Below are 461373 nucleotides of genomic sequence, written 5' to 3'. Positions count from 1 at the left end.
CGCCGCATCAGCGAACTGGCCGGTTCCCCACGCGGAGAGCGCTCCGAATCCCACCATGACCACGGCGGTTGAGGCGAGCAGGATCAGGGTGGAGAGGAGGGTGCGGAATTTGATGAATTCAGAGTTCAGGACGCGGACGAAGCTGGGGCCGGGTCCGGGACGGGCGGCGTTGTTGACGGGGCCGGCACTGCCGGATCCGGGCTGGGCGAAGGTTGATGTGCTCATGGCTCTAGTTGCCTCCGGGCTGGGCGGGAACCGGGGTCCCCGTGGTGATCAGCGAGTGGTATTCGACCTCATCCTTGGTCAGTTCCATGTAGGCCTCCTCCAGGCTGGCCTGCAGGGGAGTGAGTTCGTAGATCATGACGCGATTGTCGAGCGCCGCGCGTGCGATCCTGCGGGGATCCAGGCCTTTGACCTCGAGGAGCTCGTGGTCCTGCACTTCAATGGAAACCCCATTTCCGGCGAGGACGTTCATGAGCTGCTCCGGCTGGTCCGTGCGGACGCGGGTCCTGCGCTGCCCGTTGCCGGTGATGATGTCCTTGATGGGTGCGTCGGCGATGATCTTGCCGCGTCCGATCACGATCAGGTGATCTGCCGTCAGGGCCATCTCGCTCATGAGGTGGCTGGACAGGAACACCGTGCGGCCCTCGGAGGCCAGGAACCTGACGAGGTTCCGGACCCACACGACGCCTTCGGGGTCGAGGCCGTTGACGGGTTCGTCCAGGATGATGGTCTGCGGGTCGCCCAGCAGCGCGGCGGCGATGCCGAGGCGCTGCCCCATGCCGAGGGAGAAACCCTTGACCTTCTTCTTGGCAACGTCGCCCAGGCCCGTCATCTCGATGACCTCGCGGACGCGTTTCTTGGGGATGCTGTGGGTGGCTGCCATCGCCAGCAGGTGGTTGTAGGCCGAGCGTCCCGTATGGACGGCCTTGGCGTCCAGCAGGGCGCCGATCTCACGCAGCGGAGCCGCGTGCCGGGCGAAGGGTTCACCGTTTACGGTGACCGTTCCCGCCGTCGGCCTGTCCAGCCCCATGATCATGCGCATGGTGGTCGATTTGCCGGCCCCGTTGGGGCCCAGGAATCCGGTGACCCGTCCGGCCTGGACGGTGAAGTTGACGCTGTCGACGGCGGTTTTGTTGCCGTAGACCTTTGTCAGGCCTTGTGCCTCAATCATGGAAGCGGTCCTTTGCGTGCTGCGGAGTGCCGGTTGGGTGTGCACGTTCCACGCTACCGACGCCCCCGGCCGATTTCGCCGGTCTCAGGGATGATTCAGGGTCGATTCAGGGTTCGGCAGTGTCATCCGGACGGATGAGCCTTAGCCCTCATCCAATGGTGAGTAGTACGTCAAAGCGCCCCGTTTGAGGGCGAAGTCGGCCACCCTGACGCCGGGCATCGTTTCACCGTCTACCGCGAGCACCATGGGTGCGGAGCCGGCCTCAATCCGCACGTGCGTGGCCTCCCTCAGATGCGTGATCCTGGACGTCGCCACGGTGCCTGTCAGCACGGACCACAGCATGCGGACGCGGGCGAAGGACTCATCCGCCGTGATCATCCTGACGTCCAGCACCCCGTCATCCAGCACCGGGCGGAGCAACGGGGCGTGGTCCCTGGGGTAATGGCGGCCCCGGCCGAGGTACATGATCCACACTTTGTGCCGCACGCCGTCCACCATGATCGTGATGGGCTTTTCGACGGCAAACGTCCGGAACATCGCCACCACCCCGGCCAGCGGCTTTCCCAGTGCCGGCTGGAGCTGTTCGCGCCGGCGGACCAGATTCGGGTAGAGGCCGATGCTCGCGGTGTTCAGCATGATGAGCTCGGTCTTTTCGGGGTCCTCCGCCAGCCCCCGTTCGACCGAGACGATGCCAACGTCCGCCCGCGCTGCCTGGCCTTCAGTGGCGGCTGCCACCGCTTCCCTGAGTGAAGGGGTGCCGGCGTCGCGGGCAAAGTGGTTCAGCGTTCCCCCGGCAAGTACCAGGAGGGGAAGATTGAGCTGGATGGCGGCGGCCGCAGCAGTGCCGACTGTTCCGTCCCCTCCCCAAACGCCGAGTGCTCGGATGCCGGGCCTGGCAGCGGCAACTCCCATCTGTTCTGCCACATCATGCTCAGGTTCGATGATCGTTATATGCGCCCGAGGGAATACTTCTTGGAGCGCAGCCGCGGTCTCCTCGGTGAACGAGCCGCCGAGTGTGTTGACGGCGATGCTCAGCCCTTCACCTTGGGGCAGCTTCGCCACTTCCACCCAGCTTCTGGTCGTGGGCGGAAAGGGTGGACGGACGGGCCACCATGTCCTGGTTACAAGGGCGGCACAGGCGCCGATGGCCGAGCCGAAGAGGACATCGGAAGGCCAGTGCGCTCCTGTATGCACCCGGGAGTATGCAACGCCTGCGGCGACGGGCGCCACCGCCGCTCCCAGTGCCGGCTGAACGAACCCTGTACCAAGCGCGAAGGCAACTGCCGATGCCGAATGCCCCGACGGCATCGAGGAACTCGTGGGCTGCGGATGCACGAAGCGGAACACCGGCAGGTGCTCCGGCAGGGGACGTGTGCGTGGCAGCAGTGTTTTGAAGCCCAGGTTGGTGATGGCGGATGCCACGCCCTGGGCAAGAAGACCGTGTACGGCAGCCCGGCGGGTGCGCCCGGGAACAAGGGCGGCCAGGGCGGCGACGCCGAACCATAACTTGCCCTTGTTGGCGGAAGCGGACAGCCTGCGGAAGAAAGTGTCATGGTGGCCTCCCGGGAATCCCGAGACCAACCGCAGCAGGGCGCGGTCCATGCCGGCCACCCAGCCCGGGCCCCTTCGCAGCATTCTTCGCATTTCCCCACCCTACCGCCGGCGCCCCTGGAGGGAACGATACCGCCCCGGCGGACTTACTTCCGGGAAGAAAGCGGCTTGGCGACGCCCGCAAGCAGCAGTGCCACCAGGATCGGGGCGCCGATTGCCAGGAGCGCGAGATGGATCCCGGTGAGGTCGCCCAGATAGCCGAGCAGCGGCGGGCCGGCGAGGAAGGCCACGTAACCGATGGTGGACACGACGGATACCCGTGCTGCCGCGTGGTTCGGGTCGTCCGCTGCGGCGGACATGCCCATGGGGAACGCCAGGGCGGCTCCAACTCCCCACAGTGCCGCCCCCACTGCGGCCAGCCAGACGTTGCCGGCGAAGACGAACAACCCAAGTCCGGCAGCAGCCGCTGCCATGCTGGACCGCAGAACTGCCACGCGTCCGTACCGGTCGATGACGCCGCCTCCGACGAACCGCATGCCCGTCATGGCCAGGACAAACAGGGCAAACAGCAGCGCACCGGTGGATTCCGATGTGCCAAGGCCGTCAACGGCGGCCTTCGCGATCCAGTCGTTGCCGGCACCCTCGGTCAGTGTGGCACCGAGCACCACCACACCGATCAGCAGGGTCCGTGAGTCACGCCAGGCGGAGGGACCGCGGTCCGGCTTGGCCTCCTCGGCGGGGGACTGCTGTGCCGCCGACTCATGCGGAATAAAAAAGCGAGGCGTAACGAACGTCAGGACGGCAACGACCGCGGCGATGACCAGCAGGTGCTGCGGCAGTCCGACTCCGAGCCCGGAGAGACCCGCACCGATGAGTGCCCCCACGAAGGCGCCGCCACTGAAGGCCGCATGAAATTTGGGCATGATCGTCCGCCTGAGGCGGTGCTCGACGTCGGCGCCTTCAACATTCTGCGAAACATCCCACAGCCCGATTCCGATGCCGAAGAAGAACAGCCCCACGGCAGTGCCCGGAACCGACTCCGCCAGCAGTGACACGGCGATTGCCACCCCGGCCAACGCGGCCAGAAAACCGCCTGCCCGCACACTGTTCGACGTGCCGATCCGCCCAATGACGTGCCCTGCGGTTGGCAGCGCAATCAGTGAGCCGACCGCCGTGCACAGCAGGAGCGTTCCCATCTGGCCGGACGAAATGTGGAGCATCTCCGTGACCGCCGGAATACGGGCCGCCCAGCTGGCGAAAATCAGGCCGTTCGCACCAAAAATGATGAACGTGGCTATGGCTGCGGCGGATACCTGGCGGTCGGCGATCTGCTGGGTGGTAGTCATTCGATAACTCTAGCGATGCCCGCCGCCCGGCAGGCGCACACCATGGCCTACCGGGCGCGCTCTACCCGCTTTTCGTCCCACACGGGCTCGGGGGATTCATAGACCCGGCCGTCGGAGCCGAACACCAGGAAGCGGTCGAAGGTCCTGGCGAACCAGCGGTCGTGCGTCACCGCCAGGACCGTGCCCTCGAAGTGGTCGATGGCCCGCTCGAGCGCTTCGGCAGAATGCAGGTCAAGGTTGTCCGTGGGCTCGTCGAGCAGGAGGAGCGTGGCGCCGGAGAGCTGCAGGAGCAGAATCTGGAACCTCGCCTGCTGACCACCGGAGAGCGACTCATATTTCTGCTCTGACTGGCCGGCCAGCCCATAACCGTCCAGGGCCCCGGCCGCGGCCTCACGGGCGAGCCCGGAGCGGTGTTCGTCGCCGCGGTGCAGGATTTCCAGCAGCGTCTTGCCCAGCAGATCGGGGCGGACATGGGTCTGCGCGAAGAATCCCGGACGGATGCGGGCGCCGAGTTTCACAGTCCCTTCGTGGGGCACTTCGGCGATCTCGACGTCGGACACCGGCAGGTGCTCCCGTTCCGGATCGGTGCCCCCGGTGGCGAGCAGGCGCAGGAAGTGGGACTTGCCGGAGCCGTTTGAGCCCAGCACGCCCACCCGGTCCCCGAACCAGATTTCGGTGGAGAACGGCTTCATGAGGCCGGTCAGCTCGAGCTTTTCCGCCACCACGGCGCGCTTGGCGGTGCGTCCGCCCTTGAGCCGCATCCGCACGTTCTGTTCGATGGGCAGCGCCTCGGGCGGCCCGACCTCCAGGAACTTCGCGAGGCGCGTCTGCGCCGCATGGTAGCGGTTGGCCATGTCCGATCGGAACGCCGCCTTGTTCTTGTACATGTTGACGAGTTCCTTGAGCTTCACGTGCTCCTCGTCCCAGCGTTTGCGCAGCTCCTCAAAGCGTGCGTTGCGGTCGGCCCGAGCCTCGACGTAAGAGCCGAAGCCGCCGCCGTGCACCCAGGCCCCGGCGCCGTTGATGCCCGGCTCGAGGGTAACGATGCGGCCCGCGGCGTTGTTCAGCAGCTCACGGTCGTGGCTGATGAAGAACACGGTCTTCTTGGATTCGTTGAGCTTGGCCTCCAGCCAGCGTTTGCCCGGAACGTCAAGGTAGTTGTCCGGTTCGTCGAGGAGCAGCAGCTCGTCGGGGCCGGCGAAGAGCGCCTCGAGCACCAGCCGTTTCTGCTCGCCGCCGGAAAGGCTCGACGCCGGGCGGTGCTGTGCCCGGTCGAACGGGAGGCCCAGCGCGGCCATGCAGACTTCGTCCCACACGGTCTCGACGTCATAGCCGCCGGCGTCTCCCCAGTCCACGATCGCTTGGGCATACTGCATCTGGGTGGGCTCGTCGTCGTGCTCCAGCATGGCGAGTTCGGCGTCGTCCACCGCACGGGCAGCGGCAGCCAGCGCTGCCGGGGCTGCCGAGACCAGGAGGTCCTTAACCGTGGAGTCGTCCCGGACCTGGCCGACGAACTGGCGCATGATGCCCATGTTCCCGGACCGTCCGATGACGCCTTCGTCGGGGGTGAGGTCGCCGGCGATGATGCGGAACAGGGTGGTCTTGCCGGTGCCGTTGGGTCCGATCAGCGCGGTCTTGGTGCCGTCAGGGACTTTGAAGGTCACCCCGTTCAGCAGCTGGGTGCCGTCGGAGAGGAAGTAGTCGATGCCGGAAACGTCAATATGGGCCACTGATCCATCTTCCCACGGCAGCATCCAACCCTCCCTCACGTACCGCCGCCGAACGCCGGTCCCTCCCGCGGGTGTGAGGAGTTCAGGGCGTGCGGGAGGGTCGGCTGGAAGGCTGCGGAAACAGCAGGAGGGCTCGGTCACCCCGCCGCGGTGAGGAACTTCTTCAGGAGCGGCCCGGACGTCGTGGCTCCGAGGCCGCCGTCCTCCACGAAAACGGCCACGGCCAAGTCGCCGTGCGTCGCGATGATCCACGCGTGGGTCTTCGGCGGGTTTTCGGTGCCGAATTCGGCCGTGCCGGTTTTCGCACCCACGGGCTCGCCGGGCACGTCAGCGAGGAAACCCGCGTGCCCTGACGTCACCACGGCACGCATCATGTCAGCCAACGACGCGGCTTCGGCCTTCGTCAGCGGTTTTTCCGCTGCCGGGGCGGGCGCCTCCGCCGTGACGGTCGAGGACGGCGCCGCCCCCTCTGCGGGCGGCGCACTGGCCGCCTCGGTTGCCGATGGGGACGCGCCCGGGGCCGCATCAGGGTTGAGGACCAGCACCGGCGAGACGGGCGCTCCCTTTGCCACCGATCCTGCCATGATTGCAGCCGCCAGCGGCGACATCAGCACCCTGCCCTGGCCGATCATGGCTGCGGCGTGCTCGGTTCCTTCTGCTTCGGCGGGAACGGATCCAAGGAACGCGTCGGCCCCCAGTTTGGGCGCTTCAACGGCCACGCCGAGGGATGTGGCCGCCGACTCCAGCTGGGCCTGGGTCACCTTGTCCCGTGCGGCAATGAACGCTGTGTTGCACGAGTGCGCAAAGGCGTCGCGCAGGGTCACCGATCCCAGCGATTCCTTGGGGTAGCCCTCGGCGTTCTTGAACGTGCGTCCGTCCACCGTGAGTGTGGGTGTGCATTCCACCTTCGAATCCGGGGTGCGCCCGTTGCGCAGCATGGCCAGCGAATCCACCACCTTGAAGGTGGAGCCTGGTGCGTATTGCCCCAGCATGGCGGTGTTATAGCCGTTGCTTCCCTCACCCGACGCCGCGGCCACAACGGCCCCCGTGGACGGACGGAGCGCCACGATGGCGGAGGCAGGCTTGACGTCGGCGAGGGTGTCCTCGGCAATCTGCTGCAGCTTGGGATCAAGGGTGGTCTTGAGCGGTGTTCCGGCCGTGGCCTGGATCTCGAAGACCGTCCGGCGCGGGTCGGTGGGGGCGTCCCGGATCTCCGCAGCGGTGAGGTCGGCGCGCTGGACCCGGATGACAATGCCGTCCGTGCCGCGGAGCTGGGCGTCGTATTGCTGCTGCAGGCCGCCGGTTCCGATGACGTCACCGGCGGTCAGGGCGCCGTCGGACTTTTCGATCTGTTCCGCACTGGCCTGGCCCACGGTCCCAAGAACGGCCCGTGCGAAGGTGCGCGTGGGGGCGAGGGGCAGTTTGTCGGCGATGGCCCGGCCGCCCGGAATGGCGGCGATCTCTGCGTCGGTCACTGCGCGACCGGCGGTGTCTCTTAGCGTGATGGCGGGAACGAAGGCCTCCGGCCCCGAAGCCTCGACCTGCTGGGCATAGGCGGCGGGGTCGACGCCCACGAGTTTGGCCAGCTTCGTGGCCGAATCTGCTGCGTCGGCGTTGCCAAGCTTCGGTTTGTCGATGCCGACGTTCACCACGGGCCGGTAGGTGACGAGCGGGACATCCTGGGCGCCCAGAATGTCTGCCCGCTGCGGGGACTGCGTGGCTTTGCTGAGGATCTCGCCTTCCGCGAGGTCCGGCACGAGCATCCCCGGGGACCAGACGGTCAGCCACTTATCGCCCGACTTCCGCAACTGGGCGTTGACCGTGTACTTCCACTCGCTGGTCTCAATTTTCCAGCTGTAGTTCAGCGGGACGCTGGCCGTGTCCCCGTCGAGCTGGAGCTCGCCCGTCTCGACGGCCGGCTTTACCGGTTGGAGCGCCTTGAAGACCTGGTTCAGCTGGTCGTTCGCGACGGCGGCGTCCCGGCCGTCGAACGCCACCGGACGCACATCCAGCCCTGCGACCGCGGATGCCAGCTGCTTCGCGGCAGCCTCGGCACCGCCGCGGCCGTCGTCGCAGGCGACCAAAACCGTGCCAAGTATCAGACCTATAAGAGCGAGCGAAAGATTTTTGTAGTTCCCCATCGCGCCATTATCCCCCGCCGGAAGACCACTTCCGGCCACGCAACTCCGGGCCAATCACCCTTGGCTCAGATACCGAGCGCCGGGACATCGAGGCCGAATATGTCTTTTAGAGCATATTTAGCCGCATGGAATCCGGACATGCCGGTGACGCCGGGGCCAGGCGGAGTCGACGAAGAACACAGGTACACGCCGCGGGCAGGCGTCCGCCACGGCACCGGGGATACGACGGGGCGCTGGAGCAGGCCGCGCACGTCCAGCAGGCCCGCGCTGAAGTCGCCGCCGATGTAGTTTTCGTTGTACTCCGCCAGCTGGGCGGCGGTGGTCACCTTGTATTTGAGCACCACGTCCCTGAAGCCCGGCGCGAAGCGTTCCAGCTGGTCAATGACGGACTCGCCCATATCCACTGTGGAACCCGGCGGAACGTGGCAATAGCTCCAGAGGATGTGCCTGCCACCGGGCGCCCTGCTGGAATCGACAGGGGAGGGCTGGGACACCAGCACATACGGGCGCTCGGGGTGCCGGCCTTCCGCAACCTCATGTTCGGCCTGCGCTATCTCGGCCCGCGTGCCTCCAACGTGGACCGTGCCGGCGTCGGCGAGTCCGGGGGCTGCCCAGGGCACCGGGCCGGACAGGATGAAATCCACCTTGCAGGCGGCACTTCCGAAACGGTAGGACTCCAGTGACCGGCGGTAGGACGTGGGCAGCCTGCTTCCTGCAATCCGGGAAAGCGCCGGCGGTGCCACATCCAGCAGGACAGCCTTGGCGGGCTCGAGGTCGGCCAGGGACGTCACCCTGATTCCGGCCTGGATTGTTCCCCCGTGTGCCTCAACATCCTGAACCATTGCCGCTGCAATCGATGACGATCCGCCCACAGGAATGGGCCAGCCGTCCCCGTGCGCGAGGGCATTCAGGAGGAGCCCTGCTCCTGCCGCCGCAAGGGAGGGAAGGCGCCCCACAGCGTGGGCGGCGACGCCGCTGATGAGCGCAGGGGCCCGGTCCCCCCGGAACCTGAGGTTCCAGAGCGGCGAGCCCTGTTCAAGGGTCCGGATGCCCAGGAGGGCAGCGGACAACGGGTCAGCCGGCATCCGCAGCAGTTGGTCCGATGAGGTCTCGACAATGCCGCCCAGGCGCCGGACCAGCGGTGCCATGAGCCTGCGGTAGGCGTGGCCGTCTCGGCCCAGTTCGTCCGCGGTACGGTCAAGGGAGCGGTAGGCAAGGGCCGACCGCGCACCATCCAGCGGTGACCCAAACTGGATCTTGGGCAGGGCAAGGCTGATGCGCCGGGGCAGTTCGAACGCCTTGAAGAACGGGGAGGCCAGCGCCATGGGGTGCACGGCGGAACACACGTCGTGCCAGTGGTTCTGCTCGATGAGCTGCAACGTCCGGGTGCCGCCGCCGATCTCTGCTGCCGCCTCATAAACATGCACTTTCAGTCCCGCGCGGGCCATGATCACGGCCGCGGCGAGGCCGTTGGGTCCGGATCCGACGACGGCGACGTCAGGCACGGCGGGCGGCCATCCATCTGGGGAGTACTGACGCCAACGGGCGCAGGGGATCCAGCCGGAGGCGGTCCGGCGCACCATCGAACGGTCCCCCATGGGGATCGTCGAGGAAGTGGCGGCGGATGGGGTCGTACGTCGGGTCCCAGATGTCAAGGGCCACGCGCAGCATGAGGTATGCCGTTACGAGCATATGTGCGCCCACAGCCAGAACGTAGTACGGCATGTCGATGTTGTGCTGTGGAACGCCACCGCTGGTCACTTGGCCAAGATACATCCAGATGGCGGCCCAGTGCAGCCCTTCAAGGCCTTGCCAGATCAGGAAGTCCCGCCAGCGCGGGCGTGCCAGGGCGAGCAGGGGGACCAGCCAGATGACGAACTGCGGGGAGTACACCTTGTTGGTCAGGATGAAGGCCGCCACGATGAGGAAGGTCAGTTGTGCGAGCCGCGGCCGCGTCGGTGCCGTCAGTGCCAGCACGGCGATGAGGACGCAGGCCAGCAGGAAGACATTGAGGGCCAGGGTGTTGATGGCTTCCGGTGTGAGGAGTGTCCACCGCACCCTCTCCGCCACGAGGTTGTAGGCGAACCACGGTGAGCTGAATCCTGCCGGGCGGTCCTGCGTGAACTCGAAAAAGTACTTCCAGCCAGTCAAGTCCCTCAACGCAAAGGGGAGGTTGACGGCCAGCCATGTACTGGCGGCCGCCACCACAGGGACGAGGAAAGCCCTGATTTTTCCGGTGCGCAGGGCCAGCAGGAAGATCGCCCCGAAAACCAGGACAGGGTAGAGCTTCGTGGCAGTTCCCAGCCCTATCAGGATGCCCGCCAGCACAAGCCGCTCCCGTGAGAAGAAGTACATGCCAAGGGCCAGCAGGGCCACTGCCCACATGTCCCAGTTGATCACTCCGGCCAGGATGATGCCCGGGGCCAGCGCCACCATCGCGGCGTCCCACGGGCGGCGCCGGGTCATCCGGGCAGTTGCCAGCACGGTGACGATCCAGACGGCGGTTATCAGCGTGGCATTGACGTCGAAGTAGCCCAGTACCCGAGCATCAGTGGCCCCTGTCCCCGGGACTAACCACGCCGTGGCGCCGGCAATGAGGCCCATCAGGACCGGATACTCGAAAAGGGTGCCCTCGGTAAAGAAGGGGAACGCTCCGTCGCCCAGGCCGCGGCTGCGGAAAAGCTCCGGAAAGTCGGAGTAGCAGGTGGAGTAGAACTGGGACGGCGTTGCCCAGCCATTGACTCGGCAGTAGCCCTTGATGGCGACCCCGGCCAGAGCTGCAAGCACGGTGAGGATGATCAGTACCCGTTCCACCGTGAAGAAACCCGGGGCAACGATCCCCGGCGCCGAGTGCCTTCCCAAGGGGCCGCCGACGAGCTCTGTGAAGTTCCTGAGCAGGCGGTCGCTCCGGCTTGGCACCACCAGGCGCGCACGCTGGCGAGGGGGCGGCGGCTGAGTCTCCTGCATGGCTCCGAGCTTACCGGGGCACTGCTCCGCGGCGGGAGCCCGCGCACAGCCGCGCGGGCTCCCTGGGCGATGCTGTGGCCGGTGCGGCGCATCAGGCCTCCTTGTAAACTGCAAACGCGTCAAAATGCAAGCGGGCTGATCGGGTTCAGCGCAGGCTGCTCATTTGCTGGTGCATCCGGGCATATACGTCTTCCCGGTTCTGGTCCAGCAGCTGGCTGTTGAACTGTTGCTGCCGGTCCCTCGCGGGAATTCGGCTCAGGAGAAGGGCTTGGAGTTTGCGAAGCATGGGGTTCACCTCCTTTCGGCTAGGTCGCAGCAGGACAAAGCGCAAGGAATTTGTGGCATGACAAATAAGGCCATTTGGTTCGCCGGAAATGGCACAAATGGACAAAGGAATGCCCGGCCGGAATAGGAAATACGGCAAAAGCCGAAATGGGTCCCGAAGACGGAAGCGCTGCGGAGCCCCAACAAGAAGCAGGTTCTGAATTATGGGGAGCTGCGAAACCGCCAGGACTCCGCCAGATCAGGCCGCTGGCTCAGGAATCCGCCAAGAAGGCAGGATTATCGTCCTGATAAACCCTGCGCCGCTTGGAACACGCGAGCAGCAGGGTCAGCCGGCGAGTCTGCGATAACGGCGCAGGCCAGCAACGGAGGCGGGAAACGCGGTGATGGTCATCTTCCATCCGCTAGTCAAAGTAATCATTTTCCCAACCTCCTTTTCTGCTCTGCCGTGTTCCGGCTGACTGGCCGGCCAACGTGCGCCGATGACCCCGGCAAGATCGCTCTGGGGTCAGAAACAAAAGTACACCAGGAATGCTGCGGTTGACTACCTAATTCTCAAACAATTTTCGGAATTAGCAAACAAAGTATTGTTAGAGGCCCCAGCGGACAATGGCCGGTGTCCTTTTATCCCAGCCCAGGGTGCAGACTTTGGCGGTTCCAAGAATGAAGTGCCGGCCCTCTTCCGGGGCGAGCTCCAGCCACCGGGCCGTGAGGATGCGCGAGAAGTGCCCGTGCGCCACGATCAATACGTTGTCAAGGCCCGATTCCAGAACCCGGGCCACGATCTTGTCCGCGCGGGCCGCCACATCCTGCAGTGTCTCGCCGTTCGGAACCCCGTGGGTCCAGATCAGGTAGTCCGGGTTGTCCTTGCGGATCAGGTCCGAGCTGATGCCCTCGTAGTCGCCGTAGTCCCATTCGACGGCCAGCGGTTCGTGAACGGCGTCGGGGAACCCGGCGAGTTCGGCCGTCCTGCGGGCGCGGCGCAGCGGTGAGGTCAGCACGAGGTCGAAATCCACACCGTCCAGCACTTTGCGGGCTTCCACCGCCTGCTGTTCGCCTTCCACCGTCAGCGGCAGGTCGGTCAACCCCGTGTACTGGCCGCTCTTGGACCACTCAGTTTCACCATGCCGCAGGATCCAAAGCTGGGGACGGGCGATGTAGGCGGAATTCACTTAAGACTCCTCAGTTGGGGAAGTTTCGACGGCGGCGGGAGGCGTTGCGGGACCGGACGCGGTGGGCTGCGGTGCTTCAGGCGCAGACTCGGGCTGCCGCGCCCACCACGCACGCAACGCCGACTCCGCGACTGACGGCTCCATGGGGCCGTTTTCCATCCGTTCCTCCAGCAGGAATTTGTAGGCCCTTCCCACGACGGGCCCCGGCTTCAGATCCAGGAGTGCCATGATCTGGGCACCGTTGAGGTCCGGCCGCACGGCATCCAGGGACTCCTGCTCACGCAGAGCCGCAATCCGGTCCTCGAGGTCGTCGTAGGCGAAGGCCAGCCGCTCGGCCTTGCGCTGGTTGCGCGTGGTGACGTCCGAGCGGGTCAGGCGGTGCAGGCGCTCCAGCAAGGGCCCGGCGTCGGTGATGTACCGGCGGACAGCGGAATCGGTCCACCCGGCGTCGCCATATCCGTAGAAGCGCATGTGCAGCTCCACGAGGCGCGCAACCGCCTTGATGGTGTCGTTGTCGAAACGGAGGGTCTTCATCCGCTTCGCGGTGAGTTTGGCGCCCACCATGTCATGGTGGCGGAAGCTGACCGCGCCGCCCGGTTCGAAACGGCGCGTAGCCGGCTTCCCGACGTCGTGCATCAGTGCTGCGAACCGCAGCACAAAGTCGGGGCCGGGCACGGGGCCGTCTTCGTCTGTCTCCAGGGTGGCCGCCTGCTCCAGCACCTGGAGCGAGTGCTGGTACACGTCCTTGTGGCGGTGGTGCTCGTCGGACTCGAGGCGCAGCGCGGACACCTCAGGCAACACGAACTCGGCCAGGCCGGTGTCCACCAGCAGATCCACGCCCGCCCGTGGGTGCCGGCCACAGATAAGTTTCACGAGTTCATCGCGGACGCGCTCGGAAGAAATGATGCCGATCCTGTCGGCCATCTGTGTCATGGCGAGCCGAACGTCATCGTGGACGGCCACGCCCAGCTGGGACGCGAAGCGGGCGGCGCGCATCATGCGCAGCGGATCGTCCGAAAAGGAGGCCTCGGGGGCGCCGGGAGTGGCCAGCACGGCGCCATGGAGGTCGCGGATTCCGCCGAAGGGATCCACGAGCTCCATGGATGGCAGGCGCAGCGCCATGGCGTTGATGGTGAAGTCGCGCCGCAGCAGGTCATCGGTCAGCGAGGTTCCGAAAGCCACCACGGGCTTGCGGGATTCCGGATCGTAGGCCTCGGCGCGGTACGTGGTGATTTCGATCTGGAATCCGGCCTTCCGCATACCGATCGTTCCGAAGGCGCGCCCGATCTCCCAGAAGTTGTCAGCCCACTTCTTAATCAGCGCCACGGTCTGGTCAGGCGTGGCGTCGGTGGTGAAATCGAGGTCGGGAGAGGTGCGGCCCAGGAAGAGGTCGCGGACAGGGCCGCCGACGAGCGAGAGCTCATGCCCCGCGTCCACGAAGCGCTGGCCGAGCTCCAGGACCACCGGGTCCACCTGGAAATCGACGGTGTGGAGATCAGTCTTTTGATGTGCGTGCGCCATAGTTACTTAAGCTTGTCAGAAAACCCTGCCCAACCACACCAATCACAGTGATAGCGGCCGCTTGGGGGCAAACCGCGTCATATGCAGGACACCTTGAAGCCATGTTCCAGTCATCATCACGGGACAAGAGTCGTTAGAGTGGACTCCATGGCCCATCCAGTACCGAGCGCCCCCGGCAGGAGGACAAACCCACCGTTGCCGTCGGCAATCGGTGCACACGTCGCGCCTGCGCCGCACTCGGCTCCGGCCTCCCTCCCGACCGTCGAGGAGATCTCCGCCGGCGGCGTCGTGGTGGACACGTCTGATGACGAATTGAGGGTTGCGATCATCGCCCGCCTTAATAGGGGCGGACGCCTGGAATGGTGCCTGCCGAAAGGCCATCCGGAGGGGCGGGAAAACAACGAGCAGGCCGCTGTGCGCGAGATCGCGGAAGAGACCGGCATTGACGGCAAAATCCTGGCTCCCCTGGGCAGCATCGATTACTGGTTCACCGTGAGTGGCCACCGGGTCCACAAGACCGTTCACCACTACCTGCTGCGCGCAACCGGCGGCGAGCTCACCATCGAAAACGATCCTGACAAGGAAGCGGTGGACGTTGCCTGGATCCCCATCCACGAACTCGCCCGCAAACTCTCCTTTCCCAACGAGCGCCGGATTGCGGATCTTGCCCGCGAAGTCCTGCCCGAACACCTCTAAGGTCCCAGCGGCCCGGACAGGGCCGCCGCGGGTTACGGCAACGTGGGTTACGGCAACGTGGTTACGGCAATATGTCCGCCCGGGTGAGACGATGAAGACGATGTCAGCAGCCAATCCACCATCCGAGCAGCCCGGCCAGCCCGGCGAACCGCCCTCCGGCGTCACGCCTGCCGGCGAGGCTGCCTCCAGCGCCGCCCAGCCCGGCGAAGCCCGGTCCAGCGCCATCATGGCGGCCGGGACCCTGGTCTCGCGCATCCTGGGCTTCGGCAAAACCTGGATGCTCGGCGCCGCCCTCGGACTGGGTTCCACGGTCAATGACACGTTCATCAACGCCAACAACCTGCCGAACCTGATCTTCCTGCTCGTGGCCGGCGGTGTCTTCAACGCCGTGCTCGTGCCGCAGATCATCAAGGCAAGCAAAGCGCCGGACAGGGGAGCGGACTACATCAGCCGGCTCCTGACGCTGGCGGTGCTCGTGCTGCTGTCCCTGACGCTGCTGGTGACGCTGCTGGCACCCTTCGTCATCGAACTGACCACACAGGGGTATTCGCCGCAGCAGCGGGCCTTGGCCGTTACCTTCGCCTTCTGGTGCCTGCCGCAGATCTTCTTCTACGGCCTTTATGCCCTCCTAACCCAGGTCCTCAACGCCAATGGAGCCTTCGGCCCGGCCATGTGGGCACCCATCCTGAACAATGTCGTGGCCATCGCCGGCCTGGGTATGTTCATCTGGATTTTCGGCGCCAACGTGGCCAATCCTCATACGCTGGACAACTGGGGCGACACCCAGACCTTCTTCGTGGCCGGTTTCTCCACAATCGGCGTCATCGCCCAGACTGCCATCCTGCTGATCCCCGTTTTCCGGCTGAAGCTGGGCCTGCGGCCGCGTTTTGGCTGGCGCGGGGTGGGGCTTGGCCACGCCGCGAAGCTGAGCGTCTGGACGCTTCTGACTGCCGCCGTCGGCCAACTAGCTTTCCTCTACGTGATGCGCATCGCCACCATTCCGGGTGCGGAGCGGCTCCGCCTCCAGAAAGCGGGCGACTTTGACTCCGCCGCGCTGCTTCCCGGCAACGCCGTGCTGGAGGTTGCCAGCCAGCTCTACCTGCTGCCGCACTCGATCATCGCGCTCTCTCTCGCCACCGTGCTGTTTAACCGCATGACACGAGCCTCACAGGAGGGAAACCGCGACGAACTCCGCAATGCCCTGTCGCAGGGGCTGCGCACGATGGCGGTCGCGACCGTGTTCGGTGCCCTCGCCCTCTTCGCTTTGGCCGGGCCACTGGGCATGTTCTTCTCCGGCGGGCTGCGGACTGACGGGATCATGCTGGCACAGACCCTCACCATCCTGGCGCTCAGCACGCCGTTCATGAGCGCGAACTTCATGATGTCCCGGGTCTTCTATGCCAATGAGGATGCCCGGACACCGTTCTACATTCAGTTGGTCCTGGCCCTGGTGAACGTCGTGGCGGCGTTCTTCATCCAGTTCCTCCCGTTCGACCAGATCATCTTCGCCATCGCCATTCTCTATACGGGCGGCAACATTCTCTCGGTGATCGTCAGCGCGTTCTTCCTGCGCCGGCTCCTGGGGCATTTGGACGGGCCGCGGATCGCCAACTCGTATATACGCATGGGTTACGCCGCGCTCGGGTCCGCCATTGCCGGCGTCGGCGCCCTCTGGCTGCTGGGCAACTACAGCCCGGTGGGCTTCGCCTGGACCAACCGACTGACCGCACTGGTGACCATCATCATCGTCGGGCCCGTCATGCTGGCCGCCTACCTGCTGCTCCTGAAGCTGTTCCGCGTCACCGAACTGCGCGACCTGCTCCGTCCGCTGCTCGGACGGCTCGGCCGCGGCGCCGGGCCTGCGGCACCGGCAGCCGGTGATTCTGCCGGCACCGTCACGGAGAGGGAGCGGAGAGCCGCCACCGCGCCCGGGTCGGGTTCCCATTCTGCGCAGCGGCCGACGGCGGAACGCGCCACGGTCTCGCCGGACACCGGATTGATTCCGCGGATCTCGGGCGAATTCGATGCCGCTTCCTTCCGTGCCGGACCGGCTCCCATGCCGGAACGAGAGGATGCCGGACGTTCCGGCAAGCCGGCATACCTGCCGGAGGAGGAGACGCCCAGCACCGCACGCGGCAGCGTACTGCGCGAGGAGATCCCGCTGCCGGGCCGGAGGACGTTCCAAGGCAAGCCCGGTCAGAACCCGTACTTCAGGACCAGGCGCAAGAAGAAAAAATAAGACACCGGGTCCGGCTTATCCAGCCCGTCTCACCCGGCCGTTGCACAGCATCGGCTAGGATCGAAAAAGAACAAGGGTAGTTGCGGGTCAGGTGTTAGCCGGCTTGCCGGAGGTCTTTCCGCGGTGACGGCACACCAGGCCCGCGCAATTCCCGGACAGCCTAGGAGGAACACGTGTCCCACCCGATCGATGTCGGATCAGTACTTGGCGGCCGCTACAAGGTCACGGCCACAGTACTGACCTCGCATGACCAGGATCTGGTGCTGGATGGTACGGACCAGGTGCTCAACAGGCCGGTCAGCATCCTGGTGGCCGGCCCCGACAACGCTGACCAAGTGGCCCAGAGCGCCCGTGAAGTGGCCACCGGGGAACGCCCCGGCAGCGTACAGATCCTTGATCTCGGCGTCAGCGATGCCACCACGTACCTCATCACCAACCACACGTCCGCGGCTGACCTGCTGGACCTCGTGGTCGCGTCCAACCCTCCGTACGTTGAACCGTTCTTCACTGACACGCTGGGCAGTGAGATTTTCGGGCAAGCCCGGTCCCTTGAACCGGAACTGTACGACGACGAGGAAGAGGTAGACGCCGGCTACATCGATTACGGCGCAGCCCACCAGGGTGACTCCTATCCGGCACACAGTGGCGGCCGCAGCTCCGGCCAGCAGTCGCCGGAGCAGCATGCCGGTGCCAGCGCACCGGCTGCTCCGGTCCGCAGGGCCCCCATCGTCCCTCCGCTTCCGCCGAGCCGCCCGGGCGTTCCTGCTGCAGGCGCCGCCGCAGGTCCAGGGGAGTCTTCAGGTGCCGGTGCGGCTGCGGGTGCGGCCGCCGCAGCAGCAGGAGCCGCTGCGGCTGCATCACAAGGCAGGCCGCGGACTGAGCTTCCGGAAAACACGGCACCCCAGCCCGTCCAGCGCGAGAACGTCGAGCAGGCCCTGCTCCAGCGTGAACGCAACAGCTCCGCTAACTCCACTGAAGGCTCGCACGACCGTGGCGCAGCGGGGGCCCATGGCGGGGATGATCACCCGAAGGTATCGCTGTGGTCGCAGAACGACTATGACTACGCACCGGATGACCGCTATGCCGACGACCAATACACCGACGACGAGGTGGACGGCCACCACTCGGACCGGCGGGCCAGCAGCTTCCCTGCGGCCGCCGGAACTGGCCTCGCATCGGCTGGCACCAGCTACGACGATGACGATGACGATGAAGCCCGGCAGGAGCCGCGCTCCATGCGGTGGCTGGTGGGCGGTTTGCTGGCCGCAGTGCTGGTTGTCGGACTGATCTTTGCCGTCACCAACCTTGGCAGCCTCATCAAGCCTGCGCCTCAGTCGCAGGAAACGCCGGGATCTGTGGCCACCGCGCCTGTGGAGACCGCCACCGGAAGCCCGTCGCCCAGCCCGAGCACTGCACCCGCGGCCGGACCGCCTTCAGTAGAGGGCATCACACGGTTGGGAGTCTTTGATTTTGCCTCCAACTACGACAACGACCTCGCCAAGACGTTCGACGGCAACGCCGCCAGTTACTGGTCAGACATGGAGTTTGCGACCGACAACTGGGGTGGTCTGGCTCCTGATGGCGTATCACTCGCGGTCAAGCTGAAGGACCCCTCCAAAATCTCCTCCATCACGTTGAACCAGCTGGGCGCCTCGGGCGGTAACATCAGCGTCTTCACGAATGACCGGCCGTCCCTGGATGGCGCCAAGCAGGTGGGCACCAACAGCTTCACCTCGCCTGACCTGACCATGCCGCTCGCTGAGCCGGTCACTGCGGAGTACGTCATCGTGTCCATCAAGAACCTGCCCCGTCTGGCGGCGCCGAAGACCCGCTACGGTTTCGGCCTCCGGCTGGCGGAAATCAGGGTCCAGTAGCGGAGCGCACCCTTTTCCGGTCACCTTGCCGCTGCACGTACTCGGCCTCGTGCCATGACATGTAACGGGCATGCTCTGATGGAGCCCGAAACGGTACCCTTGGGGAACGTCTTGTGATGGCGTGCGTGTGCAGGCTTCACGCGCCTCAGCGGGCCTCCACGACGTCTGGAATATTCGGCACCGCTAATCAGTTGTGCCATGTGGCCGGCCGAAAGCTGGCTCATCGATTAAGGAAGAGGTTCACCGTTCAGTGAGCAACGCAGAAAACAGCGCCTCAGAAGTACGTGATGTCATCATCGTCGGCTCCGGTCCGGCAGGGTACACGGCGGCTGTCTATACGGCACGTGCCAACCTTAAGCCGCTGCTTCTCGCCGGTTCCGTCACTGCCGGCGGCGAACTGATGAACACCACGGACGTCGAGAACTACCCAGGCTTTCCGGACGGCATCATGGGCCCGGACCTGATGGAAAACTTTGAAAAGCAGGCCGCCCGTTTCGGCACGGAAATCCAGTTTGAAGATGTCACGGCGTTGGACCTCGACGGCGATATAAAGACCGTCACCATCGCTACGGGGGAGACCTTCCGCGCGCGGGCCATCATTCTCTCCACCGGCTCCGCTTACCGTGAGCTTGGCCTTGCCAATGAAAAGCGTCTCTCCGGCCACGGAGTCAGCTGGTGTGCAACCTGCGATGGTTTCTTTTTCAAAGACCAGGACATCGCCGTCATTGGCGGTGGCGACTCCGCGATGGAAGAGGCACTGTTCCTCACCAAGTTCGCCAAGTCCGTAACCGTTGTCCACCGCCGCGACACACTGAAGGCTTCCAAAATCATGGGTGACCGCGCCCAGGCTCACGAGAAGATCAACTTCATCTGGAACACGGCCGTGGAGGACGTGCTCGGCGATGACAAGGTGACGGGCCTGAAGCTGAAAAACCTCCTGGACGGTACCGAGTCGGAACTGGCAGTCACGGGCGTCTTCGTGGCCATCGGAAACGATCCCCGCACGGAGCTGGTCAAGGACACCCTTGAGATGACGGACGCGGGAACTATCGCCGTGGAGGGCCGCAGCTCCCGGACGAGCATCCCGGGAGTCTTCGCCGCAGGCGATGTCGTCGATCCCACCTACCGCCAGGCCATCACGGCGTCGGGCTCCGGCTGTGTCGCCGCGATCGACGTCGAACACTACCTTGCAGACCTTCACGCCTGAACGGCGCTGAAAACACTTCGAAAGAGAGAGACAGGATTATGAGCAACGCAAAAGATGTGACCGACGCAAGCTTCAGCACGGACGTGCTGGCCGCCGACAAGCCGGTAATCGTGGACTTCTGGGCTGAATGGTGCGGTCCCTGCCGCAAGCTCGGCCCCATCCTGGACGAGATCTCTGTGGAGTACAGCGAAAAGGTCGAGGTCGTCAAGGTAAACGTGGACGACAACCCGTCCATCGCCGCCGAATACGGAATCACCTCGATTCCTGCCGTGTACCTGTTCCAGGGCGGCGAAGTGAAGAGCACAGTCATCGGTGCAAAGCCGAAGCAGTTCTTCGAGAAGGAATTTGCGGACGTCCTGTCTTAACCAAGAGGACAAGCCTGCCCCTACTAGGCGGCGGGACATGGCCACCACTCCGGGAGAGTGGTGGCCACTTTCTTATGGACACGGTCTTCTGGAACGGACGCATGGTGTGAACAGGTCAATGCCGGTTTGGTAAACCAAGGGGCTGGTCACAGCGCGATATTTCCCGTGGAGGACACCGGACGAGGCACAGCGAATCACTACATCACGCAAATGTCCGGCTAAATGAACCGTAAGTTGTTTCGAAATCCTGCTTTCTTCACTGAGATGGACTGAGACAGAACTCGACCCTGCATGACTTGCGGCTAGGGTATTTGTGCTGTGACGTAGTCGTGGAACGTCCCCACCGGCGGACCTAGCCGATGCCCCTCGGGCTGGTCGCTGCATATGTGCTCGGAGGAACACTATGCTCCGCCCGCCCCTGCGGCCTGCATGGGGCGTTTCACGTGAAACAGCGCCGGAAATTCACGGCCGGCATAACCGCGGCAAAGCATGCGGCACCGAAAATAGCCCTGATGGCATGGCATGGCACGGCGCCGTCGCAGCAAGCGGGACCGCAACCAACCCCACGGCCCGCTGACCGCACCGGTGAGCGCTTGGACGAATCCCGGAAGGTGCCTCCACTCTGGCTGCCGGCCACTTTGGTCGCCTCTCACGCTGTGGATCTGCACGGTGGATCTGCACGGTGCAGACGCTCACCTACGACCCCCCGGTGGCCAGGCAATCTGTCTTCCGGAATCTTGTGACGCTCAGTTGACCGATCTCGCGGCGCTTGGCCCTGTTCAGGAACACTTTTCGCTGGACAGATTCATGTCGGAACATCAACAACAACTTCAAGGCAGTTCCGCAGACCGATGTCGCGTTCCTAGGGCCCGACAACGAGGGGAGTAGCGATGGAACGCCATCTGACCCAGGGCCGCTCGTCGCGCATGTCCACTATTGCGCGAGGACTGGCATTCGTAGCGTGTATCCTCGCCTTTCATTCAAAGTTCCGAGTTGGAACTTCAACTGCGGAGCAGCTCCAACCACGGCAACCGAGCGGTGGGGTGCGCGGGCAGTTTCACGTGAAACGCTACCGGATGTGCAATCACTCAGAAAACCGCGACCAGAAGGCATAGTGCCGGGAGCGACCGACAGCACAAAGAGGGCGCGTGCACCTTAACGTCGGTGTGCTACATTCACTGCTAGCGACGTTTCACGTGAAACGAACGCTACGACCGCCCGTAAACATGACGCATAACGGGGGAGCACCATAAGCTGGAGCGTGCTTCGCCATTAGACAGCAATTTTCGGATGCAACATCAACACCACCACGCGAAGCAGTCCTAGCACTAGCATCGTCCTGAGAGCTCCGGCCGGGATGTGCGTTCCTGCACCGCAGTGAGGCCCCAACGGAGCCCGGCTACATGTACCGCAACCGCGTGTCTCCTCAAAGAAAATAGGTTGTAAAGTCCGCTGCATGAGTGAGTCTCAGTCCTCCATTCATACGCGCAGCTCAGCGGATCCGCCCCTCCTGGAACCGAAGCCATGAACTGGCCGAGATCGGATCGTCCAAAGACTCTCTGTATGATCACAGATTCGCAACCACAGCTTGCCTATTCCGCAGCTGCTTCCCGGCGCTTGGAGATGAGAGCTGGAGTATGGACAGGCGATACGCTGGGCAGCCGACCACGACCGACAGATATCAAAACGGGTCGCAGGGCAATCGGACGGGTTGCCAGGCAAGGCGAATCTCCGATCAAGGCGATCGCCCTGCCCGAACCGGACTGGTAATCGGTACGCGTAAGGGATCTGGTGTCCGTCGCCGGTACACAACTAACCTATCTGTGTCCGAACTACTTGCCCCTCACCGGCTGATGCTTCAGACGCTTCCTTGCCAAACTGCCAGATCTTTTCCAAGACGGTGCTGGCATGGTTTCACGTGAAACAGGCTGGCAATCGTTCCACCGAGAGTCATCACAGAGCAGGTACGATACCCGTTAGCGTTCCAAATCCTGTTCATCCATGACCATAGACAACGCGCCGATCCTGTACCACTCCGGCCTCTGAAGGGCATCAGCCCCACTTTGACACTGCGTTGGCCGGACTCCAGATCAAGCCAGGCAGATTCCCTGCGCACCGCCACTCGTCCGCAGACTCGGCTTGAATCGCCACTTGAACGAACACAGTAGGCGGCCCAGACGGCGCCCTTTCAATTCCGGAGGTGTCCCGCCCACCCGGATCGAACTTCCAAGGTAGTTGCGTGAGTCCCGCATGCCGCCAGTTTCCGTGGTTGCATCAGAAATATTCGCAGGTTCTGGTCAGGCACCTAAACCTAGGCCGCAGCTCTGCTCCCTAACCCACAGCCATTCGGCAGCGAAGCAGGTACTCAGCCGAAGCGACGTCTGCAGAGGCCAGCTACCAGCGGCGCCCTTCCGCGGCGTTCGCAGACGTCATCCCAGAACTCCTCGCGCGGTCGGCTACGAGCCCGGTCGGTTACAGGCAGGGCCTCGGGTGTTCATGTTTCACGTCAAACGCGTGAATCGTGTAATCAGAATTGCTTCGCACGACCGACCTGACCGGATCCAGTTACTGTTCGCTTTTCATCGGGTAGGTAGAGTCATTGATGTTCGGTGCTGAACCACTGGCGCTAGCAACGCCCTCCCCGCAAAGGTGTACGGTGAATTGGCCAAGGCCAGCTGGCATCGGACCACGCTCCGAAGAGATAGGCTGCCACGACGACCCTATGCTGGCTTTCCCTCGGGAGAAATGTCCAAGCCGTCGGTCGAATCAACACTCCCAGACCCACCCGAACCTCCGTCACAGGCCGCTGACGCCATGAGCGAGGACCCACTGCCCGGACCATTCCAGGCCTCGCCGACAGTACACCCCGACCACCGAGCTCTGCAATGACCTAAGTACCCGCCGGCACCGGGAGAGCCGGCGCCACGCCAGCTCACGGATCTGGCGACCCACTCCATAATCTCCTGACGCTCCAAGGTCCCGGAGGCACCTTAGGGTCGTTCTCAGATCAAGAGGCCCCACAGTCTCCAGGTTTCTCGGAGACGACCGAAATCCGGCCGTAGCCGTTCAGGCACCACCTACTAGCTGCCTAATGCATCGATGCCACACCAGGTGCCGCCGACAAGACGACTAGAGAACTGTCGGTTCATGCTGAAAGCCGGCAGTCAGCAAATGCGTGATTCTGCCCATCGGTGTAGCTGTATCAGCGCGTGCCAAGTCTGCCCGACTATGGACGCAGAAGACTTCCTCGTCCTAGTTGCACGCGAAAGACCAGTAGCCTCTGCGTCGGTTAATCAGGTACTGAAGTCGCGCGTGCCACACTCGGGTACGGGGTCGTCGGCAACGAAGCATCACCCTCCAGCGATCAGGCCGCCTCCTGTTCAGTGACATTATTCACACCGTTATCCACAGCTTATTCCACAGGCTTTTTCACAGTTGTCTCTGATGCCTCTCGGCACCACCCGCGTGAGGAGGTGCGCGTACACGGCAACTCCAGCCTGCGACCAGGCAGTGGCCGGTCCGTGCGGATGTCTGTTATGCCAGGAGAGCACACGCGCATTAGTGAGCGCGAGATCACTGCAAGAAACCGATTTTGCTCCAGTACTGGGCTTCAGCGCTGCCTTTCGAGAGCGCCAAAACGAGGTGCGCTTCCCGTGACGCGTTTCACGTGAAACATTGAGTGCCAGCTAAGGCGTGCCTGCCTGGCCCGCAACTGAGTCGCTCTGCCGAATGGCTCGGCCAAGACATCCGCTTCCCTCCGCAGGCCTCTCGTTATCCCCACAGTTATCCACAGGCGTTTCCACAGCGATATCCACACGTTTATCCACATCAAATCACCAGACCCGCGGAACAGTCGGTGGCTGACGATACCGACTATGACAAGGCACCGAGGCGCATCTAGGAATAGAAAAGTCGATACGACGCCCAACTACCAAGGAACCCTTGCCGCCGGGAACGGCCCCCAAGATGCCAACGGGTTCCGCATCCCGTCGCTTGCGGACTGTGCACCTCCCCAGAACGCGGTTCCATCAGTGTCCTTGGGGGCTATGCCCCAGCCTCCACATCACCGGTATGTACTGAGCCTGAAGGGCATGGAGGGCTGAGAAATACGAGGCTCCAGGAGACGACAGGTGCATGTGCGCTAGAGCTTTACTGGGGGAGCGCGGATGAATACCCATCTTGTGGGCATAGTCAGGATGCTGGTGGCCACTGCTCCTCATCGCTGCGATGCGGAATCCCTTGCTCTCTCGTGGAGAGGAAGAGGGGACGAAAGATGGTGCGAATTTTCCGCGTGCTGGCCGAGGCTGATTCCACAAAGCCACAGAAAGCTTCCGGCAAGCACTCCTCGCTATCGCACCCATTGCGTCATTTCGTCGCCTACGGTTCCTTTGGCAGGCTGTGCCGCTACAGTACGCTGTCCGGCCGACCTCGCCGCCTGTGGAAATTGTCCGCGCGGCTGGGGATCTCGCGGCTGGGGATGGCGCCGACTCGTCCGTACGATCGTTCCGGGCGATTGTTTCACGTGAAACGGCCGGTCCTTGTTTCACGTGAAACAGGGACCGGCCATCGTACGGTTCCAGTTCATATGCCTGCCATACGGGAACGGACTGGGCACGGGGGATAACAGCGACCGCTGCCCGCCACGCAGTTCCCTCCGTCCCCGCAGGGAGGACCAAGTCACCCATCATGCTCCAGAATCCAGCAAGGAGGAGGCACGTGCCCACCTATCTGTCTAGCCGTCCAGGCTCCGTCGTCCATAGGGATGATGTGCTCCCTAAGCAGGCAGGCGGTGGTCCTGCCCACGTTGGTCGCGGCCACCAAGTCCACCCTGGCCTCGAGTACGACAGGCGGGGAGTCTTCAGATGGCAAAAGGGATTTGAAGATGAATGGTTCTGTCTTCCATATTCGCTGCTAGGCCAATCGGCGCGCCTCCGAGCAACCAGGCGGATGATCCGCAGTTGTCCATCGAACTCGCGAGGTGGCTGGCGCGAAAAGATGGATAGCGAGTGGATGGCAGCAACGCAGGCGAAATACAGCAAGCAGTTCGAGGCATCGAGCTGGCTACACACGCCAGTAGTGGTGTGAACTCAGGCAAGGCCCGCGCAAGTTCGCAGGGCTAGCCCCGCCTGGGTGCGCTCAGCTTGTGCCGGAATAGTCGTCGCCGCATGCGTCTCAAGCATTCGATGTTCACACCAGTGATGGGACGGCCGCACCAGTGGCGGGAACGCGGATTCGGCTCCCAAAAGCGGCAGACTTCGATGAATACAGGCCGGAGCGGCTGGCACGTCCTTAAACCCGTTTCACGTGAAACGGCAACTGCACTGGTGGGGTGAAAGGGCTCCTTCGCTTGAGATGGCAGAGACAGCTGAAGCACCCCTCTCCCTCGATGGTTTCACGTGAAACGGCCACTGAACTGCGAGAGGGAGGGAAGAGAATCGGCCAAAACAGAGTCATATCCATGGGTAAGCCATGTCCATGAATAGGTCACATCCACGCGTTAGACCTAAGAGCGGTAGATTCCGCAGCCATGGGGAGGAAGGAGACGGAAGACGCGCTCCACTGAGACCCGGTCTTGCAGTGAGGGAGAATCCGCAGCTATGGCAGGCCCCGACTTCGAATGCAGCTACCGCATGGACTGGCCGCATTTTCGGTGGATGGGACTACGCCGGAATCCACATAGAACGAGCAAAAGGCCTTCGAGACAACTCCAAACTCCAATCCGCGCGGCAACAAATGCTCTGCTACAGAATGGGAGCGCCCTGGCAGCCTACAACGAGCCACGTAGGTAGCTTCCGAGGCAAGCTGACGCGCTGAACAACCGGTGTTCCCCACCGTGCGAGGGCAGCGCTGACCAGCCGACAGGGCACAGCTCGTGCCGCATTAGGGAGCAGCCAGAGATGTTTTGGCGGAGTGAGCGGAGCCAGAAATGTACCCTCCCGGCATTCAGCGCGAAGGACCCCATCAAACCTCGACGCAGGAACTAGGGATCGCCACCCTCACCAGTTGCAGTCCGATCAAGTTTCGTGAACCGGTCCCATGCCGAATGAGTAGCATGCGCCCATCGGCCACCGATTATGGCTGAGATATGAGAGCTGGACGAGTAGGTCCTCGCGGCAATGGCTGATTGGCGCGTTGTCCTTCAGAGGAGTACGGCCCGACCCTCGGGCTTGATCCCCGAACCAGCACTGCCAACCCTTCGTGCCGGCCCAAACAAGCACTGTTGGGCGCCCGTCCTAGCCCATACAAGCACTATTTGCCGCCCGTCCTAGCCCTTGAGCACCACAGCGCAGGCACGGCGCAGGCACGGCGTAGACCGAGGAAGCTCGTTAGGTGGCACCACGACAGCGGCCAATGGGCGCAAAACTGCAATTCTGTCAGAAAAAAGGGGCCCGTTTCACGTGAAACGGGCCCCTTGAGGTTAAAGCTTGGGGATCTAGCTCTCCGCCCCAGGTGCCAGGACGTCCATGATGCGATTAAGATCCTCAACGCTGGCGAATTCGATGCTGACGCGTCCCTTGCGTGCCCCAAGCGAGATCTTCACGTTAGTGTCCAGACGGTCCGACAATGAGGAGGCGAGATAGTCGAGACGCTCATGCCGGGCACCAGGACGCGGAATGTTGTTCTTTGGCTGGCTCGAGGGCTCGCGGTGCAGCGTGACTGCTTCCTCTGTGGCCCGCACAGACATACCCTCGGCGACAATGCGCTGGGCCAAGCGTTCCATCGCGGCGGCATCCGGCAGGGCCAGGAGTGCACGGGCGTGGCCGGCGGACAGCACGTTGGCAGCTACCCGCCGCTGCACCAGCGGCGGCAGCTTAAGAAGGCGGAGCGTATTGGACACCTGCGGACGGGAGCGGCCGATGCGGTCAGCCAGCTGCTCATGCGTGGTGCCAAAGTCTTCCAGCAGCTGCTGGTACGCCGCTGCCTCTTCCAGTGGATTCAGCTGGCTACGGTGAAGGTTCTCCAGCAACGCATCCCGGAGGAGGTCGTCATCCGTGGTGTCGCGCACAATCGCCGGGATGGTGGCAAGCCCAGCGGCCTGGACTGCCCGCCAGCGGCGTTCACCCATCACCAGCTCATACGGTTCTCCACCTTCTTCGGTTGAAGTACGTACAACAATTGGCTGGAGGACGCCTATTGTGCGAACAGAGTGCACGAGCTCGGCCATGTCGTCCTCATCGAAGACAGTGCGGGGCTGTTTTCGGTTTGGATGGATGTCACTCACCGGGATTTCGGCAAAGCGCACGCCAGGTACCTCGACGAGCTCAACGTTAGATGTCACTGTACTGCCGCCGTCGCGCGAGCCCGGCTCCTCCGGCACTCCGGAGTCCTCTTGGGCACCCGTCTTGGTAGACGCCCCTGGCTTGGCGCTGCCCGGTCGAGGACCGGCAGGCGTGGCAGACTTTTCAGCATCTACAGAAGCTGCTTTGCTCCGGGCGGCACGCTTGGCGGGTGCCGTTTCAGCATCCTCCGATTCAGGGGTACTTTCCTCTGCGCTCCCGCCCTTGGCTGCGGCAGCCTCAGCCGAAGCAACCTCAGACCCGGCAACGCCTGAATCACCAGCGTCAGAATCAGCAGCGTCGGGGCGTGTGGTTTTGCGGGCTTCAGGAAAGAACAGATCCACTGGGCGTGACGGCGCAGCCCCGTTGCCGGAAGCGCTTGCGGCGGCGGAACTTGGAATGAGTGCGCCAAGACCGCGACCGAGCCCGCGTCGCTTATCGCTCATGGATAAATCCCTCCATTGGAAGAGCCCGGCTGTGCCAGGCTCCGGCTGTTGCAGTGTTTGGAAAATTCTAACGCTCAGCGATTTCCGCTGCGGCTTCCAGATAGGAAAGTGCACCGCTGGAGGACGGATCGTACGTCATGACTGTTTGCTGGTAACTCGGTGCTTCGGAGATTCGTACGGAGCGGGGAACAACAGCTCCCAGCACCTGATTGGGGAAATGCTGACGCACCTCAGCTGCCACCTGTGCAGCGAGGTTGGTGCGGCCGTCGTACATTGTGAGCAAAATCGTCGAGACGACCAGATCTGCGTTCAGGTGCTTCTGGATCATCTCGATGTTCTTCAGAAGCTGGCTCAGCCCCTCAAGGGCGTAGTACTCGCACTGGATCGGGATCAGGACTTCACCGGCAGCGCAGAACGCGTTCACCGTCAGCAGGCCAAGACTCGGCGGGCAGTCGATGAAGATGTAGTCCAGCCGCGGTTCGCCCTTTTTCTCGCGCGCCTTGGCGTAGACGTCGATCGCGCGCCGAAGTCTCTGCTCCCTGGCCACCAGGGACACGAGCTCGATCTCAGCGCCGGCAAGGTGGATAGTTGCGGGTGCACAAATGAGATTGTCGATGTCGGGGCACGGGGCCACAACATCTTCCAGCGGAACATCGTTGATCAGGACGTCGTAGATGCTGTCCACGTCCGCGTGGTGTTCAATGCCCAGGGCCGTAGAGGCATTCCCCTGCGGGTCGATGTCTATGACCATGACGTTCAGTCCGGCCGCCGCCAGTGCGCCCGCAATGTTGACCGTGGTGGTGGTTTTGCCAACGCCGCCCTTTTGGTTTGAAACCGTGAAAATGCGGGTCTTCTCCGGCTTCGGGAGCTTGCGGCCCAATAGCCGCTCGCGGCGCCTGTTCTCGTGGGCAAGCTCCCGGGCTATGGGGCTCGAGTCATCCAGGGTGTCCAGCACGTTTGTCCGCCCCGGCGTTTCACGTGAAACCTTGGCCATATCTACCGTGCCTGCAACCGGATTCGGGTGACTGGAGGCTGCAGCAACGGAGGGCGCAGCAACGGCACGTGCCGACCCCAGAGTCACGAACGGGGGTATCCGCTGTGTGAAGGTTTCGCTACTGGTCACTGGGACACACTCACTCTCGTTCGGCCTTTTGCTGCCGCTCTCTAGCCTAACCGTTCCGCAGTCAAGACCTGCGGCACCGGGCCTGGGCTATGCGATCTTTTGGGACTTCTTCACGACGATGCGCACCACAGTGGTGGGTTCCTCCAACAGATCCTGCCCTACTGTTACGACCGAAGTCTGTACACCGCCAAGCTTACGGATCACCTTGGCGGCCTTCTCGATTTCCTCTGCGGCACTGCGTCCCTTGATGGCGACGACCTCACCCTCCCCGTCAAGGAGGGGGATGGTCAGCCCTGCCAGGTTGCTGAGTGCAGACACTGCCCGAGCCGTGACGACATCCGCGTTCACCATGCCCACGGCAAGCTCTGCGCGGGTGCGCATGATGGTGACATTGTCCAAGCCGAGGTCGTCAACAACCTCTTGGAGCCAGATCACCCGGCGTTCGAGCGGCTCAATGAGCGTGAGTTCCAGATCCGGACGGGCTATGGCCAGGCAGAGACCCGGCAGTCCGGCGCCGCTTCCGACGTCGGCAACATGGCTGCCCCGCGCAATCTCGCTCTCGATGACAGCGCAGTTCAGCACGTGCCGCCCCCACAGGCGCGGTATTTCCCGCGGACCAATAAGTCCGCGCTCGGTTCCCGAAGTTGCCAGGTGCTCGACGTAGCGTTCCGCCAGGCTCAAACGGTCGCCGAAGATTTTCTCCGCCGCCTGGCGCTCAGCGGCCGTAATTTCAACCATCAGTCAGTCAGTCCGCGCGTCAGTCGACGGAAACGACGATGTGGCGGCCGGCGCCTTCGCCCTCGGACTCACTCACGAACCCCAGATCGGCAACGGCGTCGTGAACAATCTTGCGCTCATAGGCACTCATCGGCTCAAGGGATACGGGCTCGCCGGTTTCCTTGGCGGTGGCGACAGCGTCCTCTGCGATCTTCTGCAGGTGGCCGGCACGTTCCTTGCGGTACCCGTTGATGTCCAGAACGAGCCGGGAACGGTTCTCGGTCGCGGACAGCACAGAGAGCCGGGTCAGTTCCTGCAGCGCCTCGAGGACTTCGCCGTCGCGGCCCACCAGGCTCTCCAGTCCAGCGGATTCTTCCTCGGTAACGATGGAGATGTAGGTGCGTCCGTTTCGGACCTCGATGTCGATATCGCCGTCGATATCGGCGATGTCGAGCAGTTCCTCCAGGTAGTCGGCTGCGACGTCGCCTTCTTCTTCCAGGCGGCTTACTGCAGTGCCTTTGTCCGTGGACACGGCCTCGGCGGTGTTGTCCTGGTCTTCGCTGTTTTCAGCGGCAAGTGCTTGTTCTGAGCTTTCAACAGACATTACTTCTTCTTCCTGTTCTTGCGTTGTGGCTGGATGCGCTGGCTCTTGGCTTGCGCTACCGCAGCGGCAGCGGCGGCCTCCGCCTCGACGTCGACCTTCTTGCCTCCCAGGATGGGGAGGGCCGGAAGGCCCTTGGCGGCCCGGCGCTCGGCGAGGGCCTTGGCTGCGGGGGAACCCGGCGTCGGCATCCGGCGGATGACGAAGAACTGCTGACCCATGGTCCACAGGTTGGTCGTCGTCCAGTAGATGAGGACACCGATCGGGAAGTTAATGCCGCCCACACCGAACACGATCGGCAGGATGTACAGCATCATTTTCTGCTGGCGCATGAACGGGGAGGCCATGGCCTCTTCAGACATGTTCTTGGCCATGATCTGCTTCTGCGTGATGAACTGCGAGGCCGTCATGGCAAGGATCATGATGATCGAGAGGATCCATACAGCCGTGAGGTTGCCTTCGCCGCCGTGCAGCAGGGATGCGGACAGCGTGGCACCGAAGATGGTGGACTCGTCGAACTGCACGACCTGGTCATGGCTCATCGCACCGATGCCGTTGCCCTGGTCACGCGCCGTGCTGATGCCCGACAGCACCGTGAACAGCGCGAAGAAGAACGGCATCTGGATGAGCATGGGCAGACAGGCGGAGAACGGGTTGGTGCCGTGCTTCTTGTACATGGCCATCTGTTCCTGCGCCATGGCCTGGCGGGACAGCTGGTCGGTCTTGCCCTTGTACTTGTCCTGCAGCTTCTTCAGGTCCGGCTGCAGCAGCTGCATTCCGCGCTGCGCCTTGATCTGCTTGACGAACACAGGAATCAGGGCGGCGCGGATCACCAGCACCAGCCCGATGATGGACAGCGTCCACGTCCAGCCGCTGGCCTCGGGGAGTCCAATGCTGCTCAGGCCCTCATGGAAGCCCACCATGATGATGGACACAAGCCATTTGAACGGAAACATGATTGTTTCAAAGAAGTCCATACGATATCCCTATTCGTTAGGCCGCAGCGCGGCCTTCTCCATCAGTCCGAGCAGCCAGGTACTTGTCCGGGTTGTTCATCACAACAATTGTGGGGGTCTGGTTTTCAGGCCATTCCCGGTGGCCAGCGGGGACGTGGTCCACACCGCCGGCATTCCAAGGATGGCAGCGCGCCAGTCGCTTCGCCGCGAGCCAGCTTCCTTTCACTGCACCGTGCACGGTGATCGCCTCAAGCGCATATGCCGAGCACGAAGGAAAGAAGCGGCAGACCTGTCCGTACAAGGGTGAAATCACCTTGCGGTAGGCCAAGAGCAGAATGATGAGGATATTGCGGGGCAGGTTCCAGACGAACCTGCCGGCAGCCGCTGCTGCGGGCTTTACGGAACGGACGACGGCGGCAGTCAGGTCAAGCACGCTGTGTCCCTTCCTGTGTTGTTCCGTTCGGACCGGTTCCGTTCGAACCTGGTCCAGCCAACCTTTGATCGCGGCCCTGCAGCCGCTTCATGGTGGCTTCCAAGGCAGCGTTGTAGTCCGCCAGCAGTTCATGCCAGCTGGCGGTCGCCGATGCCGGCAACGCACGCACCACAATAGCGAACCCGGTCCCGTACTCGCGCAGCGAGACAGCACCGGCTTCCCTAAGTCTCCTCTTAACGAGGTTCCTGGCAACAGCGTTCCCAACAGCTTTGGAAACGATGAACCCGATTCTGCTGGGTTCATCGGCCCCAATAGTTGCCGTATATAACACTACGTTCCGGCGTCCATTGCGGACGCCGGAACGTACAGTTTTTGAAAAATCGGTTGAAGTCCTCAGGCGGTTCCTGGCGGCAAGCACCGTTAAAGTCGCGAAGGGAAGTTTACCGACGAGTCAGTATTTAGGCCGACAGCTCGACGCGGCCCTTGCCGCGGCGTGCAGCCAGGATGGCGCGGCCGGCACGGGTGCGCATACGAAGGCGGAAGCCGTGCTTCTTGGCCCGACGGCGGTTATTCGGCTGAAAAGTCCGCTTGCTCACGTTAGTTACTCCAGTGGATCAAAGGTGCGCCCACCCGATCAAAGGGGAAGAACTGGCCGACGCTAAGTTTTGTATATGTCTGCTTCCCCCGGTTTCCGTAACGCTGGGCGTTCGAAGATCCAAAATGGGGTCAGAAAGCAGGCACAAAGGACTCCACAACGTTAGTTCAAACCGCGATGGTGAGTCAAACCAGCACCTATCCCCAGCTGTGGCTAAGTACTGTGTCCAGCCTGTGGATGAAGTGGCTCACAAGCGCTCTTTTCGAACCACAACCGTGTAATTATCCACAAGCTGCTTACCAGCTATCTTCTAGCCTTTTCATCCCCTAGAGTGTCCCAGTAGCCGATTATCCACGGACTGTGCATAACCCTGTGGATTAAGCCGGGCCAGCACCCTGGTTTCGGGCTTGCGGCTGCATGTAATGCAGGTCAGCAAGCTTTGAGGAACCCGATACATGACAGTAGACGAAGCCAACCACGCCAATACTGTCGGAAGTTCCTGGCGCCGCGTGGTGAACCTTCTCGAACAGGACGACCGGGTCTCCCCGCGGCAGCGCGGGTTCGTTATCCTCGCCCAGGCACAGGGCCTCATCGGATCGACGCTCCTGGTGGCCGTACCCAACGAACTCACCCGCGAAGTGCTCCAGACCCAGGTGAAGGATGCCCTCGACGACGCCCTGCACAACGTCTTCTCGGACGACATCCGGTGCGCGATCGACGTGGACACCGATCTGGTGCCCCTCTACGAAGAGCCCGAACCCGCCGTCGAACTTTCCCTCGCAACTGACCTGTCTGTTGAACTGAAGCCGCAGCCGATGCTGCCGAGCACTTCCCACGAGTTCGGCCGGCTGAACCCCAAGTACGTTTTTGACACGTTCGTCATCGGTTCCTCCAACCGCTTTGCCCATGCCGCCGCGGTGGCCGTGGCCGAAGCGCCGGCCAAGGCCTACAATCCGCTGTTCATCTACGGGGATTCCGGACTCGGCAAGACCCATCTGCTGCATGCGATCGGCCACTATGCCCGCCGGCTCTACAGCGGCATCCGGGTCCGCTACGTGAACTCCGAGGAATTCACGAACGACTTCATCAACTCGATCCGTGACGATGAGGGCGCCAGCTTCAAGACCACGTACCGGAATGTCGATGTTCTGCTGATCGACGACATCCAGTTCCTGGCCGGCAAGGACCGGACGCTCGAGGAGTTCTTCCACACCTTCAACTCCCTGCATAACAACAACAAGCAGGTGGTGATCACCTCCGACCAGCCGCCCAAGCTGCTGGCCGGCTTCGAAGACCGCATGAAGTCGCGCTTCGAATGGGGCCTGCTGACGGATATCCAGCCGCCAGAGCTCGAGACCCGCATCGCAATCCTCCGCAAGAAGGCACTCAGCGAAGGCCTTTCCGCTCCGGACGACGCCCTGGAGTACATCGCGTCCAAGATCGCCAGCAACATCCGTGAACTCGAGGGCGCCCTGATCCGGGTCACAGCGTTTGCCAGCCTGAACCGCCAACCCGTTGATGTGGCCCTGGCCGAAATGGTCCTCAAGGACCTCATCACCGATGACAACGCGCAGGAGATCACGTCCAGCCAGATCCTCACGCAGACCGCGGAGTATTTCAAGCTCAGCATGGAGGAGCTGTGCAGCAAGTCCCGCACCCGCACTCTGGTCACCGCGCGGCAGATCGCCATGTACCTCTGCCGGGAGCTGACGGACATGTCGCTGCCCAAGATCGGCCAGGAACTGGGTGGCCGCGACCACACCACGGTCATCCACGCGGACCGCAAGATCCGCGAGCTGATGGCCGAACGCCGTGTGATCTACAACCAGGTCACCGAGCTCACCAACCGGATCAAGCAGCAGCAGCGGGACTCCTGAGCCAAGGTTCTTAACCTTATTAACAGGGGCGTGTGGATAACCCTGTGGACAGTTAAGGGGACAACCGCGGTTCATGGGCTTAAAACCCTTAAGGCGTCTGTGGATTGCCGAAACGGCCGAAAAAGTTTTCCCCATCCACAGGCTGTTTAAAACCTGCTCCGCCCACAGCCCATGAACAGGGCTTAACCCCGGATTCCTGCCGCCAGCGGGAGTTATCCACAGTTTCCACAGCAGTTATTAACACTACTAATCCCAAAAAATCGAAATCCCTCAAACAACAATCTCGCTTCCCTGCCCACCCGGCACCCCTGGCCGGGGCCAGGAACGGAGCATCCCGCCGGCGGGGATGGGGAATTCCCCGATCTTCGGGCTAAGCTGTCAGCAGCGCTCCCATCCTTGGGTCTTCCTGTGATTCAGCAGGCGAGGACCATGCAGGTTCAGGGGTTTGGGGGCACAGGTTTGTGAACTCCCTGCGGGAGTTCCCGTTCAGCAACTGGCAGCAGCAATGAAAGGCGGCACCCTTCCGTGAAGTTTCGAGTCGAACGGGACGTCCTGGCAGAAGCCGTCACATGGACAGCCCGATCGTTGTCTCCGCGGCCGCCAGTACCCGTCCTCTCGGGCCTGCTGCTCAAAGCCGAAGCAGGAACGGTTAGCCTCTCCAGCTTCGACTACGAAACATCAGCCAGGCTTGAGATTCCGGCTGACATCACGGATGAAGGCACCATCCTTGTCTCCGGCCGGCTCCTCGCCGACATCTGCCGCAGCCTTCCGTCCGCCCCGGTGGATATCGAAACGGAAGGCAGCAAGGTGACACTCACCTGCCGCCGAAGCAGTTTCCACCTCGCCACCATGCCCGAGGCCGAATATCCGCCGCTGCCCGCACTGCCCACGATCAGTGGCACTGTGGCCGGGGACTCCTTCTCCCAAGCCGTGTCCCAGGTGATCATTGCTGCCAGCAAGGACGACACGCTCCCCATCCTCACAGGCGTCAGGATGGAAATCGAGGACGACCTCATCACGCTTCTGGCCACGGACCGTTACCGCCTCGCCATGCGTGAAGTGCCGTGGAAGCCTGTTAACCCGGGCATTTCCACCAGTGCGCTCGTCAAAGCGAAGACCCTTAACGAGGTGGCCAAGACCCTCGGCGGCAGCGGCGACATCAGTCTCGCCATCGCCGACGACGACTCCCGGCTCATCGGGTTTGAGAGCGGTGGACGCACCACAACGTCCCTTCTTGTCGACGGCGACTACCCCAAGATCCGCTCCCTGTTCCCGGACTCAACACCGATTCATGCCACCGTGCAGACCCAGGAGCTCGTCGAAGCGGTCCGCCGCGTGTCGCTCGTTGCCGAACGGAACACCCCTGTGCGCCTGGCCTTCACGCAGGGCCAGCTCCACCTCGACGCCGGCACCGGCGAAGACGCGCAGGCCTCCGAAGAGCTCGAAGCCCAGCTGTCCGGCGACGACATCACCGTGGCGTTCAATCCGCACTACCTCGTTGAAGGCCTAAGCGTCATCGAAACAAAGTTTGTCCGCTTTTCCTTCACCACCGCGCCGAAACCGGCCATGATCACGGCGCAGGCAGACGCGGACGGCGAAGACCAGGACGACTACCGCTACCTCGTGATGCCTGTCCGCCTCCCCAACTAGATCCGGCTCCCGGCCCGCCAACTCCCCAGCGCAGAAAAGAGTTCACCGTGCACATCGGACTGATCGGCCTTGGAAAAATGGGCTTCAACATGCGCGAACGGTTGCGCAAGGGAGGCATCGAAGTTACGGGTCTTGACCGGAATCCGGATGTGACGGATGTTTCCTCGGTAGATGAGCTCATTGCCACCATCCCGGCGCCCCGGCTGGTCTGGGTTATGGTCCCGGCCGGTGAAATCACTGACACGGTGATTACTGAACTTGGCAACAAGCTTCAGCCCGGTGACCTCGTTATCGATGGCGGCAACTCCCGCTTCACGGAGGACCAGAAGCACGGCGCTGCCCTGGCCGAGAAGGGAATCCGCTTCGTGGACTGCGGGGTATCCGGCGGCGTTTGGGGTCTTCAGAACGGCTATGGCCTCATGGCCGGCGGATCCGCCGAGGATATCGAGCGCGCCCTGCCCGTCTTTGATGCCCTCCGCCCCGCAGGTGACCGGGCGGACAGCTTCGTCCATGTGGGCGGCGTGGGCGCCGGCCACTACGCCAAAATGGTCCACAACGGCATCGAGTACGGTCTCATGCAGGCCTATGCGGAAGGCTATGAGCTGCTCGCCGCCAAGGAGATCGTCACCGATCTTCCCGGAACCTTCCGCGCGTGGCAGAAGGGAACGGTCGTCCGCTCCTGGTTGCTTGACCTGATGGTGAAGGCATTGGACGAGGATCCGGGACTGGCCTCAATCGATGACTACGTCGAGGACTCCGGTGAAGGACGGTGGACCGTGGAGGAAGCCATCGCCAACGCGGTTCCGGCGCCCGCCATTACGGCCGCGCTCTTCGCCCGTTTCTCCTCCCGCGAGGACAACTCGCCGGCCATGAAAATGGTGTCCGCGCTGCGCCACCAGTTCGGCGGGCACTCCACCCGTCCGGCCAAGTAGCATCCGCACCGGGCCTGCGGGTCCCGGACGAGAGTCCCGAGAATCCTGAAGAACGCGTGTACCTAGAACACTTGTCCCTGACCGACTTCCGCAGCTATGCCCAGGTGGACCTCCGCCTGAAACCCGGCGTCACAGTCCTGGTCGGCTCCAACGGGATCGGCAAGACCAACCTGATGGAAGCCGTCGGTTACCTTTCGACCCTGAGTTCGCACCGTGTCAGCGCCGACGGTCCGCTCCTTCGTTTCGGTGCGGACCGCGCCCTGATCCGGGCAAAACTGGTCCGCGGGGAACAGTCCACCGTGCTGGAACTGGAGATCAACAGCGGCCGGGCCAACCGCGGGCGCATAAATCGCAGCAACCCGGTCCGTGCACGGGATCTGCTGGGCATCTGCCACACAGTCCTGTTCGCGCCTGAAGACCTTGCCCTCGTCAAGGGAGATCCGTCGAACCGAAGGCGCTTCCTCGACGAGCTGCTCGTCAGCCTGATCCCGAGGCATGCCGCCACGAGAAGTGACTATGACCGCGTTCTGAAACAGCGCAATGCCCTTCTGAAATCCGCCCGGGCAGGTAAATTCACTGCAGGCCATGAAGCAACCCTGGATGTCTGGGACCAGCACATGGCCCGCGCCGGAGCGGAATTGCTGCACGCGCGCCTGGAGCTCGTGGACCGGCTGCGACCCCACCTCAGCAGTGCGTACGCGCAGCTGACGGATGGGTCCAAGGCGGCAGGCGCCGCGTACCGCTCAACGCTCCAGACGTTAATGGACGACGACGGCGCACCGGCCGGTGCGGGCGCGGAACTTTCCGGGGACGGAGACCAGGCGGAGGACCTTCGGCTGCTTTCCGTGGACGAGCTCACTGAACGCTATGTGCGGGCCTTCGCGGCGTCCCGCCGCAGGGAACTTGAACGCGGCATCTCGCTGGTCGGTCCCCATCGCGACGAACTGGAGCTTGTCCTCGGCCACGCACCGGCGAAGGGCTATGCCTCGCACGGCGAAACCTGGTCGATGTGCCTTTCCCTGCGCCTGGCCTCCTATTACGTCATGCTCGATGATGCGCGCACAGGCGGTTCGGCACCCATTCTGATCCTTGACGATGTTTTTGCCGAGCTTGATGTGCAGCGGCGGCGTAAACTGGCCGCAATAGTCTCCGGTGCCGAACAGGTCCTGGTGACGGCCGCCGTCGATGCTGATATTCCTGAGGAACTGGCTGGGCGGCGGGTGAAGGTCATCCCGGGAGGAATCGATGATGCGGAATCTCGATGAATAACACCGGCGGAGGCCTCCAGCCGGGCCGCGACCCTGACGAAATCGATGCCGCACAGGCTGCGCTGAACCGCATGCGCGAAGCCGCGGCCGCCCGCGGCGAAGTGCGGCGCGCGGCGCCCCGTACGGGCGGTACCCAAAAGCAGCGCACCTCTGGGCGGAGCACCCGCGGCTTCAGCCAGTTCCACGCCACCGGGCGTGATCCGCTCGGGCTGGGAAAAGTCGTGGGACGGCTTGTTGCCGAACGCGGTTGGACCTCACCCGTGGCCGTGGGATCCGTAATGGCAGAATGGTCCACCCTTGTCGGCCCCGAAATTGCGGCCCACTGCACTCCCGAGAGCTTCACTGACACCACGCTGCATGTGCGTTGCGATTCCACGGCCTGGGCCACCCAGCTTCGCCTGCTGAGCATCAGCCTGCTGGAAAAGTTCCGGGTCGAACTCGGCGACGGCGTGGTCACGAGCATCCAGGTGCTGGGGCCGGCAGCTCCCAGTTGGCGGAAGGGCGGCCGTGCCGTCAACGGCCGCGGGCCCCGCGATACCTACGGGTAGGCACCGGCCGGGGGGCCTTGGAGCATCAGCCTGCCGACGGATCTCTTGAACTATGCTCAAACGGCGTGTAGGCCGTTCAAACCGCCGAGACCCGTATAGGAACCTGAAGACGGTACCACTGGAGCCTTGCAGGCGGGGCCAATGGCCAGCGAGAGGCACATTGACCGCCGTTCGCGGCCCTGGAATGCGGGAATCAGCCCTGTTTCACGATAGAATCGCTGTAGATAACTGGGCGCCGGTGAAACGTTGACTGAGTCCGTTTTCCGACGCTTCCCCAGCGAGCGGAAGACGGTTCCGCGAGTCGACCGAGTAGCCGGCGCTATCAGTGACGTGCCTGTTGGCGGAAGCCTTTCCCTAGGGAGACGGCATCGGCCGGCCATTATCAAATACAGAGGAGTCGAGAGCGCCCGTGGCTAACGACAATGCAGAGGCAGTGGAAACCATCTTGGAGGATGCCCGAACGCCTGATACACCGGCGGACGCGGTGACCCCTGAAGCGGTGACTCCGCGGGAGTACGGTGCCAGCGACATCACGGTACTTGAGGGCCTTGAGGCCGTGCGGAAACGGCCCGGCATGTATATCGGTTCCACGGGCCTGCGCGGATTGCACCACCTCGTGTACGAGGTGGTGGACAACTCTGTGGATGAGGCTCTGGCCGGTTACTGCACCCACATTGAAATTGTTCTTCAGGCCGACGGCGGCGTAAAAGTTTCGGACGACGGCCGAGGCATTCCGGTGGACATCCATCCCACCGAGGGCAAGCCCACTGTTGAAGTGGTCATGACCATCCTGCACGCCGGCGGCAAGTTCGGCGGCGGCGGCTACGCCGTTTCCGGTGGCCTCCACGGCGTGGGTATCTCCGTTGTCAATGCGCTCTCCAGCAGGGTGGAAACCGAGGTGCGCCGGCAGGGCCACGTTTGGCGCATGTCGTTTGCCGATGGAGGCAAGCCCCAGGGCAGCCTGGTCAAGGGCGAGGAAACAGACACCACCGGCACCACCCAGACGTTCTACCCGGACGAGAGCATTTTCGAGTCGGTGGAATTCGATTTCGAGACTTTGCGCGCACGCTTCCAGCAGATGGCCTTCCTCAACAAGGGCCTGCGCATCACACTCACGGACGAGCGTGCCGCCGCTGTTGCCAGTGACGACGAGGACCTCGACCTCGACGCCGTGGCCACCGAGGGTGAAGTCAATGCGGACCACCGCACGGTGGTTTACCAGTACAACGACGGCCTGCTGGACTACGTCAAGCACCTGAACTCGGGCAAGAAAGTGGATGTGGTCCACGAGGACGTCATCGCCTTCGAGACCGAGGACACGGACCGTCGCATCGCGGTGGAGATGGCAATGCAATGGACCAGTGCGTACTCCGAGAGCGTCCACACCTATGCCAACACCATCAACACTCATGAGGGCGGTACCCACGAGGAGGGGTTCCGGGCTGCGATGACGTCTCTCATTAACCGCTACGCGCGGGAGAAGAGCATCATCAAGGAAAAGGAAGAGAACCTCACCGGTGATGACATCCGGGAGGGCCTCACCGCCGTCATTTCGGTGAAGCTCGCCGAGCCGCAGTTCGAGGGCCAGACCAAGACCAAGCTGGGAAACTCCGAGGTCAAGGGTTTCGTCCAGCGCGTGGTTACTGACCAGCTGGGAGACTGGCTGGAACGCAACCCCGGCCCTGCCCGGGACGTTATCCGGAAGGCTATTTCGGCCGCCCAGGCGCGCATGGCCGCACGCAAGGCACGGGATAATGCCCGCCGCAAGAGCCCGCTGGAGTCCTTCGGCATGCCCGGCAAGCTCTCGGACTGCTCCTCCAAGGACCCGTCAAAGTGCGAGGTCTACATCGTGGAGGGTGACTCCGCCGGCGGTTCAGCCAAGCGCGGGCGGAACCCGGAAACGCAGGCCATCCTGCCCCTGCGGGGCAAGATCCTGAACGTCGAACGGGCCAGGCTGGACAAGGCCCTTGGCAACAACGAGGTCCAGTCCATGATCACGGCCTTTGGCACGGGCATCGGGGAGGACTTCGACCTCGCCAAGCTGCGTTACCACAAGATCGTCCTGATGGCCGATGCCGACGTTGACGGCCAGCACATCACCACGCTCCTCATGACGCTGCTGTTCCGCTACATGCGCCCGTTGATCGAAAACGGCTATGTGTACCTGGCGCAGCCGCCCCTCTACCGGATCAAGTGGTCCAACGCGCCGCACGACTACGTCTACAGCGACCGTGAACGCGACGCCAGGCTGGTGGCCGGGCAGGCCGCGGGCCGCCGCATCCCCAAGGACAACGGCATCCAGCGTTACAAGGGTCTGGGCGAAATGGACTACACGGAGCTGTGGGACACCACCATGGACCCGGACAACCGGACACTGCTCCAGGTCACCATGGAGGACGCGGCCGCCGCAGACCAGATCTTCACGGTGCTGATGGGCGAGGATGTCGAGTCCCGCCGGAACTTCATCCAGCAGAACGCCAAGGACGTCCGGTTCCTTGATATCTAGCGCCAATTTGCGCTGATATTCCTGAACCGACATATACCTGAAACGGAAAACATAGACTATGAGTGACGAAACCCCTGAGGTTCCTTCGGACTCGGCGGAGACCCCCGAGGTAGTGCTGGAGGGGGACCTGCTGATCGACCGCGTGGAGCAGGTGGACCTCCAGACCGAGATGCAGCGGTCCTATCTCGACTACGCCATGGCCGTGATCGTGGGCCGTGCACTGCCGGATGTCCGGGACGGGCTCAAGCCAGTGCACCGCCGCGTGCTGTACGCCATGTTCGACGGCGGCTACCGCCCGGACCGCTCGTTCAACAAGTGCGCGCGCGTCGTGGGCGAAGTCATGGGCCAGTACCACCCGCACGGTGACACGGCCATTTACGATGCCCTGGTCCGCCTGATCCAGGACTGGACCATGCGCTACCCGCTGGCACTGGGACAAGGCAACTTCGGTTCTCCCGGCAACGACGGTGCGGCTGCACCGCGTTACACCGAAACCAAAATGGCGCCTCTCGCCATGGAAATGGTGCGGGACATCGACGAGGAAACCGTCGACTTCCAGGACAACTACGACGGCAAGAACCAGGAACCCACGATTCTCCCGGCACGGTTCCCGAACCTGCTGGTCAACGGCTCCTCAGGCATCGCCGTCGGCATGGCCACCAACATTCCGCCGCACAACCTCCGCGAGGTGGCCGACGGCGTGCAGTGGTACCTGGCCAACCCCACCGCCAGCCGGGAGCAGCTGCTGGAAGAGCTGCTGCTCCGCATCAAGGGACCCGATTTCCCCACTGGGGCGACGATCCTCGGACACAAGGGCATCGAAGATGCCTACCGCACGGGCCGCGGCTCCATCACCATGCGTGCCGTGGTCAACGTCGAGGAACTCCAGGGACGAACGTGCCTGGTGGTCACCGAACTGCCCTACCAGGCCAACCCGGACAACTTGGCCATCAAAATTGCCGAGTTGGTCAAGGACGGCAAGGTCCAGGGAATCGCCGACCTCCGCGACGAAACCTCCGGACGCACGGGCCAGCGCCTGGTTATCGTCCTGAAGCGTGACGCCGTGGCGAAGGTGGTGCTGAACAACCTTTACAAGCACACGCAGCTGCAGGAAAACTTTGGCGCCAACATGCTGGCCATCGTGGACGGCGTGCCGCGGACGCTAAGCCTTGACGCCTTCATCCGCCACTGGGTCACACACCAGTTGGATGTCATTGCACGCCGCACGCGCTACCGGCTGCGCAAGGCCGAAGAGGAAGCGCATATCCTGCGTGCCCTCTTGAAGGCCCTGGACATGCTGGACGAGGTCATTGCGCTGATCCGGGCCTCCAACACCACCGAGGCCGCACGTGACGGGCTGATGCAACTCCTGGACATCGACGAGCTTCAGGCCCGGGCCATCCTGGACATGCAGCTGCGCCGGCTGGCGGCACTGGAACGCCAGAAGATTCAGGACCGCCACGCTGAACTCGAAGCGCTGATCGCTGAGTACAACGCGATCCTTGCTTCGGAAGAGCGCCAGCGCGAAATCATCAGCAACGAGCTTGCCGAAATCGTGGCGAAGCACGGCGATGACCGCCGCACCAAGATCCTCATGGGATACGACACCGACATGTCCATGGAAGACCTCATTCCTGAAGAGGAAATGGTGGTCACCATTACCCGTGGCGGCTACGTCAAACGGACACGGAGCGACAACTACCGCTCCCAGCAGCGGGGCGGCAAAGGCATCAGGGGCGCCCAGCTGCGCGGCGATGATGTCGTGGAACACTTCTTCGTCACCACGACGCACCACTGGCTGCTCTTCTTCACCAACCTTGGCCGCGTCTACCGAGCCAAGGCGTATGAACTCGCAGAGGGCAGCCGTGATTCGAAGGGCCAGCACGTTGCCAACCTGCTGGCGTTCCAGCCTGACGAGCACATCGCCCAGGTCCTGGATCTGAAGGACTACCAGCACTCGCCGTACCTGGTGCTGGCCACCAAGCGCGGCCTCGTCAAGAAGACCCGGCTGGAAGACTACGACACCAACCGGTCCGCGGGCGTAATCGCGATCAACCTGCGTGACGGGGATGAACTGGTTTCCGCACAGCTCGTCTCCGAAACAGACGATCTCATGCTGGTCTCCCGCAAGGGCCAGTCCATCCGCTTCACCGCGACGGATGACGCGCTGCGTCCCATGGGCCGCGCCACCTCCGGCGTGACGGGTATGAAGTTCCGTGAGGACGACGAGCTTCTCGCCGCGAATGTGGTGACCGACGGTTCATACGTCTTCATCGTCACGGAGGGCGGTTACGCCAAGCGGACCGCAGTCGAGGAGTACCGATTGCAGGGACGCGGCGGGCTCGGCATCAAGGTCGCCAAGCTTGCCGAGGAACGCGGCGACCTGGTTGGCGCCCTCATTGTCCAGGAAGAGGACGAAGTCCTGGTGGTCATGGAGGGCGGCAAAGTGGTCCGTTCGGCCGTGGCGGGGGTTCCCGCCAAAGGCCGCGACACCATGGGCGTCATCTTCGCGAAACCTGACAAGAACGACCGCATCATTGAGGTGGCGCGGAACAGCGAACGCGGACTCGAGGGAGAGGAATCTCTGGAGGATGACGTAACGTTGGCTGAAGATACCGGATCAGCACACGGGTCCGCAGAAGCAGAAACAGCAGAGGCAGAGTCGGCAGTGCCCGCAGCATCCCTAGGTGCGGACAACGATGCCGAGCTGAACGAAGACAACACCGGAGGTAACGAGTGAGTAATTCCGACTCATTTCCCAAGCCGAGCAGTAGCGGTAGCGGCGGGATGCGGCAGCCGGCGGCCGCTCCACGAGTGAACGCCCCGGTGCGTCCCGCTCAGAGCCCGGGCTCGGCGTCGGGGCTTCCGGGACAGCCGCCCGCCGCTCCCGGCCAGGCAGCTCCCCGACAGGCACCGGCACAGCCCGGCCCGGGGCAGCGCCCAGCCGCTCCCGGCCAGCGTCCGGGCCAAGGGCCAGCCCAGGGGCAACGTCCCCAGATGCCTGGCCAGCGGCCCGCCGTTCCCGGCCAGCGTCCAGGCCAAGGTGCCCCCGGACTCGTCAAGCCGGCGCCGAAGGCCAAGGTCCGCCGTGCGCGCCTGCTGGTCAGCAAGGTGGACCCCTGGTCCGTCCTGAAGATGGCCTTCCTGCTCTCCGTGGCCCTCGGGATCGTCACCGTGGTGGCGGCCATCGTGCTCTGGACAGTGCTGGACCTGACCGGCATCTTCGACCAGGTGGACAGCCTGCTCGGCACGCTCGCAGGCTCCGAAGGCGGCGGATTCGAATTGAAGAAGGTTGCTTCCCTCGGTCAGGTGGCGTCCTTTGCCACCATCATTGCCGTGGTCAACGTGGTGCTGTTGACGGCCCTGTCCATGCTCTCAGCCGTCCTGTACGACATCTCCGCCACCCTCGTGGGCGGCATCGGCGTCACCCTGACGGACGACTAGAAATCCCCGTGATTCCGCGGATGTAGGACCACGGAATGCCTCGATTTGAGATCGGGCCGGGATGTGCTGTAGAGTCATGTCTCGGCCCGATGAGGCATCGGGGCGTATAGCTCAGGCGGTTAGAGCGCTTCGCTGATAACGAAGAGGTCCCAGGTTCAAGTCCTGGTACGCCCACGGAACCTGCACAGGTTCAAGTAAAGGATCAGGTAAAACTGACCGGAACGGGGTGCGTGTGAAGAAGTTGCTGGCAATTGCAGCTGCGATCGCAGGCGTCCTGCTCTACAGGAAAGTGCAGGAGTCCGAAGCCCGGAAAACAGTCTGGAGCGATTCAACGGACACGGTTGAATAGCCCGGACACCCGCAGGCAGGCTGGTCAGACAGCCTTCCGAACTAGGGTATGATTGACGGGTTGCTTCTTATGGGGGCATGGCGCAATTGGTAGCGCACCTGCTTTGCAAGCAGGGGGTTCGGGGTTCGAGTCCCCGTGCCTCCACCATAAGGAAAGTCCCGGCCAGAGATGGCCGGGACTTTTTGCTTTAAGTCCCTCCCAATCCGGGGCGTTAGGTGCTCCGGAGCAGCCGCAGCAGCACACTACGCTGTAACCGTGACCTTCTTCCTCGCCGCCCTGGGCGTCCTTGGCGTGGCTTCCTCCGGACCGCTCATCGCAGCGACCCTCGGTTCCACTACTGTGACTGCCCTGGCCATTGCCTTCTGGCGCAATGCGATGGGGGCCGCGGTCATGGCAGCTCCCACGCTGGTCAGGGAACCCGCGCAGTTCGGGCGCGTCACCGGACGGGAGTTCCGCTGGTCGCTCGTGGCGGCCTTCGCCCTGGCACTACATTTCGCCTGCTTCATCACCTCCCTCCAGCTGACCTCCGTCGCCGCCGCTACGGCCCTTGTCTGCCTGCAGTCCGCCTGGATCGCCGTCATACAGCTGTTCCGCGGCGTGAAGCACCGGTGGCAGGTCCTCGCCGGACTGGGCATCGCGTTCGGCGGCGTCGTAGCCATCACCGGCTTTGACATGGGAACATCGCCCGAAGCACTGCTGGGCGACCTGCTGGCCGTGGCTGGAGGCCTCCTGGCAGGCATTTACACGCTGGCAGGGGGCAGGGCCAGGCAGAGCATGACAACGGGAACCTACACAACGCTGTGCTACGGAATGTGCGCGGCATTCGTGGGGGTGATGGCACTCTTTGCCAACCAGCCACTCGTAGGGTTCGAGGCGGCCGGGTGGATGGGCATCATAGCCATCACCGTGTGCGCGCAGCTGATCGGGCACACCGCCTTCAACCACCTGCTGGCCACCATGAGTCCGCTGCTCGTCTCCATGATCATCCTGCTGGAGATTCCGGGAGCGGCGCTGCTCGCTGCCATCTTCCTGGAGGAAACGCTGCCAGCGGGGACGTACGGTGGCCTGGCACTGATCCTGGTGGGGCTCGCCGTCGTCGTGGCAGGGCAGCGAGGCGGCAAAGCCGGGCGCGGAAAACCGCCGGCAGAGCGGCCGCTGGCGGAGCTGGGGACAGACTGAGGACAGCCTCCCGCGCGGCCCGCCGGTCCGCAGCTACTGGCCGCCGCGGCGGACGGGCTGGCTGGTGTTGACGGTGTGGATGGCGCGCAGCAGCTTGGCGGGAAAGTAGACCGAGAAGAAGACCACCATGGGCGCTTTGAGGGCCATCTTCTTCACGTTGTGAGCCTTATACGTGCGGTCGAAGCGCGTGACATAGTAGCGGTAATCGCGGGGTGAGTCTTCGAGCCGCCGGGCGGACATGCCTGAAACCATTTGAGGCCAGTACTGGATCCTCAGATCATGCTCTGCGAGGTGCAGGGACAGGTCAATGTCCTCGTGCATCTCATCCTTTTCATCCCGGCAGGCTTCGTCCCGGATGATCTCCCATGCCCCGCGACGGAGTGCCATGTTGGATCCGAAAAGGAAGTGGTACTGGTGCTTGGCCAGTTTCAGCATCAGCTGGCGCATTTTGTCGTCGGCTTTGAGGCCAAATCGGCGCATGGGCATGTCGTAATAGACCACAGGCCCGGTGGCTGCCTGCGTGGACGGGTCCGCAAAGGCCTTCTGGACCTGTTCCACCCAGTCAGGTTCCACCACTGAATCGGCATCGATGCGGCCGAGGATATCCCCGGTTGCGTGGTCAAGACCGAAGTTGCGCGTGGGGATGAGGCCCTGTTCCATGTCCTGGCTCAGCAGGATGATGGGGCTCTCGGGATACTCCTGCTGCATTTGCCGGACGATGTCCGCCGTACGGTCCTTGGACATGTTGTCCACAACGATTATCTCGTGGGCCGGAACCGACTGATACACAGCGGCGATCAGGCATTGCCGGATGACGCTTTCCTCGTTGTACGCCGGTATGACGATGGATACGCCCGGCAGCTGCGGAGCGTCATGCGAGGCATCCTCAAAGGATCTATCGGCTGACATCACCTCAAATTTAGCACCGATCGATTTTCTTCCCCTTCCCTGTGACCGCGCCCCGCAAAGACGTGCCCGGAAAAGATGCGTGGCAGAAGAAAGGAGGGGCCCCGCCAGTCAGGCGGGACCCCTCCAGGTACACGCCCCTTGGGCGTGGACGTTGCTGTTTACCTGTCAGCCGGCTTGCTGGCACCGTTTTCGATGTTGGCGGCAATGTTCTTCACGGCGGTCTTTGCGTCCGCGGCCACCGTGCCGGCGTCGGTGTCAGTGCCGGAATCCCCGGCAACGTGCTTGGCCTTGTCCGCTGACCCTGCGTCGGTGTCGTCTGCGCCTGCGGCCGCCACTGGCGTGGCCTCTGCCGTGGTGGGCTCCTTAACCGCAGTGGCCGGCACGGGAGACGGAGTCTCAGCGGCAGGGGTGGACGGAGCCGGAGTAACGGGAGCCGGGGTCTTCCACGGATCCTCGACCGGTTTGGACGCCTTCCAGGCAGCAACCCCGGCAGCAACGGCAGCCGCGATCACTCCAACAATCAGCAGCCCGCGCTTCTTCGGCTTTTCCGGCTGGATCAGCTGCTTCCCTGTGACTGCACGGCCCGCCTCCGAGGCGGCTGACTTCAGCTGCGTGCCGGCAACCTGCGCTTGTTCCTGAAGGGAGTGGATGATGCCGACGTCGCCGAGCTTTTGTGCCACGGCGTCGACGCGGGCCGGAGCGTTTTCCAGCGTCCGGTGGACCACTTCCGATGCCGTGCCGATCTGGTCGGAGAGCCGGGGCAGGTATTCGACCACTACGCGGTCACGGGCCTGTGTGATGACGGGGGTGGCCTTGTCCAGGGCCTCGTGCAGCCGCGGTGTGGCACCCTCAACGGCGTCATGAATCTTCGGTGCCAAGTGCGCCAGTCCGTCCTGGATCCGCGGCGTCACGACGGCAACTCCGTCAGCCAGGTTGTAGGCGGCGGACTTGAGCCCTTCCTGGATTTTGGGGGAAGCGGTGTCGATGCCGTGCTGCAGCCGGGGAACAGCCCAGTCCACTGCGGCTTCCACCCGGTCTTTTGCGTTCTCTACTGCGGAACTGACTGACAACTCCAGTTCGTGGGCAATACGATCCGTTTTCTTCACAACTACCTCCCGATTAATGTGACGGTTCTGTCGCTAGCCTACGTGGAGGATGACCCGTGCTGCTATCGTTCCCGGGGATTGCGGGCGGATTTCACCCAACGCGGAACTGCGTTTGCTGCCCCGTGCGGCGTTGACCCTCCGTGAAAGAATGACCGTATGACTGCCACAGCAACTGCAAAAGCAACCATCCACACAAGCCTCGGCGACATCGTCGTGAACCTCTTCGGCAACCACGCGCCGAAGACTGTCAAGAACTTCATTGGATTGGCCACAGGCGAACAGACTTGGACGCACCCGGAGACCGGCGAGGAAAAGACCGGCACGCCGCTGTACAACGGCACCATTTTTCACCGCATCATCAAAGACTTCATGATCCAGGCCGGCGATCCCCTGGGCCGCGGCACCGGCGGACCGGGTTACCGCTTCGACGACGAGATCCACCCCGAATTGACCTTCAACGCCCCCTACAAGCTCGCCATGGCCAACGCCGGCATCCAGATGGGCAAGGGAACCAACGGCTCCCAGTTCTTCATCACCACCATCCCCACCGACTGGCTGCAGGGCAAGCACAGCATCTTCGGTGAAGTGGCTGACGAGGATTCCCGCAAGGTCGTCGACGCCATCGAAGGCGTCCGCACCGGCATGGGCGACCGGCCGGTCGAAGATGTAACGATCAACAGCATCGATATCGAGCAGCTCTAACCCACACCATGAGTTACGGAATTCCGTCGGTCGAGCCGTCCGCGCAGGTCCCCGTGTGCCCCCGGCACCCGGACAGGCCCTCCTACGTGAGGTGCCAGCGCTGCGGGCGTCCCGCATGCCCCGAATGCCAGCGGGCGGCCGCCGTCGGATTCCAATGCATTGACTGCGTCAATGAAACAAAACGTACGACGCCGGCAGTCCGGACGGTCTACGGCGGTGCCGTGGCGACGGGCAAGCCAATGGTGACGTTCGCGATCATCGCCCTGTGTGCGGTGCTGTACGTGCTGCAATGGCTGATCCCCGGTGACGAGGTCTATCAGAACCTGGCTTTCGCAACCGTCTATGCCACCCCGGAGTACGGGGTGTTCGAGCCATGGCGCATGCTGACGTCGGCGTTCCTGCACTCGCAGGGCTTCATCCTCCACATCGTGCTGAACATGTACATGCTGTGGATGTTTGGCCAGGCGCTGGAGCCGCTCCTCGGACGCGTCCGCTTCCTCGCCGTCTATATCCTGTCCGCGATCGGCGGCTCCGTCGGCTACCTCCTGCTGACCCCCGGCTACATCCCCGGCCAACCCCTCACGGGAGTGGTGGGCGCCTCGGGCGCAATTTTCGGGCTCTTCGGGGCCATGCTGGTGGTGCAGCGTCACAGAGGCGGTGAAACCAAACAGCTCTGGGTGCTCATTGCCATCAACGGCGTCATCGGATTCCTGGTGCCCCAGATCGCTTGGCAGGCCCATCTTGGCGGCCTCGTCACCGGTGCCCTGTGCGCCGCCGCCATCGCTTACGTCCCCCGCGGCCCGCGCCAACACCTTCTGCAGTTTGCCGGTCTGGCCGCTGTTTTGGCGCTGCTGGCCCTCGCTTCCTGGTCCCGCATCATCGCCGGCTGAGGGTTTCCTCACCGCTTCCCCTGCAGCTCCCCTGCCCGCCATCCACATGGCCGGCCGAAGCTCGTAGCCTGCTTCCCGTAACCTTCCAGCCCGGGACGCGCGCTGTACTGCACCCTGCGCCCTCGCTCCGGCTGGCTGGTGAGGATCGGCCCGGGTCCGGCTGTTCCTCCCGTAGCCGCAGACGCACGCCTCTGGAACGCTTTGGCCTCTGTAGTCCGTGGCATCAAGGACCGTAACCTCATGGACCGGTGGCCTCCTGAACCCATGGCCGGAATCCTGGAGTTCACGTTTTTCCACAGGAGTTATCCACACTGTGAGTAACTTACATTGCTGTAGTTCCCCAATTGGCGTCTTGAAATCCCCGTAGCAGGGCGCTTTTCCCCATTTTGTCGACAGTTGGGTCCACACCTGTGGATAACTCTGTGGGGGCCTCCTGTGGTTAAGTGGACAACTTTCCGGCTCCAGGAGGGGTTGGATCCTATATGTGCCGATCGTCTGGCAACAAACTCACGGAGTGCCGGATATCCCCGGAAAATCAGCGGAACCACTGGTCCGCTGACACGCGGCAGGCAGGCGCACGCTCCTATTCTCAACAGGGTTATGCACATTTGTTAATAACTTACAGCCGTGTAGTTCGACGACGGGAGACGGTCCTGAAGCCTACATGGCGGCGATTTCGGAGTTTCTTCCCCACAGGTTATCCCCACCTGTGGATAAGTTGTGGGTACTCGACTGTTGTTAAGTGGATAAGCCCCACAGGTTCACCTTGGATTTACCCTCGCCCCGCGCACCGTGGCTGTCGCGGCATGTGGGCCAACGTGCCGCCTGCCGGTCCGGGCCGCGTGTAGTCTCGGACTGACCGCCAGCCAGCGCTGAGGCCCGCCGGTGGCTTCCGGCGGGCCTATTCATCGAGGAGTACGCCGTGAGCACCACTGAACATATCTACCTGGACAAATACCATCCCGCATCATGGCGTGCCCTCAACGGCCTGGGACTCAAAGTGCGGGAAGCGGCTATTGAAGCTGGGCTGGATCCTAAGCTCATCGAACTGCTGTACGTCCGCACCTCCCAGCTCAACGGCTGCGCGTACTGTCTGGACATGCACGTGTCGGACGCCCTTAAGGGTGGCGAATCCAGCCAGCGGCTGGCTGTTCTCCCCGCATGGCGCGACACCGAGCTCTTTGACGGTACTGAGAGGGCGGCCCTGGCACTTGCCGAGAGCATCACAAACCTCCCTGACGCGCGAACCCGCGAAGCCGAGGAAGCCTATGCGCGCGATCACCTGACAGCTGAGCAGTATTCCGCGGTCAGCTGGCTGGCCATCACGATGAACGCGTTCAACCGGGTTTCGATCACGAGCCAGCACCCTGTCCGCCGGCAAAGAGACTAGGCTGCCGCATTATCCACAGACTTTCCACAGTTGTTAATAACTTGAGCAGCCCTTTTCGCGAAGGAAAGGGCGCGCTAGAGGCCTTGAGCCGCTCTTGAGCCCGGAACCGGCTCCGGCTTTATCAACACTGTGGATATCCTTACCAACATCTGTGGACAGGGAGTGGGACGCCGGAAGCGGGGCTGTCAGTGCCAGACGCCGGACGTTCCGCGTCGGTGGCTGTCGATGAGATGGGTGTCCACCATGCCGATGGCCTCCATGAGGGCAAACATCGTAGTGGGCCCGACGAAGGCGAACCCTTTTTTCCGGAGTGCTTTGGAGAGTGCAATGGACTCAGGCGACGTGGTGGGAACATCCGCGTAGGTCACAGGTGCAGGAGTGGATGCGGGCTGAAAGTTCCACACAAAATCCACGAGCCCGCCCTCGTCGCGGAGGGCAATCGTGGCCTTGGCATTGGTAATGGCGGCCCGGATCTTCAGCCGGTTCCGCACAATGCCGGGGTCCTGGAGCAGCCTCTCGACGTCGGCCTCGGTGAAAGCGGCCACAGTATCGGGATGGAAGTTGGCGAAGGCCGCACGGAAGGCCGGCCTCTTGCGGAGGATTGTGGCCCACGACAGCCCGGCCTGAAACGCCTCCAGGCTGATGCGCTCGTACAATCCCTGTTCGTCCCGGACAGGAAGTCCCCATTCGGTGTCGTAGTACTCCCGCATGAGGGGATCGGCGGAGGCCCACACCGGACGGGCGAGCCCGTCGTCGCCGATGATGATGCCGTCCGGGGTCATGGCAGCGGGACGGCCGTCAGGAACGCCAGCGCGTGGTCATGAGGAAGCCAGCGATCGCAATGCCGAACCCGGCCACGATGTTCCACGAGCCCCATGCACCCACGGGAAGTGTTCCCTCGCTGATGTAAAAGGTGATGATCCAGAGGAGACCGATGATCATGAGCCCGAACATAACAGGCTTGAACCACACGGGATTGGGCTTGTACGCCTGCGTCGCGGAGACGGACTCGGACGCGCGGGCAGTCTTCTTACGTGGCTTTGACTCGGGCACATGTCCTCCTTGGCGGGCTGAATCAAGAACGGCGTTCCCGGCTTGATATCCTGCTAGCAGGAATATTGCCGGCGGTCTGCGCGCTCCTGGTCAAGTCTGAAGTCTTACTAGCAGCCAATTCTAGCTGTACTTCAGGCCACACCATCGCCCACCGCACCCGCCTTGGAGGAGATCGCGTGGTACTGCAGGAGAAGGTCAGACCCCCTGCCGCGCCGGCATCCGGCGTCGTAATCCTGCGAAGGGCTGTCCAGGTCATGGGTGAGCTGCTGATAACGGCCGGCATTGTGCTCCTGCTCTTCGTCGCATGGCAGCTGTGGTGGACCAACGTCGCGTCCGATGCCAGGCAGGGCGAGGTAGTCAAGGACTTTGCCCGGGAACTGGGCGGACCGGTGGTTCCCGCGCCCGCCCCCAGCCCGGGAGCTTCGGCAGCAGCGTCGGGGACACGTGACTATGGAACTCCTCCGGTGGCCCAGGCACCTGGCCACGGCGGGACAATCGGCATCATGTACATCCCCAGGTTTGGCGAGAACTATACGCGCCCCATCGTTGAAGGAACCAGCCCCGATGTGCTGGACACCCTTGGCCTGGGCCATTACGGAAGCACCGCCATGCCGGGCGCGGTAGGGAACTTCGCGGTGGCCGGACACCGCCAGACGCACGGTGCCGTGCTGGACAATATCCACACCCTCGTTCCGGGAGACAAAATCTACGTCCAGACCAGGGACGGCTACTACGTGTACGTTTTCCGGAACAACCAGATCGTGATGCCCTCTAACGCTGACGTCCTGCTCCCGGTGCCCTCGCGGCCCGGTGTCAGGCCGACCGAAAGATTCCTGACCATGACCAGTTGCAACCCCCGCTTTGGTTCGCAGGAGCGGATCATTGCCTATTCAGTGCTGGACCACTGGCAACCGGTGTCCGCGGGGCCGCCGCCGGAAATCGCGGCCCAGGTGGCACGGGCCCGAGGGGAAGGCTGAGACTTGTACGGTTGGATATTCCGGCACCTCCCCGGCCCGCTCTGGCTTCGCATCCTCACCTCGGCGGCGCTGATTGCCGGGGCACTGTTCCTGATGGTCGAGTTCCTGTTCCCCTGGATGTCACAGTTCACACAATTCACCGACTCAACGATTGGTGCGGCAAGTAAACCATGAGCACAACCAAGATCCTCGTCGTGGATAATTACGACAGCTTCGTCTACACCCTGGTGGGCTATCTCCAGGAACTGGGCGCCGAGACCACAGTGGTCCGCAACGACGACGTCACGCTCGCCGAAGCGATCGAAATGGCTGAAACGCGCGACGGTGTACTCATCTCGCCCGGTCCGGGCTCGCCGTCCGAGGCCGGCGTCTGCATTGAGCTGATCAAGTGGTGCGGAGACAGCCCGAAGCCCATGTTTGGCGTCTGCCTGGGTCATCAGGCTCTCGCCGAGGCTTACGGCGGCATTGTGACGCATGCTCCTGAACTGATGCACGGCAAGACGTCGCTGGTCCGGCATGAGGGCGTCAGCGTGTTCGCCGGCCTGCCCTCCCCCGTTACCGCAACGCGCTATCACTCGCTGGCAGCTGTGCGGGAGTCCATTCCGGACGTTCTCGAGATCACGGCGGAAACAGCCAGCGGCGTGGTCATGGGCCTGCAGCACCGCACAGCGCCGCTGTGCGGAGTCCAGTTCCACCCGGAATCGGTCCTCACCGAGGGCGGCTACCAGATGCTGGGCAACTGGCTTGAGTCACTCGGCATGAAGGGCGCGGCCGAACGCGCGGCCAAGCTCAGCCCGCTCATCCAGCACTAGACGCCCATCCGGGACTAGCGTTTCGCGGAGGCGCTGGGCGAGGCAGTTGGCTTGGGAGTGGAAGTGGGGGTCGGAGTCGGCTTTGGCGCCGGCGCCTTGGCCACGGTGATGGTAATGGTTCTTCCCTGTTCCACGAGGGTGTTCAGGGGGTCGCTTTGGCCTGTCACCTTGCCCGGAGCCACCTGGGAATTCTCCACTTCGGTGACGAGAACCGGCAGATGCAGCCGCTTCAGGGCGGCCTCCGCTTCGGCGCGTGTCATGCCCCGCAGTTCGGGCACGGGCACCTTACCTGTGGAAATGATGATCTCCACGGTGCTTCCCACCGCAACCTGCTGGCCCGGAGCGGGCTTGGTGGTGATCACCAGGCCGCCCGGGACCGTTGGGCTGTTGGCCATGGTGGTGGAGGGCGCTCCCACCAGTCCGACCTGTCTCAGGATGTCACGGGCCGCCGCTTCCGTCCGGCCAGGCAACGCTTCGGGGATCTTGACGGCGCTTGGCCCGGCGGAAACGTTGAGCGTCACTTCCGAGTCCAGAGTGAGAAATGATCCGGCCGCGGGCACAGTTCCGATGGCTGTCCCCTTGGCGACGGTGTCGTGCTGGACGCGCTTGATTTGGGGCCGCAGCTTGGCGTCGTAGAGGACCTGCAGGGCTTCTGATTCTGTGCGGGCTTCCACCGAGGGCACGGCAACCTTCACTGGCTCCGCCGGCGGCTGGTTCATGGTGTTGTACAGCCAGAGCCCGCCGCCTGCGAGCACGAGCAGGGTAAAAATGACAAACGTGGCGATCCACGCCCGACGGCGGGACTTCTGTACGCGTGTGCGCTCCCTCTCCCGCGGGAGACCCAGGGGAAGGTCCTCCTGTTCGGCCGTCTCATACATTGCGGCGGCCTCCGCAGGCAGGACGGACTCGGTGCCGGGCGGCTCATGGGCAGGACGGAGCCTGCCGCCCGGGGCATCGTCCAGGAAGCTGGCGCCTGTCATGGAGAAGGCTTCCGTGGCAGGCGTGCGGTGGAGCTGCGGGACGTGGTCGTTCGGGTCTGTCGGCGCTTCGCTGGCGGACACGCCGGGGACGGGGACACCGTTTTGCGCCGCACGCAGGGCACGCCTGAATGCCGCGGCATCCTGGAACCGGTCCACCCGGTTTTTCTGGAGTGCCTTCGCCAGGACGCTGTCCAGGGCTGCGGAAACGTCCGGGTTGAGGCTGCTGGCGGGTTCAGGAATCTCGCGCACGTGCTGGTATGCCACGGAAACCGGGCTCTCACCGATGAACGGCGGGCGACCGGTCAGCATTTCGTACAGCAGGCACGCCGCGGAGTACAGGTCGCTGCGGGCATCCACGGTCTCGCCGCGGGCCTGCTCCGGCGACAGATACTGGGCAGTGCCCACGACCGCCTGCGTCTGCGTCATAGTGGCCGCGGAGTCCGCCATGGCACGGGCGATGCCGAAGTCCATGACCTTCACCATGCTTGAGTTCCTGCAGAACATCACGTTGGCCGGTTTGATGTCCCGGTGCACGATGCCGGCCTTGTGGCTGTACTCGAGCGCGGACAGGACCCCCAGTGTGTAGCTGATGGCCTGGCTGATGGTGATGCCCTTGGCCCGGATGAGATCCCGCAGGGTTTCCCCGTCCACGAATTCCATCACGATGTACGGCACTCGGATATGGTCGTGGGCGTCCTCCGGCAAAGCGTGGTCACCGGTGTCGTAGATCGCCACGATGGACGGGTGGTTCAGGGCGGCAACAGCCTGCGCCTCACGTTTGAACCGGGCCTGGAACTGCGGATCACGTGCCAGGTCCGGACGCAGCAGCTTGATGGCCACGGTGCGCCCCAGCCGGGTGTCGACGCCGCGGTGTACATCGGCCATGCCTCCCCGGCCTATGAGCTCACCGAGCTCATAGCGTCCGTTGAGGATGCGCTGGGCGGTCACCGGGATGCGGTCCTCCCGGTGCGACGGCGATCGTGGCGGCGTAGTCACAGCTTATCCCTGGCCCAGGGGAACGCTTGGAGTGACGCTGGGGCTGGTCGTGGGCGGGGTGGTGGTCGGGGCCTTGGCGAGATGGTAGGTCACCGTGGAACCGGCACTGACTTTGCTGCCGCTGCCCGGCTCGGAGCTGACGAACGTCCCGGGCTCCTGCCCGGGCTCACCATCCACATCGGGCCCCTTGACCCAGCGGAGGTTGGCGTTCTCGATTGCGGTCCGGACCTGGGCCTCGGTGCTGCCGGGAATGAGGTTGGGCACAGTGGACTGCTCCGGTCCCTTCGAGTACGTGACCTTGATGGTCTCCCCAGGCTGGACCGGGCCGGTCGGGTTGATTTCGGTGACCGTGCCGGGAGGCGCCGCATTGAAGACCGGTTCCCCGTCCACCTGGAGCCCGAGCGCGTTCAGTTCGTCGCGCACGTCGGTGAACTGCTTGCCCAGATAGGCAGCCGGAATGACATTGACCGTTTCCGGGGTGCTCTGTGTGGGGGTCTGCGTGGGCGTGGGGGTGGGCGACGTGGTGGTGGGCGTGGGGCTGGCACTCGTTGAGGTCGCGCTGCTAGCGGCACTTGACGTGGTACCGGCAGGTGACTGCGGCGGGAACAGGAGGCCCGCCTGGGTGAGGAGAATACCGATAAGGGCGAAGAGCACCAGCAGGATCAGGGCGATCAGCGGCCAGGTCCAGGGGCTGCGTCCGCGCCGCTCCGGCTCATCCGCCGGTTCGTCGTCGTACTGCTCCTCCTCCTGCACCCAGCTGCGCTCCGCAGCGAGGGCGTCGGCCCGCGACAGCGTACTGCCGGCACGCGTGGGAGCACCCTCTGTTCCGGCGCCGGCGGCGCCGGCCGCCGCAGCGCCTGCAGCCGCCGCACCGAGCACCGGCAGGGCGGAAGTCGCCGTCGAACTCTTCTCGGTGCCGATGACGCCGGTGGGGGCCGTGTGCATATTGACCGGCGCCGTGATGGGCCCGGTGGCACCCTCGTAGAGCAGCATGCCGGGGACGGCCGCGTGCGCCGCCTGGATGTCCCCGTTCCGGATGGCCTCGGCGGCTTCCGAAAGTTTGATGGCATTGGCGGGCCGGTTCTTCGGATCCTTGGCCAGCATGGACATCAGGAGCGCGCGGACCGGCTTCGGAAGGGTGTCCGGCAGGGGCGGCGGGGCGTCGTTCACCTGGGCAAGGGCAATGGCGATCTGGGATTCGCCCGAGAACGGCCGGTGGCCTGTTAGGCACTCGTAGCCGATGACGCCCAGCGAGTAGATGTCCGAAGCTCCGGTGGCTGTCTGCCCGGTGGCCTGTTCGGGGGCAAGGTACTGCGCGGTGCCCATGACCTGGCCGGTCTGCGTGAGCGGCACCTGATCGGCAAGGCGGGCGATGCCGAAGTCGGTCACCTTGACCCTGCCGTCGGGAGTGATGAGAAGATTGCCCGGCTTGATATCACGGTGCACCAGCCCCTGGGCGTGGGCAACGGACAGTGCGCGCGCGGTCTGGGCGATCATGGACAGCGTGCGGTCCGGGGAGAGGACCTGCTCGTGCTCGATGATGCTGCTCAGCGGCTGGCCGGGCACCAGTTCCATGACGAGGTAGGCGGAGCCCTCCTCCTCGCCGTAGTCGAAGACATTGGCGATGCCGACGTGGTTCAGGAGCGCGGTGTGGCGTGCCTCTGCGCGGAACCGCTGGAGGAAGCCGGGGTCGCCCGTGTACTCCTCTTTGAGCACCTTGATGGCCACGATCCGCCCGAGGATGAGGTCTTTGGCCTTCCAGACTTCGCCCATGCCGCCGATCGCAATACGCGTGGTCAACTGGAATCTGCCGCCGAGGGTGATTCCTGATGTAGGCCTCACTTATTCAACACCGCCTCAAAAATCTTCTTTGCGTTCGGACTGGTTAGCTGTGCGCCGGTGGTGATGTCCACGCCCTGCATGACGATCGTGACAGACACCTGCGGGTCATTCGCGGGGGCAAACCCGGTGAACCACGAGTTGTTAAGGCCATCGGTACCAAGTTCGGCGGTGCCGGTCTTGCCGGCCACCTCCACGCCGGGCACCGCAGCGCCGGCACCGATGCCTTGGCTGACCACGCTGGTCATCCATTCGGTGATCTGACCGGCAATTTCCGGGGTGGTGGAGGTCCGCAGCGGCACCGGCTGTGGTTCTTCGAGAACGCGCAGATCCGGCGACCGCACGGCCTTGATCAGGTTGGGGGTCATTTGCACTCCACCGTTGGCGATGGCCGAGGTCATCAGCGCGATCTGCAGCGGTGTGGCGCGGACGTCGCGCTGGCCAATGGCCGACTGGGCCAGCCCGGCGGCGTCCAGGTCCCGCGGGAAGATGCTTTCGGCGTAGTCGAGCTTGAGCTGGTCCCCCAGTTCCTGTCCCCAGCCGAATTTTGCTGCCTGCGCGGCGATAGCATCCTCACCGAGCTTTTCAGCAATGCTTGCAAACGGGGTGTTGCAGGACTGCTGGAGCGCGAACGCGAAGTCGGCGGTGTTGCGGGTGTAGCAGTTGCCACCGGCATAGTTCGGAAGCCGGTACTGGATGCCGGGGAAGGACATCTCCGCGGGATTCGGAAGCTGGCTGTCCGCGTTGTATTTTCCAGATCCCAGAGCAGCCGCAGTGTCCACGATCTTGAAGACCGAGCCCGGCGCCAAGAGCGCACCGGTAGGTCCGCTGACGGACGGGTTCAGGTTGATTCCGGGGACCTTGATGATGTCGTTGTAGCTCGCCTGTTCCTTGGCCGCGTCCTGGGTGGCAATGAGGTTGGGGTCATAGGACGGCTTGCTGACCATGGCGAGGATGTCGCCGGTCTTGGGATTGGTGACAACGATCGATCCCCGCTGCCCGTCCGGTATGAGGTCGTACGCGAGTTTCTGGATCTTGGGGTCGATGGTCAGCTCCACGGACGCACCCTTGGGCTGGTTGCCCAGGAAGAGCTGCCCTATGCGGTCGAGGAACAGCTGGTCCGAGCTTCCCGCCAGCTGGGCGTCCATGGCGCGCTCAAGACCGGTCACGCCATAGTTCTTCGAGAAGTAGCCCGTAATGCCGGCATAGAGCTCAGGCTGGGTGTAGGTCCGCTGGAACTTGCAGGTTTCGTTGCCCTCAACGGACTCCGCAATGGGGGTGCCGGCCACGAGGATGGCGCCGCGGTCATTGCAGTAGTTCTGGAGAATGGCACGCTTGTTCCACGCGTTGGCCTTGAGCTCGTCGGCCCCGACCACCTGGACGTAGCTGAGGGCACCGAAGATCAGGGCGAACATGGCGATCGCGGCAACCCACGAGTGTCGAATGGCCTGGTTCACAGTTGTTTCACCGCCTCGGTGGGAGCGTCCGGAAGGGTCTGGGTGGCGTTTTTGCCCGGCCTGCCCGTTGCCGCTGGCAGGCCAGGAGTCCGCTGGGACTCGGGCGTCCTGCCCGGCTGCATGGGTGTGGTGTCCACCGGTCCGCGGGCAGTGTGCGAAATCATCAGCAGGAGGCCCACGATGATCCAGTTGGCCAGGAGGGACGATCCTCCTGCTGCCAGGAAGGGGGTGGTGAGACCCGTCAGCGGAATGAGCCGCGTGACGCCGCCGATGACGACGAAGCACTGCAGCGCCACAGCGAAGGAAAGCCCGCATGCCAGCAGCTTGCCGAAGGCGTCCCTCGTGCCCAGTGCGGCGCGGAATCCGCGGGTGAACAGCAGCAGATACATCATGACGATGGCGAACAGCCCGATAAGGCCAAGTTCTTCACCGAATGAGGCGATGATCATGTCGCTGTTGGCAAACGGCACGAGGTTGGGGCGGCCCTGGCCAAGCCCGGTCCCCACGAGTCCGCCGCTGGCCATACCGAAGAGGCCCTCTACGATTTGGCCGCTGCCGCCGGGCGAGCGTCCGAAGACCTCTTCCGTGAACGCATTGAGCCAGGAGTCGATGCGGAGCGCGACGTGTGAGAAGACCTGCGACGCAATGAAACCTCCGCCCAGGATGAGCGAAACGCCGATGACCACCCAGCTGATGCGGCTGGTTGCCACGTAGATCATCACAATGAACAGGCCGAAGAACAGGACGGAGGAACCGAGGTCACGCTGGAAAATCAGCACGCCGATGCTGACGAGCCAGGCGGTGATCATGGGGCCCATGTCCTTGAAGCGCGGGAACTGCAGCGGCCCGATCTTCCGGCCGGCGAGCATGATCAGATCGCGGTTTGAGGACAAATAGCCTGCAAAGAATATAGCCAGCGTGATCTTGGCGACCTCACCGGGCTGGAAGGTCATGGGTCCCAGCCTGATCCAGACGCGGGCGCCGAGGATCTCGCCTGCGGAAATGCCGGGAATCAGCGGAAGGATGAGCAGCAGCGCACTGACGGCCAGCGAGATGTAGGTGAAGCGGCGAAGGATCCGATGGTCCTTGAGGAGCCAGATCACGGCGATGGCCACGGCCATCGCGATGAGTGTCCAGCGCATCTGGTTGTTGCCGGTGTCTTCGCCGGGAGCGTCGAGACGGTGGATCATTGCCAGGCCGAGCCCGTTGAGGGCGACGACCAGCGGAAGTATTACCGGATCTGCATACTTGGCCCGGATCCGAAGCACGACGTGGAAGGCGAGAGCGGCCACGGCCAGAAGGCTGGATTGGAACCAGAAGTCGGCGTCGAAGGCGTTCTGGTCATCGATGCTGATCAGAGCGTTGGCACCGATGCTGACAGCGAGGGCCAGCATGAGCAACAACAGCTCCACGTTTCGCCGGGGCTTGGGCATCGTGTCGGCGTGGCTCATTGGCCCCCCTCACAGGTTGCGGTTGGGGACGGCGCGGGGGACGCACCGGCGGCGGCGGTTTGCGACGCTGTGGGCTTGGGGCTGGCCGTGGCGGCAGGCGCTTTCGCGGCAGGAGCCTTGGCAGCCGGCACCTTTGCGGCCGCGGTTCCCGTGGGCGTGGGCTTGGCCGACGTAGCGCGAGGAGTCGGGGACGCCGTGGACGTGGGTGAAGCCGAAATGCATTCATCCGACGGGGCCGTCGTGCCGGTCCGCTCAAGGTTCTTCACGATGCGCTGGGCGTCGTAGAGGTCGCGTGCAGGCACCGTCTGGCGGACGCGCTGCTGCGAGAACTGCGGCAGGGACTCCATCCGAATTTCAGTGACGGCCTCAAGCGTCGAAAGCTGGATGGGGCCCAGGCGCTGCGAAACGCCATTGAAGATCGCCACCCGCTGGTCGAACTCGCCAATGTAGTACCGGGTCTGCGTCCAGGCGTAGCCCAGCCAGAGCCCCACGACGAGGACCATGAGGGCCGCAGCGGCGATGCCGATAGTGACCCAGCGGCGCGGCCGGCGTTCGGCTCCGAGATCCTCCGCCTCGTCCCGGGCCGGTTCGGCCTTGTGCGTCAGCACGGTGGCTGCCCGGCGGGCCACGGTGCGCCCGGCGATCGTGGGGATGGAGCCGGTCTCCGCCGCCGTGACGGCAGCACCGACGAGGAGGTGGGGGCGTGAGGACAGTTCCTCGCGCAGCACCTCTGCCGAGAGGTGCTCACCCAGGTGCGGGTCGGTACTTGTGGTGGGCTCCTTGGACTCAGGCTGCTCGGGGTCCGCGACTGCGGCTTTGCCTTCCTCGGAGGAAGGGACAGTATCTGAATCGTCGGCCTTCGGGCCGGGGGTGGCGGCTTCAGAGGCGGGTGCTACAGGGGTTGGTGCTTCAGTGGCGCGCGCGGCTGCCTGTTCCGATTCGGCCCCGGCACCCGATTCCGCAGCGGCGGAGGCTCCAGCCGCGGCGGCAGCGGGCTTGGCGGCGCCGTCCGGCGAGGCGAGTTCCGCAGAAGGCACGATGTCGACGGCGGCTGTTTTGACGTCGTCGAGCGTCTCCTCGACGATTTCCACCATCACGACGGTGACGTTGTCCGGGGCGCCTGCCTCCAGGGTGAGGTCGACCAGGGTTTCCACGCATTCGTGGATGTCCTTGGTTTCGCGGACTGTCCGCTCCACGACGTGCCCGGCCACATAATTGAGGCCATCGGAGCACAGCAGCCAGCGTTCGCCGGGCTGCACCTCCAAGGTGGCCAGGTCCAGTTCGGGGCTCGCATCGACGTCGCCGAGGACGCGCATGAGGACATTCTTGTGGGGATGGGTTTCGGCCTCTTCAGGGCGGAGCCGGCCTTCATCGATCAGGCGCTGGACGAACGTGTGGTCTACGCTGACCTGTTCGAACTCGCCGTTACGCAGCCGGTAAGCACGCGAATCGCCGATGTGTGCAAAGTGCAGCTTGCCCTCGGCGAGAAGCAGGGCCGTCACAGTGGTGCCCATGCCGGCAAGTTTGGGATTGATGTGGACGAGCTCCGACAGCAGGGAATTTGCCGTCTGGATTTCGTCGGCCAGAACGGTTTCGGCGTCGCCGTCGTAATCGTCAGTGTCCAGGTGGATCATGTCCAGGACGGTGGCCGCGGAGGCCACGTCCCCTCCGGCATGGCCGCCCATGCCGTCCGCCACGACCGCGAGGTGCCGGCCCACGTAAGCGGAGTCGTCATTCTTCGCCCGGACGCGGCCGACGTCGGACCGCGCGGCATAGCGCATGATCAGGGGACGCGGGGAGGCTGGCGCCTTCTCCACGGGGATGTCCGGAGCGGCCATGGCTATGGCCTCAATTCAATGACCGTCTTGCCGATTCTCACGGGTACACCGAGGTCCACGGGAAGGGCCCGGGTGAGCTGCTGGTCGGCCAGATACGTGCCGTTGGTGGAGCCGAGGTCCTCAATGAACCAGCGGCTTCCCTGCGGGAACAGGCGTGCGTGCCGGCCGGAGGCGTAGTCGTCCTCCAGCACGAGAGTGGCTTCCTGTGCCCGGCCCAGCAGGATGGGGCTGGCTGCGAGGGGAACCGTGCGCCCTTTGAGAGGGCCTTCGGTGACCACCAGTTGGCGGGCCTGCTGTTTGACCGGGGCAGGGGCGGGTTCGGCCAGTTCAGGGTTCTTGCGCACCTGCCGCGCCGTGGGGGCGCCCGTCGCGGCCTTTCGGCCGATCATGAGGTCGCGGCGCATGGCGGAGACGATGCTGAAGATCAGGACCCAGAGAAGCAGCAGGAAGCCGAAGCGGAGGGCGGTTATGGTCAGTTCGCTCATGGGCGGCCGCCAGTGTTGGCGGGCAGGAGGCGGAAGATGATTTTGGTCCGTCCCATCGTGATGGTGGAGCCGTCGGTGAGCTCCGTGCTGCCAGCCACTTTGTGTCCATTGACGTAGCTGCCGTTGGTGGAACCGAGGTCCACGGCAGTCGTAGTGCCGCCGGCCGTCTGGATTTCCAGATGTCGACGGGAAACTCCGGTGTCGTCGACCAGGATGTCAGCTTCTGATGAACGTCCCAGAACGATCGAAGGAGCATTGAGTGAATATCGCTGGCCGTCGATGTCCAGGACGGGCTGCAGGCGGACAGGCTGGCGGCTGGGCGCTGCAGGTACGTTGGCGCGCGGCGCTGCGGCTGGAGCAGCGCCCGACGCCTTCTCGGTCTTGGATGTGATCTCAAAGTCGCCGGGACGGTTGGCTTCATCGTTCCGGAACGAGATCCGGACCGGCCCCTGAAGGGTGTAGCCCTGGCTGCGGACGTGGTTAATCACCACATCGCACAATTCTTCGGCCAGCGGGGTTCCCCACTCCTGGGCGCGCTGGAAGTCATCGTCGCTGAGCAGTACGTCAAAGACATTGGGCGCCAGAGTCCGGCCGGCGGCGACGGTGATCGCCTTGTGGTCCACTTCCCGGCGGAGCCGGCTGGCGATTTCCACGGGCTCGACCTGTGCTTTGGAACCGGTGGAGAAGACGCCGCGGACGGCCTTTTCAATGCCGCGCTCGACTTTGTCCAGCAAACCCATGGTCCTTCTCCTTCCTTGCCACGGCGGGCAGTACGCCTCGTGAAGCTCCATCTGCTGTGCGCGTCACAACAGAACAGTGAGCCCGCCGAAAGCGGGCGCCTATACATCCGATACTACTTGCCACCCCTGCTAATGACCTTAATCCACAACGTGCCGGGGCTCAGATTCGTTCATGATGGACCCTCTTTTGTTGCCGCCATCACACGGATTGGCGTGCGGAGCGCTGGCGGGTTGCCTGGAGCCGATGGGGGCAACGCGGACCTCAGTCTGCCTGTCAACGGGCCCCAATCCGGCCGATTGGCGTTTTGCGGCAATTGTCCGTTATGCTTGATCTCGCTGCTTTTACGAGGTTGCAACTCCGGGGTCCGGGGTTGGAATTCAGTGGAAGAAGTTGCGCGCGAGTGGCGGAACGGCAGACGCGCTGGCTTCAGGTGCCAGTGTCCGAAAGGGCGTGGGGGTTCAAATCCCCCCTCGCGCACGCAAATGAAACACCCCGGTCTTTTAGACCGGGGTGTTTTCGTTTGTCCTGCGGCGGGGTTTTTGGGTTGTTGGAACGAGGGCCTAACGCGGGCGCGTCAGGATACCGGGGTAACCAGGGTTCCGTCAGCTGCGAACTGCGCCAGGTTCGCAAGCGTGAGTTCCGCCATCGCGGCGCGGGTCTCATGCGTCCCGCTGCCCAAGTGCGGCAAAAGAACCACGTTATCCATGGCCAGCAGGTCCTGCGGGACCTTCGGCTCATCGGCAAAGACATCAAGGCCTGCTCCGCCCAGCTCTCCGGCCAGCAGGGCCGCGACGAGAGCCTGCTCGTCCACTACTGAACCTCTGGCGATGTTGATGAGGTAACCGCCGGGTCCGAGTGCCTCCAGGACCTCACGGTCAACTACGTGCACAGATTCCGGCCCTCCGGCCGCTGCCACAATGAGTACGTCCGAATTACGTGCCAGCTCCACCGGTGAGGATGCGTAGTCGTACGTCACCCCCGGATCCCTTCTGCGGTTGTGGTAGCTGACGGTGCAATCGAAGCCCTCGAGCCTGCGCGCAATCACCTTTCCGATCCGGCCAAGGCCCAGTATCCCCACCCGCTTGCCGCTTGCCTTGGTGGCAAGCGGGAAATTGCCCTTTCGGACCCAGTCGCCCCGGCGAACGTAGCGGTCTGCGGCAGTGGTGCGGCGCAGCACGTCCACGTAAAGCGCGACGGCGGTGTCAGCCACGCAGTCATTCAGGACGTCCGGCGTATTGCTGACGGCGATCCCACGCTCTGCGGCCTGCTTGGTGTCCGTGGTGTCGTACCCAACGCCGAAGTTCACGACAGCCCGCAGATTAGGCAGGGCCCGCATCAGCTCGGTTCCCACACCGAAGCGCCCCGAGGTGACGGCGACCTCAAAAGTGTGGCCATGGCGTTCCAGGAACTCGGTTTGGTCTGCCACGGAATCGGGCAGCCGGACTGCGCCGTACACGTCGGCCACCGTGTCCTGGACAGTTTGCATGAGAGGTCCTACCTGCAGGACAGCGACGTTGTTGTTCATACCCTGCACAGTAGGTTCGGGCATCTATATGCGTCCAACATGCAAATAGCATTGATCGATGCCCGATGTGTATTGGTGTGCCGACTTTCGCGGAATACCGCGGCCGACGGGGCCACGTGGCGCCGGTCACACGCCTTGGCTCCGCCGTGAAGCGCACGACGCACGGCTCTGCGGCATGCCCCTCCTCTTGTGGTGCTTTTGGAGGCTCAACTAGCTTGAGTCCAGCGCGGCCCCCAGCTCCTTATCCACACCTCACACAAAGCTGCAGCCTGCCGCGCTCCACTAGTCCGGAGGATCCAATGATGTCTTCTTCAACACCCCAATTCCGCGCATCAGCGGCTAAATGGCCTGCCCTTGCGGCCGGAGCGCTGCTGGCGCTGAGCGGCTGCTCTGTCGCCAATTCCGACGCCGCGCCCGCATCCGGAAGCACGCTCCGCGTGGTCCTCGGCCAGGAGCCGCCCACCTTGGAGGCCTGCGAATCGAACCTCACGTCGACCGGTGTGGTGGTGCGCTCCAACGTGACTGAGCCGCTCGTCGAACGGAACCCCCAAACCGGCGAACTTGACCCGCTGCTGGCAACGGAATGGAAAGCCACATCGGACACCGAATGGACTTTCAAGCTGCGCGAAGGCGTGAAGTTCCAGGACGGCACCCCATTCAATGCGGAAGCCGCGGCCTTCACCATCAACAGAGCCGTCAACTCCAAGCTCGGCTGCAACGTGGAAGGCTACGTGTTCGGGGACGCCGACCTCAAAGTAAAGGCCGTGGACGACACAACCCTCACGGTCGCCACGGCGGAGCCGGACCCCATCCTCCCGCTGCGGCTCTCCTTCCTCGAGGTGGTGCCGACGTCGACGAGCACCACCGCGAAGGTTCGTGAACCCGTCGGCACCGGCCCCTACAAAATCGAGGCGTGGGACGCCGGCCAGAAAATTACGCTGAGCAGCTGGGATGGCTACTGGGGCGATAAGCCGGCCTACGCCAAGGCCGAGTACCAGTGGCGCTCCGAGAGCTCGGTGCGGGCGGCCATGATTACCAGCGGGGAGGCCGATGTGGCGATGGGTCTTAGCCCCGACGACAACATGGGCGAGCTTGGCATCGACTACCCGAACAATGAGACGGTTGCCCTTCGGCTTGAGGCTACGAAGGCGCCGCTGAACGACATCCGCATCCGCCAGGCGGTGAACTACGCCCTCGACAAGGAGGGAATCGTCAACTCCCTCTACCAAGGCAAGCACAAAGTGGCTGCCCAGCTGGTGCCTGAAGGCATCGTGGGCCATAACGCGGAGCTGAAGGGGTGGGCCTTCGACCTGGACAAGGCCAAGTCCCTCGTTGCCGAGGCCAAAGCCGACGGCGTGGACACCTCCGCCCAGATATCGCTCGTTGTCCGCAGCGCCCAATTCCCCAAGATCACCGAACTGGGGCAGGTACTCCAGGAGCAGCTGAGCCAGGCCGGACTGAACGTGAAGCTGAAGATGCTGGAAACCAGCCAGCACCTGACCTACCAGGTCCGCCCGTTCGCTGACGATGAAGGTGCAGTTGCCCTGATGACGCAGCACGGCAACCAGGCCGGTGATGCGGCCTTCACCGTAGACCAGTACATGCTGTCCACCGGCGCGCAGAGCTACTTCGGGACCCCGGAATTCGACGCCATGATCAAGAAGGCGGACGCGGCATCGGGTGAGGAGCGGAAGAAGGCCTTCGAGGACATCTTCGCCTACCAAAACGACAAGGTGGTCCAGTTTGCCCACATCTCCCACCAGACCGGCATCATCGGCAAGTCCAAGTCCGTGAACTACACGCCAAACTCCTCCAGCGGCGACGAGCTGCGTGTCTCGGAAATGACCCCGGCAAGCTAGCCCGGGGCTCCAGGAAAAAAGGACAGCCATGCTGATCTACTTGAGAAAGCGGATAGCCTCCAGTGCGCTGCCGCTGGTAGTGGTTATCGTCGGCGTTTTTGCGCTCGCCCGGATGACCGGAAACCCGGCCAGCCTGTATCTGCCCCTGAACGCCACACAGCAGATGCGTGATGACTTCACCGTACGCAACGGCCTGGACCAGCCCTTGCTGGTGCAGATGGCGGACTACTTCGGCGGGGTGCTCAAGCTCGACTTCGGCCAGTCTCTCCGCACCGGGCAGGATGCCGCCGCCATGGCGCTGCGTGCCTTCCCTGCAACCCTGCAGCTCGCGGCCACCACCATGGTGCTGGCCGTTCTGCTTGCACTGGTAGTCGGTTGCTGGGCCGCACTGAAGCCCAACGGCGTGGCCGACCGCATCTCAAGCTTCGTCTCCATGGCCGCCGCTTCGATTCCTGACTTCTGGCTCGCCATCGTGGGTATCTGGGTCTTCGCCATAACGCTGGGCTGGCTCCCGACATCCGGTGTGTCGGGGGCCGGCGCCTGGGTTCTGCCGATCGCAACCCTTCTGCTCCGGCCATTCGGCGTCCTGGTCCAGATCGTCCGGGGCTCCATGGTCTCGGCACTGTCGGAGCCGTACATCAAGCTGGCACGCAGCCGCGGTGCCGGCGAACTGCGGGTGGTCACCCATCACGCATTGCGCAACGCCGCGGCTCCGGCCCTGACTGTGGCCGGTGACCTGACTGTGGGTTTGGTGAACGGAGCAGTGGTGGTGGAAACCATCTTCGGCTGGCCCGGCATCGGAAAGCTCATGATCGATTCCATTCTGCAACGCGACTTCGCCGTGCTGCAGGCCGCGGTGCTTCTCACGGCAGTGGCGATCTTTGCATTGAACATCCTGATTGACATGGGCTATGCGCTGCTTGATGCACGTGTCCGCCCCGTCACGGCAAAGGCCTAGGAGTAGCCATGAAGACTTCGTTGACTGAGCCGACGGGGCAGGATCAGCTGCCGGCAGCCGAGCAACCGAAGCCCGTGAAGGAAAAGAGGGAGGCGAACCTCCACCTTTTCCGGCTTCTGCTGAAGGACCCCTTTGCCACAGCGTCCGCGCTGCTCCTGATCGCCATCGGGCTGACCGCCGTCGTCGGCCCTGCCCTCATGGGCGACCTCGCAACCAAACAGAACCTCCTCTTCGCCAATAAGGCACCCTTTACCCTCGCCAATGGCTGGGAGTACTTCCTGGGCAGTGATTCGCTGGGGCGGAGCATGCTCGCACGCCTCGTCGTGGCCAGCCGCACCACGTTCTCCGTGGCGCTGCCCGCCGTGGCAATTGCCCTCGTGATTGGTTCTCTCTGGGGAGTCTGGGCTGGCTACCACCGCGGCTGGCGTGAAAACGTGTCGATGCGGATCGCCGATGTCATCATGAGCTTCCCGTCCCTGCTGCTCGCCGTCGTCGTGCTGTATGTGTTCAGCCCGAGCGCAGGAAACATCGTGCTGATCCTCGCCCTCACCCGGATCCCCATCTATCTGCGAACGGCCCGGGCCGAATCGGCGGAGCTGCAAAGCAGGACATTCGTGGACGCTGCCCGGACCTTCGGCGCCAAGCCGAACGCCATCATCGGCCGCCACGTCATCCCCGTGGTCCTGCCGACGCTCCTCACACTTGCCACGCTCGAATTTTGCTACGTCATGCTGGCCGAGTCGTCGCTGAGCTTCCTCGGCATCGGAATCCAACCGCCGGACGTCAGCTGGGGACTAATGGTCTCGCAGGGCAGGCAGTACCTGCAGACGGCATGGTGGCTGTCCATCTTTCCCGGCGTAGCAATCGTGGTCACCACCATCGCCGCCAACGTCCTCGCGGCCTGGCTGCGCATCGCCACTGATCCGGCCCAGCGCTGGCGGCTCGCACTTCCCCGCAAGCGCCTGATTGCCCGTATTCCAGTAAAGGAGGCCAAGCCGTGAAAACTGCCGCCCAAACCGTGCTCACCGAGGAGTCCCCGGTGAAAGATGCCGTTCTCACTGTCCGGAACCTGGCTGTGGACATCCGCACCCACCGGGGAACGATCCGGGCCGTCAATGGTGTGGGCTTTGAGGCCCGCGCGGGGGAGACCCTCGCGCTGCTCGGAGAATCCGGCTGCGGAAAGTCCATGACGGCGAAGGCCCTCGCCGGGATCATGGACCCGGTCTGTGACCTCGCCGGCGGGGAAATTCTCCTCAACGGAACAGATCTGGCGGCCCTGACACCGAAGGAGCGGCTCAAGTTTGCGGGCCCGGGGCTGGGGATCGTCTTCCAGGACGCGCTGACAGCGCTCAACCCTGTTTATACGGTGGGAACACAACTCGGCGAAGCCTTCAGGATCCATCAGGGAATGAGCGCCAAGCAGGCCAAGATCCAGGCAGTTGAGTTGCTGAAGCGGGTGGGAATTCCCGAACCCGAGTCCCGCGTAAATTCGTATCCGCACCAGTTCTCCGGCGGTATGCGCCAGCGCATCCTGATCGCCATGGCCGTGGCACTGAACCCGCGCCTGCTGATAGCGGATGAACCCACCACAGCCCTGGACGTCACGGTCCAGGCACAGATCATGCAGCTCCTGCGGAAGCTCCGCGAGGAGGGACAGATGGCCGTCGTGCTGATCACCCACGACCTGGCGGTTGTTGCCGAGGAAGCGGACTCCGTGGCGGTGATGTATGCCGGGAACGTGGTGGAGAGCGGACCGGTCTCCGAGGTCTTCAGCGATCCACGGCATCCCTACACCAAGGGGCTGCTCGAGTCCGTGCCTGTTCACGTGGAGCGCGGCTCCCATCTGAAGTCCATTGCCGGGAGCCCCCCGGAACTCCACGACATTCCGGCCGGCTGCGTCTACCAGTCCCGATGCCCGCTCGTGCAGGACATCTGCAGGGCCGAGCGTCCCCGGCTGCTGCCTGTCATGGACAGTGGCCAGGACAAGCAGCACGCTGCCGACAATGGCCCCCGCACCGAGACCTACCCCGGGACCCAGCCGCCGCGGCCGGTCCGGTCCGCAGCCTGCCACTTCAGCAAGGAGTTAAACAATGTCTGAGCCGCTTCTGCAGATCGATGGTTTGTGCAAGACATTCCACGTCGCCAAGAGCGCCAGCGGCAACACCCGCCTCAAGGCCTTGGACGGCATCAGCCTGACGGTCGGACGCGGGGAGACCCTCGGTCTCGTGGGGGAATCGGGCTGCGGAAAATCCACCTTGGCCCGGACCCTCATGATGCTCGAGACGCCGGATGAGGGGACCGTGACGTTTGAGGGAACGAACCCGTTCGGCCTCCGCGGCAAGGAACTGCTCAGCTGGCGGCGCAGGGTCCAGATGGTGTTCCAGGACCCGTTCGCCTCCCTCAATGCGCGCATGAGTGCCGGCGACATCATTGCAGAGCCCTGGGCCACCCATCGGAGCCTCTACCCGACGCCGCGTGAGCGCGAAGCCCGGGTGCGCGAGCTTCTCAACATGGTTGGGTTGCGGCCATCGGATGCCCGTAAATCGCCGCAGGAGTTTTCCGGCGGCCAGCGGCAGCGCATTGGCATTGCCCGGGCGCTGGCCCTCAACCCGGACGTCATCATCCTGGATGAACCGGTCTCCGCCCTGGACCTTTCCGTCCAGGCGCAGGTCCTCAACCTGCTCAATGACATCCAGCAGGAACTCGGCGTTTCCTACATCTTCATCTCCCACGACCTGACCGTCGTGCGGCACGTGGCAGACCGCGTGGCCGTGATGTACCTGGGCAGAATCATCGAAACGGGAGACACCGAGGAAGTTTTCGACCATCCACGGCACCCCTACACAGCCGCGCTGATGTCCGCCTCACCGAGGCTGGACGTGATGGAATCCAAGCGGGAGCGCATCGTCCTCCAAGGCGAGTTGCCCTCCCCGTTGGATCCGCCGTCGGGCTGCCGTTTCCGTACCCGGTGCTGGAAAGCGCAGGACATCTGCGCCGAGGTGGCTCCCGAGCCGCGGGTGACAACAGCCGCCGCCGGCGCGCCACACGTGGCCGAATGCCACTTTCCACTCGAAACCATCAAGGGCCTTACCGCCGCCACAGCCGCTGCCGGGTGACAGGCACGGAGTATGCGGTCATTGCCGGCGTGATCTTCCTGGCCGCCTGTCTGCAGGCCTCGACGGGATTCGGCCTGGGAATGCTCGCCGCGCCGGTGGTGGCCATGGTGGATCCGATGCTGTTGCCGGCCACGCTCATTCTCCTGGCACTGCTCGTGACCATCCTCGTGACGGTCCGTGAGCGGCAGCACCTGGATCTCCGCGGCACCGGCTGGGCCCTCGTTGGCCGGATCCCCGGAAGCTTTCTGGGGGCGTGGCTTGTGGCCGTGATCTCCACGGAAGGACTTGCCTGGGCTGTGGTTGTGGTGGTGCTCACCGGCCTGGTGCTTGCCATCAGGGGGTGGGCGCCCCGGCCGGTCCGGGTCAACCTCATCGCGGCCGGTGCAGCTTCAGGCATCATGGGCACCGCAACATCCATTGGCGGACCTCCCATGGCCCTGGTGTGGCAAGGCCATCGGGGACCGCGGCTGCGGGGCACCATGAGCGCGTTCTTTATGGTCGGCTCCGCCATTTCCCTGGTCTCGCTGGGAGTAGCAGGCGCCGTGACAGCTGAAACCTTGACGCTCGCCCTCTGGATGGTGCCTGCGGTGCTCGGCGGCTATCTGGCCTCACGCTTCGTGAACCGCTTCCTGAACGCCGCACGCCTGAGGCTGCTGGCGATGGGGGCATCCGGGCTCGGAAGCCTGCTGTTGATGGGGCAACTGGTCCTGGCCGCCTTGCAGCCCTGAGCGGATGAGTTGGTCGGAACGACTCGCCGCAGATCGCTGCCCTAGGACCTGGGCACCAGGTTGAACAGCTCCCGGCCTTCCGCCAGCCTCCTGATGTTGGCCGCAATGTCCGCTGCCCGGCGCTCGAACGTGATCCTCGCATGTCCGGAGTGGTGCGGGGTGAGAACGGTATTAGGCAGGGACGCGAACGGCAGTTCCGCCGGAGGCACCACGCCATCGGCAGGCAAGCCCCACCAAACGTCGATGCCCGCCCCGGCGATGCGCTGAGACTCCAGGGCGTCGAACAACGCGTGCTGGTCCACCACCGGTCCCCGCGCAACGTTAATAAGGAACGCCGTGGGCTTCATGGCGGCGAACTCCGCGGCTCCGATCATCCCCTCCGTCGAAGCGTCCAAGGGCACGGTGACAACCACGACGTCGGACTCGGCCAGCAGCTCCCGCAGCTGGTGGTTGCCGCCCATCCAGCTCAGCGCGACACCGTCGGGGACGCCGGCGTCCGGGTTCCTGCGGACGGCGCGGACGTCCATGCCCAGTGCGCCGGCCATCCGCGCCACCTCGGCCCCTATCGAGCCCATGCCCACGAGTCCCAGGGTCATTCCGCCGAGGGTCGGGTGGAAAGGAACGTCCGGATCGGTGGCAATGGTTTTCCAGCTGCCGCCGCGCACAGCACGGTCGGCCGCCAGGACATTGCGGGACAGCATCAGAGTGAGCATCAGGACATGTTCGGCGATGGGCCGCGCGTGATGGAAGGTGTTGGCAACCACGGCGTCCGGGGGCAGCCCCGGAAAGGAGATCTTGTCGCAGCCGGCACCCGTGACGTGCACGAGCTGCAGCCTGACGGCGGCGGCCGCCTGCTGTGGACTCAGCGACGAACAAACGACGACGTCGGCACCCGCCAGCGCGTCCAGCTGGCGGTCGGGGGTCCAAGCCGCCGCCATGTCCCAGTGGTGTGCGCCGCCGTCGTGCTTTAACTCGTCCTCAAAACGGCTGATGATGGGGTCGGTGACCACGATCCTCAGGCTCTTCATTGAGCTCACCAACGGGGGCTCTGAAGCTCATAGGAAGGGTTCAGCTTTCTCATGTACCCGGTGTCGTCCCGGCTCCTGATGCCGCATTCCAGATACTGACGGTGGAGACGCTCCAAGGCGTCGCGGTCCAGTTCGATGCCCAACCCGGGCCCGGTGGGGACCTTGACGGCCCCGTTCTCGAAGGCGAACGTGCCGGCAGTGACGACATCCTCTTCCGGGTCTTTCCACGGCCAGTGTGTGTCGCACGCATAGTCGAGGTTCGGCGTCGCTGCTGCCAGATGAACCATGGCCGCGAGGCTGATGCCCAGATGGGAATTCGAGTGCATGGACAGACCCAGGCCGAACGTGTCGGCGATGCCGGCCAAGGACTGGGAGCGGCGCAGGCCTCCCCAGAAATGGTGGTCCGAGAGAATGACATCCACGGCACCTGCCGCAACGGCCGGGGCCACGTCAGAGAAACTGACCACGCACATGTTCGTGGCGAGCGGCATCCCTACCTCGCGCCGGACAGCAGCCATCCCCTCAATGCCAGGCGTGGGATCCTCGAGGTACTCCAGGATGCCGTCGAGCTCCTTGCCCACCCGGATGGATGTGTCCACGGTCCAGGCGCCGTTAGGATCAATCCGGAGCGGCATGGCCGGGAACTCGGCCCGCAGTGCCTTGACAGCGCCCACTTCCTCCTCGGGCGGAAAGACGCCCGCCTTGAGCTTGAGTGCAGGGAAACCGTACTCGTCCACCATCTTCCGGGCCTGCCGAACAATTCCGGCCGGATCCAGCGCCGCACCCCACGAATCGTCGTCCTGGCCGGGGTGTCCGGACCATTTGTAGAACAGGTACCCGCTGAACTGAACGGTGTCGCGGACAGCGCCGCCAAGAAGATCGCTGATGGGGCGGCCAAGGAGCTTTCCCTGAATGTCGAGGGCGGCCACGTCGAAGGCCGACAGGACCCGGTCCGTGGTGCTGGAACCGGTGACCATTCCGCTCATGCCGTGGCCCCCACGGACCGTGTCGTGTTGGAGTGCAGCTGCAATGCGGCTTCGGATTCCGTTGATGTTGAAGACATCAGTGCCGGTAAGGCCAGCGGCTGCGGCTTCCAGGCGTGCCAAATGGCCGGCGTCTCCATAGGTTTCGCCCACCCCGCTGATGCCGGAATCAGTGTGGACTTCCACAATGGCCCGGAGGGCATAGGGCTCGTGGACGCCAACAGTGTTCAAAAGCGGCGGATCCTTGAACGCCACCGGCGTGATGGTGACGTGCGTGATGACCACTTGCTTCAGGTGTTCTGCGTGCTCGTTCACGGGGTTCACTCCGGTGTGCTCCTAAGTGCGGCTCGGTCTGTGGGGGCTCGGTCAGTGGGCTTGCCCAGTAGGTTCGTTCGTTGGGGAAGTCGGGGTTTTCCCGTGCGGGATGGTTTCGCAACTGCCCTCCACATGAACATAATGGGACGAATCGATCCACGTCCAAGCCAATTTCTGCACCCGATCATCCATGAAAGGTATCGATGTTCACCTTGCCCCAGCTGGAGGCATTCGTTGCCGTCGCTGAAGAACTGCATTTCGGTGCCGCCGCGGAAAGGCTCAACATGACGCAGCCTCCCCTGAGCCGGCAGATCCAGATCCTGGAGAAGAAGCTGGGCACGCAACTCTTCGGCCGCACCAGCCGCAAGGTCGAGCTGACACCGGCTGGCGCCATGTTGTTGCCCCGGGCGAGGCAGATCTTGGACTTGTGCATCAAAACTGAGCTGGATGTGCGCAGGGTTTCCTCGGGGGAGGTTGGAGCCATCACCGTGGGCTACACGGCGATCGCCGGCCAAAGTGCGTTGCCGCTCATGCTGCGCCGCGCGGCCGACAGCATGCCCGGGGTCTCGTTCATGCTGAGGGAGCTCGTGTCCACGGACCAGATGGACGGACTGGTGAAGGGCAGCGTGGATCTTGGCCTCTTGAGGCCGATTGTGGCCCGCCCGGGCATAGTGTCACGGCCCCTCATGAAGGACCGTCTGGTCGTGGCGCTGCCCGTGGGGAGCTCATTGCTTGGAAGCATGCCCATGAAGGAGGGCGCCCCGCTGCCCCTGGGAAAACTGGACCGCCTTCCCCTGTTGATGTACTCCACGAAGGAAGCCAGGTACTTCCACGATCTCGTGCTCCGCCTGTTTGCCAGTGCCGGTGCCCACGCGAACATCACCCAATATGCCAGCCAGATCCCGGCACTCCTCGCCTTTGTCCAGGCGGGGCTGGGAGTCACGCTGGTGCCGGCGTCCGCCATGGCCTCGGCGCCGGCGGGGGTCGAATTCCACGAAATCGACGGGAGTCACGGCATTCAGGAGCTCAACCGGGTGGACCTGGAGATTGCGTGGAATGAAGAGACAGCCAACCCAGCGGTAAGGCGGCTCCTCGAGCTGATCGATTCCGCCGGGCTGGCCGGGCCTGACTCCGGCGGACTGGCTGTGTCCGACTCCGCAGAACTGGCCGGTCCCCGCGAGGACAGCTAGCCCTGAAGCTTTTCCATTCGCCAAAATAGGCCGCCTGCAGGCACGCTAGGCGGCCTTTATTGGCAAACGGCTTGTGCTGGGCCTGGCCCCACCGGCTTGGCCCAGACGTGGACAGCCAGCCGGGACGTGGACAGCCAGCCGGACGTTATTTCGTCCCGACGGCGGCGAGCTGGGATTGCGCTTCCGTAGCCGCTTCTTCGTCAGGACGCGGCTCCGCAGCAGCTACTGCCCCGGGGACCTTGCGCTCCTTTAAGAAGTACACGAGGCCGGCAGCGAGGGTGGATGCCGCGGCCAGCGCGAAGAGTCCCGGCACTACGCTTCCCGTCTGCTCCTTGATGATGCCAAAGCCGAACGGGGCCACAAAACCGCCCAGGTTCCCCAGCGAATTGATGATGGCGATGGCCGGGGCCAGGACCAGCGGATGCAGGCCGGACTGCGGAATGGTCCAGAACAGCGGAGAAGCACTCTTGAAGCCCATGGCGGCGACGGCGAGGAACACCAGGGCCAGGACCGGAGTGGCGATGGCGGCCGCGAACGTTCCCACGGCGGCCACCAGCAGGGCAACCACCAGCAGGGGACGCTTGGACTTTGCCTTGTCCTGCCATTTGGCTGCAAAGTACATGGCGAAGACGGCGCACACCCACGGAATGGCGGAGAGGAAGCCGACGCTCAGGTCGGTGGTGCCGGGGATCTGCCTGACGATGCTGGGCAGCCAGAAGGTGTTGGCATAGATGGAGAGCTGCACGGCGAAGTAGATGCCGCAAAGCAGGAGGATCTGGGGGTTCAGGAGCATCTTCCAACGGTTGATCTTCGCATTGCCTCCGGCATGTGACCCGGTACCGTTGCCGGCGGAGTGCTGGGCGTCCTCCTCCTCAATTGCACGGGAGAGGGCAGACTTTTCGCCGGGGCTAAGCCACCTTGCGTCGTGGATCTTGGCATCCAGAAGAAAGAACACCACGATGCCCACGACCACCGACAGCAGGCCTTCGAACCCAAACAGCCACTGCCAGCCCCGCAGACCCAAGACGTCGTGGAGGCTGAGCAGCATGCCGGCAATCGGCCCCGACAGGGCGGCGGCGACCGACGAACCGGCAATGAAAATGGCCGTGGCCTTGCCGCGCTGGCCTGCGGGTACCCAGCGGGCGAAGTAGAAGATGACGGCGGGGAAGAATCCTGCCTCAGCCGCACCGAGCAGGAAGCGCAGGACGTAGAACATCGTGTCGTTCTGGACAAAAGCCATCAGGAAGGACACTGTGCCCCAGCTGATCATGATCCGGGTCAGCCAGACCTTTGCGCCGTACTTTTCCATCATCACGTTGCTGGGAAGTTCAAAGATGGCGTAGGCAATGAAGAAGAGTCCCGCACCGAATCCGTAGGCGGCAGCGCCGATGCCGACATCCGCCTGCAGGTGGTCCTGGGCGTAGCCGATGTTGGACCGGTTCAGCTGGTTGCAGACCAGCATGACCAGCATGATGGGCAGCACCCGCCTGAAGAACTTCTTCGTGGCCGAAGCCAGATCCGAGACAGCGGTGTCTACAGACTGCATTGGGGGAATCCTCTTTGATAGATCAGCAAGCTCACGCTGCGGGGACGACGGTCACGCCGTGTGCTCCTCGCCACAGCACCCGTTAACTGTAAACAGCCGGATTCATGCACGTCCAACACGAATATTGCATTGCGTGATACCTGCGGAGACCGATTCCCCGCATGCCTCCTGCTTGAGGCCTTCACCGCCGTCCTTCGTCGCCGTCCTCTGTCACCGTCCTGCGCGAAGGCGGCGGCGGGAATTGGCGAGATGGCTGCGCATGGCCGCGGCAGCCGATGGCGCATCTCCTTCGGCAATGGCGGCATAAATCGAGCCATGCTCGTGGACGACCTGTTCGAAATGGTCCCGTGCGTAGTGTTCGACGCCGGTCATCAGCCGCGTCCGCGGCATGGCGATCATGGTCTGGCCCAGCGATGCGAGGCAATCCGAGTAGAAGGGGTTTCCCGAAGCTGCGGCGACCGCGCGGTGAAAGTCGTAGTCCGATTTCATGGCATGCGCAGGATGCTCCACGCTGGCCGTGAAGTCATCCAGCGCTTTCTGAAGGACCTTGAGCTGGCGGTCCGTGCGGTTGGTGGCAGCCAGGGTGGCGGCTTCGGCCTCCACGCCGATCCGGAACTCCAGCAGGTGGAGACGGTCTTCCATGGTGACAACAGGCCTGCTGGCCTGTCCCGCCGTCGGACCTTCCGGGGGCGGGGTCAGCGCAAAGCTGCCCCGCCCGCGTTCGGTTTCCACGAGTCCTTCGGCCTGGAGCCGCGTGAGCGCGGCGCGGACCACGGTGCGGCTCACACCAAACTCGTTGATCAGGGTGTTTTCGCTCGGAAGCTTGTCCCCGGGCTGGATGACGCCGTCAACGATGCGGTTGCGAAGGTCGGCGGCGAGGTCCGTGGTCAGGTTCCGGCTCATGGGTTCAAGATTACGCGCCGAATTCCACGGTCTCCGTGGTCCAGGCGCGTGCCTGGTCGCTGAGCGACACGCCAAGGCCGGGACGGTCCGGAACCATCATGCGGCCGTTCTTCGTTTCGAGGCGCTCGTTGAACAGCGGGTCCAGCCAGTCGAAGTGCTCCACCCAGGGCTCGCGGGGATAGGCAGCGGCGAGGTGGAGGTGGATTTCCATGGCGAAGTGCGGGGCCAGGCCAAGACCGCGTTCATCCGCCAAGGCCGCGAGACGCAGGAACTGCGTGATGCCGCCGACGCGCGGGGCATCAGGCTGGATGATGTCGCAGCCGTCGGCGGCGATCAGGCCCTTGTGCTCGGCTACGGAGGCGAGCATTTCGCCGGTGGCGATGGGGGTGTCCAGGACGTGGGCGAGATGGGCGTGTCCTTCGAAATCGTAGGCGTCCAGCGGCTCTTCAATCCACACGAGGTTGAACTTTTCCAGCTGGCGGCCCATGCGCAGGGCGGTGGCACGGTCCCACTGCTGGTTGGCGTCCACCATCAGCGGGACGTCCCAGCCGATGTGTTCACGGATGCCGGCTACGCGGCGCAGGTCCTCTTTGCTGTCCGGGAGGCCTACCTTGATCTTGATGCCGCCGATTCCCTCTTCGATCGACTGTGTGGCGCGGGCCTTGACCTCGTCCAGGGTGGCGTTGAGGAATCCGCCCGAGGTGTTGTAGGTCTGCACGGAGTCGCGGTAGGAGCCCAGCAGCTTGGCGAGCGGGAGGCCGGCGCGCTTGGCCTTGAGGTCGTAGAGCGCGATGTCGATGGCGGCGAGGGCCTGCGTGGCCACGCCCGAGCGGCCTACAGAGGCGCCAGCCCAGAGCAACTTGGTGTAGATCTTGCCGATGTCATTGGGATCTTCACCGATGATGCCTTCTGCGACTTCCTTGGCGTGGGCGTACTGGGCGGGGCCGCCTGCGCGCTTGGAGTAGCTGAAGCCGAGGCCCGTGTGACCCTGTTCGGTGGTGATTTCTGCGAAGAGGAAGACCACTTCGGTCATGGGCTTTTGGCGACCAGTGAAGACCTTGGCGTCGCTGATCGGAACGGCCAGCGGAAGCCGCGCGGTGGAAAGTTTGACGTGCCGGATCAGGTCAACGGTGCTCATAGGTTCTCCTCGGAAGCGGTACGGGGCGACGTCGCCCGCACTTCTTAGGATACAAGTAGCAAACTTGTATTACAAGTCCAAACGAAGGCTGCTGCTTTCGGGATGGGCCGAGCACCTTGCCTATGTTCGGTGGTGGTTGCGGCGGGGTTTTTGGTGGGGGTCGATGTGGGGTGGGGGGATGAACCAGGGGATGCCGGTGTTGACCTGGATCTGCCAGTGTTCTTTGTGGATGAGGTGGTGGTGATGGGTGCAGAGGAGGACGCCGTTGTCGGTGTTGGTGGGTCCGCCGTGTGACCAGTAGGTGGTGTGGTGGGCTTCGCACCAGGGGGCGGGGATGGTGCAGTTGGGGAAGGCGCAGCCTTGGTCGCGGGCGGTGAGGGCTTTGCGGATGTGGGGCGGGAAGCTGCGGGTGGTGCGGCCGACGTCGAGGATGCGGCCTTCGCTGCCGAGGAGGATGGGGATGACGTCCGCGTCGCAGGCGATTTTCCGGACGGTGGCGGCGTTGATGGGTCCAGTGAACGTGAACGACCCCGTGCCGCCCGGGGCGCCGTGCCCGCTGGCGGCTACGGCCGTGGGTCGGTTCGATGCGCTGCTGCGGTTGATGGTGCGGTAGCGGGGTCCTTGGCTGGTTTCGTGTTCGAGGCGGTCCAGGAGGTCGAGGTAGTCGATGGTGACCATGACCTGGGGTCGGAGCCCGCCGGTTGTGGGGAGTGCATCGGTGGTGAGGGCTGCTTTGCAGGCGCCGACGAGTCCGTCCAGGTGTCGTTGCGGGCGGGTCCGGCGGTCCAGCTCAACGTCCGGCGGCGAATCCCAGCCGGTGGTTGCGGTGTCCTGCCCGGCCCGGTCCCCGTCTGCGCTGTCGTTTGTGTAGACGGCAGTGCTGGCGTGGGTGGTGGTGCGGGGGTTGGTGGCGGTGTTCATGACGGTGAGGAGGTGTTCGTACTGGTCGGTGGTGGCGAAGATTTCGAGGTGGTGCAGGCCGCGGCGGGGACGGCGGAGGAAGGCGCCTTGGTTGTGGCGGAGTTCTTCTTCGGTGGGTTCGGTGCCGTCCTGGTCGATGGCGTCGGTCCAGCGGTGGGCGATGCGGGTCAGGAAGTCGTGGTCGTTCTCTACGGCGGTGCGGATCAGGATGGTTTCCATGTGCTCCAGGACGGCGGGCCCGGCGATGGGGCGGGCTTTGTCCAGGGCGGTGGTGATGATGGTCCCGGCGCGGGAGGCGATGGTTCCGGCGGCCAGGATGGTGGCGGTGCGTTCGCAGGCCGGGGGCAGGGGCGTTCCGCCGATGCCGGTACGGGGGAGAACGGAGCCGGCGAGGGCGAGGCGTCGGCGGGCCTCGCCGATGCTGATCCGGAGCCGGATCCGCAGGAACTCCGCGGCGTTCCGGCACCCGTCATCGGCCGGTCCACCGCCCCAAGCCCGGCCGCTGCGGTCGGGAGAGCGGAAACCGCGGGAGCGGGTTCGGGCCCTTGTTCGGTGCCCCAGCCAGTGGTCCAGCCCGTGGCTTTGCTGGCCGGGCCGGCGGTGTTGATCGCAGCAGTGTTGATCGCTGCGGTGCGTGTCCGCTCGACCGCGGCGGCGGCGAGCAGCTGGAGGTGCTCGACCCGGCGGGACAGCTCCTCCGCCAGGTCGGCGAAATCCGCAGCCTGCCCGAAACCGGCCAGGGCTAGGTCTCCCGGTGCGGACTCCACCGCCGCTTCCACGAGCGCGAGGCAGGCGTGCAGGTTAACCGAAGCGCCGCCGTCGGACGAAGAAGAGTCCCCAACGGCGCTAGCCGCGTCAGTCCCGCCCGAAGCACCGCCGTCGAACGCCAGGCGGTCCGCACGCCCGTCATGTGGCACGGAAACGGGAACGCTGCGGAGCCTGCGGCTCCGCAGCAGGGAAGCCGCGCTGCAGCCGGACGTTACCGACCGGCCTGCGGTGTGATCCGCTGCGTTGTCCCCCATGGCTTCCATAGGAAAACTTTGTCAGAGGGGTGTGACATTTTTGCGACGGGCCGCCATTGCTTGCGGCGGCCACTTTTGCGGAAGGCACGCCCGCTGCAGGAACTTATCCGACCGCCCAGGCGACCACCAGCAGCGCCCCGACGCTGAGCAGCGTGGTGCAGAGGATCACGTCCCTGGCCACGGACATGCCCCTGCCGTAGGGGGAGGCGAAGAGGAACACGTTCTGTGCGGTCGGGAGGGCTGCCATGATGACGCTCGCGAGGAGATGCTGGCCTTCCAGGCCGAAAACGAACCGGCCCAATACCCAAACAACCAGTGGCATGCCTGCAATCTTTAGGAAGGTCGCCACCAGGGTTTCCGTGCGCCCGTCCTCTGCTTGCAGGGGTGCCTTCCCGGCCAGGGAGAGGCCAAAGGCCAGCAGCACCATCGGAACCGCGCCGCCCGCGAGCATATCGATGGGTTTCTGTAACAAGTCCGGGGCGCTCCAGCTAGTAAGCGCTACAACGGCGCCGAGCGCGGAGGCGATGATCATCGGGTTGGCGAACGGCTGGACCAGCATCTTTTTCCACGAGATTCTGGCTCCGGAGGACAGCCCCAGAACGGTCAGGTAGAAGGGTGCCATGACCAGGATCTGCACCAGCAGCACCGGTGCCACGTGCTGGGCCGTTCCCACGGCGTAGAGCGAGACCGGGATCCCGATGTTGTTGGCATTGGCATAGCTGCTGGCCATTGCTCCGACAGCGGTCTCAGCAACGGGTCGGCGGAAAAACAGGAAGCTCAGCAGGCAATAGAGCAGCCCCACTATCGCTGCTGACAGCAGCGCCAGTGGGGCGTCCGTTCCGAGCGCCGCCCGGATGTCACTTCCGGCCACCACAGTAAAGAGGAGTGCCGGGTTGGTGATGTAGAAGGCTGTGCGGGTCAGCGCACCCTGGATCTCGGGACCGAGGATCCGCAGGCGGGCCGCGACATAGCCCACGGCTATGACGGCGGAAACTATGAGGATTCCGGAGACGACGCCGCCCAAGCTGAGCCCTTCTATGTATCTCTATTCAACATAATGAGTGGGTTCCGCACGGCCGGCTCCTCTTGCAGGGAGGCCCGGCCGTGTGGAAGATTTTGGTGCTTGTCTAGCGCACTTGCATTAGCGGACGAGGCAGGGGCGCTTCGGGTCGAAGGACCAGCCGTCGATGTAGTACTGCATGCCGATGCTGTCGTCGCGGGCGTCGAGGCCATGCTGCAGATACAGCTCATGCGCCTTGTCGAGGGCATCGCGGTTCAGTTCGATGCCGAGGCCGGGTGCATCCGGAACCTCGATGGCGCCGTTCCTGATCTGCAGCGGGTCCTTGGTGAGGCCCTGGCCGTCCTGCCAGATCCAGTGCGTGTCGAGCGCCGTGATCTCGCCCGGTGCGGCCGCGCCGGTGTGCGTGAACATGGCGAGCGAGATGTCGAAGTGGTTGTTCGAGTGCGAGCCCCACGTGAGGCCGAACTCGTTGCACAACTGCGCCACGCGTACTGAACCGTGCATGGTCCAGAAGTGCGGGTCGGCCAGTGGAATGTCGACGGCGTTGCTGCGGATCGCGTGCGACATTTCGCGCCAGTCGGTGGCTATCATGTTGGTGGCCGTCTTCAGGCCGGTGGCACGCCGGAATTCCGCCATGACTTCGCGCCCCGAGAAGCGGCCCTCCGCGCCGCAGGGATCCTCGGCGTAAGCCACCACGCCCTGCATCCGCTTGCCCAGCCGGATGGCCTCCTCAAGAAGCCACCCGCCGTTGGGGTCGAGCGTGACACGGGCTTCGGGGAAGCGCTTGGCGAGTGCCGTGACGACGTCCACTTCGGCGTCGCCGGACAGCACGCCGCCTTTGAGCTTGAAGTCGCTGAAGCCGTAGCGCTCCTGCGCGGCCTCGGCCAGGGCCACCACTGCTGCGGGTGTCATCGCTTCTTGCCGGCGCAGCCTCTCCCAGCGGTCCGCCGGCGCATCCTCCACGAGGTACGGCAGGTCGGTCCGTCGGCGGTCGCCGATGAAGAAGAGGTAACCGAGCATGGGAACAGAGGTGCGCTGCTGCCCGTCGCCCAGCAGTTCCGCGACGGGAACGCCCAGGAACTGGCCGTGAAGGTCCAGCAGGGCTGATTCGACGGCGGTGACTGCGTGGACGGTGGTGCGCAGGTCGAAGGTCTGCAGGCCACGGCCGCCGGCGTCGCGGTCGGCGAACTCGGCGGCGATCTCGCGCAACAGGGACCGGTAGCGGGCCACCGGCTTGCCGGTGATTAGGGTGCCTGCTTCCTCGATGGTGGTGCGGATCTTCTCCCCGCCGGGAACCTCACCGAGTCCCGTGCGGCCGTCGGAGTCGGTCACGATGACCACGTTCCGGGTGAAGAACGGCCCGTGGGCGCCGCTGAGGTTCATCAGCATGCTGTCGTGGCCCGCAACCGGGACCACTTCCACGCGGGCGACGGTTGGCTGGGCGCTCATGCGTTGACCTCTTCTTTCTCTGCCTGAGCGGCGTCCGTCTGGACAACCGTGCCGTCGACGCGGCGGCTGAGGTGCCAGGGGTTGGTGTCCTGGAGGGGTGCGGGGAGCAGTTCCTGGGGGAGGTTTTGGTAGGCGACGGGGCGGAGGAAGCGGTTGATGGCGAGGGTTCCGACGGACGTGGTGCGGCTGTCTGAGGTGGCGGGGAAGGGGCCGCCGTGGACCATGGCGTGGCCGACTTCGACGCCGGTGGGCCAGCCGTTGACGATGATGCGTCCGACTTTCTGCTCCAGCGCCGGGATCAGGGGTGCCGCCGTCGGGTAGTCCTCTTCGGTGAGCTGCAGCGTGGCGGTGAGCTGGCCCTCGAGCCGGCTGATGGCGGTGAGGAGTTCCTCGGTGGTGGAGTAGCGGATCACCAGGGACGCCGCGCCGAAGATCTCCTCGTGCAGCACGTGGTTGGACACGAAGGTGCTGATCTCGGTGCCGAAGATGGCCGGTGCGGGAGCGTTCTCGGTGCCACCTTGGGTGCCTTGGCCCACGAGATCGACGCCGGCTGCGGCGCCGAGCGCTTCGGCGCCGGCGTTCCGGGAGTCGGCGATGCCCTCTGTGAGCATGGTCTGCCCGGCACAGCCGGATACGGCGCGTCCGACGGCGGCAGCTAGTTTGTCTCCTGCCTCACCGGCCGGGGCAAACAGGAGGCCGGGGGAGGTGCAGAGCTGGCCTGAGCTGCCGGTGACGGCGGTGACGTACTGCTGGGCCAGCGCGTCGATGTGTTTGGTGGAGCCGTTGAGGGCGCCGGGGAAGACGAAGACCGGGTTCAGTGAGGACATCTCGGCGTAGACCGGGATCGGTTCGGGGCGGGCGGCGGCGGTTTGCATCAGGGAGACGCCGGCGGCCCGGGAGCCGGTGAAGCCGACGGCCTTGATGGCCGGGTCGGACACGAGGGCTTGGCCGATGCTGGCGCCGGGGCCGTAGACCAGGGAGAAGACGCCGGGGTGCAGCCCGGTGTCCTTGACGGCCTTGACGACGGCCTGGGCGACGAGTTCGCCGGTGCCGGGGTGGGCGTTGTGGGCTTTGAAGACGACGGGGCAGCCGGCGGCGAGGGCCGAGGCGGTGTCTCCTCCCGCCGTCGAGAAGGCCAGCGGGAAGTTGCTCGCGCCAAAGACCGCGACGGGGCCGAGCGGGATCTGGCGCTGGCGGATGTCCGCGCGGGGCAGCGGGGTGCGGTCGGGAATGGCGGGGTCGATGCGCACGCCGCGGAAGTCGCCCTGGCGGACGACGGTCGCGAAGAGGCGCAGCTGGCCGGTGGTGCGGGCGCGTTCGCCCTGCAGCCGGGCCGCGGGGAGGCCGGTTTCCTGGCCTGCGCGGATGATCAGTTCCTCGCCGATGGCATCGATGTTGTCCGCGATCGCGTCCAGGAACGCGGCGTGCGTCTCGGGATCCAGGGTACTGAAAGACGGGAAAGCCTCGGCCGCGGCGGAGGTTGCCTCCTTGAGCTGGTCTTCAGTGATCAGCGTGTAGGCGGGCTCGAGCCGCTCATTCGTGGCCGGGTTGAATCCAAAAGCGGTTTTGCCTGCGCCCGGGACGGGCTCTCCGGCGATCAGTGAGTGTCCGTTGAGTGTCATGGTTGCTCCTAGGAGACGGTGGCGATGAGGGCTTTGAGGTCGGCGAGGTCCTGCGCGGCGAGGTTTTGCAGCGGCGGGCGGACACCACCTGCGGAGCGGCCGATGACGTCGAGGCCGGCCTTGACGATCGAAACGGAGTATCCCTTGACCCGGTCGCGGATGTCCAGGTACGGGATAACGAACTCGTTGAGCTTCTTGTTGACGGCCACGCGGTCGTTGTTGCGGACGTCCTCGTAGAAGTCCAGGGCGAACTGCGGGACGAAGTTGTACATGGCGCTGGAGTACGTGCTCATGCCCAGCTGCAGCAGCGGAAGTGCGAAGGTTTCCGCGGTGGGGAGGCCCCCGAGGTAGAACAGGCGGTCGCCGAGCTTGGCATAGACGCGGGCATCGTGCTCAAGGTCGCCCACACCGTCCTTGAAGCCGATCAGGTTTTCGTGCCGGTCGGCCAGGGTGGCCACGGTGGTGTCCTTGTAGATGGCGTTGGCGCGGTTGTAGATGATCACGCCGAGCGACGTGGCACGGCAGACGGCGCTGACATGCTCAACCAGGCCGCCCTGGTCCGCCTCGGTGAGGTACGGCGGGAGGAGCAGGATGCCGTCGGCGCCCGCCGCTTCGGCCGCCTTTGCATTCTCGATGGCCTGGGCGGTGGACCCGCCGGCTGACGCCAGGACCGGAACCGTGTTGCCGACTTCCTCGACGGCGGCACGGACGACTCGTTCCGACTCGGCAGGCGTGAGGGAGAAGCCTTCGCCGGTCCCGCCGGCGGCGAAAAGCCCGGCCACCGGGTAGCTGGCCTGCCACGCGAGGTGCTTGCGGTAGTTTTCCTCGTCAAACTGCAGTTCTGCATCGAAGGAGGTCACGGGGAAGGAGAGCAGCCCGTTCTTGAGTGTGTCGGCAAGTTCCTGGGGTGAGTATTTGGCCACGGGGTGGTCCTCCATGTCGGCGCCGCTTCGGTGCGGCGAATGAGTTCGTTCCTTCCACACTAGGGAGGCATTTGATGCCTGTCTAAGTTCATTTTTGTATGCACTGATACCGTCCCTGCATCATTCAAACTACGGACTTCGGCGCTCAGTTACCGCGGAACTCCAGCCCATGCAGCAGGCGGGAGAGCGCGGGGTTTCGAATGTTGCGGTTCCAGATGGCATGGAGTTCCACGGGATCCTCCACGCTGCTCTTCAACGGAAGGAACTCGACTGCCTGGATGCCCAGCAGCGTGGCGGAGTGCGGAACGAAGGCCACACCCCGTTTTGCGGCGACGAGCGAGACCATGGTGAGGATCTGGCTGACCGTGTGGACCACATTCGCGTGCTGCACAGGAATCATGCGGACCACGAGGTCATAGAAGTACCGGGCCTGCGTTGGCGAGTGCATGATGAGAGGTTCGTTCTTGAGGTCCTCATGAGTGATGTCGCGACCCAGGTCAGCGAGCGGGTGGCCTGAGGGCACCGCCAGCACCATGGCTTCCCGGTACAGGAGGTGGGAATCGAAGATTTCGCTGTCGAAGGGCGGGCGGGCCAGGCCAAGATCCAGTTCGCCGGTCTGAAGTCCCATGATCTGCTCGCCGGTGACGAGCTCCTGCAGATCGAGGTCGACGTCCGGAAGGATTTCCGCGGCCTCCTCGAGCAAGGGTCCCAGGATGCTGAACCCGCTCGCGGCGGTAAAGCCGATACGCAGATGCCCTGACCGGCCGGACGCTATCCGGCGGGCCGTGACCGGTGCCCGTTCCGCCAGTGCGACCAGCCGGCGGGCCTCGTCCAGGAAGGCCCGGCCCGCCGGAGTCAACTCGACTTTCCGGTTGTCACGCTCAAGCAACTCGGCGCCCACTATTTTCTCAAGCTTCTGGATCTGGCGGCTGAGGGGCGGCTGCGTCATGTTGAGCCGCTCCGCTGCGCGGCCGAAGTGCAGCTCTTCGGCGACTGCGATGAATCCTGCAAGCTGGTCGAACGTAAACATGATGCCTTCCCGGTATTACCCGATGCATATTTGGGCTTAGACACGCATCATACCGGCTCCCTACACTCGAGAAAGCGAGCCGGCCGTGACCCGGTTCACACTACTTACCGGGCACCCCCCGCCCGCAGTGCAAACGAGGAGTTTCAATGACGCACTTCCCCTCCCGCCGTTCCATTCTCGGAGCAGCATCCGCCGTAGCGCTGATGGCCCTGACTGCCTGCGGCAATGTCGCCGGCGGCGGCGCCGATACATCGAAATACCCGAGCGGACCGGTTAACCTCACCGTTGGCCAGGCTCCCGGCGGCAGCACCGATCTTATTGCCCGCGCCATTTCAGAAGGCGCCTCAAAGACCCTGGGCGCCCCGATGCCCGTAGTCAACAAGCCCGGTGCCAACGGTGCCTTGGCCTCCAAGGAGGTGGCGGGCAAGCCGGCTGACGGCCAGAACCTGATCCTGCTCAACGCCTCCCTGATCACCATCACGCCGCTGGCCGTGACCGCGGACGAGGCTGTGAACATTGATGATTTCGATGTCATCGCCGGTTTATCCCAGGATGACTACGTGCTGGTGGCCAGCGAGAAATCCGGCTTCAAAACCATCAAGGACGTGACAGGGGCGGGCCGCAACATCACGTTCGGCACCACCGGCGTGGGGACCGGAAGCCAGCTGGCACAGACCGTGCTTTTCAAGCAGGCGAATGTCAAGGGCACCGACGTTCCCTTCGACAGCGGCAAGCCGGCATTGACTGCTGTCCTTGGCAACCAGGTGGAGCTGGCGACCATCCAGCTCGGCGAGGCAATGCCCCAGATCAAGGCCGGCAAGGTTGCTCCGCTGCTGGTCTTCTCGGAGGAGCGCAACACCTTCCTGCCGGATACGCCCACCGCCAAGGAATCGGGCTACGACGTTCCGGTAGCCCAGTACCGGGCAGTCGCCGCGCCCAAGGGCACGCCGCAGGAGGTCAAGGACAAGCTGGCGGCAGCGTTCCGGGAGACCTTCAAGTCGGACGCTTACAAGGCATTCAATGAGCAGAACCTGCTGACGCCGAAGGAAATCTCCGGTGAGGAAGTTGTCACGCAGTGGAAGGACTACGCCGCGAAGTACAAGGCACTGGTGGAGAAGTACAGCATCAGCCTGAGCGGAACGAAGTGATTTCTGTGAAGCCAACACCCCCAGTGCCCGACGGCGGAGCGCTCCCCGGGGTCGACCTGGACGATCTCACGCCGGAACAGCTGGCGGCCCAATGGGAAGAGGAAAAGCCGCCCGCCGCCGGGGCTCTGGCCAACGCGGCCTCCTCGCTGGTGGTTCTCGGCCTGGGCGCCGGTGCCATCATGCTGTCCCTGGCGATGGGACTGGGCACGCCGGCAGCCCCGCAACCCGGACTCTGGCCGTTCATCATCAGTTGCGTGATGGTGGCGCTGGGCCTCTTTCAGCTGGTTATCGGCCGGCGCAACCGGGACGCGGAGAAGTTCACCCGCATGTCCATGGCGCCCCTGACCGGCCTGGTGACACTGGCCCTCATGGTCGCGCTGATGCCGACAATCGGATTCGAACTGCCGGCGTTGGCGCTGTGCATCGTCTGGATGCGGTTCCTGGGCAGTGAAACCTGGCGCTCCACGCTCGTGGTGAGTGCCGTCGTCGTTGGCGCGTTTTACGGGCTCTTTGTCCTGGCGCTCAACACTTCCATCCCCCATCTCTTCTAGGAGACACCCGTGGATTTTCTGAATCCCGTGATCAACGGATTTGCGGTTGTCCTGGAGCCGACAAACCTCCTGTACTGCCTCATCGGCGTCGTGATCGGCATGCTGATCGGTGTGCTGCCGGGCCTCGGCCCGGCTGCCACGATCGCCATTCTGCTCCCGCTGACCTACAACGTGGAGCCGGTGACCGCCATCATCATGCTGGCGGGTATCTTCTACGGCGCGCAATACGGCGGAACGATCACTTCGGTGCTGCTCCGGCTTCCCGGCGAGGCCTCGTCGGTGGTGACGGTATTCGACGGCTATCAGATGGCCCGGCAGGGCAAGGCCGGCACCGCATTGGGACTGGCCTCCATCGGATCCTTCGTCGGCGGCACCGCCTCCATCATCGGTCTGACCTTCCTCGCCCCGATCGTGGCGAGCTTTGCCCTGGACTTCGGCGCGCCGGAGTACTCCGCCCTGGCCCTGCTGGGGATCCTGCTGGTGGCAACGATCAGCAGCGGCGCGAAAACCAAGGCGCTCATCGCCGCAGCACTCGGACTGCTGCTGGCCACCGTCGGCCGCGACGTCTTCACCGGCGAGAGCCGCTTCACGTTCGGCAGCCTGGAGCTGGCCGACGGGATCGACTTCGTGCCGATCGCCATGGGCATCTTCGGCCTTGGCGAGATTCTGTACAACCTGGAGGAACGCCACCGTGCCGCCAAAGCGCCGTCCAAGGTCGCCAATGTATGGCCGTCACGCAGCGACCTGAAACAGGCCTCCGGTTCGATAGGACGCGGCTCCATCCTGGGCTTCTTCCTTGGCATTCTGCCGGGCGGCGGCGCCACGATTTCGTCCATGGCCTCCTACGCCATGGAAAAGAAGCGGGCCAAGCAGCCGGAACGCTTCGGCAAGGGAGCACCCGAGGGCGTTGCCGGGCCCGAGACGGCGAACAATGCAGCTGCCACCTCCTCCTTCATCCCGCTGCTCACGCTCGGGATCCCGGCCAACGCCACCATGGCTTTGATGTTCGGAGCGCTGCTCATCCAGGGTGTGACCCCAGGCCCGCAGTTGGTGGAGGAGAACCCGGACCTCTTCTGGGGCGTCGTGAACTCGATGTATATCGGCAACATCCTGCTGCTCATCATGAGCCTGCCGCTCGTGGGCCTCTTCGTGAAGATCCTGCGCGTCCGCGCCGCGATCCTGGCCCCCGTCACGGCACTGATCACCCTGCTCGGCGCCTACACGATCAATAACAGCATGTTCGACGTAACGCTTGTGGTGGTGTTCGGCGTCATCGGCTACCTGATGAAGAAGTTCGGCTTCGAGCCCGGTCCGCTGGTCCTGGCGTTCGTGCTGGGTTCGCTGCTCGAAAGTTCGCTCCGCCGCTCGCTGCTGGTCTTCGGCGGCGATCCGCTCGGCTTCTTCGGCAGGCCGATCTCGGCAACGCTGCTCGCAGTGTTCGTCCTGGTGGCCGTGCTGCCGGGGATCCGGAGCATGCTGGTCAAGCGCAGGGCAGTTGCTTCCGGCGAGCCAGAGCCCGGTACCGTACAAATCAAGGAGAAGGTATGAGCATCATCGTCGGTTTCGTCCCCACGCCCGCCGGTGAGGCGGCCTTGAGTGCGGGCATTGCCGAGGCGCAGCTCCGGAAGCAGGACCTCGTGATCGTCAACTCAGCCCGCGAGGGCGCGCTGGTGGATAAGTCCGTGGCACCGGTGGACGTGCTTGCCCAGGCCTCCCGGCGGGCGGCGGAGGCGGGCGTGAAGGCCACTGTGATCCAGCCGCCCTACCAGCACGACCTGGCAGACGAGTTCCTTGAGGTCGCCCGTGAAGCCAACGCCTCGCTGATCGTCATTGGCCTGCGGCACCGGTCGCAGGTGGGCAAGTTCATCCTCGGCAGCCACGCGCAGCGGATCCTGATGCAGGCCGACCGCCCCGTGCTCGCGGTCAAGGCGGGCGACGGCCACTTTTAGTTTGTGGCCACCGCATGGAACGAGGCGGGCCGGCAATCCAACACGGTTGCCGGCCCGCCTCTGTTCTGTCCCCAGTTCTTGGCGGTTGACGTTCTTCCGCGAGACTTCGATCAGGTGCCGACGTAGGCCGCCAAGTGCTCTCCGGTCAGGGTGGACCGGGCGGACACGAGATCGGCGGGTGTGCCCTCGAAGACGATCCGGCCGCCGTCGTGCCCGGCACCGGGACCGAGGTCAATGATCCAGTCCGCGTGGGCCATCACCGCCTGGTGGTGCTCGATGACGATCACCGACTTGCCGGAGTCGACCAGGCGGTCGAGGAGGCCGAGCAGATTCTCGACATCGGCGAGGTGGAGCCCGGTGGTCGGTTCGTCGAGAATGTAGACATCGCCTTTTTCGGCCATCTGGGTGGCCAGCTTGAGCCGCTGCCGCTCACCGCCGGACAGTGTCGTGAGCGGCTGGCCGAGGGTGAGGTAGCCGAGGCCGACGTCGGCGAGCCGGTCCAGGACCTTGTGGGCAGCCGGTGTGCGTGCTTCGCCGTCGTTGAAGAACTCCTCGGCCTCGGCCACCGACATCGCGAGCACTTCCGCAATGTTGCGGCCGCCCAGTGTGTACTCCAGCACCGCCGCCTGGAACCGCTTCCCCTCGCACTCCTCGCAGGTAGATTCGACTGTGGCCATGACGCCCAGCTCCGTGTAGATGACGCCGGCGCCGTTGCAGGTGGGACAAGCACCTTCGGAGTTGGAACTGAAGAGCGCCGGCTTTACCCCGTTGGCTTTGGCGAATGCCTTGCGGATCGGTTCGAGCAGGCCAGTGTACGTCGCCGGGTTACTCCGTCGCGAACCGCGGATCGCACCCTGGTCGATCACCACCACGCCCTCGCGGCCGGCGACCGAACCGTTGATCAGCGAGCTCTTGCCGGAGCCGGCGACGCCCGTGAGCACGCAGAGCACCCCGAGGGGGATGTCGACGTCCACGTTCTGGAGGTTGTTCGTCGATGCGCCGCGGACCTCCAGCGCGCCGGAGGATGAACGCACCGAGTTCTTGAGCCGTGCCCGATCGTCGAGGTGGCGGCCGGTGATGGTGTCACTCTCCCGCAGCCCATCCAAGGTGCCCTCATAGCAGACGGTGCCGCCCCCGGTGCCGGCGCCGGGGCCGAGGTCGACGACGTGGTCAGCGATCGCGATGGTCTCCGGCTTGTGCTCCACGACGAGTACGGTGTTGCCCTTGTCACGCAGCTGCAGCAGCAGCCGGTTCATCCGCTCGATGTCGTGGGGGTGGAGGCCGATGGTCGGCTCGTCGAACACGTAGGTGACGTCAGTGAGGGAGGACCCGAGGTGGCGGATCATCTTGGTGCGCTGCGCCTCTCCACCGGACAGCGTGCCGGCCGGGCGGTCCAATGAGAGGTAGCCCAGCCCGATTTCGGCGAACGAGTCGAGCAGGTGCCGCAGTCCTTTGAGGAGGGGTGCGACCGACGGCTCCTTCAGCTCGCGGACCCAGCCAGCCAAGTCGCTGATCTGCATCTCGCACAGGTCGGCGATGTTCTTGCCCTGGATTTTCGAGGACCGCGCCTCCGGGCTGAGCCGCGTGCCATCGCATTCCGGGCAGGCCTGAAACGTGATGGCACGCTCCACGAAGGCCCGGATGTGAGGCTGCATCGCGTCGACATCCTTGGAAAGCATTGATTTCTGGATCTTCGGGATCAGGCCCTCATACGTCAGGTTGATGCCCTCGACCTTGATCTTGGTCGGCTCCTTGTAGAGGAGGTCGTGCATCTCCTTCTTGGTGAACTTCGCGATCGGCTTGTCCATGTTGAAGCCGGCGCCACTGAAGATGCGTCCGTACCAGCCGTCCATGCTGTAGCCGGGGACCGTCAGGGCACCCTCGCCGAGCGACTTGCTGTCGTCGTACAGCGCAGTGAGGTCGAAGTCGGAAACCGAGCCCATGCCCTCGCAGCGCGGACACATGCCGCCCAGGTACACAGCGCCCTGCACCACACTCTTCTCGACGCGGCCGCCTGCTTTCTCGGTGCTCATCACCCCGCTGGCCTTGCGTGTGGGGACGTTGAAGGAGAACGCCGTGGGTGGCCCGACGTGCGGCTGTCCCAGCCTGCTGAAGAGGATGCGCAGCATCGCATTGGCGTCGGTCGCCGTGCCGACGGTGGAGCGCGGGTTGGCCCCCATCCGCTCCTGGTCGACAATGATCGCCGTCGTCAGGCCTTCGAGGAGATCGACGTCCGGCCGCGACAGCGTTGGCATGAAGCCCTGGACAAAGGCGCTGTAGGTCTCGTTGATCATCCGCTGCGACTCCGCGGCGATCGTGCCGAACACCAGGGAGCTCTTGCCCGATCCGGAGACGCCGGTGAACACCGTCAGCCGGCGCTTCGGGATCTCGATGCTGACGTCCTTGAGGTTGTTCACCCGCGCGCCCTGGACGCGGATCAGATCATGGCCGTCGGCGACGTGCTGCGTGGGCTCCTGCGTGTCAATACTGGTGGCCATGCTCATCGTGTCTCCATCTGTTGATCGGGGCGGCAATCGTCGTAGCGGCTCGAGTGCCGAGGGGAGTACCAGGCTCAGCTGTCCTGAAGCAGCCCCAGGACGTTTCCATCGGGGTCGGTGACGGTGGCCACCAGGCGGCCGCCGCCGACGTCGTGCACGGGTTCCTTCACGGTGGCGCCGGCAGCGGTCACCTCGGCAAGCTTGGCTTCGATGTCCGGCACATGCCAGTAGGCCACGGGTGAGGTCATGCCCTGCGGTCCACCGCCCGGCACCAGCCCGATGTGCTGGCCCGCGGTGTCGAAGCCGACATAGTAGGGGCCGTCGGCCTGCGGCGGCACGCCGAGGAGGGCCGTGTACATGCTCTTGGCCGCAGCCAGGTCGGACACGGGATGCAGGACGGTCTTGATTCCTTGGGTGGAAGAGTCGGTCATGGTCACTCCTATGGTCCTGGGCCCCATTCGACCCGGTGCTTACGGTGTGATGTGGATGGGATTCATGCTAGCCGCAGCTCCTTGCGGACGCGTGCTGTCTGCCCCATTTTCTTGAGCCGATCTTGCGTTGACTCTGTCCGGGTCTTGAGGCTCCGGGGTGAGACTGTGATCGGCGGCCGTGCAGCAGCGTCGCGGCCGGCGTGTAGCACCGATGATTCTTGGGGAAGGATCTGTGATGGCCGGAAGCAATGTCGAGACGTTCTACGAAGACCTGTTGTGGAAAACCCGCCGTGAAGGGAGCGCTCAATCCCTCGTCGTGAGCACGAATCAGTCCGAGGCGCTGGATGCCGGAAGGCGAGCCGCTGTGCGCGACAGGGTCGACCACCTCATCCGCGACGTCGACGGCACACTCCTGTGTCAAAACAGCTACCGCGACCTTCCAAACCGCTACTAGCGCCGACCGGGGCCCGGCGTGGCCGGTGCGTCGGGACGCCCATGCGAACTGGGGTCCCGGCGCCCGGGTTCTTGGCAGATATGATTTCCCTCAATCACTTGCGTTTTCCAAGGGGGAGACATGGAAGGTACCGTGCGGCACGACCCCAGGACGCGTCGCGGCTGGATCTGGCCTATTGTCGCCGGATTCGCTGTCTCGGTCACCGGCATCATCGTCGGCCTGCAGAAGGTGGGCCCCCTTTGTGGCAGCCCGCTGATTCCGCCAAGCCGTCAGGCTGAAATTTTCGACGCGCTTCGAAGCGGCTCACGGGTGGCCAGTGAGTGCTACCGAAAAATCGATGAGGCTGCGGCTCCCGTCTGGATGCTGATCGCCGCGGGCATCGTTATGGTCCTGACCGCGGTGATCATCCGGGTTGTCGCGATCAACCGGTTCACGGCCGCCTCTGCCGTTCCGTCGGTGGCGTCACAGATCGAGGACCTGGAGCGTCGGTACCGTGATGGCCTGATCAGCACCGAGGAGTTCGACGCCAAGCGGGCCCGGCTGCTCAACCAGCTTTAACGAAGCAACGCCTAAGGAAGCCGCGTCGGCCGCAGCAGGGTGGGGGCGCTGGCGCTTTGGGGGTCGAGCGGCACAGGGCTGATGAGCACGGCCGGCCCGCGGTGCAGGTTGCCGTCCGAAAGGGGTTGACAGCGGATGCCTCCCCGCCCGCGCATGGCTTTGTGGGCGCCGGGAGCGAGCATCTGATCCATCCAGGCGCAGGGGTGGGCAGGACGCCCGGCCCTGAGCCGCAGCAGATCACCGCGCGATTCCAGCGCGAACTCCTTGCCAAGCAGCGGAGCCAGGTGGGCGCCCCTGAGGACTACGTTGCGTCGCGTCAGGAGCGGGTCGAATGGTGCGACTCCCAGTTCCACGGCCATGGCATCGAGGGCCTCGACCGCGATCAGGGTTACTGCTGCATCCATATGCGCGGCCTTGCCGAAGAACCGATCACCGACAATGCCTTTGCCGGCTACCAGCTCCACCCGGTCGGCGTCGGTCGTCGGGACGTCTGCGGCTCCCTCGCGTGCACGGCCAAAGTACGCGTGCGCCGGCGACACCAGCAGATGCAGGATCTCCACGTCGTAACTGTAGGTGACTGTCACACAACAATCTTCCCGGATGTGGGGGATTTGTGGGTGCCTGGGCATCGTCGGCTTAGAATCGACAGTAGTCAACCACTGAGGGAATCATGAAGAAACTCACCACCGCCCTGCTGGCCGCAGGGCTTCTCCTGTCCGCTTCCGCCTGCGGCTCACCGCAGCTTTCCACGGCGGAAACCTGCGACCGGGTCAGGACTGTAGTTTCCAGCCCCACGGGAAACATGGGCAAGACCGGCATGATCAAGCTTGCCAACCAGATCCGGCCGATCGAGGCCGTGTCCTCGAACGACCTGAAGCCGGCCCTGCAGGCAATCCTGGAGTACGCGGACGAGTCCGTGAAAGAGCACCCTGACAACGCAAAGCTCACCGAGCTTACTGCCGCGTACCAGGAAGCGGGCAGCACGTACAGCAGATTCTGCAGCTGATTTCTGCGGGCCGGTGCTGCTGGCGCCAAGAAAGCGGACTCAAGGCCTGAACCAGCAGGTCAGAGGTCGGCTGCCCTGGCCTCGAGGACGGCCCGGGTGCGGTCGTTCCTGGCTAAGGCGGCCGCCGTCGTAAATTCCGCGCGGGCTTCGTCGGTCCGTCCCAGCCGGACGAGCAGTTCGGCGCGGACGCTGGGCAGCAGATGCCCTCCGCGCAGGGCGCCGTCCGAGGCGAGCCTGTCCACAATAGATAAGGCGGCGGCGGGACCCGTCGCCATGGACACGGCCACGGCCCGATTGAGTTCCACAACGGGGCTCGGCGCCACACGGCCGAGCACCTCATAGAGCAAGACAATGCGCGCCCAGTCCGTCTCCTCAACGCTTGGCGCCACCGCATGGCATTCGGCGATGGCGGCCTGCAGGGCATAGCTGCGGCGGCCCCGCCCGAACCCGTCGGCCCGGGCAAGGGCTGCACGGCCCCGCCCGATCTGGCCACGGTCCCAGCGGGTGCGGTCCTGGTCCGCCAGCAGGATGGGCGTGCCGTCAGGACGGGTGCGGGCGGCGAAGCGTGAGGCTTGGAACTCCATGAGTGCCACGAGCGCATGGGCTTCGGGCTCGCGCGGAACCAGCCCGGCGAGAACGCGACCGATCCGCAAGGCCTCGTTCGCCAGATCGGGGCGGATCCACCGGTCTCCGGAGGTGGCCGAATAGCCCTCGGTGAACATGAGGTACACGACCCCCAGGACCGCGCCCAGCCTTCCGCCCCATTCGTGTGGTTCGGGGACCTCGAAGGGCACCTGTGCTGCCGCCAGGGTTTTCTTGGCCCGCACGATCCGCTGCTGCACGGTGGCCACCGGAACGAGGAACAAGCGGGCGATCTCGTCCGTGGTCAGGCCGCCCACCACCCGCAGCGTCAGCGACATCTGCGCCTCGCGGGAGAGGACGGGATGGCATGCCGTGAAGACGAGCCGCAGCGCGTCGTCGTCCACGGGCTCCCATGACAGGCCTTCAACGTCCGAGAGTCCGTGGGCGATGGTGCGGTAGCGCTCATCCAGCATCTCGGCCCGCCGCCAGGCGTCGACGGCCTTGCGTTTGGCGACGGCGGTGAGCCAGGCGGCGGGATTTCGCGGGACGCCCGTCCCGGGCCACTGGGCCAGGGCATCGGCCACGGCCTCCTGGGCCAGATCCTCGGCAAGACCGAAATCCCGGGTGGCCCTGGCGAGGGCCGCGATGATGCGGGGACCTTCGATGCGCCACAGCGCATCGATCCGGCGGCGGACTGCCGCGCCCGCCGCCTCGATCGCGGCTTCCTCATTCACCGGGGCCTCCTGGCTCACTGCCGCTTCGCCGGCCGGGGATCAGGCCTGGCCCAGCTCCTCGCGCCAGAGCGCCTCCTTCTGGATGTACTCGTTGTCCGCGAAGTCTGCGAAGTCATCAGCTTCTGCAACGCGGCGGACCTCCAGCTTCGAGCCCGGTCCGAGCGGGCAGCGGCTGGCCCATTCGGCAGCCTCCTCCTTGGAGGCGACCTGGACTATCCAGAACCCGTTGAACAGCTCGTGCGTTTCACCGTAGGGGCCGTCCGTGACCACGGGGGGCTCCTCGGAGAAGTCGACCACAAAGGCGGAGCCCTCTGAAAGGTCAGCGAGGCCCTCGCCGGCCAGCATGACACCGGCCTTGATGAGTGATTCGTTGTAGGCGCCCATCTTGTTGAGGATCTCCTCGAACGGGACCTTCTTCGATTCCTCAATTGCCTCGTCGGTGGCGCGCATGATGAACATGTACTTCATGGGATTTCTCCTTTGACTGGATGAGGACGCCGTGTGCGTCCTTCTACTATCCCGTCGAACGGGGCTGCCGGGAATCGACACAGGCACGAAAAGTTTTTGAAGTCTCAGCGGCAGGCGGTCCCGCTATTGGGTTGAACGCATTTCCAGCGGGCGGTGCCACTTCGTCACTACACGGCAGGCACGGCGGCAGAGTCCCCGGCTGCGGCCGGCACTATACCGACCGATCCCCGATGGATCAGCTTCGCATTGAACTCCGGGGCCGGGGCCACGGGCGGGCGGCCCTCGATCTGCCGGATCAGGGCGGTCGCCGCCGCGGCCCCCATCTCGTAAACGGGCTGCGCCACAACCGTCAGGGGCGGCGTGGTGAGGCGCGTCCACGCGAAATCGTCGTACATCATGAACGAGACATCGCCAGGGACAGCCAGCCCCAGTTCCTGGATGGCCTCCACGACGCTCAGTGCGATCAGTCCGTCCGAGGCGACGACGGCGGTGGCCGCGTCGTCGCCGAGGAGGACCTCGCGTGTGAGGTTCCGGATGGATTCGGCGGCGCCGGCGTTGAGCCGCACCAGGTCCTCCGGAAACGCACATCCGGCATCGGCAAAGGCCCGCCGCATCCCGTCCAGGCGATCCGCGATCTGGGAGGAGTCCAACCGCATGTCCACGCTGTAGGGGGCGTCGGTGCGCAGCGTTGAGATGAAGGCGATCCTCCTGTGCCCGGCATCAAGGAGGTGGCGGGTGGACTCGTACGCGATGGCTGCCATATCGACGGCGACCGTCTCCACATTGAGGCCCTCCGCGGCTCGGTCCAGCAGAACCAGCGGCCGCCCCGAATCGTGGACCCGCCGCAGATGTTGGGTTTCCACGGAGGACGCGGGGGCAACGATGAGGCCGTCGACCCGCTTGTCCAGGAGCACCCGCACGGCGTCCACTTCCGCCGCCGTGTTCTCGTCGGTGTTGATCAGGATGACGTTGAACCCGCTCTTCTTGGCAGTGTCCGTGATGCCCCTGGTGGCGAGTCCGAAATGGGGGTTTTCGATGTCGCCCACCACCACCCCGATGGTGTGGGATTTTCCCGTGTTCATGCTGCGGGCCAGTTCGTTCGGCCGGTACTCCAGCTCTTCCGCGGCCGCGAGAACCCGCTCACGCACGTCCTCGCTCACGGCCCCGTAGTTGCCCAGGGCGCGGGCGGCCTGGGCCTTGGATACCTGGGCAGCCTTTGCGACGTCGGCGACTGTTACGTCCCGCCGTCTGGCTCCGTCACTGCTCATGTTCACCTTTCCAAGGAGGGCTGTTGACGCGGCCTGTGAGTTCCGCTACATTTTCATTCAATCGATGTGAGTCCGGTCTCAATCGTAGGGACTGAGACCGGACTCAGCAAGAGCTTCATCGACCAAATCCTTTGGCGGCCCTGACAGCACCGCTTTCCCTCCCACGATTGGACAAACGCTGTGATCAAACTGAACTTCCGCCCGGCAGCCGTTGCTGCGGCAGCCCTGGCGGCGATCCTCGCCCTTTCAGGCTGCGGCGGATCGTCATCGGCCAATTCGACGCCTGCCGAGAACCCGTATGGCCTGATCGAACCGGGCACCATCCGGGTGGCAAGCCTGGGCGATTCGAAGCCGTATACCTTCACCGACGCGCAGGGTAACTTCACCGGTTTCGACGTCGAACTCTTCAAGGACGTGGCCCACCGTGCAGGCGTAGACAATGCGGTCTTCACCGGCCAGGACTTTTCCGGACTGCTTGCCGCGGTGGCCAACGGCCAGTTCGACGTCGGCGTGGCCGCGATCGGCATCACGGACAAGCGCAAGGAAACCGTTGACTTCTCCGAGGGCTACCTTGCCGGATACCTGACGGTCATCACCACCAAGACCTCGGGCATCAAGGACGTTGACGGTCTTTCCGGCAAGCGCCTGGGCGTGGTCCAGGGAACGCTGCAGGAAGCCTACGCGGTGAAGAACTTCACGTCGGCAAACCTGGTGCGCTTCCCTGACAACAACACCGCCATCTCCGCCGTGAACAGCGGCTCCGTGGACGCCCACTTCCTGGACTACGAGGCAGCCAAGGCGTACCAGGAGCAGTATGGCCTGGTCAGCGCCGCAGACATCCCGTCCTTCGACGCCCCTGCGGGTTTTGCCGTGGCCAAGGGCAAGACCGCCCTCAAGGAGGCGCTGAACAAGGGCCTCGCGGAAGCGATGGAGGACGGGACCTGGAAGAAGCTCTACCAGAAGTGGTTCCCCGGTTCGCCGATGCCTGAGCAGTACCTGCCGAAGGCCGAGCAGACCGCGTCCCCGGCCCCCAGCAAGTAAGCCCCCAAGGGCAACCAAGCCAACCGGCTTTCCGGGCGGGCCGCCCTGCGCGGCCCGCCCGGGACCCCTAAGCGAACTACGTCTGAGAGCAACCATGGACTGGCTCAACACCATCATCCGAACTTTCTTTGACTTCGGCGCAATGGCCGAAGTGCTGCCCCAGCTACTGGGCGTGGGCCTCCTCAATACCCTGATCATCTCCATCGCCGCCACCATTCTGGGTGTGGTGCTGGGCATGGTGATCGCCGTCATGGGCATCTCGCCGTCCAAGTGGCTGAGGGTTCCGGCCCGGATTTACACTGACCTCTTCCGGGGCCTTCCCGCAATCCTCACCATCCTGCTGATCGGACAAGGCTTCGCGAGGTTCAGCCAGTCCGTCTTCGGACCGTCGCCGTACCCCCTCGGCATCATCGCACTGAGCCTTATCGCCAGCGCCTACATCGGCGAGATCTTCCGCGCCGGCATCCTCAGCGTGGACAAGGGGCAGGGCGAGGCCTGCCGCGCACTGGGCATGAGCTACGCCAAATCCATGGCCCTGGTGGTGGTGCCGCAAGGCATCCGCCGCGTGCTCCCCGCCCTGGTGAACCAGTTCATCGCCATCGTCAAGGACTCTTCCCTGGTCTACTTCCTGGGCCTGCTGGTCAGCGAGCGTGAACTGTTCCGGGTTGGCCAGGACGCCGCCGTGCTGTCCGGCAACCTCTCGCCGCTGGTCATGGCCGGCATCTTCTACCTGGTGATCACGGTGCCGCTGACCCACCTGGTGAACTACTTCGACAACAGGTTCCGCACCGGCCGCCGCCGCCCGTCCGCACCCACCAGCGGGCTGAAGGAAGTCAAGGAACTCGACGCGGCCTCGCCGCTGATTACCGGGAGCAACACATGAGCCTCGCAAGCAATACGGCCAATACTGCCGCGGAAAGCAGCACGTTCCACGGTTCAAGCCTGGAACTGAAGAACCTGACCATGGCTTACGGGGACATTGAGGTGCTCCGCAACGTCAGCCTCACGGTGGCCCCCGGCACCACCACGTGCATCATCGGACCGTCCGGCTCAGGCAAGTCCACGCTGCTGCGCGGGATCAACCGCCTGCATGAACCCAAAAGCGGTGACGTGCTGCTGGCCGGGGAGAGCGCCCTGAAGGTCAAGCCCGACATCCTTCGGGCCCGCATCGGCATGGTGTTCCAGCACTTCAACCTCTTTCCCGACCACACTGCGCTCGAGAACGTGGCCCTGGCTCTCTGGAGCGTCAAAGGAATGCCCAAGGCCGAGGCAAGGGAACGTGCCCGCAGCCGCCTCGCCGAGGTGGGACTCGCCGAACGCGCCGACCACCGGCCCCGGGACCTCTCGGGCGGACAGCAGCAGCGTGTCGCCATTGCCCGGGCCCTGGCCATGGAACCCGAGGTGATGCTCTTCGACGAGGCCACCAGTGCGCTGGACCCCGAACTGGTCAAGGGCGTGCTGAACCTCATGGCCGGACTGGGCCGCCGCGGGATGACCATGGTGGTGGTTACGCACGAGATGGGCTTCGCCCGCAAGGTCGCGGACCAGGTGGTCTTCATGGATGAGGGCGAAGTGGTGGAGGCCGGCACGCCGGCCGAGCTCTTCGACAACCCGCGCAGTGAACGGCTGCAGCGCTTCCTTTCGGAGGTGCTGTGATGCGAACCGTGACAACGGCACCCATCCGCACAGCCGTCGTCGGCTTTGGCATCTCGGGGAAGGTCTTCCATGCGCCGCTGATCGCAGCCGATCCGGGCTACTCCCTGGACATGATTGTGACGTCGGATCCGGAGCGCGCCGCTGAGGCCGCGCGGCTCTACCCGAGGGCCAGGGTGGTTCCCACACCCGAGGCGCTGTTCGCCCTCGCCGCCGATCTCGACCTTGTCGTCCTCGGCACTCCGCCGCTCACGCATTTCGACCTCGCGGCCACGGCCATTGCCCACGGCCTCCATGTGGTGGTGGACAAGCCGTTCGTCACAACGGCGGCGCACGGTGAAGAGCTGATCGCCAGGGCGTCCGACGGCGGTGTGCAGCTGACGGTGTTCCAGAACCGGCGGTGGGACGCCGATTTCCTGACGCTCCAAAAGCTCGTACACGAAGGCGCCCTTGGGGAAGTCCGCACTTTCGAGTCGCGTTTCGAGTGGTGGCGGCCGGACGGCTTTGGAAACTGGCGGGACACTGCCGGGTTGACCGAAGGCGGCGGCATCCTCAACGACCTCGGCGCCCACCTGATCGACCAGGCCATCCAGCTGTTCGGCCCCGTTGGGGAAAGCTACGGGGAGACAGCAAACTACGGGCATCCGGATGGTGCCGACACCGAGGCCTTCGTGTCACTGCGCCATGAATCCGGCGTCCGGTCCAGGCTGTGGATGAACGGCATGGCGGCCCAGGTCGGCCCGCGCTTCCACGTTCTCGGTTCCACGGCCGGCTACACCAAATGGGGCCTGGACAGCCAGGAGGCAGCACTGGCGGCGGGCATGTCGCCGTCGGATCCCGGGTACGGCGTTGACGCCCAGGAGTCTTGGGGGCTTCTGGGAGTGGACGGTGCTGCCGTGCCGGTGCCGGCAGCGAAAGGCGGGTACCCCGGTTTCTACGCCCGGCTCGCTGCTTCGCTCCGGGGTGAAGGGCCGCTGCCGGTGGACCCCGCGCAGCCGCTCGAAACCCTCAGAATCATCGAAAAAATTCACGCCTTCGCGTAGCCCGCCCGCATTTACCTGGCCGCACGGCCAAAAGCACCAGAACACAAAGAAAGGGACAACGCATGTCCTCCACCACCAAACGTGTCGCCGTCATCGGCGGCGGCATCCTGGGTGTCTCCACCGCTGTCCACCTGCTCCGCGAGGGCGCGTCCGTGACGCTGCTGACTGAGCGTGGCCTCGCGAGCGAGGCCAGCGGCCGCTCGCTGTCCTGGCTCAATTCGGCGGGCGAGCGGTCAACGCCGTACCACCTGCTGCGCCTCGCGGGTATTGACCGGTACCGCACGCTCTTCGCCGCAGATCCCCACCGCGAGTGGCTGCAGTTCGGCGGCGGCCTCATGTGGAACGCGGCCGGGCAGCGGGAGGATACTGAGGCCCGCCACGCGTACGAGAAGTCCGTGGGGTACGACTCAGTGTTGCTGGCACCGGAAGACGTTGCCGCCGCCACGCCCGGCATCGACGCCGGGGCCATTCCGGAGAATGCCATTTTCAACCCGGGCGAGGGCTGGGTCAGCCTGCCGGACCTTGTGGAATTCCTGATGGAGGAGTTCCACGATCGCGGCGGCAAGCTGGTCGTGAACGTCGGCAAGGCCTCCGTCGTGACCGATGGTGGGCGGGCGGTCGGCGTCGAAACGGCGGGGGGCGAGACGTACGACGCCGACGCTGTGCTGGTGGCGTGCGGAGCGGCGACACCCGCTGTCGTCGCGCCCCTGGGCGTGGAGATCCCGAACGGTTCACCGGTGTCCATGCTCGTGGTGACCAAGCCGGTGGACCACGACGTGCGGGCTGTGATGAACACGCCGCGTGCCGCCGTGCGGCCCAACCCGGGCAGCACCTTTGCGCTGGACCATGACTGGTACGAAGAGCACATCACGGAGCACGCGGACGGCACCTTCAGCATCCCTGATGACGTCGTCCAGGAACTTGCGGATGAAGCATCCAAGCTCATCGCCGGAAACCCCGAGCTGAAGCCGGCGTCGTGGAAGATCGGATACAAGCCCATCCCTGGCGACGGCGAACCTGTCTTCGGCGAACTGGGCCAAGTGCCGGGCTGCTTCGTGGCCTTCACCCATTCCGGTGCCACGCTGGGGCTCATCGCCGGCGAGCTGCTCGCGGGGGAGATTCTGACCGGAAACAGGCACCCGATGCTGGCCACGTTCCGGCCGGGGCGGTTCTCCTGACCGTAAATTCCTGAACCGGAACTGCTGCATGTGAAGAATAGGGCGACGGCGCCGCCGTCGTCCTATTCTTTGTACCCGGGTGTACTTTGAGGGGATGGAGGTCCTCGACTGGCTGCTCGATTCCGACCCTTCGATCCGCTGGCAGGTGCTGCGCGACCTTGCGACCGCGCCGCCCGAGGAGGTGTCCGCCGAGCGTGCCCGCGTGGCCAGCGAGGGTTGGGGCGCCCGCCTGCTCGCGCTGCAGGGTGCGGACGGGCAGTGGGACGGCGGCACGTACTACCCGGCGCGGTACGACGATTCGGCGCCCGGCCAGCCCTGGACCGCGACGACCTACAGCTTGCTGCTCCTGCGTGAGTTCGGACTTGACCCCGACAGTGATGAGGCCCGCCGCGCCGTCGCACTCGTGCGGGAAAACAGCCGGTGGGAGGAGGGGGACCAGCCCTTCTTCGAAGGGGAAGTGGAGCCGTGCGTCAACGGCATGGCGGTCACCCTCGGAGCTTATTTCGGACAGAATGTCGACGGCGTGGTGTCGCGTCTGCTCGGGGATCAGCTGACCGACGGCGGCTGGAACTGCGAGGCGGAAAACGGCTCCACACGGTCCTCGTTCGGGAGCACGATCAACGTGCTCGAGGGGCTGCTCGAGCACGAACGGGCGACGGGCGGGTCGCCGGCGACTGTTGCGGCCAGGAAGCGCGCTGAGGAGTACCTGCTGGAGCGCGGACTCCTGCGCCGGAAATCCACCGGCGAGCTGATCAACGCGGAGTGGCTGCACTTCTCGTACCCGACCCGCTGGTTCTATGACGTGCTTCGGGGCCTCGAGTACTTCCGGGCAGTGGGCGGTCCGCCCGACGAGCGTATGGCCGAGGCGGTCGGTGTGCTCCGTTCCAGGCGGCAGGCCGATGGCACCTGGCTGCTGGAGAACACCCACCCCGGGAGGATTCATTTCTCAATGGAGGACGGCGACGGACGCCCCAGCAGGTGGAACACCCTCAGGGCGCTGCGCGTGCTCAGGTGGTACGGAGAGTGACGGACAAGGAACTGCCGGTCCCGGTACCGCCTTGGGGAGTGCGGTGCCGGGCCGGCATACTGGCCGAGCCATTCGGAAGGGCACCCGTTCCGGCCAGATGCCCATAGTGTGGCAGCCCCGCCTTGCAGAAAGCTTGCGGCACCCTGCAGAGGCGGCTAGGAACGAACCGGTGTTGTGGAGTGCCCGGGGGGGCCGCTCGATTCGCGCGGGATGAGTGTTGGCATGGATTTTCGAATTCTTGGTTCCCTGTCGGGATTCACGATGAGGTCGATCGCGTTGCCGGCGATCTGGTCCAAGGGCACGCGCACCGATGACAGCGGCGTGGAGAGCCGGGACGAGAGGGGTATGTCGTTGTAACCAACCAAGGCCAGGTCTTCCCCGACCGTGACATGGAAGCGGTGGGCCGCTGCGATGAGGCCCATGGCCAGGTTGTCGTTGGCCGCGAACACTGCACTGGGGCGCCGTCCGGTGGGGCTGCCCAGGAGTGATTCTCCGGCGGAGAACCCGTTTTCTATGCCGTAGCCGACGGCGAGCAGCCATTCTTCCGGGGGCGTGATGCCCGCTTCCGCCAAGGCTCTCCGGGCACCGGCGAGGCGGGCGGTTCCGGTGGACGTGAAGGCCGGGCCGGTCACGACAGCGATGTCACGGTGGCCGAGGTCGATGAGGTGGCGGACTGCCAAGTAACCGCCCACTTCATCGTCGCCTAACGCAGAGGGGCTGACCCCGTCGGTGCGCAGCACCAGCGCGTGCGCCACGCCCCGTTCGCGCAAGCGGCGGGGGAGTTCGTCATCGATTCGGGCCGTGGCCAGAATCAGCCCGTCCACGTTGCGGTCGAGCAGGGTCTCTGCGGCACGGCGTTCATCATCAGGGTCATCACCGCTGGTGGCAACCATCGCGAAATAGCCGCGGTCCGACGCCGCGCGCTCGAGCTCCTCGAACATCAGGGCCATCACGGTGTCGCTAAGGCGGGGGACGAGCACTCCGAGGGTCCGGGTTTCACCCCTGCGCAGGCTTGACGCGAACGAGTTCCGGCGGTATCCGAGTTCCTCCGCCACTTTGCGGACATGCGCCGCAGCTGCCGAGCGCGATGCGGTGCCCCGTTCGTCCAGTGCGCGGCTGGCCGTGGAAAGACTCACTCCGCTGGCCGCCGCAACGTCCTTCAAGGTGACGTTCGTGCCTGGGGCAGCCGGTTCCATGTGAATTCTCCTGTTCGGAATTGTCCTAGTAGACACTCTATTTCCTCCTCGTTCGGAACTTGCCCCTTGACAGTGAGCTGAACCACACCGCAGAATGAAAACGTTCCCGCAAACGTTCTCACATCCTAGCGGGACTTCGACCAACAAGACAGAGGAAGCTCTTATGACCATGGACCTCCGCGGGCTGGTTCCCGCACCTGTAACGCCGTTCAACCGGGACGGCAGCGTCGACGTCGACGCGATCCACCGCCTCGGGGGCTGGCTGGCCAGCGTCGAGGGCGTCAAGGGCCTCGTGGTTCTCGGGCATGCCGGTGAAGGGACATTCCTGACCCAGGATGAGCAGGCCCTGGTCATCCGCGAGTTCAAGAACGCCGTCAACGGCGAGATCCCGATCATCGCGGGCATCACCGGTGAGGGCAACACCGTTGCTGCCTTGGAAGCTAAGCGTGCCGTTGAGGCAGGCGCCGAGGCAGGTCTGGTCTACCCGTCCCACGGCTGGCTCCGCTTCGGTTACCAGAAGGGCGCCCCGCAGACCCGCTACAAGGAAATCTACGAAACCTCAGGCCTGCCGCTGATCCTCTTCCAGTACCCGGATGCCACCAAGGCAACCTACGACTTGGAAACCCAGCTGGAGATCGCCGGCATGGAGGGCGTGTTCGCTACCAAGAACGGCGTCCGCAACATGAAGCGCTGGGACACCGAGATCCCGGTCCTGCGCGAAACTTACCCCGATCTGCAGATTCTGACCTGCCATGACGAGTATCTGCTTCACACCATGTTCGACGTCGACGGCGCCCTGGTGGGCTACGGCGGGCTCGCCCCGGAACCGCTCGTGGAGCTGATCGCCGCCGGCAAGGCCAAGGACTACGCAGCCGCCCGCGCCATCCACGACCGCCTGCTGCCCGTGACCAAGAACGTGTACCACCGCGGGTCTCACATGGAAGGCACCGTCGCCCTCAAGGAAGGCCTCATTGCCCGCGGCATCCTCGAGCACTCCACCGTCCGGCCGCCGCTGCTTCCCCTGGCCGAAGGTGCAGGAGAGGAGATCGCGAAGGCCCTGCAGTCCGCCAATCTGGGCAACGTCACCGTACCTGCGTAACATCGCAACTCAGGGGTGGCGGGTCGACAACGGCCCGCCACTCCTCTCATAAGCTTCACGCTCCCACCGGTCAAAGAGGACCCCAGCAACGCAGCTGGAGAAGGAGGACTCGCCCATGCGCGAGCACAACAAGACCGCCCACGCAGTAAAGGTCCTGCCGGGGCATGCGGTCAGCAACGAACAAGCTTCATCTGCATCCGATTCACTGACAACTGACGCTCCGAAGCGGCGGACCTTCCTTGGTTACCTCGCGCTCATGGGCCCGGCCTTCGTCGTCGGAGCCTGGCAGTTCGGTCCCGGCAACCTCACCACCGCAGTGCAGGCCGGCAGCCGATTCGACTACAGCCTCGTCTGGGTCATCGCCGTCTCCACCATCCTCATGATCTTCTTCACCGACATGAGCGTCAGGCTCGGCATCGCCACACCCATCTCCCTGATCACCTCCATCAAAGACCACCTCGGCAAATGGGTGGGCGTCCTTGCAGGCTTCGGCGTCTTCGGCATCACACTGATGTTCTCAGTCGGCAACGCCGTCGGATCCGGCCTGGGACTCTCGTTGATATTCGGCGGGTCACCGGTCCTCTGGACGGTCGTCTGCACCGCCGCCGTCGGCTTCGTCCTCGCCTTCAAAAATGTCTACGGAATCGTCGAAAAAGCCCTACTGGTTATCGTCGTACTCATGGGCATCGCCTTCATCGCCAGCACCGTGGTCGCCCAACCCGACTGGTACCGCTCCATGGAAGGCATGGTCCCGCAACTGCCCGCCGGCAGCGAAATCCTCATCGTGGCACTCGTCGGAACAAACTTCTCCATCAACGCCGCCTTCTACACCTCCTACGGCGTCAAGGAACACCGCCGCACCCGGGCCGACTACCGCGACATCACCCTCGTCGACACCATCCCCGGCATCGTCGCACCCGGCATCATGACCGCCCTCGTCATCATGGTCGCCGCCGCCGTGCTCGGCAAGACCGGAGCCGAGGCCGGGACCATCAACGCCCTCGCCTCCATCTTCACGCCCCTCGCCGGCCCTGTCGGAGCGATGCTCTTCGCACTGGGACTCTCGGGCGCCGCTTTCTCGTCCATGATCGCCAACGCCACCGCCGGCGGCACCATGCTCTCTGACGCCCTCGGCCGCGGCGCCAAGGCAGGATCACCCGTAGCCCGCATCGTCACCGGGGTGATCCTGGCCTTTGGACTGATCATCACCCTGTCCTTCCAGTCATCACCCGTCGGTCTGATTGTCATCGCCCAGTCCCTCACCGTCCTCATCGCACCACTGCTGGGCATCCTGATCGCCGTTATGGCCAACAAAACCGCTGTCATGGGAGAGCTCCGCAACAAATGGTGGCACAACCTGTTTGGCGCCATCGGACTCATCGCCATCATCGCCTCCTCAGTGCGCCTCATCACCACCCTGCTCGGATAGCAGTCCCCAACCAGAAGGCAATCGTGTAATGCCCCCGTCTGCAATGGGACGGGGGCATCAGCACGGCAACCTAGTCCTCGGGGAGGGTGCCCGGGGCCCGGTACTGGATCTGGCCGGCTTTCTCGAGGGCTTCCAGGGTTTCGTCCACGCTCAGAAGCACTGTCGTTTCCATGGAACTCAGTGCGCCGCCCCCGCTGATGGCCACCGCGACCGCGGCCATGGAGACGTTGTCGGGAGCCTCCCACAGGTTGTAGCCGTCGTGCGTACCAAAGGCGTACCAGAAGCCGTGGAGTTTCCCGCCGACGGCTTCGATGTATTCCTGTGCGGCTTTCCTCCGGTCCTCGGGCTTGCTGACCAACCTTGCCCAGGTCTCCGGTGTGTAGCTGAACTTCGACAGGTAGAGCGGCATGATTTCGTCCCCTTTGTTCGCAGTCGGGAGTGCGGATTCACCAAGAATGGCAGCGGGCTGTCCGCTCGGCAATGGTCCGCGTGTCCCCGCCGGCCCTCCTACCTCCGCAGTGCGCCGAGCCCGGAGATCAGCGCCTCGAGGCCCAGGGCGAAGGCCACGTCGGCGGGCCGCTCATGGCCCTGCTCGGCCAGGCTGTGCACGGCAGCGGTAAAGCTCGGGGTCGCATCGGCCATGGAACCGGCGTCGAAGATGTCCGCCGGCGCGGTCACGTCATAGGCCGAACCGAAAATGAACGACTCCAGCGCCACGATGGAGGAGACAATCCGCTCCTCGGGGAAGCCGGCATCCCGAAAGGCGGCGCTGACTGTTTCATACATGGCCAGGGTCTGCGGAGCGTCCGTTACAGGCAGCACGGCGATCACCGGGATCAGCGGGGTGTGCCGGGAGAAGACGTCGCGGTAGCTCCACGCCCATTTGCGCACCGCTTCTTCCCACGGATCCCTGTCGAAGGCTGATAGGTCCACCAGGGCGGCGAGGTGGTCCTCGACCAGGAGCAGCACGTCGCGTTTGGATTTCACATGGTTGTACAGCGCCGACGGCGCGACGTTCAGTGCGCGGGCCAGCGCGGCCATGGTGAGGGCGTCATAGCCCTTTTTTTCGACGAGTTCGAGCGCAGCGCGGGTGATGCCGGATTTGTCGAGGACCCCGCCGACCGGCCGGCCTGCGCGCCGCCGGGCGTCCGGTCCGGCCTTCGGGCTGCGTCGTGCCGCGTCTTCCACGGCAGTCTCTCCCGTGGCGGTGCTTCCCGGGGCGGGTGATGCCGGCATTGGTGGCCTTTCTGGGGGCGGGTTCTCCATCAGTATTCCATCAGCCTCTTCCCGTACACGGACGGAACGGCTATAGTTTCTCATAAATGAATGACATTCATTTAGTGGTACGCATCACCTGCGCGGCCACAGAGAGAGGACATCATGCTGAATTTTGACCGCGACGTCGTGATCGTGGGCGCGGGCCCCTCCGGGCTGACAGCGGCCCGTGAACTGAAGAAGGCGGGCCTCACGGTGGCCGTGCTGGAAGCCCGCGACCGTGTGGGCGGCCGGACGTGGACCGACACCGTTGACGGGGCCATGCTCGAAATCGGCGGGCAGTGGGTCTCACCGGACCAGACCGCCCTGCTGGCCCTCCTGGACGAACTGGGCCTGGAAACCTACTCCCGCTACCGTGAGGGCGAATCCGTCTACATCGGCGCCGACGGCACTCCTGTCCGCTACACGGGGGATTCCTTCCCCGTCAGCGCGTCAACTGCTGCGGAGATGGACAAGCTCGTGAGCCTGCTCGATGCGCTCGCCGCCGAAATCGGCCCCACCGCGCCGTGGGACCACCCCAAGGCCCGGGAACTGGATACCGTTTCCTTCCACCACTGGCTCCGCCAGCACTCAAGCGATGAGGAGGCCTGCAACAACATCGGCCTCTTCATCGCCGGCGGCATGCTCACCAAGCCCGCCCACGCCTTCTCCGCCCTGCAGGCGGTGCTGATGGCTGCCTCCGCCGGATCGTTCACCCATCTGACGGACGAGGACTTCATCCTGGACAAGCGGGTCATCGGCGGGATGCAGCAGGTCTCCCTGCTGCAGGCAGCGGAACTGGCGGACGACGTCGTCCTTAACAGCCCGGTGCGCACCATCCACTGGGAGGCCGACGGCGGCAGAGGCCACCGCGTCACGGCCGTGTCCGAGCGCGCCACCGTCAACGCCCGTTTCGTGATCATGGCTGTGCCGCCCAACCTGTACTCCCGGGTCTCCTTCAACCCGCCGCTGCCGCGCCGGCAGCACCAGATGCACCAGCACCAGTCGCTGGGCCTCGTGATCAAGGTGCACGCCGTCTACCGGACGCCGTTCTGGCGCGAGGAGGGCCTCTCCGGCACCGGCTTCGGAGCAGGATCCCTGGTCCAGGAGGTCTACGACAACACCAACCACGGCGACACCCGCGGCACCCTCGTCGGTTTCGTCTCAGACGAGAAGGCCGACGCCGTCTTCGAGCTGGATGCCGCGGCGCGCAAACAGGCGATCCTGGAATCCATCGCCGGGTTCCTCGGCGAGAAGGCTCTGGACCCGGAGGTCTACTACGAATCCGACTGGGGCTCCGAGGAATGGACCCGCGGAGCCTACGCCTCCAGCTACGACCTCGGGGGCCTTCACCGCTACGGCAAGGACCAGCACACCCCGGTCGGCCCCATCTACTGGTGCTCGTCCGACCTCGCCGCCGAGGGATACCAGCACGTGGACGGGGCAGTCCGCATGGGGCAGGCCACCGCTGCCCGCATCGCCGCGGCAGCCAAAGCAGCCGCAGAAGCACCCGGTGCATTCGGTGACCGCCGGCTGGCCGAGGCTGCGGCCGCCGTCGGCTGACGCCGGCTGTACCCAACCCATTCAACGGCGAATGAACTATCCGGAGAGGCAATCCCATGAGCACCAAGGACGCTGTCGCCCAGGGCGAGCACAAGAAACTCAGTGAGAAGGGCCTTAAGGCCGGGTCTGTGGGGCTGCTCGGCGCAGTGGTGATCGGCGTTTCGTGCATCGCGCCGGCGTACACGCTCACCGCGGCACTCGGCCCGACGGTGTCCGAGGTGGGCGTGCACCTGCCGGCCATTTTCCTGGTGGGGTTCATCCCCATGCTGCTGGTGGCGCTCGGGTACCGCGAACTCAACAACGCAATGCCCGACGCCGGAACCTCCTTCACGTGGGCAACCCGCGCCTTCGGTCCGTGGATCGGCTGGATGGGCGGCTGGGGGCTCATCGCCGCCACCATCATCGTGCTGTCCAACCTGGCGGCCGTCGCCGTCGACTTCTTCTACCTCATGCTGGCGCAGCTTTTCGGCAATCCCGAACTGGCGCAGCTAACTGGCAACCTGCCGCTGAATATCGCCACCACCCTGGTGTTCATAGCCGCTGCCTGCTGGGTCTCCTACCGGGGCATGGAAACCACGAAGGCCGTCCAGTACGTGCTGGTGGGGTTCCAGCTGCTTGTGCTGGGCTGGTTCGCCGTCTCCGCGTTCCTGCATGTGGCCAACGGCTCCGCCTTCGACGCCACGGCCATCTCGCCGGACTGGTTCAACCCGTTCGCCGTGGACTCGTTCTCGTCCTTCGCGGCCGGCGTCTCCCTCTCGATCTTCATCTACTGGGGCTGGGACGTGACGTTGACGATGAACGAGGAAACCAGGAACCCGGAGAAGACGCCGGGCCGGGCTGCGACCGTGACCGTCGTCGTGATTATGGCCATCTACATGCTGGTCGCCCTGGCCACGCTGTCCTTCGCCGGAGTGGGGGAGAGCGGGCTGGGCGCCGGGAACCCGGAGAACCAGTCCAGCATCTTCGCGGTCCTGGCGGGGCCGGTCATGGGTCCCTTCGCTATCCTCATGTCGCTGGCGATCCTCAGCAGTTCGGCGGCTTCACTGCAGTCCACGTTTGTGTCGCCTGCCCGGACGCTGCTCGCGATGGGGCACTACAAGGCGCTGCCCCCGAGGTTCGGCAGGGTCAGTCCGGCCTTCAGGTCGCCGGGCTACGCCACGGTTGCGGCCGCCGTCGCTGCCGCCGGGTTCTACGTGATCACCCGGACCACCTCGGAGAACGCCCTCTGGGACACCATCACTGCCCTCGGCATGATGATCTGCTTCTATTACGGCATCACGGCACTGGCCTGCGTTTGGTTCTTCCGGGCACTGGCCTTCAGCAACGCCCGGGCGTTCTTCTTCAAGTTCCTGGCGCCGCTGCTCGGCGGGGTCATCCTGCTGGTCATGTTCGTCAAGACGGCCTATGACTCCATGGATCCGGCATACGGCTCGGGCTCATCGGTGGGAGGCATCGGCATGGTTTTCATCCTGGGCATGGGTGTGATCCTGCTCGGCGTGGTGGTCATGCTGGTGATGGCCAGGATCCGGCCGGGTTTCTTCAGGGGTGAGGTTCTGGCCCGGGGGCGGTGATGCCCCTCTTGTGGCAGCGGGTGGAAAGTAAGCACACTTACTAATAAGGTGGTCCGAGGGGAAGCTCCCACACTGAACAGCACGTACTGAACAGAATGAGGTGACAGCATGCCGGAAACCGCCAACATCAGCAAAGTCACGGACATCATCAACGATTCCCACATCGGGATGTTCACCACCATCAACGAAAAAGGCGCGCTGGTCAGCCGGCCGCTGGTTGTGCAGGAAGTGAAGGACGACGGCGACATGTGGTTCTTCACGGGGGAGGGAACCTCCCAGGTGGCCCACATCCGCGTGGATCCCCGCGTCAACGTGTCCTTCGGCCAGCGCACCGAGTGGGTCTCGGTGGCCGGGACCGCCGAAGTTGTCCGGGACCGGGCCAAGATCCGTGAACTGTGGAACCAGGCGGTTGAGGCATGGTTCCCGGACGGGCCGGACACCCCCGAGGTGGTCCTGCTGCGGGTCGACTCCGACTCCGCGGAATACTGGACCAGCCCCGGTGGCACCGCGGCCACCGTGCGTACCCTTCCGCCGCGCCAGTCCTTCGGGCTACCTGTTGCGATGGAGTGCGGGGAGGGGCCCACGCCTGCCGGAAGGACCGGCAGCTTTTAGAGCCTGGCGCCTGTTACAGCTTGTCCGGGCGGACCGCCAGCACGAGGCAGGTGGCGTCAAGCAGGATGCGCTGAACGGTGCTGCCGAGGATGAGCTTGCCCACCATGGACCGGTGCCGAAGGCCTACGACGATCATGTCGACATTCCGGTCCTGGGCTATTTGAATCACGGCGTCACCGGGGTCGGAAAGCACCGAGGACTCGAGCGTCAGCGTCAGGCCCGCCGCCCGCAGCTGGGCATCGAGCTCCTGAACTTCCGCAGGGTCCAGGTCGTGGTGGCCGCGCCCCACGTTCACGATGAGCAGGTCTGTTTTTCTGAGCAGTGCTTCCGTGATCCCTGTGGTCAGGGCCTCCCTGCCTTCGGCGGCGGGGGCATAGGCAACGAGAACGGTCATGTTCTTGCTTCTCTCCAGTAGTGATGAGGGCAGGCAGTGGTTTTCTAGACGAGCGTGTTGAGCCAGCCCTGCGGCAGATCAATGGGCAGCAGGGACGGCAGGGCCAAGAGTGCGACGTAGAGCACCAGGGTGTAGGCGATGGCTACTTTGAGGCGGGCCCTGGCCACGATCAGCAGGAACGCGGGGATGAAGATGGTCACCGCGACGAGGTAGCCGAAGGCAGCTGTGAGGGCGAGGAAGCCTGTCATCCAGAGGAAGGTCTTCAGGGCAAAACCTGCATCCAGCGTCCAGCCAGCGGTGGCGGTCCTCGCCCGGAGCCGCCCCCTGACCTCGGTGAACAGCAGGATTCCGGAGAAGACCAGGCCTCCTATGCTGACCAGTTGGGGTACCAGCCGGGCCTCGGGAGAGAACGACGCCGAGGCTATCAGCGCCGAGGCGAAGGCTGCGGTAAAGATGCCGGCGGCGGCCAGGGACCACGTGGAGTTCTTCAGCGGGCTTTCGTCATCCTCAGGGCGCTCGTCGCGGTGGCCGTCGTCCAGGTTGGCCTGTTTCCGGGCTCGGATGAACTTGATGAGGGACCAGACGATGGGCAGGACCAGGATGGCGAGGAACACGATAACTCCGGGGCGTGCCATCCAGTCCAGGCCATTGTAGAGACTGTCCGTGAGGAAGTAGTAGCGCTCGAGCGGGATGGCCAGGACGAAGCCGATGAGGAATGGTGCCCGAGGGAACCCGGTTGACTTCAGCAGCCAGCCGAAAACGCCGAGGATGATCATGACCCAGAGGTCGCCGAGCTGGCCGCCCTCCTGGAATGAGCCGAGCAGCATGATCGCGACCAGGCCGGCCGCCAGGACCGCGAACGGCACTTTGGTGAGTCTGGCGAGCTGCTTGACGCTGAGGAAGCAGAACAGGGCACCGAGGATGGAGGCAATCGCGAAGGACCACACGATGAGGTACATCAGATCCAAGTGCTCGGTGATGATGGACGGGCCTGGCTGGATGCCGTAGGTCAGGAGCATGCCCAGGAGCATGGCGGAGGGGACGCCGCCCGGGATGCCGAACAGGAGGGTCGGGATGAGGTCCCCCGCTTCCACGGAGTTGTTGGCGCTTTCCGGCCCTACGATGCCCCTGGGATCTCCCTTTCCGAACTGGCGTTTGTCCTTCGCGGTGGCCACAGCCTGGCCATATGCCAGCCAGGTTCCGGCGGTGGCGCCGACGCCGGGCAGTACGCCCGCCCAGATGCCGATGAGTGCACCGCGGATCACCTGGGTCCAGTGGGACAGCCATTCACGGATGCCCCTGCCCCAGCCGCCGCCGAGGCTGATGTTCGCATTCTGACCGCGCCGCTGGCTGGCCCGCGAGGCGATTTCGGCAAGGCCGAAGATGCCCAGGGCAACTGCGACGAGGGAGAGCCCGTCACCGAGGAAGAGGCTGCCGAAGGTAAAGCGCTCTTCGGCCGTGGTGGGCGAGGTGCCCACCATGCCGAGCACAAGGCCAAGCAGGCCGGCCGAGACGCCCTTGATGATGTTGCCGCGGGACAGAACGGCGGCGAGGGCGACGCCAAGGACCGTCAGCATGAACAGTTCGGGGCTGGCGAAGGAAAGCACAAGGGGCCGGGCGAGGGGAATGGCAAGCGTCAGCCCGATGGCGCCGATGATGCCGCCGGCCATGGAGGACAGGAAGGCGAGCGTCAGCGCTCTCGCTGCCTGGCCCTTTTTCGCCATCGAGTAGCCGTCCAGCATGGTCACGCTGGCCGAGGCTGACCCGGGTGCGCCCAGCAGCACTGCCGAGACGGTGTCGGAGGTGTGGACAACAGCCAGCGCGCCGATGAGAAGCGCGAGGGCCTGGGGCGGTTCCATGCCGAACGTGATGGGCAGGAGGATGGCGACGGCGCCGGTGCCGCCCAGACCGGGTATGAGGCCCATGACCAGACCGGCAACAGTGCCGATGAGGAGCATGAGGAGCAGGGAAGGGTCAGCGAGTGATGCCAGCGCTGCCATAGCGGAATCAAGCATGATGGTCCTTACTCAACGTGGATGTCGTATTTGCTCTCGAGCAGGTCCTTGACGTAGGACCTGACGGAGCTGCTGACGGTGTACGCGTCCCTGACGCGGTCGGCCATGCCGGCATCCGCTACGAGGGGGTAGCCGCCGAGGACTTTGGCGGCCTTCTTTTGGAACTCCTTGTCGGCCCCCAGCTTTTCGCTGGATTCACGCAGCAGCGTCATCGCCTTTTCCGGTGTGTCCTGCGGTACCCAGAGGCCCTTCTGGTACGTATAGGTCAGGCCCAGGAGGGTTTTGTAGGCCTCGAACTTTTCGCCCGAGGGCTTCTTGCCGTGCAAGGCCTCGTAGGCTTCGGGCACGGTGGGGACGTCGGGGAAGTTGGGGTCGCGGATGACGTCCCCGGCTTCGTTCAGCTGGCCGAAGGACATCAGCACGGTTGCCTTGCCTTCCTTGGCGATGCCTTCGACGGCGGAGCCGTACGCGGACGTGGTCTGGTAATCCAGATCGATTTCACCGCGCTGCAGGGCCAGGTTGACCGGGCCGCGGCCTTCGAAGCCGAAGGTGGAGGTCACGTCCGCTTCGAGCAGGTCGAAGGCCACCAGAGTGGTGATATCCAGACCGGTGGCACTGATGCCACCGAACTCGAGGGGCTTGTCCCTGTTGATAAGGTCGTTGACGTTCTTGACGCCGGCTTCCGTGCGGGCGTAAATGACGCCGCCGGTGCCGTTGACCACCACGGGTTTCAGGTCGTCGAAAGAGTACTTTACCGCCGAGCGTCCGAGGACCCAGGGCACTACCGTGGACGCTGTCCCTACGAGGATTTCTGTGCCGTCGGTCTTGGCCGACCGGGCAAACTTGTTCGTGCCGGAGATGCCCTCGCCGCCGGGTTCGTTGACGGGGGCAAACCCTGGGCGGCCGGCAACATAGTTGGTAAGTTCAGTGCCGATGAAGCGGGCCCAGGTGTCGGTGCCGCCGCCCGAGGCCAGCGGAATCAGGAATTCCAGCGTTTCGCCGCTGAAGTTCCCGTCTTCGGTGCTGGAAGGCGGATTGAGCAGGCCTCCGCCCAGGACAGTGGTTGCGACGCCGAGCGCGGCGAAGGAGGCCACAACGGCCAGGACACTGCGCCGGGAGTGTTCCGGCGGATCCGGTTGTTCGGCGGGTGCCTCGTGGCTGGTGCCGGGGGGTTCCAAGGCTGACTTCTGACTCGTCATTGAGAATGTCCTTAATTCGTGCCGCCTGGTGAGCACCGCAGTGTCATGGAGGCGTCTGCTTTTATTGTGGCGCTTACCAGGTGTCTGGAAGCAGGAGTTCGGCGTCGGCAAGCCGACGTGCACTGCGCAGGGCGCCTACGACTGTGACGCCGTCGCTGATTTCCGACCACGTCTGGACGAGGCCGGCGGGTGTCCGCATGTTCACGCCTGCAGAGACGTCGGTTGATATCAGGTTGGCCAGCACGGTCCCCTTGTGCTGTGCGGCCATGGTCAGTGCCACGCTGCCCGTGATGGCGAGGGCCGGATGCAGGCGGCCCATGGAGAGCATCCTGACGACGACGTCGGCCTCGTCGCCGGGTTCGGCCCGGGCCACCAGGGCCAATTTAGGGATGGCGCGTTCGGCCTCGATCCGGCTTGCAGCAATTCCCATCCGCACGGCCGCGTCCCGTCGCAGGTCGTCCAGGTGCCCCAGGAGATCCTTCCGGTTGTCAATCTCCGCGGCAGTCTCATGACCGGTTAAACCGACAGCCTCAGCTTCCACGATGACTACGGGAGCACCCGCATCGATGAGCGTTGCAGCCACATGGCGGCCGTCGAAGCTCAGCTTGTCTACCGGCTCCCCGGTGGGCAGGAGCTTGCCGGTCGTCCGTCCGGCCGGGTCAAAGAAGCCCATCCCTACGGACATGCCAGGGAACGGAACGCCCGGGATCATCTGTGTGCCGGTGTATCCCAATTCACCATGGGGGGTGGCCACTTTCTGCAGGATGAGCTGGTTAGTGTTCGTATTGAGCGTCCGGACCGCGGTGCTGTCCTGTCCCACCGGGACCCATCCGCGCTCGATGGCGTACGGTGCGACGACGGCAGAGCAGTTGCCGCAATTGCTGCCCCAGTCGACCCGCTGTTCGTCGATGCCTACCTGGGCGAATGTGTAGTCGACGTCGGCGTCCGCGCTGACGGAGCGGGACAGGATTACCGCCTTGCTCGTCGTGGACGTACCGCCGCCAACGCCGTCGATTTGGCGGTGGTCAGGGCTGCCGAAGAGACGCAGCAGGACTTCGTCCACTGTCTTCCCCGGGACCTGGAGATGATCCCATTCGAAAACCCAGCACTTGCTGGTTCCCCCCCGCATCCACGTGGCCGGAATCTTGAACATGTTTGCTTTCCACACCTTTCTCAAGCCCATCTGCGGGCCTTCAGCCCCTGTTGGCCTACCTCAGTGTGGTGCGGGCAATGCATGAATTACAATCACAGAAAAATGCATATGCTTGCACTTTTACTTCATTCACTATGCGGCGTTTGCGGAATTTCGACGGCCAACACTGCAGAACGCTTCTGACGAAGCCCAGCAGAACGGCGGTGGCGCGCTCTGGATGAACCAAAGGTATAGAATTCTTCAATGGGTGTAACTAATTCTTAAGGCAGGAGTACCCCATGCTGAATGTCAGAAGGCTCGAACTGTTGCTCGACGTCGTCGAACTGGGTTCAATAACCGCTGCCGCGGAGAAGCACGTCTACTCACCGTCGGGTGTCTCCCAGCAGCTCCGTCGCCTGGAAGCGGAAGTTGGCCAGCCGTTGCTGCAGCGGCAGGCCCGCGGAATGGTGCCGACCGATGCCGGGCATGTCCTCACCGCGCACACCCGCCGAATCCTGCGCCAGATGGCAGCGGCGGAGGCGGACCTCGCCGAGATCGCAGGGCTGAACCGGGGCAGTCTCACCATGGGCACTTTCCCCACACTCGGGGGTTCCTTTCTGCCCCTCGTCATCAGCAGATTCAAGGAGCAATACCCGGCGATCGAACTGCATGTCCGCAGCAGCCGCTTCGATGATCTGGTTGAGATGCTCGAAAACGGCCAGGTGGGCATGTCGCTGCTTTGGGATTACGAGTGGAACCGGATAAGCCCGGAAAGCTTCGCGCTCACCACCGTCTTCGAAGACGCCACCGCCCTCATCGTGGGCAAGGACCACAGGCTTGCACGGCGCAGGCAAGTGGACATGGCGGATCTGGCCAACGAGGAATGGATTGTCCGGGAAGAGGACCATCCCGTCGTCGAAGTGCTGCACAGGAGTGCCAAGGCGGCAGGATTCACGCCCCGGATAGCGTTCCATTCCAATGACTACCAAGAGGCCCAGGCCATGGTCAGCGTGGGACTCGGCATTGCCCTCGCGCCGCGAACGGCTGTGGTGAACAAACACCCCGGCGTCAGCATCGTGTCCCTGGGAGCGACTGCCCCGTCCCGCCGGGTGCTCCTGGCGCATCGGCATGACCGGGTCCGGGCTGCGGCTGAAATAGCTTTCCAGGCAACGCTGCTGGACGTAGCGAAAGACAATAGCGCCGACTTCCGCTGACGCGGGGCATGAAACGATGGGGGACCCTTGAGTACTAGCCGGCCACGGTCGCGCAGGTGGTTGTGGATGCTGATCGCGTCCGCAGTCCTCTGCCAGATCGCCCTCAACCTTGCCCGGCCGCTCATCTCGTACAAGGTCCTTGCCTTGGGCGGAGATTCGATCACCATTGGCCTGACATCAGCGGCATACGCGCTGGTCCCGGTCGCTGCCGCGTTATGGCTCGGCAGGGTATCTGACCGGCGCACTTCCCTGCGGGGGATTGTGGCTGTGGGAACCCTGCTCCTGGCAGCAGGGCCTGCCCTGCTGTCGGCGTCTCCGTCACTGCCCGTTGTCGCAGCAGCCAGTGCGGTGTTGGGTCTGGGGCACCTTTGCTTCACGATCGCGGGCCAGTCCGCGATCGCAAGATTCGTGCCGCTCAGCCATATGGATGCTGCCTTCGGCTGGTTTACCGCCTCGTTCGCCTTGGGGCAAATGGCCGGGCCGCTGCTGGCCGGCCTCGCCATGGGGGCAGCCGAAGGAGTACCCGCCGGAGTGAGGCTGGCTGATTCCAACACTGCCCTTCTCATCGCCGGAGGCATCGCTGTGCTCGCCGTTCCCTTCGCGTTTGGCACTGCTGCGAAACAGGAACCCGCCCAGGAGAAGGATGAGAAGCCGCCACCTTCGTCCCCTCGGGACTCCGTGGCTGCACTGCTGCGTTATCCGACGGTGAAGACCAACATGGTGGCAAGCCTGGCGCTGCTGGCGACCACCGACATCCTGGTTGCCTTCCTGCCGCTCCTGGGAGAGGACAAGGGTGTATCCCCGGTCGTCGTAGGCATCCTGCTGGCCACCAGGGCGGCGGCATCGATCGCATCACGCCTGCTCCTGCCGGTTCTCCTTGCCCGTTGGAGCCGGCCCTCGCTCGTCATCGCCAGTCTTGCCGGTGCAGGATCAACACTGGCCCTGCTGCCATGGCTTTTTGAACTTCCGTGGACTGCCGGGGGCCTGCTGGCGCTTGGAGGCTTCTTTCTTGGCCTGGGGCAGCCAATCACCATGACACTCGTTACCCAGGCTGTTCCGCCTGCGTCCAGAGGATCGGCCCTGGCCCTTCGCCTGCTCGGCAACCGGGCAGGCCAAGTGACCTTGCCGGCTGCAGCGGGCCTGCTGGCGGCGCCGGTTGGTCCCAGCGGTGCTCTCTGGATGTCCTGCGCCGTGCTCGGCCTGGCGTGCCTTCGCCGCCCGCCCGGCAAACAGCGAGGACAAGGGGCGGAAGCCCCGGATTGATTCACGAAAGAGCGCGCATGTCCCCGCTGACTCCGTGCGGGGGATACCCGGCTGGTTCCGCCCCGGCTGCGGCTTCCGCCAGCGCCAGCGCCCGCTCCAGGTGAGCAACGGCGGACGCATACCCGGGCTGCCGGGACGCCCGCAGCGCTTCCGCTTCCCGCATGGCCTTCACAAATGCCGCCGTTTCCGGCCGGTGCACATCGGACATGGCCGGAAAATCAATCGCCAGCGCGGGGTCGAGTTCGTAGCGCTGCCAGCGCTGCAGGACGGCGTTGTGAACGTTGGCCGCGGCCTGCAGGGCGGGCAGCTCCTCCCGCTGCCTTCGCCGGGACGAGTACCAGCCCAAAACCCTGGGGCTGGTCCGGTAGGCGGCAACGCCGCTGACGCAGGCTGCCGCCGCCAGCGCCAGTCCGGCCGAGGGCGAGGCCACCGCCGGGATGAGGAGTGCCGGGAGGATCACGGCAGAACCCCAGAAAACGTCCCAGAACAGCGGATCTGACGGGTCGCCGTCGGACTTTCCGGCATGGTGCCGGACGGCGAAGACGGTGCAGGCAGCGGCGGCCACGAGCACGGCACCCCAGAAGACAAGCTGCAGCGTCCCAAGGGGGACGGCTTCGATAACGGCGGACACTGCACCACCTCCAAGCATCGGGGCCCGGGGACTCGGGCTCCACTTCAATTCCAGCCCCTCGGGTGCCGCCGGTCAATGGTCCGCCGGACGGCGGAAACGGTTTGCAGCCGGCGGCCTGCGGCGTAGCGTTGGCGGCATGCGACTAAAAATGTGCAGCATCCACGTCCGGGACCCGAAGGCAGCGCACTCGTTCTATACGCAGACGCTCGGCTTCGAAACGCTTATGGCCATGCCTGAGCACAACCTCTTTATCGTCAAGGACCCCGGTGATGCCGGTAGCGTCGGGCTGTTGCTGGAGCCGAGCGACAACCCGATCGCCGCCGCATACATGAACGGACTTCACGACGCCGGGCACCCGGCGATCGTGTTCGGCGTTCCGGATGTGCGGGCCGAGTATGAGCGGCTCACCGCCGTCGGGATCCCGTTCCAGGGCGAACCGTCGGAGGATCCGTCCGGGACGTCGGCCGTCTTCGACGACGGCTGCGGCAACTACATCCAGCTGCACCAGGACTGACGGCCACTGCCAGTGGCGCTGTACCACGGCCTGCGGAAGGGACTGAATGGACGCCGTTGACGCCCTGAATGAGATCGCGTTCTGGCTGGAACGCAGCGCCGCGCCCACCTTCAAGGTGCAGGCCTTCCGGAAGGCCGCCGGTGTCATTGCGGACCTCGCCGCGGACGACCTGGCGGAGCGTGCGCGGGACGGCAGGCTGAAGCGGACCAAGGGCATCGGGGACACGACGTTCCAGGTCATCCTGCAGGCGGTTGACGGTGCCGTGCCAGACTATCTCGACAAGCTCAGGCAGACCGGCGCCAAGCCGCTTGCCGCCGGCGGCAACGGGCTCCGCGCGCAGCTTCGGGGCGATCTGCACTGCCACAGCAACTGGTCCGACGGCGGATCGCCCATTGACCTCATGGCGGACGCCGCCCGGTACCTGGGCCGCGAATATCTTGCCCTGACGGACCATTCCCCGAACCTCAAGATCGCCAACGGACTGAGCGCCGAGCGCCTCAGCGACCAGCTCGAGGCCGTGGCCGCGGTCAATGCGGCCCATACCCGCCAGGACGGCGCGGAGTTCCGGCTGCTGTCCGGAATCGAGGTGGACATCCTGGAGAACGGGGAACTGGATCAGGACCCTGACATGCTGGAGCGGCTCGACGTCGTGGTGGCCAGCGTGCATTCAAAGCTGCGCTCGGACCGGCGCACCATGACGGAGAGGATGCTCAGCGGCATCCGGGACCCGCACACCAACGTGCTGGGTCACTGCACCGGCCGTCTGCTGCAGGGCTCGCGGGGGACCCGGCCGGAGTCGGAGTTCGACGCCGAGCGGGTGTTTGCGGCGTGCGCGGAGGCGGGCGTCGCTGTCGAAATCAATTCCCGTCCGGAGCGGCAGGACCCTCCCGACAACCTGATGCGGCTGGCTCTTGATGCGGGGTGCCTGTTCAGCATCGACAGCGACGCCCATGCTCCCGGCCAGCTGGATTTCCTGCAGTACGGCGCGGAGCGGGCTGAACGGAACGGCGTCCCGGCAGAGCGCATCATCACCACCTGGCCGCTGGAGCGCCTGCTGGACTGGCTCCGGTCAGGGGAGTAGCACGGTCACGCCGGGTGTGGAAGCAGCTCCTCAAATATTAGTAAGTAGGGTGACTATTTCGTTGCCGAGTGGTAAACCTTAACTGTTCCGCTGAGGAAGCCCGGCGGCGTGTCTCTCGTAGCGAGGTGCACCATGTCTTCAGTGAATCCTGCTGACCATCTGGACGAGCTGGGCCGCCGGACATTGCGGCGGGTGCGCGGCCGCCTGATGCCGCTGATCGTCCTGCTCTACTTCATTGCGTACCTGGACCGGAACAACGTCGGCTTCGCCAAGCTGACCATGAGCGAGGACATCGGCCTGAGCGCGGCGGCGTACGGGCTTGGCGCGGGCATCTTCTTCCTCGGCTACGCACTGCTGGAAATCCCGAGCAACGGCGGGATGTACAAGTTCGGCGCCCGCAAGTGGATTGCCCGCATCCTGATCTCCTGGGGCATCTTCGCCACGGCCATGGCTCTGGTGAACGGCGAAGTGACCTTCTACATCATCCGGTTCCTGCTCGGTGCGGCCGAGGCAGGCTTCTTTCCGGCGATCCTCTTCTACCTGACCTTGTGGTTCCCTGCCGCGCAGCGCGTCACCGTGCTCGGCATCTTTATCCTGGCCCAGCCGATCTCCAATGCCCTCGGCGCCCCGGTCTCCGGCCTGCTGCTGCAGATGGACGGCATCTGGGGCCTGCACGGCTGGCAGTGGCTGTACATCATCGAAGGCATCCCCGCCATCCTCCTCGGCTTGCTCACCCCCATCCTGATGACGGACCGCCCCAGCCATGCCCACTGGCTGGCCCAGGACGAGCGCGAATGGCTGACCAAGACGATGGACGATGAGCTCGCGCACAGGACGAAGGGCCAGCCGCACCACTTCCTGGCCGGGCTCAAGGATCCGCGGACCATCGCGTACTCGGCGCTGTACTTCGGCCTGGTGTGCGGTATCTACGGACTTGGCCTGTGGATGCCGACCATCGTTGCGGCCTTGGGCAGGTTCACCACCACGGAGGTTGGCTTCATCGTGGCCATCCCGTACACCATCGCCGCCGTCTTCGTGTACTTCTGGGGCCGGCGCTCGGACCGAACGGGCAACCGCGTCATGCATGCCAGCATCAGCATGGTGATGGCGGCCATCGGCCTCCTGGCCGCCGGCTTCCTCGTGCAGGTCAATGCCGTGCTGGCCATGATCGCGCTGACTCTGGCGGCCATGGGCATCTACTCCGCCATCGCGCCGTTCCTGGCCATGCCTTCGACGGCCCTGGTGGGCGCCGCGGCGGCAGCCGGCCTGGCCATGGTCAACTCCCTGGGCAACCTGGGCGGCTTCGTGGCCCCCTACGCCGTGGGCCTGCTCAACGACGCCACGGGAGACAACCGCTCCGGCCTCGTGTTCCTGGCGGCCTGCCTCGGCATCACCGCGGTGGCCACCTATCTCTACGCGCGCAGGCGTCCGGAGGGCCATGTGAAGCCCGGTACTCCTGCAACGGTCGGTGAGGAAGCTGTTGCCGCCGACGAGTTCGACATCAAGAGCTGACAATCCAGGCGACGAGAGGCTGAGGAACATGACTCATCACGAAACGTTCCCGGCCGAGCGGACTGCGGTGCTGACCGGCGCCGCGTCTCCGCGCGGCATTGGACGGGCGACGGCGGAGATGCTCGCCAGCGCAGGGTGGTCGGTGGCGATCCTGGATATCGACGGCGACGCGGCCAAGACGGCGGCCGAGGAAATTGCCGTCGTCTACGGCGTCCAGACGCTCGGCGTGGGCGCTGACGTCTCCGACCAGGCAAACGTTAACGCCGCCATCGACGAGGTCGAATCCACGCTGCCGCCGATCGTTGGCCTCGCCAACCTGGCCGGCATCAGTTCACCCACGGAGTTCATGGACGAGACACTCGAGGCGTGGGAACGCGTATTCAAGATCAACATGACCGGCACGTTCCTGGTCACCCAGCGCGTCCTCAGGGGCATGATTGAGCGCAGGCTTGGTCGGATCGTCAGCGTCTCTTCCATCTCCGCCCAGCGCGGGGGCGGCACCTACTCAAAGGTGGCGTACAGCGCCTCGAAGGCGGCCATCATCGGCTTCACCCGGGCGCTGGCCCGGGAAATGGGCCAGTACGGCATCACCGTCAACTGCGTGGCACCCGGTCCCGTGGATACGGACATCATGGGCGGAACGCTGACGGAGGAGCGCAAGGCTGCCATGTCCGCCGACATCCTGGTGGGCCGGGTAGGCACCGTGCGGGACATAGCAGCGCTGATGGTGTTCCTGATGAGCGAGGATGCCGGCTACATCACGGCGGCAACCTACGACATCAACGGGGGGCTGCAGATTTCCTGACGGGCGGTTACCCTTCGCACTCCGAGCAGTACTTGTTGCCGTTCTTTTCGCGCGCGAGCTGGCTGCGGTGGTGGACCAGGAAACAGGACATGCAGGTGAACTCGTCATCCTGAACAGGGACGACCTGGATGAGCAGCTCTTCGTGCGAGAGGTCGGCGCCGGGGAGGTCGATGCCTTCCGCAGTGTCCGCCTCCTCGACGTCCAGCAGCGCAGTCTGGGATCCGCCGCGCTGGGACTGCATCGCTTCGAGCGATTCGGCCCCGGGCTGTTCGTCCTGGCTGACGCGGGGTGCGTCGTAGTCGGTTGCCATTGGTGGTTTCACTCCTTCGCATGAGCGCCGGGATGGCACTCGATAGCAGGGATCAACTCTACTGGTACGCCAAGTATTCCCGCGCACGCAGTATACCCCGGAGAACAAGGAAGTCCGGCGGTTCCCCGCAGGGAACCACCGGACTTCCGTGGCGGGCTGGTCCTACTTGTTGGTTACCAGGACGGGGCCGGCGGTGCCTCCCACGGTGGACTCGGCATAGATGGAGCCTGGGTTGGTGGTGCCTGCGGCGGCGTTGCGCAGCCTCAGGCTGAACTGGCCTCCCGTGGCTGGTGCAGCGGCGGCGGTGACTGCCACCTGTCCGAGCAGCCTGCCGGTGGGTCCGCCGACCCGGATGGTCACCGTGGCGCCGACGACAGAGCCGGTCCCTGAGATCCGGAAGTCGCCGCTCTTCCACTGTGCGCTGCTGACGGTCACCCGGTCGGGAACGGGCGTCACCCGGACCTCATCCGTCTTCACCGTGCCGCCGGCCGTGACCGTGAGCCGGAACGTGAGCGGGCTGTTGGTCATCGGGTACCTGAACACCGGGAGGCTGAACGTCGGTTTCAGGGTGGTGGTGCCGCTCAAAGTGACCTTGTTCGGATCCGTGGTCCCGGTAAGGACCTGCTCCCACAGATAGGTGGCGCCGGTGGTGGTGGAGCCGGTGCCGTCCAGCGCCACGGTCGTTGCCGTGGTGCGCCGGGCGACTGCCTGGTCCGGCCCGGCCTTGGCAACGACGTCGCCTTCGGCGGTCAAGCTCAGGCTCTTGGCGGATTCCGCGCCCCAGCCGTTGATGTTCCTGGCTTTCACGGTGAACTGGTACGCGGTGTCAGCGGCGAGTCCGTCATAGGTGAAGGTGGTGGCCGTGCCGGCAGACCTTGCTGCGCCGAAGGCGGTGCCGCCCGTGGTGTAAGCCTGCACGGAGTATTCGCTGATGGTCAGGCCTTCCGCATCCGGATCCGGTGCGTTCCAGGACAGCGTTGCGCTGCCCTTGCCGGCCACGGCCAGCGGGGCGGTCGGTGCTGCCGGAACGGGATCGTTGGTGATGGTGAAGGTCGCCTCGCGGATCTCCGAGACGTTGCCGGAGGGATCGAACGCCGCGAAGCGCAGCGTCGTGGTGGTGGTGATGTTCAGGGGACCCTCGTAGCGAAGGGCCGTTTCCCCGAGGCCGCCGCCCGAGACGACGGGATCCGAACCGTCAACGGTGTAGTAGATGTCGCTGCCCGTTTCGCTGGCGGTCAGCGTCACCTGCTGGGCGACAGGGGACGTAAGTCCGTTGGGTGAAGCCGTGACGGTCGGCGCGGTGCCGTCCGTCCGGGGCACTGCGTGCGCTGCCGGGAACGTCTCGCCCACGCTGCTCACCCCCACGACGTAGACGTCGTACTCCTCCCCGGACTTGAGGCCGGTGATCGTGGTTCCTGTGGCTCCTGCTCCGGAGATCCGCTTGCCGATTTCCTCTTTCTCGTTGAGGGTCTCGGTCCTGCCCACTGCTACGGCGCGGTAGCCGGTGATGGCCGGAGTGCCTGGAATGGCCGCTGCGGGCTTCCAGTTCAGCTTGATTCCTCCGGCCACGTTGGCGGCCGTGATGTTGGAGGGCGCAGGCGGGCCGGACTGCAGCGGGCCGTTGGGGCATCCGCCCATCCCGGGTCCTCCTGGCTCGCCGTACTCGGAGATGGTCAGGCCCTGGCGGTTGCCGTCTACGTCTGTCAGCTCCCATGCCATGGAGCGTGCGCCGGCGGCGTTCGCGGCCAGTTCGGCCGCTGCCTGCTCATCGAAAACGTAGGTGGCGGTGAAGGTGTTCCCGGAGATCTCCAGACCGGACGAGTAGCCACCCTTGTCAGAGGGCGTCAGGGGGCCGGGCAGGGCGCGGACATCCCGGCGGCCCACTCCTGTGTCGTTCAGGGCAGGCTCAATGATGCGCTGTTCCATCTGGTCGGGATCGACGCCGCTGCCAAGGTAGCCCTTGACCGTGACGGTGTTGCCGTTACGCTCGGAGCTGCCGGTCACGTAGGTGTCCTGGACCTTGGTTTCGCCGGCGGAGGCAGCCTCGCCGTCGAACTTGATCGAGACGACGTCCCCGGGGCGGATGTCCGGAGTGACATTCACGCCCGTGCCGGCACCCCAGCAGACCCCGCCGGGGTGGTTGATTTCGAACGCCACATCCCCTGCCGCAATCTCGCTGCGGGCGGACCCGATGACTCCGGCATTGGGCCGCGACACCTCGACGGTCGCGGACTGCCCAATGCGGTCCTGGTAGCCCTCAATGGTTATGAAGTCCCGGTCGGGAAAGACCACGATGTTGTCCGGGAAGGTGGGTACGGCGGCGCTGGCTGGTGGAATGGCGAAGACGGACGTTGCGCAAACCACGGCCGAAACGGTGGCAACGATTCCTGCCCTTCGGGTGCCGGGCAGAAGAGATGCGTATGCACCCGGCTTGCAATGTGCTGGCTTCATGGTGACCCCATCGACTTAGAGATGCGCAAGACCTTCGCGCACAACCACAGATTTGGTGAGCCGGGTTGCGGAAATGCTGTGCTTCCCGGGCCGCTTGGGGGCCGCCAACCACCGCATTGGAGGTGCCCATGGGTCCCCCCGGGGTCTGTGGGAGGGGGGCGGGGTGTGCGAGGGTCAACTTTCGCTGCGACGGCCGGAATGCAGCGTGTTGCCAGCCTGCTGGGGGCTTAAAACCCCGGGGCACGGCGGAGCCCCACGCGGGGAAGGCGGTCCCCTAGCGTGGGGGGATCAGGATGCCGGGTGTCTCAAGGGCCGGGACGGAATCCGTGGTGCGGAGGCCTTGTTCAGGCCTGGCGGGCCTTCTTGGCGTCCTTCTTGGCAGTTTCATCCTTGACGCGCTGCGCCTCGGCGCGGACGGCTGCGTGCGTGGCCCGCTCGGTGACCAGCCACGCCGGGGGAGCCTGTAGCAGTGCGGTGATTTCCGCCGTCGTCAGCGCCTCGTCAACGCCGCCGCGGGCAAGGCCGCTGATGGAGACATTCAGCTTCTGCGCCACCACCGGGCGGGGGTGGGGGCCGTTGCGGCGCAGCTCGGCGAGCCACTCCGGCGGATTGGCCTGGAGCTCGGCGAACTCCTCGCGGGTGATGGTTGAATCCTGGAACTCCTGTGGTGTTGCGGGCAGGTAGATGCCAAGTTTCTTGGCAACGGTGGCCGGCTTCATGGACTGGGAGTTAGCAGAGGTCATGCTTCAAGGGTATCCGGCTGCCGGCGCGCAGCGCACCAACGGCAGGACCGGCACCGTCCGTCCACGCGCGCCACTGGCGTACTGTGAACGTGTGTCCGCTGAAGATGAATCCACGTTAGCGCCCGCCCCGCCGGAGCCCGGGCAGCGGCAGCTCCGCTTTGCCTACGTCGCCGGTGTCACTCCGGGGAAATGGATCCGGCGCTGGGAAGAGCGGATGCCGCATGTTCCGCTGCGCTCGTTCATGTCCGACGGCGGGACGCAGCTTTCGGTCCTGCGTGACGGTTCGGCGGACCTTAGTTTCGTACGCCTGCCCGTGGACCGCGAGGGCCTCAACGTCATCCCCCTGTATGAGGAACAGCCCGTCGTTGTGGCCCCCAAGGGCCACGAGATCGCCGTGTTCGAGGAAGTGGCCCTCGAGGACCTCGCCCAGGAAATCTTCCTCGACGCCGACGAACTTGGCGGCCCGGAAACCGCCCTGCAGGTGGTTGCTTCGGGGGCGGGCTTGCTGATCCTGCCGATGTCCGTGGCCCGGCATTTCAATGTCAAGGACACCGTGGCCCGCCGTCTCACCGGAGCGCCGGGAACCGAGATTGCCCTGGCCTGGCCCAGTGATGCCACGGACGAGGTGATCGAGGAGTTCGTCGGCATCGTCCGCGGCCGCACCGCGCAGAGCTCCCGGCAGCCGTCCGCCAAGGTGGAAAAGCCCAAGAAGGAGCCGAAGCCGGACCGGCGGGGGACCGGAGTGAAGAAGCCCAAGGTGGCCCAGCGCTACGCCCCGAACCCGGATAAGGGTCGCGGCAAGGGCTCCCGGAAAAAAGGCAAGCGCTAGAACCAGGCCCTTAGCCTTCACTGGCAGTCCACACCGCCAGTCCTTACTGACGCAGGTCCAGCGCCTCGAGGAGGCGCTTGACCGAACCGCCGAGGTTCCACTCGGCGGCGAGGCGCTCGAGTTCGGCGCGCGATTCACCGGAGACAGGATGCAGCCGGGCACCCGCCTCCTCAAGTGTCGGCAGCTCGAGGTCGCGGACGATCTTCACGACGGTGGGGGCGACCGTGAGGTAGTCGGCGGCCGCGGCGAGCTTCGCCCGCACGGATGCGGACATCCCTCCTCCCGCGTCCGCTGCCGCCGCGAGCAGCGCGTCGAGCGTGCCGTGCTCCAGGAGCAGCGACGCGGCGGTCTTCTCGCCGATGCCGGCGACGCCCGGCAGCCCGTCGGAGGCGTCGCCGCGGAGGGTCGCGTAGTCGGCGTACTGTTCGGGCAGCACGCGGTACTTGCCGACGACGACTGCGTCGGTGACGACTTCGAGGTTGCTCATGCCGCGCGCGGTGTAGATCACCCGCACCTGGCGGGAATCGTCGACCACCTGGAAGAGGTCGCGGTCGCCCGTCACCACGTCAACCGGAAGGTCGGCGTGGCTGGCGTAGGTGCCCACGACGTCGTCGGCCTCGTGGTCGGCAGCCCCCACAATGGCGATCCCGGCGAGGTCGAGCACGCGGCGGATCATCGGGATTTGTACCTCGAGCGCGTCCGGCACCACCTCCACGTCGGGGGAGCCGGCCACCACCTCTGCGACCCGATGCGACTTGTAGGTCGGGATGAGGTCGACGCGCCACTGCGGACGCCAGTCGTCGTCCCAGCACGCCACGAGATGCGTCGCCCCGTAGTCGGTGGTGAGCCGCGCGATCATGTCGAGCAGGCCGCGCACGGCATTCACGGGCGTGCCGTCCGCGCGGCGGATCGTGTCGGGCACGCCGTAGAAGGCGCGGAAGTACAGCGAGGCAGTGTCCAGCAGCATGAGACGGTCGGGCATAACTGATCCTGACACGGATAGCCCGAATCGTCGCGAAGAAGCGCCAATGTCTTGCATTATGAACTTAAACCCATATTATGGGATGAGCGATGTGGCCTCGCTCACGGTGCACATCGGTTCCAAGCCTTCAACGTGGAAGGCCCCAACGATCGGATTCCCCTTATGTCAGACATAGCTGTACTGATCAATACGGCCGTGGCGGTCCTGGCCGCCGTTGTGCTGATCGTCCGTTTCAGAGTCAACCCCGTCATCGCCCTGGTGGTCAGCTCCGTCTACCTCGGCCTGGCCGTGGGCCTCGGCGTCGAAAAGACCGTCAAGACCATCACGTCCGGGTTCGGCGAGATCATGGTGGACGTCGGCCTGCTCATAGCCTTCGGCGTGCTCATGGGCTCCATCCTTAACCAGAGCGGCGCGATCCGGCGGCTCGTGGAGCACCTGCTGCACACGTTCGGCGCCAAACGCCTCCCGTACACCATGGGCCTGGCCATCGGAACGCTCCTGCAATCCATCTTTCTGGACGTCCTGCTCGTCATCTCGGCCCCGCTGGCGCGCAAGCTGGCACCCAGAATCGGCAAGCTCGGCACAGCGCGCATGGCCACGGCCATGGCCATCGCTCTCGAGTGCGGCATAGTTTTCACGGTTCCCGGCGTGGCCTCCCTTGCGCTGGCAGGCCTGCTGAACGTGCCGCTGGGAAAAATGCTGCTGTTCGGCCTGCTGCTGGTCATCCCGACCATCATCATCTCCATTGCCATCATGACGTTCCTCTTCCGCCGCGGTTTCTGGAACGAGGCGAAAGATGAGGACCACACCTTCGTCGCGGAGGAAGACCGGGAAGGTGAAGAGGAAGAGAACGGCGGCGATGCGGGGCCGGCAACCGCCCTGTCCGGCAGCGCATCGGGTTCCGGCGGCGCTGATGTGCAGCCTGCCGGCGGGACCGTCGCCGTGGCCGAGCGCGAACGGAAGCAGTTCCCGCTGATGGTGCTGTTCGCGCCTCTTCTGACCTCGCTGCTCCTCATCGGTGCAGGGGCCATCCTGCAGATCCTGAAGGTCGACGTGCCCTGGCTCCAGCTCCTGGGCGAGCCCGTCATTGCACTGCTGATCGGCCTGATCGGCACTTGCCTTGTCACGCGTTCCGCCATCGGACAGAAGCGCGTCGAGGAAGCAATCGCAGTGGGCTTCAAGGAGAGCGGCCAGATCCTGATCCTCACCGGCGTCGGTGGCTCGCTCGCCGCGACCGTCGCCGCAGCGGGCCTCGGCGACATCCTGGGCGGGTTCTTCTCCGCCAGCACGGTTGCCCCGCTCCTGGTGGTCTGGGCCATCGCGGCCGTGCTCCATATCGCCGTCGGCTCCGTCACCCTCTCCGCGATCACGGCTGCCGGACTGCTGGCTCCCATCGCCCCGGCCATCGGCCTGGACCCCGTGCTGCTGGCCCTGGCGGCCGGCGCCGGATCACTCTTCATGGTCCATGTCACCAGCAACACCTTCTGGCTGCTCCAGTCCCTGCTGGGGCAGAGCGTTCGGGGTGCGCTGAAGTCGGTGACCGTCGGGGTTTCGGTGGCGTCCGTCGTCGCGATACTGCTGATCCTGCCCATGAGCCTGCTGTTCTGACCGGAACGCAAGCACCCACATATCCGGCGAACGCCCACGAAAGAAGAAGAAACCATGACACAGCCACGCATCGCGCCGCTGGACGGCGTCCGCGTCCTTGAGCTCGGAAACTACATCGCCGCACCCACGGCCGGGAGGCTGCTTGCAGATTTCGGCGCCGAGGTCATCAAGGTGGAGCGGCCGGGTACCGGCGACGAGCTGCGCAACTGGCGCCTGCACAAGGGCGACACCTCCATGCTGTACCGCACCATCAACCGCAACAAGAAGTCCGTGGTCCTTGATCTGCGGACCGAGGCCGGCAAGCAGGCCGTGCTTGGGCTCGCGGCGAAATCGGACATCCTGCTGGAAAACTTCCGCCCCGGCACGCTGGAAAGGTGGGGCCTCGGCACCGAGGTGCTCAACAACGCCAATCCGGAACTCATCATTACCCGCATTTCTGCCTTTGGGCAGACAGGCCCGCTGTCCGAGCGGCCCGGCTTTGCCGCCGTCGCCGAAGCGTACGGGGGATTCCGGAACCTGGTGGGCGACCCCGACCGGCCGCCGGTCCGGGTGGGGGTTTCCATCGGAGACTCGATCGCCGGGCTGTATGCCGCTTTCGGTTCCATGATGAGCCTCTACCAACGGGAAGCACGACGGCGGGACGCGGCCGGGGCTGTGCCGCTCACCGAGCGCATCATCGACGTCGCGCTCCATGAGGCGATGTTCTCCATGATGGAATCCCTCATTCCCGACTACCAGGCCTATGGCGTGGACCGGCAGCGTGTGGGCGGACGGATGGAAGGGATCGCCCCCTCCAATGCTTATGTCTGCAGGGACGGTGCCAGCATTGTCGTGGCCGGGAACGGGGACTCCATCTTCCAGCGCTACATGCAGACCATCGGCCGACCCGACCTGGCGGACGATCCCTCGCTGCAGACCAATGCCGGCCGCTGGGCCCGGCGCGAGGAACTCGACCAGGCCATCGGCGCCTGGTCCAAGGGCCTGGACGCTGCCGACGCCCTCGACGCCCTCGACGCAGCCGGCGTTCCCGCCGGGCCCATCTACACCGCGGCGGACATCAGTGCCGACAGCCAGTACGCCGCCCGGAACATGATCCAGAAATTCGACGTGTCCACCGGAGAAGAGGTCCTCCCCGGGGTCGGCTTCCCGGGCATCGTTCCGGTGATCGGCAGCCAGTCCCTGCCCATCCGCAGCCTGGGACCCGACCTGGGCGAAAACACAACAGAAATCCTCAGCGGGCTCCTCGGCATGGACCCCGCAGGGATCAGTGCGGCCGCCGGCCGCGAGGAGGCACTCCAGGCATGACCCACCACGTAAACCACCCCGGCTCCACGCCTGCCATCAGCTTCGGCGACACCATCCTGAGGGACGTCACCCTGCGGGACGGGCTCCAGCTCACCGGGAAGCTCCTGCCCACCGAACGGAAACTCGAGACAGTGCGCGAACTGCTGCGCCTCGGGGTGCCCGCCATCGAGCTGGGCTCCATGGCCCGCCCGGACCTGGTCCCCACCATGGCCAACACCCTGCAGGTGGTTCAGTCCCTCACGCCCGAGGAACTGGAAAAATGCTGGATCTGGGTGGCCACGCCGGGCCATGTGGCCAAGGCGGCGGCCGCGGGGGCGCGGAACTTCCAGTACTGCCTCTCGGCGTCGGATTCGCACAACAAGGCGAACATCGGCCGCACCACGGAGGAAAGCCTCGCCGCGCTGCCCGAGGCCATCCAGTACGCCAAGGCAGTCGACGGACAGATCCAGCTGTGTATCGCGACCTCGTTCACCTGTCCTTTCGAAGGCATCGTCCCCGAGGAACGGGTGCTGTCCATCGCCAACGACCCCCGCGCCGAGGGGACCGCGGACATCGTCCTCTGCGACACCCTGGGCCAGGCATTCCCCGCCCAGGTGTCCTCGCTGACCCGGCGCGTCCGGGAGGAATCCCCGGCCCGGCGGATCGTCTACCACGGCCACGACACGTGGGGACTGGGCGTGGCCAACACGCTCGCCGCCATCCAGGCAGGTGCCGCCATGGTGGACGGTGCACTCGGCGGCCTGGGCGGCTGCCCCTTTGCGCCCGGCGCCAGCGGCAACACCTCCAGCGAGGACATCCTTTTTGCCACCCGGCCCGGCTGGCTGACCACAGAAAGCTTCGCCGGGCTTGTGATCCTCTCCGAAAAGCTGCTCGCGGAACTGGGCGAACCCAACCGCTCCAAGGCGGCACAGGGCGCCCGGTCCAAGGCTGATGCCTTTGACTGGGTCATCCCTTCGGACAGTCCCGCTGCCGCCACACCCTGCGCCCAGGGAGGCAACTGAGCGTGGGCAACAGGTTCCTGGTCACCACAGCGATCCCGGACCCGGGGCTGCAGCTGCTTTCCGACGCCGGATCGGTCACTGTGCTGCCCGAGCCCCCGGACTATGACACGCTGGCGGCGCTGTGCGCCTCGGGCGAGTACGACGTCGTCCTCACCCAGCTGCGGGACGTCGTGGACGCGCCGCTCCTGGCGGACGCACGCGTGAAGGGCGTGTCCAACTTCGCCGTGGGGTACAACAATATCGACGTCGACGCCGCCACGCGGCACGGCATCCTGGTGGGCAACACTCCGGGCGTCCTCACGGACGCGACGGCGGATATCGCCATGGTGCTCATCCTTGGCACCGCCCGCCGCGTGGTGGAAGCCGACCGGCTGGTCCGTGACGGCAAGTTCCACGGCTGGGAACCGGAACTGTTGCTGGGCCGGGACGTCTCCGGCGCGGTGCTGGGCCTGGCCGGGTTCGGCCGGATCGCCCGCGCCACCGCACGACGGGCCCTGGGCTTCGGGATGGAGGTGCTCTTCTCGCCGCGGCCTCCCGGCGACCGGCCGGTCAGCGATGCGGAGCTGGGCGAGTTCGCCGGCAAGGTCCGGCAGGTGCCCTGGCCCGAGCTGGTGGAACGCAGCGACTTCCTGTCCCTGCATGTGCCGCTGAATGACCAGACCCGGCATCTGGTGGGCGCTGAGGTGCTGGAGCGGATGAAACCGGGTGCCATCCTGATCAACACCGCCCGCGGCCCGGTGGTGAACGAGTCCGATCTCGTGGAGGCCCTCCGGAACCGGACCATCGCCGGTGCCGGCCTGGATGTGTTCGAGGACGAGCCGCGGCTCGCCCCGGGCCTGGCCGAACTGCCCAATACCGTGCTGCTGCCGCACGTGGGCAGTGCCACCGTCGCGGTCCGCAGCGAAATGGCCCGGCTCAGTGCCCTCAACGCCGTCGCCATCGCGGAAGGACGCACGCCGCCCCACCCCGTCAACTCCCTTACCGGCGTATGACCGTCCTGGTCGCCCCGGACAGCTTCAAGGGGACGTACTCCGCGTCGGAAGTCGCAGCGGCCATCGCCGGAGGAATCCGGGATAACGGCGCGAAAGCGGCAGAGCTGCCCGTCGCCGACGGCGGGGAGGGGACGTTCGACGCGCTGTGCCGCAGTCTTGCCGCTTCAGCCGTGACGGTCGAGGCGCAGAACCCGTGGGGCGAGCCGCTCCCGGCGACCATCGGACTGACCGCCGACGGAACCGCCGTCGTCGAACTGGCGCAAGCCAGCGGCCTGACCGTACCCAGCAGCCGGCCCCGTGATGCCGTTGCGGCCAGTACGTACGGAACCGGGATGATGGTGGCCGCCGCGGTCGATGCAGGCGCAACCCACATCATGGTGGCGGCAGGCGGCTCCGCCACCACCGACGGGGGAGCCGGCGCCGTCCAGGCCATCCGGGACAGCGGCGGCCTCCGGGGGGCCCGGATCACCGTCCTGTCCGACGTGACGACGTCTTTTCTGGACGCGCCCCGTATATTCGGGCGGCAGAAAGGCGCCGGTCCTGTCGAGATCGCGTTGTTGGAACAGCGGCTGAAGCAGCTGGCCGGTTCCTATCCCCGCGATCCGACCGGCGTGCCCCGCACGGGTGCGGCCGGCGGCCTCTCCGGCGGGTTGTGGGCACACTTCGAGGCAGAGCTTGTCTCCGGGGCCGACGCCGTCCTGGACGCCGTGAAGTTCGACCAGAACCTGGCCGCAGCCGATGCCGTCGTCGTCGGTGAGGGGCGGCTCGATGCGCAGACCGGCCAGGGCAAGATCATCTCCGCCATCCTGGAAAGGGTGCAAAAAACAGGCCGGAAGGTTCCGGTGGTCGCTGTTGTGGGGTCCGTGGCGGATGACCTCGGCCCGTACGCCGGGAACTTCAGCGGGGTCCTGGTGGCCTCGGACAGGGCGGCGATGCATGCGGCTGGGAGGTCGATCGCCGGGTATTCCAGCTCCGGGTCCTAGATGGAGGCCTTGGCGCTGTCGTTTTCCCGCTGGTTCTCCTGCTGGTTTCCTGGCGGGGCGTTAAGCGGCGGGCGTCACGCCTCGCCGGGAAACCGGCCGCCGATCAATCTGGTCATGTGCTCGGCGGTGGCAAGAAGCGGTTCCACCCAGGCCTCACAGGTCTCCAGCGGCATCCGTAACGTTGGCCCGCTGATGGTGACTGCCCCCACCAACCCGGCTGCGGAATCGAAAACCGGGGCGGAAAGCCCGGATGCCCCGTCTTCACGCTCACCCACAGTGATGGCGAACCCGTCGGTCCGCGTCCGCTTCACCACCTGCTCCAGATCCTCCGAGGAAGTGATGGTGGACTCGGTGATCGGCTCCAGGGGATCCCGCAGGACGGCCTCCATGAGTTCCGGATCCCACGCCAGCAAAACCCGGCCCGCCGAGCCGGCGTGCAGCGGGAGCACCTTGCCAAGATGCATCTCGCGTCGAAGGGCATGGCGGGTATCGGCCATGGCCACACACACGCGGTAATGCTGCTCCGCCTTGAAGAAGCAGGCGGTTTCACCGGTGGTGTCGCGCAGGGTCTTCAGCAACGGGCTGATGATGTCAATGACTTCCATTCCCCGGGTGGCCGGAGCAGCCCAGTAAGCCATTCGCATACCGATGCGGTAAGCGTCCTCCTCCCTGTCCAGGAAGCCCTGGGAGGTCAGGTTGGTGACAAGCCGCTGGACCGTGGAAGTCGGCATTCCGGTGAACTCCCGGATGTCGCTCAGCGACAGCACCGGCCTGGAGAGCGAGAAGGCGTCCAGGATCGAGGTTATTTTCCCGAGGACAAGCAAGGGGTTGCTGTTGGACTTCGCTGAAGCATCGGCCGCCGACATAGGACTCACGCTAGACCGTGGCCGTATCCGAATCCAATCCTTCTCTCTCCTGCGCGTTCTGCAGGGCCGGTAACGGCAAAGGCAGGGTGGAACCGCGGGTTCCAGCGGTCCCACCCGTGCACGTTGTTAAGGGACGGGGTTGCCCAGTTCCCGAAGCGGGGTCCTGGATGTTTCCCGGGCCCAAAGAGCACCGGCCACGGCCAGCACGGAGGAGGCTGCGACGATCCAGGCTGCGGGTGCCCAGTTGGCCTTCTCGGCGCCGACGAGGGCGGTTCCGAGCAGCGGAGTAAAACCTGCGCAGAGGATGCCGATCTGCAGGCCGATGGCCATTCCGGAGTAGCGCACTTTGACGTTGAAGAGTTCGGAGAACCAAGCCGGGTAGATGGCGTTGGACATCGAGTAGGTGCCGGCGGTGATCAGGGTGCTGGTCAGGAAGATCATCGCGATATTGCCCGTGGAGATGACCGAGAAGTAGACGAAAATCATGGCGCCTGAGCCAAGGACGCCGGCAATAAAGACGGGACGGCGGCCCAACTGGTCTGAGAGCCGGGCAAACAGAGGCTGGGAGCCAATGGCGATGATATTGCCCAGGATGCTGACCCACAGCATGGTGGAGGCCGGGACCCCGACGGAAACGGCATAGGCCAGGCCGAAGGACTGCATGAAGGTGTTGGTCACGGTTTCGAAGGACATCAGGGCGACCTGGAAGAACTGGGCCGGGTGGGTCTTGAACATCTTGGCGAAGGGAAGCTTCACCAGTTCGCCGTGGTCGTGCTTTTCCTCGAAGACTTCCGGTTCGTCCAGTGAGCGGCGCACCATGTAGGCCACGATGAGCACGATCAGGGAGAGCCAGAACGGGATGCGCCAGCCCCAGGCCAGCCGGTCGGCTTCGCCCATGGCAGCGACGGGGAGGAAGGCGAGGGAGGCTAGGACGATTCCGGCCGAGATGCCGCTCATGGCGAAGCTGGCGAAGAATCCGCGGCGGCCTTCCGGCGCTTCTTCAGTTGACAGGGCCGATGCACCGGCGGTCTCAGCCCCCGCCGACAGGCCCTGCATGAGGCGCAGGACCACCAGCAGCGCGGGCGCCCAGTAGCCGGCGGAGTTGAAGTCCGGCAGGACACCGATCAGGAAGGTGGCTGAACCCATCAGCACCAGTGTGAGCACCAGGGTGTTTTTCCGGCCGATCTTGTCGCCCAGGTGTCCAAACACCACCGCGCCGAACGGGCGGGCAACGTATGCAACGCCGAATGTGGCGAAGGAGGCCAGCAGGGTAATGGTCGGGTCGCCGGCGGGGAAGAAGATTCGGGAGAAAATCAACGACGCTGCGGTGGCGTAGATGAAGAAGTCGTAGTACTCGAGGGCGCCGCCGAGGAAGGCAGCAAGTGCGGCCTTCTTGGCGCGTTTGAGCCGGTGTTCCTCCGCGGAGACGGCGGCGGTGGCTGCAAGGTTTGTCATGGATGGTCCTTCCACATTGAAAGACAGTGCTTCTGAGGAGATGGGTTTCTGCATTTGTGCGTATAGCGAACAGCTGTGCGGTATGCGACTGGAAAGAGCATACTCCCTCGTGAACTGACTCACAATCCTTCGTTGCGGAAGCGCTCACGGGGGTTGATGCCGCTGTCCCTGCCCTGCTTGTTCCCGGCCCTTCATCTGCCGGGCTGGATACTATGGTCAGCAAGCCTGCGTCGGCAGGCAGTGACGCGCTGCCCGTCCGGTGCCAAGTCTCAGGAGGCAAAGGTCCATGGAGGACAACCCCGCGTATTACGTGAAATCGGTTGAGAAGACCTTTGACGTCCTCCGCGCCTTCGACCCCGACCACCCCCGGCTGACCGTGTCCCAGATTGCCTCGCGCTCCGACATGACGCGGGCCTCCGCGCGGCGGTTCCTTCTGACCCTGACAGACCTGGGGTATCTGCGCGCCGACGGGCCATTGTTCGAGTTGACCCCGCGCTCGCTAGAGATCGGCAACTCCTATCTGGCCAACCTCGCGCTGCCCCGGATCGCAGAACCCCACCTCAAAACCCTGGCCGCGGACCTCAACGAGACCACCTCCCTGTGCATCCTCGACGGGCAGGACGTCGTATACGTGGCCTGCGTGCCTTCGCCGCGGCTGCTCAGTGTGTCCATCAGTGTGGGCACCCGGTTCCCTGCCTGGGCCACCTCCATGGGACGCATCCTGCTGGCGGCACTCCCGGAGGCAGAACTGGACAGCTACCTCAAGAGCGTAAATCTGGAGCGCTTCACCGAGCATTCCGTCGGAAGCCTGGACAAACTGCATGAAGAAGTGGACCTGGCCCGCACACGGGGGTGGGCCATGGTCTCCCAGGAACTCGAGGACGGCCTGCGCGGCGTCGCAGTACCCGTGCCGAGCGGGAAGGACACCGTTGCGGCGGTAAACGTGTCACTTCAGACCCACCGCGCGCCGGCCGACACCATTGAAAAGACAGTGGTTCCCCAACTGCAGGACGCAGCCCGCCAGATTGGCCTGGACTATGGCGGCCGCACGGGGGTCTGACTGGTTGATGCTCCTTTCGCGGTGCAATGTTCCCGTCTTCTGGCGCGTTTTGGGCGGGGATGGTGTAGGTTGCATACCCGTCAGATAAGAACGCTAGAGAAGAGAATCATCTAAGTGGCCACCGATTACGACGAAGTCCGTTCCGACGTCAAGGAATCCCAGGACAACTCCTTGGAAGCACTCCAGTCCGCCAATGCCCCGGACGCCCGCAGCGTCGTCCGCGAGCTGGACGAGGCAGATGCCTTGGACGATGCAGTCATCCCAGGCGGAGAATTCGTCGCCGAGGAACTGGTCGTTCAGGTCGTCCCCCAGGCGCAGGACGAGTTTACCTGCTACTCCTGTTTCCTCGTCCGGCACCGGTCTCAGATCGCGCGCGAACAGAACGGCCACGCCTACTGCATCGATTGTGAGGGCTAAGGGGCTTAGCCCCGAAAGGGTCTTGCGCTAAACACGGCAACTCTCGAGACTCCATACCAGGCAGTTTTGGACGGGACCGATTATCGAGGTCGAGGTAGCCATGGATATGAAACCGGAAGTCGGCGAACCGGATGCGGGACCCTGGCAAGCCGAGTCACTGGAAGGCTTGGTGCGGCGGCTAGTGCCGGCAGCAGGACAGCGTCCGAACCGCCCCTGGATTGTAGCGGTAGATGGAAGGAGCGGGGCAGGCAAGACGACCCTGGTCCATCGTCTGCTGGCTCGAGTGCCGGATTCAGATGTCGTTCACACGGACGATGTAGCGTGGCATCTCTCGTTTTTTGACTGGGCCGATGAACTCCGTGACGGTGTCCTGGAACCCGTGCTCCAGGGCAAGGCAGTCCATTACCGTCCGCCGGGTTGGGTGGCCCGAAAACGCCCAGGTGCCATAGCTCTGCCCTCCGGGCGTTCCGTGGTGTGGGTGGAAGGGAGCGGATCATCACGCCAAGCGCTCTCCGACCTAATCGACGCTTCGATCTGGGTGCAGTGCGACAACCTTGAAGCCCGACGTCGCCTCCGGGCACGAGATGGCCAGGAAGAAGAAGTCCTGCACAGGGAGTGGGAAGAACAAGAAATTCCCTTCCTGCTTGAAGACCGGCCATGGGAGCGCGCCACAGTGATCGTGGCCGGAAGGCCGGCCCTGGAGCATGATCCGAATACCCAGGTAGTAACCGCTCAGCCGGCACCAGCCTGCCCGGAGTTCACCTAACGCGCGGATGTGCCACCTCCGCCCTCCACTGCCTATGCAACAAGATTGAGCGACTGACGCTGCTGGCGGGCCAGTAGTCCAAGTAGATTCCAGCACTGCCGTTAAGCAGCCCGGCAGGGCACATAGGTACTGTCAGATTGCGATCTAAGAGTTCCTCGAACAGGTGCCAGAAATGTCAGAATCGGACCCTACTCTGACAACTTTTCGCCTTAGTTCCTGACGTCAGGTTGGGGCGTGGCCCATCTGGACGCACACTTCACACCTCCAAGAAACTGGGACTACTTCTGCGCTCAACCTTAAATAGTGTTTCGCGCAGGACTCCACCATCGGACAGTCCTTCGGACTGGTCTTGCGGGACACCGTTTTCGTCGACACCGGCTAACTCTAAGGTCAGAACCGCGGACTTCGATGGGTGACCCCCTAACGGGGCGTTATGCGGACAGGGCCTCTTTCGGGACGATTTGAAAGCTTTTACGACAAGGGGGCGGCATGGTTGCCATTGACGACCACTTACTCAGGTGCGAAATTGATAGCGGCGTCCAAAATTTGCGCTCTGCCGAGGGGGCGCGATGCACGGCAAGCAGTCCATCAGCTTCACATTTCCGGAAATCCAAGAGTTTTGGGACCGTCTCGTCAGAAGGATGCTGATCAGCTCGGCACTCTGGCTGATGCTTATACTAGCGACCATCGGAACGAGACAGGGGATGGGAGATGGCCCTTACTTGGGCGTCCTCCTAGTGTTTGGCGGACTGCAATTAGCACTCACACTCGCCTATTGGAACCGGGAGAACAAGCTGATTCCGCGCATTAATGAGAGATTGACCGTCGAATTTATGCTGCGCACAGGCACCCCAATACCCCCGGACGACCTAGACATCCTTCAGGTTAAGCAGACCGTGACTGCGCGTGATGAAACTGGCACCGTGCACCGCTGGATCGTAAAACGCCGACGTGACGTGTTCACGCTCGCGTCCGCATAGACTGCCGCACATAGAACCGCTGATAGGCGGGGACGCCAAATACCGTTCAGCAGGGCTGGTTAGAGGCTCCTCGAATGACGTTGAGGCGGCACAAATGGCTGAAGCGCTGGGCATTACGTTCGCATGAGCCAGGGCTAGATTTGGATGATGGCGAGTACCTCTGAGGGGCCACTGTTAAGAAGATTCAAGATCGTTGGCGTGGTCGGGATCTTCGCACTTCCACTCATTGGTTCTCTGCTCAGAGGGGCCACGGGTTGGTCCCCGTGGATCACGTACGGTGTTCCCCTGATTATCTTGATTCTGGCAACCCTCCCACTGCTTCGCGCTGCCCGACGCCAGCAAGCGGAAATGCGCAGCGCAGAGTCGAAACCCAATCGAGAAGCGCCCCGGTAGCAGGTTCCCATACGGATACGCCTGTGGGCGCTAACGGCGCCAAGCATAATGCGAAGAACGGTAAGGTGCCTCGTCATTCTGGGTTCACTGCCACCGTTTTGTTCGTAATTGCCCGCTCAATCCCGGAGCTACGGGCGGCGGTGCCATGCACGTCCGTGGCGATAGCGTGCAGCCGTACCCGGGAGGCCGGCGGGCCCCAGGTCTATAACGTCCAAGATGCCTCGTTCAGCGGGTGGCACGAAGTCTGGATCTACCCCCTGAGGCGGACCTCCCCGTTCCTCTCGGGATATTTCCATGGCCGGTTCAACAAACGGGGAAACCGAATCAACGTCGTTCGCTTCTCTAAGGACAGGAATTCCTGGGAAGGCATGCCCAGCGAAGGCCAGCAGCGCTGCACCAGAATAAGAGGTGTCAGCTTCGCTCTGCGGAACCGCAGAACTGGCGTCCCACAACCAGGAAGCCCGGGCGAGATCACGGAAGCCGCCATGATCCAACGCGTTCACGGCGTCTATACCGTGCGCAGGACAGTAATCATCAGCCGGTATTGTTCCGACAGTCCAGTCGGGACCTTCATCCAGATCCCGACGCTTTGTTTCCACCAGGCAGATGCATCCGGATGTTTCACTGTCCTCAATTGTTAGGCCTCCGCCGTAGGACCTAACAAAGTCCTCTGTCCAGACGGGTCCCTCTGTACTGGGTATCTGCCAAACGGTTGCTGCCAACTGCCGGTGCGCCCACCACCGCCACACATACTGGACCGCCCAGAGGACCGTCAGCAATGTTGCAACGCCTGCGAGGGAGGCCGTCGACGGAGCAAAAATAGTTTCGGTCGCTATCGTGACTCGACCGCCGCCGTTGGCCAACTGGACCGTAAATGCCGCCCACAGCAGAAGGGACACAACTGTCAGAGCTGCCACGACTCCGCGACCACGGCTCAAGGCGCGGCGCTCGGCCGCCAACGCCTTGGTTCCTACATGCACCGTGCTGCCGTCCCTCAGCCGCTCCGCAAGAGAGCGAACCTCCCTGAGTTGCCCGAGCGATGACCTGATCTCCCTACCCGCCAAAAGCCACCCCACCAAGGCGCCTGCAGCCCACACAAGAGTGGATACCGACCCGCCAATTGCGTGCACCACCGAGCACGCCGTGAAGACCACCAGCGAGGCGAACGGCGCCCGCCTGCCCACAGCCCACCCGAACGCCGCGAAGTAGACAGCTGCAAGAGTCGTGGCAATGACGGCGACTTCCAAAGGCAGCAGTGCTGCGTCCGGGCCCGGCGGCGGCGTAGCCTCCCAGCCCCGGTCAGCCACGAAGGCTCCGGCCACCGTGCCCACACCTGCCAGCCAGGTAATCAACGTCACCCGGAACCCGGAACCACGCCTTGGCAAGTCTGCCCAATCCGACCTCGTCGGCCTGAGAAGTTCACGAACATTACTCATGGCATCATCCTGCCCGAATAACCTTCCTTCGGTGATCCTCAACTGGACGCAATGCCCAATGACTTCCGTCGCAAGAATCGCCGCATGGATGAGGGTGAGTGGCAGACAAGGCAAGAATTGATGGTCCTCGATGCCCCGATACAGGCGATGGATCGGCGTGACGAGGTCTTCCAGATGATTGAGGATTCAGGGGACATGGACGAAGCAATCCGTCGGGTGGGTCAGCTGTTGGGTGTGCGAGAGTTGGGCAGCCGGGCTGTCCTCGACCTGCAGGCTAGAAAATTCACCCGAGACCAGCGGCAGGCCATCGCTTCGCATGCAGAAGAACTTAGATCAAAGTTGCCTGATGCCGCTGAGGATTTCGTTCTCTGTGGATTGCTGGTTCCCTCAGCGGGCTCAGGACCGCCGCGGCAGTCGCCGCCCTAGCCAGGATCGATTGTCGGCGATAGGCTGCGGAAACCGGGCTGGCCGCGGCTCGCGAGACAGGGGGACCACGTTGAGCTCGTTCGTTGTCGGCGCGGATCTGATCGACCTGTTGGCGACCGCCGCCCGGAGGATCCGCAACGGCAAGATGCCGGACCGCTTCTTCGACTACGAGGACACTGCTACCGCACAGTCGATCGGGGAAGCACTGGCCCATTTCAACAACGTGGCGGTCTCCGACTACTACCAGGAAGAGAATGCCGAGCCGGAGTACACGTTCACCCCGGTCGAGGAGATCCTGGCCGGAACGCTCGAGCCCAGGCATCTGGTGCAGGTCTACTTGGCGGCGAAGTGCTACAACTACCAGACCGGCGAGGACCACCCGGAATGGGCCTACAGCCTCCCGTGGGCGACCGTGAAGGCGATCCGTTTCTGGGCAGAGACCCGTCTCTACGGGCTCGGCTGGCCGATCGTGAAGCTCCGGAACTCCGGCGGGTACGAGTGGGCCGGCTTTGAAGACGGGGCCTGGGAATGGACCCGCGAGCACGGCTTCCCCGAGCTGCAGATCAACCCTGGTCGGCTCGACGACGACGAAGTCAGGCAGGCGATCACGGCCACCGAGCGGATGGGCGACCAGGTGTCCGCGGCACTGGGGATGTCCAAGGTCTCTCTCCTCGCCCGCCTTGTCCTGGCTGCCCATGAGGACGGCGCCTATCTTATCCTTGAGCCGGATGGCGGCCGATTTGTCCGCTGTACGTTCTTCCGGGAAGGCGGCGAGAAGATCGCTGAAATCAGCTCCCCGGAGGCGGCTGCCTATGGCGCCTTGTCGACCGGCGAAGAAGAGGTGCGAGCACTCCTAGCGACCGTTGATCCCAGCCCGGCAAATCCGGCTTGGAGAGAGTTCGCCCCCGAGGGTGTCCCGCCGCTGGATGAAGGGTCTCGAGCGGTCGACCTGGGGAAGGCGTCGGCCTGGTCGCCGTTGACGACCCGTCCTCGCCCCAGCGACACTTGACCGAGCGTCTCGCGGTGCAGCGGTCCGGCGGGCGCGTCCAATGACAGGCCCCCAAAGCCCACGAGCGTGTGGATCGCAGCGGTGAGTGCTGTGGGTCGGTCAGCGGTAGGTGGCGGCATGCGCCGGTTGTGGATTCCCAAACGGGGGACGGTGGCAGCGCCAATAAGAGAGGCCACTTTCCGCTGATCGTCACAGCACGGGAATACCGACCGGATGGAACCAGCGGTTGATACCCTGCCCCTATTTTTGTGGCGCGAGTATGGGGACAATCAGGGCATGGGAGGTTTCAGGGAGATCGGCCTGTTCATGGCCACATGCGCTCTGATTCTCTCTGTCAGTGCCTGCGGAAGCGTCGGCGGTAACGGGGCTGGAGAAGAGTGGCAAGAGCCGCCCCTGCCATCTGCAGAGCCGTCCCCGGAAGTCGGTGGCAGTCTCGACCGGGACCCATGCCCGGAGAAAGGACAGCTTCCGACCAATTCAATAGAACCGATTGTCCCGGCCCCAGGCTCTTCGACCGCATCCAGTTGCGGCACAGGCTTTGTTCCACTGACCAAGGATCAAATGCGCAGCGCCACTCCTCTGCTGATGCCACTTCAACCAATCCCGGAAAGTCCAATAACACCCTAGTCAAAGGGAGTTATCGAAGGAACGGCACGATCGTGGTTCGCCAATGGGAGCGTGAGCATCGATTGCCAGCTGGCGGGAAATCGTACTCTCATCCGTAAGGGGGCGTGGAAGGACAAGCGATGAGAAAGTGGCAGATGCCCATTATCACGCTGATTTTCGTGGCCGCATTTGTGATTCTCTATTTCAATGGGCTTTTGGGAAACACGCAGTCCCCTAGGCGCCCACCCGTTCCGTTTGGTCCCCTGAGTCCTCTCCGCCAAGAACCGTCCCGTTGGGCGTTCGGCATGAGGGGCTACCGACCGGCTAGGAGTTCGTGATTTAGTGCAGCTATGGCATCAGCAGATGAGGTCAAACGCAAAACTAACCGCATCGCTTTCAGCTCGATAATCGGCGCCGGTGTTCTGGTAATCGCTAATTTCTTGCCCACTGATCCTGAGCCATTGCTTTGGATAAAGATGACTCTCATGATTGCTGCCGTCATCGTCATGGTCGCTTTGCTCACGCGTTTTGTGCTGTGGCAGCGGGCCGAGTACTGGCGCGAACGCGGCATAGACCCCAAGCACCCGGAGCATCCTGCCTCTCCAGACAACGTTTAATCAGAGGCCAAACCTGCATGCTGCTCGGCAAAGAATGGCAATGAGAACTGTCACTCACAGCGATTCGTGGACTAGACCTATCAAACTGTCCGGGTAGAGGTTCCTAAATGAGAGTTGCTTTACGCAAAAGTGACGGTGCAAGGTTCCCCAGAATATGGCAGCAGAGCATTCCAGCGGGCCTGATCCACCGGCTGGCAACTTTCGCAATTCTTCGACACGGGGCTGGACCTGCCAAGCATTGAACCGTATGGGAGGCAGACGATTCGAACCGACTCAAAATTCCTTTGGGAATCCGGTTACACTTTCCGGGCTGCCGGACATTAACAGGGTATGAGCTTGCAGACAGACCAGGGGGAACGCGTGGATTCGGGCAGGCAGAAACGGTTTTTGGTGGCACATACGGCCTGCCATGATCGCGTCTATCGCTACTTCCGCCGCCGAACGGAAGACTCGGCGACGGCCGAGGACCTTTGCGCGGAAGTCTTCCGGATTGCATGGGAAAAATCTCGTCAAGACGATGATCTGTCCGTGCTGGTTGTCTTCGGTGTAGCCAGAAACGTCATGCGGAACCACCGGCGTTCAGCTGCACGCTCCGCGAACCTCCTCCAGCATTTGGAGAGGCAACGCACCCATGACAGGGATCCATCGGAAACAACGGTCCGGGACGCACTGGACCGGCTTAAGCCGGATGAGCGTGAAGTACTGCTCTTAACTTATTGGGACGGTTTCACCTCAGATGAGGTCTCGGACCTACTGAATGTCAGCGCTACGGCGATCAGGATGCGTTTGCATAGGGCACGCAAGGAACTTAGCGATCTACTTCGGACCGTGCGAGAGTCAGAGGAGGCACAACGATGAGCAAGGAAGACATGTCGGCCGTCGCACGCTTAAGCGCAGCTGACCCGGCCTCAAGTGTTACCGAGGATGAGGTAGCCCGCAGTCGCGCCAGAAGCCTTGCAGTCATGGATACCGATGTCACCCACATCGCCGTCGGTGGCTCCATAGACCATTTCCACATCCAACCCGCCAAGCGTCATTGGGGGCGCTTGGCTGGACTCGGGTTAGCTGCCGCGGCTGCCGCTGCAGTTGTTGTTGGGGTTGTGGTCGCGTCCACCATACCAACGGTGCCGATGGAGCCGGCAGCTCCCGCAACGTCCCAAACATCGCCCGTCCAGGAAACGCCGTCGGGTCCCCTCAGTGATCTGTTCGCCTCTGCAGACGAAGTTTTGGTTCTCCAGGCCCTGCCCAACCGGGCCGTCTGGAACAAAGCGTGGGAAGAATCCCTCGCGAAATCCCAGAGCGCGGCGTCTTCCCCCGGTGGGCTAGGCCCCGAGTTTCCAAGTCTTGGTGTGGAGCCCGTCAACATTCTGCAGGTCCTGAAAGGCTCGCGGAGTGCTGGGCAAGCCACTCTCGATGTGGAGGCTGCCCCAGACTTGTGGAGAAACACCAACAATGTCGCACCGCTGACATTCCTCGCCTTCGTTGCCAAAGGCCCGGACGGTGAGATGCACCTAATGAAGGAACCCCAGGCGCTGCTGGAAATCCAGAACCTGCGTCAGGGCACACTGACGGATCCCACCACGCACGAAGTTGTCGACGTCGGCGACGACCTGCGTCAACGCATTTCAGTCGCACCGGCTGGTGACGTGCCCATCGCTACCTACGCCAGTGCTTCCTCACAGCCGGACGTCATCCAGGAAACACGCAAGAACCCGGATGGGACCGCTGAGGGCATTATGCATGGCCGCGTCACGGCAACGGAAGCCTGCTTCACGTTCCAGACCAGCACCGAAAAGGTCTACCTGCGCTGGCCCGCAGGTTACACCGCGGCCATCAAATCTCTTCCGCAAGACGCCGACGGCAACTTTGCTCTCGAAGGAACGTCCCGGGGAGACAGGCCCGTGGTTCTCAATGACTGGGGCATCGTCTACGCCTATGACGGGTCGTCCTGGCCCCTAATCGCCGGCTCCAGGACCAACGAGACTGCCTCCTGCAACAACGAATCCCTTCCCGTCTTTGAAGTTACGCCGCCCTCGGCAGGAACCAGCCCCTTCGCGCTTGACCACGAATCGGGGGTGGCGTTGCCATAGTGCACCCGTCCATTTGATTTCCACCGGTCAAGAGGCCGGGCGAATGGGGCCGTGGCCGGGCCTGCCGACATGGTCAGGGACGTGGCCACTGATCATGATGACCTTGGCTATCGCCGTTTCCGGGTTGCGGCCGCTCGTTTCCCTTGGTGTGACCGCTGCGCTTCTGCTGGGACAGTTCTTCTACATAATCCCGCAAATGTACGCCAACCACTGGCCCATCTACTTGGGTTCGTTCATCGCCCTGACCTTCATCGTATGGACCTCACCTCGACGTGTCCGGTACATCGCCTGCGGCGCCAACCTGGCTTTTGTCGCGGCCATGACTTTCCTGATGCTCTCCTGGCGATACGGACATGGCATGGGCAAGTTCAATCCCATGGGCTTCGGAGACCGTGGGATGTTCACCAGTTACGGCTGGACACTGTTCTCGGTTCTGCTGCTCATTGCAATCGCATGCGTCGGCGCCGGGCTTCTACTATCGCTCTACCAGGAGCGGGGCAGTCTTTTTCAGGCCAGGGAGCTGGCCCAGAACAACCTGAAGGAGACGGAGATAGATCTAATTGTTGAACAGGGGCGCACACGCATTGCACGGGACCTGCACGACGTACTGGCCCACTCCCTGGCTGTGATCGCGGCGCAGGCAGACGGGACCCGCTACCTGAGCAAGGACCAGCCCAAGGCGGTCCTCACCGCGTTGGACACCATTGCAATTTCCGCGCGCAGCGCCCTAATAGACCCGCAGCACGCCGCGCTGGACCGGGGTGCTCGACTGGCTGGTTGGTGGAGGCCCGGAAAACATCGGGTCTTCCCCGGAAATCCTCAAGCTTTCCTACCTCGAGATCTTGCGTAACCCCCTGCGGCTTTACCAAACCTTGAGCATTTCTTTCAGGTTTTCCGGCAGGTTCTTGATTTGCCTCAGCAACTGTATGAACACGACGACGGGTTGACCGTCTCTTTCCAATTCATAACCTCTGGGGGATTTCATGGATATGACAACTAAGGCAAGCCGCTGGACGAAGGGTAGGGCGCTTCTTGCCGGAGGTCTGGTTTTGGGTCTCGGAGCCGCTGCTACCCTGGCGGCCTGGACGGACAACGAATGGGTTTTCGGCGGATCAGGAGACGGCGACGGCACGGAGCCGAATACACCTGGTACTGGAATTTACAGAATGCAACAAAATACGTGGACAGGAACGGCCGGAGCCGCCTTCTGGACTGATGAGCCGGCTGCCAACGGTGGGGCGCTTACCTTCACTGTGGAACCGGAAAAGATGGTACCCGGAAAGACCGTGTACTCTCCGATGCAGTTGCGGGCTGTGGCAGGCTCGGAACCCTTGGATGTTTCCCTCGCCGAAGGCATTCAGTCGGCCCTCAACAGAGGCCCGGACAATAGCACCGCTTTGTACAATGCACTGACTTACGGGGTCTACAAGGGCGTGGGCAAGGCCGCCTGTGAGGCCGGGACCGTGGCCGGGGCAGACGTCGTCGTAGCTCAGGGATCAGCATTGACTGCCACGTCAACCACGACCTTTCCTTTGGCTGCGGGAGCAGATGCCGGTACGGCTGGTGCGCCTGAAAACCTGTGCTTCGCGCTGACCCTTCCGTCTACGGCTTCTGCTGACCTCCAAGGACTGAACACAGTGCCCGTATGGCGGTTCACCAGCAGTGTCGGGCAGTAGCGAGAAGGGAAACCTCTCACGACGATTGCTGAGGGCCGGGAAGGAAACCGCCCTGACCGTGCTGGCACTGGCCGGGTGCCTGTGCGTGCTCGCAGTCGTGGCTGGCGCTTGGCTGGATATCAGCCTGATCGTCTTCCGGACCGGATCAATGTCCCCGGGGATCGAACCGGGTGCCATCGCCGTCGTCCAGGAGGTCCCGGCGTCGTCCCTTAAACCGGAAGACATTGCCACCGTCCAGCGTGAGGGCTCATCCCTTCCCGTCACCCACCGCGTCGTTGCTTCCGAACCTGACCCATCCGACCATCAAAAAGTGTTCCTCACCATGAAAGGTGATGCGAACGTATCCGAGGACCCGGTCCGCTACAACGTCCAAACCGCCAAGAAGCTCCTGTTTGCTGCACCGGGGCTGGGATATTGGGTGATGCGCCTGCAAAGCCCCTGGTTCATGGGTTTTTGCACGGTTGCCATGTCGTCCCTTGTCACTTGGACGTTCTGGCCACGGAGAGGCGCATCGGGTGCGGAACACACTTTTAATGAACAGCCGCTTCCCGATCAGGCGCTTCCCGAAAGGGCAGGCACAACGTGAGGCGGGCCGAACCTTCCGGCTACGCCGGAAGGATGTGCAGAATGCTGGCAGCCTGCGCCGTGGCCCTTTGGCTAGGAATGACGTCGCCCGCTCACGCGGCCCCCCCGGAGTTCCACGAACCGATGCAGGACGTGCCGGAAACTGGACAAGCCGGATTGCTGAGCCTGACTTCCTCAGTCCTGCCCCTTGAAATCCCTTGGCTGGAGCCGGGAGACACTTTTAGCTGGCAAATCGGACTCCATCTGATAGATAAGCCGGTGGCGGACGGGACTTTGCAGTTCATACCCTACGGCGGGCTCATGCAGCCAAATGCCGGTTATCGACTGACCGCGCAGCGCTGTGAAACGCAATGGACCGGACAAAGCGGCACGGGCGGAGAGTTGGGATGCGCATCCGGCGCCAGCATTTTGTTGGCCGATAGCCCTCTCCAATTGGGCCCAACAGCATGGATTCCTTTCGGGGATGTGGCCACGTTAACAAGCCCCCATATACTTTTCACCTTGTCCCTGCCGGACGAGGGAGCCGTAGCGGGTCCCTTCACCTTTGCCCTGGGGTTTACCGTCATAGGGGACGAGACGAAAATGCGCAACGATCTTGCGGACACGGGGTTTGCCGTAGCCGGACCGCTTGCCGCGACGGTCATCCTGCTGGGAGCCGGGCTACTCGCAAAGTTAAGCGGCAGAAGGGCTGGCAAGCCATGAACGCGCTAGCTGGCCGATTGCGGAACCGCCTGATCGGGGCGGGCGCTCTCGCTGTGACAGTTGCACTGGGCGGCGCAGCCCTAACGAATGCAGCCTGGGTCGACAACGAATACGTTCATGCGCGCGGTGTGGGCACAGATGGCAAGTGCGAGCTGGACAGTGGAACCCCCAGTACTGCTTCGGCGCGCCAGTTCAGCGGGACCCTGATGGGTTCGAACCTGGACAATCTGGCCGCAGTAGACGGCGTTAGCGTTTCAAATGACGGCGCCGGAACCAGCACATCAAGCCCCGGGGCCATCCGCATTGACGACAGCACCTTCAAGGCACCGCTGGACCTGGATCTGATGCGCGCCGACGTCCTCCAGCTCTCGCTTCCGCTAGGCCTTCCGGTCGGTTCGGCAGATGTATACAGCCAGTGGGGCCAGACCCTTGATAACGGGAATACGACGGCGGCGAGCGGCCTGGTCACGGACAGCGGCGGCGTGATTGGCCTTGGGCAGCCGCAAAACCCCTCCGATCCACCCACGATGGCGACGTTCGACCTTGGAGCTCTGGCGCCGGCGGCAATGGCCGGCATGACCCTTGAAATTGGGGCTGCATCTTCTATCGCCCGGCTAACACACTGCGGCGACCTCGGCAACGGCTGGCGGGGACCACTGGAGGAGCCCCTGCTGGACCGTGCGTACAGTATTTCCTCCCTCGATCTGAATGCCACGCTGCCGGCTCTGAGGACAGCTGTATCCGGGACAGGTCAGCTCCTTGATGGTGTCCAGACCAGCCTGGACGCCGCCATGGATGACTCGGAGGCTCGCATATCTGCGGACCTGACCCTCGCGGCAGCTCCGCTCCTCGGCACACTTACCCTAGGCGGCATCGATACACGGGTGACCATGACCCAGGCGGACCTAACACCTGTCCGAACCCTCCTTAATAGCACAATGACCGACAACCGCGGCCTGCTGACGGTTGATTTTGCAGCCGGCACCGTCCGCGTTGACCTGGCCAAGACAGCGGGTGGCGTGAACGGCCTTAACGGTCTCGATCCTAATACTGAAGTAGTTCTGAACCAGGCGATGATGGATGAACTTTCCGCAGCCCTTACCGACGTACTAAACGACTGGCATAAGAACATGACCTCGGCCCTCGTTACTGCCATCCGTGCGGCATCAGTGACCGTCAACTCCACCGTCCACGTACTCTCGGCAGGCCTCCCGCTAGCGGACATACAGCTCGGACTTGGACCGGTTTCCACTGGCAGCTTGTTGGATCTTTACAACGGCGTCCCCGGCACACCGTCCGTTCCGATCACGACGTCGATAAAGATGCTGGGCCTGAACCCCCTCGGACTGCTCATTCCCACACTCAATACGCTCGCGTCCGGACTGGCCGCCGCACTCCCCGGGATCGTCGGCGAGGCGCTCAATGACGAGCTCATCCTGGGCACAGTAGGGGATGCGGAAACATCTTTCACGGAGCTGACAAGCCCGTTAGGAGCCAGCCTGTCCGCAGCGCTGGGTCAGCTAAGCAACCTGCTCTCCATCATGGTCAATGTCCAGCCTGACCAGCCCGGTCACCCTGAGCCATCAAGTGCGGGCCCATTCAGGGTTTCCGCACTCCGGCTGTTGTTCGACGACAATGTCCTGGATATGTCTCTGGCCAGCTCCTCAGTGAGGTATGGACACTAAAGTCTCGCCCGTCCTGCTCAGTTGTCCCAGAACTTGGAACCGGGACCGGGCATGCGGCGGTAAATGCCTGCCGAGTTTCCGGCGCCCAACCCGGAATGCCACCACTTACTGCAACCCCTAAACCATGGAAACATGCATGTGTCGCAGGACTTCTACTACTCCCGTGGATTTAACGCCGATAACGGATGTTTCGTCAACCTATAGGGCCGGGCGAGACTCTTGCGCCGTTGGATGAGGTCAGGGCACGTCTGCCGGGCCCGATTCCTACGCTTCCGGGCAAAGCGAAGGGCGCACCCCGTTCGCGGAGTGCGCCCTTCGTTGCCGTCTGGTCAGTCCTTCTTGAAAGCGTCCTTGACCTTTTCGCCGGCTTGCTTCAAATCGCCTTTGGCCTGGTCGGCTTGGCCCTCGTTCCGCAGGCTTTCATCGCCCGTGGCGGCACCTGTGGCTTCCTTGCCCTTACCGCCGGCCTTCTCTGCCGCGTTCTCGATCTTGTCGCCCAATCCCATGGTGTTTCCTCCTCTGGTTGGCAGCCGCTTGCATTCGGCTACGAACATAATAAGCATGCTTAGCAACAAGTAATCAAGTGGACGTGCGGATGCTCCGTGAGTCAGGACGATTCACTCGGGGACGTGACACAGTTGGCCTGGAGCATGCATGGGTGGACGAAACCTACAGCTTGACTGCGGGCCGAGGTACAGCAGGATGACCTCTTCCAGGTTCGGCTGCGACGCAACCATTCCGCCCCGAAAGCGTCACATTCGGCGCTGGCCGCGGAGGCCCTCGCAGCTACTTCTGCTCCCGTGGCTTTAACGCCGATAAGCGTGATTCCGTCACTTGGGGTGGGCGTGCAGTGGCGAGGGAGTGCCTTTTACCATCGCGAGGTCTGCCCCAGTCTCGGGAGGTATCCCGGAACTACTGCTCTTTCGTGGAGTTGTTCAGGCTTGTGCCTCGAAACTTTGAGCTGCCCTGGTCGGTGCCGGTGGCCAAATACTCGAAGTCAGAATGCCACGTGCTCACGCCCGTAGGCACGGAACGTGTTGGCATACAAGCGCATAGAGGTAGATGGACTTGTCCCGGGGAAGCCTGCCAGTGTTAGCCTGGCGCAGGCTTCCCCGGGACCTCATAAACGTTCGGTAGCCCGGGTCGCGTGCCACTCGCGGGCGCCGGAGCTACAGGCCCCTGACCGGCTTCTTGGCTGGTCTCCGCCTAGCCTTGCTGGACCCGATTGAGAAAGTGCCCGGTGCGGTTTTGGAGGCCCTCAATCTGGCGGAGGACGACGGCCGCCGGGTTCGGGTTGATCTCATTGGCCGGAGGCTCCTTTCGCACGTTCTCGCAGCACAGGAAGTCTGCGCAGATCAATGTGCCAACGGTGTTCCCGTCACGACCCGACTGGCCAGCGCGTTTGGCCACCCAAAGGAGCACATCCTCCTTGGAGAACACATCCCGGCACAGCTCACAGAGCACCGAGCGGTTCTTCTTGGCACCGCCCTCGGGTGCGCGGAGCATAATCCCGGTCACGCCTTTTGGCCCGGGCACTACCAAATACCCCCGAAGTGGCATCTTCTCGTCGCGCCAGCCCAGGAAGTCCAGGCTGTCCCATGCCTGGGAATCGAGGTTTTTGGGCAGGGTGAGCTTTGCGACCTCCGAACGGGTGGCGTTGATAAAGGATGAACGGATCTGTTGCGGCGTGATTGCCTGCATGATTGACACTTTCGACGATGTGGGTTCCCCTTCCGGGGAGGGTCACGGAGTGTCAGCTTCCGGGCGCGCGAAAGAGACCGCAATCTACGTCTTTTGTCAGTTGGTGACCTGAAGAACTAGGGACGGGTCCGCGTCGAGGGGAAGCTGGGCGCAGCAGCGGGCGCACTGCAGGCCATGACGGCCACCTCGCTCACTATGGCCGCAGCGACCGCAAAGGTCCCCCGCGTACTCATTGCCTCGTCTCCTCACCTTTTCACCAGATCATCCCGGTTCCCATATCGTGCCAAACCATATCCAGATCTGTCCAAAAGGTTGTTGCCACCATCCTTGGCAAACGTAGCGGCTGTTGCGAGGAGCAGGACGCAGAAATCAAGGACAGATGCACGATTCTCACGTTGAATGAGAGCGCTCGTGGAACCCCTATAACCGGTCTTCCGTCAACCTGAGTCAGGGGGAAATTCGAAGCCAGCTTGACTCACCTCGCAACGCTGACCTGGGGCAGTTTGTCGGCCACCTGTTTCAACGGCATGGTGTCGGCGACGGATTCTGAGGCCAATTGAGAGGATGACGGCCTTGGAGAACAGGCCCGTGGATCAACACTCGAACTTGCCTCAGCAGAGGATCAGGAATAGTTGTCCAGGACCGGCCCGGCAGGGCAAGCAGCCGGGCAATCTGCCGAAGTACTACGGTGGCACTTCCGAGGTCGCTGCTCCGTGGTTCCCGGTAGGTTGGGGATAGACGAAAGGTGGATCACCAATATGACAGAGCCCTCATGGGTTCAGCACGCCATCTGGTGGCACGTGTATCCTCTTGGCTTCACGGGCGCTGAACCGACCATGCTGGCCGACCAGGCGACAGTACACCGCCTCCCCAGGCTGCACGCCTGGCTGGACTACGCTCTGGAACTTGGGGCATCTGGCCTCGCCCTCGGCCCTGTGTTTGCCTCGGAATCGCACGGGTATGACACCACGGATTATTTCCGTATCGATCCCCGTCTCGGCGATGACCAGGACTTTGACGAACTGATCAGGCAGGCGCATGCCCGCGGCCTGAAGGTTCTGCTCGACGGAGTGTTCAACCACACCGGGCGCGGCTTCGGCCCGTTCCAACAGGTGCTGGATGAAGGACCTGCCGCACCCGCGGCGCCCTGGTTCCGGCTGACCTGGCCGGAGACCGGATGGAAGCCCGGGAGCGAGCCTGACTATAAGGACTTTGAGGGCCACCATCACCTCGTCGCACTGAACCATGAGGAGCCCCAAGTGGCCGGATTCGTTGCTGACGTGATGAAGCACTGGTTGCGGCGCGGCGCGGACGGCTGGCGGCTGGACGCCGCCTACGCCGTGCCGCCGGCGTTTTGGAAGGCAGTGCTGGCCGACGTGCGCCATGAGTACCCGCAGGCCTACTTCGTGGGGGAGTACATCCATGGCGACTATGCCCGGGAAGCGGACGCCGGCACGCTGGACTCGGTGACACAGTACGAATTGTGGAAGGCGATCTGGAGCTCCCTCAACGACGCCAACTTCTATGAACTTTCTGCAGCCCTGGAACGGCATAACGGCTTCCTCGAGACGTTTCGGCCCTTGACGTTCGTGGGCAACCATGACGTCACACGCCTTGCAAGCAAGCTGACCAACGCCGATCAGCTCCCGCTCGCCCTGGCGGTCCTCCTAACAGTGGGCGGTACGCCATCCATCTACTACGGCGACGAGCAGGCCTTCCGTGGGGTTAAGGAGACTCGGCTCGGGGGAGACGACGCTGTCCGACCGGCGTTTCCTGCCGAGCCCTCGGAGTTGGCGCAGCTCGGCCAGCCGGTCTACCACCTGCACCAGGAACTGATTGGGCTGCGCCGCAGGCACCCATGGCTGCATGATGCCCGCACGAAGGTGGTGACACTCAGCAACGAACACCTCGTTTACGAGGCGAGCAGCGATGGCGCCACCATCACGGTCGCCCTGAACCTGTCCGACACGGCCACGCAATTGCCCGTTCCGTCGTCGGCCTCTACCGTCCTGGCCGGCAGGGGAACAAACCTGCCGGACCGCAATGCAGTCAGCCTTCCCAGCTACGGCTGGGCCGTACTCGGGTGCGCTACATAGGCCGCGGCGCATTTCCAACGCCCCTAAGCTGCGCCCTCCTCGAGCCAATCATCATGGAAAAGCTTTACGTAATCTCGGCTATCAGACCGGGTACCGCGGCGCACGGCGCCTTGGGCGCGCGCCCCAGGATAAACACGCGGGGAGGGCATGTGATTCATCCGATGAGATACGCAGAGCACAGTTGACGTAACGTCCGCTATCAGCCGTCTCCAACGTGAGCGCCTGCTGGCCAATCAGGGGCGTAGGTCTGCTGCAGCCCTTCCCGCGCCAGCAGCGATACTGACGCGATCGCGATCGTCCGCGGATCGCAAATCAGGTCTTCTCCGGTTCCGGACTTATCTTCTCGGTGATCTTGTTCGCTGGTTCTCTAAACCACCGCGGTTCCACTGCTGTGGGTGGCGATCAACAGGATCGAAACGAACGAAAAGAGCAACCGCGCAATGATCCTGGCGGTAATCGGAACGGCTATTGCAGTGCCGCTGGCTCAGGTACCGTTCGCGAACCTGGTCCACCTCCTGTATCCAGCGCGTCAACGCAGTGCCGGCCCTGCGGCATGAGTGCTGGTGTCTTTTGTCCCTTGGGCGTAGCGTCATTTTGAACAGGGCGTTAGCGGGAATCCGCGGGGTGTTTCGCCGTTGGAGAAGGAGCCGGGATGGCCGGATGGAATGCTGACACTGCTGCCGGGACTGCGGGGCCAGGCTCCGTCACCTTGGTGGAAGGCTCGTCCTTTTGTATCTCCGGGGCGAACGGCGATATCCGTCCCGGGTTCCCGCACGGGGTTTTCTTCGAAGACACCCGCGTCCTGTCCCGCTGGGATCTGACCCTTAATGGTGTGCCACTGGAGTCGCTGGCGGCGAAGACGAGGGAACCTTATCGTGCCTTGTTTGTCGCACGTGTACCGCAATGGGACGGATCCGCGGACAGCCCGTTGATTGTTGAACGCCTCCGAGAGGTAGGGGCCGGCATCCTGGAGCAGATCACTGTCCTAAATTACTCACCGGCCTCTGCCGAGTGCGTAGTCACCCTTCAGGTCGAGGCGGATTTCGCAGATCTCTTCGAGGTGAAAGAGGCGCGCATCCAGCGGCGCTGGGACGAATCCCGCGAAGCGAATGGCGATTCATTAACTATCAGGGCGTCTTGGCAGGAGATTCGGAAGGGCGTCCTAGTATCGGCGAGCGGTGCCGACATCACCCCGGAGGAACTGACCTATCGCATCATCGTCCCGCCACACGGACAATGGAGCACCACCGTGAGCGTGGTGCCCCTCGTCGACGGAAGGAGTCCCGTGGCACGGCTTGCTCGGTCGAACGAGGGCGACTTGTCTCCCCGCGATCGGCGCCATCAGGACTGGGTGGCCAAGATTCCGGTGCTGCACATCGGCAACCACTCAATCGAACGGACCCTGCGGCGCAGCTACGACGACCTGGGAGCGCTTCGCATCGAAGATCCCGGCCACCCGGACAGGATCGTAGTTGCCGCCGGTGCCCCATGGTTCATGGCCCTCTTCGGGCGCGACTCGCTCTGGGCATCCCTGATGGCGCTACCGGTGGATCCGTCCCTGGCCTTCGGCACCATCCAGACCCTCGCGGACCGCCAAGGGAAGGTCGTGGATGAAATCAGCGAGGAAGAACCGGGCAAGATCCTGCACGAAGTCCGGCTTGATGTCTCCAGCGGGCTGGCGCTGGGCGGCAAGTCCGCCTACTTCGGCAGCGTGGACGCCACCCCGCTCTTTGTGGCCCTGTTCGGCGAAGTCAGCCGATGGGGATTTGCGGCAGAATCCATCTCAGCCCTGCTGCCACACGTTGACCTCGCGCTGGACTGGATCCGCGACTACGGCGACAAGGACGGCGACGGCTTTGTCGAGTATGCACGACTCAGCGACCGCGGCCTCATCAACCAGGGCTGGAAGGATTCGTGGGATGGAATCAACTTTGCCGACGGCAGGATGGCAGAGCCACCCATCGCATTGTGCGAGGTGCAGGCCTATGTCTACAGCGCTTACCTGGCACGCTCATGGATTGCCTTCGACGCAGGCGACATAGACGTGGGTGCCCAGTACCGGGACCGCGCGGCGGAGCTGAAGAGGCAATTCAACCTACAGTTTTGGCTGCCCGACCGGGGCTACTATGCAATCGCCTTGGACGGCCACAAGCGGCCGGTCGATGCATGCGCATCCAACATGGGCCAATGCCTGCTGTTCGGCATCATCGACAAGGACAAGGCGCCAGCGGTGGCCGAACGGCTCATGTCCCCGGAAATGTTCAGCGGCTGGGGCGTGCGGACCCTGGCAAGCAACATGGGCGCCTACAACCCGGCAAGCTACCACAACGGATCAGTCTGGCCCCACGACAATGCAATTATCGCTGCCGGGCTCCTGCGCTACGGCTTCGTCAAGGAGGCTCAGCAGATCTCCACAGCTCTGTTTGAGGCCGCCGAGTACTCGGAAGGACGTTTGCCCGAATTGTTCTGTGGCTTCAGCCGCGAGCACTACGACGAACCGGTTCCCTACCCCACGGCATGCTCACCGCAGGCTTGGGCTGCGACAACGCCCATCCAGCTGATCAAGGGCCTGATGGGCTACTACGCCGACGTGGGCCGCGGCGGCCTCTGGCTGCATCCCGTGCTCCCGGCATCCTACGGCGACCTGCACATCACCAACGCACCCATGGCAAACAGCCGTATCACCATAGACATCTCCGATTCCATCGCTACCGTCCAGGGGCTGCCCGACGGCATGTTGTTTCACCACGGGATTCGACCATGGGCGGCCGACCTGGTGGAGAAGGGAAATCACGCCGGTGACCGGCATCGCACTGCTGCGCCGGAGGGAGGAAAACCAGCTTTTTGACCTTGAATGAAGCGCCTGTGAAACGCAGCCGCCATCCCGCTTTTGTGCCTTGGGGAAGTCTCGCCAGCTGTCGCATCTCGCCGTCTCGCCGTCCTGGCGACCCCGAGGCGGCGACATGTCTAAAGACTGTTCCCCCGCACGGTCGACATTTGAGAGCCCGTCGGTCCCCCATCGGCGGGCCATCTTCTTGCCCTTGGAGCGTCGCAGTTCCTGTATCTCTGCTTCCAGGACTCTGACTAACTAGAGGTCCACAGGGATTACTGTGACTCCAAGCCCCTTTTCGCGGGTGAGACAAACGGACACAATATCCGTTAGTCGGTTACCTGTGTTCCGATAACAGTAGCGGCCCTTATGACCGCTCGAGCGGTCATAAGGGCCGCCGCAGGGCCTGCGGCTTCGAGGTCGTCGTATTCATAGCTTTGGATTCCGTTTGGTTCCTGTGTTTGATGTCTTTAGTATCCCGCCGTTGCTTGCCTTGGCTGGGTGCGGGTACGGTTTTGGGCGCACACGAGGTGTCCTCGATTCAGCTAGGTGTGCCTTGATTTAGGGGTGGGTTGAGATCCCCGTTGGGTGAGAGAGATGACCAAACATTGAGCTCCCGCCACCTTGAGTCTGAAGTTTCCAGGGTCGGTTGTGTTCCTTATTTCTAAGAGGTGTCCTCTCGGAAGATCAATCTGTGAAAACTCTTCAGACATGATCGATGTTTCGGACGCAGAACTGAATATGAGAGTTGTATCGGCGGAGGTTGTGAAGTCACGAGCTTGCCCTTGGCCTATCCATTCCCATCGAGGTGAAACGTGCTTCGGTGAGTAGATGAGGTTGATGTCCTGGACGGGACCGTCACGTAGCTTGCAATTAACATTGCAACTGCCATCGAAGGCTAGCGTTTGGAACGGGACAAGCGCTTCGTTTGAGCCGCCAAGGTCCAGGTACACGCCGGCGCCCTGGATCACCGTGATGATGCGCTGCATACCCGGGAAACTGGAGAACGGTCCGTCAATAGCGATTTCAGCCATGGACAGGCGCCACGTGTATTCTTCGCTTGGCCCCTCACGGATTAGCTCTGTAGTGCGCCCCCCGCCGTTTTTCCACGGCATTTGCGTGTAGTCCGAGGGTGCATATCTTTTTGTATGGAGCATAACCAGCTACTCCCTGTAGTGGCCATGCGACGGAGAGAAGCATAACCACTGCAAGGAAGTCTCCTAACGAATCACCGATGCGTTCTGGCTGACTTCCTGCATGGGGATGCGGACGCCGCGTTCTTTGGCGACGTCGAGTGCGCGGTCGTAGCCGGCGTCGGCGTGACGGATGACGCCCATCCCGGGGTCGTTGGTGAGGAGCCGTTCGAGCTTTTCGGCGGCGAGGTCGGTTCCGTCGGCGACAGAGACCTGGCCGGCGTGGATGGAGCGGCCGATGCCGACTCCGCCGCCGTGGTGGATCGAGACCCAGGTGGCACCGGAGGCCGTGTTGAGCAGGGCATTAAGCAGGGGCCAGTCGGCGATGGCGTCAGAGCCGTCGGCCATGGCCTCGGTCTCGCGGTAGGGGGAGGCGACGGAGCCGGAGTCGAGGTGGTCGCGGCCGATCACGATGGGCGCCTTGACCTTGCCTTCCTTCACGAGCTGGTTGAACAGCAGCCCGGCCTTGGCCCGCTCACCGTAGCCCAGCCAGCAGATGCGCGCCGGCAGCCCTTCGAACTCCACGCGCTCAGCGGCGGCATCGATCCAGCGGTGCAGGTGCTTGTTCTCCGGGAAGAGTTCCTTGATCGCGGCGTCGGTGACGGCGATGTCCTCCGGGTCTCCGGAGAGCGCGACCCAACGGAACGGTCCCAGGCCCTCGCAGAACAGCGGGCGGATGTAGGCGGGGACGAAGCCGGGGAATTCGAAGGCCCGGGCGTAGCCGCCCTTGCGGGCTTCGTCGCGGATGGAGTTGCCGTAGTCGAACACCTCGGCGCCGGCGTCCTGGAATTCGACCATGGCCTGGACGTGCCGGGCCATGGACGCCTGGGCCTTCTTGGTGAAGCCTTCCGGGTCAGCCTCGGCCTCGCGGTGCCATTCCTCCACTGAGATGCCTTCGGGGAGGTAGCTCAGCGGATCGTGGGCGGAGGTCTGGTCCGTGACGATGTCGACGGTGAGTTCGCCGGCCTGGTGGCGGCGCAGGATCTCGGGGAAGACCTCGGCGGCGTTGCCGACATAACCGACGGACCAGCCGCGGCGCTCCTCCTTGGCCTTGAGCACTTTGGCGATCGCGGCGTCGAGGTCGGTTTCCACCTCGTCGAGGTAGCGCTTGCCGGCCCGGCGGCGCAGGCGGGTCTCGTCGACGTCGACGATCAGGCAGGCGCCGTCATTCAGTGTGACGGCCAGCGGCTGGGCGCCGCCCATCCCGCCGCAGCCGCCGGTGAGGGTCAGGGTCCCGGCGAGGGTGCCGTTCTCGTCCCCGGTGAGCTTGCGGGCGATCGCGGCGAAGGTCTCGAACGTGCCCTGCAGAATGCCCTGGGTGCCGATGTAGATCCATGAGCCGGCGGTCATCTGGCCGTACATCATCAGGCCCTCGGCCTCGAGCCGGCGGAACTCGGGCCAGTTGGCCCAGTCCCCGACAAGGTTGGAGTTGGCCAGCAGCACGCGCGGCGCCCACTCATTGGTGCGGAACACACCCACCGGCTTGCCGGACTGGACCAGCAGCGTCTCGTCCTTGTCCATGGTTTCCAAGGTCCGGGTGATGGCATCGAACGCAGCCCAGGAACGGACCGCGCGGCCCGTGCCGCCATAGACCACCAGATCGTCCGGGCGTTCGGCGACCTCGGGGTCCAGGTTGTTCATGAGCATGCGCAGCGGGGCTTCCGTCTGCCAGGACTTAGCGGTGAGCTCGGTGCCGCGGGCTGCTTTGACCGGGCGGGCACCGGTAGTGAAATCGGCGGGTGCCATAAGGGACTCCTAGATGAGGAAAGAAGAAGAGGCGATGGTGTTTACTTTGTTGCGGCGGCGGGGCGGTGACCAGCCTTGGCCAATTGAATCTGCTCGTAAACGTGGTGGCGCAGTTCAGTGAACCGCGGCAGAGACCGGGTGTTGAGCTGGTCGCGTTCCGCTGGGAGGTCGATGTGTAGGTCCTCCTGAATGACTGTGGGGGAGGACGAGAGGATGATAACCCGCTCGCCCAGGTACACGGATTCGTCAATGTCGTGGGTGACAAACAGGACTGTGACGCCCAGCTTCTTCCACACGGTGCGGATCAGGTCTTCCAGATCGGCCCGGGTCTGGGCGTCGACGGCGGCGAACGGTTCGTCCATCAGCAGGACTTCGGGCTGGTAGGCGACGGCGCGGGCGATGGCCACGCGTTGCTGCATACCGCCTGACAGTTGCCAGGGGTAGGACATCGGAACGTGGGACAGGCCCACCGCTTCGAGGGCCTCGTCGACTAGCCTGTCGCGTTCTACCTTCGGTACGCGCTGGTTCTTCAGTGGTAGTTCGACGTTCTCGCGTACGCGCATCCAGGGGAAGAGTGAGCGGCCATATTCCTGGAAGACCACCGCCATTTTCTTGGGTGGGCCGGAAACCTGCACCCCGTCCAAAAGCACCTGACCTTCCGTCGGCGCCATGAGCCCGGAAATGCACTTGAGGAGCGTCGTCTTGCCCGATCCAGACGGACCCACCAGGCAGGCGAGCTCGCCTGCACGGAGGTCAAAGGTCAGGTTCCGCACGGCTTCCACGGGCCCGCCGTCGGTCTGGTAGACCTTCTTCAGCCCCCGTACTGAGAGCATGGCCTGACGGTCCGGGGCGGCTCCTGGCACACGGCCAGCGATGATGTTCTTGTCAGTGGTTTCAGACGGCATTTTCTACCTCTCGCAGGCCGTGGTACCAGCGCAGGATACGGCGCTCGGTGAATTGGAAAATGAAGGACAAGGCCACTCCCACCAGGCCCAGGATCACGATGCCGGACCACATCTCTGGGATGGCGAAGGATCGCTGGAACTGGACGATGGTGAAGCCCAGCCCGGAGGAGGAGGCGAACATTTCGGAGATAACCATCAAAATCAGTCCGATGGACAGGCACTGGCGCACTCCGGCCATGATCTGCGGGCTGGCGCTGGGCAGGACAAGGTGGCGAATGCGGGCCGCTCCTGAAATGCCGTAGGTATGCGCGGAGTCCGACAGTACACCGTCGACGGCGCGCACGCCCTCGATGGTGTTCAGCAGCACCGGCCAAATGCAACCGGAGATGATGACTGCCACCTTCATGGAGTCAGTGATGCCCATGAGCAGCATGAGCACGGGGACAAGCACCGGCGGCGGGATGGCGCGAAAGAACTCAAGGACCGGCTCCGTCAAGTCCCGCAGCCATTTCACCGATCCGATAAGCAGGCCCGCCACAATTCCTATAATGATGGCGGCAGTGACGCCCACAATAAGCCGGCCCAGACTGGGCAGCACATCGGAGAGGATGCGGTCACCGAACCACGTCTCAGCAAAGGTGCCGATTAGGGTGGCGGGTGTGGGGACGAAGAAGTTTTCGTCGCCGGCAGTGGCCGCCGCCCAGATAAGGACCAATATCGCGGGCAATCCCACGGCATAGGCGACTCCCTTTAGGATTTTCATACGATCACCTCTGCGCGCACCGAGGAGTGCCAGGAAAGGGTCTTGCGCTCAATAAAGCGCATGACCAGATTTATCAGGATCCCGATCAGGCCGGTGGCCAATACCAGGGCGTACATGCCCGCAATGGCCCCACCGGATTGCGCCAGGGCAATTTCACGCCCCAGCCCCGGAGAGCCAATGACCAGCTCGGCGGTAATCGCCAGGATCAGCGCGACCGATGCGGCCAGGCGGACCCCGGTCATCAGGTAGGGGAGCGCCGTTGGGAATACCACGTGGCGAATCCGTGCGAACTGGCCCAGCCCGTAGCTCTTGGCGGTGTTCATCGCCACGTTGTCCACGTCTGCCACTCCATACAGGACTTGAATAAAGACCTGCCAGAACGATGCGTAGATGATGAGCATCAGGGACGACTCCATCTTGACTCCGAACAGCAGAACAGCCAGCGGGATCAGCGCCACAGAGGGAATGGGGCGCAGGAACTCGACGGTGGAGTTGGTGAACTTCCGCAGGAAGGATGAGGACCCTATGACGAAGCCCAGCAAGGTCGCGGCCAGGACTGCAGTCACCAAGCCGATAAGCCAGGCGAGCATTGTTTCAGCTACTGCAATCCAGAACGCGGTATAACTGAAGTCCGTGGCCAGAGCCAGCAGAACCTCCGAGGCCGGCGGCAGGAACCGGGCGTCAACGATTCCGACGTTTGGTACCAATTCCCAAAGCAGGAGAAAGCCTGCGATTCCGGCAGCGCCCAGCAGTTGCTTGCTGGGCCGTGGGCGGGCCCTTTGCGGCATCTTTGCCCTACTGTTTATGTCCATTCTTCTTCCCGAGAGATCGCGTGCACGAGACTGACGTGCACGAAACTAATGTGCACTTGGGCGCCTATTTGGCGATCATCGCCTCATAGTTCGGGTCCTTTTTCAGTACCTCGTACTCCTTGGCGGCGGTGCCCAGCTTCTTAAGGGCGTCCGTGTTGACGTCCTTGTTCCACTTGGACATCACCAGGGCCTCGGCGAGTTCAGGCGTGACCTTTGCATAGTCCTGGATGATGGTGCGTACCTTGTCCTCATTCGCTGAGGCGAATTCGAACGACTTGTGCAAGGCCCTGCGGAAACGCTCCACGAGTTCAGGATTCTTTTCCAGCGTCTGCTGGGACGTGAAGTAGAAGGCCGAATCGAAGTTCTCGGCCATGTCCGTCATGGGACTGGCCACGATTTTTCCACCGGCTTTGAGGATCTGCGTCCGGAAGGGCTCGGTTGTCCATGCAGCATCGACATCGCCCCGCTCGAGGGCGGCCGGCATATTCGGGTAGGGCATCTCCACGAATTTCACGCCCTGCGGATCACCGCCGGCCTTCTCAACGGAGTTTCGGATAGTGATGTCCGCAAAGTTGTTGAGAGCATTGACTGCCACTGTCTTACCGACCAGGTCGGCCGCGCCCTGGATGCCGCTGTCTGGCATTGCCGCCACCTCGGTTGTGTCGGCTCCCGGCTCGTTCGTAGAGGTTGAACCGTTCGATACCACCGTCACCGGTAACCCCTTGTCCCGAGCGATCAGCAGGGAAACAACGTTCGAGTACCCGAATTGGTACTCCCCGGTGGTAACTGCAGGCACAATAGCTGCCCCGCCCTGCGCCAGCTGGACGTCCAGCTCGATGCCCTCCTCCTGGAAGTAGCCCTCCTGCATGCCCAAGTAAACCGGGGCGACATCGGTGATCGGAATCAACCCCACACTCACCTTCTCCAAGTTGCCGCTTCCGCCTCCACCTTGGGTGGCTGCTGCCGTTCCGGGCGAGGACGGGCTGCCTGCGCCGCAGCCGGTAAGGGTAAGCATTCCGGCTAGGACTGCCGAGCCCGCTGCGACAACAGCGCGCCGGCTCGAAACGTACGCGGGAAGGGATTTTGGTGACATGTGGTTCTCCAGGATGTTCCGGTTGAAAGTTTCAAAGAGTAAAACGTAACTGCCGTCACATGAAAGTTACTCCGTGGCGCTGGGCAGCGTCAATGGTTTGGGGCACAATAATTGCCGTACAGTGAAATGGAAGTTTTACAGTTGTGAAAGCCAGCCCCTTCTGCCCTAGCGAGGAAGCATGACCGCCCGAACAACGCAGGACCCCACCACCCGTGCCGCAGACCGCACACTCGGGCTGCTGCGTGCCGTGTGCGAGAATGACGGCGTAAAGCTCGTTGACGCAGCCAAGGCAGTCGATTTGTCTGCAAGCACGGCGCTGCGTCTGCTTCGGACCCTTGAGGCCAACGGGTTTGCCACCCGGACGGAAGACGGACTCTACCGTCCAGGATTCAGGATGGTGCAGCTCGGCGTGCAGGCCCTGAGTCACGAATCACTGGTGGCCACCAGCCGGGTCGCGCTCCAGTCCCTTGTTGAGCAGACCGGTGAGTCCGCTTACCTGAGCGTTCTGGTGGACAACTCACATGGCTTATATCTGGCGATCGAGGAGGGTACGCACACCGTGCGCCACATCAACTGGGTTGGCCGGACATTTCCTCTCCAAGGAAGCGCTGCCGGTGCGGTTCTTCTCGGCCAGGTAGACGCCGGAACCTATGCCGTTGTTGCCAACGGCGTCGAGGCGGATGTAACGGCTGTGGCGGCACCCGTCATAGTGGGCTCCAAGGTGGCCGCAGCCCTCAGTATCGTGGCCCCCAGCTACCGCACCACCTCCGATGCCGCTCAGCAATTGGGAACCTTGGTTGCACGGGAGGCGGAGAAACTCTTTGCCACTCCCGGTCTTGTTGCCGTGGCAGACGCTGCCCCAGGGCAAGCTTCATAGAAGAACAGCAGGCCATCGGCTGACGGCTCTGCCATGCGTATGCCGGCTTAGGATGTTTCCAAAGGCAGGAAGCCTGTCAGCATTAGCTGACAGGCTTCCTGCGTTTATGAGTGGTCAAAAGTCCGTTCGTTGCCCTGGTGCTGGCGTGAACCAAGGACTCGGCTCTTCACGGGTCCGACTGCCGGCCCTACCGGAGTTCCGCGCAGAGATCAATCTCCTGCCCTGGTGAGCCCACCAGGTTGACGGCGCCTGTAGTGAGGTCGAAGGCGAAAGTGACGCGCCCGGTGTGCAGGGTGGTGGAGACGCCTCCGGGAATGTCAGGGCCGTTTAGCGTCAACCAGTTGTTCCGCCCAGTCATCGTGACGGTGAAAGCATCTTCTTCGAATTCGGTGGTGACCTTCGATCCCGCCGATGTTGCAGTAAACGTCTTGCCGGGCACAGGGTTCGAGGGGTCCGGGCCATAGTTGATGTATGTGAATTCCGTTGTTCCAAGGGAGGACACAACGGTGCCACGCACGGAGCCATCCTTGTTGAAGAGCTCCTTGTAGTGAATGTTTCCTCCGCCCGTCCATGTGTAGCCGACGTTGAAGTCAGGGCAGGCGAAGCCGGCAGGGATGTAGGCCGGCCCTTCCGGCTGGTCTGGGCCGGCGGCGGCAGCTGGCATTGCAGGTGTGAGCAGGGTGGCGGCCAGGATGGTCGGCAGTGCGAGAAGTGCTTTGGTGGAGGTCATTTTCTTCCTCGATTTTTGGGCAGAGCGGTATTGAGAAAAGGGCATAACGGCGTGCCTCTGAACGGGATATTCCCTGACGGCGGCTAGGGGCGAGTCCCTGAGCCTGCGCCCGAAGGGGCGTCTTGGTGAACCAGATTACTCGTAGGTAGCCAAGCGCACCAGAGGTTTATCTAACGAATGTATAAAATCGTCGCGGTCGTCTTCACAAGCGTGCACGCAGGGATGGGTACAGCGTTTCCCGGATGATGCCGTAGTCGCTGGCGAGGATGCATTTGGGAATTCCGCTGGCCGCCCGCTGCACCATGTCCGCCGCGCGTCCTCGTCGCTAATAGTGCAAAGGCTCCGGGAGATGCCTGCAGGAAGATCACTTAGTGACTTCCAGCTCGGCGTTCCACTTGTCGAGGTCGGCATCCTCCCAAGAGCCGTAGGTGGGATTGGGCAGAATGAACCAGTCGTCGCCGAAGTGCTTGGCGTCTTCTTCGACGAGCTGCCGCTGCTGGTCTAGATCCGCGTCGGCATAGTCCCCAGCGAAGTCATGTAATGTATCGCCGAGTTGCATGATGACCTCGTGCTTCTCCTGGATCTTGGTGCGCCGCTCCTCCTTCGACGGGCCTAGCAACCTCACGTGGTCCTTTGATACTTGGGGGAAGTCCAGCTCCTTCAGTGAGGCGATGGTGGCATCGAGGTTCTCCTCGGTCCGGTCGGAGATGTAGTAGATCGAGACGCCCATCTCATCGGCAATCTTGAAGAACTCGGCGGCGCCCGGGATAGCGGACGGCGAGCCCTCGAGCTCCCACTGGGCCCAGGTATCCCAGACGCTGTAGTCGTGGCAGGCGGTCATGTCGCGGGCCAACAGCGCGGTGTTGTCGATCGCGGTCTCGTCCAGATCGGTGATAATCGCGAGGTTCTTGGACTTGGCCTGCTTGACTCTCTCCTGGAGGCGCTCGCCAGCGATCCGGTAGGTCTGGGACTGCAGCGCCTGTGCCTCGGCGCTTTGCTGCTGCCAGCGCAGACCCATCGCGTGTTCCTGTACCGCACAATTCTCGGAGTTGGGGCTCTTCTTCGCACCCTCAGCGCCCTGGTCGATGGCGGCGCAGCCAGCGGCGGCCAGCAGGGACACGATGGCGATACTCGTGTAGGCAATGCTCATGGGTCTCTTCAAGGTGAATCTCCTCGTTCAGCAAGATGGAACTTGATCGGCAAAAACCTGTATTGACGTTTTCTGGCCCTTCACAATCGAGCATGGGTAGGGGTGTTCCGCCGTGCCCGAAAAACTCGGGTGTCGATGGGCTGCCTCTTGTTGGCCGGCCTCTCGTGCATTGTGATCAGGGTCATATGGAGGACAGTAGCGAAGGTTGAACAAGCGTTCAAGACCCCTCGTTGACTCCCGCATCCGGTACCCGCGGCTGTTCCGATCCCTCCACGAGGCTGCCTCTGATTCCTGTGACGCTGCATGAGGCGTGACTGGAAAGATGTTCAGATTCGCTGTTGGATAGCTGCAGATACAGCAATGGGGGCAACGAATGGCACGAGTAATTTTCCATGATCCGTTTGTGGACAAGGAGCCTTTTTCCATCGAGCCGTTCAAGGGCTCGCCTCCCGCTCCCGTTCCACGACCCGCGCCTGCAGATCCAGCCGCCCTAAAGCCGCGGACATTGCCCCCTCAAGGTCATGAACGTGAGGTGCAGCAGCTCATCTACGACTTGGCGGTACTTGCCGCTAGACAGGATCTGCCCGGGTCATAACGACGCAGTCAGGCGTCCAGATCGGCAATTAAGCTGGTGCTATCTGAACGATCAACGTGCGCATAAAGGAGTGAGTGACATGCCTAAGACCGGCAAGAACGATCACGCCCGCAAGGACGAGCTTCCCTCGACCCTGCAGCGCTCAGAGCAGAAAGCCCAGGACACGTTCGCCAAAACCTATGATTCCGCCCTCGAGTCCTACGACAACGATGAGAGCCGGGCTGCCCGTGCAGCCTACGCCTCGCTGAAGCACAGTTACGAGAAGGTGGGCGACCACTGGGAGCCGAAGGAGAAGCGGGGACCTTCAGACAAGCGCGCGGAGGAGGGACTCGATTCGTCTCAACCCACGGCCGGTGACGTGGATGCCAACGCGTCGAAGGAGCATCTCTATAAGCGTGCGCAGGAACTGAACATCGACGGCCGTTCGAAAATGAACAAGGACGAGCTGGTCACAGCCCTGCAGAAGGCCAACGACGCCGCAACCCGGAAGGCGCGAGGAGACTAGCCAGCGAACCTGGAACAACAGCACGGGGTTTTCAAGCGCTGCGGCGGTACCTAAGAATGGCCAAAGCAGCTCGACCGTGACCTACAACCTGTCACCCCGGCCTGTTCGTTACCGTGACGGTCCGTGGCGCTTGGAAGGACAGGAGCCGGATCCATTCGGGCTCATGGTCCAGCAGCCGGATTCCCGGCAGAGCGGCGGCGGTTTCCTGGACGGTGACGGACGCCTCGAGTTCTGCCAGCTTGGCGCCGAGGCACCGGTGGATGCCGGATCCGAAAACCAGGCCGAAGGGGGACCGCGTGTCCCTGCCCGGCGTGCCGGGCAGGGAGGACTCGGCCGGTGTCGTGATGTGGTTCGCGGTCAGTTCGAGGAGGATCTCGGTGCCGGCCGGAATCAGGTCCCCGCCAAGCAGTGTGTCCTCCGCGGCCACGCGGCGCCACGTGGGAACCGACGATTCGGTGGCAAGGACGTGCCTGACAACGGACCTCGAGCCCTCCGCCGAGGCCGCGTCCTTCCACTCCAGTGGCGCGGATCCCTGCAGGAGCCGGAACAGCGTGGTGCTGATCAGCTGGGTGGTTGTTTCCTGGCCGGCGATCAGCAGGAAGTAGCCGAGCGAACACATTTCCGGCCTGGAGAGCCCGTGCTCGGACAGCGACTTGAACAGGTTTCGTCCGGGGGCAGCCACGGACTCGGCGACGAGCCGGCGCAGCCAGACGTAGAAATCGGCGGCGCTGCGGGCGAGCTCGAGCTGCCGGTCCTCGCCGGGCCATCCCCAGAACAGTTCCATGGAGTCCAGGCCCCACTTTTTGAGGGCTTCCAGGTCCCGTACGGGCAGCCCGAGGAGTTCGAGCATGACGACGGCGGGCGGGAACGCCGCCACCGCCTGCACGAGGTCCACCTGGCCGGACGGCTCCAGCTGCGCGGCAGCGTTCCCCGCCGCTTCCCGCACGAGTTCCCGGATACGCGGCTCCATGGCCGCGACCTTCGCCGGCGTGAAATAGCCCGCCACGACCTTCCGGATCCCCGCATGCGTGTCGGTATCGTTGCTGGCCAGGACCGGAGGCAACGCGAAGCCCACCCGCTGCAGCACCCGCAGGGCGGGCCCCGCAAGCGGCGTCACGGCAATCAGGGCATTCGCGGGACTGAAGTCGGAGGGTCGGTGCAGCGCTTCCCGAACTACGTCCGGGTCACGCACCACCAGATAGGGGCACCGGGCCTGGCCGGAGCGCTCCGCTGGCTCCTGGCGTTCCGCTGGCTCCGGGCTTTCGGTGAGCGGCTCCGCGGATCCTGCCGGGGACAACGCCGGGCTCATGCGGACAGGCCGTTCAGCCAGGTGCCTGCTTCGGCACGGAAGGTGGCCGGGGAGAGTGCCGCGGCCTGCTCGGGAATGACGCCGAGCAACGGCACGCCCAGTGATCCGAGCACCTGCCGGTTGCCGATGTGCACAAAGTCCGGGTCGGCGGGCCAGCTGCCGAGCACGATCCCAAGGGTCCGAAGGCCCCGGGCCTCCAGCGCCTCAAGGGTCAGGTCCGTGTGATTCAGCGTTCCCAGGCCCGGCCGGGCGACGAGCACAAATGCCGCTGCCAGGAGCGCCCCGAGTTCCGCCAGGGTGCCGCCGTCGGTGTCCAGCTTCACCAGCAGGCCGCCCGCGCCCTCAACCAGGACATGGTCATGGCATGCGGCAAGGTCGCGGATCTTCTCCGCGTGCGCAGCCACCCCGGGGAGCTCCGTCCCGTCGACGGCGGCAGCCGCCACCGGGGCCAGGGGCTCCCGCAGCACGACGCCGGTTTGTGCTGACACGGCCCCGGCCAACCGGACAATTTCGGCGGCATCGGAATCACCCACGGCGGCTCCTGACTGGCAGGGCTTGTAGACTGCTACGCTTCGACCCTGCCTGTTAAGGGCAGCGGCGAGGGCCGCCGTCGTTATTGTCTTGCCGACTCCCGTGTCTGTTCCCGTGACCAGGATGATGTCCGGCAGGTTCATGGCAGTTCCTCCAAAATGCTGCGAAGCACCGCGCAGCTGTCTTCGATTTCCTGGGGTGTCAGGGTGGCGCGTGCGGTCAGCCGCAAACGCGAGACTCCGTCCGGGACGGACGGCGGGCGGAAGCAGCCGATCCGGACGCCGGCTGTGCGGGCGGCGTCGGCCGCTGCCAGGGCAGATTCGGCGGACGGCATGGCGATGGAGTGGACGGCGCTGGACGTCGGACAGACGGTGGCGCCGCGCGCTGCAAGGGCAGGGGCGAGTCCGGCGGCAAGCGCCGCCGCGTTGCTGTGGACGGCTGCCGCCCGCCAGGGTTCGTCCCGGATGATCCGTACCGCGGCGAGGGCTGCCGCTGCGGAGGCGGGCGCGAGGCCGGTATCGAAAATGAAGCTCCGGGCCCGGTTGATGAGGTGTTCGCGAAGCAGGGCGGATCCCAGGACGGCTCCGCCCTGGCTGCCCAGGGCCTTTGACAGCGTCGCGGTGACGATCACGTTCGGATGCCCGGCCAGGGCGGTCCCTGCCACCGAACCGCGGCCCTGAAAGCTGCCGCTGCCTATGACGCCGAGGCTGTGCGCCTCGTCAACCAGCAGCACCGCATCATGCTGCTCGGCCAGGCCCAGCAGGTCCGGCAGCGGGGCTTCGTCACCCAGCACGCTGTACAGGGATTCGACGGCGATGATCGCCCGGGGCTCCGTCCGGTCAGCCAGCAGGCGGCCGGCCGCCGCGAGGTCGTTGTGCATGAACGATTCCGTGCGTGAGCGGCTGAGCCGGAACCCGTCGATCATCGAGGCGTGGCACTGTTCATCCGCGACCATCAGTGTCCCCGGCCCGCCCAGCGCGGTGATCACACCGACATTCGCCAGGTAGCCGGAGGAGAACACCAGTGCCGTCTCCATGCCGGCCAAGCGGGCGAGCTCCTGCTCGAGGTCCAGGTGCAGCTGCGTGGTCCCGGCCACCAGCCGCGAGGATGTGGCACCTGAGCCCCACCGCGACGCGGCAGCCGCGGCAGCGTCCGCGAGCCGCGGATCCGCGGACAGGCCCAGGTAGTCGTTGCTGGCCAGGTCGATGAAGTATTCGCCGGCGGCGCGGGGGAGCGGACGGCGGACCAGGCCCCGGCGGTCCCGGACTGCGGCCTGCCGCTGGAGCCACTGCGTCATCGAGGTGCTCATGCTGCACCGCCGGATCTTGTTGGGACGCACTCCCGCGCCGGGGCGCGCCCGTGGACTTCGGCCTCATGGACTTCGTGCCCATGGATTTCGGCGACGGCCGCCGTCATGCCTGCAGTGATCTGTTCGATGTCAGCCGCCGTGCTGACGTATGGGGGCATGGTGTAGACGAGGTTACGGAAGGGGCGGACCCAGACGCCGTGCCGGATGGCCGCGGCAGTGACCGCTGTGACGTCGACGGCGTCGTGCAGTTCAATGACTCCGACTGCGCCGAGGGCGCGGACATCGCGGACGGCCTCGAGTTCCAGAGCGGGGGCCAGCCCGGCCCCCAGTCCCGCGCCGATCCGGGCGACGTCGGCACGCCAGCCGCCGCCGTCGATGATGCCGAGGCTGGCGTTCGCCACCGCACAGGCCAGCGGATTTCCCATGAAGGTGGGGCCGTGGAGGAGCGCCCCCGACGGGCCGCCGGACACAGCGGCTGCTATATCCGCGGTGCAGAGCATCGCGGCAAGCGTCAGGTACCCGCCGGTCAATGCCTTGCCCACGCACATGATGTCCGGAACGACGCCGGCATGGACGGCCGCGAAAAGCTCCCCGGTGCGGCCAAAGCCGGTGGCGATCTCATCGAAGATGAGCAGCAGCCCGTGCCGGTCCGCCACCTGGCGCAGTGCTGTCAGGCATTCGGCCGGGTAGGCGTGCATGCCGCCGGCTCCCTGGAGGAGCGGTTCGACGATGATCGCGGCCAACTCCCCGGAATGTGCGTCCGCGAGGCCCCGCAGCTCCGACGCCCACGCCTGCACCGTTTCGGGTGTCGCGGAAGCAGCGGCAGGGGGACGGGGCGCAAACACGTTGCCGGCGAGCAGACCCGGAAAGGCGGAGTGCATGCCGTCCACGGGATCGCACACGCCCATCGCCGCAAAAGTATCGCCGTGGTACCCGCCGCGAAGGCTCAGGAACCGCTGCCGCGATGGCATACCCGATGCGGTCTGGTACTGCACCGCAAGCTTCAGGGCAACTTCCACCGAAACCGAACCGGAGTCGGCCAGGAACACGCGCTCCAGGCGGGACCGGCCCGGCGCCGACGGGGCCATGTCCACCAGGCGCTCGGCGAGTTCCACGGCCGGGGCATGGGTGAGGCCGCCGAACATCACGTGGCTGAAGCTGTCCAGCTGCCGCTTCGCGGCGGCGTCCAGCACAGGGTGGCGGTAGCCGTGGATCACCGACCACCACGAGGACATCGCATCCACCACCTCATGCTGCCTGCCGTCGTCCCCGCGGAGCCGCAGCCGCACGCCGTCGGCCGCCTCCACTTCCCACAGCGGAAGGTCCGGGGAAGCCGGCGCGTAGGGGTGCCACAGCCGTGCGCGGTCCCGCTGGATCAGTCCCGCCGGCGCCGAAACCCGTGTCATCTGGCAACCACCCCGTGGCGGGAACATTCCGCCGTCCAGCCCACCGGTGTCACCTGGACTTTCATGCGGCGCCGGCAGGCGGCGCAGTAGCGCGGCGGTTCCATCGCCAGGCGCTCGGCGCAGCGGTGGTGAACGTTCGACGCCGGGCCGTCGCCGCCGTGGGACGGCTCGCCGCAGAGCCCGCAGAACTGCGCCGGACCGGTGGTTGAGCTTAGCGAGACCATGTTTACAGAGACTTCTGGAGTTCCTTGATGGGCATGTTCAGCTCGACCAGCAGGTTCAGGTCGGCGGTGGCGGGGCGTCCCAGGGTGGTGAGGTAGTTGCCCACGATGACCGCGTTGATGCCGCCGAGGAGGCCTTCACGGGTGCCGAGATCGCCAAGTGTCAGTTCGCGCCCGCCCGCATAACGCAGGACGGTGTGCGGCATGGCGAGCCGGAACGCTGCGATGGCGCGGAGGGCGTCCTTGCCGTCCATGATGCCCTGGTTTTCGAGCGGGGTCCCGGGCCTCGGGTTCAGGAAGTTCAGCGGAACCTCGTGCGGCTCGAGGGCGGCGAGCTGGGCCGCGAGTTCGGCCCGCTGTTCCAGGGACTCGCCCATGCCGATCAGGGCGCCGCAGCACAGTTCCATGCCCGCGGCCTTGACCATGTTGCAGGTCTCGAGACGTTCCTCGTAGGTGTGGGTGGTCACCACCTCCGGGAAGTAGCTGCGGGCCGTTTCCAGGTTGTGGTTGTAGCGGTGGACACCCCACTCTGCGAGCTGGTCGACCTGCCGCTGGGTGAGCATCCCCAGCGAGCAGGCGATGTTGATGTCCACAGCTTCGTTGATGCGGTCGATCGCGAACTTGATCTGGTTCATGAGCTTGATGTCGGGGCCGCGGACCGCGGCGACGATGCAGAACTCCGTGGCACCGGTGGCCGCCGTTTCCTTCGCCGCCTTGACCAGCTCGGGGATGTCCAGCCAGACTCCGCGCACGGGGGAGTCGAAGAGCCCGGACTGGCTGCAGAAGTGGCAGTCCTCGGGACAGCCGCCCGTCTTGATGGAGATGATGCCCTCCACCTCGACGTCCTCGCCGCAGTGGCGCAGCCGGACCTCGTGGGCCAGCTGCAGCGCAGCGGGGATGGCTTCATCGGGCAGGCGCAGGACGTCCACCAGCTGGTCCTGCGTCAGGCCCCGGCCCTCCTCGAGGACCTGTTGGCGGGCGGTTTCGAGAATTTCGTATTGTGCGGGGAGTGCTGCCTGGATCGTCATTGATGGTCCTTTGCGCTGACTAGCTGCGGATTTGCCTCACAGCCGACGCTAGTTTTTCCATGACGACGGGATTTTGTTGGGTGTCTACAAGAGAGCAGGCCGGGCTTTGGTGACGGCCCGCACCCTGTCACCCAACGCTCTCAGCCGGGCCCGCCTTATGCCGATAGCCGGTTCGGGCCGCCGAGCCAGTAGAGGGCGATGTCGACATCTCTGGCAGTCCAGGTGTGACCGTGCCGCTTCGCGATCGACCGCAGATCTTCCACGAACTCCATGTAGCGCTTGTACCTGCCGGGCGCCGCGGTGAGCGTACGGCCCAAGGACTCCAGCCCGGCGTTGGCGCGCCGGTCATATACTGCCATCCGCAAAGGCGCTGCGGCCAGCAGAAGAGCTGACGCGTAGGCGTCTCCCTTTTCGAAGCCAGGCAAGGGCGACAGCGCGCCCCGGCCGGCAGAAGCCGCTTTAGGTACGGAGAGCGAGAGGTCGTTCACGGCAGCCACAGCCCGCTCCGTCACCGCCCGCACTTCCAAATCCTGCATTTTCATCAGGTCCCGGACCCATGGCGTATCCGCACGGAGCCGTTTCCAGAAAAGCAGGGCCCCCATATCTGCCTTACCGATGCTGGCGGTCGCCTTAATTCGATCAGCGACTTCGGTGAGCACCTCGTCGTACGCCGGCGAGGTTGCTGCCATGTAGGCGGTGTGGGCTGCGCGCAGCGTTTCCCAGACTTGCGAGTCGGCCATAGCGCGGGGTGTTTCGTCCTGCTTATCCATAGTTTGAAGCATGCCACCCGTACCAAGACCCCTGGTGAAACTATGGTGAACAGTTCAGTAGCGACCAAGGGCCGGTGCGGGTGGCGCTTGTGGAACCGTGTTCATTTCCGCGTCGCCTTGCCTTCCCGTGCGTGTGGCTTGCGGCGGCTAGCTTCGCCCTCATCACCAACCCAACACGATGTGACGGAGCATGCCATGCCAATTCCTACACCTGCCCGAATCCTGGGTGCCGCTGCTGCACTTTCTCTCCTGTCCTCCTCCGCTTTCGCCGGCGCCGCCGTTGCCGACGATCAGGGCCGCCAGCCTAACCCGGACTCTTTCTCCTTCGGCGTGATCGGCGATGTGCCTTACGGTGCCGAGCAGGTTGACCGCTTTCCGCAGATGGTCACGGAACTGAACACCCAGGACGAGCTGCGCTTCGTGGCACACCTGGGAGACATCAAGGCAGGATCGGCCGAGTGCAGCAACGAATACTTCGCCGCCATCAAGGCCCAGTTTGACCGCTTCGAGGCTCCGCTGGTCTACACGCCGGGCGACAACGAATGGGTTGACTGCCACCGCGTCAACAACGGTTCCTACAACCCCTTGGAGCGCCTGGATGAACTGCGCGAGCTGTTCTTTGCCGAGCCTGGCAAAACACTCGGCGGAAACATGCCCGTGAAGTCGGCTGATGAGGCGGGGCTGCCCGAGAACGTCACCTTTGCAGAGCAGCGTGTGGCCTTCTCCGTCGTCAATGTCCAGGGATCGAACAATTCGCAGCTCCCATGGACCGGGCTTGGACTTGACGAACCCACTACCGAGCAGCTCGCGGAAGTCCGGTCCCGGACGGCGGCGGACGTCGCGCAGCTGAAGCAGACGTTTGCCGACGCCCGGCGGACCAACGCCCGTGCCGTCGTGGTGATGACGCAGGCCGATATGTTCGATCCCTACATGCTCTCCCAGGGAGTAACGGAGAACCCCGAGCTGGTCAGCGGCTTCCGGCCGATTGTCGAAGCCATCGCGCAAGGTTCCCGGCAGTTCGGCGGGCAGGTCTACCTCTTCAACGGTGACTCCCACATCTACAACGACGACTCGCCCCTGGCTGCGGGATCGCCCTGGCTTGAGGTCTACGGCCAGGAAACCGTGGGCAACCTGCGCCGCGTGACGGTGGAAGGCGCGGCCGCGTCCAACGAATGGCTGCGGGTCACCGTTGCTCCCAACGCGTCAAACGGAGAGGCGCTCAGCTGGGAGCGTGTGCCGTACAGCTCCTGAACGGAGCCGCCCTATAACGGCAAATAGGACGGCAATAACCAGGGAGTGCCGGGCATGGGCGTCCCACGCGTGGTGGCGGCGCACCACCAATTCGGGTGGGCGGGTCGGCGCCCCGGAGCTCTCCTCCAAGGTTTTCAGAACCCCGACGGCGCACTATGAACTCTGTTCGACGGACAGATAGTCGTGCAGGCTTGGAGGAAGTCATGGCCGCCCGGACACCTTGGTCCCATAGCCACATACTTGCCGCGGAGGGCGTATTTTCCGGCACGTCCGCCATGTGTGTGCCCATGCCGGCCTGGGATTCAGGGGCCGGGGCGCTCTACACCCCAGCGTATAAAGCCGGCCGTCCGGGGATGTGACGATGGATTTGCCTGATGACGCCGACGGCACGGCTGGGACACTGCTCGAACCATCACTGACCATCCACACAATGACGGCTGAACTATGAAAAATGGATCAAACCCGACTATTCGTGACGTTGCCGTTCAGGCCAAGGTCTCGCTGACCACGGTGTCTTACGTGCTGTCCGGACGGCACGGCGGCACGACCAGGATCAGCCAGGCCACCCACGACCGGGTGATCGCTGCCGCCGCCGAGCTCGGGTACGTGCCGAACCAGGCAGCCCGGGGCATGCGCCTGGGCCGGACAGACCGCGTCGCCATTGCCATCGGCGACCTGGAGTGGCCGCCGGACCGCGCCCTGGCCGCGGCGGCCGCAGTCATCCTTCCGAAGCACGGCTACCAGGCAGTCATCATTCTAGGCGGCGCATGGCGGCAGTTCATGCTGTCCGGCGGTGCAGACGGAATCATTGTGGGCGCCCTGCCGCCCCACACGGCGGACGACAAAACTGTCAGCGAACTCGCCAGGCGCGGAGTCGCACAGGTGATCATTTCAGCGGCCATGCAGCCCGCCGGCTTTGACGTACTGGTCCCCAGCGTCGCTGATCCTGCAGCGGCCGGCGCGGGGGCGGAGCCGATTTCCGAGCTGGCCGTGGACATGCTCGTGGACCGGCTGGCCGGAAATGCACCCGCACACGGTGTCCGGGTTGCCGCGCCAAGGCGGCTGACGATGCGAGGAGCCTCCCTCGACGCTTACCGCGAGGCTCCTTCCGGCGCCGGTGCCTTCTCACGGATTGCCCGCACGTGAGCCCTGCCGCACCTAGGCGCCGCCACACCTAGGACGTCGCCGCACCTTGGCGCCGCCCGCATCAAAGCATGAACGGCTAGCCGCGCAGTGCCTGGTGTAACAATCGGGAGTGCCGGGCAGCTTTTCTGCCCAGCACTGCTGCGGGATGCCTTCTGACGTCTCCAGTCACGCCCCGTAGCCCTCATTAACGTCCGCGACACATTGACCGGCAGAGGGGCATACATCCCCTGCTGCGGAAGCGAATACGTCGCCATATGTACCCCTTCTTACGGCCTGTTGCGCTGTGTGACCGAAGGGCACCCGTGCGGCGGGAACCGCTTCCTGACGCGGCGCATTACGTCCGGTTTCCCCTCATGACCAGCCTCTTCAGCCCCGGATTCATCTCTGCTCTGATGGTGGACACGAGCCAACCACCGGCACTACGACGACGCCAGACGACCTGCTGAAGGGAACCCATCCATGACCTCCGGTACCGGCCCCATACCGAAAATCAGCCTGCAGAACATCACCAAAAAATTCACCGTCAGGCCAACCAAAGAGAATCCGGAAGGGTCTGTCCTGACTGCCCTCGACGGAATATCCCTCGACGTTTCCGCGGGGGAATTCGTTACCCTCGTTGGCCCGAGCGGCTCAGGCAAAACCACGCTCCTCGACCTGCTTGCCGGCCTGAGCAAACCGGACAGCGGCAGGGTTCTCGTGGACGGCAGGGAGGTCACGGGACCTGGCCGGGACCGCGCCGTCGTTTTCCAGCAGTACGCCCTCTTCCCCTGGCGGACCGCCGCCGCGAATGTCTCCTTCGGCCTCGAAGGACCGGGCAGCGACGGGAAACGCCTTAGCCGGAGGGACCGTGCCCGCAGGGCCAGCGAATACCTGGAGCTCGTGGGCCTGGGCGGTTTTGAGGACCGGTACCCGCACGAGCTGTCCGGCGGAATGAAGCAGCGCGTGGCGATCGCCCGGTCCCTGGCCTATGAGCCGGACGTCCTGCTCATGGATGAGCCCTTCGCGGCGCTCGACGCCCAAACCCGCGAGCAGCTTCAGGAGGAACTGCTGCGCATCTGGTCCACCACGGGCAAGACCATCATCTTCATCACCCACGGCATTGACGAGGCCGTCTACCTGGGCCAGCGCGTCGCGGTCCTCAGTTCCCGTCCGGGCCGGCTCAAACAGATTGTGGACATCGATCTGGGCGAGCGGTCCGGGGATGAGGACGTCCGCTCCAACGCGGCGTTCGTCGAGCACCGGCACCAGGTCTGGTCGCTCCTGCACGACGAGGTCCGGCGGGCACAGCAGGCCGGCCACGCGAAGATCCAGCCGGACGGTTCAGCCCCTGACGAGGCACCGGTCCCCTCCACCGGAAAGGCAGCATGATGAGCACTTCCACCCTGACCAAAAACCAGCAGACCGCGGCCGATACCTCGGGCCCTTCAGCCGCCACAGCGGACGCCGCACAAGGGAACCGGCCGGTTGAAGGGCCACCAAAGGTGGCCGCCGCCAGGTTCCGCTCCGGCGCCCGGCACGCGGGGCGCATCCTCTGGGCATCGGGTGCCATCCTTCTGTTCCTGCTGCTGTGGGAGCTCGGCCCCACGTATCTGGCACCCGCCTCCACGCGGGTGTTCCTCCCGCCGCTGCATGTGGTGCTCGAAGCCCTGGCATCCCTCGTCGAGAAGGGCCAGCTGCAGAACCACCTGGCGGCAAGCCTGAGCCGCTCGGCCAGCGGCTTCGGCATCGCAGTGGTGGCGGCCGTGGCCCTGGGGCTGCTGGTTGCCTGGTACCGGTCCCTGGACAGGTTCCTGAATCCGCTCCTGGAGGTCTTCCGGAATACGGCCGCCCTGGCGCTGCTTCCGGTCTTCACGCTGCTCCTTGGCATCGGGGAAACCTCCAAGATCAGCATCGTGGCCTACGCGGCGTTCTTCCCCGTGCTGCTGAACACCATCGCCGGCGTCCGCACGGTGGATCCGCTGCTCATCCGGGCGGCCCGCTCGCTCGGACTGTCCAGCTTCCGGCTGTTCCAGAAGGTCATCCTGCCCTCGGCGGTACCTACCATCTTCACCGGAATCCGCATGGCCGGAACGTCCTCCATCCTCGTGCTCATCGCGGCCGAGATGGTCGGGGCCAAGGCGGGCCTGGGATACCTGATCGTGAACTCACAGATGAGTTTCCTCATCCCGGAGATGTACGCAGGAATCCTGACCGTCTCGCTGCTCGGCCTGCTGGTCAACTACCTGCTCGTCGCCGTCGAACGCCACTTCTCCCGCTGGCGCACCGCTGTCGGATCGCAAGCCGCCTAACGGCGCCCACTCCCATACGGTAAGGAACCAACCCATGACTGCATCCAAACGTGAAGCGGCCGACGGCGGGCGCCAGCTGCATCTGAACGCCTTCCTCATGAGCACCGGGCACCACGAGGCGTCCTGGCGGCTGCCCGAAACCGACAGCTTTGCGGGCACGCAGCTGGCGCATTTCCAGCGTCTGGCGCAGACGGCCGAACGGGGGACCTTTGATTCGATCTTCTTCGCCGACTCGCCCGTGCTGCACGGCGACGTGCGCCAGCGCCCGTACGGCACGCTCGAGCCTACGCTGCTGCTGAGCGCCATTGCGGCCGTCACGGAACGAATCGGGCTGATCGCCACGGCCTCCACCACGTACAACGATCCGTATAACCTTGCCCGGCGCTTCGCCTCGCTGGACCACATCAGCGGCGGGCGCGCCGGCTGGAACGTGGTGACAACCGCCGGCGAAGCGGCGGCGCGGAACTTCTCACTGGAGGACCAGCCGGCACACTGGCGCCGCTACGAGCGGGCCGCCGAATTCCTGGACGTGGCGCGGAAGCTCTGGGACAGCTGGGAGGACGGCGCCACCGTCGGGGACAAGGCTGCCGGGCTCTGGGCGGACGGCTCCCGTGTCCGCGCAGTAAACCACGCCGGGCGGTACTTCCGGGTCCAGGGGCCGCTGGACGTGCCGCGGCCGCCGCAGGGCCATCCGCTCATCGTTCAGGCCGGCTCTTCAGAGGATGGCAAGGACTTCGCGGCCCGGTACGCCGAGGCGGTGTTCACCGCGCAGCAGACCCTGCCGGAAGCCCAGCGGTTCTATGCTGACCTGAAAAAGAAGGCCGCCGCCGTCGGAAGGGATCCTGAGACCATCAAGGTCCTGCCGGGCATCGTCCCCATCATCGGATCCACAGAGCACGAAGCGCGCCGTCTGGAACGGCAGCTCGACGACCTCATCCACCCCGAGCACGCGCGGAAGCAGTTGGCCGGTGTCCTGAGGGTTTCCCCGGAATCCCTTCCGCTGGACGCACAGCTGCCGGAGGACCTCCCCTCCGAGGACGCCATCGAGGGGGCCAAGAGCAGGTACACCCTGATCGTGGACCTCGCCCGGAGGGAACGCCTTACAGTCCGGCAGCTCATCGGGCGGCTCGGCGGCGGCCGCGGCCACCGGACCTTCTCCGGCACACCCGAACAGGTTGCCGACGCCATCCAGGGCTGGTTCGAGAAGGGGGCGGCGGACGGCTTCAACATCATGCCGCCCGTGCTTCCGTCCGGACTGGACGCGTTCGTGGACCACGTCGTCCCGATCCTGCGCACCCGGGGCCTCTTCCGCCACAGCTACTCCGGCACGACGCTCCGCGAGCACTACGGTCTGGCCCGGCCGGAGAACGCCCATGCGGAAAACGCCCATGCGCCCGCCCACGCAGGCGGCGCCCATGCGGAAAACGCCGCCCCATCAGACCTGACGAAAAGAGAGCTCCTTGTATCCGAACCGTGAGCCGTCGAATAGCGTCCTGAGCCGTGACCTGGACCAGGCCTCCCTGCGGGAAGCCTTCGGGCACGTCCCGTCCGGGGTGGCAGCGCTGTGCACTCTCGTGAACGGGGTGCCGCAGGGGATTGTTGCATCCACCTTCACCGTGGGCGTCTCGCTGGATCCGCCGCTGGTGATGTTTGCCGTGCAGAACATCTCGAGGACCTGGCCGCTGGTCCGGGCCGGCGGGCGGATCGGCGTCTCGGTCCTCGCCGCTTCGCAAAGCGCGGTGTGCCGGCAGATTGCGTCGAAGTCCGCGGACCGGTTCGCCGGTGTGGGGCTCACCGCCACGGAGCCGGGAGCCGTTTTCCTGGACGACGCCGGCCTCTGGCTGGACTGCTCGGTGGAGAGCGAAGTCCCGGCCGGGGACCACACGGTTGTCCTGCTCCGTGTCCACGGGACCGCCGTCCGGGACAACAGCCGTGACCCGCTCATCTTCCAGGGTTCGGAGTTCCGGAGCCTGGAGGTTCCGAGCTACGTTTGAGCGCTGCTGGGTTTCGAAGCCACAGCGGCCATGCGCGCATGTGTCAGCTGGCGGCGGCGTAGTCGCGGACGGCGGCTTCGTCCATCGTGAAGCCGCACTGGCAGCGGTAGGTGACCGGCTGCTCGGCCGGGGCCGGCTGGCCCAAGGAAAGCCCGTCCACGTGCAGCGGCTGGCGCGAGGAAACCTCATTCGGGTCCACCAGCTCCATGGGCCTGCGGCAGTGCACCCGGGAGCTGAAGGTGGTCATCAGCCCGGTGTCCAGGGCTGATAGCGTTTCATCGCCTGGGCCGGCGGCAGCGCCGGCCCAGCCCGCCCACGCTGTCTTCTTTGTGGCGTCCGGGCGTTCGTTCAGGGTAATCATGTTCATTCCTTTGGGCTTTTCACGGGGCTGCCGGCTTGGGCGGGCCCCGCCGCGAACTGCTTGCGGGAGTAATGCTTACCCGGTAAGCAAAGCATGCTTACTATTCGCGGCGCAAAACGGAGCGCCGCTCTTGGCTCCCCGGCGAACAGGCGCGGCGCGCCGCGAAAACCCGCTAAGGGAAGTCGATCCGCATCACGGCGCGCCGCGGAGTGGGCCGGCTGACCTCCGAGAACCCGGCATCGGTGAAGATCCCGCTGCTGCCGACATAGAGCTCGCCCCAGGAGTACTCCTGCCCGGGCCGGGTAACGATCGGGTAGCCCTCGATGGCCCGGGCGCCGCGCTCGCGGGCGAACTCGACGGCGGCGCCTGCCAGCGCGCGGCTGACACCCCGGCGCCGGAAGCCCGTGCGGGTGACGAAGCAGGTTACTGCCCAGATGGCGTCGTCGGTCCTGTCTTCGTTCCGGTCGGCCCACGGGACGCGCATGCGCAGCATGCGGATGTAGGCAGTACGGGGCTCCACGGCGCACCAACCGGCGGGCTCGCCTCCGAGGTAGGCGATGAGACCGCTCGTCGCCCTGGCGTCGGGGTTCCCGCGCCCTGCCTGCGCGTGCAGGCGCGCGGCGAGCTCCTCGACCGGAACGGATCTCCAGTCCTTGTCCCGGATCTTGAACCACTGGCACATGCAGCGGGAAGCCTCACCGCGCGTGCCCATGACGGCCTTCAGGTCATCCCAGGACGCTTCATTCGCGGGCACAATGCGGATGTCATTCGCCGGCTCCTGTCCCATTCCTCGGTACCGCCTCTCCGAATTCCGGCTGCTGCTTCGCGGCCGGTGGACACGACGTTGCCAGTGCACTCCGTGGACGTCAAGGGCGGTTTCGCCGTGCCCGTTCGACGTCGGCGGCGGCCTCCGCCTGCCCAAGGGCGCCGAGCCCCGCCACAACCCCGTCAATGTCGCAGTCGGGCCGGTTCTGGCTGAGCTTGGTCTTGGCCTCAATCCTCGTGATGAGCAGCTCGATGCCGACGATGGCGCGCAGCTGTCCTGCAACGTAGCGCTCCGGGGCATCGTCCACGCTCCACGGCCGCTCTGATCCCGCTTCATGGAGATCGGTCAACTGCCTGACATGGTTGCCCAGCCAGGCAGGGTCGTCATGGATCGCAAGCCTGCCGTACACATGCGCCGTGGAGTAGTTCCACGTCGGCACAACCCGTCCGTGTTCGGCCTTCGATGCGTACCAGGACGGCGAAATATAGGCGTCCGCGCCCTGGAGGATGACGAGTGATTCCCCGGTTGCCGGTTCAGAGCCCTGAGGGTTGTTGCGGGCAAGGTGTCCCTGCAGTGCGCCGTGTTCACCGACCGAGGGATCGTAGACGAAAGGCACCATGGTGGCGAGCAGGCCCCTTGGGGTCATGGTGACCAGATTGGCCGCGGACGGCCGGGTGAGGAGGTTGTGTATCGCGTCGGGGCCGGCAGTGAAGTGGGCTGGGATGTACATGGTCTCTTCCTGTGGTTCGTTAGGGAACGTGGTGCAGATCATCGGGGCGCGGTGGTGCCGGCTGCGGGCGGAGCCGGACGCGGACTGCAGCGGCTGCGCACAGAATGACGGCGACGCCTCCGGTGATGGTGGTCCAGGTCAGGGTCTCGCCGAGCAGGAGTCCGGCCCAGCAGATGGACAGCACGGGCTGGACGAGCTGAACCTGGCTGACTTGGGCCAGCGGACCAATGGCTAGGCCGCGGTACCACGCGAAAAATCCCAGGAACATGCTGACGACGCCGAGGTAGGCAAAGGCCGTCCACTGGGCCGGAGTCGCGGATGGGGGCTGCTGGGCAACGGAGAGCGCCGTCAGGATCACCATGAGCGGTGATGCGAGCACGAGAGCCCAGGAGACGGTCTGCCAGGCGCCGAGTTCGCGGGCCAGCAGGCCGCCTTCGGCGTATCCGATGGCCGCGGCCGCGACGGCGCCGAGGAAAAGGAGGTCCGCCCAGTGCAGCTGCCCGAAGCCGCCGGATTGGGCGAAGGCGAAGACGATCGCCGCCAGTGCGCCCATGGCCGTCACGGCCCAGAAGGCTGCAGGCGGCCGTTCGTGCGCCCGAAGGACGGCCGCGGTTGCCGTCGCGGCGGGCAGCAAGGCGATGACGACGGCGCCGTGACTGGCGGGCGCGGTGGTGAGGGCGAATGACGTAAGCAGCGGAAAGCCGACGACGACTCCGGCGGCGACCACGGCCAGCCGTGCCCACTGTGCCCTGCGAGGAAGGCGCTGCCGGGTGAGGGAGAGCGCGAAGACGGCGAGGGCCGCCGCCACCACCGCGCGGCCGGAGCCGATGAACAGCGGGGAAAGCCCCGCCACGGCCACGCGCGTGAACGGGACGGTGAACGAGAATGCCGCTACTCCGAGGAGGCCCCACCACAGTCCGCTGCGCGGACTGGACGATACCACTGGGCGAATCAGCGTAGTAGCGCTACTATTGTCTCTCATGAACAACGATAGCAGTTCCCGGATTGCAACGCGACTGCGGGAATGGATCTCCAAGGCCGCGCCCGGCGCCAAGTTGCCGTCCACGCGGTCCCTGGTCGCTGAGTACCAGGCCAGCCCGGTCACGGTGCAGAAGGCGCTGCAGACCCTCACCGCGCAGGGCCTGATCGAGAGCCGGCCCGGCGTGGGAACGTTCGTGCGGGCAGTCCGCACTGCCAGGCCATCGGACTATGGCTGGCAGACGGCGGCCCTGCGCTCACCGCTGACGCCGCTTCCGTCGCCCTCCACCACCATGCGCGACGTGGCGAATGACGCCATCGCCTTCCATGCCGGCTACCCGGACCGGGAACTCCTGCCCGAACGGCTAGTGCGTGCCGCCCTCACCCGCGCAGCGCGCGGCGACGCGGCGGTGTCCCGCCCGCCCGCCGCCGGCCTGCCGGAACTGCAATCCTGGTTCGCCCATGAACTCGGTGCCTCGACGCCGGCCGGAACCACGCCGCCGAACCCGAGCGACGTCGTCGTACTGCCGGGAAGCCAGAGCGGGCTGAGTTCCATCTTCAGCGCCCTGGCGGGCCGCGGGCAGCCCCTGCTCATGGAATCGCCGACGTACTGGGGCGCCATCCTGGCGGCGGCGCAGGCAGGGGTCCGCGTTGTCCCGGTGCCCAGCGGACCGGACGGCCCGGACCCGGCGGAACTGGCCCGGGCTTTTGACGAAACCGGCGCCCGCCTGTTTTACGCCCAGCCGAACTACGCGAACCCCACCGGTGCGCAGTGGGCCGCGGGGCGGGGCGAAGAGGTCCTGGATGTGGTGCGCGCGAAGGGTGCGTTCCTCGTGGAGGACGACTGGGCGCACGACTTCGGCATCACCACCAATCCGGTGCCCGTTGCCTCCCGCGACGACTCCGGCCACGTGGTGTACCTTCGCTCGCTGACCAAGAGCGTGTCCCCGGCCATCCGCATCGCCGCTGTCATCGCGCGCGGCCCGGCACGTGAGCGCATCCTCGCGGACCGCGCGGCCGAGTCGATGTATGTCAGTGGCCTGCTCCAGGCGGCGGCGCTCGACGTCGTGACGCAGCCCGGCTGGCAGACGCACCTGCGCAGCCTGCGCCACCAGCTCCAGTCACGCCGCGACTTCCTGGTCACCAGCATGCGCGAGCATGCCCCGCAGGCGCACATCGAGCAGGTACCCAAAGGCGGCCTGAACCTCTGGGCCCGCCTGCCCGACGGGACCGACCTCGAACGGCTGACCCGCGACTGCGAAAGCGCCGGGGTCATCATCGCCGCCGGGCGGGAGTGGTTCCCGGCCGAGCCGGCGGGCCCGTTCATCAGGCTCAACTATTCGGGACCGAACCCGGGTGCCTTCCCGGAAGGCGTGCGCATCATCGGCCAGTGCATCGAACGCAACGCCCTCTAGGACCCGGGCGAAGCCCCGGCTTTCGCCTTCGGCTTCAGGACCGCCGAAAAGATGGTCCAGTGCCTCAAAACCGGTGCCGTCGGCAGAGTCCATCAAGTGTCCATTCGACGCAATGGGCTGCGGGTGACAGAATTCCGTGCGTTCTGGTGCGCATTGCAGGTTCCTGAAGCGCCGTTACGCGGCTCCGCATGGATCAGCTCCTTACTGGACCTGTTCCTGCTGCTGACGAAATCGTATCCGGTCCCCGACCCGAAATGACGCTGTTTCCGGCGCCACGCACTCGGGCGGAATGTGCCCGATGACCAGATCGCGCGTCGTCATTTCGTGCGTCTTGACGCTGAAGCCTTCGCTTGAGAGCGTCAAGGCTCCGCGAGGCACTTTGCGCGGGCTCTCACGCGGATGGTGTCCGGTCTGCAGACGGGGGAAGTCCCTCCTGAACAGCTGCGGTGACACGCCGGGCATGCTGAAGTCCTCGATGATGTATGTCCTGCGGGTCAGGCGGGTAAGGAATGCCTCGGCGGTGAGGCCGTTGGCGGTGGCAGCCAGCTGGATATCGTTCTCTTCTTCGCCCCCGCACAGGAGGGGCCAGTCAAAGTGCTGCAGCGGTTGGGAGTCTTCCGGCCGGGCCACGGTGGACTCCAGTGCGATCAGGGCTGCCTTCATCGATGCCTGGCTCCATTGGGAGGGGTCATAGTCGACCAAGAGCGAGCGGCCGATGGATGTGACTTCTTCGACGCCGGGAAGTCCGTATGATTCCATCGATTTTTGAAGGGCCAGGATCTTGCGCCTGACGGCGAGGGCATCAACGCCGCCAGCTATGGCGGTTGTCTGGGCTGCGCCGGAGCGGATCACCGTGAACGTCGGTGAGAATCTCATGGGTTTCTTTTCCTTTCTTGGCAGGGAGACTTTTGGGGCTTCAGGCAAGTGTGGCCAGCTGGGTTCCAGCCTGGACATCGTCTCCGGCCGCAACAATGGCTTGGAATTCTGTCTCGCTGTGCGCTGAATGATGAAAACCAGGGGCCTCCCAGTTGCGAGGATGAGAGGCCCCTGGTGGTCTGAAAGTTCCTGTCACGGCAGGAAAGGGACTGTTATCCGGCGTACGGGTCGGCGATGCCGATGTACCGGGTGTAGAGGTATTCCTCGATACCCTCCAGGCCTGTCCGTAATGGCACAGCGTCCCGGATCGCCCCGGTCCGGACCAGCTGACTGCCCCTGTGGATCTCGACTTCAGCACCGATTGGGCGGCCGCAGTCAACGCCTCGGTAGGGCTTCATGGCGCTTCTTTCCTCTGTTGGGAATCACTCAAAGTCTGGCCGGACCGGATATCCGAGGTGGATAGGAGCTAGTCGGTTTCCGGTCCCTCGCAGTAATGGCAGCCGTCTTCACAGCCAACCTGGTCGGAGGGGAGCCGCGGAACAGCCAACCGCGTGATTCTGACTGCGGTCACTTGGCGCCCACGTCGGCCATGCCTGGGGTTTGCAGGTATTCTTCGTCTTCGGTGACGTTGGAGTCACGGCCGAGGGCAAGGCCGACCAGGGTCAGCAGGCACGCGACGCTGAGGTATATGGCAACCGGGACCCAGCTGTTGTAGGTGCTCTGCAGCAGGGTGAACATGAACGGTGCGATGGCGCCGCCGATGATGCCCGCGAACGTGTAGGCCAGCGAGCTGCCCGTGGAGCGGAGCCGCGGCGTGAACTGCTCGACGACGAAGGCGGCCTGCGGTCCGTACATGAAGGAGTGGCACAGCAGCCCCAGAACGGTGCCCACCACAAGCATGACCGGGGATCGTCCGTCGAGGACGATGAAGAACAGGTAGGCCCAGACTGCGGCGGCCACGGCCGCGATGCCGTACACGAGCCTGCGGTTGATGCGGTCAGAGATGGCACCGGCAAGCGGCATGGTGAAGAGCTGGAACGCCGAACCCACCAGTACTGCCACGAGCACCTGGCCGCGGTCGAAGCCCAACTCCTGAATGCCGTAGGTCAGGGTAAAGACGGTGCACAGGGCGTAGGTCACGTCCGGGCCGATGCGGCTGAGCATGGCGGCGATGAGCGGCCGGCGCTGGGTGGTGAGGACTTCCCTGATCGGCGCCTTGGGCTTGTCTCCCCTGGCTTCCATGGCCTTGAAGATGGGCGTGTCCTCCAGCTTCAGGCGGATCCACAGTCCGAAGGCCACCAGGAGCGCGGAGATGAGGAAGGCAATCCGCCAGCCGAATTCGAGGAACGCTTCTTCCGAGAGGGAAAGCGTCAGTACGGCCAGGGCGCCGTTGGCCAGCAGGTTGCCGGCAGGCGGACCGATCTGCGCCGCCGAGGCCCAGAAGCCGCGGCGGTTTGGGTCGCCGAATTCGCTCGACAGCAGAACCGCGCCGCCCCATTCCCCGCCCACGCCCACACCCTGGGCGAACCGCAGGAAGACAAGGATGGCAGGGGCGATGATGCCGATGTTGTCGTACGTGGGCAGCAGACCGATGAGGAAGGTGGCCACGCCGATCAGCATCAGGGTGAAGACCAGGATCTTCTTGCGGCCGATCTCATCTCCAAGCCGGCCGAAAATGATGCCGCCGACGGGACGCGAGATATACCCGACTGCGTACGTCGAGAACGCAAGCAGGGTGCCTGTGACCGGGTCCGACGCGGGAAAAAAGATCAGCGGGAAAACGATGGCAGCGGCGGCGGAGTAGACCGCGAAGTCGTAGAACTCCAGCGCGGTGCCGGTCAGGCTTGCCGCGAATGCCTTGTACATGTCCTTGCGCCCCACAACGGGTGTGGCGGGCCCGGAGGCCAGTACGGATTGGTTGGCCATTATTTATCCTCCATGAAGAGTGGATGTCATCCGCGAGCGGATGGGCTTGGGGGTCCGCGTCTGTCCGGGCTCGCGGGCTGGCAAGTGGGTGCATAGGCCGGATAGGCGGGGTCGGAATATGGAAGTCGAAACTTCACCGAGCACTAGATTGTTGAACAATCTGTTAGTGGAGTAATCTACGCGACATAGATCACACCGTCAAGGGCCTAATTCGAGCGGGCCCTGGACGCACTGTTTCGAGCACCGATGTGTCGTAGACCATTGCTCCTAGGCGGGAGCGTCGGGGACGGGCCGCGAACCTGCCGGACGCGCGCCGTCACGGAAGCGCTTCCCATAGGGCTCCGCGTCGAGAATCGCCTCACGCCGGATTCCGATTGTTGAACAATCAGAGGAAATCAGGCATGATGGATAAAACATCCATTTTGAGACGGGGATCACATGCCTTTCATCGACTTGAACAGTGACGTGGGGGAATCTTTCGGGAACTGGACCTTGGGCGAGGACGCCGCGATATTAGGCCACGTCTCCAGCGCCAACGTTGCCTGCGGCTTCCACGCGGGCGATCCCAGCACGATTGCCAGGACGTGCCGCGAAGCCGTGACTGCCGGAGTGACAATTGGTGCCCATGTTGGTTATCGGGATCTGGCCGGCTTCGGCCGACGCTTCCTCGACTGTTCGGCCAGTGAACTGGCCGATGACGTCCTCTATCAGCTGGCGGCGCTTCAGGCCATGGCCAGCGCAGCCGGCTCGGAGGTCAAATACGTCAAACCCCACGGAGCCCTATATAACGCGATCGTCCATCATGAGGTGCACGCCAAAGCCGTGGTCGACGCCGTGCACGCGTTTAGTCCCGGGCTGCCAGTGCTTCTCTTGCCAGGTTCGGTAGCGCTTGCCGAAGCTGAACGGCGCGGGCTCCGTGCCGTGAGGGAGGCATTCGCGGACCGTGCCTACAACCCGGACGGCACATTGGTTTCACGGCGGGAAGCAGGGGCCTTGCTTCACGACAATCAGGCCATCACCGAGAATATGGTCCTCCTTGCGACCGAAGGAAAGGTTGTTGCCCTCGATGGCTCCGTCCTGAGCATGGACGCGGAGAGCATCTGCGTCCACGGCGATACCGCCGGCGCCGTCGCCATGGCAGGCGCCGTCCGCCAAGGCTTGGAAGACGCAGGCGTCGCTATCAGGACATTCGTATGAGCATCGAAGGCATCCGTCAGGCAGGGCCCCGCGCACTCCTGGTTGAACTGACAGACCTCAACTCCGTGCTGGCGCTCCACGCCCGTCTGATCGCTGAACCCTTGCCGGGGCAGCTTGACGCCGTCGCCGCGGCAGCCACGGTGCTGCTCAAATTCGCTACGGCGGCCGAAGCCAGGGCCGCGTCGGCCGCCGTCCCGCAACTGGACCTCGCTTCGGCGGGCCGCGGCGGCGGCCGAGAGGTCACAATCGAAGTGGTGTACGACGGCGAAGACCTGCCAGAGGTGGGGCGGCTAACGGGCCTAGGTGTCGATGGCGTCGTGGCCGCTCACACCGGCCAGTGCTGGACCGCGGCCTTCGGTGGCTTCGCGCCGGGATTCACCTACCTTGCGGGCGAAGACGGCCGACTGGCTGTGCCCCGGCGGAGTTCTCCCCGCACCGCGGTCCCAGCCGGTTCCGTTGCACTGGGAGGCGAATTCTCCGCCGTCTATCCCCGCCAGTCGCCAGGCGGCTGGCAGCTGATCGGGCATACGACGGCGGTTATGTGGGACCTTGGCCGTGTATCCCCGGCGCTGGTACGTCCCGGAGACACCGTGCGGTACGTTGCCGCGCGTCAGGCTATCGACCTTTCCGCGCTCGGGGCGCCCAAAATCTTAGATGGCACCCAGGGGGCAGAGCCTGACGTGGCAGCAGAGTCCGAGCGCGGGGGCCTCCTGGTGGAGGCCCCCGGCCTGCAGTCACTCATCCAGGATCTCGGCAGACCCGGACTCGGCGATCTGGGAGTGTCGGCGGCAGGATCTGCTGATCAACAGTCGGCACGGCAAGCCAACCGGCTGGTGGGCAACCAGGCAACTTCAGCCGTCGTTGAGAACGTTCTTGGAGGCCTGGCCCTGCGCGCCATCGGTGACCAAGTACTGGCCGTCACCGGCGCTCCGGTGCCCCTGACTATTTCGGCTGGCCGGGCCCTGACGCCCGGAGCACCTGGCGTTTCATCGCCTGCCACCACACGCCACCCTTCCCTGTGCGCCCCGTTCGCCCTTCTCGACGGCGAGGTGCTGAGTCTGGGTGTGCCGAAGACCGGGCTGCGAACCTATGTCGCTGTTCGGGGTGGAGTGGACGTTCCACCGGTTCTCGGCAGCCGTTCCACTGACTCGATGTCCGGCGTAGGACCCGCTCCGTTGAACGTCGGCACGCGGCTGCCGGTGGGCCCCGTGCCTCCCTTCCAGCTGGTTGGCTCGCCTGAATCCTCGACTCTTCGCCTGGACGGAACCCATGCCCGCCTGCGCGTCACGCTCGGACCGCGTGACGACTGGTTCGACAACAGCGCCGTGCAAACGCTCACCGGCCAGGACTGGGTTGTCACCGAACAATCCAATCGCATCGGCCTGCGGCTGACACCCCGCAGTGGCACCGGCAACGGGAGCGTCCTGGAACGCAGCCGCGGCGGCGAGCTGCCAAGCGAAGGCGCGGTAGTCGGTTCGCTCCAAGTCCCGCCCAGCGGAGAACCCGTCCTCTTCCTTGCAGACCATCCGGTTACGGGCGGTTATCCGGTGATTGCCGTCGTCATACCTGAGGATCTCCCGACAGCCGCGCAACTGCCGCCGGGCCACCACGTGCGCTTTACCGTGGTGGACCCCCAGAGCCTTGAACCCCTCGCAGCCCCCACTAGCCCTAACTCCGGCGATGCCGGCCCCGCCCCCGAAGGAAACCCGTCATGAAAAAAGTCCTGATTGCCAACCGCGGCGAGATCGCGGTGCGGATCGCCCGCGCCTGCTCTGACGCCGGGCTGCAGTCCGTGGCCGTGTACTCCGACCCGGACGCTGACGCCCTGCATGTCCGGGCCGCGGACGAGGCCTACGCACTCGGCGGAACGACCGGGGGCGAGACCTATCTCGACATCGCCAAGCTGCTCGGCGTGGCCCGCCGGGCCGGCGCGGACGCCGTCCACCCCGGCTACGGATTCCTCTCCGAGAACGCCGACTTTGCCGAGGCGGTCATTGACGCCGGCCTGACCTGGATCGGCCCCTCCGCCCAGTCCATCCGGGATCTCGGCAACAAGGTGACGGCGCGGGACATCGCCGTCCGCGCCGGAGCCCCGCTGGTGCCGGGCAGCGACGGTCCGGTGGCAAACGCCGAGGAAGTACTGGCGTTCGCCCAGGAATACGGCCTGCCGGTGGCCATCAAGGCCGCTTTCGGCGGAGGCGGCCGAGGGCTGAAAGTGGCCCGACGGCTCGAGGACGTGGAAGACGCATTCGAGTCCGCCGTGCGCGAATCAACCGTCGCGTTCGGCCGCGGCGAGTGCTTCGTTGAGCGGTTCCTCGACCAGCCCAGGCACGTCGAGGCCCAGATTATCGCCGACACCCACGGCAACGTCGTCGTTCTCGGCACCCGCGACTGCTCGCTGCAGCGCCGCAACCAAAAGCTCGTCGAGGAAGCACCGGCTCCGTTCCTCACGGCCGAACAGCGCTCCGTGATCCACGAGTCGGCCAAAGCAATCTGCCGGGAGGCTGACTACCACGGGGCCGGGACCGTCGAGTTCCTCGTGGGCAAGGACGGGATCATCTCCTTCCTGGAGGTCAACACCCGCCTGCAGGTGGAGCACCCCGTGACGGAAGAGACGTCCGGCGTGGACCTGGTCCGCGAGCAGTTCCGGATCGCTTCCGGCGAAGTCCTGACGCTGACCTCGGACCCTGAGCCCAGAGGCCACGCCTTCGAATTCCGGCTCAACGCCGAGGACCCGGCGCGGGGCTTCCTCCCGGGCCCCGGCACCGTTGAAGTCTTCGAAGCCCCCACCGGCCCCGGTATCCGCGTCGACTCCGGCGTCCGTTCCGGTTCCGTGGTCCCGGGCGAGTACGACTCCCTGCTGGCCAAGCTGATCGTCCACGGCGAGGACAGGCCTCAGGCACTCCGCCGCGCAAGGGCCGCGCTGGACGAGATGCGAATCCAGGGGCTTCCCACCGTCCTGCCGTTTCACCGTGCCGTGGTCCGCCACCCGGCGTTCACGGCGGAGGACGGCCTGGGCGTCCACACCACCTGGATTGAGAACGAGTTTGCTGAACCCCTTGCCGCATCGCCGGAAATCGCGCGCAGCGCACCGGAAGCCGCCCGGAACACCATCACGGTGGAGCTGGACGGCAAGGCCGTCCAGCTGGGCCTTCCGGCCCGGCTTTACGAAGCCCTGATGAGCGGCGGGGGAGGATCCGCCGGTCACCACTCGACTGACGCAGAAGCAGAGGACGACGCCGACCTCGCCTCGCCGATGTCCGGCTCGCTCGTGAAGTGGCTCGCCGAGACCGGTGACGCCGTGCAGGCCGGACAGCCCATCGCCGTGCTTGAGGCGATGAAGATGGAAACCGTCGTGCCGGCTCACCGCAGCGGCACCCTGACCCGGGGCCAGCAGGCGCCGGGAACCGCCGTCGGACGTGGAGAAGTCCTGGCCAGCATCGGGTAGGCCCGGCGAGCATCGGGTAGAAGGGCCAATATTTAGATAGATTGGAACGATGCCGATGAACGCTGCACTTCAAGGATTCGCCGAGGGCGGCCACGCCACCCACGCCCATACAGGCGCCTGGGTTGCCGGAGTGCTGCGTTCGCGCATCTCCGCCGGGCAACTGCCGCCGGGGACCAAACTGTCCGAGCAGAAGCTGTCGGAGGCGCTTGGTGTCTCCCGGAACACCCTGCGCGAGGCGTTTACGGTCCTTGCAGGCGAGTCCGTGGTGCAGCGCATTCCGAACCGGGGCGTTTATGTTGCCGCGCCGGGGGCCGAGGACGTCCGGGAAATCTACCGGGTGCGGCGGCTGATCGAGCCCGCCGCCGTCCTGTGGGGTGAGGCCTCTGCCGAGGCGCTGGACAGCTTCGATTCCATCATCGCCAGGGCCCGGGAAGCGAAGGCCGCAAATTCCGTGCAGGGCATGGCGGACGCCAACCAGGAGCTGCACAAGGCCCTGGTGGGCCTCTCCGGGAGTGCTTCACTGCAGGAGCTGATGGAAAAGGTCCTGGCCGAAATGCGCCTGGTGTTCCATGCCATGGCCACCACGCCGGACTTCCACAGCCATTACGTAGAGCGGAACATCGCCCTGGTGGCGCAGATCCGTGCCGGGAAGCGCGAGGAGGCGGCCGCCGAGCTCCGCCGGTACCTTGACGCTGCTGAGCACGAACTTCTGGTACACATCGGCGCCGTTCCCGCCGAGTCCGCCGGGCCGGCCGTTCCCGCTGGGGCCGCCGTTTCCGCCGAGCCCGAAGCCAGCACGACGTAGACCACTTCCTAACAAGCCAACAAGCCAGCGCCGCGGGTCCCTCAGGACCAGCGGCGCTGGCTTGTTGGCAGGCAGCCTACGGCACCAGGTACGAGCTGTCCTTGGCATCGGTGATGAGCATATGCCCCGGTGCATGCCCGATGGCCAGCGCGGGCCGGGACTCCATAACGGCGGCCTGCGGCGTGACGCCGCACGCCCAGAACACGGGGATGTGGCCGTCCGGGATGTTGACGGGGTCGCCGAAGTCGGGCCGGGAAAGGTCCGGAATCCCCAGTTCCGCCGGGTTCCCTATATGCACTGGGGCTCCGTGCACGGCCGGGTACCGGGAGGTGACGCGCACCGCGTCGGCCACCTGTGACGCCGGGATGGGGCGCATGGAGACCACGAGGGGCCCGGCCATGGCGCCGGCCGGTTCGCAGCGGACCGAGGTCCGGTACATCGGCACGTTCACGCCCTGGTCGATGTGCGCCACTCTGATGCCGTTCTCCTGCAGCGCGGCTTCGAACGTGAAGCTGCAGCCCACGATGAATGTCACCAGGTCATCGCGCCAGTGACCGCTGATGTCGGTTGGTTCGTCCACCTTCACGCCGTTTTCGTACAGGGCGTACTTGGGCACATCGGTGCGCACGTCACCGCCGGCGAGCAGGGCGCCGCTGGTTTCACCGGCGTCGAGCACTCCGAGGATGGGGCACGGCTTCGGGTTTCGCTGCGCAAACAGCAGGACGTCGAACGCCTGCGATTTGGGCACGATGATCAGATTGGCCTGGGCATAACCGGCGCTCCACCCGGAGGTTGGCGTCACCAGCCCGGCGCGGAACAGCGCCCGTGCCTCGGCCGGCGGGAGTGCTGCCGGATTTTCGGGAAGAACGACGGCGGCAGGGGAGTTCGGGGAGATGGTCACCTTAGCCTCCTAGACCCAGAGCTTGGACAGGCCGGCGAGCGAATTCCAGCCGAGGAACAGAGTCAACAGCCACGCCAGGGCACCGATGATCAGGAGTCCCTTCGGGTACGCATAGCCGTGCAGAAGATCCCGGCGGCGCCAGGCCACCCAGAGCAGGACGGCGAAACCGACCGGAAGGATGAGCCCGTTGAACGCGCCCGCGAAGATCAGCAACTGCTGCGGCGGCTGGCCGATCAGGAGGTAGGCCACGGCGCAGACGGCAATGAACGCCACGGTGATCAGGTTGCGCTTGCGTTCAGGCGTGGTGGACTTGGTGACAAAGGAGACCGAGGTAAACGCTGCGCCGATCACCGAGGTGATGGAGGCTGCCCACAGGATGACGCCAAACATTCGCAGGCCGATTTCGCCGGCGGCTGCTTCAAAGGCGGAGGCGGCCAGGTTGTTGTTGGCAAGGGTCACGCCGCCGGCCACCACGCCCAGGATGGCGAGGAAGAGCAGTACGCGCATGACACAGGTGACCATGATGCCCAGGATGGAACTGCGGGTGATTTCCTTGACGTGGCGGACGCCCGTAGCACCGGAGTCCAGCATGCGGTGGGCGCCGGCGTAGGTGATGTAGCCCCCGATGGTGCCGCCGATCAGGGTGGTGATGACCAGGAAGTCGACTTCCTCCGGGAGCACGGTGTTCTTCAGCGCTTCTCCGAGAGGAGGGGCGGAGACGATGGCTACGTACAGCGTCATTAGGATCATGACTGCGCCGAGGATCACGACGATCTTGTCCAGGGCCAGCCCGGCCTTCTTGCTGAGGAAAATAAGGATGGCGATGACTGCGGAAATGGCGCCGCCGAGCTTGGGGTCCAGGCCCATCATCGCGTTCGTGCCCAAGCCGGTGCCGGCGATGTTGCCGACGTTGAAGACCAGGCCCCCGGCAAACACGAGTACGGCGAGGAACCAGCCGACGCCGGGAAGGACGTGGTTGCCCAGCTCTTGCGCGCGCATTCCGGAGACGCCGATGACGCGCCAGACGTTGGTCTGCACGGCGATGTCGACGAGGATCGAGACGAGGATGGCAAAGGCAAAGGCAGCTCCGAGCTGCACTGTGAAGGCGGCCGTCTGCGTGATGAACCCAGGCCCGATGGCGCTGGTCGCCATGAGGAACATGGCGCCGAGCAAAGCGGAGCGGCGGGTGCTGCTCGCCTTGATTCTAATGTTGGTGTCCGTGGTTTCCATGAGTCCGTCCAGGAGGAGTGGGTGACTGGCGTCACAATGGGTTGTCACCGATCACTCTACTGACTGTTGAACAATCTAAGCAAGATGTTGTTGAACAATTACTGGGGAATTGTCTTAGAGAGCAAGAATCAGCCCTCGTTGATGGCGTATCCCTACAACGTGGCAATCCCCGTTGTATAGGTCTTGGGCATCCGGTAAGCCCTGAGAAGTGTCTGATCGCAAACGTCTCAGCACTCATTCGGCTTCCTCGAAGGGAACTCGAGGCCGCGCACGGAACACGCCTAGACGCGCCCCAGACAGCAGTGCCCGTCCATCGCAATTTTCGGCGCTTGAAGGCGTGCTGACAAGACCCCGCGAGGACTCATCAAGCCCCCGGCCTACGTGGTGGTGCTGGGGGTCTGTTCCAATCGAGTTTGACGAGGCGTGGTGAACGGAAGCACTTGCCTTCGAGCACTAGCAGTGAGCAAGAAGCACTTTCAGGCTCTTTGGTTGGGCCGAGGCAAGCCGGGGCCCGAATCACCGGGAAAGAGCTCGCTCTCGGACAACGAGATGTATGTTCCCATTGGGAATTGCCCGGGACCGGGCAGTTCCCAATGCATTCCTTGTTGCCGTGGTGTGGACGCCCGCCTTGTTCCGCAGGCTCGCTTCTCCGCCACCAGGATCCTCTTCTTCACGGCTTATTCTCCTGACCATTCCGCTTCGGTTCGGCCTTAGTGGAGCAGTGCCAACATCCGGTGCGGGCTGCCTACATGGCCTTAGATTGTTGAACAATCCTTCTGTTGTTGAACAATCTACGCTTCCCTGATCGCCCCGTCAAGAGGGTCTGGCCTGATCTTCCCCTACCCGAGTCGATGCTGGTTTGGTGAGGGTTTTCGTCCCGCCCGAGAATGGCTCGGTGGAGGCGATCGCGATCGAGTCCACCCGTTTCCCGCGATCTTGAAATGACGGTTTGTGCACTCGGGAAGTGCATCTCGCTGCTGCTCGCCCGAGCTCAGTTCAGTTCCTGTAGGAGGTCGAGGACCCGCTCAGCAGTGCCCCAGGAGAGGGTAACGCCTGCTCCGCCGTGGCCGCGCCCGGAGGTAGCTGGTCCGGCGTCGCGGGGCACTCAGTCCACAATCGCACAACTGGCTGCCCACTCAGCGGCTCCGACCCCCCGGAACTCGTTCAGCCAGATGCCGGTCCGTCGGGCCGATCATCGCCTGCTGTGTGGCTCCGTCTTTCATGTCTGGCGGACCCTCATTTGGGGGCGGAGTCGACGATTCGGTAGTCGATGGCGGTGTGTCCGACGACTTCATTGGAGCCGAAGCCGAAGGCTGCGTAGGTCATGATGGTTCGTTCGCCGATGACCAGCCCGGTATCGGGGTCGATGATCATTTCGGCCCTTTGGCCGGCGCGCAGGGGTTCTGTCCGCCCGATCGCTATGCCGACCTTGCCATCGAAGTTGGCTTGTTCGCTGGCAGTGACCCCGGGGATCAGGGCCAGTGCCTTGTACAGGCCTGCGCGGAGGTCGGCAGGAATGAGTCCGATTCTTAGGATGTCGGTGATCCGCACGAAGTTGTTCTCATCCCGAGAGGCTGAACCTCCCTGGTATTGGGAGTTGAAGTGGTTGTACAGCGCCTGCCCGTCACGCGGCAGAGCGTCCAGCTCCTTCTCAGTCATCAGGGTCCACGGTCCCCCATAAAAATATCCGTCCTTGGCGCGGATGACCTCTATTCCCATGGGCACCGGGGCGGCGTCGCCCCAGTCTCGCCTGAGCACCCAGTCCTCGTCGGGGTTGCCCGGAACGAAAACGTCGATGGTCTGCACGTTCATGCGGTGTGTCATGTTTCCCGCTTCATCCACCCCGGAAACACCCCAGTTGGCGTGCGTGCGGACCAGCAGGTATTCGCCAGGCTTCGGCACGGGATCGACGAAGGTCATCGACTGATCCGCCACTGCCCGCAGGACCCCTGCTGCGTGGGCACTTTGTGCCGTAATGCTGATTTGCCCTACAACCAGCGCCCCGACTGTTGCCGCCGCCGCTGTGAGCAGGACCCGCCGGGTTGGGTGAGGCCGGGCCGGCGCGGCGGGCTTCAGCGGGACCAGGGACTTCTCGTTCTGGCGGCTGCGTGAGCTGTCGTGCTGGGTTACTTTCCCGGGCCTGTATCGGGTGGGGTCCTCGGCGCCGGCGAGTGTGGGCAGCTCGACGAGCTGCCTGCGCAGCGCTTCACGCCTGTCGGCCTGGAACTGGGAGGTGCTCATGATGTTCTCCGTCCAAGAATCTCCTGAGCTTCAGGCTCTTGTTCATGCACTACTTGGCCGTACAAGGCCCCGAGCCGGGATTTCGCCCTGTTCAGGCGGGATTTCACCGTTCCGTCCGCGATGCCAAGGGCGGCACCTGCCTCTTTGGCACCCAGGCCCCCGATGACACACAAGGTCAGCACGTCGCGCTCTGGTGGTCTTAGTTTCGCGAAAGCTTCCCGAAGGGCAGAGGACTTGATCCTGGATTCGTCAGCTTCGACAATGCCGTCGGCAATATCGGCAGCATCCTGTGGCGGCGGGAGCTGGTTGAGGAAGTGTCTGTAGCGGCGTTGCTGGCGGACGTGGTTTCGGAGGGTGTTGTTTGCCGTGACCAACAGCCAGGGCAGTATCGAGTCGTTCACCACTCGGACATCGGCCCGTCGACGCCACGCCTCATAGAAAACCACGGCGGTGACGTCCTCAGCCACGTGAGGCACGCTCAGCACTTTCAGAGCATGACGCCACACCCGCTCATGATGGCGATCGAAAAGCACGCCGAAGGCGTCACCGTCACCGTTGACAACCTGGGACCACAACACCTCGTCCGAGACACCCGATTCTTCGCCCATACCCCATAGTGTCCGGTCACCCCGATCGGTTCCATGATCCGACGGGGGAATTTCGCTGAAAGGGATGTGAGGCCCTGACTCGCGCGGCTTAAGCCGGCGACCTGCCCGGGGTGTGCAGTTGAGTGAGGGAGCCGTCGTGCCCGAGGCTCAGTACGAGGTCTAGGGCGAGTCGGCTGAGGAATGCGTCGTCATGGCTGACGAGGATGACCGCACCACGGTAGGTAGTCAGGGCCTCTATGAGTTGATCCACGCTTTGGATATCCAGGTTGTTGGTGGGTTCATCCAGAATGAGGACCTGCGCTGGTGGGTCGGAGAAGAGGAGCCGCGCCAGGGACACACGGAAGCGCTCCCCGCCGGAGAGCGTGTGTACGGGACGGTTGACGGCATCTCCGCGGAGCAGGAATCGAGCCAGTCGGTTACGGATATCTCCGACGGGCACGGTGGGGGCGGCTTCCTGTACGTTCTCGAGCATGGTGGCGTTTTCGTCCAAGCCGTCCAGCCGCTGCCGCAGGTAGCCTGCGCGGTCCGTCAGGAGAGTCCCGCCCGCTGTATCGCCGTCCTCTCCGGAGGTGCCCTTCACGAGGTTCTCGAGCAGGGTAGTTTTGCCCACACCATTGGCCCCAAGGATGGCGACCCGCTCAGGGCCTTGAAGGATGTATGAGCGGTTGGTTCCCTTCAGTTCCGCGATGCGCCTGCTGCGTGGAACATCGGGATCGGGGAGGTTCAGGGCGATGCGTTCTTCCTCGCGGATCCTGGAAGACGCTGCGTCCAGCGCCGCTTTTGCCGCGTTGACCTTGTTGTCCATTCCCGAACGCAACTTGCCTGCGGAAACCTGAGCATCAGATGCGCGCTGGTTCATCAAAATCTTCGCGCCCTTTTTGTTGTCATAACTCGCCTGGCCGGTTTTCGCGCGCTTTGCCAGTTTCGATTCGGCCTCCTGCCGTTGGCGTTTTTCCACTTTCATCGTCTGCTCGGCGGCACGGGCAGCCTGAATTGCCGCTGCCTGCTGGTCATCCAGATATGAGCGCCATTCGCTGTATGGGCCGCCGAAAACAGTGAGTTCACCCCCGTGCAATTCCGCCGTGTTGTCCATCAGTTCCAGCAAGGCGAGGTCATGACTGACGACCACCAGTGTTCCTGGCCACGAGCTCAGGCGATCCCTGAGTTTGGCCCGGGCTTCCCGGTCCAGATTGTTAGTCGGCTCGTCCAAAAGAGTGATGGGCGTCCGGCGGACTCGAAGTCCGGTGATGGCGATCAGTATTGCCTCGCCGCCGGAGATCTCTCCTACCTGCCGGTCCAGGTCGGCACCTGAGAAGCCGATCTCATGAAGAGCTTCATCCGCCCGGGTTTCGATGTCCCAGTCATCGCCCAAAACGTCGAAGTGTTCGACTGCGGCATCGCCGGCCTCAATGGCACGCAAGGCCTGAACCTTGGCTCCAATTCCAAGCAGGTCAGCAAGCGTGGCACCGCGACGTAATGTCAAAGTTTGAGGGAGATAGCCTACATCTCCGTTCGTGCTGATCCGGCCTGTCGTCGGCGTGATTATGCCGGCGATCAAGCGCAGCAGCGTGGATTTACCGGCGCCGTTGGCTCCCACCAGACCTGTGCGGCCAAGCCCAAAGTTCCCGGAAATGCCGGACAGGGCGGTAGTCCCGTCCGGCCATTGGAGACCAAGGTCGGTCAATGTAATGGATGGATTTCTTGCTGCAAACATAATGTTGCTCCAAAGGTGAAGGTGGCCTGTCAGCCAAAGGACAGGCCGACAAAGAACGGTCTGGAAAGGGTTGTCCGGCCTTTCGCTAGGGCGGACGCCAAACTACGCGCAAGGTGCAATGCAGGCAGCGGGGTAGGCAGCACACGCGGTGGCCACTTCTTGTGGGCGGCGTAATCGGGCAGGACCGTGCATCGGCCGGGTGCCAGGAAGCTACAGGGCAGGGGCAACGCCAGGCACCTGTTAAAGGGGCTGGGTTGGCGTCGGCAAGTTCTACTGCAGGGCAGAAGGTCCCATGAAAGGACATCGGGCTCCGGTGGTTTCAGCGGATGCGCTGCAACTTCCGGCCCATGCGGGCATCAGGATATTGTCAGCGCGCGGTCAGCTGCGCGAAACCTGAAATGCCCGTCAAAACATCGCCCTAACACTGGGGAACAGAGAAAACCAGTTTCACAAACATGGGCAATGAAGGCAACCCGGCTCTGATGCTGCTTTAACCGCCCACAGCAAGCCAGGGACGACATCGCAAACATGTCCAGCAGGCTGGAGCTGGCTTCGGCATAGGCAGGAATGAAAATTCCGTGCTCTGACTGTAACTCCTGCACGTGCCCCGGAAACTTAGCTATCGAGCGGGATGTTCAGCCCGCCGTCAAATAAGACATTGGGGGAGATAGAAATGAATTCCAACCGCGCGGGACACTTCACGACCGTCACAGTGGTGGGCTTTGCCGTCAGCCTCGTACTTGCCGGATGTGGGTCACAGGCAGGGACTGATCCTGCCGCCGGCTCCCCGAACGTGGCCATCAGTGACACGACCGAATCCACGGCAATGCCAGCCTTCGCGCCAGCTTCCACGGCAGGAGCGGTGGTACGCTCCGCCAGTGCGGTCCCGGCGTCAGTGCTGTCCGCCTCAGCGGCGAAGCCGGCGGCTCCGGCGCTGAAGACCTTTACATTCCCTGATGGACACATCTCCTTCGCCTACCCGGCGACGTGGACGGTGCGAACCGTTCTCCCACCTGCCGGCGTCCCCGGTGTTGAAGTGATCGTCGCCGACGGTGCCGGCAACGATCTGCTCTCCTTGGGCAATGGCGCCACCGCCGGTTGTGTTGGCGGTCCCGTGTCGCGTCGAGTGTTCGATCAAGCGGTGGTTCCGGGAATGACTGCACCTGACGGCACGGAGCCGGTTTTCGGGTTCGTCGTGGAATCCTATGGTGATGGCGGTGGCGAGGCCTACTTCATGGGGTTGAGCGATCCCCGGTCCCTGGAGCAAGGCGACGGCGTCTCATCATGGTGCAACCTCGTGCCAACAGGCAACGGCGGCCTGAGCACGCGCGTTCTTTTCAACGACCCCGGGTTCCCCAACAGGGGCGCAGCCAGAGCCTGGATGGCAACCGACGAATACGCCCAACTCAAGGCGCTGCTGGTAAGCCTGACCTACGCCTAAGAAGTCCTTCGCCGGTCGGGAGGAATGGCCACCCTTTGAGAGGTTCCGCCTCCCAGGGAGTCGAGATCATTTCCTCCTGGCCGTGGCGCAGGTGAACGCAACAGCACCATAATTGTGGCCATGATTGGTTCCTGGCATGCCACTGTCCTCGACTGCGCGGATCCGGATCCGCTTGCTACCTTTTACCAGCAATTACTGGGCATGATCCGCGTTCAGGATGATTCCGGCTGGATCACGATCGGTGATGCCGAGGATCGACCTGCGCTGGCGTTCCAACAAGTGGAGGACTACCGGCCACCGCAGTGGCCGGGGCAGGAGGTACCACAGCAGGCACACCTCGATGTGCGGGTGAAGGACCTCGACGAGGCAGAGCGGCAGGTACTTGCGATTGGAGCGACGTCCCTCAATCGGGGCACTGATGCGTTTCGCGTCTATTTGGACCCGGCAGGGCATCCATTCTGTCTGGTGCAGTGGTGACAGGAAGAGAGTCCAGACCAAGTGATGTCCGGCGGACCGGCCTATTGCCACGAGAGTGGGACGGACCAGCAAAGCGTCGAATGGCAGCTTAGGGCGGCCCGGGCTCATGGAGTTCAGTATCGATGGCTGCCATGTGCGCGGAAACATTCCCACGCGCCCTGCCTGGTGAACCACCGGCCGGTGCGATACTGGTCAGCACAACGGGTGGGGATTCGGGGTGGTGGGGAATGGTGCTGGACACGGCAACATTGCGGATTGCGTTCGCTGTGATGGCGTTCGCGCTCGGTCTCCTCTTTTACTTCTCCGCCTTCCGCAGCACGCGCTCCCCGTACAGTGCCTGGTGGTGCGCCGCCCTGCTGCTGTTTCTTTGCGGTTCCGCATGTTTTCTCCTCAACGGCACGCCGCACCAGTGGTGGGCCAATACGTTGGGAAATGTCCTGCTGGTTGCCGGGGCCGGGAGCGCCTGGGCCGGTGCGCGTTCGCTGCGGACGCCGAAACACAACTTCTGGCTTTTCAGCGCCCTTCCCGTCGTGGCTGGCGTGGCTTCTGCCCTCGACAATCCCGGCTCGAACGTCTGGTCCGGGGGCGCCGTTTTTCTCGCGTCGATGTCACTGATGATTGCCCTCACCTCACGCGAGCTGTGGCGTTTGGAACCCGGGTACACACGGGTCCGCATTCCCATGGCGATCGCTGCCGCCGGTGTTTCAGTGTTCTATCTGGGCCGGCTGATCGTCTTTATCGCTGCAGGCCCCGACAGCCCAACGTTCGTGACCTACTTCGGTTCCGCCGTGACCACCCTGGTTACCATGGTGCTCCTCGCGGTGGTCTCCTTCAGCATGGCCGGGCTCAGCACCGAGCAGCACACGCGGGCGCTGACAACTGTCGCCAGCCAGGACGGGCTCACGGGCTTGCTCAACCGATCGGCATTCTTGGATATGGCGTCCGAACAGCTCCGCCGCGGCCGGGGCAACAAGAGCGGGGGAGCGCTGATCCTCGCGGACCTGGACCACTTCAAGGCCATCAATGACACCCATGGCCACGCTGCCGGCGACCTGGCGCTTCAGGCCTTCGCCGAGGCCTGCCGTGCAACGGTCCGCTCCACGGACCTCGTGGGGAGGTACGGCGGCGAGGAGTTCATCGTGTTTGCCCCGGGCGCGAGCCCCTACTCCGCGAAGATCATCGTCAAGGAAATCAGCCGGCGGCTCGCCGAGGGGTCGGTTCCCGACGTGCCGAAAATGCCCACCGTCAGCTACGGCATCGCTGCGGTGGACGCGGGGGTGCTCAGCCTGGACGGACCGATAGCAGCCGCTGACGCCGCGCTCTATGAGGCCAAATCCCTCGGACGGAACCGGGCAGTTCTCGGCTAGCAGAAGAAGCCGGTGCCCCGCTGCCCCCAAGGCAGCGGAACACCGGCTTCGGCGTTAGCAGGCTTTGGCGTTGTCAGGCTCCGGCGCGCACGAAGGTGACGGGGCCGGTGGCGGTCAGCCAGGACAGCGGGTGAACCACAGTCTCGTTGACCCCGTTCATGCCGCCGCTGAGCACCTTGCCGTTGCCCACGAAGATTCCCACGTGGCCGGACTGGACCACCATGTCACCGGGCTGGGGAGTGGACACGACTTTGCCGTGGTTCATGAACTGCATCGGAGCAAGGTCGCCCACCCGGATGCCGGAGGCGCCGAGTGCCTTTTCCACCATCGCGGTGCAGTCCTGGGTGATGCCCAGCTGGGCGTAGGCCGCCGATACCATCGAGGCATTGATGCCGCCGGCGGCGGCAGCGGGAGCCTTCGCGGGCGCCGGTGCGGACTTGACGGTGACCTTCGGTGCAGAAACCTTCGAGGCGGCAACGGGAGCGGCGGGAGCGGCAGCGGCCCGGGGGGCTGCCGGGGCAGCCTGCTTTTCGGCGACGGCGGGCGCCTGCACCACGGGGGCAGGAGTGGACTTCACCGCGGGGCGCTCGAAAGCGATCTTGACGCTGGAGCTGGCGCTCAGGGGTGCCTGGACCTGGCTGGCGGCCGTGGGCGCTGACGCGGGGGCGGCGTCCTTCTGGGCCGGCGCGTTGGCGGCGTTCGCTGCCATGCTGCCGGTGAAGGCGAGTCCCGATGCCGCGAGGATTACGGCGGCCTGGCGTCCCAGTCCTCCGGCATTAGCCGTAACAGCACGCGATGCGGATACGAACGGATTCGAACGGCCGGCCGCTGCGCGGCGGGCACGGGTAAAGCGTGACGACATGAAGGAGCCTCTCCCGATGCCTGCGAGGTGAGCTGTCGGATTCGGATGGGAGACACCCGGCCGCGCGCCCTGACAAATTCAGGAGCCCTGACAAGTTCAGGAACTGCGCGGCTTCACCCCAAGGCCCGTTCGTGCGGGCCAAAATTGGTTTCCCCGTCTCTGCCGTGCATGGTCTGTGAACGGATCCCGGGCGGCGGCAGAGTTAGGCAATCAGCGCGGGAGTGCCTTCCCCGGTGAGGAAGGCACGTCTTCCACGGTACGGGAGCCTTTTCCAAAAGTCACATTAAGGTAACGGAGGTGTGTCGCGGCGCCGGGCGCTGGCTGTTCGTGCTGGCAGGGCAAAACCAGCCCTGCCGATGCCTACTTCTTGGTCTGGCGGTACCGCTCGATCTGTTTCAGCCTCCGCAGGAGGCTGTCGCGCCGCGGGTGCGGAACGGCGTCAGGCTCCTCGGCGGTGAGGTCGATGTGCTTCGTCCCGTACTGCCAGAGGAGGAGGTCATCCAGCAGCCGGTCCGGGCCGGGGGAGTAGCGGTGGTCCAGGGCCTTGCGGACCTCGGTGATCCTGTTGGCGCTGAGAAGCCCGGCGAGCTGGACGGTCTGGTTCAGGCCGTGGGCTGCCATGAGTTCGGCTGCCCACCCCCAGTCGTCATCCACTTTGCGGTCCACGTGCGGCAGCAGCGTCCGCCAGACGTCGCGGATGCGGTTGGGTGTGAGCGGGGCGGCGCCTTCACCGTCCATGTCCCAGTAGCCGCGGACCTCCTCGTAGCGTTCGTGCAGGTCCGCGAAGGCGCTCTCCACCGTCTCCAGCATGGCGGCCGTGGCGGTGAACTGACGGTCGAAATGCGGGGTCCAGGCCCGTGGATCCTCCGCCTTGAAGCGGATGTCGTGTTCAATCTCGCTCCATGCATGCGCGAACACTGTGCGGATCTGGCATTCGAAGAAGTAGCTGCCATTGGGCTGGGCTTCGGGGTTGAAGGCCTTCTGGTACTCCTTGACGGCCTCATTCTGGATGGTCCGCAGAATCAGGTGGCGGCTGGAGTAGCCGTACGTCCCGGACTCGATGGAGCCGATGTCCTTCTCGCGGTCTCCGCGGCAGTCGAACAGCTGCCGCTGCCGCTTAATGAGGTTGGCCACCACCGCATTTTCCGCAGGAAGCTTGGTGATGACGCGGACACCCACCATGTCATTGAGGGTGCGGAACGGGTCGGGGAACTTCAGGACGCGCGGGCCGCCGGGTTCCAGGGGCTCCTCGGTGCGGGAGATTTTCTCCCGGAAGGAGTCCACGGTTTTGGTGCGGCCGGTCACGAACAGCGGCGTGACCTCGGTGTCCTTGAGCATGGTCCGCAGCATCTGCAGGACGTCGCGGGTGACAAGCTTCAGGGCAGGCCGGACGCGCTCATACAGTTCCACGTTTTCCTGCACGGAGTCGCGCTGACTGACGTCCAGGCGATCCCAGTTGCTTGCCATGATTCCAAAACTATCAAGGGCGTGCGACAGCCGCCTGTGTGACACCGGCCGCGCCACCTCGGCCACTCTCTTCCGCCCGGGGGGAGCCGCGTCCCTGTAGGCTCGGGACATGGCTGATGTGCGCCGTCGGACCCTGCCGTTCTCTGGACTGCTGGGTGCTACGGCAGTGGTGACGCCGGGGGCACTTGTTGCCTCCTGCCCACCCGGACCCAAGGAGGATGCAGTGAAGCGGCAGAAGTACCAGTACGGCGACCACCCCAGCCAATGGGGCGAGCTCTTCCTGCCGGAAACGCCGCCAGCATCCTCATCACGGAACGGCAAGCGGCCGGCGACCCGAGGCATCGTGGTGGTCATCCACGGCGGATACTGGCGCTCGCAGTACGGGGCCGAGCTGGGCGAACCGCTGGCGAAGGACCTCGCAGCCCACGGGATGGCGGCCTGGAACCTGGAATACCGGCGGGCAGGCAACGGCGGCGGCTGGCCGCACACCTTCGAGGACGTGCTGGCCGGGATCGACAGGCTCCGCGGAGTCGCTGAAGAGCACGGGCTTGACCTTGCCAAGGTGGTGGCGCTGGGCCACTCCGCCGGCGGCCACCTTGCCGTCTGGGCGGCAGGACGGGACCGGCTGGCCGGGCTGGGAACCCCGGATGCTGACCGGCAGGTGGAAAGGAACCTCAACGGCGAGGCGGTGCACCTGACAGGCGTGGTCAGCCAGTCCGGGCTGCTCAACCTCGCCCAGGCGGACTGGCTTGACCTCAGCAACGGGGCGGTCAGCAACCTCATGGGCGGTTCGTCCGGGAAATACCCCAAGCGCCACAAGTATGCCGACCCCATGAGTGCGGTTCCGCTGGACGTGCCGATCTATGCTGTGCACGGACTCGAGGACCGCACCGTTCCCATGAGCCAGTCGGAAGCGTACGCCGCAGCGGCCCGCGCCGCCGGGGCGCCGGTCCAGGTGGTCAAGGTTCCGGGCGACCACTTCGCGCTGATTGACCCGAAGGCCTCGTCCTACCGGAAATGCCGCGAGCTCGTGCAGGAGTTGCTGGGTTCCTAGGGGACGGGCAGGGGCGCGAATGGTTGCCTTCAACTATCCACAAACCGTTGCTGTCCGGCCCGCCCGCAGGCACCATCGAGACATGACCAAATACCTCATCTCCTTCCCGAGCGAAGCCATGGTGCTCACCGACGAGGAGTTCCCGATAGTCTTCGCCGAATCCCACGCTGTGATCGAGGAGGCGAAGGCTGCCGGCGTCTACGTATTCGGCGGTGGGATCGAGGAGGAAGTCGCTCCCGTGCTGGTCTCCGCCGATGGGTCGGTGAGTCCCGAGATCTATCCGGGCTCCGAACTCACGGGTGGGTTCACCGTGCTGGAGTTGCCGAAGCGCGAGGACGCGGTCGAGTGGGCGAGGAAGATCGCGGCGGCCTGCCGTTGCCCGCAGGAGCTCCGCGAGTTCGGGTACGACCCGGCCAGCTAGCCACCCAGGCCACGGGAACTCCATCGACGTCCGTTCGTTGCAAAGTCATGGGGTCGAGAGTAAATCCGCTGCCGGCACGGCCGCGCAGCGGCGCACCCTCCCTGACCAATGTGCTGCCAAGGTCCCGTAATCATCGGGAGGTAAGTATACTTACCATTCATAGCCAACGACGCACGCACAGGCGCCCGCCATGGAGGAAAACCCTTGTCAGACCCCACTGCCACACCGCTCCGGTTGCTCCGGCCACCGGCATGCGGGACGCTAGTAGCTGGGGGTTGGGGTAGTTTTGTATATTACGATCACCGGTTTCACTAGGAGATACATATGGGTGAATCCAACAGGTGGTGGACAACATGATTCGGCTCCGTAAATTGGCGCGCGCCGCGACGGTCTTGACCACCCCGTTGGCGCCGGAGGACATTCTCGCGCTTTTTAACCCCGTTTTTTCGGCCCGTCAGCTTCGCGGCGTGGTCACAAAAGTGGTGCCCGAAACGGCGGACTCCGCCACCATCCACTTCCATCCTGGCCGCGGCTGGAAGGCCCACAAGGCCGGGCAGTGGGCGCGGATCGGGGTGGAACTCGATGGCGTGCGACATTGGCGGTCGTATTCGCTGAGCGCGCCGGCAGGGCAGGACCCTGCCATCACCGTCAGCGACATGGGTGCTGTCTCCGGTGTCCTCGTCCGGAACACCAAGCCCGGCGACGTGCTGTTCCTGGCTCCGCCCCAGGGCGACTTTGTCCTGCCGGAGCATCCGCGGCCGCTGCTCATGCTCACCGCGGGGAGCGGCATCACCCCCGTCATGTCGATGATCCGCACGCTGGTGCCGCACCGCCCCGATGCCGACGTCGTGCTGATCCACTCAGCCCGTACGCCGCAGGACAGCATCTTCCACGAGGAACTGTCCGAGCTCGCGGACCAGTTTCCCAACTTCCGGGTCACCCACTGGTACACGGGCGAACGGGGCCGCCTGGACTTCAGCTCGGCCACCCTGCTGAATGAGCTCTGCCCGGACTGGCGGCAGCGCGCCGCCTACGCCTGCGGCCCGGAGGGCTTTCTGGACGAGGCCGAGGCGCTGTGGTCCGCGGAGGCCGCTGCCCACAAGAAGGCGGGCCCCTTCGCTGCCGACCCCATCAACCTGATCATCGAGCGCTTCAACACCAGCCTCGTGGGCGGGGAAGGGCACGACGGCGGACTGGTCACCTTTGAGGCCTCGGACCGCGAGGTTGAGGCGGACGGAAACACCCCGCTGCTCGATGTGGGCGAGGACGCGGGAGTCCTGATGCCCAGCGGCTGCCGCATGGGCATCTGCCACAGCTGCCTGACGCCGCTGCGCGCCGGTCACGTCCGTGACCTGCGCACCGGTGAGGTCCACGGCGAGCCGGGCCAACTAATCCAGACGTGTGTCTCGGCAGCCGCCGGGCCCGTTAACCTCGACATCTGAGGAGCAACACAGCATGACAGCAATATCTGACCGCACAGCCGTGGAATCGACGTCGATCAGCGGACCGGCGGCTAAACCCCGTCCGGGCGCCCTGGCTAAATCGGGGAGCCCGCTGGTTCGCCCGCCGGCCGCCGCGCACCTGACCGACGAGCAGGTGGCCGAACTCGGCCGCGAGCTGGACGCCATCAAGGACGAGATCCTCGCCAAGCGCGGCGCCTCCGACGCCGCGTATATCCGGCGCGTCATCAAGATCCAGCGCGGACTGGAGATCTCCGGCCGCGCCGCGCTCCTGATGGGCCGCAACAAGGCCGCCTGGGTCACCGGAACCGCCCTGCTGAGCGCCGCCAAGATCCTCGAAAACATGGAGATCGGCCACAACATCCTGCACGGCCAGTGGGACTGGATGCGTGACCCGGACATCCACTCCACCACTTGGGAATGGGACTTCGTTACCCCGGCCCGGGCGTGGCAGCACACCCACAACGACCTCCACCACCGCTGGACCAACGTGGTGGGCAAGGACAACGATGTCGGATACAACCTCCTCCGCATGGACGAGGAACAGCCCTGGAAGCCGCACAACCTCGGCAACCCGCTGTACAACGCGATCCTGGCACCCATTTTTGAATGGGGAATCGCCATCTACGACCTCGAACTGGCGGAGTACAAGGAGGGAAAGAAGTCCAAGGAAGCCCTGCAGAAGGACCTCAAGGCGCTGGGTAAGAAGGTGGTTACGCAGTTCACCAAGGACTACGCCGCCACTCCTGCCGTGGCCATGCTGACCGGTTCCGGCAAGCAGGCGCTCTATGGAACCCTGACCGCCAACGCCGTGCGCAATGTCTGGGCGCACGCCGTGATCTTCTGCGGGCACTTCCCCGAGGGGGCGGACACCTTCACCGAGGACATGGTCGAAGGCGAGACCCGCGGTGACTGGTACGTCCGCCAGATGATTGGCTCGGCCAACATCTCCGGCTCCAAGTTCATGCACATCATGACCGGGAACCTTTCACACCAGATCGAGCACCACCTCTTCCCCGACCTTCCCTCCAACCGGTACGCCGAAGTGGCGCCGAAGGTCCAGGAGATCTGCAAGCGCTACGGTCTCCCGTACACTACGGGGCCGCTGCTCAAGCAGGTGGGCTCCTCATGGGCCAAGGTCTTCAAGCTCGCATTGCCGGGCAAGACGAAGTCCTAGCCGCCTCCGAACCGCCATGGAGCAGCGTGCCTGAGCGCACGCTGCTCCAACTGTTCTCCGGCCGGTTCTCCGCAGGGCGGGAGCGCCGGGACGCGTTCTCTGGCAGAGTATGACCATGCTCACAGTTATCGGCGAGGGCCTCGTTGACGTGGTCCAGCGCTCCTCCGGAATCGAAGCCCATGTGGGCGGCAGCCCGCTCAACGTCGCCGTGGGGCTGGCCCGGCTGGGCCATCCCGTCCAGTTCATCGGCCGCTACGGACGCGACGCCTACGGAGACTCAGTGGCCGCGCACCTGAGGGCCAGTTCGGTCATGCTGCCGCAGGCCCCTGACGGGCTGCCCACCAGCGTGGCCACCGCCCTGGTGGACGACGACGGCGCCGCCACCTACACCTTCGACCTCGCCTGGGTTCTTCCCGGCCTTGTTGACCGCCTGCCGTTCATGATGCAGGGCACCACGCTGCTGCATACCGGTTCCATCGCCACGATGCTGGCGCCCGGCGCTGCCGACGTGCTGGCCGCCGTCGAACATTCCCACCCGTCGGCGACCATCAGCTTTGACCCGAACTGCCGGCCCAGCATCATCAGCGACGTGGACTATGCCCGCAAACAGGCGGAGAAGTTCGTGACCCTTTCGGACATCGTCAAGGCCTCCGACGAGGACCTTGCGTGGCTGTATCCGGGCGTCGATGTCCTCGATTCCGCGCGCCGCTGGCTGTCGCTGGGAGGGTCGCAAGGGCCGGCGATGGTGGTGGTCACGCGCGGAGCCGAGGGTCCCTGGGGCGTCACGGCGGCCGGAGAGGCCGAGTTCGCCGCGCCGAAAGTGGAGGTGGCGGACACGGTCGGGGCCGGGGATTCCTTCATGGCGGCGCTGCTGTCCGGCGTCGTGGACCGCGGCCTTGACGGAGCCCAGAACCGCAGGGCCCTGCGCGCGCTGCCCGCCGAGGGCCTCGCCGCGCTCCTCGCGCACGCCACCCGCGCGGCCGCCGTCACGGTGTCCCGCGCCGGCGCCAACCCGCCCACCAGGGCCGAACTCAACCGCATCGAAGAAGCGGCAGAAGAAGCAGCAAAGGAAGCAGAAGTCCCCACCATCTGAAAGGCAGCCATGACACCCTCCGGTCCTTTTGCAGACCTGCCGGACGTTCCGTCGTTCGAGCTCACCAGCCGGTCCTTCCAGGACGGCGAGACCCTGCAGCCCCCGCAGCGCAGCGGCAAGCTCCATGCCGGCGGTGACGACGCTTCCCCGCAGCTGAGCTGGAGCGGCGCCCCGGCGGGGACCCGGAGCTTTGCCGTCACGGTTTTCGATCCCGATGCCCCGGGCGCCGGAGGGTTCTGGCACTGGGCGGTAACTAACGTCCCGGCGGACGTCACCTCGTTGGCCGAGGGCGCAGGAGCCGAGTCCGGCGCGGAGCTCCCGGCAAGCGCGGTCCAGTTGAAGAACGACGCCGGCTTCCGGGGGTACGTGGGGGCCGCACCTCCGCCGGGTCACGGCCGGCACCGCTATGTCGTCACTGTCTACGCGCTTGATGTCGAGGAGCTGGACACCCGCGCGGGTGCCCGTCCGGCCAGCCTGGGCTCCGAACTCGCGAAGCACCTGCTCGGCACGGCCACGCTGACCGGAATCTACGAACGCTGAAAACAGCTCTTCGGACGCGCGCTCTTTAGGCGTGCAGGGACGGGGTTTCCGGGCGCCGCGGCCGGCTCCATTGGCATCAACTAATTAAGCGTTGCACATACCAAATATCGGGGGGAGACTGGGAAAAAATGTGAGAGGAGCTTTTGTCATGCGCAAGAGAACGTGGCTTATTGGAGCCGCAGTGGCAGGGCTGGCACTCGGCGGAGCAACCGTTGCAGCCGCATCAGTGAACCCCTTCGACAGCGAGGGAACCGCAGACGGCGGAACGCAGAGCCCGCTGAGCCAGGCTGACCGTGACAAGGCTGTGCAGGCCGCCTTGGCCAAGGTGGGCCAGGGCACGGTGACGGAAGTGGAGCGGGACGAGAACCCAAGCTCCGCCTACGAAGTTGAAGTGCGGCTTGCCGACGGCTCGGACGTCGAAGTGGCGGTCGGTTCGGACTTCCAGGTCCTGAGCCAGAGCCCCGACGACTGACGGGTACCGCTCACCAGCCGCTGACGGTTGGGCCGGCGCCAACCGGCTCAGCCAGCCATTCCCCGGATTTCATCGTCGCCGCAACCATCAGGTCCTCACCGAGCACCACCAGATCCGCGCGCCGGCCGGGCTCGAGGCGCCCGACGTCCGCCAGCCCCAGCATGTCCGCAGGATTCTGCGTGGCCGCGCGGACGGCGTCAGCCAGCGGAATGCCTGCCTGACTGACCGCATGCCGAACGGCGGCGTCCAGGGTCAGGACGCTGCCGGCGATGGCGCCGTTGCTGGCCAGCCGCGCCTCGCCGCCGGCGACCCGGACTTCCAGGCCGCCGAGCTGATACGTCCCCTCGGCGGCGCACGCCGCCGCCATTGCGTCGGTCACGAAGACGGCCCGCGCAGGGCTCCCCGCGATGAAGCGCACCAGCGACGGATGGAGGTGCACGCCGTCGGCAATCACCTCGGCGAAGACGTCCGGGTCTTCCAGCAGCGCCAGGGCGGGTCCGGGTTCCCGGTGGTGCAGGGGGCGCATGGCGTTGAACACGTGGGTCCCGGCCGTGGCGCCCGCGGCTATTGCCTCGCGGGCCAGGTCATAGCCGGCACCGGTATGGCCGATGGCGGCCACGGCGCCGTAGCTGGTGATCTGCCGGATCGCCGCGAGCCCTCCCTCGAGCTCCGGAGCGATCGTGACCATTTTTACCGCTCCGCGGCCTGCCCGCATCAGCCGGTCGATGCTGGCAGGATCCGGAGCCCGCAGCAGGTCCCTGGCGTGCGCGCCGCGGTGAAACGGGCTGAGCCAGGGTCCTTCCAGGTGGATCCCTGCCAGCGCCCCCGCTTCGACCAGCCCGGCCAAAGCCGCCACCGCGGCCTCAAGCTCTGCCAAAGGCGCTGTTACCAGGCTGGCCATGAGCGTGGTGGTGCCGTGCTCCAGATGCACGCCGGCGATTTTTGCGGCAGACCCGGCCGTGTCCGCATCGTTGAAGCTGAAGCCGCCGCCCCCGTGAACATGGGCGTCGATGAACCCCGGGCACAGGGTACCCTCCGGAAAGCTGACGTCCGGCACCCGCGGAGGGGCCCCGGCGCCCACGGCGCTGACCTGGGAGGACCGGGTCTCCACCCAGCCGTGCTCAAGGACAGCGCCGGGCGTGATGACGCGGGCGGCTGAAATGAGCGTCGTACTCACCAAGTTTCCGTGATCTTGCGCAGGCCCCGGGGCGCATCAGGGTCGCGGTGGCGGGCGGCGGCCATGGCATGGGCCAGCCGCTGCAGAGGCATGATTTCAAGGATCGGCGCCAGCTGCTCATGGACGTGCGGCAGGGGCACCGTGTGGTTCAGCGGCCGGGCTGCGGCAGGATCGCCCACCAGGCACACGTCCGCCCCGCGTTCCGCCAGCCGCTCCAGCACGGGCTCCAAGGCCCGGCCGCCGGCACCCCGCGACGCAACGGCGATGACGGGCCGGTCCTCGTCAATCATGGCGAAGGGGCCGTGCAGGAGGTCGGCTCCCGAGAAGGCATGGGCGGCCAGGTAGGACGTCTCCATCAGTTTCAAAGCAGCCTCTCGCGCCGTGGGGTAGGAGAAACCGCGCCCGGTGGTGATGATGTGGTTCACGAAGCGGTAGCGGTTTGCAACCTCCAGTATCTCCGGCCGGGCCAGGACATCCTCCGCGTGACGCGGCAGGGCTGATGCTTCGGTTCCGTCACGGCCGGCCCAGGCGTCGATGAGCAGCCACAGCGCGAGCAGCTGGGACGTGTAGCTCTTCGTGGCGGCGACGGCACGTTCCGGCCCTGCCAAGATGTCCAGATGGTGGTGGGCTGCGCCGGCCAGCGGCGACGACGGCGCGTTGGTCACCGCAACTGTAACGGCGCCGGCCCGGGCAGCGGCCGCGGTGGAGTCCACCAGATCGGGGGATCCGCCCGACTGGCTGACCGCCAGCCAGAGGACACCGTTCATCCGGGGCTCCGCGCCGTAGACGGTAAGGCTCGACGGCGACGCCAGCCCGGCGGGCAGCCCCAGCACCGTCTCGATGAGGTACTTCGCGTACAGGGCGGCGTGGTCGCTGGTCCCGCGCGCTGCCAGCAGGACGAAACGGATGTCGGCACCGCGAAGGGTGGCGGCCAGGTGCCGGATGCCGGCCTGTCCCTGGTCCAGCTGCCGGGCGAGCGCCTCGGGCTGCTCGAGGATTTCGGCGGCCATCAGCGATCCCGGCACCTGCAGCGCGGTGGCGGTGCCGGTGGCGGTGCTTGCCGGGGCGGGGGTGTTCAGCGGGGTGGTCATGTTTCTCCTTGCGGACGCGTGCTTGGTGGATCGGACGGAATGAGGGCGGAAGTGGGTTAGGCCGAGAACAGGATGGGTCGCGGCGGGTGGTCCGCAGCAGGTCGGGCGGAGGCGGCCGCGTCGGAGGCAAGTTTCACCGCACCCCAGGCGGGGGCCCGGTCCAGCACCCGGACATCCCCCAGCCCGCGTTCTGCCAGCAGCCCGCTGACGCGTTCCGCCAGGGCAGGCTGGTTGACGAGCATCCCGCCCGCCAGCAGGACGGGGGGAGCGGCAGCGCCCGAAAGGTCAGCGTCCGAAACGGCAGCGCCCGAATCGGCGCCTCCGGGCAGGAAGCCCAGCCGATCGTTGACCGCCGTGGCCAGCGATGCCAGCTGCTGCGCGGCGTCCTCGGCGATCGCAAGACTGACCGCGTCGCCGCGGGCTGCGGAGGCGAACACCGTGCCGGCAAGACTGGCCCAGTACCGCCGTTCCGGGTTGCGGTAGAAGACGTCCAGCAGCGCTGGAGGTCCGGAGACGCCTGCCCGTACCAGGAGGTCCGCGGACAACGGCCCGGCGGGCTGGCCGCGGTCGTACTCGGCGAGGGCGTTGCGGACTGCGCTGCGGGCGATGGCGTAACCGCTGCCTTCGTCGCCCAACAGGTAGCCCCACCCGCCTGCCCGGGCTTCGCGTCCGTCCTTATTCAGCGCCCAGGCAGCGGAGCCGGTGCCCGAGATAAGCACGGTGCCGGCCTCCAGGCCGCCGGCGGCGAGGATGATGCGCGTGTCGTGGACCACCTGGATCCGGGCCCCTGGGAAAGTCCGTGACAGCAGGCAAGCGAGGCGTTTCCGGCTTTCCGGGGTATCTGCCCCGGCCGCCCCCGCGCAAACTGCCTGGATGCCGCGGCCGGCGTCGCGGGTTCCCAGCTGTGCGGCGAGATCGTCCAGGGCGGCGGCCGCCGCCTGTTCGCCCACTGAGGCGATGTTCGCACTGCCGACGGTGCACTCGAAAGCCTGCTGCGCGCCGTCGTCGGGGTTTTGATTCATTGCGCGGGCCGCCAGGATGGCGTGGGTTTTGGATCCGCCGATGTCGAGGCCGAGTACTCGGTCCATGCCAGTGGCACTGCCCGGAACCGGCTGCATTACTTGGCCGCCGGCGTGCTGCCGGTCTGTTCGGGCCAGCGGGCGCCGTTTTCCCAGTAATGGCGGATTTCTTCAAGGTTCCGTCCCTTGGTTTCCGGTGCCAGACGGTGCACGAAGATGAAGCCGGCGACGGCGAGGAGGCCGAACACTGCGAACGTGCCCGCTCCGCCGAGCCGCTGCAGCATGGTCAGGAAGAACGCCGCGACGATGACGTTGGCCACGAGGTCAGAGGTCAGCATGGCGCTGGCGCCAAGGGACCGCAGGCGTGCCGGGAACGACTCGCCGGCGTAGACCCAGACGAGTGCGCCGAAGCCGAAGGTGAAGCCGACCGTGAACAGCAGGACGCCCAGGAATCCGATGACGGTCAGGGCCCCGCCGAAGTCGCGGCCCAGCATGAAGACGGCAACGAGGATGATGTTGGCAACGATCATCATGCCGATGCCGCCCAGGAGGATGGGCCGGCGTCCCACCTTGTCCACGAGGGAGAGCGACACGAAGACGGCAACCAGGGCGGCGGCCTGGACCAGGGCGGGCAGCAGGAGCAGCGCGGCGTTGCCGGTGAAGCCCATCGCCTCGAAGATCCGCGGGCTGTAGTAGACCACGGCGTTGATGCCGGTGATCTGGATGAAGAAACCGAGGCCCACCACGAAGACGGTTGCCTTCAGATAGGGGGAGCGCAGCATTTCGCGCAGGCCTCCGCCGCGTTCCTCGCTGATGGCCCGCTTCATGTCGGCCAGCTCGGCATCCACATCGGCGTTGGGTTCGATCGAGGCCAGGGTGCGGCGGGCCTCCTCAGTGCGGCCGCGCATCATGTACCAGCGGGCGGTGTCGGGGAGCCGGAGCGTGACGGCGAGGACCAACACGGCGGGGATGGCGGCCAGGCCCAGCATCAGGCGCCAGTTCTCGGTGGCCGACAGCGCGTACGCGGCCAGGTAGCCGGCGATGATGCCGATGACGGTGGCCACCTGGTAGGCGACGAGCAGGGCGCCGCGGACCTTTGGAGGCGCGGATTCGGCCACGAAGACGGGCACCACCACCACCGAAATGCCGATGGTGAGGCCCAGCAACAGGCGGGCGATGAGCAGCATCGGGACGTCCGCGGCCAGGGCGCTCAGCGCCGCGAAGGCTGCGTAGGCGCCCGCGACGCCCACCATGCAGACCTTGCGGCCGAGGAGGTTTGCGAGCCAGCCGCCCAGCACGGCACCGAGGACTTCACCGACGACGACGGCGGTGGTCACTAGTTCCTGCTCGCTGGTGGAGAGCTGGAACTCCTTGGTGATGAAGAGCAGGGCGCCGGCGATATTCGAAAGATCGTAGCCGTAAATTATGCCGATGGTGGCGGCGGTGCCGCCGACGAGCAGGCCCAGACGGGGCGTCTGGCGTAGGTCTTGCAGGAACGACATCTTTGGGTCCTTGTCTGCCTGGGGTGGGGAGTGGTTTTGGATTCCGGCGGGCGCCGGAATTGGTATAAACCAATTTCCACTATTTTGGCGTAGACCAATTTTCCTGTCAATAGGTAATATCGCAGTCATGGAGACCCGCCCTGCCGCGCTGCCGAAGTACTACGTGCTCAAGGAACAGATCCTTGCCCTCATCGAGGACGCGGCCCCCGGGACCCTCATCCCCACCGAGCGGGCGCTCGCCGAGCAGTACGCCACGTCCCGCACCACGGTCCGGCAGGCCATCGGGGAGCTGGTGTCCGAAGGTCGCCTGGACCGGACGCAGGGGAGGGGCACGTTCGTCGCCCCGCCGAAGGTCACGCACGTCCGCCAGCTCACGTCGTTCTCGGATGATGCCGCGAGCCAGGGCCTAACGGCATCTGCCAGGATCCTGGACATCGGCCCTGTACCCGCCGACCCGGCGATTGCACGGCGGCTCGGGCTGGTACCCGGGGCGGAGGTCCACCGCGTTGAACGGATCAGGCTGGTCAACGGCGAGCCGCTGGCCCACGAGACAGCCTTCCTGGCCGGCGACCTGCCGGACCTGGCGCGCAACGTGGAGGTCCGCGGGTCCCTGTATGCGGCCCTGGGCGAGGACTACGGCATCCGCATCAGCGAAGTGGAGGACACTGTGGAGACCAAACTTGCAGGCCCTGATGAAGTCCGGTTGCTCGATGTCGAAATGGGCGCCCCGATGCTGCTGGTCCACCGGCAGGGTTTCACCCTCGACGGAAAGCCTGTCGAGTGGACCCGCTCAGTCTTCCGGGGCGACAGGTTCCGCTTCGTGGCCAGGATGCACGTCTAGGCCGCGTCTTCCTGTGGACGTAGCCGGATATGGGCTGCGTGCAGGAACGTAAGTATTCCTGTGGCCGGCCATCGGGGACGGTTCGCTGTGACGGTTTTAGGAGGCGCGGGGGAGCCATTCTGGTTGGCTGAGTAGCCGTTCTGCCGGGCTGGTTCCGGCGCTGCTTCCGGGGAGTGGGGGTGCCGTGGAGTGGTAGGTGTGGCCGGTGGGTGTCTGGACTTTGATCGTGTGCCGGGGGCCGGGCCGTGGCATGGTTTTCCAGCCGGGTTTTTCTTTAGTGTGGTTGCAGGCTTCGCAGAGGCCTGCGCCGTTGGCCAGGCTGGTGGCTCCGTCCTCGTGCCACGGGACAACGTGGTCGTGGTGCCGAATGGGGGCGTCGCAGTATGGGGTGCGGCAGGTGTCATCGCGGGCCTGGATGAAACGCCGCAGCCCTGGCGGGAAGAGCCGTGCCCGGGAGTCCATCGCGATGAGGTTTCCGGTCCCGGGGGCGGTGTAGAGCCGGCGGAGCCAGATATTCAGCCCCTGCCCGCCGGTAGCCTCACCTGGGTTGCGCTCCTGACCGGGGGTGGCCCCGCCATCCTTCAGCTCCTGACCGCCGGTGGCCTCGCCTGCCTGGATCAGGGTGCGGGCCCAGCCGGCCGGGACGATGCCGTAGCCGGTGAGGCGGGCCGGTTCACTGTCGGCCCGGAAGAGCGTGCGGTCGGTCATGATGAGCTGGATCTCGACGCTGCTGATCCCGCCGGGGGTGCCGGTGGTTCGTTCGACGAGGGCGTCGGCCATGATCTGACCGCGGGAACGTTCATCCCCGTCCGAGCGCAGCGTATCGGCCTGCCGGCTGAGCGCCGCGTACACGGCAACGCCCTGGGCCACGGGCAGCAGGGCTGTCAGGTAGGTCATGGTGTCCGGGGCCGGGCGCAAGCTGACGCACCGTTCGCCGGCGGCGTGACTCGCGCGCTGGGTCACGGAGCGCGGATCCCTGCGGTACGCAGCGGCCTTGGCCGCGGCCGCGATGGCCCGGTCCCCGGCGCCGTCGAAGGTTCCGGTGTCCGCGGCGAGTTCCTCGTCGACGGCGGATCGGTCAGCAGCGCTCAGGCAGGCCGTTTCTTTGACCAGCAGCGTGGCGCGCCATTCATTCAACTGCCCGGTCTCCAGGGCGGCCAGCGTGTGGGGCATCTCGTTCACCAGGGCTTTCGCCAGGCCGAGCAGCCGGGAGCCGCGGGCCGGGGATTCGTGCCGGGCGAGGGCGATCTGCGCGGCGACGTCCTGGCCCCGCTCTGCTGCGGGGACGCCAACAGCGGCCTCGACCTGCCGCTGGGCGGCGTCGAAGGCGACGGCGATCCTCGCCTGCACTCCCGCTACCGCCGATTTCAGCTCCTCCAGCCCGCGCAACTGGTCGATCAGCCCGGGACCGTCAGCGGCCAGCCGCAGCGACCCGGCTGAGGCGATCAGGTCCTCCACAGCGACACAGGACATCTCGGCATTGGGGGCGGTGGCGGCATCCGGAGCGACGGCGCCGGGTGGCGCCGATGCCAGTGTCAGATCGGATTCCCCAATGCCGTCCATAGACACAGTGTTCCAGAGGGGTCAGACAAAATAGGGCGCTGCCATTTAGAGGCCCCGACGCGGCATCGCGGGAAACAGGGTGGACGGCGAAGTCCTGGCCGACGATCCGGATGCGTTGAGAGGTCCTGCGGCGGTCTTAGGCAGCGGCCCGGCTCCTGAGAATGAATCTCAGAAAGTTGTTGACAATTGACATCGAGGGATTTAGATTCATAGTGAATCAAAAAACGGGCAACTCGGTCGAACGAACGCAGATGGCTGACAACGACCGAGTCCCTCTCCTAAAGCCACTACGAACGGACGAAAAATGGCAACCACAACCTTCCGGCCGAAGTACGTCTCCTTTGATTGCTACGGCACGCTCATTAACTTCAACATCGATCCCACCACGCGTCGTCTCTTGCATGGCCGCATCTCTGAGGAGCAGTGGCCTGCCTTTAAGGCGATGTTCCGCGGGTTCCGCTACGACGAGGTATGCGGCGACTACAAGCCCTACGAGCAGATCTTTCAGAACTCCTTTGACCGTGTGTGCAACCGGTGGGGCCTGGCCCCGACCGAAGGTGCCGGCGCACAGTTTACTGATGCCGTACGCGGCTGGGTTGCCCACGAGGACGTGCCGGCCCCGCTGAAGACGATGGGCGAAAACTACCAGCTGGTGATCCTGTCCAACGCGGATGACAGCTTCCTGGAAACCACTGTTCCGAGGCTCGGTGCAGACTTCCACGCGGTGCTGACCGCTGAGCAGGCCCAGGCCTACAAGCCTCGCTACCAGGCCTTCGAGCACATGCTCGATACGCTGAACGCCAAGCCGGAGGACTTCGTCCACGTCTCCTCGCACACACGCTACGACCTGATGCCGATGCACGACCTGGGCTTCAGGAACACCGTTTTGCTGGACCGCGGCTACGACCCCATCACCCCTGGTTACGACTACACCACCGTGAAGTCCCTGGACGAGCTGAACAAGCTCCTCGGTCTCTGAACTGTTCCTAATGCGAAGCGTCTTCGAAGGTGAAAAGCGGCAGATGATCCTTCGAGGGCGTGGACTTCGTCCGGCCCGAGCGTTTCAGCTCATGACCGCAAAGGCGCGAATTACCTGCTCTCCCACTCCAAGCCGGACTGGGACCGGCTCGCCGCCAAGGCCGCCGCCGGCACCGAAACTGCCTTCCACACCCTGAACCAGACGCACTAGCCATCAAGGAGCCATCATGAGCACTACTCCCCAAACCATCCGCAAGCCGTCCAGGGCCATGATCAATGGCTTTGATCCCAACCGCCTTAGCGAGCTCCCGGATCAGATGCAGAAGAGCATCCGACGCCGGGACCAGAGCCTCGGACCCGGATACCGGCTCTTCTACGACACCCCCCTGGAAATCGTTCGCGGCAAGGGCGTCACGTTGTTTGACCGCGACGGAAATGACTACCTCGACGTGTACAACAACGTCCCCTCCGTCGGTCACGCCCACCCGCGCGTCATCGCTGCCGTCCACGAGCAGATGCAGACGCTGAACACCAACACCCGCTACGTCCAGGAATCCATCCTCGACTACTCCGAGCAGCTCCTCTCCACGTTCCCCGCCGAGCTGGGCCACGTCATGTTCACCTGCACCGGGTCCGAAGCCAACGACCTCGCCATGCGCGTGGCAAAATACGCCACCGGAAACCAGGGCATCATCGTCACCTCCGGCGCCTACCACGGCCTGACCACCGAAGTAGCGTCCTTCTCGCCGTCACTGGGCGTCGGTGTGCCCCTGGGAGCGAACGTGCGGGTCATCGACGCCCCCGACGCCCTGCGGTACTCATCGGATCGAGCGTCCCTGCAGGATCACCTGCGCAACCAGGTCCGTGCCGCCATCGCCGACCTGCACCGGCACGGCGTTGGAGTGGCGGCCTTCATCGCCGACAGCATCTTCTCCTCCGACGGCGTCTTCGCCGGCCCGGCAGGCTTCCTGCGCCCGATCATCGAAGAAGTTCACGCCGCCGGCGGCCTGTACATCGCCGATGAAGTCCAGCCCGGCTTCGGCCGCACCGGCGAGGAATGGTGGGGCTTCCAGCGCCACGGAATCGTCCCGGACATCGTCACCATCGGCAAACCCATGGGCAACGGCATCCCCGTCGCGGCAGCCATCTTCAAGCCCGAACTGCTGGTGGAGTTCGGCAAGAACATCCGCTACTTCAACACCTTCGGCGGGAACTCCGTAGCCATCGCCGCGGCCCAGGCCGTCCTGGACGTGATCCGCGACGAATCACTCATGGAAAATGCCCGCAAGGTCGGCGAAAAGATCATCACCGGGCTCAAGGACCTCAGCCAGGGGCTGGACCAGGTCGCCGAAGTCCGCGGAAGCGGCTTCTTCATCGGTGTCGACCTCGTCACTGACCGATCCACACTCTCACCTAACGGGGAGGCCGCCGCCGGCATAGTGAACTCCCTCCGGGAGGACCGGATTCTCATCTCGGCCTGCGGCGCCCAGGGCAATGTCCTGAAACTCCGCCCCCCGATGCCGTTCTCCATGACTGATGCCGATCGCCTTCTCGAAGGAATGGGCCGGGCCTTCAAGGCACTGCGGTAAAGCCCAGCATCAACCCGGTCGGCGTACAGCTGACACCAACTGCTTAGGGAGTGCCTTCCACCGTGAAGGCACTCCCTCGAAACCGGGACATTCCGTCATGTCCCGGTTTCGGCATCCAGCTCATTAAGGTTGTGCTATGAGTAGCAACCCCACGGTACGTGACTACAACAAGGCCTCGGTCCTTGATGCGGTCCTGTCGGAGGCGCCTTTGACGCGCAACAGGCTGATCGAACTGACGCGTTTGAGCCAGGCGACGGTGTCCCGGAAGGTGGATGAGCTTCGTTTTGACGGTTTCGTCGTCGAGCAGGGGGTCAATGCGGTTCCGCGCCGCGGTCGGCGCTCCACATACCTGGATGTACCCGGCACGGCGGGGCACATTGTCGGGATCGCCCTCGGGGCGCGAACCACGTGCGTCCTGGTAACGGACCTGAGGGGTCGCGAGATTAGGAACGTCATTGTTCCCAGCCTCGAGGGCGGCGATGTTGGAATGACTGCCGAGTGGCTGGTGGACTTGATTGCGGAGACCAGTGATTCCGCGGAGGGGCCGTTGCGCCAAATCGTCGCCGCGTTGCCCGGCCGTGTCCGGAATGGCGCTAAGTGGTCGGGGACACCGGAATCAAGGAAGATGCCCACCGATTCCCTTCTCCAGAATTCTCTTGAAGATCGGTTGAAGGCTCCCGTGGTCCTTGAGAGCGATGCCAGTGCATCCCTGCGGGGGATCCTGAAGGATGATGCGAGCATAGGGAATGCTGCTTTGTTCATGCTTAGTACAGTGCTGAGCTTCGCCAGTTGTACTGATCATGAGATCGCCCAGGGGCGGACCCCTGCTTTCGGTGACCTTGGTGGTGTTCTCTTCTCCGGCGTTGGCAACGAGACCCTCGATGGGCTGTTGAGCATAAAGGGTCTCCTCCAATTCGCCGGGAGCCGGGGACTGGAACTGGAGGGCATCGAAGCGCTCTGGTCCCAGCCGCAGGATGCGGCGTCCCGGGCGGAAGTGGTGGAGGCGTTTACGACGGCGATCGTCAGCGCTGTCGGTGCCGTTGCAGTTACGCTGGACCCGGAGTCCGTGTACTTTGTTGGTCGCTTGAGTCCGCTGGTGGACGAAGTCCTCCCCGAGGTGCGGAGGCGACTGGCGCATAGCCTTCCCAGCGTCCCGGAGATCAGGGTCGTGCCGCAGGTGATCGGACTATCGGTGGCCCGGGGAGCGGCGCATGCGGGACTGGGACTGGCCCAGTCCCGGCTCCGGGAATCGATGCTCGAGGCCCGTCGCGAGGAGCAAAGCCTGTAGCAGCTGACCTCTGGTCCTCTTGTGGTGTGAGGTGTTCAGCGGCCCAGACTTTTACGCCGTACTGCGGTGCATTAAGCCATATTGCGTCCCGAGTCCGCGCATGTCCAAAAGCATTGTGGACGGACCGTTCGGGTGGTTGGTTTGGTGCACAGGCATCGACAGAATGGGGACCCTGATGATCACGGCTTTGGCTCAGCGCATCCGCACGCAGTGCAGCAGAGAACTGAGGGTGTTCAGGGACCAGGTGTCCGCTTTGGTTTGGCAGGACATCGGAACCGGAGGCTTGGAAGGCGCTGCGACGGCCATGGCCAGCCGGCCCTCCCTGGCCTCGCCCGGCGTGACCGTGGACATCGTGGGTTTTACGGAGTGGCTGCCCTCCGACGGCGGGGCTTCAGTGGGCGTCTCCGTCGCCCTCCGTCCTGGCGCCGGGCGTTCGTTGGCAGGCGTCCATTGGGAAGAGGCCCACGCCTGGGCGTGCGCCGTGGCCGACGGGCCGTGGACGCTCGCGGAGTTCATCGGCTCGGAGGAGGCACCCGGGGGCGTGGTGTTCCACTATCTCCTCAAGGACCCTGTCACCTTCTACCCCCTCGACGAACTTCAGGGCGCGCTGTAAGTGCAGGATTAAAAAGGAGATCCGGCGGGAACGTTCCCGCCGGATCTCCTTTATGCTTTCGGTTCCGTCACTCCTTGCCGAGCCCGGCGGCGGACGTCTTCTGTCCCGTAACACCGTTCAGCGTGGTCAGGTCGAAGATGCCGTTGAGGTCGGCCTGCTTGGTGGTTCCGGCGTCCACGCCGTCCTGCTGGAGTTTCTTGAAGGCTCCGGCCAGCGGGTCCACTGTGAACACGATGTTCTGCAGCGACCGGTCGATGACGTCCTGCTGCAGCGCTTTGCCCGTCGTTTCCTTCAGGGCGGCGTTCAGCTTCGTGGCCTTTTCAGCGGCCGGGGTGTCGTTGAGCCACTGCACGGCTTGGACGTGGCCCTTGAGCAGGGCTTCCACCGTCTGCGGGTGCTCTGCGGCGAACTTCTTGTTCACGATCAGGATGGTGGTGGGGAACTCGCCCGGTTTGCCGGTCTGGGATCCGTCCCACAGGTCCTTCTCATCGACCAGGACCTTCGCCCCGGCCTGGAGCACCAGGCGGGACGCCCACGGCTCGGGCAGCCAGGCGCCGTCGAGCTTTCCGTTCTGGAACAGCTTCAGCGTTTGGGCGTTTTCGGTCGGGTTGATGGCGACGTCCCCGCCGCCGTCGGGGTTGGTCTTGAAGCCCTGCTTGGCGAGCCAGGCGCGCAGCGCCACATCCTGTGTGCCGCCCAGCTGCGGGGAAGCCAGGGTCTTGCCCTTCAGGTCGGCTGCAGTCTTGATTTCCGGCTTGACCACAAGCTGGGCACCGCCCGAGGCAGCGCCCGCGATGATGCTGATCGACTCACCCTTGCTCTTGACGAACGAGTTGATGGCCGGGTTCGGCCCGATGTAGGTTGCGTCGATGGCCCCGGCGTTCAGTGCCTCCACCGCGGCGGGGCCGGCGTTGAAGACTTGCGTGGACAGCTTGGTGCTGCCCAGGTTCTTCGCAATGAAGCCTTCGTTGACGCCCACCAGGGCCGGGGCATGCGTGATATTGCCGAAGTATCCCAGCTTCAGTTCTGCGGCCGGACTGGTGGTGGCAGCGGCAGTGTCCGTTGCCGCGGCGGTGTTGCTGGCTGCCGTGTTCGCCACGGCGGCGCCGGCGCCGAGGAGGGCGAGAACGCCGACGGCGATCCCGATCTGGAGCCGCCGTGGGCGCTTCGGGCTGCGGGTCTCGCCCGCCGTGATGCGGGTGGACCCGGGGTTGTCCTGGGAGTTCGACATGGTGTTCCTTCGTGACTGGTCGGGCTGTTGGACCGAGGTTACGTAGGCCCGCCGGCCCAAAACAACGCCCGCCGTAGCAAGGGTTCACCGGAGTTCTTTGGAGTTAATCGAACGTCTAAAAGGGTCACCAAAAGCCGCACTACGTCAAAAACCGGCCGGGACCGACCGCAACGCCTCGAGGATCGCAGGGAGCAGATGCTGGCTCCGTCCCCACACCGGATCGAGGACTTCGACGTACCAGGAGTCAGCAAGGAGCAGGGCAAGGGTCTCGTTGCTTTCCTCCGCCCAGTCCCGGATCTGGTCCGACTCGATCGGCGTCTCACTGGTCCCCAGCACGGTGACCACCTCATCGCCGTCGAGGGTCACGGGAACGGACGCACTGCTCATTTCCCCCGGCGCATGGGCGATGGCAACGAACTCCGTCCGCGACGAAAGCTGCAGGAGCCGCCGCGCCGATTCGGCGGAGCAGAATCCCGTCACATATTCCCGCTGTGCAGTGCCGGTGTCCGCAGCGAGTCCCGGCTGGGATTCCTTCGTGAAGAGCCCGCTGCGGTTGATGTCGGCGAGTTGGCCGGCGATGGGCAGGGTCTCGTCGTCAAAGCGTGGGGCAAGGGTTCCCGCCTGGTACTCGCTCTTGCCCTCAAGCCAGCGTGCAGTCAGCTCCCCGGCGGCCGCAAGCGTACTGGCCTGCCGCCACACCTCCCTGTCCACGAAGAGCCGGCCATAGCTGTCCCGTTCGTCCGTGAAGTGATGATTCATAGTTTCGAGCCTAGGCCCGGCAGGCGCCGGCTGGACAGGTGACGTGACGGATGCGGACGCAGCATGAACCGCCGTGACTCCGTGTCTCTTTCGGTTTCGGGGGCCCGCACCCGTTGCCTGCTTCTCCGCATCCGAATAGCCTGAGTCTCGGCAGTGTTCTTCAAACCTTGTTGGGGGGAGGCTTGAATCGCCTCATCTCTGGGGACACTTGCCGGAAAAGGCTGGCTCCATGGTCTCAGCACGCCTGGAGCCAGCTTTCGGCATTTTGGCCGGCTTCTTTCCGGGCGCGTGTGATCCCAGCGGGTTCTGACTCAACCAGAGGACGAGGAGTCCGCGTTCGCGGTTTCCTGCCCGTCTGCAGCCGCCTGGGCGTACGAGGCGGAAACCCGGCGGTAAACCGGGGTCAGGAAGGCCAGCAGCGCGGCCACGATCATGATGATCCCGGCGATCAGGAACACCAGGGCGATGCCGCGGGAGATGCCCTCGCCCAGCAGCGGGGCCAACTGGGCGGCGCCCTCGGCGGACCGGGCGTACGGGATGATCCAGAACTGGGCGATCGGCGCGATGAGGAACGCGGTGATCGGTGCTGCCGCAGACTCGAAGGCCATGGCGAATCCGAACACCCGCCCCTGCCGATGCAGCGGCACCACCTGCTGGATGACCGTCTGCTCGGCGGCCTCCACGACGGGGATCAGGACCAGGTACAGCCAGATGCCGGCGACGTATAGCCATGCCCATTCCCGCACCGTAAACACAGCACCGAGAAAGCCCATCACGATCACTGCGAGAAGCATGCTGCGCAACGGGTTGGCCCCTAGTCCGAACTTGCCGATCAGCGCACCGCCCACGATGAACCCGGTGGAGCCGAGCGCGAAGACGGCCCCCCACAGCTCCACGGGGAACATCTCCAGGCCATAGGGATCCATCAGCGCCATGTAGACGCCGCCGATGAAGTTGTTGAACGTGGAGAACAGGATGAGCGCGAACAGTCCGGCGATGGCCAGCACGGCGGCAATGGAACCGCGCAGGTCGAACGCTCCGTGCGCGTCGGTAGCGGCCACCCGAACCTCCTCCGGCATGCGCAGCGTGAGCAGGTGCAGGAAGGCCAGCGCCGTGAGCACCACGGCGACGACGACCGTCCAGCCCATGCCCAGCAGCCCGACCGACAGGCCGGAGAGCACCGAGGTGACGATAAATGCCAGGCCCTGCACCATGCCCACCATCCCGTTGGCGTTGGCCCGCCGGTCGGGTTCGATGAGGATGGTGACTGTGGTGGAAAGGGCAACGTTGCGCATGTTCTCCACCACCGCACCGACCAGGATGATCAGGGTGAAGAGCCAGAACCACGGCTGCGTCAGGTCCAGGAGCCGGGGGGTTGGTGTCAGCAGGAACATGATCCCGGAAAGCACGAACATCACCATTGTGAATGCGGCGGCGAAGCGCATCACGGCCAGCTTGCGGTACCGGTCCACGAAGGTGCCGAAGCTGATGCTGGAAAGGGCGATCAGCAGCATGTACGCGCCGCCGACCACCCCGGTGGCGATCACGTTGCGCGTCTCCAGGTAGACCCAGAACGTCAGGGCGAACCACAGGTAGCTGGTCGTGATGTTGGCGAGGGCGGTGTTTACCAGGATCCCGGCAAAGGTGCGGGACCGCTCTGCCGGACTGCGCAAGGACGTGTCGACGGCGTCGGGATCGGCCAGGCGCGGGGCCTCGCCGTCCTCGACCTGCGCGGACGTGGCGGCCGCGTCCCCGGAAAGGTTCGCGCCGACGTCGGGAGCTTCAGCAGCCGTGGACGGGGCCGGTTCCTGCTCGGTCATGCGTCCCAGTGTAATGACAACAGACGTGCGCGGTCACGGTCCCCGCGCGGGCAGTATTAGATCCTCAGGGCTACATCAGAAGAGCGGCGAGAGCCCGTTCCAGCCAGGACCCACCTGGACCCGCGGGAGGTGGGCGCCGGCACCGTTGCCCGGGTACAGCCAGAGCACGCCGGAGCTGTCGCGCGCCAGGAGATCGGGCCTGCGGTCGCCGTTGAAGTCGCCAGGGCTTGCGACGGCGGTCATGACGTTCCAGCCGCCGCCCACCCTCAGGCGGGGGAGCCAGCCTCCGGTCCCGTTCCCGCGGTAAAGCCACAGCGTTCCGGTGGCGGTTTCCCTCGCAAGAACGTCCGCGGCGCCGTCGCCGTTGAAGTCGCCGGGCCCCACGAGGGCATTGAAGATGTTCCAGCCGGTTCCCGCGCGGACGCGCGGCAGGAATCCGCCGGTGCCGTTCCCCCGATACAGCCACAGGTGGCCGGTGGCGGTTTCCCGGGCCAGGACGTCCACGCGCTGGTCGCCGTTGAAGTCACCCGGGCCAACGATGGAGTTCATGATGTTCCAGCCGGAGCCGAGACGCAGGCGTGGCAGGAAGCCGCCGGTGCCGTTGCCCCGGTACAGCCACAGGACGCCCGTGGAAGTCTCTCTGGCCAGCACATCCAGCGGGCCGTCGCCGTTGAAGTCCCCGGGTGTTTCAAGGGCGAAGCCGTTCCAGCCGGTTCCGATCAGGACACCGGGCAGCCTCCCGCCCTGCCCCGTACCGCGATACATCCACAGCTCACCCCGTGCCGGATACCGGGCCAGGACGTCGTTGTTCCAGTCCCCGTTGAAGTCGGCTGTTGCGCCCGAGAGCGTCGACGCCGGAATGGCCAGTGGCGTGAACGCGTAGGGATCGCAGGTGAGGTCGTAGTCCCGGGTGTTGTCGTACCACTGTGAAATATAGACGCGCCCCCCGGAGAAACTGGGCTGGCGGCAGCGGTCCAGCGCTTCGTTCGGATAGTCCAGCATCCCGGCCGTTGCCCAGACCGGCACGCCGGGCAGGCGCCACGAGCCGGTGATGCTGGCCCAGCCGGAGGTGAACGAGTACAGGCCGTAGGAGTAGCGCGCATCTCGCAGGCCCCGCATCAGGCCCTCGATGACGTACCGGTTTTCACGCTGCTGCACCGCCGAGGCTGTTGGCCAGGGCTGGGCGGGCCGGGGTTCGACGTCGATCCAGACCACGCGTGGTGCGAAGCCCGTCTTGACCAGGCTGGCGACGGCGAAGCGTGCCTCGGCGTAGCCCACATTGGACAGCTGCCCTGCACGGGTGGCGGAAGACCACGGTCCCTGCGTCCGGTAGGTGGCGAGCTGCGCGGCGGTGGGGAAGGCCGCCATGGTGTACGCCTGGGCGGGCTTGCGATTGTCTCTCGCCCACTTCAGCTGGCTGGCCAGGCATGGATTTTCGGTAAAGGGTAACCCCTTCGTCAGGCCGATGATGACGAACTGGGACGAAGCGGGCGGAAGGGGCAGGCCGAAACCGCCCACCGCCGTCGGGCATTGGGGCCAGGAGATGTCGTGGCCGCGCAGCGACACAGCCTGCGCAGGAGGCGCGCCCGGAGCGGCCCCCACGATCAAAGCCAGGAAGACAAGGACCGCGGTCAGGAAGCGCAGCGCCCGTGCCGCGGTCACGCCGGCCACCCGCTTCCGGCGGCGGCCACGGGGCAACGGCTGATGATCCGTGCGGGGCAAGTCAGCCCCGGGGAAACCAGCTCCGAATGACGAACCTTTCCGTCCATCACCGCCGCTCCTTTGCCACCATCAGTTTACTTCCGCGGGCGGCGATAAGCTCCGTCCGGAGAAGAAAAGGAGGTGCCGATGTCGGGCCCCGCCTGCCTCAGCGGACGTCCTTCATTGCCCGGTCCCTGATGTACTGGCCCACACGGTCACGGGCAAGGTAATTCCGGAGCTGTGCCAGCGCCACGCTGTCCTGGAACACGACGGAGCGCCCGTCGGGAGACGTGCCAACGCCGGCGGTGGGGAGGGAGAAAAACACCGCATCCTGCAGCCGGACATTCCGCAGGCTGTAGGCGAGCCCCGCCATGGCCGACTGGTCAAGGCCGGTGCTGACGGGGACGAGCGACGAGAGGTAGCCGACCGTCTTGCGGAGCGTCACCGGGTTGGTCAGGGTCTTGGGGCTGATGAGTTCGGCGATCAGCGCCTTCAGGAAGGTCTGCTGGTTGCGCACGCGCTGGTAGTCGCCGTCGCTGAAGGCGTAGCGCTCCCGGACGAACTCCAGGGCCTGGGCTCCGTTGAGGTTCTGCACGCCTCGCCTGAACGTGTGGCGCCCGTCGTGCGTCGAGGTGAAGGGCGTCGTGACGTTAACCTTGACTCCGCCGAGAGCGTCGACCAGTCCCTTGAACCTGCCGAAGTCGATCAGGATCGAGTGGTCGATGCGCTGCCCGAACAGCGCCCCGGCGGTCTGCCGCATGAGGGGCACCCCGCCGAAGGCCAGGCCGTCGTTGATCTTGGAGTAGCCGTAGCCCGGGATTTCAGCCCAAAGGTCGCGCATGACGGAGATGCCATAAACGTTCTTGCGGTCGGCCGTGATGTGGATCAGGAAGAGGGCATCGGCCCGCTGGTCCGTGGCAACCCTGCCCGCGGTCGCCTTCGCGTTGTCCTCCCGGGTATCGCTGCCCATAAGCAGGATGTTGACGGGCCGTCCTTTGAGGCGGTCAACAGGGGGTGCAGGAGGTTTCGGCTTGGCTTTTGGCTTCGGTGCCTTGGTAGTCGTTGGCGTGGGCGTCGCCGACGTCACAGGAGGCGGACCGGGGGCCGTCTCGGGGCTGTTGGCGCTTCCCTGGGACCAAAAGTAGAGCCCTCCGAGCAGCGGAACCAGAAGGCCCAGCGCCACGAGGAAAGCCAGCAATCTAGGTTGCACGCGTCGCTGCGTATCACTCATGGGATAACTATGTGCCCGAAAAGCCCCGAATGAAAATGGAACTCGCCGGGCGACGTATGGACGGTCTGATTCTCTGCACAGTCTGCTGGCAGACCGACGAGCGGGTGGCGAGGCGTGTTTCAGTTGGCGATTAGTGCGCCGCCGTGAGGACGCGCCTGAAGGCTGCTCCAAGTGCCACTGCGATGTAGATGAAGAATACGGCTGCCCCGGCCCAAAGAGGAAGCCGAGGAGCCGTTTCGGAGAGGACCATCGCGAAGTCGGGGTCCACGAAGCTGATCAGAGCCGATCCGGCGGTGAAGGGAAGATATGCAGCTCCCGACGTTCCCCAGATCTCGATCCGTCCCAGGAGCTGCCCGAGTAGCGGCTCGATGAGGGTTGAGCCCGTGACCAGGAGAGCGACGGCCCCCGTTCTTGTCAGCAGCACTCCGGCCGCTATACCCGCAAGAGCCCACCCGTTGGCCAGGAGCAGGCAACCGAGCATGACGCCCGGATCGCTTTGAAGGAGGTTTCCGCTGTCCAGAACGAGATTCGACACCGCCACCGCCCCCACCAGCGAGGTTAGCGTCCATGCCGTCGTGACCAGCAACGTCGTTGCTGTCTTGGCCGTGAACAGGACTTGCCGGTTGGGGGTGGCCAAGAGGGCATGGAACTGCGTTCCGTGACGTCTGTCCTGGCCGAAGGAGAAGGCGCCGAGCAGTCCTGCCGCCAGGAGCAGGAATGGGGACCGGGTTGCTGCGAGCGTCGCGGCTTCGACCGAGGACTCCGTTGTCAATTCCGGCGCGACATTTACGATCATGAGGGTCATCGCCCAGCTGACCAGCGCGGATCCGAGAACGGCGGTGGCCGCCAGAACCAAGAAGCCGCGTGTGGTGGTGAGCCGGATCCACTCGTAACGCATCGTGTTTTGCATGCTCACGCTGCCTGATCCGGGAGCTTGCCGTACTCGTTCAGTCCCACGATGGACGCGTAGCTGTCCTCCAAGGTGGGGCTTGCGGTCCGCAATTCCGAGACGGCGTGGCCGAATTGGTGCGCCAATGCGCCGACTTCCGGCGCTGTCAGTCCAGAAATCGTGAGGGTGGTGCCCGTGGTGACGACTGTTGCCCCGTACTCTTGCCGCAAGATGACGGCGAATTCTTCTGCACCTTCCACCCAGACCGTGACGGCTGGCTTGACGTTGAACGTCCGGATCTCATCCATCGGGCAGTCGGCACGCAGCCTGCCGGTATGAAGGATCAGGACCCGGTCGGCGACCTTCTCCAGTTCGGCCAGGACGTGCGTGGACAGCAGGATGGTCCTTCCTTCGAGTGCTAGTGAACGCACGGTGTTTCGGAACCAGATGACGCCGTCCATGTCCAGCCCGTTGGTGGGCTCGTCGAGGATGAGGAGCTGAGGTTCGCACATGAGTGCTGCGGCGAGGCCGAGGCGCTGTTTCATACCCATGGAATAGGAGGAGGGGGATGCCTTTGAGTAGCCGCCCAATCCCACCCGCGTCAGCGCGTTCTGGGCCTGGGCGCGCGAGATGCCAGCGACAGCGCCGACCATGCGCAGGTGGTTCAGGGCTGAACGTCCGGGATGAAATCCCTCCGTGGAGAGCAGGGTTCCAACGCGTCGTTGCGGTATGCTCAGCGCGCTGTAGGGCGAGCCGTCGAAGGTGGCCGAACCGGTGCCGGGCATCAGGTCGAGCGTTCGTTTCATCAGCGTTGTCTTGCCGTGCCCGTTGGGGCCGACGAGCCCCACGATTTCGCCTGGACCCAGCGTGAATGAGATGCCGTCCAATATTTGCCTGGCACCGTAGCGGGCTCCGACGTCGGTGACTACTGTTTTCATTCCGGCACACCCGTCCTGAAGGGCTGGTTACGCAGTTCATCCAGCGCGACGGTGACTGCCTCGGGCAGCAGGTCCTGCAGGGAGTGGGTAATGACCACAACAAGTTTTGATGCCGCCCAGTGCCGGATCTCGTTGGCCATGCAGGCGACCCCTTCGGCGTCCACTCCGTTGAATGGCTCATCGAGGACCAGGCAGTCGAAGCGGCCCACGGTGTTCATGAGATACCAGAGCTTCCGCACGTTGCCAGTGGAAAGGTTTCCGGCATTTTCATCAAGCCACTCCGCCATGCCGAGGCTGTCCGCACGAAGTAGCTCCGGGGCGGGATCGCTGTCCCGCGCGATGCAGGCGAACAACAGGTGGTCCCTGACGGTCATCGGCGCGAACAGCGCCGGGTCCGAGCGGCAGATCCGCCGCCTATTGCGGCAATTTGGGTCATTGGCGCTGAGACCTGAGACCGTCACCGTCCCTGACCATGGAGCCAGGTAGCCACTGACTAGTTCTACGAAGGTTGATTTGCCTGACCCGTTCCGGCCTTTCAGGTGAATGAGGGCAGGGCCGGTCAGAGTGAACGAGACGTTTTCAAATACCGGGCGTTCGGCCCTATAACCGGCCAATACCCGGCTCAAAGCTATCTCCGGGACAGGATTCTGTGCTTCAGGCAACGGTGGGCACCTCCTGTAAGTACGGCCACGTAGAGTCCCGCGGCGATGGTTGGATACATGTCTCCGAGCAAGCAGAGCCCGAGGACGGGAACTGCCAGGACAACTGATATGAAGGCGGCCGCTATGGAGGTCTCCATGGAACCGTCCGCCTGTTTGGCTGTGACGCGGCTGACTGTGTTGCCGATGATGCCGGCGGTAGCGATAGCCCACGGAATGAGAAACAGGGCATGGGGTACCGTGCCGGTGAGAACCCACACGATAACGGCCAGCGCCGGAGCGGCGAGCAATGCCAGCGGCAGCGTTTGGGTCAGGATGACTGCCCAGGCCAGCGTTCCGGCATGCACACCGGATTTCCAGGCGTAGCGCAAGCGGGGGAGGAGCCCGACAGGGTTGTTCCCTTTGGACAACAGTTCGGAGCCGACGAGGCTCACCATGAACACAACCAAGGCGGCGGCGCCCGGTATTCCGGGCACGGATTTGAAGAATTCCGGACGCATGCCGCCGATGTGGAGGCCGAGCACGGCGGAAGCCACCAGCAGCAGGCAGAGTCCCATTCCACGGAACAAGGCAAAAGACCTGTCTTTGGCGATGTTTATTGCCAGAAACCGCCAGAGGAGGGGAACCGGACGGGAGGCTCCGGACGCGGCGGGTGCCGTCGCTCCGGTTACTTGCCGGGTCACCGGGAAGGAATGCCGGTTCACGGTCCGGAGGCTATGGGCTGTTAGGGCTGCGAAGAGCGCCGTGGCTGCGGATGCACCCGGGATGGCCCAGTGTTCTGCGCCCCCCGCCGCTGCGTGTGCCAGGACCGGTGCGGCCTTGGCCGCGAGCAGCTCTGGAAGGATGCGTCCCAGCGCAAGCCCGGGGAGGGAGACGGCGACGCATGCGAGCGTGCCGAGAACAACGCTCCTGCCGGGGGTGCGCCGGGGCGGGTCGGCAGCTGCCAGCCTCGAACTTAGGGCCAGCCAGGAACCAGCGACGGCGAAGGGGACAATCCAGAGGACTCCGGACCAGGGGAGAGCCCGGCCGGCGGGCTCGTGGAGCACAATTAGTGCGGCGGCACACACGGCGGCTGAGAGTCCGAGCAACAGTACGGCCCGCGGCGCCGCTTCGAAAAAGAACACGTGGCGCATCTGGACGTCCGCGGCACGGTAGAGGTCCCGGTTCGGGCTGAAGCGCACGGCGAACCGGCGGGAGCTGAAGGCTTCGCGTGCCACGGCCCCGACTGCCAGATACAGACAGGCAGCCAAAGTTAACGCCATGACTGCAACCTGCCCGGGGCCTGTGGGTCCTGCCCCTGGGCCGGACAGGGCGTCGCGGATCAGCCTCAAGGCAAAGAGCGAGCCCGCCAGGACCGTCAGGATCAGGACAGCCCCGGCCCCGGCGCCCAGAACGGTCAGCGATCGGATGGACATTCGCCATCCCAGAACGGACAGCATTCTTACGCCCGCGAATTTATAGGCGGCTGTTCGACTACCCATGCTCTGCCGTCAGAGCCGGTTCAAGGATTTGTTCTGCGCAGCGTCCGCGTCCGTCACCAGCGCCATCGTGGCAGTGCCGATGCTGCAAATGACCCAGATCCACACGGGAATGTTCTGCGGAAATCCAAAACCGGACGCGCCGAAGAAGACGCCCCCGCTTAGCCCTGCGACGAGGAAGAGCCCCGTGTCTCGCTTGGGGTTCCTGCGTATCAGCAGCGCTGTCAGCAGGGCAGCGGCAGCCAAACCGACCGACGCCCAGACGAAGCCGGGGCTGCGGGGTCCGTCGAGGAATGCGAAGACTGTGCAGACAGCGACGCATGCCAGCGCCAGGCCGGTAATGATGGTGCGAAGAGCTGATGAGTAGATCAATGTGCGGACCTTTTCCTGATGTCAGAGTGCGAGTGATACGGCCGCGATGGCGAGTGAAGCAGCGAAGATGGCCACCACGGTTGATCGCGCGGCACCTTCCCATTGGCGGCGGAACATCCAGGGGATGCCCAGCCCGAGTGCGGCGACGTAGAGGAACGTCACCCAGTGGTCCTTGGGGGACGGGACGGAAAGTGCGAGACTGGCGAGCTGGACGCTGAGCAGCGACCCCGTGGCAACGGCCCCCAGAATCCCGATTCTGACGCGCCGTCCCCCAAGTCGGAGCCCCGGAAAGAAGGTGTTCTCCGCAATCGACGCCAGTGAGAAGTACACCGCCGCGAACACGGTTGAGAGGACCACTCCGAGGTAAAAGCCGATGTTCACGGCGAGTTCAGTCATCGCCGGATCCGTCAGGTCTTTCGCAGCGTCGGTTTCGGCGACCTTTCCTGTCACCGTGGCGTGCAATTGCTGGGTCCTGAACAGAAGCAGCACCAGCAGGACCACGACGGACGCTATCCAGATAGCCGGTGACGTGGACCGGCCTGCCCGCGGGGCGGGCGTAACGGTCTGGTCCTGCCTTTGGTCTACTGCGGTCATGTGGAAATTCCTTTACTGGCCACGACGGCGGTTTCGATTAGCGCGGCGAGCACGAGGATGGCTGCGGCGAGACTGAAGGTCTTGAGTGCCAGCGGGAAAACCGTCAAGTAGTGCTGCGCTGGTGAGATGCTTCGCTTCTCGGACAGAGCCGCCCGGACTGCGGCAGCTGCGGGCATCAGGCCGGCGCCGGCTGCTATCAGCAGTGCTGCGAATTCGACGGGAGCGTAGACCCAGATTGTTCCGAAGACCTCGGCGGGCCCGAGCTGTGCCGAGGCGGTCCGCATCGTGGAGCCGATGTAGATCGATGTCAGCGGCCAGGCAATCAGGGTTGAAATGCCGCCGGTGATGACACCGGAGAACGCGAGGCAGAGGGCGGGAAGATTCACCAGGAGGATCCGGCCGAGCACCGACCACCAGGGGGCAGCGGTCCCGTCCGGTGCCGGTGCTGGCGTCGTTCCGGCGGAGAGGTTTGTCTGAAACCCCGTGATGAACCCGCCCAGCATGAGCGCCAGGGACAGTGTCATGACGATGAGAAGCAGCGACATTTCACTGTTCCTGGCGCTCATACCCATTGCCGGTCGGCTATCGCCGGTTAGGCGATCGCCGCTTTCTTGCCGAACGCGGTGATTGCCCAGCGGGCGGTCGCGATGACAGCGGTTGCGATGCCCCCCGAAAGCGCCCCCATGACGATGGCCAACGCAATGCCCCCAACTTCCACTGCGGTGACGATCTGTGAGGCGAACGTCGAGGACAGGCCGAACATGCCGGCGATGTACATGACGCTTACGCTGGCCAAGGCCAGGCCGCTGACGCTCAGGGCACCGGCGATGGCGATCGACCGGCGTGAAACACGAGCAGTTGCTTCCATGATTTCTCCTTGAGAGATTGTTTTCGGGACCGGTCAGGTCCGCCCCCAAGGAGGAGCCTAAGCGGATCCTGATTTAAAAACAAGCCGGTTGGCCGGTTTAGTTTATCGCTTGGCTTGAGGGTGCGGCGCGGAGGTGGCTCCGGTACCAGTCCGCGGAGTCGCCGGTGAGGCCGAAGGCGCGGGGAAGGAGCCCTGCGTGCTGCCACGCGGTGTCGGTCTGGTACCAGTGGTCGGCTGTCAGGAGCGCACTCTGGTGGTCCGTGAAGCCTGCGGATCGCAGCATGGCGTGGGCCTCTGCCGGCGGCACCCGGGATTCGCGGTCCGGCGTTCCCAGTACGGCATTAAGTCGTTGCAGAAGTTTTTCGATGCTTTCCGGGGTGGGGTTGGCCGCATGGAAGATCCCGGTCGCCGGGTCTTCCCGGCAGGCCAGTGTGGATGCCATTGCCGCCAGGTCACGGACGTCGATGACGGACAGCCGCGACTTCCCTGTTCGCGGCGTCCCGTCAAGGATGCTGTTCATGCGCGCGAGGGCAGGTAGGAACCAGCGGTCTCCTGCCCCATAGGTCAATCCGGCGCGGATGACTGCGCCGCCGGATGACAGAACCAGCTCGTCAGCGGCGGCGCGGGTCAGTGACGTGGTGCTTTGGGGGCGGGGGTGTAGCTGTTCCGGGTCGGTGCCGGCGTGTGGGCCGGTTCCGTAGACCGCCATGGAACTCAGCTGCACGTAGCGCGTGATGCCTTCGTCCCGGCAGATCTGCAGGAGGTTGGCTGTTCCGTCGATGTTCGTGACGGCGGCCTGTAGCGGGTCGGTTCCGACGTAGGCTGCCGCGTTGATGACGGCCGTGGCACCGCGCGTCGCCTGGGCGATGGAGGCGAGATCAGCGAGGTCCAGATGGATCGTTTCGATATCGGGACCCAGTGTCGCTCCGGCCCTGCGCGAGGTGGCACGGACGGTGGCATGTGAGCTTCCGCCCATAGACTGGAGGATGTGCCGGCCGACAAATCCGTTTGCACCGACAATGAGCACGGTCGGTTTTGATGTTGTCCGGATCATGGGTTCTCCTGGCTGTTTCGGGGTGTGGCCGCGGCGGATTGCCGTTTGCCGGGTATGGAAAGGATGAGGTCGTGGCTCTTCAGGAACGGGCGGTCAGTACCCGGAACTCGATCATTGAGGGCGCGGCTGCCGTTTTTGAGTCCGCCGGTTACGGTCCCGCGAGCCTTCAGCTTGTGGCCGAGCAGGCGGGTGTAACGCGGGGTTCAATGTACTTCCATTTCAAGTCCAAGGAACTCTTGGCCCGCGCTGTCATAGACGCCCAGCATGAGATCACACAGAAGTCGGCGGAGCGTATTGTTTCCGCTGGCCACAGCCCCTTGGAGACGATAATTCTGCTGTGCACGGACTTTGCAGAACTTCTCTCGTCCCATCCCGTTGTGCGGGCCGGAATCCGGCTGACGCTTGAGTCGTCCGCTTTTGGCCACGCCGTCCAGGACCCCTATAGGGACTGGATGACGGTGGTAGAGGAGTTGACGGTCCGCGGCCAAGAGGCCGGTGAAATCCGGGAGAGCCTGGATCCAGCGGCTTTTTCCCGGTTCCTCGTGGCATCTTTCACCGGCGTCCAGATGGTCTCGAATGTGATGACGGGGCGGAAGGACCTCATGGACCGGGTTGGTGAGATGTCATCTCTGGTCCGTCTCGTGCTCATGCCGGAAGCAGGTAAAGCCCTTCCGGAGTAGGGCTAGGCAACCGGGCCGGGGCTGCGGGTGCGCGGCCGCTGGTCCCGGTCTTGAACCAGACGATGCATCTCATGCAGATCTCCCCCCCGGATCTGATTTCTGCGGTGGCGGTTCCCTCCTCGGAGCCGGCCATGGCGAATCCGGTCAGCACAACGAAGGCCTCATCCTCGGGCTCAATGAATTTCAGGAAGGTGGCATCGAAGGAAGCGAAATCCAGTGCCGGATTGGATGTCTTGGCACGCAGTGACTGCCGGACAGCCTCGACCTGGATCATGCCCGGAATGTGGTCAAGGCCATGGTCGTAGAGTGTCGGGCTGCCAGGCTCGGGGCGCAACGGCCACCGGCCATTACTGTCCTCCGGGCCGATGGTCACGCTACAGTCAAACGATTGTCCGACCTGATCACGGCTGAGAACCTCACCGGGCTGCCGCGCGGAAGCCGGGCGGGAGTTGCTCCTCATCCGCTGGTAGGTTCCCGCGGGCACCACGCGGGCACCGGTGGTTGCGGTGGCGAATTCCACACCGTCAGCGGTGAACGATGCCGCTACTTCGAAGGACGCCACGGCTCCGGTCCGGCCGTGGTCCAATGAGACGAATTCCAGCGATACCTTCACGCAGGTCGGTTTCTCGCGACTGCGCCGGTACTCCGGCCGGATGTGAACGGTCATGCCGGGCATCAGCATGACGTCCCCGAGGGGTGTCCGGCAATCCTGTGGGCGGCGCCGATGGCCGCCTGCCGAAGGGTTTCGGCCACCAAGGCCGAGTCAATCATGCCGGCCGGGTTGCTGTAGAAAACGTGAAGCCGCGGCCACTGGCTGGCGGCGATGCACCGGCGGGCGCCCGTTCGGCGGATGCCGGTGATGAGGACCCCGCTAATCGAGAGCCGGTGGACCAGGTCCCGAGGGACTGTCCTTTCGAACAGCCGCCCACTAAAAGAGCGCGCAGTTGTATCAAGATTCAAAGTCATGGTCCCCCCAATAAAACCAACGAATGGACTAACCATATCTGATGGATCGGGGGACGAGGACGTGTTGGTCGGTGGCTGTGGATTGGGTCCAGGACGACCCCGGTGGGGCGGCGCAGGCCTGGGCCGGCGCCGCCCCATCCGGTGCAACCACGGACCCCTGCTACCCCAGCGTCGAGGCGTCGATGACGAAGCGGTAGCGGACGTCGGAGGCGAGGACGCGTTCGTAGGCCTCGTTGATCTTCTCCGCTGGAATGACTTCGATCTCGGCGCCGAGCTGGTGTTCGGCGCAGAAGTCGAGCATTTCCTGGGTCTCGCGGATGCCGCCGATCGCCGAACCAGCGAAGGACCGGCGGCCCAGGATCAGGGAGAACACGTTCACCGGAAGCGGTTCGGCGGGTGCGCCGACGTTCACCAGTGCTCCGTCGAGGGTCAGCAGCTGCAGGTAGGAGCTGATGTCGATCGGGGCGCTGACCGTGTTGATGATCAGGTCGAAGGTCCCGGCGAGCGTCTCGAACGTTGCGGGCTCGCTGGTGGCGTAGTAACTGCCGGCTCCGAGCCGCAGGCCGTCCTCCTGCTTCTTCAGCGACTGGGAGAGGACCGTGACGTCGGCGCCCATGGCGGAGGCGAGCTTGACGGCCATGTGTCCGAGCCCGCCGAGTCCGACGACGGCGACCTTCTTGCCGGGGCCGGCGCCCCAGTGCCGCAGCGGGGAGTAGGTGGTGATGCCGGCGCAGAGCAGGGGAGCGGCAGCGTCGAGCTCGAGGCCGTCCGGGATACGCACGACGAAGTCCTCGGTGACCACCACGTGGCTGGAGTAGCCGCCTTGGGTGATGGTGCCGTCGCGGTCCACGGCACCGTAGGTGCCGGTCATTCCGTTGCGGCAGTACTGTTCTTCGCCCTTGCGGCAGTTTTCGCAGTCGCGGCAGGAGTTGACCATGCAGCCTACTCCCACACGGTCGCCGATCTTGTGCCGGGTGACCTCGGAGCCGATTTCCGTGACGACGCCGGCGATTTCATGGCCGGGCGCCAGCGGATACTGCTGCGGTCCCCAGTCGCCCCGGACCGTGTGGATGTCCGAGTGGCAGATGCCGGCGTAGCGGATTTCGATGAGGACGTCGTGCGGGCCGACGTCACGGCGTTCGATGGTGGTGGGGACGAGGTCCCCGGTCGCGGACGGGGCGGCGTAAGCATTGGCGGTAAGCATGGATCTCCTGATTAAGGATGGTTTGGTAGGGCGCCCTGCTTCATGGGTGGCCTCCGGGCAATCTATCGCGGGAGGAGGGCGGCAACATCCATACAACAGGAGTTTTTGCGGCTGAGGGAGTCTCTGCTGATACAGGTACTGGCAGAGCCTCCCTCGCGGCATCCGACATTTCCCGCCCACGTAGACTTGCACCATGCGGTTGGTAGCGAGTGACATAGACGGAACGATCCTTGGGCACGACGGGAAAATCAGTGACCGCACCGTCCGCGCGTTCCACGCCTGCCGGGAGGCCGGCGTCGAACTCGTCTTTGTGACCGGCCGCCCGCCGCGCTGGCTGCACCCCCTCGAGGAGCAGCTTGGCCACACGGGCACCGTCATTTGTTCGAACGGCGCCGTCGTGTGGGATCTCGAGGCCGGCCAGCTGGTTTCCGCCCGGACCATGGCCCTCCCGGACGTGTTCGAGGTCCGGCGGATTATCAAGAAACTGCGTCCCACCGCCCTTTTTGCCGCCGAAACCCTCACCGGCTTCCACCTTGAGCCGGGCTTCATCGAGAACGACACGAGCGAGCTGCTGTCCGAGTACAGCCCGGCCCCGCTCGCCGAGACGCTCGCGGCGGATGACGCCGTCGTCAAATTCCTTGCCATTGTCCGCGAAGGCACCGCGGATGACTTCCTTGCCGCAGTGGCTCCCGCCGTCGGGGATCTCGCCAACGTGACGCATTCGGCGCCCACCGTCGCCATGCTGGAGCTGTCTGTGCCCGGCATCAACAAGGCCGTCACCCTGGCCGAGTATGCCGCCTCGCTGGGGATCGCCGCCGCGGACGTCGTGGCTTTCGGCGACATGCCCAACGACATCGAAATGCTCCGCTGGGCCGGGCACGGGTACGCGATGGCCAGCGGCCATCCGGAAGCCATCCGCGCCGCCGGCCAGCAGGCGCCGCATTTTGACGACGACGGCGTGGCCCAGGTTCTCGAGGTAAAGCTCGCCGAGCTCGGCGTCAGCCTGCCGTAAGGACGGCTGTGACGCTGCCCTTCTTCTCGGCCCCGGGCGGAGGTGCCGGCAAGCCCGTGGCGATGGCCCACCGCGGCTTTTCGCTCGATGGCCTGGAGAACTCCATGACAGCGTTCAGAGCCGCCGTCGCACATGGCTACCGCTATCTCGAAACGGACGTGCACACCACCGCCGACGGCGTGGTCCTCCTCTTCCACGACGCCGCCCTTGACCGGATCACGGACCGGGTGGGACGGATCGCCGAGCTGACCGCTGATGAGGTGGCCAGGGCCCGCATCGGGGGGCGGGAAACGGTGCCCACCTTCGACGAACTCGTGGCGGCGTTCCCCGAGACCCGCTTCAATCTGGACGTCAAAGACTGGCATTCTGTCCGGAGCCTCGCGGAAGCCGTAGAGCGGCACGCAGTCCATGACCGCGTCCTCATCGCGAGTTTTTCTGACCGACGACGGCGGGCGGTCCTGCGTCTGCTGTCCCGCCGCACCGCGTCGTCCGCCGGGACTGCGGCGAACGCCGCCTTCGTGGCGTTGTCGCCGCTGCTGGCCGTCCCCGGGCTGCGCTCATTGGCGCAGGCGATACTGGGCCGCGTGCTGCGCGATGTGGACGCCCTGCAGGTGCCGGTCCAGTACCGCGCCATTCCCGTGGTGACGCCCGGCTTCGTCCGCCGGGCGCACTCCCTGGGGCTCTACGTGCACGTGTGGACCATCAACGAGCCGGCCGAAATGCACCGACTCCTGGACCTCGGCGTGGACGGCATCGTTTCCGACCGCGCCGACCTGCTCAGGGAAGTCCTGGAGAGCCGCGGCGCCTGGTCCTGACCGGCTTAGCCGGCCCCGGACGCCCGGCTAGCTCCGGCCCAGTCCGGTGGACGGATCCTGGTCGCCTTCGGAGGGGTCTGCACGGAGCTCGTCCGGATCGGGGTCAGGCAGGCCGGCGGAACCGGCGACGTCCCGGGGCACGTCAGAGCCCTCCGCCGCGCCGATGCCCCCCGAATCCTCAGCGCCGGTTCCTGCGCCGCTTTCGCCGGTCGCGGTTCCAGTGGTTCCAGCGGTGCCGGGTCCGCCGCTCGCTTCCGCACCGGGCCCCTGGGGCGTGTAAGTCGTCCGGCCTGATCCGGCACCCGGTGACGTGTCGCCGTCGTCGTCCATGGCGTTGGAGCCTTCGCTGATGGAGGAATGGACCTGGATGTCATCGTCCCTGGCGCCCGGTTCCGGCACGTGCGCATCGTCTGTTGGCTTGGACGTTCCCGCAAGATCCTCCATGGCGTTCTCCGCTGCTTTTCCAATGCTGTCGCCGATTCCCATCAGCTTGCTCCTTCAGTCGTCTCCCGGCTCGGGCCGGAGTTCGCGGCATCTGACTGTTCCAGCATTATCAGCATGCTTACAATTAGTCCAGTGTCACCGGGTATCCGGAGGACCAGGCTCAGAACGTCGAAGTCCGTTGTCATTCACAGACGACCCAAACCACGGAGGATCGCAGAAACATGAGCAGCTACCACCCCGAAAACGACCCCGCCAACCCTGACCGGCCCGGAGCCGCCGGCCGCGAACAACCCCGCGAAACCGAACGGGAAGACTCCGCCAGCTCACCCAACCCCGACCCGCTGAACGGCAACATCAGCGGCCTCGAGCCCGGCGGCGGTGTGCCCCCGGGCGAGACGCCGCCCGCCGAGGACCAGATGAGCGGCGACCAGGGGCACGAGGAATAAGCGCCCGGCGCCGCAGGCTGCAGTCGGGGCGGCGACCCGCCCGGCACGACGCATAGACGCACCCATAGACCGCAAGCAGGGGGAGAGTTCAATGGCAGACCGGCTGGTAGCCGATGTAATGGTGGAACGCCTCAAAGCGTGGGGAGTGAACAGGGTCTTCGGCTACAGCGGAGACGGCATCAACGGATTCATGGGGGCCCTTCGCCGGGCCGGGGACAGCATGCAGTTCGTCCAGGCCCGGCATGAGGAGACGGCGGCGTTCATGGCCGTGGGGCATGCCAAGTACACCGGCGGCGTGGGGGTGGTGACATCCACCCAGGGCCCCGGTGCAGTGCATCTCCTGAACGGTCTCTACGACGCGAAGCTGGACGGCGTCCCGGTGGTGGCCATCATTGGCCAGCAGAGCCGCAGTGTGCTGGGTTCGGCGTACATGCAGGAAATCGATCTCCTGACCCTCTTTAAGGATGTGGCCGCGCAGTTTGCCCAGATGGTCAGCGCACCGGAGCAGCTCCCCATGGTGCTGGACCGCGCCGTCCGGACGGCGCTGGAGACGCGGACCCCCTGCGTGGTCATCGTCCCGCATGACATCCAGAAAGCGCCGGCCCCCGAGCTGGAGCATGAGCACGGCATCATCGTGACGGCGCCGGAATGGCAGCCGGCGCGGGTGCTTCCCCACGGTGAGGACCTGGCACGCGCTGCCGACGTGCTGAACGCCGGCGGCAGGGTGGCCCTCCTGGTGGGCCAGGGAGCGAAGCATGCCCAGGACGAAGTGGTGGCCATCGCGGAAAAGCTGGGCGCGGGAATCACCAGCAGCCTGCTCGGCAAGCCCTTCGTTGATGAAACGCTCCCCTTTGCAGCGGGCACCATGGGGCACCTCGGCTCCACGGCCAGCGCCCACCTCCTGGGCAACTGCGACACCCTGCTGATCGTCGGTTCCAACGACCCCTGGACCGAGTTTTACCCGAAGCCCGGCACCGCCCGGGCTGTGCAGATCGACATCGATGGGCGGAAAGTGGGGAACCGCTACCCCGTGGAGGTGGGCCTCGTGGGGGACGCGGCGGAAACACTGCGGGAGCTCCTGGGGCGGTTGGGCGGCGGGACTGTGAGTGACCGGCGTGCCGGGGCAGGGCGGGATGATGCCCGCAAGCAGTGGCGGGCGGACGTGGAGGAGCAGGTCCGCAGCTGGCGTGCGCTGTCGGAGGAGCGTTCGCGTGTGCCGGCCACGCCGGTGAACCCGGAACTCGTGGTCCGCGAGCTCAACGGGAGGCTCCCGGGGAACGCCCAGGTGAGTGTCGACGTCGGCAGTTGCGTGTACTGGTACGCCCGCCAGCTGATCCTCCCGCCGGGCGTGCCGGCGCACCTGTCCGGGACGCTCGCCAGCATGGGGTGTTCCATTCCCTACGGGATTGCGGCGAAGCTGGCCCGGCCGGACCAGCCGGTGGTGGCGCTCGCCGGCGATGGTGCCATGCAGATGGCGGGCGTGGCTGAGCTCGTGACCGTGGCGCACCGCTGGAGACAGTGGGCCGATCCGCGCTTTGTGGTGTGCGTCTTCAACAACCGCGAGCTTGCAGAGGTCACCTGGGAACAGCGGGAAACGGAATCCGAGCCGCGGTTTGCTGACAGCCAGGAGATCCCGGACTTTCCGTACGCGGGCTACGCAGAACTGCTGGGCCTGACGGGGATCCGGGTGGATGCCCCGGAGCAGTTGGCCGGTGCCTGGGAGCGCGCGTTCGATGCCGACCGGCCGGTGGTAATCGAGGTCCTGACGGATCCTGACGTCCCGCTTCTTCCGCCCTTCCCGGCGGGCGCAGAGAAGCTGGACGGCATGCGGTCCGCCCTCGCAGCGGAGGGCCTCTCCGGCGCCGGTGCCGGAGAGTTGCTGAACACGTACGCCGGACAGGAGGAACGGCGCGGCTGAACCCGTCCAGTGACGGCCGACCAGTGACGTCCAACGATTGTCAAGTTTTCAGCGGATGACCCGGTAGCGCACGTGGGTGACGAGGCGCGTACCGCTCACTTCCGTCGGCTCAAGCTGCAGGTTCCCGACGCCGTCCAGCAGCCGCTCGCCCGCTCCCAGGATCATGGGCGCCGTGTGGAGCCGCAACTCGTCGATCAGCCCCGCCGAGAGGTATTGGCGGGCGGTCTGCGCTCCTCCGGCGATGGCCACGTCCTTGTCGCCGGCGGCCTTCCTCGCGTGTGCCAGCGCCGATTCGATCCCGTCGGACACGAAGTTGAACGTGGTTCCGCCCTGCATCTCCAGGGGGCTGCGGGGATGATGGGTGAGAACGAACACGGGTGCGTGATAGGGCGGTTCCTCACCCCACCATCCCCGCCACTTCTCATCCCACGCCCCGGGCCCTGCAAACATGTTCCGACCCATGATGTAGGCGCCGGCCTCGAGGATGCCGTCGATCTCGGCTGCGTTGGACTCGGGTTCTTCGAACATCCATCTGTGCAGGAGCTCTCCGCCCTCGCCGAGGGGGTCCTCCGGGGTCTGGTTCGGGCCGGCGACGAATCCGTCGAGGGAGATGGTCAGATCACACGTGACTCGGCTCATGCGCCCATCATGCCACCCCTCGGCGGTTCGGGTCAGGCCGGGCCGTCCCACCCCGCGGCCGCAGCCGCATGCCCACATAACGGAATCGGCAAGCGTGCTCCCGGGGATGCTGGCAGGATGGAGCCATGCGCATCCTCATCGCCCCGGACAAGTTCAAGGGTTCCCTCACCGCCGTTGAAGCCGCCGCCGCCATCGCCGAAGGCGCCCTCCGCGTCTATCCCGACGCCGTGGCCACGCAGTTCCCGGTCGCCGACGGCGGCGAAGGAACCCTCGAAGCCGCGGTCTCCGCCGGCTATGAGGAGCGGCTCAACGCCGTCGTTGGCCCCATCCTGGCGCCGATCGGCGCCGCCTGGGCATTCCGGAAAGACGCCGCCGGCCGGGCCGCCGCAGTCATCGAGACTGCCCAGGCGTCAGGCCTGGCCCACATGGAGCCGACGCCGGAAAACGCCCTGCGCGCGCACAGCTACGGCTGCGGCCAGCTTATTGCCGCGGCTCTGGACGCCGGCGCCACGGAGATCGTCCTGGGCGTCGGAGGTTCGGCCATGACCGACGGCGGCAGCGGCGCCCTGCGTGCACTGGGCCTCAAACCCCTGGACGCCGCCGGGAACGTGGTGCCGCTCGGCGGCGGAGCGCTGGCGGACGTCGTGGCAGTGGACGCCTCCGGACTGGATCCCCGGCTGGCCGCCGTAAACTTCCGGATCGCCGTCGACGTCCGGAATCCACTGTTCGGCAACACGGGCGCCGCCCATGTCTTCGGCCCCCAGAAGGGCGCCGACGAGGACGCCGTGGAGAAGCTCGACGCCGGCCTGCGCAACTGGGCGTCCGTCCTGCGGGAGGCGACCGGCCGGGACGTCAACGTCCCTGGCGCCGGAGCGGCCGGCGGCTTCCCGGCGTCGTTCCTGGCATTTACCCAGGCCACGCTGGAAGGCGGCTTCGCACTCGTGGCCGGGCTGACCGGACTGGCCGGGCAACTCAAGGAAGCCGATCTGGTCATCACCGGCGAAGGGTCCATGGACTCGCAGTCACTCACGGGAAAGGCGCCGATCGCGCTCGCGGACGCCGCCCGGGAGCTCGGCATTCCGGTGATTGTCGTGGCCGGGCGGATCCTGGTCACGCCCGAGGACCTGGCCGGTCACGGCGTGGTGGCCGCGGCGCAGTTGCTGGACGTTGCGCCCAGTACGGAAGAAGCCATTGCGAATGCGGGCAAGTACCTGACCTGGGCCACTACCCAAGTGCTGGAAGGGGCCTGACCCTTTCTGGTCTGGCCTTTTGGGTTCGGCCTTTCTGGTTCGGGGCCAGTCCGGGGCGCATTCAGCCGTTCGACTTCCGGGCCTTCCGGTGCAGGTGCAGGGGGACATAGACCAGGAGGACGATGAGCACGAGCAGCAGGATTGCTCCCGCGCTGAGGCCGGCAGCGCGTCCGGCTGTGACGTCAAAAACGAGGGCGGCCGTCCCTACGCTGAGCGCCCCCACACCACTCAGGGCGATCTTGGTGATGTTATCCCCGCTGCTCACCAGGGTTTCCTTGAGCCGCTTACGGAAGAGCCGGCGGTGCACGCTCACCGGAAGCAGGATGAAGGCGGTGGTCAGGGCCGCCAGCGCCACGTTCACCAGGTACAGGTTCCGCTGAAAGTCATCGAGGGTCTCGAAACGGTCCTGGAACGGCAGCGTCAGCAGGAAGCCCGCCAGGATCTGCACGCCGGTCTGCAGGACGCGCAGTTCCTGGATCAGCTCCATCCAGTTCCGGTCGAGCTGTTCCTCGCGGGTCTCGTTCCTTCCGCTGCCAGCGGGGGCGTCCGGATCTGTCATGCATCCTCCTCCATCTGGCCTGACGGCTGCTGTGTGCTCCAAACCTAGGCTCTGCGATCCCGGAATTCAACAACTGCTAAGTTTACTGACTATGTTTTGCCAAGCTGTGGACTTGGTCCTCGACACTGCGTTAGGTTCGAAGGGCCGGACACGGCAAAGCCTTGGAAAGGTGGACTATGAGTGACTCAGAAAAGCAGCCCGACCAGCCCAGGGATCCCCGGGGCACCTACCACGCAGGCCCTTTTCCCCAGCAGGAACAGAAGCAGCCGGGCCTCACGGCCCCGATGGATCCGCACCCCGACCATGGCGAGCTGAGCTACGAGGGCAGTGACAAGCTTCGGGGCAAGGCCGCACTTATCACGGGCGGCGACTCGGGCATCGGCAAGGCGGTGGCGATTGCTTTCGCCCGGGAGGGCGCGGATGTCGCCATCTCATATCTTCCGGAGGAGGAAGAGGACGCCCGGGATACGGCCGATTGGATCCGCAAGACGGGCCGGCGGGCTCTCCTTCTTGCAGGCGACGGGCGGAGCGAAGAGTTCAGCACGAAGATCGTGGACGACACCGTGGCGGAGTTCGGGCGGCTCGACGTGGTGGTGCTCAACGCCGCCTACCAGAAAAACCGGGACAGCTTCGAGTCCCTGCCCACCGAGGAGTTCGACCGCGTCTTCCAGACCAACCTTTACTCACTGCTGTGGACGGCGCGCGCTGCCGTGCCGCACCTGACGGCAGGTGCATCCATCATCACCACGGCATCGATCCAGGCATTCAACCCGTCACCGGGACTGATCGACTACGCCATGACCAAGGCGGCGCAGGTTGCTTTCACCAAGGCGCTGGCGCAGGAACTGGGACCCAAGGGCATCCGGGTCAACGCCGTGGCGCCCGGCCCCATCTGGACTCCGCTCATTCCTGCCACGGAGTGGCCGGACAAACTGCCAAAGTTCGGCCAGGACACGCCGCTGCAGCGCGCAGGCCAGCCCGCCGAGCTCGCCGCGGCCTATGTCCTGCTGGCGTCCGACGCCGGCTCGTACATCTCCGGGGCGGTGCTTCCTGTCACCGGTGGCAAGGGGCTGTGAGCAGGGGCAATGCGGGACGCTAGCTTTCCAGTGATTTCCAGCCAACAGTAATTTCCAGCAATCAGGAGGACCACATGAGCCAGGACAACCAGCACGCAGCCCCTGAAGAGGAAGCCGGAGGTTACGGCACGCCAACCGTGGAGCAGGAAATGGGCGGAAAGCGGTTCGCCCAGCCCCGCGAGGAGGAGGACTTCGACGAAGCGGGGCTGAACCAGGACAGCCCGGAGGGCGAGAGGTTCGACACGGGCACCCCGAACCTCAGCCACTTTGCTGAAGAGGACCAGGACAGCGCGGGCGAACCCGGTGCCGGCCGGTTCGGCGGAACGGACGAACAGCTGCACGCCGAGGGCGACATCAGCAGGGCAGGCTTCGACCCGGCGCCGGGGGAGTCCCCGCTTCCCCGCGACGCTGATGCTGCGCCAGCTGCCGAGGAGGGCACCGATACCGCGGTGCCGTCCACTGAGGCTGAGATCGGCGAGGGCACTGCCGATGAGCAGGATTCGGACCGGTTCTCCTCGGAGCCCGCCGAGGAGGCCTCCGGCCTGCCGGACGGAAGCGGCAACGATTTGCCGCAGGAGAAGTCCCCTAATGACGAGGACGAAACGTTCGACGCCGGATAATTTCGTTCCCCACGCGGCCGGCTGGGCTCATCACTGCGCGGGGCCCAGCCCGCCGGCGCCTACCGCTTCTTGGGTGGGCGTTTGGCCGCGGCCTTAATGGCTGCCTTGGCTGCCGGAGGAAGGCCCTGATGTGCTGCCGGCCCTTCGGTTTCCGGCTCGGCCGCGGTGCCCCGGGCCCTGGCGATGGCCTTCATGCCGTGATAGATGGCCAGGGCAGCCGCGGAGCCCAACGCAATGCCGGTGAACTTCAGGTCCCCGACAGTCCACGTGTAATCGGCGATGCCAATAATCAGCGCGACGGCGGCGGTGGTCAGGTTCACCGGGTTGGAGAAGTTGACCCTGTTCTGGACCCAGATCTTCACGCCGAGGATGCCGATCATGCCGTACAGCATGGTGGCGGCGCCGCCCAATACGCCCGGCGGCACCGTGGCGATCAGTTCGCCGAACTTGGGTGAGAAGCTCAGGAGGATGGCGAAGATGCCGGCCACCCAGTACGCGGCCGTGGAATACACCTTCGTGGCGGCCATGACGCCGATGTTTTCCGCATAGGTGGTGGTGCCCGATCCGCCGCCGAAGCCGGCCAGCACCGTGGCGGCGCCGTCAGCAACGAGGGCCCGGCCCGAAACGCCGTCCAGGTTCTGGCCGGTCATCGCGGAAACGGACTTCACATGGCCGATGTTTTCCGCAACCAGCACCAGTACGACCGGAACGAAGAGGCCCACCACTCCCAGATGGAATTCGGGCGTCTGGAAATGGGGCAGGCCGACCCAGGCCGCGGCGTCCATCTTGGCGTAATTCACCTCGCCCCGGAACATGGCGGCGAGGTAGCCCACCAGTACGCCCACGAGAATGCTGAGGCGGCCGACGATCCCGCGGAACAGGACGCTCACCAGGATGATGGTGACGAGGGTGATGAGCGCCGTCACCGGGGCGGCGTCGAAATTGTTCTTGGCCGCGGGCGCGAGGTTGAGGCCGATCAGCGCCACGATTGCGCCGGTGACAATGGGCGGCATGAGCCTGTTGATCCAGCCCGCGCCGAACTTCTGCACGATCGCGCCGATGAGTGCCAGCCCGGCGCCGGCCATCACGACCCCGCCGAGGGCGCCGGGGACGCCGAACTGCTGCTGGGAGGCCATGATGGGCGCGATGAACGCGAAACTGGAGCCAAGGTAGCTGGGCACCCGGCCCTGGGTGATCACGAGGAAGAGGAGCGTGCCGATGCCGGAGAAGAACAGCGTGGTGGCCGGCGGCATCCCCGTGATGATGGGCACCAGGAACGTCGCGCCGAACATGGCCACGACGTGCTGCATGCCCACACCGATGGTAATGGGCCAGGTGAGCCGTTCTCCGGGGGCAACCACTTCGCCGGGGCGGACAGCTTTGCCGTTGCCGTGCAGCTTCCATTTGGTTCCGAGCATGCTCATTGCCGGGGCCTTTCCGAGGGGTTGCCCGAGGGAGGGGCTGGATCTTCCGGTGCAACAATACCGCGCTGGTGCCCCGCGCGAGAGGGCATGCGCCGTTGAACAGGCGCCGTCGCTGCAGGGGAACGGAGCAGTGTGCCAAAGCTCACTCCCTGTAACGGGCCGTCATGGGAAGAGCACGGTTCCGCCGCCGGTTGCAACCATGGAAAGCAGTACCGCCACGGCCCGGACGGGGCGGCGCCAATCGAGAGGGAAACGAATGACCATTGCCCATGAAGAAGCCGTGATCGATTCCGCAGCCGTGGACGCGATCTTCGCCGAGGCCCGTACGGCCCATGCCTTCACCGGAGAAGTCACCGAGCAGCAGGCCCGCGCCATCTATGAACTGACCAAGTTCGGCCCCACCGCGTTCAACTCCCAGCCGCTGCGGGTCACATACGTGCGCTCGGCCGAGGCCCGCGCCAAGCTCGTGGACGCTCTCTCCAATGGGAACCGCGCCAAGACTGCCTCCGCCCCGCTCGTCGCCATCCTCAGCTACGACACCTCATGGCAGGAGCAGTGGGAGAACTTCCTGCCCGGCTACAACGCACCCAAAGCCATGTACGACGCCTCCGCGGACCTGGCGGCCGCCACGGGCAACAACAACGCGCACCTGCAGGCGGGCTACTTCATCCTCGCCGTGCGCTCCCTCGGGCTCGCCGCAGGCCCCATGACCGGCGCGGACTTTGCCGCCATCAACAAAGAGTTTTTCCCGGCCGGAGAGCAGAAGAGCTTCCTGGTGGTCAACATCGGCCAGCCCGGACCCGATGCGTGGGGCGAGGCCAAGCCGAAGTTCGCCTACGAGGACGTCGTCCGTACCGTCTAAGTCTGATTAGCCAGCGTTTGATTAGTCCGGAGCCTGATTGGCCAGACGGATCCGGCCCTAGACGCGCGATTGCCTCCGGCAACATGGGGGACATTCCGGAGGCAATCGGGGCAGTATTTCTGCAGCCGAAGCTGCAAGGCATGCATCCGGGCCCAGTCCAAGTTTAGACCTGTTGCGCCCGGTTAGCTCCTAGGAAATCACGCCGTCCACCAGCGCCTTGGCTTCTGCCTGGACCTGCTTCAGGTGGTCCGCGCCCTTGAAGGACTCGGCGTAGATCTTGTAGACATCCTCGGTCCCGGACGGGCGGGCAGCGAACCAGGCGTTCTCCGTTACCACCTTCAGACCGCCGATGGCTGCCCCGTTGCCGGGTGCCTCCGTCAGCTTCGCGGTGATCGTCTCGCCGGCCAGTTCCGTGGCGGTGACGTCCGACGGCGACAGCTTGCCAAGCGCCGCTTTCTGCTCGCGTGTGGCGGCGGCGTCGATGCGTGCATAGACCGGATCGCCGAACTGGTCCGTGAGCCCCTTGTACAGCTGCGACGGCGACTTGCCGGTGACCGCGGTGATCTCCGAGGCAAGCAGCGCCAGCAGGATGCCGTCCTTGTCGGTGGTCCAGACGCTGCCGTCGATCTTGTTGAACGAGGCACCGGCGGATTCCTCGCCGCCGAACGCGCCCTCGCCGGACAGCAGCCCGGGAACGAACCACTTGAAGCCGACCGGCACCTCCACGAGCTTGCGGCCGAGGCTTCCGGCGACGCGGTCGATGATGGAGGAGGACACCAGGGTCTTGCCGATGACAGATTCCGGGTTCCAGCCGGTGCGGTGCCGGTACAGGTAGTCGATCGCGACAGCGAGGTAGTGGTTCGGGTTCATCAGCCCGCCGTCCGGCGTGACAATGCCGTGGCGGTCAGCGTCGGCGTCGTTTCCGGTTGCGACGTCGTAGCTGGCGCCATCGGACATCCGGTTGATGAGCGACGCCATGGCGGACGGCGAGGAGCAGTCCATGCGGATCTTCTCGTCCCAGTCCAGGGTCATGAACGCCCACTGCGGATCCACGGTCGGGTTGACCACGGTCAGGTTCAGGTGGTGGCGCTCGCCGATCTCACCCCAGTAGTCGACGGACGCGCCGCCCATGGGATCGGCGCCGATCCGGACGCCCGCCTCGCGGATGGCATTCAGGTCAAGCACGGAGGGGAGATCGTCCACATAGCTGCTGAGGTAGTCGAACTTGCCCGTGGTCTCGGCTTCGAGGGCTTCCGCCACCGGGATCCGCTTCACGCCGCGGAGGCCGTTTTCCAAAAGTTCATTGGCGCGGTTGGCGATCCAGCCGGTGGCGTCCGTGTCTGCGGGTCCACCGTGCGGTGGGTTGTACTTGAAGCCGCCGTCGGCGGGAGGGTTGTGGCTGGGCGTGACCACGATGCCGTCAGCCTGCGGGGCGCCGGCCGGGGCATTGCGGTTATAGGTCAGGATGGCGTGGCTGAGGGCGGGGGTGGGGGTGTAGCCGTGGCGGGCGTCGATGAGGACTTTCACGCCATTGGCAGCCAGGACCTCGAGGGCGGAGTTCTGCGCCGGTTCACTGAGCCCGTGCGTGTCTTTGGCCAGGAACAGCGGGCCAGTGATGCCCTGCCCTGCCCGGTATTCCACGATCGCCTGCGTGATGGCCACGATATGCGCCTCATTGAAGGACGCCTTCAGGCTGGACCCGCGGTGTCCGGACGTTCCGAACGCCACACGCTGTCCGGGATCGGTCAGGTCAGGTTTGACGTCATAGTACGCATCCAGAAGAGCGGTCAGGTCAACAAGGTCTTGGGGTTGGGCAACTGTGCCCGCGCGGCTAGCCATGGCACCAGCATGCCAGACGACGGCGGGGGCGGAACACGGCACGTCCGAAATCCGGTCCCTATGACGCTGAAATGTCGAAAACAATGCGGACCAGGCGGTTTTAGGATAAATAAACACCCGGGGTTTAGAAGCCGTTGGTCGGCTGTAATGTTTTGTTTAGGACATTGCAGAGGGGATTCCCATGACAGAACCGCGCCATAACGGAACGGACGGCGATCCAACACCGAGCGGCTACGAGCCGCCGTCGTACATTCCACCGCAGGGTTCGGACATCCCCGCGCCGCCGCAGTACACGCCCTATGGCCGGCAGGGCCAGGAATATGGACAGCAGTACTACCCGCAACACGGCCAGCAGTACGCCGGTCCTTATGGCCAGCCGTACTACGGGATGCCGGCGGAGCCGAAGACGCTGAGCATCGCCAGCCTGTGCTGCGGCATCGCCGTGTTCGTGGGATTCGGCTTTATCGTCCTGCCGCAGGTTGCGGCCGTCATCCTGGGGCACATGGCACTTCGGCGTGAACCCTCTGGCCGCGGGCTCGCCATTGCCGGCCTCGTGATGGGGTACATCGGCCTTGCTCTTACGGTGCTGGCAATCATTGGGCTGGCGCTGCTGTTCAGCGTCGCGGCCACCAGTTCCTACACCAACGCCTGAGGCCGCTAGAAGATAGACCAGCCGGTGCGGGTGGTGAACTCGTCCAGGGCGGCGACTCCTGCCACGGAATTCCCTGAGCGGCCCAGCCCAGGGCTCCAGACACAGATGGTGCAGTTGTTGGGCACTACCGCGATGATTCCACCGCCCACCCCGCTCTTGCCCGGAAGACCCACCCGGTAGGCGAATTCGCCGGCAGCATCGTAGGTGCCGCACGTAAGCATCACGGCATTGATGCGCTTGGTCTGGGCCGGGGAGAGCACCGCGCTGCCATCGGCAGCCAGTCCGTTGCGGGCAAGGAAGCTGCTGGCCACGGCCAGATCAGCGCAGCTCATGGCGAGGGAACACTGGCTGACGTACGCGTCGAGAACGTCTTCCACCGGATTGTCCAGGTTGCCGCAGCTGGCCAGGAAGTGCGCCAGCGACGCGTTCCTGTTGTTGTTCCTGGCCTCGGATTCGGCCACTACCGCATCGATGCCGATGGAACCGTTGCCGCTTTCGGTCCGGAGCAGATCGCGGACAGCCGTATGGGGGTTGTCGGCGATGCTCAGGAGCCTGTCGGTGACCACGAGCGCTCCGGCGTTGATGAACGGATTGCGCGGTATTCCGTCTTCATGCTCCAGCTGGACCAGCGAGTTGAACGGATTGCCGGACGGCTCCCGGAAGACCCGCTTCCAGATCCTGTCGCCGTCCCCGGCGAGCACCAGCGCGAGGGCAAACACCTTCGAGATGCTTTGGATCGAGAACGGCACGTCAGCGTCACCTGACGAAAACACCTCGCCGTCACCGGTGGCCACCGAAATTCCGAACTGGCCGGCGCTCACCGCTCCGAGTTCGGGGATATAGCCGGCCACCTCACCCTGGCCAATGTGGGGTGTGACCGAGCCGGCGATGTCGTCAAGGAGGTTTTGGATGTCCATGGCGGAGGGTTCTCTTCTGTTTCAGGGCACGGCAATGGTGCCGGCTGTTGGCGAATGGTGTTCGTGCTTGGCTGGATGGCGGCGCTTGGCCAAATGCTGGTGTTTCGGGCAGTTGCTGGTGTTTCAGGCCGTTAAGGGGTGAAGGGCTGCTGCTGCCGCTGCTGGGTTTCCGTCCACAACCGGATTTGGAGGTGGGCGAGCAGCCGCTGGCCTGGATCCTGAAGGTCAATTCCGGCCACCTCACAGGAGCGGCGGAGCCGGTAATGGACGGTGTTCCGGTGAATCAGCAGCTGTTCAGCGCACCGGTTCACGTCGCCGAAGGACTCCAGGTAGGCCAGTAGGGTGACGGCGAATTCCGGGTACCGTTCACACAGCAGGGCTATCCCCTTGTGCCGGAGACGGTCGTTGGAGCCGATAAGCTCCAGCAACTCGTTGACGAGGACGGTGGTTTCCACCTCGCTGAATGCGGCAACCCGCATCGAGGGTGTGGCTTCAAGGACCTTCAGGACATTCCGGACATGCTCGAGCGAGGTGTGCAGGCGGTCCAGCCGGTCAACCACCGGCCCAATGGCCGCCTGGACTTCCAGGTCCAGGTGGGCCTCCGCGTCCCTGACGATGACGTTGACCAGCCGGCTGATCGCCGCGGGTGACTTTATGGGGTCGAGGTCGGGCAGGATGATCGCTGTTTCGAGTCCCAATGCGCCCACTATGGCGCCGGGCCGGTATGCAGCGGCGTGAATCGAGATGAGGTTTGCCAGTTCTCCCCGCTGCAGCTGCATGCCGGGGGCACCCTGGTTGGCCCCGCCTGACGACACCAGGACCAGGGCCGCGGGCCTGGCGGGATCGAGCCCGGCCGACTGTGCCTGCGAATGGATCTGGGCGGTGCCGCTCAAAAGGCTTGAAACGCGGTCCCGGCGCATGGACTGCGACTGTTCGTTGCGGTGCCGCACCAGCTCTATCGCCGCATGCCGGGCGGATCCGATGAGGATCCGGTCCGTGTTCGGCGCCAGGCGTTCGGTTCCTTCCTGAAGCCAGATGTAGCCCAGAACCCTTCTGCCGGCATGGATGGCTATGGCGACGCGCTCGCGGAGGCCTTCGTCCGGGTTTGCCGGGATGTGGATCGGCCCCTCGCCGGCCTGCAGGTGCTTGTAGACACCGGACTCCTTGAGCAGCTTTTGGTATCGCTCCGGGCCGCGCCTCGCCAGGATGGACAGCCTGCGCAGTTCATCCACGTCGTTGGATGCGGGGGAGTAGGCCAGGACCCTGTTCGCGGGATCTTCAATGACAACGTGGCCGTGAGTCAGCGTTGCGGTTGTCTGCGCGATGCCGAACAGGTCCCGCTGGATGAGCGTTGACGCGTCCTCCGAAGGGAGCGATTCCCGGATCCGGTCGATCGCAATGCTTTCAATCTGGTCCCACCGCGCCGACCTCGAAATCGCAATGAGGCCGATTCCGGTCGGACGAAGGAGTTCCTGGACAGCATCAAGATCAGATTCCGCGCCCTTGACGGCAATCGCCACCGGGTTGTCCCGGATCAGCTCCCGGATTTTCGGCAGGGCAGCGCGCCCTCGCGCACCGATGAGCAGGACCAGCGCCCCGGGCCGGACAGAGTCCTGGTCCTCGGCATCCAGGATGACGGTTTCGCTGACTCTTTCGTTGGTGGACGACGGCGCTATCAGCAACTGGCCGTTGTCCACGCCGATGTCTTCAAGAATGTCGCTGAGCGTGACACTGGCGGCGCCTCCGTCGAGTTCCTCAGATTTCACGCAGCGTTCAGGCCCTTCTTCATTGAAGTTGTCATGGCGGATGCCACAGCCATGAACAATACTCGTCCCTGGTTCCGGCAAAGTTGGCGCCGGGCACAATTCTGAATTCGTGAATTTGTCAGGGCAGCCAAGCTAAATTTATCGCCCGGGATCTAGAGTTGGATACCGTCGCCCCGGCGCAGCGCCGCGCTGGTTATCGACAGGAACACTTCACCATCATTCACCGTCATTTCATTGCTGGCCTCGTTGCGAGGAGCCCGGCGATACAGGAGTCAAAGGAGACCCCACAGTGAAAGCTTCGCCTCCGGAGTCGCCGGAAATGCGTTAGGACAGCGTTCGACCCCCTCAGCCAGCGGATGTGCGTTAGCCGACTGGGCTGACCGCCCGTGCCTTTACTGAGCGGCTTTAAACCGGGCAGTGCACCCACCCAACACTGCAGCCATCGGACCTGCCGTCCGTGGCTGTACTTTCACCTGCCTGGGACTTTCACCTGCCTGGGAGCGGACTGCCGCAGCCTCGTCTCCGCCAACACAATTTGGGATTGCCATGAAAACCACAGAGTCAGACACGACGTTAGACCCCGCAGACGCCCTTGAAAACGGCCGGGAGTTGCTGGGCGACCGGATGGCGGCCGCTCAGGACTTCTCCACGGAAGAAACCGGCTACCACAAGACCCTCAAGCCCCGGCAGATTCAGATGATCGCCATCGGCGGTGCCATCGGCACCGGCCTGTTCATGGGCGCCGGCGGCCGGCTGAACGGCTCGGGACCCGCGCTGATCCTGGTCTATGCCATCTGCGGCTTCTTTGCGTTCCTTATCCTGCGCGCGCTCGGGGAGCTCGTGCTGTACCGGCCGTCGTCGGGGTCTTTTGTTTCCTACGCCCGGGAGTTCTACGGCGAAAAGATGGCCCACACGGCAGGGTGGCTGTATTTCCTCAACTGGGCCATGACCTCCATCGTGGACGTGACGGCCGTGGCCCTGTACGTGAAGTTCTGGGCTCCCTACTGGGAGCCCGTCCGGGACGTCCCGCAGTGGCTCATTGCCCTGGTGGCCCTGGTTGTAGTGCTCGGACTGAATCTGGTCTCGGTCAAGGTCTTCGGCGAGATGGAATTCTGGTTTGCCTTGACCAAGGTGGCGGCTCTCGTCGCCTTCCTCATTGTCGGAGTGTGCTTCATCGTGCTGGGCGGAAAAACCGACGTCGGAACACCGGGATTCGGGGTCATCCTGGACAACGGCGGGCTTTTCCCGACTGGCGCGGTAGCGCCGCTGCTGGCCATCAGCGGCGTGGTGTTCGCCTACGCTGCCATTGAACTGGTGGGCACCGCCGCCGGGGAAACAGCAGCGCCGGAGAAAGTCATGCCCAAGGCCGTCAACACCGTGGTAGTCCGGATCGCCATCTTCTACGTCGGATCTGTGCTGCTGCTGTCCATGCTGCTTCCCTTCACCGCCTACAAGGCCGGCGAATCGCCCTTCGTGACCTTCTTCTCCCATCTGGGGTCCGCGGAGGCCGGGGCAGTCTCGGCGTCGGTCATGAACTTCGTCGTCCTGACCGCCGCACTCTCCAGCTTGAACGCCGGACTGTACTCCACTGGCCGGATTCTGCGGTCCATGGCAGTCCACGGCTCCGCTCCGGTGTTCACGGCCCGGATGAGCCGGAACGGCGTGCCCTATGGCGGAATCCTGCTGACCGCCGTCATCACGCTGATCGGCGTCGGCCTTAACGCCCTGGTGCCCTCGCACGTCTTCGAAATCGTGTTGGAGATATCCGCCGTCGGCATCATCGGCGGTTGGGGCACCATCATGCTCTGCCACATCAAACTGCAGAAATGGGTGAAGCAGGGGAAAGCACAGCGCCCCTCGTTCCGGCTTTTCGGCGCGCCCTACACGTCCTACCTCACCCTCGGTTTCCTGGCCTTCGTCCTGGTGACGATGGGCTTCTCCGAAACCGGCCGGTGGGTGCTGGCATCCCTTCTGGTCCTCATTCCACTGCTGTGCCTCGGCTGGTACTCGTCGCGCCGGCGGATACGTCAGGCCGCCTCGGCGGCTCCGAGCCTGCAGAAGACGCCCTAGGGATTCCCCTAACAGACCACTCGCCACATCACCCGCACTACGAGAAAGCATGAGAACTCAAGATATGAACAACGACGGCGCCTCCCCGGCATCCGGTCTCGGACCTGAAATTGGTACGCCGAGCCGGGCCTGGCGCGTACGGGCTGATGCCTGGGAATTCCTCGGGTACGCCATGAAGCAGCTTGCGGCGGCGGCACCGCCGCTTGGGAAGCAAAGCGGGCTGAAAAGCCAGGTCCGCCGGGCCCTTGGGCTGCTCGGCTCCATCGAGAAGTTTTGGGCCTTGCCCGGGACGGAGACCATGGGGCGCCTGCGCAGCTGCATCGACGCCGAAGCGTACGGCGAGGCCCTGAAGCTGGTGGAAGCAGTCAAGCAGGCCCGCTGCCGCACCGGGACGGGACCGGAACTATCCAGGCAGGGGCAGGAACACCACGCCCATGCCGACGGCGCGGCCCAGGAATCCTCCGCAGTGCCGGATGAGCGGCCACGGTTTGAGGTGCTGGTGGTGGATGACATCACGGAACTGGACGCGGAGACGCTGAAGAAAGGCATGCTGGAGCAGCGCCGGCCGGCGGACGCCTTCAGCTATGACGTCAATGTTGTGCCTTCCTTTGAGGATGCCCTCGTGGCAGTCCTCATCAACCCGGACATCCAGGCCTGCGTTCTCCGGCCCGGACTGGGGATCAGGGCTGACGGGCCGCTGGGATCTGACCTGAAAACGTTCCTTGGCCGGTACGTCGACGACGGACTGGAGGGGCTGCGTCCGATCGACCGGATCCTCCGGCTCGCCGAGAGCATCGCCGAACTGCGGCCGGAGCTGGACATCTACCTGGTGGCCGGTGTCGGCATCGAAGGCCTGGCCGGATCACTGACGCGCCCGTTCGCGAGGATCTTCAGGCGCGAGGACCGCCTGGACCTTCATCTTTCCCTGCTGGCCGGAGTCACCCAGCGCTTCGACACGCCCTTTTTCACCGCCCTGCAGGAGTACAGCCAGCGTCCGGCCAGTGTGTTCCACGCGCTCCCCATCTCCCGTGGCGGCTCCGTGGGCAGCTCGCCCTGGACCAAGGACATGGTGGACTTTTACGGGCTGAATCTGCTGCTGGCCGAAACCTCGGCCACCTCCGGCGGGCTCGACTCACTGCTGGACCCCCACGGTTCCATCAAGGATGCCCAGACGCTCGCTGCCAGGGCATTCGGGGCGGAAAAGACGTACTTTGTCACCAACGGGACGTCCACGGCGAACAAGATCGTCCACCAGTCGATCGTGGCACCCGGTGATGTGGTCCTGGTGGACCGCAACTGCCACAAGTCCCACCACTACGCCCTCATGCTCTCCGGCGCCCAAGTGGCCTACCTCGACGCGTACCCCCTGGACCAGCACTCCTTTTACGGGGCAGTGCCGCTTGCCAGCATCAAGAAGATGCTTCTTGACTACCGGCGGGCGGGGCGCCTGGACGACGTCAAGATGATCACCCTGACCAACTGCACCTTCGACGGAATCGTCTACGACCCCGAACGGGTCATGGAGGAGTGCCTGGCCATCAAGCCGGACCTGGTGTTCCTCTGGGATGAGGCATGGTTCGCGTTCGCCGGGTTCCACCCGGTGTACCGGCGCCGGACGGCGATGGCGGCCGCGCGGAAGCTTGAGGCTCGGTTCCGGGACCCCGACTTTGTGCTGCGGCACGCCGAGCAGGCCGAAGCACTCAGGGATCCGGAAACCGGTGAGTTGGCCGACGACGAGGTGTGGCTGCGGACACGGCTCATCCCGGATCCCGCCCGCGCCCGCCTGCGCGTCTATGCCACCCAATCGACGCACAAGACCCTCACGTCCCTGCGGCAGGGGTCCATGGTCCATGTGTTCGACCAGGACTTCGAGCATCTTAACGAAGAGGCATTCCGTGAGGCGTACATGACCCACACCTCCACGTCGCCGAACTACCAGATCCTGGCCTCGCTGGACATCGGGCGGCGCCAGGTGGAGCTGGAAGGGTTCGGGCTGGTCCAGAAACAGGCGGACCTCGCGGTCAGCATTGCCCAGGCGGTGGCGCGGAACCCCTTGCTGAAGAAGTACTTCCGCGTCCTCGGCTCGCGGGAGCTCATCCCGGCCGCATACAGGGAAACGGATTGCTCCATGCCGCTGAGCCAGGGCCTGTCGGTGCTTGATGAGGCGTGGCGGAGGGACGAATTTGTGGTCGATCCCAGCCGGCTGACACTCAACATCGCGCTGACGGGGATCGACGGCGACACGTTCAAACACGATCACCTGATGGACAAATACGGGATCCAGGTCAACAAAACCTCGCGCAACAGCGTGCTTTTCATGACCAACATCGGGACGTCACGCAGCGCCGTGGCCTACCTGGTGGAGGTGCTGGTCAAGCTCGCCGAATCCTTTGACGCCGAACAGAGGACGCTCGGGCCGCGGGGGCGGCGTGCCCGCGATGCCCGGGTGCGGGCACTGAGCAGCGCGCCGCCGGCGCTGCCGGACTTCAGCAGGTTTGCCCGCCGCTTCCGAAACGACGACCTGACGCCGGACGGCAACCTTCGGGCGGCGTATTTCGAGACGTACAAGCCGGGGGCAACCGAATACGTTGGCCCGGATGAGCTGGCGCGCATGGTCGCCTCCGGTAAGGAAGTGGTGTCTGCCGGCTTCGTCACGCCGTACCCGCCGGGTTTCCCCATTCTGGTGCCGGGCCAGGTGATTACCGCCAACGCGCTGGCATTCATGGCCGCCCTCGATACCCGGGAAGTCCACGGCTACGACGCCGATCTCGGCTACCGGGTGTTTAGCGACACGCCGCCGCCAGCCGCGGATCCGGGCCACGACGCCGCGCTGGTGACCAGGCCGGCCTGAGCCGGTCAGTCTGTCAGGGCCCGGATGAGGCGGCTGCCGTTGGCCTCAAGCCAGGCACGCCGGCGTTGGATCTTGCCCCCTGCGCCTTCGGCCCACATCCGTGCCCAGCCGCCGCCGAGGGTGCGGGCGCGGTGCTCCATGCGGTGATACGAAAGGAGGGCGGCATCCGCGCCGAACTCCGGCAGCCGCCGTCGTTCTTCTTCGGTCCAGCCGTAGGCGTCGGCGAAAACGCGCAGCCGCCTAAACGGGTCCACCGTCTCCCACCCCGGCCACGAGTCGGCCGGGTCACGCAGCGGCACCCAGTGCATGGCCGCGTTGAAGGAGTCCATGAAGCCGGTGGCGGGGCCGGCGAGGTCAAAGTCGACCAGCCCCACTGCCAGGCCTCCGCGGACCACGACGTTCTGCGGGGTCACATCCAGATGGCAGACAAGCCCGTCCTGCTCTTCATGGTCCGCGGGCAGGGGACGCGGCGGAAACGGGTGGGCGGCAGGGACGAAGCCGGCCGAAGCGGCGTGCAGCCGGCGCACCAAACGGGCCACGGAGACCAGCAGTTCCTCTGGCTGCACCCACTGTTCAGGCACGGCGCCGGCGCAGTCACCCGGCAGGAAAGTAAGGACGTCCCGGCCGGGCGGGTCACGGCCCAGGAACCGGGGGGAGCCTTCGAAACCGGCGTTCTCCAGCCAATCCAGATAGTCAGCCACCGCGTAGCTTTGCGGCTGGTGCGGCCGGCGGACCGTTCCGCCCACCCGCAGCACACCTTCGGTGACATCCCCTGCCGGCAGAAGTTCGACGTCGGATTCCTCGCCGGGCGAGGGGACGTACAGGCGCTGCTCGACCTGGAGGCGTGGGGCTGGGGTCATCCGGCCAGCGTACGCCTGACCGTCTTTGCGTGGCGAGGCAGGCTAGTACCCGAGTTGCGCCGCAACCTGCAGGAGCAGCGCCTCGGATCCCATCGGGCCGATCAGCTGAATGCCCATGGGAAGTCCGCCGCCAGTGCCCGTCCAGTGCACCGGGATGCTGATGGCAGGCAGGCCGCAGACGTTCACCATGGATGACCAGGGAGCGAACTCGCACTGCTTCCGGTAGTCACCGTCGGCATCTCCTGCCCATTCCGACACCGGCCAGTGGCCGTCCCCGTGTGCGGAACCCGTGAACCAGCCCACCGGACGTGGCGTCTGGGCGAGCGACGGCGTCAGGATCAGATCCCAAGCCGCGAACTGCGTCACGGTGTCCCGCTGGAACTGGCGCAGGAAGGCCAGCGATTCATTCAGTTTTGCGGCACTCCGCTGCTGTGCCCGGCGCCGGAAAGTGCGCGTCAGCGGGGTCAGCAATGCCTCGCGCTGCGGTGGTATCCGCGCCGCTCCGACGCCGGCGGTCCAAGCGGTGGTGAAGGCATCCGGATAGCGGTTGTCGTAACGGATGGTCGTTTCGACGACGTCGTGCCCGGCCCCCGTTAGGAGCCGGACGCCGACGGCCAGCGCATCAAGCGCTTCGGGCTCCGGTGTGAACGGAAAGATGCCGGACCACGGGCTGTCCAGGCTCAGGCCGATCCGCAGCCTGGGCGGGAGCTCCCCGGCGGCATCAAGGTATCCGGAGCCAACAGGCCCCATGTCTCCCACACTGCCCTCAGCCTCCCTGGTCAGCGCATCTAGCAGGAGCGCCGCATCCGCGGCGGTGCGCGCCAGCGGTCCGGCGACCACCAGCCCTGCCGGATCGCCGCTGCTCTCCCCGGCGGGAACCAGGCCGCGTCCGGGTTTGAGCCCCAGCAGCCCGCAGGCGGCAGCGGGAATCCGCACGGAGCCTCCGCCATCGGATCCCGGCGCGAACGGCAGGAGTCCTGCGGCCACGGCCGCGGCGCTGCCGCCGGATGAGCCGCCCGAGCCGCGGCTCAGGGCGTGCGGATTGCGCGACGGCGGGGCGATGCGGTTCTCGCTGTAGGCCGTGAGCCCGAACTCCGGGACCTGGGTCTTGCCGAGCGAGATGGTTCCGGAGGCCTTCAGGGCTGCCGCGAGGGCGCCGTCCACCGGGGCAGGACGCTGGTCCAGGGCGGCGCTGCCGTGTGTGGTGACCACTCCTGCCACGTCCGTCAGGTCCTTATAGGCAACCGGAACGCCATGGAGTGCGGGAAGGTCTTGGACAGGAAGCCGTGCGTGCCTCTCGTCCGCAGCAGCAGATTCGGCCATGGCCCTATCCGCAGTGACTGTGATGAAGGCGCCCAGCCGGGGATTCGCGGCCTCGATCCGCCGCAGGAAGTGGTCCGTGGCCTCCCGCGCCGAGAGGTCGCCGGACCGCAGCGCGTCCCTGAGACGGACGGCGGAGAGGCAGTGGATCTCAGTCAAGGGTGCTCGCTTCGTGCATGGTCTGTAAGTCTTACCCGGTTGCTCTGTCAGTGGCTGGCAGTCTAGTGCCGTAGCCGGGCTGGGGTGTGACTTACCCATGGTATTGCCTCCGAATTGAGCTTTCCGGAGTGCGCTTTCCTGGATATGTCCGCCCTAGCCGGGCCAGGGCATCGTATCTGTCCACAGGAATCTGGTGTCGGTCGAGGGGCCTGCCGTAGCATGCGAGCATGAAGTCCGCAGGGTTCGCGCGCTGGGGCGGCCTCGCCGCAACCGGCTTCGCTGCCGCGGCGATAGTCGGCCTCGCTCTCTGGTTCACCGGGGCGGAGATGCCCGAAGCCCACCACTCCGCGGCGGATCTGGCCGAACGGGTAGTGAGCATCGATCGCGCCATCGCGGGAGCCTGGGTCCTCATTCTTGCAATGGTCATCCTCACCGGATTTTCCTGGTGGCTGATGGCCCGGTATGGACACCGCTCGGCGTTGGTCGCCGTCGGCGCAGGGGAGCTGGCGCTGGCGGCCGCGATCCATCTCGTGGAGAACCTGCTCGTGATCGGTCTTTACGACGGCATCATCCGGCCGATGGCCGCGTCGGGCGCGTCGGACAGTGTCGCCGGCGACGCACTCTGGGCGGTGGCCTCGTCCTCGTCGGTGCTCGCCTTCGGTGTGTCGGGGCTCGGCGCGATTATGGCAGGAATGGGATTCCTGCGCGACTTAGGCGCACCACCGTGGTTCGGCTATTGGGGCGTGTTCACCGGCGTGCTCGGCATCGCTGCCGCATCGTCCGGGATCTTCGCTGGCCTGAGCTTTCTGGCCGGACCATTCAACCTGAGCATGCTCGCTTGGCTGATCGTACTCGGCCTTCGGGCGATGCGCAGCCCAGCCTGATCCGCCGTTGTCAAGAGCATCGGGAAGCAGTCCTCAGGTGGGCATTCAAGAAGCCTAACGTGCCGCCCAAGGGGCGCGGCCCCGCCCGCTGGCGATACGCTGGTGCTGAGAGCTTGCGGCCAAGGAGAGGACTTCCATGAGCGACTACGAAACTGTCACCGTCAACGACGTTCCGGCGGACGCAGCCATACTGGACGTGCGTGAAGACTACGAGTGGGCGGCCGGGCACGCCGAGGGCGCCGTGCACATTCCCCTGGATCAGCTGCCCAGCCGACTTGATGATCTGGACCCTGACGAGGATCTCTACGTCATCTGCCGCACGGGCGGACGGTCCTTCCGCGCTGCCCAGTGGCTGGTGGGCCAAGGCTACTCGGCCGTCAATGTGGCCGGCGGCATGGACCAGTGGCTCGAGTCCGGCAAGCCGCTGGTCTCGGACAACGGCCTCAAGCCCGTGGTTCTCTGATCCTTACTGACGCCGTAGTTCCCTGGTGCCCGGACATCCCCTGCCCTGCGGTACGGCCATGCCTTTCATTCATAACCTAGAAGGAATACTGATGCCCGCCCCTCGCCCCACCTACACCTTCCTTGGCCCAGAAGGCACGTTCACGGAGGCGGCGCTTATGCAGGTTCCGGGCGCGGCCACAGCCATCCGGATACCGTCTTCCAACGTCAACACGGCGCTGGACAAGGTGCGCGACGGTTCGGCCGACGCCGCCATGGTCCCGATCGAAAACTCGGTCGAAGGCGGGGTGACGGCCACGCTCGACGCCATCGCCAGCGGCCAGGAACTGCGAATCATCCGCGAGGCGCTGGTCCCCATCAGCTTCGTGCTGGTGGCCCGCCCCGGCGTCGATATCACGCAGATCCGGCGGGTCTCCACCCACGGCCATGCCTGGGCCCAGTGCCGCCTGTGGGTCGATGCGAATATTCACGGTGCTGAATATATTCCTGCCTCCTCCACCGCCGCAGCGGCGATGGAACTGCTGGAGGACGACGCTCACTACGATGCAGCGATTTGCGCCCCGATCGTCGCGGCGGAACAGCCCGGGCTCCGGGTGCTGGCCGAAAACATCGGGGACAATCCTGGGGCAGTCACCCGCTTTGTCCTCGTCAGCCGCCCCGGCGTCCTGCCGGCCCGGACCGGAGCCGACAAGACCACCGTGGTTGTGCCGCTGCCCGAAGACCGCCCCGGCGCGCTCATGGAGATCCTCGACCAGTTCGCCACCCGCGGCGTGAACCTCAGCCGCATCGAATCCCGCCCCACGGGTCAGTACCTTGGCCACTATTTCTTCAGCATCGACGCCGATGGCCACGTCGCGGACGCCCGTGTGGCGGACGCCCTCGCCGGGCTGCACCGCATCAGCCCGGCCACGCGGTTCCTGGGATCGTATGGGCGGGCAGACGAACAAAGCCCGGTGGTGGAACCGCACACGTCCGACGAAGCATTCCGTGCTGCGCATGCTTGGGTCGGAGAAATTCTGGCTGCGGAAACTCTGGGGTCAGGAATGGCCGCGAATGCTTCGCCCACAGCGTAGACAAATGCCGCTGGCGGTACTTCCCTGCCCCTAGGACTGTGCGTATGCTTGCCTGATCAACAGGGGGGGTGGCCCAAACGAAGGGAGCGGGTCGTGTCAGATAACGCCAGAACCGACAACGACGGCCAGGGAATGATCGTCAATCCCAAACCGACCGCAGAGAACCAGGACTGGGACGGAGACGACGCGGACCGGGCCGACCGCCTGCGCTTTGAAGAGGAGCAGGCCATGATCCGCGAGCAGTCCGAGGCCCGTGCCGCAGCCAAAGCCGCAGAGGCCGCCAAGCAAACTGGTACCGCCAAGTCCGCCTAGGCCACGCCACCCGCGCCGAAGCCGGGCAGTGCCCTGACCCTGATGAGCAGTGATCTGGGATCTACCTGAACCGTGACCTTAGTGGCTTCCCCTGTGATGTCGCCGTCCAGCTGGGTGGGCATGGGCTCCGGGCACTTGATGACCACCCTGCCGGAACGGTACACGCTCATCACGGGCAGGTGCCGCTTGTGCTTGAACAGGATCTTGGCGTACATCGCCAGCCACCCCACGGCGCTCCGCGGGCTCATGACCACCACGTCAAGCATCCCGTCGTCGATCATGGCCTGGGGAATCAGGTCGATGCCGCCCGGGACGAGTCCGCAATTGGCAAACAGGACACTGCGGATCTTGCGGGACTGTTCGGGCTGGCCGTCCAGCGAGATCGATACTTTCTTCCTGCGCCCCTGCAGATGACGTACTCCGGCCTCGGTGTAGGCGAGCCAGCCCACCGCCCGTTTGAGGCCGTCGTTCGTATCGCCCACCACCTCGGCGTCCATGCCGATGCCCGCAATCACCAGGAAGGCATGTTTCGATGTCCGGCCGGTCTGGGCGTTCTCGATGGCCATCCGTGCCGTGTCGATGTAGCGCTGATGCCCGAAGAGCGCCGTCTGGATGTTGCCCCGGAGGTCATACAGATCCAGGTCCACGTTGCGTGCCAGCAGGTTTCCGGTGCCAAGGGGGATCAGGCCCATTGCGACGTTGGTATGGGCGAGGGACTCGGCCACCACGCGCACTGTGCCGTCGCCGCCGCACACGAGGACGACGTCGGCCCCGTATTCCAGCGCCGCCCGGACCTGTGAGTGGCCGGGGTCTTCCGCCGTCGTTTCAAAGAACCGCGGGGCCTCCCATCCGGCCGTGAGGCAGGCGGACTGGATGCCGGCGCGGGCCTCGGCGGATTTCGCTTTGATGGGGTTCAAAACCACTGCAACCCGTTGGCGTTCCAGGCCATGGGCGTGTGGATCCTCCCGTACCGCGCTCCGCGCGTGCAGCGCCTTGAGGCTGCGCACGCCCCACCAGCTGGAGACGGCGAATGCCAGGGCTCCAACGATCAGGACGTACAGAAACAGGTCGCTCATGGTGCTTCAACACTATCCCGCCGGACCTCGCCGCGGCCTGCCCTCCGCATTCGATACTCTTGTGTGGTGATCGACGTAAAAGACCTCAGCGAAAATCCGGACAAGTACCGCTCCAGCCAGCGTGCCCGTGGGGCGGACGAAACCGTGGTGGACGCGATCATCGATGCGGACGCAGCCCGCCGCTCGGCCTTGATCCGTTTTGAAAACCTCCGTGCGGAACAGAACGTGTTCGGTAAGAAGGTGGCCCAGGCCAAGGGCGAGGAAAAGCAGGCGCTGCTCGCTGAGGTCAGGGAGCTTGCCGGTGCCGTCAAGGCCGCTTCCGCCGAAGCGGACGCCGCGCAGGCCAAGCAGGAAGAACTGCTGCGCACCATCCCCAACCTCATCGAGGACGGCGTGCCCGCGGGCGGCGAGGACGACTACGTGGTGGTCAAGAGGGTCGGCACCCCGCGCGAGTTCCCCGACTTCGAGCCGCGGGACCACCTGGAAATCGGTGAGCTGATCGGCGCCATCGACATGGAGCGCGGCGCCAAGGTCTCCGGTGCACGGTTCTACTTCCTCCGCGGCGTCGGCGCCCGGCTGGAAATGGCCCTGCTGCAGATGGCAATGGACCAGGCCATCGAGGCCGGCTTCATCCCCATGATCACCCCCACCCTCGTGCGCCCCGAAACCATGCAGGGCACGGGCTTCGACGTAAAGCACGATGCCGAGATCTACCGTCTCGCCGAAGACGACCTGTACCTTGTGGGTACCTCGGAGGTGCCCCTGGCGGGGTACCACGCGGACGAGATCCTGGACCTCACGGCAGGTCCCATCCGTTTCGCCGGCCAGAGCTCCTGCTACCGCCGCGAAGCCGGGTCGCACGGCAAGGACACCCGCGGCATCATCCGCGTGCACCAGTTCAACAAGGTGGAGATGTTCATCTACACCACCGTTGAAGAGGCCGCCGCGGAACACGAGCGACTGCTCGCCTGGGAAGAGGAAATGCTGGCCAAGTGCGAGCTTCCGTACCGCGTGATCGACACCGCAGCCGGCGACCTCGGCATGTCCGCTGCCCGCAAGTTCGACTGCGAAGCCTGGGTCCCCACACAGGGCGCCTACCGTGAGCTCACCTCCACCTCCAACTGCACCACGTTCCAGGCCCGCCGCCTGAACATCCGTGAACGCGTCCTGAATGAGGACGGCGCACCGAAGGGCACCCGTCCGGTGGCCACGCTCAACGGCACCCTGGCCACCACCCGCTGGATTGTCGCCATCCTGGAACACCACCAGAACCCGGACGGCTCGGTGAACGTGCCCGCGGCGCTGCAGAAGTACCTCGGCGGACTCCAGGTCCTGCCCGTCCTGTAGCCAGGACCCGCCTGCAGCCGGGAGCGGCATGTGGCAGGGAGTGGCGTGTGGCACCTGGGTAAACACTCACACTGGGGACGAGCCTGTGAATATTTACCCGGTGTTCATGCGCGCTGTGGCCTGAGTCCTAGCAGGGTGTCAGGGGCGTCTGGTCTACTAATAGGCATGACTACATTGACTGAATCCTCAGCCGCTGGCATCGAAGACCAGCGAGAAACCGAAGACCGGCGGGAAACCGCACAGAAGCTCATGATTGCCCTGGATGTGGACGGCACCCTCGTGGACCACGACGGCCACATGTCCGCCCCCGTCCGTGAAGCCGCCCAGGCCGTGGTGGCGGCAGGCCACGAGGTCATGATCGCCACGGGACGTTCGCTCAACGCCACCCTGCCGGTGATTGAGCAGATCGGCATGGACCGCGGCTACGCCGTCTGCTGTAACGGCGGCGTCACCCTGCGGCTGCACCCTGAACTGCCGGACGGTTACGAAATTATCCACAAGGCCACGTTCGATCCCGGCCCGGCCCTCCGCGCCCTCCGCAAGCGTCTTCCCACGGCCAAATACGCACTGGAGGACGCAGACGGCAACTTTCTCTCCACGGAACGCTTCCAGGACGCGAGCTTCGGCGTCGAGGCCGTCGGCGTCGACTTCCAGACCATGCTTGAAGCCACAGCCGTCCGTGTAGTGGTGTTCAGCACGGAGAACACCCCGGAGGAATTCAACGAGGCCATCCAGCACATCGGCCTCGCCGGCGTCACCTATTCGGTGGGCTGGACCGCCTGGCTGGACATCGCCGCGGCCGGTGTCACGAAGGCCAGTGCCCTTGAGAACCTGCGGAGCAGGCTCGGCATGGAGCCGTCCAGCACGGTGGCCATCGGCGACGGCCGCAACGATATCGAGATGCTCACCTGGGCGGGCCGCGGCGTCGCGATGGGCCAAGCTCCGGAAGAGGTGGTCGCCGTCGCAGATGAGGTCACCAAGTCCGTGTACGACGACGGCGCGGCACTCGTTCTGCGCAGCCTGCTGTAACGCCGGGGTGCTGTGGCGCCTGCGTGAAAACCGCTAGCGCACGTCGAGTATGAGGGAGAGCAGCCGGGCCGCGGCGGGCCGGGCGGCGTGCTCCTCGTTCCACTGGGAGCGTGCCACGGCCTTGCTGACGGCCTGGGATGTGATGCCCAGTTCCGCAGCCACCGCCTTTTGCTGGCCGCGGACACCGGGGGTCAGCAGGTCCAGGACCCGCCATTCGGCCTCGCTCCTGTCACGGACAATATGGCCCAGAATGCGGAGCACCGACTCGGCTTCCGCGGCAAGATCCATCAGCGGCCCCTCGACAGCCACGGGAATCCGGTCCTTGCTGTTGTGGAGCCGGTCCACTGCGCGGCGCGCATAGACCAGCCCGTGCCCGGAGGCGTCCTTGATCTGGTTCGGCAGCGGCTCGTTCACGGGCCCTACGCCGATTCCCACGTACCAGCTGCCGCACCGCAGTGCGATCATGGCGGCTTCCACGGTCTGATGCGGGCAGTCCAGGATGCCCTGTACCTCGTCCTCCACGGAACGGTCGAAGTCCAGGCGCGCCGGGATATGCCGGAGGTCCTTGAGGAGGTGCGGGACCCGGTCGCCGTCGCGCCGGCTGTCTGTTTGGTTGATAGTCAGCGTGAACATGGTGGACATCAGACTACCCGGTGGTAGCTCGGAGGCAAGAGCTGGAAAACGCGAAAAGGGAGGGTGCGGTTCAACGAACCGCACCCTCGCCACCGCCTCCCTAACCTCGCTGCGCTCGGCCAGGGAATCCGGGCGGCGTGGGCCCTTGCCCGGGCGGCGTCAGTGGGCCGCGGGCACGTAACGCTTGATGGAAGCTTCGAGCTCGGCCTCGGCCGCGGCGCGGTCGGCCCAGCCCTCGGCCTTGACCCACTTGCCGGGCTCCAGGTCCTTGTAGCGGGTGAAGAAGTGCTCGATTTCCTTGATCAGGAACTCGTTGACATCGCTGACTTCCTGGATGTGGTCGAACCGGGGATCGGCCGGCACGCAGAGGACCTTGGCGTCCCCGCCGCCGTCATCGGTCATGTTGAAGACGCCGATGGGACGGGCTTCAACGATGACGCCCGGGATCAGGTCGAAGTCCTGCAGGAGCACCAGTGCGTCCAGCGGATCGCCGTCTTCGCCGAGGGTGTTCTCGAAGAAACCGTAGTGCGTGGGGTACTGCATGGACGTGAAGAGGACGCGGTCCAGGCGGACTCGGCCGGTCTCGTGGTCGACTTCGTACTTGACGCGCGATCCCTTGGGGATCTCGATGGTCACGTCATGCTTCATGGAATGGCTCCTGACAATTGCTGGGTGTTCGCGGCACACAGACGTTCAACAAAATAGGACAGTCATTTGCCGCCGACTACTATTGAGGATATAGCGAGAGTCCCAGGTTTCAGGAACTAGTGGGGTAATTTCAGAACTTTGAGGACCAACAGCATGAGGGGCACCACGGGCACGGCAACGGGCCGCGAAAGACTAATCGGGCAGTTCCGTGCACTGTTCCATACGCTGGTGCGGGCGTTCCATGCGCTGGTGCGGGCTTGGCCCAGCCTGCTTCTCACTGTGCTTCTTGCCGCCCTGGCCCTTCCTGCCGGCATGCTGATTGCCCCGGGCCTGAGCGGTGCGGCCCAATCCGCTCCAAGGCCGTCGGAGACCCCTCGATGGCAGCTCGAGCCTGAGTGGCTGTCAGTTCCCCAGGGCATCGGCCCGTTGAGCACTACGGCTCCCGTCCCGGTGCCTGCCGAGGTGGCCGCCAGGCTGGACCCGGTCCTCAGGACCGACGGCGGCGGCAGCTTTACCGGGGTTGTCCAAGACGCCGCCACCGGCAAGGTGCTGTTCGACCGGGGCGGAATGGCCAACCGGGTCCCCGCCTCGAATATGAAGCTGCTGACGGCCGTCGCGGCGCTGCGGGCGATCGGGCCGGATTCGCGGTTCGCCACCAAAGCCGTCGCGGGGCCCGCATCCGGGCCCGCAGGCGGCGCGTCACGGACCGTTGTGCTGGTGGGCGGCGGGGACGTCCTCCTTGGCGCTGGCGAGTCCGCCGAGGACAAGGTCCTGGGCCATGCCGGGCTTGGCACGCTTGCCAAACTGACCGCCGAGTCGCTGCGCAAGGAGGGCTTCGCCGGGCCGGTGCAGGTGCTCGTGGACGACTCCCTGTTCACGGGACCTTCCCTTAACCCGGCGTGGAACCCGGATGATGTCGCCGCCGGGGAGGCGGCGCCGCTCTTCCCGCTGGCGTTGAATGCGGCCCGCTTCGATCCCGCCGTCACCACCGGCCCCCGCCCGCAGGACGCCGCCATCCTTGCGGGGGAGGCATTCGCTGCCCAACTCAAAGCGGCAGGTGCCGCCGCGGGCCTCAAGGTGGGTGCCGGCGTCGGACGCCTGGAAGGGAAACCGGCAGCGGACGCCGCGGTGCTGGGCCACGTGGAGTCGGCAACGGTCAGCCAGCAGGTGGACCTTATGCTGCGGGACTCGGACAATTACCTCGCCGAAACTTTGGGGCGGATGGCCGCGGTGGCTGCCGGCGAGCCGGGAAGCAACGAGGGCGCCACGGCTGCCGTGCTGCGGCAACTCACGGACCTCGGCATCCCCACGAGCGGCATGACGGTGGCCGATGTTTCCGGCTTGGCCCTCGCCAACCAGGTCTCCGCCCGCCAGTTTGCCGAAGTGGTGCGTGCCATCACGTCCGGGCCGGACACCCGGCTGCGGGCCGCCCTTGAAGGCTTCCCCGTGGCCGGCCTCACGGGGACACTGGGCGACAGGTACGTCGACGATTCCAGCGCCGAGGGCGCGGGGCTGGTCCGCGCCAAAACCGGAACCCTGAACACCGTCATCGCGCTGAGCGGGTATGTGGTGGATGCAGACGGAAGGCTGCTGGTGTTCTCCTTCATCGGCAACGATCTGACACCGGGTGCGGCGGGCAACAAGCCCGCGCTGGACGCCTCGGCCACTGTGCTCGCGGCCTGCGGCTGCAGCTAGGCTTCGCTGCCGACGGCGAGCAGCCGCTTTCCGCGGTGCCCGCTTGCTGTTCGCCGGTCGGCGAACTTAAGGCGCTGTGCCGGAAGCGTGTGGTGTGATGGAGCGTATGGAGCCAACAGCAGGTAAGACCTCGGCCGCAGGCCAGACCTCCGCCCAGTCCCTGATCAACTGGGAGCTGGCCGCGTCCGCCGCCGCCCGGCTGACTCCCCCCGGCCCGTCCCTCAGCGCCCAAGAAATCGGCGAAGCCGTTGACCAGCTGCGCGGGGCTGCTGATGCGTCGGTTGCGCACGTGCACCACATCACCGGCCTGGATGCTGCCCGGGATCTCAGGGATTCCTCCGTCCTCGTCGTTGACCGGGCCTCCTGGGCCAGAGCAAACACCCAAAGCTTCGCCGTCATGCTCAAGCCCGCCATGGAGCGGATGCTGGAGAACCGCAAGGGCACCATCAGCCCCGGTGCCGCCAGCGTCAGCGGCGCCATCACCGGCAGCCAGCTCGGCGCGGTGCTGGCGTTCCTTTCCAGCAAGGTCCTGGGCCAGTACGATCCCTTCGCCGCGCTCGCCGAAGGTTCCACCGCGCCGTCGGGCGGCCGGCTGCTGCTCGTAGCGCCGAACATCATCTCCGTGGAGCGGGAGCTCAATGTGACGCCGGAGGATTTCCGGCTCTGGGTCTGCCTGCACGAACAGACGCACCGTGTGCAGTTTGCCGCGGCGCCCTGGCTGCGGCACCACATGCTCAACGAAATCGACAACCTCAGCAGCCATCTCCTCGGCAACGTCGACTCGCTGATGGAGCGGGCGTCCGCGGCAGCCCGGTCCCTGAAGGACCGCACGGCGTCGGGTGACACCACACCCGGCAGGGGCGCGATCCTCGATCTCCTGCAGAAACCCGAGGAAAAGGCTGCGCTGTCCCACCTCACGGCAGTGATGAGCCTGCTGGAAGGGCACGCCAACGTGGTGATGGACGAGGTGGACGCCAGCATCGTCCCGTCCGTGAAGACCATCCGGCAGCGCTTCAACGAACGCGGGAAGGACCGCGGCGTCATCGAGAAATTCATCCGCAACCTGCTGGGACTGGATGCCAAGATGCGCCAGTACAGCGACGGCGCCAAGTTCGTCCGCGCCGTGGTGGAAGTCGCCGGGATGGACGGCTTCAACCGCGTCTGGGACGCCGCCGGGAACCTCCCCACCGAACCGGAAATCCACGACGCCAAAATCTGGCTCGACAGGATGGGGCTCTAATTTCCGTGCAGGGTGTTTCGGGCGGACCGGCCCCCGGCGGAGAGCCGTCCAGAAGCGAGGCACTGCGAAGCGGCGAGCCACTGCGAAGCGGACGACGGCGGCCCGGGCGCTTGGCGCCGGTCGTCGGCACCGCGCGGAAAATGTTGCAGGACGCTTTGGCCCAGGCAGGCTATCCGGAGCGGGTGCTCGTGGCCTGCAGCGGCGGGCCTGATTCGCTGGCGCTGGCTGCCGTGGCTGCCTACTTCGCACGCCGCGGCCACGTGGACGGCCACGCTGTGGCGGTGGGCGCCGTGGTGGTGGACCACCAGCTGCAGCCAGGCTCCGCGGACGTGGCGGCCCGTACTGCCGAAACACTCAAGGAACTCGGCCTCAACCCGGTACTGGTGCGCGCGGTAGACGTTGCGGCGAGCGGATTCGGGCCGGAGGCTGCAGCCCGGGATGCGAGGCACGCGGCACTGGAAGCGGCCGCGGCGGAGTGGGAGGCGGACGCGGTTCTTCTTGGGCATACGCTCGATGACCAGGCCGAGCAGGTTCTGCTGGGTCTTGCCCGCGGCTCCGGGACCAGGTCCTTGGCCGGCATGAGGCCGGCGCGGGGGAAACTGCTGCGGCCCTTCCTCGGACTGCGGAGGGCAGACACCCTGGAAATCTGCCGGGCCGAGGAACTCGATCCGTGGCACGACCCCACCAATGCCGACCCTTCCTTTGCGCGCTCGCGCACCCGGGTGGAGGTCATGCCCCTGCTCGAGGAGAAACTCGGCCCCGGAGTCGCGGAGTCCCTCGCGCGGACTGCGGCCATCCTCCAACTCGACGCGGACTACCTGGATGAGGTGGCGGACAGCGCTTTTGCCACGCTCGCGGAGCGGTCCGGCCGGGACGTCAGCCTGCCCGAAGAAGCCCTGACGGGACTGCCCCCGGCCATCAGGTTCCGGGTGATCGCGAAGGCGGCGGCCGACGTCGGTGGTCAACAGCCCAGCTACCAGCGGCTGCTCGCTGCCGAGGCCCTGCTGCGGCGGAAGGGCTCGGCGGGCCCGGTGGAATTGCCCGGCGGAGTGAGCGTGTACCGCCTTTCGCTGGCGCAGCTGCTTGCAGAAGCCCCCAGCGGGCCGGCCACGGGCGAGGCTGGGGTTCCCCGAGGGGGCGCCCGCTGTGGGAAGCTAGTATTCCGGCCTCACAAACCGATCCGTTCATAGCCGCACCCGCATCCCGGCACCCGCATCTACACAGGAGCATTTGGTGGATTCATCAGACGTCCAGGCAGACCTCAAGCACGTTCTCTACACCAAAGAACAGATCCAACAGCGCATCACTGAACTCGCGGCGGAGATCGACAAGGACTATGAAGGCCGCGAACTCCTCATCGTCGGCGTGCTGAAGGGTGCGGTCATGGTCATGGCCGACCTCGCGCGTGCCCTCCACAGCCACGTGTCGATGGACTGGATGGCCGTTTCCTCCTACGGCTCCGGCACACAGTCCTCCGGCGTGGTCCGTATCCTCAAGGACCTCGACACCGACCTCATGGGCAAGGACGTGCTCATCGTCGAGGACATCATCGATTCCGGTCTCACGCTCTCCTGGCTCAAGACCAACCTGGAGTCCCGCGGCACCGCCTCCGTCGAAGTCTGCACGGCATTCCGCAAGCCGACGGCCGCCAAGGTGGAGATCGACGTCAAGTACGTCGGCTACGACATCCCCAACGAGTTCGTGGTGGGCTACGGCCTGGACTATGCCGAAAAGTACCGCAACCTGGACTTCGTGGGCACCCTGGCGCCGCACGTCTACGAGTAATCTCTGCAGCCCGTCGGGCTTTGCATTTCTGCACCGCTTTCGGTGGCCGCGCCGCCGTCGGGTCGCCTGAATGGGCGTCCGGCGGCGGCGCGGCTGCCTTAAGGCCGCCGGAATGTCCTTCTTGAACTGGGCCCTTGTAGCCCCGGTGCACATTTCTGCACCACTTTGGCCCATATACGCCCGGAGACTACGCCCATAGGGAACTTTTGCCGTACACCGTGCGTGAATTAGTCCGGCGGTGTAATGCTAGAAGCTGAAGCAGCACCACACGCGCGCAGACCACGCGCCGTGCAGCACTACCAGGAGGGACGGGGCCAGCCCCCGAACAGATGAAAGCTAAGAGTTTCTTCAAGGGCCCGGGCATCTGGATCATTGTTGTGGTCGGCATGCTCCTGCTGGCCTTTGCAACGTTGGCTCCGGGCGGTGCGACGCGGATCGACACCCAGCCGGGTCTCGAGCTGCTGGCCGAGGGCGGCAAGGTCGAGCAGGCAAAGATCTTCGATGGCGAGAACCGCGTGGATCTGGTCCTGAAGGACAACCTGGTCATCGACGGACAGGACAAGGGCAAAAACGTCCAGTTCTTCTTCGTCAACGACCGTGGGCCGGACGTGGTCAAAGCCGTCACCGATTCCAATCCCTCCAAGGGCTATACGGACCAGCCGGTAGAGAGCAACTGGCTCTCCGGGCTGTTCTCCCTGCTGATCCCGGTGCTGCTGCTCGGTGTCCTGTTCTGGTTCCTGCTGTCGCGCATGCAGGGCGGCGGTTCCAAGGTCATGCAGTTCGGCAAGTCCAAGGCCAAGATGGTCAACAAGGACATGCCGCAGGTGACCTTCGCGGACGTTGCCGGCGCCGATGAAGCCGTTGAAGAGCTGCAGGAAATCAAGGAATTCCTGGCCGAGCCGGGTAAGTTCCAGGCCGTGGGTGCCAAGATCCCCAAGGGTGTGCTGCTGTACGGTCCTCCGGGCACCGGCAAGACCCTGCTGGCCCGCGCCGTCGCAGGCGAGGCGGGCGTACCGTTCTTCTCCATCTCCGGCTCGGACTTCGTTGAAATGTTCGTCGGTGTGGGTGCTTCCCGTGTCCGCGACCTCTTCGAACAGGCCAAGGCCAACTCGCCCGCCATCATCTTCGTCGACGAGATCGACGCCGTCGGCCGCCACCGCGGTGCAGGAATCGGCGGCGGCAACGACGAACGCGAGCAGACCTTGAACCAGTTGCTCGTCGAGATGGACGGCTTCGACGTCAAGACCAACGTCATCCTGATCGCCGCCACCAACCGGCCTGACGTCCTGGACCCGGCGCTGCTTCGCCCCGGACGCTTTGACCGGCAGATTTCCGTCGAAGCCCCGGACCTCGTGGGCCGCGACCAGATCCTCCAGGTGCATGCCAAGGGCAAGCCGATCGCCCAGGGCGTCGACCTCAAGGCCGTCGCCAAGAAGACCCCGGGCTACACCGGCGCAGACCTCGCGAACGTGCTGAATGAGGCCGCGCTGCTGACCGCCCGCTCCAACGCCAACTTGATCGATGACCGCGCCCTGGACGAGGCCATTGACCGTGTGATGGCCGGCCCGCAGAAGCGCAGCCGCGTCATGAAGGAACACGAGCGCAAGATCACGGCCTACCACGAAGGCGGCCACGCCCTTGTGGCGGCGGCGCTGCGCAACTCGGCGCCGGTCACCAAGATCACCATCCTGCCCCGCGGCCGCGCCCTGGGCTACACCATGGTGGTTCCGGAAAACGACAAGTACTCCGTCACCCGCAACGAGCTCCTCGACCAGATGGCGTACGCCATGGGCGGCCGCGTCGCAGAAGAGATCGTCTTCCACGATCCCTCCACCGGCGCCTCGAACGACATCGAGAAGGCCACGGCCACGGCCCGCCAGATGGTTACGCAGTACGGCATGAGCGAACGCGTCGGCGCGGTGCGCCTGGGCCAGGGCGGCGGTGAGCCGTTCCTCGGCCGCGACGCCAGCCACGAGCGCAACTACTCCGACCAGATCGCCTACATCGTCGATGAGGAGGTCCGCCGCCTGATCGACCAGGCGCACGACGAGGCCTACGCCATTCTTACCGAGAACCGCGAAGTGCTGGACCGTCTGGCCCTGGAACTGCTGGAGCGCGAAACCCTGAACCAGGCCGAGATCGCCGACGTCTTCCGCGACATCCGCAAGCGCGACTTCCGCGAAGTGTGGCTGTCCAAGGAGACCCGGCCGGTCCAGACCGCAGGCCCCGTGGAGTCGCGGCAGGAACGTGCCGAACGCGAGGCCCAGGAAGAGGCAAAGGAGGCGCGGCTGGAGGAACCGCTGGACGCCCTGCCGCCGCATCCGCAGGGTGTCCCCGAGGATGCCACCTTCCAGGGCGGAGTCACGGAAGCGGGCCCGGACGGCCATCGCGGCTAAGCTCTTTGCTGTGACTCACTTCGACGACGACGACTTTGCCGCTTCCGCCGATCACTCGGCGGCGGGCGGATCCGGCAAGCACCACCACAAGGTGGACAGGCCACGGATTGAAGCAGCCGTGCGGGAAATCCTGCTGGCCATCGGGGAGGACCCGGACCGCGGGGGCCTGCAGGACACGCCCAAACGTGTCGCCAAGGCCTACGCCGAGGTCTTTGCCGGCCTGCACCAGGACCCGGCAACCGTCCTGTCCACCACCTTCGACCTCGAACACGAGGAGCTGGTGCTGGTCAAGGACATTCCGTTCTACTCCACGTGCGAGCACCACCTGGTGCCGTTCCACGGCATGGCGCACGTCGGTTACATCCCGTCACATGACGGCAAGGTCACGGGGCTGAGCAAGCTGGCACGGCTGGTGGACATCTACGCCCGCCGGCCCCAGGTACAGGAACGGCTCACCACGGAGATCGTCGAGGCGCTGGTCACATATCTCAAGCCGCGCGGAGCCATCGTGGTGGTGGAATGCGAACACATGTGCATGTCCATGCGCGGCATCCGCAAGCCCGGGGCCAAAACCGTCACAAGCGCGGTCCGCGGGCAACTTCATGACCCGGCCACCCGTGCCGAAGCCATGAGCCTCATACTCGGAAGGTAAACAACAGACTATGGATTCCCTAGCTGCAGCACCTGGAACCGGACCCGCAACATCCCCGCTGCCCGTTCTGCGCAAACCGCGGCCGGCTGCCAAATTTGAAGACCTGCCCACCGGCCGCTCACTCGTCATGGCCATCCTGAATGTCACTCCGGATTCGTTCAGCGACGGCGGCAAGCACGCGACGGCGGACAGCGCCATCGCCGCCGGCCTCCGGATGTTTTACGCCGGAGCCGACATCGTCGACGTCGGGGGCGAGTCCACCCGCCCGGGCGCAGAAGACGTCAGCCCCGAAGAGGAACAGCGCCGTGTGCTGCCCGTCGTCGCGGCGCTGGTCAAGGCCGGCGCCCTGGTCAGCATCGACACCACCCACGCCTCCACCGCGGAAGCTGCCCTTGAGGCGGGAGCCGCGATCATCAACGACGTCTCCGGCCTGACCCTCGAGCCGGGAATGGCCGAACTCGTGGCGCGGACCAAAGTGCCGTACGTCCTGACGCACCGCCGCGGCGACGCGAAGACCATGTCCTCCCTGACCGACTACCAGGACGTCGCGAATGACGTCGTCGCGGAGCTCCGGGGCGTGCGGGACAAGCTCTACGCCGCAGGCGTGCAGCCGGAGCAGATCATCATTGATCCGGGCATCGGCTTCTCCAAGACGGACGAGCAGAACTGGGAGCTCCTGAGGAACCTCGACCGGCTCGAGGCGATGGGCCACAGGGTCCTCATCGGGGTCTCGCGAAAGCGCTTTCTCGGCACCCTGCTGACAGTGGCAGGCAAGGCCGCGCTCCCGGAGGAGCGTGACGCCGCCACCGCCGCGATCACCGCGATCACCGCGGCCCGCGGCGCCTGGGCCGTGCGGGTGCACGACGTCGGCCCCAGCCTGGACGCTGTCAAGGTCGCCGCCCGCCTGGGCGCACCGAATCCCGGCCACTGATCAGGAAGACTGAACACGAAAAGGCTGATCAGGAAAGACTGAGCAGGAAAGGCTGAGCTGGAAAACGATGGACAGGATCTCACTGCGTGGTGTCACGGCCACCGGCTATCACGGGGTGTTCGACTTTGAACGCCGCGAAGGACAGCCGTTTGTGGTTGACGCCGTGCTGCACCTGGACTTCGGCCAGGCTGCAGCCTCGGATGACGTCAGGGATACCGCCCACTATGGGGAAGTGGCAGGGCGGATCAAAGAGTGGATCACCGGTGAGCCCCTGAACCTGATCGAAGCGCTGGCCGTGAGAATGGCCGAGGGCCTGCTCAAGGAATTCAACATTCAGGCCGTGGAAATCACGGTGCACAAGCCGCAGGCGCCCATCGAGGTTCCTTTCGGCGACGTCGCCGTGAGCGTCTACCGGGAGCGCACATGAACACGGCGCCCACCAGCGGCCGGTACACCCGGGCGGTCCTCGCCCTGGGCAGCAACCTGGGGGCGCGCAACGACACGCTGTCCGGGGCCGTGGCTGACCTCGTGGACCGGCCGGAGGTGCGGCTCCTCGCCGTCTCACCGGTCGTGCAGACCAAGGCAGTGGGCGGTCCGGAAGGCCAGCCAGATTTCCTCAACATGGTGATTTCCGTGGAAACCTCCCTGGAACCCCTCGACCTTTTGAGGCATTGCCAGTCCGTGGAAAACAAGCACCACCGGGTCCGGGAGGTGCGGTGGGGGCCGCGGACCCTTGACGTGGACATCATCGTCTACGGGGACCTGGAAAGCTCGGACCCCGAACTGACCCTGCCGCACCCGCGCGCGGCGGAACGGGCCTTCGTGCTCTACCCCTGGTCTCTCATCGAGCCAACGGCAATCCTGAACGGGGAGCGGATCGGCGCGCTGGCAGCCCGGGCCGCCGACTTTGCCGACCTCACGCCGTTTGACGGCTTTGGCGACTTCAACGGAATTCCCACAGCGGGGGCGGTGGAATAGCAGTGAAGCCCATGAACCCGCTGCTGCTCGGGGCGGTCGGCCTGGCTCTGGCCATAGCCGGCTGGTCGGCAGCTGTCCTGAGCGGCCGGTACGGACTGGCCACCCCGGTGCTGCCGCCTACCGGGCTGGTGACCATGGGCGTGATCGTGGCCCTCACCCTGGTGCTGGGCATCCGCGTGCTCCGCTGGCGGAACGGCAAGAAGAAGAAACTGCTCAACCCGATCCTGGCCGCCTGGACCCTGGTCCTCGCTCAGGCCTGTGCCTACACGGGGGCCATGCTGCTCGGCTGGCACGCGGGAATCTTCGTTGAGCTGCTGCAGATCTGGAGCCTGCGGAACGGCCAGCAGCTCACGTGGCTCGCGCTCGGCATGGCCGGCGGCGGGCTGGTCATGATCGTGGTGGGGCTCGTCGTCGAACGCTTTTGCAGGATTCCGCCGGAAGACGGCGATGCCGAGGGTAACGGACTCCCGGGCCGGCCCCGTCCTGGCAAGGCCAAGGGGGAAGGCGAATATGCCTACCGCGGCGATTGATCCGCCCGGGGTTTCCTGGCTGCGCGTTTCGCCCAAATATGTCACGGTCCGCCTGGTGGAGTGGGCAGTGGGCAACCTGATCACGGTGGCCGTCCTGAGCCTGCCCCTTGCCTTCGTGCTGCTGGGCTGGTGGAGCTGGCCGCCGCTGTGGTTCGCCATCGCGGTGCCGGCGTTCGTCCTTGTCCTCGCGCTGTGGCGCCTGGTCCTGATTCCGCGGCAGGTTCGCGCCATCGGCTACGCCGAGCGCGACGACGACCTGCTGATCCGCGGCGGCATCTTCTTCCAGCGCGTCATGGTGGTCCCCTACGGCCGGATGCAGTACGTGGACATCAGCGTGGGCCCGATCGAACGGAGCCTGGGACTGTGCACGCTGAAGCTGCACACGGCATCCGCCGGGACCAACGCCACGATCCCGGGCCTGCCCGCCGATGAGGGCGCGCGCCTGCGGGAACAGCTTTCGGCGCGCGGTGAAGCCAGGCTGGCCGGGCTGTGACCGCCGCGGGGCACCCTTCAGGAACGCCCGACGGCGATTGGCTCCGGGTGCATCCGGCGTCACCTTTTGTGCGGGGCTGGGTGGCGCTTGCTGCCATCGGGTATTTCTTCGGGCGGGAGTCGTTCGAGCGGATGCTGCAGGGTGAGTCCCTGGTTGACGACCGGATAGCCGGCCGCACCCCGTGGCTCCTCGCCGGCGGTGCCCTCATGCTGCTGCTGGCGGTTGCCGGGTTCATCCTGTCCTGGTACTTCACCCGATACCAAGTGGCCGAAGGCTATGTCCGGGTCAACACTGGCTTCCTGTTCAAGCAGCAGCGCCAGGCACGCCTGGACCGCGTCCAGGCGATCGACATCGTCCAGCCGCTCCTGGCGAGGATTTTCGGGCTTGCAGAACTGAAGTTCGAGGTGGCGGACGCCAGCGAATCCGCGGTGCGGCTGGCCTATCTCCGGCTGGATGACGCCCGGCAGCTGCGCGCCACCATCCTGGCCCGCGCCTCGGGCGTGCAGCTGGAGCCAGGGCAGACCGAAGCAACCGCACCGGAGGCGCCGGAACACCAGGTGCTGCGCGTCCCGCCGTCGCGCCTTATCGGATCCCTGCTGCTGAGCGAGCAAAGTGTCTTCATCATCCTCGGCGGCGTGGTGTCCGTCGTGCTGTCCGCGGTCACCGACAACCGGGGATTCTTCCTCTACCTGATTCCTGCGGCGCTGGGCCTGTTCGCCGCCTACTGGGGATCGTTCCACAAGGGATACAACTTCACGGCGGCCATCTCCCCGGACGGCATCCGGCTGCGCTACGGGCTGCTGGACACCCAGGCGCAGACCCTGCCGCCGGGCCGGATCCAGGCGCTGAGGGTGGTACAGCCGCCGCTGTGGCGTATCTTCGGCTGGTACCGGATGCAGGTCAACGTGGCCGGGTACGGTCTCGTCGGAAACAACGGCGAGGGGGGATCGCGGACCACGCTGCTGCCCGTCGGGGGCATCGGCGACGTGCTGAACATGCTGGCAATCGTCCTGCCGGACCCGGGAACCACCGACCCCGTAGGAGTTTTCCGTGGCGGGCTGGACGGCCTGGATTCCGCCGGAGGTTTTGTCACCACGCCGCGCCGCGGGCGTTTCCTTGCCCCGCTGGGGTGGCGTCGGAACGGCTTCACCGCCACGGACACGGCCCTGCTGATGCGGTCTGGCCGCTGGTGGCGGCAGCTTGTGGTGGTGCCGCACCAGCGCACACAGTCGATGGCGTTGCACCAGGGGCCGCTGGCGCGCAGGTTCAGAGTCGCCGATCTTGTGCTGCACACCACCGCCGGCCCCGTGACACCGCGCGTGATCCAAGCCGGCGCGGACGAGGCACGGGAGCTCTTCGACCAGCAGGCCGCCCGCGCCCGGGCCGCGCGCCGGCGCCAGACCAGCGAGCAGTGGCTGGCACAGGTGGCCCCGCTGGTTGGGCAGCCGCCGCTGGCTGGACACGTGCCGCTGGTTGGGCCCGCCGAAACCGATCCCGCTCCCCACCAGCCCCAACAGGAAGGCCAGCAACGTGGCTAAGCCCGGACGCCTTGGCGTTGGAATCATTGGCGCCGGCAAGGTAGGCGCAGTGCTGGGAGCCGCGCTGCGTGCGGCCGAGCACGCCGTCGTCGGGGTTTCCGCCGTGTCAGACGCAAGCCGGGAACGGGCCGAAACCCTGCTCCCCGGCGTTCCCGTGCTGGAAGTGCAGGACATTGTGGAGCGCTCGGAGCTGGTGGTCCTGGCAGTGCCGGACGACGCCCTGGGCGGGCTCGTGGAGGGGCTGGCGAAGCTCGGCGCGTGGCAGCCCGGGCAGCTCGTCGCCCACACGTCAGGCCGCTTCGGCGTCGGCGTCCTGCATCCGGTCCGTGCGGCCGGTGCCGTGCCGTTGGCCCTGCACCCGGCCATGACGTTCACCGGCATGAGCCTTGACCTGACACGCCTCCTGGACTGCACGTTCGGCGTCACGGCGGACGCGGCCATGCTGCCCATCGCCCAGGCATTGGTGGTGGAGATGGGGGCGGAGCCGGTGGTGATTGCCGAGGCCGACCGGCTCATTTACCACGCCGCGCTGGCGCACGGCTCGAACCATCTGGTCACCCTGGTGGCACAGGCATCGCAGCTGCTCCGCGAGGTGGGCGTGGACGCCCCGGAACGCATGCTCGGACCGTTGCTGAGGGCTACGCTGGAGAATGCACTCGCCTCCGGCGAGTCGGCGCTGACCGGGCCCGTGGCGCGGGGAGATACTGGGACCGTCGCGGCGCATGCGCGTGCGCTCGGCGAACACGACGGCGGTGCCGGCGGCGACATCCTCGCAGCGTACCTGGCGATGGCACGGGCAACGGCGCGGCGGGCTGAGGGCAGGGGGCTGCTGAAGCCGGATCAGCTGGACGGTATCCGCGAAGCCCTCACGGCCACGGCTGACGACGAACCAGACGAAAACGGCCCCGGGGCCAAGGGAGGACACTGACATGGCAATCCGACTCGTTACGACGGCAGCTTCCCTGCGAGCCCAAAGTCGCCTGCTTCTGACCCAAAAGGAGGGCTCATCCCTGGGGCTCGTTCCCACCATGGGCGCCCTGCACGAGGGCCACGCGCGGCTGGCCCGCACCGCCGTCCAACAGAACGACGTGGTGGTGGCCTCCATCTTTGTGAACCCGCTCCAGTTCGGCGACGCGGCGGACCTCGACCGCTATCCGCGCACCCTGCAGGATGATCTGGCACTGCTGGAGGCGCAGGGGGTCGATCTGGTGTTCGCCCCCTCGCTGGAGGAAATGTACCCGGACGGGCAGCCGACGGTCCGCATCGCGTCCGGCCGCCTAGGGGAAAAGTGGGAGGGAGCGTCCCGCCCGGGGCATTTCGACGGCGCCCTCACCGCGGTGGCGAAACTCCTGCACCTGGGGATGCCCGCCACCGGGCTGCCCGGGGCGAACGCCTTCGTCACCGGCTCCGGGGGAGGCCTGCCCGCCTACCGCGCCTACTTCGGACAGAAGGACGCCCAGCAGTTGGCACTGGTCAGGCAGATGGTCGCGGACCTGAACTTTCCGGTGGAGGTCGTAGGGGTTCCCACGGTCCGGTCATCGGACGGGCTGGCGCTGTCCAGCCGCAACCGCTTTCTGTCTGCCGAGGAGCGCGACGCTGCGCTGGTCCTGTCGCGGGCGCTGCGGCTCCTCGAGGAGCGGGCCACCGCCCGCAAGCCGCTGGAGGTCGAGTCTGCCCGGGCCCTGATCGAGTCCCAGCCCCTGGTGGAGCTGGACTACTTTGACGTGGTGGATCCCCGGACCCTGGAACCGCTGGCCGAGAACTGCCGGGAGACTCCGTTCCGCGGTGAGGCGCTGGCCATCGTCGCGGCCAAGGTCGGTCCGGTGCGGCTCATCGACAACCTCCCGCTGAGTTCCTAGAGCGGGAATGCCCCGGGGCACTAGACTGTTGGAGTCTGCAGCGGCACTGCCCGCCGGCAATCCTTCCAAAACTCCCTGAGGGTCTCTCCATGTCTAATGAAGTCACGTCAAATACCCATGGCGAGCCCGGGCGCGAGCCTGCCGGCACTGGAACAGCCATTCAGCAGGCGGATTCGCCAGGGCTGAAGCCTGGTGGCCCCACGCCGGATGCCCACAAACTGCCGCCCGTTGGCGACAAAATGTCACGCGAGTCCGTAACGGTCATCGTCACGCTGCTCGTGGCCACCTTCGTGGTGATCCTCAACGAAACCATCATGAACGTTGCCCTGCAGCGGCTCATGGTGGACCTCCGGGTGGACGCCCCCACGGTGCAGTGGCTGTCCACCGGCTTCATGCTCACCATGGCCGTGGTGATTCCCACCACCGGCTTCATTCTGCAGCGGCTCTCCACCCGTGCCGTATTTTTGCTGGCCATGGGGCTGTTTTCCGGCGGAACCGCATTGGCGGCGCTGGCGCCGGGCTTCGGAATCCTCCTGCTGGCCAGGGTCATCCAGGCAGGCGGAACCGCGATCATGCTGCCCCTGCTGATGACAACCATCCTCACCCTTGTTCCGTTGGCCCGCCGCGGCGCCGTCATGGGCAATGTCAGCATCGCCATCTCCGTGGCACCGGCCATGGGCCCCACGGTTTCCGGCCTGATCCTGGAACACTTCTCGTGGCGGTTCATGTTCGTCTTCGTCCTGCCGATCGCGCTGGCAGCCTTGGCGATTGGTGCCCGCTACCTGACGAACGTCGGCGAGACCGAAAAGTCCAGGCTCGACTTCCTGTCCGTGGTGCTGACCGTCCCCGCCTTCGGCGGGCTCGTGTATGGACTCAGCCAGATTGGCGGAGGCCATGGCGCCGGCGGCGGCCCCAGCACGGGTGCACTGGTTGCCCTGGCCCTCGGCGTCACCGGACTCGTGGCGTTCGTGCTGCGCCAGCTGCGGCTGCAGAAGGCCCAGGCGCCGCTGCTGGACCTGAGGGCCTTCAACTTCCGGATGTTCACGGTGTCGGTGCTGCTGATGGTGGTGGCCATGATTGCCCTCTTTGGCGCCGTGATCCTGCTGCCGCTGTACCTGCAGGAGATCCGCGGCCTGAAATCCCTCGAAACCGGCCTCGCGCTGCTGCCCGGTGGACTTGCCATGGGCCTGCTCGGCCCGGTGATCGGCCGCCTGTTCGACAAGGTGGGCCCGCTTCCGCTCACCGTGACGGGTTCGTCCCTGATGGTTCTGGCGCTGTGGCAGTTTTCAATGCTCGACGCCGGTACAGCGGTGTGGTGGATCGTCACCCTGCACGTCGGGCTGAGTCTGGGGCTCGCGCTGCTGTTCACCCCCGCGTTCACCACGGGACTGAACCCACTCCCGCCGCACCTGTACTCCCACGGTTCGGCCATCATGAGCACGCTGCAGCAGGTCGCAGGTGCGGCGGGCACGGCGCTGCTGGTGTCCATCTACGCGGTGGTCGCGGCAGGCTCGGGAGTCGTTGCGGGAATGAGCGCCGCCTTCCTGACGGCGACAGTCATAGCCGTTGCCGCCGTCGTCCTTTCCGCCATGATGCGAAAGACCGCAGGCGCCGAAGCAGCCCCCGCCCCCGCCCACTAAGCGCGAACCGGCAGGTAATGCCCTGTTTTTCCCTTTTTGAGGGTATTACGTGCTTGTTCGCGCCGGACGGTGCGGCTGGGGACCAGGCTTAGCCGGCGAAGAACTCGCTCAGTTCCGTGACGAGTTTGTCCGGGGCGCGGTTGACGCCGTCGTGCCCGAAGCCGGGCAGGATGGTGTAGCTGGATCCGGATAGGACGTCGTGGATCTGGCCGCAGGCCACCCCGAAGTACGCCGGACTCTTCTCACCCACGATGATGAGCGTCTCAAGAGGGAGCTGAAGGAACGGCTCGGCCGGCATGTCGGCCGCAATGATCGCCTTGATCTCGCGCACCCCGGTGCGCATCATCTCGCGCTGCTGCTTGCCCATGGTGGTGCCTGCCGTGAGCTTGTTCGCCAGGGTCAGCATGGAAAGCGGCATCCGCGACGAGAAGGGACCGCCGGCCTCAAGTCCCCGCTGCAGCACAGCGAGGGCCCGGTCGTCGTCTCCCGCCGCCGTCGCGCGTTCGTATTCCGTGGTCCAGTCGGCCTTGACGCTGTGGTTCACGGACACCGCGGGGTCATAGACCGCGAGGCGTTCCACCGGGAGCGTCCTGGCCGCGTGAAGAGCCACGGCCCCGCCGAAGCTGTGGCCGAAGACGTCGGTGCTGGACGTGTGCTTCATGACGGCGTCGAGGTCGCGGATGTCCACGTCCAGGGTGTAATCGCCCGGCTGTTCGGAGGACGCCCCGCGGCCACGGCGGTTAAAGGTGTGGACCGGGCGGCCCAGTTCCGCACTGAGTCGCTGGGCGAAGCGGGTGTAGTCGGCGGCCGTGACCATGGAGGAGATGACGACCACGACGCCGGAGCCCGCCGAGGCGAGTTCCTCGCCCGTGCTGAACAGCTCAAGTTTGCCGCCGTCGGGTGTGCTGATGATCTCGCGCGTCATGCTCCGAGCCTATCGGAGGCGGCGGTCCTCTGACAGCCGGACCATGTACGGAAGTACCGCGAGATGCAAGCTCGCGGGTGGGTGCCTACCGGCTCCGGCGCCGCCTGCCCAGGGACTGGATGCTGCCGTCCGTGCCGTTCAGGAAGCGTGCCATCCGGACGGCCAGGCGCTTCCCGGGGCGGATGGGGCCTTCGTGCAGCTGCCCCGGCACCACGGCGAACTCGATGGCCGGAACGGCCGCGGCCAGCTGGCGGCCGGTATCGGCGAAATATCCCGGGCTCCAGCCCCCGCTGAGCATAAGCGTGGGGGTGGTCAGCTCCGTGAAGTCATTGATGTCCGCGTTGGCGTCGAGCACGGCGCGCATTTCGGCGACGGCGGTGGGCAGGAGCTGCCGCATCTCGGCGCCGAGGTTGGTCCGGGCAGACAGGATGCTCAGCATCCGCAGCGCCCCCAGCGGCAGGTAGGACACCGGTCCAGCGGTGGCGAGTCCCTGCACCAGGTGCGCCCAGGCGTGGTTGAGCTGGCCCTCGGTGACGGCCTGCTCCAGCTCCGGACGCCACCGGTGGTCCAGGTTGCCGGACAGGGACACCGCGGCGTCGTACGTCACGAGCCGCCGAATGGGCATGCTGCGGGCTGCCTGCAGCGCCACGAAGCCGCCGTAGCTGTGGGCCACCACATCCTCGGACCCGGTGGCCCGCATGACGGCGGCAAGGTCGCTGATCTCGGTGGCGGCCGAGTAGCCGTCGGGCTGCGGCGGGGATCCTGCCCGCCCGCGGCGGTTGTAGCAGTGGACCGGGCGGCTGAGCAGGAGACTGAGCTTGCGGGCGAACGGCCGGTACAGTGCGTCGGTCACCAGCGTGCCGTGAATGACGACGACGCCGGGCGCCTCCGCCGCGGGAGGGCCGCCCTTGGCGGGGATGCCGTCGGCAGTGCCGCCATCAGGGCCGCCGGCAGTGCCGCCGTCCACGGGGGTTGGCCGCGCGGGCCGGAAGGAGTGCAGCTCCAGCCGGCCGCCGCCGTCGGCCGTTTCAACTGTCCAAGTCTCCACAGCCAGAGTCTATGCCCCGCCTCATCGGGAAGGTTCTCTCGGGTCGAAACGCCGGAGGGCGAACTCCCGGTAAACTTGATGCTTGTGACTTCCCAAAACACCCCCGCCCCCAAGAATGCCCCAGAGCCGCTCGACGCCAGCGAGCAGATGCGCATCCGCATGGAAAAGCGCGCCAAGCTGATCGAGCGCGGTACCGAGGCGTATCCGGTGGGTGTTGAGCGGACGCATTCGCTGAGCGAAATCCGGGAAAAGTACGCACACCTGGAAGCGGACGACACCACCGGCGACGTCGTCGGCGTGACCGGCCGCGTGGTCTTCGTCCGGAACACCGGCAAGCTGTGCTTCGCCACGCTGCAGGAAGGCGGCGTCGACGGCAAGGGCACCCGGCTGCAGGCCATGCTCAGCCTGGCCAACGTCGGCGAAGAGGCGCTCGCGGACTGGAAGGCCCTCGTTGACCTCGGCGACCATGTGTTCATCAAGGGCGAGGTCATCTCCTCCCGCCGCGGAGAGCTTTCCGTGATGGCGGAGTCCTGGTCCATGGCGTCCAAGGCGCTGCGCCCGCTGCCCGTTCTGCACGCCGAGCTGAACGAGGAGACCCGGGTCCGCCAGCGCTACGTGGACCTGATGGTGCGTGACGAGGCCCGCGAGATGGTCTACACCCGTGCCGCGATCACCCGCTCGATCCGCGAAAGCCTGCACCGCCACAGCTACGTGGAGGTGGAGACCCCCATCCTGCAGCTCGTTCACGGCGGCGCCCTGGCCCGCCCGTTCGAGACGCACATGAACGCGTTCGACCAGAAGATGACCTTGCGCATCGCCACCGAGCTGTACCTCAAGCGCGCCGTGGTGGGCGGCATCGACCGCGTGTACGACATGGGCCGCGTTTTCCGCAACGAGGGCGTGGACTCCACCCACAGCCCCGAATTCACCACCCTCGAGTGCTATGAGGCCTGGGCGGACCAGTTCGTCATGGCCGACCGGATCAAGGAGATCATCCTGGATGCCGCCGACGCGGTGGGTGCGGGCCGTATCCTGCAGACCGAGGCCGGCGAGATCAACCTCGACGGCGACTGGGCCTGGGTGTCCGTATACCCCGGCCTGTCCGAGGCCGTGGGGCAGGAGATCACCCCGGAGACGCCTCTGGAGGAACTGCGCGCCGTGGCGGAGAAGCACGAGATCAAGGTGGACCCCAAGTGGGACGCCGAGAAGCTCGCCGTGGAACTCTTCGGCGAGATCGTGGAGCCCACGCTGCTGAACCCCACCTTCGTCTATGACTACCCGCCGTCGGCCCAGCCGCTGGCCCGCCCGCACCGTGAGGACGGCCGGCTGATCGAGGCCTGGGACCTCATCATCGGCGGCATGGAGCGCGGCACCGCATTCTCCGAACTCATCGACCCCGTCATCCAGCGCGAACGCCTCACCGAACAGTCGCGGCATGCAGCGGCAGGCGACGTTGAAGCGATGCAGCTGGACGAGGACTTCCTGCGTGCCCTCGAGTACGGTGCGCCTCCCATGGGCGGCATCGGCCTGGGCATCGACCGCCTCGTGATGCTCTTCACCGGCGCGGGTATCCGGGAGACCATCCTGTTCCCACTCCTGAAGCCCGAGGGCCACTGACCGTGGAGTACGTAGCCGTACTTCTGCCTTCCCTGGTGGTGGGCTTGCTCTTCTGGTTCGCCATGAAGTCGATCTTCAATGCTGACAAGGCCGAGCGCCAGGCCGAGGCAGAGGCGCAGGCAGAAGCCGATGCGCGCTCTGTTGCTGACGCGCGCTCTGCTAAGGCTGCTGAGCACGCCGTTGAGCCTGCCGCCGAGCAGGATAAATCGCGCCCCGGGGCCGTGCCGGATTCGAAGCAGGGCAACTCGCAGGCATTTCCGCCGGCAGATACTTCGGGACCTTCGGCCGAATCGGACAAATAGCCGCAGCCATTTCTTCTCGGGCGTCCCCGAAGGAACCAATGCGTGTTTTGACGCGTTGCCTTAATCGGGGAGATACTTTAGGTGGAAACATCCTGCTTATCTGATCACACGTCCCTTTCCAAAAGAGAGAATTTTGATGGCACAGAAAGTAAATATCGTCCTCGTGGACGATCTGGATGGGGGATCGGCGGACGAAACCGTCCGTTTTGGGCTCGATGGCGTAAGTTATGAAATTGACTTGTCGTCGGCCAATGCTTCAGAACTGCGCTCTGCACTGGAACGCTTTGTATCCGCCGGTCGCAAGACGTCCGGCGGCCGCCCCTCCCGTACCAGGGCAGGCGGCGGACGGAGCCAGGACTCTGCGCAGATACGCCAATGGGCCCGGGACCACGGCTACACGGTTAATAGCCGGGGCCGCATCCAGGCTGAAATCCAGGAAGCGTACCAAAAGGCAAATGCCTAGATTTCTGCGGCTCTGAGCATTAAAGGGCGGCGCCCCCGGTGTAATCCGGGGGCGCCGCCCTTTAATCACGCAATCCATCCGCTGAGCCTTTATTGCGCTCGATGCCTTTGAGGCAGATTTTTCCGGCCCAGGAAACTCCTAACCCCCACGAATCCCATTGTCCCCTTGATTCTCCTGAGAAGCAGGAATCGGACCCTGGGGCCGAACTTTCCGGCGGAAGCATGAGGAAAGGGCCTATTGATCCTGATCCCCGTGGCTCAGCAGTGGTCAAATTGTGGAATGGCCTGGAAAATCCGGCCCGCGGCAGGTGCGATTGATGGACTCCGGTGCCCGGCGCCGGGCCGAAACCGGGAGTTCCGGCCCGGCGGGAGCTGCTTCAAGCGGGTGGATTGTGGCTCTGCGCAACCGGTACGGTTTCCCCTGTGGCGAACAAGCTCCCCAAGTCGCACCTCCCCCACGTAGCATCAAAGTACGTCGTAGCTAGGAGTGTGGCGAAATGTTTGAGCGATTTACGGACCGTGCCCGTCGCGTAGTTGTGCTTGCCCAAGAAGAGGCACGCATGCTGAACCACAATTACATTGGTACCGAACACATCCTCTTGGGTCTGATCCACGAGGGTGAGGGCGTTGCCGCCAAAGCTCTTGAGTCCTTGAGCATTTCGCTCGACGGCGTCCGCGAGCAGGTGCAGGAGATTATCGGCCAGGGCCAGCAGGCTCCCTCGGGCCACATCCCCTTCACCCCGCGTGCAAAGAAGGTGCTGGAGCTTTCGCTGCGCGAGGCCCTGCAGCTTGGCCACAACTACATCGGCACGGAGCACATCCTGCTGGGACTCATCCGCGAGGGTGAGGGCGTTGCGGCTCAGGTGCTCGTGAAGCTCGGCGCCGACCTCAACCGGGTCCGCCAGCAGGTCATCCAGCTGCTGTCGGGATACCAGGGCAAAGAGACCACCGGTGCCGGCGTCGGCCAGGGCCAGGCCGAGGGCACTCCCGCCGGCTCCGTCGTCCTGGACCAGTTCGGCCGGAACCTCACGCAGGCCGCCCGCGAGAACAAGCTGGACCCCGTCATCGGCCGCGAGCAGGAAATGGAACGCGTCATGCAGGTCCTTTCCCGCCGCACCAAGAACAACCCCGTGCTGATCGGCGAGCCCGGCGTCGGCAAGACGGCCGTCGTCGAAGGCCTTGCCCAGGCGATCGTCCGCGGCGACGTTCCCGAAACCATCAAGGACAAGCAGCTGTACACGCTGGACCTCGGGTCCCTCGTGGCCGGCTCCCGTTACCGCGGTGACTTCGAAGAGCGCCTGAAGAAGGTGCTCAAGGAGATCCGCACCCGCGGCGACATCATCCTCTTCATTGACGAGATCCACACCCTCGTGGGTGCCGGTGCCGCCGAAGGCGCCATCGATGCGGCCTCGATCCTGAAGCCCATGCTGGCCCGCGGCGAGCTGCAGACCATCGGCGCCACCACGCTGGATGAGTACCGCAAGCACATCGAGAAGGATGCCGCGCTGGAGCGCCGCTTCCAGCCGATCCAGGTCAAGGAGCCCTCCGTCGCCCACGCGATCGAGATCCTCAAGGGCCTGCGTGACCGCTACGAGGCACACCACCGCGTCACCATCACCGACGGCGCCCTCGCCTCGGCAGCGAACCTCTCCGAACGCTACATTTCGGACCGCTTCCTGCCGGACAAGGCGATCGACCTCATCGACGAAGCCGGCGCCCGCCTCCGCATCCGCCGCATGACCGCTCCGCCGGAGCTCAAGGAGATGGACGAGCGGATCTCCGAGCTGAAGATGGAGAAGGAGTCCGCGATTGACGCGCAGGACTTCGAAGGTGCTGCCGCGCTGCGCGACAAGGAGCAGAAGCTCATCACCGAGCGCTCGGAGAAGGAACGCCACTGGAAGACCGGCGGCATGGACGACATCTCCGAAGTTGACGAGGACCTGATTGCCGAAGTTCTCGCGAACTCCACGGGTATCCCGGTATTCAAGCTGACCGAGGAAGAGTCCTCGCGCCTGCTGAAGATGGAAGACGAGCTGCACAAGCGGGTTGTCGGACAGGACGAGGCCATCAGGGCACTGTCCCAAGCCATCCGCCGCACCCGTGCGGGGCTGAAGGACCCGAAGCGCCCCGGTGGTTCGTTCATCTTCGCCGGCCCCACCGGCGTCGGCAAGACCGAGCTGGCCAAGGCCCTGGCTGAATTCCTGTTCGGTGAAGAGGACGCCCTCATCACGCTGGACATGTCCGAGTACTCCGAGAAGCACACCGTATCGCGGCTCTTCGGTGCCCCTCCGGGCTATGTCGGCTACGAAGAAGGCGGGCAGCTGACCGAGAAGGTCCGCCGTCGTCCCTTCTCCGTGGTTCTGTTCGACGAAGTGGAGAAGGCCCACGCGGACCTCTTCAACTCGCTGCTGCAGATCCTGGAAGACGGACGCCTGACCGACTCCCAGGGCCGGGTGGTGGACTTCAAGAACACCGTCATCATCATGACGACGAACCTTGGTACCCGGGACATCTCCAAGAGTGTCGCCACGGGCTTCCAGTCCGGCACGGACACCCAGACCGGGTACAACCGGATGCGTGCCCGGGTCACGGAGGAGCTCAAGCAGCACTTCCGGCCCGAGTTCCTGAACCGTGTTGACGACGTCGTGGTGTTCCCGCAGCTGACGCAGGACGAGATCATCGAGATAGTGGACATGTTCGTGACGCGCCTGGAAAAGCGGCTCAAGGACAAGGACATGGGCATCGAGCTGACCAAGGAGGCCAAGGTTCTCCTGGCCACCCGTGGCTACGATCCCGCCATGGGTGCCCGGCCGCTGCGCCGCACCATCCAGCGCGAGATCGAGGACCAGCTCTCCGAGAAGATCCTGTTCGGCGAGCTGCACCCCGGCGACATCGTGGTGGTCGACGTGGACGGCGAGGGAGACGACGCCAAGTTCACGTTCGCCGGCAACGCCAAGCCGCGTATCCCGGAGATCGCTCCGAGCGCCTAGGCCCCAGCCGCACTCCAGAAGCCCCGCCCGCGCCCGAAAGGGAGCAGGCGGGGCTTCGGCGTGTCCGGGCCCGGTGATGGTGCCTGCCGGGACGTCCTACGGCTCCACCGTAAGATGGGGCTGTGACTGACTCCTTCACCATCCGCCCCGCCCGCACCAGTGATGTGGCCTCCATCAAGAGACTCGTGGCGCCCTTGGCCGAGCAGCGGATCCTGATGGCAAAGGAGACGGTGGCCTATTACGAAAGCCTCCAGGAGTTCCGCATTGCAGAGTCGGACAGCGGCGAAGTGATCGGCTGCGGCGCCCTGCACGTCATGTGGGAAGACCTCGCGGAGGTCCGCACGCTCGCCGCCTCCGACGACTGGCGCGGTAGGGGGGTGGGCCACGCCCTGGTGGAAAGCCTCCTCGAGGAAGCCGCAGGCATCGGCGTCTCGCGCGTGTTCTGCCTGACGTTCGAGGTGGACTTCTTCAAGCGGCACGGCTTCGAGGTGATGGCTGATCAGTCGGCAGTGGATCCGCAGGTCTACTCGGAATTGCTGCGCTCCCACGACGAAGGCGTGGCCGAGTTCCTGGACCTGGCCCGGGTCAAGCCGAACACGCTCGGCAACACGCGGATGATCAAGATCCTGTAGGCACCCACTGTCCCGTAGCAATGCGGCGCTAGTTGATGCAGGCCCGGGCTGCCCCCTTGGGGGGCAGCCCGGGCTTTCCTATGGACTAATGTCCCGCGGATTCTAGAATCGTATAACTTCTTATCAAATTTTCACATATAGTGTTTCTATTGACCTATGTGCCGGGAGGCGCAGGAGAGGAGTGCCCGTGCTGGGAGCAATAGCCGATGACTTCACCGGGGCAACGGACCTCGCAACGATGCTGCGCCGCTCAGGCCATCGGGTGGCGGTGGTGATTGAAGACGGGCACCTCGAAGACCGCACGGGCCTCGACGCCATCGTTGTCGCACTGAAGACGCGGACCGCGGCGCCGGCGTCGGCTGCCGCCGACTCATTGCATGCGCTTGAGCGGCTGCGGGCCTGGGGCGCCACCCGCTTCTACGTGAAGTACTGCTCGACGTTTGACTCGACTGATCGCGGCAACATCGGCCCCGTCCTGGATGCCGTTACCGACGCAGTAGGCGCCCGACGCTGTGTGATTGTGCCCTCGCTTCCGGCGAACGGCCGAACCGTGTACCGCGGGCATCTCTTCGTCGGCGATGAACTCCTGGAAAATTCGTCAATGAGCAGGCACCCGCTGACCCCTATGACGCAGTCCCGCGTCGCGTCACTGCTGCGCCCGCAGACGCCACACAGCGTCAGCGAAATCGCACACGAAACCGTGCGTGCCGGAGCCCGCGCGCTGCTTGCCGCACTTGAAGATTCCTCCGCCCGCTACATCGTGGTAGATGCCATCGACGACGACGATCTCGCCGTGATTGCCGCCGCCACCGCCAACGACGTGGTCGTCTCAGGCGGCTCCGGGCTTGCGCTCGGAATGACGGCTGCCGGCGTTACTGAGAACGTGTGGACTTCGCCCGGAATTTCGGGCCGCGTGGTCTTGTGCGGCAGTGCATCCGCGGCGACGCGGGGCCAGATCGCCCATGCGGCGAGGAGTCAGCCTGTCCGGCAGATCGACCTCCAGGCGGCCGCCCGCCGCCCGGAGGACGAGGTTGCTGCCCTGGCGCGCTGGGTCTCGGGCCAACCTTCGGATTCGATCCCCGTGGTTTGCGCAGTGCGTGAGCCGGGCGACGTCCGGCAGTCCGTCGAAGGGGTAGATACCGCTCCGCTTGTCGAGCACGTGCTGTCCGCCGTCGCCCGCCGGCTTGTCGATGCCGGCTCGGTCTCCGCGCTGATCGTGGCCGGCGGCGAAAGCAGCGGGGCTGTGGTGCGCGGGCTGGGGATCCAGACTCTACACATCGGCCCGGAACTTGCCCCCGGCGTTTGCTGGGCTGATGCTGCCACCGCATCCGGGAAGCGCATTGCCGTGGCGCTCAAGAGCGGCAACTTCGGGCGCGAGGATCTCTTTACGGCTGGCTGGGACGTCCTCGCATGAGCGCCGCGGAGGCACTCATTGCGGCCGGCGTGCGCATTGTTGACGCGGGGCTTAGTCCTGGCAGCAGCGGGAACCTGAGCATCCGCGACGGAGACCGCATTCTGATCACGGCGAGCGGGACCTCCCTGGGCCGCCTCAAGGCCGGCGACATCTCCGTAATTGACCTTGACGGGACCCATGTTGGCGGCATCCGGCCGTCCAAGGAGTGGCCGCTCCACGTCGCCTTCTACCGCCGCGACGAGGCACACCGCGCCGTTGTGCACCTCCACTCGCCGTATGCGGTGGCGTGGTCGTGTCTGGAGCCCTGGGCGGAGCACAGTGCAATCCCGCCATTGACGCCGTACTTCGTGATGCGGGTGGGCCAGACTCCGCTGATGCCCTACCGCCACCCCGGCGATAGCAGCCTCGGGACCGACCTGCTCGCCTCGCCTTGGAAGCTGCGGGCTGCGCTGATGGCCAACCACGGCTCAGTCGTCGCAGGCAAAGACCTGGACGACGCCGTGGACCGCGCCGTGGAACTCGAGGAAGCGTGCCGTATAGCCCTTCTGACGGCGACGACGAAACGCCGCATACTGGACGAGGCGCAGGTCAGCGAGCTTGCGGCCGAATGGCGCAGCCCATGGGGCGAGCTGGCAGACGTAAACTGACGCCGAGGAGTAATAGCAATGGCGCGCACACCTTCACTGATCCCTGAACAGCGCAGGCAGGAGATCCTTCGGCACCTGCGGCGCGAACAGGTCCTCAGCTATCGGCAGCTCACCGAGCTGATCGGTGTGAGCCACATGACCGCCCGCCGCGACGTGGCGCTCCTGGCAGAGCAGGGCCGTGTCATCGCCACGCCGGGCGGTGCGTCACTTGTGACGCGGCAACTTGTCGAACCGCTGCGTGCCCAGAAGTCGGTGATCGACCTGCCCCAGAAGACAGCGATCGCCAAGGCAGCCGCGGCCATGGTCTCGGACTCGATGACCATTTACCTCGACGCCGGGACCACCGTTCAGGCCATGCGGCCGTTCCTCCAGGAGAGGAGGGGCCTCACGGTCGTCACCAACGACCTCAAGACCGTGCAGGCCTTCCTCGATCATCCGAGCGCGGAAGTCATCTGCATCGGCGGCCGCGTCGACTCCGACAACCAATCAACGATCGGGCGGCTTGCCGCCCTGGCAATGCAGGAATTGTCCCTGGACATTGCTTTTCTCTCCTGCAGTTCTTGGGATGGCCGGCATGGAATAACGACGCCGGTGGAGGCGAAGATCGAAGCCAAACGGGCAGCTCATGAGGCTGCAACCTCCACAGTGCTGATGGCCTCCAGCAGCAAGTACGGCAGCTTTGCGAAATACCGCGTGCTGCGCCTGCAGCAGCTCGACCTGATTATCACTGACGACGGATTCGCTGTGGACGACCTCAAGGATCTCCCGGCCGATGGAACAGAAGTCATCCGTGCCGCCAGCGACGCGGTCGCCGACAATCCTGCCACCGCCCCTGAGATGCCCCTAGGGAAATAGCCGGGCTCCCTTCCAACTCTTCCTTTTTGTACACTTGCTGGATAAAATGTGTGGGGACGGAAGGGACAGTTTTTGGGGGCTGGCCCTTCCGCCGTTTCCGCCGCTATCGGCGCAACCGGGGACCTGCGGCGGCAACTACCGCCAGGCGGGAGCCGGTAGTAGGGTCATAGCACATCCTGATCGATGTCCAAGACGAAGCACCGAGAGCCCCCAGGAGCCCGGCCGTGAAAAAGCTCATCAATGACCCGCGCGCAGTGGTGGACGAATCAGTGGAGGGGTTTGGGCTTGCCCATGCCGACCTTGTGACCGTTCATCCAGACCCAAAGTATGTGACCCGGCGGGATGCTCCCGTCGCAGGCAAGGTAGGCCTCGTCTCCGGCGGCGGGAGCGGGCATGAACCGCTTCATGCGGGCTTTGTCGGGCTGGGAATGCTCGACGCCGCCGTGCCCGGCGCCGTCTTCACCTCGCCGACGCCCGATCAGATCATCCCGGCCACGCTCGCGGTCAACTCGGGCGCAGGGGTGGTCCATATCGTCAAGAACTACACGGGTGACGTCCTGAACTTTGAGACCGCAGCCGAGATGGCCCAGGCGGAAGGAGTTGACGTCCGTACGGTTCTGGTCAATGACGACGTCGCAGTCGAGGACTCCCTCTATACGGCCGGCCGCAGGGGAGTGGGCGGCACGGTGCTGGTCGAGAAGATCGCCGGCGCCGCTGCCGAGCGGGGCGATGACCTTGACGCGGTTGCTGCCGTCGGAAACCGGGTGAACCAGAACGTCCGGACCATGGGCGTGGCCCTCTCCGCCTGCACCGTGCCGCACGCCGGATCGCCTAGTTTCGACCTCGAGGACAATGAAATGGAGATCGGCATCGGTATACATGGTGAACCCGGCCGGCACCGGATTGCCATGGAGGCCGCGGATGCCATCACCGACCGCCTGCTGGAACCGATTCTGGGCGACCTCGGCGTCGCCTCCGGGGACAAGGTACTCCTGTTTGTCAACGGCATGGGTGGCACGCCGCTGAGCGAGCTCTACATCGTGTACCGCCGGGCAGCCCAGGTTCTTACCGAGAGGGGCGCCAAGGTGGAGCGTTCGCTCGTGGGTGACTACATCACCTCGCTCGAAATGCAGGGCTGCTCCATTTCGGTCCTCCGACTGGACGACGAACTCACCGCTCTGTGGGATGCGCCAGTCCACACCGCAGCCCTGCGATGGGGGGTATGACGTGGGGCTCGACGTCACCTGGGCAGTCAAATGGCTGACGCTGTCCGCGCAGGCCATGGCTGAGCATCGCGTGGAGCTCATTGAACTGGACAGGGCAATCGGGGATTCCGACCACGGGGAGAACATGGACCGCGGCTTCCAGGCTGTCCTGGACAAATTGGCCGAAACCCCGCCGGACACGCCCGGGGCTGCGCTCAAGCTGACTGCCATGGCCCTGATGTCCAAAGTGGGCGGTGCCGCAGGCCCCCTTTACGGCACGGCGTTCCTGCGGGCGGCGACGGCACTCGGCGATGCGGCCTACATCGATGCCCCGACGCTGGCGGCGGCGCTGGCCGCCGCGCGGGACGGCATCGTCGCCCGGGGGAAGGCCGAGTCCGGCGACAAGACCATGGTGGACGCCTGGACCCCGGCCGTCGAGGCGGCCCGGGCGGCAGCAGCCGACGGCGACACGCTGTCGGTCCTGATCGCGGCCGCAGAGGCAGCCGAGGCGGGGGCCGTGGCCACGGATCCGCTCGTGGCCCGCAAGGGACGCGCTAGCTATCTGGGCGAGAGAAGCGCCGGGCACCGTGACCCCGGCGCGGCGTCCAGTGCCCTGATCCTCCGGGCGGCGGCCGGAGCCGCGGCGTGACGGTGCGGATCGTTGTGGTTTCCCACAGTGACAAGATCGCCGAGGGAGCCGTGGAACTTGCGGCCCAGATGGCGCCGGACGTGATGATGCTGCCGGCCGGCGGCACGTCGGACGGACGCATCGGCACCAGCCTGGAAAAGGTGATGGCCGCGCTCGAGGCGGCGTCCGGAGGCGATGGCGTCGTGGTGCTTACCGACCTGGGATCCGCGGTGATGACCGCCGAATCGGCCCTGGAATTTGCCGATGATGCCGCCACGGTTCTCCTGGCGGATGCACCGGTGGTGGAGGGCCTCGTCGCGGCGGCCGTGGCGGCGCAAGGCGGCGCCAGCGTGCATGCTGTCCGGCGGGCGGCCGAGGCGGCCCGCGGCTACCCGGCCCCGGGCCCGAAGGAGGGGCACGGCCCGAAGGAGGCGCACGCCCAGGCCGGAGCGCACCCCGCCGGCTCCGGGCTGCCGGATGCTGCCGTCCCGGGACAAGGTGCTGGCATTATTGCTGCCGACGGCCATCCGGGGCCGGACGCGACCGGCGACTTCGAACTCATCAATCTGGCGGGAATGCATGCCCGGCCGGCAGCCAAGATCGCCGGAGGCCTGGCCGGAATGGATGTTGAGGTCACCGTGAACGGTGTGGACGGGGCCTCGATGACCGGGCTCATGACGCTCGGGGCAGGCAAAGGCTCGGTCCTGCATGTCGAGGCGTCCGGTCCGGATGCCGAACGCGCGGTCGAATACGTGGGCGGTCTCGTCAGAACAGGCTTTGGGGAGCCCTGACGGCTGGACCGCTGCATCCCGGTTGGTCTGGCAGGCTAACGGTCCGGGCGGAGCCCGGCCTCATCCAGAACCACGGAAGCGGAGATAAACCGCCCGCAGGGCTCGCCGAACGGGTAGTCGCCCCTCGGAGTGAAGCGCAGCGTGCGCATGGTCAGGGGACTTCCGTCGATGGAAGTTCCCGTGGCCGTGACGTCCATCGGAGACTCCGTCAGCGTATCCAGCATCAGCATTGCCCGATTGGTCCCGTCCGGCGATGCCGTGGCTGAGCAGACGCGGTCGTGTCCGCTGCCGCCGGACTCCGGCATCCCGGGCGCAGGAACACTTTGCTTTGGGATGCCGGGCTCTGGAACGCCTTGCCCGGGGACGGCGGGCTCAGGAACACCTTGGCCCGGGTTGACTTGCCCTGGAACACCTTGCCCCGGATCGACTTGTCCTGGAACGCCGGACTTCGGAATGCCGGGCTCCGGAACGTACGGCACACAGCCCTGGTCCACCGAAATGCTGCCCGGCACAAGCTCCAAGTCAGCCTCCCTGCATACTCCGTCCTGGCATGCCTTGAGGTGGAGGGCCTTCACGGCCGGAGCGTAGCTGGCCGCCACCGTCACCGACACCCCTGACGCCTGGGCAATCGCCGGGCACGCCACCTCGAACATGTGGCATCCGGAGAGAAGCACCGTCGTCGCAATTGTGGCTAAAAGTGCCCCTGGCTTGCCCATAATTCAGGGTAGTTCCGGGGCCGTGCAGGCGGTCCTCCCCGGCCGAAAGTGGTGCAGACATCGTTATGGCCTGCAGTCAGTAACTCCCGAAATGTGACCATTTCCCGGCAATTTGGCTGCCGGGAAAGCCCGCTATCCAGGCAGCCGATACCCGCCCTGATGCAGCTCTGCCAGGCCGTCCTCCAGCAGCCCGGCCAGTGCCCGTTCGAGCTGCTCCGGCGCCGGGTTCAGCCTGTGCAGGGAGGCGAGCGGGATCCCGATTCCCGCTGGCTCGAAGCCGAGGCCGGCGGGTGCCCGCTGCAGCATCTCGGCGGGCACGGGGGTATCTGCCAGCCGCAGGACGGCCATCACGGCTCCGCGGACCTGCCGGTCTGTGCCGTGCCAGGCCTGCCCCTTCGGCGTGTACGACGGCGGCGGCTCGCCGGCCGCCCGCCAGGCACAGTTTTCGCGCACCGGGCATGCAGAACACTTTGGCGCCCGTGCCGTGCAGACCAAGGCGCCCAGCTCCATGACCGAAGCGTTCCAGCGGACGGAAGTTCCGGCGTCGTCCGGCAACAGCCGTGCCGCAAGACGCATCTCGGCGGCGGTCAGGGCCGGGGACGGCAGAGCCGTTCCTGAAAAGAGGCGGGCGTGGACGCGCCTGATGTTGGTGTCCACCACGGTCTCGCGCCGGCCAAAGGCAAAGGCAGCGACGGCGGCAGCCGTGTAGCTGCCCACGCCGGGAAGGGCGAGCAGGTCGGCGTAATCGGCCGGCACCTTTCCGCCGTGGTCCTGTCCAATGGCTGCGGCTGCGGCGTGGAGCCGGAGGGCGCGGCGGGGGTAACCGAGGCGGCCCCAGGCGCGGACGGCCTCCCCGGCAGGTTCGCTTGCAAGATCGGCGGGTTCAGGCCAGCGGCGGAGCCATTCTTCCCAGACGGGCAGAACCCGCACCACCGGAGTCTGCTGGAGCATGATTTCGCTGACGAGGACGCCCCAGGGCGAGCAGTCCGGAAGGCGCCACGGCAGGTCGCGGGCTTCGGCCGAGAACCAGCCCAGCACGGACTCGTGGATGTCGGTCAGTTCCGGGCGGGCGCCCGCGGGCGCGGCGGAGTCATCGATAGTGGTTTTGATGCCAATACTTTAGTTGAAATCCCGGCCGGTGAAGTCCGGCCGCTGCGGTCAGCTGGCCTCTTGTTGCAGGTCCGGGCTGGTTTCCACCCTCGGGCGGAGGCGCTTGACATGTCCGTGGACGGTTTCGCCGCCGCGGCCGTTCGCAGGCGGTACGGCGAGGGTAACCACGAAGCTGGCCCCGTCAGGATCCACAGACCGGATGGTCAGGCTCCGCGTTCCCTCGGGGATGGACGGCGAGAAGAACTGCAGTTGCCGGGACGCTACCGTGGCGACCTCGTCCAGCTTGTACTCGGTACCGAAATGGTCCTGGACGACGATGTCCGGGGTTTGCGGTTCGGTTCCGTTGGTTGACGCCAAATGCAGGTTCACCACGATGCCGGTATTCCAGATTTCCACTGCCAGCACAGTGAACTCCGCTCCCTGGCTCTGATGCTTTCCAAACGTCAGGGGCAGTACGACGCGTTCAAGGTGACCGCCAGACACATGATCTACCATCAGTGGTCCTCTCCTACTCGACCCCGATAAGTGGTAACCGGGATTCAATTTTAGTAAGCCAAGCTGATAGTTGTCACTGAAAATTGGGCAACGAATTGGACATGGTTAATCCTTGGTCGGCGTGGTGGTGCAGGGGAACACAGGCCATTCCCTAGCCTAGGAACAACGCAAACACAATGGGGAACGAAGCAGTGAAAACACCGTCAGGAAAACCGCCTTCTGGTAAGACACAGTCTGGTAAGAAGCCGGCCGCCAGGAACGCATCCAACAGCTCAGGCCGGCCCCGCTCAGGCCTGCCCAGCGCAGGCCAGGCCAGGGCAGGCCAGCAGGGTGCCGTCCGCAGGCCGAGCGCCGCCGTCTACCGCCGCCGTCGGCAGTTTGCCGGGGGAGCGCTGCTGCTGGTGGTGGGCCTGACGGCCGGAGGCATTGCCACGGTGTCCGGTGCGCTGAACCCCTCGAGCGAGCAGGCTTCCTCCACCGGTCCGGGCGGCTCAGCCAACCCCAGCGGCCAGTCGTCGCCCTCGGCCACTCCCTCCGCCACGGCGTCGGCATCACCCACGTGCGACCAGAAACTCGTGACCGTCACGGCGGGCACGAACAAGGCCGCGTACGGTCCGGGTGAGAAGCCGGTGCTCACGCTCAAAGTGGCCAACGGCGGGAAGCTCCCGTGCAAGGTGAACATCGGAACCTCGCAGATGGAGTTCCTGGTCACGAGCGGTTCAGACAGGGTCTTCTCGTCCAAGGACTGCCAGGCCGAGAGCGACGACCTCGTCAGGACGATCGCCCCCGGCAAGAGCGAAACGGCCAACTTTCCCTGGCCCCGCAACCGATCCGTGCAGGGCTGCGAGGAGGTCCCGGACGGGGTAGGCGCGGGTTACTACGTGTTCATCGCCAAACTCGGGCCCAAAGTGAGCCCGCCGGCGGTCTTCCAGCTGAGTTAGAGGAAGCGGTCCAGCAGGCTGGCCTCGGCCATCCGGCTGAGGCCTTCGCGGACTGTGCGGGCGCGCTGGTCGCCGATGCCGTCAACGGTCATGAGATCGTCGATGGTGGCGGCCATCAGGTGCTGCAGCCCTCCGAAGTGGTCCACGAGCCGGTCCGCCACGGCCTTGGGCACAGCCTTGAGCCCGGACAGAAGGCGGTAGCCCCGCGGCTGCACCACGGCGTCCAGCGTTTCCACACCGCCTGCGAAGCCGATGATTCCGGCGATCTTGCTGAGGTCGATCAGTTCGGTGGGGCCAAGGCTGAGGAGCGCGTTGACCGCGCCGTCGATGTCCTCGGGCGAAGCGTTGGGTCCGGCATAATCGCGGATGATGATGTCGCTGCCAGGGCCCCGGCCCACCGTGAGCTCGTCCAGCTGCAGGGACAGGAGCCGGCCGTCCTCGCCCAGCTCCAGCACGTACTGGGAGATTTCTTCGGAAATACGGCGCACCATCTCCTGCCGCTGCAGGGTGACGGCCACATCCCTGACGGTGACCATGGCCTCGATTTCCAGCGCCGACAGCGAGCTGGTGACCTGGTCCAGCCGGGAGCGGTAGCGTTCCAGCGTGGCAAGGGCCTGGTTGGCGCGGGCCAGCACCTTCTCCGAGCCCTCGAGCACGTGCCGCAGCCCGTTCACGTAGAGCGCGATGATCTGCATGGACTGGCTCACGGAGATCACCGGGACCCCAGTCTGGATGGCCACGCGCTCCGCGGTCCGGTGGCGCGTTCCGGATTCTTGGGTTTCGATGCTCGGGTCCGGAACCAGCTGGACGGCGGCGCGGAGGATGTTGCCGGCGTCCTTGTCGCAGATGATGGCACCGTCCATTTTGGCCAGCTCGCGCAGCCTCGTGGGGGAGAAGTCGATGCCGATGTCGAAGCCGCCCGAACAGATTGAGTCGATGGTCCGGTCCGAACCCAGGACGATCAGTGCGCCGGTGCGGCCGCGGAGAATGCGTTCCAGCCCGTCCCGCAGGGCGGTTCCCGGGGCCACCCTCCCCAAAGTCGCTTTCAGCGATTCTTCAGGGCTGCGAGGCATTAGACATTCCCTTCAAAGGTGCAGGCGGGGCCTGCAGGTATGCCGGTTTTAGGAGTCCGCCGGCAGGATCAAAAGTACTCGGTTTCCCGCAGGCACCATCCTAGACGTACATTACCCCAAGAACCGCAGGGGCAAGCCTCAAAGTGGCCTGTTTGAGACCTGCCGGAAGGGCTTCAGGAACGCGTCCGACGGCGGCCGGCAAGTCCCCATTTTGGCCCGACTTCCGTCCGGCTTCCGCCCCTGCGATAAACTTGAACCCTTGGCTTGCGCGCCCAGCTGCCGCCCGCCTTCCAGACTCCAGAGCCCTGTTTCCAGGAATCCGGTTCAAAAGTTTTCCGTTTCCACACCCAGGGTCCTCCGCGGATCCCAGCGAAAGTAGCACCGTGTCCCAAGAAGTCCTCAGCCCCGCCCGGGTCCACGAGATTCACAAGCAGGCGTCCCGGCGCCGGACGTTCGCTGTCATCTCCCACCCTGACGCCGGCAAGTCCACCCTGACCGAGGCCCTGGCCCTGCATGCCAAGGTGATCGGCACCGCCGGCGCGTCCAGCGGCAAGTCCAACCGCAAGGAGACGGTCTCGGACTGGATGCAGATGGAGAAGGACCGCGGCATCTCCATCAGTTCCGCCGCGCTCCAGTTCTCCTACCGGGACACCGTGATCAACCTGCTGGACACTCCGGGCCACGCCGACTTCTCCGAGGACACCTACCGCGTGCTGGCCGCCGTCGACTGCGCCGTCATGCTCGTGGACGCCGCCAAGGGCCTGGAAACCCAGACCATGAAGCTCTTCGAGGTCTGCAAGCAGCGGAACCTGCCGATCATCACGGTCATCAACAAGTGGGACCGCCCGGGCCTGGACGCGCTGGCGCTGATGGACGAAATCACCGAACGCACCCGCCTGCAGCCCATGCCGCTGACCTGGGCCGTGGGCATCTCCGGCGACTTCCGCGGGGTGTGGGACCTGCGGAATGACCGGTTCGCACGATTCCAGCGCAACAACGCCGGTGCCAACATCGCGCTGACCGAGTACTTCACTCCGGAGGAAGCGGCGGAGAGCCAGGGAAGCAACTGGACAGACGCCGTCGACGAAGCCGGACTCGTCATCGAATCCAACCTTGAATTCAACGTGGAGAGCTTCCACGCCGGCAAGGCCACGCCCATCCTGTTCAGCTCCGCCGCGCTGAACTTCGGCGTCAAGGAGATCCTGGACGCCCTCGTTGACTTCGCCCCGCCCGCTGCGCCGCGTCCGGACGTGGACGGCCGGCCGCGTGCGGTGGAGTCGCCCTTCGCAGGGTTCGTTTTCAAGGTCCAGGCAGGCATGAACAAGGCGCACCGGGATCACGTGGCCTTCATCCGCGTCTGCTCGGGTGTGTTCGAGCGCGGCATGGTGGTCACCCAGACCCGCACCGGCAAGTCCTTTGCCACGAAGTACGCCCAGCAGGTGTTCGGCCGCGAACGCGAGGTCATTGATGAGGCCTTCCCGGGCGACGTGGTGGGGCTGGTGAACGCCTCCTCGCTGCGCGTGGGAGACAGCCTCTTCCTGGAGGAACCGGTGGAGTTCCCGGCCATTCCGCTGTTCGCGCCCGAGCACTTCCAGGTGGCCCGCTCGAAGGACCCCAGCCGCTTCAAGCAGTTCCGCCGCGGCATCGAGCAGCTCGAGCACGAGGGCGTCATCCAGGTGCTGCGCTCCGACGTCCGCGGCGACCAGGCGCCGGTGCTGGCCGCCGTCGGCCCCATGCAGTTCGAGGTGGTGGAGGACCGCATGGCGCACGACTTCAGCGCACCGATGCGCCTCGAGCGCCTGCCGTACTCCATGGCACGGATTTCGACGGCGGATGCCATGCCGGCTCTGGCGAATGTGATCGGCGCCGAGGTGCTGCTGCGGTCCGACGGCGAGTATCTCGCCCTGTTCAATGACGTGTGGGCGCTGCGCCGCATTGAGAAGAACCATCCTGACCTCACGCTTGTGCCGATCGGGACGCACAACCCCGCTAAATAGCGGAGGCAATCAGCAAGCGGTTCCGATCCGAATATCCACGGGACTCAGTTCCAGTTCGAGGAAGCAAGGTGTGTGATGTCTGCAGTTTCTCCCAGAGCCGTTTCTCCCAAGGCCGTGGTTACCGGCATGGGCACGCTCAACCCGCTCGGGTCCACAGTGGACGAAACCTGGACGGCGATGCTGGCCGGGACGTCCGGCATCGGGGCGCTCGATGAGGACTGGGCGCAGCGGCTTCCGGTACGCATCGCTGGCCGGGTCACGGCTGACCTGGGCGCGCTGCTGAGCACGCGCGAGTTCAAGCGGATGGACCGCTGCGGGCAGCTCGCGCTCGTCGCCGCCCGGGAGGCGTGGGCGCAGGCCGGAACGCCCGACGTCGACCCCGAACGGCTCGCCGTGGTCATCGGCTCCGGCTACGGGGGACTGGACACCACCCTCGCCCAGACCCGGGAGCTGGACAGCAATGGCCCGCGGAAGGTCTCGCCGCATACTCTGACGCGCCTCATGGTCAACGGCCCGTCCGCGTGGGTCTCCATCGACCTTGGCGCCCGCGGCGGGGCACGCACGCCGGTCAGCGCCTGCGCGTCCGGCGCCGAAGCGATCGCGCAGGGTGCCGAGATGATCCGGTCCGGAGCGGCCGACGTCGTTATTGCCGGCGGGGTGGACGCGTGCATCAATGACCTCATCATCAGCGGCTTCGCGCAGATTCGTGCCCTTTCCACGCGCAACGACGATCCGCAGGGAGCGTCCCGTCCCTTCGACCGGGAGCGCGACGGCTTCGTTCTTGCGGAAGGCGCCGCAATCCTGGTGCTCGAGAGCGAGGAGCACGCGAGGGCCCGCGGGGCCGGGATCCTCGGTGCGGTGGCGGGGGCTGCGGTGACCTCGGATGCCAGCGACATCGTGGCGGCGGACCCGGACATGCAGCGCCGCGTCATGGAGAAGGCGCTCGTCTCCGCCGGCCTCAGCGGCACGGACATCGGCTTCGTTCACGCCCACGCAACCTCCACGCCGGTGGGCGACAGACTCGAGGCGCAGGCCATCAAAGCCGTGACCGGAGCCGGAGTGCCCGTGACGTCCACCAAGTCACTCACCGGTCACCTGCTCGGCGGTGCCGGCGCGCTCGGCGCCATCGCCGCGCTCCAGGCCCTCAGAACCGGCGACCTGCCCGGGACGTACAACATCGGCAGCCTGGACCCCGAGGTGGACCTCAACGTCCTCACCGAAACCGTGCACGGCAGCACCGCGACGGCGGGACTCGTCAACGCGTTCGGTTTCGGCGGTCACAGCGTGGCGTTGGCGGTAACCCGCGCCTAAAGCCCGCGTGCCGTGTCACCAGGCTCGCCGCGCGGTGTCGTGTCGGTCAGACGGCCGCGCTCGTCATCAGACGCCCGCGCTTGGTCAGGATGCGTCCCTTGATGGGTCAGCTAGTTATCAGTAAAGCCGGCTTTGCCCGCCGCCGAATTCTGCGGCGACGATAGGGCCGCTGCAGCCTCCCTGCTTGCGCCGCGCCATTTTGGTCCGACGGGCCTGACGGCTCGGTAATGCTGGCGCCGGCGCTGGTTCCGGCGCTGGTTCCGGGGAGTGGGGGTGCCGTGGAGTGGTAGGTGTGGCCGGTGGGTGTCTGGAGTTTGAAGGTGTGCCGGGGTCCGGGCCGTGGCTGAGCGCTCCAGCCGGGTTTTTCTTTGGTGTGGTTGCAGGCTTGGCAGAGGCCTGCGCCGTTGGCCAGGTTGGTGGTCCCGCCGCCGTGCCAGGGGGGTGATGTGGTCGTGGTGGCGGATGGGGGCGTCGCAGTACGGGGTGCGGCAGGTGTCATCGCGGGCCTGGATGAAACGCCGCAGCCCTGCCGGGAAGAGCCGTGCCCGGGAGTCCATCGCGATGAGGTTTCCGGTCCCGGGTGCGGTGTAGAGCCGCCGGAGCCACACCTTGAGCGCCTGACGGCTGGCGGCCCCGCCCGGGTCGGGCGCCTGGCCCGCGGTGCTCCCGCCATCGTAGGGTTCCTGACCGCCGGTAGCCTCACTTGTCTGGATCAGGGTGCGGGCCCAGCCTGCCGGGACGGTGCCGTAGCCGGTGAGGCGGGCCGGTTCGCTGTCGGCCTGGAAGAGAGTGCGGTCGGTCATGACGAGCTGGATCTCGACCGCGCTGATCCCGCCGGGGGCGCCGGTGGTCCATTCGACCAGGGCGTCGGCCATGATCTGGCCGCGGGAACGGGAGTCGCCGTCGAAGCTTCCGGTGTCGGCGGCGAGCTCCTCGTCCACGGCGCACCGGTCCGCCGCGCTCAAACAGGCCGTTTCTTTCACGAGTAGCGTGGCGCGCCATTCGTTCAGCCGGCCCGTCTCCAAGGCAGCGAGCGTGTGGGGCATCTCGGTCACCAGTGCTTTCGCCATGCCGAGCAGCCGGGAGCCGCGGGCCGGGGATTCGTGCCGGGCGAGGGCGATCTGCGCGGCGACGTCCTGGCCCCGCTCCGCAACTGGGATCCCTTGCTCGGCCTGGGAGCGGTGCGGCGGCGTCGAAGGCGACAGCGATCCTCGCCTGCAAACCGGCGACCGCCGATTTCAGCTCCTCCAGCCCGCGCAGCTGGTCGATCAGCCCGGCACTGTCAGCGGCCAGCCGCAGCGACCCGGCTGAGGCGATAAGGTCTTCCACGGAGGTGCAGGAGGCGGTGGCACTATCGACCAACGCGCTGAAGACAGCGGTGCCATCCGGAAAAGCGGCACCGGCAGCGCCGTGTGGCGCCGCCGCCAGATTCTGCCGGGATTCCTGAATGCCATCCATAGCCAGAGTCTGCCACCGGGTACCGACAATTAAGTGCGCTCCCTCATCAGCAGGCCCTAACTGATCAAAAGGCCCTCAACTAATCAAAAGGCTCAGCGCCTCGGCAAGGTGGCCGACCTCCCGCACGGAGAATCCCGCGGGAATGGGGCCTGGGCCGTTGTGGCTGGCCGGGACCACTGCGTGCGTGAAGCCCAGCCGGTGTGCTTCCTGGATGCGCTGGTTGATGCCCGGAACCGGCCGCACCTCGCCGGCCAGCCCGACTTCTCCGAAGGCGATCAACCTCTGCGGCAGCGGCTTCTTGGCCTTGGCGGATGCTACCGCGAGGGCAACGGCAAGATCCGTGGCGGGCTCGCTGAGCTTCACGCCGCCCACGGTGGCCACGTAGGAATCGTCTTTGTGCAGCAGGCAGCCGGCGCGCTGCTGCAGCACTGCCAGCAGCATGGCCACGCGGGAGCTGTCCAGGCCGCTGGTGGCCCGCCGGGGCTGCGAATTGGGGCTCTCCGCCAGCAGCGACTGCACCTCGGCGAGCAGCGGCCGCCGGCCCTCCATGGTGACGGTGATGCAGGTGCCGGACACGGGATCCTTGGTGCGGGTGACGAAGAGCCCGCTCGGATCGGCCAGGCCCAGGATGCCGTCCTCGTTCAAGTCGAAGCAGCCGACGTCGTCCGTGGGGCCGTACCTGTTCTTGACCGCACGAAGCAGTCGGAGCCGTGAATGGCGCTCACCTTCGAACTGGCACACGACGTCCACGAGGTGCTCCAGCAGGCGCGGGCCGGCAATGGAGCCGTCCTTCGTCACGTGACCCACCAGCAGGGTGGTCATGTTGCGGCGCTTGGCGGCAGCAATGATTGAGGCCGCCACTTCTCGCACCTGGGAGACGCCGCCGGAACTTCCCTCGACGTCGGCACTGCTCAGCGTCTGCACGGAGTCGACCACAAGCAGCTTCGGTTCCACCTTCTCCACCTGGCCCAGGGCCTGGCCGAGGTCGGTCTCGGCGGAAAGGTAGAGGGTGTCCGCGATGGCGTCGATCCGCTCGGCGCGCAGCTTCACCTGGGCCGCGGATTCCTCGCCGGTGACGTACAGGACGCTTTGGCCTGTGCGGGCGAATTTGGCGGCGACATCCAGCAGCAGGGTGGACTTGCCGACCCCGGGTTCCCCGGCCAGCAGGATGACGGCGCCGGGCACCACTCCGCCGCCCAGAACGCGGTCCAGTTCGTCCACACCGGTGGGAAGGAAAGCCGCCGTGGTGGCGTCCACCTCGGCGATGGGGCGGGCGGGTTCCAGAACTGAGGTGGCCGCCGTCGTGCGCGCTACAGCGGTGCCGGTTTCCTCAACGGTGCCCCAGGCCTGGCACTCACCGCAGCGCCCCACCCATTTGACTGTGGTCCAGCCGCATTCCGCGCACTTATAGCCCGGCGCCTTTGTGGCCCGGGAAGTCTTTGTAGCCATTGCTCCACACTATCCGGCGGGTATGACATTCCAGTTCGGGCTATAGCGGCGGAAGGATGTCGCGGGCCTCGCGGGAATCGATGCCGGTGGCTTCGAGCAGGTCCACCATCAGCGGGCGGAAAAGCATGACAACGGTCTCGCCCTCAAGGCGCTCCACCTGCAGCTTCCGCGGATGCAGCCGGGCGGCGATCGCGCTCAGGTCCGCCCGGGCCGTCCGCAGGTGGGTTCGGCGGACGCCGTCGTTGACTTCCGCCAGCCCGAGCGAGAGCTCATCGATAGCGGCAGCCGTCTCCTGCAGGACCTCGGCAATGTTCTCGATGGCTTCGTCGGACAGGGCGGCGTGGTTGATGGCGCTGGTCAGCCGGCGTGCGAAGACACGGCTGTTGCGCAGCGCGAGGTCGATGAAGTCCAGTGATTGCTCCAGCCGGTCCAGCTCGTCCCGGTGCCTGCGGTAGGCCGGCGCCAGGGTCGCCACCTCGCCCGATGCCCGGAGGGACTGCCGCATGCCATCCACGAGCGGCTGGCAGTTCCGGCCCCGCACCAACGCATGCCATGCCTGGGTGGAATCGCTGTCCACGAGTGCCGAGGCGCATTCGCGGAGAACCTCCGCCAGTTCATGCAGCAGTTTCCGGACGTCCTTCCGCGGTTCACGCCGCGGATCCTTGGGCATCAGGATGGTGACCAGCAGCGCGAAAATCCCACCAATCACCGCATCGATGCTGCGGGTGAACGGCCCGCCGGGCGGTGCCGGCAGCAGCACCACGAGGAGTGACTGCAGCCCCAGCTGTGTGGTGAAGATGGTGCCGCTGTCCAGGAAGCGGGCCAGCAGGATGGAAAACAGAAGCACAACGGCGGCCTGCCAGATTCCGGCCCCCAGCCAGTGGAGCAGCAGGTCACCCACGGCAATGCCGATGGTGCAGCCCAGCCCCACTTCGATCACCCGCCGCAGCCGCGGATCACGCGAAAACCCCAGCGCAATCAGGGACGAGGTCGCGGCGAACAGGGGGCCGGAGTGCCCCAGGACGTACTCGGCGAAGGCGTAGGCGCCCACCGCGCAGACCGTCATCTGGATGGCCGGGATCAATGAATTGCGGCTGCGCACTATGCCTGTGCGGATCCTTCCGCGCAGGAACCGTCTGCTTGCGGAGAGTCCTGTCTGGGCCATGGCTTCAGTCTATTGCCGGAACTGTCACGGATTTTCAGCGGGCGGCGCTGCGGGACCGGGGAACCGCGGAGTGCCCGGAATGGTGCCGGTCAGCCCTGGACGGCAGTGAGCACCGGCTCGCCGTTGAAGTATTCGAGCTGCCAGCCGTCAACGGCATGGTGGTGGGCAAGGTTGAGCACGGCGTTGTCGATGCTTTCCAGCGTGCGTCCGGTGGCACGGCTGAGGGCCACGCGCAGGAGCGTGCCGTGGGCGACGACCAGGACGCGGCGTCCGCGGAACTCCTCGGCGAGTGCCTCCAGCGCGGTCAACCCGCGGCAGGCCGCCTCGTCATCGGTCTCCGCCCCGCGGAAACCACCGGGGATGCGCAGGGCGTCCAGCTCAGGGCCGTCCTGCATGCCCTCCGCGGGCCCGAAGCTCCGCTCCACGAGCTCCGGCACTCGCCGGGCCACGGTGAGCCCCAGCCCGGCGGCAATCAGGTCGGCGGTTTCCGCGGCACGGCTCAGCGGCGAGGACACGATCGCGTCCCACTCGTAGCCGGACAGGGCGGCGACGGCGTCGCGCGCCTGGCCGCGGCCGACGTCGTTGAGCGGAATGTCGGTGGATCCCTGCAGCCGGCGCTGCGCGTTCCAGTCTGTCTGGCCATGGCGGACAAGGGCGAACGTCGTAAGGGTCATGGGTTCCATTCTGCCCCACCAGCGGAGGCCGCCGCTGCGGCCGGGGTCACTATGCCCGCAACCGCTGCAGCCACAATGGGTAGTGTCAGTCGCCTTCCAGGCCCAAACGGCGGCGCGTTTCCGGGCTGTCGTCATAGACGCGCCACTCGGAGAGCCGGTCGCCTTGGACGACCGCCGACCACAGTGCGGGCCCCTCCAGTTCGGGATGACCGGGACAGACGGAATACCCGGCGATGGCAACGACCCTGCCCTGCGTCGTCACGGCGTCGAACACGTTCCGGTATTCCGGGTAGGCGCCGAAGAAGGCCCGCCAGGCGTCCAGGCAAGCGGCCCGTCCGGCGATTGCGGTGCCGGCGGTATCGACGAACGTGTGGTCCTCCGACATGAGGTTGGCGAGCCCCTCCACGTCCCTCGCACTGATGCATTCGTTGAACCGAATGGCCAACGCTTCACCCTCAGTCACGGCCGGCTCCTGTCGCCGCCACCGGAACGCCGCCCACCGGTTATGCCCTGCCGGCCCAGGGGTCGGCGATGCCGATGTATTGGGTGGTGGTGTATTCGGCGATGCCTTCGGAGCCGCCTTCGCGGCCGAGGCCGGATTGCTTGACGCCGCCGAAGGGTGCTGCGGCGTTGGAGATGACCCCGGCGTTGAAGCCCACCATGCCGAACTCAATCTGTTCGGCCACACGCAGCAGCCTGTTGAAGTCCCGGCTGTAAACGTAGGAGGCGAGGCCGTACTCGCTGGCGTTGGCCAGCCGGATCGCGTCCTCCTCCGTGGTGAACGTGGTCACCGGAGCGACGGGGCCGAAAATTTCCTGGCCCAGGATCGCTGCGTCGTTGGGGACGCCGCCGAGAACGGTGGGCTGGTAAAAGTAGCCGGGCCCGTCCACCGGCGCGCCGCCGGTGACGGGGGTGGCTCCGGCGTCGATAGCGGCGGCCACCAGGGCGTGCACGTCGTCGCGCGCGCCGGCGTCGATGAGGGGTCCTACCTGGGTGGTGGGGTCGGTGCCGCGGCCGGTAGTGAGGGCGCCCATGGCGGCGGCGAACTTCTGTGTGAATTCTGCGGCGACGGATTCCTGGACGAGGAAGCGGTTGGCGGCGGTGCAGGCCTCGCCCATGTTCCGCATTTTGGCGGCCATGGCCCCTTCGACGGCGGCATCCAGATCAGCGTCTTCGAAGACGATGAACGGGGCGTTGCCGCCGAGTTCCATGGAGGTGCGCAGGACGTTCTGGGCGGCGTCGGCCATGAGGCGTTTGCCCACGGGGGTGGAGCCGGTGAAGGAGACCTTCCGCAGCCGGGAGTCCTTCAGGAGCGGCCCGGAGATGCCGGAGGCGCTGGAGGAGGCGACGACGTTGAGGACGCCGGCGGGAAGTCCGGCGTCGAGCATGGTCTGCGCGAAGTACTGGGCGGTGAGCGGGGTGAGTTTGGCGGGTTTGAGGACCATGGTGCAGCCTGCGGCGACGGCGGGGGCGACCTTGCGGGTTGCCATGGCGAGCGGGAAGTTCCAGGGCGTGATGAGCAGGCAGGGGCCGACGGGTTTGTTCTGGACGAGGATCTTGTTCTTGCCCTCGGGGGTGGTGAGGTAGTGGCCGTAGTCGCGGACGGTTTCTTCGGAGAACCAGCGCAGGAACTCGGCGCCGTAGGTGACCTCGCCGCGGGCTTCGGGCAGCGGTTTGCCCATTTCCAGGGTCATCAGCAGCGCGAAGTCCTCGGCGCGTGCGGTGACCAGGTCGAAGGCCCGGCGGAGGATCTCTGCCCGCACACGCGGGGCCGTGCGGGCCCAGGATGCCTGGGCGGCGTCCGCTGCATCGAGCGCGGCGAGGGCGTCCTCGCTGGTGGCGGAGGCGAGGGTGGCGAGTCCCTCCCCGGTGGCGGGGTCGTGGACATCGAATGTGCCGCCGTCGGACGCGTCCAGCCACTGCCCGCCGATCAGCAGGCCGGTGGGCACGGAGGCGAGGAGGGCGGCTTCACGCTCGGGTGAGATGGCAGGGGAGATCGCGGAAACGGTCATGAGGGAGTCCTTAGGATTTATTGTCGGCAAGTCAGTAGCTGGCCGGAGTGTCGCCGTCGGACCGCTGGACATATTCGGCGGCGAGTGCCTCGGAGCCCCGTGCCAGCAGGGCGACGTCGGCGCCGACCAGGATGAAGGCGGCACCCGCGTCGAGGTAGGCGCGGGCCGTGGCGGGGGCGAAGGCGTTCACGCCGGCGGGCTTCCCCGCCGCTTTTGCGGCGGCCAGGCAGTGTTCGACGGCGGCGCGCACCTCGGGGTGTTCCTGCTGGCCCAGCACGCCCATGGACGCGGCGAGGTCGGAGGGGCCGACGAAGATGGCGTCCACGCCGTCGACCTTCAGGATGTCCTCCACCGCATCCACGGCTGCGGTCGATTCGATCTGGACAGTGACGCTGATGGTCCCGTTGGCGCGGGCAAGGTAGTCCGGGACCCGGTTCCAGCGTGCGGCCCGGGCCAGCGCGGAACCCACTCCGCGGACACCCTGGGGCGGGTAGCGGGTGGCGGCCACGGCCGCCTCCGCCTCCGATACGGAATTGACCATGGGGACCAGCAGGTTCTGCACGCCCAGGTCCAGATACTGCTTGATCACCACCACGTCATTCACCGGCGGGCGGACCAGGGTGTGGACGGGGTAGCCGTGGATCGCCTGGAGCTGGGCAAGGATGGATTCGAGGCCGTTGGGGCTGTGCTCGGCGTCGACCAGCAGCCAGTCCAGGCCGGACCCGGCACAGATCTCGGCCACCAGCGGGCTGCCCGAGCACACCCACATCCCGGCCAGCGGCCGGTTGGCCGCGGCGAGGGCGTCGCGGAAGGTGTCTTCTAGACGAAACGGCATGTCACACTCCCCAGCGGTCCGTAGTCGGCGTGGACGGTGTCGCCCTTGTAAACCCAGAGGGGCCGGGTGAAGGAGCCGGCCAGGATGATGTCGCCGGCCTTCATGCTGTCGCCGTGGGCGGCGATCTTGTTGGCCAGCCAGTGCACGCCGTTGGCCGGGTGGTCCAGGACGCCTGCGGCCACTCCGGTTTCCTCCACGGTCTGGTTCTTGTAGAGGATGGCCGAGACCCAGCGGAGGTCGACGGCGTCCGGTTTCACCGGCCGGCCGCCCACCACCATGGCGCCCATGGCCGCATTGTCGGAGATGGTGTCTACGATGGTCCGGCCCTCCATCTCAATCCGGGAATCGAGGATCTCAAGGGCCGGAACCACGTAGTCCGTGGCGTTCAGGACATCGAAGATGGTGCAGCCAGGGCCTTTGAGGCTGTCCTTCAGGACGAACGCCAGCTCCACCTCCACCCGCGGATGGGTGTACTGGTCCCACTCCACCGAGCAGCCGGTTTCCAGCACCATGTCATCGAAGATGGCGCCGTAGTCCGGTTCGGTGATGCCGGTGGCAGCCTGCATGGCCTTGGACGTGAGGCCGATCTTGCGGCCCACCAGGGTCCGGCCGGCGTCCTCGTTGCGGCGGCGCCACAGCTGCTGGACCGCGTAAGAATCCTCCACCGTCATGTCCGGATAACGGGCAGTCAGGCGGGGTATCGGAGTCCGGGACCGGCCGGCCTCCACGAGTTCGTCGGCGATCGCCTCGATTGTCTTCGGGTCAAGCATTGATGCGCTCCTCAATGATCCTGCGGGGTCGGTGTTGGCTGGCAGGCGGCCGGCCCGCACCTGCGGTGCGGGACCGGCCATGCTGTCAGGCTAGACCTGGGCTCCGAGCTTGAAGCCCTCCACGGCTTCACCGGATTCCTCTTTACGCGTGTAGGAGAAGCCGTCGGCGCCCACGGTCACGGCCATTTCGGATGCGTCGGTACGCTCGATGACGGGCTGCGGGTTGCCGTCGAGGTCCAGGACCAGGGAGGCCTCGGTGTACCAGGACGGGACGACGGGGTTGCCCCACCAGTCGCGGCGCTGGTTGTCGTGCACGTCCCAGGTGACCGTGGGGTTGTCCGGGTCGCCGGTGTAGTAGTCCTGGGTGTAGATCTCCACGCGGTGGCCGTCCGGGTCCAGGATGTAGAGATAGAAGGCGTTGGAGACGCCGTGCCGCCCGGGGCCGCGTTCGATCCGGTCGGAGATGCGCAGGGCGCCCATCTTGTCGCAGATCTGGATGATGTTGTGCTTTTCGTGCGTGGCGAACGCGATGTGGTGCAGGCGGGGGCCGTTGCCGCCGGTGAGCGCGGTGTCGTGCACGGTCTGTTTGCGGTGCATCCAGGCGGCGTACGTGACGCCGTCGGAGTCCTTGATGTCCTCGGAGACGCGGAAGCCGAGGTCTTCCAGGTACTTGCGGCCGCGGGGGACGTCCGGGGTGACCTGGTTGAAGTGGTCCAGGCGGACCAGTTCGCCGGCGGAGTAGAGGTCGTAGCGCTGGGTGAGGCGCTCCACGTGCTCCACCTCGTAGAAGAACTCATACGGGAAGCCCAGCGGGTCCTCGACGCGGACGGAATCGCCCACGCCCTTGGTGAAGCCGTCCTTGCGGCGCTCGGTCCGGCAGCCCAGTTCCTTGTAGTACGCCTCGGCGGCGTCCACTTCCTCCGGGGACTTCACGCGGTACGCGAACGCCGCGGCAGCGGCCACGGGACCCTTGCGCAGCACCAGGTTGTGGTGGATGAACTCCTCGAAGGAGCGCAGGTAGATGCTGTTCTCGTCCTCCTCCGTGACGTGCAGGCCCAGCAGATCCACGTAGAAGGCGCGGGACTTGGCCAGGTCGGTGACCACCAGTTCGAGGTAGGCGCAGCGGACGATGTCGGGGGCCGGGACGGAGGGCTTGGGGATGACGTTGTTCTGCGAAACCTGGTTGTTCATGGGATTCTCTCTTCGTTGAAAGGGGGTCTGGAATTACGCGCCGAATTTCGGCGTGTGGACGGAACCGAGCGTGATGTGAACGGCCTGCTGGTCGGTGTAGAAGTCGATGGAGCGGTAGCCGCCCTCGTGGCCCAGGCCGGAGGCCTTGACGCCGCCGAACGGGGTGCGCAGGTCGCGGACGTTGTGGCTGTTCAGCCACACCATGCCGGCCTCCACGTTCTGGGAGAAGTTGTGGGCCCGGGTCAGGTTCTGCGTCCAGATGTAGGCCGCCAGGCCGTACTTCGTGTTGTTCGCCAGGGCGAGCGCCTCGTCGTCGTTCTCGAACGGGGTGATCGCGACGACGGGGCCGAAAATCTCCTCCTGGAAGATCCGCGCGTCGGGGGCGACGTCGGCGAACACCGTGGGTGCGATGTAGTTGCCCTCCGGGAGGCCCTCCGGCCGCCCGCCGCCGGCCAGCAGCCGGCCTTCGGACTTGCCGATCTCCACGTAGGAGGCCACTTTCTCGTAGTGCTCCGGGTGGACCAGTGCACCCACTTGGGTCTTGGGGTCGTGCGGATCGCCTACGACGATGTTCTTCGCGCGGGCCGCGTACTTTTCGCAGAACTCGTCGTAGATGCCGCGCTCCACGAGGATGCGGGAGCCGGCGGTGCAACGTTCGCCGTTGAGGGAGAAGACACCGAACAGGGCGGAGTCGATCGCGGCGTCAAGGTCGGCGTCGGCGAACACGACGCAGGGGGACTTGCCGCCGAGTTCCATGGACAGGCCCTTGAGGTTGGCGGCGGCGTTGCGGAAGATCGTCTGGCCGGTGGTGGTTTCGCCGGTGAAGGAGATCAGCGGGACGTCCGGGTGCTTGACCAGGGCGTCGCCGGCTTCCTCGCCGAGGCCGTTGACCAGGTTGAACACACCATCCGGGAGCCCGGCGTCCTTGAAGATCGTGGCCCAGAGCGAGGCCGAGAGCGGGGTGAATTCGGCGGGCTTGAGGACCACGGTGTTGCCGGTGGCCAGGGCGGGGGCGAGCTTCCAGGATTCCAGCATGAACGGGGTGTTCCACGGGGTGATGAGGCCGGCGACGCCGATCGGCTTGCGGTTCACGTAGTTGATCTGTGAACCGGGGACCTTCATGGCGTCATCAAACTGCGCCACAATGAGGTCCGCGAAGAAGCGGAAGTTCTCCGCCGCGCGCAGGGCCTGGCCCTTGGCCTGGGTGATCGGCAGGCCGGTGTCGAAGGTTTCGAGTTCGGCGAGGCGCGCTTCCTGGGCTTCGACGGCGTCGGCAATCCTGTTCAGAACCCGAGCACGCTCCCGCGGCTTCATCTTCGGCCACGGGCCGTTGGTGAACGCTTCGCGGGCGGCGGCCACGGCGAGGTCGATGTCCTCCTTCTGGCCCGCCGCGGCGGTGGCGTAGTTGGTGTTGGACACCGGGTCCAGGACGTCGAAGGTCTTCCCGCCCACGGAGTCAACGAACTTGCCGTTGATGTAGTGCTGGATGTGGGTGGGCAGGTTTTCGGGGGTGTAGTGCGTCTTGGTTGCTTCGGCAGCGAACGTCATCGTTTTCTTCCTTACTGCTGTGGGGTCTGGTGGTCGCTTGCGGAGGCCAAATAGGCGTCCAGGGTTGCGCTGCGGTGGAGCCGTGCTGCTTTTTCGATGGTGTCGGCGTCGGCGCCGCTTTCAATGAGTTTCAGGAGGGCTTCGTGTTCGTCCACGGACTGGTGCGCCCTGCCGGGGACGAAGCGGAACGTGGACGACCGCAGGGATGCCAGCCGGTTCCAGCCCCGCTGGACCAGGTCCAGGATGTGCGGGTTGGGGCAGTGTTCGAACAGGACGCTGTGGAAGTCCTGGTTCAGTTGCGTAAACCGGACCGGATCAAAATGCTGCAGGCAGGCACGCATGTCCTCGTTCACTGCACGGGCACGGGCGATGTCCGCTTCTCCGATCAGTGGAGCTGACAGTGCGGTGGCCGCGCCCTCGACGATGCTCAGGGTCTGCATTGTGTAGAGGTATTCGGTGGGATCGATCCCGGACACCGTGGCGCCGACGTTCCGCTCGAACTTCACCAGCCCCTCTGCTTCGAGCCGGCGGATTGCCTCGCGGACCGGGACCACGCTGACGCCCAGGTCTTCGGCGATCTTGGCCAGCACCAGGCGATAGCCGGGGGAGTACGTCCCGTCGACGATGCGGCCCTTCACGGCTTTGTAGGCCTGCTCGGACTTGCTGCCGATGGCGGTGGCGGTCTCAGTCATTGGCCTTGCCTGCTTCCCATTGCTCATACTTGGCACGCCATTCGGCGTTCAGCGGGTAGAGTCCGTCCACGCTGTGGCCCTGCTCCACCATCTCGGCGATGAAGACTTCCTCGCGTTCCTGGGCGATGGAGTCGTCAGCAAGTTCCTCGGCAAGGGCCGGCGGGATCACCAGGATGCCGTCAGAGTCCGCCACGATGATGTCGCCCGGCTGCACCGTGGTGCCGCCGCAGGCGATGGTGATGTCCGTGTCCCAGGGGATGTGCCGGCGTCCGAGCACGGCCGGATGCGGGTTGGAATAGTAGGTGGGCATGTCCATGGCGGCCACGGCCGAGAAGTCACGGACCCCGCCGTCGGTGATGATGGCTGCGGCGCCGCGGACCTGGGCACGCAGGGCCAGGATGTCGCCGATGGTGCCGGTGCCCTTTTCGCCGCGGGCCTCCATCACCAGGATCTCGCCCTCGTTGACAGTGTCGATGGCCTTCTTCTGGGCATTGAAACCGCCGCCGTGGGCCTTGAACAGGTCCTCGCGGTTGGGCACGTAGCGCAGTGTCCGGGCCAGTCCCACAATCCGCCTGTCCGGCCGTGTGGAGGTCAGGCCGTCGATGCTGACGTTGTTCAGGCCGCGCTTGCGCAGCTGGGAGGACAGGGTTGCGGTGCAGACGCTTTCGAGCTTCGCCTTCAGCGAGGGGGAGAGGGCGGGCGTCGCCGGTGCCTCGTCATGCCCGACGGGCGAGAGGCCTGCCGCCTCCCGCGAGCCGTAGGCTTCCTCCCGCTGCAGATCATCCGTCTTGGGCTGGGCGCCAAAGTCAGCGAACGGCGTCGAACCTTCCTCCACCCGGGTGACAAGGCGGCCGGTGGTCAGTCCGCCGTCCTCTGAACCGGCGGCACTGACTTCAACCTCGACGACGTCGCCGGGGTTGGCGACGGAGGCGCCCGCCGGTGTGCCGGTCAGGATGATGTCCCCCTCTTCGAGGGTCAGCAGCTGGGACAGGTCCGCCACGAGCCGGGCGAACGGGAAGAGGAGGTCCCCGGTGGTGTCGTCCTGGACGAGTTCGCCGTTGTGCCAGGTGCGGATGCGCAGTTTGGCGGGATCCACGGCGTCGGCGGGGATCAGTCCCGGGCCGACCGGGGTGAAGCCGTCGCCGCCCTTGGACCGGAGATTGGAGCCCTTGTCCGCGTAACGGAGGTCATAGACGCCCAGGTCGTTGCTGGCGGTGACCCACTCGACGTGGCTCCAGGCGTCCTCGAGGCCGACGCGGCGCGCCGGCTTGCCGATGATCAGGGCGATCTCGCCTTCATAGCCAAGCAGCTCGCAACCGGCCGGCCGCTCCACGGTTGACGGGGATGCTGCCGAGCCAAGGGCCAGCGACGACGACGGCTTGAGGAAGTAGGAGGGCTGCTCCGGCGTGCGGCCGCGCTGCGCCGCCCGGCTGGGGTAGTTAATGTGCACCGCGATGACCTTGCGGGCCGCGGCCAGGAGGTGGTCATTGACCTGTTCCAAGAGTTACTCCTCATCGAGTACGAAATCGTATACGAAACACTATGGCCCGGATTCCAGGATCCGTCAACACCCCCTCAGGCCGAAAAATCGGCCACTTGTCGTCCCGGTCACATCTGCCGTACAGTGGTGATTCACATCCGATGTTTCGAATATAGAACTCTGAGTTCTAATATCGATCAGCCTTAACGGCGAACGACAGCCACACAGTGAAGTGAGGAAAGCCCGTGCAGTTCCACCACCACGGTTACGTATCCGGTGACCCCCGAGTCCAGCCGGCCGCCGGCGTCGGCATCGACCGGCCCGCGCAGCTTCCCGACGAAGTGGACGTGCTCATCGTGGGCTCCGGCCCCGCCGGCATGCTTGCCGCCGCCCAGTTGTCCCAGTTCCCGGGCATCACCACACGCATCGTGGAGCGCCGGCCCGGCCGGCTTGCCATCGGCCAGGCCGACGGCATCCAGGCCCGCAGCGTCGAGACGTTCCAGGCCTTCGGCTTCGCCGAGCGCATCATCGCCGAGGCGTACCGGATCACCGAGATGGCGTTCTGGAAGCCGGACACCGAGAACCCAGCGAACATCGTCCGCACCGCCCGCACCCTGGACGATCCCGCCGGCATCAGTGAATTCCCGCACCTCATCGTCAACCAGGCCCGCGTGCTGGACTACTTCGCCGAGGTCATGGCCATTTCACCCACCCGCATGACCCCCGACTACGGCCTGGAGTTCCGCGGACTGGAGGTCACCGGAGAGGGCGAGTACCCGGTCACCGTGACGCTGGCCCACACCGCTGGCCCCGACGAGGGCCGGGAACGGACAGTTCGGGCCAAGTACGTCGTCGGCGCCGACGGCGCCCGCAGCAAGGTCCGCACGTCCATCGGCTGCACCATGGCCGGCGACCAGGCCAACCATGCGTGGGGCGTCATGGACGTGCTGGCCTCCACGGACTTCCCCGACATCCGCCTCAAGTGCGCCATCCAGTCCCACGACGGCGGCAGCATCCTGCTGATCCCGCGCGAGGGCGGCCATCTCTTCAGGATGTACGTCGACCTTGGCGAGGTCCCGGCAGACGACCACGGGGCCGTCCGCAAGACCACCATCGAGCAGATCATTGCCAAGGCCAACGCCATCATCCACCCCTACACACTCGACGTGCGCGACGTCGCCTGGCACAGCGTGTATGAGGTGGGCCACCGCCTCACCGACAGGTTCGACGACGTCCTCCCGCAGGAACTCGGCACCCGCACGCCGCGCGTTTTCATCACCGGCGACGCCTGCCACACGCACAGCGCCAAGGCGGGCCAGGGCATGAACGTCTCCATGCAGGATGGCTTCAACATCGGCTGGAAGCTGGGCCATGTGCTCGAGGGCCGCAGCCCGGAAAGCCTGCTCTCCACCTACTCAGCAGAGCGCCAGGTCGTGGCGAAGAACCTCATCGACTTCGACAAGGTGTGGTCGACGCTCATGGCGAAGAAGCCGGAGGAGTTTGAGAACCCCTCCGAACTGGAGGACTTCTACGTGCGCACCGCCGAGTTCCCCGCGGGCTTCATGACGGAATACGCACCGTCGATGATCGTTGCCGAGGCCACGCACCAGGATCTGGCCACCGGTTTCCCGATCGGCAAGCGCTTCAAGTCCGCGCCCGTTGTGCGGGTCTGCGACACCAACCCGCTGCACCTCGGCCACCAGGCCAAGGCCGACGGCCGGTGGCGGATTTACGTCTTCGCCGACGCCGCAGCGCCCGTTTCGGGGCAGCAGGGTACGGGACAGCAGAATACGGGAACGCCCACCGATCACTTCGCCGAGTGGCTCGCGAACTCACCGGACTCGCCGCTGGCGGCCACGCCGTCGGGCGCTGACGCTGACGCATGGTTCGACGTGAAGGTGATCTACCAGCAGGACCACACGAACATCGACATCAATGCCGTTCCGGCGGCCTTCAAGCCGCAGGTGGGCCCGTTCCAGCTGACCTACCTGGAGAAGGTCTTCGCCATCGACCCGGCGTCCGACATCTTCGAACTGCGCGGCATCGACCGCGGCGGCGTCGTCGTGGTGGTGCGCCCGGACCAGTATGTGGCGAATGTCCTGCCCCTGACGGCGACTGCCGAGCTCGCCGCGTTCTTCGCGCCCCTCCTGCCGGACCGGCTGCGGTCCGCCTAAGCGGCAGCGCTAAAACAAAGGAGTTTTAATGTCATCGTCCCAAACCGCGGGTGCACCCCCGCGCCGCCAGCGCATGAGCCAGGACGACCGCCGCGTCGTCGCCGGCACCATGGTCGGCACCACCATTGAGTGGTACGACTTTTTCATCTTCGCGCAGGCAGCGGGAATCGTCTTCGCCAACCTCTACTTCAAACCCCTGGACACCGACAGTCCCGGCCTGGCCCAGCTGGTCTCCTGGGCAACCATCGGTGTCAGCTTCTTCTTCCGGCCTTTGGGCGCGGTGATCGCCGGGCGCCTGGGTGACAGGGTCGGCCGGAAGGCCATGCTCGTCTTCACCCTGGTGATGATGGGTGCGTCCACTGCCCTGATCGGATTGCTCCCCACCTATGCCCAGATCGGCGTCTGGGCTCCGGTCCTGCTGATGGTCCTGCGCATTCTGCAGGGATTCTCGGCCGGCGGCGAATGGGGTGGCGCAGCCCTGATGGCAGTGGAACACGCGCCCGTGAACAAGCGCGGCTTCTGGGGTGCCTACCCGCAGATCGGTGTCCCGGTCGGCATGATCCTGGCGACGCTGGTGCTCTTTCTGCTCCGGCTCTCCATGTCCCCGGAGCAGTTCCTGGAATGGGGATGGCGGATACCGTTCCTGCTGTCCGTCGCCCTGATCGTGCTCGGATACTTCATCCGGTCCGCGGTGTCGGAAAGCCCGGTCTTCAAGGAGATGGTGGAGCGCAAGCGCGAATCGGCCACGCCGCTCACGCAGCTGCTGCGGACGAATAAGGTGCAGGTGGTCCTGGCCGCTGTCATCTTCATCGGCAACAACGCTGCCGGATACCTCGTGATCGCCTTCCTGTCCTCCTACGCCCAGAAGACCCTGAAGATGGAGGCGTCGCCTGTGCTGCTGGCCACGCTGCTCGCCTCGTTCGGGTGGCTCGTGTTCACGCTGTACGGCGGGGCGCTCTCGGACAGGATCGGCAGGGTCCGGACCTTCCAGATCGGCTACGTGCTCATCTTCGCCTGGATGATCCCGATGTTCCTGCTGATCGACACCCGCAATATCTGGGCGTACGGTGCGGCGATTTTCATCCTCACCGTCGGACTGGGCCTCTCCTACGGACCGATGTCAGCCATGTACGCGGAGATGTTCCCCGCCAGCGTCCGCTACTCCGGCATCGGAATCGGCTATGCCCTCGGCTCGATTCTTGGCGGCGCCTTCGCCCCGCTCCTTGCCGAAGCACTGTTCAAGGAGACCGGCTGGTCAGGCTCCATTGGCCTCTACATCATGGGGCTCTGCGTGATTTCGTTCATCGGCGTCACCCTGGTCAAGGAAACCAAGGGCGTCTCCCTTGCAGCAGATACAGAGGAGCAGGCTGCGCCGGCTGTGACGCACTAACGGTCATTCCAACAAAAAGGATGCCGGCGCCCCTGACGGGCGCCGGCATCCTTTGTGCTGCTTTGGTACTGCTGCCTTAGTACTGTGCCGGCCTACTTGTAGACGCGGACCCAGTCGACCTGCATCTGCGAGGGGGCAGTGGCACCGCCGTTGGGGAACCAGTCAAGCTGCAGCGTCTGCTGCATGGCGCCGGAGGGCTGGTGTGCCGGGTTCGTGTCAGTGAAGGTCTTCACTCCGTCGACGTAGCCGGTGATGCCGGCGGGAGTCCACTCGACCGCGTAGTTGTGCCACTGCGTGGTGTCAACGGCGTAGGACGACTGCGTCTGGAAGTTCGAGCCGCCGCATTCGTAGTGCAGGAAGAACTTGATCTTGGAGGTGTTGCCGCCGCCCTCGGCGTAGTCGATCTCGTCACACGTGGAGGACGGCTTGGTGGGCCAGAGGATCAGGACCGGGTGGTACTGCGGGTCCCGGGCGTTCGTCTTCATGCGGGTTTCCCAGCGTCCGTACTTCTGCCGTGCAAACTTTGCGGACATGCCACCGGTGGTTCCGGCCGAGTCGCCCGTAACTGTGGCCACACCGTTCGCCACTGACCATGCCTTGGGGCTGCGGATGCCGTTCCCGGCGTGGCCGGCGCTGTCGTAGACGCCCCACTTGGCGGGATCCGGCGCGCCGGTGTTGGAGAATTCGTCACCGGCCACAACAGGACCCCAGCCCAGCGTGGTCGCGGCCTGCTTCCCGTTGCCGGCAGCGGGTGCCGCCGCCACGTTGGCGGCGGGTAGGGCGTTGCCCTGCGGGGCCACGGGCGCCTTTGCCGGTGCCGGCTTAGCGGCCGGCTTCGGTGCCGGCTGGGGTGCGGCGGCCGGGGCGACTGCCGGCTTCGGTGCGCTCGCAGGCGCCAGTTCAGGCTTGGCAGCGGGAGCCTTGGCGGCCGGAGCCTTGGTGCTTGGCTTCGGAGCAGCCTTGAGTGCCGGGGCGGTGGCCTTGCCCGTGGTGGCCGGCGCGGCCTGGGCGGACAGTCCCTCGCTTGAGGCGTCAGGGGCTGAGGCCCCGACGCCTGTGGGGGCAAGGCCGCATCCGGTCAGGGACAGCGCGCCAACCGTGATTACTGTGGCCAGTTTCTTGTTGAACAAAAAAACCCCTCCGGGGGATAGACAGGCGCACGCGGCAGCCACATCGAGGTGGTGACGCGCGCCTGAAGCTTCTTGAAGTCCCTGTCAGGGACCCGAGCAGCCTTGTGCTGCTCGTCGCATCCGGCCCCAAAGATCGGGCGTCCGGGGCCCGATGTCCGGGCCAGGCCGTGGGCCAGTTCGTAACGTTACTAATTCGTAATAATGGCCGCAAGCCGGCATCAGGCCGGCCGCTCCAGGGCCGCGCGGGCCGGCAGCCACAGCTATCCACCCGGTGACCTGCGCAAACATCCTGTCTGCCGCGCCGCCGCAGCCGGTCCGGCATGTGATTAACGTCGCATTGTGCCGGCAGTAAGAAGCCGCCGTCGCGTTTTGCGACGGCGGCTTCCGGTGTGTGGTGCCCTCATGTTGCCCGGCGGGGCGGCTCCTTAGCCGTTGATGACCTGGGGAACGCCGACGGCTTTGAGGCCCTCAACGCCGAATTCCAGGCCGTAGCCGGATTGCTTGGCGCCGCCGAACGGGACGCGGGGGTCCACAGCGCCGTGCTTGTTGATCCAGACGGTACCGGCCTGGATGCGGGCGGCGACCTTGCGGGCTTCGGGGAGGTTCGGGGACCAGATGGAGGCGCCGAGTCCGACGTCGAGCGCATTGGCCTTTTCCACGGCTTCGTCGATGGTGCTGTAGCGGATGATCGGCAGCGCGGGGCCGAACTGTTCCTCGCCGACGAGCGGGTTGTCGTTGTCGATGTCCGCGACGAGCGTGGTGGGGTAGAAGTAGCCGGGCTGCTCGGTGTCCGGGTTGCCGCCGACGAGCACGCGCGCGCCGGAGTCGCGGGCGGCCTCGACGAGGCGGGCCACGACGTCGTACTGCGCCCTGTTTTGCAGCGGGCCGAGGACGTTGTTCTCGTCGAGCCCGACGCCCATGGGCATGGCCGCGGCGACCTTGGTGAGCTCTTCGCAGACGGCGTCGTAGATTTCGTCGTGGACGTAGAGCCGCTTGAGGGCGGCGCAGGTCTGGCCGGTGTTGATGAAGGCGCCCCAGAAGAGGTCCTGGGCGATGGCTTTGGGATCGGCGTCGGGCAGCACGATGCCGGCGTCGTTGCCGCCGAGTTCGAGGGTGAGGCGTTTGACGGTGCCCGCGGAGGACTTGATGATCTCCCTGCCGGCATCGGTGGAGCCGGTGAACATGACCTTGCCGATGGCGGGGTGTTCGGCCAGGCGGGCGCCGACCTTGCGGTCGCCGGAGACCACGGTGAGGAGGCCTTCGGGGAGTTCCTCGTTGAGGACCTTGGCCAAGGCCAGGACGGACAGCGGGGTCATCTTCGAGGGTTTGACCACGACGGCGTTGCCCATCCGCAGGGCGGGGGCGATCTGCCAGATGGTGATCATCATGGGCCAGTTCCAGGGGCCGATGGCGCCGACGATCCCGATGGGGCGGTAGTGCAGTTCGGCGTAGGTTTGGCCGTCGTCCACGACGGTTTCCGGTTCCAGCGGGGTTGTGGCTGCGGCGCGCAGCCAGGCGGCGCAGGCGCCGACTTCGAAGCGGGCGTTCGGGCCGTTGAGCGGTTTGCCCTGCTCGCGGGAGAGCAGGCGGGCGAGTTCTTCGGCAGAGCGTTCAACGGCGTCGGCTGCTTTGAGCAGCGCGGCGGACCGGGCGCCGTGGCCCAGGGCTGCCCAGGCCGGCTGGGCTGCCTGGGCGGCGGCGATGGCCGCCTCGAGGTCTTCAACGGTGTGGACGGGTGCTTCGCCGACAACGGTGCCGGTGGCAGGGTCAAGGATGGTCCGGGTCTCGCCGGCGGCCGGGGTGATCGAGGCCAGCAGGGCGTCGTAAGTTTCCATGGGTACTCCACTTCGAGTAGGTGGTGCGCACGGCCAGCGTGGCCTGAGGCTGTGTCTCGAGTCTGCCCGGCTGGTCCTGCGCCGTCTTGTGTATCCGCGAACGGCTCTTGACCTCAGGCGAACAGCTGCTCGAGGGCGCCGGCTACGCCCGCCCGCCCGTGCCGGTCCGGAGCAGCAGCATGTCGTGAACTTCTTCCAGCGCAGCGGCGATGACGGCGCGGTCCACCCCGGCCAGATACTGGAGAACCAGGCCATCAAAGGAAGCAAACAGGGTCCGGGCCACCACCTCGACGTTGCCCTGACCAATGGCGACTGGGCGGTGAACTTCGAAGCGTGCGCCACCTACAAGATCGTTGGCGGCACTGCCGCCCTGGCTGCTGCAATGTTCGCGGACTCGGGGGCCGGCATGGAGCATGGCTTCACCGTGGAAGCTGTTGCGGAATACGCCGGCGCGGTCAGCATCCGCAGTACGGACGGGCGGATAGTGCTGGCCCGGTCGGCGATTATCACCGTTCCGCTGCATGCCCTCAAGGCGGTGGCCTTCGAGCCGCCGCTGCCCGCGGCCAAAGCCGAAGGCTCCAGCCTGGGCCAGGTCTCCCGGGGTGCGAAGGTCTGGTTCAGGCTCCGCGCCGAACATGCCCCCTTCGTTGCGCTGGGGGCGCCGACTGGCCCTTGAATTTCTTCCAGGTCGAATACGCGCTCGACGGCGACACGATCGCCGTCGGTTTTGGCCCTGACGCCTCAAAGATCGACGTTGAGAATCCGGCCGCCGTCCAGGAACAGCTCACGCGCCTCGTGCCGGGAGCCGAGGTTGCCACAGTAGCCAGCCACAACTGGGTGGATGACCCGCTGTCCGGTGAAACCTGGTCCATGCACCGCACCGGTTACCTCTCGACCTACCTTCCCGCCATGCAGGCGGCCCACGGCAGGGTCCTTTTTGCCGGTTCCGATATCGCCAACGGCTGGGGCGGGTTTATTGACGGTGCAATCGAGAGCGGCATGGAAGCTGCCAACGATGCTGCGTCCCTGCTGGCAAACCAGCGGCCCCGGGCGTGACTGCGCTCAGGGACAACAACTGATCGCTGCACGACAAGGCGCAGCCGGACTCCGGTGCCATTCTGGATTTCATGGCGCATCCCACAGGCGCACCCCATCCGTTAAGCCAGGGGCAAGGAAGCCCGGCACCGCAGGCGTTTCGCACCGGCCCAGAACATCCCCAGCACTCATGACCGACAAGAAGGATCCAATGAGTATTTCGAATCCCGAATCCCGGACCGCAGAACCAGGTTCCCGCCCAGAGCACTCCACCGCCCTGCGCGCAGGAAGCATCGGAGTCCTGGGCATCCTGTTCTTCGTCCTGTCCGCGCAGGCCCCGCTGACCGGCATCGTCGGAGCAGCCCCGCTGGCCGCCGCGCTCGGCAACGGTGCCGGCGCCCCCGGCGCCTATCTCATCGTCGGTCTCGTCATTGTTATCTTCGCCGTCGGCTTCGTCGCCATGAGCCGGAAGGTGCAGACCAACGGCGCCTTTTACGCCTATGTCACGGCGGCGTTCGGACGCAAGGTCGGTGCCGGCGCGGCATGGCTTGCCCTGCTGGCCTACAGCACCGTGCAGGCAGCGATGTACGGGCTGTACGGGGCGGCCTTCTCCGGGCTGCTGGTATCTGCCGGGATCGCTGTTCCCTGGTGGCTGCTCGCATTCGTAACCATGGCCGGCGTCCAGGTCCTGGGCTCCATGAACATCGAACTTGGTGCCCGCGTTCTGGCTGTTCTGGTGGGCCTGGAAGTGGCGATTCTCCTGATGTTTGGCTTTTCCGTCCTCTTCCGCGGCGGCGGACCCGAAGGCCTGAACATCGCCGCCTCGTTTGCGCCGGAGGCCATTGCCAGTGGCGCTCCGGGCGTTGCCATCATGTTTGCCGTCGCCTCTATGTTCGGTTTTGAATCCACGGCCATTTACTCCGCCGAGGCCAAGGACCCGCACCGCACGGTCGCACGGGCCACCTATCTCTCCGTGGGCATCATCGCCGTCTTCTTCTCCTTCATCACCTGGATGCTGGTCAGCTTCTACGGACCTTCACAGGTAGTGGCCGCTGCGGGAGCCGCCCTGGAATCGGGCGACGCCACATCCTTCGTGATCGGCCCCATCGTGGAACTGTTCGGACCGTGGGCGGGCGTCACCGCCGGAGTCCTGCTGGTGACCTCCCTGCTGGCCGGCATCATTGCCTTCCACAACGGCATCAACCGCTACCTTCATTCACTGGCGTTGCGCGGTTCCATGCCGGCCGTCGTGGCCCGGACCAACAGGCACCGCGCGCCCGCAACCGCGGCCTGGATCCAGACGGCGGTGGCCGTGCTTCTCGTGGCGCCGTTTGCGCTGCTGGGACTGGATCCGGTACTGACGCTGTTCTCTTGGTTCAGCGGCCTTGCCGTCGCGGCGCTGCTGGTGCTGTACATGCTGTGCTCGCTCGCCGTCGTCGGCTATTTCCGCCGGGAGCGGGTGGCCGGACAGCACTGGCAGACGCTCATCGCCCCGGCGCTCGCCTCCGTGCTGCTGGGGTGGGTCCTCTACCTGGTGGTCAGCAACTTCACCTCACTGATCGGCGGAAGTGCGGAAACGGCGGCGGGGCTGCTGGCGGCCGTCCCCGTGGTTTTCCTGGCCGGAGTGCTGGTGGAGATCCGGGTGGAGAAGCGCGTCCGGATCCTAGAGCCTGAGCTCGCCGGGTAACGGGCGTTCGACGGCGGCAGCGGTGGCGGTATCGGCGCGGGCTGCAGCGGCGCGGGCGGCGGATTGGCGTCCGCGCCAGGCGAGGCCGCCGGCCAGCAGCAACAGCGCCAGCAGCAACAGCGCCAGGAGGGATGCTGCCGCCGCTGCCGGCTCGGGAGCGGCGGGCCAATGTCCGGTGATACCCAGGAGCGCCGGCACTGTGGCGGACGCCTGGCTGGTGAGGACCAGCGACCAGCCGATGAGCGGCCCCAGCCCCCCGAAGCCAAGGGTCAACTGTAGGAAGAAGAGCAGCCACAGGTAGGTCCAGCAAAGCCACAGGACGGCCAGGAACGGATCCTCCCCGGACCACGCCGCAGCGAGCAGGAGTCCGCACGCACCTACCAGGCCGCAGAACCAGCCGAGCCCCCTGGAGCCGAGTGCCAGCAGGTAGTCCAGCCCCACGTAGACGTACGTCAGCCCGAAGAGGAACATCCCGGCGGCCCCGAGGAGCAGTTGTGGGCCGCCGCCGTCAACCCCTGGAGAACTGGCGCCCAAATACGTGACACCAAGGACCAGCTGGGTGCTGCCGATGACCAGGCTGAACACGGCAGCATCCCGGCGGGGGACGAGATCCAGCGCCGCGAGGCCGTTGAGCAGGAGCGCGGCTCCGGAGAGAAGCAGACAAATGTTGGCCATCAGAAGTCCCCCGCCGAACCGCGAACCGGGATCACAATTTTCGTTTCATGGAAATAAAATGTCACAATACGGAGGTTAGTGGAAGCTGATTAGCCATGCGCGGCCGGCGCAGTCACAATTGGATATGTTGAAGTTTCAATAAAAGGATGCCGTTCTGACATATGCCGGAGACTTCCCGCGCCCGGTTCGACGTAAGGAGTCATCATGGATGCACGGCTCGAGGCCATCAGGGACACTGTCCTGGCCCGGAACCCGGGCGAAGCCGAGTTCCACCAGGCGGTGACCGAGGTGTTTGAAAGCCTCGGCCCGGTCCACGACCGCCACCCTGAATTCCTCGAAGGGGCCGTCCTCGAGCGGTTGTGCGAGCCCGAACGGCAGATCATTTTCCGCGTGCCCTGGACCGATGATTCCGGCCGCGTGCAGATCAACCGCGGCTTCCGCGTGGAGTTCAACTCCGCGCTGGGGCCCTACAAGGGCGGCCTGCGCTTCCACCCCTCCGTATACCTGGGCATCGTGAAGTTCCTCGGCTTCGAGCAGATCTTCAAAAATGCCCTGACCGGAATGCCGATCGGCGGGGGCAAGGGCGGCTCCGACTTCGATCCGCGGGGCCGTAGCGATGCCGAGGTCATGCGTTTCTGCCAGTCCTTCATGACCGAGCTGTACCGCCATATCGGCGAATACACCGATGTTCCGGCCGGAGACATCGGTGTGGGCGGCCGCGAAATCGGCTACCTCTTCGGCCAGTACAAGCGCATCACCAACCGCTACGAATCCGGCGTCCTCACCGGCAAGGGCATTTCCTGGGGCGGTTCCCTGGTCAGGCCCGAAGCCACTGGATTCGGCACGGTGATCTTCACCGAGGAGATGCTGAAGACCCGCGGAACGTCCTTCGACGGGCAGCGCGTGGTGGTCTCAGGATCCGGGAACGTGGCCATCAATGCGATCGCCAAGGCACAGGCACTCGGCGCCGTCGTAGTTGCCTGCTCCGATTCCTCCGGCTACATCGTGGACGAGGCAGGAATCGACGTCGGCCTTCTTCGCCGGATCAAGGAAGTGGAACGAGGGCGCCTCAAGGACTATGAAGTCCGGCGCCCGGGCGTGTCGTATGTCGACGGCGGCTCAGTGTGGGACGTCAATGCCACGGTGGCCCTGCCCTGCGCGACCCAGAACGAACTCGACGGCGACGCGGCGGCCCGGCTGGTGCGGGGCGGTCTGCTCGCTGTTGGCGAGGGCGCAAACATGCCGTCCACCCGCGAAGCCGTGGCGGTGTTCCAGGACGCCGGTGTGCTGTTTGCCCCGGGCAAGGCGGCCAACGCCGGAGGGGTGGCCACGTCAGCCCTTGAAATGCAGCAGAATGCGAGCCGTGACTCCTGGTCCTTCGAACACACCGAACAGCGCCTCGCGGACATCATGGTGGGGATCCACGAGCGCTGCGCCTCGACCGCTGATGAATACGGGGACCCGGGCAACTATGTGCTGGGCGCGAACATCGCCGGCTTCGTCAAAGTGGCTGACGCCATGCTCGCGCAGGGGCTGATCTAGCAGGCCGATCGGGCTGCATCGGCGCCGCGTGGGGCTGCGTCAGGCCTGCCGGGGTTGCCGGGGTTGCCGGTGTTGCCGGGATTCAGGCGCCTCGGCGCCAGTCGCTGGGGGACTGGCCATATGCGTCGCGGAACGTGCGGCTGAAATGCGCAGCATCCACGAAGCCCCAGCGGGCGGCGACGGCCCCCACTGACACGCCGGAGTGTAGCGGATCACGAAGGTCCCGCCTGGTGTGCTCCAGCCGCTGGCTCCTGATCCAGCTGGCAACCGTGGTGCCCGATTCGTGAAAGACGTTGTGCAGGTGTCGGGTGGAAATGAAATGGGCCGCCGCAATGCTGGCCGGCGAAAGCTGCGGGTCGGCGAGGTTTGCTTCGATGTATTCGCGGACCGAGGTTGCCAGCAGGGTCTGCGGCTTCATGCGGTCCTGGGCCAGGTCCAGCTCCGAGTGGAGCATGGTCGAGACGAGGTCCAGGGCGTTTGCCGCCAGCCTGGTGCCGCTGGGACCGTTGAGGGCTTCAAGGTTCGCGGCGAGCTGGGTGATGAACGGCCCCACAATGCTCGTCAGGCCGTGGCCGGCGGCCAGCCGCGCCGCCGAAAGCTGCCCCACATATTCGGAGGGCAGCGACAGTGCCTCGTGCGGAAACATGACCACCAGCACCCTTGCCTGGTCTTCGAAGGCCAGGGTGTACGGGCGGTTGGTGTCGTAAATGGCCAGGTCGCCGGGGCGCAGCAGGGCCTCGCGGTTGTCCTGGACCAGGAGGCCGGTGCCCTCCAGCTGGAGGTTGAGCTTGAAGTAGCGCTGGTCTGACTGTGCCAGCAGGGCCGGCGTCCGGTGCACGCTGTGGCCCGTAGCCGACACCTCCACGATGCACATGCGGTCCACCACACGGGAGCGCATCCTGCCGCGGAATGCATCGGCGTCACCGGTCTCAGCCGCCAGCGGCACGAAGGATTCCGCCACGAGGTGTCGCCAGTGGTCGAACGAGGTGGCCACGGTGGTTTTGAGGTCGTGGCCCGCGGGGCGGGTTGTGGTTGCAGACATGGTGTTCCTGACGCCGGGAGGCCATCTGTAGGGGAGTACCCCATGCTGTGTCCTGGGACACAGTCATTTCAGGTTAGCGCCGCCCTGCCGCTCCTGTCATCTTTTTTCCACGGATGTCGAAAAAAATTATGCTCCGGCCTGGAGAAGTGCCAGGAAGCCTTCCAGCTGGTCGCTTAGGCCGCGGTCCACCTGCCCCTGTGGGGCCAGCGCTGCGGCTATCTGGGCGCCCAGCAGCATGTTCAGCAGGCTTCCGGCAATGGCGCAGTCCCCGACGGCGGAGCTTACGTCGCCGTTCTCCCTCGCCTGGGCAAGGTGCTCGAGGATGGCGGCATGCCACTGCTCCATGGAGTCCCTGTGGATGGCCGCTTTTTCGGGATCGGTGATGGCTTTTTGCCAAAAGGGAATCACGATGCGGGCCTCATGGACGCGCTCCTCGTCCAGCGGCAGCACCTCGAGGGCAAATGCCCTCAGGGCTGCGATGCCCGTTTTCCCGGCGGTAACTTCCGCGATGCGCTCGTTCGTCCTGTTGAAGACATGGCCGAAGGCGAAAGTCAGCAGGGTGTCCTTCGTCGGGAAATAGGGCTTGAGGGCACCGTTGGCAAACCCTGCCTCGGTTGCGATCTCGCGCATGGTGGCACCCTCGATCCCAAGCCGCGCGATGATCCGCCATGTGGCGTCCACCAGCTCCAGCCGGCGCTCGTCGTGATCAACAATCTTTGGCACGCAGCCGCTCCCCCGGAAATTCTTTTGGCGCAAGACCCTTGTGACTTATCTTACGTACGGTTATTCTCTACAACTATAGAAAATAAAACCCCGACCCGCCAAGGGTCCCGGACAGAAGGCCGCCATGACGATCTCCCTCACAGCTGTAGCCACCCCCTACCGCCTGGCAACGGCCGCAGAAATCACCGATGCGCAGAGCATTCTTCGTGCTGCCGGGCTCTTTGGCCCCGAGAAGCGCATCGCCTACCTCGGCCTGCTGGACCCGGTGCGCGGCACGGCATCCGAAACCGCGGACCGCCGGTTCGGGATATTCCTCCATGACGTATCGGGCGCCGCACCAATGGACCTCACGGTCTCGCTTGCCGCGCGCGAGGTGATTTCCGCCGTCGAACTGGACACTGCCGCCACCGGCGAGCTTCCCGTCCTGGAAGAGGAATTCGAAGTCGTCGAGCAGCTCCTGGCCTCGGATGACCGGTGGCTGAAGGCGCTCGCCTCGCGGAACCTGGACGTCAACAAGGTCCGCGTGGCCCCGCTGTCGGCCGGCGTGTTCGAGTACCCGGAGGAGAGGGGCCGGCGCATCCTGCGGGGACTGGCCTTCGTGCAGGAGTTTCCCGAGGACAGCGCCTGGGCCCACCCGGTAGACGGGCTGGTCGCCTACGTGGACGTGGTCAACAAGGAAGTCACGCAGGTGATCGACACCGGCATCTTCCCCGTGCCCGCCGAGCACGGCAACTACACGGATCCGGAACTGACCGGACCGCTGCGGACCTCCCAGAAGCCGATCAGCATCACGCAGCCCGAGGGCCCCAGTTTCACCGTCACCGGCGGAAACCATGTCGAGTGGGAAAAGTGGAGCGTCGACGTCGGCTTCGATGTCCGCGAAGGCGTGGTGCTGCATAACCTCGCTTTCCGGGACGGGGAACGGCTGCGTCCCATCATCAACCGGGCCTCCATCGCCGAAATGGTGGTTCCGTACGGAGACCCGTCCCCGATCCGGTCCTGGCAGAACTACTTCGACACCGGGGAGTACCTGGTGGGCCAGTATGCCAATTCCCTGGAGCTCGGCTGCGACTGCCTCGGCGAGATCACCTACCTCAGCCCGGTCATCAGCGACGCCTTCGGCAACCCCCGCGAAATCCGCAACGGCATCTGCATGCATGAGGAGGACTGGGGCATCCTGTCCAAGCACAGCGATCTGTGGTCCGGCATCAACTACACCCGCCGGAACCGCCGGCTGGTGATCTCCTTCTTCACCACCATCGGCAACTACGACTACGGCTTCTACTGGTACCTCTACCTCGACGGCACCATCGAATTCGAGGCCAAAGCCACCGGCGTCGTCTTCACATCTGCGTTCCCGGTGGGCGGCTCGAACAACATCTCCCAGCTCGCGCCCGGGCTGGGGGCACCCTTCCACCAGCACATCTTCAGCGCCCGTCTGGACATGGCAATCGACGGATTCACCAACCGCGTCGAGGAGGAGGACGTGGTCCGCCAGGCCATGGGCCCCGGCAACGAACGGGGTAACGCGTTCTCCCGCAAGCGCACCGTGCTGGCCCGCGAGTCGGACGGCGTCCGTGAGGCCGACGCCAGGGCGGGCCGGACCTGGATCATCTCCAACCCCGAATCCCGTAACCGCCTGGGCGAGCCGGTGGGCTACAAACTGCACTCCCACAACCAGCCCACCCTGCAGGCCGATCCGGGATCCTCCATCGCCCGCCGGGCCGCGTTCGCCACGAAGGACCTGTGGGTCACCCGCTACTCGGAAGACGAGCGTTACCCCACGGGCGACTTCGTCAACCAGCACTCCGGCGGTGCCGGCCTGCCCGCCTACGTCGCCCAGGACCGCGACATCGACGGCCAGGACATCGTCGTCTGGCACACGTTCGGGCTCACCCACTTCCCCCGCGTCGAGGACTGGCCCATCATGCCCGTGGACACTGTCGGGTTCAAGCTCCGCCCCGAAGGCTTCTTCGACCGCAGCCCGGTCCTGGACGTTCCGGCCTCTGCCCAGCCGTCACGCGGACACTGCCATGGCTGATCATGCTGCGTTGCTTGCAGGCATGAGTCCGCCAACCTTCCTGGGCGGCATGCTCCACTCCCGCATCTGTGCCCTGGTGACGGCCGCTTCCTGCCTTGCCCACGTGTGGCTTGCGGCCGGAAGCCATCACGCGGCGTGGCTCAGTGCCCTGATGCTCGCCATGGTGGCCGTCTGCCTGCCGTGCGCCCTGCACCTTTGGCGCCACAGCAACGTCGCGGCGCTCCACCGGATCATGGCCTCCGCCGTCGCAATGGCGACGGTCCATACCTTCCTGCTGCTGGCGTCGGGCCGGTCAGCCCACAGCCACGCTGCCGCCGCGCCGGCGGGCGGGATGCAGGGCGTGGCGGGGGAGTCCGCCGCCGTCGTCATGCTGGTGATCATCGCCCTGGAAATGACGACGGCGTTCCTCGCCGCAACGCTCGTGGCCCGGCTGCGTACGCGCGGCTAGCGCGAACGAGTAGCGCGCGAACTGGCACGTAATGACCTCAAAGCGGAGATTTGCGGGCATTAGCTGCATGTTCGCGCTTCAAGCGTCGCGCTTAGATGCCGAACAGGCCGATGACCAGGGCCATCACCAGGTAGGTCACGAGTTCATGGGCGCAATTGAGCATGGTGAGTCCGGCCGGCCGGCCTTCGAACGCGTCGTGCGTGATGAAGCGGGCGGCGGTGAATCCTGCCCAGAGAATGACGGCGGTGATCACTGAATTGGCGAGGAAGCTGCCCCCGTAGAATTCCTGGGCGATGGCAACCGAGCCGGCAAGAACGAGGGCACTGACGAAGCTGACAACGAGAGTGATCAGGATCGGCTTAATGGCGTCTTTTCCCTCGCCGCTGGGAGTGACCTTGGCCGTGCGCATCCAGTAGTTGCCGAAGACCTTGGGCGTGTACCAGATCGACCCCACGACCATGGTGGACAGCGTTGCCACCAGGACCGCCCAGATGTTGATTTCAGGAACCATGTTCTACTCCTCAATCAGTGCTCGTTGACCCTCGTCGATGTCCAGGCTTCAATCGTCCATCATTCAGGGCATCAAACGGCGGTACCCGGAGCCGAAATGGACCAGCGGGTCGGGGGCTTCTGCCGGGGAAGCGCCGCTTCCCATGGCGAGGACCTCTCCCACCACGAGCAGGTGGGTGGCGGCGGGATGGATGGCGACAGTGCGCAGCTCGAAGTAGGCCGGGGCGCCGTCGATGATCGCTGATCCGGTGGCGGGGCCCCGCCGGAACGGGATCTGGGCAAGCAGTCCCTGCAGGGGCGTCCCCGGGCTCGCGAGCCAGTCCGCCGCCCCCCGGTGCCTGCCGGACAGCAGGCTCAACGCCCAGGTACCAGACTCCTCAACGGCCTCGCCGATGCGTGATTCCGCGTAAAGGCTGACCAGCATCGTCGGCGGGTCGTAGGAGACGGAGAGGAATCCGCTCACGGTCGCGGCATAGTCGCGGTTGCGCAGCGAGGTGGAAACGACGGCGACGCCGGCCGCGATATCGGCGCTCAGGCGGCGGTAAAGATCGATGTCCGCGTCCGTCGGGCCGCCGGCCAGATGGTGGGCGTCCAGGCTTCCGGGGGTCTCCATACGGGACATCGTGCCACATGGCTGGTGCACTACGACTGTGGCGCAGCTAACGCAATGGGGACCCAGCATATGTAAGTCAAAATCCCGCCGTCGTTAATCTTCCGTTCACCTTGGACCCCATTGCGCGTTACCTCAGACCCATACCTTGAATGAAGGTACAGAACGTACGCATCCCCCATTCGGACGTCTCCGGTCCGGATCGCATCAGAAACCCTGGAAGGGGTACACCCAGTGAAGGCACTCCGCTTCGGCCGCCACGCGGCACTCGCTGTTATCGCCGCTGGCGCACTCGCGCTTACCGCCTGTGGTTCCGACAACGCCACGAACACCCCGGCAGGCACCCAGACCGCCGCCGGGACCAAAGTCACCGGAACCCTGACGGGCATCGGCTCCTCCGCGCAGGGCGCAGCCATGGACGTATGGAAGACGAACTTCGCCGCCGCGAACCAGGGCGCCACCGTGCAGTACTCCCCGGACGGTTCCGGCGCAGGCCGCAAGGCCATCCTCGACGGCTCCGCCCAGTTCGCCGGTTCCGACGCTTACCTGAAGGACGAGGAACTCACCGCGTCCAAGAAGGTGTGTGGCCCCGAGGGTGCCATTGACATCCCGGTCTACATCTCGCCGATCGCCATCGCGTTCAACGTGCCGGAAGTAACTGAACTCAACCTGGACGCCACCACCGCCGCCAAGATCTTCCGCGGCGAGATCGCCAAGTGGAACGACCCCGCCATCGCCGCCCTGAACCCGGACGCCAAGCTCCCGGACCTCAAGGTCACGCCGGTCAGCCGTTCTGACGACTCCGGCACCACCAAGAACTTCACGGAATACCTCGCTGCTGCAGCCCCCGAGGTCTGGAAGGACAAGGCCGACGGCGTTTGGCCTGCCTCCCTCAAGGGCGAGAACGCCAAGGGAACCTCCGGTGTGGTCAAGACAGTCACCGACACCCCGGGTGCTGTGACCTACGCAGATGACTCCGCTGTCGGCGGCAAGCTGGGCACCGCCCAGATCAAGGTCGGCTCCGAGTTCGTCAAGATCTCCCCGGAAGCCGCTTCCAAGGCCGTCGACGCCGGTAAGCCTGTTGCAGGCCGCGCCGAAGTCGACAGCGCCATCGACCTGGACCGCACCACCACTGAGTCCGGCGCCTACCCGATCGTCCTCGTCTCCTACCACGTCGTCTGCACCACCTACGACAAGCAGGAAACCGTTGACCTGGTCAAGGCTTTCGAGAAGTACGTCGTCTCTGAAGAAGGCCAGAAGGCTGCCGCTGAGTCCGCAAAGTCGGCTCCGCTGTCCGCCGCCCTGACCGAAAAGGCTACCAAGGCCATCGAGGCCATCAAGGTCAAGTCGTAAAGTTTTATTGAGCGCCGAAGTTCCCCGTTCCGCCGCAAGGCAGGGCGGGGAACTTAGGCGTGTAAACCGCAAACTCTCCAGGTTGCGCACAACCGCACCATCAACACCGAAGGGCCGGGAATGACCGCCACCTCCCTGACCAGTTCCCAAGGCGCCGGACGCGCCGGGGATAAAGTCTTTTCTGGAGCTACCCTGGCAGCAGGGTGCCTGATTCTGGCCGTGCTGTTCGGCGTTGCACTCTTCCTCGTCATCCAGGCCATTCCGGCATTCACCGCCCCGGCAGAGGACATCCAAGGCGGCGAGGGCTTCTTCGCCTACATCTGGCCTATCGTCATCGGCACCCTGATTGCCGCCATCATCGCCCTGGTGATCGCCACGCCGGTGGCCATCGGCGTCGCCCTGTTCATCTCCCACTACGCGCCGCGCAGGCTGGCCTCCGGCCTTGGCTACGTGATCGACCTCCTTGCCGCCATCCCGTCGGTCATCTACGGTGCGTGGGGCGCCGCATTCCTGGCCCCCCAGATTTCGCCCGCGTACGGCTGGCTGGCCGAGAACATGGGCTGGCTGCCCATCTTTCAGGGACCGGCCTCCGCTACGGGCAAGACCATCCTGACCGCGGGCATCGTTCTGTCCGTCATGGTTCTCCCCATCATCACATCCCTGTCCCGCGAGATCTTCCTGCAGACCCCCAAACTGCACGAGGAAGCCGCCCTTGCCCTGGGCGCCACGCGGTGGGAAATGATCAAGATGGCGGTCCTGCCCTTCGCCCGCCCCGGCATCATCAGCGCCATCATGTTGGGCCTTGGCCGCGCCCTCGGCGAGACCATGGCGGTTGCCCTGGTTCTCTCCTCCGGCGCCCTCACCGCAAGCCTGATCCAGTCCGGCAACCAGACCATCGCCGCCGAAATCGCGCTCAACTTCCCTGAAGCGAGCGGCCTGAAGGTGAGCACCCTGATCGCCGCAGGCCTGATCCTGTTCGTGATCACACTCGCCGTCAACATGGTTGCCCGGTGGATCATCAGCCGGCACAAAGAATTCTCGGGAGCAAACTAAATGACCTCCACCCTGACACCGGTCCGCAAGCGGTCCGCGCTCACCAAGGGCCAACTGCCCAAGTACGCACCGTACGTCGTGCTCGCCGTTGCACTGATCCTCGGCGCGGCCATACTGGCGCTGATCGGCTTCAACGCCTTTGGCTGGGGAGTCGTCTCCGCCATTCTCTTCGCTGCCGGCCTCGTGGGCTGGAGCGCTGCCGTTGAAGGCGCGCGGAAGGCCAAGGACAGACTCGCCACGTGCCTCGTGGTGGGATCCTTCCTCATCGCGCTGCTGCCCCTGATCTCCGTCATCTGGACCGTGATGGTCAATGGCATTCCGGGCCTCATCACGCCGGGGTTCCTCGGCAGGTCCATGAACGGCGTCACCGGCGTCTTCGACAACAGGGCTGCCGAAGGGGAGGGGCCCGTTCTGGGCGGTATCTACCATGCGCTGCTCGGCACGGTCGAGATCACCCTGCTGGCCACGGTCATCTCGGTGCCCGTGGGCCTGCTGACGGCCATCTACCTCGTGGAATACGGCAACGACCGCCCCCTGGCCCGCGCCATCACCTTCTTCGTGGACGTCATGACCGGCATCCCCTCCATCGTCGCCGGCCTGTTTGCCGCCGCCTTCTTCTTCGCGATTGTGGGTCCCGGCACCAAAACCGGCGCGGTGGCCGCCGTCGCGCTTTCCGTGCTGATGATCCCGGTGGTGGTCCGCTCCAGTGAGGAAATGCTGAAAATCGTTCCCAACGAACTCCGCGAGGCGTCCTACGCCCTGGGCGTGCGCAAGTGGCGGACCATCCTCAAGGTGGTTATTCCGACGGCGATCTCGGGCATCGCGTCCGGCGTCACCCTCGCGATCGCCCGCGTGATCGGCGAGACCGCGCCCATTCTGGTCACCGCCGGTTTTGCCACCAGCATCAACAACAACGTGTTCAGCGGCTGGATGGCATCACTGCCGACCTTCATCTACACGCAGATCCTGAACCCCACCTCGCCGTCCAATCCGGACCCGTCCTCGCAGCGGGCCTGGGGCGCCGCGTTGGTGCTCATCATCCTGGTGATGCTGCTGAACCTCGGTGCCCGCCTGATCGCCAGGGTTTTCGCGCCTAAGACGGGGCGCTAGACCGCGGCACCTTGTGGCCGCACCCGAGTCCCGGAACGTTTCGGTTTGAACCGCCGGGATCTAGACTTCAATTCATACCCAGCAAGTTAAGGAACATCATGTCCAAGCGCATCGACGTCAAAGACCTGAACGTCTACTACGGCAACTTCCTGGCCGTTGAGGACGTCAGCATCAACATCGAAGCCAAGTCCGTCACGGCGTTCATCGGCCCCTCCGGCTGTGGCAAGTCCACCTTCCTGCGGACGCTCAACCGCATGCATGAGGTGCTGCCGGGCGCCCGGGTCGAAGGCGAAGTGCTGCTCGACGGCGACAACCTCTATGGCCCCGGCGTGGACCCCGTCACCGTGCGGTCCCAGATCGGCATGGTGTTCCAGCGGCCCAACCCGTTCCCCACCATGTCCATCCGGGACAACGTGCTGGCCGGCGTGAAGCTGAACAACCAGAAAATCTCAAAGGGCGAAGCCGATGCCCTGGTGGAACGCTCCCTGCAGGGTGCCAACCTCTGGAACGAGGTCAAGGACCGGCTGGAGAAGCCTGGCTCCGGCCTGTCCGGTGGCCAGCAGCAGCGCCTCTGCATCGCCCGTGCCATCGCCGTGGAACCCCAGGTGATCCTGATGGACGAGCCATGCTCCGCCCTGGACCCGATCTCCACCCTGGCCGTCGAGGACCTCATCAATGAGCTCAAGGACCAGTACACCGTGGTTATCGTGACCCACAACATGCAGCAGGCGGCGCGTGTTTCGGACAAGACGGCGTTCTTCAATATCGCCGGTACCGGCAAGCCGGGCAAGCTCATCGAGTTTGCCGAGACCAGCACCATCTTCAACAACCCGGGTCAGAAGGCTACCGAGGACTACGTCTCCGGCCGCTTCGGATAATCCCCACCGCCGCCCTAGCCTCGCAGGCTCGGCCAGGGAACCCTGGCGGCGTGGGCCCACCCAACTCATCGATTGCTCCGTAACCGCCCCTATGAATGCTCAAAAGGGCGGTTACGGAGCAATCGCGTCTTTGACCCGGATTCAGGTGCCGGTCAGCGGGGAGAGCGCCAGTTCCAGCACGAAGGCGCCCCCGGCGGTGACGGCAGGCGTCAGTACCCACAGCGTCAGGATCCGGGCCACCAGCTTTCGGTGGGTTCCGGACAGGTGCTGGTTTTCGCCGGCGCCCAGCACCCCGGATGTGACGGTGTGCGTGGTGGAAATGGGCCAGTGCAGGCCGATCGCACCGATGAACAGCAGGGCCGCGCTGAAGGCCTGCGCCACCACACCGCGGAGCGGGTCAATCCGGATGAGGCGGTATGCCATGGTGTGTGAAATGCGCCAGCCGCCGCACAGCGTTCCCACCGTGATCATGACCGCCGAAAGCATCGCCACCCACACCGGGATGGAGCCGCCGTCGGCATACCCCGCCGCCAGGATAGCCAGTAGGAGTACCGCACCGACGCGCTGGCCGTCCTGGAGCCCGTGGCCGAAGGCGACCGCGCCCGCCGTAACGGACTGCGCAGCTCTGAAGTGCCGGTTGATCTCGTTTGGCTGGGCATAGCGGGCGGCCCACGTCACGGGGTATACGAGCAGATACGCGCCCAGGAAGGCGATGACGGGGGAGATCAGCAGGGGAAGGGCCACCTGGAACAGGAGTGACTGGTCCACTCCGCCCACGGCATTGCCTCCCACCACAACGCTGGCGGTTCCGGCTCCGAAGAGACCGCCCACCAGGGCGTGCGTGGAGGATGAGGGGATACCCCTCCACCACAGGAGGAGACCCCAGATGCAGGCACTGGCCAGGCCGGACACGAGGATACTGAGCCCGCTGTCTCCCAGCGGAAGCGTAACCCAGTTCTGGCTGACGGCCACGGCAAAGCCGGAGCTGAGGAGAGCGCCGACGAAGTTAAACACGGCGGCCAGCAGCACCGCCACGGTGGGTGTCAGGGCGCGGGTCCGGACGGCGAGGGCCACAGAGTTGGAGACGTCCCTGAACCCGTTGATGAACGCAAACGAAGCGGCCAGAACCACCACCAGGGCGAAAATGAGCGGCGTCACCTCATGATTCCTTGACGATGATGCTGCCTACCTGGGTTGCGATGCGACGCATGTCCTTGGTGACGTCCACGAGTTGGTTGGCGACGTCGCGGTTCCGCGCATACTGCGCGGCCTTCATTTCCTTCAGCATGTCCGCGACCCAGATCCGGTGCGTCCGTTCGGCCCTTTTGGCCAGGCGCACGGTCTCGATCCAGTAGTCCTCGAGGTCATCGAGGTTGTTCAGCCGCCGCATCGCGTCCGCCGTGAGCTCGGCTTGGCGGCTGATGATCTCCAGCTGGTCCGCCGCCCGTTTTGGCAGCCTGTCCAGCTTGTACAGCGCCACCAGCTCGGCGGCGGCGTCCAGCTTCTCGATGGCCTGATTGAGGCAGAGCGACAGCCCGTACATGTCTTCACGGGGGAGGGGATTGACGAAGCTCGTCCGCATGTGGGTCAGCAGGGCGAAGTGCAGTTCGCCGGACTTGGCCTCGTGGTTATGCATGTCCTCCACGAGCCGGTCATGTTCGGCGGCGGGCGCGCCCAGGATTTCCGCCATGGTGGCGCTGGCGAGAACAATCTGGCGGGCCAGCTGCGACAGCAGGTTCAGCCCTGCGGGCTCCTGGGGAAAAAGGCGCAGCTTCATTTACCGGTCTCCGGAGATCGTCAGGACGCTTACGCGCGGTCCTGTAACTTGGCGTCCGGCCCGCGACTAGTAGTACTTTACCGGCCCTCGTGTTCGGGCATGAAAATGGTGCCGAACCGGATACGCCTCTCGGCGGTAGGCCGCTCTAGGCGGCTAAATGTTGAAGCCCGGGGGTTTCGCGGTTCGGCACCAGTTTCAGTGTTCTACTTTGGCTGGACCAAGTCAACATTGACAGATCCGACCCGATAGGTCAGTCCAGCTCGCCCAAGCGCCAGGCGTTGGCGGCGTGCTCGAGGTCCTCGGCGGTCTTGACGAGCAGGTGCGAGTTGCGTGTCAGCTTGCGCGCGTGGACCTCGTTGCTGTGGTCGGCGCCGTCGGCGAGCGTGGCTTGCCCGAGCGCCACAACGCGGCAGAAGGCGGCCGAACGCTCGAGCGCGACGTCGAAGTCGCCGTCGAACGCTCCGGACAAAATGGCGTCCGCCATGGTCTTCATTTCGTCGGCACCAGGCGGCTCGGCGGCACCGGCCACGACGTTGGAAACCTGCGCGGTGTCCTTGCCCGCCTTGAAGTAGACCGAGATGCGCTCCGGGTCCTGGACGGTTGCCGCACGGAGGGCATAGAGCCGCCACAGGGCTCCCGGCAGGGAGCGTGCGGGGCTTTCGGCCCACATCTCCGCAATGGCGTCCAGGCCCTGCTCGTCAGCGAGCTTGACGAGGCGCCTTGTGACAACGGGATCGTCGCTGTCGCGTCCGTGACGCACCAGGGCCTGGGCGGCCAGGTGTGCCGCTTCGGAGACCCGTGCCGGGTCAGCGCCGCCCGCGAAAGGTTCAAAATCTATGGGCGCAAAAGGCTTCGGTTTGTGGTGCCGTTCCGCCCCGCCCGGACCGTGGGTTCCTGCTCTGTCGCTCATGCTGTCCACGCTACTCCTGTGACGTGCGGTAATCGAGCATGCGGTTTGGTGCCCGGCCGGGCCGGCCGGTCCCCTTTTCGGGGCAATAAAATAAGGACGACGGCGGCCGCGCGTCCCGTAAGTCATACGCCCCGGACTGGGGTACAGTATTAACGTCCAGAAATGGACTGGAACTGACGTGCGTCTTTCACGTTTTTACGTGTGCGGTGCGCAGTCAGTTTGGGCCTTTAGCTCAGTTGGTAGAGCATCGGACTTTTAATCCGTGGGTCGTGGGTTCGAGCCCCACAGGGCCCACTCTTTTAGCGAAGAGTGGAAACCCCCAATTCCTTGCAACGACAGGGAATTGGGGGTTTTTTGCGTCCAAGGCTGCCTGATCCGTGATTCTGTTGGAAGGCGCCCGGCCCGCTCTGCCCCCCAAGTGCGGAGCGGGCCGTCTACCGCCGCCGTGGATCCCCACCCCAACGGGCCCCTAGGGCAACGGTAAAAGCAGCATAAGGTATGCAAGTAAACAGCTTGTAACCTGCCAAAGCTTATGAAGTTGAATGACGGTCAGTATCCTTGTAGATGGCAACCTCCGCCGGTTTGGCCCGAGGTTCTGTTGCCGGTGCGGATTATTTGCCGGTGTGGTGCCCTGGACGCGTGGGCTGTTCGTGGTTCCGCGCCTCGTCACGGAGAATAACCCCATGACAAAAAGCAATGCGCGGTTGCCGCGGCTTGAGGACGTGGCGGGACGCGCCGGGGTATCGCACCAGACCGTGTCTCGTGTGATCAACAAACACCCCAACGTCAGCAAAGCCACGCGGGAGAGGGTCGAGGCCGCGATCGCCGAGCTTGGGTACCGCCGCAATACGATGGCGCGGAGCCTGGTCACGCGCCGATCCCAGACCATCGGCGTCCTTGCCAGTGAGCTCTCCCAGTTCGGCCCGGCCAATACGCTGCTGGGCGTGGAGCAGGCGGCGCGGGACGCCGGCTACTTCGTCAGTATCGCGGCCCTGAAATCGGTGAACCGCGAAGCCATTTTCGATGCCCTCGGGCACTTTCTGGATCAGTCCGTCGACGGGATCGTGGTCAGCGTGCCGCACTCCGAAACGCTGCTTGCCCTCACGGAAATGAAGGCGGGTGTTCCGCTGGTGGCCGTGGGGTCGCGCGGGAATGACGCCATAAGCGGCGCGATGGTGGACCAGCAGCGCGGGGCGGAGCTCGCCGTTCAGCATCTGATAGATCAGGGGCATCGCAGGATCGCGCACGTCGCCGGGCCCCAGGACTGGATCGACGCCATTGCGAGGGCCGAAGGCTGGAGTCAGAAATTGCGGGCCGCCGGACTGGACAATGACCTCCTCATGGAGGGCGATTGGAGCGCCGGCAGCGGTTACGAGATCGGCAGGAAGCTCGCCGCGGAACGGTCCGCCACGGCCATCTTTGTGGGCAACGACCAGATGGCGCTCGGCCTGCTGCGCGCCTTCAATGAAGCCGGAGTCCGCGTGCCCGACGACGTCTCCGTCGTGGGCTTCGACGACCAGCCTGAATCGGGGTACTTCACCCCACCCCTCACAACGGTCCGGCAGGATTTCGAGGAACTTGGCCGGCGCTGCATGGATCTGATGCTGTCTGCCGTCGGGGACGGTGAGGGCGCCCGCTCCACTGTCGTCGAGCCGGTGCTGGTGGTGCGGAGCAGCACCTCGGCCCGCTGAGTCCAGTGCCCGATCCGGCAGGTGGCTGGTAAGCTGATTGTTAGCGCTAACGTAAGGGGAGGGGAATGCCCGTATCAGAGATCAGGCGCCCTCCCGTGATGGAGGACGTGGCGAAGCTCGCCGGCGTTTCACACCAGACTGTCTCACGGGTGCTCAACGCCCATCCGAATGTCAGCCCCCTGACGCGCGAGCGTGTCGAAAAGGCCATCGCGGAACTGGGCTATCGCAGGAACACTGCGGCGCGGAGCCTTGTGACCCGGCAGTCCCAGACGATCGGCGTTCTGGGAAGCGACATGTCCCATTATGGTCCGGCCAACACGCTCCTCGGGGTGCAGCAGGCGGCGCGTGACAAGGGCTATTTCGTCAGCGTTGCCAGCCTCGGTGAGGTCACACCGGCGGCGATCAAAGACGGCCTCGAATACTTCATGATGCAGTCAGTGGATGGCATCGTCGTGATTGTGCCGCACGAGGCCATGTTCGAATCCCTGAGCACCATCAGCATGGCCGTTCCGCTGGTTGCGGTGGGCTTTGGCGTCGATGAGCGGCTGAGTGTCGCCGCCGTGAACCAGCGCATGGGTGCCAGCCTCGCCGTGCAGCATCTGATGGCTCTTGGCCACACGGCCATCGCCCATGTGGCCGGCCCGCCGGACTGGATCGATGCTGCCGCCCGTGTTGATGGCTGGCGCCGTACTCTCGCCCAGGCAGGACTGGATGATTCCGTGCTGGTCCAGGGTGACTGGAGCGCCGAAAGCGGATACCGCGCCGGGCTGGAACTCGCGGCGGCCGGCAAGGTCACGGCCCTTTTCGCGGCCAACGACCAGATGGCGCTCGGGGCCCTGCGTGCCTTCAGCGAGGCCGGCCTGCGGGTCCCGCACGACATCAGCCTTGTCGGTTATGACGACCAGCCCGAGGCCGCCTACCTTGTTCCGCCCCTGACTACGGTCAACCAGGGATTCAAGGAACTCGGTGCCCGTTGCATGCAGATGCTCCTTTTCGACATGGCCAACGGCCATTCAGGCGCGTCTTCCGTCGTCAACCCCAGGCTTGTGGTCCGCTCGTCAACAGCGCCGCCCAACGCCGGGCGGTGAACTCACCGCGGACCGCCGTCCGCCAATGGGGACCAGCAGCCCGCGACGGGTGGTCCTAGAGACCCTCGACGTAGGCCTGCAGCGCGTCGAGCAGCCCCTCCGTACCCTCCTTGCGCCCGGCCACCTGGTCTTCCTCTGTGAAGTAGACACCCTGTTCCGTAAGGGTGAGCAGGGTGCCATCACCGTCAGCTTCGAACTCGAGGGTGCACAGAGAGACGGAACTGCGCTCACCGTTCAAAAGCATTTCGTAGGTATACACGATCCGCTCGTCCTGGATGATGTCGTGGTAGATCGCGTGCATGGTGGAGACGAACCCGCCCGCCGGTCCCCCAACGTCGGTCTCGCGCCCGCCGACGCGGAAGTCCAGGCTGGACTCGCCCTGAATCCATTCGGCGGGACCGCCGAACCATTTCTTCTTGCTTTCATAATCGGAAAAGGCCCGGAAAACGCGAGACGGCGGGACACTGAGTTTGCGATCCAGGGTGAAGCTGGCGTGCGTGACAGGGTTGCTCATGGTGTGCTCCTGGTTGGAATTGTGGATGGCGGTTCGGTGGAGGGTGTTTCTGAGGGCGGGGATTCAGGCGTCGCGGCAAGGAATGCCTCCAGCCGGTCAAGCCTGCGCTCCCCAGCTGTCCGGCGGGCGCCGAGCCAGTCTTCCGCGAGGCGGACTGTTGCCGGGACGATGCTGCAGGTCCGCACCCGGCCGATTTTTTCACTGCGCACCAGGCCGCTGTTTTCCAGGACCTGGAGGTGCTGCACAATCGCCGGCAGGCTCATGGCGAAGGGCCTGGCAAGCTCAGACACCGACGCCGGGCCATCGCAAAGGCGGGCCACGATGGCTCGCCGTGTCGCGTCGGCAAGCGCCTGGAAGACAAGGTCCAGGTCCGCCTCCGAACGATTGTTAAGCACATACTTAAGTATTCAGCGAAGGTCGCGTAAGTCAACACCCTCGACACAAAAAGTGCCCGGCACCGGAAAACTCCGGGGCCGGGCACCCACCCCTTGCTCCGGCCAGCCGAAGCAAGGGGGGCTGATGCGCCGTGCGGTTACGAGCTCAGGAAGAACGTGGCCGCGGCCCTGTCGTTCTTGCCTACCTTGGCCAGGGTCAGGGTGCCCTGCTGGAGCAGCAGATAGCAGCCAGGAAGATCGACCGACTCGAAGGACGCTCCCGCCGCAGCTGAAAGGCCGCCCCGCTGGATGAAAGCCGACGACGATCCTTCCGTGGACGCGATGGTGACTGTTGAGCCCTGCACCCGGAGATAGCGGCCCTTGGTCAGGACCGGTTCGATGAGTACGGAGTTCTTCTTGGCGTAGCCAGGGGCGATGCGGAACTGGGATGCTCCCAGCGAAGGGGAGGAGACGGCCGAGATGGCAGTGCCGTCGTGGACAAGGTAGGTGCCCGGGGTGGCTGCGGACTCCAGCCGCACCGGCAGCTCGCCGTCCCCCACGGGAACGCCGAAGTTGGGGGTGCCGTCCGCGTTCCAGTGCAGCCGCTGTACGCGGGCGTGCCGGTTGGGGTCGTAGAGGGGGTCGCCGACAATGGCACGGTAGGACCGGGCGTGGTAGACGAGGACGTCATTGCCCGCTTCGTCCACCGTGAAGGAGTTGTGGCCAGGGCCGTACTGCTTCGACCCCTCGGAGGTGGCAAACACCGGGGCGGGTGCCTTGGTCCAGGAGGCCGCGTTGAGCAGATCGGCGCCCGCATCCGCCGTGAGGAGTCCCATGCAGTAGTTGGCGTCTGTGGCGCTGGCAGAGAAGGTCACGAAGATCCGGCCGTTCCGCTTGATCACCGCGGCACCTTCGTTGACCTTGAACCCGCGGGTCTCCCAGTCCATCGTCGGGACGGCGATACGGACAGGTGCGCTGGAGAGCGTGGAGGGGGAGGACATGGAGGCGATGAACAGGCTGGAGTTCACGCCGGTGTCGCTTTGAGCCCACAGCAGATAGCGCGTACCGGCGTGCTCGAAGGTGGTGGCGTCCAGGGAGAAGGTGTCTGCGTGCGTGTGCACCCTTACCGGTGGCTCCCACACGGCGGTGGTCGGGTCGGCCGCGGCCGTGGAAATCACATAGATCCGCACCCGGAAGACATCGCTGCTGTCGCCGGCGGCGAAGTAGATGTGCCATTTGCCGTCAAAGTGGTGCAGCTCAGGTGCCCAGATGTGGCCGCCCATGGTTCCGGAGGCAGGGCGCGTCCAGACCACTGCTTCCGAGGAGTTGCCCAGCCCGGATATCGTGGCGGAGGAGCGCACGACGATCCTGTCGTATTCGGGTACGGAGCCGGTGAAGTAGTACTTGCCGTCGGTGTGCTTCATCAGCCACGGGTCCGCACGCTGCGGAACGATGGGATTAATGACCGGGGTTGATCCGGCGGCGGCGGCGGGCTGTGCCGCCACCAAAGATCCTGCGCCCGCAGCAGCCAGAATCGCTGTGGCGGCTGCGGCGCTTCCGGTACCGAGGAACGAGCGGCGCGAAAACTGCGGGTTGAGGGGAACACTCATGCTGAAAAACGTCCTTTCGACGTGCGGGAGACAGAGAGGCGGGTGAAGCAGGGAGTCAGCGTGTTTTCCGGGCGAAGAGCCGCTGCAGCAGGATGAAGACCAGCAGGAGGCCGCCGATGACGATCTTTGTCCACCAGGAGCTCAGGGTGCCGTCATAGGCGATGAACGTCTGGACGATGCCCAGCACCAGCACACCGACGACTGACCCCAGGACGTAGCCGGTACCGCCTGTGAGCAGCGTCCCGCCGATGACGACGGCTGCGATGGCGTCGAGTTCCATGCCCTGGGCGGCGAGGCTGTAGCCGGAGAGGCTGTAGAAGGAGAACAGGATGCCCGCGATCGCGGAGCAGAGGCCGCTCAGCGCGTAGACAAGGATCTTGGTGCTCTTCACCGGCAGGCCCATCAGCATGGCGGAGTGTTCGTTGCCGCCGATGGCATAGACGGTGCGGCCGAAGCGCGTGTGGTGGAGGATGAAGAAGGCCACGGCCACAATTCCGAGGGCCAGCAGGACGCCCGGCGAGACGAAGAGGTCCCCGGGCAATGGAATCTGCGCCTGTGCCATGCCCGTGAAGAATCCCTCGGTAACAGGGATCGAGTCAAGGCTGATGACGTAGCAGAGGCCGCGGGCCAGGAACATGCCGGCCAGAGTGACGATGAACGGCTGGATGTCGAAGTACTGGATGATCAGCCCCATGAACAGGCCCAGTCCGCCGCCGATCAGCAGCACCAGGACAATGACGGCTCCGGGGTTCCAGCCCTGCTGGAGGAGCGTGGCGCTGACCATCATGGACAGGGCGACGACGGCTCCGACTGAAAGGTCGATGCCGCCGGTCAGGATCACAAACGTCATGCCGACGGCGAGCACGATCAGGAAGGTGTTGTCGATGAAGAGGTTCAGGAAAACCTGGCCGGAGAGGAAACTCGGGTACATGCCCGACCCCACGGCGAACATGGCGATGAAGAGACCGACGGTCGCAAGCGTCGGCGCGTAGCGGGCACCTCCGCGCAGGCGGCTGCGTGCCGGTGACGGCTTCTTGACGGTCAGGGGCGTCAGCGTGGTCAGGGGGGACATTAGATGGCGACCTTTTCCTTTGCGGCGGGCTTGGGGGCTGCCTTGAGGCCTTTGAGCAGGTTCCGTGCTTTCGGCGCCTGCAGGAGGCAGACGGTGAGGACCACGAGGGCCTTGAAGACCAGGGTCACCTCCGGCGGGATCCCGAGGGTGTAGACGGTGGTGGTCAGCGTCTGGATGATGAAGGCCCCGACGACGGTCCCCACCAGCGTGTACCGGCCGCCGGCCAGCGATGTTCCGCCGATGACGACGGCGAGGATGGCATCCATTTCGATATAGAGGCCGGCGTTGTTCGCATCGGCCGCCGTGACGTTGGAGCTGATCATGAGGCCGGCCAGGGCGGCGCAGACGGCGCTGAAGACGTAGACGATCCAGATGATGTTCCGTGAGCGGAGCCCGGCCAGCCGGCTGGCGACGGGGTTGATGCCGACGGCTTCGATCAGGGTGCCCAGTGCAGTACGCCGGGTGAGGACGGCCGCGACGACGAAGACGGCGGCTGTGATCAGGATGGAGATCGGAAGGGTGAACAGGTACCCGGCGCCGATGGACTTGTAGTGGTCGTTGGAGACGGAGATGATCTGGCCGCCTGTGATGAGCTGGGCGATGCCGCGCCCGGCTGTCATGAGCACCAGGGTGGCGATGATTGGCTGCACCCCGATGGTGGAGACCAGGAATCCGTTCCAGACGCCCAGGGCAAGGCCGGCGATCACGGCAATGAGAACCGCCGTCGCGGCCGTCACGGGGGAGCCGGGTTCCGGCGAAGCAGCGATGTAAGAGCATGAGGCCGCCCCTGCGATGGCCACCACTGCGCCGACCGAGAGGTCGATGCCCCGGGTGGCGATCACAAGGGTCATACCGAGTGCGATGAGGATTGTGGGGGCGCCATTGCGCATGATGTCGATGAGGCTGCCGTACAGGTGCCCGTCCTGCATTCTGAGGCTCAGGAAGTCCGGCCGGAAAATCTGGTTCAGCAGCAACAGTGCCGCGAGGGCGATCACCGGCCATGCAAGGCGGTGTTTCAAAAGTGATGTCATTGGGTGCCTCCGGCGATGACCGTCATGACGTCTTCTACGGAGACGCCGTCGTTATTGATGTCCGCGACCATTGCCCGGTCCTTGATGACGGCGATGCGGTCGCTCACGCGCAGGACTTCCTCGAGCTCGGAGGAGATGAAGAGGAGGGACATCCCGTCGGCCGCGAGCTGGCTGACGAGTTTCTGGATTTGGGTCTTGGCTCCGATGTCGATTCCACGGGTGGGCTCATCGAGGATCAGGAGTTCGGGATGGGTGACCAGCCAGCGGGCGAGAAGCACCTTCTGCTGGTTGCCGCCGCTGAGGTTCCGGATGAGTGCGTCGGGGTTGGCCGGGCGGATGTCGAGGGCCTGGATGTACTCAGCCACCAGCTCGTCCTGGATGCGGCGCGGAATGCGCCGTGCCCAACCCTTGCTGGCCTGCATGGCCAACACCAGGTTGTCGCGGACTGTGAGGTCTCCGATCAGTCCTTCCTCTTTGCGGTCCTCCGAACAGAACCCGATGCGCATGTCGATGGCTGTGCGGGGCGACCGTATTTTCTGGCCTGAGCCCTTGATCGCGATCGAGCCTTCATCCGCCTTGTCGGCGCCGAAAATGAGCCGCGCGATCTCGGTACGGCCCGCTCCCAACAGACCCGCGAGGCCAACGACCTCGCCCGGGTAGACGGACAGGTCCACGTGGGAAACCGATCCCTTCCTCCCGAGTCCGTGGGTCTCAAGGAAGGGCGTCGCCTCGGAGGCAGTCCTGGCGCGTGCCCGTGCAGGCGCCTGGTCGAGCTCGGCCAGTGCTTCCATTTCCCGGCCGATCATCTTGGAAATGAGGCCCATGCGGGAAAGCTCGCGGGTCATGTATTCACCCACAAGCTTTCCGTTGCGGAGCACTGTCATGCGGTCGGAGATTTCGTAGACCTGCTCAAGGAAGTGGGAGACGAACAGGATGGCCACTCCGCGCTCGCGGAGATCACGGATGACGCGGAACAGCTGGTTGACCTCATCGGCATCGAGGCTGGATGTGGGTTCGTCCAGGATCAGGACCTTGGCGTTGATCTCCACTGATCTGGCAATGGCAATGAGCTGCTGGACCGCGATGGAGTGCGAGGACAGGAGGGACCCCGGATCAACCTGGTCCAGGTGTAGCTCGGCGAGCACCTCCCGGGTCCGGGACCGAACGCCCTTCCAGTCAATGGAGCCGCGGCGGCGCGGTTCCCGCCCCAGCAGGACATTCTCTTCAACGGTCAGGTTGGGGCAGAGATTGACCTCCTGGTAGACGGTGCTGATGCCAGCCGCCTGCGATGCGGCCGGCGTCGTGAACTGCTTGTTCTCGCCCAGCACGGTTACCGTGCCGGAATCAATGCTGTACACACCGGTCAGCGCCTTGATCAGCGTGGACTTGCCCGCACCGTTCTCTCCCATGAGGGCATGCACTTCACCCGGGAAGAGGCGGAAGTTGACTCCGTCGAGCGCCTTAACTCCTGGAAATCCAATAGCTATATCGGTCATCTCGACGACGGGAGCGATTTCGTTCATCTTCGTATCTTTTCTGTGCTGGGTCTGCCGTACCGCGGTGTGCTGTGCGGCGGCGGTGATCCGCCGCCGCACAGGCGTTCAGGAGAGCCAGGTTTTAGTACGGGCGGCTGGCAAGAACCTGCTTTGCCTGCTCCTGGGTGAACGTGGTTTCCTCGGTGACAACCCGTTCCGGGACTGTCTCGCCTGCGAGGACCTTCTTGGCGAGGTCCATGAGCTGGTCGCCGAGCATCGGGCTGCATTCGACGATGTAGTTGATCTTTCCGTTGCTCAGGGCAGTCATGCCGTCCTTCACTGCGTCGATGGTGATGATCTTGATGTCCTTGCCGGGAACTTTGCCGGCGGCCTCGATGGCCTCGATGGCACCCAGCCCCTCGTCGTCATTGTGCGCGAAGACGACGTCGATATCCGGGTTGTTCTTGAGGAAGGCCTCCATGACCTGCTTGCCGCCGCTGCGGGTGAAGTCACCACTCTGCGAGGCGATGATCTTCAGCTTCGGGTTGGCCTTGATGGCCTCCTCGAACCCTTCCTTCCTGTCGTTCGCAGGTGCCGATCCGGTGGTGCCCTGGATTTCGACGATGTTCACGGTGTCGGTGGCGGACTTGGATTCATCGACAAGCCAGGCGCCCGCCTTTTTGCCCTCTTCAACAAAATCGGAACCCAGGAACGTCTTATAGAGGGTCTTGTCCGTGGAATCCACTGCCCGGTCAGTGAGGATGACGGGAATCTTCGCGGTCTTGGCTTCCTTCAGGACGGTGTCCCAGCCTGACTCCACCACCGGCGAGAAGGCGATGACGTCCACTTTCTGCTGGATGTAGGAACGGATCGCTTTGATTTGGTTCTCTTGCTTCTGTTGGGCATCAGAGAACTTCAAGTCAATACCGGCCTTCTTGGCGGACTCCTGTACGGACTTGGTGTTGGCGGTGCGCCAGCCGCTTTCGGCGCCCACCTGTGCGAAGCCCATGGTGATCTTGTCAGTGCCCGCGTTGCCGGCAGCACTGCCGGTTCCGCCGCAGGCCGTCAGAGTGAGCATCGAAGCGGCGGCTACCGCAATTAGGGATTTCTTAAACACAACATCCTCCCGGAGGCGTAGTTACATGCAGGCGGGAGACTCGGAACACCGCCATTGCTGCAAGTGAGCTGAAGCGCTCTGCGACTCATTGTGAACGCTAACAAACGAGGCCGTCAAGTGCTTCGCGTCACAATTTGTTGGCAGGGGAATTTGCCCTTCCGGCTCAGCCCACACCCTTTACAACTCTGTAAACATGTTCAATACTCATTCCCGACGCGCCCCATTGTTAGCGTTAACAGAACTTTGTCATCCATTCATTCGGCGGCCACGCCCCAGGACGGTGCTGCGCACTCAAGCCGTCAGCGGCCGCCCCGCAGAGCTGCGCCCGGGGGCCGGCAGTCTGCTCAACGGAGAAAGGCCACGTCTTCCATGCCATCAAAATCACCACGTCCCGCACAGCGGGCCTGCACCATGGTGCTTGCCGGATCACTGGCAGCAGCGGTGCTGTCCCTGGGTCCGGCGCTGGGTGCCTCGGCGGAGCCCGCCACGAATCGGACAATCAGCATCAACGCCGCCGGAACGGGGCCTTCTATCGATCGCACCATGTACGGGGCCTTCTACGAGGACATCAACCAAGGCGCCGACGGCGGCATCTACGCGGAACTTGTCCAGAACAGGTCTTTTGAATTCAACTCAGGGGATAACAGGACTTACACTCCCATGACCGCCTGGGACGTCCTGCGGCGGGGCGGTGACGGAACAGCCGCCGTCGTCAACGACAGCAACCGCCTGAATGAAAACAACCGGAACTACCTGCAGATCGACGCCACCGCCGGCGGCGCGGGAAGCGGCGCAGGCGTAGGAGTCCGCAACAGCGGCTGGAACGCCGGGCAGAAGCTCGAGGCGCACAAGAAGTACAACTACTCAGTCTGGGCGCGCACGTCCAATCCCGCCGGAACCAGCCTTGCTGTCACGCTGGAGACGCCCGAAGGCGGGCGCCTCGACATCGCCACGATCAAGATCAAGGGCGACCGCTGGGCGAAGTACCAGGTGACTCTCTCGCCCAAGTCCTCGACGGGAGCGGGCCGGCTTGTGACAGTTGTCCAGGGAACCGGCACGGTTCGGCTCGACATGGTCTCCCTCTTCCCGCAGGACACCTGGAACGGCAGGGAAAACGGCCTCCGCAAGGACCTCGCCGAGAAGATCGCCGACCTGAAGCCCGGATTCCTCCGATTCCCCGGCGGCTGCATCGTCAACACCGGAAGCTACGACACGTATTCGGCCCCCAATTACACCCGCGCCCGCACGTACCAGTGGAAGGACACCATCGGTCCCGTGGAGCAGCGCCCGGCGAACCGGAACTTCTGGGGCTACAACCAGACCTACGGCCTGGGATACATGGAGTACTTCCAGTGGGCCGAGGACATGGGAGCCATCCCCGTCCCCGTGGTTCCGGTTGGCGTGACTGGCTGCGGAGACAACAAGCAGGCCCCGGATCAGGCAACCCTTGACCGCTACATCCAGGACACCCTGGACCTGATCGAGTTCGCCAACGGTGACGCCAGCACGGAGTGGGGCGCCAAGCGCATTGCCTACGGGCATCCGGAGCCCTACAACCTGGACCGCATCGGCCTGGGCAATGAGGAGTACAAGCCGGAGTTCAAGCAGTACTTCACCCAGTTCTACAATGCTGTCCGCAAGGCCCACCCTGAGATCAAGATCATCGGAAACACCGGTCCGTTCAGCCAGGGTCCGGAATTCGACGACCTCTCCAAATTCAACGCGGATACGGGTGTGGACTTCGTCGACGAGCACTACTACAACGACCCGTCCTGGTTCCTGAATAACAACCACCGCTACGACTCCTACGACCGGAACAGCTACAAGGTCTTCCTCGGGGAATACGCATCCCGTGGGAACAAGCCTGACAACGCCCTGGCAGAGGCCTCCTACATGACCGGCCTCGAGCGGAACGCGGACGTGGTCAAGATGGCGTCCTACGCGCCGCTCATTGCGAACGAGTCGAACACGCAGTGGAGCCCGGACATGATGTTCTTCAATGGAACGTCCGTCCGGACCACCCCCAACTATGAGGTCCAGAAGCTGTTCATGAACAATGTCGGCACCCAGGTGGTGCCGAGCACGCAGGAGAACCCGGCCTCAACCGTGGTGCCGATCGCAGGAAAAATCGGACTGTCCACCTGGGCCACTGCCGCCCGCTATGACGACGTGACGGTGACAGGCAACGACGGCACGCCCCTGTTCAGCGACGACTTCTCGGGAACGGCAGCAGCGTGGACCGGCAACGGCACCGGGTCCTGGTCGATCCAGGACGGCGCCTATGTCCAGTCCAGCACGACAGCGCAGAACACGATGGTGACCGCCGGAAACGCCGATTGGAGCAACTACACGCTCAGCACCAAGGCAACAAAGCTGGCCGGCTCGGAAGGTTTCCTCGTCTCCTTCGGGGTGAAGGACACCGGCAACTACTTCTGGTGGAACCTCGGCGGCTGGAACAACTCGAAGTCGGTCGTGGAGAAGGCCGTCAACGGCGGCAAGACGAACGTCATCGAAAAGAGCACCGTGATCGAGACCGGGCGTGAATACGACATCCGGATCGAGGTCTCCGGGCGCATCGCGAAGCTCTACCTGGACAACGTCCTGTGGGGCACTGTGGACGACACCCAGGCTGACCCCGTCTACTCCGTCGTCACCAAGGACGCCGAGTCGGGCGACACGATCGTGAAGGTGGTCAACACCTCGGCCGAACGGACCCCGGTGGACATCAAGGTGGCGGGTGCAACCGACATCAGCACCACGGCCGCGGTCACCACCCTGACCCAGACCGCTGACGGGCAAAACCTGGCCCCGGCGTCGAGCACCTTCAACGGAGCCGGGACGGCGTTCACCTATGAGTTCGAGCCCAAGTCGGTGACCTTCATCCGGCTCGCCGACGCGGGGGCCCGCAAGTAGGCAGCACAGCACACCTGACTTAGCATCCCGCCGCGGCCCTTTGGCCGCCCTAACGAAAGTGGCTCTATGCTCACCACACCCTCAAAGGCCCGCACCGGCCCGGCACTGATCACCGCTGCTGTCCTGGCGCTCGGCGGGCTTGCCGCCGGGGCGCCGGCCCAGGCCGCCGTCGACGACGGCCTCGTCCTCAAATACAACCTCACGGAATCCGCCGGTTCCGTCGCAGAAGACAGTTCCGGCAACGGCCGGAACGGAGTGATCAGCGGTGATGCCGCGTTGCTGGGAACCGAAGGCCTGCAACTCGGCGGTACCAACGCGCACGTCCGCCTCCCCAACGACGTCATGCGCGGGCTGGACGCCATCACCGTCTCAACCGACGTAAAAATCGCGCCAGACCAAGGCGCCCCCTACTTCATTTGGGGAATGGGCAACACAACCAACGGCACCGGCAACGGCTACCTCTTCACCACCGGCAACTCGTACCGGACCTCCATCGCCAGCGGCAACTGGTCAACCGAGCAGACCGCCAGCACCGGACGGGACCTGGCACGCGGCGCCTGGAAAACGATCACCTACACCCTCAGCGGCGGTACGGCCGTCCTCTACGAGGACGGCACCGAGGTCTCCCGCAAGAGCGGCGTCACCATCACCCCCGGGAGCATCGGAGGAGGAACGACGACGGCGAACTATCTTGGGCGGTCTGTCTACACCGGTGACAAGTACCTGAAAGGGCAGGTCCGGGACTTCCGCATCTACAATCGGGCGCTCTCTGCGGCCGAAGTGCGGGAGCTCGGCTACGTCTCTCCGGAAGAGCGGGTGGCCCTCGATCTGAAGGAACTGTCACTCGGCGATACCAGTGCCGTCACCGCCGACGTAAAACTGCCTCTCACAGGACCCAATGGATCGGTTTACGCGTGGTCGTCTTCCAACGAAGCCGTCGTTTCGTCCAAAGGCGTGGTGACACGCCCCGCCCACGGAACCGGGAACGCCAACATGACGCTGACGGCCACCGCCACTTCAGGTGGGGCCTCAGCTTCCAGGACTTTCACTGTGACGGTCCTCGAAGACATCAGTGACGACCAGAAAGTCAGTGAGGCATCGGCCGCGCTGAACGTGTGGGACGCCGAAGGAATCCGCGGCAACATAACCCTGCCGACCACTGGACTTCACGGAACCAGAGTGGATTGGAAGTCGAGCAACAGCTCCGTCATCACCGCCACCGGCGAGGTTACTCGGCCGGCGTACGGCAGCGAACCGGTAAAGCTTAACCTGCACGCAACCGTTACCCTCGGAACGGTGAAGGCCAGGACGAGGTTCTTCGTGACTGTTCTGCCGCTGCCCAAGGCAGAAGCCAGGGAGGGGTACGCCTTTGCCTACTTCACTGGCAACGACCTCGCCGGAGAGAACATTTTCATGGCCGCCAGCCGCGGCAACGACGCGCTCAAATGGGATGAGCTGAACGGCGGGAAGCCCGTCCTCAACTCCAAGCTGGGCACCAAAGGCCTGCGCGACCCCTTCATCATCAGATCCCCGGAAGGCGACAAGTTCTACATGATCGCCACCGACCTCTCCATCGGCAGCGGAACCTCGTGGGATTCCTCCCAGCGCCAAGGCAGTCAGTACATCGAGGTCTGGGAGTCAACGGACCTTGTGAACTGGTCCGAGCAACGCCACGTCAAGGTCTCCCCGGACACGGCCGGGAACACCTGGGCGCCGGAAGCCCACTACGACGAGAAAATCGGGGCCTACGTGGTCTACTGGGCCTCCAAGATCTACGCCGACAGCGACTCTAACCACGCGGGCGGCACCCACAACAAGATGATGTACTCCACCACCCGCGACTTCCGGACCTTCAGTGAGGCGAAAGTCTGGAACGACCCGGGTGACTCTGTCATCGACTCCACTGTCATCAAGGAAGGCGACACCTACTACCGCTTCACGAAGGACGAAGCCCGCGTTTCCGGGTGCCTCGACATCATGCAGGAGAAGTCCACAGACCTGCTGGCCGTTGATCTGCCTGCTGCAAACCCACGCGCCTGGTCCCTGATGGCCAACTGCATCGGCAGGAACGCCGGGACCGGCGGCGTCGAGGGGCCCACCGTCTTCAAGTCCAACACCGAAGAGAAGTATTACCTCTTCGTGGACGAGTTTGGCGGCCGGGGCTATATCCCGCTGGAGAGCACCAGCCTGGAGAACCCCAACTGGAAGCTCTCGAGTAATTACGAGCTCCCGCGCGCGCCGCGCCACGGCACCGTCCTGCCCGTTACGAAAACGGAGCTGGAGCGTCTCCGCGGGCAGCTGGGCTAGCGCGACCGGCACCATCGGCACCCGGAAGGACGGGGGCTCTGCCAAGCTTGGCGGAGCCCCCGTCTCCTTGCCCTGATGCGATGGCGGCGGTCGGGCCTGGCCCGGCAAGCGCCGGCCAATATTGGGTGTCAGCAATGCTTGACGCAGAGATATGTTAGCGTTCACAATCGAAGAGAATCTTTTACATTTCGACACCGGGCATAGGGGCCAGTACCTCCCGGATGGAGGTTTCAGCATGCAAGCCAGTGGGGACGCCGGGTTCAAGGCCGGCAGTGACAATTACGTGATCGGGGTGGATTATGGCACCCTGTCGGGCCGGGCGGTCGTGGTGCGGGTCCGGGACGGCAAGGAGCTCGGCAGCGGTGTGTTTGATTACCCGCACGCGGTGCTCACCGAGGCGCTTCCGGCGGATGTGGCGGGCGCAGCGGATGGAGGAACCGCCCGGCTTCCCGGGGATTGGGCGCTTCAGGTGCCGAACGACTACCGCGACGTGCTCCGCAATGCGGTGCCTGCGGCGATCGCGGATGCGGGCATTGACCCTTCAGCGGTGGTGGGGATCGCGACGGACTTCACCGCCTGCACGATGGTGCCGGTAAAGGCCGATGGCACGCCCCTGAATGAAGTGCCGGGTTTCGCCAACCGGCCCCATGCATACGTCAAGCTTTGGCGCCATCATGCGGCCCAGGGGCAGGCGGACCGCATCAATGCCCTCGCCGCCGAACGGGGTGAAACGTGGCTGCCTCGGTACGGCGGCCTGATCTCCTCCGAGTGGGAGTTTGCCAAGGGGCTCCAGCTGCTGGAGGAGGATCCCGAGGCCTACGCGGAGATGGACCACTGGGTGGAGGCTGCCGACTGGATTGTCTGGCAGCTCTGCGGCAGCTACGTCCGCAACGCCTGCACCGCCGGATACAAGGGCATCTACCAGGACGGCCGTTACCCGTCCGAGGACTTCCTGGCCGCCCTGAATCCGCAATTCAGCAATTTTGTTAGCGCTAAACTGGACCAGACCATCGGCCGCTTGGGCGACGCCGCAGGGTACCTGACGGCCGAGGCCGCAGCGTGGACCGGGCTGCCTGAAGGTATCGCCGTCGCCGTCGGCAACGTGGACGCCCACGTCACCGCCCCGGCGGCCAAAGCCGTTGAGCCCGGCCAGCTGGTGGCCATCATGGGCACCTCCACGTGCCATGTGATGAACGGGGATGTGCTGCGCGAGGTGCCCGGTATGTGCGGTGTGGTGGACGGCGGCATAGTCGACGGGCTCTGGGGCTATGAGGCCGGCCAGTCCGGGGTGGGCGACATCTTCGGCTGGTTCACGAAGTACGGGGTTCCGCCCGAATACCACGCGGCTGCCGGCGCTGCAGGACTCGGCATCCACGAATACCTGACCGAACTCGCAGCGGCCCAGGCAATCGGCGGGCACGGCCTGATCGCCCTGGACTGGCACTCGGGCAACCGCTCGGTCCTGGTGGACCATGAGCTCTCCGGAGTGGTGGTGGGCCAGACCCTGGCCACGCGCCCCGAGGACATCTACCGGGCCCTGCTGGAGGCCACGGCCTTCGGCACCCGCACCATCGTTGACGCCTTCCGCGACGCCGGTGTGCCGGTGAAGGAATTCATCGTTGCCGGCGGCCTGCTGAAGAACAAACTGCTGATGCAGATCTACGCCGACGTCACCGGCCTGCAGCTCTCCACCATCGGTTCGGCCCAGGGGCCCGCACTCGGTTCGGCCATCCACGCTGCCGTCGCAGCAGGCAAGTACCCGGACATTCGTGCCGCCGCTGCGGCGATGGGCTCCGCCCCCGGTGCCGTGTACACACCGATCCCGGACAACGTCGCCGCGTATGAGGAACTGTTCCGCGAGTACCGGACCCTGCATGACTACTTCGGCAGGGGAACCAACGACGTCATGCACCGGCTCAAGGCCATCCAGCGCAATGCCGCCCAGTCCTTGCCCGCCCAGTCCCTGCCCGCCCAGCTCGCCCAGGAGGTCTCGGCATGAGCGCCCTGCTGGAAACCATCGCCCGGGTCCGCCGGGATGTCTGCGCACTGCATGCGGAGCTGACGCGCTACGGGCTCGTCGTCTGGACGGCCGGGAACGTGTCCGGCCGGATCCCGGGCTATGACCTGATGGTCATCAAGCCCTCGGGCGTGTCCTACGACGACCTGACCCCCGAGGCCATGGTGGTCACGGACCTCTACGGCACGCCGGTGAGCAGCCTGAGCGCCGACGCCGACGGTGTCCCGGCCGAATGGGAAAACCCGGACCTCACGCCGTCCTCGGACACGGCCGCCCACGCCTACGTGTACCGGCACATGCCCGACGTCGGTGGAGTGGTGCACACCCACTCCACCTACGCCACGGCCTGGGCCGCCCGCGGTGAAGCCATCCCGTGCGTGCTGACCATGATGGGCGATGAGTTCGGCGGCACCATTCCGGTGGGGCCGTTCGCCCTGATCGGGGACGACTCGATCGGCCGCGGCATTGTGGAAACCCTGCAGGGGTCAAACTCCCCGGCGGTCCTGATGCAGAACCACGGCCCGTTCACCATCGGCAAGGACGCCCGCTCGGCCGTCAAGGCTGCGGTGATGTGCGAGGAAGTGGCCCGCACCGTCCACATCGCCCGGCAGCTCGGCGAGCCGCTGCCCATCGATCCGGTCCAGATCGAGTCCCTCTTCGCCCGCTACCAGAACGTCTACGGCCGCTAGGCCCAAACCCGGTCATCAGGCCAGTCGCACGGCCGTCAGGCCCCCGAAGCTTTCCAGGAGAACTACATGTCCAACGCCAACAACACCTCCCTCGAGCACTACGAGGTCTGGTTCCTCACCGGCAGCCAGCACCTCTACGGGGAGGACGTCCTGAAGCAGGTCGCCGCCCAGTCCCAGGAGATCGCCGCCGCCCTCAACGAAGCCTCCGAGGTACCGGTCAAGCTGGTCTGGAAGCCCGTGCTGACAGATTCCGACGCGATCCGCCGCACCGCCCTGGAAGCGAATTCGGATGACTCAGTGATCGGTGTGACCGCGTGGATGCACACGTTCTCTCCGGCCAAGATGTGGATCCAAGGCCTGGACCTGCTCCGCAAGCCCCTGCTGCACCTGCACACCCAGGCCAACGTTGAGCTGCCGTGGGCGGACATCGATTTCGACTTCATGAACCTGAACCAGGCCGCGCACGGCGACCGCGAGTTCGGCTACATCCAGTCCCGCCTCGGCGTGCCGCGCAAGACCGTCGTCGGGCACGTCTCCAACCCCGAGGTCGCCCGCCAAGTCGGCGTCTGGCAGCGGGCCGCCGCCGGCTGGGCCGCCGTCCGCACTCTGAAGCTGACCCGTTTCGGGGACAACATGCGCAACGTCGCCGTCACCGAAGGTGACAAGACCGAGGCCGAGCTGCGCTTCGGCGTCTCGGTCAACACATGGTCCGTCAACGAGCTCGCCGACGCCGTGCACGGCGCCGCGGAGTCCGACGTCGACGCTCTGGTCGCCGAGTACGAGCGGCTCTATGATGTGGCGCCGGAGCTTCGCTCCGACGGGGCCCGCCACGAATCCCTCCGCTACAGCGCCAGTATCGAGCTGGGGCTGCGCAGTTTCCTCGAAGCCAACGGATCCGCCGCCTTCACCACCTCCTTCGAAGACCTGGGCGAACTGCGGCAGCTGCCCGGCATGGCCGTGCAGCGGCTGATGGCCGACGGCTACGGCTTCGGCGCAGAGGGTGACTGGAAGACGGCCATCCTGGTCCGTGCCGCCAAGGTCATGGGCGCCGGCCTGGCGGGTGGCGCCTCGCTCATGGAGGACTACACCTATCACCTCACTCCTGGCCAGGAAAAGATCCTCGGCGCGCACATGCTCGAGGTGTGCCCCTCCCTGACGGCCACCAAGCCGCGGGTTGAAATCCACCCGCTGGGCATTGGCGGCAAGGAAGATCCGGTCCGTATGGTCTTCGACACCGACGCCGGACCCGGCGTCGTCGTCGCCCTGTCCGACATGCGGGACCGTTTCCGCCTCGTGGCGAACGCCGTCGACGTCGTCGATCTCGACGAACCGCTGCCCAACCTCCCGGTTGCCCGCGCACTGTGGTCCCCGAAGCCCGACTTCGCCACGTCCGCCGCGGCCTGGCTGACCGCCGGGGCAGCGCACCACACCGTCCTTTCCACCCAGGTGGGGATGGACGTGTTCGAGGACTTCGCCGAGATCGCCCGGACCGAGCTCCTCACCATTGACGACGGCACCACCATCCGGCAGTTCAAGAAGGAACTCGCCTGGAACGCGGCGTACTACAAGCTCGCCGGTGGGCTGTGAGCGAGTACGAAATCCAAGCGGGGGAGTACAGCGCGACCGTCACGGCACGGGGAGCTGCCCTGCGGGAACTGCGTCACCGGGGACGGGATTTGGTTGTCCCGTTCCCGGAGGGCGGCCCCATCCCCGACTACAGGGGCATCATCGCGGCCCCCTGGCCCAACCGCATCGCCGACGGCAAATACACGTTCCGGGGAGCCGAGTACCGACTACCCATCAACGAAGCCGAGCGGGACTGCGCCCTTCACGGCCTGGCGTTTCCCCTCGACTGGACGCTGAAGGAGCATTCTGAGTCTGCCGTGGTCCTCGCCTGCACTGTGGGCCCGGCTCCCGGGTATCCGTTCCTGCTCAAGGTCACAGCCCACTACCGTTTGGAGGCCGGCGGCCTGCACGCGGGCGTGACGGCGACCAACTTCAGCGCGGACACCGCGCCCTATGGAGTGTGTCCGCACCCGTACCTGCTCGCGGGGCCGGCTCCGCTGGATGAATGGACGTTGGAGGTTCCGGCCGGCAGGTTTCTGGATGTGACCCCTGACCGGCTGCTGCCTGTGGCCGTGCGGGGAGTGGACGGGCATGAGTTCGATTTCCGTGCGCCGCGCAGCATCGGTGCCACCAAGATCGACCACGCCTTCACCGACATCTCGTTTACCGACGCCGGCCGCGCGCAACTCGTGGCCCGGGATCCGAGCGGGACCGGAGTAGGCATGGCCTGGGACCGGACCTGCCAGTGGCTCCAGATCCACACAGCCGACAAGCAGCCGCCCGCACCGAACAGGCTGGGGCTCGCGGTGGAACCCATGACCTGCCCTCCGGACGCCTTCAACACCGGCGCGGACCTGATCCAGCTGGAGCCCGGCGCCACCCACGAGGCGTCCTGGAGTATCTTCGCCGCGTAACAGCATCACGGGGCCGGCGGGGCCGGCCGGACGTGTGTAGCCGGTCTTAGGGGGCCGGGCGCGCGACCAGTTCGACCTTGACTTCCTGGGTTTCGGTTCCCCTGCGGAATTCCACGGTCACGGTCTGCCCGGGGCTCCGGCTTCGCAGTGCTGCCAGCAGATCCTCCGGCGAGGTGAGTTGGTCGCCGTCGAGCCTGATGAGCACGTCCCCGGCCCGGATTCCGGCTTTCGCCGCCGGGCCGTCCTCCGGCACGGAGAGTGCCAGCGCCCCGAGGGTGTCCGGGAGGCCGAGCTCGCTGGCTATGGGCTGCGTGATTTCCCCCAGCCCCAGGCCGATGAACGCGTGATCGGCGGTGCCGTCCTCGCGGAGCTGGTCAGCGACCTTCACGGCGGTGGCGGCGGGGATGGCGAAGCCCAGGGCAACCGCGCCGGACTGAGGCGGGATGTAAGCCTCGCTGATGCCGATCACTTCGCCGCGGCTGTTCACGACGGCGCCTCCGGAGTTGCCGGGGCTGATCGCCGCGTCAGTCTGGATCAGGTCAACGAGGGACTGGCTGCTGGAGGCCGACCCCGGGATCTCCCGGTGGAGGCCCGAGATGATGCCCGCCGTCGCGGTGTTTTCGAACCCCAGCGGGGAGCCGATGACGACGGCCAGTTCTCCGATGCGGGGCAGGTCGGGCTGGAACTTAGCGGCCGGCAGGCCCTTTCGTTGCGCCTCCACCAGCGCCAGGTCCGAGATGGCGTCGGTTGCCCGCACCGTTCCGGACACTCGTTGGCCGTCGGCGAAGCCCACTTCGACCTCGCGGCTGCCGCGCACCACGTGCTCGTTCGTCAGGATCAGTCCGTCCTCCGAATACACCACGCCGCTTCCGAGTCCACCGCGGCCCGTGAAGATTGTCACCACGGACGGCTGGACGTTGCTGACGATCGCGGGAATGTCCGCAGTACCTGACGGGATTCGCTGGGCCGGCTGTTGTTGTCCTTGCCCGGGTGTCTGCCCGGCACCGCCTTCTGCCGTTCGGCCTGGAGCCTGCGAGGTGGCTGTCTGCCCTGCCGTCTGCTCCGGAGTTTGGCCTGGACTCTGTCCCGGACTCTGTTCCGGACCCTGTCCGGGGCCGGTGCAGCCGGAGGTGGCGGCTGCGATAACTGCGGCCACGGCCAAGACCCGACAAACAGGGGCCATTCGCCTGGTTGTTGACTGCCGGGAGTGCATCGACGTTCCTCCTTGCGCGCGTGGGCGGACGCTGATTAAACGCTAATCCCGGCCAGCAGCGACGGCCAGAGCCGATTCACGGGCATGTGCGGCGAGCCCCTTAACTTGGCCGCGCCGAGCCCCAAACTAGGCGGCGGCTCGCCCCAAAGATCAGCCTGCCGCCATCAATTTGGTGGCCTGCACCGGAGCATTGCCACTGTCTGGCTCAACACTCAGGCCGTACAGGGCTTCGAGGGCTGCGGTGTAGTCGCCCTGCCGGCCGGACGCCGCCAGTTCCCGTGCCCGGGCGGTGGGCACATGCATGAGTTGCCGGACCACCCGCCGCAAAGCGAACTCCACGGCTTCGGCGGTGGCGGTGCAGCCATGCTGGTTCTTGACCCGCGCCACCTCGCTGGCCAGAACCCGCTGCATGTGCCCCCGCAGCGCCACGATCGCTGGGTCCAGGAGACGGGCCTGCTGGTCTTCTTCGAACCGCAGCGCAGCCTGCCGGACGAGTTCGGCGGCCTCCTGGACGACGGCAGAGTGCTCACGGGGTGAGGCCATCCGCACGGCGTCCAGGGTGATGAGTTCAACCCCGGGCAGCTCACCGGTCTCCGACTCGAAGTCGCGGTTCAGGGCCAGGTCGACGACGATGAGGCGTTCCTGCGCGTTCTGCCGGAACCCCCTGAATTCATCTGCCCCGAGCCGGGTTCCGCGGCCGCTGCAGCCGATCACCACATCGGCGCCTTGGATTGCCGCGGGCAGGTCGGAGCGCCCCAGGGCAGCAGCGCCGCGGGCTGCGGCGAAGGCCTCGGCGCGTCCGGACCATGAAAAGACGGAGACGTTGTCACAGTGCCCGGCTGCCAGCAGCGCCAGGGTGGAGCCGGCATAGGCTCCGGTGCCGATGACAACCACCGACAACCCGGCCATCCCGTCGCGCCCCAGCTTCGCGGCAGCCAGATCCAGCGCGACAGAGACCACGGAGCGCCCGGCGGCGCCTAGCGTGGTCAGGGATCCGACGTCGCGTGCGGCGCGTGAGGCTGCCTGGAACAGGCGGATCAAGGCGCCGCTGGCCGCTCCCGATTCCTGGGCCGCGGCCAGGGCACGGCGGAGCTGGCCCGCAATTTCCCGTTCGCCGACAACCGCCGAATCCAGTCCGGCACCTACGGAGAAGAGGTGCGCCGTCATCGCATGACCGGACAGAAAGTCCAGGGACCCGCGGAGTTCTTCGCCGCCAACGCCGGAGCAGTCACTGATAATCGACAGCACCCGGCTCCGGGCTGCGGACGGCTCCGTGCCGGCAGCAATCTCGAAGTAGACCTCGAACCGGTTGCACGTCGACAGCACCACAGTGCCGGCTATGCCGGGGGATGCGGCCAAGGCTGCGGACGTGATCCGGCGCGGGCCTGCCCCCAGCCGCGCAAGGAATTCGAGGCCGGTTCCGCGGTGCGAGCCGACCAAGGCAAACAGCTGGGCATCCGGGGCCGGGTGCCCGGCTGCATAGCCCTCCGATTCCACCGGTATCTCGAGACCTTCTGGCACTGCATCCCCCTGGTTCCCTAACTTCCTCCACGACGACGGGCCCCCGGCCCCCTGTGGCCAGGCGCCGTTGCCTGACCACAGAGCTTGGACCTGGAGACAGCGTGGGCTCGCCACCTTGGAAAATTCTTGCGGGCGGGGCGGTGCGTTCGGCATTCTGCAACGATGTACCGAGAAGTTGCCGTGAGAAGGAGCCTCGGATGGCTGTGACCATGAATGATGTTGCCCGCGTGGCAGGGGTGTCCCTGAAAACCGTGTCCAACGTCCTCAACGACTATGAGTTCATCAGGCCGGCCACAAGGCAGAAGGTGCTGGACGCCATTAACGAGCTCGGCTACGAGGCCAACCTGACCGCCCGCAGCCTCCGCTCTGGCAAGTCGCGCATGCTCGGCCTGGTTCTGGCCGACCTTTCAGCCCCGTATTACGCGGAGCTGGCCTCGCGCCTCATGACTGTTGCCTCCGCCCGCGGCTACCGTGTGCTCGTGGAGCAGTCCGCCGCACTCGAGGAGAACGAGCTCAGTGCGTTGCATGGTCCGTTCCGCCAGCTGACGGACGGGCTCCTGTTCACCCCGCTGAGGCTGGACCCGGACACCGTGGCGGACCGGCGCGGAGGCAAGCCGCTCGTGATGCTCGGCGAGCATATCCAGGACCCGCGGTTCGACACCGTCACCATGAAGAATGTCCGGGCGGCCCAGGCGATGACAGCCCACCTGCTGGCCGGAGGGCGGCGCCGCATAGCAGTGATCGGAGCATCACCGGAGGACAGCGCCGGAAGTCCGGGGCTGCGGCTCACGGGCTACCGGCAGGCGCTCAAGGACGCCGGGGTGGACTTTGAACCGGCACTCATCGTCCCGTCCGAGTGGCGGCGGGATGCCGGAGCATCCGCGGTGGATGCACTGCTGGAGTGTGCAGTACCGTTCGACGCCGTCTTCGGATTGAACGACGCCCTCGCGCTGGGAGCCCTGCATGAACTCCTCATCCGAGGCGTCAAAGTTCCGCAGGAAGTTGCCGTGGCAGGCTTTGACGATATTGATGAGGCCCGCTTCGCCTCCCCTGCGCTCACCACCGTGGCCCCGGGCATGCAGGAAATCGCGGAGCGCTCAGTCGGGCTCCTGATCGACCGGATCGAAGGCAAGGAGAAGTCCGACGACGGTGTGCACGTCGAAGCGGGGTTCGAGCTCAAGATCCGGACCTCGGCACCGTAGAGCCGCCCCCTTGGGGTTATCCCGGCCCTTTCGTGGGTACATGAAACCTGTGGCCTCCGTCTGCCGAACAACGGAAAGGAACCGCAGTGATTGCCCTGCTGATCATCGATATGCAGAACGCCTACTTCGAGGATCCTGCCCTCGCTCAGCGGCAGGACGCCCTGGTTCAGGCCTGTAACCGTCTCATCGGAGAGTCGGCCGCAAGCGGCGCCAAGGTTCTGCTGGTCGGAACCGAGCACGAGCGGGACAAGTCCACCTGGTCCCTGAATATGCTGGACGACGACCAGGGATTCATCTTCCGCGGTTCCGGCCAGGCTGACTTCGTTCCCGGACTTCAGACCGACGGACTGCCCCGCCTGGTTAAAACGCGCGACAGCGCCTTCACCGGGACCGACCTGCTGTCCCGGCTGCGGAACTGGGGCGTCGAGGAACTGGTGCTCGCCGGCGTCGCCACGCACAACTGCATTGCCCAGACGGCGGCCGACGCTTTCGCCCACAACTTCCGCGTCGTCTACGCCCAGGAGGCCATGGCATCCGGAAACGAGCGGGCCGCGGCAGACATGCTGCGCATCCTGTCCGACGAATACCGCCAGCCGGTGCTGTCCACAGACGACATCGCAACACGGATGAAGGGCAGCTAGCCCAGGAAATCTTGCTGAAACGTCCGCGGATTACGCTGGTCACACACCGCCGGGCGCGTGCATCCGCATGCTGCGGGGGTGTCCGTCCTAGAAGGGAACCCGGTATGCATCTGATGCCCCGCGAGCAGGAAAAGCTCATGATCGTGGTCGCAGCCGACCTCGCACGCCGCCGCCAAGCACGCGGGCTCAAGCTGAACTTTCCGGAGGCTGTGGCCATCATCAGCTACGAACTGATCGAAGGGGCACGGGACGGGCGGACGGTTGCCGAGCTCATGAGCTACGGCACCACCCTCCTGAGCCGCGACGACGTCATGGAAGGCGTCCCGGAGATGATCCACGATGTCCAGGTCGAGGCGACCTTTCCCGACGGCACCAAGCTCGTCACCGTCCACGATCCCATCCGATAAGGGGCACCATGATTCCGGGAGAGTATGTCCTGCGGAACGAACCGCTGACGGTCAATGCGGGACGCGAGGCGATCGACGTCGTCGTCGTCAATACCGGCGACCGCCCCGTGCAGGTGGGCTCGCACTACCACTTCGCCGAGGCGAACAGCGCACTGACGTTCGACCGCCAGGCCGCCTTCGGCCGCCGGCTCGACATCCCCGCGGGAACCGCTGCGCGGTTTGAGCCCGGAGACAGCAGGACGGTGCGCCTCATCGAGCTCGCGGGCAGCCGCGAGGTGTTCGGGCTGAGCAACGCGGTCAACGGCAGCCTTGGGGCGGCAGAGTCCGCACACGCGACGGCAGGGGGAACACCATGAGTTTCGAGCTGTCCCGCAAGCAGTACGCGGACCTTTACGGCCCGACGACGGGCGACGCCATCCGCCTCGCGGACACTGACCTGTTCCTCGAGATCGAGAAGGATCTCACCGCCTACGGCGAGGAAGTGGTGTTCGGCGGCGGCAAGGTGATCCGCGACGGCATGGGCCAGAACGGCCAGGTGGTACGGGAAGAAGACGTCCCGGACACCGTGATTACCAACGTGGTCATCCTCGACTACACCGGCATCTACAAGGCGGACGTCGCACTCAAGGACGGCCATATCTACAGGATCGGCAAGGCCGGCAACCCACAGATCACCGACGGCGTGGACATTGTGATCGGCGCAAGCACCGAAATCATCGCCGGGGAACGGAAGATCCTCACGGCCGGCGGCGTGGACACTCATATCCACTTCATCTCTCCGGACCAGGTGCCCACAGCCCTCGCCAGCGGCGTCACCACCATGGTGGGCGGCGGCACGGGGCCGGCGGAAGGCACGAAAGCCACCACTGTTACCCCCGGCAAGTGGCACATCCAGCGGATGCTGCAGGCCGCCGAAGGGATGCCCATCAACATCGGACTGTTTGGCAAGGGGCACGCGTCCGCCGTCGAACCGCTGGCCGAACAGATCCGGGCCGGAGCCGTCGGGCTCAAGATCCACGAGGACTGGGGATCCACCACCGCCTCGATCGACAACTCCCTAAGAGTGGCCGACGAATACGACGTCCAGGTGGCCATCCATACCGACACCCTCAACGAGTGCGGCTTCGTGGAGGACACCATCCGGGCCATCGCCGGCCGGGTCATCCACACCTTCCACACGGAGGGCGCCGGCGGCGGGCACGCCCCGGACATCATCAGGATCGCCGGCCTGCCGAATGTCCTGCCCGCCTCCACCAACCCCACGCTGCCGTACACGCGGAACACCATCGAAGAGCACCTGGACATGCTCATGGTGTGCCACCACCTCAACCCGGACATACCGGAGGATGTGGCCTTCGCAGACTCCCGGATCCGTGCCGAGACCATCGCCGCCGAGGACGTACTCCAGGACCTGGGAATCTTCGCCATCACCTCCTCCGACTCCCAGGCCATGGGCCGGGTGGGCGAGGTGATCACCCGGACTTGGCAGGTGGCGGACAAGATGAAGAAGCAGCGCGGAGTGCTGAAGGACGCCTCGGGTGAGGAGCACGGTTCCGCTGCTGGTCTGGGACCCGGAAGCGACAACTTCCGCCTCAAGCGCTATGTGGCCAAGTACACCATCAACGCAGCCATCGCGCAGGGCATGGCCGACTCCATCGGCTCGGTGGAAGAGGGCAAGTTCGCAGACCTCGTCCTCTGGGACCCGGCGTTCTTCGGGGTCAAGCCCGAGCTGGTGCTCAAGGGAGGGCAGATCGCCTATGCGCTGATGGGCGACGCCAACGCCTCCATTCCGACGCCCCAGCCGCGGACCATGCGCCCGATGTTCGCCGCTTTCGGCAAGGCCGTGCAGCAGTCCTCCATCACGTTCCTGTCCCAGGCCGCCATCGACGCGGGCGTGCCGGAGGAACTTGGCCTGCAGAAGATCATCCGGCCCGTCTCCGGGATCCGGTCGCTGACCAAGGCCGATCTCAAGTACAACGACGCCACCCCGGACATCCAGGTGGACCCGGAAACGTACAGGGTTTCGGTGGACGGCGAGGACGTCACCTGCGAACCGGCGGACGTGCTGCCCTTGGCACAGCGCTATTTCCTCTTCTGAGTCCCAACCACCCGGAGCCCCATGTGATCATCGAAAAAATCCTCGGCAACCTGCGCGACCTCCCTGAGGCGGAGACCGCGGCCTTCGCCGGGCTGCACAAGGAAAAAGTGGTGCTTCCCAGCGCCGAGCTGGTCAAGCGAATCCAGCGCGTCACCACGGACCACGGCAAGGAAATCGGCATCCGGCTGCCGTCCGGCTCCGGGGACCTCCGCGACGGCGACATCCTGCACGTGGCCGAAACCAGCATGATCGTGGTGTCCGTGCTGCCCACCGACGTCCTGGTGGTGGCGCCCCGGACCATCCACGAGATGGGCGTCGTGGCACACTCCCTCGGCAACCGCCACCTGCAGGCCCAGTTCTTCGACGCCTCCTCCGACTACGGCGCCGAGGTCATGGTGTGCGCTTACGACCACACCGTCGAGGACTACCTTCGCCACGTGGGAGTGCCCTACGACCGCCAAGAACGCGTTCTGCCGGTGCCTTTCCGCCATGCCGAGCACAGCCACTGATTTCGGAATGTCCTACCAGCTCGCCCTGCAGCAGCTCACCGACTCGGCGCTGCCTACCGGGGCTTTTGCGCACTCACTTGGGTTTGAGACCTACATCGACCGCGGGTTGGTTCATGACGAGGAGTCGTTCGGGGTGTGGCTGGCTGCCTTCGTGGGGCAGCAGCTTACTTACTCTGACGGGCTGGCCATTCGGTTCCTTTACGAGGGCGTTGCTGTGGGTGAGCTCGATGCCTTGTTGTCTGCGCAGCTCCTGCCGCGGCAGCTGCGTGAGGCCAGCACCAAGATGGGTGCCCGGCTGTTGGAGATTGGATCCGAAGTGTTTCCTTCCCCGGAGCTGACGGAGTACCGGGAGCTGGTGGGTGCGGGCCGCGCCGCCGGCCATCAGCCGCTGGCGTTCGCCGTCGTCGCCCGTTCCCTGGGTGTGCCCCTGCCGGAAGCGCTCGCGGCCTACCTCTTTGCGACGGTCACCTCGCTTACGCAGAACGCCGTCCGTGCCGTTCCGCTGGGGCAAAACGCCGGCCAGCGGCTGCTGCGGGCAGCGTCCGACGGCGTTGCTGCCGCCGTCGAACGGATTGGCCGCCTTGCGCCGGACGACTTCGGGGCCCTCAGTCCCGGACTGGAAATCTCGCAGATGCGGCACGAACGCCAACGTGCCCGCATGTTCATGAGCTAGTAGGAGGACAGCATGTCTGAACCCATCAAGATCGGCATCGGCGGACCGGTTGGCGCCGGCAAGACCCAGCTCGTGGAGCGGCTCACCCGCCACATGAGCCGTGAAGTCTCCATGGCCGCCATCACCAACGACATCTACACCATCGAGGACGCCAAAATCCTTGCAGCGAACGGCATCCTCCCCGAGGACCGGATCATCGGAGTCGAAACCGGCGGCTGCCCGCACACCGCCATCCGTGAAGACACGTCGATGAACACGGCCGCCATCGAGGAGCTCAAGAAACGCCACCCGGACCTGCAGGTCATCTTCGTGGAATCCGGCGGCGACAACCTCTCTGCCACCTTCAGCCCCGAGCTCGTTGACTTCTCGATCTACATCATCGACGTGGCCCAGGGCGAGAAGATCCCCCGAAAAGCAGGGCAGGGCATGATCAAGTCCGACCTCTTCATCATCAACAAAACGGACCTCGCACCCCATGTCGGCGCCGACCTCGCCATCATGGAACGTGACTCCCGCGAGTTCCGGGGTTCGAAGCCATTCTGCTTCACCAACCTCAAAACCGACGAAGGGCTCGACGCCGTCATCGACTGGGTGCGGCGCGATGTCCTGATGCTCGACCTGGCCCAATGACGGCTCTCGGGCTGGGGCAGGCGGCTTCGCCGGATTTGGGGCCGTGCCCGTCCCCAGCCGCTCCCAACTCTCGCAAGCTCGAGTCGGGGCCCTCGCAGCAGTGGGCCCCCCACGAGTGCCGCCACGCCGCGGCCCCCAAACCCGGCCTCGCCGCCTCCGCCGTTAAGTCGCCGATGGGGGAGCTTGAGCTGAAGGTCGAGGTGCGCGGGGGCAGGTCCGTGGCCGCGCATCAGTACCACCGGGGCGCCTTGCGGGTTCTTCGGCCGCACTATCTGGATGAGTCCGGGCAGGTTTGTTATGTCCTCGTCAATCCCGGCGGGGCATATCTTGGGGCAGACCTTTACGTCATTGACGTGGAGGTGGCGGACGGGGCGAAGCTGCTCCTGACGACCCAGTCGGCCACCAAGATTTACCGGACGCCGGAGTCGTTTGCCGAGCAGCGGATGACATTGCGGCTGGGGGAGCGGGCACAGCTGGAACTGGCTCCGGACCAGCTCATCGCCTACCGGGAGGCCAGCTACCGGCAGAACACGCGCATCACCGTGCAGCCGTCGTCGAGCCTGGTGATGGCTGAGGTGATTACGCCGGGGTGGTCTCCCGAGGGGGCCTCATTCCGGTACGAGGAACTGCGGCTCCGCAACGAGATCCATGTGGAGACCGGCGGCCGCACGGAACTGCTGGCCCTGGACAACGTGCTGATCCGGCCATCGCTCACCGACGTCACGGGCATGGCGTTCATGGAGGGCTTCAGCCATCTGGGGTCGCTCATTGTGGTGGACCAGAGAGTGGACCAGGCGCTCGCCGACGAACTCCATGCGCTCACGGCCGGCCACGACGCCTACACTGGGGTGTCCCTCACGGCGCCGGTCAGCGGAACCACCGGCCTGGTGCTGCGGTCCCTGTCCGACTCCACGGAAGAACTTAACCGGCTGCTGGGTGCCTGTACCGCCCTGCTGCGCGGACAATGGTACGGGCAGGCGCCCCTGAATTTGAGGAAGTACTGATGGCGACGCTGACGGGGTTCGCCGCAATGTACCGGCGGCGCGAAGAGCTGCCACTAAGGACCCGCATACTGTTTGCATTTGGTGCGGTGGCCGCGCTGCATGTTGCCGCCGTCGTACTTCTTTTCACCGGCACCGCTGGAGCCGGCACCGCGGGTGCCGGCCAGTCCGTTGCCCTGGGGCTGGTGCTCACCGCCTACCTCGCGGGCGTCAAGCACAGCTACGACTGGGACCACATCGCCGCGATCGACAATTCGACGCGCAGGTTCGTGGCCCAGCGGAAGGACCCCGTGAGCGTCGGGTTCGCCTTCAGCCTGGGCCACAGCTCCGTGGTGATCCTGGCCGGCGTCCTGGTGGTGGGCGGCGCGGCCATGGTGGGCCAGTTCATGGAGGACGGCACCCCCGGAAACCTGGTGCTGGGACTGACCGGCAGCGGCGTCTCGGGGCTGTTCCTGCTGGTCATGGGCCTGTTCAACGGCTCGGCGTTCCTGCAGGCTGCGCAGGCGTACCGGAACGTGCAGGGCGGCGGAGAGGTGCGCGACGGGGACCTTGAGGCCAAAGGATTTGTTGCCCGCCTGCTGGCCAGGCCGCTGTCCAGGGTGCAGCGGCCGCGGAACATTTACGTGATCGGATTTCTGTTCGGGCTGGGTTTCGATACGGCCACCACCATCGGGCTCCTGGTGATGACGACGGCGGCCTCCCTCGCCGGAGTCTCCCCGCTGGCCCTCCTGGCGCTTCCTCTGTCGTTCACCGCGGCCATGACGCTCTTCGACACCACGAACGGCGTCGCCATGATGCGCATGTACAGATCGGCCCTCCACAACCCGCAACGGAAGCTGGGCTTCAACGCCCTGATCACGGGCATCTCAGCCCTGTCCGCCCTGTTCGTTTCAGCCATTACCCTGGGCGGCTTCTTCCATACGGCCTTTGGTCTCGAAGACCCCCTGACAACTTGGCTGGGCCGGGTGGACCTCGGCGAGGCCGGGCTGCTCCTGGTCGCTGTGCTGCTTGCGGTGTGGGGTGTTGCTGCGCTGCGTGGGCGGTCGAAGGGCCCTTCGCAGGCCACCTAGCCGGGACATAGAAGCACAACTTATGACGGCGGACCGGAGCGAATGGCAGGATAAGACGCATGGAACTGCACATCACGGGGGATCCCGCTGCCGACAAACTGCTCAGCGATGACGCGTTTGCGCTGCTCACCGGCATGCTGCTTGACCAGCAGGTGACCATGGAGTCCGCCTTTGCCGGCCCCGAAAAGATCCGCACCCGCATCGGGTCCATCGAACCCGCGGCGATCGCCGGGTACGATCCCCAGGGCTTCGTCGACGTGTTCAAGGAGCGGCCGGCCGTGCACCGTTTTCCGGGCTCCATGGCCGCACGCGTCCAGGCTCTGGCCGAGACCGTGCACAGCGAGTGGAACGGGGACGCCACCGCCATCTGGACCCAGGGTGACCCCGACGGCAAGGAAGTGCTGCGCAGGCTCAAGGCCCTGCCCGGATTCGGCGAGCAAAAGGCGAAGATCTTCCTTGCGCTTCTCGGGAAGCAGTGCGGACTCCAGGCAGAAGGCTGGCGCGAGGCCGCTGGCCACTACGGCCAGGAGGACGCCTTCCTGTCCGTCGCCGACATTGTTGACCAGGAGTCGCTGAGCAAGGTGCGCGCGAGCAAGCAGGCCGCCAAAGCCGCGGCGAAATCAGCGAAAGCGGCCGGTAGCTGACGCCGGGTACCTAAACCGCCAAGATCACGTACGCGAGGTCCTTCGTTAGGCAAGCTTCGCGCGCAGGCCGCCGATAATGACGTCTAGGCCGAAGTCGAAGGCGTGCCCGCCCCGTTCCTCCGATGGCCCTGCGGCGCCGAGTGCGCGCTTGAGCGCGGGGTAACCCTCCGCCGGCGGGTCCCAGACGACCTCCGGAGCTGCCAGGTCCAGGGCCGCGCCGAGGGCGAAGCTGTCGATTGTGGAGATGGCCGCCACCACGTCCCGTCCCCTGAATCCGGCTGCCTCGAGGGCCATCGCCAGGTCCTCGTAAAGTCCGATGACGGCCGGATCAGTGATCGTTTGCAGGACCAGCAGGGGTGCCAGCCGCGGGTGGCGCATGAACGCGTCCCGGTAGGCGCGGATGAGGACCCTCAGGGCAGCTTCCCAGTCGCTGTGGTCCACCGGCGGATACGGCTCCTCGGTGATGATCCGGTGCCGCATTAGCTCCAGGATCTCGTCCCTGCCACTGACGTGGTTGTAGATGGAGGACTGGCTGACCCCTATCTTCTTCGCGAGTTTCGGGAAGCTGAAATCGCCGCTCTCATCAACCAGCTCCAGCGCGGCTTTTGTCAGGGCCTCCACGGATATCAGCGGGAGGAGCGGGCGCCCCATAGGTTCTCCTGACTGCAGCTTTTGAACGTCAAAGCCAGCCTAGTCGGCGGGACCGGTGGACGTCGTTTTTGGGAAATCTGTTGTGCTCTGCGCCACATGCCCTCATAATAAACGAAAGCCTTTCGTTTAGCAGGGCTCCTCAGAAAGGACGGACCAGTGCCGGATACCGAAACCAGACAACCGACGTCGTCCGCGGACGGCGCGCTCAAACGTAATGCCCTGGGCACGGGCGGCATCGCCTTCCTCGTGATCTCGGCCGCAGCCCCGCTCACCGTCATGGCGGGCGTGGCGCCCGTAGCCATCGACGTGGGCGGCATCGGCGCCCCGGCAGGCTACCTCTTGGCGGGCATCGTGCTCACCCTCTTCGCCATCGGCTTCATGGCCATGACCCGCCACGTCAAAGCCTCAGGCGGCTTCTACACCTACATCTCGCTGGCCATGGGCAAGACCATGGGACTGGCCTCCGCCATCCTGGCGATCATCTCGTACAACTGCCTACAGATCGGCGTCTATGGCCTCTTCGCGGTCCAGACCCACGACATGCTCAAAGTGCTCTTCGGCCTCGACGTGCCGTGGCCGGCCATCGCGCTGGCCGCCGTCGCTGCAGTGTGGTTCCTCGGCTACCGGGGGATCGACGTCGGTGCAAAGGTGCTCGGCGTGCTCCTGGTGGCCGAGACCGGCATCCTCGCCGTGATGGGCGTGGGCATCCTCGGCAGTGGCGGAGCCCAGGGAATCAGCGCGGGCTCTTTCAGCCCGGAGCACGCTTTTGGCCCCGGAGTCCTGGCGATCCTTGGCATCTGCTTCGCCGCATTCATGGGCTTCGAATCCACCGTGCTGTACCGGGCCGAGGCCCGCAACCCGGACAAGTCCGTGCCGCGGGCCATGTACATCGCCGTCGGCTTCATGTCCGTCTTCTACGCCTTCATCGTCTGGGCCGTCATCCAGGCCTACGGCGAAGGCCGTGCCGTTGAAGCAGCCGGTGAACTTGCCGGCGGGATGTTCTTCCAGACCATCAACCACTACGTGGGACCGTGGGCCGAGGTGGTGATGTACCTGCTGATCGTCACCAGCGTCTACGCTTCCCAGCTCGCGTTTCACAACGCGATCAACCGCTACGTTTATATGCTGGCGCGCGACGGCGTATTGCCTGCCTTCCTGGGACGGACGCACCCCAGGTTCCAGTCCCCGCACCGGGCCGGCCAGCTGCAGACGCTACTCGCCGCCGCCGTCATCACCGTCTGCGCCGCGCTCAACGCCGATCCCTACCAGCAGCTGCTGATCTGGGTAAACACTCCAGGAATCTTCGGCATCGTGGGGCTCCAGGGCCTGGTCTCGCTGGCCGCCTTCCTCTACCTGCGCCGCAATCCCGAGGCCGTGACGCACAAATTGCTGGTCCCGCTCAGCCTGGCCTCGGCCATCCTCCTCTTCGGCGTGGTGCTGCTGATCGGCCTGAACATCGAGCTGCTCACCTTTGCCGACGCACTGACCAACACCGTCCTCATCCTGGTAGCGCCCCTGGTCTTCATCGCCGGGCTGCTCACCGCCCGCTGGGTGCGGCGCCACCGACCCGAGACCTTCGCGCAGATTGGAAGCTTTGAAACCCATGAATCCTGATGTCATCATCCTGGCCGACACCATCCACACTATGGAGAACCTGCCCGCCGGGAGCCCTGCACCGCAGGCGGTGGCGGTTCGGGACGGCGTGATTGCCGCCGTCGGAAGCCGTGCCGACGCAGAAAACTGGCCATCCGCGGAGGTCATCGACTTCGGTGCTGCCGTGCTGACTCCGGGCCTGGTGGACTGCCACATGCATCCTGTCTTCGGGCTGGAGCTGGTACGCGGCTGCGATCTCTCCGGCGCCAACAACCTTGCTGAGGTGCGGGCGCTGCTCCGCGCCGAATCCGAGGCAACACCCGCCGGGGACTGGGTGCGGGCCTGGGGCCTGGACCCCAATGTGTTCGGAACCGCCGCCGCCCACCGCGAACTGATTGACGACGTCGTCTCCGGACAGCCGTGCCTCATCCGCCTTTTCGACGGGCATTCGGCGCTGGCCAGTTCCCGTGCCCTTGACATCGCGGGGGTGGCAGGGCCGCGCGCGTTCGACCAGGCGTCGGAAGTGGTGTGCGACGGCACCGGTAAGCCGACGGGGCTGTTGCTGGAGGCCGCCGCCATAGAGCTCGTTACGCGTGTCATGCCCTTGGAGTCCTTCGACGAGCGGAAGGAGAGGCTAGCGCAACTCTTCAGGCGGTTCTCACGGTCCGGGCTGACGGGGGCGCATGTGATGGACTGCGGGGACGGTTCACTGGAGCTCTACCGCGCCCTCGAAGCCGGTGCCCTCGAAGAGGGCATGGCTGGCGGACTCCCGCTGCGCCTGCGGATCTCGCCGTGGTGCATGCCCGGCAGCGGCGAGGAAAACTGGACCCGGCTCGCGGAGCAGGTCGGAGTGGGCGGGCGACGCTGGGAGGTGGCCGGCATCAAGCTGTTCGTTGACGGCACCGTGGACAACGGCACGGCCTGGCTGTTTGAACCCGATTCCCAAGGGGAGTCGGTGGCACCGTTCTGGCCGTGCCCCGAGGAATACGCCAAGGCCGTTCGGTTCTTCGCCGGCCGCGGGATTCCCACGGCCACGCACGCCATCGGCGACGCGGGAGTGGCCTGCGTGCTGGACGCCTTCGAGTCATTGCCGCCCGGTGCACCCCCAGGCGTGCACCGGATCGAACACCTCGAAACCGTCCCGGATGACTTGATTGAGAGGTTCTCCCGCTCGGGCCTCGTGGCGAGCATGCAGCCCACGCACTGCACGCATTACTCCCGGGCTGACCATACAGACAACTGGTCCACCCGGCTGGGAACCGAGCGGGCGAACAGGGCTTGGCGCTGCGGTGACCTGCGTACCGCGGGGGTCACCCTCGGGTTGGGATCGGACTGGCCGATCGCCCCGTTCGAGCCCCTGCCCATCCTGGCGGACGCGCAATTGCGACGGCGGGCCGGCCAGCCGGGCGACCAGCCAGTACTGCCGGCTCAGGCCCTCACGGCACGGCAGGCGCTCGAGGGCTATACCTCGCACGCTGCCAAGGCTGCGGGGGAGTGGGCGGTGTCCGGCTCCGTCACGGTGGGCAAGCGCGCGGATTTCACGGTTTTTGAGGTAGATCCGCTGTCAGCGGCCCCGGACGCACTGGCTGATTCCAAGGTTCTGGCGACATTCGTGGACGGGCTCGTCCAGCATTCGGCGGTGGGGTCCGCCTTGTAGGGTTGCTGCCTTCGGCAACGTCGCGAACGCCTTGGCGGACGCGGGCCTGGAACCGCGCCGGCAAGGCATGGTGGACCGGGTGGGAGCGCTCACGCGGCTCAACCGCCAAATCGTGCCTGGAATGGTGCTTCCACCCCCCGAAGCCGTCTCCCGCGTAGAAGCCCTATCGCGGGCCTGGGAACACCTGCGCCTCGACGGTGATTGATGATGACTGGCCGGTCATGGCCGGGTGAGCGGTATTTGTCCAGTGAAGCGAAGCTGAAGTTCCTCCTCTACCTTTTCCAAGCTGCGGCCTTTGGTTTCGGGAATTGATCGGATGTAAAAGATGAGTGTTCCGATATTGATCACGGCGAAGAGGAAGAATGTGGAGCCTTGGATCGAGTTGATAAGGATGGGGAAGACCAGGGACACGATCGTGTTGGCGATCCAGACGAAGGAGATCGCGGGTCCCGTGGCAAATCCGCGGATCCTCAACGGAAAGATCTCGGCCAGCAGGAGCCAGAAAATGGGCCCGATGCAGGCCTGCATGAACAAGAGGAATAGCAACATGCCTGCCAAGACGAGGTAGGAGCGAAGTGAGGACTCCGGCAAAAGGAAGAAGATGCCAATGAGGGCCAGTGCCGCGGTCAGTCCGGCTTGGCCAGTAATGATGATCGGACGCCGTCCCACTCCACGATGCAGCAGATAGATACCCACCAGGGTTGCGATCACGGACACTACGCCGTTGCAGATGGTTGCCACCAGGGACGCTTGCGTGTCCAGCCCCGTTGAGATCAGGACCGAAGGCGCGAAATACATGATGCTGTTGACGCCTGTTGTCTGTGAAAGGAATGCAATAGCAATCCCGAGGAAGACAAGTTTGCGAATCCATGGGGTTTTGAGGTCCCGGATGTCGCCCGTTCCGGTCCTGGCGTCTTTTGCCGCCGATGCCTGCATCTCCTGAAGTTCGTCGTCGATGATGTCCGCCGGTCGCGTCCGGAGCAACGACTTTCGAGCTTCCTCAACCCTTCCTTTGCTGACCAGCCATCGGGCGGATTCCGGGACGAACAGCATGCCCAGCCAGAGGAGCACTGCGGGGACGGATGCCAGCATCAGCATTCCGCGCCAGATGTGTCCGTCGTCGGATATGGAACCGAGATATGCGTTCGAGCTGTAAGCGATGAGCTGGCCGCTAACGATCATCAGTTCGTTCACCGTGACGATCTGCCCGCGTCGTGAGGCTGGGGCGAGCTCGGCGAGGAAGACCGGTACGGTGGCCGAGGCTCCGCCAACGGCCAGACCGAGAATGAAGCGGGCAACTATGATGATGGCGGTGTTCGGAGCGATGGCACACCCGATGGCACCAATGAAGAAGATCATCGCGAGCAACATGATGTTGCGTTTGCGGCCCTGTTGATCCGAGAGGCGTCCGCCAAACAGCGCCCCAAACGTCGCCCCGAAAACGAGGGAAGCGGTCACAACGCCTTCTTGGGCGGCTGTGAGTTCCAGCCCGCCTTCGCTTCCAGGCAGTGTCATGAATGGAAGGGCGCCGCTGATGACGCCGGTGTCATAGCCGAACAACAAGCCGCCAAGGGTCGCGATCGCAGTGATTAATCCCAGCTTCGGGCCAGTGGATTCGGTAATGCGTGGTTTTCCAAGTACAGGAGACGTCTGCGTCTGCATGTTGATCCTTTTGTGTGGGAGGGTCAGATGCGGGCGGGAGCCCAATCAGGGGCATCACGGAGCACCACGGAACCCAAGAGTTCGGCAGACTTGCGGACGCCTTCGCCGGAGTTCACAAGGACGTCCTCGTGCTCGATGTTAAGCGGGCCGTTGTAGCCGACTGACTGCAGGCTGTAAACGAAATCTGCCCAGAATGCGGCACCCCCCGGATGGCCTAGACCAAGGGTCACGTAGTTCCAGGAGCGGTCCGTGGTACGGGCCGGGGGCAAGGTGTCGAGAATGCCGTTGACTGCCGTGTTGTGCCTATCAATGCGGGCGTCTTTGGCATGTACGTGGAAAATTGATGAGCCCAGCGCGCGTATGACCGCAAGAATGTCCGCACCCATCCACATGAGGTGGGACGGATCGAGGTTTGCACCAACGACGTCGTCACCGACAATGCCCTGCAGCCGCTTCATGGTGGCCACATTGAAGACGAGTTGCCGGCCATGCATTTCAACTGCCAGGCGAACGTTATGGCTTCTTGCGAATTCAGCGAGCTGAATCCAGTAGGGCTCGGCTACTTCTGACCATTGGTATTCGAGGATCTCAAGCGTCTCCGGCGGCCATGATGTAGTGATCCAGTTAGGCGCTTTCTCACCCCGCGCACCGGGAAGCCCGGACATCAGTACTACTGTGGGCACGCCCATCTCGGAGGCCACCACTATAGTGTCGCGGACGACCCGATCGTGGGCTGGTCCGGTCACGGGATGGAGCTGGTTTCCATTCGCGTTCAGTGCGCTCAGGGTGAGCCCGCGGGAGCGGATGGCTTCAGCTAGTGCCTTGCGTGCTGAGGTGCTGGAGACGAGCTCGTCGAGGTTTGCATGAGGGGAATCGGACCAGTTGCCGGTGGCGATCTCCACAGTGTCCATGCCAAGTTCGGCTGCAATATCGAGCACCTGTTCCAGGGGCCGCGAACCAAGCGAGTCGGTAATTAGTCCGAGCTGCATGAGCGTTCCTTTCGTACGTCTTTGTGCGGAAATGAGGACAAGCCCTTATCTAAAGCTTTAGATGCCCGATGTTAGACCTAATGTCCTTACATATCAACACTCTTGGAGCGGGGTGCTCAGAGCCTTGGAGCGGGGTACTCAGAGCATGGGAAAGGGGTCCGGGGGCAGGACAATGTCCTGTTGCTTGCCCTGAGACGGCTCGACGTGGGCAGTGAGGCCCACCAGGTGACCCGCGCCGATCCTGTTGAACCGCAACAGGCCATACCTTCGGGAACGTGCGTACCCGCAGGCTGCAGTTCGAAAGGCAGGCGCACTCCGGTGGACCTATCGGAGTCCGGGTGGGCTGAAGGCCAACTTTGGCGACGGGTTGCCTATGCGGGCGTTCAAAGAGCCCGGCGAGCCGAAGAGCGGAAAACTCAGTCCCCACGTCCGCTGTCAGAAGCAGGAGACGATAAGATCACTCCATAGTGCCTAGTCATCATAAGAACGTGAAGCGAGTCGGAATCATTGACGTCGCGCGCGAGGCAGGCGTGTCAACGGCAACAGTCAGCTTCGTTCTCGCAGGGAAGGCTCCGGTGGCGGACGCCACGCGTGAACGGGTCCTGGAAGTGGTTCGCCAACTGGGCTACCAGCGCAACCGGCATGCCCGCGCACTGCGCCGTGGCGCGCCAAGGTCGCTATCAGCCGTGGTGCCGGATGTCACCAACCCTTTCTATGCGGAGCTGGTCGCAGCCATCGAGAATGCGGCGAGTGGCAGGGGTTTCATGCTCTCGCTTATGAACTGCCAGCTGGATCGCGCCCGCGAGGTGTCTTATTTAGGCGCCGTATTCGACGAGGTTCCGGATGGGATCATCTATGTCCCCATGACGAGCGACGCTGTGCATAAAGTCGAGTCCCGCTTCAATTCCGGTCCGCCGATTGTGATCGTGGATGAGATAACCTCCCATGCGGGCGTCGGCGCCGTGTCCGTTGACAATGAGGCGGGAGCCCGCATGGTGGCACGCCATTTTCGTTCACTAGGACGCCGGCGTGCGCTGGTAACTGGTCCGCCGCAGGGACTGCCGACGTCGGCAAACCGAGCCGTAGGATTCATCGACGAAGCCGCCAAGGTAGGCCTTGAGGTAGCGCAGGCGGCGTTTGGTGAGGTCCGTACGTCCGACGCCGGTGCCGTCGCAGCCGACATACTTGTTGGTGATCGAACCATCGACGCGTACTTTGCCGGCAATGACGTCCTCGCCATTCAGGTTCTCTTCGAACTGCAGCGAGCTGGTATACGGGTGCCCGAGGATATCGCCATCTGCGGCTTCGATGGCATTGGCTGGGGGCAAATGATTACACCGCGGCTAACCACCGTGCGGCAACCGATCGAACAGATCGCCAATGCTGTCATGGATCTCATCTCAATTCCCCAGGGCGAACATAAAGACATCGTCCTGCCCGTCGAGTTCTTCCCCGGCCAGACAACATAGCCTGGCGTTTCGCTGTAGCTGGGTGTCGGCGAGAGCTAACACAATCCAGGAGGTCCTCGAGTCCCACCGTAACCGCGGGCACCGAGGCATCGTTGCTCCTCGCCACGTGCTTGTTAGGTCCGGCAACGCCCCGAAATTGATTGTTTGTAGGCAGTTGGAGGTCAGCGCCGATTTCGACACTCCCAAGAGTGGCGAAAAACAGGTCTTCCAGCTTGCAGCAGCATTTCGTTTCGTGCATTTCCGTCACTGGTGGCCGCAGGAACTGGGGCTCAGACTTAGGAAGCCTGTCAGCAGGGTACTGACAGGCTTCCGGGGAGTGGAAACATCCCAAAGCAAGCATACGCACGACCGGATCTGCAACCGATAGTGGACGTAGGCAAGGAGACCGCGCCAACGAAAGTGTGAGTTGCGGAGATATTTGGCGTGGTTTTGCCAGCGGTAAAGCTTTTACGCCTGCTGCTTTATTCGGCGGCAAATGCTAACTTTAGTCACCACCTATTGGGTGGTGTAACAATTCTTTGGCGCCTGCCGTGCGGTCTCAACTTTGCGCGTAGCCGGCTCCCGTGCAAAGAAGCTGGGGTTTGTATGCGCGCTTTGAAAAAACTGCGTGCCGGAATCGGCGCGATGGCCGCAGTGGCGGCGCTGGTCATGACAACGGCGATTCCGGCCGGTGCTATCACCGGTGACTATGTCAAAGACAACGAGCACCCCTTTGTTGGGCTCGTCGTTTTCTACGATTCCGAGGGCTGGTTCCACCACCGATGCTCAGGAGCCTTGCTGACGCCCACGGTGTTCCTGACCGCCGGACACTGCACCGCCGGCGTATCCTCAGCACGGGTGTACCTCCAGCAGGACGCCGGCGCGGACTGGAGCCCTGAGGCAGGAACGGATGCGGACACAGGTTATCCGAACGCCTGCGCAGCGGGAACGCTGGGAACCCTGTGCGCCGTTTCCGACGAGATGTACAACTACGGCTTCACCGGGCTGGACACCCTGCCCGAGACTAAGGACGCCGGGCTTGTGATACTGGAGCAGCCCATCGAACTCGATGAGTATGCGAGCCTGGCGGCACCAGGCACCCTGGACGCGCTGGCAGCCAAGCGCGGACAGCAGGAAACCAGGTTCACCGCCAGCGGCTACGGCGTTACCGAGGTTAATCCGGTATCCACGACCTCATTCCGGGAACGGCTCATGGCCGAGTCCAAGCTGACGAATCTGACCAGCGCAAGCAACGACGGCTACAACATCCAGACCAACGGCAACGGCAACGGCCGAGGTGGCACCTGCACAGCTGACTCAGGCGGCCCGCTCTTCTACGGCTCCTTCACTTCTAACACCATCACCGGCATCACCTCGTTCGGACACAACCGCTACTGCAAGGGAACGGATTTTTCCTACCGCACCGACCGGCAGGACGTGATCGGCTGGATCAAATCAAAGACCGGAAGCGAGTTTACAAAGATCGTCATCGAAGCACCCGTCGGCCATTAGCAGTTGCACAACAATGTTCTGCACCACCCGCTGGCAGCGGGCTCTGCACGGAACGGGCCAGCCGCAGCGGACTCCTCACTGCGTAGCAACTTGCCGGCGCCCGAACTCAGGGTGCTCCGGCTTTGGCAGGGTGAGGATTTCGGCGCCGTTATCGGTGATGGCGATGGTGTGCTCGCTGTGCGCCGTCCGGCAGCCTGTGGCGCTGCGGAGCGTCCATCCGTCAGGATCGATGATGAGTTTGGCCGTATCGGCCATGACCCAGGGCTCAAGCGCGAGCAGCAGTCCGGCGCGCAGTCTGTATCCGCGGCCTGGCCTTGCGGAATTGGCAACATGCGGGTCCTGATGCATTGTTGATCCGATGCCATGACCACCAAACTCGGTGTTGATCTGGTACCCCGCTTCGATGAGGACCGAGCCAATGGCATGTGAGATGTCGCCGATGCGTGCCCCAGGTCGTGCCGCAGCTATACCTGCGCTCAATGCCCGCTCGGTCGCTCCGATCATAGCAACGCTTTCGGCGGGCCTTGAGTCTCCCACGATGAAGCTGATAGCGGAGTCTGCAGCGACTCCGCCTTTGGAGATGGCCAGATCGAGTGTCAGCAGATCGCCATTGGCCAGCGCGTAGTCGTATGGCCTCCCATGGAGGACGGCGTCGTTTACAGCGGTGCAGATGTAGTGGCCGAACGGCCCGAGTCCAAAGGAAGGTGCGTAGTCGACGTAGCAGGACACGGCTCCAGCTTCGGCGATCATGGCCTTGGCCCAACGATCGATATCAAGCAAGTTCGTGCCGACCGCGCTGCGGCTCTTCAGCGTCTGCAAGATGCTGGCGACCAGAGCACCTGACCCTCTTGCCAGTGACATTTCAGCCGGGTTCAAGATTTCGATCATTTGGCACCTTCCTCATGAACCAATAACTATCCCGGTAATAGTATCCCGGGACTAGAATGGCTGGCATGGTCAGGTTGCCGCTCACGCCCGCAGATGTTGAACAGGGAAAGCGACTCGGGGCCCTAATGCGGCTCGCGCGGGGGGAACGGTCGATGCTCCACACAGCGTTGGCCGCAGGTGTCTCCCCGGAAACCCTGCGGAAAATCGAATCGGGCCGCGTAGCGACTCCTGCTTTCGCGACTATTGGAGCCGTCGCCGACGTCCTCGGTCTTTCCCTCGACGCGGTGTGGGCGGAGGTTAACCGCTCAGAGCCCGGTGTTGAATCCGCCCGCCCTGGTGACAGCTCGCGGAAGCGGTTGGCCTCCTGAGCCCCCATCCGGGCAGTCGTGCTGGAAGTGGTAAAGGGAGAACAATAATCATGCTTATCGGCGTTCCAAAAGCACTGAGACATAGGGGAGTTTGGCTTCCTAATCGCCTCTTCAGCTGGACACATCCAGTGAAGGGGCGCCCCGTTCGGCCGGGCTCTTCAGCCCGGCCGAACGGCGTACGGAATCAGGCGACGACGGCGGCGGGAGCGGATGCCTGTTCGGGCAGGTCAGCGAGCAGTTCGTCAGCCGTAGGCGGGTTGGCGCCGGGCCGGCGGACCGTGATGGCTGCCGCCTTCGACGCCATGCGCCCCAGCGTCTCCAGCACGGCGGGAGCCAGGCCGTCCGTTCCACGGGCCAGCAGGCCGTAAATCAGTGCCGCCATGTAGGAGTCGCCGGCGCCGATGGTGTCAGCCACCACGGACGTGATGGCCGGGATGTTCAGCTGCGTGGCCGGAGTCGCCAGCAGCGAGCCCTCCGAGCCGCAGGTGACTACGGCCAGCCCAGCGCCGAGCTCCAGGATCCGCGCCGCGGTGGCCTCGAGCTCAAGACCCGGGTAGAGCCACCGGGCGTCCTCATCACTGAGCTTGACCACGTCCGTCAGCGGGACCAGGTCCTCGAAGATTGACCGTGCCTCGGCCTGGCTGCCCAAGAGCGCGGGCCGGATGTTGGGATCGTAGGTGACCATGCACTCCCGGTGTGACTGCTCCAGAAGCTCCTTGACCGCGGCGGCGCCGGGGGCCAGGAACGTGGCGATCGAGCCGGTGTGGAGCACTTTGGGGAGGAACGCAGGAGCCACTGGCGGGAGTTCCCAGGTGATGTCGAAGTCGTACCGTGCGGAGCCGTCGGCCGCCAGCGTTGCCGTTGCGGAGGCGGTGCGGCCCTGCGATGTCGAGCCGGGCAGGAGTTCGACGCCGGCGCTGGCCAGGTGCGCCGCGATTGCGGCGCCGCGGTCGTCGTCGCCGATTGACGTCAGGAGGGCAGCGCTGACGCCGAGGCGCCCCAGCCCGTAGGCGACATTCGCGGGCGAGCCCCCCGGGTGCTCGACTGTGCCCTCGGGCGAGGTCACGACGTCGACCAGGGCTTCGCCGATGACGATGACGTCGGGCTGGGCCGCGGGAGTGCTGGAGTGGGTCTTGAGCATGGCGGGGCCTTTCATGGGGCCGTCCGCGGACCTGCAGCTACAGGCCCACGGACGGGGGTATTGGGGAAAACGGCGGTATTCGCCCGGTCAGGCGGTGGCTGCACCGGTCATGATGGCCACGGCGTCGGTCATGGAGTGGGACTGCGGGGTGATGGTGGCGGCGCACTTGCCGAGGCGTTGGATGTGGATCCGGTCGGCGACGTCGAACACATGGGGCATGTTGTGGCTGATCAGGATCACCGGCAGGCCCCTGTCGCGGAGGTCCCGGACCAGCTGCAGGACCTGGTTCGATTCCCGCACGCCGAGGGCCGCCGTCGGCTCGTCCAGCACAACCACTTTGGATCCGAACGCCGCGGCGCGGGCGACGGCGACGGCCTGGCGCTGGCCGCCCGAGAGGTTTTCGACCGCCACCGTCACGTCCTGGAGGGTGGAGATTCCAAGCCGGGTCAGCTCTTCCTTGGCCTTGCGGCGCATGCCCTTGGTGTCCAGGACGCGGAAGATCTTCCCCAGCGGTCCCGGAATGCGTTCCTCCCTGCCGAGGAACAGGTTTGATGCCACGTCCAGTGCCGGCGATACCGCAAGGTTCTGGTACACCGTCTCGATGCCGTGGACGCGGGCGTCCTGCGGGCGCTTGAAGTGTACCGGCTGGCCGGAGACCTTCAGCTCGCCCGAGTCCGGGATCTCGGCCCCGGTGAGGCACTTGATGAGCGTGGATTTTCCGGCACCGTTATCGCCGATGATCGCCAGGACTTCGCCCGGGTACAGGTCCAGGCTGACGCCGTCCAGGCCCACGACGCGGCCGAAGGTCTTGACGAGGTTCCTGGCCTGCAGGATCGGCTGGCGGACCTCGGTCTTGGCCGGCTGGAATTCTGTGGCGGTCATGATTTCACCTTTCGGATCCACTGGTCGATGGACACAGCGACGATGATGAGGACGCCCACTGCGAGGGTCTGGTAGAGCACGTCGAGGCCGGCCAGCGAGAGGCCGTTGCGGAACACTCCGACGATCAACGCCCCGAGGAGGGAGCCCCAGATGGAGCCGCGTCCGCCAAAGAGGCTGGTTCCGCCGATGACGACGGCGGTGATGGAGTCGAGGTTCAGGTCCACACCGGCGTTGGGGCTGGCTGCGTTCGTGCGGCCGATCTGGATCCATGCACCGATGGCCAATACGGCCCCGGCTGCGAGGTAAACGCTCATGAGGACCCGGTTCACCGGGATACCAGCCAGACGGGCGGCTTCCTTGTCATCGCCCACCGCGTAGACATGTCGGCCCCAGGCGGTCTTGCCGAGGATGAACGCGACCGCGATGTAGAGCAGGAGCATCATGACTACGCCGGTGGAGATGCGGACCGGCCCGACGGGGAAGGTGCTTCCGGTCCAGGTGAGCAGATCCGGCATGCTCGAGCCGCGGACGGTCGAGCCGCCGGAGTAGAGCAGGGTCAGGGCGATGAAGATGTTCAGTGTTCCGAGCGTGACGATGAATGGAGGGAGCCGGAACCTGGTGACCAGAAAACCGTTCAGCGCGCCGGCCGCGAGCCCCACGGCGAGCCCGAGGAGGAGTGCCAGCGGCGCGGGTGCCCCGTTGCCGGTCGCCAGCTGCGCCACCACCATGGAGGACAGGATCATGACGGCGCCCACCGAAAGATCGATGCCGGCGGTGAGGATGATGAGCGTCTGGGCGATTGCAAGGGTTCCCACCACCGAGACCTGCTGGGTGATCAGGGACAGGTTCTCGACCCGCAGGAACCTCTCATTGAGGAGCCCGAAGACCACCACTGCAACAAGCAGGACAATGGCCGGGCTGAGTGCGGGATAGCGGTGGAGAATGTTGCGGATACGGCTGAGCGGGGTCTGCCGGTCGAGGAACTCCTCGGCCGGGTCTGCATGCCCTGCGGCGGGCGGGCCTGCGGTCTGTTGCTGGGTCACGGTTGCTCCTGAACGTCAAGGTTCTGGTGGTGTGGTGCCGCGGGAAGTGCAACTTCAGCACTTCCCGCGGCGGAGGGTTCAACGCTGGTTACTTGCCCCAGCAGATCTTGGCGGCCTCGGACGTGGTGATGCTCTTGACGCCATCGGCAGCTTTATCCGTGACGAGCTCCACGCCAGTGTTGTAGAAGTCCAGTCCTGGTGAGTTGGCCGGCTTCTTGCCGGTCTTGGCCAGCTCAACGATGGCCTTGACGCCCAGTTCCGCCATCTTCACCGGGTACTGCTGGGCAGTGGCACCGATGACGCCGGCCTTGACGTTGTTGACGCCCGAGCAGCCGCCGTCGACCGAGACCACCAGCACGTCCTTCTCCTTGCCGGCTGACTTCAGCGCCTCGAAGGCGCCGGCAGCGGCAGGCTCGTTGATTGTGTAGATAACGTTGATGTTCGGGTTCTTGGCCAGGAGGGTTTCCATTGCGGTCCTGCCGCCGTCCTCAGCACCCTGGGTTGCCTGGCTGCCCACGATTTCGTAGTCGCCGCCCTTGCCGCCGGTGTACTTTCCGGTCTTGGCTTCGTCGCCGTTCTTCTTCTTGTCCGCGGTGTCGATGCCCAGTCCGGTCAGGAAGCCCTGGTCGCGGTTGTAGTCCACGGAGACGACCTTGTCGTCAAACAGGTCCAGCAGCGCAATGGTGGCCTTCTTCCCGCCAAGCTGCGCGGCGGTCCATTTGCCGATCAGCTCACCGGCGGCGAAGTTATCGGTCGCGAACGTGATGTCGGCGGCATCTGCGGGGTCCGGGGGAGTGTCCAGGGCGATGACGAACAGGCCGGCGTCCTTCGCCTTCTTCAGGGCGTCAACGACAGAGGGGCCGTTAGGCGTGATGAGGATGCCCTTGTCGCCCTTGGAGATAGCGTTCTCGATGGCCTGGATCTGGGTTTCTTCATCGCCGTCAGCCTTTCCGGCTGCGAGCTTGAGGTCCACGCCGTCTGTTTCGGCGGCCTTCTTTGCGCCGTCCTGCATCGAAACGAAGAACGGGTTTGAAGTGGTCTTCACGATGAGGGACACGCCGACCTTCTCGGAGGACGAGCCTTCGGTCGAGGAGGCTGCGGGGCTTCCCCCGCAGGCAGTGAGGCTGAGCGTGCCGAGGGTCAGGACTGCGCCGACGGCAAGCAGGCGGGTGGCGGCTGTCCGCGGGGCTTTGGAACTCAACATTGAATCTCCTGGTTTCGTGGCACTTCCTGTGCCTGACAACGATGTCATTAGTCATGTAACCAGCGTCACAGGGTAGAGTCAACATAAATTCGATGATGAAGGACGAAATCATGACAACGATGTCCAATCGTTACCAGGCCGATGGAGCGAAGAATCGGCCCACTATGCGCCACGTCGCGGCCCTCGCCGGAGTTGGCATCAAGACCGTCTCGCGGGTGATGAACGATGAGGCCGGCGTTTCGGAGGCTACCCGCCAGCGGGTCCTCAGCGCCTCTCAGCAGCTCAATTACCAGCTGGACATGGCGGCCGGCAGCCTGCGCCGCTCCGGCCGGCAGACTCTCTCGATCGGGCTGCTGCTGCCCAGCGTGGCTAACCCGTTCAGCTCTGAGATCCACCGCGCACTTGAAGATGCGCTGGCCGCCCGGGGGATAGCGGTCTTTGCCGCCAGCCTCGACGATGACCCCGAGCGTGAGAAGTCCCTGGTCGCGGCCTTCCTGGGCAGGCGGGTTGACGGGCTCGTCCTGACACCAATAGCCAAGAGCCAGTCCTACGTCATCCCGGAGCATTCACGGGACCTGCCCATGGTGTTCATCGACCGTGAACCGGTCGGCATCGAGGCAGACGCCGTGGTGACGGACAATGCCGTGGGAGCCGCCAGGGCCGCCGCCCACCTGATTGCACAGGGACACACAAAGCTTGCCTATCTTGGTGACCGCACGGACATCCAGACGGCCCGCGAACGTCGGCGGGGATTTATCGAGGAACTCGGGAGGGCGGGCATCGCAACGTCGGCAGTGCCGGTGATCGAGGGGCTCCACGACGAGGAGTCTGCACGCCAGGCGGCCCTTGGTCTGCTCCGGTCCGAGGATCCGCCTACGGCCATCTTCTCCAGCCAGAACCTCGTCACGTTCGGTGCGATGCGTGCCTTGAAGGAGCTCGGCGCAAACAAGCGGATTGCCTTGGTGGGGTTCGACGACTTCACGCTGGCGGACATGATGGACCCTGGCATCACGGTCATTGCGCAGCATCCGGAGCGCATCGGGAAGCTCGCCGCCGAGCGGCTCCTTGCCAGGATCGACGGCGATGACCGCGCCCCGCAGACGTACGTCGTTCCCACTGAACTCATTCAGCGCGGATCTGGGGAACTCCCCCCGCGCTGACCACAATTTCAACCCGCACGATTCAACAACCCAGCCAACCTCCAGAGGAGAAAACCATGGCCAAGACGCTCTATGCAGAATTCACAGTGAAGCCCGGCAGTGAAGCCCGGGTTGCCGAAATGATGCGCGAACTGACGGAACATGTCAGGCGGGAGCCGGGAAACCAGCTGTTCCTGCCCTATACGCGGGAAACCAACCCCCGCGAGTACTTTGTCTTCGAAGTGTATGAGGACGATGCCGCATTCCAGGAGCACATCAGCGCTGACTACGGTGCCCGCTTCAACGGGGAGTTGGCCGACCACATCGAGGAGGATGGCTCAGTGCTGACCTGGCTTCAGCCGGTCAACTGAGCCCGCCGGGCAGAAGCGGCACCTCACTGCGTGAAGAATGTGCTGATCTCCCTCCAAGCGATCGGTTCGGCACCGTCCTCTCGTTGGTCTGCCGCAGGTGCAACAGTTCTTTGGAATAGGTCTGCGCCCTCATAAGCAGGTCGGGGACGCACAGCAGGTACCCGTTTGCGGCTGATAGACGCCTCCTGGCGACAGCTCTCGACGGTCGCTTGCGGTGCTGGGTCTGCCCAACTAGGAACTCTGCGCAGCGATGATTCCAGGTCGAACAATGCCGTCTTAGGATCCTTCATTTCGTTCCAGACCAAGAGTCCACGACACCAATCGAGTGCCGCTCTATCCCTGGTCCCCTCGATCCAGATGCGCAGTCCCAAATCCAGGGAGCGCACGGCGGTCTTTGGCTGATGGTGCAGAAGGGCGGAGACGGAGTATAGGAGCCAAGCGTCTGGTAGCCAGGCGCCACCACCCCAACCGATCCAGCTCTTGGTCCATTCGTAAACCTCACGCCAATCCTGACTACAGACCCCCTGGAGGGCGTTGGCGCGGCATTCTGCACCCCAGCGACCGATGTCGCCCCCAGGCACCCTGGCAGGATCGAAAGTCATGGGGAGCAGTCTGCCAGATGAAAACGTCGATTTCTGACGCTTCATCACTCAAAAACTGCGCCATGCCATCTCAATGCGCAGCGGGGCGGGGACTTTCGGTCCCCGCCCCGCTGCAATGTTGCCGTGCTTGCTGCCCCTACTACGGCCTGTTCTTCTTGACCGTCGTGTCCGGGACGAACATCGACTGCGTCAACGGCTTGACGGTGATCGATTTCAGCTGCGCTGTGCCGCCCTCGGCGAAGAGTGCGACCTGGCTGGCTCCCTGTTCGGGGAAGACCTGGTCGGTGATGGTGCGCAGGCCGTTCTGGGCGAAGACCTCCACGGAGGACCGGTCGACGTAGATGCTCAACTTCACGTTACCGGAGGCATCGGGCGTCACCGGGGCAGAGTCCACCGACGTGAACAGCGGATGGAAGGCCGTGTTGCCGGACTTCGTCCGATCCACATACAGGCTGCCCGTCGCCTTGTCGTAGCCGATGACGGTCGAGGAGTTCCCGTTTCCGAGCACCGTGATGCCGCTCTTGGCCGCGGTGCCCGGAGCGAAGGTGACGTCGATCTTCTGAACCTGGCCCCACGCGGCCGACGGCAGCACATGCGTTCCCGGAGTGATGCTCCTGGCCCGCTTTTCGGAATAACTGCTCTTCGTGCCGAGACTGTCCACCTGCTGGACGGCCTTCTGGACCAGCCGGGGACCAGCCGCGGTCTGGGTCAGCCCCACTTGGCGCGGCAGGGACATGGCGCTGCGCCACGGCGAGGTGGGAATGGCGTTGGCGTAGTCCCAGTTGTTCATCCAGCCCAGCATGATGCGCTGATCCTGTGGCATGTTCGCGAAGGACACAGAGGCGTAGTAGTCCCTGCCGTAGTCCAGCCAGTCATACGTCTCAAGCCGCGGTGTCGCCGGACGGGAGGATGCGACAAACTCGTCGGCAAGAATGTGGCCCCAGCCGAAGCGGTTGTTGTCCACGATGCGGATGCTGGCCTGCCGCCCCTTGAATTCCGAGACATTCCACGAGGTCCAGTCAAGGACTTCGCTGTTGGCGCCGGTGGCTGTTCGGACCACTTTCCCGTCAACTACGAGGTTGACCGTGGTTTCGTCCGAACGCGGCACGGCGGCCTGGTCCGTCATCATCACGTGGTCAAGGGTCAGGTGTCCCCAGCCGCCGGTGGCCTGGTCCACAATCCGCAGTTGCGCTTGCTGTCCGGCAAACTCGGACACGTCCCAGCCCTTCCAGTTAAGGGCGCCGGAGTCGTCGCCCGCGAGGGTGCGCACCACGTTGCCGTTCACCACCAGCTGGGCTTCCAGCAGCTGGCCCGACGTCGCATCCCGGTGCCCGCCTCCGACCAGCATGCTCATGAAGTTCCGGGACACAGTGAACGACGGCGAGGTCATGGTTCCCTGCCTGTCGTCGCCGGGAGCGCCGCCAGTTTCGAACGTGTTGATGCGCTTAGCGCCGATGTAGAAGTCCCCGCCTGCGGTTGCGGGCTGGAAATTGGGTGCCAGGTCCCCGGTGCCGGTCCAGCCGGCGTCGGCCAGGGTGGTTCCGTCGGGGACCTCGAAGCCGCTGAACAGCAGGTCGCCGGGAGGCGGTGTGTTGTCCAGCTTGTCCGAGACCCGGGGATGCTGCCCGCCGCCGACAAGGAAGTTGAGGTAGTCGCTCCCCACGGTGAACGCGGGCGAGTTCATGGAGCCCACCGGCCAGTCGCCGTCGTTGAATGAATTAATAAGCCCGGCACCGGCGAAACCGGTGACGGCGTTCTGCCCGGGAAGCGTTCCCGCGGCGGGGGCGTCCCCGAACGGCCCGTTCTTTACGTTGCCGGGCTCGTTGTTGACCGTCCAGCCGTTGAAGGTGCCGTCGTTGAAACCGGCGACTGGAGTACCGGCGGGAAGCGTGTCGCTGGGCTTGGTCGACTCCGAGGTGAAGGTGGTGCCGTCGAAGTCACCCACAAAGTATTGACCGGCCGAGCCGCCGGCCACGCCGCCGGGGTTGATGTTGACTACCATGACCCACTTGACGTTGTTGGGATCGCCGTCGACAGCCAGGGGGAAGAGGTCCGGGCATTCCCACAGCCCGCCCGTGGCGTTGGCGGGTCCGAATTCGCTCAGCAGCGTCCAGTCCTTGAGGTTGCCGGACTTGTACAGCACCACCTTGTGCTCCATTGCCTCAACGGCGGCCATGACCCAGTAGCCTCCCCCGTTCGGGGAGTCGTACCAGAAGACCTTGGGATCACGGAAGTTCGCCGAATTGCGGTTGAGTACCGGGTTGGCGCTGTACTTGGTCCAGGTCTGCCCCTCGTCCAGGCTGTAAGCCAGGGATTGCGCCTGGAGGCCTCTATGCGGCGAGGCATCCTTGTAGGCGCTGGTGAAGATTGCCACCATGGGTGGGTTTTCCGCCGTTCCGAAGCCCGACGCATTGTCCTTGTCCACCACCACACTGCCGGAGAAGATGTCCTGCTGGTCATCGGTGGCTATGGCCAGTGGCTGCTCCTTCCAATGCGTCAGGTCCGTGGACGTGGCATGGCCCCACGACATGTTGCCCCACGTATTGCCGGACGGGTTGTGCTGGTAATACAGGTGGTAGACGCCGTTGTAGTACACCATCCCGTTGGGATCGTTCATCCAGTTCTGTTTCGGTGTGAAGTGGATTGCCGGCCGGTACTGCTCGTCCCCAACCGTTCCGGCGGCCGAGACCGGTCCAGCCCCCGCAAGCACGGCGGCAAGGCCGAGACCTGCCAGTGCCAGGACGGAACAGACCTGCTTTCTTCGTGATTTCTTGCGGTTCATTTCATTGAGGTCGCACTTCATTGCGCGTGCCTTTCCTATAGACAACGTTGTCAGTGGAAGGAACGCTAAGTTAAGTCCACGAGACAAGTCAACGGATTGTCACCCATTCATGGCGAATGGAGTCTCAGGTGCGCAGTGGACATCGTTGTCGGTATGGGTGGACCTGTCCGAGGGAGCCCCCAGGCACCTTGTTAGGCTGGGAGGCATGAAACTACGTCTTCCTGCCCTTGCCATGGTTCCCGCGATGCTTCTCTTGGCCGGGTGTGGCCAGGCGGAGGAAGCAGTGCAGAACGCGGCAAGCTCCGCCGCCTCCGGTGTTGCGAACGCTGCGGCCGAGCAGGTGAAAGGCCAGATCTGCGCGCTGCTGGAGGACGGCCTCGTCAGTGCCTCGGACAAGGCTGTGCTGACCGGGCTCGTGGCAGGCGCCGAAACCGCAGGGGTTCCCTCCGAGATTACGGATCCGCTGACGGAGATAGCCGAGGCCGGTGACGAGGTCCCCAACGAGTCGGTGAAACAGCTGCAGCAGGCCTGCACCGCCGGCTGACATCCCGGCTGGCCTTCAGCGCGCAGCGCCCTGCAATAATCGGAACCAACGGTTGCGGGGGGCTGAAATGCGGCCAGCCGCCACGGGAGCATAGTAAGTTTGGGCCGATCACAGCAGACGAGGCGGACATCAATGAAGGCTTCCAGCCAGCAAGCGTCACCTTCCGGAACACCGGCAGAACCTTCGGGCACGCCCGTTAACTCCGAGCTGCTGCGCTGGCTCGCGGACGCGCACGGCGTGGGTACTACCTACCAGGGCTGGGACGGGCACCCGCACGACGTTGCCCCCGCCACCCTGATCCGCGTCCTGGCGGCGCTGGGGGTCCAGGCACACACCGATCAGCTCATTGAAACTGCCTTGGCTGAATCGGAACTGGCGCCGTGGCGGCGGATGCTGCCGCCCGCCGTCGTGGTCCAGGAAGGGACGCCGTCCCAGGTTCAGGTCCACGTCCGGCACGGTTCAGCCGTCCGCGTGAGCGTCATAACGGAGGACGGACGAAAGCTCGACGCCGGACGGCAGGATGTCTGGGTGGAACCGCGCGAGGTGGATGGCGTAACCATCGGCCGGGCGACTTTCGACATTCCGGCCAACACCGGGCTGGGATGGCACACACTGCGCGCTGAGTCGGAGGGCACGGTGGCCGAGGCCACCCTGGTGGTGACGCCGTCCAGGCTGTCCACGGCTGCACCGCTTGAGGAACGCCGGGGCTGGGGCCTGGCCACCCAGCTGTATTCGGTGCGCTCCGAGCGCTCCTGGGGAGTGGGCGACTTCGCCGATCTCGCCGAGCTTGCCGCACTTGCCGGTGCCCGCGGGGCCGACTACGTGCTCGTGAATCCCCTGCACGCGGCCGATCCCGTGCCGCCCCTGGAGCCCTCGCCGTACTCGCCATCCACCCGGCGTTTCTTCAACCCGCTGTACCTCCGCATCGAGGCGATTCCGGAGCTGGCGTACCTGAAGCCCAAGAAGCAGGCCGTCATCCATGGCCTCATGAAGCAGGCGCGGAAGCTGAACAAGAACACTGCCCGCCTAGACCGGGACACCGCGTACGCCGCGAAGCTGGCCGCGCTGGAGCTGGTGTATGGGGTCCGCCGATCCGCGTCCCGGCAGCACGCCTTCGAGGACTTCTGCCGCGCCGGCGGAACCGGCCTGGAGGACTTCGCCCTGTGGTGCGCCATACGGGAAGATATCGACGCGGACGATCCCTTCTGGACCGATCCTGCCGCTGCCCTCGGCTCGCCCCTCGTTGAAAAGCTCCGGAACGAGCTGGCGGACCGGATCGACTTCCACCGCTGGCTTCAGTGGCTTTGCGACGAGCAGCTCGAATCCGCGCAGTCCGCAGCCAAACGCGCAGGCATGCGTCTCGGTGTGGTGCATGACCTTGCCGTGGGTGTTGACCTGCAGAGCTCGGACGCCTGGACGCTGAAGGACGTTCTTGCTTCCGGCGTGAGCGTGGGGGCACCTCCGGACATGTACAACCAGCTGGGGCAGGACTGGCACCAGCCGCCGTGGCACCCCACACGCCTCGCCGAGGCCGGCTACCGTCCGTTCCGGGAGATGCTGGCAAGGATTCTCCGGCATTCGGGCGGCATCCGTGTGGACCACATCCTGGGCTTCTTCCGCCTCTGGTGGGTGCCGACCGGGAATTCCGCCGGGGACGGCGCTTACGTCCGTTTCGACCACGATGCCCTGATCGGCATCCTGGCGCTGGAGGCACAGCGCGCGGGCGCCGTGGTGATCGGGGAGGACCTGGGCACCTTCGAGCCGTGGGTCCGCGACTACCTGGCGGCGCGCGGCATCCTGGGCACCTCCATCCTGTGGTTCGAGAGCGACGGCGATGCTCCCCTTGCGCCGGAAAAGTACCGGCTGCAGGCGCTCTCCAGTGTCAACACTCACGACCTCCCGCCGACGGCGGGCTACCTCGCCGGGGACCACGTGACCCTGCGCAGCGGGCTGGGCCTGCTGGAGCGGCCGGCGGAGGAGGAGCGCCTCGAGCACAATGCCACGCTTGAGAAAATGATGCAGCTGCTGCGGCAGCGCGGGCTGCTCCCGGCCGATGATGCCGGGAGCGAGGAGGAGCGGATCGAGGCACTGCACCGTTTGCTGGCCCAGACGCCGTCCGTGCTGCTCGGCGTCGCGCTGGTTGATGCCGTGGGGGAGCGCAGGGTGCAGAACCAGCCAGGGACAACATCAGCGCAGTACCCGAACTGGCAGGTGCCTTTGGCTGATTCAGACGGTGACTGCGTACTTATCGACAGCCTGGACGGGAACGAGAGGTTCAATTCCCTCCTGGCCGCGGTCGAGGAATCAGTCCGGCTTAGCCAGCAGTAATCAGATGCGTGCTGTGGTCGTATCGGAAGGTGACCGGACCGCCGTCGTGGTTCAGGACAATGTTCGTTCCGTTGCGTGCGCCGCCCTGGCCGTAGTTTTCGTCCCAGGAGCCGTTGATGGCTGCCTTGAATTCGTACCTGCCGGCGGGCAGGTCGGCGGTCAGCTTCCAGATGGTGTCGTCCGGATCCAGTGTCATGAACGCCGCGGTGCACGCCGGTAGCCAGTCGCCGGAGCAGCCCATCTCACTGTTCAGGTCGCCCGCAACCGTAACGGATTTCGGCTGGGGAACCGCAACGGTTCCCACGACGACAGTCCGCACGGCACTGACCACACTGAGGGGTCCGCTCAGCTTCGCCCGGTAGCTCACCTTGGTCCCTTCCGGGAGGTTCAGGGCCGCGATGTCGTCCACCACCGTGTACTCGGGGGAGGAGCCGTCGGCCTGACCGATGGCCGTCCACTCCCCGCCGGCAATACTCCGTTCGAAGCCCACCTCGTGGCTGGCCTTTTCCGGATCCGCGGTGGCTACAACCTGCACGTTCCCCTGGACGGTGCTTCCTTCCTTTGGCTGCTGGATGGTCAGTACCGGGGCAGGGACAGCGGCGGTGCGCGTACCGCTGACAGATGTGTGGCCCGCGTTGTCCAGGACCACTGCCCGGTATGCCAGGGCAGTGCCGGGGTTGAGTGCGGCCACATCATGGAAGACCCGGTAGGGCGCCGTGTCGTCGGTGCCGATGGATTCCCATGTCCCGCCAGCCGTCTTGGCCTGGAAAGTGACCTGGTAGAACGACGTGCCGTCGACGTCGGCTGTCACCTGGATCCGGCCGTTGTCGCCCGGGGCGGTGGCGGTGGGTGCTGCCGTGCCGGGTGCCTGCAGTGTGATGCCGGGGGCCCTCTTGGAGTGCGGAATCCGGCCGGAGGACTGGTACACCACTGCGGACAGCGGCGGAACTGTGACAGTCAGCTTGCCGTCCGCCGCGGTTTTTGTTTCCGCCGCGGCATCACCGTAAAGAAGGCTGTACGTGCGCTTTGCGATGTACGTCGGAACCGACGCCGTCTGTGGCTGCTCGCTGTTGTTCAGCGCCACCACGTATTCGCGCTGGTCCTCGGCGTCCGTGCGGGAGAAGGCATAGATACCCGGGCCGTCGGACGCGTAGCGGTGCTGGTGGGCACCGTTCCGCAGCGCAGGGTGGTCCTTGGTCAGCTTGGCCAGTGCGCTGATCTTGCCGTACAGCGGGTGCCCGGTATTGAAGTTGTCCGCCGCGTGGGTAGCGTCGGTGCCGAGCAGATCGTCGTCCAGGTACTCCGGTACCTGGCTGGCGAAGAGTGTCTGGCGGGCATCCTGGTCTCCGCCCGGGCCGGTAAAGCCCTGCTCGTCACCGTAGTAGATCACGGGGTTGCCTCGGGAGAAGTACATCAGCTCGTGGGCAAGCTCGTCGCGGGACACCCGTTCGGCGTCGTCAGCACCCGGGTTGTCCGCGGAGATGAAGCTGCCTATCCGGCCCATGTCGTGGTTTCCGAGGAAGGTGGGCAGCTGGTACACGTTGGAGTCTGCGTCCGTATACCAGTCATCCATGGCAAAGAATGTCTCCAGCTGGCGGGCGTCCTGGCTGCGGGAGGCGAAATTGCGGGCCGCGTCCTGGAAGGGGAAGTCCAGCACTGCCTGCATCTTGTTGCGGGTGGTGAACTGCGACGTAAAGCTCTTGGAAGTATCGAAAACCTCCCCGAACATGAAGAACTCGTCCTTGCCGTGCTGCTTCGCGTAGCTGAGGACATCCGGGCCGAATTTCTGCCAGAACTCATCGTTCACGTGCTTCATGGTGTCGATCCGGAATCCGTCCACCCCAAAATCCCTGATCCAGGTCTTGTAGACGTCAGTCATGCCCTTCACGACGGTGGGGTGCTCGGTGAAGAGGTCATCCAGGCCGAAGAAGTCACCGTAGAAGGAGTTCTCGCCGGCGAATGTTGTGTCGCCGCGGTTGTGATAGAGAGTGGGATCGTTGAGCCAGGCGGGCACCTTGAGGTTTTGTTCCGCCGGGTCCAGTACCGGCGTGTAGGGGAACGAGATCTTCGCGTCGAGCCGCGGGAATTCGGGCTTTCCGGCGTAGTCGCGGTCGTCGAACTCAGCCCCGGCGGCGGTGCGGTACGGCGCCTTGTCCTTGGACGCATACCCCATGCGGGCGCCTTCTTTGTAGCCGATGACATCCGCCGTGTGGTTCGTGATGATGTCGAAGTACACCTTCATGCCGCGCGCGTGTGCCGCGTCGATGAGTTCCTTGAGCTCGGCATTGGTGCCCAGATGGGGATCGATTTGGGTGAAGTCCGTGACCCAGTACCCGTGGTAGCCAGCGGAGCTGTCCTCTGGCTGTACGGCCTTGTTCTTGAAGCTCGGCGTCAGCCAGATCGACGTGGTGCCCAGCCCTTGGATGTAGTCAATCTTGTCCAGCAACCCGTTCAGGTCACCGCCGTTGTAAAAGCCCTTGCGCGTGGGGTCGAAGCCGGACACCCCCGGATCCGGTCCCAGACCGCCGTCGTCATTGGCAGTGCTTCCGTTACTGAACCTGTCCGCCATGACGAAGTAGAAGTTCTCGTCAGTAACCGGCGCCCGCAGGGACTGAAGGGCCGGAGACGGCGGGCCGCCAGAGTTCGGCCCCGAATCCCCGGAGCCGGGTGCCGCTTGGGCGGGGAGGGCGGCACCTATGAGGGCCAGTACGGAGGCTGCGACCACCGCGGTGCGGGCGGGACCAGATATGCGCGGGTGAGCGGCGCCCCCGCGGCGGTGCATGAAACTCTGGACAGGATTGGAGAACATGGCTGAAACCTTCCACGAAGCAGCGCTGCTTATCCCGGCCCGTCCGGGTAACGTGCGGACGACACGCCCAGCCGACAGGAACCATCATCTACCTGACTGCGACAAGTCTGTAATGACGATGACGGATGCTGTATTTGGGTTTGTCGATTCGTTTTAGCTTGCCACAACCAGCGCCGTAGGGGAACCCGCAACAAGCCTGTTGTGGATATTGCCGGGAAGCCCGGATTCGGGATCGAGGCGGAAGGTGCTCACGTCGTGGGAACGCTCATGGGCGACATGGAGCCAACCGTCCCGGACCAGGTGGTGGCGGGGCCAGTCTCCTCCGCTGGGAACGTCCGTTACCGGCCGGGCCTCGCCCCGTGCGCCATTGACATCCAGTACGCAGATTCGATTGGAGCCGCGGACTCCGACGTAGGCGAACCTTCCGTTGGGCGACAGGGCAATCTCTGCCGCCGAGTCGCCTTCCTGGGCACCGGCGGCCGATGCCGGGCCTTGGCTGACCAACTCGAACTGCCCAGTGCCGGATGCCGCCCGCGCCCCGAAGACTTCGATGGAGTACTCGGAGACGACGAAGATGCTGCCATCCGCGTGCTGGACCAGGTGGCGCGGACCGCTGTCCCGGGGAAGCATCACTTCGTGATCCAGCCTGAGTCCGTGACCGGGAACGTAGTTCCAGACGCGCAGCAGGTCGTGACCTAAGTCGGTGGTCATGATGCGGCCGTCGGCGAGCATGAGGCTGGCGTGGGCGCGGCTTGGCCGTCCGCCGTCGTAAGGATCCGCTGACGGTGCCGCTGCGAAGCGGCCGGTGATGCCGCCGTCGTCATCGAGTTCATAGAGCAGGACCTGGCCGTCCCCCCAGCAGGAAACGGTGAGGAACCTGCCGCGGGGGTCGACGGCCACATGGCACGCCGCCTCTCCTGCCGGCCATGTCTCATCGGCCGGTTCCAGGCCGAATTCGCCACGGCGGCGAAAGGCCCGCACGGACTGCGCAATTTCACCGACGGCGTAGACCAGCGGCAGGGAAGGGTGCACAGCAATGAACGACGGCGAATCCGCCTTCGCGGCGGTGCCCCGCCAGGTGAGGGTTCCGTCGGGTCCGGCGGAGATGGCTCCAATGCCGGCCCCGTGTCCGCCGCTGTCCGCAGTGTACGAGCCGGTCCAAATGAGCAGGTGGTTTTCGCTTGGCGACATGGCTCTATCTTGCCAAGGACCGCACGCTCCGCGTCCGATAACATGAAGATTCGCGTGCTTGGAAGCTCGCGCTTAGAGATCCAGGGGAGGTGGGAACCATTACCGCAATGCCAGTCTGGGTTCTCCCTGCCCGCCGTCCAGACCACCGGGCCTAGCCGGTGCACGGGATGCCCATCGCTCAGCCGAAGGACATCCCGATGCCGTTTGACCAACCATCCCTTTCCCCCATCATCACCCGGCTTCGTGCCGCGGGCTGCGTTTATGCCGAAGAGGAAGCCGAGCTGCTGCTCGCCGCCCGCTTCAGCCCGGGGCAGCTCTCGGCGGCTGTTGAACAGCGCGTCGCCGGCTTTCCGCTGGAGCATATCCTGGGCTGGGCGGAGTTCTGCGGACTCCGCATCGCCGTGGAGCCCGGTGTTTTCGTGCCCCGCCGTCGTACGGAACTGCTGGTCCGGGAGGCAGCAGCGCTCCTGCAGACCGGAGCTGGGACTCGCGCCGGAGCTGAAGCTGTCGGGACTCGCGCCGGAGCTGAAGCTGTCGGGACTCGTGCCGTGGTCGTGGACCTGTGCTGCGGCTCGGGAGCTGTGGGTACTGCGCTGGCGGCGGTAGCAGAGGACATTGAGCTGCACGCTTCCGACGTCGATCCTTCCGCGGTGCGCTGTGCCCAACGCAATGTGGGTCCCGCAGGTGGAACCGTTCATGAAGGGGACCTCTACTCGGCGCTCCCTCTGAATCTCAGAGGACGCATAGACATCCTGGCCGTCAACGCGCCGTACGTGCCCACCGAGTCCATCAGCAGCATGCCCCAGGAGGCCCGCGTCCACGAGTCCAGGCTTTCACTCGACGGTGGTGAGGACGGGCTCGACATCCAACGGAAGGTTGCCGCCGCGGCGCGGACTTGGCTTAGGCCTGGAGGCCATCTGCTCATCGAAACGAGCCGCCGTCAGGCTGATCTCACGTCAACAGCAGTGGCGTCGGGCGGGCTCACGCCGCGCATTGTGATGTCCGACGAACTAGACGCCACGGCGGTCGTAGGGCGCCGGTCTTAGCGTGGGGGAGCCAGCAGCTGGAGGTGCTCGACCCGGCGGGACAGCTCCTCCGCCAGGTCGGCGAAATCCGCACCCTCCCCGAAACCGGCCACTGCCAGTTCCTTGGGTGCGGACTCCACCGCCGGGTCCGCCAGTGCGAGGCAGGCGTGCAGATTAACCGAAGCACCGCCGTCGGACGAAGAAGAGTCCGCAACGGCGGTGCCGGAATATTGATCAGGAGTTGCTGCTCCCGAGAGGGGGACGCTGCGCAGCAGGCCACGAAGCGGGGCGGCACTCGTGTCCGCCCCGCTGTGACTGTGCTGCGACCCCAATGGCTGGCCCGCATTGCCGCACGGGCGGAGCGGCCAAAACAGCCAACGCGGCCAAACAGCCGGATTGGCGGAAGGCGACTAGGGCCTCTTGGCGTCCACGTTGGTTGCGGCACCTGCCTCGGTGGCGCCACCTTCGTCAGACCAGTCCTGGCCGGTGGCATCATTCCGGGCAGGATCGGACTCCACGTCCGACGTACCGAGATTTACCGTTTCCGGGTGCGTGCTGTGGGCCGGAACATGCGCACTGTCTGCAGTGCCGCCGTCGGACGCTTTAGTGCCTGAATCGCTGCCGCTGGCGGCAGTGACGCCCGTTGTGGTGTCGTGTTTCGACGAGTCGCGGTGCATGGCCGAGCTCAGGACCGTCCCCGCGCGGCGTGCAGCCTCGGAGAGCTGATCACTCACCTCGGGCGCTTTTTCCTTGACCACTTCGGTGGCCGCGGTGACTTTGTCCTGGACAGGCTTGCTGTCCCAAACGCTGGTGGCACGGGCTTTGAGTTTGTCGTACGCTGCCCGGCCGGACCTCGATCCGAGAACGTAGCCTGCAGCAATTCCGGCGCCGAAGAGAAGTTTGGATTTCATGATGAACTCCTGCTCTTGAGAGGGATATGTACGAGGTGGAAGATTCCAGCTGGCACAGGCATCAGCTGAAAACGGCCCCGGGGCAAAGTCCCGGGGCCGTTTTCCAGCCGCGCTCCGGCTAGCGGACGCTACGCCTGGTGATCAGGCCGTAGACGAGCAGGACGACGATCGCCCCGCCAATCGCCAGCAGCCACGTGGACAGCGAGAAGAACTCGTTGATTCCCACCCCGAAGAGTGCGCTGCCGATCCAGCCACCGAGAATTGCTCCGACAACGCCAAGCAGCAGTGTTACCAGGATGCCGCCGCCCTGTCGGCCCGGGAGGATCGCCTTAGCAATGGCTCCGGCAATGAGGCCTAGAATCAGAAATGCGAAAAAACCCATTTTTATCGTTCCTTCTTCCTCATAAAGGAGGCACCCGGTATGCCGGGTACGCTTCGTCCTTCTCCCCAATACTAAACATGCTTACTATTTTTCTGCCAGTTGGTTCTCGAAGCAACCTCCTTTGGCCGGTGCCGGTCCGCGGTTCTTAGTGGCCCTGTACGTCGGAATTTACGCCCGCCTCTGGCCCTTCATCAAGCGTGTCGATGGCTGCCAGGTCCTCCGCGTCGAGGGTGAAGCCAAAGACGTCGATGTTCTCCCTCATCCGCTGCGGATCGGCCGACTTGGGGATGGCAACCAGGCCCTGCTGAACGTGCCAGCGCATCACGACCTGGCTCTCCGTTTTGCCGTGTTTACTGGCGATCCGGCTCAGTACCGGGGCAGACAGCAGGCCCGAATGCGCTCCCAGCGGACTGTACGATTCGGTGACGATGCCGTGGTGCTCGTGGTAGGCGCAATCAGCCGATCGGGTGACTGACGGGTTGAGCTGGATCTGGTTGACGGCGGGAATCACGTCCGCGGACCACATGAGCTGTTCCAGGTGGGATGGCTTGAAATTCGACACACCGATCGAGCGGGCCTTGCCGTCGGCCTGCAGCCGTTCGAAGGTCTTCCATGTGGAGATAAATTCCCCGCGCCGGGGGAGGGGCCAATGGATAAGCAGCAGATCCACGTAATCCATCTTCAACCGTTTTAGAGAGCCCTCCAGGCCGGCCACCGCCCGGTCATCGCCCTGGTAGTCACCATCAAGTTTGGTGGCCACGAAGAACTCTTCGCGGTTCAGGCCGCTCCTTCGGATTCCGTCACCAACCCCCGCTTCATTGCCGTATTTCACCGCAGTGTCGATATGCCGGTACCCGGCTTCAACTGCATGGACGACGGCGTCCGCCACGTCGCGATCGTTCAGGGGCCAGGTGCCCAGCCCGATTTGCGGTATCCGGTGGCCGTCGTTCAGCTCGATAAGCGGTGTGAGTGCCATGCCAAGAGTCTTTCCTATCAGCAGCCTTTTGCACAGGGCCATTGCCCACGTCCGAACGGGGCCCGCCGCTTGTGTTGCCCTTCAGCCACCGCTTGTTACGATGAGCGCGAGGTGGCAGATGGAGCTCCCAACGAGGCGCCGCGCACAGAGGGATGCGGCAATAGCGATGGCTGCCTTTCTGGTGGCCGGTACGTGGCTTATGGCCGGCGCCTACGGCGAATCCGGACCTCTCGTGTATGCAGAGCTGGCGGCCGGGGCTGCAGTCATGGGAAGCGCGGCCTTTACAATTCTCGGACGCAGTCCACCGCTGATCACGCCCGCAGATCGCGTGACGCTGGTCCGTGCAGTCCTGGTGGCGTGCTGCGCAGCCATGGCTGCCGCCACAATCATCGGCGGCAGGACGCCCGGTATGCTGTTCATCGCCGTCGGCTCCTTGGCGTTCGTGCTTGATGCGGTGGATGGCACAGTGGCCCGGTATTTTGGCTGCGCGTCCCCTGCAGGCGCAAAGTTGGATGTACAAACCGATGCGGCCTTGGTTCTCGTTTTATCGTGCGCAGCGGAAGGAAGCCACGGCCCGTGGGTCATTGCCATCGGTCTGATGTGGTACCTGTTCACAGCAGCGGGCTGGCTCCGGCCTGCCCTGAGGGGGAAGCTGAGGGCGAGCAGATTGCGCAAGGTCATTGGCGCCTACCAGCCGATTGCCTTCCTGCTGGCGCTGATGCCCGGCATGCCGGAGGAAATCGGCTTTGCCGCCTTGGCGCTGGCGTTCGTTGCGCTGACCGCATCGTTTGGACGGGACATCGTGGAGTTGGAGCGGGAGCATCTGCGCCACACCAGCCAGTTTGAGTCGCGGTCCCACAATTGAGGGCAGCCGCTTTCGACGCTCTGGACTACGGCGCGCGGCGCTGGTATCCCTTGGATGTGACCGGCAGGGGACACAGGCGCCCGGGACGGGCGCTGCAGCCACGCTGACAGACAGGCATTCCCAACAAGCAAAGGATCCTGATCATGAGTGAAACGCCCGACGAATCCCGGCAGGACGCCCCGGAGGATCAGCAGCAGGACTCCCCACGGGGCTTTCCTTTCGATCCGGAACAGGACCCGCCACAGGAGGAGCCGGCAGTTCCGCCCCAGGTCACGCCGGGGCCACCTACGGGACCGGACGGCCTACCTGACGAGCCGGCCTTGGAGGACCCGCAGCGCCCGGCTTCGCAGCCCGAGTGAGTCAGCCGCGGTGAGTCGTTCCGCGGGGCGGGCGGAGCCTGTCACCATGCGTAATCCTCGGGAGCAGTGAGGTATCCCGGGAAGATGCCGTCAAGGCGCTTGATGGCGTCCCCGCCGAGAGTTATGCCCAGGGACCGGATGGCGGCGTCTAGCTGCTCTTGCGTGCGGGGGCCAACGATCGGGGCGGTCACGGCCGGCTGGTGCAGGAGCCACGCGAGGGCGATGTCACCGGGCTCGTGGCCGAGTTCTTCTGTGAAGTCCTCGTAGTCCCGGACCTGGTCCCGGTGCTTCTTCAGGGTCTCCTGCGCGCGCCCCTCAAGTCGCCGGACGCCGTCGCGCTCCTTCTTGAGCACCCCACCGAGAAGGCCTCCGTGCAGGGGCGACCAGGGAATGATGCCCAGCCCATAGTGTCCTGCGGCGGGAATAACTTCCAGCTCCGCGTTGCGGGTCAGCAGGTTGTAGATGGGCTGCTCGCTGACCAGGCCGGTGTAGTTGCGCCGGGCCGCGGCCTCCTGTGCCTGGGCAATGTGCCAGCCGGCGAAGTTGCTGCTGCCGGAATAGAGGATCTTGCCCTGCTGCACCGCCACGTCAACGGCTTGCCAGATCTCGTCCCAGGGCGTGCTCCGGTCTATGTGATGAAACTGGTAAAGGTCGACGTAGTCGGTCTGCAGGCGCCTCAGGCTGGCGTCGAGCGCCCTGCGGATATTGAGCGCCGAAAGCCTGGACTCGTTGGGGCGGTCAGTCATGGTGCCGTAGACCTTGGTGGCCAGAACGGTCCGTTCGCGGCGTTCCCCGCCCTTGGCGAACCAGCGGCCGATGATTTCCTCCGTCCAGCCCCGGTGCCCTGCACCGCCGTAAACGTTGGCAGTGTCGAAGAAGTTGATGCCTTGGTCCTGCGCGGAATCCATGATCGAGTGAGCTGCGGACTCGTCCGTCTGCGGCCCGAAGTTCATGGTGCCGAGGCAGAGCCTGGAGACTTTCAGCCCGGAGCGTCCCAGATGGGTGTACTGCATGGATTTTCCCTAACGTGGTTTCCCCAGGCGGGCGGCGGCGCCAAACCTGGCTGGCGGGCGGCTGTGCTGCTGCCCAGACGGGGGAGGGGATTCTGGCCATCCGCCCATTGGGCCCCGTCCCGTGCCTTCCTAGCCTTGGAGGAGAACTGCTTCGACCACCAAGGATGAGATTCAACGATGAAACGCATCGCATTGCTCAGGGCGCGACAGGCGCCGTCGGCTTCAACAGGAACCCACTGCCCGGCCTCCGGCGTATGGTCCCCGGAGGAGTCGCCGCAGGACCTGCACACGTTCTTTGAAGGCCAGGTGCTCCCTGCATACCAGGGAGCACCCACCGTATGGCGTCGCCGGTCAGCGGATCAGGAATTCTAAAGCCGGTAGGCGTCAGCCCGGACCGGCGGATTGAACAACGGCTGGGGCGCTGTCAGCGCTCCAGCCGGAAGCCGAGCTTGATGGTGACCTGCCAGTCGGCAACCTGGCCGTTGTCGAGGTGGCCACGGATCTCCTTGACCTCAAACCAGTCGAGGTTCCGCAGGGTCTTCGCCGCTTCGGCTATTCCGTTGCGGACGGCAGCGTCCACGCCTTCGGTCGAGGTTCCGACAATTTCAGAAATGCTGTAGGTGTGATTAGACAACTTCGCTCCTCGTGATCGTCTGCGGTTACCCGGCCGCTGGCCGTTCCTGCAGAGTATCGGAAGGAGGGTCCCGGGACTAGGTTATCGGGGGTCAGGCTTCCAGGACGTAGCTTCTGAGATCGTCCAGGGTCTGCTGCATATGGGCGTCCATCGCAGCCCGCGCCCGCAGAGGATCGCGCGCAGCCAAGGCCTCGAAGATGTTCTGGTGGTGCCCGATGGCATGCTCCTGAATCTCCGGAACCTTCGAGGTTTCAGTGCGGCGCTTCTCCAGCACGCGGTGCAGCGGTTCGAAGAGAACGGCCACGAAGACGTTCTCCGAAGCCTGCAAAATCTGGTCGTGGAACGCGAGGTCTGCGGCAACGAATCGGGGCAGGTCATCGGCCTGATGGGCTTCCCGCATCTCCTCCACTCGGGCGCGGAGGTCCTCGAGCTCGGCATCGGTGATGCGCTGAGCCGCAAGTTCACAGGCGCCCGTTTCCAGCATTCTGCGGAGTTCAATGAGCTGGATAGCCGCAGCTGGACCATTCTGTCCCTCCGACGCTGCGCGAAGCACCGCCTCCAGTGACGACCAGCGGTTCAGAGGGTTCACAAACGTGCCGCGGCCGCGCTCTACGCTAAGGATGCGTTGCGCCTCGAGCGTCTTCATCGCCTCGCGGACCGTCATCCGGCTGACCTCGTGTCGAGCGCTGAGTTCCAGCTCGCCAGGCACGCTGGCGCCCGGCGGAAATTCGCCGGCAATTATGCGGTCAAGGAGTTCGTCGGCTACGACGCCCACCAGAGATTTCCGTGCCATTTTCCCCAATCAGCGCTTCTGATTTATATGTCTGACAAGTCTACTTGCGTGCGTGCTGTGCTATATGCCACACTAGCATTCAAACGACAGATGTCTGACATCTGATAAAGCTGATTCGCAAGATAGTTTCGAACACAACGGAGTGCACAGTGCCCCTTGAAGCAGACGTCCTGGCCGCCTACCCGGCGGAACTTGAGATCCCGGCACAGCAGGTGGCCAGCGCGGTCGCGGCTTCGGCCGCAACGGCGCCTCGTGTCCTGGTGGTCCTCGACGACGACCCCACCGGAACGCAGTCAGTCTCTGATCTGCCCGTGCTCACCCGCTGGGCAGTCGAGGACTTCACCTGGGCTCTTCATCAAGGTAAGGCTGCCGTCTATGTGCTGACCAACACGCGGAGCCTGGACCCGGCAGAAGCAGCTGCGCGCAATGAGGAAATCGTCCGCAACGCCCTCGCTGCCGCCCGGAACGGTGAGGGGGAAATCCGCCTCAGCTTCGTCAGCCGCAGCGACTCGACACTTCGCGGGCACTTCCCGCTTGAACCCGATGTTATTGCCGCCACCGTGGCCGCCGAGAGCGGCGAGGCGACTGACGGCGTCGTCATTGTCCCGGCCTTTCCCGATGCCGGACGCGTCACCATCGGCGGCGTCCACTACATGCGCGGCACCGGAAACGACGCCGGCGGGCTCACTCCGGTAGCGGAGACGGAATTCGCCAAAGATGCGACCTTCGGCTTCGCCAACTCGGACATGGCCAAGTATGTCGAGGAGAAGTCGCAGGGCCGCTTCGCCGCTGACTCGGTCATCGTGCTGGACCTGAACATCATCCGGGCAGGTGCCGCCACGGGCGATGCGGACGTTTCCGCGAAGGCCATTGCCGACGCGATCGAACCCGCCACCGTCTCCACTCCCATCGTTGCGGATATCGTCACAGAGAACGACCTGCGCGCCCTCGCGCTCGGCCTGGAGGAAGCGGAACGCCGGGGCAAGAAGCTCCTTTACCGCGTTGGCCCGCCATTCGTCCGTGCCCGCATCGGCCAAGACATCCGGACGGCGCTCACCGGTGACGAGGCCTATGCCGGGAACGTCCCGTCGGAGGCAGGCGGCCTGATCGTCGTCGGCTCGCACGTGGGCGTCACCACGCGCCAGCTGAAGGTGCTGACGGATCAGCACAGCGCCGCCCGCATTGTGGAGATCGACGTCGAGAAGCTGCTGGGTGACGCCGGGGACGCATACCTGGACCAAACGGTTGACGCCGTCGTTGAGGCCCTCCGCAGCGGTGACGTCATCGTCCACACCAGCCGCCTGCTCATCAAGACGGACGACCCCGCCGAGAGTCTGCGGATCGCGCGTACCGTCTCGGCAGCCGTCGTGGCAGTGGTGAACCGGACACTCAAGACATTCCCGCCGCGGTTCGTCATCGCCAAGGGCGGCATCACCTCCTCGGATGTGGCAGCCCACGGCCTGGAAATCCGGCACGCGATCGTCCGCGGTCCCATGCTGCCGGGCATTGTCAGCCTGTGGGAGCCGGTGGACGGCCCCGCCAAGGGCATTCCTTACATCGTGTTCGCCGGCAACGTGGGCGACGACGAGTCCCTGGCCCAGGTCACCCGCAAGCTCAGCAGCACCTTCTAACGTCACGTGCGGCTAAGGCCGTGACTTCGACTGGCTCCAGCAGCCACACAGCTCTAGACACTTCAATGGAGAACACTATGACCTCGAACTACAAAGTCACCGTCCTTGGCCTCGGCGCCATGGGCCTGCCCATGGCCACGCGCCTCGCCAGCCAGCTCACCGTCCACGGCTTCGACATTGCCGAACCGCGCCTTCGGCTCGCTGAGGACGCCGGCGTCCGCACCTTTGCCTCCGCCCGCGCCGCCGCAGAGGAGACGGACGCCCTGCTGCTGGCCGTCCGCAACAGCGAACAGCTCAATGACGTCCTCTTCGGCGAGAACGGCGTGGCAAGTGTCCTGAAACAGGGCGCCGTCGTCATCCTCACCAGCACCGTGGGAACGGAGGCCATCCCGGCTACCGTCGCGCGGCTGGCCGAATACGGCGTGGCGCTTATTGACGCGCCGCTGTCCGGCGGCCCCAAGCGCGCCGGCGAAGGCGACCTGCTGATCGTAGTTGGCGCCGAGCCGGGGGCGCTCGAGTCCGCCCGGCCGGTCCTGGAACTGCTCGCCTCCACCCTGACTGTTGTGGGGGACAAGCCCGGCGACGGCCAGGCACTGAAGACCGTGAACCAGCTGCTGTGCGGCATCCACATCGCCGCCGCCGCCGAGGCCATGGCCCTTGCCGATGCCCTCGGCCTCGACCAGGCGAAGACGCTCGCCGCCCTCGAAGCCGGTGCCGCCGGATCCTTCATGCTCTCCAACCGCGGCCCGCGCATCCTCGAGGCCTACACCGAGGACGGCGCCGAGGTGCTGAGCCGCCTCGACATCTTCGTCAAGGACATGGGAATCGTGGGCAAGGCCACCCGTTCCGCGGGCCTGGCCACCCCGGTTGCCGCCGCTGCCGAGCAGCTCTACCTCCTCGGCCAGGCCCACGGCCTCGCCGCGGCGGACGACTCCGCCGTGATCAAGGTTGTGGCCCCCACCAAGCGGACCGCCGCTTAACGGAACTCCGACGACGGCGGCTCCCCCCTCCGCCGTCGTCGGCCGGCCCACCCAACTACCCGCGCCCGCGGGCCAGCAGCTGTTGCCCTGAAGGAGAAACCCACCGTGAACGCCGCCCCGACCACACATGATCCGATGGAACGGGCGGCGCTCTAATGCGCGCGCAGCTCGATGAACTTGTCGGATCCGCCCTCCGGCAGAGCTCCGCCGTCCCAGCCTTCACCTGCTACGACTTCACCACGGCCCTCGCTGTGGTCAGTGCCGCAGAAGAGGCCGGACGCGGCGTCATTCTGCTCGTGGCACCCAAGACGGCCGCCACTGTCAACGGCCTCAGGCTCATCACCGCACTTCGGGGGCTGGCAGATGCCGCCGCCGTACCCGTTGCCGTCCAGCTGGACCACGCCTCTGACCTTGAGGTCATTACGGCCGCCGTCGCCGCCGGTGCCGACTCCGTGCTGGCCGACGGGTCCTCGCTGCCGTACGAGGGCAACATCACCCTCGTCCGCGACGTGCGGGCCGCCCTCGAGGCCCGGGGGAGCGCCGGCGTCGTGATTGAAGCGGAACTTGGCGGGCTCGCCGGAGACGAAGACCGCGCCTTCGGTACCGGCGCGGACGACAACGCTGCCGGAAACGATTCGGCCGGACTCACTGATTCAGCCCAAGTGGAGGACTTCGTGGCCCGGACGGGCGCACAGTTGCTTGCCGTTGCGGTGGGCAACGTCCATGGCAAATACAAGGGCAGGCCTGAACTGCGCTGGGACGTGCTGCAGGACATCGCCGTGCGCACGCACATCCCGCTGGTACTTCACGGAGCATCCGGCATTCCCGCCGAGGAACTGGCGAAGGCCCCGGCCATGAACGTGGGCAAGGTCAACTTCAATACCGAGCTGCGTACCGGTGTTCTGTCCACACTGGAGGCGCAGACCGCCGCCCACCGGGCGGACGGCGAGAACCTCCAGGGCCTGCTGGCCCGCTGGAACGAGTCCGCCAAGGACTTCGCCACGTCAGCGCTGGCCATGCTGACCCGCTGACGTCCGGGAGCCGGGGGAGAGGCCAGGACCGAGGCATGATCCTGGCCTTCCTTGTGCTCCGCCCGTTCATGCCCCGGCGTGCCACAGTGTCTTGCGCAGCAGTGCCTTCAGTCAGCGATTCCCTCGAGTCCGGCCCGAATGGCGACTATCAGGAGCATCTTGCCATTGTTAAGGAACAGGGGTACGCCGTGAACGACGGCCATACAACCTTTGAAGAAGTCGGCATTTCCGCCGTCGTGCGGGACTACCGGAATGAGGTCGTGGGCTGCATCACGATGTCCGCACCGCGGTCCCGCACCGGACGGGACCGGATTGCTGCACATTCCGACCGAGTGCTGGTAGCAGCCCGGTCCGTTTCGGCCCGGCTCGGGCACCGTGCGGCGGTCCGCCAGCTTGCGGCGGGTCCTCAGGCGGTGAGCGCTCTTTTCTCTCTGGTCGCTCCGAGACGGGAGGTTACGCCGCGGGCGGTGGCCGCGCAGGATTCGCCCAGGTTGGCCAGGATCTCGGGGGAAACGCGGAAGCGTGGGGCAGCCGCTAGAACGGCTGCCACGACCTGGCCCCGGTGGTCGTATACCGGTGCCGCTGCGCCGGCTTCGTCCAGTGACGTTTCGCCGTCGTTGACGGCGTAGCCGCGGTCTGCCGCAACTTTGAGCCGCAGCAGGTAATCCTGAAGTGCCCTGTCATCGAGGCCGGGGAGTGCTATTGCTCCGCTGATGAGCAGGGTGCGGATACGTTCGGGCGGTTCTTTGGACAGGAAGACCTGCACCGAGGCGCTCAGGGCGTCGCAGTATCGGGTGCCCAGGGACGTGGTGTGTTTGACCTTGTGAGGGCTGGGAATTTGTTCCACGCAAATGGCTTCATTGCGGTCCCAAAGCATTAGGGCGCTGGTTTCGCCGGTGCGTTCAGTGAGGGCAAGCAAGAGGGGGTGGGCGATGCGCCGCACGTCCAGGTCCGCCAGCAGGGGCCCGGCGATCGCGATCAGGCCAAGGCCAAGCATGTAACGGCGGGTCTCGGGATCCTGCTGGACAAGGTTTTCGGCTTCCAGAGTTGCGAGGATGCGGGAAACGGTACTCTTGTGCAGCCCGACGCGGGCGGCGATCTCGGTTACCCCCAGAACGGGTTGTTCTTCGGAAAAGCACCGAAGCACTCCAATGGCGTTGACGATCACCGAGGCGCCGCGGGCGTCGCCGGTGCCTGGCTCTGGAGAAACAGTGGGGGTCATGGTGTTCACTACATTTCTTCGTATCAACGGGGGTGGGCATGCTCTCCCCGGCGGCTGGCCATAATGTGATGGACAGGTGCCGTTGTGGGGCGACCGGGGAGAGCACGTTTAGGGGTGTCAGGCCCCGATGATGTTGTATTCGGGTCCGAACGGGAACTTGGTGATGTTCTCCGCGCCGTCCTCGCCGACCACCAGGATGTCGTGCTCGCGGTAGCCGCCCGCTCCGGGCTGGCCGTCGAGGACGGTGATCATCGGCTCCATGGAAACCACCATTCCGGGTTCGAGCACGGTGTCGATGTCCTCGCGGAGCTCCAGCCCGGCTTCCCGGCCGTAGTAGTGGCTGAGGACGCCGAAGGAGTGCCCGTAACCGAAAGTGCGGTTGGCCAGCAGTCCGTGGCCCACGTAGATCTCGTTGAGCTCGGCGGCGATGTCCTTGCAGACAGCCCCTGGCTTGATCAGTTCGAGGCCGCGTTTGTGGACTTCCACGTTGATGTTCCACAGTTCCAGGGAGCGGGCATCGGGTTCGCCGTAGAACAGCGTGCGTTCCAGTGCCGTGTAGTAGCCGGACGTCATCGGGAAACAGTTCAGCGACAGGATGTCGTGCTCCTGGATCTTCCGCGTCGTGGCCCAGTTGTGCGCACCGTCCGTATTGATGCCGGACTGGAACCAGACCCAGGTGTCCCGGATCTCCGAGTCGGGGAACGTGCGGGCGATCTCGTGAACCATGGCTTCGGTTCCGATCAGCGCCACCTCGTACTCGGTGATCCCGGCGGTGATGGCGTTGCGGATGGCTTCGCCGCCCAGGTCGCCGATGCGCGCCCCGTGCTTGATGACCTCGATCTCCTCGGCGGACTTGATCATGCGTTGGCGCATCGCCGCCTGGGCCACATCCACCAGGGTTGCCGACCCGAAGGCCGCCTGGATCTTGTTGCGGTTGTCCAGCGGCAGGGAGTCGTCCTCGACGCCGAGCCGGCGGACGTTGATGCCGCGGGTGCGGAGAACTTCCTGGATCGCGTGGATGTAGTTGTCCCGGCGCCAGTCGGTGTAGACGATGTTGTCGCCGTAGCTGCGGCGCCAGGGCATGCCGGCGTCGATGTTTGCCGTGACCGTTACGGTGTCGTCCTTCGTGACCACCATGGCGTAGGACCGGCCGAAGTAGGTGAACAGGAAGTCGGAGTAGTACTTGATCGAGTGGTAGCTCGTGAGGACGACGGCGTCCAGTTCCTTCTCTGCCATGATGCGGCGGAGGCCCGCGAGCCGGCGTTCGAACTCGGCGTTGGAGAAAGTCAGCATTTCCTTCTGGCCATTGTGCAGGACCTTCAGGCGTTCCAGTTCGGCGATGGACGTGGCGTGCTCGGATGATGTGGTCGTCATTGTGGTGATGCCTTTCTTTGGTGCGGCTAATTAGATGGCAAACTTCGGAGTCCGCCGGACTATTCGTGGCGGAGCGGTTCCTTGCCGGTTTCGCGGGAGAGGGCGACGGCGATCAGGGAGATGACAGCTGCGCCGACCAGGTACCAGGCCGGAGCCAGGTCGTTGACAGTGGCCGCAATCAGCAGGGTGGCCATGAACGGAGCCGTGCCGCCGAACAGGGCGTTGGAGAGGTTGAAGCTGACCGCGAAGCCGCTGTAGCGGACCCGGGTCGGGAACATTTCCGCCAGGAAGCTCGGCAGCGTGCCGTCATTGAGCGTCAGCATGGCGCCCAACAGGATCTGGACGAGGACAATCACCAGGAAGTTCCCAGTGCCCAACAGTGCGAACGCAGGTACGGTCAGCAGGATGAAGGTAACGGATGCGGAGATGAGCACCTTCTTGCGGCCGAAGCGGTCCGAGAGCATCCCGGTCAGGAAGATGAACCCGATGTACGTTACCAAGGCGATGGTGGTGGCCAGGAAGGATTCAGTTTCGCCGAGGCCCAGCTCGGCGGACAAGTAGGTGGGCATGTAGCTGAGAATCACGTAAAAGCCGACGGCGTTGAGCAGCACGGCTCCGACGGCCTGCAGCAGCTGCCGCCAGTGGTTCCGGAACAGTGCGCTGACCGGTGCCTTGATGGTCTCGTCCTCGGCTGCCAGTTCGCGGAACACCGGGGTGTCTTCGAGCTTGGTCCGGATGTAGCGTCCGATCAGTCCCATCGGGGCGGCCAGCAGGAACGGCAGGCGCCAACCCCAGCTTTGCATTGCCTCGGAACTGAGCAGGGCCGTCAGCAGGCCTGCGAACAGGGAGCCGAGGAGCAGGCCAGCGGCGGTGCTGGCGGGAACGACCGCGGCGTAAAGGCCGCGCCTGTTGGCGGGGGCGTACTCCACCAGGAAGGCAGACGCCCCGGCGTACTCACCGGAGGCGGAGAAGCCCTGGACGACCCTGATGAGCAGCAGGAGGATCGGAGCCCAGATGCCGATGGTGCCGTATCCCGGGATCAGCGCGATGCAGAACGTCGCCCCGGACATGATCAGGATTGACAAGGACAGTGCGTTCCGCCGGCCGACCTTGTCGCCGATGTGGCCCCAGACGAAGCCGCCGAGCGGGCGCACCAGGAACGATATTGCGAAGAGGGCGAAAGTCAGCAGAAGCCCCGTCTGGGGATCGGATTCGGGGAAGAAAACCACGGAAATCGTCACGGCCAGATAGCCATACACGGCGTAGTCGAACCACTCGACGAAGTTGCCGATAAAGCTGGCAGCGACGACTCTGCGCCGGGTGTCCTTGCTGACCGCAGGGTTAGCGGCGTGCGGCGCTCCGCCCGGCATCTTGTCCGGAACGGTTGCCGCTGCCGCTGGATTTTGTTCGTTACTCATATGTCCACCAATAAAATTGTGGGTTGCATTGAACGCAACGCTGTTGCACCAGAATATGGGGTGAGTTGGAACACAGTCAAGGGTTTTCCGATCGTCTCAAGGGAAACCTGTCTACGCCGTTCGGCGGTTACAGGGCGATAGATGTAACACGATGGCACCGGGGGTTGCAACTAATGCAACTCTGTTGTGCTTATGCATCAGTTTTCCTGAACCGAGAGCGCTCGCTTTGACCTGCACGTTGAATGTTTTCCTGGCCAGCGTCGACGCTGAAGTTCAGCGGGCCATCGACCACGACTGGAACGCCTGGTCCGTGCTCTTCGTCAACGACATGCCGCCGACGGCCAGCGGCAAAATCCGGAAGGCAGAGCTGCGGCAGACGTCCGGTCAGGCCTGATGCGCAAGACTCACCGCGGGGAGGCACGGTGCTGCGGCTGCTGGCACCCTGTCCCGCTCCGACGGACAATGGACGTGACAACGACGTTCGCCAGTTCCGCGTTGGTGAGGGGCGCCATGGAGGGTTCATCGCAGCGGCCAGGGTCCGTCGGCGGCACGGCCGCGCCGGAGCGTGACCTGGCCATCGACCTGGCCCGGTTCGTCTGCCTCGCCCTCGTGGTGGTGGGGCACTGCATGATGGCGAGCCCCGTGCTGCACCCGGACGGCACGGTCACCACCGAAAACACGCTGGCGGAACAAGACTGGTTTGAGCTGATCATCTGGATCTTCATGGTGATGCCGCTGTTCTTCGTGACCGGCGGCATCACCGGGCTGCAGTCATGGCGCCGGATGCAGGCCCGCGGAGGCACGGGCTATGAGTTCGCCCAAACGCGCCTGCTGCGCCTCATCCGGCCGGCATCGGCACTGCTCGCGGTGATGTTCGCCGCCCTCTGGGCCGCGCTGCTGCTGGGCGTCGATCCCCAGGTGGTGGAGCTGTCGGCCAGCGGGGCCGGGATGCCGCTCTGGTTCCTGGCCGCATACCTCGCCGCGCAGCTGAACCTCCCCCTCCTGGCCAGGCTCCACCGGCGTGCGCCCTGGCTGACGCTGGGCGCACTCACTGCGCTCGTCATTGCGGTCGATTGCTTCCGCGGTGCCATGCCGCTCCTCGCCTATGTCAACATGCTCTTCCTGTGGTGCGCCGTGCAGCAGCTCGGCTTCTTCATGGCGGACGGTTTCCTCGCCCGCCGCAGCAGGTCGTGGCTCGTGGGGCTGATCGCGGCCAGCAATCTGCTGCTGCTGACCCTCACGGGGCTGGGCCTGTACCGGGACAACATGCTGGTGAACCTGAACCCACCCAATTTCTGCCTGCTGCTGCTCGGTATTTCCCAGGCCGCCACCCTGGAGCTTTTCCGGCCGGCGCTGCGGCGGATCGCCGCTGTCCCCTGGTTCCGGACGATGGTGGCCGTGGTCGGCCGGCATGCCATGACGGTGTATCTCTGGCACCTGCCCCTGCTCGCCGCCATGGCCGGGCTGCTTCTGCTCACCGACTTTCCCAAGCCCGCGTCCGCCACCGCTGCCTGGTGGTGGTCGCGGCCGCTGGTGCTCCTTGGCGTTATTGCGCTGCTGCTGCCCGTCGTCGCCATGTTCGGGCGGCTGGAGGAACGGCCGACGGCGGCGGCCCACTCCCGCGGGCGGCCCCGTGCCGCTGTGGTGACTGCCGCCGTCGTCGTCTTTATCCCCGTGGCCGACGCCGCATTCAACGGCGTGACTCTGGCCCTCCTGGGCGGCGGTGCCGCCTGCTTCACGCTTGCTGTCCTGCTTCTGGGCAGGGTGCCGCCGCGTGCGGCAGAAGCATTGCCAGTCCGGTCTTTAAGTGCCAATGTCGAACCATGACGGAGAACACGGTATCCACCGAGGATCAATTCACCCCGGATGTCAGCACCTTCCGGAACGATAAACTCCACCGCTACGAGCTGCACGTTGGGGGAAAGCTCGCGGTGCATATCCGGTTCATGGACAAGCCCGGGCATGTCGACTTCATCCACACGGAAACGGCCGAGGAGTTCCAGGGCCAGGGGCTCGCCAACGTCCTCGTGCACTTCGCGCTGGACGACGTCGTGGCCGCGGGGAAGAGGATCATTCCGCACTGCCCGTTCACCGCGCGGTACCTTCGCAAGCATGAAGTCTATACGCAGTGCATCGACTGGCCGGAGGAGGCAGCGCCCAAACTCCTCGGGACCTGAACCGCGCACAGGCTTGTGACCCCCGCGACATTTCCGTAGGCTCAGTCTGGGCTATGCAGTTGGCTTGCGGACTTTCGCCGGGAGAATTCTTTGAACCACAAACTGCGTGCCCTTGTCCGAGTGGACCTTGATCCCGGACGTGCCACCCTCGACACCGGTGGCTGCCTTACCCGGGCGGACTTCCCTGTGCCGGTCAAAGCGGGGAGTGCCAGATGAGCGCGGAAGAACTCGCCCGCTGCCTCGACGATTCCGTGGACCCGGCAGAAACAGTCGCAGCCATGTCGGAGCCGGCGCTCGCCGAACTGGCCGACGCCCTCTACCGTCATCTGGATACCCCCAGCCCCGCCTTCGGCGCCCACTCGTGGTACGCCCAGGTCAGGGATGAACTCCGGTTGCGGCGGCTGACCGGCGCCGGGCCTGAGGCTGCGGAATCCAGCGAGCAGAGCAGGGCCGGCGGGCCGTGAGGTTCCGGCCAGCCAGCAATTCCGCCCCACCTCGCGCCTGCGCACCACTACAACTTGCGCGCTACAACGGCGGGGGCTCCTCTTCCGGGCCGCGGCGCCACTGGTTTTCCCTATTGCGGCGCCACTGGCCTGCATGCCAGAACAGCAGGCCCATGATGCCCAGCAGTCCGGCAAACAGCAGGAAGGGTGCGAAGGTCATCCACATGTAGCCCACTGGCGTGGATTCTGTTGATCCTGGTGAGTTAAGCACTTCCTGGGCAATCGTGAATGCCCCGAAGGCAGCCATGATCAGACCTGCGGCGACTGCCCAGAGGATGACGATGAATGGGTTGAGGTTCAGCCTGCTTTGCCCCGCCGCATCGGTCTCCGCCGCGCCCCATTGGCGCCTTCCTGGGCTGTAGCTGCCGGCGCCGGGTCCGCCGCCGGCGTGCTCGCGGCCGAAGCGGGAAGGGTTTCCCCGCGCATCAATCTCCCTGAAGTTGATCGGGTCAGAACCGGCGTCGGACATATCCACTGCTTCCCGCCGCGCCCGGGGTTGCCCCGGTGCGCAGGCCTGTTGGCAACCTTGCAAGGAACTCTACTCCGGAGCTCTGCCGGCGGCCATGGAGGCTGAGGCGGCACCTGAGGCGGCGCCCCTTCACCCTGGACAGCGAAACCGGCATTGTGCGCCCTCATCCCACCAAGGGAAAGTCAATGACGCGCGCTTTACACAGGGAATCCGCGCCAGTTCGCGGGTTTTTGGAATTACAACACGAAAGTTTGACTAAAAGGGTCGCCTAAGTAAGGCTTGCCTTGCTCTGAGTGTTTTCCAAGCCCGAGAAGAGGACCACCGCCGTGACGTTGCTGCCCCCCGTTCATGAGATGTCAGCGAGCGAGATCTACGCCGACCAAGGAATTGCCGACGACGCCGGCGCGGATAAGGCACCTCCGGGCCACGCTTATCCCGATTTTGGGTCTCGCGTAGAGCTTGCGCTGTCCGCCAGCAACCATCTCTTCAACGCCCGCAACGCCCCGCGCTACGTGGCCCAGGTGCTGCAGGGCGTCAACGCCGTGGCCACCAAACTCGAGCGGACCACCCGACCGTTCACCGGGGTCGGACCCTCGGAAATGCAGCGCCGCGTACGGGAGGTGGACCTGGACCGGCCGCTGCCGGATACGGCAGCTGCACTTGAGGAACTCGAGGAGGTCTACCTCCGCGACGCCGTCTACTTCCACGATCCCAAATACGCCGCCCATCTGAACTGCCCCGTGGTCATCCCGGCGCTCGTGGGGGAGGCAGTCCTTTCGGCCGTGAATTCATCCCTGGACACCTGGGACCAGAGCGCCGGGGGCACCATGATCGAGCGGCGCCTCGTCGAATGGACCGCCGACCGCCTGCACCTCGGCGCCGCTGCGGACGGCGTCTTCACGTCCGGGGGAAGCCAGTCCAACTTCCAGGCCCTCCTGATTGCGCGGAACCACTCCGTGGCGGCCCTGCGGCAGAACCCCGAAGCCGCAGGGCTCAGGCTCCCTGCCCTGCTGGACAGGCTGCGCATCTTCACGTCCGAGGACAGCCACTTCAGCATCCGGAAGTCGGCCTCCATGCTGGGGCTGGGCTACGACGCCGTCGTTCCCGTGCGCTGCGAAACCGACCACCGCATGGACCCCGCAGCCCTCGCCGAGGCGCTCGCGGACGCCCATGACAGCGGGCTGGTGCCGATGGCGGTCGTGGCCACCGCGGGCACCACCGACTTCGGTGCGGTGGACCCGCTTGCCGAAACCGCCGCGCTGGCCCGTGCCTACGGATCCTGGTTCCACGTGGACGCCGCGTACGGCGGAGGGCTCATCGTGTCGGGGCGGTACCGGCACCTCCTGACAGGCATTGGCCTGGCGGATTCCGTCACAGTCGACTTCCACAAGACGTTCTTCCAGCCGGTCAGCTCAAGCGCGCTGCTGGTCCGGGACGGCGCCATGCTCCGCCACGTGACCTACTACGCCGACTACCTGAACCCGGAGGCCGCCGCCCTGGCCGACATTCCCAACCAGGTGGACAAGAGCATCCAGACCACGCGGCGCTTCGATGCGCTCAAACTGTGGCTGACCCTGCGGATCATGGGCGCGGACGCCGTTGGAGCGCTGTTCGACGAGGCGATCGACCTCGCCGGGAGGGTGGGCGCTCTGTTGGCGGCGAATCCCGACTTCGAACTGGCCGCCCGGCCCCAGCTCAGCACCCTCGTCTTCCGGTACAGGCCGCTGCTCGACGACGGAACACGCCTTTCCGAGGAAGAGGCGGACGTTCTGAACCCCGCCATCAGAGCCGCCGTCTTCGACTCGGGCGAAGCGGTGGTGGCCGGTACCAAGGTGGGCGGCCGGCACTTCCTCAAGTTCACCCTCCTCAACGCCGAGGCCACGCTCGAGGACATCAGCGAAATCATCAGCCTGCTCCGCGGAACCGGTGCTGCGCTGCTGAACCGGACGGAGTCGGCAGCATGAGCACCCAGGCCTTTGACACTTCCAGCGCGTCCCGCATTTACGACATCGCCGGAATCGGCGTCGGGCCCTTCAACCTGGGTCTCGCCGCGCTGAGCGCCTCCGTTGAGGGACTCGACGCGGTGTTCCTGGAGCGCCGCGAATCCTTCGACTGGCACCCCGGCATGATGCTGGAGCCCGCCCACCTGCAGGTGCCGTTCATGGCGGACCTCGTGACGCTCGCTGACCCCACCTCGCCCTATTCGTTCCTGAACTTCCTCAAGCAGACCGGACGGCTCTACCGCTTCTTTATCCGGGAGAACTTCTACCCGCTGCGCGCCGAGTACAACCAGTACTGCCAATGGGTGGCGGGCCAGCTCGACTCGGTTAGGTTCGGCACGGACGTCCGGAACATCACGTACGGCGACGGCGTGTACACGCTTTCGGTGGACGGTCCGGCCGGCGCTGAGGTGCTCCGCGCGCGGAGGCTGGTGCTCGGCACTGGAACATCGCCCTATGTTCCGGCTGCCTGCGACGGAATCGTCGATGCGGCAGCCAACGGCGGCGGAGTGGTCCTTCACAACGCCGATTACCTCTCGCGGAAGAGTGAACTGCAGAAGCAGCGCAGCATCACCATCGTGGGCAGCGGCCAGAGCGCGGCGGAAATCTACTACGAGCTGCTGCAGGAGATCGACGTCCACGGGTACCAGCTGAACTGGGTCACCCGCTCGGGCCGGTTCTTCCCGCTGGAGTACACCAAACTCACGCTGGAAATGACGTCTCCGGAATACGTGGACTACTTCCACGGCCTCCCGCAGGAGCGGCGCGACGGGCTCATCAAGAGCCAGAAGAACCTGTACAAGGGCATCAATTCCGAGCTCATTGACGCCATCTACGACCTCCTGTACACCAAGAGCCTCTCTGGCCTCGTGGATACCCGGCTGTTCACGCACTCTGCGCTGACCGGAGCGTCGTGGGACCCCGCCTCGGGGTCGCATACGCTGCGGCTGCGGCATGAGGAACAGGGCGCCGGCTATTCACTGGACACCGAGGCCGTGGTTCTGGCCACCGGCTACAGCTACCGCGAGCCGGCGTTCCTGGCCGGAGTGCAGGACCGGATCGCCCGGGACAGCAACGGCAGGTTCGCCGTCGAACGCAACTACAGCACCGGCGTCGAACCCGGCGAAATCTTCGTCCAGAACGCCGAGCTCCACACCCACGGCTTCGTCACCCCGGACCTCGGCATGGCTGCATACCGGAACTCATGCATCCTGCGCGAAGTCACCGGCCGGGAGGTCTACGCCGTGGAGCGCAGCATCGCCTTCCAGCAGTTCGGGGTGCCTCAGTCCTTTCCCCAAACCGATCCCCTTCAACACCTACCCCAGCAGACGGAGTTTCCCATGCCACAGTCCCACGTTCCCGCAACCACCCAGATTGGGGATGCATCATGAGCGCCTCAGAAACCATCGATCTGCAGATTCTGGCGGACTCAGCGCACGTTGACGCGGTACTCCGCTGTTGGGTGCGGGAACGCGGGGTGACGGTCGACGGCGACGGCATCTTCACGGCGGTCCCCGGCACGTCGCTGAACGTGAGCGCACGCTGCACCCATTTCTCCCGGACAGGTCTGCACAGCTTCACGGACGTGGCGGTGGTGCACGCCGACGGGACGCGGCATGCCGTCAGCGCCGAAGAACTGCTGGCCCTCCTGACAACAGGGGCCGAAGAACAGGAACGTTCGCTCCTGCTGAGCCGCACGCGGGAATCCATCCGCAACGTCAGCACCTTCGCTGCGCGGGAACGGAACGCTTCGCTGGACGGGCCGTTGTTCCTGGACGGTGAGCGGTCCCTGCTCCTTGGCCACTTGCAGCATCCCGCCCCGAAAAGCAGGGACGAACTCAGCGCAGCCGAACTCGAGGCGTACTCGCCCGAGCTCGGCGGCCGCTTCCAGCTGCACTGGTTCGAGGCCCACCGCTCGGTGGTCGCCCAGGACCAGGCGGCGGCCGCGCCTTCGCTCGGGGGCAAGGACGTCCACGGACTGCTGGCTGCCATCGCCGGGTACAGCCCTGCGGCAGGTCACGTGCTGATCCCGGCACACCCCTGGCAGGCGGAGGCAGTCCGGCAGCGCAAAGCCGTCCAGGACCTGATGGCCGCCGGGCTGCTGCGGCCGCTGGGCCCCCTGGGTGATGAGTGGTGGGCCACGTCAAGCCTGCGCACGCTCTTCCACCCGGACCACCCGGTGATGCTGAAGGTGTCCACGGGACTGAAGATCACCAACTCCGTCAGGGAGGCCACCGCCACGGAGCTCAAGCGGGGCGTCGAGATAAACCGGCTCATTGATGCCGGCTATGTCAGCTACAGCGATCCGGACTTCACGATCGTCAGGGACCCTGCCTGGGCGGCAGTCATCGACCCCTCGGATGCCGCCGGAGGAACCCTGACCGGACTCGACGTCTCCCTCCGCGAGGTTCCGGAAGGAGTGGAGCGGATGGTGTGCCTTGCCGGGCTCATCGCGCCTTCGGCCCCCTCCGTCACCTCCGGCACCGCAGGTCCGGGCCCGTGGGGGCCCAGCCTGCTCGCACGCTGGTGCGCCGATCCCGTGGCCTGGCTTGGCAGTTATGTTGACCAGGTGCTCCTGCCGATGCTGAGCCTGTACGCGAGCACGGGCATCGGGCTCGAAGGCCACCAGCAGAACACCCTCGTCCGGCTGGACGCCGACGGCCGGATCACGGGAGGCGCCTACCGCGACAACCAGGGCTACTACCTGGCCGCTTCCCGCCTGGCCGACGTCCTGGCCTGCACCGGCGAGGAAAGCAGCACCCTGGCCGTTGTCGACGACGGCATCGTCGACGACCGGCTCACCTACTACCTCCTGCACAACCAGGTGCTCTCCCTGGTCGGATCGATGGCAGCCGAAGGAATGGCGGATGAGGAAATCCTGCTGGAGGTGGTCCGCGAGCGCCTGCAGGCGGCGCTACCGGCCCTGGCCGAGGCGGGCCCGGCCGGGGTGCGGCTGGTGAACCGCTGGCTGAATGCCCCGACCCTGCCCTGCAAGGCGCACCTGGCGACCCGGCTGGCCGGAATCGACGAGGTGGTGGCGCCACTGGACGCCCAGTCGGTCTACCTTGACGTTCCCAACCCCCTGGTGGTCAGCGCATGACGAGCCTGAACTGGAACCGGAACCTGGTGCTGGAGGGGCACGTCCTGCGGCTGGCCGCACCTGCTGACGCCGAAGGCCTGGCAGCGCTCATGGCAGAGCCCGACGTCGAGCAGTGGTGGCACCAGGCGTGGGAGGCGGACCGATGGGCGGAATACGTTACCGGCCTGCTCCATGACCCCAACAGCCTGGCGCTGACGCTGGCCGAAGGAGACCGCGTGACAGGGTACGTCGAGGTCTACCGGGTGGCAGCCGACGTCCTTGGCCGGCATGTCGACCACACGCAGACCGACCTTGGGATGCACCTCGCCCTGGGGGAAGGAGCGCGGGGACGGGGCCTGGGCGCACGCCTGATCCGCGGCGTGCTGGACAGCGCCGCGGAGATCCTGCCCGGCTGCGGGCGTCTTGTGGCCGAGCCCGACTTCCTGAACAAACGGTCCCACCGCGCCTTCGGCGACGCCGGGTTTGCGGCAGTGGACGCCGTCCAGCTGCCCGACAAGACTGCAATGCTCATGGCTGCCGAGCCACCGCTGCCTTGGCAGGACACAGGATCGCTTGAGCATGTGAATATAGCCGGCCGCGAGGGAGCCCCGCTGTGACCCATCTGCCATCCGCAAGGCTTCTGGCGAAGCTCATTGGCGCCCTGCTCTCCGAGGAACTGCTCAGTGCGGAATCAACCAGTGCCGATTCAACCAGCGCCGAACCAGCAAAAGCTGCGCACCTGCAGCTCCACCTCGACAGTTCGTCCTACCTGTTCCAGGCCAGGCGGACCGGCTTCGGCTCCTACGTCGTCGATCCGGGAACCATCCGCCGGGTCAGCCGGGGCGTGCTCGGCGACGACGAGAGCGAACCGGCGGACGATCCGGGGCGGTTCGTCGTGGATGCGGCCAGCACGCTGGGCCTGACCGGGACGACCGTGGCCAACTACATCGCCGAGCTTTCCGCAACACTCGCCGCCGATGCGCAGCTGGCAGTGAAGGGTATCCCGGCGAAGGAACTGGTTCGCCTGCCGCACGCCCATATGGAAGGACAGCTGACCGGCCACCCCCTGCTGGTGGCCAATAAGGGAAGGCTCGGCTTCTCGGCATCCGACTGCGCACAGTATGCCCCGGAAGCCGGCAGGCCGCTGCGTCCGGTGTGGCTGGCCGTGTCACGCCGGCTGGCCGAGTTCCGGTCCGTTCCATCCATGTCGGAGGAGGACCTGATCGACCGCGAACTGGATCCCGCGACACAGGAACGCTTCAAGGCCGTCCTGCGCGATGCCGGGGCCGACCCGGCCGGCTACGTGCAGCTCCCTGCGCATCCGTGGCAGGTGGATCACGTGGTCCGGCAGCTGTGGTCCGGAAGCCTGCTGTCCGGTCAGATCGTGGTCCTGGGGGAACAGGAGGACCACTACCTGCCCACACAGTCGATCCGTACCCTCGTGAACGCTGATGAGCCGTCCAAACTCCAGATGAAGCTGCCGCTGAAGATCCTCAACACGTCGGTGTACCGGGGTATCCCCAGGCACTGCTCGCTGGCGGCTCCGATGACCACCCACTGGATGCGTTCCATCTGGGACGCGGACCCCTTCCTTAACCGCCACACCGTGCTGCTCGGTGAAGTTGCGTCCGTGACGGTCCGCCACCCCCACCTGGCGGACTACCCGGGCGTGCCCTATCAATGGGACGAGACACTGGGCTGCATCTGGCGGGAGCCCGTGGACCCTGCCCTTGCGGAGGGCGAGACGGTATGGCCGTTGGCGATGGTGCTGCACGAGGACCCGATGGGTGACACGGCGCTCGAAGCGCTGGCTGAACTCTCCGGCCGCGAGCTGGCGGACTGGCTCGCGGCACTGGTGTCCGTTACGGTCCGGCCGCTGCTGCACCTGCTGCACACCTACGGGGTGAGCGTGAACCCGCACGGCGAGAACCTCATGGTTATTTGTGACGCCGAGGGAATGCCGAGCCGCCTGGTCATAAAGGACCTCGTCGACGACGTGTGCGTGAGCACCGACCTGGTTCCGGCGCGTTCCTGGGAACCGGACGGCCACGTCCGTGTCCTGCCCCGCAAACCATGGCACGTGCTGCGGCAGTACATTGTTGACGCGCTGTTCCTTGGCGTGTGGGGCCCGCTCGGTGAGTTGCTCGATCTCCGGGACCTGCCGATGGCATCGGCGGACCTGTGGAACCTCACCCGCGACGTCATCACCGAGTACGCCGACTCCCATCCCGGGCAGGCTGCCCGGCTGGAAGCCAGCGGTTTCCTGGGGAAAGAGTTCGGCCGCTACCCGCTCAACGGCTATCGCCTGCGGCTGGGCTACACCGATCTCGATACCCGGCCGCCCGTACCCAAGGCAGGAACCATGCCGAACCCGATGTACAGGCCCTGAACCGCATGTCCCGCCTGACGGCACCCCTTCCCGGGACCGGCGCGTCCCGGGAAGGGCGGCGCTAAGCTAACGTCATGACGACAGCCCTCATCACCGGTGCCACCGCGGGGCTCGGCGCGGAATTCGCCCGCCAGCTCGCGGAACAGGGCCACGACCTCGTGCTCGTGGCCCGCGACGGGGAACGACTGCAGACGACCGCAGCGGAGCTGGAACGGCGGTACGGCACCACGGCGGAGGTGCTGCCCGCGGACCTGACCGACGACGCCGGGGTGGCCGCCGTCGTCGCCCGTCTCTCCGACGCCGCGCGTCCCGTCGAGGTGCTGGTGAACAATGCCGGCATGGGACTGCTCGAGGACTTTGACCGGAACAGCATCGAGGATGAGAGGAATCATCTGAAACTGCATGTCCAGACGGCCATGGAGCTCAGCCATGCTGCCTTGCAGGGGATGCTGGAGCGCGGTTCGGGACGGATCATCAACGTGGCCAGCGTGGCGGCGTTCCTTCCCCGCGGTTCGTATTCGGCGGCGAAGGCGTGGCTGCTCACGTTCAGCCGCTGGGCCAACCTCGCTTACTCACCGCGGGGAGTAAAGGTCACGGCGGTCTGCCCGGGCTTCGTCCACACCGAGTTCCACGACAGGATGGGGATGGACAAGTCCGTCGCACCCGGCTGGACCTGGCTCCGCGCGGGAAGGGTGGTCCGGGAAGGCCTGGCCGACAACGCCCGGGGCAAGGCGGTGTCCATTCCGACGAAGCGCTATAAAGTGCTGGCCGCCGCCGCGCGGATCCTGCCGGACAGGATCACCGCGGGCCCGTCGAGGAAACCAAAGGCGCCGGGGGAGAATTCCGCCGCGAACGGATAAACACCACCACCAGGATGCCGGTCACGGCCCCCACGGCTGTCTCGACTCCGCGCTCGGCAATGAGCACGTAAGGGTCGTCCGGCGCCGCCAGTTGGGTCATCAGGAGGATGACCGGCGTGAAAGAGACCATCGCCAGCCCATAGTGCCGCGCCATGAAAAGCTCGGTGGTGAACTGAAAGATGATGACCAGGACCGCCAGGACGGCCGCTTCGGCTCCCGGAAAGTGGGGGAGCGGGGCCAAGGGGCCCGGCAGAAGCACGACGGCGACAATCACCAGCCCCAGCAGCGTTCCGACGATGCGGTGGATGCCGCGGTGGACGCTGCTCGGCAGGTCCGCACCGGCGAGCGGAACAGCAGCGGCCGCCATCGCCCAATGCGGGTGGCCGCTGCCGGTCAGGACACCCGCAGCACCGGCAGCGCCCACCGCTACTGCGTAGCGCGCGGCGTGCACCACGGCCCGCTGCCGCAGCTGTCCCTGCAACCTGACGGGATTCCGCGTTGCACGGGGGACCCACACCCGGCCGCGGATCCAGCCGCCGAAACCCACGAAAAGCGAGAAACCGGCGGATGCCGCCGCGATGAGCAGGGCAACGTACCCGGGAACGGCCGTGGGTACTGATGCGCAGGCACCGAGGGCAAGGATGCCGAAAAAGGGACCGTTGGGTTTGAGCCTCACCCTGTCTGAGTACAGTGAACCAACACCTGCCAGCACAGCTTCCACGCCCACCAGCCACCAGGAATGGAGATGGTTAACAGACAGGAAAACGCCGACCGCCACGCCGGACAACAGCACGAGCGCAGCCTGCAGCTGGTGCCTGAGCCGGAGCTGGTGTGGCTCATTGCGGCCGTACATTCCGGTCAGGGCGCCAAAGACGGCGTAGGTGATCAGGTCCGGCCTGCCGGCGAGCAACAGGAGAAGCGACGGAACCGCCACGCTGATGGCCACCCGCAACGCGGAAATGTGGTCATTGTCCGCGGGTCCCAGGCTGTGGAGCTGCCGGACATGCCTCAGCACAGGCCGCACGGCAACTCCTCCAACTCATATGGTCCGCCGTCCTCCACGGGCCGGCGCCCTGTAAAGGGACATCCCTATAGAAACTAGCACTGCGCATGGCAAAGGCCCGCCCGGTGTGCTTCCCCCAAGGACAGCACGCCGGACAGGCCCTCACCGCGGACGCGGGGCGGGTGCATCAGGCGTTGGCGGGAACCTTGTCCTTGTCCATGTCTTTGTCCGCCTGTGCCGCCAGGATGTCCTTCTCGGCGTCCACGGTTTCGAACGGCAGATCGTCCAGGTCAAGCAGCGGGTTGTCGTCCTGGCCGGCCACCAGTTCCCGGGCCTCCGCCTGGGTGTCCACGCTCGGCATGGAACCCGGCAGCGGGCGACGCGCCGATTCCTTCAGGAAGTAAATGGCGATCGCACCAATAGCCGAGGTGGCCATGAGGTAATACGCCGGCATCATGTCGTTGTCCGTCGCGGAGATCAGCGCGGCAACGATGAACGGGGTGGTGCCGCCGAAGATCGCTACCGAGAAGTTGTACGCGATCCCCATGGCACCATAGCGGCTGGCCGTGGGGAACTGGGCGGGCAGCGCCGAGGCCAGGTTGGCCACGTAGAACGTCACCGGGAAGGCCACGAGGGCCAGGCCAGCCAGCGTGGACCAGGTGCTGCCGATGCCGATCAGCATGAACGCCGGGGCAGCCAGCACGATGGTGCTCCCCGCGCCGATCCAGAGGACGGGGCGGCGGCCGATGCGGTCGGACAGCTTGCCGGTCAGCGGGATGCACAGGCTCATGATGATGAGGACGGGAATGGTCAGCAGCGTGCCGTGGACCGGATCGTAGCCCTTGGCCTCGGTGAGGTAGGTCGGCATGTAGGACGTCAGGGCGTAGCCCGCAGTGTTGGCAGCGGCCACGAGGATCATGGCAACGATGAGTGAGCGCCAGTAGGCCTTGACGATTCCGACCGGGCCCTTTGTGGCGGGAGCGTCTTCGGCCGCAGCGTCCTTGGCCTGCTCCTCCTGGGCGTCCAGCGTTGCCTGGAACTGCGGGGATTCCTCGATCTTGTTACGGAAGTACACGGCGATGAGTCCGAGCGGGCCTGCGATGAGGAACGGAAGGCGCCAGCCCCATTCCTCCATGGCGGACTGGCCCATCGTCAGTTGGAGCACGGAAACCAGGGCCGCACCGAGGGCGAACCCGAGGTAGCTTCCCAGATCCAGGAAGCTCGCGAAGAAGCCTCGGCGCTTGTCCGGGGCGTATTCGCTGACGAAGGTGGTGGCACCGGCGTACTCGCCGCCGGTGGAGAATCCCTGGACAATCTTGAGCAGCACCAGCAGGCCGGCTGCCCAAATGCCGATCTGGGCATAACCCGGGAGCAGGCCAATGGCGAACGTGCTCGCCGCCATGAGCATCAGGGTGGCAGCGAGGACCTTCTGGCGGCCGATCTTGTCACCAAGCCAGCCAAAGATCACTCCGCCGAGCGGGCGGGCGATGAAGGTCGCTGCGAAGGTGCCCAGCAGAAACAGAGTCTGGACCTTGGCATCGGCTTCGGGCAGGAACACCGGCCCCATCGTGGTGATCAAGTAGCCGAAGACGCCCACGTCGTACCACTCCATGGTGTTGCCGACAATCGTGCCGCCGAGCGCTTTCTTCAGCATGGGCTGGTCTACGACGTTGACGTCGGACTCCTTGAGCCGGCGACGCGCGAGAAGCTTTGGTTTCTTCACACCTTGGGGTGTCACTTGGTTGGTTCCGCCGGCGTTCAGAACGCCTGCTGAAGAGTCGGTCGTGCTTCGGTCTATGGGCATTTGGGCGACTCCTGTGGAGGTCATTTGCTTGCGACTTGTAGCTGCCCCGCTCCGGGCAGGCCTTCAATTTTACGCGAATTGCATGGCGGCCGAGAGCTTCGTGCCGTATGATCCGCCGTTTCAGCCCGGAATGCGGGTCCGACCCCGGACATGTTTTGCCCGGTTTCACCCCGTCATTCCGCGGAATCGGGACTCCTGCTGGCATCGTTATCAAAATTTTTGTTTTAGGACCCGTTTTGGGACCGAAATCAGGGGTATCGCGGCTCAGGCGGACCGCAGGGAAGGCCCGTATCGATCCGGGAAATCAGCGCGCATTGAACCGTTCCACGCCGGTGTTCGTCTGATCGGGTAAGCCCGGTGCGGGAGCCGGGAACGGGAACAGGATTGACCATTCCAGTCAGGGGTGTTCGGCATGGACTATGTAATCAGCGGCCTGCCACTGCATGTACTCATAGTGCACGGCACTGTGGTCTTCGTGCCGCTGGCCGCCGTGTGCACGTTGCTCAGCGTTGTTTGGCCTGAGGCCCGCCGGCGGCTTGGAATCGTGACCCCGCTCCTCGCCCTGGTGGCGCTCATCATGGTCCCCATCACCCAGCAGTCCGGGGAATGGCTGATGCAGCGGGTGGACACGACCCCTGCCATCACAGCCCACTCCAACCTCGGCGGCACACTCCTGCCCTGGGTTATCGGTGTGTTCATCGTGGCCGTGGCGCAGTGGCTGTGGTTCCGGTATGGCACCACTCAGGCCGAAGGAATGCGGAGCAGGCTCGGAACCGCCGGCAGCCGCATTGCCGGAGCAATCGCCGTCGTACTGGTTCTTGTCCTGTGCGGTGGGACGGTCATCGCGGTGGTGCAGATCGGAGAAGCCGGATCCCGCGCTGTCTGGGAGGGCTCCTTTAGCAGCGATGGCCAGGACTGAACGCTTTGCGGGGGTTCCCGCCCGGCAGGTTTCTGCATATCGTGGAGCCATGGGAACACTGATCTTTGAGTAGGCGGCCGTCCGGCCGCTGACGGATTGCTCCGTTGCCTGCCGCCCCGCCATCCACACCACAAAAATCCACGCCTGTTGAGGCATTGCCTCCGCGGTGTTCCCGGTATCGCCGGAAATCCAGACTCCGGCCAGCCGGCAGCCCGAAGGCAGTCCTGCAATGGCTTCGTTTCATCGGGGAAAGGAAGAACAAATGGCTGACATGAACAAGGGACGCTCCATCAAACCAGAGGTGGCATCACACCTGGCCGAGTCAATGGACAGGCCGCCGCTGCCCACGCCCGAGACCATCGCCGTCACTTCGGCCATGGGTAGCGGGCGCCAGTGGCCAGACGGCAACGGCAAGCACCGCCATCCCAAGGACCGCGGCTCGAACCGCGGCCGCATGGGCCAAGGGGCCGCTGTGACCGCTGTGCACCGGACCAGCCGTCCGCAGATGCCGCACTCGTCCTAGCCCTTTGGGGCGGTGTCCGCCCGAGGCGAGAGAATGGCCCGGCGATTTTTTTCGCCGGGCCATTCTTGTGTAAACGGATCCGTTGGTGGCCGGCCCCAGGAACTGCCCTAGGAGGCGGGGGATTCGGCGACGACGTCCTCCGGTGTTTTGTCCAGGCGCCAGCCGCGCCACACCGGATGCCTGAGCTTTCCGCTGCCGGTCCATTCCCCGAAGGTCACTTCGCCCACCAGGTCAGGCTCGATCCAGCGGGCACCGGCGGCGTCGAGGGCCGGCACTTCCTCGAACGGCGAGGTCTTTCGGGCCAGCCGTTCCATGGTTTGCCGCAGTTCCTTGAGTTCCTGCATGCTGAAGCCGCTGCCAACGCGGCCCACATAGCGAAGCTTCTTGCCCTGAGGCAGCCCCAGCAGCAGCGCGCCCACGGTGTCGTACCGCTCTCCCTTGCCCGGCCGCCAGCCCCCAACCACTACTTCCTGGGTCTGCTCGATCTTGAGCTTGATCCACGACCGGCTCCGCTGGCCGCTGACATACCGGCTGTCGGTGCGTTTGGCCATCACGCCTTCCAGTCCGAGTTCCCGTGCGCTTTCCAGGATGTGCTCCACCCGCTCGTCCAGTGTTTCGGACAGATGCACCGGGCAATCCGACGGGCGGTAAAAGTCTTCGAGCAGCTCCCTGCGCTCCTGGGCCGGGCGCCGACGCAGGTCTTCACCGCCTTCGGCCAGCAGATCGAACAGCATCAGCCGCACCGGGATGGCAGCGCGGGCCCTCTTCACGTCGCCCGGTTTGGTCAGTTTCATCCTGCCCTGAAGGAGTCCGAAGTCGGGCCTGCCGCGGGACCCGACGGCGATGATCTCGCCGTCCGCGATGAAGTCCTGCGGCGGCCAGCAGCCACGGTCAGTCAGTTCGGGGTAGCTCGCCGACATGTCGTTGCCATTTCGGCTGAGGAGCCGGATCTTGTCCCCGTCAGCCACCACCAGGGCCCGGATCCCGTCCCATTTGAGCTCGAAAAACCATTCGCTGCCGTGGAGATCCGCCGGTGTCCCGGCCGTCGCCAACATCGGCGCCGGATCCTCGATGATGGCGCTCTTGCCGGCGCCGGCGCCTGTGCTCGGGCCTGCGCCGGTGCCTGTGCCTGTGGCGGTGCCTGCGCTTGTGGCTGCGCCTCTCGACGGGGATGGGGCCGGGGCGGCCCTGGCTGGGGCCACTGAGGGCGTGCCGCGCTTGCCCCGGATGCCGTGTGGCTTCTCCATCAGGTGGATGAGCCACTGTCCCTGTCCGCCTTCGCCCTCCCCGGTATGGATCAGGGCGAATTTCCTGGTGCCCCCGAGGCCGCCGCCCTCCTGGCCCGTGAGCGTGGCGATGACTTCTTTGCCGTTGACCCACTTTTCCAGCTCATAGACGCCTTTGTCCCAGATGCTGACGGTGCCGGCTCCGTACTGGCCCTTGGGAATGGTGCCTTCGAAATCGGCGTAGTCCATGGGATGGTCCTCGGTCTGGACCGCTAAGTGGTTCTTGGCCCCTGACTCCGGTACGCCCTTCGGCAGCGCCCATGAAACCAGCACGCCGTCGTGCTCAAGCCGGAAATCGTAGTGGAGCCTGCTCGCATGGTGCTCCTGGATCACAAAGATTTCCTTGCCATCCGTGGTTCCGGCCATGTTTTCGGCCCTGTTTTCAGCGGTGAACGGTTCCGGCGTCTTGTCCTGGTCCCGCAGGGACCGGTACTTGTGCAGCCTGGGGTCCCCATGGCCGCCGCGGCCGGTGCCTGCGCCGGAGGCCGCAGCGTGGGCCTGTCCACTGATCTCGTCCACGACGGCGAACGGGTCCTTGCCGCTCTTGACCCTGCGCATGACCTCTTCATAGTCCAGCTGCCCGAGCTTGGCAGAAGCCAGTTCCCGCCACGTGCGTGGAGCCGCCACGGTGGGCATCAGCCGGCCGCGCAGGGAATAGGGAACGATCGTGGTTTTGGCGGCGTTGTTCTGGCTCCAGTCGACGAGGACCTTGCCCGTCCTTAGTGTCTTCTTCATGTCGCTGACGGCCAGTTCCGGATGGTCGGCCTCGAGGGCCCGGGCCAGTTCATGCGCGAATTCGGAGATTTGGTCGGAGGACTGGGTCCCGTCGAGGCCGGCGTACAGGTGGATGCCCTTGCTGCCGCTGGTTACCGGCACCGGGTCGAACCCCACGTCCTTCAGGATGGCCCGGGCCAGCCTGGCCACCTCAGCGCATTCCTGCAGGCCCGCCCCTTCGCCGGGGTCCAGGTCAAGCACGATGCGGTCGGGGGGCAGGGCGTTGCCTCGCGAGTCAACCCGCCATTGCGGGACGTGGATCTCCAGTGAGGCGATCTGGGCCAGCCAGGTCAGCGTGGCCGCGTCGTTCACCAGCGGATAGTAGATTGTGTTGGTCTTGTGCGTGATGGCGGCCCGCGGAACCCAGCCGGGGGTGGAGTGGTCAAGGTTCTTCTGGAAGAACATCTGCCCGGACTCGTCCGCTGTTCCTACACCGTGGACCCACCGCTTGCGCGTCGCCGGCCTATCGGCCGCAGCCGGGATGAGGACCGGCGCCACGGCGGCGTAATAGGCCAGGACGTCAGCCTTGGTGGTGCCGGTGGCAGGGTAGAGCACCTTGTCGAGGTTTGTCAGCGTCAGCTCGCGGCCACCGACGCGGACTCGTTCCTTACCGCCGGCCAAGGGGCTTCACCTCCGGGGCAGCGTGATGTTCACTTGTCTCATGAGAGCCATCTGGAAAGGTGCCATCGCGTTCGGGCTGGTCAACGTCCCCGTCAAGGTGTACAGCGCCACCGAGGACCACGACATCAGCCTCCATCAGGTGCATAACGCCGACGGCGGCCGGATCCGCTACCAGCGGCGCTGCGAGGTGTGCAGCAAGGTGGTGGACTATGCGGACATCGAGAAGGCCTACGAGAACGACGGCCGGACAGTGATCCTTTCCCGTGAGGAGCTCAAGTCCATTCCGGCGGAAAACAGCCACGAGATCGAAGTGGTTCAGTTCGTGCCGTCCGAGCAGCTCGATCCCATCATGTTCGAGAAAAGCTACTATCTGGAGCCTGACTCCAAGTCGCCCAAGGCCTACATGCTGCTGCGCCGGGCGCTCGAGGACACCGACCGTGTTGCGATCGTGCAGTTCGCGCTGCGCGACAAGACGCGTCTGGGGGCCCTCCGGATCCGCGACGATGTCCTGATGCTGCAGGCCCTGCTGTGGGCGGATGAGGTGCGCGAAGCGGAATTCCCTGCCCTGGACACGTCCATCCGCATCTCCGCCCAGGAGCGCGAGATGTCCGCCGCGCTGGTGGAGTCCATGGCTTCGGACTTTGAGCCGGAGCAGTTCACGGACGACTACCAGGCCCAGCTGCGCCAACTGATTGAGGCCAAGCTGGAGAAGGGCGATGCCCTGGACACGGAAGAGACCTTCGGTGCCGAGGCCGCGGAAGGCGGCAAGGGCGAGGTGATTGACCTGATGGAGGCCCTCAAGCGCAGCCTGGACCGGAAACGCGGAGGAGGCGGGAGGGCAGCGAGCGGCTCTGACGAGTCCGAGGACGAGGCTGAATCCGGGAGCGATGAAGCCGAATCTGACCAGGCCCAATCTGAGGAGGCCGGGACGGCCAAGCGGGCCTCCGGCAGAGCCAAGACGGGTACTGCCGCCAAGAGCGCGGGCACGGGCAGCGCCGGCGCAGGCAAGGGCACGTCGAGCAGGAGCACATCCAGCAGGAGCACATCCAGCAGGAGCACCGCCAAGTCGGACAGCTCCACGACGGACGGAACGGCGAAGAGCGGCGGCGCGAAGGCTGAAACCACGAAGCGTGCACCTGCGGCCAAGTCGGCGACCAAGACGGCGGCGGCAAAGTCCGGCACTAAGACGGCGGCCACCAAGACTGCTACTAAGGCGACCGCCACCAAGACGACCCCCACCAAGGCAGCGAGGAAGGGCGCCTGAGGTATCGGGCACCCTGCCCGCCATTCCCATGCGCGGCCGCTCAGGAGTTTCGGAGCGCGGAGATGAGTTCGCTCTTCTTCTTGCCTGAGTAGCCCTTGAGGCCGATCTCCTTGGCTTTGGCCTTCAATTGGTCCACCGTCCAGTCGTCGTAGTCCCCGGACTTTCCGCCCTTGTGGCCTACTTCGGACCGGCCTTTCTTTGCGGCTGCGTTCGAGATGCGGGCCGCCTTCTGCTTTGAGGCCCCTTCATCACGAAGCTTTTCGTAGACTTTGGGATCCTTCACGCTGGGGTTCTTTTTCTCGGGCATCGCTACCTCCAGGACTCTGTTCTTAGTGCTGGGTTCCCAGGGCCGGCGTCCCCTACGGGGCGTCTACCTCTCCGCGGTCAACGGAAGCCCGCCAGGCGCCGGTTTCGATGCCGCGTGACTCGATGAACTCCTTGAAGCGCAGCAGATCGGACTCGACCTGAGTTTCATCAACATGTGCAGCTGCGCCGGTCCTCTCCAGGAGGCCTTCCGGCTCCCACTCGAGCTCCACCTTCACCCGGCAGAGATCCTCGCCAAGGCCTTCGAACGTGACCCTTCCGGCGTTGCGGGGCTTGTCCTTGCTGACCCACGCTATGCACTTGTCCGGTGTCTGCTCCAGGATCTGCGCGTCGTACTCCCGTTTGATGCCAGCCACTTTGGTGCGGAAATGCAGCGAAGTCTCATCGATTTGCTCGACGGACTCCACGCCCTTCATGAACCGGGGAAAGGACTCGAACTGTGTCCACTGGTTGTAGGCGGTGCTGACCGGAACCTCGACCTCGATGCTTTCGTGCAGGGTTGCCACTCTGTACTCCTCCTTCAGACCGGTCTCTCCGGTGCTTATGGAACGGCTGGTGGAACGGCCGGGCAGTATGGAACGGCGGGACCACAGTTCCAAGCTAGTGGGGTGGAGGAGCAAAAACAAGAAACTAGTAAGGTTGCTTAGCTATCGGTTTTCGGCAGGTGCAAGAGTCCGGAAACGGCAGCGGCCGGCCCCTGCACACCTCCCGGTCTGCCGGGAAGCTGCAGGGGCCGGCCGCTATGAGGCCAGCGACTTATTCGGCGTCGTGGTCCGTCTCAAGGATCTGGACCAGGCGGTCGAGGGCGGCGTCCGCGCCGTCGCCCTCTGCCCGCAGCACCACAACGTCGCCGTGCGATGCGCCAAGGCTCATGAGGGACAGGATGCTGGCGGCGTCCATGGCTTCGTCTGCCGGCTCACCTTCGCGGGCGATGGTGATGTCGAGGTCAAACTCGCCTGCTGCCTCGGCGAAGATGGCTGCGGGACGGGCGTGCAGGCCTACTCGGCTGGCGACGGTTGCGGTACGTTCGGACATTTCTGCTCCTTGCAATTGCGGTGGTGATTGGGGTGCTGGAGGCCAGCGGATCAGACAGTTACTGGAACCTGCTCCACGGTATCAACGGACTTGCGGACGGCCCAGCGCTTGAGGGCGAGCACGACGAGGGCGGTGACCACCATTCCGGCCAGGATGGAAACGATGAACATCAGGAGGTTGCCGATGGCGAAGAACACGAAGAACCCGCCATGGGGTGCCTGTGACGTGACGCCGAAGGCCATGCTCAGCGCACCCGTGACCGCGCCGCCCACCATGCTGGCGGGGATGACGCGCAGAGGATCGGCTGCGGCGAACGGAATGGCTCCCTCGGAGATGAAGGAGGCACCGAGCAGCCAGGCGGCCTTGCCGTTCTCACGCTCAGCCAGGCTGAACAGCTTCTTGTCCAGGACGGTTGCCAGGGCCATGGCGAGCGGGGGCACCATGCCGGCAGCCATGACGGTTGCCATGATCTGCCATGGCGCCTGGTTGGTGGCGCTGCCGGCGCTCAGGCCGGCGACTGCGAAGGCGTAGGCCACCTTGTTGACCGGGCCGCCGAGGTCGAAGCACATCATGAGGCCGAGGATGATTCCGAGGACCACTGCCGAGGCGCCGGTCATGCCCGAGAGCCAGCCATTCAGTCCGGCGGTGAGGCCGGCGATCGGGCCGCCCAGCACCATGAACATCAGGCCGGAGGCGACGATCGATGCCAGCAGCGGAATGATGACGACGGGCATCAGGCCGCGCAGCCAGCGCGGTACGGCCCAGCTGCCGATCACGTGGGCGATGTAGCCGGCGAGCAGGCCGCCGACGATGCCGCCGAGGAAGCCTGCGCCCATGAAGCCAGCCACGGCGCCGGACACGAAGCCCGGTGCAATGCCAGGCCTGTCCGCAATGGCGTAGGCGATGTATCCCGCCAGGGCCGGCACCAGGAAGCCCATGGAGAGGGCACCGATCTTGAACATCACGGCACCCAGGTAGATGGCGAGGCCGCCTTCAGGAAGGTTGCCGAAGTTGTTTTCGAGAACAACGGTGTCAGCGACTTCGGTGATGTCGTATCCGCCCAGCAGGAAGCCCAAGGCGATCAGCAGGCCGCCGCCGGCAACGAACGGAATCATGTAGCTGACGCCGGTGAGCAGCGCCCTCTTCAGCTTCTGGCCGATGTGTTCGCCCTTTTCGGCGGCTTCCTGCTCGGCCTGCTCTTCGGCGCCGAAGTGCGGCACGCGGCGGGCGTTGGGGTTGTCCGCGGCGTCCAGTGCTTCCTGCACCATCTTGGCGGGTTCGTCGATGCCGCGCTTGACCGGGGCGTTGATGACGGGCTTGCCGGCGAAGCGCTCCTTGCCGCGCACGTCAACGTCCACGGCGAAGATTACGGCGTCGGCCGCGGCGATAACGGCCGGGTCCAGCGGCTTGGCGCCCGAGGAACCCTGGGTTTCCACCTGAAGGTCAACGCCCACTTCCTGCGCTGCTGCCACGAGGGAGTCGGCAGCCATGTAGGTGTGTGCAATGCCGGTGGGGCAGGCAGTGACGGCCACGAGGCGCTTGGGGCCGCTCTTTGCGGTAGCGCCGCCGGTAGCTCCCGGCATTCCGGCCGCTGACGCTCCTTCGCCGCTGGCCAGCGGCTCCCCGGAGGGGGCGGCGGCTGCGTGGGCAGCCGGCTTGTCAGCCAACGCGCCTTCGACGAGTTCAACAATCTCCGCCTCCGTAGATGCGGCGCGCAGGCCCGCCGTGAAATCCTTCTTGATCAGGGACCGGGCGAGCTTGGAAAGCAGCTTGAGGTGCTCCTGGTCAGCGCCGGACGGTGCCGCGATAAAGAAGATGATGTCTGCGGGGCCGTCCTTCGCTCCGAAGTCAACCTTCTGGGAGAGCCGGGCCATGGCGAGTGTCGGCTCGATCACTGCCGCCGAGCGGCAGTGCGGGATGGCGATTCCGCCTGGCACGCCCGTGGCGGTTTTCTGCTCGCGGGCGAAGGCGTCCGTGAAGAGGCCTTCGACTTCGCTGGCGCGGCCAACGGCGGCAACCCGGCCTGCCAGATGCCGGATCACGTCCTCGGGCGAATTGCCCAGGTTCTGGTCGAGCTCGACCAGGTCGGTGGTGATGAGCTGAGTCACTGTCAATCCTTCCGGAGAGCCGTGATGGTTACGGCATCGGGGGTGGTTTGGTGGACTGCCGGGACTGTGGAGCCCGGCAGGGATGCGGCTGCGGCGCCATGCGCCACAGCTTGACGGAGTCGGTCAGCCGGGGCGGCGCCCTGGTCTGCGGCGAGCAGATAGCCGGCCAGCGACGAATCGCCCGCGCCGACCGTACTGACCGCGGTGACCGGCGGATGCGTGGCCAGCCACGCGCCGTCGGCCGTCACGAGGACAGCGCCCTTTGAACCGAGCGTTGCCAGCACGGCCCCCACACCGGAACGCACGACGGCGGCGGCGGCTGCCGCGGCAGCCTCCGGATCCGCTTCGAGTTCCTCAGCCGTGCTCACCGAGGCGAAACCTGCTGCGGCAGCGAGTTCCGCGAGCTCCTCGGCGTTGGGTTTGAGCAGATCCGGTTTCCCGGAAACTGCCCCTGCTGCATCGGCGGCGATTGCCGCCGCGAGCGGCGCCCCGGAGGAGTCGACGGCGATCTGCGGAACGCTGTTTCCAGTGTCCGCCGAACGCAGCCTCCGGGTGACGGTGGCGTAAAAATCGGCAGGAACTCCTGGCGGGAGCGACCCCGCGAGGACAACCCAGCTGGCGCCTTGGGCGCGTTCCAGCAGCAGGCCGATGAGGGCTTCCTGCGCCTCCTCATCGAGCACGGGGCCGGGCTCGTTGATCTTGGTGGTTACGCCGCCCGGCTCCGTGAGTGCCACGTTGGTCCGCAGGGGTTCGTGGATGGCCAGGGCGGCAAAGGGAACTTTGGCGTCGCGGAGTCCGGCGATAACGGGGTCCGAATCTGCCCCGGGCAGAACCGCAACGGTTTCGAGCCCGGAAGCCACGAGGGCGCGGGAGACGTTGACTCCCTTGCCGCCGGACTCCTGGCTCACGGAGACGGCGCGCTGAACTTCGCCGCGTTCGAGCGGCCCGGGAAGCGCGACCGTGCGGTCGAGGCTGGGGTTGGCTGTGAGGGTGACGATCATGCGATGACCACCTCCACGCCGGCGTCTGCGAGCGCCACGGCTAGTTCTCGGCTGGGTTTGCGGTCAGTGATCACTGTGTCCAGATCTTTCAACGAGGCGAACTGGACCAGCGTTTCCGCGTCCAGCTTGGACGAATCGGCCAGCACCACTATGCGGCGGGCCGAATGGACGAAGGCAGCCTTGACGGCGGCCTCCTCGGGGTCGGGGGTGCTCAGTCCAAAGCTTGCGTGGATGCCGTTGGTTCCCACGAAGGCGATGTCCGGGCGGAGCTTGAGTGCCGCATCCACGGTTGCCTGCCCGACGGCCGCCTTTGTCAGTCCCCGGACGCGGCCGCCGAGGATCTGCAGCGCGATGCCGGGCGTACTGGCAAGTTTGGCGGCGATGGGGACGGCGTGTGTGATGACCACGAGTTCCTGGTCCCTGTCGGCTCCCTTGGAAGAGGCCGTTCCGGTGCTGCGGCGGGAGAGGAGATCGGCCAGGACCTCGGTGGTGGAGCCTGCGTCGAGGACGATGCTGCTTGAGGGTCCCTGCGGCAGGAAGGCGAGGGCGGCCTCCGCGATGCGGAGCTTCTGCTCCTGGCGCTGAATGGTCCGTTCCAGGATGCTTTCTTCAGTTGTGCTGAAGCGGTCTGCTGAAACGGCTCCGCCGTGGACGCGCCTGACGGTGCCGGCGGATTCGAGGGCGGCGAGGTCGCGGCGGACGGTTTCGGTGGTGATCCGGAAGCGTTCCGCGAGGTCGGTCACGCTGGCGCGGCCGCTGGCTGCAACGAGCCCTGCGATCTGCTGCTGACGCTCCTCGGCGAACACATACCCTCCATTGCGTAAGTACTGCCCTGCGTTAGTACTGCGAAAAACATCCGGTCATTCCAGATCAGGAAAGCGGCTTCACCAAGTGACTGCCCTTCAAGTGACTGTCATCCAGTGACTGCCATCACATGATCTGCAATTACTTGACTTTATCTTCGTTCGTGTTGCTTTGTCAATGAAAAACCAACATGAAACCAAAACGCCGGGCCGGACCCGGAGGTCTGGCCCGGCTGTCCGGTGCTTGATCTGCAGCTTCACGGAGGGCTGTCCGTGGCTTCGGCTGTGGCGGATTGAGGCGCGCCTCGGTGTTATACGCCGCCGTCACGGCTCTCGTTGCGGGTGATCCGCTCGCCGGTATTGGGGTCGACCACCGAGCGCGATTCGCTGATGCGGCGGCTCCTGCCGGGGTTTGCCATAACTAGGGATACGATCAGGCCGATGACCCCGACGGCCATCAGGATGTACCCGATCAGAGTCTGGTCAACGTTGGGAATGAGTCCCGGGGTGACGGCCCAGGCCAGGATGGCGCCCAAGGCAATAAGGAAAATAGCGGAACCGATTCTCATGACGTGCTCCTTGCGTTAGCGGACTTCTCGGCATTAGCTGACTTCTCGCAACTTGGTAAGTACGGCCTGTCATGCGCCACTTGCTAAGCATGCTGTTAATCGTCAGGCTACATCGCACCAAACGCACTTTCAATCAAACGCGCAGGTCAGGCGCAAGAAGGGTGTGCAGGACTGGATAGGCTTGTCCGATGGAGACGGTGGTGTGGTCGAAGCCGGCGGCTGAGCGTGCCGGGACGCCGCTGCTCGTAATGATGCATGGCTATGGCACGGACGAATCGCGGATGGTGAACCTCTTCGACCACCTCCCGGCTGAATTCACCTGCGCTGCGCTGCGGGCGCCGATGCCGATCGCGGACGGCTACGGCTGGTTCCTGCTCGACTACTTCCTCACGAACGACTTTGCCGATGTCATCGCGGCCGCCAACTCGGTCCTTTCCTGGATTGACTCCGTCAAGGGCGGGCACAGCAGTGTCAGCCTGCTGGGGTACTCGCAGGGAATGGCCATGGCCAGCACGCTGCTGCGGCTGCGGCCGCGGGAGTTCCCGGCCGTCGTCGGGCTTTCCGGCTTCGTCCTGAACAACGATCTCCTTGCCTTGAGCGAATCCATAGACGTCCCGCCGCCCTTCTTCTGGGGCAGGGACAAGGCGGACCTGGTGATCAACGATGAAGCCGTGGAGTACACCGCGGAGTGGCTGAACGCGCACACCCAGCTGACCGCACGCACGTATCCGGGAATGGGCCATGCGATGTCCCGGGCGGAGATGGTTGATGTGAGTGCCTTCCTTCGCCACTACGTTCTGTAGCACGCAGGCAGCCGTCAAACTTCAGCGGGTTGTTAAAAACAGTTGCGGGGCAAATTTGCAAGCGTTTACACTCGACTTCGGCCGCGACCAACGGTCCGCTGCCGGAGTGCTGAAAGGGCTGGACCGAGCGACGCATGCTGCACGAAGACACGGCAGGTTTGCCCTTACGGGCCACTGCCCTCATCATGGAAGAAGACTTTTCTCAGTGCGCCTGCGCCCGTACGCCACGTGACCCTGTGCCATACGAAGCTCCGCCGCAAGAAGCCCCGCAGCAAGAAGCCCAGCGCCGCGCAACTGACCCGTGCCGAAGAACGCACACCCAATGATCTGACGCCAACGATGGCACCCCCTCCCTGCATGGTCCCCACCACTGCTGTCCGCAATCCGAAAGGACACCGCACCGGCATGACTGAAGTTCTGAGCACCAGCCACGGCAACAACGGCCACACGAGCTGGACTGGCGCGTCTGCCATCCTCTTCGACCTGGACGGCGTTCTCACGCCCACGGCGGTGGTCCACGAGCGCGCCTGGCAGGAGCTCTTCGACGGCTACCTGGCCTCGATGCCCGGGACGACCGGCTACCGGGAGAGCGACTACTTCGACCACATCGACGGCAAGCCCAGGTTTGACGGCGTGCGGGACTTCCTGACCTCACGCGGCATCGAACTCCCCGAGGGTCCCACCGACGACAACCCGGACAACCAGACGGTCCAGGGTCTGGGCAACCGCAAGAACAAGATCTTCAACGACATCGTCAGCGCCGGCGTCGATCCCTACGCAGGGTCGGTGCGCTTCCTCGAAGCGGCACTTGCCCGCGGACTCAAGGTCGCCGTCGTCTCCTCATCCCGCAACGCTCCTTCAGTGCTGCGCGCGGCAGGGCTGGACGTCCGCTTCCCGGTGGTAGTTGACGGCGTCGTCGCAGCCGCGGAAGGCCTGCCCGGCAAGCCCAGCCCGGCGACCTATGACTACGCAGCCAGGCTGCTGAAGCTGCCCAGCGAGGAGTGCGTCGTCGTCGAGGACGCCGTTTCCGGCGTGCAGGCAGGCAGCGCGGGCAACTTCCACGCAGTGATCGGAGTGGACCGCGGCGCAGGGCGCCAGACACTGCTGGACGCGGGCGCCACGCTCGTCGTCAACGATCTCGAAGAGCTGCTCTAACCGGCCCGTTTAGCCCCGGCCCGCCGGAATTACCGCCAGGTCCCCAACCCTGGCCGCACCTCCAACCGCCAAAGGAACGCCACTCATGGCACTCATTACTGCTGACCGCGCCCGCTTCCCCAACGACCCCTGGAAGCTCGTGGAGACCAGCCATGCTCCCGGCAACGCCGGCGCCCTGGAAACCCTCTTTGCCCTTGGCAACGGCCATCTGGGCATCAGGGGTGCCCACTGGGCAGCGGCGGACGCTGAGCTTCCTGGCAGCTTCATCAACGGGTTCCATGAGATCTGGGACATCAAGCACGCCGAAAATGCCTTCGGTTTCGCCCGCACCGGCCAGCGCATCCTCTACATCCCCGATGCCAACAACTTCACGGTCATCGTCGACGGCGAGATGCTGAGCCTCGCCGAGTCCGCGGTGCTGGATTACCGCCGGTCCGTCGACTTCTCCACGGGAGTCTACGAATGCCGCATCGTGTGGCAGTGCCGTTCGGGCGCCACCGTCACCACCGTGGAGCGCCGTGCCGTGGGCTTCGAGTCCCGGGGCTGCCTCGGCATTTCCCTGGAGCTTTCGGCGGACCGCCAGGTCTCCGCCGACATCACCTCTTGCGTGCTCAACCGGCAGGACCAGCCTGTGGAGGACCACTCCTCCCACGATCCGCGCCGGGCCGGCCGGCACGCCGGCCGCGTCCTGCTGCCAGTGAAGCTCGACGGCGGCGACGGCTCGCTCCGTCTCTCCTGGGAAGCCGCAGAGTCGAAGCAGCGTGTGGGAATCGCCGTCGACCACTGGACCTCCGCAGGCCACCAGCCGTTCGACACCCAGGTGGACCAGGACGAAAGCAGCGTCCGGTACGTTCTGGCTGTCGGAGCCGATGAGCCCTTCCGGCTTGAGAAGAGCGTCAGCTACTCAGTGGCCGGCGGTACCCGCGAGGGCCTGCCGGGCACGGCGGATGCCGAAGCCGGCCAGGAACCGGCCGCCGCCGCCGAGGCGGGCCTGAAGACGGTGGCGGAAGTCTTCGCGGAAAGTGAGACCCACTACCGCGGCTACTGGGCGACCACAGACATCAGGGTGGGCGGCCAGCCCGAGCTGCAGCAGGCCATCCGCTGGAACCTGTTCCAGCTTGCCCAGGCCACCGCCCGCGCCGGCGTTGCCGGTATCCCGGCCAAGGGCGTCAGCGGCTCCGGCTACGAGGGGCACTACTTCTGGGACCAGGAGGTTTACCTCCTGCCGTACCTGACCTACTCAAACCCCGACGGCGCCCGGCAGGTACTGGAGTTCCGCCACGAGATGCTGCCTGAGGCAAAGATCCGGGCCAAAGAGCTCAGCGTGGACGGGGCTCTCTTCCCGTGGCGCACCATCAACGGGCTGGAGGCCAGCGCGTACTACGCCGCCGGCACCGCGCAGTTCCACATTGCCGCGGCCATTGCCTTCGCCGCCAACAGGTACGTGTGGGCCAGCGGCGACGCCGAGTTCCGCAGCGGCATGGGCGCGGACCTGCTGATCGAAACCGCGCGCATGTGGGCGTCGCTGGGCTTCTTCGGCAAGGACGGCCAGTTTCACATCCATGGCGTGACGGGCCCTGACGAGTACACGGCCGTGGTGAATGACAACCTCTACACCAACGTCATGGCGCGGTTTAACCTGCGGGCCGCGGCCGCGCTGGACCACCCGGCGGTTGACGACGCCGAGCGGCAGCTCTGGGAGGCGGCGGCGGCCAGGATCCAACTGCCGTTCGACGAGCATTTTCAGGTGTACTCGCAGGACAACGACTTCATGACCCTGGAGCCCTGGGACTGGACGACGCCCCGCTCCAAGTACCCGCTGCTCCTACACTTCCACCCCCTCGTGATCTACCGGCACCAGGTCCTGAAGCAGGCCGACACGGTGCTCGCCATGTTCCTGCAGTGGCAGGAGTTCACTTCTGAGGAGAAGCGGCGCGCGTTCGATTTTTACGACCCCATCACCACCGGTGACTCGACGCTGTCCGCGTGCGTCCAGGGCATCATGGCCGCCGAGGTCGGCTACCCGCAGGCGGCCCTGGAGCACTTCACGAATGCGGCGTTCATCGACCTGGACGACTCCCACGGCAACACGATCGACGGCGTGCACATTGCCTCGACGGGCGGCGTGTGGAGCTCCCTGGTGTGCGGCTTCGCCGGCCTCCGGGACCAGGGCCCTGTCCCGTACTTCGACCCGCGGCTGCCCGCGGAATGGGACAGCCTCTCGTTCCACCTGAAGCTCCAGGGGCGGCTGCTGTCGGTGGACCTCGACCCCGCCGGCATCACGCTGCGTGTTGTGGAGGGAGAGCCGTTGGACATCGATGTACGGGGCGGGATCCATGCAGTGGGCGCCGACGCCGTCCACGTGGCACTCGATCCAGTCGGGGTGCCCGAGCCCACGGTGTTCCCGAGCGGCCCTCCCACGGCAAGCATCCCGGTGGTGCGGGCACGCGCCTGATACAGGCGTGCCTGATAAGCTCGCCTGATACAGCAGATGGCCGGCTACCCCTTGGGGTAGCCGGCCATCTTTGTTTCCCGCGTTGCGGTATTGCGTGCGGTTCCGTTGTCAGCGTTGGGCGTCGGCGTCAGCGGCGACGTCGTGGTGCCGGTCCAGCGGGTGGGCGCTCTCGTCTGCCGGCATCCGGGCGGCAGCCATGGCAACGACGGCCATAAGGGGGCAGACGCCGCCGGCGAAGAGGAAGATGGCCCAGATGGGGAACACTTCCGCGGCAGGTCCCGCCAGCGCCATGGACACGGGCATCAGGGCGAGCGAGACAAAGAAGTCGAGGCTCGAGACGCGGCCCAGCAAATGCGGCGGAACGCGCCGTTGAAGCAGGGTTCCCCAGATCACCATTCCCACGCTGCCGGTGGCGCCGAAGATGAAGAGCGCCAGGGCCAGCAGCCAGAAGCTGTCGATGATTCCCACGGCGGCCAGAGGGAGCGTGCCGGCGCCCCATGAAACCATCATCACCGTCAGGTAGCGCCGGGGCAGCCGGAAGGAGGCGGTCACGAGCGAGGCGACCGCGCTGCCCACGCCCATGACGGCCAGCAGGAAGCCGAACATCCTGGAGTCCCCGTTCAGCTGGTCGCGGACGACAAACGGGATCAGCACTTCGATGGGGCCGATCAGGAAAAGGACCGAGATGCACGCCCAAAGGAGCGTCCAGAGCAGCCAGGGGGTCTGCAGTGTATAGCTGATCCCCTCCCGGAGCTCCCCGAAGAAGGAAGCTTTCTGCGGTTCCCCGTGGCCGTGGTGCCCCTGGGCTGTACCGCTGGCCGGGGCCTCGAGGGCGTGCTGGCCGAGGAAGTTCAGGATGATGAAGGCCAGCAGATGGCATGCGGCCACACCCGTCACGGCATGCGACGGCGACAGTGCGGCAACGACGATGCCGGCCACGGCAGGGCCTGCGGCCTGCTGCAGCATGGGGCGCATCGTCCCTTCCATGCCGTTGGCAGCCAGCAGGTCGCCGGGCGGCAGGATGCGGGGCAGGATCGCGGAGTAGGCCGGGAAGAAGAACGCGGCTCCCACGCCCAGGACGAACGCTCCTGCCATCAGATGCCACAGCTGGAGCCAGCCCGCCAGAGCCAGCCCGCTGATGCCGGCAATCACCGCCAGGTTGGCGCCCTCCACACCGATGATCAGCAGCCGCTGCGGAAAGCGGTCCGCGGCGATCCCGCCGGCAAGGACGAAGGCCACCAGCCCGACGCTTCCGGCAGCGGCCACCACCGAAAGCTCCAGCGGGCCGCCGCCGAGGTGGATGACCTGATACACCATGGCCACGGCCCACATGCCTGAGCCGAAGATGGACACGGCCAGTGCCGCGATCAGCACGCGGTACTCACGGTGGGCAAAGGGGCGAAGGGCGCGGGGGAGTGGCACGGTGCAAGTTTAGGCCCGACACCTCCGTTGGGTAACCGGTGCTCCGGGTTAGGCTCGGGGTATGGGGAACACACCCGCCGCACCGCGGCGGCGCAGCGTGGCGCTGATTGGGGCCAACTATGGCCTCGCCCTGCACCCCGTAGACCGCCACGGGGTTCATCTTCCCGGTGAACCGGCCAGCTGTTTCGCCTCCTTCTGGGTCGCCGACTGGTCCAAGTGGGGAACCGGGACCGCCTTGCTGGTGGCCACCCTCCAGGGCTGGCGCAGCTACGGCCCCAACGAATTCTTCGCCGCAACCCTGGCCAACGAGTTGAGCCGCTATTTCCCCGAGGCCGCACGCTTCCCGCTCAACGGCATCAGCCACACGCAGGACGAATTCGAGGTGCAGGTAAACCTTGAGCGCGGATTCAAAGCCACGGGTCGCCGGGCAGCGCTGGAGATCACCGGCGTATTGGACCGGCGGCAGTTTGCCGCACCCGACTTCCAGCTCGGGCCTGCCAGCGCCTCCCTGAACAACGTCTACCTGCCATGCAGTACAGGCCGGCTGTCCGAGTTCGGTGTTGAATGGCCCGGCGCGCCCACGGTGTATCCGGGGCCGCGCGGCCCTTCCTCGTCCGCGTACCTTGCCGTGGCCGAATCCTGGATGGTTTAGCTTCGCCGCGGTCCGGGTGCACTGTGGCCTAGTGTTAAGGCAAGACGGCAGCACCCTGCTGTCGGCTGCTCCGAGGTAGAGGTGAAGATGGCCAAGCGACGCAACCCGGCGATGAAAATCGCCCAGGAAACTGCACACAATGCGGTGTTTGATGCCCAGGGCAATCCCAAGCCCGGCGTCCATAATCTGCTGCTGCGGGCTGTAAACATCCAGCGGCCTTTGGTGGTGGCCAACCTTCGAAGGCTGCAACGGCGGTACCCGCGTGCTTCCGCCGCGCAGCTTGCCGACAGGCTGGAACGGGACTACCTGGCCGCCGTCACAGGCGGAGGCGCCCTCGTAGGCGCGACCGCCATCGTGCCCGGCGTCGGGACCATTGCTTCGCTGGGTCTTTCGGCGGCAGCTACTGTGGCCTTCCTCGAAGCGACTGCCCTCTATGCGACCTCGCTGGCTGAACTCCATGGCATCAGAATGACCGACCCCGATAAAGCCAGCACTATGGTCATGGCCGTGATGCTCGGCGAAGAAGGGACGGCCCTGCTCGGCTCACTGAGCGGCCAGGCACTCGGCAAGGGCAAGGGCGCCACGCAGGCCTGGGGGAACGTCATCGCCCGCAGGATGCCGTCATCGGGGTTCGGCTCCATCCGCGAGCGCATCCAGAAAGTATTTCTGCGAAGCCTGCTGAGGCGCCAGGGAACAGCTCTTTTCGGCAGGGCTCTCCCGTTCGGAATCGGAGCGGTGGTGGGCGGAGCCGGCAACCTCATGATGGGCCGGGCCGTGGTGGCCAACGCAAAGGAAGCGTTTGGCCCGATGCCGGATACCATTCCGGGTGAGCTGCGCGCAGCGGCGGCAACCGAAGCAACGGCCCCCGTGGACCCGACGCGCGAAGGTGGCAACGGTGGATCTGAACGCTGACCTGGGAGAGTCCTTCGGCTCCTGGCGCATGGGCGATGACGCCGCCATGTTCCAGCTGGTCACCAGCGCCAATGTGGCCTGCGGCTTTCATGCCGGGGATCCTGTGACCATGCTGGACAGCTGCCGGGCTGCCTTCGAACTGGACGTCACTGTGGGTGCCCATGTTGGCTACCGGGATCTTGCCGGTTTCGGGCGGCGGTCCCTGGACATGTCCTTTGACGAGCTGTTCGGGGATGTCCTGTATCAGCTTGGGGCGCTGGACGGCGTGGCCCATGCCGTGGGCGCGTCGGTGGACTACGTCAAACCCCACGGTGCCCTGTACAACCGGACGTTCCATGATGCGGAGCAGGCGGCCGCCGTCGTCGCCGCCATCCATGCCTACGACGAGGGACTGCCGGTTCTCGGACTGCCCGGCTCGGAACTGCTGAAGCACGCCGGCGAAGCGGGCCACCCCGTCTTCCGCGAGGCTTTTGTTGACCGCGCCTACTTCCCGGACGGCACCTTGGTGCCGCGCTCGCAGGGCGGTGCCGTGCTGCACGACGTCGGGCCTATTGTTGAGCGGGCCGTTCGCCTGGCGCTGAAGGGCGAGGTGGTCGCAGTGGACGGCACGGTGGTCCGGGTTGACCCGGATTCGCTGTGCATCCACGGCGACACACCCGGCGCCGTGGACATGGCCGCCGCTGTCCGCTCCGGCCTCCAGGAGGCCGGAGTGGAGATGCAGCCCTTCGCCTGACCGGCGGTCCCGGGAGTGCCCTAGCGGGGCTTGATCCCGGATTCCAGCCGTTCCTCAAGCATCCGTGCCGTGCCGGGCGCGGCGCGCTGCTGCCCGAACGCCTGGCGGTCAACGGAGTTCAGCGTGCCGGGCCTGGATGGGGTGTACAGCCACATCGTGAAGAACCCGGCCAGGTCCTGGCCGGAGAGCCGCTCGGCGAGCTTGATGAAGTCAGCGGTGGAGACGTTGCCTCCGGTGTTCGACTCCGTCCACTCCTTCAGGATGTCGAAGAAGACCTCGTCGCCCACCAGGATGCGAAGGGCGTGCAGGGTCATGGCTCCGCGTGCGTACACCGCCAGGTCAAACAGGGCCTCGGGGCCGGGGTCGCCGATGGTGACTGCCCAGAACGGGGCCTCGGCCGGGATTGCCCGCGCGTAGAAGTCGAAGATCTGCTGCGGGGTTTCCCTGCCCTCGTTCCCGCTCCAGAGCCATTCGGCATACGTGGCGAAGCCTTCGTTCAGCCAGATGTCACGCCATGACTCCACAGCGAGATCGTCTCCCACCCACTGGTGGGCCAGTTCATGGACAACCACCGAGTCTGCTCCCAGCTGGTCCGCAAAGAAGTACTTGGAGTAGATGGGCCTGGTCTGGTTCTCCAGGGCGAAGCCGAGCTGGTCCAGGTCATCCACGATGCCGCCGGCTGCCTTGAAGGGATAACTGCCGAAGTACTCCGAAAGGAAGCGGATGATTTCGGGCTGCCTCTCGAAGGATGCCTGCGCGCGGCCACCGAGCGAGGGCGGCGCCTCCCTGCCCGCGGTCCACCTGTCCTCGCTGGGCGGGCTCCCCTCAGGCGGCCCTGAAGCGGCCCATCCGTCCATCTTGTTCCCGTCATCCTCGAAGGACGTGGTGCCCTCCCCGGTAGAGACGCCGATGTCGTCAACGAACACGCCGTCGAAGGGCAGGACGCCGTCGCTTACGTAGGTGATGGAAACCTCCAGCTTCTTTCCGGCGAAGCGGCTGAGGTTGACCCCCCAGGATTCCCAGCCGGAGCTCGGCCCGGTGGCAGCCCACCAGTGTCCGGTAGTACCGGTCGAGGTGCACTTACCGTCGCCCTTGTCGGTCAGGTAGTGCCTCAGGAAGGGGTGCAATGCCAAGAGGTTGGGGCAGGCAATTCCCGGGTTGCCGCTCGTGTGTCCGGTGTCATCCTTCAGCGTGGTCCAATCGCTGGAGCCTGCCGGGCGTGCTTCCACAAAGGTGAAGTCGTATGCGTTTTCGATGTTCCGTTGCAGCCAGAAGGAGAGGGCTGCGCCGGTCTTCGGGATGGTGATCGTTCTCGTGAGGCGTGTGTAGGAGTTCAGGCCGCTGTGGGACCAGGCGAAGTTCTTGCCCGTTTTTGCTTTCACGACCGGGCTGAACAGGTCGGGATCGATGGCGTCCACGTAGCTGATGCGGTCCTTGGTGTACTTGCTGAGTTCGAACTGGCCCACGCTGGCGGTCGCCAGGTACGTCGCCATGGGTTCGTCCGCCTGCCACGTCCAAGTGGCCTTGCCATCATCCGTCACATGGTCGCGAAGCAGCCCGTTGGCCACCACCTCGCGTCCCTCGGGGACGGTGATCCGGAAGGTGAATGCCGCCTTGTCCAGCGGGTGGTCATTGGCAGGGAACCACGTGGCGGCCACGTGTGGTTGCCCGATCACCAGGGAGCCGTCGTCGGTATGGAAGAAACCGGACGGGCCGAACTGGTCAAGCAGAAGCGTCGGAATCCCGGAGTAGGCTATTTCCGCCTCGAACTTCGTCCCGTTCCGGATGCCGGCTGCAGGCGTCACTTTCAGCTCGCCTTCACTGCGCGTGTATGTCGCGTCCTCTCCATCGACCGTGACGGCGTGTACGTCCAGTCCGTCGAGATCCAGGTTGAACGACGAGAGGTCCTGCGTGGCGTCGGCGCGGACGGTGGCAGAACCGGCCAATGCGCCGGTATCCGGGTCGTAGCTGAGATCAAGTGAGTAACGGGTGACGTCGTAGCCGCCATTGCCGTCGAGAGGGTAGTACGGATCGCCGAGACCCGGATCCCCGGGCTGGAAGTTGACATCGGCCGCCGCCGCCGGAGCTGTCAGGGCTGTGGCAAAAAGCAGGCAGGAAAGCAAGAGGCCAGCCCATCGGGAGGGCTGGCCACAGCGGGCATGCCGGCCCGCCGCCGATGTGAAGGGTAAGGACTTCATCGCTCCTCATTCAAAGCTCCACGGAGGGGACACGGCACCGGTGCCGAGTTTCCTCGGTACCGGGAAGCGATCGCCGGCCCAACGGCCGGGGCGTACTGTAGCCACAAAAATGCGCCTGGCCGACGCCCCTGTCAAGGGAGAAAAAGTTGGCGTGCCCGGACGGGCCTCAGCCGAACGCCAGATGCGCCACCGTGAAGATCGCCAAACCGGCCAGCGACCCCACAACGGTGCCGTTGATCCGGATGAACTGTAGGTCCTTGCCCACCTGCAGTTCGATCTTTGAGGACGTCTCTTCCGCATCCCAGCGGGCCACGGTATCGGTGATCACGCCGGCGATGTCGGAGCGGTAGGTCCGGACGAGGTAGCCGGCGGCGTCGCCGATCCAGGCGTTGACCTTACCGGCCAGTTCGTCGTCGCTGACCAGCCGTGCGCCCAGGTCCCGCACGGCGGCCTTGAATTTCACGGTCAGATCGCTGTCGGGATCGTCGACGGCGCTGAGCAGCGCGCTCTTGATGGTCGCCCAGGTCCGCGAGGCGAGTTCGCGGACTTCCGGATCTCCGAGGACCTGCGCCTTGATGCTTTCGGCGCGGGCGATCATGGCGGGGTCGTACTGCAGGTCCTGGGCCAGGTCCGTGAGGTATTTGTCGATTGACTTGCGCACCTGGTGCTGCGGGTCCGCCTGCACTGCACGGGTGAACTTCAGGATCTCCAGATAGACCTTGTCGCCCACAAGGCCGTCCACGAAGCCGGGCACCCATTGCGGAGAGCGGTCGGTGACCAGGCGGATGACTGTCTCATGGTTGGCGGCCACCCAGTCCGCTGCCCGGTCCACCAGCAGGTCCACGAGATGGTGGTGGTGCCCGTCGGCGAAAATCCGTTCGGCCATCCGCCCCACGGGAGGCCCCCATGGCGGGGTGAGCAGATGCTTGCGGACCATGCCTTCAATGACCGCCTGGACGTCGTCGTCGTTAAGGACCTTGAAGGTGCCACGGATGACCGCGGCACCCTCCTTGGCCACCCGCTCGGCACCGCCCGGTCCGGCGAGCCACTGGCCCACCTTGCCGGATACGTTGATGCTGGCGAGTTTGTCCTGCACCACCTGCTCGGAGAGGAAGTTGGTTTCCACAAATTCTCCCAGTGACGCCCCGATCTGGTCTTTGCGCCGGGGAATGATGGCGGTATGCGGGATCTTCAGACCCATGGGGTATTTGAACAGGGCCGTCACCGCGAACCAGTCCGCGAGGGCGCCCACCATGCCGCCCTCTGCCGCGGCCCTGACATATTCCAGCCAGGGGTACTGCTTCTGCAGCGCAAACGCCACCACGAACACCACTGCCAGGGCGATCAGCAGGGCGAGCGCCACGAGCTTCATCTTCCGCAGCGCCGCCGCCTTTTCGGCGTCTCCGGGGCTGAGCTGGTGCGGCACCGCGGCCGGACCCGCCGGGCGGGTAGGGCCGGAGGCCGGGGCGGCTGGCTGGGTGGTTGGCTCAGAATTCACCTGCATGTGTCCAGCCTAGCCCCGCTTCCCCGGCAGCCGTCGGCTAACGTGTCAGCATGACAACCGACGAGTCACTCCGGCCGCGTCCCTTGGTCTACGCCCACCGGGGCGCCAGCGCGGATTTCGCCGAGCACACACGGGCGGCTTACCTACAGGCCCTTGCCGACGGGGCCGACGGCGTGGAGTGCGATGTGCAGCTGAGCCGGGACCAGCACGTGGTTCTGCTGCACGACGCCAACCTGGACCGCACCTCGGACGGAACCGGGCCGGTGGCCGAACGCACCATCAGCCAACTGCGTCTGCTGGACTTCTCGTCGTGGAAGGGCGTCCGCATCCCCGATGCGTACGGTGCCCGTTCGGAACAGTTCCTCACCCTCCCCGACCTGCTGGATCTCCTCCGGGACTCCGGCCGGGAGATCGGGCTGGCCATTGAACTGAAGCATCCCAGCCCGTACCAGCTGAAATTGGAGGACCGGGTGCTGGAAGTCCTCCGGGCAGAGGGGTGGGACCCGCGGACATCCCGGCTGGACAACATCAGAATCACCTTCATGAGTTTCAGCCCTGATGCCGTGCGGCATCTGCGCAAGGCGATAGCGCCCCAATTCATCTGCCAACTGGTGGACGACATCAACGTCTCCGCGATCCGCGAGGAACTGGGGCTTGGCCCGCTGACGGGCGGCGCCGTTGCGAACGTCATGAAGGCGGCCCAGCTTGAAGGCGAACAGATCCTCAACGACGGCGAAGTCGGCATTGCCGGCCCCGGCATCGGGTATGTCCGCAGGCACGCCCCCATCGTGCACCGCTGGCTGGATTCAGGCCGCAGATTCAGGGTGTGGACGGTGGACGCCGAGAGTGACGTGGCGCTGTGCATCGGACTCGGGATTCACGAAATCACCACCAACAGGCCTGCCCGGGTTCTGGCCCAGCTGCAGCCGGCTTAGTTCCCGTGCGCCGCTGTGGTTGAGTGGTGCCATGCCCATCACCTGGCCTTGCCGGCTTCTCGAGTCCCCGGCGGTTCGCGTGGGCCTCTCCATCAGCGTGGCTACGGGACTGTACGGCGTTTCGTTCGGCGCCCTCTCCGTGACATCCGGCCTCGACTTCTGGCAGACCATGGCCCTGAGCCTGCTGCTATTCAGCGGAGGGTCACAGTTCGCCTTCATCGGCGTGGTGGCCGGCGGAGGATCCGGACTGGCAGCCATGGGGGCCGCGACCCTGCTGGGAATGCGCAACGGAATCTACGGCATGCAGCTCAACGTGCTGCTGCATCCCACCGGATGGCGCAAGTACGCAGCCGCCCAGCTGACCATCGACGAGTCCACCGCCACGAGCACCGGGCAGACGGACCCGGCCGAGCAGCAACGCGGATTCTGGACAGCCGGCATCGGCATCTTTGTGCTGTGGAACGTCTTCACCGCTGTCGGAGCCCTGGCCGGGGGCGCCTTGGGCGACCCCAAGCAGTGGGGGCTCGACGGCGCTGCGGTGGCGGCGTTCCTGGCCCTGCTGTGGCCCCGCTTAAAGGGCCGGGAGCCGGTGGCCATCGCCATCGTATGCGCGCTCGCCACGGTGCTGGCGGTGCCGTTTGTTCCTGCCGGCGTGCCGATCCTCGCAGCTGCGGCAGTGGCCGCACTCATCGGTTGGTTCAGCCATGGGCCCAAGGATGAAGGCTTGGAGCCTGACATCGATCCGTACACCGCGCGCCATCACGGAGCCCACCACCCGCCCCATCACGAGGGCAATCAAAAACCGGGAACCGCGCCGGGTGATGCCAGATGAACCTCTGGGGGTGGTTGTTGCTGTCCTGCCTGTTCGCCTATGCATGGAAGCTCGTGGGGTACCTGGTCCCGGCCACGCTGCTGAAAAATCCGCGGACGTCGCGGATCGCCGGGACAATGACGATCGGCCTGCTGGCCTCGCTGACGATCGTCAATGCCGTGGCATCGGGCCAGTCGCTGCTCCTGGATGCCAGGATCGGCGCGCTGGCTGCGGCCGCGATCGCCCTCCTGTTCCGGGCACCCTTTTTGGTGGTTGTGATCGCAGGGGCGGGAACTGCAGCCCTGCTGCGGCTTGCGGGCTGGAACTGACGCCCCGGATTGACGGGTGACGCCGGGTGTGGATGAGTAGACCGTGAGATGAAGCCTGGTGTTGTTGAATTCAGAGAGGACTGACTCACAGTGAATGACAAATCAACCCCGGAGGAATCAGGGTCCCACAGGAATGCCCACGAGAAATCGGGAGCCCCGTACATCGAGGTCAGCGGCTCCCAGGCCACGAGGGAACTCCGCGACACTTCACGCCGGCGCCGCGAAGCCGAGGAAAAGCTGCAGCAGCATCTGATGGAAGCCAAGGAGCACGCCCACGAAGCCGAGCATGGGGCCCACGGGAAGACACACTCCACAAAGGGAGCAGAGGGAGCAGGCCACGAAGCGGGTGGCCCCGAAAAGGGTTCCCACGCCAAGAAGGCGCAGGAGCCGACGGACACCAAGCACCAGGATTCGTAGCACGCACCACTAACCCCCCGCGGGTGACGCCGAATTACCAGGGCGTCGAATTACTCGTGCCCCGTCTTACTGGTGCCCCGTCAGGCTGCCCCGTATGCGTCCGGCGATGCGGGCGTCGACCGCCGGCCCAGTTCCTCAACGGCGAGGTCATACCAGTCCTGGGCTCCCAGCACCGGGTTGGGGGTGTCCAGATTGCGGTAAAGCGCGTCGGCGATGAGGCCCAGCTCCTCCGTGGAGGCCGCTGTCACGGTTGCCTCCGGGTCGCCGGAATTTCTCATGAAATGTACAAGCTGTGAGCGGTTCATGCTGACTCAGCCAGCCGGACGTGACTACACCTTAAGAGTGCCATTGTGTGCTCCGTGCAACGTATTTGTACCCGAGGCTGGCTTCCTAACCACTGGTCTGCCCAGCTTACTGTGCGGGCCGCAGCAAGGGAATAACCGCAGCCCGACGAAGCGTGCTGCGGCCCCGGGAGCCGCGAGCTTGCGGCGTCAGGCTAGTCGAACTGCGTGCCCGGCAGCGGGACCTGGGGAGGCAACTGGCGGACCGGCCGCTCCCAGCGAATGGCGTCTTCGACGA

Annotated in this window: 417 protein-coding genes, 4 tRNA genes, 2 pseudogenes and 1 riboswitch (2 of these 424 running past the window's edge); of the genes and pseudogenes, 221 read left to right on the top strand and 202 right to left on the bottom strand. The window is 65.1% G+C overall.

The window, feature by feature from the left end:
- From AC5RUM_RS04015 to AC5RUM_RS03965, 11 genes are all read right to left on the bottom strand, one after another.
- Positions 1-225: the beginning of an ABC-2 transporter permease gene (locus AC5RUM_RS04015; RefSeq protein ID WP_494033708.1), read on the bottom strand. 651 nt of this gene lie to the left of the window's left edge; 225 of the gene's 876 nt are visible here — the first part of the coding sequence; its start codon is at positions 223-225; its stop codon lies off the left edge, out of view.
- A 4-nt stretch (positions 226-229) separates the two neighbouring features.
- Complete coding sequence (locus AC5RUM_RS04010; protein WP_494033707.1) at positions 230-1174, bottom strand: ABC transporter ATP-binding protein; 945 nt, start codon at positions 1172-1174, stop codon at positions 230-232.
- A 141-nt stretch (positions 1175-1315) separates the two neighbouring features.
- Positions 1316-2818, bottom strand: a complete 1503-nt coding sequence (locus AC5RUM_RS04005) for a bifunctional phosphatase PAP2/diacylglycerol kinase family protein (protein WP_494033706.1) — start codon at positions 2816-2818, stop codon at positions 1316-1318.
- Positions 2819-2871: 53 nt separating this feature from the next.
- Positions 2872-4071, bottom strand: a complete 1200-nt coding sequence (locus AC5RUM_RS04000; RefSeq protein WP_494033705.1) for an MFS transporter — start codon at positions 4069-4071, stop codon at positions 2872-2874.
- A gap of 47 nt (positions 4072-4118) precedes the next feature.
- Complete coding sequence (locus tag AC5RUM_RS03995) at positions 4119-5801, bottom strand: ABC-F family ATP-binding cassette domain-containing protein (RefSeq protein WP_494033704.1); 1683 nt, start codon at positions 5799-5801, stop codon at positions 4119-4121.
- Between the two features lie 137 nt (positions 5802-5938).
- Complete coding sequence (locus tag AC5RUM_RS03990) at positions 5939-7942, bottom strand: penicillin-binding transpeptidase domain-containing protein (RefSeq protein WP_494033703.1); 2004 nt, start codon at positions 7940-7942, stop codon at positions 5939-5941.
- A 65-nt stretch (positions 7943-8007) separates the two neighbouring features.
- Complete coding sequence (locus tag AC5RUM_RS03985) at positions 8008-9447, bottom strand: phytoene desaturase family protein (RefSeq protein ID WP_494033702.1); 1440 nt, start codon at positions 9445-9447, stop codon at positions 8008-8010.
- Positions 9440-10909, bottom strand: coding sequence for a glycosyltransferase family 87 protein (locus tag AC5RUM_RS03980; protein ID WP_494033701.1), 1470 nt, complete (start codon positions 10907-10909; stop codon positions 9440-9442). The genes AC5RUM_RS03985 and AC5RUM_RS03980 overlap by 8 nt, the downstream gene beginning before the upstream one ends.
- A gap of 145 nt (positions 10910-11054) precedes the next feature.
- Positions 11055-11195: a hypothetical protein gene (locus AC5RUM_RS03975; RefSeq protein ID WP_494033700.1), complete on the bottom strand. Its 141-nt coding sequence runs from the start codon at positions 11193-11195 to the stop codon at positions 11055-11057.
- A 586-nt stretch (positions 11196-11781) separates the two neighbouring features.
- Positions 11782-12363, bottom strand: a complete 582-nt coding sequence (locus AC5RUM_RS03970; protein ID WP_400576897.1) for a histidine phosphatase family protein — start codon at positions 12361-12363, stop codon at positions 11782-11784.
- A complete protein-coding gene (locus tag AC5RUM_RS03965) occupies positions 12364-13884 on the bottom strand; it encodes a CCA tRNA nucleotidyltransferase (protein ID WP_494033699.1) in 1521 nt (506 codons plus the stop codon). It abuts the gene before it with no gap.
- A gap of 195 nt (positions 13885-14079) precedes the next feature.
- Here AC5RUM_RS03965 and AC5RUM_RS03960 point away from each other — a divergent pair, with 195 nt between their 5' ends.
- The 5 genes from AC5RUM_RS03960 to trxA all read left to right on the top strand — a co-directional run bounded on the left by AC5RUM_RS03960 (position 14080) and on the right by trxA (position 20265).
- The gene (locus AC5RUM_RS03960) at positions 14080-14580 is read left to right on the top strand and encodes an NUDIX hydrolase (RefSeq protein WP_400577695.1); all 501 of its coding nucleotides are present in this window, start codon (positions 14080-14082) and stop codon (positions 14578-14580) included.
- A gap of 100 nt (positions 14581-14680) precedes the next feature.
- Entirely contained in the window at positions 14681-16819 is a 2139-nt protein-coding gene (murJ, locus tag AC5RUM_RS03955) for a murein biosynthesis integral membrane protein MurJ (RefSeq protein ID WP_494033698.1), read from the top strand.
- A 173-nt stretch (positions 16820-16992) separates the two neighbouring features.
- Positions 16993-18693: an ABC transporter substrate-binding protein gene (locus AC5RUM_RS03950; protein ID WP_494033697.1), complete on the top strand. Its 1701-nt coding sequence runs from the start codon at positions 16993-16995 to the stop codon at positions 18691-18693.
- A gap of 250 nt (positions 18694-18943) precedes the next feature.
- Complete coding sequence (gene trxB / locus AC5RUM_RS03945; RefSeq protein WP_494033696.1) at positions 18944-19900, top strand: thioredoxin-disulfide reductase; 957 nt, start codon at positions 18944-18946, stop codon at positions 19898-19900.
- A gap of 38 nt (positions 19901-19938) precedes the next feature.
- Positions 19939-20265: a thioredoxin gene (gene trxA, locus AC5RUM_RS03940; RefSeq protein WP_400478385.1), complete on the top strand. Its 327-nt coding sequence runs from the start codon at positions 19939-19941 to the stop codon at positions 20263-20265.
- 6433 nt (positions 20266-26698) lie between these two features.
- Here the strand turns inward: trxA and AC5RUM_RS03935 are convergent.
- From AC5RUM_RS03935 to rpmH, 8 genes are all read right to left on the bottom strand, one after another.
- Entirely contained in the window at positions 26699-27988 is a 1290-nt protein-coding gene (locus AC5RUM_RS03935) for a ParB/RepB/Spo0J family partition protein (protein ID WP_494033695.1), read from the bottom strand.
- Between the two features lie 67 nt (positions 27989-28055).
- Positions 28056-29111, bottom strand: coding sequence for a ParA family protein (locus tag AC5RUM_RS03930; RefSeq protein WP_494033694.1), 1056 nt, complete (start codon positions 29109-29111; stop codon positions 28056-28058).
- An 87-nt stretch (positions 29112-29198) separates the two neighbouring features.
- A complete protein-coding gene (gene rsmG, locus AC5RUM_RS03925) occupies positions 29199-29849 on the bottom strand; it encodes a 16S rRNA (guanine(527)-N(7))-methyltransferase RsmG (protein WP_494033693.1) in 651 nt (216 codons plus the stop codon).
- 19 nt (positions 29850-29868) lie between these two features.
- A complete protein-coding gene (locus AC5RUM_RS03920) occupies positions 29869-30432 on the bottom strand; it encodes a Jag family protein (protein ID WP_494033692.1) in 564 nt (187 codons plus the stop codon).
- Positions 30432-31406, bottom strand: a complete 975-nt coding sequence (gene yidC / locus AC5RUM_RS03915) for a membrane protein insertase YidC (RefSeq protein ID WP_400576917.1) — start codon at positions 31404-31406, stop codon at positions 30432-30434. Before yidC ends, AC5RUM_RS03920 begins: the two co-directional genes overlap by 1 nt.
- 16 nt (positions 31407-31422) lie before the next feature.
- Positions 31423-31818: a membrane protein insertion efficiency factor YidD gene (gene yidD, locus AC5RUM_RS03910; protein WP_494033691.1), complete on the bottom strand. Its 396-nt coding sequence runs from the start codon at positions 31816-31818 to the stop codon at positions 31423-31425.
- Entirely contained in the window at positions 31811-32236 is a 426-nt protein-coding gene (rnpA, locus tag AC5RUM_RS03905) for a ribonuclease P protein component (RefSeq protein WP_494033690.1), read from the bottom strand. Before rnpA ends, yidD begins: the two co-directional genes overlap by 8 nt.
- A gap of 40 nt (positions 32237-32276) precedes the next feature.
- Complete coding sequence (rpmH, locus tag AC5RUM_RS03900; protein WP_011776797.1) at positions 32277-32414, bottom strand: 50S ribosomal protein L34; 138 nt, start codon at positions 32412-32414, stop codon at positions 32277-32279.
- Positions 32415-32868: 454 nt separating this feature from the next.
- On the opposite strand from rpmH, the gene dnaA reads away from it, so the two are divergent.
- From dnaA to AC5RUM_RS03840, 12 genes are all read left to right on the top strand, one after another.
- A complete protein-coding gene (dnaA, locus tag AC5RUM_RS03895) occupies positions 32869-34290 on the top strand; it encodes a chromosomal replication initiator protein DnaA (RefSeq protein ID WP_400576921.1) in 1422 nt (473 codons plus the stop codon).
- Between the two features lie 525 nt (positions 34291-34815).
- Positions 34816-35940, top strand: coding sequence for a DNA polymerase III subunit beta (gene dnaN, locus AC5RUM_RS03890; protein WP_400576923.1), 1125 nt, complete (start codon positions 34816-34818; stop codon positions 35938-35940).
- A 47-nt stretch (positions 35941-35987) separates the two neighbouring features.
- Entirely contained in the window at positions 35988-36872 is an 885-nt protein-coding gene (gene gnd, locus AC5RUM_RS03885; protein WP_494033689.1) for a phosphogluconate dehydrogenase (NAD(+)-dependent, decarboxylating), read from the top strand.
- Positions 36873-36928: 56 nt separating this feature from the next.
- Positions 36929-38137, top strand: a complete 1209-nt coding sequence (gene recF, locus AC5RUM_RS03880; protein WP_494033688.1) for a DNA replication/repair protein RecF — start codon at positions 36929-36931, stop codon at positions 38135-38137.
- A complete protein-coding gene (locus tag AC5RUM_RS03875; protein ID WP_494033687.1) occupies positions 38134-38688 on the top strand; it encodes a DciA family protein in 555 nt (184 codons plus the stop codon). Before recF ends, AC5RUM_RS03875 begins: the two co-directional genes overlap by 4 nt.
- Before the next feature lie 409 nt (positions 38689-39097).
- A complete protein-coding gene (gene gyrB / locus AC5RUM_RS03870; protein WP_494033686.1) occupies positions 39098-41194 on the top strand; it encodes a DNA topoisomerase (ATP-hydrolyzing) subunit B in 2097 nt (698 codons plus the stop codon).
- Between the two features lie 58 nt (positions 41195-41252).
- Positions 41253-43934, top strand: coding sequence for a DNA gyrase subunit A (gyrA, locus tag AC5RUM_RS03865; protein WP_494033685.1), 2682 nt, complete (start codon positions 41253-41255; stop codon positions 43932-43934).
- Positions 43931-44638 (top strand): DUF3566 domain-containing protein, encoded by a 708-nt coding sequence (locus AC5RUM_RS03860; protein WP_494033684.1) that lies wholly within the window; start codon positions 43931-43933, stop codon positions 44636-44638. Before gyrA ends, AC5RUM_RS03860 begins: the two co-directional genes overlap by 4 nt.
- Positions 44639-44738: 100 nt before the next feature.
- Positions 44739-44812: transfer RNA gene (locus AC5RUM_RS03855), tRNA-Ile, on the top strand.
- 52 nt (positions 44813-44864) lie between these two features.
- The gene (locus AC5RUM_RS03850; RefSeq protein WP_494033683.1) at positions 44865-44987 is read left to right on the top strand and encodes a DLW-39 family protein; all 123 of its coding nucleotides are present in this window, start codon (positions 44865-44867) and stop codon (positions 44985-44987) included.
- A gap of 71 nt (positions 44988-45058) precedes the next feature.
- A tRNA-Ala gene (locus AC5RUM_RS03845) sits at positions 45059-45134 on the top strand.
- Positions 45135-45242: 108 nt separating this feature from the next.
- Complete coding sequence (locus AC5RUM_RS03840) at positions 45243-46166, top strand: DMT family transporter (RefSeq protein ID WP_494033682.1); 924 nt, start codon at positions 45243-45245, stop codon at positions 46164-46166.
- Between the two features lie 33 nt (positions 46167-46199).
- Here AC5RUM_RS03840 and AC5RUM_RS03835 read toward each other — a convergent pair whose 3' ends face one another.
- Positions 46200-47075, bottom strand: coding sequence for a glycosyltransferase family 2 protein (locus AC5RUM_RS03835; protein ID WP_494033681.1), 876 nt, complete (start codon positions 47073-47075; stop codon positions 46200-46202).
- 158 nt (positions 47076-47233) lie between these two features.
- Positions 47234-48181, bottom strand: coding sequence for a hypothetical protein (locus AC5RUM_RS03830; protein WP_494033680.1), 948 nt, complete (start codon positions 48179-48181; stop codon positions 47234-47236).
- 156 nt (positions 48182-48337) lie between these two features.
- Between AC5RUM_RS03830 and AC5RUM_RS03825 the strand changes: the two genes are divergently transcribed.
- The 3 genes from AC5RUM_RS03825 (at position 48338) to AC5RUM_RS03815 (ending at position 51163) form a co-directional block, all read left to right on the top strand.
- The gene (locus tag AC5RUM_RS03825; RefSeq protein WP_494033679.1) at positions 48338-48883 is read left to right on the top strand and encodes a peptidylprolyl isomerase; all 546 of its coding nucleotides are present in this window, start codon (positions 48338-48340) and stop codon (positions 48881-48883) included.
- Between the two features lie 8 nt (positions 48884-48891).
- Complete coding sequence (locus AC5RUM_RS03820) at positions 48892-49773, top strand: rhomboid family intramembrane serine protease (RefSeq protein ID WP_494033678.1); 882 nt, start codon at positions 48892-48894, stop codon at positions 49771-49773.
- 922 nt (positions 49774-50695) lie between these two features.
- Positions 50696-51163, top strand: coding sequence for a carboxymuconolactone decarboxylase family protein (locus tag AC5RUM_RS03815; RefSeq protein WP_494033677.1), 468 nt, complete (start codon positions 50696-50698; stop codon positions 51161-51163).
- A 185-nt stretch (positions 51164-51348) separates the two neighbouring features.
- On the opposite strand, the gene AC5RUM_RS03810 is transcribed toward AC5RUM_RS03815, so the two are convergent.
- Both AC5RUM_RS03810 and AC5RUM_RS03805 read right to left on the bottom strand, forming a co-directional pair.
- Entirely contained in the window at positions 51349-51945 is a 597-nt protein-coding gene (locus AC5RUM_RS03810) for a DNA-3-methyladenine glycosylase I (RefSeq protein WP_400576956.1), read from the bottom strand.
- A gap of 16 nt (positions 51946-51961) precedes the next feature.
- The gene (locus AC5RUM_RS03805; RefSeq protein ID WP_494033676.1) at positions 51962-52216 is read right to left on the bottom strand and encodes a cell division protein CrgA; all 255 of its coding nucleotides are present in this window, start codon (positions 52214-52216) and stop codon (positions 51962-51964) included.
- A gap of 176 nt (positions 52217-52392) precedes the next feature.
- Between AC5RUM_RS03805 and AC5RUM_RS03800 the strand changes: the two genes are divergently transcribed.
- Both AC5RUM_RS03800 and AC5RUM_RS03795 read left to right on the top strand, forming a co-directional pair.
- Positions 52393-53193, top strand: coding sequence for a class E sortase (locus AC5RUM_RS03800; RefSeq protein ID WP_494033675.1), 801 nt, complete (start codon positions 52393-52395; stop codon positions 53191-53193).
- Between the two features lie 170 nt (positions 53194-53363).
- Positions 53364-54005 (top strand): aminodeoxychorismate/anthranilate synthase component II, encoded by a 642-nt coding sequence (locus AC5RUM_RS03795; RefSeq protein ID WP_494033674.1) that lies wholly within the window; start codon positions 53364-53366, stop codon positions 54003-54005.
- Positions 54006-54019: 14 nt separating this feature from the next.
- Here the strand turns inward: AC5RUM_RS03795 and pknB are convergent, their stop codons facing one another.
- From pknB to AC5RUM_RS03760, 7 genes are read right to left on the bottom strand one after another with little or no spacing between them, the layout of a single operon-like run.
- Positions 54020-55981, bottom strand: a complete 1962-nt coding sequence (pknB, locus tag AC5RUM_RS03790) for a Stk1 family PASTA domain-containing Ser/Thr kinase (protein WP_494033673.1) — start codon at positions 55979-55981, stop codon at positions 54020-54022.
- A gap of 3 nt (positions 55982-55984) precedes the next feature.
- Positions 55985-57823: a protein kinase domain-containing protein gene (locus tag AC5RUM_RS03785; protein WP_494033672.1), complete on the bottom strand. Its 1839-nt coding sequence runs from the start codon at positions 57821-57823 to the stop codon at positions 55985-55987.
- Positions 57820-59277 (bottom strand): peptidoglycan D,D-transpeptidase FtsI family protein, encoded by a 1458-nt coding sequence (locus AC5RUM_RS03780; protein WP_494033671.1) that lies wholly within the window; start codon positions 59275-59277, stop codon positions 57820-57822. Before AC5RUM_RS03780 ends, AC5RUM_RS03785 begins: the two co-directional genes overlap by 4 nt.
- Complete coding sequence (locus AC5RUM_RS03775; RefSeq protein ID WP_494033670.1) at positions 59274-60728, bottom strand: FtsW/RodA/SpoVE family cell cycle protein; 1455 nt, start codon at positions 60726-60728, stop codon at positions 59274-59276. Before AC5RUM_RS03775 ends, AC5RUM_RS03780 begins: the two co-directional genes overlap by 4 nt.
- Positions 60725-62566, bottom strand: coding sequence for a PP2C family protein-serine/threonine phosphatase (locus AC5RUM_RS03770; RefSeq protein ID WP_494033669.1), 1842 nt, complete (start codon positions 62564-62566; stop codon positions 60725-60727). Before AC5RUM_RS03770 ends, AC5RUM_RS03775 begins: the two co-directional genes overlap by 4 nt.
- Before the next feature lie 2 nt (positions 62567-62568).
- The gene (locus AC5RUM_RS03765) at positions 62569-63051 is read right to left on the bottom strand and encodes an FHA domain-containing protein FhaB/FipA (protein WP_331575215.1); all 483 of its coding nucleotides are present in this window, start codon (positions 63049-63051) and stop codon (positions 62569-62571) included.
- A complete protein-coding gene (locus AC5RUM_RS03760; RefSeq protein WP_494033668.1) occupies positions 63048-63791 on the bottom strand; it encodes an FHA domain-containing protein in 744 nt (247 codons plus the stop codon). Before AC5RUM_RS03760 ends, AC5RUM_RS03765 begins: the two co-directional genes overlap by 4 nt.
- Before the next feature lie 395 nt (positions 63792-64186).
- Here AC5RUM_RS03760 and AC5RUM_RS03755 point away from each other — a divergent pair.
- Positions 64187-64269 (top strand) — tRNA-Leu (locus AC5RUM_RS03755).
- 97 nt (positions 64270-64366) lie between these two features.
- On the opposite strand, the gene AC5RUM_RS03750 is transcribed toward AC5RUM_RS03755, so the two are convergent.
- Entirely contained in the window at positions 64367-65317 is a 951-nt protein-coding gene (locus tag AC5RUM_RS03750; RefSeq protein ID WP_494033667.1) for a 2-hydroxyacid dehydrogenase, read from the bottom strand.
- Between the two features lie 302 nt (positions 65318-65619).
- On the opposite strand from AC5RUM_RS03750, the gene AC5RUM_RS03745 reads away from it, so the two are divergent.
- From AC5RUM_RS03745 to AC5RUM_RS03720, 6 genes are read left to right on the top strand one after another with little or no spacing between them, the layout of a single operon-like run.
- Positions 65620-67176, top strand: a complete 1557-nt coding sequence (locus AC5RUM_RS03745) for an ABC transporter substrate-binding protein (RefSeq protein WP_494033666.1) — start codon at positions 65620-65622, stop codon at positions 67174-67176.
- A 28-nt stretch (positions 67177-67204) separates the two neighbouring features.
- Entirely contained in the window at positions 67205-68134 is a 930-nt protein-coding gene (locus tag AC5RUM_RS03740) for an ABC transporter permease (RefSeq protein ID WP_494033665.1), read from the top strand.
- Positions 68135-68142: 8 nt separating this feature from the next.
- Positions 68143-69135, top strand: a complete 993-nt coding sequence (locus AC5RUM_RS03735; RefSeq protein WP_494033664.1) for an ABC transporter permease — start codon at positions 68143-68145, stop codon at positions 69133-69135.
- On the top strand, positions 69132-70232 hold the full coding sequence (locus AC5RUM_RS03730; protein WP_494033663.1) for an ABC transporter ATP-binding protein: 1101 nt from the start codon (positions 69132-69134) through the stop codon (positions 70230-70232). The genes AC5RUM_RS03735 and AC5RUM_RS03730 overlap by 4 nt, the downstream gene beginning before the upstream one ends.
- Entirely contained in the window at positions 70225-71250 is a 1026-nt protein-coding gene (locus AC5RUM_RS03725) for an ABC transporter ATP-binding protein (protein ID WP_494033662.1), read from the top strand. Before AC5RUM_RS03730 ends, AC5RUM_RS03725 begins: the two co-directional genes overlap by 8 nt.
- Complete coding sequence (locus AC5RUM_RS03720) at positions 71247-71978, top strand: sulfite exporter TauE/SafE family protein (RefSeq protein WP_494033661.1); 732 nt, start codon at positions 71247-71249, stop codon at positions 71976-71978. The genes AC5RUM_RS03725 and AC5RUM_RS03720 overlap by 4 nt, the downstream gene beginning before the upstream one ends.
- A gap of 41 nt (positions 71979-72019) precedes the next feature.
- Here AC5RUM_RS03720 and AC5RUM_RS03715 read toward each other — a convergent pair whose 3' ends face one another.
- Together AC5RUM_RS03715 and AC5RUM_RS03710 are read right to left on the bottom strand one after the other, a co-directional pair.
- Positions 72020-73006 carry a 2-hydroxyacid dehydrogenase gene (locus AC5RUM_RS03715; protein WP_494033660.1) on the bottom strand — a complete coding sequence of 329 codons (987 nt, stop codon included), beginning with the start codon at positions 73004-73006 and terminating at the stop codon, positions 72020-72022.
- A gap of 5 nt (positions 73007-73011) precedes the next feature.
- Positions 73012-74313 (bottom strand): glucarate dehydratase family protein, encoded by a 1302-nt coding sequence (locus AC5RUM_RS03710; RefSeq protein ID WP_494033659.1) that lies wholly within the window; start codon positions 74311-74313, stop codon positions 73012-73014.
- A 194-nt stretch (positions 74314-74507) separates the two neighbouring features.
- On the opposite strand from AC5RUM_RS03710, the gene AC5RUM_RS03705 reads away from it, so the two are divergent.
- Complete coding sequence (locus tag AC5RUM_RS03705) at positions 74508-75494, top strand: LysR family transcriptional regulator (protein WP_494033658.1); 987 nt, start codon at positions 74508-74510, stop codon at positions 75492-75494.
- Between the two features lie 145 nt (positions 75495-75639).
- Here AC5RUM_RS03705 and AC5RUM_RS03700 read toward each other — a convergent pair whose 3' ends face one another.
- From AC5RUM_RS03700 to AC5RUM_RS03660, 9 genes are all read right to left on the bottom strand, one after another.
- Positions 75640-77040: an MFS transporter gene (locus tag AC5RUM_RS03700; RefSeq protein WP_494033657.1), complete on the bottom strand. Its 1401-nt coding sequence runs from the start codon at positions 77038-77040 to the stop codon at positions 75640-75642.
- Positions 77041-77250: 210 nt separating this feature from the next.
- Positions 77251-77943 carry a FadR/GntR family transcriptional regulator gene (locus tag AC5RUM_RS03695; RefSeq protein WP_494033656.1) on the bottom strand — a complete coding sequence of 231 codons (693 nt, stop codon included), beginning with the start codon at positions 77941-77943 and terminating at the stop codon, positions 77251-77253.
- A 10-nt stretch (positions 77944-77953) separates the two neighbouring features.
- A complete protein-coding gene (locus AC5RUM_RS03690) occupies positions 77954-79081 on the bottom strand; it encodes an L-talarate/galactarate dehydratase (protein WP_494033655.1) in 1128 nt (375 codons plus the stop codon).
- A 120-nt stretch (positions 79082-79201) separates the two neighbouring features.
- A complete protein-coding gene (locus tag AC5RUM_RS03685; protein WP_494033884.1) occupies positions 79202-80440 on the bottom strand; it encodes an HNH endonuclease signature motif containing protein in 1239 nt (412 codons plus the stop codon).
- A gap of 687 nt (positions 80441-81127) precedes the next feature.
- Positions 81128-82048, bottom strand: a complete 921-nt coding sequence (locus AC5RUM_RS03680) for an AEC family transporter (RefSeq protein WP_494033654.1) — start codon at positions 82046-82048, stop codon at positions 81128-81130.
- 117 nt (positions 82049-82165) lie between these two features.
- Positions 82166-83494 (bottom strand): enolase C-terminal domain-like protein, encoded by a 1329-nt coding sequence (locus AC5RUM_RS03675; protein WP_494033653.1) that lies wholly within the window; start codon positions 83492-83494, stop codon positions 82166-82168.
- Positions 83491-85116: an aldehyde dehydrogenase (NADP(+)) gene (locus AC5RUM_RS03670; RefSeq protein ID WP_494033652.1), complete on the bottom strand. Its 1626-nt coding sequence runs from the start codon at positions 85114-85116 to the stop codon at positions 83491-83493. Before AC5RUM_RS03670 ends, AC5RUM_RS03675 begins: the two co-directional genes overlap by 4 nt.
- 8 nt (positions 85117-85124) lie before the next feature.
- Positions 85125-86039 carry a 5-dehydro-4-deoxyglucarate dehydratase gene (gene kdgD, locus AC5RUM_RS03665; protein ID WP_494033883.1) on the bottom strand — a complete coding sequence of 305 codons (915 nt, stop codon included), beginning with the start codon at positions 86037-86039 and terminating at the stop codon, positions 85125-85127.
- A 145-nt stretch (positions 86040-86184) separates the two neighbouring features.
- Complete coding sequence (locus AC5RUM_RS03660) at positions 86185-87069, bottom strand: LysR family transcriptional regulator (protein ID WP_494033651.1); 885 nt, start codon at positions 87067-87069, stop codon at positions 86185-86187.
- Positions 87070-87215: 146 nt separating this feature from the next.
- On the opposite strand from AC5RUM_RS03660, the gene AC5RUM_RS03655 reads away from it, so the two are divergent.
- From AC5RUM_RS03655 to AC5RUM_RS03640, 4 genes are read left to right on the top strand one after another with little or no spacing between them, the layout of a single operon-like run.
- Positions 87216-88217, top strand: coding sequence for a Bug family tripartite tricarboxylate transporter substrate binding protein (locus tag AC5RUM_RS03655; RefSeq protein ID WP_494033650.1), 1002 nt, complete (start codon positions 87216-87218; stop codon positions 88215-88217).
- A 5-nt stretch (positions 88218-88222) separates the two neighbouring features.
- A complete protein-coding gene (locus AC5RUM_RS03650; RefSeq protein ID WP_494033649.1) occupies positions 88223-88768 on the top strand; it encodes a tripartite tricarboxylate transporter TctB family protein in 546 nt (181 codons plus the stop codon).
- A 9-nt stretch (positions 88769-88777) separates the two neighbouring features.
- Positions 88778-90316, top strand: coding sequence for a tripartite tricarboxylate transporter permease (locus AC5RUM_RS03645; RefSeq protein ID WP_494033648.1), 1539 nt, complete (start codon positions 88778-88780; stop codon positions 90314-90316).
- The gene (locus AC5RUM_RS03640) at positions 90313-90717 is read left to right on the top strand and encodes a universal stress protein (protein ID WP_494033647.1); all 405 of its coding nucleotides are present in this window, start codon (positions 90313-90315) and stop codon (positions 90715-90717) included. The genes AC5RUM_RS03645 and AC5RUM_RS03640 overlap by 4 nt, the downstream gene beginning before the upstream one ends.
- Before the next feature lie 110 nt (positions 90718-90827).
- On the opposite strand, the gene AC5RUM_RS03635 is transcribed toward AC5RUM_RS03640, so the two are convergent.
- Both AC5RUM_RS03635 and AC5RUM_RS03630 read right to left on the bottom strand, forming a co-directional pair.
- A complete protein-coding gene (locus AC5RUM_RS03635; RefSeq protein ID WP_494033646.1) occupies positions 90828-93221 on the bottom strand; it encodes an ATP-binding cassette domain-containing protein in 2394 nt (797 codons plus the stop codon).
- Positions 93222-93289: 68 nt separating this feature from the next.
- Positions 93290-93646 (bottom strand): VOC family protein, encoded by a 357-nt coding sequence (locus AC5RUM_RS03630; RefSeq protein WP_494033645.1) that lies wholly within the window; start codon positions 93644-93646, stop codon positions 93290-93292.
- 235 nt (positions 93647-93881) lie between these two features.
- Between AC5RUM_RS03630 and AC5RUM_RS03625 the strand changes: the two genes are divergently transcribed.
- Entirely contained in the window at positions 93882-94100 is a 219-nt protein-coding gene (locus AC5RUM_RS03625) for a DUF2188 domain-containing protein (protein WP_400577035.1), read from the top strand.
- 120 nt (positions 94101-94220) lie between these two features.
- A complete protein-coding gene (locus AC5RUM_RS03620) occupies positions 94221-94658 on the top strand; it encodes an SHOCT domain-containing protein (protein WP_494033644.1) in 438 nt (145 codons plus the stop codon).
- 11 nt (positions 94659-94669) lie between these two features.
- Here the strand turns inward: AC5RUM_RS03620 and AC5RUM_RS03615 are convergent, their stop codons facing one another.
- Positions 94670-95242, bottom strand: coding sequence for an MOSC domain-containing protein (locus AC5RUM_RS03615; protein ID WP_494033643.1), 573 nt, complete (start codon positions 95240-95242; stop codon positions 94670-94672).
- An 86-nt stretch (positions 95243-95328) separates the two neighbouring features.
- Between AC5RUM_RS03615 and AC5RUM_RS03610 the strand changes: the two genes are divergently transcribed.
- Positions 95329-95664 (top strand): hypothetical protein, encoded by a 336-nt coding sequence (locus tag AC5RUM_RS03610; RefSeq protein ID WP_494033642.1) that lies wholly within the window; start codon positions 95329-95331, stop codon positions 95662-95664.
- A 59-nt stretch (positions 95665-95723) separates the two neighbouring features.
- Here AC5RUM_RS03610 and AC5RUM_RS03605 read toward each other — a convergent pair whose 3' ends face one another.
- The 3 genes from AC5RUM_RS03605 to AC5RUM_RS03595 form a co-directional block, all read right to left on the bottom strand.
- Positions 95724-96980 carry an RNA polymerase sigma factor gene (locus AC5RUM_RS03605; protein ID WP_494033641.1) on the bottom strand — a complete coding sequence of 419 codons (1257 nt, stop codon included), beginning with the start codon at positions 96978-96980 and terminating at the stop codon, positions 95724-95726.
- 39 nt (positions 96981-97019) lie between these two features.
- Positions 97020-97448 carry a YciI family protein gene (locus AC5RUM_RS03600; RefSeq protein ID WP_494033640.1) on the bottom strand — a complete coding sequence of 143 codons (429 nt, stop codon included), beginning with the start codon at positions 97446-97448 and terminating at the stop codon, positions 97020-97022.
- 167 nt (positions 97449-97615) lie between these two features.
- The gene (locus tag AC5RUM_RS03595) at positions 97616-98716 is read right to left on the bottom strand and encodes a LacI family DNA-binding transcriptional regulator (RefSeq protein ID WP_494033639.1); all 1101 of its coding nucleotides are present in this window, start codon (positions 98714-98716) and stop codon (positions 97616-97618) included.
- A gap of 180 nt (positions 98717-98896) precedes the next feature.
- On the opposite strand from AC5RUM_RS03595, the gene AC5RUM_RS03590 reads away from it, so the two are divergent.
- From AC5RUM_RS03590 to AC5RUM_RS03565, 6 genes are all read left to right on the top strand, one after another.
- Complete coding sequence (locus AC5RUM_RS03590; RefSeq protein ID WP_494033638.1) at positions 98897-99757, top strand: ABC transporter substrate-binding protein; 861 nt, start codon at positions 98897-98899, stop codon at positions 99755-99757.
- Positions 99758-99851: 94 nt separating this feature from the next.
- Entirely contained in the window at positions 99852-100640 is a 789-nt protein-coding gene (locus tag AC5RUM_RS03585) for an amino acid ABC transporter permease (RefSeq protein ID WP_494033637.1), read from the top strand.
- Entirely contained in the window at positions 100637-101413 is a 777-nt protein-coding gene (locus AC5RUM_RS03580; protein WP_400577070.1) for an amino acid ABC transporter ATP-binding protein, read from the top strand. The genes AC5RUM_RS03585 and AC5RUM_RS03580 overlap by 4 nt, the downstream gene beginning before the upstream one ends.
- Positions 101413-102453 (top strand): Gfo/Idh/MocA family protein, encoded by a 1041-nt coding sequence (locus tag AC5RUM_RS03575; protein ID WP_494033636.1) that lies wholly within the window; start codon positions 101413-101415, stop codon positions 102451-102453. The genes AC5RUM_RS03580 and AC5RUM_RS03575 overlap by 1 nt, the downstream gene beginning before the upstream one ends.
- A gap of 62 nt (positions 102454-102515) precedes the next feature.
- Positions 102516-103631, top strand: a complete 1116-nt coding sequence (locus tag AC5RUM_RS03570) for an NAD(P)/FAD-dependent oxidoreductase (RefSeq protein ID WP_494033635.1) — start codon at positions 102516-102518, stop codon at positions 103629-103631.
- 94 nt (positions 103632-103725) lie between these two features.
- Positions 103726-104658 carry a prenyltransferase/squalene oxidase repeat-containing protein gene (locus AC5RUM_RS03565; RefSeq protein ID WP_494033882.1) on the top strand — a complete coding sequence of 311 codons (933 nt, stop codon included), beginning with the start codon at positions 103726-103728 and terminating at the stop codon, positions 104656-104658.
- Between the two features lie 155 nt (positions 104659-104813).
- Here AC5RUM_RS03565 and AC5RUM_RS03560 read toward each other — a convergent pair whose 3' ends face one another.
- Positions 104814-105854 (bottom strand): LacI family DNA-binding transcriptional regulator, encoded by a 1041-nt coding sequence (locus tag AC5RUM_RS03560; RefSeq protein WP_494033634.1) that lies wholly within the window; start codon positions 105852-105854, stop codon positions 104814-104816.
- Between the two features lie 163 nt (positions 105855-106017).
- Between AC5RUM_RS03560 and AC5RUM_RS03555 the strand changes: the two genes are divergently transcribed.
- Positions 106018-106953 (top strand): dihydrodipicolinate synthase family protein, encoded by a 936-nt coding sequence (locus tag AC5RUM_RS03555; RefSeq protein ID WP_494033633.1) that lies wholly within the window; start codon positions 106018-106020, stop codon positions 106951-106953.
- A 115-nt stretch (positions 106954-107068) separates the two neighbouring features.
- The gene (locus tag AC5RUM_RS03550) at positions 107069-108382 is read left to right on the top strand and encodes an Nramp family divalent metal transporter (protein WP_494033632.1); all 1314 of its coding nucleotides are present in this window, start codon (positions 107069-107071) and stop codon (positions 108380-108382) included.
- Between the two features lie 70 nt (positions 108383-108452).
- Here AC5RUM_RS03550 and AC5RUM_RS03545 read toward each other — a convergent pair whose 3' ends face one another.
- Together AC5RUM_RS03545 and AC5RUM_RS03540 are read right to left on the bottom strand one after the other, a co-directional pair.
- Positions 108453-108791 carry a GYD domain-containing protein gene (locus AC5RUM_RS03545; protein ID WP_494033631.1) on the bottom strand — a complete coding sequence of 113 codons (339 nt, stop codon included), beginning with the start codon at positions 108789-108791 and terminating at the stop codon, positions 108453-108455.
- A gap of 98 nt (positions 108792-108889) precedes the next feature.
- Positions 108890-109618, bottom strand: a complete 729-nt coding sequence (locus tag AC5RUM_RS03540) for a TetR/AcrR family transcriptional regulator (protein ID WP_494033630.1) — start codon at positions 109616-109618, stop codon at positions 108890-108892.
- 144 nt (positions 109619-109762) lie between these two features.
- Here AC5RUM_RS03540 and AC5RUM_RS03535 point away from each other — a divergent pair, with 144 nt between their 5' ends.
- The 3 genes from AC5RUM_RS03535 (at position 109763) to AC5RUM_RS03525 (ending at position 113382) form a co-directional block, all read left to right on the top strand.
- On the top strand, positions 109763-111199 hold the full coding sequence (locus tag AC5RUM_RS03535; RefSeq protein ID WP_494033629.1) for a flavin monoamine oxidase family protein: 1437 nt from the start codon (positions 109763-109765) through the stop codon (positions 111197-111199).
- A 56-nt stretch (positions 111200-111255) separates the two neighbouring features.
- Complete coding sequence (locus AC5RUM_RS03530) at positions 111256-112770, top strand: APC family permease (RefSeq protein ID WP_494033628.1); 1515 nt, start codon at positions 111256-111258, stop codon at positions 112768-112770.
- A gap of 108 nt (positions 112771-112878) precedes the next feature.
- Entirely contained in the window at positions 112879-113382 is a 504-nt protein-coding gene (locus tag AC5RUM_RS03525; protein ID WP_494033627.1) for a pyridoxamine 5'-phosphate oxidase family protein, read from the top strand.
- A 13-nt stretch (positions 113383-113395) separates the two neighbouring features.
- On the opposite strand, the gene AC5RUM_RS03520 is transcribed toward AC5RUM_RS03525, so the two are convergent.
- From AC5RUM_RS03520 to AC5RUM_RS03505, 4 genes are all read right to left on the bottom strand, one after another.
- A complete protein-coding gene (locus AC5RUM_RS03520; RefSeq protein WP_494033626.1) occupies positions 113396-113776 on the bottom strand; it encodes a universal stress protein in 381 nt (126 codons plus the stop codon).
- A gap of 44 nt (positions 113777-113820) precedes the next feature.
- Entirely contained in the window at positions 113821-115791 is a 1971-nt protein-coding gene (locus AC5RUM_RS03515) for a tripartite tricarboxylate transporter permease (RefSeq protein ID WP_494033625.1), read from the bottom strand.
- A gap of 8 nt (positions 115792-115799) precedes the next feature.
- A complete protein-coding gene (locus AC5RUM_RS03510; RefSeq protein WP_494033624.1) occupies positions 115800-116990 on the bottom strand; it encodes a type 2 periplasmic-binding domain-containing protein in 1191 nt (396 codons plus the stop codon).
- A 73-nt stretch (positions 116991-117063) separates the two neighbouring features.
- Positions 117064-118143, bottom strand: coding sequence for a PrpF domain-containing protein (locus tag AC5RUM_RS03505; protein ID WP_494033623.1), 1080 nt, complete (start codon positions 118141-118143; stop codon positions 117064-117066).
- A 278-nt stretch (positions 118144-118421) separates the two neighbouring features.
- Here AC5RUM_RS03505 and AC5RUM_RS03500 point away from each other — a divergent pair, with 278 nt between their 5' ends.
- Both AC5RUM_RS03500 and AC5RUM_RS03495 read left to right on the top strand, forming a co-directional pair.
- Positions 118422-119336: a LysR family transcriptional regulator gene (locus AC5RUM_RS03500; RefSeq protein WP_494033622.1), complete on the top strand. Its 915-nt coding sequence runs from the start codon at positions 118422-118424 to the stop codon at positions 119334-119336.
- A gap of 66 nt (positions 119337-119402) precedes the next feature.
- Positions 119403-120599 (top strand): MFS transporter, encoded by a 1197-nt coding sequence (locus AC5RUM_RS03495; RefSeq protein ID WP_494033621.1) that lies wholly within the window; start codon positions 119403-119405, stop codon positions 120597-120599.
- A 1-nt stretch (position 120600) separates the two neighbouring features.
- On the opposite strand, the gene AC5RUM_RS03490 is transcribed toward AC5RUM_RS03495, so the two are convergent.
- The gene (locus AC5RUM_RS03490; RefSeq protein WP_494033620.1) at positions 120601-121230 is read right to left on the bottom strand and encodes a hypothetical protein; all 630 of its coding nucleotides are present in this window, start codon (positions 121228-121230) and stop codon (positions 120601-120603) included.
- Positions 121231-121366: 136 nt separating this feature from the next.
- Between AC5RUM_RS03490 and AC5RUM_RS03485 the strand changes: the two genes are divergently transcribed.
- From AC5RUM_RS03485 to AC5RUM_RS03470, 4 genes are all read left to right on the top strand, one after another.
- Positions 121367-121744 (top strand): VOC family protein, encoded by a 378-nt coding sequence (locus AC5RUM_RS03485; protein WP_494033619.1) that lies wholly within the window; start codon positions 121367-121369, stop codon positions 121742-121744.
- 46 nt (positions 121745-121790) lie between these two features.
- Positions 121791-122825 (top strand): PHP domain-containing protein, encoded by a 1035-nt coding sequence (locus AC5RUM_RS03480; protein ID WP_494033618.1) that lies wholly within the window; start codon positions 121791-121793, stop codon positions 122823-122825.
- A 132-nt stretch (positions 122826-122957) separates the two neighbouring features.
- The gene (locus AC5RUM_RS03475) at positions 122958-124337 is read left to right on the top strand and encodes an MFS transporter (protein ID WP_494033617.1); all 1380 of its coding nucleotides are present in this window, start codon (positions 122958-122960) and stop codon (positions 124335-124337) included.
- Between the two features lie 28 nt (positions 124338-124365).
- Complete coding sequence (locus AC5RUM_RS03470; RefSeq protein WP_494033616.1) at positions 124366-125142, top strand: SDR family NAD(P)-dependent oxidoreductase; 777 nt, start codon at positions 124366-124368, stop codon at positions 125140-125142.
- A 7-nt stretch (positions 125143-125149) separates the two neighbouring features.
- On the opposite strand, the gene AC5RUM_RS03465 is transcribed toward AC5RUM_RS03470, so the two are convergent.
- The 3 genes from AC5RUM_RS03465 to AC5RUM_RS03455 form a co-directional block, all read right to left on the bottom strand.
- The gene (locus AC5RUM_RS03465) at positions 125150-125452 is read right to left on the bottom strand and encodes a DUF4193 domain-containing protein (protein ID WP_400577100.1); all 303 of its coding nucleotides are present in this window, start codon (positions 125450-125452) and stop codon (positions 125150-125152) included.
- A gap of 162 nt (positions 125453-125614) precedes the next feature.
- Positions 125615-127903, bottom strand: a complete 2289-nt coding sequence (locus AC5RUM_RS03460; RefSeq protein ID WP_494033615.1) for a chitobiase/beta-hexosaminidase C-terminal domain-containing protein — start codon at positions 127901-127903, stop codon at positions 125615-125617.
- Positions 127904-128247: 344 nt separating this feature from the next.
- The gene (locus AC5RUM_RS03455; RefSeq protein ID WP_494033614.1) at positions 128248-128646 is read right to left on the bottom strand and encodes a DUF5997 family protein; all 399 of its coding nucleotides are present in this window, start codon (positions 128644-128646) and stop codon (positions 128248-128250) included.
- A gap of 91 nt (positions 128647-128737) precedes the next feature.
- Between AC5RUM_RS03455 and AC5RUM_RS03450 the strand changes: the two genes are divergently transcribed.
- Complete coding sequence (locus AC5RUM_RS03450) at positions 128738-129475, top strand: LysR family transcriptional regulator substrate-binding protein (protein WP_494033613.1); 738 nt, start codon at positions 128738-128740, stop codon at positions 129473-129475.
- A gap of 43 nt (positions 129476-129518) precedes the next feature.
- Here AC5RUM_RS03450 and AC5RUM_RS03445 read toward each other — a convergent pair whose 3' ends face one another.
- Positions 129519-130457: a 5'-3' exonuclease gene (locus AC5RUM_RS03445; RefSeq protein ID WP_494033612.1), complete on the bottom strand. Its 939-nt coding sequence runs from the start codon at positions 130455-130457 to the stop codon at positions 129519-129521.
- Between the two features lie 162 nt (positions 130458-130619).
- On the opposite strand from AC5RUM_RS03445, the gene AC5RUM_RS03440 reads away from it, so the two are divergent.
- The 5 genes from AC5RUM_RS03440 to AC5RUM_RS03420 are packed head-to-tail and all read left to right on the top strand — an operon-like array spanning position 130620 to position 136346.
- Complete coding sequence (locus tag AC5RUM_RS03440; RefSeq protein WP_494033611.1) at positions 130620-132065, top strand: GntP family permease; 1446 nt, start codon at positions 130620-130622, stop codon at positions 132063-132065.
- A gap of 54 nt (positions 132066-132119) precedes the next feature.
- The gene (locus AC5RUM_RS03435) at positions 132120-133370 is read left to right on the top strand and encodes a CaiB/BaiF CoA transferase family protein (RefSeq protein WP_494033610.1); all 1251 of its coding nucleotides are present in this window, start codon (positions 132120-132122) and stop codon (positions 133368-133370) included.
- Entirely contained in the window at positions 133367-134371 is a 1005-nt protein-coding gene (locus AC5RUM_RS03430; RefSeq protein WP_494033609.1) for a hydroxymethylglutaryl-CoA lyase-like TIM-barrel protein, read from the top strand. Before AC5RUM_RS03435 ends, AC5RUM_RS03430 begins: the two co-directional genes overlap by 4 nt.
- Positions 134372-134373: 2 nt before the next feature.
- On the top strand, positions 134374-135363 hold the full coding sequence (locus AC5RUM_RS03425) for a 2-hydroxyacid dehydrogenase (RefSeq protein WP_494033608.1): 990 nt from the start codon (positions 134374-134376) through the stop codon (positions 135361-135363).
- Positions 135360-136346, top strand: coding sequence for a glycerate kinase family protein (locus AC5RUM_RS03420; protein ID WP_494033607.1), 987 nt, complete (start codon positions 135360-135362; stop codon positions 136344-136346). The genes AC5RUM_RS03425 and AC5RUM_RS03420 overlap by 4 nt, the downstream gene beginning before the upstream one ends.
- A gap of 74 nt (positions 136347-136420) precedes the next feature.
- Here AC5RUM_RS03420 and AC5RUM_RS03415 read toward each other — a convergent pair whose 3' ends face one another.
- Entirely contained in the window at positions 136421-137212 is a 792-nt protein-coding gene (locus AC5RUM_RS03415) for an IclR family transcriptional regulator (protein WP_494033606.1), read from the bottom strand.
- A 126-nt stretch (positions 137213-137338) separates the two neighbouring features.
- Positions 137339-138667, bottom strand: a complete 1329-nt coding sequence (locus AC5RUM_RS03410) for an MFS transporter (RefSeq protein WP_494033605.1) — start codon at positions 138665-138667, stop codon at positions 137339-137341.
- A 286-nt stretch (positions 138668-138953) separates the two neighbouring features.
- Here AC5RUM_RS03410 and AC5RUM_RS03405 point away from each other — a divergent pair, with 286 nt between their 5' ends.
- From AC5RUM_RS03405 to AC5RUM_RS03395, 3 genes are all read left to right on the top strand, one after another.
- Complete coding sequence (locus tag AC5RUM_RS03405) at positions 138954-139727, top strand: IclR family transcriptional regulator domain-containing protein (protein ID WP_494033604.1); 774 nt, start codon at positions 138954-138956, stop codon at positions 139725-139727.
- A gap of 114 nt (positions 139728-139841) precedes the next feature.
- Complete coding sequence (locus AC5RUM_RS03400; RefSeq protein WP_400577123.1) at positions 139842-140144, top strand: DUF4193 domain-containing protein; 303 nt, start codon at positions 139842-139844, stop codon at positions 140142-140144.
- 1335 nt (positions 140145-141479) lie between these two features.
- Entirely contained in the window at positions 141480-141890 is a 411-nt protein-coding gene (locus tag AC5RUM_RS03395) for a hypothetical protein (RefSeq protein ID WP_494033603.1), read from the top strand.
- 521 nt (positions 141891-142411) lie between these two features.
- Here the strand turns inward: AC5RUM_RS03395 and AC5RUM_RS03390 are convergent.
- Entirely contained in the window at positions 142412-143032 is a 621-nt protein-coding gene (locus AC5RUM_RS03390) for a hypothetical protein (RefSeq protein WP_494033881.1), read from the bottom strand.
- A 771-nt stretch (positions 143033-143803) separates the two neighbouring features.
- Here AC5RUM_RS03390 and AC5RUM_RS03385 point away from each other — a divergent pair.
- The 10 genes from AC5RUM_RS03385 to AC5RUM_RS03340 all read left to right on the top strand — a co-directional run bounded on the left by AC5RUM_RS03385 (position 143804) and on the right by AC5RUM_RS03340 (position 153115).
- The gene (locus AC5RUM_RS03385; protein WP_494033602.1) at positions 143804-144145 is read left to right on the top strand and encodes a DNA gyrase subunit A; all 342 of its coding nucleotides are present in this window, start codon (positions 143804-143806) and stop codon (positions 144143-144145) included.
- A gap of 70 nt (positions 144146-144215) precedes the next feature.
- Positions 144216-145154, top strand: a complete 939-nt coding sequence (locus AC5RUM_RS03380) for a hypothetical protein (protein ID WP_494033601.1) — start codon at positions 144216-144218, stop codon at positions 145152-145154.
- 956 nt (positions 145155-146110) lie between these two features.
- Entirely contained in the window at positions 146111-146377 is a 267-nt protein-coding gene (locus tag AC5RUM_RS03375; RefSeq protein WP_494033600.1) for a hypothetical protein, read from the top strand.
- 330 nt (positions 146378-146707) lie between these two features.
- Entirely contained in the window at positions 146708-147235 is a 528-nt protein-coding gene (locus AC5RUM_RS03370; RefSeq protein ID WP_494033599.1) for an RNA polymerase sigma factor, read from the top strand.
- 104 nt (positions 147236-147339) lie between these two features.
- Positions 147340-148467, top strand: coding sequence for a hypothetical protein (locus AC5RUM_RS03365; RefSeq protein WP_494033598.1), 1128 nt, complete (start codon positions 147340-147342; stop codon positions 148465-148467).
- A gap of 103 nt (positions 148468-148570) precedes the next feature.
- Entirely contained in the window at positions 148571-149317 is a 747-nt protein-coding gene (locus AC5RUM_RS03360; protein ID WP_494033597.1) for a sensor histidine kinase, read from the top strand.
- Positions 149318-149450: 133 nt separating this feature from the next.
- A complete protein-coding gene (locus tag AC5RUM_RS03355) occupies positions 149451-150143 on the top strand; it encodes a SipW-dependent-type signal peptide-containing protein (protein WP_494033596.1) in 693 nt (230 codons plus the stop codon).
- Positions 150130-150729: a S24/S26 family peptidase gene (locus tag AC5RUM_RS03350; protein WP_494033595.1), complete on the top strand. Its 600-nt coding sequence runs from the start codon at positions 150130-150132 to the stop codon at positions 150727-150729. Before AC5RUM_RS03355 ends, AC5RUM_RS03350 begins: the two co-directional genes overlap by 14 nt.
- A gap of 41 nt (positions 150730-150770) precedes the next feature.
- Positions 150771-151430: a hypothetical protein gene (locus tag AC5RUM_RS03345; protein WP_494033594.1), complete on the top strand. Its 660-nt coding sequence runs from the start codon at positions 150771-150773 to the stop codon at positions 151428-151430.
- Positions 151427-153115, top strand: a complete 1689-nt coding sequence (locus tag AC5RUM_RS03340) for a choice-of-anchor G family protein (RefSeq protein WP_494033593.1) — start codon at positions 151427-151429, stop codon at positions 153113-153115. The genes AC5RUM_RS03345 and AC5RUM_RS03340 overlap by 4 nt, the downstream gene beginning before the upstream one ends.
- Before the next feature lie 329 nt (positions 153116-153444).
- Here AC5RUM_RS03340 and AC5RUM_RS03335 read toward each other — a convergent pair whose 3' ends face one another.
- Positions 153445-153621: a CsbD family protein gene (locus tag AC5RUM_RS03335; protein ID WP_400577174.1), complete on the bottom strand. Its 177-nt coding sequence runs from the start codon at positions 153619-153621 to the stop codon at positions 153445-153447.
- Positions 153622-154321: 700 nt separating this feature from the next.
- Positions 154322-154816 carry an FBP domain-containing protein gene (locus AC5RUM_RS03330; protein WP_494033592.1) on the bottom strand — a complete coding sequence of 165 codons (495 nt, stop codon included), beginning with the start codon at positions 154814-154816 and terminating at the stop codon, positions 154322-154324.
- A gap of 758 nt (positions 154817-155574) precedes the next feature.
- Here AC5RUM_RS03330 and AC5RUM_RS03325 point away from each other — a divergent pair.
- Both AC5RUM_RS03325 and AC5RUM_RS03320 read left to right on the top strand, forming a co-directional pair.
- The gene (locus tag AC5RUM_RS03325; RefSeq protein WP_494033591.1) at positions 155575-156912 is read left to right on the top strand and encodes an alpha-amylase family glycosyl hydrolase; all 1338 of its coding nucleotides are present in this window, start codon (positions 155575-155577) and stop codon (positions 156910-156912) included.
- Positions 156913-157564: 652 nt separating this feature from the next.
- Entirely contained in the window at positions 157565-159760 is a 2196-nt protein-coding gene (locus tag AC5RUM_RS03320; RefSeq protein WP_494033590.1) for an amylo-alpha-1,6-glucosidase, read from the top strand.
- Between the two features lie 527 nt (positions 159761-160287).
- Here AC5RUM_RS03320 and AC5RUM_RS03315 read toward each other — a convergent pair.
- The 6 genes from AC5RUM_RS03315 to AC5RUM_RS03290 form a co-directional block, all read right to left on the bottom strand.
- Positions 160288-160899 carry a HutD/Ves family protein gene (locus tag AC5RUM_RS03315; protein WP_494033589.1) on the bottom strand — a complete coding sequence of 204 codons (612 nt, stop codon included), beginning with the start codon at positions 160897-160899 and terminating at the stop codon, positions 160288-160290.
- 63 nt (positions 160900-160962) lie between these two features.
- Positions 160963-162681: a urocanate hydratase gene (hutU, locus tag AC5RUM_RS03310; RefSeq protein ID WP_494033588.1), complete on the bottom strand. Its 1719-nt coding sequence runs from the start codon at positions 162679-162681 to the stop codon at positions 160963-160965.
- Positions 162682-162722: 41 nt separating this feature from the next.
- Positions 162723-163586 (bottom strand): ABC transporter ATP-binding protein, encoded by an 864-nt coding sequence (locus AC5RUM_RS03305; protein WP_494033587.1) that lies wholly within the window; start codon positions 163584-163586, stop codon positions 162723-162725.
- Positions 163576-164349, bottom strand: coding sequence for an ABC transporter permease (locus AC5RUM_RS03300; RefSeq protein WP_494033586.1), 774 nt, complete (start codon positions 164347-164349; stop codon positions 163576-163578). The genes AC5RUM_RS03305 and AC5RUM_RS03300 overlap by 11 nt, the downstream gene beginning before the upstream one ends.
- A complete protein-coding gene (locus AC5RUM_RS03295; protein ID WP_494033585.1) occupies positions 164346-165161 on the bottom strand; it encodes an ABC transporter permease in 816 nt (271 codons plus the stop codon). The genes AC5RUM_RS03300 and AC5RUM_RS03295 overlap by 4 nt, the downstream gene beginning before the upstream one ends.
- 64 nt (positions 165162-165225) lie before the next feature.
- On the bottom strand, positions 165226-166254 hold the full coding sequence (locus AC5RUM_RS03290; RefSeq protein WP_494033584.1) for an ABC transporter substrate-binding protein: 1029 nt from the start codon (positions 166252-166254) through the stop codon (positions 165226-165228).
- 178 nt (positions 166255-166432) lie between these two features.
- On the opposite strand from AC5RUM_RS03290, the gene AC5RUM_RS03285 reads away from it, so the two are divergent.
- Positions 166433-167131, top strand: a complete 699-nt coding sequence (locus AC5RUM_RS03285; RefSeq protein ID WP_494033583.1) for an IclR family transcriptional regulator — start codon at positions 166433-166435, stop codon at positions 167129-167131.
- Between the two features lie 187 nt (positions 167132-167318).
- Here AC5RUM_RS03285 and AC5RUM_RS03280 read toward each other — a convergent pair whose 3' ends face one another.
- Together AC5RUM_RS03280 and AC5RUM_RS03275 are read right to left on the bottom strand one after the other, a co-directional pair.
- Positions 167319-167861 (bottom strand): hypothetical protein, encoded by a 543-nt coding sequence (locus AC5RUM_RS03280; RefSeq protein WP_494033582.1) that lies wholly within the window; start codon positions 167859-167861, stop codon positions 167319-167321.
- Positions 167862-168225: 364 nt separating this feature from the next.
- Positions 168226-169011 carry a 5'-nucleotidase, lipoprotein e(P4) family gene (locus AC5RUM_RS03275; RefSeq protein WP_494033581.1) on the bottom strand — a complete coding sequence of 262 codons (786 nt, stop codon included), beginning with the start codon at positions 169009-169011 and terminating at the stop codon, positions 168226-168228.
- Between the two features lie 674 nt (positions 169012-169685).
- Here AC5RUM_RS03275 and AC5RUM_RS03270 point away from each other — a divergent pair.
- Entirely contained in the window at positions 169686-170111 is a 426-nt protein-coding gene (locus AC5RUM_RS03270) for a ChaB family protein (protein ID WP_494033580.1), read from the top strand.
- Positions 170112-170202: 91 nt separating this feature from the next.
- Here the strand turns inward: AC5RUM_RS03270 and AC5RUM_RS03265 are convergent, their stop codons facing one another.
- From AC5RUM_RS03265 to AC5RUM_RS03235, 7 genes are all read right to left on the bottom strand, one after another.
- Positions 170203-171420, bottom strand: coding sequence for a cytochrome P450 (locus AC5RUM_RS03265; RefSeq protein ID WP_494033579.1), 1218 nt, complete (start codon positions 171418-171420; stop codon positions 170203-170205).
- Positions 171417-172094, bottom strand: a complete 678-nt coding sequence (gene bioD / locus AC5RUM_RS03260) for a dethiobiotin synthase (protein WP_494033578.1) — start codon at positions 172092-172094, stop codon at positions 171417-171419. Before bioD ends, AC5RUM_RS03265 begins: the two co-directional genes overlap by 4 nt.
- Entirely contained in the window at positions 172091-173248 is a 1158-nt protein-coding gene (locus tag AC5RUM_RS03255) for an 8-amino-7-oxononanoate synthase (RefSeq protein WP_494033880.1), read from the bottom strand. Before AC5RUM_RS03255 ends, bioD begins: the two co-directional genes overlap by 4 nt.
- A gap of 8 nt (positions 173249-173256) precedes the next feature.
- Positions 173257-174666: an adenosylmethionine--8-amino-7-oxononanoate transaminase gene (locus AC5RUM_RS03250; RefSeq protein WP_494033577.1), complete on the bottom strand. Its 1410-nt coding sequence runs from the start codon at positions 174664-174666 to the stop codon at positions 173257-173259.
- Positions 174663-174890: a biotin synthase auxiliary protein BsaP gene (gene bsaP / locus AC5RUM_RS03245; RefSeq protein WP_494033576.1), complete on the bottom strand. Its 228-nt coding sequence runs from the start codon at positions 174888-174890 to the stop codon at positions 174663-174665. Before bsaP ends, AC5RUM_RS03250 begins: the two co-directional genes overlap by 4 nt.
- 2 nt (positions 174891-174892) lie before the next feature.
- The gene (gene bioB / locus AC5RUM_RS03240) at positions 174893-175915 is read right to left on the bottom strand and encodes a biotin synthase BioB (RefSeq protein ID WP_494033575.1); all 1023 of its coding nucleotides are present in this window, start codon (positions 175913-175915) and stop codon (positions 174893-174895) included.
- Between the two features lie 155 nt (positions 175916-176070).
- Positions 176071-176685, bottom strand: coding sequence for a hypothetical protein (locus AC5RUM_RS03235; protein WP_494033574.1), 615 nt, complete (start codon positions 176683-176685; stop codon positions 176071-176073).
- 195 nt (positions 176686-176880) lie between these two features.
- On the opposite strand from AC5RUM_RS03235, the gene AC5RUM_RS03230 reads away from it, so the two are divergent.
- From AC5RUM_RS03230 to AC5RUM_RS03205, 6 genes are all read left to right on the top strand, one after another.
- Positions 176881-177936 (top strand): hypothetical protein, encoded by a 1056-nt coding sequence (locus tag AC5RUM_RS03230; RefSeq protein WP_494033573.1) that lies wholly within the window; start codon positions 176881-176883, stop codon positions 177934-177936.
- A 444-nt stretch (positions 177937-178380) separates the two neighbouring features.
- The gene (locus AC5RUM_RS03225) at positions 178381-179082 is read left to right on the top strand and encodes a LacI family DNA-binding transcriptional regulator (RefSeq protein ID WP_494033572.1); all 702 of its coding nucleotides are present in this window, start codon (positions 178381-178383) and stop codon (positions 179080-179082) included.
- A 459-nt stretch (positions 179083-179541) separates the two neighbouring features.
- Entirely contained in the window at positions 179542-180450 is a 909-nt protein-coding gene (locus tag AC5RUM_RS03220; RefSeq protein ID WP_494033571.1) for an ABC transporter ATP-binding protein, read from the top strand.
- On the top strand, positions 180450-181370 hold the full coding sequence (locus AC5RUM_RS03215) for an ABC transporter permease (RefSeq protein WP_494033570.1): 921 nt from the start codon (positions 180450-180452) through the stop codon (positions 181368-181370). The genes AC5RUM_RS03220 and AC5RUM_RS03215 overlap by 1 nt, the downstream gene beginning before the upstream one ends.
- Before the next feature lie 34 nt (positions 181371-181404).
- Positions 181405-182847: an LLM class flavin-dependent oxidoreductase gene (locus AC5RUM_RS03210; protein ID WP_494033569.1), complete on the top strand. Its 1443-nt coding sequence runs from the start codon at positions 181405-181407 to the stop codon at positions 182845-182847.
- Positions 182831-183364 (top strand): flavin reductase family protein, encoded by a 534-nt coding sequence (locus tag AC5RUM_RS03205; RefSeq protein ID WP_494033568.1) that lies wholly within the window; start codon positions 182831-182833, stop codon positions 183362-183364. The genes AC5RUM_RS03210 and AC5RUM_RS03205 overlap by 17 nt, the downstream gene beginning before the upstream one ends.
- Before the next feature lie 43 nt (positions 183365-183407).
- On the opposite strand, the gene AC5RUM_RS03200 is transcribed toward AC5RUM_RS03205, so the two are convergent.
- From AC5RUM_RS03200 to AC5RUM_RS03185, 4 genes are all read right to left on the bottom strand, one after another.
- The gene (locus AC5RUM_RS03200) at positions 183408-183725 is read right to left on the bottom strand and encodes a hypothetical protein (RefSeq protein ID WP_494033567.1); all 318 of its coding nucleotides are present in this window, start codon (positions 183723-183725) and stop codon (positions 183408-183410) included.
- Positions 183726-183897: 172 nt separating this feature from the next.
- Entirely contained in the window at positions 183898-184512 is a 615-nt protein-coding gene (locus AC5RUM_RS03195) for a GNAT family N-acetyltransferase (RefSeq protein WP_494033566.1), read from the bottom strand.
- Between the two features lie 79 nt (positions 184513-184591).
- Positions 184592-185221 carry an FMN-binding negative transcriptional regulator gene (locus tag AC5RUM_RS03190; RefSeq protein ID WP_494033565.1) on the bottom strand — a complete coding sequence of 210 codons (630 nt, stop codon included), beginning with the start codon at positions 185219-185221 and terminating at the stop codon, positions 184592-184594.
- Between the two features lie 19 nt (positions 185222-185240).
- On the bottom strand, positions 185241-186203 hold the full coding sequence (locus tag AC5RUM_RS03185) for a DMT family transporter (RefSeq protein ID WP_494033564.1): 963 nt from the start codon (positions 186201-186203) through the stop codon (positions 185241-185243).
- Between AC5RUM_RS03185 and AC5RUM_RS03180 the strand changes: the two genes are divergently transcribed.
- Entirely contained in the window at positions 186202-187614 is a 1413-nt protein-coding gene (locus tag AC5RUM_RS03180; protein ID WP_494033563.1) for an aminotransferase-like domain-containing protein, read from the top strand. The two genes, AC5RUM_RS03185 and AC5RUM_RS03180, sit on opposite strands and share 2 nt — an antisense overlap.
- Positions 187615-187815: 201 nt before the next feature.
- Here AC5RUM_RS03180 and AC5RUM_RS03175 read toward each other — a convergent pair whose 3' ends face one another.
- From AC5RUM_RS03175 to AC5RUM_RS03165, 3 genes are all read right to left on the bottom strand, one after another.
- Positions 187816-188490, bottom strand: a complete 675-nt coding sequence (locus AC5RUM_RS03175) for a carboxyltransferase domain-containing protein (RefSeq protein ID WP_494033562.1) — start codon at positions 188488-188490, stop codon at positions 187816-187818.
- Positions 188491-188702: 212 nt separating this feature from the next.
- Positions 188703-188888: a hypothetical protein gene (locus AC5RUM_RS03170; RefSeq protein ID WP_494033561.1), complete on the bottom strand. Its 186-nt coding sequence runs from the start codon at positions 188886-188888 to the stop codon at positions 188703-188705.
- Between the two features lie 169 nt (positions 188889-189057).
- On the bottom strand, positions 189058-190416 hold the full coding sequence (locus AC5RUM_RS03165; protein WP_494033560.1) for an MFS transporter: 1359 nt from the start codon (positions 190414-190416) through the stop codon (positions 189058-189060).
- A 438-nt stretch (positions 190417-190854) separates the two neighbouring features.
- On the opposite strand from AC5RUM_RS03165, the gene AC5RUM_RS03160 reads away from it, so the two are divergent.
- The 4 genes from AC5RUM_RS03160 to AC5RUM_RS03145 are packed head-to-tail and all read left to right on the top strand — an operon-like array spanning position 190855 to position 195866.
- Positions 190855-191613 carry a LamB/YcsF family protein gene (locus AC5RUM_RS03160; RefSeq protein ID WP_494033559.1) on the top strand — a complete coding sequence of 253 codons (759 nt, stop codon included), beginning with the start codon at positions 190855-190857 and terminating at the stop codon, positions 191611-191613.
- Positions 191610-193328 (top strand): 5-oxoprolinase subunit B/C family protein, encoded by a 1719-nt coding sequence (locus AC5RUM_RS03155; protein WP_494033558.1) that lies wholly within the window; start codon positions 191610-191612, stop codon positions 193326-193328. The genes AC5RUM_RS03160 and AC5RUM_RS03155 overlap by 4 nt, the downstream gene beginning before the upstream one ends.
- Complete coding sequence (locus AC5RUM_RS03150; RefSeq protein ID WP_494033557.1) at positions 193325-195061, top strand: acetyl/propionyl/methylcrotonyl-CoA carboxylase subunit alpha; 1737 nt, start codon at positions 193325-193327, stop codon at positions 195059-195061. The genes AC5RUM_RS03155 and AC5RUM_RS03150 overlap by 4 nt, the downstream gene beginning before the upstream one ends.
- Positions 195062-195110: 49 nt before the next feature.
- The gene (locus AC5RUM_RS03145; RefSeq protein WP_494033556.1) at positions 195111-195866 is read left to right on the top strand and encodes a GntR family transcriptional regulator; all 756 of its coding nucleotides are present in this window, start codon (positions 195111-195113) and stop codon (positions 195864-195866) included.
- Positions 195867-195942: 76 nt separating this feature from the next.
- On the opposite strand, the gene AC5RUM_RS03140 is transcribed toward AC5RUM_RS03145, so the two are convergent.
- From AC5RUM_RS03140 to AC5RUM_RS03120, 5 genes are all read right to left on the bottom strand, one after another.
- The gene (locus tag AC5RUM_RS03140) at positions 195943-196761 is read right to left on the bottom strand and encodes a putative hydro-lyase (protein ID WP_494033879.1); all 819 of its coding nucleotides are present in this window, start codon (positions 196759-196761) and stop codon (positions 195943-195945) included.
- A gap of 15 nt (positions 196762-196776) precedes the next feature.
- Positions 196777-197997, bottom strand: a complete 1221-nt coding sequence (locus AC5RUM_RS03135; RefSeq protein WP_494033555.1) for an NRAMP family divalent metal transporter — start codon at positions 197995-197997, stop codon at positions 196777-196779.
- Between the two features lie 1236 nt (positions 197998-199233).
- A complete protein-coding gene (locus AC5RUM_RS03130; RefSeq protein WP_494033554.1) occupies positions 199234-200238 on the bottom strand; it encodes a hypothetical protein in 1005 nt (334 codons plus the stop codon).
- Positions 200235-200846 (bottom strand): RNA polymerase sigma factor, encoded by a 612-nt coding sequence (locus AC5RUM_RS03125; RefSeq protein WP_494033553.1) that lies wholly within the window; start codon positions 200844-200846, stop codon positions 200235-200237. The genes AC5RUM_RS03130 and AC5RUM_RS03125 overlap by 4 nt, the downstream gene beginning before the upstream one ends.
- Positions 200847-200934: 88 nt before the next feature.
- The gene (locus AC5RUM_RS03120; protein WP_494033552.1) at positions 200935-202560 is read right to left on the bottom strand and encodes an ABC-F family ATP-binding cassette domain-containing protein; all 1626 of its coding nucleotides are present in this window, start codon (positions 202558-202560) and stop codon (positions 200935-200937) included.
- 673 nt (positions 202561-203233) lie between these two features.
- Between AC5RUM_RS03120 and AC5RUM_RS03115 the strand changes: the two genes are divergently transcribed.
- The 3 genes from AC5RUM_RS03115 (at position 203234) to AC5RUM_RS03105 (ending at position 205845) form a co-directional block, all read left to right on the top strand.
- Positions 203234-204001: a hypothetical protein gene (locus tag AC5RUM_RS03115; protein WP_494033551.1), complete on the top strand. Its 768-nt coding sequence runs from the start codon at positions 203234-203236 to the stop codon at positions 203999-204001.
- A 120-nt stretch (positions 204002-204121) separates the two neighbouring features.
- Positions 204122-204478, top strand: coding sequence for a VOC family protein (locus AC5RUM_RS03110; protein WP_494033550.1), 357 nt, complete (start codon positions 204122-204124; stop codon positions 204476-204478).
- A gap of 227 nt (positions 204479-204705) precedes the next feature.
- Positions 204706-205845: a GGDEF domain-containing protein gene (locus AC5RUM_RS03105; RefSeq protein WP_494033549.1), complete on the top strand. Its 1140-nt coding sequence runs from the start codon at positions 204706-204708 to the stop codon at positions 205843-205845.
- 73 nt (positions 205846-205918) lie between these two features.
- On the opposite strand, the gene AC5RUM_RS03100 is transcribed toward AC5RUM_RS03105, so the two are convergent.
- Complete coding sequence (locus AC5RUM_RS03100) at positions 205919-206707, bottom strand: NlpC/P60 family protein (RefSeq protein WP_494033548.1); 789 nt, start codon at positions 206705-206707, stop codon at positions 205919-205921.
- Positions 206708-206714: 7 nt separating this feature from the next.
- A riboswitch (cyclic di-AMP (ydaO/yuaA leader) is annotated at positions 206715-206916 on the bottom strand.
- A gap of 151 nt (positions 206917-207067) precedes the next feature.
- Complete coding sequence (locus tag AC5RUM_RS03095) at positions 207068-208174, bottom strand: GTP pyrophosphokinase (protein ID WP_494033547.1); 1107 nt, start codon at positions 208172-208174, stop codon at positions 207068-207070.
- 223 nt (positions 208175-208397) lie between these two features.
- Between AC5RUM_RS03095 and AC5RUM_RS03090 the strand changes: the two genes are divergently transcribed.
- From AC5RUM_RS03090 to AC5RUM_RS03060, 7 genes are all read left to right on the top strand, one after another.
- Positions 208398-209228, top strand: coding sequence for an alpha/beta hydrolase (locus AC5RUM_RS03090; protein ID WP_494033878.1), 831 nt, complete (start codon positions 208398-208400; stop codon positions 209226-209228).
- A gap of 82 nt (positions 209229-209310) precedes the next feature.
- Complete coding sequence (locus tag AC5RUM_RS03085) at positions 209311-209649, top strand: YciI family protein (RefSeq protein ID WP_494033877.1); 339 nt, start codon at positions 209311-209313, stop codon at positions 209647-209649.
- A gap of 353 nt (positions 209650-210002) precedes the next feature.
- Positions 210003-211091: a ferredoxin reductase gene (locus tag AC5RUM_RS03080; protein WP_494033876.1), complete on the top strand. Its 1089-nt coding sequence runs from the start codon at positions 210003-210005 to the stop codon at positions 211089-211091.
- 13 nt (positions 211092-211104) lie between these two features.
- On the top strand, positions 211105-212286 hold the full coding sequence (locus tag AC5RUM_RS03075) for a fatty acid desaturase family protein (RefSeq protein WP_494033546.1): 1182 nt from the start codon (positions 211105-211107) through the stop codon (positions 212284-212286).
- Positions 212287-212401: 115 nt separating this feature from the next.
- A complete protein-coding gene (locus tag AC5RUM_RS03070; protein ID WP_494033545.1) occupies positions 212402-213379 on the top strand; it encodes a carbohydrate kinase family protein in 978 nt (325 codons plus the stop codon).
- Between the two features lie 9 nt (positions 213380-213388).
- Positions 213389-213919, top strand: coding sequence for a YbhB/YbcL family Raf kinase inhibitor-like protein (locus tag AC5RUM_RS03065; RefSeq protein WP_494033544.1), 531 nt, complete (start codon positions 213389-213391; stop codon positions 213917-213919).
- A gap of 148 nt (positions 213920-214067) precedes the next feature.
- Positions 214068-214391 carry a PepSY domain-containing protein gene (locus AC5RUM_RS03060; RefSeq protein WP_494033543.1) on the top strand — a complete coding sequence of 108 codons (324 nt, stop codon included), beginning with the start codon at positions 214068-214070 and terminating at the stop codon, positions 214389-214391.
- Between the two features lie 10 nt (positions 214392-214401).
- On the opposite strand, the gene nagA is transcribed toward AC5RUM_RS03060, so the two are convergent.
- From nagA to AC5RUM_RS03040, 4 genes are read right to left on the bottom strand one after another with little or no spacing between them, the layout of a single operon-like run.
- Positions 214402-215568: an N-acetylglucosamine-6-phosphate deacetylase gene (gene nagA / locus AC5RUM_RS03055; RefSeq protein WP_494033542.1), complete on the bottom strand. Its 1167-nt coding sequence runs from the start codon at positions 215566-215568 to the stop codon at positions 214402-214404.
- Positions 215565-216659: an SIS domain-containing protein gene (locus AC5RUM_RS03050; protein WP_494033541.1), complete on the bottom strand. Its 1095-nt coding sequence runs from the start codon at positions 216657-216659 to the stop codon at positions 215565-215567. Before AC5RUM_RS03050 ends, nagA begins: the two co-directional genes overlap by 4 nt.
- A 56-nt stretch (positions 216660-216715) precedes the next feature.
- A complete protein-coding gene (locus AC5RUM_RS03045; protein ID WP_494033540.1) occupies positions 216716-217747 on the bottom strand; it encodes an N-acetylglucosamine kinase in 1032 nt (343 codons plus the stop codon).
- A 29-nt stretch (positions 217748-217776) separates the two neighbouring features.
- Entirely contained in the window at positions 217777-219309 is a 1533-nt protein-coding gene (locus AC5RUM_RS03040; protein WP_494033539.1) for a sugar porter family MFS transporter, read from the bottom strand.
- Here AC5RUM_RS03040 and AC5RUM_RS03035 point away from each other — a divergent pair.
- Entirely contained in the window at positions 219308-220021 is a 714-nt protein-coding gene (locus tag AC5RUM_RS03035; protein WP_494033538.1) for a GntR family transcriptional regulator, read from the top strand. The two genes, AC5RUM_RS03040 and AC5RUM_RS03035, sit on opposite strands and share 2 nt — an antisense overlap.
- A gap of 96 nt (positions 220022-220117) precedes the next feature.
- Here the strand turns inward: AC5RUM_RS03035 and AC5RUM_RS03030 are convergent, their stop codons facing one another.
- Complete coding sequence (locus tag AC5RUM_RS03030) at positions 220118-221584, bottom strand: HNH endonuclease (protein ID WP_494033537.1); 1467 nt, start codon at positions 221582-221584, stop codon at positions 220118-220120.
- Positions 221585-221888: 304 nt separating this feature from the next.
- On the opposite strand from AC5RUM_RS03030, the gene AC5RUM_RS03025 reads away from it, so the two are divergent.
- From AC5RUM_RS03025 to AC5RUM_RS03010, 4 genes are all read left to right on the top strand, one after another.
- Positions 221889-222563, top strand: coding sequence for a haloacid dehalogenase type II (locus AC5RUM_RS03025; protein WP_494033536.1), 675 nt, complete (start codon positions 221889-221891; stop codon positions 222561-222563).
- A gap of 226 nt (positions 222564-222789) precedes the next feature.
- Positions 222790-224151, top strand: coding sequence for an aspartate aminotransferase family protein (locus AC5RUM_RS03020; RefSeq protein ID WP_494033535.1), 1362 nt, complete (start codon positions 222790-222792; stop codon positions 224149-224151).
- A 136-nt stretch (positions 224152-224287) separates the two neighbouring features.
- Entirely contained in the window at positions 224288-225439 is a 1152-nt protein-coding gene (locus AC5RUM_RS03015; protein ID WP_494033534.1) for an ROK family protein, read from the top strand.
- Between the two features lie 100 nt (positions 225440-225539).
- Positions 225540-226052, top strand: coding sequence for a hypothetical protein (locus AC5RUM_RS03010; protein WP_494033533.1), 513 nt, complete (start codon positions 225540-225542; stop codon positions 226050-226052).
- A gap of 67 nt (positions 226053-226119) precedes the next feature.
- Here the strand turns inward: AC5RUM_RS03010 and AC5RUM_RS03005 are convergent, their stop codons facing one another.
- The 14 genes from AC5RUM_RS03005 to AC5RUM_RS02940 form a co-directional block, all read right to left on the bottom strand.
- Positions 226120-227283 carry an ABC transporter substrate-binding protein gene (locus AC5RUM_RS03005; protein WP_494033532.1) on the bottom strand — a complete coding sequence of 388 codons (1164 nt, stop codon included), beginning with the start codon at positions 227281-227283 and terminating at the stop codon, positions 226120-226122.
- A 144-nt stretch (positions 227284-227427) separates the two neighbouring features.
- Entirely contained in the window at positions 227428-228042 is a 615-nt protein-coding gene (locus tag AC5RUM_RS03000) for a DUF6919 domain-containing protein (protein WP_494033531.1), read from the bottom strand.
- 311 nt (positions 228043-228353) lie between these two features.
- On the bottom strand, positions 228354-229862 hold the full coding sequence (locus AC5RUM_RS02995) for an MFS transporter (RefSeq protein ID WP_494033530.1): 1509 nt from the start codon (positions 229860-229862) through the stop codon (positions 228354-228356).
- A gap of 75 nt (positions 229863-229937) precedes the next feature.
- Positions 229938-231524: an FG-GAP-like repeat-containing protein gene (locus AC5RUM_RS02990; RefSeq protein ID WP_494033529.1), complete on the bottom strand. Its 1587-nt coding sequence runs from the start codon at positions 231522-231524 to the stop codon at positions 229938-229940.
- 205 nt (positions 231525-231729) lie between these two features.
- Positions 231730-232794 (bottom strand): LCP family protein, encoded by a 1065-nt coding sequence (locus AC5RUM_RS02985; protein ID WP_494033528.1) that lies wholly within the window; start codon positions 232792-232794, stop codon positions 231730-231732.
- 130 nt (positions 232795-232924) lie between these two features.
- The gene (locus tag AC5RUM_RS02980) at positions 232925-233710 is read right to left on the bottom strand and encodes a hypothetical protein (RefSeq protein WP_494033527.1); all 786 of its coding nucleotides are present in this window, start codon (positions 233708-233710) and stop codon (positions 232925-232927) included.
- Positions 233707-234621, bottom strand: coding sequence for an ABC transporter ATP-binding protein (locus AC5RUM_RS02975; RefSeq protein ID WP_494033526.1), 915 nt, complete (start codon positions 234619-234621; stop codon positions 233707-233709). The genes AC5RUM_RS02980 and AC5RUM_RS02975 overlap by 4 nt, the downstream gene beginning before the upstream one ends.
- Positions 234618-235235: an ABC transporter ATP-binding protein gene (locus tag AC5RUM_RS02970; protein ID WP_494033875.1), complete on the bottom strand. Its 618-nt coding sequence runs from the start codon at positions 235233-235235 to the stop codon at positions 234618-234620. The genes AC5RUM_RS02975 and AC5RUM_RS02970 overlap by 4 nt, the downstream gene beginning before the upstream one ends.
- 14 nt (positions 235236-235249) lie before the next feature.
- Positions 235250-236695 (bottom strand): hypothetical protein, encoded by a 1446-nt coding sequence (locus tag AC5RUM_RS02965; protein WP_494033525.1) that lies wholly within the window; start codon positions 236693-236695, stop codon positions 235250-235252.
- Between the two features lie 75 nt (positions 236696-236770).
- Positions 236771-237130 (bottom strand): hypothetical protein, encoded by a 360-nt coding sequence (locus tag AC5RUM_RS02960; protein WP_494033524.1) that lies wholly within the window; start codon positions 237128-237130, stop codon positions 236771-236773.
- A 21-nt stretch (positions 237131-237151) separates the two neighbouring features.
- Positions 237152-237724 carry a hypothetical protein gene (locus AC5RUM_RS02955; RefSeq protein WP_494033523.1) on the bottom strand — a complete coding sequence of 191 codons (573 nt, stop codon included), beginning with the start codon at positions 237722-237724 and terminating at the stop codon, positions 237152-237154.
- On the bottom strand, positions 237721-238269 hold the full coding sequence (locus AC5RUM_RS02950) for a hypothetical protein (protein ID WP_494033522.1): 549 nt from the start codon (positions 238267-238269) through the stop codon (positions 237721-237723). Before AC5RUM_RS02950 ends, AC5RUM_RS02955 begins: the two co-directional genes overlap by 4 nt.
- A gap of 47 nt (positions 238270-238316) precedes the next feature.
- On the bottom strand, positions 238317-238592 hold the full coding sequence (locus AC5RUM_RS02945; RefSeq protein ID WP_494033521.1) for a hypothetical protein: 276 nt from the start codon (positions 238590-238592) through the stop codon (positions 238317-238319).
- 97 nt (positions 238593-238689) lie between these two features.
- Positions 238690-239646 carry an NAD-dependent epimerase/dehydratase family protein gene (locus AC5RUM_RS02940; protein WP_494033520.1) on the bottom strand — a complete coding sequence of 319 codons (957 nt, stop codon included), beginning with the start codon at positions 239644-239646 and terminating at the stop codon, positions 238690-238692.
- Between the two features lie 71 nt (positions 239647-239717).
- Between AC5RUM_RS02940 and AC5RUM_RS02935 the strand changes: the two genes are divergently transcribed.
- A complete protein-coding gene (locus AC5RUM_RS02935) occupies positions 239718-240326 on the top strand; it encodes a ScbR family autoregulator-binding transcription factor (protein ID WP_494033519.1) in 609 nt (202 codons plus the stop codon).
- On the opposite strand, the gene AC5RUM_RS02930 is transcribed toward AC5RUM_RS02935, so the two are convergent.
- The 3 genes from AC5RUM_RS02930 to AC5RUM_RS02920 form a co-directional block, all read right to left on the bottom strand.
- Positions 240292-240993, bottom strand: a complete 702-nt coding sequence (locus AC5RUM_RS02930; protein ID WP_494033518.1) for a hypothetical protein — start codon at positions 240991-240993, stop codon at positions 240292-240294. The genes AC5RUM_RS02935 and AC5RUM_RS02930 overlap by 35 nt on opposite strands.
- 8 nt (positions 240994-241001) lie before the next feature.
- A complete protein-coding gene (locus tag AC5RUM_RS02925; protein ID WP_494033517.1) occupies positions 241002-241292 on the bottom strand; it encodes an AfsA-related hotdog domain-containing protein in 291 nt (96 codons plus the stop codon).
- Positions 241293-241452: 160 nt separating this feature from the next.
- Positions 241453-242496, bottom strand: coding sequence for an NAD(P)-dependent alcohol dehydrogenase (locus AC5RUM_RS02920; protein ID WP_494033516.1), 1044 nt, complete (start codon positions 242494-242496; stop codon positions 241453-241455).
- 193 nt (positions 242497-242689) lie between these two features.
- Here AC5RUM_RS02920 and AC5RUM_RS02915 point away from each other — a divergent pair, with 193 nt between their 5' ends.
- On the top strand, positions 242690-243508 hold the full coding sequence (locus AC5RUM_RS02915) for an HAD family hydrolase (protein WP_494033515.1): 819 nt from the start codon (positions 242690-242692) through the stop codon (positions 243506-243508).
- Positions 243509-243516: 8 nt separating this feature from the next.
- On the top strand, positions 243517-244323 hold the full coding sequence (locus AC5RUM_RS02910; protein ID WP_494033514.1) for a glycerophosphodiester phosphodiesterase family protein: 807 nt from the start codon (positions 243517-243519) through the stop codon (positions 244321-244323).
- Positions 244324-244350: 27 nt separating this feature from the next.
- On the opposite strand, the gene AC5RUM_RS02905 is transcribed toward AC5RUM_RS02910, so the two are convergent.
- Positions 244351-244809 carry a hypothetical protein gene (locus AC5RUM_RS02905; protein ID WP_494033513.1) on the bottom strand — a complete coding sequence of 153 codons (459 nt, stop codon included), beginning with the start codon at positions 244807-244809 and terminating at the stop codon, positions 244351-244353.
- 179 nt (positions 244810-244988) lie between these two features.
- Between AC5RUM_RS02905 and AC5RUM_RS02900 the strand changes: the two genes are divergently transcribed.
- Positions 244989-245213: a DUF6480 family protein gene (locus AC5RUM_RS02900; RefSeq protein WP_494033512.1), complete on the top strand. Its 225-nt coding sequence runs from the start codon at positions 244989-244991 to the stop codon at positions 245211-245213.
- A 91-nt stretch (positions 245214-245304) separates the two neighbouring features.
- Positions 245305-247131: a thiamine pyrophosphate-requiring protein gene (locus tag AC5RUM_RS02895; protein WP_494033511.1), complete on the top strand. Its 1827-nt coding sequence runs from the start codon at positions 245305-245307 to the stop codon at positions 247129-247131.
- Positions 247132-247179: 48 nt separating this feature from the next.
- Here the strand turns inward: AC5RUM_RS02895 and AC5RUM_RS02890 are convergent, their stop codons facing one another.
- Positions 247180-247770: a dihydrofolate reductase family protein gene (locus AC5RUM_RS02890; protein ID WP_494033510.1), complete on the bottom strand. Its 591-nt coding sequence runs from the start codon at positions 247768-247770 to the stop codon at positions 247180-247182.
- A gap of 125 nt (positions 247771-247895) precedes the next feature.
- Here AC5RUM_RS02890 and AC5RUM_RS02885 point away from each other — a divergent pair, with 125 nt between their 5' ends.
- Entirely contained in the window at positions 247896-249020 is a 1125-nt protein-coding gene (locus AC5RUM_RS02885) for a glycerate kinase (RefSeq protein ID WP_494033509.1), read from the top strand.
- A gap of 61 nt (positions 249021-249081) precedes the next feature.
- On the opposite strand, the gene AC5RUM_RS02880 is transcribed toward AC5RUM_RS02885, so the two are convergent.
- A complete protein-coding gene (locus AC5RUM_RS02880; protein ID WP_494033508.1) occupies positions 249082-249579 on the bottom strand; it encodes a DUF6328 family protein in 498 nt (165 codons plus the stop codon).
- Between the two features lie 176 nt (positions 249580-249755).
- On the opposite strand from AC5RUM_RS02880, the gene AC5RUM_RS02875 reads away from it, so the two are divergent.
- Entirely contained in the window at positions 249756-250655 is a 900-nt protein-coding gene (locus AC5RUM_RS02875) for an SDR family oxidoreductase (protein WP_494033507.1), read from the top strand.
- A 74-nt stretch (positions 250656-250729) separates the two neighbouring features.
- A complete protein-coding gene (locus AC5RUM_RS02870; RefSeq protein WP_494033506.1) occupies positions 250730-251275 on the top strand; it encodes a hypothetical protein in 546 nt (181 codons plus the stop codon).
- Positions 251276-251334: 59 nt separating this feature from the next.
- Here AC5RUM_RS02870 and AC5RUM_RS02865 read toward each other — a convergent pair whose 3' ends face one another.
- Positions 251335-252699 (bottom strand): uracil-xanthine permease family protein, encoded by a 1365-nt coding sequence (locus AC5RUM_RS02865; RefSeq protein WP_494033505.1) that lies wholly within the window; start codon positions 252697-252699, stop codon positions 251335-251337.
- 256 nt (positions 252700-252955) lie between these two features.
- On the opposite strand from AC5RUM_RS02865, the gene AC5RUM_RS02860 reads away from it, so the two are divergent.
- Positions 252956-253561 carry a malonic semialdehyde reductase gene (locus AC5RUM_RS02860; protein WP_494033504.1) on the top strand — a complete coding sequence of 202 codons (606 nt, stop codon included), beginning with the start codon at positions 252956-252958 and terminating at the stop codon, positions 253559-253561.
- Positions 253562-253750: 189 nt separating this feature from the next.
- On the opposite strand, the gene pgm is transcribed toward AC5RUM_RS02860, so the two are convergent.
- The gene (gene pgm / locus AC5RUM_RS02855) at positions 253751-255400 is read right to left on the bottom strand and encodes a phosphoglucomutase (alpha-D-glucose-1,6-bisphosphate-dependent) (RefSeq protein ID WP_494033503.1); all 1650 of its coding nucleotides are present in this window, start codon (positions 255398-255400) and stop codon (positions 253751-253753) included.
- A 181-nt stretch (positions 255401-255581) separates the two neighbouring features.
- Between pgm and AC5RUM_RS02850 the strand changes: the two genes are divergently transcribed.
- Positions 255582-256052 (top strand): DUF4190 domain-containing protein, encoded by a 471-nt coding sequence (locus tag AC5RUM_RS02850; RefSeq protein ID WP_494033502.1) that lies wholly within the window; start codon positions 255582-255584, stop codon positions 256050-256052.
- A 5-nt stretch (positions 256053-256057) separates the two neighbouring features.
- On the opposite strand, the gene AC5RUM_RS02845 is transcribed toward AC5RUM_RS02850, so the two are convergent.
- Complete coding sequence (locus AC5RUM_RS02845; RefSeq protein ID WP_494033501.1) at positions 256058-256969, bottom strand: glutaminase; 912 nt, start codon at positions 256967-256969, stop codon at positions 256058-256060.
- 131 nt (positions 256970-257100) lie between these two features.
- Positions 257101-258735 (bottom strand): PucR family transcriptional regulator, encoded by a 1635-nt coding sequence (locus AC5RUM_RS02840; RefSeq protein WP_494033500.1) that lies wholly within the window; start codon positions 258733-258735, stop codon positions 257101-257103.
- A gap of 624 nt (positions 258736-259359) precedes the next feature.
- Here AC5RUM_RS02840 and AC5RUM_RS02835 point away from each other — a divergent pair.
- On the top strand, positions 259360-260805 hold the full coding sequence (locus AC5RUM_RS02835; protein WP_494033874.1) for an amino acid permease: 1446 nt from the start codon (positions 259360-259362) through the stop codon (positions 260803-260805).
- A 49-nt stretch (positions 260806-260854) separates the two neighbouring features.
- Positions 260855-263656 carry an aminotransferase class I/II-fold pyridoxal phosphate-dependent enzyme gene (locus tag AC5RUM_RS02830; RefSeq protein WP_494033499.1) on the top strand — a complete coding sequence of 934 codons (2802 nt, stop codon included), beginning with the start codon at positions 260855-260857 and terminating at the stop codon, positions 263654-263656.
- Positions 263657-263661: 5 nt separating this feature from the next.
- Here the strand turns inward: AC5RUM_RS02830 and AC5RUM_RS02825 are convergent, their stop codons facing one another.
- Together AC5RUM_RS02825 and AC5RUM_RS02820 are read right to left on the bottom strand one after the other, a co-directional pair.
- On the bottom strand, positions 263662-264516 hold the full coding sequence (locus AC5RUM_RS02825; protein ID WP_494033498.1) for an aminoglycoside phosphotransferase/kinase family protein: 855 nt from the start codon (positions 264514-264516) through the stop codon (positions 263662-263664).
- Between the two features lie 42 nt (positions 264517-264558).
- Positions 264559-265995 (bottom strand): amidase, encoded by a 1437-nt coding sequence (locus tag AC5RUM_RS02820; RefSeq protein WP_494033497.1) that lies wholly within the window; start codon positions 265993-265995, stop codon positions 264559-264561.
- A 227-nt stretch (positions 265996-266222) separates the two neighbouring features.
- On the opposite strand from AC5RUM_RS02820, the gene AC5RUM_RS02815 reads away from it, so the two are divergent.
- The 4 genes from AC5RUM_RS02815 to AC5RUM_RS02800 all read left to right on the top strand — a co-directional run bounded on the left by AC5RUM_RS02815 (position 266223) and on the right by AC5RUM_RS02800 (position 268726).
- The gene (locus tag AC5RUM_RS02815; protein WP_494033496.1) at positions 266223-266879 is read left to right on the top strand and encodes a hypothetical protein; all 657 of its coding nucleotides are present in this window, start codon (positions 266223-266225) and stop codon (positions 266877-266879) included.
- Between the two features lie 136 nt (positions 266880-267015).
- Complete coding sequence (locus AC5RUM_RS02810; RefSeq protein ID WP_494033495.1) at positions 267016-267342, top strand: rhodanese-like domain-containing protein; 327 nt, start codon at positions 267016-267018, stop codon at positions 267340-267342.
- Positions 267343-267433: 91 nt separating this feature from the next.
- A complete protein-coding gene (pheA, locus tag AC5RUM_RS02805; RefSeq protein ID WP_494033494.1) occupies positions 267434-268414 on the top strand; it encodes a prephenate dehydratase in 981 nt (326 codons plus the stop codon).
- 132 nt (positions 268415-268546) lie between these two features.
- A complete protein-coding gene (locus AC5RUM_RS02800; protein WP_494033873.1) occupies positions 268547-268726 on the top strand; it encodes a hypothetical protein in 180 nt (59 codons plus the stop codon).
- Here AC5RUM_RS02800 and AC5RUM_RS02795 read toward each other — a convergent pair.
- Positions 268723-269802, bottom strand: coding sequence for a diacylglycerol/lipid kinase family protein (locus AC5RUM_RS02795; RefSeq protein WP_494033493.1), 1080 nt, complete (start codon positions 269800-269802; stop codon positions 268723-268725). The two genes, AC5RUM_RS02800 and AC5RUM_RS02795, sit on opposite strands and share 4 nt — an antisense overlap.
- 66 nt (positions 269803-269868) lie before the next feature.
- Between AC5RUM_RS02795 and serS the strand changes: the two genes are divergently transcribed.
- Positions 269869-271149: a serine--tRNA ligase gene (gene serS / locus AC5RUM_RS02790; protein WP_494033492.1), complete on the top strand. Its 1281-nt coding sequence runs from the start codon at positions 269869-269871 to the stop codon at positions 271147-271149.
- A gap of 165 nt (positions 271150-271314) precedes the next feature.
- A complete protein-coding gene (locus AC5RUM_RS02785) occupies positions 271315-272178 on the top strand; it encodes an HAD family hydrolase (RefSeq protein WP_494033491.1) in 864 nt (287 codons plus the stop codon).
- Positions 272179-272211: 33 nt separating this feature from the next.
- Here AC5RUM_RS02785 and AC5RUM_RS02780 read toward each other — a convergent pair whose 3' ends face one another.
- On the bottom strand, positions 272212-272811 hold the full coding sequence (locus tag AC5RUM_RS02780) for a hypothetical protein (RefSeq protein WP_494033490.1): 600 nt from the start codon (positions 272809-272811) through the stop codon (positions 272212-272214).
- A gap of 159 nt (positions 272812-272970) precedes the next feature.
- Positions 272971-273459, bottom strand: a complete 489-nt coding sequence (locus AC5RUM_RS02775) for an inorganic diphosphatase (RefSeq protein WP_307099078.1) — start codon at positions 273457-273459, stop codon at positions 272971-272973.
- Positions 273460-273612: 153 nt separating this feature from the next.
- Between AC5RUM_RS02775 and dacB the strand changes: the two genes are divergently transcribed.
- From dacB to AC5RUM_RS02700, 15 genes are all read left to right on the top strand, one after another.
- Positions 273613-275154, top strand: a complete 1542-nt coding sequence (dacB, locus tag AC5RUM_RS02770; protein ID WP_494033489.1) for a D-alanyl-D-alanine carboxypeptidase/D-alanyl-D-alanine endopeptidase — start codon at positions 273613-273615, stop codon at positions 275152-275154.
- 97 nt (positions 275155-275251) lie between these two features.
- Positions 275252-276394, top strand: a complete 1143-nt coding sequence (locus tag AC5RUM_RS02765) for a zinc-dependent metalloprotease (protein ID WP_494033488.1) — start codon at positions 275252-275254, stop codon at positions 276392-276394.
- Positions 276395-276534: 140 nt separating this feature from the next.
- On the top strand, positions 276535-277584 hold the full coding sequence (tilS, locus tag AC5RUM_RS02760; RefSeq protein ID WP_494033487.1) for a tRNA lysidine(34) synthetase TilS: 1050 nt from the start codon (positions 276535-276537) through the stop codon (positions 277582-277584).
- A gap of 43 nt (positions 277585-277627) precedes the next feature.
- Complete coding sequence (hpt, locus tag AC5RUM_RS02755; RefSeq protein ID WP_205655128.1) at positions 277628-278179, top strand: hypoxanthine phosphoribosyltransferase; 552 nt, start codon at positions 277628-277630, stop codon at positions 278177-278179.
- 329 nt (positions 278180-278508) lie between these two features.
- Entirely contained in the window at positions 278509-280575 is a 2067-nt protein-coding gene (ftsH, locus tag AC5RUM_RS02750) for an ATP-dependent zinc metalloprotease FtsH (protein ID WP_494033486.1), read from the top strand.
- Between the two features lie 10 nt (positions 280576-280585).
- Complete coding sequence (gene folE, locus AC5RUM_RS02745) at positions 280586-281227, top strand: GTP cyclohydrolase I FolE (protein WP_400577325.1); 642 nt, start codon at positions 280586-280588, stop codon at positions 281225-281227.
- A 10-nt stretch (positions 281228-281237) separates the two neighbouring features.
- Positions 281238-282158, top strand: coding sequence for a dihydropteroate synthase (gene folP, locus AC5RUM_RS02740; RefSeq protein ID WP_494033485.1), 921 nt, complete (start codon positions 281238-281240; stop codon positions 282156-282158).
- 67 nt (positions 282159-282225) lie between these two features.
- Positions 282226-282585: a dihydroneopterin aldolase gene (gene folB / locus AC5RUM_RS02735; RefSeq protein ID WP_400577329.1), complete on the top strand. Its 360-nt coding sequence runs from the start codon at positions 282226-282228 to the stop codon at positions 282583-282585.
- Positions 282582-283136: a 2-amino-4-hydroxy-6-hydroxymethyldihydropteridine diphosphokinase gene (gene folK / locus AC5RUM_RS02730; protein WP_400577330.1), complete on the top strand. Its 555-nt coding sequence runs from the start codon at positions 282582-282584 to the stop codon at positions 283134-283136. Before folB ends, folK begins: the two co-directional genes overlap by 4 nt.
- A 2-nt stretch (positions 283137-283138) precedes the next feature.
- A complete protein-coding gene (locus AC5RUM_RS02725; protein ID WP_494033484.1) occupies positions 283139-283666 on the top strand; it encodes a DUF3180 domain-containing protein in 528 nt (175 codons plus the stop codon).
- The gene (locus AC5RUM_RS02720; protein WP_400577334.1) at positions 283647-284159 is read left to right on the top strand and encodes a PH domain-containing protein; all 513 of its coding nucleotides are present in this window, start codon (positions 283647-283649) and stop codon (positions 284157-284159) included. The genes AC5RUM_RS02725 and AC5RUM_RS02720 overlap by 20 nt, the downstream gene beginning before the upstream one ends.
- A complete protein-coding gene (locus AC5RUM_RS02715) occupies positions 284156-285697 on the top strand; it encodes a PH domain-containing protein (RefSeq protein ID WP_494033483.1) in 1542 nt (513 codons plus the stop codon). Before AC5RUM_RS02720 ends, AC5RUM_RS02715 begins: the two co-directional genes overlap by 4 nt.
- A complete protein-coding gene (locus AC5RUM_RS02710) occupies positions 285690-286625 on the top strand; it encodes a Rossmann-like and DUF2520 domain-containing protein (RefSeq protein ID WP_494033482.1) in 936 nt (311 codons plus the stop codon). The genes AC5RUM_RS02715 and AC5RUM_RS02710 overlap by 8 nt, the downstream gene beginning before the upstream one ends.
- 1 nt (position 286626) lies before the next feature.
- A complete protein-coding gene (locus AC5RUM_RS02705; RefSeq protein WP_494033481.1) occupies positions 286627-287556 on the top strand; it encodes a 4-phosphopantoate--beta-alanine ligase in 930 nt (309 codons plus the stop codon).
- 89 nt (positions 287557-287645) lie between these two features.
- Positions 287646-289196, top strand: coding sequence for an MDR family MFS transporter (locus AC5RUM_RS02700; protein WP_494033480.1), 1551 nt, complete (start codon positions 287646-287648; stop codon positions 289194-289196).
- 88 nt (positions 289197-289284) lie between these two features.
- Here AC5RUM_RS02700 and AC5RUM_RS02695 read toward each other — a convergent pair whose 3' ends face one another.
- Together AC5RUM_RS02695 and AC5RUM_RS02690 are read right to left on the bottom strand one after the other, a co-directional pair.
- The gene (locus tag AC5RUM_RS02695) at positions 289285-290121 is read right to left on the bottom strand and encodes an alpha/beta fold hydrolase (RefSeq protein WP_494033479.1); all 837 of its coding nucleotides are present in this window, start codon (positions 290119-290121) and stop codon (positions 289285-289287) included.
- 85 nt (positions 290122-290206) lie between these two features.
- Complete coding sequence (locus tag AC5RUM_RS02690) at positions 290207-291169, bottom strand: alpha/beta fold hydrolase (protein WP_494033478.1); 963 nt, start codon at positions 291167-291169, stop codon at positions 290207-290209.
- Between the two features lie 78 nt (positions 291170-291247).
- Between AC5RUM_RS02690 and lysS the strand changes: the two genes are divergently transcribed.
- From lysS to dhaM, 11 genes are all read left to right on the top strand, one after another.
- Positions 291248-292786, top strand: coding sequence for a lysine--tRNA ligase (gene lysS / locus AC5RUM_RS02685; RefSeq protein ID WP_494033477.1), 1539 nt, complete (start codon positions 291248-291250; stop codon positions 292784-292786).
- 2 nt (positions 292787-292788) lie between these two features.
- Positions 292789-293088, top strand: a complete 300-nt coding sequence (locus AC5RUM_RS02680; protein WP_494033894.1) for a hypothetical protein — start codon at positions 292789-292791, stop codon at positions 293086-293088.
- A 136-nt stretch (positions 293089-293224) separates the two neighbouring features.
- On the top strand, positions 293225-293551 hold the full coding sequence (locus AC5RUM_RS02675) for a histone-like nucleoid-structuring protein Lsr2 (protein WP_400577348.1): 327 nt from the start codon (positions 293225-293227) through the stop codon (positions 293549-293551).
- A gap of 496 nt (positions 293552-294047) precedes the next feature.
- Positions 294048-296540: an ATP-dependent Clp protease ATP-binding subunit gene (locus AC5RUM_RS02670; RefSeq protein WP_494033476.1), complete on the top strand. Its 2493-nt coding sequence runs from the start codon at positions 294048-294050 to the stop codon at positions 296538-296540.
- 122 nt (positions 296541-296662) lie between these two features.
- Entirely contained in the window at positions 296663-297172 is a 510-nt protein-coding gene (locus AC5RUM_RS02665; RefSeq protein WP_494033475.1) for an amino-acid N-acetyltransferase, read from the top strand.
- Positions 297173-297359: 187 nt separating this feature from the next.
- The gene (gene otnK / locus AC5RUM_RS02660; protein WP_494033474.1) at positions 297360-298586 is read left to right on the top strand and encodes a 3-oxo-tetronate kinase; all 1227 of its coding nucleotides are present in this window, start codon (positions 297360-297362) and stop codon (positions 298584-298586) included.
- Positions 298583-299233, top strand: coding sequence for a class II aldolase/adducin family protein (locus AC5RUM_RS02655; RefSeq protein ID WP_494033473.1), 651 nt, complete (start codon positions 298583-298585; stop codon positions 299231-299233). Before otnK ends, AC5RUM_RS02655 begins: the two co-directional genes overlap by 4 nt.
- An 18-nt stretch (positions 299234-299251) precedes the next feature.
- Positions 299252-300088: a DeoR/GlpR family DNA-binding transcription regulator gene (locus tag AC5RUM_RS02650; protein ID WP_494033472.1), complete on the top strand. Its 837-nt coding sequence runs from the start codon at positions 299252-299254 to the stop codon at positions 300086-300088.
- Between the two features lie 224 nt (positions 300089-300312).
- Entirely contained in the window at positions 300313-301314 is a 1002-nt protein-coding gene (dhaK, locus tag AC5RUM_RS02645) for a dihydroxyacetone kinase subunit DhaK (protein ID WP_494033471.1), read from the top strand.
- 1 nt (position 301315) lies between these two features.
- Positions 301316-301942 (top strand): dihydroxyacetone kinase subunit DhaL, encoded by a 627-nt coding sequence (dhaL, locus tag AC5RUM_RS02640; RefSeq protein ID WP_494033470.1) that lies wholly within the window; start codon positions 301316-301318, stop codon positions 301940-301942.
- Positions 301939-302712 carry a dihydroxyacetone kinase phosphoryl donor subunit DhaM gene (gene dhaM, locus AC5RUM_RS02635; protein ID WP_494033469.1) on the top strand — a complete coding sequence of 258 codons (774 nt, stop codon included), beginning with the start codon at positions 301939-301941 and terminating at the stop codon, positions 302710-302712. The genes dhaL and dhaM overlap by 4 nt, the downstream gene beginning before the upstream one ends.
- A gap of 35 nt (positions 302713-302747) precedes the next feature.
- Here dhaM and AC5RUM_RS02630 read toward each other — a convergent pair whose 3' ends face one another.
- From AC5RUM_RS02630 to AC5RUM_RS02620, 3 genes are all read right to left on the bottom strand, one after another.
- Positions 302748-303386, bottom strand: a complete 639-nt coding sequence (locus AC5RUM_RS02630) for a hypothetical protein (RefSeq protein ID WP_494033468.1) — start codon at positions 303384-303386, stop codon at positions 302748-302750.
- A 174-nt stretch (positions 303387-303560) separates the two neighbouring features.
- The gene (locus AC5RUM_RS02625; RefSeq protein WP_494033872.1) at positions 303561-304487 is read right to left on the bottom strand and encodes an A/G-specific adenine glycosylase; all 927 of its coding nucleotides are present in this window, start codon (positions 304485-304487) and stop codon (positions 303561-303563) included.
- Positions 304488-304586: 99 nt separating this feature from the next.
- Entirely contained in the window at positions 304587-305033 is a 447-nt protein-coding gene (locus AC5RUM_RS02620; RefSeq protein ID WP_494033467.1) for a hypothetical protein, read from the bottom strand.
- Positions 305034-305209: 176 nt separating this feature from the next.
- Here AC5RUM_RS02620 and AC5RUM_RS02615 point away from each other — a divergent pair, with 176 nt between their 5' ends.
- Positions 305210-305974, top strand: coding sequence for a hypothetical protein (locus tag AC5RUM_RS02615; protein ID WP_494033466.1), 765 nt, complete (start codon positions 305210-305212; stop codon positions 305972-305974).
- Here the strand turns inward: AC5RUM_RS02615 and disA are convergent.
- Positions 305971-307047 (bottom strand): DNA integrity scanning diadenylate cyclase DisA, encoded by a 1077-nt coding sequence (gene disA, locus AC5RUM_RS02610; RefSeq protein WP_400577367.1) that lies wholly within the window; start codon positions 307045-307047, stop codon positions 305971-305973. The two genes, AC5RUM_RS02615 and disA, sit on opposite strands and share 4 nt — an antisense overlap.
- Before the next feature lie 383 nt (positions 307048-307430).
- Here disA and AC5RUM_RS02605 point away from each other — a divergent pair, with 383 nt between their 5' ends.
- A complete protein-coding gene (locus AC5RUM_RS02605) occupies positions 307431-309044 on the top strand; it encodes a peptide chain release factor 3 (RefSeq protein ID WP_494033465.1) in 1614 nt (537 codons plus the stop codon).
- Between the two features lie 75 nt (positions 309045-309119).
- Positions 309120-310355 (top strand): beta-ketoacyl-[acyl-carrier-protein] synthase family protein, encoded by a 1236-nt coding sequence (locus tag AC5RUM_RS02600; protein ID WP_494033464.1) that lies wholly within the window; start codon positions 309120-309122, stop codon positions 310353-310355.
- Between the two features lie 106 nt (positions 310356-310461).
- Here AC5RUM_RS02600 and AC5RUM_RS02595 read toward each other — a convergent pair.
- The 12 genes and pseudogenes from AC5RUM_RS02595 to AC5RUM_RS02540 form a co-directional block, all read right to left on the bottom strand.
- Positions 310462-311813 (bottom strand): annotated as a pseudogene (locus tag AC5RUM_RS02595) (HNH endonuclease).
- A 75-nt stretch (positions 311814-311888) separates the two neighbouring features.
- Entirely contained in the window at positions 311889-313262 is a 1374-nt protein-coding gene (gene radA, locus AC5RUM_RS02590) for a DNA repair protein RadA (protein WP_494033463.1), read from the bottom strand.
- A gap of 40 nt (positions 313263-313302) precedes the next feature.
- Complete coding sequence (locus AC5RUM_RS02585) at positions 313303-314427, bottom strand: FUSC family protein (RefSeq protein WP_494033462.1); 1125 nt, start codon at positions 314425-314427, stop codon at positions 313303-313305.
- A gap of 89 nt (positions 314428-314516) precedes the next feature.
- Positions 314517-315101: a histidine phosphatase family protein gene (locus tag AC5RUM_RS02580; protein WP_494033461.1), complete on the bottom strand. Its 585-nt coding sequence runs from the start codon at positions 315099-315101 to the stop codon at positions 314517-314519.
- An 85-nt stretch (positions 315102-315186) separates the two neighbouring features.
- On the bottom strand, positions 315187-315564 hold the full coding sequence (locus AC5RUM_RS02575) for a nuclear transport factor 2 family protein (protein ID WP_494033460.1): 378 nt from the start codon (positions 315562-315564) through the stop codon (positions 315187-315189).
- A gap of 40 nt (positions 315565-315604) precedes the next feature.
- The gene (locus AC5RUM_RS02570; RefSeq protein ID WP_494033459.1) at positions 315605-317113 is read right to left on the bottom strand and encodes an NAD-dependent succinate-semialdehyde dehydrogenase; all 1509 of its coding nucleotides are present in this window, start codon (positions 317111-317113) and stop codon (positions 315605-315607) included.
- A 31-nt stretch (positions 317114-317144) separates the two neighbouring features.
- Positions 317145-317948, bottom strand: coding sequence for an HpcH/HpaI aldolase family protein (locus AC5RUM_RS02565; protein ID WP_494033458.1), 804 nt, complete (start codon positions 317946-317948; stop codon positions 317145-317147).
- Positions 317933-318718: a 2-oxo-hept-4-ene-1,7-dioate hydratase gene (gene hpaH, locus AC5RUM_RS02560; protein ID WP_494033871.1), complete on the bottom strand. Its 786-nt coding sequence runs from the start codon at positions 318716-318718 to the stop codon at positions 317933-317935. Before hpaH ends, AC5RUM_RS02565 begins: the two co-directional genes overlap by 16 nt.
- A 90-nt stretch (positions 318719-318808) precedes the next feature.
- Positions 318809-319909 carry a 3,4-dihydroxyphenylacetate 2,3-dioxygenase gene (gene hpaD / locus AC5RUM_RS02555; RefSeq protein ID WP_494033457.1) on the bottom strand — a complete coding sequence of 367 codons (1101 nt, stop codon included), beginning with the start codon at positions 319907-319909 and terminating at the stop codon, positions 318809-318811.
- 33 nt (positions 319910-319942) lie between these two features.
- Positions 319943-321457, bottom strand: coding sequence for a 5-carboxymethyl-2-hydroxymuconate semialdehyde dehydrogenase (gene hpaE, locus AC5RUM_RS02550; protein ID WP_494033456.1), 1515 nt, complete (start codon positions 321455-321457; stop codon positions 319943-319945).
- An 11-nt stretch (positions 321458-321468) separates the two neighbouring features.
- The gene (locus AC5RUM_RS02545) at positions 321469-322149 is read right to left on the bottom strand and encodes a GntR family transcriptional regulator (RefSeq protein ID WP_494033455.1); all 681 of its coding nucleotides are present in this window, start codon (positions 322147-322149) and stop codon (positions 321469-321471) included.
- Positions 322142-323650, bottom strand: coding sequence for a fumarylacetoacetate hydrolase family protein (locus AC5RUM_RS02540; protein WP_494033454.1), 1509 nt, complete (start codon positions 323648-323650; stop codon positions 322142-322144). Before AC5RUM_RS02540 ends, AC5RUM_RS02545 begins: the two co-directional genes overlap by 8 nt.
- A 224-nt stretch (positions 323651-323874) precedes the next feature.
- Between AC5RUM_RS02540 and AC5RUM_RS02535 the strand changes: the two genes are divergently transcribed.
- On the top strand, positions 323875-325803 hold the full coding sequence (locus tag AC5RUM_RS02535; RefSeq protein ID WP_494033453.1) for an FAD-binding monooxygenase: 1929 nt from the start codon (positions 323875-323877) through the stop codon (positions 325801-325803).
- 28 nt (positions 325804-325831) lie between these two features.
- A complete protein-coding gene (locus tag AC5RUM_RS02530) occupies positions 325832-327193 on the top strand; it encodes an MFS transporter (RefSeq protein WP_494033452.1) in 1362 nt (453 codons plus the stop codon).
- A gap of 92 nt (positions 327194-327285) precedes the next feature.
- On the opposite strand, the gene AC5RUM_RS02525 is transcribed toward AC5RUM_RS02530, so the two are convergent.
- Positions 327286-328323 carry a glycoside hydrolase family 16 protein gene (locus AC5RUM_RS02525; protein WP_494033451.1) on the bottom strand — a complete coding sequence of 346 codons (1038 nt, stop codon included), beginning with the start codon at positions 328321-328323 and terminating at the stop codon, positions 327286-327288.
- Between the two features lie 425 nt (positions 328324-328748).
- Positions 328749-330158, bottom strand: coding sequence for an aldehyde dehydrogenase family protein (locus AC5RUM_RS02520; protein WP_494033450.1), 1410 nt, complete (start codon positions 330156-330158; stop codon positions 328749-328751).
- 184 nt (positions 330159-330342) lie between these two features.
- Here AC5RUM_RS02520 and AC5RUM_RS02515 point away from each other — a divergent pair, with 184 nt between their 5' ends.
- From AC5RUM_RS02515 to AC5RUM_RS02505, 3 genes are all read left to right on the top strand, one after another.
- Positions 330343-330834, top strand: coding sequence for an FAD-dependent oxidoreductase (locus AC5RUM_RS02515; protein ID WP_494033449.1), 492 nt, complete (start codon positions 330343-330345; stop codon positions 330832-330834).
- A complete protein-coding gene (locus AC5RUM_RS02510; RefSeq protein ID WP_494033448.1) occupies positions 330831-331214 on the top strand; it encodes an FAD-dependent oxidoreductase in 384 nt (127 codons plus the stop codon). The genes AC5RUM_RS02515 and AC5RUM_RS02510 overlap by 4 nt, the downstream gene beginning before the upstream one ends.
- A 190-nt stretch (positions 331215-331404) precedes the next feature.
- Positions 331405-332880: an APC family permease gene (locus AC5RUM_RS02505; RefSeq protein WP_494033447.1), complete on the top strand. Its 1476-nt coding sequence runs from the start codon at positions 331405-331407 to the stop codon at positions 332878-332880.
- On the opposite strand, the gene AC5RUM_RS02500 is transcribed toward AC5RUM_RS02505, so the two are convergent.
- Entirely contained in the window at positions 332857-333555 is a 699-nt protein-coding gene (locus tag AC5RUM_RS02500) for an AmiS/UreI family transporter (RefSeq protein ID WP_494033446.1), read from the bottom strand. The genes AC5RUM_RS02505 and AC5RUM_RS02500 overlap by 24 nt on opposite strands.
- Before the next feature lie 204 nt (positions 333556-333759).
- Here AC5RUM_RS02500 and gdhA point away from each other — a divergent pair, with 204 nt between their 5' ends.
- Positions 333760-335097: an NADP-specific glutamate dehydrogenase gene (gdhA, locus tag AC5RUM_RS02495; RefSeq protein WP_494033445.1), complete on the top strand. Its 1338-nt coding sequence runs from the start codon at positions 333760-333762 to the stop codon at positions 335095-335097.
- A gap of 82 nt (positions 335098-335179) precedes the next feature.
- On the opposite strand, the gene AC5RUM_RS02490 is transcribed toward gdhA, so the two are convergent.
- Together AC5RUM_RS02490 and AC5RUM_RS02485 are read right to left on the bottom strand one after the other, a co-directional pair.
- Entirely contained in the window at positions 335180-336139 is a 960-nt protein-coding gene (locus AC5RUM_RS02490) for an AraC-like ligand-binding domain-containing protein (RefSeq protein ID WP_494033444.1), read from the bottom strand.
- A gap of 126 nt (positions 336140-336265) precedes the next feature.
- A complete protein-coding gene (locus AC5RUM_RS02485; protein ID WP_494033443.1) occupies positions 336266-336862 on the bottom strand; it encodes a TetR/AcrR family transcriptional regulator in 597 nt (198 codons plus the stop codon).
- A 124-nt stretch (positions 336863-336986) separates the two neighbouring features.
- Here AC5RUM_RS02485 and AC5RUM_RS02480 point away from each other — a divergent pair, with 124 nt between their 5' ends.
- Both AC5RUM_RS02480 and AC5RUM_RS02475 read left to right on the top strand, forming a co-directional pair.
- A complete protein-coding gene (locus AC5RUM_RS02480; RefSeq protein WP_494033442.1) occupies positions 336987-338903 on the top strand; it encodes a primary-amine oxidase in 1917 nt (638 codons plus the stop codon).
- 22 nt (positions 338904-338925) lie between these two features.
- Complete coding sequence (locus AC5RUM_RS02475) at positions 338926-339351, top strand: hypothetical protein (RefSeq protein WP_494033441.1); 426 nt, start codon at positions 338926-338928, stop codon at positions 339349-339351.
- Positions 339352-339442: 91 nt separating this feature from the next.
- On the opposite strand, the gene AC5RUM_RS02470 is transcribed toward AC5RUM_RS02475, so the two are convergent.
- Complete coding sequence (locus AC5RUM_RS02470; protein WP_494033440.1) at positions 339443-339862, bottom strand: DUF1761 domain-containing protein; 420 nt, start codon at positions 339860-339862, stop codon at positions 339443-339445.
- Positions 339863-339925: 63 nt separating this feature from the next.
- Positions 339926-340474, bottom strand: coding sequence for a flavin reductase family protein (locus AC5RUM_RS02465; RefSeq protein WP_494033439.1), 549 nt, complete (start codon positions 340472-340474; stop codon positions 339926-339928).
- A gap of 231 nt (positions 340475-340705) precedes the next feature.
- Between AC5RUM_RS02465 and pstS the strand changes: the two genes are divergently transcribed.
- The 4 genes from pstS (at position 340706) to pstB (ending at position 344865) form a co-directional block, all read left to right on the top strand.
- Positions 340706-341824 carry a phosphate ABC transporter substrate-binding protein PstS gene (gene pstS / locus AC5RUM_RS02460; RefSeq protein WP_494033438.1) on the top strand — a complete coding sequence of 373 codons (1119 nt, stop codon included), beginning with the start codon at positions 340706-340708 and terminating at the stop codon, positions 341822-341824.
- A gap of 120 nt (positions 341825-341944) precedes the next feature.
- Complete coding sequence (gene pstC / locus AC5RUM_RS02455; RefSeq protein ID WP_494033437.1) at positions 341945-342877, top strand: phosphate ABC transporter permease subunit PstC; 933 nt, start codon at positions 341945-341947, stop codon at positions 342875-342877.
- Positions 342878-343987 (top strand): phosphate ABC transporter permease PstA, encoded by a 1110-nt coding sequence (pstA, locus tag AC5RUM_RS02450; protein ID WP_494033436.1) that lies wholly within the window; start codon positions 342878-342880, stop codon positions 343985-343987. It begins immediately after the preceding gene.
- Between the two features lie 98 nt (positions 343988-344085).
- The gene (gene pstB / locus AC5RUM_RS02445; protein ID WP_494033435.1) at positions 344086-344865 is read left to right on the top strand and encodes a phosphate ABC transporter ATP-binding protein PstB; all 780 of its coding nucleotides are present in this window, start codon (positions 344086-344088) and stop codon (positions 344863-344865) included.
- 141 nt (positions 344866-345006) lie between these two features.
- Here pstB and AC5RUM_RS02440 read toward each other — a convergent pair whose 3' ends face one another.
- The 3 genes from AC5RUM_RS02440 to AC5RUM_RS02430 form a co-directional block, all read right to left on the bottom strand.
- Positions 345007-346023 (bottom strand): inorganic phosphate transporter, encoded by a 1017-nt coding sequence (locus AC5RUM_RS02440; protein ID WP_494033434.1) that lies wholly within the window; start codon positions 346021-346023, stop codon positions 345007-345009.
- A 1-nt stretch (position 346024) separates the two neighbouring features.
- Positions 346025-346642 (bottom strand): DUF47 domain-containing protein, encoded by a 618-nt coding sequence (locus AC5RUM_RS02435; RefSeq protein ID WP_400577412.1) that lies wholly within the window; start codon positions 346640-346642, stop codon positions 346025-346027.
- Between the two features lie 250 nt (positions 346643-346892).
- Positions 346893-347552, bottom strand: coding sequence for a hypothetical protein (locus AC5RUM_RS02430; RefSeq protein WP_494033433.1), 660 nt, complete (start codon positions 347550-347552; stop codon positions 346893-346895).
- 221 nt (positions 347553-347773) lie between these two features.
- On the opposite strand from AC5RUM_RS02430, the gene AC5RUM_RS02425 reads away from it, so the two are divergent.
- From AC5RUM_RS02425 to AC5RUM_RS02415, 3 genes are all read left to right on the top strand, one after another.
- Positions 347774-347846 (top strand) — tRNA-Lys (locus AC5RUM_RS02425).
- Between the two features lie 389 nt (positions 347847-348235).
- Positions 348236-349243, top strand: coding sequence for a LacI family DNA-binding transcriptional regulator (locus AC5RUM_RS02420; RefSeq protein WP_494033432.1), 1008 nt, complete (start codon positions 348236-348238; stop codon positions 349241-349243).
- Between the two features lie 65 nt (positions 349244-349308).
- Positions 349309-350331: a LacI family DNA-binding transcriptional regulator gene (locus tag AC5RUM_RS02415; RefSeq protein WP_494033431.1), complete on the top strand. Its 1023-nt coding sequence runs from the start codon at positions 349309-349311 to the stop codon at positions 350329-350331.
- 55 nt (positions 350332-350386) lie between these two features.
- On the opposite strand, the gene AC5RUM_RS02410 is transcribed toward AC5RUM_RS02415, so the two are convergent.
- The 7 genes from AC5RUM_RS02410 to AC5RUM_RS02380 all read right to left on the bottom strand — a co-directional run bounded on the left by AC5RUM_RS02410 (position 350387) and on the right by AC5RUM_RS02380 (position 357524).
- Positions 350387-350845 carry an SRPBCC family protein gene (locus AC5RUM_RS02410; RefSeq protein ID WP_494033430.1) on the bottom strand — a complete coding sequence of 153 codons (459 nt, stop codon included), beginning with the start codon at positions 350843-350845 and terminating at the stop codon, positions 350387-350389.
- On the bottom strand, positions 350842-351240 hold the full coding sequence (locus AC5RUM_RS02405; RefSeq protein ID WP_494033429.1) for an ArsR/SmtB family transcription factor: 399 nt from the start codon (positions 351238-351240) through the stop codon (positions 350842-350844). The genes AC5RUM_RS02410 and AC5RUM_RS02405 overlap by 4 nt, the downstream gene beginning before the upstream one ends.
- Positions 351241-351377: 137 nt before the next feature.
- Positions 351378-352829, bottom strand: a complete 1452-nt coding sequence (locus AC5RUM_RS02400; RefSeq protein ID WP_494033428.1) for a family 43 glycosylhydrolase — start codon at positions 352827-352829, stop codon at positions 351378-351380.
- A 55-nt stretch (positions 352830-352884) separates the two neighbouring features.
- Positions 352885-353901 (bottom strand): galactofuranose ABC transporter, permease protein YjfF, encoded by a 1017-nt coding sequence (gene yjfF / locus AC5RUM_RS02395; protein ID WP_494033427.1) that lies wholly within the window; start codon positions 353899-353901, stop codon positions 352885-352887.
- A complete protein-coding gene (locus tag AC5RUM_RS02390) occupies positions 353901-354932 on the bottom strand; it encodes an ABC transporter permease (RefSeq protein WP_494033426.1) in 1032 nt (343 codons plus the stop codon). The genes yjfF and AC5RUM_RS02390 overlap by 1 nt, the downstream gene beginning before the upstream one ends.
- Entirely contained in the window at positions 354929-356455 is a 1527-nt protein-coding gene (locus AC5RUM_RS02385) for a sugar ABC transporter ATP-binding protein (RefSeq protein WP_494033425.1), read from the bottom strand. The genes AC5RUM_RS02390 and AC5RUM_RS02385 overlap by 4 nt, the downstream gene beginning before the upstream one ends.
- Positions 356456-356549: 94 nt before the next feature.
- Positions 356550-357524: an ABC transporter substrate-binding protein gene (locus tag AC5RUM_RS02380; RefSeq protein ID WP_494033424.1), complete on the bottom strand. Its 975-nt coding sequence runs from the start codon at positions 357522-357524 to the stop codon at positions 356550-356552.
- 369 nt (positions 357525-357893) lie between these two features.
- Here AC5RUM_RS02380 and AC5RUM_RS02375 point away from each other — a divergent pair, with 369 nt between their 5' ends.
- The 6 genes from AC5RUM_RS02375 (at position 357894) to AC5RUM_RS02350 (ending at position 367930) form a co-directional block, all read left to right on the top strand.
- Complete coding sequence (locus AC5RUM_RS02375) at positions 357894-360437, top strand: alpha-L-arabinofuranosidase family protein (protein ID WP_494033423.1); 2544 nt, start codon at positions 357894-357896, stop codon at positions 360435-360437.
- A 66-nt stretch (positions 360438-360503) separates the two neighbouring features.
- Positions 360504-362744, top strand: coding sequence for an immunoglobulin-like domain-containing protein (locus AC5RUM_RS02370; protein WP_494033422.1), 2241 nt, complete (start codon positions 360504-360506; stop codon positions 362742-362744).
- 235 nt (positions 362745-362979) lie between these two features.
- Positions 362980-364743, top strand: a complete 1764-nt coding sequence (gene araB / locus AC5RUM_RS02365) for a ribulokinase (RefSeq protein ID WP_494033421.1) — start codon at positions 362980-362982, stop codon at positions 364741-364743.
- A complete protein-coding gene (locus AC5RUM_RS02360; RefSeq protein WP_494033420.1) occupies positions 364740-365450 on the top strand; it encodes an L-ribulose-5-phosphate 4-epimerase in 711 nt (236 codons plus the stop codon). The genes araB and AC5RUM_RS02360 overlap by 4 nt, the downstream gene beginning before the upstream one ends.
- 66 nt (positions 365451-365516) lie before the next feature.
- Entirely contained in the window at positions 365517-367037 is a 1521-nt protein-coding gene (araA, locus tag AC5RUM_RS02355; RefSeq protein ID WP_494033419.1) for an L-arabinose isomerase, read from the top strand.
- A complete protein-coding gene (locus AC5RUM_RS02350) occupies positions 367034-367930 on the top strand; it encodes an aldose 1-epimerase family protein (protein ID WP_494033418.1) in 897 nt (298 codons plus the stop codon). The genes araA and AC5RUM_RS02350 overlap by 4 nt, the downstream gene beginning before the upstream one ends.
- Positions 367931-367976: 46 nt before the next feature.
- Here the strand turns inward: AC5RUM_RS02350 and AC5RUM_RS02345 are convergent, their stop codons facing one another.
- A complete protein-coding gene (locus tag AC5RUM_RS02345) occupies positions 367977-368831 on the bottom strand; it encodes a S1C family serine protease (RefSeq protein WP_494033417.1) in 855 nt (284 codons plus the stop codon).
- Between the two features lie 462 nt (positions 368832-369293).
- Positions 369294-370592 (bottom strand): glutamyl-tRNA reductase, encoded by a 1299-nt coding sequence (locus tag AC5RUM_RS02340; RefSeq protein ID WP_494033870.1) that lies wholly within the window; start codon positions 370590-370592, stop codon positions 369294-369296.
- A gap of 269 nt (positions 370593-370861) precedes the next feature.
- Here AC5RUM_RS02340 and AC5RUM_RS02335 point away from each other — a divergent pair, with 269 nt between their 5' ends.
- The 11 genes from AC5RUM_RS02335 (at position 370862) to AC5RUM_RS02285 (ending at position 379539) form a co-directional block, all read left to right on the top strand.
- Positions 370862-371866, top strand: coding sequence for a LacI family DNA-binding transcriptional regulator (locus tag AC5RUM_RS02335; protein WP_494033416.1), 1005 nt, complete (start codon positions 370862-370864; stop codon positions 371864-371866).
- An 86-nt stretch (positions 371867-371952) separates the two neighbouring features.
- Positions 371953-372507 (top strand): cysteine hydrolase family protein, encoded by a 555-nt coding sequence (locus AC5RUM_RS02330; RefSeq protein ID WP_494033415.1) that lies wholly within the window; start codon positions 371953-371955, stop codon positions 372505-372507.
- A gap of 104 nt (positions 372508-372611) precedes the next feature.
- Positions 372612-372914: an urease subunit gamma gene (locus AC5RUM_RS02325; protein WP_494033414.1), complete on the top strand. Its 303-nt coding sequence runs from the start codon at positions 372612-372614 to the stop codon at positions 372912-372914.
- 8 nt (positions 372915-372922) lie between these two features.
- Complete coding sequence (locus AC5RUM_RS02320; protein ID WP_494033413.1) at positions 372923-373270, top strand: urease subunit beta; 348 nt, start codon at positions 372923-372925, stop codon at positions 373268-373270.
- Positions 373267-375012, top strand: a complete 1746-nt coding sequence (gene ureC / locus AC5RUM_RS02315; protein WP_494033412.1) for an urease subunit alpha — start codon at positions 373267-373269, stop codon at positions 375010-375012. The genes AC5RUM_RS02320 and ureC overlap by 4 nt, the downstream gene beginning before the upstream one ends.
- Positions 375013-375035: 23 nt before the next feature.
- On the top strand, positions 375036-375521 hold the full coding sequence (ureE, locus tag AC5RUM_RS02310; RefSeq protein WP_494033411.1) for an urease accessory protein UreE: 486 nt from the start codon (positions 375036-375038) through the stop codon (positions 375519-375521).
- A complete protein-coding gene (locus AC5RUM_RS02305; RefSeq protein ID WP_494033410.1) occupies positions 375502-376194 on the top strand; it encodes an urease accessory protein UreF in 693 nt (230 codons plus the stop codon). The genes ureE and AC5RUM_RS02305 overlap by 20 nt, the downstream gene beginning before the upstream one ends.
- Before the next feature lie 12 nt (positions 376195-376206).
- The gene (gene ureG, locus AC5RUM_RS02300) at positions 376207-376824 is read left to right on the top strand and encodes an urease accessory protein UreG (RefSeq protein ID WP_400577443.1); all 618 of its coding nucleotides are present in this window, start codon (positions 376207-376209) and stop codon (positions 376822-376824) included.
- Between the two features lie 173 nt (positions 376825-376997).
- Positions 376998-377828: an urease accessory protein UreD gene (locus AC5RUM_RS02295; protein WP_494033869.1), complete on the top strand. Its 831-nt coding sequence runs from the start codon at positions 376998-377000 to the stop codon at positions 377826-377828.
- Positions 377828-378895, top strand: a complete 1068-nt coding sequence (locus tag AC5RUM_RS02290) for a HoxN/HupN/NixA family nickel/cobalt transporter (RefSeq protein ID WP_494033409.1) — start codon at positions 377828-377830, stop codon at positions 378893-378895. The genes AC5RUM_RS02295 and AC5RUM_RS02290 overlap by 1 nt, the downstream gene beginning before the upstream one ends.
- A 59-nt stretch (positions 378896-378954) precedes the next feature.
- A complete protein-coding gene (locus tag AC5RUM_RS02285) occupies positions 378955-379539 on the top strand; it encodes an HhH-GPD-type base excision DNA repair protein (RefSeq protein WP_494033408.1) in 585 nt (194 codons plus the stop codon).
- Positions 379540-379584: 45 nt separating this feature from the next.
- Here AC5RUM_RS02285 and AC5RUM_RS02280 read toward each other — a convergent pair whose 3' ends face one another.
- The gene (locus AC5RUM_RS02280; RefSeq protein ID WP_494033407.1) at positions 379585-380190 is read right to left on the bottom strand and encodes a TetR/AcrR family transcriptional regulator; all 606 of its coding nucleotides are present in this window, start codon (positions 380188-380190) and stop codon (positions 379585-379587) included.
- Between the two features lie 156 nt (positions 380191-380346).
- Here AC5RUM_RS02280 and AC5RUM_RS02275 point away from each other — a divergent pair, with 156 nt between their 5' ends.
- Together AC5RUM_RS02275 and AC5RUM_RS02270 are read left to right on the top strand one after the other, a co-directional pair.
- Positions 380347-381804, top strand: a complete 1458-nt coding sequence (locus AC5RUM_RS02275) for an APC family permease (RefSeq protein WP_494033406.1) — start codon at positions 380347-380349, stop codon at positions 381802-381804.
- The gene (locus tag AC5RUM_RS02270) at positions 381794-383440 is read left to right on the top strand and encodes an amidohydrolase (RefSeq protein ID WP_494033405.1); all 1647 of its coding nucleotides are present in this window, start codon (positions 381794-381796) and stop codon (positions 383438-383440) included. Before AC5RUM_RS02275 ends, AC5RUM_RS02270 begins: the two co-directional genes overlap by 11 nt.
- 219 nt (positions 383441-383659) lie before the next feature.
- On the opposite strand, the gene AC5RUM_RS02265 is transcribed toward AC5RUM_RS02270, so the two are convergent.
- Positions 383660-385102: a sugar porter family MFS transporter gene (locus AC5RUM_RS02265; RefSeq protein WP_494033404.1), complete on the bottom strand. Its 1443-nt coding sequence runs from the start codon at positions 385100-385102 to the stop codon at positions 383660-383662.
- A 23-nt stretch (positions 385103-385125) separates the two neighbouring features.
- On the bottom strand, positions 385126-386091 hold the full coding sequence (locus AC5RUM_RS02260) for a sugar phosphate isomerase/epimerase family protein (RefSeq protein ID WP_494033403.1): 966 nt from the start codon (positions 386089-386091) through the stop codon (positions 385126-385128).
- Between the two features lie 488 nt (positions 386092-386579).
- Here AC5RUM_RS02260 and AC5RUM_RS02255 point away from each other — a divergent pair, with 488 nt between their 5' ends.
- Both AC5RUM_RS02255 and AC5RUM_RS02250 read left to right on the top strand, forming a co-directional pair.
- Positions 386580-387560, top strand: a complete 981-nt coding sequence (locus AC5RUM_RS02255) for a LacI family DNA-binding transcriptional regulator (protein WP_494033402.1) — start codon at positions 386580-386582, stop codon at positions 387558-387560.
- Positions 387561-388145: 585 nt separating this feature from the next.
- Positions 388146-389051: a trypsin-like serine protease gene (locus tag AC5RUM_RS02250; RefSeq protein WP_494033401.1), complete on the top strand. Its 906-nt coding sequence runs from the start codon at positions 388146-388148 to the stop codon at positions 389049-389051.
- Between the two features lie 75 nt (positions 389052-389126).
- Here AC5RUM_RS02250 and map read toward each other — a convergent pair whose 3' ends face one another.
- Positions 389127-389939 carry a type I methionyl aminopeptidase gene (gene map, locus AC5RUM_RS02245; RefSeq protein ID WP_494033400.1) on the bottom strand — a complete coding sequence of 271 codons (813 nt, stop codon included), beginning with the start codon at positions 389937-389939 and terminating at the stop codon, positions 389127-389129.
- Between the two features lie 65 nt (positions 389940-390004).
- Here map and AC5RUM_RS02240 point away from each other — a divergent pair, with 65 nt between their 5' ends.
- Positions 390005-390307 carry a helix-turn-helix transcriptional regulator gene (locus AC5RUM_RS02240; protein ID WP_494033399.1) on the top strand — a complete coding sequence of 101 codons (303 nt, stop codon included), beginning with the start codon at positions 390005-390007 and terminating at the stop codon, positions 390305-390307.
- 184 nt (positions 390308-390491) lie between these two features.
- Here the strand turns inward: AC5RUM_RS02240 and AC5RUM_RS02235 are convergent, their stop codons facing one another.
- From AC5RUM_RS02235 to AC5RUM_RS02220, 4 genes are all read right to left on the bottom strand, one after another.
- On the bottom strand, positions 390492-391463 hold the full coding sequence (locus AC5RUM_RS02235; RefSeq protein WP_494033398.1) for a carbohydrate kinase family protein: 972 nt from the start codon (positions 391461-391463) through the stop codon (positions 390492-390494).
- Between the two features lie 72 nt (positions 391464-391535).
- Entirely contained in the window at positions 391536-392330 is a 795-nt protein-coding gene (locus tag AC5RUM_RS02230; protein ID WP_400577451.1) for an ATP-binding cassette domain-containing protein, read from the bottom strand.
- Entirely contained in the window at positions 392327-393373 is a 1047-nt protein-coding gene (locus AC5RUM_RS02225) for an ABC transporter permease (protein ID WP_400577452.1), read from the bottom strand. Before AC5RUM_RS02225 ends, AC5RUM_RS02230 begins: the two co-directional genes overlap by 4 nt.
- 88 nt (positions 393374-393461) lie before the next feature.
- Positions 393462-394577: a substrate-binding domain-containing protein gene (locus tag AC5RUM_RS02220; protein ID WP_494033397.1), complete on the bottom strand. Its 1116-nt coding sequence runs from the start codon at positions 394575-394577 to the stop codon at positions 393462-393464.
- A gap of 164 nt (positions 394578-394741) precedes the next feature.
- Between AC5RUM_RS02220 and AC5RUM_RS02215 the strand changes: the two genes are divergently transcribed.
- Complete coding sequence (locus tag AC5RUM_RS02215) at positions 394742-395737, top strand: LacI family DNA-binding transcriptional regulator (RefSeq protein WP_494033868.1); 996 nt, start codon at positions 394742-394744, stop codon at positions 395735-395737.
- Between the two features lie 56 nt (positions 395738-395793).
- On the top strand, positions 395794-396087 hold the full coding sequence (locus tag AC5RUM_RS02210) for a putative quinol monooxygenase (RefSeq protein WP_494033396.1): 294 nt from the start codon (positions 395794-395796) through the stop codon (positions 396085-396087).
- Between the two features lie 741 nt (positions 396088-396828).
- Here AC5RUM_RS02210 and AC5RUM_RS02205 read toward each other — a convergent pair.
- The gene (locus tag AC5RUM_RS02205; RefSeq protein ID WP_494033395.1) at positions 396829-399492 is read right to left on the bottom strand and encodes a GH32 C-terminal domain-containing protein; all 2664 of its coding nucleotides are present in this window, start codon (positions 399490-399492) and stop codon (positions 396829-396831) included.
- Positions 399493-399676: 184 nt separating this feature from the next.
- On the opposite strand from AC5RUM_RS02205, the gene AC5RUM_RS02200 reads away from it, so the two are divergent.
- Entirely contained in the window at positions 399677-400015 is a 339-nt protein-coding gene (locus tag AC5RUM_RS02200; protein WP_400577458.1) for a hypothetical protein, read from the top strand.
- A 132-nt stretch (positions 400016-400147) separates the two neighbouring features.
- On the top strand, positions 400148-402343 hold the full coding sequence (malQ, locus tag AC5RUM_RS02195) for a 4-alpha-glucanotransferase (protein WP_494033394.1): 2196 nt from the start codon (positions 400148-400150) through the stop codon (positions 402341-402343).
- Here the strand turns inward: malQ and AC5RUM_RS02190 are convergent.
- Both AC5RUM_RS02190 and AC5RUM_RS02185 read right to left on the bottom strand, forming a co-directional pair.
- On the bottom strand, positions 402330-405125 hold the full coding sequence (locus tag AC5RUM_RS02190; RefSeq protein WP_494033867.1) for an alpha-amylase family glycosyl hydrolase: 2796 nt from the start codon (positions 405123-405125) through the stop codon (positions 402330-402332). The genes malQ and AC5RUM_RS02190 overlap by 14 nt on opposite strands.
- Before the next feature lie 180 nt (positions 405126-405305).
- Positions 405306-406343, bottom strand: coding sequence for a lactonase family protein (locus AC5RUM_RS02185; protein WP_494033393.1), 1038 nt, complete (start codon positions 406341-406343; stop codon positions 405306-405308).
- A gap of 197 nt (positions 406344-406540) precedes the next feature.
- Between AC5RUM_RS02185 and AC5RUM_RS02180 the strand changes: the two genes are divergently transcribed.
- The gene (locus tag AC5RUM_RS02180; RefSeq protein ID WP_494033392.1) at positions 406541-407389 is read left to right on the top strand and encodes a putative protein N(5)-glutamine methyltransferase; all 849 of its coding nucleotides are present in this window, start codon (positions 406541-406543) and stop codon (positions 407387-407389) included.
- Here AC5RUM_RS02180 and AC5RUM_RS02175 read toward each other — a convergent pair.
- The 4 genes from AC5RUM_RS02175 to AC5RUM_RS02160 form a co-directional block, all read right to left on the bottom strand.
- Positions 407386-407700: a hypothetical protein gene (locus AC5RUM_RS02175; protein WP_494033391.1), complete on the bottom strand. Its 315-nt coding sequence runs from the start codon at positions 407698-407700 to the stop codon at positions 407386-407388. The two genes, AC5RUM_RS02180 and AC5RUM_RS02175, sit on opposite strands and share 4 nt — an antisense overlap.
- Before the next feature lie 78 nt (positions 407701-407778).
- Positions 407779-408279: a hypothetical protein gene (locus AC5RUM_RS02170; protein ID WP_494033390.1), complete on the bottom strand. Its 501-nt coding sequence runs from the start codon at positions 408277-408279 to the stop codon at positions 407779-407781.
- Between the two features lie 118 nt (positions 408280-408397).
- Positions 408398-408661 (bottom strand): GlsB/YeaQ/YmgE family stress response membrane protein, encoded by a 264-nt coding sequence (locus AC5RUM_RS02165; RefSeq protein WP_494033389.1) that lies wholly within the window; start codon positions 408659-408661, stop codon positions 408398-408400.
- Positions 408662-408806: 145 nt separating this feature from the next.
- Entirely contained in the window at positions 408807-409637 is an 831-nt protein-coding gene (locus AC5RUM_RS02160; RefSeq protein WP_494033388.1) for an aldo/keto reductase, read from the bottom strand.
- A 166-nt stretch (positions 409638-409803) separates the two neighbouring features.
- Between AC5RUM_RS02160 and AC5RUM_RS02155 the strand changes: the two genes are divergently transcribed.
- The gene (locus AC5RUM_RS02155) at positions 409804-410502 is read left to right on the top strand and encodes a CDP-alcohol phosphatidyltransferase family protein (protein WP_494033387.1); all 699 of its coding nucleotides are present in this window, start codon (positions 409804-409806) and stop codon (positions 410500-410502) included.
- A gap of 143 nt (positions 410503-410645) precedes the next feature.
- Entirely contained in the window at positions 410646-410861 is a 216-nt protein-coding gene (locus AC5RUM_RS02150; protein WP_494033386.1) for a hypothetical protein, read from the top strand.
- A 41-nt stretch (positions 410862-410902) separates the two neighbouring features.
- Here AC5RUM_RS02150 and AC5RUM_RS02145 read toward each other — a convergent pair whose 3' ends face one another.
- From AC5RUM_RS02145 to AC5RUM_RS02135, 3 genes are all read right to left on the bottom strand, one after another.
- Entirely contained in the window at positions 410903-411874 is a 972-nt protein-coding gene (locus AC5RUM_RS02145) for an aldo/keto reductase (protein WP_494033385.1), read from the bottom strand.
- A gap of 424 nt (positions 411875-412298) precedes the next feature.
- Positions 412299-412508 (bottom strand): dodecin, encoded by a 210-nt coding sequence (locus AC5RUM_RS02140; protein WP_078029066.1) that lies wholly within the window; start codon positions 412506-412508, stop codon positions 412299-412301.
- Positions 412509-412599: 91 nt separating this feature from the next.
- On the bottom strand, positions 412600-413301 hold the full coding sequence (locus tag AC5RUM_RS02135) for a FadR/GntR family transcriptional regulator (protein WP_494033384.1): 702 nt from the start codon (positions 413299-413301) through the stop codon (positions 412600-412602).
- 149 nt (positions 413302-413450) lie between these two features.
- On the opposite strand from AC5RUM_RS02135, the gene AC5RUM_RS02130 reads away from it, so the two are divergent.
- From AC5RUM_RS02130 to AC5RUM_RS02115, 4 genes and pseudogenes are all read left to right on the top strand, one after another.
- A complete protein-coding gene (locus AC5RUM_RS02130) occupies positions 413451-414932 on the top strand; it encodes a four-carbon acid sugar kinase family protein (protein WP_494033383.1) in 1482 nt (493 codons plus the stop codon).
- Between the two features lie 77 nt (positions 414933-415009).
- Complete coding sequence (locus AC5RUM_RS02125) at positions 415010-415912, top strand: NAD(P)-dependent oxidoreductase (RefSeq protein WP_494033382.1); 903 nt, start codon at positions 415010-415012, stop codon at positions 415910-415912.
- Positions 415913-416067: 155 nt separating this feature from the next.
- Positions 416068-416943, top strand: a complete 876-nt coding sequence (locus tag AC5RUM_RS02120) for a class II fructose-bisphosphate aldolase (protein ID WP_494033381.1) — start codon at positions 416068-416070, stop codon at positions 416941-416943.
- A 188-nt stretch (positions 416944-417131) separates the two neighbouring features.
- Positions 417132-417242 (top strand): annotated as a pseudogene (locus AC5RUM_RS02115) (IclR family transcriptional regulator); the annotation flags it as partial.
- A 107-nt stretch (positions 417243-417349) separates the two neighbouring features.
- Here AC5RUM_RS02115 and AC5RUM_RS02110 read toward each other — a convergent pair.
- The 3 genes from AC5RUM_RS02110 to AC5RUM_RS02100 form a co-directional block, all read right to left on the bottom strand.
- On the bottom strand, positions 417350-418165 hold the full coding sequence (locus tag AC5RUM_RS02110) for an IclR family transcriptional regulator (protein ID WP_494033380.1): 816 nt from the start codon (positions 418163-418165) through the stop codon (positions 417350-417352).
- A 117-nt stretch (positions 418166-418282) separates the two neighbouring features.
- Complete coding sequence (locus AC5RUM_RS02105; protein WP_494033379.1) at positions 418283-419539, bottom strand: aminopeptidase P family protein; 1257 nt, start codon at positions 419537-419539, stop codon at positions 418283-418285.
- A 59-nt stretch (positions 419540-419598) separates the two neighbouring features.
- Positions 419599-420957 (bottom strand): MFS transporter, encoded by a 1359-nt coding sequence (locus AC5RUM_RS02100; protein WP_494033378.1) that lies wholly within the window; start codon positions 420955-420957, stop codon positions 419599-419601.
- 226 nt (positions 420958-421183) lie between these two features.
- On the opposite strand from AC5RUM_RS02100, the gene AC5RUM_RS02095 reads away from it, so the two are divergent.
- The 4 genes from AC5RUM_RS02095 (at position 421184) to AC5RUM_RS02080 (ending at position 423598) form a co-directional block, all read left to right on the top strand.
- Positions 421184-421351: a hypothetical protein gene (locus AC5RUM_RS02095; RefSeq protein ID WP_494033377.1), complete on the top strand. Its 168-nt coding sequence runs from the start codon at positions 421184-421186 to the stop codon at positions 421349-421351.
- A gap of 116 nt (positions 421352-421467) precedes the next feature.
- Positions 421468-422784, top strand: coding sequence for an acyltransferase family protein (locus AC5RUM_RS02090; protein WP_494033866.1), 1317 nt, complete (start codon positions 421468-421470; stop codon positions 422782-422784).
- On the top strand, positions 422781-423134 hold the full coding sequence (locus tag AC5RUM_RS02085) for a GNAT family N-acetyltransferase (RefSeq protein WP_494033376.1): 354 nt from the start codon (positions 422781-422783) through the stop codon (positions 423132-423134). Before AC5RUM_RS02090 ends, AC5RUM_RS02085 begins: the two co-directional genes overlap by 4 nt.
- A 212-nt stretch (positions 423135-423346) precedes the next feature.
- Positions 423347-423598 carry a hypothetical protein gene (locus tag AC5RUM_RS02080; RefSeq protein ID WP_494033375.1) on the top strand — a complete coding sequence of 84 codons (252 nt, stop codon included), beginning with the start codon at positions 423347-423349 and terminating at the stop codon, positions 423596-423598.
- A 61-nt stretch (positions 423599-423659) separates the two neighbouring features.
- On the opposite strand, the gene AC5RUM_RS02075 is transcribed toward AC5RUM_RS02080, so the two are convergent.
- Entirely contained in the window at positions 423660-424106 is a 447-nt protein-coding gene (locus AC5RUM_RS02075; protein WP_494033374.1) for a hypothetical protein, read from the bottom strand.
- A 326-nt stretch (positions 424107-424432) separates the two neighbouring features.
- Between AC5RUM_RS02075 and AC5RUM_RS02070 the strand changes: the two genes are divergently transcribed.
- The 6 genes from AC5RUM_RS02070 (at position 424433) to AC5RUM_RS02045 (ending at position 432434) form a co-directional block, all read left to right on the top strand.
- Positions 424433-426070, top strand: a complete 1638-nt coding sequence (locus AC5RUM_RS02070; protein WP_494033373.1) for a pyridoxal phosphate-dependent decarboxylase family protein — start codon at positions 424433-424435, stop codon at positions 426068-426070.
- Positions 426067-427497, top strand: a complete 1431-nt coding sequence (locus AC5RUM_RS02065; RefSeq protein WP_494033372.1) for a lysine N(6)-hydroxylase/L-ornithine N(5)-oxygenase family protein — start codon at positions 426067-426069, stop codon at positions 427495-427497. Before AC5RUM_RS02070 ends, AC5RUM_RS02065 begins: the two co-directional genes overlap by 4 nt.
- Complete coding sequence (locus AC5RUM_RS02060; RefSeq protein ID WP_494033371.1) at positions 427494-429206, top strand: IucA/IucC family protein; 1713 nt, start codon at positions 427494-427496, stop codon at positions 429204-429206. The genes AC5RUM_RS02065 and AC5RUM_RS02060 overlap by 4 nt, the downstream gene beginning before the upstream one ends.
- Positions 429203-429802, top strand: a complete 600-nt coding sequence (locus tag AC5RUM_RS02055; protein ID WP_494033370.1) for a GNAT family N-acetyltransferase — start codon at positions 429203-429205, stop codon at positions 429800-429802. The genes AC5RUM_RS02060 and AC5RUM_RS02055 overlap by 4 nt, the downstream gene beginning before the upstream one ends.
- Positions 429799-431574, top strand: a complete 1776-nt coding sequence (locus AC5RUM_RS02050) for an IucA/IucC family protein (protein ID WP_494033369.1) — start codon at positions 429799-429801, stop codon at positions 431572-431574. Before AC5RUM_RS02055 ends, AC5RUM_RS02050 begins: the two co-directional genes overlap by 4 nt.
- Before the next feature lie 74 nt (positions 431575-431648).
- The gene (locus AC5RUM_RS02045) at positions 431649-432434 is read left to right on the top strand and encodes an SDR family NAD(P)-dependent oxidoreductase (RefSeq protein ID WP_494033368.1); all 786 of its coding nucleotides are present in this window, start codon (positions 431649-431651) and stop codon (positions 432432-432434) included.
- Here the strand turns inward: AC5RUM_RS02045 and AC5RUM_RS02040 are convergent.
- The gene (locus AC5RUM_RS02040) at positions 432373-433458 is read right to left on the bottom strand and encodes an FUSC family protein (protein WP_494033367.1); all 1086 of its coding nucleotides are present in this window, start codon (positions 433456-433458) and stop codon (positions 432373-432375) included. The genes AC5RUM_RS02045 and AC5RUM_RS02040 overlap by 62 nt on opposite strands.
- A 166-nt stretch (positions 433459-433624) precedes the next feature.
- Positions 433625-435241 (bottom strand): MFS transporter, encoded by a 1617-nt coding sequence (locus AC5RUM_RS02035; RefSeq protein ID WP_494033366.1) that lies wholly within the window; start codon positions 435239-435241, stop codon positions 433625-433627.
- A gap of 412 nt (positions 435242-435653) precedes the next feature.
- On the opposite strand from AC5RUM_RS02035, the gene AC5RUM_RS02030 reads away from it, so the two are divergent.
- Together AC5RUM_RS02030 and AC5RUM_RS02025 are read left to right on the top strand one after the other, a co-directional pair.
- Entirely contained in the window at positions 435654-436160 is a 507-nt protein-coding gene (locus AC5RUM_RS02030) for a hypothetical protein (protein WP_494033365.1), read from the top strand.
- A gap of 262 nt (positions 436161-436422) precedes the next feature.
- On the top strand, positions 436423-436683 hold the full coding sequence (locus AC5RUM_RS02025) for a hypothetical protein (protein ID WP_494033364.1): 261 nt from the start codon (positions 436423-436425) through the stop codon (positions 436681-436683).
- Between the two features lie 107 nt (positions 436684-436790).
- Here AC5RUM_RS02025 and AC5RUM_RS02020 read toward each other — a convergent pair whose 3' ends face one another.
- Positions 436791-439364, bottom strand: a complete 2574-nt coding sequence (locus tag AC5RUM_RS02020; RefSeq protein ID WP_494033363.1) for an ATP-dependent DNA ligase — start codon at positions 439362-439364, stop codon at positions 436791-436793.
- Positions 439365-439404: 40 nt separating this feature from the next.
- On the opposite strand from AC5RUM_RS02020, the gene ku reads away from it, so the two are divergent.
- Complete coding sequence (ku, locus tag AC5RUM_RS02015; protein WP_494033362.1) at positions 439405-440628, top strand: non-homologous end joining protein Ku; 1224 nt, start codon at positions 439405-439407, stop codon at positions 440626-440628.
- Positions 440629-440668: 40 nt separating this feature from the next.
- Here the strand turns inward: ku and AC5RUM_RS02010 are convergent, their stop codons facing one another.
- The 7 genes from AC5RUM_RS02010 to AC5RUM_RS01980 all read right to left on the bottom strand — a co-directional run bounded on the left by AC5RUM_RS02010 (position 440669) and on the right by AC5RUM_RS01980 (position 446468).
- On the bottom strand, positions 440669-440935 hold the full coding sequence (locus AC5RUM_RS02010) for a DUF7218 family protein (RefSeq protein WP_494033361.1): 267 nt from the start codon (positions 440933-440935) through the stop codon (positions 440669-440671).
- 52 nt (positions 440936-440987) lie between these two features.
- The gene (locus tag AC5RUM_RS02005; RefSeq protein WP_494033360.1) at positions 440988-441458 is read right to left on the bottom strand and encodes an SRPBCC family protein; all 471 of its coding nucleotides are present in this window, start codon (positions 441456-441458) and stop codon (positions 440988-440990) included.
- A 250-nt stretch (positions 441459-441708) separates the two neighbouring features.
- Positions 441709-441987: an HPr family phosphocarrier protein gene (locus AC5RUM_RS02000; RefSeq protein ID WP_076799084.1), complete on the bottom strand. Its 279-nt coding sequence runs from the start codon at positions 441985-441987 to the stop codon at positions 441709-441711.
- 50 nt (positions 441988-442037) lie between these two features.
- Positions 442038-444095: a PTS fructose transporter subunit IIABC gene (locus tag AC5RUM_RS01995; RefSeq protein ID WP_494033359.1), complete on the bottom strand. Its 2058-nt coding sequence runs from the start codon at positions 444093-444095 to the stop codon at positions 442038-442040.
- Positions 444096-444097: 2 nt separating this feature from the next.
- Positions 444098-445096: a 1-phosphofructokinase family hexose kinase gene (locus AC5RUM_RS01990; protein ID WP_494033358.1), complete on the bottom strand. Its 999-nt coding sequence runs from the start codon at positions 445094-445096 to the stop codon at positions 444098-444100.
- A complete protein-coding gene (locus tag AC5RUM_RS01985; RefSeq protein ID WP_494033357.1) occupies positions 445093-445902 on the bottom strand; it encodes a DeoR/GlpR family DNA-binding transcription regulator in 810 nt (269 codons plus the stop codon). The genes AC5RUM_RS01990 and AC5RUM_RS01985 overlap by 4 nt, the downstream gene beginning before the upstream one ends.
- A gap of 308 nt (positions 445903-446210) precedes the next feature.
- Positions 446211-446468, bottom strand: a complete 258-nt coding sequence (locus AC5RUM_RS01980) for a DUF6458 family protein (RefSeq protein WP_494033356.1) — start codon at positions 446466-446468, stop codon at positions 446211-446213.
- A 188-nt stretch (positions 446469-446656) separates the two neighbouring features.
- On the opposite strand from AC5RUM_RS01980, the gene AC5RUM_RS01975 reads away from it, so the two are divergent.
- The 3 genes from AC5RUM_RS01975 (at position 446657) to AC5RUM_RS01965 (ending at position 450881) form a co-directional block, all read left to right on the top strand.
- Positions 446657-447271, top strand: coding sequence for an alpha/beta hydrolase (locus AC5RUM_RS01975; RefSeq protein WP_494033355.1), 615 nt, complete (start codon positions 446657-446659; stop codon positions 447269-447271).
- Between the two features lie 405 nt (positions 447272-447676).
- Positions 447677-448426, top strand: coding sequence for an HAD family hydrolase (locus AC5RUM_RS01970; RefSeq protein WP_494033354.1), 750 nt, complete (start codon positions 447677-447679; stop codon positions 448424-448426).
- A gap of 85 nt (positions 448427-448511) precedes the next feature.
- Positions 448512-450881, top strand: coding sequence for a glycoside hydrolase family 65 protein (locus AC5RUM_RS01965; protein ID WP_494033353.1), 2370 nt, complete (start codon positions 448512-448514; stop codon positions 450879-450881).
- A 108-nt stretch (positions 450882-450989) separates the two neighbouring features.
- On the opposite strand, the gene AC5RUM_RS01960 is transcribed toward AC5RUM_RS01965, so the two are convergent.
- Positions 450990-452303, bottom strand: a complete 1314-nt coding sequence (locus AC5RUM_RS01960; RefSeq protein ID WP_494033352.1) for an MFS transporter — start codon at positions 452301-452303, stop codon at positions 450990-450992.
- Between the two features lie 61 nt (positions 452304-452364).
- Between AC5RUM_RS01960 and AC5RUM_RS01955 the strand changes: the two genes are divergently transcribed.
- From AC5RUM_RS01955 to AC5RUM_RS01945, 3 genes are all read left to right on the top strand, one after another.
- Entirely contained in the window at positions 452365-452955 is a 591-nt protein-coding gene (locus tag AC5RUM_RS01955) for a hypothetical protein (protein ID WP_494033351.1), read from the top strand.
- A gap of 87 nt (positions 452956-453042) precedes the next feature.
- The gene (locus AC5RUM_RS01950) at positions 453043-453867 is read left to right on the top strand and encodes a hypothetical protein (RefSeq protein WP_494033350.1); all 825 of its coding nucleotides are present in this window, start codon (positions 453043-453045) and stop codon (positions 453865-453867) included.
- Complete coding sequence (locus AC5RUM_RS01945) at positions 453851-454600, top strand: LamB/YcsF family protein (RefSeq protein WP_494033349.1); 750 nt, start codon at positions 453851-453853, stop codon at positions 454598-454600. The genes AC5RUM_RS01950 and AC5RUM_RS01945 overlap by 17 nt, the downstream gene beginning before the upstream one ends.
- A 20-nt stretch (positions 454601-454620) precedes the next feature.
- On the opposite strand, the gene AC5RUM_RS01940 is transcribed toward AC5RUM_RS01945, so the two are convergent.
- Together AC5RUM_RS01940 and AC5RUM_RS01935 are read right to left on the bottom strand one after the other, a co-directional pair.
- Positions 454621-456798 (bottom strand): M1 family metallopeptidase, encoded by a 2178-nt coding sequence (locus tag AC5RUM_RS01940; protein WP_494033348.1) that lies wholly within the window; start codon positions 456796-456798, stop codon positions 454621-454623.
- A gap of 166 nt (positions 456799-456964) precedes the next feature.
- Complete coding sequence (locus AC5RUM_RS01935; protein ID WP_494033347.1) at positions 456965-458302, bottom strand: DUF445 domain-containing protein; 1338 nt, start codon at positions 458300-458302, stop codon at positions 456965-456967.
- A gap of 50 nt (positions 458303-458352) precedes the next feature.
- Here AC5RUM_RS01935 and AC5RUM_RS01930 point away from each other — a divergent pair, with 50 nt between their 5' ends.
- The 4 genes from AC5RUM_RS01930 (at position 458353) to AC5RUM_RS01915 (ending at position 460794) form a co-directional block, all read left to right on the top strand.
- Positions 458353-459237 carry a glycerophosphodiester phosphodiesterase gene (locus AC5RUM_RS01930; RefSeq protein WP_494033346.1) on the top strand — a complete coding sequence of 295 codons (885 nt, stop codon included), beginning with the start codon at positions 458353-458355 and terminating at the stop codon, positions 459235-459237.
- A 31-nt stretch (positions 459238-459268) separates the two neighbouring features.
- Positions 459269-460069 carry an AzlC family ABC transporter permease gene (locus AC5RUM_RS01925; RefSeq protein WP_494033345.1) on the top strand — a complete coding sequence of 267 codons (801 nt, stop codon included), beginning with the start codon at positions 459269-459271 and terminating at the stop codon, positions 460067-460069.
- Positions 460066-460377 carry an AzlD domain-containing protein gene (locus AC5RUM_RS01920; protein ID WP_494033344.1) on the top strand — a complete coding sequence of 104 codons (312 nt, stop codon included), beginning with the start codon at positions 460066-460068 and terminating at the stop codon, positions 460375-460377. The genes AC5RUM_RS01925 and AC5RUM_RS01920 overlap by 4 nt, the downstream gene beginning before the upstream one ends.
- Before the next feature lie 90 nt (positions 460378-460467).
- Positions 460468-460794: a hypothetical protein gene (locus tag AC5RUM_RS01915; protein ID WP_494033343.1), complete on the top strand. Its 327-nt coding sequence runs from the start codon at positions 460468-460470 to the stop codon at positions 460792-460794.
- An 80-nt stretch (positions 460795-460874) separates the two neighbouring features.
- Here AC5RUM_RS01915 and AC5RUM_RS01910 read toward each other — a convergent pair whose 3' ends face one another.
- Both AC5RUM_RS01910 and AC5RUM_RS01905 read right to left on the bottom strand, forming a co-directional pair.
- Positions 460875-461072 (bottom strand): hypothetical protein, encoded by a 198-nt coding sequence (locus AC5RUM_RS01910; protein WP_494033342.1) that lies wholly within the window; start codon positions 461070-461072, stop codon positions 460875-460877.
- 218 nt (positions 461073-461290) lie between these two features.
- Positions 461291-461373: the 3' end of a TetR/AcrR family transcriptional regulator gene (locus AC5RUM_RS01905; RefSeq protein WP_494033341.1), read on the bottom strand. It continues 538 nt past the right edge of the window; the window shows 83 of its 621 coding nt (coding positions 539-621); its start codon lies off the right edge, out of view; its stop codon occupies positions 461291-461293.

This window comes from Arthrobacter sp. B2060, assembly GCF_059090445.1.
This window is presented reverse-complemented; position numbering and strand designations above follow the sequence as displayed.

Bases quoted from the DNA above. Each gene is read 5' to 3' on its own strand.
- AC5RUM_RS02390 (WP_494033426.1), bottom strand. From the start codon at position 354,932: ATGACATCACTTTTGAAACACCGCCTTGCATGGCCGGTGATCGCCCTC.
- AC5RUM_RS02505 (WP_494033447.1), top strand. From the start codon at position 331,405: ATGAGTATTTCGAATCCCGAATCCCGGACCGCAGAACCAGGTTCCCGC.
- AC5RUM_RS02150 (WP_494033386.1), top strand. From the start codon at position 410,646: ATGAGTGAAACGCCCGACGAATCCCGGCAGGACGCCCCGGAGGATCAG.
- AC5RUM_RS02530 (WP_494033452.1), top strand. From the start codon at position 325,832: ATGTCATCGTCCCAAACCGCGGGTGCACCCCCGCGCCGCCAGCGCATG.
- AC5RUM_RS03210 (WP_494033569.1), top strand. From the start codon at position 181,405: ATGACTGCATCCAAACGTGAAGCGGCCGACGGCGGGCGCCAGCTGCAT.
- hpaE (WP_494033456.1), bottom strand. From the start codon at position 321,457: ATGACGTTCGCTGCCGAAGCAACCAAGACGCACTACACCCCCGAAAAC.
- AC5RUM_RS03185 (WP_494033564.1), bottom strand. From the start codon at position 186,203: ATGAGAGACAATAGTAGCGCTACTACGCTGATTCGCCCAGTGGTATCG.
- AC5RUM_RS02650 (WP_494033472.1), top strand. From the start codon at position 299,252: ATGGCGCGCACACCTTCACTGATCCCTGAACAGCGCAGGCAGGAGATC.
- pstB (WP_494033435.1), top strand. From the start codon at position 344,086: ATGTCCAAGCGCATCGACGTCAAAGACCTGAACGTCTACTACGGCAAC.
- AC5RUM_RS03000 (WP_494033531.1), bottom strand. From the start codon at position 228,042: ATGAATCATCACTTCACGGACGAACGGGACAGCTATGGCCGGCTCTTC.
- AC5RUM_RS02205 (WP_494033395.1), bottom strand. From the start codon at position 399,492: ATGAAGTGCGACCTCAATGAAATGAACCGCAAGAAATCACGAAGAAAG.
- AC5RUM_RS03120 (WP_494033552.1), bottom strand. From the start codon at position 202,560: ATGTTTGCAGCAAGAAATCCATCCATTACATTGACCGACCTTGGTCTC.
- AC5RUM_RS03655 (WP_494033650.1), top strand. From the start codon at position 87,216: ATGACGCACTTCCCCTCCCGCCGTTCCATTCTCGGAGCAGCATCCGCC.
- AC5RUM_RS02865 (WP_494033505.1), bottom strand. From the start codon at position 252,699: ATGAGCATGCTCGGAACCAAATGGAAGCTGCACGGCAACGGCAAAGCT.
- AC5RUM_RS03080 (WP_494033876.1), top strand. From the start codon at position 210,003: ATGATTCGGCTCCGTAAATTGGCGCGCGCCGCGACGGTCTTGACCACC.
- AC5RUM_RS02295 (WP_494033869.1), top strand. From the start codon at position 376,998: ATGGGGGAGCTTGAGCTGAAGGTCGAGGTGCGCGGGGGCAGGTCCGTG.
- AC5RUM_RS03545 (WP_494033631.1), bottom strand. From the start codon at position 108,791: ATGCCGCTCTACCTGTCGAAGTTCAGCTACACACCGGAGACCTGGGCA.
- AC5RUM_RS02235 (WP_494033398.1), bottom strand. From the start codon at position 391,463: ATGAAAGGCCCCGCCATGCTCAAGACCCACTCCAGCACTCCCGCGGCC.
- disA (WP_400577367.1), bottom strand. From the start codon at position 307,047: ATGCCTCGCAGCCCTGAAGAATCGCTGAAAGCGACTTTGGGGAGGGTG.
- ftsH (WP_494033486.1), top strand. From the start codon at position 278,509: ATGAAAGCTAAGAGTTTCTTCAAGGGCCCGGGCATCTGGATCATTGTT.
- AC5RUM_RS03330 (WP_494033592.1), bottom strand. From the start codon at position 154,816: ATGCAGGCAATCACGCCGCAACAGATCCGTTCATCCTTTATCAACGCC.
- AC5RUM_RS02570 (WP_494033459.1), bottom strand. From the start codon at position 317,113: ATGACCGTTTCCGCGATCTCCCCTGCCATCTCACCCGAGCGTGAAGCC.
- AC5RUM_RS03355 (WP_494033596.1), top strand. From the start codon at position 149,451: ATGGATATGACAACTAAGGCAAGCCGCTGGACGAAGGGTAGGGCGCTT.
- lysS (WP_494033477.1), top strand. From the start codon at position 291,248: ATGCTTGTGACTTCCCAAAACACCCCCGCCCCCAAGAATGCCCCAGAG.
- AC5RUM_RS02230 (WP_400577451.1), bottom strand. From the start codon at position 392,330: ATGACCGCCACAGAATTCCAGCCGGCCAAGACCGAGGTCCGCCAGCCG.
- AC5RUM_RS03535 (WP_494033629.1), top strand. From the start codon at position 109,763: ATGCTGAATTTTGACCGCGACGTCGTGATCGTGGGCGCGGGCCCCTCC.
- AC5RUM_RS02035 (WP_494033366.1), bottom strand. From the start codon at position 435,241: ATGCCCATAGACCGAAGCACGACCGACTCTTCAGCAGGCGTTCTGAAC.
- AC5RUM_RS03770 (WP_494033669.1), bottom strand. From the start codon at position 62,566: ATGGCCGCTCCGGACATCCCCGTGGAGAAGGCGCCAGCCTCCCCGCGT.
- AC5RUM_RS02915 (WP_494033515.1), top strand. From the start codon at position 242,690: ATGCGGTTGGTAGCGAGTGACATAGACGGAACGATCCTTGGGCACGAC.
- ureG (WP_400577443.1), top strand. From the start codon at position 376,207: ATGTCTGAACCCATCAAGATCGGCATCGGCGGACCGGTTGGCGCCGGC.
- AC5RUM_RS02825 (WP_494033498.1), bottom strand. From the start codon at position 264,516: ATGACCCCAGCCCCACGCCTCCAGGTCGAGCAGCGCCTGTACGTCCCC.
- AC5RUM_RS03175 (WP_494033562.1), bottom strand. From the start codon at position 188,490: ATGAGATTCTCACCGACGTTCACGGTGATCCGCTCCGGCGCAGCCCAG.
- AC5RUM_RS03620 (WP_494033644.1), top strand. From the start codon at position 94,221: ATGGAAGGTACCGTGCGGCACGACCCCAGGACGCGTCGCGGCTGGATC.
- AC5RUM_RS02940 (WP_494033520.1), bottom strand. From the start codon at position 239,646: ATGATCCGGACAACATCAAAACCGACCGTGCTCATTGTCGGTGCAAAC.
- AC5RUM_RS03525 (WP_494033627.1), top strand. From the start codon at position 112,879: ATGCCGGAAACCGCCAACATCAGCAAAGTCACGGACATCATCAACGAT.
- AC5RUM_RS03145 (WP_494033556.1), top strand. From the start codon at position 195,111: ATGCCGATGAACGCTGCACTTCAAGGATTCGCCGAGGGCGGCCACGCC.
- AC5RUM_RS01965 (WP_494033353.1), top strand. From the start codon at position 448,512: ATGGCACTCATTACTGCTGACCGCGCCCGCTTCCCCAACGACCCCTGG.
- pstA (WP_494033436.1), top strand. From the start codon at position 342,878: ATGACCTCCACCCTGACACCGGTCCGCAAGCGGTCCGCGCTCACCAAG.
- AC5RUM_RS03695 (WP_494033656.1), bottom strand. From the start codon at position 77,943: ATGAGCCGGAACCTGACCACGGACCTCGCCGCCGACCTTCGCAACCGC.
- AC5RUM_RS02270 (WP_494033405.1), top strand. From the start codon at position 381,794: ATGAATCCTGATGTCATCATCCTGGCCGACACCATCCACACTATGGAG.
- AC5RUM_RS03160 (WP_494033559.1), top strand. From the start codon at position 190,855: ATGCCTTTCATCGACTTGAACAGTGACGTGGGGGAATCTTTCGGGAAC.
- AC5RUM_RS02260 (WP_494033403.1), bottom strand. From the start codon at position 386,091: ATGCAGCTCGGACTAATTACCGACTCGCTTGGTTCGCGGCCCCTGGAA.
- AC5RUM_RS02615 (WP_494033466.1), top strand. From the start codon at position 305,210: ATGGGGAACGAAGCAGTGAAAACACCGTCAGGAAAACCGCCTTCTGGT.
- AC5RUM_RS02470 (WP_494033440.1), bottom strand. From the start codon at position 339,862: ATGGTTCCTGAAATCAACATCTGGGCGGTCCTGGTGGCAACGCTGTCC.
- AC5RUM_RS03495 (WP_494033621.1), top strand. From the start codon at position 119,403: ATGCTGATCGCGTCCGCAGTCCTCTGCCAGATCGCCCTCAACCTTGCC.
- AC5RUM_RS03290 (WP_494033584.1), bottom strand. From the start codon at position 166,254: ATGTCACCAAAATCCCTTCCCGCGTACGTTTCGAGCCGGCGCGCTGTT.
- AC5RUM_RS01955 (WP_494033351.1), top strand. From the start codon at position 452,365: ATGGGGAACACACCCGCCGCACCGCGGCGGCGCAGCGTGGCGCTGATT.
- AC5RUM_RS03070 (WP_494033545.1), top strand. From the start codon at position 212,402: ATGCTCACAGTTATCGGCGAGGGCCTCGTTGACGTGGTCCAGCGCTCC.
- AC5RUM_RS03190 (WP_494033565.1), bottom strand. From the start codon at position 185,221: ATGTACATCCCAGCCCACTTCACTGCCGGCCCCGACGCGATACACAAC.
- AC5RUM_RS02545 (WP_494033455.1), bottom strand. From the start codon at position 322,149: ATGACTGAGACCGCCACCGCCATCGGCAGCAAGTCCGAGCAGGCCTAC.
- AC5RUM_RS02850 (WP_494033502.1), top strand. From the start codon at position 255,582: ATGACAGAACCGCGCCATAACGGAACGGACGGCGATCCAACACCGAGC.
- AC5RUM_RS03415 (WP_494033606.1), bottom strand. From the start codon at position 137,212: ATGTCGGCGGCCGATGCTTCAGCGAAGTCCAACAGCAACCCCTTGCTT.
- AC5RUM_RS03500 (WP_494033622.1), top strand. From the start codon at position 118,422: ATGCTGAATGTCAGAAGGCTCGAACTGTTGCTCGACGTCGTCGAACTG.
- AC5RUM_RS02435 (WP_400577412.1), bottom strand. From the start codon at position 346,642: ATGAAGCTGCGCCTTTTTCCCCAGGAGCCCGCAGGGCTGAACCTGCTG.
- AC5RUM_RS02845 (WP_494033501.1), bottom strand. From the start codon at position 256,969: ATGGACATCCAAAACCTCCTTGACGACATCGCCGGCTCGGTCACACCC.
- AC5RUM_RS03455 (WP_494033614.1), bottom strand. From the start codon at position 128,646: ATGACCTCTGCTAACTCCCAGTCCATGAAGCCGGCCACCGTTGCCAAG.
- AC5RUM_RS04005 (WP_494033706.1), bottom strand. From the start codon at position 2,818: ATGCGAAGAATGCTGCGAAGGGGCCCGGGCTGGGTGGCCGGCATGGAC.
- bsaP (WP_494033576.1), bottom strand. From the start codon at position 174,890: ATGGTCTCGCTAAGCTCAACCACCGGTCCGGCGCAGTTCTGCGGGCTC.
- AC5RUM_RS02290 (WP_494033409.1), top strand. From the start codon at position 377,828: ATGGCGACGCTGACGGGGTTCGCCGCAATGTACCGGCGGCGCGAAGAG.
- AC5RUM_RS02120 (WP_494033381.1), top strand. From the start codon at position 416,068: ATGCGCGCGCAGCTCGATGAACTTGTCGGATCCGCCCTCCGGCAGAGC.
- murJ (WP_494033698.1), top strand. From the start codon at position 14,681: ATGTCAGCAGCCAATCCACCATCCGAGCAGCCCGGCCAGCCCGGCGAA.
- AC5RUM_RS02400 (WP_494033428.1), bottom strand. From the start codon at position 352,829: ATGAGTGTTCCCCTCAACCCGCAGTTTTCGCGCCGCTCGTTCCTCGGT.
- AC5RUM_RS02885 (WP_494033509.1), top strand. From the start codon at position 247,896: ATGCGCATCCTCATCGCCCCGGACAAGTTCAAGGGTTCCCTCACCGCC.
- AC5RUM_RS03660 (WP_494033651.1), bottom strand. From the start codon at position 87,069: ATGTTTACGTTCGACCAGCTTGCAGGATTCATCGCAGTCGCCGAAGAG.
- AC5RUM_RS02160 (WP_494033388.1), bottom strand. From the start codon at position 409,637: ATGGCACTCACACCGCTTATCGAGCTGAACGACGGCCACCGGATACCG.
- AC5RUM_RS03465 (WP_400577100.1), bottom strand. From the start codon at position 125,452: ATGGCAACCGACTACGACGCACCCCGCGTCAGCCAGGACGAACAGCCC.
- AC5RUM_RS03270 (WP_494033580.1), top strand. From the start codon at position 169,686: ATGCCTAAGACCGGCAAGAACGATCACGCCCGCAAGGACGAGCTTCCC.
- AC5RUM_RS03280 (WP_494033582.1), bottom strand. From the start codon at position 167,861: ATGACCTCCACCAAAGCACTTCTCGCACTGCCGACCATCCTGGCCGCC.
- AC5RUM_RS02620 (WP_494033467.1), bottom strand. From the start codon at position 305,033: ATGGTAGATCATGTGTCTGGCGGTCACCTTGAACGCGTCGTACTGCCC.
- AC5RUM_RS02835 (WP_494033874.1), top strand. From the start codon at position 259,360: ATGGCGGCCGCTCAGGACTTCTCCACGGAAGAAACCGGCTACCACAAG.
- AC5RUM_RS02780 (WP_494033490.1), bottom strand. From the start codon at position 272,811: ATGTTCACGCTGACTATCAACCAAACAGACAGCCGGCGCGACGGCGAC.
- AC5RUM_RS02125 (WP_494033382.1), top strand. From the start codon at position 415,010: ATGACCTCGAACTACAAAGTCACCGTCCTTGGCCTCGGCGCCATGGGC.
- gyrA (WP_494033685.1), top strand. From the start codon at position 41,253: ATGAGTGACGAAACCCCTGAGGTTCCTTCGGACTCGGCGGAGACCCCC.
- AC5RUM_RS02870 (WP_494033506.1), top strand. From the start codon at position 250,730: ATGAGCCAGGACAACCAGCACGCAGCCCCTGAAGAGGAAGCCGGAGGT.
- bioD (WP_494033578.1), bottom strand. From the start codon at position 172,094: ATGAACCTGCCGGACATCATCCTGGTCACGGGAACAGACACGGGAGTC.
- AC5RUM_RS02890 (WP_494033510.1), bottom strand. From the start codon at position 247,770: ATGAGCCGAGTCACGTGTGATCTGACCATCTCCCTCGACGGATTCGTC.
- AC5RUM_RS03475 (WP_494033617.1), top strand. From the start codon at position 122,958: ATGTCTTCAGTGAATCCTGCTGACCATCTGGACGAGCTGGGCCGCCGG.
- rsmG (WP_494033693.1), bottom strand. From the start codon at position 29,849: ATGGTTGAAATTACGGCCGCTGAGCGCCAGGCGGCGGAGAAAATCTTC.
- AC5RUM_RS03275 (WP_494033581.1), bottom strand. From the start codon at position 169,011: ATGAGCATTGCCTACACGAGTATCGCCATCGTGTCCCTGCTGGCCGCC.
- AC5RUM_RS03580 (WP_400577070.1), top strand. From the start codon at position 100,637: ATGAGCCTCGCAAGCAATACGGCCAATACTGCCGCGGAAAGCAGCACG.
- AC5RUM_RS03740 (WP_494033665.1), top strand. From the start codon at position 67,205: ATGCTGATCTACTTGAGAAAGCGGATAGCCTCCAGTGCGCTGCCGCTG.
- AC5RUM_RS02765 (WP_494033488.1), top strand. From the start codon at position 275,252: ATGGAGCGTATGGAGCCAACAGCAGGTAAGACCTCGGCCGCAGGCCAG.
- AC5RUM_RS02430 (WP_494033433.1), bottom strand. From the start codon at position 347,552: ATGAGCGACAGAGCAGGAACCCACGGTCCGGGCGGGGCGGAACGGCAC.
- AC5RUM_RS03035 (WP_494033538.1), top strand. From the start codon at position 219,308: ATGGAGACCCGCCCTGCCGCGCTGCCGAAGTACTACGTGCTCAAGGAA.
- AC5RUM_RS02720 (WP_400577334.1), top strand. From the start codon at position 283,647: ATGCCTACCGCGGCGATTGATCCGCCCGGGGTTTCCTGGCTGCGCGTT.
- AC5RUM_RS02285 (WP_494033408.1), top strand. From the start codon at position 378,955: ATGGAACTGCACATCACGGGGGATCCCGCTGCCGACAAACTGCTCAGC.
- AC5RUM_RS03560 (WP_494033634.1), bottom strand. From the start codon at position 105,854: ATGGAACCGGCTGCCCCAGGCACGAACGTCACCTTGAAGGACGTTGCG.
- AC5RUM_RS03825 (WP_494033679.1), top strand. From the start codon at position 48,338: ATGACTGCCACAGCAACTGCAAAAGCAACCATCCACACAAGCCTCGGC.
- AC5RUM_RS02215 (WP_494033868.1), top strand. From the start codon at position 394,742: ATGCGCCACGTCGCGGCCCTCGCCGGAGTTGGCATCAAGACCGTCTCG.
- AC5RUM_RS03540 (WP_494033630.1), bottom strand. From the start codon at position 109,618: ATGCCGGCATCACCCGCCCCGGGAAGCACCGCCACGGGAGAGACTGCC.
- AC5RUM_RS03045 (WP_494033540.1), bottom strand. From the start codon at position 217,747: ATGGACCGAGTACTCGGCCTCGACATCGGCGGATCCAAAACCCACGCC.
- AC5RUM_RS03530 (WP_494033628.1), top strand. From the start codon at position 111,256: ATGAGCACCAAGGACGCTGTCGCCCAGGGCGAGCACAAGAAACTCAGT.
- AC5RUM_RS02585 (WP_494033462.1), bottom strand. From the start codon at position 314,427: ATGGCCCAGACAGGACTCTCCGCAAGCAGACGGTTCCTGCGCGGAAGG.
- AC5RUM_RS03965 (WP_494033699.1), bottom strand. From the start codon at position 13,884: ATGGCGCACGCACATCAAAAGACTGATCTCCACACCGTCGATTTCCAG.
- AC5RUM_RS02135 (WP_494033384.1), bottom strand. From the start codon at position 413,301: ATGGCACGGAAATCTCTGGTGGGCGTCGTAGCCGACGAACTCCTTGAC.
- AC5RUM_RS01940 (WP_494033348.1), bottom strand. From the start codon at position 456,798: ATGAAGTCCTTACCCTTCACATCGGCGGCGGGCCGGCATGCCCGCTGT.
- AC5RUM_RS02090 (WP_494033866.1), top strand. From the start codon at position 421,468: ATGGAGGGTTCATCGCAGCGGCCAGGGTCCGTCGGCGGCACGGCCGCG.
- AC5RUM_RS01930 (WP_494033346.1), top strand. From the start codon at position 458,353: ATGACAACCGACGAGTCACTCCGGCCGCGTCCCTTGGTCTACGCCCAC.
- AC5RUM_RS03200 (WP_494033567.1), bottom strand. From the start codon at position 183,725: ATGATTACCCTGAACGAACGCCCGGACGCCACAAAGAAGACAGCGTGG.
- AC5RUM_RS01935 (WP_494033347.1), bottom strand. From the start codon at position 458,302: ATGCAGGTGAATTCTGAGCCAACCACCCAGCCAGCCGCCCCGGCCTCC.
- AC5RUM_RS03510 (WP_494033624.1), bottom strand. From the start codon at position 116,990: ATGACGAGTCAGAAGTCAGCCTTGGAACCCCCCGGCACCAGCCACGAG.
- AC5RUM_RS02190 (WP_494033867.1), bottom strand. From the start codon at position 405,125: ATGCACCGCCGCGGGGGCGCCGCTCACCCGCGCATATCTGGTCCCGCC.
- AC5RUM_RS03935 (WP_494033695.1), bottom strand. From the start codon at position 27,988: ATGAGCGATAAGCGACGCGGGCTCGGTCGCGGTCTTGGCGCACTCATT.
- AC5RUM_RS03575 (WP_494033636.1), top strand. From the start codon at position 101,413: ATGCGAACCGTGACAACGGCACCCATCCGCACAGCCGTCGTCGGCTTT.
- AC5RUM_RS03170 (WP_494033561.1), bottom strand. From the start codon at position 188,888: ATGAAGCCCTACCGAGGCGTTGACTGCGGCCGCCCAATCGGTGCTGAA.
- AC5RUM_RS03750 (WP_494033667.1), bottom strand. From the start codon at position 65,317: ATGAACAACAACGTCGCTGTCCTGCAGGTAGGACCTCTCATGCAAACT.
- AC5RUM_RS02465 (WP_494033439.1), bottom strand. From the start codon at position 340,474: ATGGAGACCCCCGGAAGCCTGGACGCCCACCATCTGGCCGGCGGCCCG.
- AC5RUM_RS03725 (WP_494033662.1), top strand. From the start codon at position 70,225: ATGTCTGAGCCGCTTCTGCAGATCGATGGTTTGTGCAAGACATTCCAC.
- AC5RUM_RS03250 (WP_494033577.1), bottom strand. From the start codon at position 174,666: ATGACACGGGTTTCGGCGCCGGCGGGACTGATCCAGCGGGACCGCGCA.
- AC5RUM_RS04010 (WP_494033707.1), bottom strand. From the start codon at position 1,174: ATGATTGAGGCACAAGGCCTGACAAAGGTCTACGGCAACAAAACCGCC.
- AC5RUM_RS02895 (WP_494033511.1), top strand. From the start codon at position 245,305: ATGGCAGACCGGCTGGTAGCCGATGTAATGGTGGAACGCCTCAAAGCG.
- AC5RUM_RS02110 (WP_494033380.1), bottom strand. From the start codon at position 418,165: ATGACCCCCACTGTTTCTCCAGAGCCAGGCACCGGCGACGCCCGCGGC.
- AC5RUM_RS03775 (WP_494033670.1), bottom strand. From the start codon at position 60,728: ATGAGCCACGCCGACACGATGCCCAAGCCCCGGCGAAACGTGGAGCTG.
- AC5RUM_RS03150 (WP_494033557.1), top strand. From the start codon at position 193,325: ATGAAAAAAGTCCTGATTGCCAACCGCGGCGAGATCGCGGTGCGGATC.
- AC5RUM_RS03165 (WP_494033560.1), bottom strand. From the start codon at position 190,416: ATGGCCAACCAATCCGTACTGGCCTCCGGGCCCGCCACACCCGTTGTG.
- AC5RUM_RS02600 (WP_494033464.1), top strand. From the start codon at position 309,120: ATGTCTGCAGTTTCTCCCAGAGCCGTTTCTCCCAAGGCCGTGGTTACC.
- AC5RUM_RS03020 (WP_494033535.1), top strand. From the start codon at position 222,790: ATGAGCACTACTCCCCAAACCATCCGCAAGCCGTCCAGGGCCATGATC.
- AC5RUM_RS03340 (WP_494033593.1), top strand. From the start codon at position 151,427: ATGAACGCGCTAGCTGGCCGATTGCGGAACCGCCTGATCGGGGCGGGC.
- AC5RUM_RS03480 (WP_494033618.1), top strand. From the start codon at position 121,791: ATGGACGCCGTTGACGCCCTGAATGAGATCGCGTTCTGGCTGGAACGC.
- AC5RUM_RS02055 (WP_494033370.1), top strand. From the start codon at position 429,203: ATGACGAGCCTGAACTGGAACCGGAACCTGGTGCTGGAGGGGCACGTC.
- AC5RUM_RS03600 (WP_494033640.1), bottom strand. From the start codon at position 97,448: ATGAAGTACATGTTCATCATGCGCGCCACCGACGAGGCAATTGAGGAA.
- araA (WP_494033419.1), top strand. From the start codon at position 365,517: ATGTCCAACGCCAACAACACCTCCCTCGAGCACTACGAGGTCTGGTTC.
- radA (WP_494033463.1), bottom strand. From the start codon at position 313,262: ATGGCTACAAAGACTTCCCGGGCCACAAAGGCGCCGGGCTATAAGTGC.
- AC5RUM_RS03735 (WP_494033664.1), top strand. From the start codon at position 68,143: ATGAAGACTTCGTTGACTGAGCCGACGGGGCAGGATCAGCTGCCGGCA.
- AC5RUM_RS02815 (WP_494033496.1), top strand. From the start codon at position 266,223: ATGAAGTCCGCAGGGTTCGCGCGCTGGGGCGGCCTCGCCGCAACCGGC.
- AC5RUM_RS01980 (WP_494033356.1), bottom strand. From the start codon at position 446,468: ATGAGAATCGGTTCCGCTATTTTCCTTATTGCCTTGGGCGCCATCCTG.
- AC5RUM_RS03585 (WP_494033637.1), top strand. From the start codon at position 99,852: ATGGACTGGCTCAACACCATCATCCGAACTTTCTTTGACTTCGGCGCA.
- AC5RUM_RS02360 (WP_494033420.1), top strand. From the start codon at position 364,740: ATGAGCGCCCTGCTGGAAACCATCGCCCGGGTCCGCCGGGATGTCTGC.
- AC5RUM_RS03610 (WP_494033642.1), top strand. From the start codon at position 95,329: ATGAAGAAACTCACCACCGCCCTGCTGGCCGCAGGGCTTCTCCTGTCC.
- AC5RUM_RS02965 (WP_494033525.1), bottom strand. From the start codon at position 236,695: ATGTCCATCCGATCGCTGACCGTTCTGGGCGCCGGGGCCGGGGCTGTC.
- malQ (WP_494033394.1), top strand. From the start codon at position 400,148: ATGAAGGCTTCCAGCCAGCAAGCGTCACCTTCCGGAACACCGGCAGAA.
- AC5RUM_RS03700 (WP_494033657.1), bottom strand. From the start codon at position 77,040: ATGCAGTCTGTAGACACCGCTGTCTCGGATCTGGCTTCGGCCACGAAG.
- bioB (WP_494033575.1), bottom strand. From the start codon at position 175,915: ATGACGATCCAGGCAGCACTCCCCGCACAATACGAAATTCTCGAAACC.
- AC5RUM_RS02705 (WP_494033481.1), top strand. From the start codon at position 286,627: ATGGCAATCCGACTCGTTACGACGGCAGCTTCCCTGCGAGCCCAAAGT.
- AC5RUM_RS02045 (WP_494033368.1), top strand. From the start codon at position 431,649: ATGACGACAGCCCTCATCACCGGTGCCACCGCGGGGCTCGGCGCGGAA.
- dnaA (WP_400576921.1), top strand. From the start codon at position 32,869: ATGACAGTAGACGAAGCCAACCACGCCAATACTGTCGGAAGTTCCTGG.
- AC5RUM_RS03285 (WP_494033583.1), top strand. From the start codon at position 166,433: ATGACCGCCCGAACAACGCAGGACCCCACCACCCGTGCCGCAGACCGC.
- AC5RUM_RS03485 (WP_494033619.1), top strand. From the start codon at position 121,367: ATGCGACTAAAAATGTGCAGCATCCACGTCCGGGACCCGAAGGCAGCG.
- AC5RUM_RS03115 (WP_494033551.1), top strand. From the start codon at position 203,234: ATGAATTCCAACCGCGCGGGACACTTCACGACCGTCACAGTGGTGGGC.
- AC5RUM_RS03050 (WP_494033541.1), bottom strand. From the start codon at position 216,659: ATGACCACCCCGCTGAACACCCCCGCCCCGGCAAGCACCGCCACCGGC.
- AC5RUM_RS03640 (WP_494033647.1), top strand. From the start codon at position 90,313: ATGAGCATCATCGTCGGTTTCGTCCCCACGCCCGCCGGTGAGGCGGCC.
- AC5RUM_RS03385 (WP_494033602.1), top strand. From the start codon at position 143,804: ATGGATGAGGGTGAGTGGCAGACAAGGCAAGAATTGATGGTCCTCGAT.
- AC5RUM_RS02060 (WP_494033371.1), top strand. From the start codon at position 427,494: ATGAGCGCCTCAGAAACCATCGATCTGCAGATTCTGGCGGACTCAGCG.
- AC5RUM_RS02100 (WP_494033378.1), bottom strand. From the start codon at position 420,957: ATGAGTAACGAACAAAATCCAGCGGCAGCGGCAACCGTTCCGGACAAG.
- AC5RUM_RS03335 (WP_400577174.1), bottom strand. From the start codon at position 153,621: ATGGGATTGGGCGACAAGATCGAGAACGCGGCAGAGAAGGCCGGCGGT.
- ureC (WP_494033412.1), top strand. From the start codon at position 373,267: ATGAGTTTCGAGCTGTCCCGCAAGCAGTACGCGGACCTTTACGGCCCG.
- AC5RUM_RS03300 (WP_494033586.1), bottom strand. From the start codon at position 164,349: ATGAAAATCCTAAAGGGAGTCGCCTATGCCGTGGGATTGCCCGCGATA.
- AC5RUM_RS03395 (WP_494033603.1), top strand. From the start codon at position 141,480: ATGCACGGCAAGCAGTCCATCAGCTTCACATTTCCGGAAATCCAAGAG.
- AC5RUM_RS03085 (WP_494033877.1), top strand. From the start codon at position 209,311: ATGACCAAATACCTCATCTCCTTCCCGAGCGAAGCCATGGTGCTCACC.
- AC5RUM_RS03715 (WP_494033660.1), bottom strand. From the start codon at position 73,006: ATGAAGAGCCTGAGGATCGTGGTCACCGACCCCATCATCAGCCGTTTT.
- AC5RUM_RS02180 (WP_494033392.1), top strand. From the start codon at position 406,541: ATGCCGTTTGACCAACCATCCCTTTCCCCCATCATCACCCGGCTTCGT.
- AC5RUM_RS01975 (WP_494033355.1), top strand. From the start codon at position 446,657: ATGGAGACGGTGGTGTGGTCGAAGCCGGCGGCTGAGCGTGCCGGGACG.
- trxA (WP_400478385.1), top strand. From the start codon at position 19,939: ATGAGCAACGCAAAAGATGTGACCGACGCAAGCTTCAGCACGGACGTG.
- AC5RUM_RS03155 (WP_494033558.1), top strand. From the start codon at position 191,610: ATGAGCATCGAAGGCATCCGTCAGGCAGGGCCCCGCGCACTCCTGGTT.
- AC5RUM_RS02795 (WP_494033493.1), bottom strand. From the start codon at position 269,802: ATGAGCGACCTGTTTCTGTACGTCCTGATCGTTGGAGCCCTGGCATTC.
- AC5RUM_RS02955 (WP_494033523.1), bottom strand. From the start codon at position 237,724: ATGACCGCAGTAGACCAAAGGCAGGACCAGACCGTTACGCCCGCCCCG.
- AC5RUM_RS02025 (WP_494033364.1), top strand. From the start codon at position 436,423: ATGGCTGACATGAACAAGGGACGCTCCATCAAACCAGAGGTGGCATCA.
- AC5RUM_RS03040 (WP_494033539.1), bottom strand. From the start codon at position 219,309: ATGACTGCGATATTACCTATTGACAGGAAAATTGGTCTACGCCAAAAT.
- AC5RUM_RS03570 (WP_494033635.1), top strand. From the start codon at position 102,516: ATGTCCTCCACCACCAAACGTGTCGCCGTCATCGGCGGCGGCATCCTG.
- AC5RUM_RS03625 (WP_400577035.1), top strand. From the start codon at position 93,882: ATGGCCGGAAGCAATGTCGAGACGTTCTACGAAGACCTGTTGTGGAAA.
- AC5RUM_RS03875 (WP_494033687.1), top strand. From the start codon at position 38,134: ATGAATAACACCGGCGGAGGCCTCCAGCCGGGCCGCGACCCTGACGAA.
- AC5RUM_RS03990 (WP_494033703.1), bottom strand. From the start codon at position 7,942: ATGGGGAACTACAAAAATCTTTCGCTCGCTCTTATAGGTCTGATACTT.
- AC5RUM_RS02335 (WP_494033416.1), top strand. From the start codon at position 370,862: ATGGCTGTGACCATGAATGATGTTGCCCGCGTGGCAGGGGTGTCCCTG.
- AC5RUM_RS03075 (WP_494033546.1), top strand. From the start codon at position 211,105: ATGACAGCAATATCTGACCGCACAGCCGTGGAATCGACGTCGATCAGC.
- AC5RUM_RS03255 (WP_494033880.1), bottom strand. From the start codon at position 173,248: ATGACGCAGTGGCTCCAGCGGCAGGCCGCAGTCCGGGACCGCCGGGGC.
- AC5RUM_RS02185 (WP_494033393.1), bottom strand. From the start codon at position 406,343: ATGTCGCCAAGCGAAAACCACCTGCTCATTTGGACCGGCTCGTACACT.
- AC5RUM_RS02880 (WP_494033508.1), bottom strand. From the start codon at position 249,579: ATGACAGATCCGGACGCCCCCGCTGGCAGCGGAAGGAACGAGACCCGC.
- hpaH (WP_494033871.1), bottom strand. From the start codon at position 318,718: ATGCTTGACCCGAAGACAATCGAGGCGATCGCCGACGAACTCGTGGAG.
- yjfF (WP_494033427.1), bottom strand. From the start codon at position 353,901: ATGTCCCCCCTGACCACGCTGACGCCCCTGACCGTCAAGAAGCCGTCA.
- AC5RUM_RS02905 (WP_494033513.1), bottom strand. From the start codon at position 244,809: ATGGGAATCGGCGACAGCATTGGAAAAGCAGCGGAGAACGCCATGGAG.
- AC5RUM_RS02480 (WP_494033442.1), top strand. From the start codon at position 336,987: ATGACGATCTCCCTCACAGCTGTAGCCACCCCCTACCGCCTGGCAACG.
- AC5RUM_RS02985 (WP_494033528.1), bottom strand. From the start codon at position 232,794: ATGAGTGATACGCAGCGACGCGTGCAACCTAGATTGCTGGCTTTCCTC.
- AC5RUM_RS03635 (WP_494033646.1), bottom strand. From the start codon at position 93,221: ATGAGCATGGCCACCAGTATTGACACGCAGGAGCCCACGCAGCACGTC.
- AC5RUM_RS02305 (WP_494033410.1), top strand. From the start codon at position 375,502: ATGCCGAGCACAGCCACTGATTTCGGAATGTCCTACCAGCTCGCCCTG.
- AC5RUM_RS02975 (WP_494033526.1), bottom strand. From the start codon at position 234,621: ATGAAAACAGTAGTCACCGACGTCGGAGCCCGCTACGGTGCCAGGCAA.
- AC5RUM_RS03920 (WP_494033692.1), bottom strand. From the start codon at position 30,432: ATGTCTGTTGAAAGCTCAGAACAAGCACTTGCCGCTGAAAACAGCGAA.
- AC5RUM_RS03100 (WP_494033548.1), bottom strand. From the start codon at position 206,707: ATGTCGTCACGCTTTACCCGTGCCCGCCGCGCAGCGGCCGGCCGTTCG.
- AC5RUM_RS03125 (WP_494033553.1), bottom strand. From the start codon at position 200,846: ATGGGCGAAGAATCGGGTGTCTCGGACGAGGTGTTGTGGTCCCAGGTT.
- AC5RUM_RS03005 (WP_494033532.1), bottom strand. From the start codon at position 227,283: ATGTCGAACTCCCAGGACAACCCCGGGTCCACCCGCATCACGGCGGGC.
- AC5RUM_RS03555 (WP_494033633.1), top strand. From the start codon at position 106,018: ATGACCATGGACCTCCGCGGGCTGGTTCCCGCACCTGTAACGCCGTTC.
- AC5RUM_RS03445 (WP_494033612.1), bottom strand. From the start codon at position 130,457: ATGCCCGACCGTCTCATGCTGCTGGACACTGCCTCGCTGTACTTCCGC.
- AC5RUM_RS02655 (WP_494033473.1), top strand. From the start codon at position 298,583: ATGAGCGCCGCGGAGGCACTCATTGCGGCCGGCGTGCGCATTGTTGAC.
- AC5RUM_RS02280 (WP_494033407.1), bottom strand. From the start codon at position 380,190: ATGGGGCGCCCGCTCCTCCCGCTGATATCCGTGGAGGCCCTGACAAAA.
- map (WP_494033400.1), bottom strand. From the start codon at position 389,939: ATGATCGAAATCTTGAACCCGGCTGAAATGTCACTGGCAAGAGGGTCA.
- AC5RUM_RS02145 (WP_494033385.1), bottom strand. From the start codon at position 411,874: ATGCAGTACACCCATCTGGGACGCTCCGGGCTGAAAGTCTCCAGGCTC.
- AC5RUM_RS03470 (WP_494033616.1), top strand. From the start codon at position 124,366: ATGACTCATCACGAAACGTTCCCGGCCGAGCGGACTGCGGTGCTGACC.
- AC5RUM_RS03220 (WP_494033571.1), top strand. From the start codon at position 179,542: ATGACCTCCGGTACCGGCCCCATACCGAAAATCAGCCTGCAGAACATC.
- AC5RUM_RS02700 (WP_494033480.1), top strand. From the start codon at position 287,646: ATGTCTAATGAAGTCACGTCAAATACCCATGGCGAGCCCGGGCGCGAG.
- AC5RUM_RS02490 (WP_494033444.1), bottom strand. From the start codon at position 336,139: ATGTCTGCAACCACAACCCGCCCCGCGGGCCACGACCTCAAAACCACC.
- AC5RUM_RS02250 (WP_494033401.1), top strand. From the start codon at position 388,146: ATGCGCGCTTTGAAAAAACTGCGTGCCGGAATCGGCGCGATGGCCGCA.
- AC5RUM_RS03835 (WP_494033681.1), bottom strand. From the start codon at position 47,075: ATGTCAGCCGATAGATCCTTTGAGGATGCCTCGCATGACGCTCCGCAG.
- AC5RUM_RS02170 (WP_494033390.1), bottom strand. From the start codon at position 408,279: ATGAAATCCAAACTTCTCTTCGGCGCCGGAATTGCTGCAGGCTACGTT.
- AC5RUM_RS03410 (WP_494033605.1), bottom strand. From the start codon at position 138,667: ATGACAAACCTTGCAGCCACCGCCGCCGTCTCCGCGGAGGAACACCGG.
- AC5RUM_RS03690 (WP_494033655.1), bottom strand. From the start codon at position 79,081: ATGAGCACCGTTGACCTGATCCGGCACGTCAAACTTTCCACCGCGCGG.
- AC5RUM_RS01970 (WP_494033354.1), top strand. From the start codon at position 447,677: ATGACTGAAGTTCTGAGCACCAGCCACGGCAACAACGGCCACACGAGC.
- AC5RUM_RS03265 (WP_494033579.1), bottom strand. From the start codon at position 171,420: ATGAGCCCGGCGTTGTCCCCGGCAGGATCCGCGGAGCCGCTCACCGAA.
- AC5RUM_RS02830 (WP_494033499.1), top strand. From the start codon at position 260,855: ATGAGAACTCAAGATATGAACAACGACGGCGCCTCCCCGGCATCCGGT.
- AC5RUM_RS03405 (WP_494033604.1), top strand. From the start codon at position 138,954: ATGGAGGACAACCCCGCGTATTACGTGAAATCGGTTGAGAAGACCTTT.
- AC5RUM_RS02995 (WP_494033530.1), bottom strand. From the start codon at position 229,862: ATGACCGAGCAGGAACCGGCCCCGTCCACGGCTGCTGAAGCTCCCGAC.
- AC5RUM_RS03630 (WP_494033645.1), bottom strand. From the start codon at position 93,646: ATGACCGACTCTTCCACCCAAGGAATCAAGACCGTCCTGCATCCCGTG.
- AC5RUM_RS02010 (WP_494033361.1), bottom strand. From the start codon at position 440,935: ATGCCCGAGAAAAAGAACCCCAGCGTGAAGGATCCCAAAGTCTACGAA.
- AC5RUM_RS03975 (WP_494033700.1), bottom strand. From the start codon at position 11,195: ATGCTTCGCAAACTCCAAGCCCTTCTCCTGAGCCGAATTCCCGCGAGG.
- AC5RUM_RS02675 (WP_400577348.1), top strand. From the start codon at position 293,225: ATGGCACAGAAAGTAAATATCGTCCTCGTGGACGATCTGGATGGGGGA.
- folP (WP_494033485.1), top strand. From the start codon at position 281,238: ATGGATTCCCTAGCTGCAGCACCTGGAACCGGACCCGCAACATCCCCG.
- AC5RUM_RS02265 (WP_494033404.1), bottom strand. From the start codon at position 385,102: ATGCAGACGCAGACGTCTCCTGTACTTGGAAAACCACGCATTACCGAA.
- AC5RUM_RS02860 (WP_494033504.1), top strand. From the start codon at position 252,956: ATGACCATTGCCCATGAAGAAGCCGTGATCGATTCCGCAGCCGTGGAC.
- AC5RUM_RS02945 (WP_494033521.1), bottom strand. From the start codon at position 238,592: ATGGAAGCAACTGCTCGTGTTTCACGCCGGTCGATCGCCATCGCCGGT.
- AC5RUM_RS02410 (WP_494033430.1), bottom strand. From the start codon at position 350,845: ATGAGCAACCCTGTCACGCACGCCAGCTTCACCCTGGATCGCAAACTC.
- AC5RUM_RS02105 (WP_494033379.1), bottom strand. From the start codon at position 419,539: ATGACGACCACATCATCCGAGCACGCCACGTCCATCGCCGAACTGGAA.
- tilS (WP_494033487.1), top strand. From the start codon at position 276,535: ATGTTGCAGGACGCTTTGGCCCAGGCAGGCTATCCGGAGCGGGTGCTC.
- AC5RUM_RS03505 (WP_494033623.1), bottom strand. From the start codon at position 118,143: ATGTTCAAGATTCCGGCCACGTGGATGCGGGGGGGAACCAGCAAGTGC.
- AC5RUM_RS02475 (WP_494033441.1), top strand. From the start codon at position 338,926: ATGAGTCCGCCAACCTTCCTGGGCGGCATGCTCCACTCCCGCATCTGT.
- AC5RUM_RS03180 (WP_494033563.1), top strand. From the start codon at position 186,202: ATGAACAACGATAGCAGTTCCCGGATTGCAACGCGACTGCGGGAATGG.
- AC5RUM_RS02810 (WP_494033495.1), top strand. From the start codon at position 267,016: ATGAGCGACTACGAAACTGTCACCGTCAACGACGTTCCGGCGGACGCA.
- AC5RUM_RS03565 (WP_494033882.1), top strand. From the start codon at position 103,726: ATGGAGGTCCTCGACTGGCTGCTCGATTCCGACCCTTCGATCCGCTGG.
- araB (WP_494033421.1), top strand. From the start codon at position 362,980: ATGCAAGCCAGTGGGGACGCCGGGTTCAAGGCCGGCAGTGACAATTAC.
- AC5RUM_RS03195 (WP_494033566.1), bottom strand. From the start codon at position 184,512: ATGGGACAGGAGCCGGCGAATGACATCCGCATTGTGCCCGCGAATGAA.
- AC5RUM_RS02240 (WP_494033399.1), top strand. From the start codon at position 390,005: ATGGTCAGGTTGCCGCTCACGCCCGCAGATGTTGAACAGGGAAAGCGA.
- AC5RUM_RS03460 (WP_494033615.1), bottom strand. From the start codon at position 127,903: ATGAAGCCAGCACATTGCAAGCCGGGTGCATACGCATCTCTTCTGCCC.
- AC5RUM_RS03440 (WP_494033611.1), top strand. From the start codon at position 130,620: ATGTCAGACATAGCTGTACTGATCAATACGGCCGTGGCGGTCCTGGCC.
- AC5RUM_RS02375 (WP_494033423.1), top strand. From the start codon at position 357,894: ATGCCATCAAAATCACCACGTCCCGCACAGCGGGCCTGCACCATGGTG.
- AC5RUM_RS03345 (WP_494033594.1), top strand. From the start codon at position 150,771: ATGCTGGCAGCCTGCGCCGTGGCCCTTTGGCTAGGAATGACGTCGCCC.
- AC5RUM_RS01910 (WP_494033342.1), bottom strand. From the start codon at position 461,072: ATGAGAAATTCCGGCGACCCGGAGGCAACCGTGACAGCGGCCTCCACG.
- AC5RUM_RS02220 (WP_494033397.1), bottom strand. From the start codon at position 394,577: ATGTTGAGTTCCAAAGCCCCGCGGACAGCCGCCACCCGCCTGCTTGCC.
- AC5RUM_RS02080 (WP_494033375.1), top strand. From the start codon at position 423,347: ATGAGCGCGGAAGAACTCGCCCGCTGCCTCGACGATTCCGTGGACCCG.
- AC5RUM_RS03295 (WP_494033585.1), bottom strand. From the start codon at position 165,161: ATGGACATAAACAGTAGGGCAAAGATGCCGCAAAGGGCCCGCCCACGG.
- AC5RUM_RS03030 (WP_494033537.1), bottom strand. From the start codon at position 221,584: ATGGACGGCATTGGGGAATCCGATCTGACACTGGCATCGGCGCCACCC.
- hpaD (WP_494033457.1), bottom strand. From the start codon at position 319,909: ATGAACAACCAGGTTTCGCAGAACAACGTCATCCCCAAGCCCTCCGTC.
- AC5RUM_RS02800 (WP_494033873.1), top strand. From the start codon at position 268,547: ATGATCGTCAATCCCAAACCGACCGCAGAGAACCAGGACTGGGACGGA.
- AC5RUM_RS02325 (WP_494033414.1), top strand. From the start codon at position 372,612: ATGCATCTGATGCCCCGCGAGCAGGAAAAGCTCATGATCGTGGTCGCA.
- AC5RUM_RS02920 (WP_494033516.1), bottom strand. From the start codon at position 242,496: ATGCTTACCGCCAATGCTTACGCCGCCCCGTCCGCGACCGGGGACCTC.
- AC5RUM_RS03595 (WP_494033639.1), bottom strand. From the start codon at position 98,716: ATGAGCAGTGACGGAGCCAGACGGCGGGACGTAACAGTCGCCGACGTC.
- AC5RUM_RS02785 (WP_494033491.1), top strand. From the start codon at position 271,315: ATGACTACATTGACTGAATCCTCAGCCGCTGGCATCGAAGACCAGCGA.
- AC5RUM_RS03215 (WP_494033570.1), top strand. From the start codon at position 180,450: ATGAGCACTTCCACCCTGACCAAAAACCAGCAGACCGCGGCCGATACC.
- AC5RUM_RS02500 (WP_494033446.1), bottom strand. From the start codon at position 333,555: ATGGCCAACATTTGTCTGCTTCTCTCCGGAGCCGCGCTCCTGCTCAAC.
- AC5RUM_RS04000 (WP_494033705.1), bottom strand. From the start codon at position 4,071: ATGACTACCACCCAGCAGATCGCCGACCGCCAGGTATCCGCCGCAGCC.
- AC5RUM_RS03430 (WP_494033609.1), top strand. From the start codon at position 133,367: ATGACCCACCACGTAAACCACCCCGGCTCCACGCCTGCCATCAGCTTC.
- AC5RUM_RS01950 (WP_494033350.1), top strand. From the start codon at position 453,043: ATGGCCAAGCGACGCAACCCGGCGATGAAAATCGCCCAGGAAACTGCA.
- gdhA (WP_494033445.1), top strand. From the start codon at position 333,760: ATGGATGCACGGCTCGAGGCCATCAGGGACACTGTCCTGGCCCGGAAC.
- AC5RUM_RS01920 (WP_494033344.1), top strand. From the start codon at position 460,066: ATGAACCTCTGGGGGTGGTTGTTGCTGTCCTGCCTGTTCGCCTATGCA.
- AC5RUM_RS03305 (WP_494033587.1), bottom strand. From the start codon at position 163,586: ATGCCGTCTGAAACCACTGACAAGAACATCATCGCTGGCCGTGTGCCA.
- AC5RUM_RS03810 (WP_400576956.1), bottom strand. From the start codon at position 51,945: ATGACCCCGGACGGCATCATCATCGGCGACGACGGGCTCGCCCGTCCG.
- AC5RUM_RS02420 (WP_494033432.1), top strand. From the start codon at position 348,236: ATGACAAAAAGCAATGCGCGGTTGCCGCGGCTTGAGGACGTGGCGGGA.
- AC5RUM_RS02775 (WP_307099078.1), bottom strand. From the start codon at position 273,459: ATGAAGCATGACGTGACCATCGAGATCCCCAAGGGATCGCGCGTCAAG.
- AC5RUM_RS02565 (WP_494033458.1), bottom strand. From the start codon at position 317,948: ATGCCGTTTCGTCTAGAAGACACCTTCCGCGACGCCCTCGCCGCGGCC.
- AC5RUM_RS02580 (WP_494033461.1), bottom strand. From the start codon at position 315,101: ATGACCCTTACGACGTTCGCCCTTGTCCGCCATGGCCAGACAGACTGG.
- AC5RUM_RS03135 (WP_494033555.1), bottom strand. From the start codon at position 197,997: ATGGAAACCACGGACACCAACATTAGAATCAAGGCGAGCAGCACCCGC.
- AC5RUM_RS03420 (WP_494033607.1), top strand. From the start codon at position 135,360: ATGACCGTCCTGGTCGCCCCGGACAGCTTCAAGGGGACGTACTCCGCG.
- AC5RUM_RS03370 (WP_494033599.1), top strand. From the start codon at position 146,708: ATGAGCTTGCAGACAGACCAGGGGGAACGCGTGGATTCGGGCAGGCAG.
- AC5RUM_RS03515 (WP_494033625.1), bottom strand. From the start codon at position 115,791: ATGCTTGATTCCGCTATGGCAGCGCTGGCATCACTCGCTGACCCTTCC.
- AC5RUM_RS03315 (WP_494033589.1), bottom strand. From the start codon at position 160,899: ATGCTCCATACAAAAAGATATGCACCCTCGGACTACACGCAAATGCCG.
- AC5RUM_RS03765 (WP_331575215.1), bottom strand. From the start codon at position 63,051: ATGAGCGAACTGACCATAACCGCCCTCCGCTTCGGCTTCCTGCTGCTT.
- AC5RUM_RS02030 (WP_494033365.1), top strand. From the start codon at position 435,654: ATGGACTATGTAATCAGCGGCCTGCCACTGCATGTACTCATAGTGCAC.
- hutU (WP_494033588.1), bottom strand. From the start codon at position 162,681: ATGGCACCCGCCGATTTCACTACCGGTGCCCGCCCGGTCAAAGCAGCC.
- AC5RUM_RS02155 (WP_494033387.1), top strand. From the start codon at position 409,804: ATGGCTGCCTTTCTGGTGGCCGGTACGTGGCTTATGGCCGGCGCCTAC.
- AC5RUM_RS03795 (WP_494033674.1), top strand. From the start codon at position 53,364: ATGAGCACAACCAAGATCCTCGTCGTGGATAATTACGACAGCTTCGTC.
- AC5RUM_RS03745 (WP_494033666.1), top strand. From the start codon at position 65,620: ATGTCTTCTTCAACACCCCAATTCCGCGCATCAGCGGCTAAATGGCCT.
- AC5RUM_RS02930 (WP_494033518.1), bottom strand. From the start codon at position 240,993: ATGACCGTTCACATCCGGCCGGAGTACCGGCGCAGTCGCGAGAAACCG.
- AC5RUM_RS03095 (WP_494033547.1), bottom strand. From the start codon at position 208,174: ATGGCAAGCAACTGGGATCGCCTGGACGTCAGTCAGCGCGACTCCGTG.
- AC5RUM_RS02200 (WP_400577458.1), top strand. From the start codon at position 399,677: ATGAAACTACGTCTTCCTGCCCTTGCCATGGTTCCCGCGATGCTTCTC.
- AC5RUM_RS03225 (WP_494033572.1), top strand. From the start codon at position 178,381: ATGAAAAATGGATCAAACCCGACTATTCGTGACGTTGCCGTTCAGGCC.
- AC5RUM_RS03675 (WP_494033653.1), bottom strand. From the start codon at position 83,494: ATGAGCGCCCAGCCAACCGTCGCCCGCGTGGAAGTGGTCCCGGTTGCG.
- AC5RUM_RS03230 (WP_494033573.1), top strand. From the start codon at position 176,881: ATGCCAATTCCTACACCTGCCCGAATCCTGGGTGCCGCTGCTGCACTT.
- AC5RUM_RS03130 (WP_494033554.1), bottom strand. From the start codon at position 200,238: ATGAGCACCTCCCAGTTCCAGGCCGACAGGCGTGAAGCGCTGCGCAGG.
- AC5RUM_RS02085 (WP_494033376.1), top strand. From the start codon at position 422,781: ATGACGGAGAACACGGTATCCACCGAGGATCAATTCACCCCGGATGTC.
- AC5RUM_RS03025 (WP_494033536.1), top strand. From the start codon at position 221,889: ATGGCAACCACAACCTTCCGGCCGAAGTACGTCTCCTTTGATTGCTAC.
- AC5RUM_RS03365 (WP_494033598.1), top strand. From the start codon at position 147,340: ATGGATACCGATGTCACCCACATCGCCGTCGGTGGCTCCATAGACCAT.
- AC5RUM_RS03325 (WP_494033591.1), top strand. From the start codon at position 155,575: ATGACAGAGCCCTCATGGGTTCAGCACGCCATCTGGTGGCACGTGTAT.
- folK (WP_400577330.1), top strand. From the start codon at position 282,582: ATGAACACGGCGCCCACCAGCGGCCGGTACACCCGGGCGGTCCTCGCC.
- AC5RUM_RS02075 (WP_494033374.1), bottom strand. From the start codon at position 424,106: ATGTCCGACGCCGGTTCTGACCCGATCAACTTCAGGGAGATTGATGCG.
- pheA (WP_494033494.1), top strand. From the start codon at position 267,434: ATGCCCGCCCCTCGCCCCACCTACACCTTCCTTGGCCCAGAAGGCACG.
- AC5RUM_RS02670 (WP_494033476.1), top strand. From the start codon at position 294,048: ATGTTTGAGCGATTTACGGACCGTGCCCGTCGCGTAGTTGTGCTTGCC.
- AC5RUM_RS03320 (WP_494033590.1), top strand. From the start codon at position 157,565: ATGGCCGGATGGAATGCTGACACTGCTGCCGGGACTGCGGGGCCAGGC.
- AC5RUM_RS02000 (WP_076799084.1), bottom strand. From the start codon at position 441,987: ATGTCCGAACGTACCGCAACCGTCGCCAGCCGAGTAGGCCTGCACGCC.
- AC5RUM_RS01990 (WP_494033358.1), bottom strand. From the start codon at position 445,096: ATGATCGTCACCCTCACAGCCAACCCCAGCCTCGACCGCACGGTCGCG.
- AC5RUM_RS03375 (WP_494033600.1), top strand. From the start codon at position 146,111: ATGGCATCAGCAGATGAGGTCAAACGCAAAACTAACCGCATCGCTTTC.
- AC5RUM_RS02520 (WP_494033450.1), bottom strand. From the start codon at position 330,158: ATGGAAACTTACGACGCCCTGCTGGCCTCGATCACCCCGGCCGCCGGC.
- AC5RUM_RS02415 (WP_494033431.1), top strand. From the start codon at position 349,309: ATGCCCGTATCAGAGATCAGGCGCCCTCCCGTGATGGAGGACGTGGCG.
- ku (WP_494033362.1), top strand. From the start codon at position 439,405: ATGAGAGCCATCTGGAAAGGTGCCATCGCGTTCGGGCTGGTCAACGTC.
- AC5RUM_RS03015 (WP_494033534.1), top strand. From the start codon at position 224,288: ATGAGTAGCAACCCCACGGTACGTGACTACAACAAGGCCTCGGTCCTT.
- pstC (WP_494033437.1), top strand. From the start codon at position 341,945: ATGACCGCCACCTCCCTGACCAGTTCCCAAGGCGCCGGACGCGCCGGG.
- AC5RUM_RS01925 (WP_494033345.1), top strand. From the start codon at position 459,269: ATGCCCATCACCTGGCCTTGCCGGCTTCTCGAGTCCCCGGCGGTTCGC.
- AC5RUM_RS02165 (WP_494033389.1), bottom strand. From the start codon at position 408,661: ATGGGTTTTTTCGCATTTCTGATTCTAGGCCTCATTGCCGGAGCCATT.
- AC5RUM_RS02210 (WP_494033396.1), top strand. From the start codon at position 395,794: ATGGCCAAGACGCTCTATGCAGAATTCACAGTGAAGCCCGGCAGTGAA.
- AC5RUM_RS03670 (WP_494033652.1), bottom strand. From the start codon at position 85,116: ATGACACTCAACGGACACTCACTGATCGCCGGAGAGCCCGTCCCGGGC.
- AC5RUM_RS02370 (WP_494033422.1), top strand. From the start codon at position 360,504: ATGCTCACCACACCCTCAAAGGCCCGCACCGGCCCGGCACTGATCACC.
- dacB (WP_494033489.1), top strand. From the start codon at position 273,613: ATGAGGGGCACCACGGGCACGGCAACGGGCCGCGAAAGACTAATCGGG.
- AC5RUM_RS03235 (WP_494033574.1), bottom strand. From the start codon at position 176,685: ATGGATAAGCAGGACGAAACACCCCGCGCTATGGCCGACTCGCAAGTC.
- pgm (WP_494033503.1), bottom strand. From the start codon at position 255,400: ATGGCTAGCCGCGCGGGCACAGTTGCCCAACCCCAAGACCTTGTTGAC.
- yidC (WP_400576917.1), bottom strand. From the start codon at position 31,406: ATGGACTTCTTTGAAACAATCATGTTTCCGTTCAAATGGCTTGTGTCC.
- AC5RUM_RS02900 (WP_494033512.1), top strand. From the start codon at position 244,989: ATGAGCAGCTACCACCCCGAAAACGACCCCGCCAACCCTGACCGGCCC.
- AC5RUM_RS03065 (WP_494033544.1), top strand. From the start codon at position 213,389: ATGACACCCTCCGGTCCTTTTGCAGACCTGCCGGACGTTCCGTCGTTC.
- folB (WP_400577329.1), top strand. From the start codon at position 282,226: ATGGACAGGATCTCACTGCGTGGTGTCACGGCCACCGGCTATCACGGG.
- AC5RUM_RS03550 (WP_494033632.1), top strand. From the start codon at position 107,069: ATGCGCGAGCACAACAAGACCGCCCACGCAGTAAAGGTCCTGCCGGGG.
- AC5RUM_RS03010 (WP_494033533.1), top strand. From the start codon at position 225,540: ATGTCCAAAAGCATTGTGGACGGACCGTTCGGGTGGTTGGTTTGGTGC.
- AC5RUM_RS03110 (WP_494033550.1), top strand. From the start codon at position 204,122: ATGATTGGTTCCTGGCATGCCACTGTCCTCGACTGCGCGGATCCGGAT.
- AC5RUM_RS03435 (WP_494033610.1), top strand. From the start codon at position 132,120: ATGACACAGCCACGCATCGCGCCGCTGGACGGCGTCCGCGTCCTTGAG.
- AC5RUM_RS02320 (WP_494033413.1), top strand. From the start codon at position 372,923: ATGATTCCGGGAGAGTATGTCCTGCGGAACGAACCGCTGACGGTCAAT.
- AC5RUM_RS02925 (WP_494033517.1), bottom strand. From the start codon at position 241,292: ATGACTTTGAATCTTGATACAACTGCGCGCTCTTTTAGTGGGCGGCTG.
- AC5RUM_RS03520 (WP_494033626.1), bottom strand. From the start codon at position 113,776: ATGACCGTTCTCGTTGCCTATGCCCCCGCCGCCGAAGGCAGGGAGGCC.
- AC5RUM_RS02065 (WP_494033372.1), top strand. From the start codon at position 426,067: ATGAGCACCCAGGCCTTTGACACTTCCAGCGCGTCCCGCATTTACGAC.
- AC5RUM_RS03105 (WP_494033549.1), top strand. From the start codon at position 204,706: ATGGTGCTGGACACGGCAACATTGCGGATTGCGTTCGCTGTGATGGCG.
- AC5RUM_RS03705 (WP_494033658.1), top strand. From the start codon at position 74,508: ATGTTCACCTTGCCCCAGCTGGAGGCATTCGTTGCCGTCGCTGAAGAA.
- AC5RUM_RS02385 (WP_494033425.1), bottom strand. From the start codon at position 356,455: ATGAACGAAATCGCTCCCGTCGTCGAGATGACCGATATAGCTATTGGA.
- AC5RUM_RS02875 (WP_494033507.1), top strand. From the start codon at position 249,756: ATGAGTGACTCAGAAAAGCAGCCCGACCAGCCCAGGGATCCCCGGGGC.
- AC5RUM_RS03760 (WP_494033668.1), bottom strand. From the start codon at position 63,791: ATGGGTTTGCTGGACAAAGTCGAGCGCGGCATTGAAAAGGCCGTCCGC.
- AC5RUM_RS03060 (WP_494033543.1), top strand. From the start codon at position 214,068: ATGCGCAAGAGAACGTGGCTTATTGGAGCCGCAGTGGCAGGGCTGGCA.
- AC5RUM_RS02950 (WP_494033522.1), bottom strand. From the start codon at position 238,269: ATGTCGCTGCTTCTCATCGTCATGACACTGTCCCTGGCGCTCATGCTG.
- AC5RUM_RS03980 (WP_494033701.1), bottom strand. From the start codon at position 10,909: ATGCAGGAGACTCAGCCGCCGCCCCCTCGCCAGCGTGCGCGCCTGGTG.
- AC5RUM_RS03820 (WP_494033678.1), top strand. From the start codon at position 48,892: ATGAGTTACGGAATTCCGTCGGTCGAGCCGTCCGCGCAGGTCCCCGTG.
- AC5RUM_RS02695 (WP_494033479.1), bottom strand. From the start codon at position 290,121: ATGACGCGCGAGATCATCAGCACACCCGACGGCGGCAAACTTGAGCTG.